General features: G+C 47.5%; 406 protein-coding genes, 3 tRNA genes and 1 pseudogene (2 of these 410 cut by a window edge). 185 read left to right on the forward strand and 225 right to left on the reverse strand.

The features are described 5' to 3' along the window. A protein-coding gene (katG, locus tag HQ865_RS20150) for a catalase/peroxidase HPI (protein ID WP_173416631.1) crosses the window boundary here: on the forward strand, positions 1-95 show its 3' end. Its footprint begins 2,125 nt before the window's first position; only the last 95 of its 2,220 coding nucleotides appear in the window; its start codon lies off the left edge, out of view; it ends in the stop codon at positions 93-95. Between the two features lie 220 nt (positions 96-315). Here the strand turns inward: katG and HQ865_RS20155 are convergent, their stop codons facing one another. Beyond that, a complete protein-coding gene (locus tag HQ865_RS20155) occupies positions 316-2,757 on the reverse strand; it encodes a DUF5686 and carboxypeptidase regulatory-like domain-containing protein (protein WP_173416632.1) in 2,442 nt (813 codons plus the stop codon). Positions 2,758-2,946: 189 nt separating this feature from the next. Here HQ865_RS20155 and kbl point away from each other — a divergent pair, with 189 nt between their 5' ends. The 7 genes from kbl to HQ865_RS20190 all read left to right on the forward strand — a co-directional run bounded on the left by kbl (position 2,947) and on the right by HQ865_RS20190 (position 8,627). Continuing rightward, positions 2,947-4,137, forward strand: a complete 1,191-nt coding sequence (kbl, locus tag HQ865_RS20160; RefSeq protein ID WP_173416633.1) for a glycine C-acetyltransferase — start codon at positions 2,947-2,949, stop codon at positions 4,135-4,137. Between the two features lie 47 nt (positions 4,138-4,184). Then, positions 4,185-4,487: a DUF6364 family protein gene (locus HQ865_RS20165; RefSeq protein ID WP_173416634.1), complete on the forward strand. Its 303-nt coding sequence runs from the start codon at positions 4,185-4,187 to the stop codon at positions 4,485-4,487. Next, complete coding sequence (locus tag HQ865_RS20170) at positions 4,477-4,893, forward strand: PIN domain-containing protein (RefSeq protein ID WP_173416635.1); 417 nt, start codon at positions 4,477-4,479, stop codon at positions 4,891-4,893. Before HQ865_RS20165 ends, HQ865_RS20170 begins: the two co-directional genes overlap by 11 nt. A gap of 4 nt (positions 4,894-4,897) precedes the next feature. Next, positions 4,898-5,929, forward strand: a complete 1,032-nt coding sequence (gene pheS / locus HQ865_RS20175) for a phenylalanine--tRNA ligase subunit alpha (RefSeq protein ID WP_173416636.1) — start codon at positions 4,898-4,900, stop codon at positions 5,927-5,929. A gap of 2 nt (positions 5,930-5,931) precedes the next feature. Further along, on the forward strand, positions 5,932-6,351 hold the full coding sequence (locus tag HQ865_RS20180) for a Rieske (2Fe-2S) protein (RefSeq protein ID WP_237073501.1): 420 nt from the start codon (positions 5,932-5,934) through the stop codon (positions 6,349-6,351). 5 nt (positions 6,352-6,356) lie between these two features. After that, positions 6,357-6,938 (forward strand): TetR/AcrR family transcriptional regulator, encoded by a 582-nt coding sequence (locus tag HQ865_RS20185; protein WP_173416638.1) that lies wholly within the window; start codon positions 6,357-6,359, stop codon positions 6,936-6,938. A 282-nt stretch (positions 6,939-7,220) separates the two neighbouring features. Next, a complete protein-coding gene (locus HQ865_RS20190; protein WP_173416639.1) occupies positions 7,221-8,627 on the forward strand; it encodes an IS4 family transposase in 1,407 nt (468 codons plus the stop codon). A 110-nt stretch (positions 8,628-8,737) separates the two neighbouring features. Here HQ865_RS20190 and HQ865_RS20195 read toward each other — a convergent pair whose 3' ends face one another. Then, the gene (locus HQ865_RS20195) at positions 8,738-9,529 is read right to left on the reverse strand and encodes a slipin family protein (protein WP_173416640.1); all 792 of its coding nucleotides are present in this window, start codon (positions 9,527-9,529) and stop codon (positions 8,738-8,740) included. A gap of 242 nt (positions 9,530-9,771) precedes the next feature. Between HQ865_RS20195 and HQ865_RS20200 the strand changes: the two genes are divergently transcribed. Then, positions 9,772-10,329 (forward strand): hypothetical protein, encoded by a 558-nt coding sequence (locus tag HQ865_RS20200; protein ID WP_173416641.1) that lies wholly within the window; start codon positions 9,772-9,774, stop codon positions 10,327-10,329. 55 nt (positions 10,330-10,384) lie between these two features. Here HQ865_RS20200 and HQ865_RS20205 read toward each other — a convergent pair whose 3' ends face one another. Continuing rightward, on the reverse strand, positions 10,385-11,059 hold the full coding sequence (locus HQ865_RS20205) for a hypothetical protein (RefSeq protein WP_173416642.1): 675 nt from the start codon (positions 11,057-11,059) through the stop codon (positions 10,385-10,387). 59 nt (positions 11,060-11,118) lie between these two features. Further along, entirely contained in the window at positions 11,119-11,898 is a 780-nt protein-coding gene (gene rsmA / locus HQ865_RS20210) for a 16S rRNA (adenine(1518)-N(6)/adenine(1519)-N(6))-dimethyltransferase RsmA (protein WP_173416643.1), read from the reverse strand. Between the two features lie 185 nt (positions 11,899-12,083). On the opposite strand from rsmA, the gene pdxA reads away from it, so the two are divergent. Further along, complete coding sequence (gene pdxA, locus HQ865_RS20215; protein ID WP_173416644.1) at positions 12,084-13,136, forward strand: 4-hydroxythreonine-4-phosphate dehydrogenase PdxA; 1,053 nt, start codon at positions 12,084-12,086, stop codon at positions 13,134-13,136. Between the two features lie 112 nt (positions 13,137-13,248). Here the strand turns inward: pdxA and HQ865_RS20220 are convergent, their stop codons facing one another. From HQ865_RS20220 to rsmI, 9 genes are all read right to left on the reverse strand, one after another. Beyond that, complete coding sequence (locus HQ865_RS20220) at positions 13,249-15,648, reverse strand: ABC transporter permease (RefSeq protein WP_173416645.1); 2,400 nt, start codon at positions 15,646-15,648, stop codon at positions 13,249-13,251. Positions 15,649-15,915: 267 nt separating this feature from the next. Further along, complete coding sequence (locus tag HQ865_RS20225) at positions 15,916-16,593, reverse strand: GNAT family N-acetyltransferase (protein ID WP_173416646.1); 678 nt, start codon at positions 16,591-16,593, stop codon at positions 15,916-15,918. A 112-nt stretch (positions 16,594-16,705) separates the two neighbouring features. Next, on the reverse strand, positions 16,706-17,557 hold the full coding sequence (locus HQ865_RS20230; protein WP_173416647.1) for a hypothetical protein: 852 nt from the start codon (positions 17,555-17,557) through the stop codon (positions 16,706-16,708). A gap of 211 nt (positions 17,558-17,768) precedes the next feature. Continuing rightward, a complete protein-coding gene (locus HQ865_RS20235) occupies positions 17,769-19,961 on the reverse strand; it encodes a carboxy terminal-processing peptidase (RefSeq protein ID WP_173416648.1) in 2,193 nt (730 codons plus the stop codon). A 683-nt stretch (positions 19,962-20,644) separates the two neighbouring features. Beyond that, entirely contained in the window at positions 20,645-22,171 is a 1,527-nt protein-coding gene (locus tag HQ865_RS20240) for an IS1182 family transposase (RefSeq protein ID WP_173414705.1), read from the reverse strand. Positions 22,172-22,264: 93 nt separating this feature from the next. Beyond that, positions 22,265-22,867 (reverse strand): hypothetical protein, encoded by a 603-nt coding sequence (locus HQ865_RS20245; protein ID WP_173416649.1) that lies wholly within the window; start codon positions 22,865-22,867, stop codon positions 22,265-22,267. Positions 22,868-23,152: 285 nt separating this feature from the next. Continuing rightward, positions 23,153-24,784, reverse strand: a complete 1,632-nt coding sequence (gene lnt / locus HQ865_RS20250) for an apolipoprotein N-acyltransferase (protein WP_173416650.1) — start codon at positions 24,782-24,784, stop codon at positions 23,153-23,155. A gap of 87 nt (positions 24,785-24,871) precedes the next feature. Beyond that, positions 24,872-25,168 (reverse strand): GIY-YIG nuclease family protein, encoded by a 297-nt coding sequence (locus HQ865_RS20255; RefSeq protein WP_173416651.1) that lies wholly within the window; start codon positions 25,166-25,168, stop codon positions 24,872-24,874. A gap of 87 nt (positions 25,169-25,255) precedes the next feature. After that, entirely contained in the window at positions 25,256-25,978 is a 723-nt protein-coding gene (gene rsmI / locus HQ865_RS20260; protein WP_173416652.1) for a 16S rRNA (cytidine(1402)-2'-O)-methyltransferase, read from the reverse strand. Positions 25,979-26,088: 110 nt separating this feature from the next. Here rsmI and serS point away from each other — a divergent pair, with 110 nt between their 5' ends. Continuing rightward, entirely contained in the window at positions 26,089-27,360 is a 1,272-nt protein-coding gene (serS, locus tag HQ865_RS20265) for a serine--tRNA ligase (protein WP_173416653.1), read from the forward strand. Between the two features lie 352 nt (positions 27,361-27,712). Then, complete coding sequence (locus HQ865_RS20270) at positions 27,713-28,429, forward strand: DUF2490 domain-containing protein (RefSeq protein WP_173416654.1); 717 nt, start codon at positions 27,713-27,715, stop codon at positions 28,427-28,429. Positions 28,430-28,642: 213 nt separating this feature from the next. Here HQ865_RS20270 and HQ865_RS20275 read toward each other — a convergent pair whose 3' ends face one another. Further along, the gene (locus HQ865_RS20275; RefSeq protein ID WP_173416655.1) at positions 28,643-29,050 is read right to left on the reverse strand and encodes a hypothetical protein; all 408 of its coding nucleotides are present in this window, start codon (positions 29,048-29,050) and stop codon (positions 28,643-28,645) included. A 151-nt stretch (positions 29,051-29,201) separates the two neighbouring features. Continuing rightward, complete coding sequence (locus HQ865_RS20280; RefSeq protein WP_173416656.1) at positions 29,202-29,891, reverse strand: SIMPL domain-containing protein; 690 nt, start codon at positions 29,889-29,891, stop codon at positions 29,202-29,204. Positions 29,892-30,048: 157 nt separating this feature from the next. Between HQ865_RS20280 and HQ865_RS20285 the strand changes: the two genes are divergently transcribed. After that, positions 30,049-31,686 carry a M28 family metallopeptidase gene (locus tag HQ865_RS20285; RefSeq protein ID WP_173416657.1) on the forward strand — a complete coding sequence of 546 codons (1,638 nt, stop codon included), beginning with the start codon at positions 30,049-30,051 and terminating at the stop codon, positions 31,684-31,686. Positions 31,687-31,934: 248 nt separating this feature from the next. Here the strand turns inward: HQ865_RS20285 and HQ865_RS20290 are convergent, their stop codons facing one another. From HQ865_RS20290 to HQ865_RS20305, 4 genes are all read right to left on the reverse strand, one after another. Then, entirely contained in the window at positions 31,935-32,534 is a 600-nt protein-coding gene (locus HQ865_RS20290; RefSeq protein ID WP_173416658.1) for a hypothetical protein, read from the reverse strand. Between the two features lie 287 nt (positions 32,535-32,821). Then, positions 32,822-33,142, reverse strand: a complete 321-nt coding sequence (locus HQ865_RS20295; protein ID WP_237073502.1) for a DUF6686 family protein — start codon at positions 33,140-33,142, stop codon at positions 32,822-32,824. Between the two features lie 175 nt (positions 33,143-33,317). Then, positions 33,318-34,469 carry a PepSY-associated TM helix domain-containing protein gene (locus HQ865_RS20300; RefSeq protein ID WP_173416659.1) on the reverse strand — a complete coding sequence of 384 codons (1,152 nt, stop codon included), beginning with the start codon at positions 34,467-34,469 and terminating at the stop codon, positions 33,318-33,320. A gap of 6 nt (positions 34,470-34,475) precedes the next feature. Then, positions 34,476-36,863, reverse strand: coding sequence for a TonB-dependent receptor (locus tag HQ865_RS20305; protein WP_173416660.1), 2,388 nt, complete (start codon positions 36,861-36,863; stop codon positions 34,476-34,478). Between the two features lie 146 nt (positions 36,864-37,009). On the opposite strand from HQ865_RS20305, the gene HQ865_RS20310 reads away from it, so the two are divergent. Continuing rightward, complete coding sequence (locus HQ865_RS20310) at positions 37,010-38,473, forward strand: TlpA family protein disulfide reductase (RefSeq protein ID WP_173416661.1); 1,464 nt, start codon at positions 37,010-37,012, stop codon at positions 38,471-38,473. A gap of 36 nt (positions 38,474-38,509) precedes the next feature. Here HQ865_RS20310 and HQ865_RS20315 read toward each other — a convergent pair whose 3' ends face one another. From HQ865_RS20315 to HQ865_RS20330, 4 genes are all read right to left on the reverse strand, one after another. Beyond that, positions 38,510-39,178, reverse strand: a complete 669-nt coding sequence (locus HQ865_RS20315) for an NAD-dependent epimerase/dehydratase family protein (RefSeq protein ID WP_173416662.1) — start codon at positions 39,176-39,178, stop codon at positions 38,510-38,512. Between the two features lie 174 nt (positions 39,179-39,352). Beyond that, on the reverse strand, positions 39,353-41,542 hold the full coding sequence (locus HQ865_RS20320) for an OmpA family protein (RefSeq protein ID WP_173416663.1): 2,190 nt from the start codon (positions 41,540-41,542) through the stop codon (positions 39,353-39,355). An 11-nt stretch (positions 41,543-41,553) separates the two neighbouring features. Further along, entirely contained in the window at positions 41,554-42,534 is a 981-nt protein-coding gene (locus tag HQ865_RS20325) for a PorP/SprF family type IX secretion system membrane protein (protein WP_173416664.1), read from the reverse strand. A gap of 5 nt (positions 42,535-42,539) precedes the next feature. After that, entirely contained in the window at positions 42,540-45,011 is a 2,472-nt protein-coding gene (locus HQ865_RS20330; RefSeq protein ID WP_173416665.1) for a T9SS type B sorting domain-containing protein, read from the reverse strand. A 381-nt stretch (positions 45,012-45,392) separates the two neighbouring features. Between HQ865_RS20330 and HQ865_RS20335 the strand changes: the two genes are divergently transcribed. The 5 genes from HQ865_RS20335 to hemH all read left to right on the forward strand — a co-directional run bounded on the left by HQ865_RS20335 (position 45,393) and on the right by hemH (position 49,543). Further along, positions 45,393-46,280, forward strand: coding sequence for a helix-turn-helix domain-containing protein (locus tag HQ865_RS20335; RefSeq protein ID WP_173416666.1), 888 nt, complete (start codon positions 45,393-45,395; stop codon positions 46,278-46,280). Positions 46,281-46,285: 5 nt separating this feature from the next. Then, positions 46,286-46,702, forward strand: a complete 417-nt coding sequence (locus tag HQ865_RS20340; protein ID WP_317170040.1) for a DUF983 domain-containing protein — start codon at positions 46,286-46,288, stop codon at positions 46,700-46,702. Positions 46,703-46,779: 77 nt separating this feature from the next. After that, positions 46,780-47,157 carry a response regulator gene (locus tag HQ865_RS20345; protein ID WP_173416668.1) on the forward strand — a complete coding sequence of 126 codons (378 nt, stop codon included), beginning with the start codon at positions 46,780-46,782 and terminating at the stop codon, positions 47,155-47,157. Positions 47,158-47,418: 261 nt separating this feature from the next. Beyond that, positions 47,419-48,036 carry a SprT-like domain-containing protein gene (locus HQ865_RS20350; protein ID WP_237073503.1) on the forward strand — a complete coding sequence of 206 codons (618 nt, stop codon included), beginning with the start codon at positions 47,419-47,421 and terminating at the stop codon, positions 48,034-48,036. 490 nt (positions 48,037-48,526) lie between these two features. Beyond that, positions 48,527-49,543, forward strand: coding sequence for a ferrochelatase (gene hemH, locus HQ865_RS20355; protein WP_173416669.1), 1,017 nt, complete (start codon positions 48,527-48,529; stop codon positions 49,541-49,543). Between the two features lie 121 nt (positions 49,544-49,664). Here hemH and HQ865_RS20360 read toward each other — a convergent pair whose 3' ends face one another. Next, a complete protein-coding gene (locus HQ865_RS20360; protein ID WP_173416670.1) occupies positions 49,665-51,164 on the reverse strand; it encodes a YfcC family protein in 1,500 nt (499 codons plus the stop codon). 250 nt (positions 51,165-51,414) lie between these two features. Here HQ865_RS20360 and HQ865_RS20365 point away from each other — a divergent pair, with 250 nt between their 5' ends. Then, a complete protein-coding gene (locus HQ865_RS20365) occupies positions 51,415-53,208 on the forward strand; it encodes a M61 family metallopeptidase (protein WP_237073504.1) in 1,794 nt (597 codons plus the stop codon). A gap of 478 nt (positions 53,209-53,686) precedes the next feature. Here the strand turns inward: HQ865_RS20365 and HQ865_RS20370 are convergent, their stop codons facing one another. Then, a complete protein-coding gene (locus HQ865_RS20370; RefSeq protein ID WP_237073505.1) occupies positions 53,687-54,421 on the reverse strand; it encodes a 3-keto-disaccharide hydrolase in 735 nt (244 codons plus the stop codon). Positions 54,422-54,502: 81 nt separating this feature from the next. Next, positions 54,503-54,874 (reverse strand): iron chaperone, encoded by a 372-nt coding sequence (locus HQ865_RS20375; RefSeq protein ID WP_173416671.1) that lies wholly within the window; start codon positions 54,872-54,874, stop codon positions 54,503-54,505. 268 nt (positions 54,875-55,142) lie between these two features. Here HQ865_RS20375 and HQ865_RS20380 point away from each other — a divergent pair, with 268 nt between their 5' ends. The 4 genes from HQ865_RS20380 to HQ865_RS20395 are packed head-to-tail and all read left to right on the forward strand — an operon-like array spanning position 55,143 to position 60,089. Further along, a complete protein-coding gene (locus HQ865_RS20380; RefSeq protein ID WP_173416672.1) occupies positions 55,143-58,670 on the forward strand; it encodes a DUF4175 family protein in 3,528 nt (1,175 codons plus the stop codon). A 1-nt stretch (position 58,671) separates the two neighbouring features. Further along, positions 58,672-59,094 carry an ATP-binding protein gene (locus HQ865_RS20385; protein WP_173416673.1) on the forward strand — a complete coding sequence of 141 codons (423 nt, stop codon included), beginning with the start codon at positions 58,672-58,674 and terminating at the stop codon, positions 59,092-59,094. Continuing rightward, the gene (ybeY, locus tag HQ865_RS20390; RefSeq protein ID WP_173416674.1) at positions 59,095-59,520 is read left to right on the forward strand and encodes an rRNA maturation RNase YbeY; all 426 of its coding nucleotides are present in this window, start codon (positions 59,095-59,097) and stop codon (positions 59,518-59,520) included. A 56-nt stretch (positions 59,521-59,576) separates the two neighbouring features. Continuing rightward, positions 59,577-60,089, forward strand: a complete 513-nt coding sequence (locus HQ865_RS20395; RefSeq protein ID WP_173416675.1) for a glutathione peroxidase — start codon at positions 59,577-59,579, stop codon at positions 60,087-60,089. 161 nt (positions 60,090-60,250) lie between these two features. Here HQ865_RS20395 and HQ865_RS20400 read toward each other — a convergent pair whose 3' ends face one another. Together HQ865_RS20400 and HQ865_RS20405 are read right to left on the reverse strand one after the other, a co-directional pair. Next, positions 60,251-61,786 (reverse strand): IS1182 family transposase, encoded by a 1,536-nt coding sequence (locus tag HQ865_RS20400; RefSeq protein ID WP_173412997.1) that lies wholly within the window; start codon positions 61,784-61,786, stop codon positions 60,251-60,253. A 367-nt stretch (positions 61,787-62,153) separates the two neighbouring features. Beyond that, on the reverse strand, positions 62,154-62,825 hold the full coding sequence (locus HQ865_RS20405; RefSeq protein WP_173416676.1) for a peptidylprolyl isomerase: 672 nt from the start codon (positions 62,823-62,825) through the stop codon (positions 62,154-62,156). A 117-nt stretch (positions 62,826-62,942) separates the two neighbouring features. Here HQ865_RS20405 and HQ865_RS20410 point away from each other — a divergent pair, with 117 nt between their 5' ends. Together HQ865_RS20410 and HQ865_RS20415 are read left to right on the forward strand one after the other, a co-directional pair. Then, the gene (locus HQ865_RS20410; RefSeq protein WP_173416677.1) at positions 62,943-64,265 is read left to right on the forward strand and encodes a glycoside hydrolase family 28 protein; all 1,323 of its coding nucleotides are present in this window, start codon (positions 62,943-62,945) and stop codon (positions 64,263-64,265) included. Positions 64,266-64,270: 5 nt separating this feature from the next. Then, the gene (locus tag HQ865_RS20415; protein WP_173416678.1) at positions 64,271-65,401 is read left to right on the forward strand and encodes an acyltransferase family protein; all 1,131 of its coding nucleotides are present in this window, start codon (positions 64,271-64,273) and stop codon (positions 65,399-65,401) included. Positions 65,402-65,409: 8 nt separating this feature from the next. Here HQ865_RS20415 and HQ865_RS20420 read toward each other — a convergent pair whose 3' ends face one another. Then, entirely contained in the window at positions 65,410-65,655 is a 246-nt protein-coding gene (locus HQ865_RS20420) for a DUF3820 family protein (protein ID WP_173416679.1), read from the reverse strand. Between the two features lie 78 nt (positions 65,656-65,733). Beyond that, positions 65,734-65,955: a hypothetical protein gene (locus HQ865_RS20425; RefSeq protein WP_173416680.1), complete on the reverse strand. Its 222-nt coding sequence runs from the start codon at positions 65,953-65,955 to the stop codon at positions 65,734-65,736. 258 nt (positions 65,956-66,213) lie between these two features. Between HQ865_RS20425 and HQ865_RS20430 the strand changes: the two genes are divergently transcribed. Continuing rightward, positions 66,214-66,888, forward strand: coding sequence for a hypothetical protein (locus HQ865_RS20430; RefSeq protein ID WP_173416681.1), 675 nt, complete (start codon positions 66,214-66,216; stop codon positions 66,886-66,888). A 12-nt stretch (positions 66,889-66,900) separates the two neighbouring features. Here the strand turns inward: HQ865_RS20430 and HQ865_RS20435 are convergent, their stop codons facing one another. The 3 genes from HQ865_RS20435 to HQ865_RS20445 form a co-directional block, all read right to left on the reverse strand. Next, on the reverse strand, positions 66,901-67,353 hold the full coding sequence (locus tag HQ865_RS20435) for a 3-oxoacyl-ACP synthase (protein WP_173416682.1): 453 nt from the start codon (positions 67,351-67,353) through the stop codon (positions 66,901-66,903). A 200-nt stretch (positions 67,354-67,553) separates the two neighbouring features. Then, positions 67,554-68,321 carry a helix-turn-helix domain-containing protein gene (locus tag HQ865_RS20440; RefSeq protein WP_173416683.1) on the reverse strand — a complete coding sequence of 256 codons (768 nt, stop codon included), beginning with the start codon at positions 68,319-68,321 and terminating at the stop codon, positions 67,554-67,556. A 218-nt stretch (positions 68,322-68,539) separates the two neighbouring features. After that, on the reverse strand, positions 68,540-69,373 hold the full coding sequence (locus HQ865_RS20445; RefSeq protein WP_173416684.1) for a hypothetical protein: 834 nt from the start codon (positions 69,371-69,373) through the stop codon (positions 68,540-68,542). 1,027 nt (positions 69,374-70,400) lie between these two features. On the opposite strand from HQ865_RS20445, the gene HQ865_RS20450 reads away from it, so the two are divergent. Then, a complete protein-coding gene (locus HQ865_RS20450; protein WP_173416685.1) occupies positions 70,401-72,950 on the forward strand; it encodes a glycosyl hydrolase in 2,550 nt (849 codons plus the stop codon). A gap of 252 nt (positions 72,951-73,202) precedes the next feature. Beyond that, a complete protein-coding gene (gene dinB / locus HQ865_RS20455; protein WP_173416686.1) occupies positions 73,203-74,312 on the forward strand; it encodes a DNA polymerase IV in 1,110 nt (369 codons plus the stop codon). A 1-nt stretch (position 74,313) separates the two neighbouring features. Here dinB and HQ865_RS20460 read toward each other — a convergent pair whose 3' ends face one another. Genes HQ865_RS20460 through HQ865_RS20480 form a run of 5 tightly spaced genes read right to left on the reverse strand, consistent with a single transcriptional unit; the run spans position 74,314 to position 82,645 of the window. Continuing rightward, a complete protein-coding gene (locus HQ865_RS20460) occupies positions 74,314-76,695 on the reverse strand; it encodes a hypothetical protein (protein ID WP_173416687.1) in 2,382 nt (793 codons plus the stop codon). 1 nt (position 76,696) lies between these two features. Beyond that, complete coding sequence (locus HQ865_RS20465) at positions 76,697-77,830, reverse strand: DUF4249 domain-containing protein (RefSeq protein WP_173416688.1); 1,134 nt, start codon at positions 77,828-77,830, stop codon at positions 76,697-76,699. Positions 77,831-77,877: 47 nt separating this feature from the next. Further along, positions 77,878-79,077 (reverse strand): DUF4249 domain-containing protein, encoded by a 1,200-nt coding sequence (locus HQ865_RS20470; RefSeq protein WP_173416689.1) that lies wholly within the window; start codon positions 79,075-79,077, stop codon positions 77,878-77,880. A 48-nt stretch (positions 79,078-79,125) separates the two neighbouring features. Then, positions 79,126-81,903, reverse strand: coding sequence for a TonB-dependent receptor (locus HQ865_RS20475; protein WP_173416690.1), 2,778 nt, complete (start codon positions 81,901-81,903; stop codon positions 79,126-79,128). 1 nt (position 81,904) lies between these two features. Beyond that, complete coding sequence (locus HQ865_RS20480) at positions 81,905-82,645, reverse strand: hypothetical protein (protein ID WP_173416691.1); 741 nt, start codon at positions 82,643-82,645, stop codon at positions 81,905-81,907. A 128-nt stretch (positions 82,646-82,773) separates the two neighbouring features. On the opposite strand from HQ865_RS20480, the gene HQ865_RS20485 reads away from it, so the two are divergent. Together HQ865_RS20485 and HQ865_RS20490 are read left to right on the forward strand one after the other, a co-directional pair. Further along, positions 82,774-82,992 (forward strand): DUF2442 domain-containing protein, encoded by a 219-nt coding sequence (locus HQ865_RS20485; RefSeq protein ID WP_173416692.1) that lies wholly within the window; start codon positions 82,774-82,776, stop codon positions 82,990-82,992. Continuing rightward, a complete protein-coding gene (locus HQ865_RS20490) occupies positions 82,992-83,744 on the forward strand; it encodes a hypothetical protein (RefSeq protein ID WP_173416693.1) in 753 nt (250 codons plus the stop codon). The genes HQ865_RS20485 and HQ865_RS20490 overlap by 1 nt, the downstream gene beginning before the upstream one ends. 5 nt (positions 83,745-83,749) lie before the next feature. Here HQ865_RS20490 and HQ865_RS20495 read toward each other — a convergent pair whose 3' ends face one another. The 3 genes from HQ865_RS20495 to HQ865_RS20505 all read right to left on the reverse strand — a co-directional run bounded on the left by HQ865_RS20495 (position 83,750) and on the right by HQ865_RS20505 (position 86,751). Then, positions 83,750-84,154: a hypothetical protein gene (locus HQ865_RS20495; RefSeq protein WP_173416694.1), complete on the reverse strand. Its 405-nt coding sequence runs from the start codon at positions 84,152-84,154 to the stop codon at positions 83,750-83,752. 237 nt (positions 84,155-84,391) lie between these two features. Further along, positions 84,392-86,362 carry a M56 family metallopeptidase gene (locus tag HQ865_RS20500; RefSeq protein WP_173416695.1) on the reverse strand — a complete coding sequence of 657 codons (1,971 nt, stop codon included), beginning with the start codon at positions 86,360-86,362 and terminating at the stop codon, positions 84,392-84,394. 17 nt (positions 86,363-86,379) lie between these two features. Next, positions 86,380-86,751: a BlaI/MecI/CopY family transcriptional regulator gene (locus tag HQ865_RS20505; protein ID WP_173416696.1), complete on the reverse strand. Its 372-nt coding sequence runs from the start codon at positions 86,749-86,751 to the stop codon at positions 86,380-86,382. 150 nt (positions 86,752-86,901) lie between these two features. Between HQ865_RS20505 and HQ865_RS20510 the strand changes: the two genes are divergently transcribed. Both HQ865_RS20510 and HQ865_RS20515 read left to right on the forward strand, forming a co-directional pair. Next, positions 86,902-88,314: an MBL fold metallo-hydrolase RNA specificity domain-containing protein gene (locus tag HQ865_RS20510; protein WP_173416697.1), complete on the forward strand. Its 1,413-nt coding sequence runs from the start codon at positions 86,902-86,904 to the stop codon at positions 88,312-88,314. A gap of 263 nt (positions 88,315-88,577) precedes the next feature. Continuing rightward, positions 88,578-89,951, forward strand: coding sequence for a S41 family peptidase (locus tag HQ865_RS20515; RefSeq protein ID WP_173416698.1), 1,374 nt, complete (start codon positions 88,578-88,580; stop codon positions 89,949-89,951). Between the two features lie 43 nt (positions 89,952-89,994). Here HQ865_RS20515 and HQ865_RS20520 read toward each other — a convergent pair whose 3' ends face one another. Continuing rightward, on the reverse strand, positions 89,995-90,543 hold the full coding sequence (locus HQ865_RS20520; RefSeq protein ID WP_173416699.1) for an AAA family ATPase: 549 nt from the start codon (positions 90,541-90,543) through the stop codon (positions 89,995-89,997). 122 nt (positions 90,544-90,665) lie between these two features. After that, positions 90,666-92,840 carry a S9 family peptidase gene (locus HQ865_RS20525; protein ID WP_173416700.1) on the reverse strand — a complete coding sequence of 725 codons (2,175 nt, stop codon included), beginning with the start codon at positions 92,838-92,840 and terminating at the stop codon, positions 90,666-90,668. 105 nt (positions 92,841-92,945) lie between these two features. Between HQ865_RS20525 and HQ865_RS20530 the strand changes: the two genes are divergently transcribed. Then, positions 92,946-94,481: a serine hydrolase gene (locus HQ865_RS20530; protein WP_173416701.1), complete on the forward strand. Its 1,536-nt coding sequence runs from the start codon at positions 92,946-92,948 to the stop codon at positions 94,479-94,481. Positions 94,482-94,485: 4 nt separating this feature from the next. Here HQ865_RS20530 and HQ865_RS20535 read toward each other — a convergent pair whose 3' ends face one another. From HQ865_RS20535 to HQ865_RS20550, 4 genes are all read right to left on the reverse strand, one after another. Next, a complete protein-coding gene (locus HQ865_RS20535; protein ID WP_173416702.1) occupies positions 94,486-94,752 on the reverse strand; it encodes a Txe/YoeB family addiction module toxin in 267 nt (88 codons plus the stop codon). Further along, a complete protein-coding gene (locus HQ865_RS20540; RefSeq protein WP_173412909.1) occupies positions 94,740-94,961 on the reverse strand; it encodes a DUF2683 family protein in 222 nt (73 codons plus the stop codon). Before HQ865_RS20540 ends, HQ865_RS20535 begins: the two co-directional genes overlap by 13 nt. Positions 94,962-95,067: 106 nt before the next feature. Beyond that, positions 95,068-96,435, reverse strand: coding sequence for a M20/M25/M40 family metallo-hydrolase (locus tag HQ865_RS20545; RefSeq protein WP_173416703.1), 1,368 nt, complete (start codon positions 96,433-96,435; stop codon positions 95,068-95,070). Positions 96,436-96,444: 9 nt separating this feature from the next. Then, positions 96,445-98,307 carry a M61 family metallopeptidase gene (locus HQ865_RS20550; RefSeq protein ID WP_173416704.1) on the reverse strand — a complete coding sequence of 621 codons (1,863 nt, stop codon included), beginning with the start codon at positions 98,305-98,307 and terminating at the stop codon, positions 96,445-96,447. A gap of 166 nt (positions 98,308-98,473) precedes the next feature. On the opposite strand from HQ865_RS20550, the gene HQ865_RS20555 reads away from it, so the two are divergent. From HQ865_RS20555 to HQ865_RS20595, 9 genes are all read left to right on the forward strand, one after another. Further along, positions 98,474-99,370, forward strand: a complete 897-nt coding sequence (locus HQ865_RS20555) for a glutamate--tRNA ligase family protein (RefSeq protein WP_173416705.1) — start codon at positions 98,474-98,476, stop codon at positions 99,368-99,370. Between the two features lie 116 nt (positions 99,371-99,486). Continuing rightward, positions 99,487-100,134: a YceH family protein gene (locus HQ865_RS20560; RefSeq protein WP_173416706.1), complete on the forward strand. Its 648-nt coding sequence runs from the start codon at positions 99,487-99,489 to the stop codon at positions 100,132-100,134. Between the two features lie 204 nt (positions 100,135-100,338). After that, positions 100,339-101,775, forward strand: a complete 1,437-nt coding sequence (locus HQ865_RS20565; RefSeq protein ID WP_173416707.1) for a sulfatase family protein — start codon at positions 100,339-100,341, stop codon at positions 101,773-101,775. Positions 101,776-101,973: 198 nt separating this feature from the next. After that, a complete protein-coding gene (locus HQ865_RS20570) occupies positions 101,974-102,474 on the forward strand; it encodes a DinB family protein (RefSeq protein WP_173416708.1) in 501 nt (166 codons plus the stop codon). 48 nt (positions 102,475-102,522) lie between these two features. Next, entirely contained in the window at positions 102,523-102,759 is a 237-nt protein-coding gene (locus HQ865_RS20575) for a cytochrome b5 domain-containing protein (RefSeq protein WP_173416709.1), read from the forward strand. Positions 102,760-102,927: 168 nt separating this feature from the next. Then, positions 102,928-103,596 (forward strand): TonB family protein, encoded by a 669-nt coding sequence (locus HQ865_RS20580; RefSeq protein WP_173416710.1) that lies wholly within the window; start codon positions 102,928-102,930, stop codon positions 103,594-103,596. 143 nt (positions 103,597-103,739) lie between these two features. Next, positions 103,740-105,407: an ArnT family glycosyltransferase gene (locus HQ865_RS20585; protein ID WP_173416711.1), complete on the forward strand. Its 1,668-nt coding sequence runs from the start codon at positions 103,740-103,742 to the stop codon at positions 105,405-105,407. A gap of 104 nt (positions 105,408-105,511) precedes the next feature. Beyond that, entirely contained in the window at positions 105,512-106,267 is a 756-nt protein-coding gene (locus HQ865_RS20590) for a ThuA domain-containing protein (RefSeq protein ID WP_173416712.1), read from the forward strand. Positions 106,268-106,429: 162 nt separating this feature from the next. Beyond that, the gene (locus tag HQ865_RS20595) at positions 106,430-108,199 is read left to right on the forward strand and encodes a glycoside hydrolase family 9 protein (RefSeq protein WP_173416713.1); all 1,770 of its coding nucleotides are present in this window, start codon (positions 106,430-106,432) and stop codon (positions 108,197-108,199) included. A 34-nt stretch (positions 108,200-108,233) separates the two neighbouring features. Here HQ865_RS20595 and HQ865_RS20600 read toward each other — a convergent pair whose 3' ends face one another. The 3 genes from HQ865_RS20600 to HQ865_RS20610 all read right to left on the reverse strand — a co-directional run bounded on the left by HQ865_RS20600 (position 108,234) and on the right by HQ865_RS20610 (position 110,781). Beyond that, entirely contained in the window at positions 108,234-108,449 is a 216-nt protein-coding gene (locus tag HQ865_RS20600) for a hypothetical protein (RefSeq protein ID WP_173416714.1), read from the reverse strand. Between the two features lie 303 nt (positions 108,450-108,752). Beyond that, positions 108,753-109,664: a metallophosphoesterase family protein gene (locus HQ865_RS20605; RefSeq protein ID WP_173416715.1), complete on the reverse strand. Its 912-nt coding sequence runs from the start codon at positions 109,662-109,664 to the stop codon at positions 108,753-108,755. A gap of 19 nt (positions 109,665-109,683) precedes the next feature. Next, positions 109,684-110,781, reverse strand: coding sequence for a metallophosphoesterase family protein (locus tag HQ865_RS20610; protein WP_173416716.1), 1,098 nt, complete (start codon positions 110,779-110,781; stop codon positions 109,684-109,686). Between the two features lie 132 nt (positions 110,782-110,913). Here HQ865_RS20610 and HQ865_RS20615 point away from each other — a divergent pair, with 132 nt between their 5' ends. Next, on the forward strand, positions 110,914-111,951 hold the full coding sequence (locus HQ865_RS20615; RefSeq protein ID WP_173416717.1) for a WD40 repeat domain-containing protein: 1,038 nt from the start codon (positions 110,914-110,916) through the stop codon (positions 111,949-111,951). 125 nt (positions 111,952-112,076) lie between these two features. Beyond that, positions 112,077-113,186, forward strand: coding sequence for an NAD(P)H-dependent flavin oxidoreductase (locus HQ865_RS20620; RefSeq protein WP_237073506.1), 1,110 nt, complete (start codon positions 112,077-112,079; stop codon positions 113,184-113,186). 32 nt (positions 113,187-113,218) lie between these two features. Here HQ865_RS20620 and HQ865_RS20625 read toward each other — a convergent pair whose 3' ends face one another. The 3 genes from HQ865_RS20625 to HQ865_RS20635 all read right to left on the reverse strand — a co-directional run bounded on the left by HQ865_RS20625 (position 113,219) and on the right by HQ865_RS20635 (position 116,485). Beyond that, a complete protein-coding gene (locus tag HQ865_RS20625) occupies positions 113,219-113,809 on the reverse strand; it encodes an HPP family protein (protein WP_173416718.1) in 591 nt (196 codons plus the stop codon). Between the two features lie 106 nt (positions 113,810-113,915). Further along, complete coding sequence (locus HQ865_RS20630; protein ID WP_173416719.1) at positions 113,916-115,274, reverse strand: MGH1-like glycoside hydrolase domain-containing protein; 1,359 nt, start codon at positions 115,272-115,274, stop codon at positions 113,916-113,918. A gap of 116 nt (positions 115,275-115,390) precedes the next feature. Then, on the reverse strand, positions 115,391-116,485 hold the full coding sequence (locus HQ865_RS20635) for a DUF3810 domain-containing protein (RefSeq protein WP_173416720.1): 1,095 nt from the start codon (positions 116,483-116,485) through the stop codon (positions 115,391-115,393). 262 nt (positions 116,486-116,747) lie between these two features. Here HQ865_RS20635 and HQ865_RS20640 point away from each other — a divergent pair, with 262 nt between their 5' ends. Further along, entirely contained in the window at positions 116,748-117,425 is a 678-nt protein-coding gene (locus tag HQ865_RS20640; RefSeq protein ID WP_173416721.1) for an OmpA family protein, read from the forward strand. 124 nt (positions 117,426-117,549) lie between these two features. On the opposite strand, the gene HQ865_RS20645 is transcribed toward HQ865_RS20640, so the two are convergent. After that, a complete protein-coding gene (locus tag HQ865_RS20645) occupies positions 117,550-118,380 on the reverse strand; it encodes an N-acetylmuramoyl-L-alanine amidase (RefSeq protein ID WP_173416722.1) in 831 nt (276 codons plus the stop codon). Between the two features lie 295 nt (positions 118,381-118,675). Between HQ865_RS20645 and HQ865_RS20650 the strand changes: the two genes are divergently transcribed. Further along, positions 118,676-119,044: a response regulator gene (locus HQ865_RS20650; protein WP_173416723.1), complete on the forward strand. Its 369-nt coding sequence runs from the start codon at positions 118,676-118,678 to the stop codon at positions 119,042-119,044. A gap of 77 nt (positions 119,045-119,121) precedes the next feature. Continuing rightward, entirely contained in the window at positions 119,122-119,667 is a 546-nt protein-coding gene (locus HQ865_RS20655; protein WP_173416724.1) for a cupin domain-containing protein, read from the forward strand. Here HQ865_RS20655 and HQ865_RS20660 read toward each other — a convergent pair. Then, positions 119,664-120,533, reverse strand: coding sequence for a PfkB family carbohydrate kinase (locus HQ865_RS20660; protein WP_202020409.1), 870 nt, complete (start codon positions 120,531-120,533; stop codon positions 119,664-119,666). The two genes, HQ865_RS20655 and HQ865_RS20660, sit on opposite strands and share 4 nt — an antisense overlap. A 7-nt stretch (positions 120,534-120,540) precedes the next feature. Beyond that, positions 120,541-121,011 carry a pyrophosphohydrolase domain-containing protein gene (locus HQ865_RS20665; protein WP_173416726.1) on the reverse strand — a complete coding sequence of 157 codons (471 nt, stop codon included), beginning with the start codon at positions 121,009-121,011 and terminating at the stop codon, positions 120,541-120,543. Positions 121,012-121,263: 252 nt separating this feature from the next. On the opposite strand from HQ865_RS20665, the gene HQ865_RS20670 reads away from it, so the two are divergent. Both HQ865_RS20670 and ypfJ read left to right on the forward strand, forming a co-directional pair. Beyond that, complete coding sequence (locus HQ865_RS20670) at positions 121,264-122,670, forward strand: DUF4403 family protein (RefSeq protein ID WP_173416727.1); 1,407 nt, start codon at positions 121,264-121,266, stop codon at positions 122,668-122,670. A 382-nt stretch (positions 122,671-123,052) separates the two neighbouring features. Further along, entirely contained in the window at positions 123,053-123,925 is an 873-nt protein-coding gene (ypfJ, locus tag HQ865_RS20675) for a KPN_02809 family neutral zinc metallopeptidase (protein ID WP_173416728.1), read from the forward strand. Between the two features lie 505 nt (positions 123,926-124,430). Here the strand turns inward: ypfJ and HQ865_RS20680 are convergent. Beyond that, complete coding sequence (locus HQ865_RS20680) at positions 124,431-125,225, reverse strand: SDR family NAD(P)-dependent oxidoreductase (RefSeq protein WP_173416729.1); 795 nt, start codon at positions 125,223-125,225, stop codon at positions 124,431-124,433. Positions 125,226-125,483: 258 nt separating this feature from the next. On the opposite strand from HQ865_RS20680, the gene HQ865_RS20685 reads away from it, so the two are divergent. Together HQ865_RS20685 and HQ865_RS20690 are read left to right on the forward strand one after the other, a co-directional pair. Continuing rightward, on the forward strand, positions 125,484-126,815 hold the full coding sequence (locus tag HQ865_RS20685) for a sensor histidine kinase (protein WP_173416730.1): 1,332 nt from the start codon (positions 125,484-125,486) through the stop codon (positions 126,813-126,815). Positions 126,816-127,170: 355 nt separating this feature from the next. Beyond that, entirely contained in the window at positions 127,171-128,355 is a 1,185-nt protein-coding gene (locus HQ865_RS20690) for an alginate lyase family protein (RefSeq protein ID WP_173416731.1), read from the forward strand. A gap of 209 nt (positions 128,356-128,564) precedes the next feature. Here HQ865_RS20690 and HQ865_RS20695 read toward each other — a convergent pair whose 3' ends face one another. Continuing rightward, complete coding sequence (locus HQ865_RS20695) at positions 128,565-131,549, reverse strand: glycoside hydrolase domain-containing protein (RefSeq protein WP_237073507.1); 2,985 nt, start codon at positions 131,547-131,549, stop codon at positions 128,565-128,567. A gap of 435 nt (positions 131,550-131,984) precedes the next feature. Between HQ865_RS20695 and HQ865_RS20700 the strand changes: the two genes are divergently transcribed. The 6 genes from HQ865_RS20700 (at position 131,985) to HQ865_RS20725 (ending at position 138,840) form a co-directional block, all read left to right on the forward strand. Further along, on the forward strand, positions 131,985-133,295 hold the full coding sequence (locus HQ865_RS20700; protein ID WP_202020410.1) for an MFS transporter: 1,311 nt from the start codon (positions 131,985-131,987) through the stop codon (positions 133,293-133,295). A gap of 234 nt (positions 133,296-133,529) precedes the next feature. After that, positions 133,530-134,978 (forward strand): sulfatase, encoded by a 1,449-nt coding sequence (locus HQ865_RS20705; RefSeq protein WP_173416732.1) that lies wholly within the window; start codon positions 133,530-133,532, stop codon positions 134,976-134,978. A 445-nt stretch (positions 134,979-135,423) separates the two neighbouring features. Beyond that, positions 135,424-136,005 carry an HD domain-containing protein gene (locus HQ865_RS20710; RefSeq protein ID WP_173416733.1) on the forward strand — a complete coding sequence of 194 codons (582 nt, stop codon included), beginning with the start codon at positions 135,424-135,426 and terminating at the stop codon, positions 136,003-136,005. 9 nt (positions 136,006-136,014) lie between these two features. Beyond that, positions 136,015-136,884 (forward strand): YitT family protein, encoded by an 870-nt coding sequence (locus HQ865_RS20715; protein ID WP_173416734.1) that lies wholly within the window; start codon positions 136,015-136,017, stop codon positions 136,882-136,884. Positions 136,885-137,191: 307 nt separating this feature from the next. Continuing rightward, positions 137,192-138,331, forward strand: a complete 1,140-nt coding sequence (gene bshA, locus HQ865_RS20720) for an N-acetyl-alpha-D-glucosaminyl L-malate synthase BshA (RefSeq protein WP_173416735.1) — start codon at positions 137,192-137,194, stop codon at positions 138,329-138,331. Between the two features lie 53 nt (positions 138,332-138,384). After that, positions 138,385-138,840 carry a nuclear transport factor 2 family protein gene (locus HQ865_RS20725; RefSeq protein WP_173416736.1) on the forward strand — a complete coding sequence of 152 codons (456 nt, stop codon included), beginning with the start codon at positions 138,385-138,387 and terminating at the stop codon, positions 138,838-138,840. 5 nt (positions 138,841-138,845) lie between these two features. On the opposite strand, the gene HQ865_RS20730 is transcribed toward HQ865_RS20725, so the two are convergent. From HQ865_RS20730 to HQ865_RS20740, 3 genes are read right to left on the reverse strand one after another with little or no spacing between them, the layout of a single operon-like run. Beyond that, complete coding sequence (locus HQ865_RS20730) at positions 138,846-139,373, reverse strand: Uma2 family endonuclease (protein WP_173416737.1); 528 nt, start codon at positions 139,371-139,373, stop codon at positions 138,846-138,848. A 29-nt stretch (positions 139,374-139,402) separates the two neighbouring features. Then, positions 139,403-140,122, reverse strand: a complete 720-nt coding sequence (locus tag HQ865_RS20735) for a LytR/AlgR family response regulator transcription factor (RefSeq protein WP_173416738.1) — start codon at positions 140,120-140,122, stop codon at positions 139,403-139,405. Further along, a complete protein-coding gene (locus HQ865_RS20740) occupies positions 140,119-141,177 on the reverse strand; it encodes a sensor histidine kinase (protein ID WP_173416739.1) in 1,059 nt (352 codons plus the stop codon). The genes HQ865_RS20735 and HQ865_RS20740 overlap by 4 nt, the downstream gene beginning before the upstream one ends. 191 nt (positions 141,178-141,368) lie before the next feature. Here HQ865_RS20740 and HQ865_RS20745 point away from each other — a divergent pair, with 191 nt between their 5' ends. Next, positions 141,369-142,424: a DUF4932 domain-containing protein gene (locus tag HQ865_RS20745; RefSeq protein ID WP_173416740.1), complete on the forward strand. Its 1,056-nt coding sequence runs from the start codon at positions 141,369-141,371 to the stop codon at positions 142,422-142,424. A 2-nt stretch (positions 142,425-142,426) separates the two neighbouring features. Here the strand turns inward: HQ865_RS20745 and HQ865_RS20750 are convergent, their stop codons facing one another. From HQ865_RS20750 to HQ865_RS20770, 5 genes are all read right to left on the reverse strand, one after another. Next, on the reverse strand, positions 142,427-142,975 hold the full coding sequence (locus tag HQ865_RS20750) for an NUDIX hydrolase (RefSeq protein WP_173416741.1): 549 nt from the start codon (positions 142,973-142,975) through the stop codon (positions 142,427-142,429). A gap of 5 nt (positions 142,976-142,980) precedes the next feature. Beyond that, positions 142,981-143,538 carry a hypothetical protein gene (locus tag HQ865_RS20755; protein ID WP_173416742.1) on the reverse strand — a complete coding sequence of 186 codons (558 nt, stop codon included), beginning with the start codon at positions 143,536-143,538 and terminating at the stop codon, positions 142,981-142,983. A gap of 25 nt (positions 143,539-143,563) precedes the next feature. Next, the gene (locus HQ865_RS20760; RefSeq protein ID WP_173416743.1) at positions 143,564-144,370 is read right to left on the reverse strand and encodes a TPM domain-containing protein; all 807 of its coding nucleotides are present in this window, start codon (positions 144,368-144,370) and stop codon (positions 143,564-143,566) included. Positions 144,371-144,378: 8 nt separating this feature from the next. Beyond that, positions 144,379-144,816: a TPM domain-containing protein gene (locus HQ865_RS20765; protein WP_173416744.1), complete on the reverse strand. Its 438-nt coding sequence runs from the start codon at positions 144,814-144,816 to the stop codon at positions 144,379-144,381. A 125-nt stretch (positions 144,817-144,941) separates the two neighbouring features. Beyond that, positions 144,942-145,520 carry a LemA family protein gene (locus HQ865_RS20770; RefSeq protein ID WP_173416745.1) on the reverse strand — a complete coding sequence of 193 codons (579 nt, stop codon included), beginning with the start codon at positions 145,518-145,520 and terminating at the stop codon, positions 144,942-144,944. Between the two features lie 167 nt (positions 145,521-145,687). Between HQ865_RS20770 and HQ865_RS20775 the strand changes: the two genes are divergently transcribed. Continuing rightward, positions 145,688-147,970, forward strand: coding sequence for a GH92 family glycosyl hydrolase (locus HQ865_RS20775; protein WP_173416746.1), 2,283 nt, complete (start codon positions 145,688-145,690; stop codon positions 147,968-147,970). Between the two features lie 112 nt (positions 147,971-148,082). On the opposite strand, the gene HQ865_RS20780 is transcribed toward HQ865_RS20775, so the two are convergent. The 4 genes from HQ865_RS20780 to HQ865_RS20795 all read right to left on the reverse strand — a co-directional run bounded on the left by HQ865_RS20780 (position 148,083) and on the right by HQ865_RS20795 (position 150,986). Beyond that, positions 148,083-148,484: a hypothetical protein gene (locus HQ865_RS20780; RefSeq protein ID WP_173416747.1), complete on the reverse strand. Its 402-nt coding sequence runs from the start codon at positions 148,482-148,484 to the stop codon at positions 148,083-148,085. Positions 148,485-148,542: 58 nt separating this feature from the next. Next, the gene (gene trhO / locus HQ865_RS20785) at positions 148,543-149,490 is read right to left on the reverse strand and encodes an oxygen-dependent tRNA uridine(34) hydroxylase TrhO (RefSeq protein ID WP_173416748.1); all 948 of its coding nucleotides are present in this window, start codon (positions 149,488-149,490) and stop codon (positions 148,543-148,545) included. A gap of 339 nt (positions 149,491-149,829) precedes the next feature. After that, positions 149,830-150,186: a hypothetical protein gene (locus HQ865_RS20790; protein WP_173416749.1), complete on the reverse strand. Its 357-nt coding sequence runs from the start codon at positions 150,184-150,186 to the stop codon at positions 149,830-149,832. A gap of 152 nt (positions 150,187-150,338) precedes the next feature. Then, the gene (locus HQ865_RS20795) at positions 150,339-150,986 is read right to left on the reverse strand and encodes a hypothetical protein (protein ID WP_173416750.1); all 648 of its coding nucleotides are present in this window, start codon (positions 150,984-150,986) and stop codon (positions 150,339-150,341) included. A 214-nt stretch (positions 150,987-151,200) separates the two neighbouring features. Here HQ865_RS20795 and HQ865_RS20800 point away from each other — a divergent pair, with 214 nt between their 5' ends. The 5 genes from HQ865_RS20800 to HQ865_RS20820 all read left to right on the forward strand — a co-directional run bounded on the left by HQ865_RS20800 (position 151,201) and on the right by HQ865_RS20820 (position 156,594). Next, the gene (locus tag HQ865_RS20800; protein ID WP_173416751.1) at positions 151,201-151,752 is read left to right on the forward strand and encodes a hypothetical protein; all 552 of its coding nucleotides are present in this window, start codon (positions 151,201-151,203) and stop codon (positions 151,750-151,752) included. A 236-nt stretch (positions 151,753-151,988) separates the two neighbouring features. After that, the gene (locus HQ865_RS20805) at positions 151,989-152,861 is read left to right on the forward strand and encodes a hypothetical protein (protein ID WP_173416752.1); all 873 of its coding nucleotides are present in this window, start codon (positions 151,989-151,991) and stop codon (positions 152,859-152,861) included. A 180-nt stretch (positions 152,862-153,041) separates the two neighbouring features. After that, complete coding sequence (locus tag HQ865_RS20810) at positions 153,042-154,499, forward strand: circularly permuted type 2 ATP-grasp protein (protein ID WP_237073508.1); 1,458 nt, start codon at positions 153,042-153,044, stop codon at positions 154,497-154,499. A gap of 149 nt (positions 154,500-154,648) precedes the next feature. Further along, positions 154,649-155,587, forward strand: a complete 939-nt coding sequence (locus HQ865_RS20815) for an alpha-E domain-containing protein (protein ID WP_173416753.1) — start codon at positions 154,649-154,651, stop codon at positions 155,585-155,587. Positions 155,588-155,610: 23 nt separating this feature from the next. Continuing rightward, a complete protein-coding gene (locus HQ865_RS20820; RefSeq protein WP_173416754.1) occupies positions 155,611-156,594 on the forward strand; it encodes a transglutaminase family protein in 984 nt (327 codons plus the stop codon). 6 nt (positions 156,595-156,600) lie between these two features. Here HQ865_RS20820 and HQ865_RS20825 read toward each other — a convergent pair whose 3' ends face one another. Next, a complete protein-coding gene (locus tag HQ865_RS20825; RefSeq protein WP_173416755.1) occupies positions 156,601-156,942 on the reverse strand; it encodes an MmcQ/YjbR family DNA-binding protein in 342 nt (113 codons plus the stop codon). Positions 156,943-157,475: 533 nt separating this feature from the next. Between HQ865_RS20825 and HQ865_RS20830 the strand changes: the two genes are divergently transcribed. The 3 genes from HQ865_RS20830 (at position 157,476) to HQ865_RS20840 (ending at position 159,877) form a co-directional block, all read left to right on the forward strand. Continuing rightward, positions 157,476-158,609 carry a cytochrome-c peroxidase gene (locus HQ865_RS20830; RefSeq protein WP_173416756.1) on the forward strand — a complete coding sequence of 378 codons (1,134 nt, stop codon included), beginning with the start codon at positions 157,476-157,478 and terminating at the stop codon, positions 158,607-158,609. A 6-nt stretch (positions 158,610-158,615) separates the two neighbouring features. Continuing rightward, complete coding sequence (locus tag HQ865_RS20835; protein ID WP_173416757.1) at positions 158,616-159,110, forward strand: molybdopterin-dependent oxidoreductase; 495 nt, start codon at positions 158,616-158,618, stop codon at positions 159,108-159,110. A 101-nt stretch (positions 159,111-159,211) separates the two neighbouring features. After that, positions 159,212-159,877 carry an FAD-binding oxidoreductase gene (locus tag HQ865_RS20840; RefSeq protein WP_173416758.1) on the forward strand — a complete coding sequence of 222 codons (666 nt, stop codon included), beginning with the start codon at positions 159,212-159,214 and terminating at the stop codon, positions 159,875-159,877. 6 nt (positions 159,878-159,883) lie between these two features. Here HQ865_RS20840 and HQ865_RS20845 read toward each other — a convergent pair whose 3' ends face one another. The 8 genes from HQ865_RS20845 to HQ865_RS20880 all read right to left on the reverse strand — a co-directional run bounded on the left by HQ865_RS20845 (position 159,884) and on the right by HQ865_RS20880 (position 166,414). Next, positions 159,884-162,790 carry a T9SS type B sorting domain-containing protein gene (locus HQ865_RS20845; protein ID WP_173416759.1) on the reverse strand — a complete coding sequence of 969 codons (2,907 nt, stop codon included), beginning with the start codon at positions 162,788-162,790 and terminating at the stop codon, positions 159,884-159,886. A 63-nt stretch (positions 162,791-162,853) separates the two neighbouring features. Then, positions 162,854-163,354, reverse strand: coding sequence for a GNAT family N-acetyltransferase (locus HQ865_RS20850; RefSeq protein WP_173416760.1), 501 nt, complete (start codon positions 163,352-163,354; stop codon positions 162,854-162,856). Positions 163,355-163,708: 354 nt separating this feature from the next. Further along, complete coding sequence (locus HQ865_RS20855) at positions 163,709-163,918, reverse strand: hypothetical protein (RefSeq protein WP_173416761.1); 210 nt, start codon at positions 163,916-163,918, stop codon at positions 163,709-163,711. A 42-nt stretch (positions 163,919-163,960) separates the two neighbouring features. After that, positions 163,961-164,500: an SRPBCC family protein gene (locus HQ865_RS20860; RefSeq protein ID WP_173416762.1), complete on the reverse strand. Its 540-nt coding sequence runs from the start codon at positions 164,498-164,500 to the stop codon at positions 163,961-163,963. Between the two features lie 21 nt (positions 164,501-164,521). Further along, a complete protein-coding gene (locus HQ865_RS20865; protein ID WP_173416763.1) occupies positions 164,522-164,902 on the reverse strand; it encodes a DoxX family protein in 381 nt (126 codons plus the stop codon). Between the two features lie 27 nt (positions 164,903-164,929). Then, positions 164,930-165,313: a DoxX family protein gene (locus tag HQ865_RS20870; protein ID WP_173416764.1), complete on the reverse strand. Its 384-nt coding sequence runs from the start codon at positions 165,311-165,313 to the stop codon at positions 164,930-164,932. A gap of 205 nt (positions 165,314-165,518) precedes the next feature. Then, complete coding sequence (locus HQ865_RS20875) at positions 165,519-165,932, reverse strand: VOC family protein (protein WP_173416765.1); 414 nt, start codon at positions 165,930-165,932, stop codon at positions 165,519-165,521. A gap of 38 nt (positions 165,933-165,970) precedes the next feature. Then, positions 165,971-166,414 carry a transcriptional regulator gene (locus HQ865_RS20880; protein WP_173416766.1) on the reverse strand — a complete coding sequence of 148 codons (444 nt, stop codon included), beginning with the start codon at positions 166,412-166,414 and terminating at the stop codon, positions 165,971-165,973. Positions 166,415-166,528: 114 nt separating this feature from the next. Between HQ865_RS20880 and HQ865_RS20885 the strand changes: the two genes are divergently transcribed. The 6 genes from HQ865_RS20885 to HQ865_RS20910 all read left to right on the forward strand — a co-directional run bounded on the left by HQ865_RS20885 (position 166,529) and on the right by HQ865_RS20910 (position 172,198). Continuing rightward, positions 166,529-167,509: a GlxA family transcriptional regulator gene (locus HQ865_RS20885; RefSeq protein ID WP_173416767.1), complete on the forward strand. Its 981-nt coding sequence runs from the start codon at positions 166,529-166,531 to the stop codon at positions 167,507-167,509. Positions 167,510-167,560: 51 nt separating this feature from the next. Continuing rightward, positions 167,561-167,842: a 2Fe-2S iron-sulfur cluster-binding protein gene (locus HQ865_RS20890; RefSeq protein ID WP_173416768.1), complete on the forward strand. Its 282-nt coding sequence runs from the start codon at positions 167,561-167,563 to the stop codon at positions 167,840-167,842. A 201-nt stretch (positions 167,843-168,043) separates the two neighbouring features. Continuing rightward, positions 168,044-169,168, forward strand: a complete 1,125-nt coding sequence (locus HQ865_RS20895; protein ID WP_173416769.1) for a ligase-associated DNA damage response exonuclease — start codon at positions 168,044-168,046, stop codon at positions 169,166-169,168. After that, positions 169,165-170,775, forward strand: coding sequence for an ATP-dependent DNA ligase (locus HQ865_RS20900; RefSeq protein ID WP_173416770.1), 1,611 nt, complete (start codon positions 169,165-169,167; stop codon positions 170,773-170,775). The genes HQ865_RS20895 and HQ865_RS20900 overlap by 4 nt, the downstream gene beginning before the upstream one ends. A gap of 751 nt (positions 170,776-171,526) precedes the next feature. After that, positions 171,527-171,889, forward strand: a complete 363-nt coding sequence (locus HQ865_RS20905; protein WP_173416771.1) for a hypothetical protein — start codon at positions 171,527-171,529, stop codon at positions 171,887-171,889. 54 nt (positions 171,890-171,943) lie between these two features. Beyond that, complete coding sequence (locus tag HQ865_RS20910) at positions 171,944-172,198, forward strand: hypothetical protein (protein WP_173416772.1); 255 nt, start codon at positions 171,944-171,946, stop codon at positions 172,196-172,198. Positions 172,199-172,225: 27 nt separating this feature from the next. Here the strand turns inward: HQ865_RS20910 and HQ865_RS20915 are convergent, their stop codons facing one another. From HQ865_RS20915 to HQ865_RS20925, 3 genes are all read right to left on the reverse strand, one after another. After that, positions 172,226-173,293: a DNA polymerase beta superfamily protein gene (locus tag HQ865_RS20915; protein ID WP_173416773.1), complete on the reverse strand. Its 1,068-nt coding sequence runs from the start codon at positions 173,291-173,293 to the stop codon at positions 172,226-172,228. Beyond that, positions 173,293-174,045 (reverse strand): nucleotidyltransferase domain-containing protein, encoded by a 753-nt coding sequence (locus HQ865_RS20920; protein WP_173416774.1) that lies wholly within the window; start codon positions 174,043-174,045, stop codon positions 173,293-173,295. Before HQ865_RS20920 ends, HQ865_RS20915 begins: the two co-directional genes overlap by 1 nt. Before the next feature lie 144 nt (positions 174,046-174,189). Beyond that, the gene (locus HQ865_RS20925) at positions 174,190-175,689 is read right to left on the reverse strand and encodes an RtcB family protein (RefSeq protein WP_173416775.1); all 1,500 of its coding nucleotides are present in this window, start codon (positions 175,687-175,689) and stop codon (positions 174,190-174,192) included. Between the two features lie 193 nt (positions 175,690-175,882). Here HQ865_RS20925 and HQ865_RS20930 point away from each other — a divergent pair, with 193 nt between their 5' ends. The 3 genes from HQ865_RS20930 (at position 175,883) to HQ865_RS20940 (ending at position 178,130) form a co-directional block, all read left to right on the forward strand. Beyond that, on the forward strand, positions 175,883-176,410 hold the full coding sequence (locus HQ865_RS20930; RefSeq protein ID WP_173416776.1) for a hypothetical protein: 528 nt from the start codon (positions 175,883-175,885) through the stop codon (positions 176,408-176,410). A gap of 4 nt (positions 176,411-176,414) precedes the next feature. Then, positions 176,415-177,464, forward strand: coding sequence for a helix-turn-helix transcriptional regulator (locus tag HQ865_RS20935; RefSeq protein ID WP_173416777.1), 1,050 nt, complete (start codon positions 176,415-176,417; stop codon positions 177,462-177,464). Positions 177,465-177,563: 99 nt separating this feature from the next. Further along, positions 177,564-178,130, forward strand: coding sequence for a hypothetical protein (locus HQ865_RS20940; RefSeq protein WP_173416778.1), 567 nt, complete (start codon positions 177,564-177,566; stop codon positions 178,128-178,130). Between the two features lie 213 nt (positions 178,131-178,343). On the opposite strand, the gene HQ865_RS20945 is transcribed toward HQ865_RS20940, so the two are convergent. The 4 genes from HQ865_RS20945 to recJ all read right to left on the reverse strand — a co-directional run bounded on the left by HQ865_RS20945 (position 178,344) and on the right by recJ (position 183,160). Beyond that, positions 178,344-178,871, reverse strand: a complete 528-nt coding sequence (locus tag HQ865_RS20945; protein ID WP_173416779.1) for a thioredoxin family protein — start codon at positions 178,869-178,871, stop codon at positions 178,344-178,346. 182 nt (positions 178,872-179,053) lie between these two features. Then, complete coding sequence (locus HQ865_RS20950) at positions 179,054-180,586, reverse strand: GH3 auxin-responsive promoter family protein (protein WP_173416780.1); 1,533 nt, start codon at positions 180,584-180,586, stop codon at positions 179,054-179,056. A 28-nt stretch (positions 180,587-180,614) separates the two neighbouring features. After that, positions 180,615-181,373 (reverse strand): LPS export ABC transporter ATP-binding protein, encoded by a 759-nt coding sequence (lptB, locus tag HQ865_RS20955; protein WP_262889703.1) that lies wholly within the window; start codon positions 181,371-181,373, stop codon positions 180,615-180,617. A gap of 83 nt (positions 181,374-181,456) precedes the next feature. Then, positions 181,457-183,160 (reverse strand): single-stranded-DNA-specific exonuclease RecJ, encoded by a 1,704-nt coding sequence (gene recJ, locus HQ865_RS20960; RefSeq protein ID WP_173416781.1) that lies wholly within the window; start codon positions 183,158-183,160, stop codon positions 181,457-181,459. A gap of 241 nt (positions 183,161-183,401) precedes the next feature. On the opposite strand from recJ, the gene HQ865_RS20965 reads away from it, so the two are divergent. Continuing rightward, entirely contained in the window at positions 183,402-184,172 is a 771-nt protein-coding gene (locus HQ865_RS20965) for an MBL fold metallo-hydrolase (protein WP_173416782.1), read from the forward strand. A gap of 245 nt (positions 184,173-184,417) precedes the next feature. Here HQ865_RS20965 and HQ865_RS20970 read toward each other — a convergent pair whose 3' ends face one another. After that, positions 184,418-184,837 (reverse strand): response regulator, encoded by a 420-nt coding sequence (locus HQ865_RS20970; protein WP_173416783.1) that lies wholly within the window; start codon positions 184,835-184,837, stop codon positions 184,418-184,420. Between the two features lie 268 nt (positions 184,838-185,105). Here HQ865_RS20970 and HQ865_RS20975 point away from each other — a divergent pair, with 268 nt between their 5' ends. From HQ865_RS20975 to HQ865_RS20990, 4 genes are all read left to right on the forward strand, one after another. After that, on the forward strand, positions 185,106-186,002 hold the full coding sequence (locus HQ865_RS20975; RefSeq protein ID WP_173416784.1) for a hypothetical protein: 897 nt from the start codon (positions 185,106-185,108) through the stop codon (positions 186,000-186,002). Positions 186,003-186,022: 20 nt separating this feature from the next. Further along, entirely contained in the window at positions 186,023-186,445 is a 423-nt protein-coding gene (locus HQ865_RS20980; protein WP_173416785.1) for a hypothetical protein, read from the forward strand. Positions 186,446-186,457: 12 nt separating this feature from the next. Beyond that, a complete protein-coding gene (locus HQ865_RS20985; protein WP_173416786.1) occupies positions 186,458-186,658 on the forward strand; it encodes a helix-turn-helix transcriptional regulator in 201 nt (66 codons plus the stop codon). A 104-nt stretch (positions 186,659-186,762) separates the two neighbouring features. Then, positions 186,763-187,152 carry a VOC family protein gene (locus tag HQ865_RS20990; protein ID WP_173416787.1) on the forward strand — a complete coding sequence of 130 codons (390 nt, stop codon included), beginning with the start codon at positions 186,763-186,765 and terminating at the stop codon, positions 187,150-187,152. Positions 187,153-187,223: 71 nt separating this feature from the next. On the opposite strand, the gene HQ865_RS20995 is transcribed toward HQ865_RS20990, so the two are convergent. After that, positions 187,224-188,072 carry a patatin-like phospholipase family protein gene (locus HQ865_RS20995; protein WP_173416788.1) on the reverse strand — a complete coding sequence of 283 codons (849 nt, stop codon included), beginning with the start codon at positions 188,070-188,072 and terminating at the stop codon, positions 187,224-187,226. A gap of 211 nt (positions 188,073-188,283) precedes the next feature. Between HQ865_RS20995 and trmD the strand changes: the two genes are divergently transcribed. Beyond that, positions 188,284-188,967 carry a tRNA (guanosine(37)-N1)-methyltransferase TrmD gene (gene trmD / locus HQ865_RS21000; protein WP_173416789.1) on the forward strand — a complete coding sequence of 228 codons (684 nt, stop codon included), beginning with the start codon at positions 188,284-188,286 and terminating at the stop codon, positions 188,965-188,967. Positions 188,968-189,130: 163 nt separating this feature from the next. On the opposite strand, the gene HQ865_RS21005 is transcribed toward trmD, so the two are convergent. After that, entirely contained in the window at positions 189,131-189,511 is a 381-nt protein-coding gene (locus HQ865_RS21005; protein ID WP_173416790.1) for a 3-hydroxyacyl-ACP dehydratase, read from the reverse strand. Between the two features lie 33 nt (positions 189,512-189,544). On the opposite strand from HQ865_RS21005, the gene HQ865_RS21010 reads away from it, so the two are divergent. After that, positions 189,545-189,958, forward strand: a complete 414-nt coding sequence (locus HQ865_RS21010) for a lysozyme inhibitor LprI family protein (RefSeq protein ID WP_173416791.1) — start codon at positions 189,545-189,547, stop codon at positions 189,956-189,958. 2 nt (positions 189,959-189,960) lie between these two features. On the opposite strand, the gene HQ865_RS21015 is transcribed toward HQ865_RS21010, so the two are convergent. The 9 genes from HQ865_RS21015 to namA form a co-directional block, all read right to left on the reverse strand. Then, positions 189,961-191,028, reverse strand: a complete 1,068-nt coding sequence (locus tag HQ865_RS21015) for a beta-ketoacyl synthase chain length factor (protein ID WP_202020411.1) — start codon at positions 191,026-191,028, stop codon at positions 189,961-189,963. Further along, positions 191,025-192,236: a beta-ketoacyl-[acyl-carrier-protein] synthase family protein gene (locus HQ865_RS21020; protein WP_237073521.1), complete on the reverse strand. Its 1,212-nt coding sequence runs from the start codon at positions 192,234-192,236 to the stop codon at positions 191,025-191,027. The genes HQ865_RS21015 and HQ865_RS21020 overlap by 4 nt, the downstream gene beginning before the upstream one ends. A gap of 109 nt (positions 192,237-192,345) precedes the next feature. Beyond that, positions 192,346-192,945 carry a beta-ketoacyl-[acyl-carrier-protein] synthase family protein gene (locus HQ865_RS21025; protein ID WP_173416792.1) on the reverse strand — a complete coding sequence of 200 codons (600 nt, stop codon included), beginning with the start codon at positions 192,943-192,945 and terminating at the stop codon, positions 192,346-192,348. Continuing rightward, entirely contained in the window at positions 192,945-194,090 is a 1,146-nt protein-coding gene (locus HQ865_RS21030; protein WP_237073524.1) for a beta-ketoacyl-[acyl-carrier-protein] synthase family protein, read from the reverse strand. Before HQ865_RS21030 ends, HQ865_RS21025 begins: the two co-directional genes overlap by 1 nt. An 8-nt stretch (positions 194,091-194,098) precedes the next feature. Next, positions 194,099-194,524, reverse strand: a complete 426-nt coding sequence (locus HQ865_RS21035; protein WP_173416793.1) for a 3-hydroxyacyl-ACP dehydratase — start codon at positions 194,522-194,524, stop codon at positions 194,099-194,101. Positions 194,525-194,682: 158 nt separating this feature from the next. Further along, entirely contained in the window at positions 194,683-195,411 is a 729-nt protein-coding gene (fabG, locus tag HQ865_RS21040; protein WP_173416794.1) for a 3-oxoacyl-ACP reductase FabG, read from the reverse strand. Between the two features lie 57 nt (positions 195,412-195,468). Next, positions 195,469-197,013 (reverse strand): HAL/PAL/TAL family ammonia-lyase, encoded by a 1,545-nt coding sequence (locus HQ865_RS21045; protein ID WP_173416795.1) that lies wholly within the window; start codon positions 197,011-197,013, stop codon positions 195,469-195,471. Between the two features lie 527 nt (positions 197,014-197,540). Next, positions 197,541-197,960 carry an OsmC family protein gene (locus HQ865_RS21050; protein WP_173416796.1) on the reverse strand — a complete coding sequence of 140 codons (420 nt, stop codon included), beginning with the start codon at positions 197,958-197,960 and terminating at the stop codon, positions 197,541-197,543. Positions 197,961-198,008: 48 nt separating this feature from the next. Continuing rightward, the gene (gene namA, locus HQ865_RS21055) at positions 198,009-199,082 is read right to left on the reverse strand and encodes an NADPH dehydrogenase NamA (protein ID WP_173416797.1); all 1,074 of its coding nucleotides are present in this window, start codon (positions 199,080-199,082) and stop codon (positions 198,009-198,011) included. A gap of 273 nt (positions 199,083-199,355) precedes the next feature. Here namA and HQ865_RS21060 point away from each other — a divergent pair, with 273 nt between their 5' ends. Then, the gene (locus HQ865_RS21060; protein WP_173416798.1) at positions 199,356-199,709 is read left to right on the forward strand and encodes a hypothetical protein; all 354 of its coding nucleotides are present in this window, start codon (positions 199,356-199,358) and stop codon (positions 199,707-199,709) included. 92 nt (positions 199,710-199,801) lie between these two features. Here HQ865_RS21060 and asnS read toward each other — a convergent pair whose 3' ends face one another. Next, entirely contained in the window at positions 199,802-201,241 is a 1,440-nt protein-coding gene (gene asnS, locus HQ865_RS21065) for an asparagine--tRNA ligase (RefSeq protein WP_173416799.1), read from the reverse strand. Positions 201,242-201,271: 30 nt separating this feature from the next. After that, complete coding sequence (locus tag HQ865_RS21070) at positions 201,272-201,757, reverse strand: hypothetical protein (RefSeq protein ID WP_173416800.1); 486 nt, start codon at positions 201,755-201,757, stop codon at positions 201,272-201,274. 90 nt (positions 201,758-201,847) lie between these two features. Between HQ865_RS21070 and HQ865_RS21075 the strand changes: the two genes are divergently transcribed. The 3 genes from HQ865_RS21075 to HQ865_RS21085 all read left to right on the forward strand — a co-directional run bounded on the left by HQ865_RS21075 (position 201,848) and on the right by HQ865_RS21085 (position 204,605). Next, a complete protein-coding gene (locus HQ865_RS21075; RefSeq protein ID WP_173416801.1) occupies positions 201,848-202,711 on the forward strand; it encodes a DMT family transporter in 864 nt (287 codons plus the stop codon). A gap of 111 nt (positions 202,712-202,822) precedes the next feature. After that, positions 202,823-203,773 carry an NAD-dependent epimerase/dehydratase family protein gene (locus HQ865_RS21080; protein WP_173416802.1) on the forward strand — a complete coding sequence of 317 codons (951 nt, stop codon included), beginning with the start codon at positions 202,823-202,825 and terminating at the stop codon, positions 203,771-203,773. A gap of 106 nt (positions 203,774-203,879) precedes the next feature. Next, positions 203,880-204,605: a YebC/PmpR family DNA-binding transcriptional regulator gene (locus HQ865_RS21085; RefSeq protein ID WP_173416803.1), complete on the forward strand. Its 726-nt coding sequence runs from the start codon at positions 203,880-203,882 to the stop codon at positions 204,603-204,605. A 230-nt stretch (positions 204,606-204,835) separates the two neighbouring features. Here HQ865_RS21085 and HQ865_RS21090 read toward each other — a convergent pair whose 3' ends face one another. Further along, the gene (locus HQ865_RS21090) at positions 204,836-206,371 is read right to left on the reverse strand and encodes an IS1182 family transposase (RefSeq protein WP_173412997.1); all 1,536 of its coding nucleotides are present in this window, start codon (positions 206,369-206,371) and stop codon (positions 204,836-204,838) included. A gap of 331 nt (positions 206,372-206,702) precedes the next feature. Here HQ865_RS21090 and HQ865_RS21095 point away from each other — a divergent pair, with 331 nt between their 5' ends. Together HQ865_RS21095 and HQ865_RS21100 are read left to right on the forward strand one after the other, a co-directional pair. After that, positions 206,703-208,103 carry an IS1182 family transposase gene (locus tag HQ865_RS21095; RefSeq protein WP_173416804.1) on the forward strand — a complete coding sequence of 467 codons (1,401 nt, stop codon included), beginning with the start codon at positions 206,703-206,705 and terminating at the stop codon, positions 208,101-208,103. 155 nt (positions 208,104-208,258) lie between these two features. Beyond that, entirely contained in the window at positions 208,259-208,702 is a 444-nt protein-coding gene (locus HQ865_RS21100) for a hypothetical protein (protein WP_173416805.1), read from the forward strand. 608 nt (positions 208,703-209,310) lie between these two features. On the opposite strand, the gene HQ865_RS21105 is transcribed toward HQ865_RS21100, so the two are convergent. After that, a tRNA-Arg gene (locus HQ865_RS21105) sits at positions 209,311-209,385 on the reverse strand. Between the two features lie 123 nt (positions 209,386-209,508). Further along, entirely contained in the window at positions 209,509-211,575 is a 2,067-nt protein-coding gene (gene metG, locus HQ865_RS21110) for a methionine--tRNA ligase (RefSeq protein WP_173416806.1), read from the reverse strand. 186 nt (positions 211,576-211,761) lie between these two features. Between metG and HQ865_RS21115 the strand changes: the two genes are divergently transcribed. Both HQ865_RS21115 and HQ865_RS21120 read left to right on the forward strand, forming a co-directional pair. Next, positions 211,762-212,652, forward strand: a complete 891-nt coding sequence (locus tag HQ865_RS21115) for a S66 peptidase family protein (RefSeq protein ID WP_173416807.1) — start codon at positions 211,762-211,764, stop codon at positions 212,650-212,652. A 19-nt stretch (positions 212,653-212,671) separates the two neighbouring features. After that, positions 212,672-213,079, forward strand: a complete 408-nt coding sequence (locus HQ865_RS21120) for a DoxX family protein (protein ID WP_173416808.1) — start codon at positions 212,672-212,674, stop codon at positions 213,077-213,079. 118 nt (positions 213,080-213,197) lie between these two features. Here HQ865_RS21120 and HQ865_RS21125 read toward each other — a convergent pair whose 3' ends face one another. The 4 genes from HQ865_RS21125 to HQ865_RS21140 all read right to left on the reverse strand — a co-directional run bounded on the left by HQ865_RS21125 (position 213,198) and on the right by HQ865_RS21140 (position 220,304). Further along, the gene (locus HQ865_RS21125) at positions 213,198-214,334 is read right to left on the reverse strand and encodes a TlpA disulfide reductase family protein (RefSeq protein WP_173416809.1); all 1,137 of its coding nucleotides are present in this window, start codon (positions 214,332-214,334) and stop codon (positions 213,198-213,200) included. Between the two features lie 68 nt (positions 214,335-214,402). Further along, positions 214,403-215,428, reverse strand: a complete 1,026-nt coding sequence (locus tag HQ865_RS21130; RefSeq protein WP_173416810.1) for a DUF1735 domain-containing protein — start codon at positions 215,426-215,428, stop codon at positions 214,403-214,405. Between the two features lie 30 nt (positions 215,429-215,458). Then, positions 215,459-217,171, reverse strand: coding sequence for a SusD/RagB family nutrient-binding outer membrane lipoprotein (locus HQ865_RS21135; protein ID WP_173416811.1), 1,713 nt, complete (start codon positions 217,169-217,171; stop codon positions 215,459-215,461). A gap of 13 nt (positions 217,172-217,184) precedes the next feature. Further along, positions 217,185-220,304, reverse strand: coding sequence for a SusC/RagA family TonB-linked outer membrane protein (locus HQ865_RS21140; RefSeq protein ID WP_237073526.1), 3,120 nt, complete (start codon positions 220,302-220,304; stop codon positions 217,185-217,187). 185 nt (positions 220,305-220,489) lie between these two features. Here HQ865_RS21140 and HQ865_RS21145 point away from each other — a divergent pair, with 185 nt between their 5' ends. From HQ865_RS21145 to HQ865_RS21155, 3 genes are all read left to right on the forward strand, one after another. Then, the gene (locus HQ865_RS21145) at positions 220,490-220,834 is read left to right on the forward strand and encodes a PadR family transcriptional regulator (RefSeq protein ID WP_173416812.1); all 345 of its coding nucleotides are present in this window, start codon (positions 220,490-220,492) and stop codon (positions 220,832-220,834) included. A gap of 14 nt (positions 220,835-220,848) precedes the next feature. Further along, the gene (locus tag HQ865_RS21150) at positions 220,849-222,492 is read left to right on the forward strand and encodes a PspC domain-containing protein (RefSeq protein WP_173416813.1); all 1,644 of its coding nucleotides are present in this window, start codon (positions 220,849-220,851) and stop codon (positions 222,490-222,492) included. 363 nt (positions 222,493-222,855) lie between these two features. Beyond that, positions 222,856-225,312 (forward strand): outer membrane beta-barrel family protein, encoded by a 2,457-nt coding sequence (locus HQ865_RS21155; RefSeq protein ID WP_173416814.1) that lies wholly within the window; start codon positions 222,856-222,858, stop codon positions 225,310-225,312. A gap of 134 nt (positions 225,313-225,446) precedes the next feature. Here HQ865_RS21155 and HQ865_RS21160 read toward each other — a convergent pair whose 3' ends face one another. Next, positions 225,447-227,945, reverse strand: a complete 2,499-nt coding sequence (locus HQ865_RS21160; RefSeq protein ID WP_173416815.1) for a M14 family metallopeptidase — start codon at positions 227,943-227,945, stop codon at positions 225,447-225,449. A gap of 212 nt (positions 227,946-228,157) precedes the next feature. Here HQ865_RS21160 and recQ point away from each other — a divergent pair, with 212 nt between their 5' ends. Next, on the forward strand, positions 228,158-230,305 hold the full coding sequence (recQ, locus tag HQ865_RS21165) for a DNA helicase RecQ (protein ID WP_173416816.1): 2,148 nt from the start codon (positions 228,158-228,160) through the stop codon (positions 230,303-230,305). A gap of 342 nt (positions 230,306-230,647) precedes the next feature. After that, entirely contained in the window at positions 230,648-231,955 is a 1,308-nt protein-coding gene (locus HQ865_RS21170) for a UDP-N-acetylmuramoyl-tripeptide--D-alanyl-D-alanine ligase (RefSeq protein WP_173416817.1), read from the forward strand. Between the two features lie 93 nt (positions 231,956-232,048). Here the strand turns inward: HQ865_RS21170 and HQ865_RS21175 are convergent, their stop codons facing one another. From HQ865_RS21175 to HQ865_RS21195, 5 genes and pseudogenes are all read right to left on the reverse strand, one after another. Then, positions 232,049-232,240, reverse strand: coding sequence for a hypothetical protein (locus HQ865_RS21175; protein WP_173416818.1), 192 nt, complete (start codon positions 232,238-232,240; stop codon positions 232,049-232,051). 191 nt (positions 232,241-232,431) lie between these two features. Beyond that, a pseudogene (locus tag HQ865_RS21180) lies at positions 232,432-233,085 on the reverse strand (phosphatidylserine decarboxylase family protein); the annotation flags it as partial. Positions 233,086-233,347: 262 nt separating this feature from the next. Continuing rightward, the gene (locus HQ865_RS21185; RefSeq protein ID WP_173416819.1) at positions 233,348-234,151 is read right to left on the reverse strand and encodes a phosphatidate cytidylyltransferase; all 804 of its coding nucleotides are present in this window, start codon (positions 234,149-234,151) and stop codon (positions 233,348-233,350) included. 164 nt (positions 234,152-234,315) lie between these two features. Further along, complete coding sequence (locus tag HQ865_RS21190) at positions 234,316-234,540, reverse strand: putative signal transducing protein (RefSeq protein ID WP_173416820.1); 225 nt, start codon at positions 234,538-234,540, stop codon at positions 234,316-234,318. After that, complete coding sequence (locus HQ865_RS21195) at positions 234,503-235,474, reverse strand: CPBP family intramembrane glutamic endopeptidase (RefSeq protein WP_173416821.1); 972 nt, start codon at positions 235,472-235,474, stop codon at positions 234,503-234,505. Before HQ865_RS21195 ends, HQ865_RS21190 begins: the two co-directional genes overlap by 38 nt. Positions 235,475-235,519: 45 nt before the next feature. On the opposite strand from HQ865_RS21195, the gene dusB reads away from it, so the two are divergent. Together dusB and apaG are read left to right on the forward strand one after the other, a co-directional pair. Beyond that, positions 235,520-236,512 carry a tRNA dihydrouridine synthase DusB gene (dusB, locus tag HQ865_RS21200; RefSeq protein ID WP_173416822.1) on the forward strand — a complete coding sequence of 331 codons (993 nt, stop codon included), beginning with the start codon at positions 235,520-235,522 and terminating at the stop codon, positions 236,510-236,512. Between the two features lie 270 nt (positions 236,513-236,782). Continuing rightward, on the forward strand, positions 236,783-237,169 hold the full coding sequence (gene apaG, locus HQ865_RS21205) for a Co2+/Mg2+ efflux protein ApaG (protein ID WP_173416823.1): 387 nt from the start codon (positions 236,783-236,785) through the stop codon (positions 237,167-237,169). Positions 237,170-237,256: 87 nt separating this feature from the next. Here the strand turns inward: apaG and HQ865_RS21210 are convergent, their stop codons facing one another. The 7 genes from HQ865_RS21210 to HQ865_RS21240 form a co-directional block, all read right to left on the reverse strand. Further along, positions 237,257-237,757 (reverse strand): hypothetical protein, encoded by a 501-nt coding sequence (locus HQ865_RS21210; protein WP_173416824.1) that lies wholly within the window; start codon positions 237,755-237,757, stop codon positions 237,257-237,259. A gap of 111 nt (positions 237,758-237,868) precedes the next feature. Next, the gene (locus tag HQ865_RS21215; protein ID WP_173416825.1) at positions 237,869-238,327 is read right to left on the reverse strand and encodes an SRPBCC family protein; all 459 of its coding nucleotides are present in this window, start codon (positions 238,325-238,327) and stop codon (positions 237,869-237,871) included. Next, the gene (locus HQ865_RS21220) at positions 238,324-239,280 is read right to left on the reverse strand and encodes a hypothetical protein (protein WP_173416826.1); all 957 of its coding nucleotides are present in this window, start codon (positions 239,278-239,280) and stop codon (positions 238,324-238,326) included. Before HQ865_RS21220 ends, HQ865_RS21215 begins: the two co-directional genes overlap by 4 nt. A 9-nt stretch (positions 239,281-239,289) precedes the next feature. Next, a complete protein-coding gene (locus tag HQ865_RS21225; protein WP_173416827.1) occupies positions 239,290-240,207 on the reverse strand; it encodes a TIGR01777 family oxidoreductase in 918 nt (305 codons plus the stop codon). Between the two features lies 1 nt (position 240,208). Next, entirely contained in the window at positions 240,209-241,027 is an 819-nt protein-coding gene (locus HQ865_RS21230) for a thiol-disulfide oxidoreductase DCC family protein (protein ID WP_173416828.1), read from the reverse strand. A 39-nt stretch (positions 241,028-241,066) separates the two neighbouring features. After that, positions 241,067-241,441: a hypothetical protein gene (locus HQ865_RS21235; RefSeq protein ID WP_173416829.1), complete on the reverse strand. Its 375-nt coding sequence runs from the start codon at positions 241,439-241,441 to the stop codon at positions 241,067-241,069. Positions 241,442-241,519: 78 nt separating this feature from the next. Then, the gene (locus HQ865_RS21240) at positions 241,520-242,026 is read right to left on the reverse strand and encodes a GbsR/MarR family transcriptional regulator (RefSeq protein ID WP_173416830.1); all 507 of its coding nucleotides are present in this window, start codon (positions 242,024-242,026) and stop codon (positions 241,520-241,522) included. Between the two features lie 190 nt (positions 242,027-242,216). Between HQ865_RS21240 and HQ865_RS21245 the strand changes: the two genes are divergently transcribed. From HQ865_RS21245 to HQ865_RS21255, 3 genes are all read left to right on the forward strand, one after another. Further along, positions 242,217-243,209 carry a polysaccharide deacetylase family protein gene (locus HQ865_RS21245; protein ID WP_173416831.1) on the forward strand — a complete coding sequence of 331 codons (993 nt, stop codon included), beginning with the start codon at positions 242,217-242,219 and terminating at the stop codon, positions 243,207-243,209. A 73-nt stretch (positions 243,210-243,282) separates the two neighbouring features. Further along, positions 243,283-243,951: a hypothetical protein gene (locus tag HQ865_RS21250; protein ID WP_173416832.1), complete on the forward strand. Its 669-nt coding sequence runs from the start codon at positions 243,283-243,285 to the stop codon at positions 243,949-243,951. A gap of 313 nt (positions 243,952-244,264) precedes the next feature. Continuing rightward, entirely contained in the window at positions 244,265-245,920 is a 1,656-nt protein-coding gene (locus tag HQ865_RS21255; protein WP_173416833.1) for a glutamine--tRNA ligase/YqeY domain fusion protein, read from the forward strand. A 211-nt stretch (positions 245,921-246,131) separates the two neighbouring features. Here HQ865_RS21255 and HQ865_RS21260 read toward each other — a convergent pair whose 3' ends face one another. The 7 genes from HQ865_RS21260 to HQ865_RS21290 all read right to left on the reverse strand — a co-directional run bounded on the left by HQ865_RS21260 (position 246,132) and on the right by HQ865_RS21290 (position 255,121). Further along, positions 246,132-247,274 carry a lactonase family protein gene (locus HQ865_RS21260; protein WP_173416834.1) on the reverse strand — a complete coding sequence of 381 codons (1,143 nt, stop codon included), beginning with the start codon at positions 247,272-247,274 and terminating at the stop codon, positions 246,132-246,134. A 234-nt stretch (positions 247,275-247,508) separates the two neighbouring features. Then, positions 247,509-248,141 (reverse strand): leucyl/phenylalanyl-tRNA--protein transferase, encoded by a 633-nt coding sequence (gene aat, locus HQ865_RS21265; protein WP_173417878.1) that lies wholly within the window; start codon positions 248,139-248,141, stop codon positions 247,509-247,511. A 96-nt stretch (positions 248,142-248,237) separates the two neighbouring features. Beyond that, entirely contained in the window at positions 248,238-248,408 is a 171-nt protein-coding gene (locus HQ865_RS21270; protein WP_173416835.1) for a DUF1059 domain-containing protein, read from the reverse strand. Positions 248,409-248,506: 98 nt separating this feature from the next. Then, a complete protein-coding gene (locus HQ865_RS21275; RefSeq protein ID WP_173416836.1) occupies positions 248,507-249,136 on the reverse strand; it encodes a Crp/Fnr family transcriptional regulator in 630 nt (209 codons plus the stop codon). An 81-nt stretch (positions 249,137-249,217) separates the two neighbouring features. Next, the gene (locus tag HQ865_RS21280) at positions 249,218-251,152 is read right to left on the reverse strand and encodes a DUF3857 domain-containing transglutaminase family protein (RefSeq protein WP_173416837.1); all 1,935 of its coding nucleotides are present in this window, start codon (positions 251,150-251,152) and stop codon (positions 249,218-249,220) included. A 7-nt stretch (positions 251,153-251,159) separates the two neighbouring features. Beyond that, complete coding sequence (locus tag HQ865_RS21285; protein ID WP_173416838.1) at positions 251,160-253,103, reverse strand: DUF3857 domain-containing protein; 1,944 nt, start codon at positions 253,101-253,103, stop codon at positions 251,160-251,162. 23 nt (positions 253,104-253,126) lie between these two features. Further along, a complete protein-coding gene (locus HQ865_RS21290) occupies positions 253,127-255,121 on the reverse strand; it encodes a DUF3857 domain-containing protein (protein WP_173416839.1) in 1,995 nt (664 codons plus the stop codon). A gap of 195 nt (positions 255,122-255,316) precedes the next feature. Here HQ865_RS21290 and HQ865_RS21295 point away from each other — a divergent pair, with 195 nt between their 5' ends. After that, positions 255,317-256,699 carry a DUF1800 domain-containing protein gene (locus HQ865_RS21295; RefSeq protein ID WP_173416840.1) on the forward strand — a complete coding sequence of 461 codons (1,383 nt, stop codon included), beginning with the start codon at positions 255,317-255,319 and terminating at the stop codon, positions 256,697-256,699. A gap of 104 nt (positions 256,700-256,803) precedes the next feature. Then, positions 256,804-258,006 carry a DUF1501 domain-containing protein gene (locus tag HQ865_RS21300; protein WP_173416841.1) on the forward strand — a complete coding sequence of 401 codons (1,203 nt, stop codon included), beginning with the start codon at positions 256,804-256,806 and terminating at the stop codon, positions 258,004-258,006. Between the two features lie 545 nt (positions 258,007-258,551). Here HQ865_RS21300 and HQ865_RS21305 read toward each other — a convergent pair. From HQ865_RS21305 to HQ865_RS21315, 3 genes are read right to left on the reverse strand one after another with little or no spacing between them, the layout of a single operon-like run. Further along, entirely contained in the window at positions 258,552-260,729 is a 2,178-nt protein-coding gene (locus HQ865_RS21305) for a S41 family peptidase (protein WP_173416842.1), read from the reverse strand. Between the two features lie 17 nt (positions 260,730-260,746). Then, the gene (locus HQ865_RS21310; protein WP_173416843.1) at positions 260,747-260,947 is read right to left on the reverse strand and encodes a helix-turn-helix domain-containing protein; all 201 of its coding nucleotides are present in this window, start codon (positions 260,945-260,947) and stop codon (positions 260,747-260,749) included. A gap of 7 nt (positions 260,948-260,954) precedes the next feature. After that, complete coding sequence (locus tag HQ865_RS21315) at positions 260,955-261,443, reverse strand: hypothetical protein (protein ID WP_173416844.1); 489 nt, start codon at positions 261,441-261,443, stop codon at positions 260,955-260,957. Between the two features lie 236 nt (positions 261,444-261,679). Here HQ865_RS21315 and HQ865_RS21320 point away from each other — a divergent pair, with 236 nt between their 5' ends. Genes HQ865_RS21320 through HQ865_RS21335 form a run of 4 tightly spaced genes read left to right on the forward strand, consistent with a single transcriptional unit; the run spans position 261,680 to position 265,190 of the window. Continuing rightward, a complete protein-coding gene (locus tag HQ865_RS21320; protein WP_173416845.1) occupies positions 261,680-263,788 on the forward strand; it encodes a hypothetical protein in 2,109 nt (702 codons plus the stop codon). A 54-nt stretch (positions 263,789-263,842) separates the two neighbouring features. Continuing rightward, a complete protein-coding gene (locus HQ865_RS21325) occupies positions 263,843-264,103 on the forward strand; it encodes a hypothetical protein (protein ID WP_173416846.1) in 261 nt (86 codons plus the stop codon). Beyond that, positions 264,103-264,393: a type II toxin-antitoxin system RelE/ParE family toxin gene (locus tag HQ865_RS21330; RefSeq protein ID WP_173416847.1), complete on the forward strand. Its 291-nt coding sequence runs from the start codon at positions 264,103-264,105 to the stop codon at positions 264,391-264,393. The genes HQ865_RS21325 and HQ865_RS21330 overlap by 1 nt, the downstream gene beginning before the upstream one ends. A gap of 41 nt (positions 264,394-264,434) precedes the next feature. After that, positions 264,435-265,190: a DNA-formamidopyrimidine glycosylase family protein gene (locus tag HQ865_RS21335; RefSeq protein WP_173416848.1), complete on the forward strand. Its 756-nt coding sequence runs from the start codon at positions 264,435-264,437 to the stop codon at positions 265,188-265,190. Here the strand turns inward: HQ865_RS21335 and feoB are convergent, their stop codons facing one another. Together feoB and HQ865_RS21345 are read right to left on the reverse strand one after the other, a co-directional pair. Beyond that, positions 265,191-267,302, reverse strand: coding sequence for a ferrous iron transport protein B (gene feoB / locus HQ865_RS21340; protein ID WP_173416849.1), 2,112 nt, complete (start codon positions 267,300-267,302; stop codon positions 265,191-265,193). Between the two features lie 8 nt (positions 267,303-267,310). Further along, positions 267,311-267,529, reverse strand: coding sequence for a FeoA family protein (locus HQ865_RS21345; RefSeq protein ID WP_173416850.1), 219 nt, complete (start codon positions 267,527-267,529; stop codon positions 267,311-267,313). Between the two features lie 385 nt (positions 267,530-267,914). Here HQ865_RS21345 and HQ865_RS21350 point away from each other — a divergent pair, with 385 nt between their 5' ends. The 4 genes from HQ865_RS21350 to HQ865_RS21365 all read left to right on the forward strand — a co-directional run bounded on the left by HQ865_RS21350 (position 267,915) and on the right by HQ865_RS21365 (position 270,753). Next, positions 267,915-268,370, forward strand: a complete 456-nt coding sequence (locus HQ865_RS21350; protein WP_173416851.1) for a hypothetical protein — start codon at positions 267,915-267,917, stop codon at positions 268,368-268,370. A gap of 293 nt (positions 268,371-268,663) precedes the next feature. After that, positions 268,664-269,392: an acyl-CoA desaturase gene (locus HQ865_RS21355; protein WP_173416852.1), complete on the forward strand. Its 729-nt coding sequence runs from the start codon at positions 268,664-268,666 to the stop codon at positions 269,390-269,392. A 238-nt stretch (positions 269,393-269,630) separates the two neighbouring features. Beyond that, positions 269,631-269,966: a DUF1475 family protein gene (locus HQ865_RS21360; protein ID WP_173416853.1), complete on the forward strand. Its 336-nt coding sequence runs from the start codon at positions 269,631-269,633 to the stop codon at positions 269,964-269,966. Continuing rightward, a complete protein-coding gene (locus tag HQ865_RS21365) occupies positions 269,959-270,753 on the forward strand; it encodes a DUF1295 domain-containing protein (RefSeq protein WP_173416854.1) in 795 nt (264 codons plus the stop codon). Before HQ865_RS21360 ends, HQ865_RS21365 begins: the two co-directional genes overlap by 8 nt. A 145-nt stretch (positions 270,754-270,898) precedes the next feature. Here HQ865_RS21365 and HQ865_RS21370 read toward each other — a convergent pair whose 3' ends face one another. From HQ865_RS21370 to HQ865_RS21380, 3 genes are all read right to left on the reverse strand, one after another. Next, positions 270,899-274,927, reverse strand: coding sequence for a non-ribosomal peptide synthetase (locus HQ865_RS21370; RefSeq protein ID WP_173416855.1), 4,029 nt, complete (start codon positions 274,925-274,927; stop codon positions 270,899-270,901). Positions 274,928-274,933: 6 nt separating this feature from the next. Next, the gene (locus HQ865_RS21375; protein ID WP_173416856.1) at positions 274,934-281,473 is read right to left on the reverse strand and encodes a polyketide synthase; all 6,540 of its coding nucleotides are present in this window, start codon (positions 281,471-281,473) and stop codon (positions 274,934-274,936) included. A gap of 247 nt (positions 281,474-281,720) precedes the next feature. Then, positions 281,721-282,584, reverse strand: a complete 864-nt coding sequence (locus HQ865_RS21380; RefSeq protein ID WP_202020412.1) for an NAD(P)-dependent oxidoreductase — start codon at positions 282,582-282,584, stop codon at positions 281,721-281,723. A gap of 165 nt (positions 282,585-282,749) precedes the next feature. Here HQ865_RS21380 and HQ865_RS21385 point away from each other — a divergent pair, with 165 nt between their 5' ends. Continuing rightward, positions 282,750-285,614, forward strand: coding sequence for a glycosyl hydrolase 115 family protein (locus HQ865_RS21385; RefSeq protein ID WP_173416857.1), 2,865 nt, complete (start codon positions 282,750-282,752; stop codon positions 285,612-285,614). A gap of 257 nt (positions 285,615-285,871) precedes the next feature. Then, positions 285,872-286,219 (forward strand): 50S ribosomal protein L19, encoded by a 348-nt coding sequence (gene rplS / locus HQ865_RS21390; RefSeq protein WP_173416858.1) that lies wholly within the window; start codon positions 285,872-285,874, stop codon positions 286,217-286,219. Positions 286,220-286,509: 290 nt separating this feature from the next. Here the strand turns inward: rplS and HQ865_RS21395 are convergent, their stop codons facing one another. Next, complete coding sequence (locus HQ865_RS21395) at positions 286,510-287,517, reverse strand: tetratricopeptide repeat protein (RefSeq protein WP_173416859.1); 1,008 nt, start codon at positions 287,515-287,517, stop codon at positions 286,510-286,512. A 177-nt stretch (positions 287,518-287,694) separates the two neighbouring features. Further along, entirely contained in the window at positions 287,695-288,882 is a 1,188-nt protein-coding gene (locus tag HQ865_RS21400; RefSeq protein WP_173416860.1) for a class I SAM-dependent rRNA methyltransferase, read from the reverse strand. 336 nt (positions 288,883-289,218) lie between these two features. Here HQ865_RS21400 and HQ865_RS21405 point away from each other — a divergent pair, with 336 nt between their 5' ends. The 5 genes from HQ865_RS21405 (at position 289,219) to HQ865_RS21425 (ending at position 294,643) form a co-directional block, all read left to right on the forward strand. After that, positions 289,219-290,349 carry a DUF6515 family protein gene (locus HQ865_RS21405; RefSeq protein ID WP_173416861.1) on the forward strand — a complete coding sequence of 377 codons (1,131 nt, stop codon included), beginning with the start codon at positions 289,219-289,221 and terminating at the stop codon, positions 290,347-290,349. 255 nt (positions 290,350-290,604) lie between these two features. Then, complete coding sequence (kaiC, locus tag HQ865_RS21410; protein WP_173416862.1) at positions 290,605-292,359, forward strand: circadian clock protein KaiC; 1,755 nt, start codon at positions 290,605-290,607, stop codon at positions 292,357-292,359. Beyond that, complete coding sequence (locus HQ865_RS21415) at positions 292,356-292,655, forward strand: circadian clock KaiB family protein (RefSeq protein ID WP_173416863.1); 300 nt, start codon at positions 292,356-292,358, stop codon at positions 292,653-292,655. The genes kaiC and HQ865_RS21415 overlap by 4 nt, the downstream gene beginning before the upstream one ends. Next, positions 292,652-292,972, forward strand: a complete 321-nt coding sequence (locus HQ865_RS21420; RefSeq protein ID WP_237073528.1) for a circadian clock KaiB family protein — start codon at positions 292,652-292,654, stop codon at positions 292,970-292,972. Before HQ865_RS21415 ends, HQ865_RS21420 begins: the two co-directional genes overlap by 4 nt. Positions 292,973-292,978: 6 nt before the next feature. Further along, complete coding sequence (locus HQ865_RS21425; protein WP_173416864.1) at positions 292,979-294,643, forward strand: PAS domain-containing sensor histidine kinase; 1,665 nt, start codon at positions 292,979-292,981, stop codon at positions 294,641-294,643. Positions 294,644-294,781: 138 nt separating this feature from the next. Here the strand turns inward: HQ865_RS21425 and HQ865_RS21430 are convergent, their stop codons facing one another. From HQ865_RS21430 to HQ865_RS21450, 5 genes are all read right to left on the reverse strand, one after another. Next, positions 294,782-295,999: a peroxiredoxin family protein gene (locus tag HQ865_RS21430; protein WP_173416865.1), complete on the reverse strand. Its 1,218-nt coding sequence runs from the start codon at positions 295,997-295,999 to the stop codon at positions 294,782-294,784. A gap of 68 nt (positions 296,000-296,067) precedes the next feature. Beyond that, positions 296,068-297,207: an acyl-CoA dehydrogenase gene (locus HQ865_RS21435; protein ID WP_173416866.1), complete on the reverse strand. Its 1,140-nt coding sequence runs from the start codon at positions 297,205-297,207 to the stop codon at positions 296,068-296,070. Between the two features lie 88 nt (positions 297,208-297,295). Further along, positions 297,296-298,339, reverse strand: coding sequence for a pectate lyase (gene pelA, locus HQ865_RS21440; RefSeq protein WP_202020413.1), 1,044 nt, complete (start codon positions 298,337-298,339; stop codon positions 297,296-297,298). A 9-nt stretch (positions 298,340-298,348) separates the two neighbouring features. Further along, complete coding sequence (locus HQ865_RS21445; protein WP_173416867.1) at positions 298,349-298,744, reverse strand: DUF3574 domain-containing protein; 396 nt, start codon at positions 298,742-298,744, stop codon at positions 298,349-298,351. A gap of 369 nt (positions 298,745-299,113) precedes the next feature. Next, positions 299,114-299,713 (reverse strand): peroxiredoxin, encoded by a 600-nt coding sequence (locus HQ865_RS21450; protein ID WP_173416868.1) that lies wholly within the window; start codon positions 299,711-299,713, stop codon positions 299,114-299,116. Positions 299,714-299,838: 125 nt separating this feature from the next. On the opposite strand from HQ865_RS21450, the gene HQ865_RS21455 reads away from it, so the two are divergent. Next, positions 299,839-300,075: a hypothetical protein gene (locus tag HQ865_RS21455; protein WP_173416869.1), complete on the forward strand. Its 237-nt coding sequence runs from the start codon at positions 299,839-299,841 to the stop codon at positions 300,073-300,075. 63 nt (positions 300,076-300,138) lie between these two features. On the opposite strand, the gene HQ865_RS21460 is transcribed toward HQ865_RS21455, so the two are convergent. Then, positions 300,139-301,371 (reverse strand): hypothetical protein, encoded by a 1,233-nt coding sequence (locus tag HQ865_RS21460; protein WP_173416870.1) that lies wholly within the window; start codon positions 301,369-301,371, stop codon positions 300,139-300,141. Positions 301,372-302,080: 709 nt separating this feature from the next. Then, a tRNA-Met gene (locus tag HQ865_RS21465) sits at positions 302,081-302,153 on the reverse strand. Between the two features lie 143 nt (positions 302,154-302,296). Between HQ865_RS21465 and era the strand changes: the two genes are divergently transcribed. Then, complete coding sequence (gene era, locus HQ865_RS21470; protein WP_173416871.1) at positions 302,297-303,175, forward strand: GTPase Era; 879 nt, start codon at positions 302,297-302,299, stop codon at positions 303,173-303,175. 148 nt (positions 303,176-303,323) lie between these two features. Continuing rightward, positions 303,324-304,625 (forward strand): ribosome biogenesis GTPase Der, encoded by a 1,302-nt coding sequence (der, locus tag HQ865_RS21475; RefSeq protein WP_173416872.1) that lies wholly within the window; start codon positions 303,324-303,326, stop codon positions 304,623-304,625. A gap of 157 nt (positions 304,626-304,782) precedes the next feature. Here der and HQ865_RS21480 read toward each other — a convergent pair whose 3' ends face one another. From HQ865_RS21480 to HQ865_RS21490, 3 genes are read right to left on the reverse strand one after another with little or no spacing between them, the layout of a single operon-like run. Next, positions 304,783-305,562, reverse strand: coding sequence for an alpha/beta fold hydrolase (locus tag HQ865_RS21480; protein ID WP_173416873.1), 780 nt, complete (start codon positions 305,560-305,562; stop codon positions 304,783-304,785). 21 nt (positions 305,563-305,583) lie between these two features. After that, complete coding sequence (locus HQ865_RS21485; RefSeq protein ID WP_173416874.1) at positions 305,584-306,030, reverse strand: SRPBCC domain-containing protein; 447 nt, start codon at positions 306,028-306,030, stop codon at positions 305,584-305,586. Beyond that, a complete protein-coding gene (locus HQ865_RS21490) occupies positions 306,017-306,352 on the reverse strand; it encodes an ArsR/SmtB family transcription factor (protein ID WP_173416875.1) in 336 nt (111 codons plus the stop codon). The genes HQ865_RS21485 and HQ865_RS21490 overlap by 14 nt, the downstream gene beginning before the upstream one ends. A 121-nt stretch (positions 306,353-306,473) precedes the next feature. On the opposite strand from HQ865_RS21490, the gene HQ865_RS21495 reads away from it, so the two are divergent. The 3 genes from HQ865_RS21495 (at position 306,474) to HQ865_RS21505 (ending at position 309,294) form a co-directional block, all read left to right on the forward strand. Continuing rightward, positions 306,474-307,277, forward strand: a complete 804-nt coding sequence (locus HQ865_RS21495; protein ID WP_173416876.1) for an SDR family oxidoreductase — start codon at positions 306,474-306,476, stop codon at positions 307,275-307,277. Between the two features lie 17 nt (positions 307,278-307,294). After that, positions 307,295-308,059 (forward strand): carboxylesterase family protein, encoded by a 765-nt coding sequence (locus tag HQ865_RS21500; protein WP_173416877.1) that lies wholly within the window; start codon positions 307,295-307,297, stop codon positions 308,057-308,059. Positions 308,060-308,175: 116 nt separating this feature from the next. Further along, positions 308,176-309,294 carry a DUF4407 domain-containing protein gene (locus HQ865_RS21505; RefSeq protein ID WP_173416878.1) on the forward strand — a complete coding sequence of 373 codons (1,119 nt, stop codon included), beginning with the start codon at positions 308,176-308,178 and terminating at the stop codon, positions 309,292-309,294. 8 nt (positions 309,295-309,302) lie between these two features. Here the strand turns inward: HQ865_RS21505 and HQ865_RS21510 are convergent, their stop codons facing one another. The 9 genes from HQ865_RS21510 to hflX form a co-directional block, all read right to left on the reverse strand. Then, on the reverse strand, positions 309,303-309,944 hold the full coding sequence (locus HQ865_RS21510) for a response regulator transcription factor (protein ID WP_173416879.1): 642 nt from the start codon (positions 309,942-309,944) through the stop codon (positions 309,303-309,305). A 4-nt stretch (positions 309,945-309,948) separates the two neighbouring features. Further along, the gene (locus tag HQ865_RS21515; RefSeq protein ID WP_173416880.1) at positions 309,949-310,746 is read right to left on the reverse strand and encodes a sensor histidine kinase; all 798 of its coding nucleotides are present in this window, start codon (positions 310,744-310,746) and stop codon (positions 309,949-309,951) included. Next, positions 310,743-311,036, reverse strand: a complete 294-nt coding sequence (locus tag HQ865_RS21520; RefSeq protein ID WP_173416881.1) for a hypothetical protein — start codon at positions 311,034-311,036, stop codon at positions 310,743-310,745. Before HQ865_RS21520 ends, HQ865_RS21515 begins: the two co-directional genes overlap by 4 nt. Positions 311,037-311,402: 366 nt before the next feature. Continuing rightward, positions 311,403-312,050, reverse strand: coding sequence for a hypothetical protein (locus HQ865_RS21525; RefSeq protein ID WP_173416882.1), 648 nt, complete (start codon positions 312,048-312,050; stop codon positions 311,403-311,405). Between the two features lie 115 nt (positions 312,051-312,165). Beyond that, complete coding sequence (locus HQ865_RS21530) at positions 312,166-312,945, reverse strand: sensor histidine kinase (protein ID WP_173416883.1); 780 nt, start codon at positions 312,943-312,945, stop codon at positions 312,166-312,168. A gap of 840 nt (positions 312,946-313,785) precedes the next feature. Continuing rightward, positions 313,786-314,991 (reverse strand): Gfo/Idh/MocA family protein, encoded by a 1,206-nt coding sequence (locus HQ865_RS21535; protein ID WP_173416884.1) that lies wholly within the window; start codon positions 314,989-314,991, stop codon positions 313,786-313,788. Between the two features lie 7 nt (positions 314,992-314,998). Then, positions 314,999-315,988, reverse strand: a complete 990-nt coding sequence (locus tag HQ865_RS21540) for an FAD:protein FMN transferase (RefSeq protein WP_173416885.1) — start codon at positions 315,986-315,988, stop codon at positions 314,999-315,001. Between the two features lie 91 nt (positions 315,989-316,079). Beyond that, the gene (locus HQ865_RS21545) at positions 316,080-316,829 is read right to left on the reverse strand and encodes a 3-keto-disaccharide hydrolase (RefSeq protein WP_173416886.1); all 750 of its coding nucleotides are present in this window, start codon (positions 316,827-316,829) and stop codon (positions 316,080-316,082) included. A 307-nt stretch (positions 316,830-317,136) separates the two neighbouring features. Beyond that, positions 317,137-318,321: a GTPase HflX gene (gene hflX, locus HQ865_RS21550; protein WP_173416887.1), complete on the reverse strand. Its 1,185-nt coding sequence runs from the start codon at positions 318,319-318,321 to the stop codon at positions 317,137-317,139. Positions 318,322-318,771: 450 nt separating this feature from the next. Between hflX and HQ865_RS21555 the strand changes: the two genes are divergently transcribed. From HQ865_RS21555 to HQ865_RS21570, 4 genes are read left to right on the forward strand one after another with little or no spacing between them, the layout of a single operon-like run. Beyond that, positions 318,772-321,606: an outer membrane beta-barrel family protein gene (locus HQ865_RS21555; RefSeq protein WP_173416888.1), complete on the forward strand. Its 2,835-nt coding sequence runs from the start codon at positions 318,772-318,774 to the stop codon at positions 321,604-321,606. A gap of 4 nt (positions 321,607-321,610) precedes the next feature. After that, entirely contained in the window at positions 321,611-322,390 is a 780-nt protein-coding gene (locus HQ865_RS21560) for a GLPGLI family protein (RefSeq protein WP_173416889.1), read from the forward strand. Positions 322,391-322,435: 45 nt separating this feature from the next. After that, entirely contained in the window at positions 322,436-322,834 is a 399-nt protein-coding gene (locus HQ865_RS21565) for a BlaI/MecI/CopY family transcriptional regulator (protein WP_173416890.1), read from the forward strand. An 8-nt stretch (positions 322,835-322,842) separates the two neighbouring features. Beyond that, positions 322,843-324,795, forward strand: coding sequence for a M56 family metallopeptidase (locus tag HQ865_RS21570; protein ID WP_173416891.1), 1,953 nt, complete (start codon positions 322,843-322,845; stop codon positions 324,793-324,795). Positions 324,796-324,910: 115 nt separating this feature from the next. Here HQ865_RS21570 and HQ865_RS21575 read toward each other — a convergent pair whose 3' ends face one another. The 5 genes from HQ865_RS21575 to HQ865_RS21595 form a co-directional block, all read right to left on the reverse strand. Then, positions 324,911-325,630 (reverse strand): LytR/AlgR family response regulator transcription factor, encoded by a 720-nt coding sequence (locus HQ865_RS21575; protein ID WP_173416892.1) that lies wholly within the window; start codon positions 325,628-325,630, stop codon positions 324,911-324,913. Next, on the reverse strand, positions 325,627-326,643 hold the full coding sequence (locus HQ865_RS21580; protein WP_173416893.1) for a sensor histidine kinase: 1,017 nt from the start codon (positions 326,641-326,643) through the stop codon (positions 325,627-325,629). The genes HQ865_RS21575 and HQ865_RS21580 overlap by 4 nt, the downstream gene beginning before the upstream one ends. Before the next feature lie 202 nt (positions 326,644-326,845). Continuing rightward, positions 326,846-327,262 (reverse strand): c-type cytochrome, encoded by a 417-nt coding sequence (locus HQ865_RS21585; RefSeq protein WP_173416894.1) that lies wholly within the window; start codon positions 327,260-327,262, stop codon positions 326,846-326,848. Positions 327,263-327,323: 61 nt separating this feature from the next. Continuing rightward, positions 327,324-327,860: a YceI family protein gene (locus HQ865_RS21590; protein WP_173416895.1), complete on the reverse strand. Its 537-nt coding sequence runs from the start codon at positions 327,858-327,860 to the stop codon at positions 327,324-327,326. A 3-nt stretch (positions 327,861-327,863) separates the two neighbouring features. Next, positions 327,864-328,856: a metallophosphoesterase family protein gene (locus HQ865_RS21595; RefSeq protein WP_173416896.1), complete on the reverse strand. Its 993-nt coding sequence runs from the start codon at positions 328,854-328,856 to the stop codon at positions 327,864-327,866. Positions 328,857-329,240: 384 nt separating this feature from the next. Here HQ865_RS21595 and HQ865_RS21600 point away from each other — a divergent pair, with 384 nt between their 5' ends. Beyond that, on the forward strand, positions 329,241-329,699 hold the full coding sequence (locus tag HQ865_RS21600; protein ID WP_237073530.1) for a VOC family protein: 459 nt from the start codon (positions 329,241-329,243) through the stop codon (positions 329,697-329,699). A gap of 170 nt (positions 329,700-329,869) precedes the next feature. Here HQ865_RS21600 and HQ865_RS21605 read toward each other — a convergent pair whose 3' ends face one another. Beyond that, the gene (locus HQ865_RS21605; protein WP_173416897.1) at positions 329,870-330,949 is read right to left on the reverse strand and encodes an alginate lyase family protein; all 1,080 of its coding nucleotides are present in this window, start codon (positions 330,947-330,949) and stop codon (positions 329,870-329,872) included. A gap of 143 nt (positions 330,950-331,092) precedes the next feature. Between HQ865_RS21605 and HQ865_RS21610 the strand changes: the two genes are divergently transcribed. Together HQ865_RS21610 and HQ865_RS21615 are read left to right on the forward strand one after the other, a co-directional pair. Further along, the gene (locus HQ865_RS21610) at positions 331,093-331,317 is read left to right on the forward strand and encodes a hypothetical protein (RefSeq protein ID WP_173416898.1); all 225 of its coding nucleotides are present in this window, start codon (positions 331,093-331,095) and stop codon (positions 331,315-331,317) included. Then, a complete protein-coding gene (locus HQ865_RS21615) occupies positions 331,302-331,583 on the forward strand; it encodes a type II toxin-antitoxin system RelE/ParE family toxin (protein ID WP_173416899.1) in 282 nt (93 codons plus the stop codon). The genes HQ865_RS21610 and HQ865_RS21615 overlap by 16 nt, the downstream gene beginning before the upstream one ends. 47 nt (positions 331,584-331,630) lie before the next feature. On the opposite strand, the gene trpC is transcribed toward HQ865_RS21615, so the two are convergent. The 8 genes from trpC to nadA all read right to left on the reverse strand — a co-directional run bounded on the left by trpC (position 331,631) and on the right by nadA (position 338,733). Next, positions 331,631-332,461, reverse strand: a complete 831-nt coding sequence (gene trpC / locus HQ865_RS21620) for an indole-3-glycerol phosphate synthase TrpC (RefSeq protein ID WP_173417883.1) — start codon at positions 332,459-332,461, stop codon at positions 331,631-331,633. 73 nt (positions 332,462-332,534) lie between these two features. Beyond that, positions 332,535-333,116, reverse strand: a complete 582-nt coding sequence (locus HQ865_RS21625; protein ID WP_173416900.1) for an anthranilate synthase component II — start codon at positions 333,114-333,116, stop codon at positions 332,535-332,537. A 192-nt stretch (positions 333,117-333,308) separates the two neighbouring features. After that, entirely contained in the window at positions 333,309-334,718 is a 1,410-nt protein-coding gene (locus HQ865_RS21630) for an anthranilate synthase component I family protein (protein ID WP_173416901.1), read from the reverse strand. 219 nt (positions 334,719-334,937) lie between these two features. After that, a complete protein-coding gene (locus HQ865_RS21635; RefSeq protein ID WP_173416902.1) occupies positions 334,938-335,378 on the reverse strand; it encodes a cytochrome B in 441 nt (146 codons plus the stop codon). Positions 335,379-335,465: 87 nt separating this feature from the next. Then, a complete protein-coding gene (locus HQ865_RS21640; RefSeq protein ID WP_173416903.1) occupies positions 335,466-335,762 on the reverse strand; it encodes a hypothetical protein in 297 nt (98 codons plus the stop codon). A 205-nt stretch (positions 335,763-335,967) separates the two neighbouring features. After that, a complete protein-coding gene (locus HQ865_RS21645) occupies positions 335,968-336,438 on the reverse strand; it encodes a hypothetical protein (protein WP_173416904.1) in 471 nt (156 codons plus the stop codon). A gap of 93 nt (positions 336,439-336,531) precedes the next feature. After that, positions 336,532-337,374 (reverse strand): DUF2911 domain-containing protein, encoded by an 843-nt coding sequence (locus tag HQ865_RS21650; protein WP_173416905.1) that lies wholly within the window; start codon positions 337,372-337,374, stop codon positions 336,532-336,534. A 366-nt stretch (positions 337,375-337,740) separates the two neighbouring features. After that, entirely contained in the window at positions 337,741-338,733 is a 993-nt protein-coding gene (gene nadA / locus HQ865_RS21655) for a quinolinate synthase NadA (protein WP_173416906.1), read from the reverse strand. A gap of 407 nt (positions 338,734-339,140) precedes the next feature. On the opposite strand from nadA, the gene nadB reads away from it, so the two are divergent. Both nadB and HQ865_RS21665 read left to right on the forward strand, forming a co-directional pair. Further along, positions 339,141-340,733: an L-aspartate oxidase gene (gene nadB / locus HQ865_RS21660; RefSeq protein ID WP_173416907.1), complete on the forward strand. Its 1,593-nt coding sequence runs from the start codon at positions 339,141-339,143 to the stop codon at positions 340,731-340,733. Between the two features lie 54 nt (positions 340,734-340,787). Further along, the gene (locus HQ865_RS21665; RefSeq protein WP_173416908.1) at positions 340,788-341,093 is read left to right on the forward strand and encodes a GIY-YIG nuclease family protein; all 306 of its coding nucleotides are present in this window, start codon (positions 340,788-340,790) and stop codon (positions 341,091-341,093) included. Between the two features lie 56 nt (positions 341,094-341,149). On the opposite strand, the gene HQ865_RS21670 is transcribed toward HQ865_RS21665, so the two are convergent. After that, positions 341,150-341,222: transfer RNA gene (locus tag HQ865_RS21670), tRNA-Gly, on the reverse strand. Positions 341,223-341,312: 90 nt separating this feature from the next. Between HQ865_RS21670 and HQ865_RS21675 the strand changes: the two genes are divergently transcribed. Further along, positions 341,313-341,828 carry a gamma carbonic anhydrase family protein gene (locus tag HQ865_RS21675; protein ID WP_173416909.1) on the forward strand — a complete coding sequence of 172 codons (516 nt, stop codon included), beginning with the start codon at positions 341,313-341,315 and terminating at the stop codon, positions 341,826-341,828. Between the two features lie 60 nt (positions 341,829-341,888). On the opposite strand, the gene HQ865_RS21680 is transcribed toward HQ865_RS21675, so the two are convergent. The 5 genes from HQ865_RS21680 to HQ865_RS21700 all read right to left on the reverse strand — a co-directional run bounded on the left by HQ865_RS21680 (position 341,889) and on the right by HQ865_RS21700 (position 348,387). Continuing rightward, positions 341,889-343,433: an Ig-like domain-containing protein gene (locus HQ865_RS21680; RefSeq protein WP_173416910.1), complete on the reverse strand. Its 1,545-nt coding sequence runs from the start codon at positions 343,431-343,433 to the stop codon at positions 341,889-341,891. 208 nt (positions 343,434-343,641) lie between these two features. After that, positions 343,642-345,504: a tRNA uridine-5-carboxymethylaminomethyl(34) synthesis enzyme MnmG gene (gene mnmG / locus HQ865_RS21685; protein ID WP_237073815.1), complete on the reverse strand. Its 1,863-nt coding sequence runs from the start codon at positions 345,502-345,504 to the stop codon at positions 343,642-343,644. A 101-nt stretch (positions 345,505-345,605) separates the two neighbouring features. After that, positions 345,606-345,854, reverse strand: a complete 249-nt coding sequence (locus tag HQ865_RS21690) for a CBU_0592 family membrane protein (protein ID WP_202020414.1) — start codon at positions 345,852-345,854, stop codon at positions 345,606-345,608. Positions 345,855-345,856: 2 nt separating this feature from the next. Next, positions 345,857-347,734, reverse strand: a complete 1,878-nt coding sequence (locus HQ865_RS21695) for an ABC-F family ATP-binding cassette domain-containing protein (protein ID WP_173416912.1) — start codon at positions 347,732-347,734, stop codon at positions 345,857-345,859. After that, positions 347,731-348,387 carry an oxidoreductase gene (locus HQ865_RS21700; protein ID WP_173416913.1) on the reverse strand — a complete coding sequence of 219 codons (657 nt, stop codon included), beginning with the start codon at positions 348,385-348,387 and terminating at the stop codon, positions 347,731-347,733. The genes HQ865_RS21695 and HQ865_RS21700 overlap by 4 nt, the downstream gene beginning before the upstream one ends. A gap of 232 nt (positions 348,388-348,619) precedes the next feature. Between HQ865_RS21700 and HQ865_RS21705 the strand changes: the two genes are divergently transcribed. The 4 genes from HQ865_RS21705 (at position 348,620) to HQ865_RS21720 (ending at position 351,888) form a co-directional block, all read left to right on the forward strand. Then, positions 348,620-349,402, forward strand: a complete 783-nt coding sequence (locus HQ865_RS21705; RefSeq protein WP_173416914.1) for an MlaE family ABC transporter permease — start codon at positions 348,620-348,622, stop codon at positions 349,400-349,402. A 1-nt stretch (position 349,403) separates the two neighbouring features. Further along, the gene (locus tag HQ865_RS21710; RefSeq protein WP_173416915.1) at positions 349,404-350,186 is read left to right on the forward strand and encodes an ABC transporter ATP-binding protein; all 783 of its coding nucleotides are present in this window, start codon (positions 349,404-349,406) and stop codon (positions 350,184-350,186) included. A gap of 7 nt (positions 350,187-350,193) precedes the next feature. Beyond that, positions 350,194-350,964 carry an MlaD family protein gene (locus HQ865_RS21715; RefSeq protein WP_173416916.1) on the forward strand — a complete coding sequence of 257 codons (771 nt, stop codon included), beginning with the start codon at positions 350,194-350,196 and terminating at the stop codon, positions 350,962-350,964. A gap of 354 nt (positions 350,965-351,318) precedes the next feature. Next, a complete protein-coding gene (locus HQ865_RS21720) occupies positions 351,319-351,888 on the forward strand; it encodes a TetR/AcrR family transcriptional regulator (protein ID WP_202020415.1) in 570 nt (189 codons plus the stop codon). Positions 351,889-351,906: 18 nt separating this feature from the next. Here HQ865_RS21720 and HQ865_RS21725 read toward each other — a convergent pair whose 3' ends face one another. Then, positions 351,907-353,817 carry a twin-arginine translocation signal domain-containing protein gene (locus tag HQ865_RS21725; RefSeq protein ID WP_173416917.1) on the reverse strand — a complete coding sequence of 637 codons (1,911 nt, stop codon included), beginning with the start codon at positions 353,815-353,817 and terminating at the stop codon, positions 351,907-351,909. Between the two features lie 487 nt (positions 353,818-354,304). Here HQ865_RS21725 and HQ865_RS21730 point away from each other — a divergent pair, with 487 nt between their 5' ends. The 3 genes from HQ865_RS21730 to HQ865_RS21740 all read left to right on the forward strand — a co-directional run bounded on the left by HQ865_RS21730 (position 354,305) and on the right by HQ865_RS21740 (position 357,290). Beyond that, positions 354,305-355,726: a glycogen synthase gene (locus HQ865_RS21730; protein ID WP_173416918.1), complete on the forward strand. Its 1,422-nt coding sequence runs from the start codon at positions 354,305-354,307 to the stop codon at positions 355,724-355,726. Further along, positions 355,723-356,985 carry a glucose-1-phosphate adenylyltransferase gene (locus HQ865_RS21735; protein WP_173416919.1) on the forward strand — a complete coding sequence of 421 codons (1,263 nt, stop codon included), beginning with the start codon at positions 355,723-355,725 and terminating at the stop codon, positions 356,983-356,985. Before HQ865_RS21730 ends, HQ865_RS21735 begins: the two co-directional genes overlap by 4 nt. Before the next feature lie 95 nt (positions 356,986-357,080). Continuing rightward, positions 357,081-357,290 carry a hypothetical protein gene (locus tag HQ865_RS21740; protein ID WP_173416920.1) on the forward strand — a complete coding sequence of 70 codons (210 nt, stop codon included), beginning with the start codon at positions 357,081-357,083 and terminating at the stop codon, positions 357,288-357,290. 141 nt (positions 357,291-357,431) lie between these two features. On the opposite strand, the gene HQ865_RS21745 is transcribed toward HQ865_RS21740, so the two are convergent. Further along, on the reverse strand, positions 357,432-359,258 hold the full coding sequence (locus HQ865_RS21745) for an FAD-dependent oxidoreductase (RefSeq protein ID WP_173416921.1): 1,827 nt from the start codon (positions 359,256-359,258) through the stop codon (positions 357,432-357,434). Positions 359,259-359,313: 55 nt separating this feature from the next. Here HQ865_RS21745 and HQ865_RS21750 point away from each other — a divergent pair, with 55 nt between their 5' ends. Genes HQ865_RS21750 through HQ865_RS21760 form a run of 3 tightly spaced genes read left to right on the forward strand, consistent with a single transcriptional unit; the run spans position 359,314 to position 362,338 of the window. Further along, positions 359,314-360,990 carry an amidase gene (locus HQ865_RS21750; protein WP_173416922.1) on the forward strand — a complete coding sequence of 559 codons (1,677 nt, stop codon included), beginning with the start codon at positions 359,314-359,316 and terminating at the stop codon, positions 360,988-360,990. 2 nt (positions 360,991-360,992) lie between these two features. Then, positions 360,993-361,520 carry a YfiT family bacillithiol transferase gene (locus HQ865_RS21755; protein WP_173416923.1) on the forward strand — a complete coding sequence of 176 codons (528 nt, stop codon included), beginning with the start codon at positions 360,993-360,995 and terminating at the stop codon, positions 361,518-361,520. Next, positions 361,520-362,338, forward strand: a complete 819-nt coding sequence (locus HQ865_RS21760; protein WP_173416924.1) for a hypothetical protein — start codon at positions 361,520-361,522, stop codon at positions 362,336-362,338. The genes HQ865_RS21755 and HQ865_RS21760 overlap by 1 nt, the downstream gene beginning before the upstream one ends. Here HQ865_RS21760 and HQ865_RS21765 read toward each other — a convergent pair. After that, positions 362,310-362,855: a GNAT family N-acetyltransferase gene (locus HQ865_RS21765; RefSeq protein ID WP_173416925.1), complete on the reverse strand. Its 546-nt coding sequence runs from the start codon at positions 362,853-362,855 to the stop codon at positions 362,310-362,312. The genes HQ865_RS21760 and HQ865_RS21765 overlap by 29 nt on opposite strands. 71 nt (positions 362,856-362,926) lie before the next feature. On the opposite strand from HQ865_RS21765, the gene HQ865_RS21770 reads away from it, so the two are divergent. Then, the gene (locus HQ865_RS21770) at positions 362,927-365,428 is read left to right on the forward strand and encodes a prolyl oligopeptidase family serine peptidase (RefSeq protein ID WP_173416926.1); all 2,502 of its coding nucleotides are present in this window, start codon (positions 362,927-362,929) and stop codon (positions 365,426-365,428) included. 172 nt (positions 365,429-365,600) lie between these two features. Here the strand turns inward: HQ865_RS21770 and HQ865_RS21775 are convergent, their stop codons facing one another. From HQ865_RS21775 to HQ865_RS21785, 3 genes are all read right to left on the reverse strand, one after another. Then, positions 365,601-366,128, reverse strand: coding sequence for an HdeD family acid-resistance protein (locus HQ865_RS21775; RefSeq protein WP_173416927.1), 528 nt, complete (start codon positions 366,126-366,128; stop codon positions 365,601-365,603). A 232-nt stretch (positions 366,129-366,360) separates the two neighbouring features. Continuing rightward, positions 366,361-367,002 carry a DUF2306 domain-containing protein gene (locus HQ865_RS21780; RefSeq protein ID WP_173416928.1) on the reverse strand — a complete coding sequence of 214 codons (642 nt, stop codon included), beginning with the start codon at positions 367,000-367,002 and terminating at the stop codon, positions 366,361-366,363. A gap of 4 nt (positions 367,003-367,006) precedes the next feature. Continuing rightward, complete coding sequence (locus HQ865_RS21785; RefSeq protein WP_173416929.1) at positions 367,007-368,869, reverse strand: WG repeat-containing protein; 1,863 nt, start codon at positions 368,867-368,869, stop codon at positions 367,007-367,009. A gap of 209 nt (positions 368,870-369,078) precedes the next feature. Here HQ865_RS21785 and HQ865_RS21790 point away from each other — a divergent pair, with 209 nt between their 5' ends. Beyond that, complete coding sequence (locus tag HQ865_RS21790; RefSeq protein WP_173416930.1) at positions 369,079-369,624, forward strand: peroxiredoxin; 546 nt, start codon at positions 369,079-369,081, stop codon at positions 369,622-369,624. A 177-nt stretch (positions 369,625-369,801) separates the two neighbouring features. Then, entirely contained in the window at positions 369,802-370,386 is a 585-nt protein-coding gene (locus tag HQ865_RS21795) for a carboxymuconolactone decarboxylase family protein (RefSeq protein WP_173416931.1), read from the forward strand. 183 nt (positions 370,387-370,569) lie between these two features. Here HQ865_RS21795 and HQ865_RS21800 read toward each other — a convergent pair whose 3' ends face one another. The 6 genes from HQ865_RS21800 to HQ865_RS21825 form a co-directional block, all read right to left on the reverse strand. Next, complete coding sequence (locus HQ865_RS21800; RefSeq protein WP_173416932.1) at positions 370,570-371,358, reverse strand: L-fucose dehydrogenase; 789 nt, start codon at positions 371,356-371,358, stop codon at positions 370,570-370,572. 3 nt (positions 371,359-371,361) lie between these two features. After that, positions 371,362-372,192: an amidohydrolase family protein gene (locus HQ865_RS21805; protein ID WP_173416933.1), complete on the reverse strand. Its 831-nt coding sequence runs from the start codon at positions 372,190-372,192 to the stop codon at positions 371,362-371,364. Next, the gene (locus HQ865_RS21810) at positions 372,179-373,036 is read right to left on the reverse strand and encodes a fumarylacetoacetate hydrolase family protein (RefSeq protein WP_173416934.1); all 858 of its coding nucleotides are present in this window, start codon (positions 373,034-373,036) and stop codon (positions 372,179-372,181) included. The genes HQ865_RS21805 and HQ865_RS21810 overlap by 14 nt, the downstream gene beginning before the upstream one ends. 8 nt (positions 373,037-373,044) lie before the next feature. Then, complete coding sequence (locus HQ865_RS21815; RefSeq protein ID WP_173416935.1) at positions 373,045-374,334, reverse strand: alpha-L-fucosidase; 1,290 nt, start codon at positions 374,332-374,334, stop codon at positions 373,045-373,047. A 10-nt stretch (positions 374,335-374,344) separates the two neighbouring features. Next, positions 374,345-375,109 carry an SDR family NAD(P)-dependent oxidoreductase gene (locus HQ865_RS21820; protein WP_173416936.1) on the reverse strand — a complete coding sequence of 255 codons (765 nt, stop codon included), beginning with the start codon at positions 375,107-375,109 and terminating at the stop codon, positions 374,345-374,347. A gap of 427 nt (positions 375,110-375,536) precedes the next feature. Further along, positions 375,537-376,238 carry a DUF6515 family protein gene (locus HQ865_RS21825; RefSeq protein WP_173416937.1) on the reverse strand — a complete coding sequence of 234 codons (702 nt, stop codon included), beginning with the start codon at positions 376,236-376,238 and terminating at the stop codon, positions 375,537-375,539. Positions 376,239-376,452: 214 nt separating this feature from the next. Between HQ865_RS21825 and HQ865_RS21830 the strand changes: the two genes are divergently transcribed. From HQ865_RS21830 to HQ865_RS21860, 7 genes are all read left to right on the forward strand, one after another. Then, positions 376,453-378,075, forward strand: coding sequence for an NADP-dependent glyceraldehyde-3-phosphate dehydrogenase (locus HQ865_RS21830; RefSeq protein ID WP_173416938.1), 1,623 nt, complete (start codon positions 376,453-376,455; stop codon positions 378,073-378,075). A gap of 287 nt (positions 378,076-378,362) precedes the next feature. Beyond that, positions 378,363-380,069: a sodium:solute symporter family transporter gene (locus tag HQ865_RS21835; protein WP_173416939.1), complete on the forward strand. Its 1,707-nt coding sequence runs from the start codon at positions 378,363-378,365 to the stop codon at positions 380,067-380,069. A gap of 158 nt (positions 380,070-380,227) precedes the next feature. Continuing rightward, positions 380,228-381,763 carry an IS1182 family transposase gene (locus HQ865_RS21840; protein ID WP_173412997.1) on the forward strand — a complete coding sequence of 512 codons (1,536 nt, stop codon included), beginning with the start codon at positions 380,228-380,230 and terminating at the stop codon, positions 381,761-381,763. 213 nt (positions 381,764-381,976) lie between these two features. Further along, complete coding sequence (locus HQ865_RS21845) at positions 381,977-382,354, forward strand: HYC_CC_PP family protein (protein WP_173416940.1); 378 nt, start codon at positions 381,977-381,979, stop codon at positions 382,352-382,354. Between the two features lie 289 nt (positions 382,355-382,643). Continuing rightward, positions 382,644-383,138 (forward strand): heavy-metal-associated domain-containing protein, encoded by a 495-nt coding sequence (locus tag HQ865_RS21850; protein WP_173416941.1) that lies wholly within the window; start codon positions 382,644-382,646, stop codon positions 383,136-383,138. Positions 383,139-383,151: 13 nt separating this feature from the next. Next, positions 383,152-383,958 carry a hypothetical protein gene (locus HQ865_RS21855; protein ID WP_173416942.1) on the forward strand — a complete coding sequence of 269 codons (807 nt, stop codon included), beginning with the start codon at positions 383,152-383,154 and terminating at the stop codon, positions 383,956-383,958. A gap of 8 nt (positions 383,959-383,966) precedes the next feature. Next, a complete protein-coding gene (locus HQ865_RS21860) occupies positions 383,967-385,346 on the forward strand; it encodes a hypothetical protein (RefSeq protein WP_173416943.1) in 1,380 nt (459 codons plus the stop codon). A gap of 146 nt (positions 385,347-385,492) precedes the next feature. Here the strand turns inward: HQ865_RS21860 and HQ865_RS21865 are convergent, their stop codons facing one another. The 3 genes from HQ865_RS21865 to HQ865_RS21875 form a co-directional block, all read right to left on the reverse strand. Beyond that, positions 385,493-386,170: a metal-dependent hydrolase gene (locus HQ865_RS21865; protein WP_173416944.1), complete on the reverse strand. Its 678-nt coding sequence runs from the start codon at positions 386,168-386,170 to the stop codon at positions 385,493-385,495. Positions 386,171-386,337: 167 nt separating this feature from the next. Then, a complete protein-coding gene (locus HQ865_RS21870) occupies positions 386,338-386,643 on the reverse strand; it encodes a YbaB/EbfC family nucleoid-associated protein (protein ID WP_173416945.1) in 306 nt (101 codons plus the stop codon). 36 nt (positions 386,644-386,679) lie between these two features. Then, positions 386,680-388,023, reverse strand: a complete 1,344-nt coding sequence (locus tag HQ865_RS21875) for a serine hydrolase domain-containing protein (protein WP_173416946.1) — start codon at positions 388,021-388,023, stop codon at positions 386,680-386,682. Between the two features lie 202 nt (positions 388,024-388,225). Here HQ865_RS21875 and HQ865_RS21880 point away from each other — a divergent pair, with 202 nt between their 5' ends. The 3 genes from HQ865_RS21880 to HQ865_RS21890 all read left to right on the forward strand — a co-directional run bounded on the left by HQ865_RS21880 (position 388,226) and on the right by HQ865_RS21890 (position 390,789). After that, complete coding sequence (locus HQ865_RS21880; protein ID WP_237073532.1) at positions 388,226-388,717, forward strand: hypothetical protein; 492 nt, start codon at positions 388,226-388,228, stop codon at positions 388,715-388,717. 159 nt (positions 388,718-388,876) lie between these two features. Then, on the forward strand, positions 388,877-390,268 hold the full coding sequence (locus HQ865_RS21885) for a LutB/LldF family L-lactate oxidation iron-sulfur protein (RefSeq protein WP_173416947.1): 1,392 nt from the start codon (positions 388,877-388,879) through the stop codon (positions 390,266-390,268). Then, the gene (locus HQ865_RS21890; RefSeq protein ID WP_173416948.1) at positions 390,265-390,789 is read left to right on the forward strand and encodes a dihydrofolate reductase family protein; all 525 of its coding nucleotides are present in this window, start codon (positions 390,265-390,267) and stop codon (positions 390,787-390,789) included. Before HQ865_RS21885 ends, HQ865_RS21890 begins: the two co-directional genes overlap by 4 nt. On the opposite strand, the gene HQ865_RS21895 is transcribed toward HQ865_RS21890, so the two are convergent. From HQ865_RS21895 to HQ865_RS21935, 9 genes are all read right to left on the reverse strand, one after another. Further along, positions 390,786-391,283 carry a GNAT family N-acetyltransferase gene (locus HQ865_RS21895; protein ID WP_173416949.1) on the reverse strand — a complete coding sequence of 166 codons (498 nt, stop codon included), beginning with the start codon at positions 391,281-391,283 and terminating at the stop codon, positions 390,786-390,788. The two genes, HQ865_RS21890 and HQ865_RS21895, sit on opposite strands and share 4 nt — an antisense overlap. Before the next feature lie 149 nt (positions 391,284-391,432). Further along, the gene (locus HQ865_RS21900) at positions 391,433-392,617 is read right to left on the reverse strand and encodes an alginate lyase family protein (RefSeq protein WP_173416950.1); all 1,185 of its coding nucleotides are present in this window, start codon (positions 392,615-392,617) and stop codon (positions 391,433-391,435) included. A 221-nt stretch (positions 392,618-392,838) separates the two neighbouring features. Continuing rightward, the gene (locus tag HQ865_RS21905; protein ID WP_173416951.1) at positions 392,839-394,968 is read right to left on the reverse strand and encodes a glycoside hydrolase family 31 protein; all 2,130 of its coding nucleotides are present in this window, start codon (positions 394,966-394,968) and stop codon (positions 392,839-392,841) included. Positions 394,969-394,979: 11 nt separating this feature from the next. Next, complete coding sequence (locus HQ865_RS21910; RefSeq protein ID WP_173416952.1) at positions 394,980-395,963, reverse strand: alpha-L-fucosidase; 984 nt, start codon at positions 395,961-395,963, stop codon at positions 394,980-394,982. 8 nt (positions 395,964-395,971) lie between these two features. Next, on the reverse strand, positions 395,972-398,539 hold the full coding sequence (locus HQ865_RS21915; RefSeq protein WP_173416953.1) for a glycoside hydrolase family 95 protein: 2,568 nt from the start codon (positions 398,537-398,539) through the stop codon (positions 395,972-395,974). Between the two features lie 53 nt (positions 398,540-398,592). Beyond that, positions 398,593-401,052 (reverse strand): glycoside hydrolase family 2 protein, encoded by a 2,460-nt coding sequence (locus tag HQ865_RS21920; protein WP_173416954.1) that lies wholly within the window; start codon positions 401,050-401,052, stop codon positions 398,593-398,595. 78 nt (positions 401,053-401,130) lie between these two features. After that, a complete protein-coding gene (locus HQ865_RS21925; RefSeq protein WP_173416955.1) occupies positions 401,131-401,838 on the reverse strand; it encodes a fasciclin domain-containing protein in 708 nt (235 codons plus the stop codon). Between the two features lie 3 nt (positions 401,839-401,841). Further along, the gene (locus HQ865_RS21930) at positions 401,842-403,365 is read right to left on the reverse strand and encodes a RagB/SusD family nutrient uptake outer membrane protein (protein ID WP_173416956.1); all 1,524 of its coding nucleotides are present in this window, start codon (positions 403,363-403,365) and stop codon (positions 401,842-401,844) included. Between the two features lie 7 nt (positions 403,366-403,372). After that, on the reverse strand, positions 403,373-406,501 hold the full coding sequence (locus HQ865_RS21935; RefSeq protein WP_237073534.1) for a SusC/RagA family TonB-linked outer membrane protein: 3,129 nt from the start codon (positions 406,499-406,501) through the stop codon (positions 403,373-403,375). Positions 406,502-407,050: 549 nt separating this feature from the next. On the opposite strand from HQ865_RS21935, the gene uxuA reads away from it, so the two are divergent. Together uxuA and HQ865_RS21945 are read left to right on the forward strand one after the other, a co-directional pair. Continuing rightward, positions 407,051-408,238, forward strand: a complete 1,188-nt coding sequence (uxuA, locus tag HQ865_RS21940; RefSeq protein WP_237073536.1) for a mannonate dehydratase — start codon at positions 407,051-407,053, stop codon at positions 408,236-408,238. Between the two features lie 142 nt (positions 408,239-408,380). Next, entirely contained in the window at positions 408,381-409,325 is a 945-nt protein-coding gene (locus HQ865_RS21945; RefSeq protein ID WP_173416957.1) for an SPFH domain-containing protein, read from the forward strand. A gap of 125 nt (positions 409,326-409,450) precedes the next feature. Here HQ865_RS21945 and ligD read toward each other — a convergent pair whose 3' ends face one another. From ligD to HQ865_RS21975, 7 genes are all read right to left on the reverse strand, one after another. Then, positions 409,451-411,979, reverse strand: a complete 2,529-nt coding sequence (ligD, locus tag HQ865_RS21950) for a DNA ligase D (protein ID WP_173416958.1) — start codon at positions 411,977-411,979, stop codon at positions 409,451-409,453. A gap of 3 nt (positions 411,980-411,982) precedes the next feature. Beyond that, the gene (gene ku / locus HQ865_RS21955) at positions 411,983-412,753 is read right to left on the reverse strand and encodes a non-homologous end joining protein Ku (protein WP_173416959.1); all 771 of its coding nucleotides are present in this window, start codon (positions 412,751-412,753) and stop codon (positions 411,983-411,985) included. Positions 412,754-413,001: 248 nt separating this feature from the next. Continuing rightward, on the reverse strand, positions 413,002-413,733 hold the full coding sequence (locus HQ865_RS21960; RefSeq protein ID WP_173416960.1) for a LolA family protein: 732 nt from the start codon (positions 413,731-413,733) through the stop codon (positions 413,002-413,004). Positions 413,734-414,011: 278 nt separating this feature from the next. Next, positions 414,012-414,146 carry a hypothetical protein gene (locus HQ865_RS26070; RefSeq protein ID WP_262889704.1) on the reverse strand — a complete coding sequence of 45 codons (135 nt, stop codon included), beginning with the start codon at positions 414,144-414,146 and terminating at the stop codon, positions 414,012-414,014. Positions 414,147-414,205: 59 nt separating this feature from the next. Then, positions 414,206-414,835, reverse strand: coding sequence for a gluconate 2-dehydrogenase subunit 3 family protein (locus HQ865_RS21965; RefSeq protein WP_173416961.1), 630 nt, complete (start codon positions 414,833-414,835; stop codon positions 414,206-414,208). Between the two features lie 12 nt (positions 414,836-414,847). After that, on the reverse strand, positions 414,848-416,590 hold the full coding sequence (locus HQ865_RS21970) for a GMC family oxidoreductase (protein ID WP_173416962.1): 1,743 nt from the start codon (positions 416,588-416,590) through the stop codon (positions 414,848-414,850). 12 nt (positions 416,591-416,602) lie between these two features. Beyond that, entirely contained in the window at positions 416,603-417,322 is a 720-nt protein-coding gene (locus HQ865_RS21975) for a 3-keto-disaccharide hydrolase (RefSeq protein ID WP_173416963.1), read from the reverse strand. A gap of 206 nt (positions 417,323-417,528) precedes the next feature. Between HQ865_RS21975 and HQ865_RS21980 the strand changes: the two genes are divergently transcribed. Next, the gene (locus HQ865_RS21980) at positions 417,529-418,041 is read left to right on the forward strand and encodes a hypothetical protein (RefSeq protein ID WP_173416964.1); all 513 of its coding nucleotides are present in this window, start codon (positions 417,529-417,531) and stop codon (positions 418,039-418,041) included. Between the two features lie 52 nt (positions 418,042-418,093). Continuing rightward, complete coding sequence (locus tag HQ865_RS21985; RefSeq protein WP_173416965.1) at positions 418,094-418,960, forward strand: ankyrin repeat domain-containing protein; 867 nt, start codon at positions 418,094-418,096, stop codon at positions 418,958-418,960. Between the two features lie 185 nt (positions 418,961-419,145). On the opposite strand, the gene HQ865_RS21990 is transcribed toward HQ865_RS21985, so the two are convergent. Then, a complete protein-coding gene (locus tag HQ865_RS21990) occupies positions 419,146-421,830 on the reverse strand; it encodes an OstA-like protein (protein ID WP_173416966.1) in 2,685 nt (894 codons plus the stop codon). 52 nt (positions 421,831-421,882) lie between these two features. Between HQ865_RS21990 and tilS the strand changes: the two genes are divergently transcribed. Both tilS and HQ865_RS22000 read left to right on the forward strand, forming a co-directional pair. Then, on the forward strand, positions 421,883-423,217 hold the full coding sequence (gene tilS, locus HQ865_RS21995) for a tRNA lysidine(34) synthetase TilS (protein ID WP_173416967.1): 1,335 nt from the start codon (positions 421,883-421,885) through the stop codon (positions 423,215-423,217). Next, positions 423,214-423,696 (forward strand): hypothetical protein, encoded by a 483-nt coding sequence (locus HQ865_RS22000; RefSeq protein ID WP_173416968.1) that lies wholly within the window; start codon positions 423,214-423,216, stop codon positions 423,694-423,696. Before tilS ends, HQ865_RS22000 begins: the two co-directional genes overlap by 4 nt. A gap of 659 nt (positions 423,697-424,355) precedes the next feature. Here HQ865_RS22000 and HQ865_RS22005 read toward each other — a convergent pair. Then, positions 424,356-425,072, reverse strand: a complete 717-nt coding sequence (locus HQ865_RS22005; RefSeq protein ID WP_173416969.1) for a DoxX family protein — start codon at positions 425,070-425,072, stop codon at positions 424,356-424,358. Positions 425,073-425,246: 174 nt separating this feature from the next. Between HQ865_RS22005 and HQ865_RS22010 the strand changes: the two genes are divergently transcribed. The 4 genes from HQ865_RS22010 to HQ865_RS22025 all read left to right on the forward strand — a co-directional run bounded on the left by HQ865_RS22010 (position 425,247) and on the right by HQ865_RS22025 (position 430,081). After that, positions 425,247-426,830, forward strand: a complete 1,584-nt coding sequence (locus tag HQ865_RS22010; RefSeq protein ID WP_173416970.1) for a PAS domain-containing sensor histidine kinase — start codon at positions 425,247-425,249, stop codon at positions 426,828-426,830. A gap of 185 nt (positions 426,831-427,015) precedes the next feature. After that, positions 427,016-427,627: an HAD family hydrolase gene (locus HQ865_RS22015; RefSeq protein ID WP_173416971.1), complete on the forward strand. Its 612-nt coding sequence runs from the start codon at positions 427,016-427,018 to the stop codon at positions 427,625-427,627. 121 nt (positions 427,628-427,748) lie between these two features. After that, complete coding sequence (locus HQ865_RS22020; protein ID WP_173416972.1) at positions 427,749-429,545, forward strand: tetratricopeptide repeat protein; 1,797 nt, start codon at positions 427,749-427,751, stop codon at positions 429,543-429,545. A 152-nt stretch (positions 429,546-429,697) separates the two neighbouring features. Beyond that, positions 429,698-430,081, forward strand: coding sequence for a response regulator (locus tag HQ865_RS22025; RefSeq protein ID WP_173416973.1), 384 nt, complete (start codon positions 429,698-429,700; stop codon positions 430,079-430,081). Between the two features lie 326 nt (positions 430,082-430,407). Here HQ865_RS22025 and HQ865_RS22030 read toward each other — a convergent pair whose 3' ends face one another. Then, on the reverse strand, positions 430,408-431,133 hold the full coding sequence (locus HQ865_RS22030) for a 2-phosphosulfolactate phosphatase (RefSeq protein ID WP_173416974.1): 726 nt from the start codon (positions 431,131-431,133) through the stop codon (positions 430,408-430,410). Positions 431,134-431,358: 225 nt separating this feature from the next. Between HQ865_RS22030 and HQ865_RS22035 the strand changes: the two genes are divergently transcribed. From HQ865_RS22035 to HQ865_RS22045, 3 genes are all read left to right on the forward strand, one after another. Beyond that, entirely contained in the window at positions 431,359-431,940 is a 582-nt protein-coding gene (locus tag HQ865_RS22035; protein ID WP_237073544.1) for an RNA polymerase sigma factor, read from the forward strand. Between the two features lie 13 nt (positions 431,941-431,953). Beyond that, positions 431,954-432,373 (forward strand): hypothetical protein, encoded by a 420-nt coding sequence (locus HQ865_RS22040; protein ID WP_173416975.1) that lies wholly within the window; start codon positions 431,954-431,956, stop codon positions 432,371-432,373. A 233-nt stretch (positions 432,374-432,606) separates the two neighbouring features. Next, positions 432,607-432,822, forward strand: coding sequence for a hypothetical protein (locus HQ865_RS22045; protein ID WP_173416976.1), 216 nt, complete (start codon positions 432,607-432,609; stop codon positions 432,820-432,822). 349 nt (positions 432,823-433,171) lie between these two features. Here HQ865_RS22045 and HQ865_RS22050 read toward each other — a convergent pair whose 3' ends face one another. The 4 genes from HQ865_RS22050 to HQ865_RS22065 form a co-directional block, all read right to left on the reverse strand. Then, a complete protein-coding gene (locus tag HQ865_RS22050) occupies positions 433,172-434,527 on the reverse strand; it encodes an NAD(P)/FAD-dependent oxidoreductase (protein WP_173416977.1) in 1,356 nt (451 codons plus the stop codon). A 171-nt stretch (positions 434,528-434,698) separates the two neighbouring features. Then, a complete protein-coding gene (locus HQ865_RS22055; RefSeq protein WP_173416978.1) occupies positions 434,699-435,886 on the reverse strand; it encodes an alpha/beta hydrolase in 1,188 nt (395 codons plus the stop codon). A gap of 112 nt (positions 435,887-435,998) precedes the next feature. Then, positions 435,999-437,030: an SAM-dependent methyltransferase gene (locus tag HQ865_RS22060; protein WP_173416979.1), complete on the reverse strand. Its 1,032-nt coding sequence runs from the start codon at positions 437,028-437,030 to the stop codon at positions 435,999-436,001. A gap of 242 nt (positions 437,031-437,272) precedes the next feature. Next, positions 437,273-437,806, reverse strand: coding sequence for a hypothetical protein (locus HQ865_RS22065; protein ID WP_173416980.1), 534 nt, complete (start codon positions 437,804-437,806; stop codon positions 437,273-437,275). A gap of 294 nt (positions 437,807-438,100) precedes the next feature. Here HQ865_RS22065 and HQ865_RS22070 point away from each other — a divergent pair, with 294 nt between their 5' ends. Together HQ865_RS22070 and HQ865_RS22075 are read left to right on the forward strand one after the other, a co-directional pair. Then, the gene (locus tag HQ865_RS22070; RefSeq protein WP_173416981.1) at positions 438,101-438,790 is read left to right on the forward strand and encodes a pseudouridine synthase; all 690 of its coding nucleotides are present in this window, start codon (positions 438,101-438,103) and stop codon (positions 438,788-438,790) included. Positions 438,791-438,875: 85 nt separating this feature from the next. Beyond that, on the forward strand, positions 438,876-439,295 hold the full coding sequence (locus HQ865_RS22075) for an LIC_13387 family protein (RefSeq protein ID WP_173416982.1): 420 nt from the start codon (positions 438,876-438,878) through the stop codon (positions 439,293-439,295). Between the two features lie 142 nt (positions 439,296-439,437). Here the strand turns inward: HQ865_RS22075 and cydB are convergent, their stop codons facing one another. From cydB to HQ865_RS22090, 3 genes are all read right to left on the reverse strand, one after another. Continuing rightward, positions 439,438-440,472 (reverse strand): cytochrome d ubiquinol oxidase subunit II, encoded by a 1,035-nt coding sequence (gene cydB, locus HQ865_RS22080; RefSeq protein ID WP_173416983.1) that lies wholly within the window; start codon positions 440,470-440,472, stop codon positions 439,438-439,440. A gap of 647 nt (positions 440,473-441,119) precedes the next feature. Beyond that, the gene (locus tag HQ865_RS22085; RefSeq protein ID WP_173416984.1) at positions 441,120-442,493 is read right to left on the reverse strand and encodes a cytochrome ubiquinol oxidase subunit I; all 1,374 of its coding nucleotides are present in this window, start codon (positions 442,491-442,493) and stop codon (positions 441,120-441,122) included. A gap of 354 nt (positions 442,494-442,847) precedes the next feature. Next, positions 442,848-444,227 (reverse strand): pseudouridine synthase, encoded by a 1,380-nt coding sequence (locus tag HQ865_RS22090; protein WP_173416985.1) that lies wholly within the window; start codon positions 444,225-444,227, stop codon positions 442,848-442,850. 229 nt (positions 444,228-444,456) lie between these two features. Between HQ865_RS22090 and HQ865_RS22095 the strand changes: the two genes are divergently transcribed. After that, positions 444,457-445,245 carry a lytic transglycosylase domain-containing protein gene (locus HQ865_RS22095; RefSeq protein WP_173416986.1) on the forward strand — a complete coding sequence of 263 codons (789 nt, stop codon included), beginning with the start codon at positions 444,457-444,459 and terminating at the stop codon, positions 445,243-445,245. Between the two features lie 136 nt (positions 445,246-445,381). Here the strand turns inward: HQ865_RS22095 and HQ865_RS22100 are convergent, their stop codons facing one another. Next, on the reverse strand, positions 445,382-446,233 hold the full coding sequence (locus tag HQ865_RS22100) for a 4-hydroxy-3-methylbut-2-enyl diphosphate reductase (RefSeq protein WP_173416987.1): 852 nt from the start codon (positions 446,231-446,233) through the stop codon (positions 445,382-445,384). A gap of 285 nt (positions 446,234-446,518) precedes the next feature. On the opposite strand from HQ865_RS22100, the gene HQ865_RS22105 reads away from it, so the two are divergent. Both HQ865_RS22105 and recO read left to right on the forward strand, forming a co-directional pair. After that, the gene (locus tag HQ865_RS22105; protein WP_173416988.1) at positions 446,519-446,884 is read left to right on the forward strand and encodes a diacylglycerol kinase family protein; all 366 of its coding nucleotides are present in this window, start codon (positions 446,519-446,521) and stop codon (positions 446,882-446,884) included. Then, positions 446,874-447,599 carry a DNA repair protein RecO gene (gene recO / locus HQ865_RS22110; protein WP_173416989.1) on the forward strand — a complete coding sequence of 242 codons (726 nt, stop codon included), beginning with the start codon at positions 446,874-446,876 and terminating at the stop codon, positions 447,597-447,599. Before HQ865_RS22105 ends, recO begins: the two co-directional genes overlap by 11 nt. Before the next feature lie 136 nt (positions 447,600-447,735). On the opposite strand, the gene HQ865_RS22115 is transcribed toward recO, so the two are convergent. From HQ865_RS22115 to HQ865_RS22125, 3 genes are all read right to left on the reverse strand, one after another. Continuing rightward, positions 447,736-447,987 (reverse strand): hypothetical protein, encoded by a 252-nt coding sequence (locus HQ865_RS22115; RefSeq protein ID WP_173416990.1) that lies wholly within the window; start codon positions 447,985-447,987, stop codon positions 447,736-447,738. Positions 447,988-448,219: 232 nt separating this feature from the next. Next, positions 448,220-448,882 (reverse strand): LytR/AlgR family response regulator transcription factor, encoded by a 663-nt coding sequence (locus tag HQ865_RS22120; protein ID WP_173416991.1) that lies wholly within the window; start codon positions 448,880-448,882, stop codon positions 448,220-448,222. Then, the gene (locus tag HQ865_RS22125; protein ID WP_173416992.1) at positions 448,879-449,946 is read right to left on the reverse strand and encodes a sensor histidine kinase; all 1,068 of its coding nucleotides are present in this window, start codon (positions 449,944-449,946) and stop codon (positions 448,879-448,881) included. Before HQ865_RS22125 ends, HQ865_RS22120 begins: the two co-directional genes overlap by 4 nt. A 198-nt stretch (positions 449,947-450,144) precedes the next feature. Between HQ865_RS22125 and HQ865_RS22130 the strand changes: the two genes are divergently transcribed. The 6 genes from HQ865_RS22130 to HQ865_RS22155 all read left to right on the forward strand — a co-directional run bounded on the left by HQ865_RS22130 (position 450,145) and on the right by HQ865_RS22155 (position 455,279). Further along, a complete protein-coding gene (locus HQ865_RS22130; RefSeq protein ID WP_173416993.1) occupies positions 450,145-451,329 on the forward strand; it encodes a TlpA family protein disulfide reductase in 1,185 nt (394 codons plus the stop codon). A gap of 228 nt (positions 451,330-451,557) precedes the next feature. Next, positions 451,558-452,190 carry a hypothetical protein gene (locus tag HQ865_RS22135; protein WP_173416994.1) on the forward strand — a complete coding sequence of 211 codons (633 nt, stop codon included), beginning with the start codon at positions 451,558-451,560 and terminating at the stop codon, positions 452,188-452,190. After that, on the forward strand, positions 452,187-452,492 hold the full coding sequence (locus HQ865_RS22140; RefSeq protein WP_202020416.1) for a winged helix-turn-helix domain-containing protein: 306 nt from the start codon (positions 452,187-452,189) through the stop codon (positions 452,490-452,492). The genes HQ865_RS22135 and HQ865_RS22140 overlap by 4 nt, the downstream gene beginning before the upstream one ends. A 56-nt stretch (positions 452,493-452,548) precedes the next feature. After that, positions 452,549-453,886, forward strand: a complete 1,338-nt coding sequence (creD, locus tag HQ865_RS22145) for a cell envelope integrity protein CreD (protein WP_173416995.1) — start codon at positions 452,549-452,551, stop codon at positions 453,884-453,886. Between the two features lie 215 nt (positions 453,887-454,101). Further along, positions 454,102-454,833, forward strand: a complete 732-nt coding sequence (locus tag HQ865_RS22150) for a ferritin-like domain-containing protein (protein WP_173416996.1) — start codon at positions 454,102-454,104, stop codon at positions 454,831-454,833. Between the two features lie 20 nt (positions 454,834-454,853). Then, on the forward strand, positions 454,854-455,279 hold the full coding sequence (locus tag HQ865_RS22155; protein WP_173416997.1) for a hypothetical protein: 426 nt from the start codon (positions 454,854-454,856) through the stop codon (positions 455,277-455,279). On the opposite strand, the gene HQ865_RS22160 is transcribed toward HQ865_RS22155, so the two are convergent. Next, on the reverse strand, positions 455,276-455,794 hold the full coding sequence (locus tag HQ865_RS22160) for a hypothetical protein (protein ID WP_173416998.1): 519 nt from the start codon (positions 455,792-455,794) through the stop codon (positions 455,276-455,278). The genes HQ865_RS22155 and HQ865_RS22160 overlap by 4 nt on opposite strands. Positions 455,795-455,887: 93 nt before the next feature. Between HQ865_RS22160 and rlmD the strand changes: the two genes are divergently transcribed. The 3 genes from rlmD to HQ865_RS22175 all read left to right on the forward strand — a co-directional run bounded on the left by rlmD (position 455,888) and on the right by HQ865_RS22175 (position 458,483). Then, positions 455,888-457,294, forward strand: coding sequence for a 23S rRNA (uracil(1939)-C(5))-methyltransferase RlmD (gene rlmD, locus HQ865_RS22165; protein ID WP_173416999.1), 1,407 nt, complete (start codon positions 455,888-455,890; stop codon positions 457,292-457,294). A gap of 180 nt (positions 457,295-457,474) precedes the next feature. Beyond that, a complete protein-coding gene (locus tag HQ865_RS22170; RefSeq protein ID WP_173417000.1) occupies positions 457,475-457,864 on the forward strand; it encodes a hypothetical protein in 390 nt (129 codons plus the stop codon). Positions 457,865-457,973: 109 nt separating this feature from the next. Next, positions 457,974-458,483 (forward strand): phosphoribosyltransferase family protein, encoded by a 510-nt coding sequence (locus HQ865_RS22175; protein ID WP_173417001.1) that lies wholly within the window; start codon positions 457,974-457,976, stop codon positions 458,481-458,483. A 280-nt stretch (positions 458,484-458,763) separates the two neighbouring features. Here the strand turns inward: HQ865_RS22175 and HQ865_RS22180 are convergent, their stop codons facing one another. The 3 genes from HQ865_RS22180 to HQ865_RS22190 form a co-directional block, all read right to left on the reverse strand. Continuing rightward, on the reverse strand, positions 458,764-460,470 hold the full coding sequence (locus HQ865_RS22180; protein WP_173417002.1) for a sodium:solute symporter: 1,707 nt from the start codon (positions 460,468-460,470) through the stop codon (positions 458,764-458,766). Positions 460,471-460,578: 108 nt separating this feature from the next. After that, positions 460,579-460,770 carry a hypothetical protein gene (locus HQ865_RS22185; protein WP_173417003.1) on the reverse strand — a complete coding sequence of 64 codons (192 nt, stop codon included), beginning with the start codon at positions 460,768-460,770 and terminating at the stop codon, positions 460,579-460,581. A gap of 113 nt (positions 460,771-460,883) precedes the next feature. Further along, on the reverse strand, positions 460,884-461,373 hold the 3' portion of the coding sequence (locus HQ865_RS22190; protein ID WP_173417004.1) for an SDR family oxidoreductase. It continues 287 nt past the right edge of the window; 490 of the gene's 777 nt are visible here — the last part of the coding sequence; its start codon lies beyond the right edge, outside the window; the stop codon is at positions 460,884-460,886.

Here is a 461,373-nt window from a genome sequence, read left to right on the forward strand (position 1 = left end):
TTTACGCCAGCAACGACGCCAAAGAAAAATTTGTGCACGACTTTGCCGCGGCCTGGGCCAAGGTAATGGACCTGGACAGGTTTGATTTGAAGTAGTATCTAAAAAACGAATAGCGAAAGGCGGGCCAGATTTGGTCCGCCTTTTTTATGTAAAAAAGTTTGTCATTTCGAATCCCTTGGAGGGTGGCGAAAAGCTGGGTAAGGGTGAGAAATCTTATACGACATACTTGTCGCGCGTACAAGATTTCTCTTTCGCGCCCTTTTCTTTTCCCAACGCCTGCTCTATCGACAATTCGTTTAGGAGGTTTCCGACGCATTATTTCAACCCATAAAATATCCTGATGCCCTGGGTTAGCTTATTATTCCCATCATAAGCAAAACCATAATCAAAACGGAAGAACAGGCGCTTAACCCCGAAGTAAAACTCGTAGTAATTATTCTTGTTCGATTCGGTCAAGTAGTTTACCCCTACTATCTCTTCCAGCTTTAGCTTACGCAGGCCCGGAATGTAATTGAAGATATTGCCGGTAAAGTTATGCTCCCAGTGCGCCTCCACATATTCGTTATTGGCACTGTAGGTATAAAACGGCAGGAAGTGGAAGTTGCCGATATCAGGATCGAATACGCTACCCTGGTTGCCCACAAAGTGGTTATAATCCATAAAGTACAGCGTACTGCGGTTAAAGAATTTACCCACCGAGATCTTATAAGCCGTAAACCCGAACAGGCCTAACGAAAAACGGTCGTCGAAAAGGTCGGCCGAGGCAAAGTCATAATTCACGCCCGATATGCCTTTGCGGTAGTTCAAGCGTAATTGTGGCAGTTCAGGCGCTTCGTAAACACGGCCTGTGGGTCGGGTAACATACTGCTGATCGAAAGTGAGCAATAACGATGCTTTTAAGGTTAACGCGTTATGATGGGGGAACAGTTGTGTTTCGGCCAGCGGCGTTACCGGATTGTTGGATGTATATTCTTTATTCTTATTATCGAAGATATGATTGGCGGATGTATTATACAGCTGATCGCGGATAGCGTATGATGCCTCGCCGTTGAACAGGATACCGTTGGCCAGTTCGCGCTGGTAACCCAGTTTGGCATAGCGCGAGCGGTAGTATTTCACAAAGTTATTCTCGTTCAGTAACGAACTTAAGGTATTGAAGGTAAGCGAACGGGTGCCTGCATCACTCAGGTCTAATATATCGCTGCCAAACGCCCCGAAAAGCATGCCCTGGTGCGGCGGATCGTAATTATAGGCCAGGTTAATATTGGCATTGAACATTTTGTTGGCGAAACCGTAGCGTACCGTGGGGGTAATGGCATAGTAACGGCCATCCTCAAAAGTTTTTGTAAATTTCACTTTAGGTATCAGGCCATATCCTTCAACTGTGTTATAATAAATGGTTTGATAAAATGGATAAAAGTAAAGCACCTCGCCTGTTTTCCGGTCGGAATATTTGTACCCCGTAACTGTAAAATTGAACGGGCTTAATTGGTTACTGGCATGCTCAACCGAATCGAGATAGGGCAGCGATTGCCTGATAGTAGCCGTACTGTCCTTTTTCCGGTAATCGCGCATCTCCTGCGGGGTAAGCGGCAACGGGCGGGTTTGCGCCCAATAGGCATCATCCTTTTTATTGGCGGCGGTATCTATCCGCATGATCTCGCCATTAAAATGCCCTTCCGGAAATTGCGGATCAAGATTGTAGTTATTGTAGATGCCCGCATAATACCCCTCGAATTTAAAACCCAGCACATCGCCCTTAAAATTATACTGTACCGATCCCGGCATCCAGATGCTATCTCTTACGGGGATGTATTGCTGGCTGATCTCTAAGGTATCCACCAAATTAATATTGGCGTCTTTGGTGATCAGTAAGTCGGTGCCGTAAATGCGCCAGTCGCCATCAACAATATAGATCACCCCGCGAAAAACCGGGTCGTGCGTGCGCTTGGGGATCACCTGTATCTTATGAATGGTGTAACCATTTTCGGTAGTAGAACCCAAAAGTTTATAGTTGTAAAAAAACATGGCCTCGGATGCTACCGGTGATACGAATCCACGGGGGCTTAAACCTTGCACATGAAACAGGCTGCGATAAAAATTCACCTCCATGTCCGACGCTTTATTATAGCTGAAAGCGCTATTCTGCCCCGCCGTCTTCGAGGCGATCATCACCTCTTTCACTTTTTTGGGCTGCTGAAAATCGTAAGTAGAAAGCGATTCGGATTGGTAAAGGATGCCTTTACCGCTACTGTCCAGTTCCAATACCCGGGCCACATCCCTGCCCAACCATTTTTTAGGCGATTTTAGCAGCTTTTGTACACCTTTAATGTAAACCGTTGCACTGTATGCTTTTACCTGGTTTAGATAGTAGGCCCGTTTTTCGATGGCGTGCTGCATAATTTCCCGGCCGGCATCACCTCTTTTACCTCGCACAACTACAGTTTTAAGGATAAAGCTATCGGCCAGCATCTTTACATCGCGATGCACATCGCTGCTGCTAATACTGATATTCTCTATCCGCTGTTTATAACCCACAAAGCGGTATACCACATCGTATGTGCCGGGTTTAAGATCAAAGGAATAATTGCCGTTCTCGTTTGCAGAAGTACCGTAAGTAGTATTTTTAATATACACCGATGCAAAGCCTATAGGTTGCCCCTGCATATCGGTAACCCGGCCCGATAGCTGGTAGGTTTGCCCCGATGTATGCAAAGCTATACCCCAAACCATCAACAGTAATAAAAACGGCTTCATTACATCACATAAGCAGGTTTGCACACTAAATGTTTGTATGTACGCATAATAAAATGCAGGCAATGCGGTTAGCCTCCTCTAAATCTCCCCCAAAGGGGAGACTTTATAACTTTTTAAGCCCTCTCCTGTGGAGAGGGTTTGGGTGAGGCTTATAAAATGTTTAATTTTGCCAATTAAAACCATCAGCTTATGTATGATACTTTAAAGCCTGTGCTTGAACAGGAATTGGCCGAAATTGAAAAAGCCGGATTGTATAAACGCGAACGCATTATCACCTCGCCGCAGGGTGCCGATATCATCGTGCAGGGCGGGCAGGAAGTAATTAACTTCTGCGCTAATAATTATCTTGGGCTTTCGGGCAATGCCAAAGTTATAGAAGCCGCTAAAAAAGTAATGGACACGCACGGCTATGGCCTGTCGTCGGTACGCTTTATTTGTGGCACGCAGGACATTCACAAACAGCTGGAACAAAAAATAGCCGAATTTTTAGGCACCGAAGATACCATACTTTACGCTGCCGCATTTGATGCCAATGGCGGCGTATTCGAACCACTGTTTAATGAGCAAGATGCCATTATATCCGATGAGTTGAACCACGCTTCTATCATAGATGGCGTACGCCTTTGCAAAGCGCAACGTCAACGCTACAAGCACGATGACATGGCCGACCTGGAAGAAAAATTAAAAGCTACCCAAGGCTGCCGCCACCGCATCATTGTTACCGATGGCGCATTTAGTATGGATGGTACCATCGCCCAGCTTGATAAAATATGCGACCTGGCCGATAAGTACCGCGCCCTGGTAATGATAGATGAAAGTCACTGCTCAGGCTTTATGGGCAAAACCGGTCGCGGCACGCACGAACACCATAACGTAATGGGCCGTATCGATATCATCACCGGCACCTTGGGTAAAGCATTGGGCGGCGCATCGGGTGGTTTTACATCAGGCCGTAAAGAGATCATCGATATGCTGCGTCAGCGTTCGCGTCCGTACCTGTTCAGTAATACGTTGGCCCCGGCCATCACCGGTGCATCGATTGCGGTACTGGATATGCTGAGCGAGACCACCCGGCTGCGCGATAAACTGGAAGGCAATACCCAATACTTCCGCGAGCAGATGACCGCCGCAGGGTTTGACATTAAACCTGGCGTGCACCCTATTGTGCCGGTTATGCTGTACGATGCCAAACTATCCCAAACCTTTGCCGCCAGAATGCTGGAAGAAGGCATTTATGTGATCGGGTTTTATTACCCGGTAGTTCCGCAGGGCAAAGCCCGCATCCGCGTACAGATCAGCGCAGCGCACGATAGGCATCATTTGGATAAGGCAATAGCGGCCTTTACCAAGGTGGGTAAGGAATTGGGGGTGATTAAATAACTTATACGTATAAATTATTTATATTTGCACGTATAAAGATTGGAGTTATGGCAAGTACAAAACTAACCTTGAGCGTTGAAGATGCTTTTGTTGATAGAGCCAAAAGATATGCTGCCAAGCACAAAACCAGCTTATCTAAGCTGTTTTCAGAATTTGTGAGCGAAAAAATAGATAGCGATCAAATAACTGAAGATGACGATTTCTTAGCAAAATTGAACAATATCGAAATATCAGATAAGATCAAATCGCTTACCGGCGTTATAAAGATTAATATCTCAAAAAATACTGATCTGAAGAAACTTGCAAGCGATGCCAGGCATGAATATTTAGAGAAGAAATATGATCTATAAAAAAGTCTTTATTGATAGCGACATTATCTTAGATCTAATTTTTCAACGCCAGCCATTTTTCAAGTATAGTCAGGTATTGTTTGATGGCGTTTTTCCGGAATATGAATTAACAACATCCGCACTGATACTCGCTAATGTTCATTATCTGATAAGAAAACATGTAAATAAGGCAACAGCAAAGGATATCATAAAAAATGTGACCGATATTCTTAAAGTTTTTCCATTTGAAAAACAACATATATTATTAGCAGTAAGTAGTGATCATTCTGATTTTGAAGACAGCATTCAATACCATATTGCGATGCAAAACAAGTGCGACTTTATCCTAACACGTAACTTAAAGGATTATAAACATTCAACCATCCCGGTATTGACTGCCGAACAATTTTTAAGAACGATATTATAATACAATGCAAGACCAGATTAACCAGTATACATTAGAGATAGACGAATTTGCACCGGCCAACCCGGCGCAGCTGGAAGAGTTCCGTATAAAATATTTGGGTACCAAAGGCATCGTGAAGGACCTGTTCGAGCAGTTCAAGGCGGTTAGCCCCGAGGAAAAGCGTGTGCTGGGTAAGGTGCTCAACCAGTTTAAGCAATTGGCCGAGGCTAAGTTTAACGAGTACAAGGAGGCCTTCGAGTCGGAAAGCCATAGCGGCGGTACCGATATGGACCTTACCCTGCCTGGCGAAGGCTATACTGTTGGTTCGCGCCACCCGCTATCGCTGGTGCGTAATGAGATCATCGATATTTTTAAACGTTTGGGCTTCGTAGTGGCTGAAGGCCCTGAAATTGAGGACGACTGGCATAACTTCTCGGCCCTTAACTTCCCGGCCGAACACCCGGCACGTGATATGCAGGATACCTTCTTTATTAAAAAGGATGATGGTAACGATATCGCCCTGCGTACGCATACCTCATCGGTACAGGTGCGCATGATGGAGAACGGTAAACCACCGTTCCGCGCTATTATGCCGGGCCGTGTTTATCGTAACGAGGCTATCTCGGCCCGCGCGCATTGTTTCTTTCACCAGGTAGAGGGCTTGTATATCGACGAGAACGTGTCATTCTCCGATCTGAAGCAAACGCTTTACCACTTTGTGCAGGAGTTGTATGGCGAAGGCACTAAAGTACGTTTCCGCCCATCGTACTTCCCGTTCACCGAACCATCGGCCGAGATGGATATCTCGTGTACCATCTGCAAGGGCTCGGGCTGTAACATGTGTAAATACACCGGCTGGGTAGAGATATTAGGCTGCGGCATGGTTGACCCTAACGTACTGGAAAATTGCGGCATCGACAGCAAGAAATACACCGGTTTTGCGTTTGGTATGGGTATCGAACGTATTGCCAACCTTAAATGGGTTATCCGCGATCTGCGTTTATTCTCTGAGAACGATACACGCTTTTTAAAGCAGTTTAAAACAGAAATTATTTAGTGATGAAAAGGAAGCTGGGTATAGTTGTTGTTATTTTATTCACCGCATTTTCGTGCGGAAAGGATAGTGGCGACATTATACCCAGCATACCCGTAAATTTCCAGGCCGCCCTTTCGGACACGCGTATCAATAAGCTTAACAGCCCCGGTAGCGCCGTGGTGGTTTCGGGTTATGGCATTGCCGGTTTACTGCTTTATCGCGATGCGGCGGGGCAATATCACGCTTACGACCGTTGCAGCAGTTACCAGCCACAGAACAAATGCGCTGTTACGATTGATGATACGGGCTTTACGGTTACCGATCCCTGCAGCGGCTCGAAGTTCTCGTTAAACGATGGTTCGCCGGTAAAAGCGCCGGCCAGCAAATCTTTACGGACATATGATGCGTATGTTAGTAATTTCCAACTATTTGTTACCAACTAAAACGCATGGAAGCCGACAAAATTAAGGATAGCATAAAAAGGGCCGCGCAGGACCTGTTCCGCAAGTTTGGTTACCATAAAACCAGCGTGAACGAGATTGCCAAGCGCGCCAAAATAGCCAAGGCTACCATCTATAAATATTTCGATAGCAAGGAGGCTGTGCTGCACTCGCTGCTGATGGATTACATCCGCGTAAGTGTTGATGAACTGATCAATACCGACAGCCCCGATATGGACGAGGAAGCCCACCTGAGCAACCTCATCATCAAAACCAGCCGCCTCTCGTACACTGTTTGCAACGAGTTCATCGGCTGGGATTTCATCCGCGAATCAACCAACTCGCAGGAGTTTTTGAAAAACCTGAGTAACGAACTTGAGGAATTACTCATCGCCTCGTTTGCCCAACTGGGCGGCATCCGCAAGCACGAAAGTTATATGCAGCGCCTGCGCTTCCTGATTAAATGCAGCAAAAGTATCGTATTCAGCTTCGCATTTACCTCTGTAAGCGATTCGGACGTGCGGAAGAATTTTGTTTCCTTTCAAAAAGAGATCTTGCCTTATTTGGTTAAGGCTGCGATAACGATATAGATCTTTTCCTCATCCTATCTACCCCATTGCCTGTGTCCCCACAGGCGACATGCAGGCCATTAAAATATTTTAGGAGTTGTTTGTGAGGCTACCATAGCCGTTAACTTAAGGATTTTCAGAAAGATTTTTTTTGAGATAGTGGCGTGAGATGGCTCCGCCGGTGGGCGAAACCTATTAGATTTTCCCATATTTGTTTGATTATTTTTTATTAAAAAGGGCGGTTTGTTTTCGAGGCAATTACCGCCCTTTTCTTACATAAAGATAACTTTTTTTTGAAAAAAGGTGTCATTTTCTTCGGGAAAAGCTCCTTTTATCTTCAGCCGCGACGCATTTGTTGATGGCATTATCACGCCCTTACAGGACAGTATTACTAATACGCTTGATCGCGACAAACTTGATGTGTTTGCGCGGCAAAGCGGATTTCTGCAACGGAGGTCCAAGCTTAAACCCGACGAGTTTATCGATACATTGATGTTCAGTGGTCTTGATCATGGGCAACTCAGTTTGCAGGACTGCTGCAACGACCTGGCCCGGCAGCACCAAACCGCTCTTAGCAAAGTCGCATTACATAAGCGGTTCAATTCAAAGAGCCTGAACTTCCTCAAGCTTGTGCTGGCCGAACAACTCTCATCCAGGCTGAATATCAAAGGGACGGACGACTGGCAGCCGTTTTCACGGGTAGTGATCGCCGACTCCTGCAAGTTTTCTCTGCCGGCACAATGCAAGGATGACTATCCCGGTTTTACAAACTTCGGCAATGTATCATCCATTATGAATATCCAATATGCTTTTGATATCAAAAACGGGGATTGGGAAAACCTGGAATTGACCAGGGCTACCGAAAATGACCAAAGTCATTCCAAAAAAACACTGCACCGTATTGGCAGGGGGGAGTTGCATATCCGCGACCTGGGCTTTGTTACTCCATCATACCTCAGAAAAGTGGTGAGTGAACAAGCCTTTTTCCTCAATCGCTTACATCCGCAATGGAAACCCCTGCAGCATGGTTCGGGCAAGCCTGTCGATTGGGCGGCGCTCCACCAAAAAATGAATCGCAGCGGGAAATTGCAGTTCGAAACAATGGTTACTATCGGAACCGGGGAGGATGGCTTCAACTGCCGCCTGATCGCTGTTCCCGTACCGGAACAGGTATGGGCCGAACGGATACGGATAGCTCAACAAAGAGCCAAAAGCCAGAAGGTCGCTCTTTCCGATGAATATAAGTCTCGTTGCCGGTTCAGCATATTTATTACAAATACGCCGATAACCACCCTTAAAGCCGCGGAAGTCATTCAACTATATCGTTTAAGATGGCAGATCGAACTCGTGTTCAAGACCTGGAAATCGCTGCTTGCCATCCATAAGGTAAGGGCTGCCAGGACTGAAAGGCTGGAGTGTCAACTGGTCGCCAAATTTATCTGGATATTTATCAACTGGAAGATATTCCGCTTTGTCGATTCCGTCATTCGGAAAAACCAGCCGGCCTACGCCCTTTCCATTTGGAAATTCTTTAAACATACCCGCCTTAATAGCCAAGTCATCAGAAGTGTGGTTGCCGGTGAATTACCATTAAAAGATTGGTGGGAAAGGTTCCTTTTTCCAATTATAAAAAGTCTGTTGATCGAACCGAAAAAAGGAAAAAAGGCAGCTTTTGAAATTGTCTATGAGGTCTTTAAGAACTTAAGTTAACGGCCATGGTGAGGCTACAAACAACAGGGCAAATAAAAACCACCCGCACAGGTCTACGAAATAATCGTAGATTTGTGCCTAATTAAATACCCCTCCCCAAACCATATAAATTAATTTTCTGCTTCTCCTTTAGCAGGGAGCGGACCCTTCTGCATGTTCACCATCTCGGTAAAGCTCCGGGCGGCAGTGGTAAAGTCTGATGGGATCAGCATCACGGTAGTGGTATTATTATCGATACCAATCTCACTCAGCATTTGCATACGGCGCAATTCAAGCGCAATCGGGCTGCCCTCCATTTGCTTGGCGCCCTGGGTAAGCTTAATAGATGCTTCCAACTCGGCTTCGGCCTTGATGATACGGGCGCGCTTTTCGCGGATGGCTTCGGCTTCGCGGGCCATGGCGCGCTGCATGCTTTCGGGGATCTCCACATCCTTCATCTCCACCATTTCAATCTTAATCCCCCACGATTCGGTTGCCGAATCGACAATTTTTTGCAGCGTAGCGTTGATCTGCTCACGTTCGCGCAGCACCTCATCTAATAGGTGCTGACCAATAATATTGCGCAGCGCCGTAACCGAAAACTGGTAGACCGCCTGGTTGTAGTTGGCTACCTTAATAATGGCATCCTCGGGGTTAACCACGCGAAACCACAGTACGGCGTTTACTTTAATAGTCACGCTATCCTTGGTAATGGTTTCCTGCTGCTCCAGGTCAACAGTGCGGGTACGGATATCCACCTTCATTTGCGTATCAATAAAGGGGATGATAAAATACAGGCCCGGCCCCTTGGTGGCATAATAGCGCCCCAGCCTAAAAACAATAGCACGTTGATATTCCTGGGCAATACGAATGCCCATACCTGCTAAAACAAGTGCAATAACTGCAATAATACTTAAGTACATGGTTTTTGTGTTTATATATGATTTTGATCAACCGCCTGCCTGTTTAATTCCGGGAGGATTTTTAGGGATCGGGGAGGGTACACCGGTATGCGATTGTTAAGTAAATGTAGATACATTACACAACATGTTGCAAATATATTTTAGCCATCAGCACAGTAGCAGCACAGTTGGCTTTTGGCACAATGTCAGCTTTTTATAAACTGGCACGTAAATAGCATTAAGTATTGTGTAGAAGCAATATCATGAAGGCATTTCAATTTAAAAAGCTAAGCAACAGCCTTAAGGGGCAGGCCGCCAAATTATCCGAACAAGGTTTTAAGCAGATCTTTGATCATATCGATCAACTGAAGATCAGGAAAGGGGTGGATACGATGGGGCTGGATAAATTCATCGATCAATGCGCTTACCTGGCGGCCGGTTCGGGCGTAATATCGGGCAGCGGCGGTATGATAACTATGGTGATTGGTATGCCGGTAGATATGGCCAACCTCATCACCCAGCAATTTAGGGTTACCATGGCCATTATGTATGCTAACCAGGGCAGCTACCACTTCGGGTTTGATGAATTTATGCGCATGGTGGCCACATCGCTAAAGGTAGAAGCCGGCATTGCCCTCTCAAAAACCATGATGGAAAGCGTAGCTGAAAAACTGTTGCTGATGTTCGGAACCCGCACCGCCGAGCGCCTGGTACCTGTAGTAGGTGGCCTTATTGGCGGCGCAACAAACTATCTGTTCATTAAACGCGTAGCCGAAAAGGTGAAGGAAAGCCACATGGGGCAAACATCACTGGCGATATAAATAAAGAGTCATGCCGAACTTGTTTCGGCAACCCATATGCAAGGTCAATTCGCTATTATTTTATCACCATCCCGGTGTAGGTGCGGAACGGCCTCAATTTTTGATAAGGGATCAGCCAGTTACGTTCAATGTCGTAATTCCTGACGGCATGCGGTAATACATCGGCCGATGATAGCCTTACACCCTTATCGGTAAAAACGTATTTTTCAAACAGCACTTCGGGCGTTAGTTTATCTTTAGCGTAATTTAAAGAGTTCATTAGGGCTTCAACCTCATTTTCGGTCAGGCTGGTATCCCGCGCAATGTCCTTCCTTGCTGCCGCGATGCCCTTTTGTATAAATAGCTTGTATTGCAGGAAGATGTTCTTTAATCCCGCCTTGTCGATCTCCTTAGCTAAAGGGTATGGCTGCCCGGTATTAATATCATAAGTTAGCCACTTTTGGTACCCCGACGGGCGCGCACCCATCGTTTCGTAATAAATAATAAGCGAGATAATGTTGCTATCCTGGTAAGTGACCTCGTACCAAACGCCGGTAATGCCATGCCCGTCTGCTTCGTAGCGTTCAACTATATCATAAGATTTGTGGCCATCAAACAGTTGTTCGGCTATGGCTTGCTTTAGTTGTGGGTATTTGTCTGATACTACTGGTATCTGCAAACTGTCTATATTATTGTACCCGTGGTATTTAAGAAATATCTTCTGTTCATGAATGATTCCTGCCGACGCCAATTTTTGTGCTCTTAAAATCAGGGAGCAAGCACAAAGTATTAGCGCCAGGACTACCTGCTTCATCGTGCTGCCGATATTTTATTGGTGAGTGTTACAAAATCGGCCACGCTTAAGCGTTCGGCACGAAGATCCAGCATGGGTTCATCAACCATCTTTTCTTTATTAATGAGCGATGATACCGCGTTACGCAGGGTTTTGCGGCGCTGATTAAAGCCGGCCTTCACCACCTGCCAAAATAGCTTTTCGTCGCAATCCAGCTTCGCAACATCATTACGCGTTAAGCGTATCACCGCCGAAAGCACCTTAGGTGGTGGGTTAAAAACACCCGCCTTTACTGTGAACAGGTACTCCACCTTGTAATAAGCTTGCAGAAACACGCTCAGGATACCGTACTCCTTGCTACCCGGTTTAACGGCACAGCGCTCGGCCACCTCCTTTTGAAACATGCCAACCACCTCGATAACTTTATCGCGGTTATCCAGTATCTTAAAAAGTATTTGCGATGAGATGTTATAAGGGAAGTTACCGATAATACCGAATGGTTCGGTAGACACCTTATCGAAATCCATCTCCAAAAAATCATCGTTGATCAGTCGCTCGCCCAACTGCGGGTACTTCTTTTTCAGGAACAGGTACGATTCGGTGTCGATATCGATGAGGTAGGTTTCCAGACCGGGCTTTTGCAGCAGGAAGTCGGACAGTACACCCATCCCCGGGCCAACTTCAAGCACGCGGGTGTATTTGCCACCGTAGCGCAGGCTATCCACTATTTTAGATGCGATATTCTTATCGGTCAGGAAGTGCTGACCAAGGTGTTTTTTAGCGCTAACGAGAGACATGGGGGCAAAGGTCGGGTTTTTAGGCGAAAGAGCCAAAAGCGGAAAGACCAGGGCAGAAAGCAGGAAAGAATGCCTAAAAGTTATAGATTTGCATATTGTGCACACTTGTTAATACTTAGTGCTTTATAAACAAGCAGGTAAAAAGCTTTCGGCTTTCTGCCTTACGCTTTCAGCTCATATACAAAATGGAGAAAATAAAAGTAGGGATCAGCATAGGCGATGTAAACGGCATCGGGCTGGAGATCATTATTAAAACCCTGGCCGACGCGGCTATTTTAGATTATTGCACCCCTATTGTTTACGGGCATACCAAGGTGGCCTCGTTCCACCGCCGCTCGGTAAACGCGCACGACCTTAACTTTAACGTCATCACCGAAGCCTCGCAGGCGCATCATAAAAAAGCCAACATCATCAACTGCTGGGAAGAAGATGTAAAGATAGACCTTGGCCAAAGTAACGAAGTGGGTGGCAAATACGCCTTCCTTTCGCTTGAGCGCGCCACCAGCGACCTGCTAAGCGGTCAGATTGACGCCCTGGTGACGGCCCCCATCAACAAGGATAACATCCAGAACGAAAACTTCAAATTCCCCGGCCATACCGAATATTTGCAGGAACGCGATAATGCGCCCGAATCGCTGATGTTTTTGGTGAGCGATACTATGCGCGTTGGTGTGGTAACCGGGCATATCCCGGTTGCGCAGATAGCCACCGCGGTAACCACCGAAAAAATTGCAGCAAAGCTGAAGCTGATGAATGCCAGCCTGAAGAATGATTTCTGGATCCGTAAACCCAAGATAGCCGTACTGGGCCTTAACCCCCACGCCGGCGATAACGGCCTGATAGGCGACGAGGAGCAAACCATTATCGCCCCCGCGCTGGAAGAAGCCCGCGCCTTAGGCATCCTGGCCATGGGTCCGTACCCGGCAGATGGCTTTTTCGCCAACGCTACCTACGCTAAATTTGATGCCGTATTGGCCATGTACCACGATCAGGGCCTGATCCCGTTCAAGCAGGTGGCCTTCGAATCGGGCGTGAATTATACGGCCGGATTAAGCTTCGTACGCACCTCACCCGATCATGGTACCGCCTACGATATTGCCGGGCAAAACAAGGCATCGGAAGTATCGTTCCGCGAGGCCTTGTTTACCGCACTGCACATTGTTAAAAACCGCAGGGAGAACGTGGTATTGAACGAGAATCCGTTGCAGTTTAGTAAGTTGAGCAGGGATAGGGATTAAAGTTTTATATAAAACCCGTCATCCTGAGCGATAGCAAAGGATCCCAAACTATGCATTTCTGCTCTGCTTATCGGGGATGCTTCGCTAAGCTCAGCATGACGGTAGTAATTATTTACTCACTCCGCAAACTCTCCGCCGGGTTAGCCAATGCCGCCCTGATGGTTTGCAACACAATAATAGCCGCTGTTATTAGCGTCAGGATCATTACGGCTAACACAAAGGGCTGGAACGACAGGCTGATCTTATACGTATAATCATTCAACCAGTGCTGCATCAGCAGGTAGGCTATCGGGCAAGCCACCAAGCCGGCAATCAATACCACCACTAAAAAATCCTTTAAAAACAAGGCACTGATACCCGCTGCCGACGAACCTAATACTTTGCGGATACCGATCTCCTTTGTGCGCTTTTGCACACTCAGGGCAATCAGGCCTAACACACCCAGCAGCACAATAATAGTGGATAGTATCGTGGCCAAATAGGCCGCCTTTTTCAGCTGCAACTCAACCGTGTAAAGCTTCTGGATGGCATCATCCACAAACTTATATTCAAACGGCGCGCCAGGCAACAGCTTGTTCCAGCCGGTTTGCAGGGCGGCGATGCTTTGCTGGATGTTATTGCCGTTCAGTTTTACCGAGAAGTAGCGGTACAGGTTGGTATAATTCACATTCAGGAATACGATAGGCGGGATGCGCCCCTTCATCGATCCGAAGTTAAAATCCTTGGTCACTCCGCAAACCACAAAGTTTGGTGGATAACCCTGCATACGCAGTTGTCTGCCGATAGCCTTTTCCGGATCGGCCCAACCCAATGATTTGGCCAGCGTTTGGTTGATGACCACCTTGTTTTCATCACCCGGAGAAAAGGCCGGCGTAAAGAATGTACCTGCCTTTAAACTGATGCCATAAGTGGCGGCATACTGGTTATCAGTAGTTAAGATCTGGCCCGATTGCGCACGTAGCGAATCGGCACCGGGCAGGTAAACGGGGGTATTGCCCATGTTAGCGCCGTCGGGAATCTCCCATGAAAGACTGACGTTGCTCACCTGCGGGATCTGCTTCAGTTCACGACTGATGCTCTCCATATGGTCAATACCCTGCTTCGACCAATCGCGCGGCAGCGAGGCGTAAACTACATAACTACGGTCGAAGCCCAGATCGGCATTGAAGAACAAATTAGTTTGCTGCGAAATAACAAACGAGCTGATAAGCACCACAATGGCTATCCCAAACTGCACCGCCACCAGCGTTTTACGGGTAAAGATATTTTCGCGGATGCTTAGCTTGCCTTTCAGCGAATCGACCGAACGGAGCGACGATAACACCAGCGCGGGATAAACGCCCGCCATCAAACCGATAAATACCGCGAGTGCAAGCGGAATAAGATAGAAATAAAGCGGGAACGAGAACAAACCCAACACCTCACGCCCAACCATATCGCTAAAGAACGGTCGCCCGATAAGGTACCATAGCATGGCCATCAAGGTAGAGAGCAATACCAGTAAAACCGATTCGGTGAGGAACTGCCAGATCAATTGCTTGCGCCTACCACCCAATACCTTGCGGATGCCCATCTCCCGCATACGGGTTGACGAACGGGCAATGCACATATTAATAAAGTTGATAACGGCCATCAGCAAAATAAACAGCCCGATGAACGAAATGGTGTATATCATGCGCTTTACGGTGCCGTTGCCCGCGTCGAGGTAATAATCCTTCAGTGGCACTAAATACGGCGTCATATTGGCGGCTATTTGTGGCGCGGTGTTCTTTTTGATCAGATCAAGCATCGGCTTATCCAGTTGCTTGGGGTTGATGCCTTTTTGCAGTTGCACGTAGCCCGCTATGCCGGTATTGTTCCAGCCATCCATAAACCGGCCCATAAAGTTTGCCGCGCCAGCCGACATAAACACGCCGGTATTGGTAACCAAATCGGTAACCGAATTGGTAGGTGTTTTATCCAGCACGCCCGAAACGGTAAAATCGTGCTTACCGCCTTTAAAATTTTCGATGTTGATGGTTTGCCCGACGATATCCGTTTTACCGAAATATTTAACGGCAATATTTTGCGTGATCACTACAGAAAAGGGATCATTCAGCGCCGTGCGGCTATCACCATGCATCAGCTTGAAGCCATACATTTTCAGCATGGTGCTGTCGCCTATTTGCAGGGCTTCACGGAAGTGCTTATCGCCTTTTGATACGGTGGACGATACGCCATCCCAGCGGTAATAATTGGCAACAAGATTAGAATACGTGCGCTTCAGTGCACGGGGCAACTCGGCGGTGGTGGTGAGCGGGTAACCCATGTTGGGGTCTTTCCACTTGCTTAGTACGATGTATTGATTATCGGCATCTTTTAGCTGGCGGTTTACTTGCAGTTCGCCGTAAATGTAAGCACCGATCAAGAGTGTAAACGCGATACCCGCCGAAAGACCGATGATATTGACCAGCGAATAAAAGCGTCCTTTTAAGATATTGCGCCAGGCTATTTTGAAGTAGTTTTTTAACATAGGTGATGGTATTTGGTAATGCTAACCTAAATAACATCGCGCAATACATCAACTAAGTGATTGATAATTAACAATATTTAACAGAGTAACTTAAACGATTAGCGCGCCGACTATTTGACTCACCCGGTCGTTGCTTCGCTCGACCACCCTCTCTCCGCTTTGCGGAAAGAGGGGTATAGATTGTTCAGTATTGCTCCTACCCTCTTTTCGCGCAGCGAAGAGAGGGCCGACCAGCGCAGCGTCGTCGGGGTGAGTCCACCCGCTCTGCTATTGCTTCTGAATAATATAAAAATAGATATGCCTGCGTGTCACAAAGCCAATACCTTCATAAACTTTTATCGCCCGTTCGTTATCATCCCGCACATGCAGGTAGGGTACATTGCCCGCGGCCTGGATACGGGCGGCCTGGTGTAGCAATAGTTGCCGGGCATAACCTTTACCCAAATGGTCGGGATGGGTGCACACGGCGCTGATCTCGGCATAATTAAAAGCATGCATACGCTGCCCGGCCATGGCCACCAGCTGATCGCCGGCAAAAATGCCCGTGTAATGGCCAAACTCAATGGTGCGCTGCGCGAACGGGCCGGGGTTGGTCAGTTTGGTTAAGGCCAGCATTGGGGGTACATGTTCCAACGTTAAGGGGATGATATTCGCATTGCCAGTCGGTGTCGCCTTTCCCCCGAAGATCATTTGCGGGCATTTTATTTTGGCCAGTATCCTCCATCCGGCAGGGATCTTCATTTCTACCGGACTAATAAATCCGCGCGGACTGGTACCCGGCACCATATCATACAGTGCCCGGAAGCTTTCCGCATTATTTTCGGCGAAGCCAACAAAGGGCGAAACTTCGGCATCAAAATATTTAACCGCATCGGTGCCGAGGGCCAGGTTTTTATTGCCCGATAGCAGCGCGCTCCAGGCCGGGTTATCCAGTACATGTTCCATTAGTGGCAAACCTAAAAAAAGCCATAGATATGTTGGTCAGCATATCATCAAAAATAAAAAACGGATGGGCAGCCGCGCGCCACCCATCCGCATCTAACATAAAAACAGGAAATTATAAAGCAATAGTCGCGTTGTTGTTTATCTTCCAAATGGCTGCGCCCGGTGTAGGGAAGCTTACGCCTTTGGTGCTGCCGCGTACGCCGGCATCCTGCCCAAAGGTGTATAGCGGGTGGCCCTTGTATATCAGCTGGCTTTTACCAAAAATGGTTACCGTAGTAAACAGCGTTTTATCAAACACGGTTGGGATGCTGCCCACAGCGCTTATTTCAAATATGGGCCAAACGGTATTATTGCTCAGGTCGGCCTTGGTAAAGGTGTTGGTATTGTGTGTATCGCGGGTAAACTCATACAGCGTGTGGCCGTTGGCATCGGTTAAAAAAGTTGATGCGCCGGTACCGCCTATACCCTGATCATTATAGGACACACCGTCGTGCCCTATCAACTGCGTGTTGCCGAACATCACACTGTAATCGGCCTTGCCAATGGCCCAAAGGTTGCCAAAAGCATCGCCATTCACATCGCCGGCCGCGGCATCCTTACTGTAATAGTATAGCGGCCAACCCTTGTAAGTGGTTTGCTTAGTACCATCGGTGCGGTTAATTACGCCAAAATCCGATGTGGCCAAACCGGTGCCGATAGATGGGTTTTCTTTGTAAAATGGTGGCCAGGTAATGGCGCAACCATCCACACAGGCCGACGCGCCGGCCACATCTTTGGAAAAGAAGTAAAGCGACATGCCATTATTATCGGTAATGATATTGCCCAGTTTGGCATTGATGCTTATTTGTACGCCGGTTACCACTGTTGGCTGCGTGCCGTTACTGTTATCTTTTTTGCACGATGTGCTCAATAATGCCACAAAGGCAAATGCTATTAGTAAATAGCTGGTTTTAAATGTTTTCATTTAGAGGTAAGATTAGTTTTATAATAAACTGTACCTAATGAATACCGTTAAAAACCACCCAATGGTTGCTTATTGGTTAAATGAAATTCGTTTATATTAAATCAGGGTTTTATACAGGCCGATATAATTTTTACTTATGGTTGCCTGTACAAACAAAAAAATCCCGCCGAAGCGGGATTCATATATTAAGTATCGCAGGCCTAATCTCTAATTACGGTTTCACCACCGTGCTGTATTTGTTATCCAGGCTAATATAGTCGGTCAGGATCTGGCCGGCTTCCACCTTTAAAAAGTCAAGGTCGGTTTTGTTTTTCGAGCTTGGCATCAACCTGTCGGCAGCCTTAGCGGTCTCGCCTTTTTTAAGCGATGGCAGGCCCACAGCAACACGCTTAAGGTTGTTACGTTCAAAGGTTTTTTGCTCGTCGGCTTCTCGTTCTTGTTTCAGTGCTGCTTCGTTCAGCGTAGTGCTTTTCTCGGCATCGCGCTTTTTAAATTCGGCCAGGTCTTCCAGCAGATATTTATAGCTTGGGTTGTTTGCCATGCGCTGGTCGTGCAATTTGGTCAGCTGCGGCAGCACTGTGGTAAAATCGCCTACCTTAGTATAATTGCTTTTGGGCACCATATCATAAGGCAATGCCGATGGTTCGGTATCCTCGCCATATTTATCCATCGGGATAACCGACGGGAATTTCACATCTGGTGTTACTCCTTTATGCTGAGTTGAGCCGCCGCTGATACGGTAGAATTTAGCGATGGTAAGATTTAACTGGCCAAACGCGCTTTCGCCGCCATTGGCTACACCGCCTTTGGTTATTTTAACATCCTTACCGCCGGTAGCTTTTTTAACCAGGCTGGCAATCATATCCTTAACAGCCGGAGGGATAGCCTTGTCCAGATCGATAGCGTTTTGCACAGTACCCTTACCATAGGTTTGCGAACCAACGATCAGGCCGCGGCCATAATCCTGTATCGCGCCCGAGAAGATCTCGGAGGCCGAAGCGCTAAAGCGATCGACCATTACGGCCAGCGGGCCGCTCCATGCTACCGATGGGTCTTCGTCTTCATCAACCTCAATTTTATCGCGGGTATCGCGCACCTGCACTACCGGGCCGGTTTTAATAAATAAGCCCGTCAGTTCAATAGCCTCCATCAGCGAACCGCCGCCGTTTTGGCGCAGGTCCATCACAATACCATCAACGCCTGCTTTCTTCAGCGTATCCAGTATCAGGCGCACATCGCGGGTGGTGCTTTTATAATTTTGGTCGCCGGCTTTGTAAGCGTTAAAATCTACGTAGAACGCCGGTACCGAAATGATACCTATTTTAACCTGCTTGCCATTGTTATTATAAGTGCGTATCTCTTTTTGGGCCGATTGATCCTTCAGGATGATCTTCTCGCGCATCAATTCCAGCATTTTTGGCTTATCGGTAGCCGATTTGCCTTTAGGCAAGATCTTCAGCCTTACGATGGTACCCTTGTTACCACGGATCAGCGCGATGGCATTTTCAATGCGCCAGCCTATCACGTCCGAAAATTCGCCGTCCTTTCCCTGTGCAACGCCTACAATGCGGTCGCCCACTTCAATTTGATGGCTCTTATCAGCCGGACCACCCGCAACAATGGTTTTAACCGTTACATAGTCGTTTTCCGATTGTAGCGTAGCGCCGATACCCTCCAGCGAGCGCGACATATCGATATTGAAATTAGCCGCGTTGGCCGGGTTAAAATAATTGGTATGCGGGTCTATAGTTTCGGTAAACGCATCCATAAAGATCTGGAACACATCCTGGTTGTTTAACTTGTTCGAGTTCGCCAGCAGGTCCTCGTAACGTTTTTTCAACTTCACGCGGTTAGCCGCCATATCGTTGCTGGCCAGCTTCAGGTTCAGCAGATCGTATTTTACACGCTGTGTCCATAAGGCGTCCATCTCTGTAACCGATGCCGCCCATGGCAGCTTCTCGCGGTCGTAGGTAAATGTTTCGTTCTTGTTAAAATCGAAGTTCTTATCTATCTGCGTAAGCGAATATTTTACACGTTCGTTATAACGCTTTTGGTAAACGTTAAAAATGTAAAAGGCATCGTTCAGGTTGCCGCCCTTCAGGTCATCGTCCAGTACGGTTTTGTATTTTTCAAAATCGGCAATGTCCGATGCCAGCAGGTAGTTATGGTTCTCATCCAGCGTTTTAATGTACTTATTAAAGATCAGCGTGGATATAGAATCGTTCAGCGGCACCTTTTTGTAATTATAGCCTGAAATAAGCGTGGTTACCCACTTGCAAACAACAGCCTGCTGCTCATCGGGCTGTATATCGTTAGATCCGGGTACCTTAACAAACTTTGGCGGGGCCGCTTTACATGCTAAAGCCGAGCCCAACATTAATGCTATATATAGTTTCTTAAACATATCTTTTGTGGTCTTTAAATCGGGGTTAATACTAAACATCAATAGTTGTGCCTTTATTGTTTTTGCTAATGTAAATAAAAAGAGACAGCCATTACCGCCGTCTCTCATTCAATAACAATTATACAAATTATGTTTTATTAATTGCAAATGCCCCATCTATTTTACACAATATTAACTAATTGATTAGTAATATGAATTTTAGGTGATATTAACATATGAGGTTGGATGATATCAGGAAGGTATAGGCTGGAAATACGGGCGTTGCCTGCGGCCCGGGCTTTTCACTCATACTGCACGGGCCTTAGCCACAGGGCCGGTATCCGTTTCAATCCCTACCGCAGCTATGCGCACAGCCACATAAGTTTGAAACGTATGCCATTTTAGGTGGATATAGCCTTGGACCGATGATAAAAACAACCCCATCGGGGGTTAAATATCGGTAGAAGAAAATGAGAAATACCAACGCCGCTCCGTAGGTACGGTATATGATATTGCGTACCTATGGCACGCGCATAAACTCACTTATTATTCTACCAATGAGGCCGTCTCATAAGTCAATTATGAGGCGGTTTTTTCGTTGATGCCGATTTAGATGAGTTATTAGGAAAGCGGGACTGTATCAGCCTGCTTTCGATTTTTTTGAGTTGGTTCAGGTGTTTTTATCGGATAAAAAGCCTTTTTTATCAGGCTTTCCACTTTCTGAGGTTATGTGCGATGGATAATAACCCTATTTCGACCTCGGTTTTGGACATTCCCTTCAGCAGGAATCGCCTGAAGCCGTGATTATGCTTCAGGTTGGCGAACACCGGTTCGACATCTGCGGGCCGTCGCTTTCGGTATTTGATGCCCTGTTCGGTATTCAATCTTTCTTTCGCTATCTGCTTGTGTATTCTAAGGCTGTGGTTGATCTCCACCACGCGGTTACCGGCTGCTTGGTGACAAACGCCCCGCATGGGGCAGTTTTCACAATTCTGCGCCTGATAGCGGCTGATCAGTTGCACATAGCCGGATGTGGTGACCCGCTGCCCGGTGCCGATATGCTGCATGTGTTGTCCCATCGGACATACCAGGTAATCTTCCTGTTCATTATAGTGCAAACTGTCATTACCGAATGCTTTGATGCCTTTATTTTGTTCCTGGTCGAACGTGTTGTATTTGATATAAGCTTCAATGCCTTTTTGCTGTAATACGCCATAGTTCTCGTCCGAACCGTAGCCCGCATCGGCCACTACCGCTTTTGGAAGTGCATGATATAAAGTTTCGTATTGTTCGATGTGTGATGGAAGGGTCTGGTAATCGGTTGTGGTTTGGTGCAGGCTATAGTTCAAGATGAACTGCTCCTGGGTGGAGATCTGCAGATTGTATCCGGGTTTAAGCTGCCCGTTCAGCATAGGGTCTTCTTTCATCCGCATGAAGGTGGCACCCGGGTCGGTCTTCGAAAAGCTGTTGCGACCGCCTAACAGCTTTTCCTGCTCGTCATACCGGGCCAGGTTCTCCGGCCAGTGCTTTTTGGCATAGTTCAGCTTCTGCCTTACTTTCTTATCGACATCTTCCTTATCGTCCAGGGCGGCGTTGATCTTTGAGATCGTTTCTTTTACTTTTTCCGGGTTGATCTCGCTGTATTCCAGCGGTGCGGTGTCTTTAAGTTCTTCGGCAGCGATGGTTTGCGCATAACTCCACAGTTCATCCAATTGGGCTTTCATCTTCTCCTTGCTGTTCTTAATGCTTTTGCCCCATACAAAAGTGTACTTGTTCGCTACCGATTCGATCTTGGTACCATCGGTAAAAACAGCTTCTTTCAGCGAGACGATACCTTCCTGCTGTAATAACAATACGATCTGTGAGAAGATCTCCTTTAAAACACCCGACAGCTTCTCGCTCCGGAAACGGTTGATGGTATTGTGATCAGGCTTTTTCATGCCTAAAAGCCACATGAAATGTACATTCTGCGCGGCCTGGTCTTCCAACTTCCGTGAAGAATACGTGTTGGTCAGATAACCGTAGATCAGCAGCTTGAGCATCAGCCGCGGATGAAAGCTGGATGCCCCGCCGCCTTTATACTTGCGGTTAATCGGTTTAACATCTACCTGATCGACCACCTTCGATACAATACGTACCGGATGACCCTGCGGTACCAGTTCCTCCAGTTTATACGGTAAAAAGGTTAACTGGTCAGGATCATATTCCTTAAAGACTACTTTTCCTCCCATGCCTTTAAGTTACTGAAAATTACGCTCAAAAACAAAGAGGCTGCCTCGCTTTTGAGACAGCCTCATTTTGAAGCGGCTGGCCAAAAAGCAATATCAATCCTGCGCCGCCAGTTCGGCATAGCGTATATTGCCTTTAAGCGTGGCAAAGCGGCTATACTGAATGGCGCTTAATTGCTTTTCGGTTTCCAGCAGCTCGGTCAGCCAGCCGTGCGACGCGGCAATTTCGCGGGCTTCCAGCAGGTCTTGCTGCGCCAGTATAAAATCGCCAATTTCCAACTTCACCATAGCCAGTTTGCACAGGTTGCTGATGGTAAGCCGGTTGTTATTTTGCTGTCGGGCCAAAAAGGTGCTTTGTAAAAAGTACCACTTAGCCTCCGAATAGCGGTTTTGCTTTACATACAGTTGCGCCAGGTCGCTAAAGTTTACGCTGGCTACATCGTATATCCTGAAGCGCATATTGTGTTGTGCGGTCCGCATTACCTCGGCTTCCATCACTTCCAGGCGGTAATCGCCGGGCGATAGCACCTGCGTTTTAATAACCGGGCGCGGGGTTTTAGTTACAAGAAAGTTTTGGGGGGAAACGTGCTGCGCGGCTTCAATGGCGGGCGGGTGTTCGGGCAATTTCTTCAGCCGCCACCATTGTGCCGATGCCGTTAAGCTGATACTGCAAAATAGAACAATCAGGGTTATCCGCATGCCTTAAACCGCTATCTTTTAAATAAAATTTAAAAACGGCTACAAAGATAGGCGTAAAACTGGTTTGATTTACAATGCTTTGTGTAAAAATATTAAAACTAACAAGTCCACCTTTAACTATTGCCCAAAGCTTTTTAGTTCCATAAGAACTTTTGGTGGGTAGAAAATTTGTGGTGATCACGAAACGTTCCTGTAGGAACGCCTGGTAAACGGGCCTTACAATACTACCGACCAGATGTACCTAACGGTACATCGAAACTGCCAGAATCCTGAATAATTTCTGTCTTACGCTTCGCTGGTTGTAATTTTACGTTTCACCTTTAACCGAACGATAATAAAAACAACCAGCAGCAAAGCCACTAAACTGGCCAGCTTAGGGATGTAATCGCCGTAGCGCACATAAAAAGTAATATCGGTACTGAGGTTTATATTTTGCTTTAGCGCCGTCCGCACCCACCATTTGGTATGCTGCACCACATCGCCCCGTTGGTTGATAAACGCCGAGATCCCCGTATTGGCCGATTGGCAAACCCAGCGCCGGGTTTCAATAGCGCGCAACTTGGCATAATCCAAATGCTGGTCCTTGCCCGATGTATTGCCCCACCAGCCATCGTTGGTGATGATGGCGATAAATTGCGCCCCCTTGCCTACCGCGCCGGCCACGTATTCGCCAAAGATGGATTCGTAGCAGATGACCGGATCGGCGCCGATGCCGCTTTGCGCGTAAAACACCTGCGAGCTATCCTGTACACCATAACTCCCCGCAGCCCCGCCCAAATGCGCGAACACAGGCTTCATGAACGATAGCACATTACCAAATGGCAGTGTTTCGGCACCCGGCACCAGTTTCGATTTATGGTAGATCTGCACCTCTGACGAGTTTTCAATCGCCACCGCCGAGTTAAAGCTATCGTAAAACTGGTTACCATTAGTAAACTGACTGGCTGTTTTGGTGGCCTCGTAATCATAGATCTTATAGCCCTCCATACCGGTGATCACATTACCGTTTTTATAGCGGTTTAAAAACTGCTTCACCTGGAAGTAATAATGGTTATCGCGAATATGGTTCTCCTCCACCGTTTCGGCAATGGCGGTCTCCGGCCAGATGAAGAACTCGGTATTGGGCTGCGCCAGCGAATCAGACAGGTGCGTCAGTATATCTATCTGCTGCGCGGCAGGGTAAGTGTGTTCTTTGGCATAAGGATCGATATTGGGCTGTGCGATCACCACGTTCGATGGATCGGGGGCTTCCTGGTAGGTGTTGTACCGGTATAGCGATAAGCCCAATGGCAGCACGATGATCAATACCAATCCCGCTATCAGCTTTAACCTAACCTGTTTATTTTGCGCCTCGCGCATGCCAATGTAGATCAGGAATACAAAGATATTCACCAGCCATATCCATATGGTACCGCCGTAAACGCCGGTATACTCGTACCATTGCACCCACTGGTGCGATGTGGCAAAACCATTGCCCAAAGTCATCCAGGGGAAGTTAAGGCCCCATGTTTGGTGCAGGTATTCGTAGCCAATCCAAAGGCAAACCAGCCCGGCCAGGCTCCAGCCGCGGCCGGTCAGCAAGCGCAACCTGAAGTACAGCCAACAGGCACAGGCCATCAACAGCGGGCCAAGACAATAAGGTATCAACGATACCGGGATGGCCACGATCTCGCCAATGTACTTTATCGCGTTGTAAACCCAATAGATACTCAGGAAGTTCCACACCAGAAACCCGAAGAACGCGGTACGAAAGATCTTGCGCCCCTTTTTTTCGCCGGCTGTGCTAATGATGTTTTCCATGGCCACCAGCATGGGTACAAAGCCCACAAAAAGCAGGAATGTGGTATACGGAATAGGCGGCCAGGCTATCCACAGCAATAAGCCTGAAAGCAGGGCGAGTTGTATGTTTTTTTTCATATTAAACTTTGTCATTACGAGGAGCACGAGTTGGCTATGTGAAGTGGGGCGACGCGGCAATCTCGTCGCAAACCATACTCCACAAACTCAATCATACCATCCATCACTCATATCACTCCAGGATGAGTTAACAGAAACTATCAAATCGATCTTCTTTTGCCGTGAACCTGCTTTAATTTGCTTCTCCCGATCAATGGCATCCTGTATCCATTGAAATAGCTCAAAGTAACCCAATTTATTACAATTGAACCGCGCGGAAAATCCTTTGTATTCTTTTCTTTTATGCTGTAATATCCGTATTTGTAATTCGCCGGTTACGCCTGTATAAAATACAGTATTAGCTTTGTTTGTTATAATGTAAACGGCATATTGGTTAATCTGCATATCGTTTTTGTATTGCTACGAGATTGCCGCGTCGCTCCATCACATCATCCCCCCGCTGCTCCTCGCAATGACAATGGGTATAATTAGCTAATCTTCCTCCTCATCCCTATACTTATTCTTACTCGCTTTCACCACCGCCCCGGCCACACATATTACAAACTCCCCCTTCACCGGGTGGGTCTCAAAATGTGCTTTCATCTCGGCAACAGTTCCGCGCACGGTTTCTTCAAACATCTTGGTTAGCTCGCGCGATACGGATAGCTGGCGGTCGGTGCCGAAATAGGTGGCCATCTCATCCAGCGTCTTCAATAAACGGTGCGGCGATTCGTACAGTATAATAGTGCGCTCTTCTTCGGCTAAAATTTTGTAGCGGGTTTGCCGGCCTTTCTTCAGCGGCAAAAAACCCTCGAAGCAAAACTTATCGGTAGGGAAACCTGAATTAACCAGCGCGGGAACAAATGCCGTAGCGCCGGGCAGGCATTCTACCGGAAGCTCATGCTTCAAAGCTTCCCGCACCAGAAAAAACCCGGGATCGGAAATTGCAGGGGTGCCCGCGTCGGATATCAACGCGATGTTCTTGCCCTCCTTTAAAAACTTGATGATCTCATTACTGCTCTGATGCTCGTTATGCTGGTGATGCGCGAACACCCGGCCGGTAACCCCAAAATGCTTCAGCATTGGTGCCGATGTACGGGTATCTTCGGCCAGTATCAGGTCGGCTTCCTTTAAAATGCGGATGGCCCGGTAGGTCATATCCTCCAGGTTGCCAATGGGGGTGGGTACTAAGTAAAGTTTGCCAGTTTGGTTCATAGATGATGGTTCATAGATCATAGTACTTTGTCCGACGGTTCAATTTTAGCTATGAACCATGAACTATAAACCATGAACTGTTATATCTTTGCCGTTTAATTATTCAAATAATGCTGCAAGTTAGTTATATCCGCGAAAACAGGGAACAGGTTTTGGAACGTTTGGCTGTAAAAAATTTTAAACAGCCGGGCCTGGTAGATGAGATCATTGCCTTAGACGAGCAACGCCGCTCGTTACAGGTAACAAGTGAGGATCTGCAATCCAAAGCCAACGCTTCGGCCAAACAAATTGGCGAACTGATGCGCACTGGTAAAAAAGACGAAGCAGATACCCTGAAGGGCCAAACCAGCGCCTGGAAGGAAGAGATCAAAAAACTGACCGACGAATTAGCATCGGCAGAAGAAGAATTACAACAAAAGATCGTATTGCTGCCTAATCTGCCACATAGCTCGGTACCTAAAGGTTTAACGCCCGAAGAGAACGAGGTAGTGTTGGAGAACGGCGCTGTCCCGGCTTTGCCCGAAAATGCCCTGCCGCATTGGGAACTGGCCGCTAAATATAATTTGATAGATTTTGAACTGGGTGTTAAGATAACCGGTGCCGGCTTCCCTGTATACAAAGGCAAAGGCGCTAAACTGCAACGCGCGCTGATCAGCTTCTTTTTAGATGAGGCCGAAAAAGCCGGTTATAACGAGGTGATCCCGCCGCTGGTGGTTAACGAGGCTTCGGGCTTTGGTACCGGACAGTTGCCGGATAAAGAGGGGCAGATGTATTATATCAATGAGGATAAACTATTCCTGATCCCTACCGCCGAAGTGCCCATCACCAACCTGTACCGCGATGTGATATTAAAAGCCGACGAGCTGCCGGTAATGAACTGCGGCTATACGCCATGCTTCCGTCGCGAGGCTGGCTCGTATGGTGCGCATGTGCGCGGGCTGAATCGCCTGCACCAGTTTGATAAGGTGGAAGTAGTACAGGTAGCGCATCCTGAAAAATCGTACGCGATACTGGAAGAAATGAGCCTGCACGTACAAGGCCTGCTGCAAAAGCTTGGCCTGCCATACCGTGTATTGCGCCTTTGCGGCGGCGATATGGGCTTTGCATCGGCCTTAACTTACGATATGGAGACCTGGAGCGCGGCACAACAGCGCTGGTTGGAAGTATCGTCGGTATCAAATTTCGAAACCTTCCAGAGCAACCGACTTAAATTACGCTTCCGCAATGCCGAGGGTAAAACCCAACTGGCACATACACTGAATGGCAGCGCGCTGGCTTTACCACGCATCGTGGCTACTTTGCTGGAGAATAATCAAACTGAAAAGGGTATTAAAGTGCCGGAAGTTTTGGTGCCGTATACTAAGTTTGAGTGGATAGACTGATATGCATAGCGGCGTAGACTCACCCCGACTACGCTGCGCTGGTCGACCCTCTCTTCGCTGCGCGAAAAGAGGGCAGGAGCAATGCATTGTAAGACTTACGAAGTTTTGAACTTAACAAGTCTGTTTTATAAATACTATGTGTCCCCTCTTTTCGCGCAGCGAAGAGAGGGTGGTCGGCGAAGCAACGACCGGGTGAGTAAAATAGACAAGCAGAGCCGCCCTACTTTCGTAGAGATTGCCACGCTATCGCCCGCAATGACGTGATGTTCTTTAGTTTTATCAATTGTAACATTCCTGATAAGAAACTCCCCGATTTTGCGTTATTTAGGCACGAAAACTAAAACGCTAATTAATGAAATTTAAAACACTGATCTGTTTATTAGTCGCTGTTGTTTTTGCACGAACGGCATCGGCACAAGTAAACGAACTATCGGGCTGGGGAGCCTGGTTCCACACACAAAAATTCAACGACAAATGGGGCGCATCGTTCGATGGGCAGTTTCGCTCGGCACATCACGCCGCCTACTTAAAAAACATCTTGCTAAGGCCGTCTGTTAATTACTACTTCGACAAAAGCAAGCACCTTGACCTGGGCTATGCCTACGTTACAGCTAATGGCCGTACCGCTACCGGCGCCCATACCTTCAGGCCCGAGCACCGCATATTCGAGCAGTTCATCGTATCGCACAAGGCCGGCACCAATACCGCCATCAGCCACCGCTTTCGGTTAGAGCAGCGCTTTTTAGGCCAAACGGCTACCCAGCCCGATGTCTTCGCGCAGCGATTCCGTTATTTTGTACGTGGCGTAGTTCCGCTAAACACGCAGGCTCCTTTTGTTAAAGGCACTTTCGTAGCACTACAAAATGAGGCATTTGCCAACGTGCAAAATAAGGACAAGATCAACAAACATGTGTTCGATCAAAACCGCGCTTATGCCGCCTTCGGTTATCGCTTAAATAAAATGATAGATGTAGAGGCCGGTTATCTGAACCAATACATTAAACATGCCGAAGCGTATACCATTAACCATGTAATGCAAGTGGCCTTGTATACCAGGTTTGGGTTTTAGGAAATCTTCTCAATTTATATCGCGACTTTCGCGAGTACTCACCCCGACTACGCTACGCTGGTCGGCCCTCTCTTCGCTTCGCGGAAAGAGGGCAGGAACAGTATCGGATAACCCCATCCCCTCTTTTTCCAAAGGAAAGAGAGGGTGGTCGGGCGTAGCCACGACCGGGTGAGTATTAACCTTGGTTAGTTTACATACATCATGACAAGGGGATTAATACCCCGCCTCAGCCAGCGTACTGATCAGCCTGGCTTCCAACATTTCGCTCAGGGCTTTAACAGCATTATTCTTCGCTTTGGGTTTGGTATCTGCGGCGTAAATAAAATGCTGCACGCCTAAGGTCTTCAGCAGATCATCAACCCGGGTATGTGCCTTGGTTTTATAGCAGGATATTTTTATTTTACTGTAGTAGGGGTTGCCGGTGAGCCGGCGTAGAACTTTTTCGGTATCGGTGCCCAAATGGTCGTAGTCCAGTATAATGCCATCGGGCTTTTGCTCGTGGATGAGGGGGAATATGCGCTCGGTACCGGTGATGTGTATTACTTGCTTCTTTGCCGGGATAGGTACTAAGGAAGTGCTTGATGCCACCACCAATAGTTTACCCGTCTTCATACGGATCATGCTCAAAAAGTTTAGTTGTTTAAATATACTTCACAAAAAGCCCGTTGTCAAGCACTTATTGTTTGATATTAAAAAGCTAACGGTAGAGCAACATTAAATTAACATGCCTGCAGGTTGTAAAAAGGTTACCTGCAGGCATGTGTAAAGGGTATTATTTGGCAATCTCAAAAACGGCGTGCACCTGGAAGCTAAGCTTTATCTTTTTCACGTCGATATCCGATTCGGGCGCGGCATCGGCCATGGCGGCTTTAGCCATATACATCACCGGGCGTGGCGATGAGAAGTTGCTGTCCTCGTTCTCCACAATGTCAATCGCGCCGCCTAACTTCTCGCCAATGCCGGTTAAAAGGAAGGCTGCCTTCTCTTTTGCATTTAGCAATGCCTTCAATTTCAGTTCGTTCTTCAACTCGTTTATTTTCGAATAATCGTAGCTGTCGATATTGGTCGATTGGATGCCCTTTGCATCTAACTTGCTCATTATCTGGTTAAAACGATTCAGATCATGAAAGCGGATACCGTATTGCTTGCTGGCCAAAAAATCGGGGTTCTTCTTTTTTTGGTAGGTATAGTTATAGCCCGAGAGGTTGTTGATGGTAAAATCCTCCTTAGGGATCCCTGCCTCGTTCACCGCTTTTTCCAGTTGTGTTTCCAGTTGACTAATGGTTACCTTGGTCTTCCCGTCGATGTATTCCTTCAGGGAAATGGATACGTTAATGATATCGGGGGTTACCTCTTTTTCGGCTGTTCCGTTCACCTCAATTTTGCGGCGCAGGTCTACACTTTGGGCCATCCCGGCCAATGTTATCGATAGTAATACTATGATGATGCTTATCTTTTTCATATTATTTTGTTTTTAAAGGATAGATGAACGTGGACTTGAAATTCCACAAACTTAACAAAGATGTTACATTGTTGTTGGGCACAAAAAGCCCAAAATCGCCAGGTTATTGATAAACAACTAATTGTTTTTACATTTGATATCAAACCAATTTCCATCGATGAAATTTCAACACACCCCCATTTACCTGTTGGGCGCCATGCTTTTTGCCGCCTGCAGTCAGCCCGAAAAAACGGCCTACACCGTTAGCGGCGATGACATTAAAAGCCACCTGGCCGTACTGGCTAACGACTCGATGATGGGCCGCAAGCCTTTTACCGATGGCGAGACCAAAACCATCAAATACCTGGCCGATCAGTACAAGAAGCTGGGTTTGGAACCGGGCAACAACGGCAGCTATTTCCAGGATGTGCCGATGGTGGAGGTAACCAGCACCCCATCGCCCATTACCATCACCGGCAAGGAAAATGTTACGCTAAACCCATCGGCCGACTTTGTAGCGCTAACCCGCCAGGAAACCGAATCGGTAGAGCTGAAGAACTCGCCGCTGGTATTTGCCGGTTACGGTGTGGTGGCCCCCGAATATAAATGGAACGATTATGCCGGTTTGGATGTAAAAGGCAAAACCGTAGTGGTACTGGTGAACGACCCGGGTTTTAAAGCCGGCGACCCGACCTTTTTCCACGGCGATACCATGACCTATTATGGCCGCTGGACTTACAAATATGAAGAAGCAGCACGACAAGGTGCGGCAGGTGTGCTCATCATCCACCAAACCGAGCCTGCCAGCTATCCATGGCAGGTGGTGAATACCAGCAATACCGGCGCTAAATTAGAATTGCAGCAAGCCGATAAACACATGAACCGCTGCAAAGTAGAGGGCTGGATAACCGAAGACGCGGCCACTAAACTGTTGGCATCGGCCGGAATTGCCGGCGATTTCCGCGCCCTGGCCCGCAAGCGCGATTTTAAGGCCGTACCGCTTAACTCAAACATCAGCGTAACGGTGAAAACCAAGCTAAAATATGCCATGTCGCACAATGTGATAGCCACACTAAAAGGCAGCACTACGCCCGATGAATACGTGATCTACAGCGCCCATTGGGACCATCTGGGTATTGGTAAACCCGATGCCAGGGGCGACAGCATTTACAACGGCGCTATTGATAACGGCAGCGGCAGCGCGGCTATTTTAGCCGTGGCCAAAGCTTTTGCTAACGCTAAGGAAAAGCCAAAGCGTACGGTAGTCTTCCTTTCGGTAACTGCTGAGGAGCAGGGCTTGCTGGGATCTGAATATTATGCTACGCACCCCATCTTCCCGGTTAATAAAACCGTGGCCAACCTCAATATGGATGCCCTGCACTCTTTTGGCGAAACCAAGGATATAGCCGTTACCGGCAAAGGCCAAAACCAATTGGAGGACGCGCTTGAAGAACTGGCCAAAGCCGATGGCCGTGTTTTAGTGGGCGACCCGAAACCCGGAGCGGGAAGCTACTACCGGTCAGACCACTTTAACTTTGCCAAGGTGGGCATCCCTGCGCTGGATATTAACAGCGGAACTGACAGTAAGGCGCACGGCAAAGAATGGGGCCTGAAGCAGGAAGAGGATTTCACCAGCAATCACTATCACCAGCCATCAGATAACTACTCGGCCGATATAGACGTAACCGGCATGGTGCAAACGGCCGATATCCTGTATCGCCTGGGCACTAAACTGGCCAACGAAACCAGCTGGCCGGGATGGAAAGCCGGATCCGAGTTTAAGGCTATACGGGATAAATCGATCGGGATGAAGTAATCATTCATAATCCGTCATCTTGAGCGATAGCGAAAGATCCCCGGCATGCATATCGGGGATGCTTCGCTATCACTCAGCATGACGGGTTTGTTTTTCCGCTGAAGCCTCACCCTGCCCTCTCCAGAGGAGAGGGTTCCAAAGTCTCCCCCTTTGGGGGAGATTTAGAGGGGGCTTTCATCGGCATGTCATAAAAACCATTAGAGGCCGCCGGGATTATATCACTCAGCATGACGGGTTTAATATTATCCTTAAAAACTATACCCCGCGCCAAACTTAAAGCCGGCATCTATCAGGTTAAAGTTTGAACCGTTGTTGCCAAACCTGGTAACAGCATGGTCCTGAAAAAATGGATTTACAAACAGGTTTAAAGCGCCGAAGTTACATTTACCGCCAATACCCAGTTCAAAACCAATGCCCGTTTGCTTTGTGGCTTGTTTATTAGCCGCGTCGGCTCCGTTTGCCGAGTAATTGGTTTCAAAATCAGCCAGCAGGCCGCCATCAACAAAAACATATTTCAAAAAATTTATCCGGGCAATAACCGGGATGCTCATCAACTTGATGTTACCATCTTTAGGCCCGGTGCTTAGCGGCCCCACGGTGGTCAGCCGCACATCGTCGCTTGAAAAGAAAAGCCCGGTTTGCAGCGATAAGGTATGGTTAATGTCGCGCGTATAATTAATGCCAAACTGGGAGCCACGCCTGTCTGCATACCCAAAATCGCCCGAAACGCCGTGGATATCAACGCTGTTTGATGTAGTGCCGTAAACAATAGAAATACTGTTTTTTGATTGGGAAAAAGCCTGCGTGCATAAGGCCAGCAATAGCAGGAAGATAAGTTTTGATTTCATGTGTTTTGAGGTGGTTGAACTCAAATTTAATAAACCACGCTGGTAGTTAAAATTTAACGGGTGTTAAATTTGCTAAAACGCTATCATAATGGTGTAGACTCACCCCGACTACGCTACGCTGGTCGACCCTCTCTTCGCTGTGCGAAAAGAGGGCAGAAATTGTAGTGAAAGATTGCATGTCCCCTCTTTCCGCGCAGCGGAGAGAGGGTGGTCGAGCGAAGCACGACCGGGTGAGTTAAATAGCCGACGTGCCTTTTCAACATTAAAAACTGACCTGATCTTCCAACTCATTCCCCCATCAAGCTATAAACCTCCAGCATGTAAGCCGCCTCATCCATTGCCTGCTTAAAGTTATCCCACTCGCCAAGGGTAAAGGCAAAGTTGATATCGTTATGCGGGGTGCGCAGCACGGCGCGGTCATATCCGTCGGGGAAAGGGAGCGCGCGGTCATCAAAATCCATGTCATCTGCAAATCGCCTGAAATCGGCAAACTGATTGCGGGTAAAATTAAGCACCAGGTTATTGTGCCAGATGAAAACTGTTTGGCAATCGGCACAATGACTGATTATGGCCGAACCCTGCTGACTTAGTACCCTTGTTTCGCACATTTTTTAGTGATTAGAGATTAGTTAATTAGTGGTTAGTTACATTACAGAGATCTTCATCATGCAGTCTGACTAATCTCTGGTCGCTAATTAACTAATCACTGCGCTATAGCGCCTGAGTTACCCCCGACGGGTCAGTTTGCCAGGGGGTAACCAGGACTTTGGTTGATGCTTCTTTTTATGCCGCCGCCACTTTATGGTGCCTTATCCTTGGGCTTTTCTTTGCCTTTTTATTCCGCTTGCCCCACCAAACTATAAACCCGGTGATGGGCAAACTGGCGCATATTAAACTGGCTAAAAACGCGATGATCTTACCCGGCAGGCCCAATAGCTGGCCTACATGGATATCGTAATTGGCATCGTTCATTTTGCGGCCCGGGCTTTTTTGGTTCTGGCTGAGCGTTTTTAACAGCTTGCCCGTGTACTGATCAAAAGTGTACGAGTCGCTTTTATAATAATGCATCGATGTATAGTAGGCCGTAACCGTATGCGTATTAGCACCCTTGCCATCGCCCGCCGAAATAAAGAACATTTTAGCCAGCGGCGAATGTTCGCGGCTATAAGCGAATGCCCGGTCTACCGGATCTATCGTATTTACCGTGCCCTTCTTTAACGAATCTGATTTGGCCAGCTGCGTTTCGGCAGCATAAGTTTGACCAAGATTGGTAGCGCTGTAAATACCCTTACGCATCCAATCGAACGCGATGGAGAGTCCGCTCAGGGCCAGTATCAGCGCGATGCTGGCCGCGTAAAAACCCAGCACATTGTGCAGATCGTAATTCACCCGGCGCCAGCGGCCGCCCCATTTAATGGTGAGGCTACGCTTGCGGTCGCTTTTACGTTTAGGCCACCACAGTATAATACCGCTGATCAGCAGGATAACAAAAATGATGACAGAGATGCCCACCACCAGTCCGCCTGTCTCGGCAGGCAGCAGCAGGTACAGGTGGATGTATTCAACAATGATGAAGAAGTTCCATTGGATGTCCTCATCGTGCAAAAAGGCGCCGGTATAGGGGTTTACGTAGATGTATCGTGTCCCCACCTTCGGGACGATCATCATTACCACGGCAGGCCTGTCCGGCCCGTAATAAGCGGTGAACGCGGGGTTACCGGTTGGATAATGCTTCAGTCCGATGGCTTTTAATTGCGTAGGCTTTACATACGGCTTGTGTTGCACCTCTACCTTGCGGTAGCTGTGTATAGCATCCTGTATCTCATCCTGAAAAACAAACAGGCAGCCGGTAATGCTCACAATAAACACCACCAGCCCGGAGATGAACCCGAGCCAGCGGTGAAGAAATAATATCGTTTTTTTAAACGGCGTCATTATTTATTAAAAGCGGTAGCTAATGCTTAAGCGATAGTTACGTGGCGCTTCGGCCTGCCAGTAGTAAGCGTTCAGGAACGAGTAGTACGAACCCGAATACAGGTATTTATCAAGGATGTTCATCACGTTGCCGGTTACCCTAAGCTGTTTGCCCTCCCAAAACAGGCCGCCATCCAGCTTAAAATAAGTTGGCAGGCGTTGCAGGCCCACGCTCCAGGTGTCGGTTTCGCGACCGCCTAAATAAGTTGCGCCGGCTGATATGCCGGTACCTTTTAAGGTTCCGTTCAGCAGTTTATAGCCTAACCAGGCATTGGCGGTATGCTTGGCATAACCCGGCACCACATCGCCAACCTTAACTATCGACGCGGCGTATTGACCAACCTGGGTCACCTTCGAGTCCGTCCACGCGTAGTTGGCGGTCAGGTTCAGGCCCGGTAACAGTTCGCCGCGCAGATCGAACTCGATCCCCTGCGATTTCTTTTGGCCTAATAAAAACGATACCGGGTTTTGCGGGGTGCTGCTTGGGTCGGCCTGCACTTCGTTATTTTTCAGGATGCGGTAAACCGATAGCGAGGTATTCCATTTGCCCTCGGCCCAATCGTGCTTCACGCCAAACTCCAGGTTGCTGCCGGTCAATGGCTTTACAGAACCGCCCTCCTTCAACCTGCCGCTGGTTTGCGGGGTAAAAGCCTGGTCGTACAAACCGTAGACAGAAGTTTGCTCATCAACCGATACGCTCAGGCCAACACGCGGCGTAAAGTGCTTGCCGCTTACCGGGCTGTTAAAGGCATCCTGCTGTACGTAGGTATAGCGGCCTGCCAGCGTTAAGCGCACACGGTTGTTGATGAAGCCCAGCACATCCTGCACATAAATACTGCTGTAGTTTTGTTTAATGATACCGAAACCGGCAGCCGCACGGGCTTCCAGGTTTTGACTCAGATCGAAATTTGGATAGCCGTTGCCTGGCACGCCCAGGTTAGGGTTAGCCGGGTCGAACTCCTGGCCGGCTTTATCAATGGCATAGCTTTGGGCATAGTCGGCATAATAGCTTTTGTTGCCCATATCCAGGCCGGCTAAAATATTATGCTGCACAAAACCGGTGTTCAGCTTACCGTTCAGGAAAACCTGACCCAGCGTCATCTGGCTTTTGGCCTGCCATAAACCAATGCTGCGAATGTATTTACCGGCCGCGTCAACCGAGTTTGGCCACATGGATGAACCCAGCATATCGTAATTATAATAAGCAGCCTGTGCGGTCAGCTTCCAGTCGGTGTTCAACTGGTGCTGCATGTTCAGGGTAAAGCTATGGTCGTTGATATTAGTTGGCGGTAATCCGGCGGGCAGGGCCGTAAAATCGCGCGGAAGCGCCGCGTAACCTTTTGGACTGAACACGTAGAATGAACCCACATCCGACATGTTTGCGCGCTGGTAAACATATTCGGCGGTGATCTTTGTCGCACTGTCTATTTGGTATGATAATACCGGGGCTACCACATAACGGTTATTAAACTCGTTAGCGCGGAACGAACCTTTTTCCTGTGCCGATAAATTAAGGCGGTAAAGTAATTTGCCATCTTTGCTCAGTTTGCCATCCAGATCAAGCGTAGAACGATACAGACCGAAACTGCCGGTGGTCAAGCTAAACTCGCCCTTGGTTTGGCCCGTTGGCTTTTTAGTAACCACGTTGTATAACCCGGCCGGATCGCCGTTACCCAGCATAAAACCAGCCGGGCCTTTTACAAATTCGATATGATCTACAAAGCTCATATCCTCGGTCAGCGGGCCCCAATACGAGTTAACAATATTGAAGCCATTGCGGAAAGCCTGGATCTGCGAACCACGCATGGTGATGTTGGCATACATATCGCCCCAATGCTCTAAGCGCACGGCCCCGCTCACGTTGCGGATCAGGCCGTCGCTCATGCTGATCACCTGCTGATCGGCCAGTACCTGGCCGCTTACCACCTGGATATTTTGGGGCACCTGTAGCAAAGGCTCGTTCAGGCGCAGGCTTTGCGATGTTTGATCGACCTTGTAGCGCTGCTTGCGGGCAGTTACGGCCACTTCGTTCAACTGGCTTGCGCTTTCGTTCAGCACAAAATCAACAATGGTAGTGTTGCCGGCGGTTACAGTAACTTGCTTTTCTTCAGATGTCAAACCCACGGCCGATACTTTAATGGTGTAAATCCCCGGCTTAATTTTACCGAACTGGAAATGACCATCGGCCGTGGTGATCGTACCTAAACTGGTATTCTTTATACCGATGGTAACAGCTTCGGCCGGTTGATTATCGGCACTTTTAACGGTGCCTTTTATAGAAGCAGCACGTTGCGCATAAGCGCCAGTGAAGCCTGACAAGAATAGGGACAGGTAGAGTAAGGTTTTTATTTTCATTTGCTTTATTTAGACTAATTATAAACAGTGGCAAATGTAAGCGCGATATTATTTGAATGCAACTTTATTTTTAATTAGTCTAAATAATATCGATTTGCATTTCTAAATGCATACTAAATCTTTATCTTTATGCAAAACCTATCATCATGAAAAAAGCCCTGCTCTTTGTCTTACTCATAAGCGCATACTTTGCTAACGCGCAAACCATCAGCATCACCGCAACTGGTGCGGCCAATAATACGCTCCAGGTAAATCAGCCGGTGCTGGGGTATCATCTGCCCAATAAAAGAACCTACCAGTTGGGCGCGGTACCAACCGTACAAGTACCCAACACCTTAAAAACCGCGGCATTTATTACGGTTATTTATAATGAAAGGAGCGAACGCGTTTTTGTTGAACCAGGCCAATCCATACAGGTAACCATTACGGTAGATGGCAAAAAGCAAACCGTGGACGTAAATGGGCCAAATACCGCGGGCTCCAAACTGTTAGCTCAGCTTAACCATCCTTTTTATCAAAGCAGGGCGCGCGGCTATTCTAAAAAAGATAGCACCATGGCTGGCATGAGCGCCCTGATTAAACAGGACATGGAGCGCGAACTGCACCCGTTCGATTCGCTGCTGATGTTTAAACAGATCAGTCAGGCATTTTACAATGTTGCCAAGCGCGATATTACTTACTATTACGCCGCTGTAAAAGGGGCTATCATGCTGGAGGACTACGCGCCTACCACTTACGAAACCAAGCATCCTTTATACCGGCCAACCATGCACAAGGATATTGAAGCCGCCTGGGCCGGTGTTTATAAAGAGTTCCCGATGACGGAATTTGCTGCCGGAGCACCGGAGTTTTATTATTACGCCAAGGATTATGTGATGTGGTACAAGATCATGTATCCCCTCACCAAAGCAGGAAAAAAACCCGAACAGATCTATACACGCGAAAACCAATACGACGTCAAGTACAATGGCATCAATGCCAGCTTCGACGGTAAATTGCGGGAATACTTACTGGCCATGTATCAGTATGATGAACTGATTCAAAAAGATTACCAGCTGCAACTGGTGCAGCTTTATAACCGCTTTACGGCCACCTATCCCGCAAGTGTTTATACGGTACACTTAACGCCGGCGGTGAACGATATTAAAGCCTACCTGGCTAAAGCGAACGAGAATTTCAAACCCGATCAGCATTTACTGGCCAGCAACACCATTAACAGCTTTGATGAACTGCTGACCAACTTTAAGGGCAAAACTGTATTTATTGATATGTGGGCTACCTGGTGCGGCCCCTGCAAAGCCGAGTTTGAGTTTAACCCCGATCTGAAAAAGTACCTTGTTGCCAATAACGTGCAAATGCTTTACATTTCGATGGATAAGGATGAAGCCGATAAGCAATGGCAGGAAATGATAAAATATTACGATTTGGGCGGCAACCACGTGCGCACCACCGATAACCTGCGTAACGACCTGATGAAGATCTTTTGGGATGGCAAAGGTTACGCCATCCCCCGGTATGTAATAGTAAAGGATGGCAAGATAGTTGAAAAAGACGCTAAGCGCCCGGCAGATAAGCAAAAACTTTACGACCAGATAGGGAAGTATTTATAGGCACGAATGCCATTCATGCCTATAATAATTCGTGCTTCATAGTTTCGCTATCGCGTGGATATCCTCCACCTCAATAATGGTTTTCGGATAGCCTTTCAGGGTTACATGTAGCATCGCATTGCCTACTTCCTGTAGGGTACTGATCTTATTGGGCATTAACAGTTTAATTACCGGGATCAGCCATTTCAAATATTGGTAAAGCTTTGGTGTATTTTTAGCGTCCTTATCAGCGATCATGGCGGCGGGGCGGAAATTGTAGACTTTTTTAAATGGCAGCTTCGTCAGGTCATTCTCGGTTTTGCCTTTTACGCGTGCCCAGCGCACCCGGCCTTGTTCGGTGCTATCCGTACTTGCGCCTGATACGTAACAGAAAGTCATAGCCGGGTTCAGGCGGCTTAGCGTTTCGGCTACATGCATGGTGAGGGTATAGGTCATGCGGTAATAGGTATCGGCATCAACCCCAACCGATGAAATGCCGAGGCAAAAGTAGCAGGCATCATATCCTTTCAGCCCGTCTTCAATTGCCGAAAGATCAAAAAAGTCGGTGTGGATAATTTCCGTTAGCTTTGGATGTGTGAAGCCACTCGGTCTGCGGTTAACGATCAGCACTTCGCCCACTTCATCACGGCGCAGGCATTCGTGCAGCACGCCCTCGCCTACCATGCCGGTAGCCCCGGTGATGATTACTTTTAGTTGGTTTGCCATAGCATTAATAGTAATGTGTCATTTCGATAGAGCGAAGTGTGGATGGTGTGGAGGAGCGAAAGAGAAATCTTATACGTGTAGCCGGTCGCGCGTATAAGATTTCTCTTTCGCGCCAGTGCTCATGCCCTCCCCGGCTCTATCGAAATGACAAACTGTTTTTGTGTTTAATAGTGATTACTTAAACGTCCCCCCAATGATCCTGATCTCCGTTCTGCGGTTAAACTGGTGGTCTTCCTCGCTGCATTTTACGCCGTTGCCGCAATCGTTCAGCAGGCGGGTTTCGCCGTAGCCTTTGGCCACCATGCGGTTTACGGCTATGCCGTGGTGCCTTAAATAGTTCACCGCCGACGTGGCCCTTGCTTCAGACAGCAGCATATTGTAATTATCCGGCCCGCGCGAGTCGGTGTGCGATGAAAGTTCTATCCTAACGCTGGGGTTATCCTTCATAAATTCCACCAGGCGCTGTAGTTCCTCAATGGCATCCGGGCGGATGGTGGCCCGGTTCAGATCGTAGTAGATATTGCGGATCACAAATGTTTTACCCAGGGCCAGCGGCTCTACGGTCATCTGCAAATTGGTATTCACACTGGTTACCGGGCCGCTTTTTAAACTCACCTTTTGCGATGTGGGGTAAAAACCCTTCCTGGATGCCTCGATGGTATAATCCTGCCCCGGCGGAACCCGGAACGAGAATCGTTTATTTCGCATCACCATGTCTGTACCTATGGTTTCACCGGTAGCGCTTTTTAAGGTGATGTATACCGAATCGAGCCCTTGCTTGGTGTTGTTATCAAAAACGCCACCTTCCAGCGTTACCATTTTGGCAGGTACGGTCATCGGGGTGGCTACCGGAACATTTGCCGGTGGCACAACTTCTCCTGCCGGCGCGGCCAGCGACGGACGCATAACCGGGGCGCCCATAGCCATTGGCGGCATGTTCACCGCGTTAACCGGGGCGTTAATGTTCGAAGCGATGGTTTCCTCATCGTCCTTACCGGTAAAAATAAAACTGTATATATCATCATTCCCCTGGCCACCCTGCCTGTCCGACGACATATAACCGGTTTTTCCATCATTGGTGATAAAGCAAAAGTCATCACTGGTAGAGTTGAGCGGGTATTTCAGATTGACAGGTTTGGTCCATGCCGATCCTGATCCCCTGGCCGAAAAAATATCGTAACCACCCATACCCGGCAACCCGCGCGAGGCGAAGTACAACTTGTCATCACCTCCTATAGACGGGAAAGCCTCATCGGCAGCGGTATTGATCACATTGCCGCAGTTAACCGGCTTCCCCCATTTGCCGTCGCTTGTTTTCTGGCAGTACCAAATGTCGGTTTTACCTATCCCGCCTGGCATATCCGATGTAAAATACAGGATCTGACCGTTCTTAGACAGTGCCGCGTGGCCAACGGAATACGAGCTTACATTATCATAAGGGAAGCGCTTAAAATTGTTCCACTTGTTATTCTTTTTGGTGGCTATCATCAGTTCCAGCCGGCGGATGTACAGGTGCTGGTCAAAAGGCGTACTTACATCGGGCAGGCTCGATTTGCCCAGGCGGGTGGTAACGGTAATATAGGCTGTATCGCCGGTAGCGTTAATGCATATAGGGCCAGTATGATAATCTTTGCTCAGGTTAATATCATCCTCTTTATTGTCAAACTCATTTGAATAGCCACCTTTAAATTTAACTGGCTTTGCATCACTATTGCTGCCAAACAATATCTCGGTTGAATAACCTGTTTTAAAATCGTAATTAAACAGCTTTAGCCATTCGGTACCGGTGCGCGCGTAGATCCCTTTATCGCCTTTGTAATCATTGGTCGACCGGTCGGAGGTAAAATAAATCCCGGTCTTATCATGATAAAAAGGCCCCCAGTCAGAGTATACGCTGTTTATCTTCTTCTCGTTGGTAACTTTGTAATTCCCCTCCTGCTTCATCCATGTAGCGGCCGAATCGCAGGTGGCCAGTTTAACATTCAACAGGTCTGGCGTACCATTGGTGGCAAAAAAGCGGCGGTATTGCTCGCGTGCTTTGTCTATTTTTTTATTGCGCAGCAGCACTTCGGCATAGTAAAAAATATCCTGGGGGTTTATTCCTTTGGTGTTTGATAGGCGCGAGTACCAATCTTCGGCCTGTTCGTAATTATTCATCAGGCGGTAGCAATCAGCCACACGCTCCAGCACGGCCACCTGCGGGTTATCTATTTCGGCCAGTTTCAGGTACAGGTTAAGGCTTTTGAAGTATTCGGCACGGTCAAACAAACGGTCGGCCTGCGCGCGGCGGCTGGTCAGTTCCTGCGCGTAAAGCGGGCTGCCTAAAACCAATACCAACAGAAAGACGAGTATATACCTGATCATGTTCACCCTGATTAAAAATAGCGCGGACTTAATATCCGCTCCTTGCGCCTGCTAAAGCTAATACTTAACGATAATTCGTGCGTTCCGTTTTGCGGGCCGGCCAACTTGCTGATGTTATAATCGTAAGAGTAGCCGATCCGGAAGCGGTCGCTTACGTAATACTGCACCATGCCTACAATTGCATCGTAGTTGCTTAAGCCACCCTGTAACGATGACTTATTCCATGTCTTTATGCCGGTACGGTATGCGGCCCCCAGCCACAACGTTTTCCCCAGCAAAAAGTTGGTGCTCAGATCAATATTGGTTGGCCCTTTAAAATCTTCCTTTATCAATATAGATGGTTTCCAGTCCAGGTCGGGTGTTAGCGGCATCATATAACCCGAGGTAATGTAAAAACTGCGCGCTTCCCTAACAACCGTGGTGTTATCTTTAAAATCAGCATCGGCCAATAAGTTTAGTACCGACCCGCCTATATAAAACGTGGGTGAATTGTAAAAAACGCCCAGGCGAAAATCGGGCGATATTTTGGTAGCAACCCCACTGCCAATTACCGGGTCTGAACCATCGGTGGCTGTAAGCTGGGATTGATCCAGCATATATTGCGCCACGCCGAAACCTAATCCAAAACTAACGCGGCGCGTATCCTCCTCATCCAGCTGCAGGCGGTAGGCGTAGTTAAAATATCCCGAGGTGGTGGTTCGCGGCCCTAACTGATCGGCCGTAACTACAAAGCCCAGCCCCACATTTTTATAAATATCATCGGTAAGCCCATCCATAGATACCGCGCCGGTTCTGGGTGCCCCGGGTATACCCGTCCATTGCAGGCGGCTCACCAGGTTCAGTGTCCAGTCTTCCTTGTAACCGGCATATGCGGGATTTACCGTTAGCCCCGTAAACGAGTACTGACTAAATTGAATGCTTTGTTGCGCATAGCTTTTAACACCTACGCCCATCAGCAAAAACAGCATGTATTTTAGTCTTCGTTTTATCATCCGCCCTATCTCTTTAAAAATACCCAACCCTTAATTGTTGTAAAACTGCCTGATACTTCTTTTTTGTTCAGCACATAATAATAAACCCCTTCGGTTAAACCTTCGCCGCTCCAGGTATTCTGGTAATCGTTAGATCGGTAAACCTCGTTACCCCAACGGTTAATAATGATCAGCTGGCTGCCGGGGAACGATGTGATGCCCGGAATGTTAAAGGTATCGTTCTTCCCATCGCCGTTAGGCGTAAAAACAGTGGGGATATCTAACGATTTTGGCACAACCGTAACCATTAACGTTTGGATACAACCGGCCGCGTTAGTGCGCGTAAACTGGTATTTGCCCACATCTTTAAATCCCGTTACTGTAGTAGTTAAAGCCGCGGGCGTAGCTATAAGCACGGCTAATGGTGTGCTGCCCACCTGCGCCCAGGTACCCGGGTTGGTATCGGTAAACGTAGCCACCTCATCCTGTACAATGGTTTTGTCGGTGCCCACATCGGGCAAGGCTAAAAATGTAAGGCTGTTTGTTTTAATATTATTACAGCCTGTTCCCGATGGCGCGGCATCGCATTCGGCGGCGGCATCTGTTGGCGGGGCCGCATCGGGATTGGTGGCGTCAGGGTCGGTCAGGTCCGCCATGCGCAATATCCCTGCTGTTACCGCAACGGTGGTGTTGCCTGTGCCGGCCGCAGCTATTTTGCCGGTAATTGTATAGGTGCGCGATGCCCCGTTAAGCATAGTTAGGGTAGCGCTGTAACCTGTAGTTGTTTTAACTTCGTTACTAACTGTTGATGTACCGGTTGCGGTACTGGCCACAGTTACATCGGTAAGCGTAGCGGGGAATGCAAAGCTAAATTTGGCGCCGGCAACATCACTGGGCCCATTATTGCGTACCGAAAAAGTGTAGTTTATGGTTTGCCCTACACAGCCGCCGGCAGGCGCGTTGGTAGTGATGGCTGTAGTTTCCAGGTCGGCCTCCTGTACACGGAAAGCCAGCGCGTTATTAACCGGCACGGCTGCTATATAGGCCCAGGTATCTATCCCATCCTGATCGCCAAAATCAACAAAGCCGGCGCCGGGGGTTCCCCATGCATGCCCGTTCACCACACTGGGTAGCCCGGTAAGGTTTACAAGGGGGTTAGAGGGCGTGCCGGCGGTAGTGATCTGGCTATCGTCCCAGTAGATGGTAAAATCGGGAGAAGCTACGCCGTTGAGGCGGGTTAATCTTATACCGTTAACGTTACGTTCCACATCAAGGAACGGAAAATGCACCTCGCCCCCAAAAAAGGTAACGTTTACATTTGAGTTGTAACTACCGGCGGGTACCTTATTGCCTAAGCCGTCCAGCCCATCCCAGGTAACCTGGTTTTGTCCGGCTATAACGTTGCCCGTCAGTTTCCGGTCTATAGCATCGGTATATACGCCATTTTTGTTTACATCGATGGCTATCAGGTAAGTGCCGTTCTTGCTGGCCGTAAAAGCATATTTGCCGCCAAGGGGCGCGGTACCGGCAACATTGGCGGTACCCTCGGTGCCGGTAAATGTTGGTGTTATGGGCGACGACGGATCGACAGGGCTGGTTAACAACCATGTGCTGCCCCCGCCCGGTACGTTGGCCGTAGCCGGCAGGTCGGCTGCCGGCGCATTAAAAAATATTTTGTGCGTAATATCTGTTTGTGTGTCGGCCGAACGGGGGTCCTGTATGTTGGGCAATTTTAAGGAGTTGACACTTTTGTATGACGCTGTGCCATCGGCTTGCCTGAAACCCTTATTGTTTACAAAAAACGAAAAGCCATTACCCGCCTGTCCGTTATTATCAAACCTGTATTGATAACCATCGTTGGTAAGTATGTAAAAAATACCATTAAAGCCTACATCAAATGCGCCTAATATGCCTAAAAATACATTGGTGTAAACCCGCCCGGTTAAAAAGGCGGTGTTGGTTGCGTTGCGTACCGATACGTCAAACGCGGCGATGTACTGGCCGCTTGGGTTTTCCCAATCAGCGTTTGCATCTACCGACTTAGGGCTTTCGTTGCTGTTACTTTTTGGTATAAAATCAACTTCCCACACACCAACTTCGTCTTTGCTAACCACGTGGGTGTAAGGTGTGTATCCGTTAATATTTGGCAGGGGGCCGGCTTTTTCCTGCGCGCGGTCTTTTATAAAACCTATAGTTGCCGAATTACCGCTGGTGTAGGTAGCACCGTTTGGTGCGCGTAAATTAATAGTGCCGTCGCCCTGCGCGCTCGATCCTACATTTAAAGTTTCGTTTTCTTTTACATAAACCTTCACGGTGCCTCTTGTAGGAAAGGGGTTCGTATCGTCGACAGAAGAGGTAGATACCAAAAAGGCCCGGTTACCGCCATTAGCGTTTAACTCCTTGCTTCCCTCTGCCGTACCTGATTGCGGTTTAAGGGCCAAAACCAGCAGGATAAGGCAAAGGTGCTTTGTAAAACGATTTCTAAACAGGCTGCTCACACAATACACTATTAGGTTTACAAATAAAGGTTGAATTTATGAAAAATAGCGATTTTATAACTATTAGCGCAAAATTTAATTGCATGCCTGTTAGTTGTATCCATGTTAAATTAATTACGTCAGAAGATTGGCTTTCGTTCGCTGCATGAAAAGTTTTTTAAGGATGATGTTTCTGTGAGTACGCGATGTTTGAACAGCAGGCTTCAGGCTTTTGTTTTGATGCCGCACAGCCCGGCAGAACGTGTTTTGCAAATCAAGGTAATGAAAAACACCACTATTATACTGTTGATAATACTATTTTAAATCATTAACAAGTAAAAAACACCATAAATCACATAAAAAGCACCATTAACGCATAGCTGCGTATAGTACCTTTGTGTTATGGTAAAGAACACGTTCCCGGTTTATGATATCTATACCCTTTCGGGGTATACGCAGCAGGATATCCAGATCAGCCGGTTCGCGCCATATTTGCAGGTACACAAAAACCTGTACCGCCCGCATAAGCATAATTTTTACCACCTGGTATTGTTTACTAAAGGCAGCGGCAGCCATACCATCGATTTTGAGCAGTTTACCGTAACGCCCGGACAGATCTATTTTATGATACCCGGCCAGGTGCACAGCTGGGCTTTTGACGGGCCAGTTGATGGCTACGTCATCAATTTTTCGGCAGCCTTTTTCAACTCGTTTTTGTTGACCCCGGGTTATATCGACCAGTTTATTTTCTTCAACGGTATCGCGGCCGATTCTGTAGTCAATATCCCTGCCGATGAGCATCCGGCCATTTTTGGACTGATGGAGCAGATCATCGGCGAAAGCCAAACCCATCAGCGCCACAATGCCGATATGGTGCGCACCCTAATGCTGCAATTGTTTATGGGCATTAGCCGGGCAACTATCCACCAGCCGCAACACCAGCCTGCCGGTAATAACTACACGCTGTTATCGCACTTTAAAAAACTGGTGGAAGAGCATTTTCCCAACCTTAAACTACCAAAGGATTATGCCGCCCTGCTATACATCACGCCTAATCATCTTAACGCCCTGTGTAATGATATTTTAGGCATTTCAGCCGGCGCGGTTATCCGCAACCGGGTAACGCTTGAGGCCAAACGCCTGCTGGTCAACCTCGATCTGAACATCAGCGAGATCGCCTACCGGCTCAACTTTGCCGATAACTCTTACTTCAGTAAATTCTTTAAAAAACAAACGGGCTTAACACCCGAAATATTCCGTAAACAAATTTTAACACCTAACGAATCATGAAAACCATGAGTTTAGATAAAACCGCCGCGCACCCCGGTGCCTTTACATCAGCCCTGCACGCCAAATGCCCAAAATGCCGTGAGGGCAATATGTTCGCCAATCCCATGTACGGGTTAAAAGGCCAGCAAATGCACAAAAACTGCCCCGTTTGCGATTATCAGTTTGAGATAGAACCTGGCTATTTTTACGTGGCCATGTTTGTAAGCTACGCCATGAATGTGGCCGAAATGGTAACCTTTGCCGTGGGTACCTATATCCTGACAGGCAGCGAAAACCCCTGGTTATATATCGGCATTTTATTGGGCGTTTCTCTTATTCTCTCTCCTTTTAATTTCCGTTACAGCCGGGTAATTTTACTGTACTGGCTTACTCCCGGCTTATTTTATGACCCCGAAAGAGTAGCACGTATGAAAAAGATGTAATTTGTTAAAACAATTTAAACAGGTGGGTTGTTGTATATTTTCATAATTTTGAGAAACTACTACTACCCACATTGTCAATGAGCGCTGCCGAAAAGAAGATCATCATATTTGATGATGATGAGGATATTCTGTCCATCTGTTCTTACATACTTGCACAGCAAGGCTGGCAAGTGTTTACCTACACCGATTGTAATGATATTGCCGACCGCGTTTCGGCAGTTGACCCGGCGGTAATTTTGATGGATAACTGGATACCCGATGCAGGCGGCATTATTGCTACGCAAACCCTTAAAAACAACGAAAGCCTGAAGCGTATCCCGGTGGTATACTTCTCGGCCAACAGTGATATACAGCTACTGGCCAGCCATGCCGGCGCCGAAACCTACCTGGCCAAACCGTTTGATTTGGATGAGCTGGAGAAAGTGATCAACAGGGTGTTGCTGAAAACAGCTTGATCTTCCCCACCACGTCATTGCGGGGGTACGAAGCAATCTCTAAGGGCCTCACCTAAATCCTCTCCAAAGGAGAGGACTTCAGAAATGCTTTTAGAACCCTCGCCTTTGGAAAGGGCAGGGTGAGGCTTCTGCAATTGCTTCGTGCCTCGCAATTGACGATCTGATCTTCATCCCCACATTTGCATATACCCCCGCCTGCATACTATATTTGCATCCAAAGCCCTGGGAGGGGCTAAGCTTTACAGAAGCTGAAACCACAAATTGGATAAAGTAAAAGTTTTAGAACGTTACATGCCGCCCGAAGCGGCACCCCTTATTGGCCGCTGGATAGACCACTTTAAATGCGAGTTTAAAATATCGCGCAACCGCGGCACCAAATTTGGCGATTACCGTCCACCTTTCGACGGCAAAGGCCACCGTATCTCTGTTAATTACGATCTGAATGCCTACGCCTTTTTGGTAACAACGGTACACGAGTTCGCGCACCTGTACACCTGGAACCAGCACCAGCACAAGGTACGCCCTCATGGCGCCGAGTGGAAGGAGAATTTCAAGAAAATGATGCAGCCCTTTTTCGAGAAGAATGTTTTCCCGAATGATGTACAGCAGGCCATCACCAAATACCTTAATAACCCGGCAGCCTCCAGTTGCTCTGACCTTAACCTGTACCGCTCGCTGCGCCGGTATGATCCGCCTAAAGAATCGGCTACGACGGTAGAGAAGCTACCCGTAAATACCTTGTTTAAATTAAAGGATGGCCGCGTTTTCCGCAAGGGCGAAAAGTTACGCAAACGGTTTAAATGCGTAGAGGTGAATACACGGCGGGTGTATTTGTTTAGCCCGGTGGCAGAGGTGGAGTTGGTGGAGGCGGCTAGTTGATCTCATAAATAATCCCGTCCTGTTGAGTAATATAATCCCGGCGGCCTCTAATGGTTTTTATGACATGCCGATGAAAGCCCCCTCTAAATCTCCCCCAAAGGGGGAGACTTAGGCTGCACAAGCGTAAAATTCTTAAAGTCCTCCCCTTTGGGGAGGATTTAGGTGGGGCTTAAAAGCTTAACTTAATGACATTGCCCGTAGTGATGGCAATAGGTTAAGCTTAAAATTTGGCTCCGCAGGAGCAACCTGTTTATCTGCCTAATGATGGGCTATTACCCCCCAAAGGGGGAGACTTTGGAACCCTCTCCTCTGGAGAGGGCAGGGTGAGGCTTCAGCGGAAAAACATACATGTCATTCTGAGCATAGCTCAGAATGACGGGATTGGGGTGGCGGCGTTGCGATAGGCATTATTGTCAGCTATCTGTCTGAATAACACCTTGCACCAAACACCCGCCCACAGCACCACAGATTTTTATTACTTTTGCAGCCAATGGGCAAAAAGGGAGTTTTACTGGTAAATTTAGGCACGCCCGATAGCGCTGCCACGCCGGATGTACGCAAATATCTGAACGAGTTTTTAATGGATGGCCGGGTGATCGATATCAGCCCCGTAAGCCGCGCCATATTGGTGCGGGGGATCATTGTCCCATTCCGGGCGCCAAAATCGGCTAAGTTGTACCGCGAGATCTGGTCGGATGAGACCGGCTCTCCCCTGCTGCATTACAGCCTGATGCAACAACGCTTGCTGCAACAGCGTTTAGGCGATGAGTATATGGTGGAGTTGGCGATGCGCTACCAAAGCCCATCGATAGAGAGTGCTCTTGAACGTTTGAAAAACGCGCTGGTGAGCGAGATCAAAGTGATCGCCCTATTCCCTCAATACGCTTCGGCCAGTACCGGTTCAGTGTATGAAAAGGTGATGAAGCTGGTAAGCCAGTGGCTTACTATTCCCAATATATCCTTCACTAACTCATTTCACGATAACGCGCTGATGATAGAGGCCTTTGCCCAAAACGCGCAAAAGCATCAGCCCCAAACTTACGATCATATCCTGTTCAGCTTTCATGGCCTGCCGCAAAGGCAAATGGTAAAAAGCGACCATACGCATAACCATTGCTTAAAATCGGCCAATTGCTGCCAGACCCTGACTGATGCGAACAAGTTCTGCTACTCGGCGCAGTCATATGATACGGCGCGACTCATCGCCGCTAAAATGGGCATCGGCAAAGATCAATATACGGTATGCTTTCAATCGCGCCTGGGTAACGACCCATGGGTGCAGCCTTATACCAGCCAGGTAATTGCCGATATGGCCGCGCAGGGTAAAAAGCGCCTGCTGGTATTTTGCCCCGCCTTTGTAGCCGACTGCCTTGAAACGGTTTACGAAGTATCGGTTGAGTACCACGAGGAATTTAAAGCCAAAGGCGGCGAACATGTGCAACTGGTAGAAAGCCTGAACGATAACCCACTGTTTATAGACGCTTTGGAAGAGATGGTAAAAGGCTAAGCTTTTATTGTTACACACCTAAAAAAGGTTAACACAATGTAACATAATTCAAGGCTTTATTTTATTTAATCAATTGATTTACAATTGATTAAATGTTTTTATCGCCTGTTTTATGTTACATTCAGTTATACATGATACCTATCACTAAAAAAGCGCAACATATCACACTGATAATCAACAACAAAGGCCAGATAAACCGCAGCCAGGTTTTATAACTTACGTTCACCAGCGCCAGCGATGGCAGAATCAGGCCCGTAGGTGTTATAAAGCTCATAATGCCCATCCCAAAAAGGTAAGCGTTCACAATTTCGCGCCCGGGCACGCCTACCACAACCGCTAATGAGCCGAAGATAGGCATCGTCAAAACGGCCATGCCTGATGAGGAACTGATGAACAGCGTAAACACGGTATACAGCAAAAACAAGATCACAATAAACAGCATGGGCGGCATATGCCCCACCAGTCCGGCCGAATAAAACAGGATGCTGTCGCTGATGCGGCCGTCGTTCAGGATCAACGCCACACCACGGGCTACGCCAATGATAAAGGCTACCGATAACAGCGAACGTGCGCCATCAATAAACTGGTCGACAAACTTACCCTCGCCCAGCCGGATGATGATGGCTACCAGGATCGCCGATACCAAAAACAGGGCCGACATTTCGGGCAGCCACCATTCTTTAAACACCACACCGTATATCATCACCACAAAGGTGATGAGGAACAGGATGAGCAAGCCGCCATTTTTACGCCCAAGCGGCTCAGGCTCGCCGGCATGTACATTAGCATAAGGCGAAACCATCGCGCCCTCCAGTTTATAAATGAGCGACGCGGTTGGGTCGCGCTGCACTTTTTGAGCGTAGCGCACAATGTACCAGATATATACGATGGTGATCACCGCGAAAACCGCGATACGCTCGTACAAGCCATCGGCCCAGTTAATCCCCGCCGCGTTCGACGCGATGATGGTGGCGAATGGGTTGGAGAACGACGCGATATTACCCAATCCCGCCCCGCCAAAAATAACCGCCAGCGGCACCAGCAGATCGTACCCCGCAGCCATAAACAGCGGTACCATTACGGGATAAAACACCATGCATTCCTCGGCCATGCCAAAGCTGGCCCCGCCGGCCGAGAATAGAAAAGTCATGATGATAATGAGCCAGGCCTCGCGCCCTTTCATGCGGTAACTGAGGTTGCGGATGCCCTTTTCCATGGCACCGGTTTGCTGAAACACGTTCATAAATCCGCCGATGAAAAGCACAAACAGAATAATGTCGATGGTATCGTACAAACCCTTAATGGGCGATTCGATAATATTAACGCCTCCTTGCCCGTTACTTTTCAGGCGATGATAGCTACCCGGGATGGCCACCGGCTTGCGGATATCGCCATTCTTAAACTTGGCCAGCGGGATCTTGATCTGCAGGCTGTCCAGCGTATGCTGGGTAAAAGGCAAGCTTTTATCGCCGTTCGCGGTGCTCATGCTGAAGCCGTTTGGGGCTATATAGCTTAACTTATTGTACTCGCCGGCGGGCAACAGCCAGGTAGCGGCGGCAGCTATCAGTATAACGATAACCAGGATGGTAATGGGCGAGGGGAGTTTTTTGAGCTTGGCCATAAGTGAAAGTACAAATTATTGCGAAGATTTAACCACAGAGGCATTATCGGCAATTTAACCACAAAGTTCACAAAGAAATAGCAAACTCATTAGCACAAAGAACACAGCGGCTTTTCAAATTAAATCATAGGTAACAAAGGCTTTGTGCCCTTTGCGTAAACCTTTGTGAACTTTGTGGTTAAATTGCCACGCCGTGTTTGGTTAATTCCCACCATACCCAAATAATCCTCCTTTTTCCTAAATTGCCCCCATGAAAAAATATTTGTTATTTATAACCACCTGTTTAACTATACTATTCATGAGCCATACCAGTAATGCCGCCGATAATTTGCAGATCAGCTATACCCTTTCATTCCCCGAGGCGCAGGCCCATTATGTGGAGGTAGAGATGGATATCAGCGGCATCCACCAGCCGTTTATCGATTTAAAGATGCCGGTTTGGACGCCCGGATCGTACCTGGTGAGGGAGTACGCCAAAAACGTGGAGTCGCTGACGGCATGGAACGGCAGCACCCCGGTATCGGCCCGCAAGATCAATAAAAACACCTGGCATGTAATGCCTGCCGGCGCGTCAAGCGTTAAGGTAAAGTACCGTGTTTATTGCTTCGAGATCTCGGTGCGCACCAGCTTTGTGAATGTGGCGCACGGTTTTATATCAAGCGCGGGTACGTTTTTATACCCTGCGGGGATGCTGACCAACTCATCAACCATCCATATCAAGCCTTACAAAGGCTGGGATAAGGTATCTACCAGTTTAGATATGGTGGGTAGCGATCCGTTCACCGTGCACGCGCCCAATTATGATATCCTGTACGATTCGCCTATTGAAGTGGGCAACCAGGATGTATTTGGGTTTGATGCTGCGGGTGTGAAGTATGAGGTAGCCATGTGCCTTGGCGGTAACTACGATAAGGAGCGCCTTAAAAAAGACCTGAAGAAACTGGTAGAAAAAGAGACCGAGATATTTGGTGAGAATCCTAACAAACGCTACGTTTTTATTGTACACAACTATGCCAAAGGCGGCGGCGGGTTAGAGCATTTAAGCTCGACCGTATTGGGCGCCACGCGCGATGCCTACGCTACCGAAGCCGGCTATCAACGCTTTTTGGGACTGGCCGCGCACGAGCACTTTCACCTGTGGAACGTAAAACGCCTGCGCCCGATAGCCTTAGGTCCGTTTAATTACGATGAAGAAAACTATACCACCGACCTTTGGATTGCCGAAGGCTTTACCAATTACTTTGATAATTTGGTGATCCATCGCCTTGGTTTGTACAGCACCGAAAACTACCTGGCTACCCTTTGCGGCGATATCAACCTGATAGAAAATTCGCCGGGCAACAAGATACAACCGCTTTACGAAGCCAGCTACGATGCCTGGATAAAGTATTATCGCCCAACCGAGAACAGCGCCAACATGAGCGTATCGTACTACAGCAAAGGATCGGTGGCGGCCATGATGCTCGACCTGGAAATTATACAGGATAGCAAGTGCAAATACTCGCTTGATGATGTAATGAAGTATATGTATACCGAGTATTACAAAGTTAAAAAGCGCGGCTATACCGACGATGAATTTAAGCAGGGATTAGAGAAATTTGCCGGTAAAAACCTGGACGAGTTTTATAAAAAATATATCTACGGCCTGGATGCTGTTGATTATAAAAAATACCTGGGCTACGCCGGGCTTGAACTGGTTGATGACCGGGCCGGTTTAAATGAACCGTCGCTGGGCATTACGCTGGTTGCCAATATCAACAAGCCTGTGGTAGCAACCGTGCTGCGCGATGGCGCCGCCTGGGTTGACGGCCTGAATGTAAACGATGAGATCAACGCTATTGACGGACAGCCGTTTGACCCGGCTACATCGCTGATCGGTAAAAAGGTGGGCGATAAAATTAACCTCACCATTACCCGTGATGGCCTGCCCATGAATTTGCGTATCACCCTGCTGAAAAATACGCAGGTAAAATATCGCATTGTTAGCATCGCCAAACCATCGGCCGAACAGATTGCCGTACACGGAAAGTGGCTAAAGCAGTAACAATGGTTAAATAATTTTCTTTTAAGATATAGATAAGCAGTACATCTTATTCATTTTCAGTAAAAAAAAAGAAAGTTCATTAAACTTTCATAAAAATATATTAGTTTGGCTGCTTATTATAACGGGTCGGTATCCTTACCGGCCTAATTGTGATAAGGTTTAGGTTGAAAGTCCCTGGCGGCGAGCGCTCAGGGGCTTTTATTTTTTATACCTTTTTGCAAAATTTTAGAAGACCATTACATTTTCCAGCGGAGGGATTGTGCGATCCCCTTCCATAGCTACCGTTTACCACATCTTTTTTATTAAAAGCAGTTTGTCATTTCGAACCATTGGAGGAAAGGCAATAGCGGGGCAATGGTGAGAAATCTTATACGTGCAGCCGTTCGCACGTACAAGATTTCTCCTCACACAACCGCACCATCCTTCCCATAGTTCGTCGAAATGACAAACGGTAAAGATGTGGGTACACGGTAGCCCTTCAGGGGGCCAGGGAGCTTTTTATCATAAAGTCCTTATATTCTATCTTCATGGGCGGGCCAACGTGTACCTGTACGCCTATCAGGCCATCCATTTTGCGGTTAGCGGCATCATTGTCGGTTACTTCGCTCATTAGTTTGCCGTTAAGGTAATGCTTCAGGCTGTTGCCTTTGGCTACAATGCGCAACTCGTTCCAACCATCGTAGTTGATGCTTTTTAGCAATTCTTCTTTGGTGCCGAGCGAATCGGTTACACGTTGCTTCCCATTCTCTATCACTGTCCGTTGGCCTCGTAATGCCAAAAACTGCCGGCCACGCTCTTCATAGTTCTGGCCGGAATAACGGGGATAGCCCAGGTTGTATTTGTCTTTTCCATCAATATCGGCCTGGTAGCCTTTCAGGGCATAAGGAAGGCTATCAACCCGTACGCTGCGGTAGTTAATACCACTGTTCCCTTTAGCCGATATGCGATAACTTACCTTTAGTTCAAAATCGGCGGGCTGGCCGCCCTTCCATATCAGGAAGGTATTTACCTTTAAAATAGTCTCGGGAGTTACCTCGCCAATGATCTCCCCATTTTCGGCACGCCAGTATTTGGGGTCGCCCTCCCAGCCGTTCAGGGTTTTACCATCAAACATCGGTTTAAAGCCATTGTCTTTTTGCTGGGCGATGGTTAAGCCGGGTAACAACAGCAATATAGCTGCAATTAGCATCTTGAAAGTCTTGGTCTTTATCATAAAGGCAATATTGGATGCCTAAAGATGGCGACATTTTATTTCACAGCAGTCATGTACTGTAGGGTTGTTGCTTGCTGTGCTCTACTTCTTCTTTTCCGCCAATTTCTGCGCAATCTCCGCAACTTTAAACTGCACCATACGGCTTATCAACGCTCCGGGCAGGGGCTGGGTTAAAGGAAACTGCACCGACCCCTTGGCATTTTTATACACCGATATCTCCTTTTGAAAAGCCGCGATGCCCGATGAGCCCGGGTAAAAGCCGATATGCCTTTCGTAACCTGCAAACCAAACCAGCATTTTGCCATGCAGCTTAAAAGCAGGCATGCTATAGCTGATCACCTCTGTTGCGCCCGGCGCGGCTTGCGGGATGATCTGCCGCATTTGCTGCAACAATTCCTGCGTATGTTGGGGAAAGGTGCGGATATAATCGTTGTGGTCGATCGGTTTGGCCATGGTGTTTGGTTTTGATGTTTTGAAGATAGGGAAGAAATGGGTGAGGTGCAAGTATATCGTAAACGTTGCCTACGGCCGGAGGCCGGGAAATAGTTGCCACCCGGCTGGAGCCGGGCGGCGGCGACAATCTTCTCCGTTATCGCAACCATTCATTCCAAAAACTGGAATTCGTAACATCTTAGTTAACAAACAATTATTAACACCGCTTCAACAATTATTCCTTTCAAATTTCCGTTTAAGTACATATCTTGCTATATTAGTATCAGGTATGAACCAACAAAGCAATTACGACCTGTTGATCGGTAAGATCAACCTGTTTATCCGCAAGTATTATTTCAATAATCTGCTGCGGGGTTTAATCTTTTTGGGTGCCGGTTTATTCTCGGCCTTTGTGGTGATCACAGTGAGCGAATACTTTGGTAATTTCAACACCACAGCCCGTACCGCGCTGTTTTATGCCTTTATTTTACTTAACCTGGGGCTGTTGTTCTGGCTGGTGGTGCCATCGCTTTTGGCTTGGCTAAAGTTAGGCAAAACCATTACGCACGACGAAGCCGCCGGCATCATCGGTCGGCATTTTAGCGATGTGAGCGATAAATTGCTAAATACCCTGCAACTAAAAAAACTGGCCGACCAGGATGCCCGCCACAGCCAACTGATCGAGGCCAGCATCGACCAAAAAATAGCAGACCTGAAGCCGGTGAGTTTCCCATCGGCTGTTAACCTGCGCGAAAATAACCGTTACCTTAAATACCTCATCTTCCCGGCCGGGGTGATCTGTATTTTGGCCTTCGCCGCGCCGAGTATCCTTACCGAAAGTACCAAACGCCTCATCAACCATAATAAATATTACACTCCGCTGGCCCCGTTCCAGTTTGTAGTGCTTAATAAAAGCCTCAACGCCGTACAGGGCGAAGATGTGAACCTCGAACTGAAAATGACCGGCAGCAAGCTGCCCGCCGACGTTTATGTAGAAGTGAACGGCAATACCTTTAAACTGGACAAGGAAAACCTGGCCCGTTTCCACTACCTGTTCAGCAATTTGCAGCAAAGCACCAGCTTCCGCTTATCGGCCAATGGTTTTTATTCCGATCCATACCAGATCAAGGTAAACCTGAAACCATCGCTGCTTAACTTTGATGTTGAACTGAGTTACCCGGCATACCTTCATAAAAAAGATGAAAGCGTGCTAAATGCCGGCGATCTGACCATCCCGGCCGGTACTACCGTAAAATGGAAGCTGCATACCCAAAATGCCGACAGGGTGCTGTTCGCGCTGGATAATAAACCGCTTACTATCAGCAATAGCGAAAAAGGCATGTTTGAGCATACCGAGCATATCCGCGCCAACGCAGTATACTCGTTAAAGCCCGAAAGCAATACCGTGGTACGGGGCGATTCGGCCAGTTACCGTATTAATGTAATTGCCGATGAACTACCGGCCATTACCGCTATAGAAAAGGCTGATTCTATCAGTTCGAAAGCCATTTATTTTAACGGCCGCATCCAGGACGATCATGGTTTCAGCTCACTTACCTTCCATTACAAAAGCGGCAAGCCGGGGACAAATATCGATGAGAAAACCATCAGCAAAACGGTTAAGGCTGACCTGAGCGGAACCCAGGCCGATTTCTTTTATTTCTGGGACATGAAGGATTTAGTGGTAAAACCTGGCGACGAGCTGACCTACTATTTCGAGGTAACGGACAACGATGCCGTATCCGGCCCGAAAAAAGCCCGCACGCCCGAGCGCACCATGAAGATGCCTACCGAAAAGGAACTGGCCGATCAGTTAGAGGCCGGCAGCCGTTCGGTTAAAGAGAAGATGGCATCGGCAGTTAAAATTGCCGGTCAGTTAGAGAAAGACGCGCAAAAGCTCAACCAAACACTGCTGAATAAAAATACCCTCAGCTTTGATGAGAAGAAGCAGATAGAAGACCTGCTGCAAAAGAAAAAGGACCTGAACGACCTGATCAAAGACATCCAGGCCGAAAACAAGCGCAACCAAACCATGCGCCAGGAAAACCAGCAGCAAAGCCAGGACCTGACCGATAAGCAGAAGCAAATGGACGATCTGTTGAAAAACGTGCTCGACCCGCAGATGCAGGAAATGCTGGATAAGTTGCAGCAAATGATGGAGATGGAACGCAAGGAACCTGCCCGCGATGCCGTTAACAAAATGCAGAACGAGAACCGCAACACCAAAAAGGAACTGGCGCGCTTGCAGGCCCTGATGAAGAAGATGGAGTTTGATCAAAAGCTGAACCAAACCGTTAACCAACTGAATAAGCTGGCTGAAAAGCAGGAACAATTAGCTGATAAAACCCAGCAGGCAGACAAGCAGAATCCGCAGGATAAGCAAAACGCCGACAAGCAAAATCAGGATAAACAAAATGCTGATAAGCAGAACGGCGACAAGCAGAATCAGGATAAACAGAACGCCGACAAGCAAAATCAGCAGAATGCTGACAAACAGAATCAAGATAAACAAAACGGCGATAAGCAGGATCAGGCCGATAAAGAGCAGCTGCAAAAGGAACAGGAAAAGCTAAATAAAGAGTTTGAAGAGATCCAAAAAGCGATGGAAGACCTGAAAAAACAGGACGATCAGCAGGAGGAAAAAGAGAACTTTGATAAGCAGCAGAACGAGCAACAGAGTGTGAAGCAGGACATGCAGGACAGCAAGGAGCAGCTGCAAAAAGACAACAAATCCAAAGCATCAAAATCGCAAAAGCAGGCCGCGCAAAAAATGAAGAAGATGGCGCAAAAAATGCAGCAGGACAGCGAGCAAAGCGAACAGGAACAAAACGCTGTAGATGAGCAGCAACTGCGCGAATTGCTGAAAAACCTGATCAACAGCTCGTTCGACCAGGAGAAGGTAATGCAAACCCTGCGCGTAACCAGCGGTAATGATCCAAACTATGTTTCCCTGGCCCAAAAGCAAAAGGATATTAAGGATAACCTGAAAACCGCCGAAGATAGCCTGTATGCGATCAGCAAGCGTGTGCCGCAGATCCAATCGACCGTGAACACCGAGATAGCCAGTATTAACGACCATATTGATAAAACGCTGGAATACCTTGGCGACCGCCGTACATCTGAAGCTAACCGCGAGCAGCAGTATACCATGACCAGCATGAACAACCTGGCCCTGATGCTGAGCGACGCGAAGGATCAGCTGCAAAATTCGATGAAAAACTCGAAAAGCGGTAAGGGTAAGGGTAAAAAGCAGTCGCAGCAAAGCATGCAGCAAATGGCTAAAATGCAGCAGCAGCTAAATCAAAACATGCAGCAAATGCGCGATCAGATGCAGCAGCAACAGCAGCAGGGCAACAACCCTAATCAATCGCAAAGCCAGCACCAAAGTATGAGCGAACAGTTTGCCCGTATGGCCCGCGCCCAGCAGGAGATACGCCAGCAACTGGAAAAAATGGACCGTGAGCAGAACAAGGATGCCCGTAATGGTTTGGGCGATCTGCAAAAAATCACCAAACAAATGGAACAAACTGAGAACGATCTCGTAAACAGGAAAATAACGGACGAGTCGTTAAAACGTCAGCAGCAGATACAGGTGAAGCTACTGGAAGCCGAAAAGGCCGAACAGCAGCGCGAGGAAGACAATAAACGCGATAGCCACGCCGGAAAAGACATCCCGCCGGGATATATCAAGGCACTGCAAAGCTATCAGCAGGCTAAGGCAAAACAAACCGAGCAAATAAAAACCGTACCTGCGGCATTAAATTTGTATTACAAGCAAAAAATTAAAACGTACTTTGATCAGATCAACGCAAAATAGTATGCAAGAGTCAAATTTCCCCACTACCGAGCTTTTTACGCTGCAGTTAGCCTCGCGGTCCGAAAGCATTGCGCAGCTGGAGGTTTTGATAGAAGAAATAGCCGATAAATACCAGGTGAGCGAAGATACCTTTGCCAATATGATGACCTGCCTTTGCGAGGCGGTTAACAATGCCATTATGCACGGTAATAAGCAAGACCCGGATAAAAAAGTGATCGTAAACGCCGAAGTTGACAATCGCCGCATTATATGGACGGTTGCTGATGAAGGCGAAGGTTTTAACCCCGACCAAATCCCTGACCCTACCGCGCCCGAAAATTTAGAAAGCCTTTCCGGACGTGGTGTATTTATTATTAAACAGTTGGCCGACCAATGTATTTTTAACGACAGGGGCAACGAGATAGAACTTCATTTTAAAATATAAATGCCCGCCATCTGCTTTTTTGAAGAGGATATAAAATATACGCTGAAAAACAAGACCGCCGTTCGCCAGTGGATAAAGGAGACTATTGTGGCCGAGGGCTTTAAGCTAAGCGAACTAAATTATATTTTTTGCAGCGACACCTACCTGCTGCGCATCAACCAGGAATACCTGGATCATGATACTTATACCGATATTATTACGTTTGATAATTCGGAGACAGAGAAGACCATCGTAAGCGATATTTTTATCTCGGTAGAGCGCATCCGCGAGAACGCCCAAAAGTTTAACGTACCCGAAGCTACCGAGATGCACCGGGTAATGATACACGGGGCTTTGCATTTGTTGGGGTATAAGGATAAGGGTGCTGCGAGTAAAAAGTTAATGACAGAGATGGAAGATAAGTATTTGGCAAAAATAAGTTTCTAACTTGCACCACCTTTTAAGGCATTGCTACGTATTCATTTAAAACCATTTAACAAATCATGAAAATACTTGTAGTTTTTTTAGCGCTGCTGTTCGCCGGCGCGCCAAGCTCGGTTTACGATTTTAAACTGAAAAACATCGACGGTAAAAATTTCGATCTGAAGAAGTACAAAGGCAAAAAATTGCTGATCGTTAACGTAGCCTCTAAATGCGGTTACACCCCCCAATACACCGATCTGCAAAAACTGGCCGATACTTACAAAGACAAACTGGTGGTTATCGGTTTCCCTGCCAACAATTTTGGCGGCCAGGAGCCAGGCACCGCCGAAGAAATTAAAACCTTTTGCAGCGGCAAATACAACGTTACCTTCCCGCTTAACGAAAAAGTAAGCGTTAAAGGCGACGACATTGCCCCGCTATTCAAATACCTGACAGAGGCTGAAAATCCAGACTTTACCGGCGAGATCAAATGGAACTTCGAAAAATTCCTGATCGACGAGAACGGCAAGCTGATCCACCGCTTCCGCTCAAAGGTAACCCCAATGTCTGAAGAGATCACTAAATACCTGTAAGCTGGTATTATCATAAAACAAAAGAGGCCGTATCATAAATCAAATGATGCGGTCTTTATTTTTTTAGCCTAATAGCTGAATTTGGTATTGAGTTTCTATGGAATTTTTTGAGGGGGAGGGGGTAGCTTTCTTGGGCGAACCTGAGTGGTAAAACGACTCATTTAAGCCGCTTTTTTCCTTAGATTTTGTGCGATTGCAACTAAACCCCATTCTATTTCTACTTTTTCCTTGCCGCGGAGCATAAACCGTTTAAAGCCATGGTTCTGCTTAATATTACCAAATACAGGTTCTACATCAAAGCAGCGTTTCTTTCGCCGTTGTATGCCTTCTTCACTGTTTAACAGCTCGTGCGCCTTTTGTTTCAGGCGGTTCAGGTTTTCATTGATTTCAATGATCCGATTCCCTTTTGATTTATGGCAAATACCGTTCAGCGGACAGTTAGCGCAGTTAACTGCCTGGTATCTTTTTACCGTTTGTTCAAACTCCGTGCTTGTTTTTCTTTTACTTGTTCCGATGAAATTCATTTGCTGGCCCATCGGGCAGATGTAACAATCTTTCTCCTGGTTGTAAAAAAGCTTATTTGCTGCAAAAGGGTGCTTGTTGTTGTGATTCTCATTTTGTTCCTTATCGAACATCCCATACTTTACAAAGGCGATTGTTCCTTTTTGTTCCAACCGCGTGTAGTTCTCCTCGGAGCCATATCCGGCATCGGCTGTAAGCACTTGCGGTGCTTTGCCAAAGCTGACTTCATGCTGCGCTAAATGAGCACTTAATGTATTGGTGTCTGTGGTGTTGGAGTGAATGGTGTAATTGACAATGAACTGGTTGGATGTGGATATCTGAACATTATACCCCGGTTTTAACTGGCCGTTTTTCATGTGGTCTTCCTTCATCCGCATGAATGTGGCATCCGTATCGGTCTTGGAATAGCTGTTGCGTTCACCCAGCAGAGCTTCCTGCTGCTCATAGCGGGCAATGGCCTGCGGGTAATGTTTGCTGATATACCGCAGCTTGCTTTTGACCTGTTTGGAAACATCCTCACGCGAGGAAAGCTTCTCATTGAGTTTATCTACTGCGGCATTGACCTTTTCACTGTCAATAACAGTAAAGTCAGGCGGATCAGGCAGCCTGTCTTCTTCTTTTGCTACGCTTTGGGCATAGTCCCATATCTCTGACAGCTGCTTTTTCATCTTTTCCTTATTGGTCTGAATCGCTTTCTTCCAGACAAAGGTATACCGGTTTGCATTCGCCTCTATCTTTGTCCCGTCCGTATTCACTTCTTCAATACTGAGCAGGCCTTCCTCTGCCAAAAGTTTCACCACATCTTCGAACACATCACGCAGCGCATGCTTCAAACGTACGCCCCGGAAACGGTTGATCGTATTATGATCAGGATAGTTCATCGAACTCAGCCACATCAGGTAAACGCTTTCCCGGCAGGCTGCTGCCAGCTTTCGGCTGGAGTAGGTGTTGGTTACATACCCATATACCAGCACCTTTAACAACATTTGCGGGTGATAGCTTGAACTCCCGCGGATATGATAAGCTTTCAGCAATGGTTCCAGATAGAGCCTGTCGATCACATCGTTAACTACACGCACCGGGTGCGATGCCGGAACTAATTCGTCAAGTGTTGGAGGAATAGCCATCAACTGCCGTTGCTGGTAGGGCTTGAATACAGGTCTTTTAGAGGACATACTACGCTACTTTCGATACATAAATATATGAAAATCAGATTATTATATCAAATAAATACCCCTCTTTATTCCAATAAATTATGCACAAATAAAAAAGAGGCCATACCATGATTTATGATACAGCCTCGTTTTTATGGGGTTTCCGATGCCCTGCGGAGGTCAGTGTCATTATTTAAAGTCCTTAAGGTGCCTGTGAGGACACAGGAGCCGGGTAAATTTCCCCCGTGGTCTGTGTCCCCACAGATCACTAACCAACGAGGACTCTGCGCAGACAGATTTCTCTTTCGCGCCACCTCAATTGCCCCGCTACGCTATCGTAGTAATTAAGACCAAAGGAAATGACAAGCAGTTTTAAAGTAACTGTGCCCTATTTCAACTCTTTTGCAACCTCCTTCACAGTCAACACCGTAACCCGCATCCCCACCGGCGTATCGGGGTTGCCGTTCTTATCAACCTTTAAAGCCGTCACCTTGTCTATCCAATCCATCCCTTTAACTATCTCACCAAACACGGTATAGTTTTGGTCTAACGATGGCGTACCGCCAACCGTTCTGTATACTTCTCGCTGTTCGGGTGTAAAATGTACGTTGTTGCGCTTCTCAATGGCATCCAGTTGGGCATCGGTATATTTACGGCCATCCACAAAATAAATTTGGGTAGTGAACGATTCCTTGTCCTTGTTATCATCCCGGCCCATGGCCAGCACGCCGCGCTTGTGGAATAGATTAGGCGCGAACTCCGGTTTTATCCATTTCATTTCGGGCTTTAGCTTGCGGCCTTTTTCGTACAACGAATCGGGGTCGCCGCCCTGTATCACAAAGCCTTTTAAAATGCGGTTAAAGGTGGTGGCATCGAAGTAATGCTTTTTGACCAGGCTGATGAAGTTTTCCCTATGTACCGGTGTTTCGTTATACAGCTTAACAATACAATAGCCTTGTGCCGTTTCTATTTTTACGTATTGGTTGGTTGGCTGGGCCTGCAAGGTGCCCGCTGTGAGACCGATCAGCAAGATGACGAGGAGTGAGATCTGTTTGCGCATACACAAACTTGCACAAAATCAGCCTGAATTGAAAGCCATCCCGCACCATGCTGTACGGCTTTTTTATTGGGGCATTATTTGTATGTTAGAAACTTCAAAACCGATTAAAACACTAAAATGAAAACTAACCGATATGCGGCCGCTATGGCCATTGCCCTGTTTTTGGCAACAGGGCTACATACCAGTTCTGCCATGCATCCGCACCATAAGCTTTCTGAGGTAGCTATAGCCGCCAAACGCTACAACATAGCCGAGAACGGCGCTATTGGCGATGGCAAAACGCTAAACACAACCGCCATACAAGCCACCATAGATAAATGCGCCAAGGGCGGCGGTACCGTAGTGGTACCACAGGGCGTTTTCGTAACCGGATCGCTATTTATCAAACCGGGCGTTAACCTGGAATTTTTAGATGGATCAGTACTGAAAGGATCGACCAATATTGAGGATTACCCTAAAATGACCACCCGCATTGAGGGCCACTTCGAGCCGTGGCGCTGTGCTTTACTGAACGCCGATAAGGCCGACCACCTGCGCATTACCGGCAAAGGTGCGCTGGATGGCAGCGGCCAACCTTTTTGGAAGGAATTTTACAGCCGCCGCAGCGCCGACCCAAAGACCACCAATCTTAACGTAGAGCGCCCGCGCCTAACCTTTATACAAAACAGTAAGGATGTGGTGATCGACGGCATCGCGTTCACCAATTCGGGGTTCTGGAACCTGCATCTGTACCGCTGCCAAAAACTAAAAGTAAATAATTGCCGCTTTGTAGCGCCCGATGGCAAGGTGCCAGATGATCATGCGCCAAGCTCGGACGGGATAGACGTGGATAGTTCGCAGGATATAGAGATCAGCAACAGTTTCTTTTCGGTAGGTGATGATGACATTGCGCTAAAAGGATCGAAAGGGCCGTTTGCTAACCAGGATAAGGATAGTCCGCCAGTTGAGCACATCTACATACACGATTGCATTTTCGAGGCCGGCGGCGGTATCATGACCTGCGGCAGCGAGGCCACCCTGGTGCGCGATGTGAAGATTGAGCGCTGCACCACCCGCAAGCCGGTAGTAATGCGTTTGAAACTGCGCCCCGACACCCCACAGCAGTACGAGGATATCACCATCAGCGATATTACGATGGAGAACGGCAGCGCGGTATTCAACGTATCGCCATGGACGCAATACTTCGACCTGAAAGGCCAGGAACCGCCTAAAGCGCTGGTACGTAATATCAAGATATCGAATATTAAAGGCAGCGCGGTATCGCTGGGCGGTATAACCGGTCATGCCCAAACCACCTTTGGCGATATCACTTTAAAAGATGTGGAGTTGACCGTTAAAAACACTACTTTTAATCGCAGCGATTTCCCGGGGCTGAAATTTGAGAATGTGAAGGTTAATGGCGAAATTATGCCTACGCCGCAGCCCAAGCCGAAACAATAAACTGAATGGCCGAAACACAGGTATACCAGGCATCAAAAAAACACTATCCCATTTTAGATGGACTGCGTGGCGTTGCCGCGGTGATGGTGGTATGCTTCCATATTTTCGAAACCTTTGCCGATGGTAACCGCTTTAAACAGGTTATCAACCACGGTTACCTGGCAGTCGATTTCTTTTTTCTGCTATCGGGCTTTGTAGTAGCCTACGCTTACGATGACCGCTGGGGCAAAATGACCCAGTGGGATTTTTATAAGCGCCGCCTGGTGCGCCTGCAACCCATGGTGATAATGGGGACCATCATTGGCGCCGCGTTATTTTACCTCCAGGCTTGCGATGCCTTTGCGCCGATTGCCCTAACCCCGGTTTGGAAAATGCTGCTGGTGATGCTTGTTGGCTTTACGCTGATCCCCATCCTGCCATCTATGGATATCCGTGGCTGGGCCGAAATGCATCCGCTGGACGGGCCATGCTGGTCGCTGTTTTTTGAATATGTGGCCAATATCCTTTACGCGTTGTTCGTTCGTAAATTCAGCAAAACGGCCTTATCCATCTTGGTCTTCCTGTCGGCTTGCTTTTTGGTGCAATACCTTATTATGGGGCCGCAGGGCGATGTCATCGGTGGCTGGTCGGTTGACCCAACACAGCTACATATTGGTTTCGCGCGGATGCTTTATCCATTTTTTGCAGGGCTGCTGCTTTGCCGCATGGGCAAGCTCATTCATGTGCGCGGAGCGTTTTGGCTATGCAGTTTTATGCTGGCGATTATATTTATACTACCACGCGCTGGCGATGAGCAACACCTGTGGATGAACGGCATTTACGAATCGGTTTGTATCATCGTACTTTTTCCGCTCATTGTAGCCATCGGTGCAGGTGGCGAGATAAAAGGAAAGCGTTCGGCCGCAATCTGTAAGTTTTTGGGCGATATCTCTTACCCCTTATATATCACCCATTACCCTTTAATTTATACCTACGTAGCCTGGATAAGCAATAATAAAGTACCGGTAAACAATGGTTTGCCGATAGGGGGATTACTGCTGGTTGTGGCGTTAACAATAGCTTACGCCTGCCTGAAGTTATACGATGAACCGGTACGCGAATGGCTGCGGAAAAAGCTTTGGGCAAAGCAGGCCTAAAAACAACTTTACCTGTTCTGCTGTGCCAGCGCCTTTTTAACCTGGTATAAAATTTCGCTTAGCCCGTTGGTTTTGATCTCGAACGCGGTAGAGAGCAGCATCCCCATTTTATCCTTAGTGAAGCCTTTGCCCGACATCCACTCTAAATAATAGATGGGCAGATCGGCAATGATGGTGCCTTTGTACTTACCGTAGGGCATACGGGTTTGCACAATATCTATCAGTACCTGGGGGTTGGGTTGTACATTTTCCACGGCTAAAATTAGCGATAATTGCCAAACGAAAGACAAAAATTGGCTTATGCCGCGGCGTTCTTTTTAATGAAGTTAAATTTAGCGCCGGATGCTAATGTTGGATACGATAATATAATTACCCGCTTTTAAAGCCGAAGTATCCTTTCTCCAATCCAGGTTAACATTGATGGGGAATGCCGTACTTTCGGGTATACCAAAGTTTGATAGTGTACCATTTATCCGGTAGAATGATGGCGGGTTTTTCGTCGTGTCATTATCGATCACGATCTTAATGCCGCCACAAACCGCGCAAGTAGCCATATCATAACCGGTTAATATACCATGAGCGGTATTTTGCGGCCGCGTTTCTTTCCTGCAGCCATTAAAAATCATTACGGCTGAGAGCAATAGCAATGTAACCCTTTTCATAATATCTACTACGCTACATTTATACAAAGCGCTACATCGTTTTAGTAAAATAAGTGATACCCAGAAATCCTGCAAATGGCAAAAGCACTCATTGCTGATTTATTGTAGCATTATTTACCCCGCCCGCGTATCTGTAAAAAACTAAAACTTATGAAACGCTTATTTTTATTTTTACTATGCGCGGCGGCTTTTTCGGCCTGCAAAAAGGAGGTTATTAAAGATGACGGTATCATCGTCGACCCGCCGATGATGCGGCTGATATCCAGCGACACCCTGAAAACCGGTGGTAAAATGGGACTGAACATCGGCCAGCAGGGTAGCGATCTCTATCTTAAAATACAGCAGTTAAAAGCCTCGGGGCAGATCAGTTATATGTACGTGGTATCAAACGTTTACACCGCGCTGGATGCGCTGCAAACCAAGATCCCTTTATATCAATCGCTTTATTTAGACGAAACCGTTGGAACCGGCACTGGTGTGCAGATATATTATGCCAGTAATAAGGTAGAATCTATTTTTAGCAATGATGGCGCGATACTGAGCAAATGGCCCTCGGGCGTGGCGGCCAATGCCACTATCAGTGTTGGCGATTCGCGCGATGGCATCTATCAAAAACTGCTGAACATCAGGAACACCGCCTACGCCAATAAACTACAGCGCATCAGTCTTTTTAGTAAAGACCTGGATACCATTTACGAAGCCGGCATGAATGCGTTGCCGCAATGGTATTTTGCTGTTAAGATAAGCGAAAAGCGCTGGGAGCATATCCAGCTGATGTTTACCAACGGCGTGCTGACCTCCATTTACGATAACATATACGAATAGCAGGGACAGGGCCTACATTACCGATAAAATAGTGTAGGCTTTACCATTCAGGCTAAACTCGTCGCCCGCTTTGCAGCCCAGCATTTTTACCCCGATAGGCGAGGCGGCCGATATGGCAAAATAACTATCATCGCCCAACTTTAAAATTCCGGCGCTTACAGATATATAGAAACTGCCATTATTTGTCTTCACCACGCTGCCTTCTTCAACCGTTTCCGATTGGCCCGATGTGCCGATGCGGTTAAGCGCTACCAGCAGTTTATTGGCCTCGGTTAATTGGGCCATGTTACGGTCGGTTTCCTGCTGCAACATCTCGCGGCCGGTCTCGTATTTATCGCCCGCGCTGCTTTTGGTATCCTCGGCGGCGCTTTGCTCGGCCGATTGGATAGCCAGTTGGGCGTTTTCAATACGTTGCTTCACAAAGTCGAGGCAGAGCTGGTGCAGTTGTTTTTTCAGATCGTTCATATCGTTTGGCAAATATGATGATTTAACCGCATAGGATACAAAGAAGAGTACATAACAGGCACGGCAATTAGCGATGGGTTCTACATTTGGTGTAACCCTTCCCTGCCCCCTCCCATTGGGAGGGAATTGCACATTCCCCGTTTTTTTCAAGGTTTCAAACTCATCGCTAACCATAAAATGCGCCGAACACTACAACCAGCTTAACCCACCTGCAGTTTCGCCCAACCGTTTAATTCGCGGTACAAAATGTAAAGCATCAGCACGTTCACCGGTACAGAAAGCAACAGCGCTGTGTTGATGATCTGCACATTCAGGCTTAGGTACAATACCCCCACCATCGCTATTAAAATACCGGCAACCTGGTAGCTGCCGCCGTTTTGCTGCCCTTTGCGGGCCAACGATTCTTTAAGCATCCCGGCGCCGATAATTACCATATTAATACTCATTAAAATAAATATGATGCCCTGCCCAATGCTGAAGTAGGTATTTTTAAACAAGTCGAGCAGGTTAAGCACGGGGAATAGTACGGTCATGATGACAATAGAAACGGCCAGCAGCCAGTTTTTATAAAACTTGCCAATGAGGTAAAAGCCCCTGAGGAAAAAAACGGAGCTGACCATGTGAATAACCGAGGTAACAACATGGGCAAATGGCGGCAGCTGATGGGTGATCAGGTGGTAAATAACAGGCACGCTGTTAATAATAAAAACCAAACCGGCTACGTAAGCGGCCTGCATTTGGCGGGATAATGTTTTTGTTTCCATTGAATTTTGATTAAGCTGATTAAGGTTGGCCCCTAAAGGTGCGGCCAGCATATTTAAGGTATACATGCGCGGCATTACCTCGCCGGCCTCGATACGCTGAATGGTGCGCACATTCAGGCTGCATTTATTGGCCAGTTCCTGCTGGGTAAGCCCTTTGGCGGTTCTCAGTTCGGCAATGTTTTTTCCAAGTGTGGGTTGAGACATAAGGCGTTGATTATGATGCAATATTACAGATAGATACCAATGCGGCCAACAAAAGCCCAGCGGCATTTACACGGCATTTGATAAAAGCCGCCCAAAACCGGCGGCACTCAGCAGCAAAACAGAGGAAAGCAGATGGCACAAAAAAGCGCCCGCGAAATTCGCGGGCGCTTTTTAATAATTTAAAAGAGGAAAGGGATTGGAGCTTTTCCTTATATTGATTAAAGTGCCTTAACCTCGCCGGTAAGGAAGTTAACCGAGAAGTCTTTAGTTTCAGAACCGTTACCGGTGTAGATAGACAGGGTGCCTTTGTTATCGGGTATAAAGGTGATAAAACCGGTAAACACGTTGGTAGGTGTTTGGCCTGGGTTGTTATCGCCAACTACATCAACAATGGTCATCACAAATTTTACCTTGCCCGAAGTATAGCTTGGCACCTGGCTGTTATCAGGGTAACGGATGGCGGTTACGCCTTCGTTCCAGTTATAAGCAGTGCTGTATTTGTGCCATTCGGTAGTGTTATTGTTGCCATCAACTTTAGATGAATAAACAACGGTATTGGTTAAGCCCAATACGCTTAGTTGCGTGTAGTTAGCATCGGTAGCTTTTACATCGTAAGTTAAACCAACGGTGTAATAGTTTTTAAAACCAGCGCCGGTTTCGGTTTTGGTGGTTGTGTCTTTAATGTTGTAAGCATCAACATTCCAGTTATTGTTGTAATAACCGTTGCACAGGTAGGTAAATACCCGGGTGCCAATATAAGTGGTGGTAACACCATTACTTGTTGAGGTTTGGTTGGTAGGCGTAGTCATTACCGAACCGCATGGATGCTGATCGTCCATGGTTTTTAGCGTACCGCTGTTGGTTTTTAAACCATTGCCAGATGCGCCAACGCCGCTACCCAGCGAGCTGTAAAGGCCCATTGCTACTTGCTTAGCCTGCGCAGCGGTAAAAGTTTTGCTGCCGGTTGTGGTGGTTTCATTTTTTTTGCACGATACGCTTAGCATTACCGTGACAGCCAGTAAGGCCAGTGTGATCTTTGAGGAGGTTTTCATACAGGTGTAAGTGTTTTTCAATTATTATTGGTGTTTCAAGCGTGTTTTTAACAAAAAAAGTACCAAGCGCTACCCAACAAAGCAACCCGCTATGTGGAAAAGCGATTGTGGAAACCACGGGGAAATCAATACACAAACCGGGGATTTTACACCCGGCACGGCGCATACTCAGAGGTGAAGTCTAATCTTCTAAATCATGCCTGTTAAAGCCCTCCAAACCCCCGAAATCGCCATCTACTTCCCTGTAGTTTCAAATTGCGGAATAAAATTAACAACAACAGGTTGATGCCTGCAAATAATACCTGCGTAATGGTTGTAATTTTTACAAAACTTACCTAATGTGCAAAAGGTGATTAATGATAGGTTAAATTACTGGAATAAAGCAAATTGTACAGCTTGCGTAAAGGCCTGGGCAATATGAAATTACCATTAAGAAAAGGGTTTGTAAAGCAGGGGTATTGCTGCTATTAAAGGTTGTTCCTGCTTTCCGTTGCAAGCCCGCGCCGGGGCATCCGCGCACGGGGCCATCCGCGTCTTGCGGGCTTTACACTGCAATATGGTTTAGGGATGAAAAAACGGGGAAACTGGCTACTGCGGCTATGAGCAGACGAACGTTAATACTTGCAAATCCCTTAAATTTTTGGTATATTGTATACCCTGTAGCTTTAATACGCCGCCTGATCCATTACCGATTATACGATCCTGCAAAGCGAAAAATTCGTATAACTCCCCAAAATCGACAGGAAATCAATTAAAATCTATAGGAAACTCCGGGTTATCATATCGGTTTTGACAGCAATTTTCATCACCCCGATACCCGGGCTTAGTTCTTTGGTCTATTAAAAGCATATATTTAAGCAAAAGCTATATAAAAGCAGCAGGCTCTGTGCTCCCTGTGTCAATCTCCGTGTCCTCCGTGGTTAAATCCCTCACCGCAAAAAAATTTATGATAAGATTCTACACAGGATGCCACAGGGAGGTTGTATCCCCAATATTTTATAATATTGACTAACCAAAATAACCTGAAATGATCATCCCGAAACACGCTAAGCTATTTGTGCTGGCCATTGCCTGCATTACACTTGTACAAACTACAGCTAAAGCCCAATACAATACTGCCAAACCGTGGACATTCTGGTGGTGGATGGGCAGCGCGGTAAGCGACAAGGATATCAAACATAGCCTCGAACAGTTTAAGCAAGCGGGCATTGGCGGTGTGCACATCATTCCCATCTACGGGGTGAAAGGTTATGAAAATCAGTTCCAGCCATTCCTTGGCGCCCAATGGATGCACTCCTTAGCCTATACCGTAGCCGAAGCCAGAAAGCTGGGCCTGGGTGTAGATATGACTACCGGCACCGGCTGGCCCTTCGGCGGACCGAACATTAGCGAAGCGCAAAGCGCCAAAAAGTGGGAGTATACGGGTGGACAGTTTAAAGCGGTAACCACCGGGCAAAAGGTTAAGCGCTCGGCCCCGGGCGGCGCGGGCTTTGTGGTTGATCCATATGATAAAAACATGATGAGCCATTACCTCGTCCGCTTCGACAGCGCCTTTGCGGGCAAAAATATCCCGCTGCGATCGACCTATAACGACTCGTACGAGGTATACGGCGCAAACTGGACCAACAACTTTTTAGATGAGTTTAAAAAACGCCGCGGCTACGATCTGCGCTCGGTTACAAATATATTTTTAGATAGCACCAACACCCCGCTCACCCGCCTTGTGAAGATGGACTATCAGCAAACCCTGTCGGAGTTGCTGTACGATAACTACCAGGTATGGACCAACTGGGCCACCAAACATCACCAGCTTACCCGCTACCAGGCACATGGTTCGCCGGGTAATATACTGGATCTGTATAGCCTGGCTACCATCCCCGAAACCGAGGCATTCGGCAGCAGTAACTTCAATATCCCCCTGCTAAGGGTTGATGCTGATTATCTTGCCGAACGCCAGGGCCGACCCAACCCGCTGATGATGAAATTCGCGTCGTCGGAAGCAGGTGTGGCAGGTAAAAAACTGATCAGTTCGGAAACTTGTACCTGGCTGGCTAATCACTTCCGGGTGTCGTTGTCGCAGGCTAAGCCGCAGGTTGATGAGTTGTTCGCGGCGGGCATTAACCACGTGTTCTACCATGGCACCACCTATTCGCCACAGGATGAGAAGTACCCGGGCTGGTTGTTCTACGCCTCGGTAAACTTCGGGCCTACATCACACTTTTATAAAGATTTCCCCCTGTTGAACAAATATGTGTACAACTGCCAGAACATCCTGCAAAACAGCAAACCCGATAACGATGTGCTGGTTTACTTCCCCATCCAGGAGATCTGGGCCGATCAGGCGACCGCCAATGCCGGCATTCACCAGCTGGATGTGCACCATTACGAGAACTGGTTTGCCGCGCACCGTTACGGTAAGTTAAGCAAGGAGCTGGCTCAAAAAGGCTTCTCGTTCGATTATATCTCCGACAGGCAACTGAACGGTGTGAAAATTAACGCGGGCAAAGTGCAAACTGCGGGCGGTGCTTATAAAGTGATCATCGTTCCCCAAACCCAATACATGCCGCCGGCCACCCTGCAACACCTGCTGGCTTTAGGCAAACAGGGCGCCACCATCATCTTCGATCAAAATCTGCCGCATTATCCAATGGGCTATGCCGGCTTTAAAGAAAACAGCGCAGCTTTCGAACAGACAAAGGCCGCCATTAACGCTGATAAACATTTTACCATTAGTCCCGATCCTACGGCTGCCTTAGCACAACACGGCGCCTCGCAGGAAATGATAGCAGAACAGGGCTTGTCGTTCATCCGCAAAAGCCAAAATGGTAAGGCGGTATATTTCATCAGCAACCTAAATAATAAATTTCACGGAGGATGGGTTAAATTAAGCAGGGGCAGCGGAAACGTAGTGGGTTACGATCCATTAAACAATAAAAAGTTCGGCATCCCGGTTAGATACAGCAAAAACAAGATAGAGGTTTACCTGTCCCTGTTACCAGGGCAATCTTGCTTTGTGACGGAAGACGCTAAAGGCATCATTCCGGCAAATGCAAAGGAACCAACAGCTTACCAGTCTTACGCGCTTAATACCAACTGGAAGTTGCAATTTATGGGCGGACGGCCTGATTATCACAAAACGTTTAAGATAGACACGCTGCAATCGTGGACTACCTTAAGCGATACCGCCGCCATTTATACCGGCACAGCTAAATATACCGGCACGGTCAACATTCCGGCAAATGTGGTTGGCAAAAAAGACCTGATGATAGATCTGGGTACCGTAAACGAATCGGCCACGGTTAAGATAAACGGCAAGACGGTGGGTACGGCCTGGGCCATCCCATTCAGGTTAAGTATCCCGGCCAATGTGCTGGTGGCAGGTAAAAACACGCTGGAGGTGGCGGTAACCAACCTGTCATCAAACTACATGAAGATGTACGACAAGCAGCACCCCGAATGGCGCAAGTTTTACGATGCCAATATTGTGGATATTACCTACACGCCATTTAATGTAGATAAATGGCAGGTGATGCCATCGGGCTTGAGCACTAATAATGTAAGGATATTGTATAGGTGACCTTTTTCAAAGTCCCTCTCTAAAGGAGAGGGACTTTGAAAAAAGCATTGAGGTGGTTCCCTCCCAGGGGATGGGTGCGGTGGGGTGTGCGGTAGCAGGGAGGGGTTTGTACGGCATGGCATCACGACTAAACTCCACTCTCCCAATAGCAGGGAATCGCACTATCCCCACGCTTTGAGCAACCCTGACCTCTTGATGTCTATTACGCTCTGGAGAGGGCAGGGTTAGGTTTTTTCCCTACTTTAGTAGTTAATGGAAACCGTACCCGCTATTACTCACCGCAAGATCATCCATATTGATATGGATGCCTTTTATGCTTCGGTTGAGCAGCGGGACAATCCCGAATACCGGGGCAAGCCCATTGTGGTAGGCGGCCTGCCCCAGGGGCGGGGTGGTGTAGTGGCTACGGCCAGTTACGAGGCGCGTAAGTTTGGTGTGCGCTCGGCCATGTCATCTAAACGGGCGGTGCAGCTTTGTCCGCAGGCTATTTTTATCAGGCCACGATTTGATGCTTATAAAGAAGCCTCGGGCCGCATCCGCGAGATATTTCACCGTTATACCGATCTGATCGAACCATTGTCGCTTGATGAGGCTTACCTTGATGTTACCGAAGATAAGCTGGGTATCGGCTCAGCTATCGAGATCGCTACGCAAATTAAACAGGCCATCAGGGATGAGTTGCAGCTAACCGCATCAGCAGGGGTATCTATCAATAAGTTTGTGGCTAAGATCGCTTCGGATATCAATAAGCCGGACGGACTTAAATTTATCGGCCCTTCATCTATCGAAGCCTTTATGGAAACCTTGCCGGTAGAAAAATTTTATGGGGTGGGCAAGGTAACTGCCGAAAAAATGAAGAAGATGGGCTTGCATACAGGCGCCGATCTGAAGCGGTTGACCGAGGATGAAATGTCGCAGCATTTTGGCAAGGCGGGCAGGTTTTACTACCAGATCGTTCGGGGGATAGATGATCGCCCGGTACAGCCCCATCGCGAAACCAAATCGCTGGGGGCCGAGGATACCTTTCCCTACGATTTGACCACCGCCGAGGAAATGAACGCCGAACTGGATAAAATTGCCGAAACGGTAATAAAGCGCCTGCAACGATACGAATTGCAGGGGCGCACCATCACCCTGAAGGTAAAGTACAGCGATTTCAGGCAGATCACCCGCAACCGTTCGTTCACCAAACCGGTGGGCGATTTGGACACTATTGCTACCATCGCTAAAGAATTACTACTGGCCAGTGGTATAGACGATGTAAAGGTTCGCCTGCTGGGTATCTCGCTATCCAACTTTGGCGAAATTGAACCGCGGATCATATCAAAAGGCAGCGACCCGGATCAGCTGAAACTATTCTGAGCTACTTATTAACCTCGAACGTAAAATACTTAACACCCGATTGGCCGTTGGCCCCTATACCTTGTACCACACCGATATATCTACCTGTTTTATCTGAAGTATAAAACGAGGCTTGCGTTTTTCCATCTGCGCCTGTATTTACATTCGGCGACCAATACAGCAGGTTACGAAAATCGGGCAGGCGGCTGTTTTGCTGATCGGGGGTATCGTAAACCGGCGAATAAAATTCGCGCTTTAGTTGCATGCCTTCGTAGTCCAGCACGATGGAACGGGGATCGAGTTCTTGTCCGCCCAGATCTGTTTTGTAACTGGTGAACGAAAGAATACCGCTGGCATCAACAGCACCGTTATAATACTGCCGATTAACCGTTTCCAGGCGTTTTATCTTCAGCGGGTCGATGGCGATCACTTTGTCCATATTAAAAACCGGGATACCATCTAAAAGTACCAGTGGATCGCCCTCTAAAAATTGGTCCTTGCCGATTGGGCTTAATACTTTGATACGGAAGTGAGGACCGCTTTTTACCACGTTAACCTCCGAAACATACTCGCGCAAAACCTCCTCCATGGTGGTAAAGCGGGTAAATTTATCCAGCAGGTAAGGCCGGTACAAATTAGCGTAGAAGCCGCTGCTATCTATACCCGCGGTACTGAACTGGCGCAAATTTTCGGGCCGGTACAAGTTTTGCACCTGCATGGTAACACTGTTATCATCCAGCTGACGGCTTAAGATTTTATCGATATAAAACGGGCTTAGCTTAGTTGATGAATAGCGCTCGGAAAATGGGCTGTTGATGGTAATACGATAGCCAATGGTATCAACCTGGGTGTTGGGTTGCACCACAATTTCGTTATTGCCATACAATTCGCGGGTGTTAAACACTACCTCGCCTGCGGCATCGGCAGTGGCTCCGTACAGCTGTGGCTTTTTACTGATGACAGCCAGGTATACATTTTTATTTTTTGCCGGGGTTCCATCCCGCGTGGTTATTTTACCGGTAACCAGGTGCCCGTTGTATTCGGGCAAAAAGCTGAATGATGGCATTCTGCTGCTTAGTACATCATCCCATTTAAAACGGCTCCAACCCTGGGTAAGCAGCAGGTTATCCAGCGCCTGGTTGGTTGCCGGGTTAACATTGTTGAAATAGTATTCAGGCGATTCGATATTCCCCTTCAGCTCCGACGCCAGCCATAAATAACTGGCAATATCTGTACCCGGTGTTTTGTTTAACGAATCTATACGATATACCGCTATCGACATATCAGCCGCCTGCGCGCTGCCATCACTGCCTTTGGCGGTCAGGTATACGTTCATTTTTTTACGGGTGCCGCGTTGCAGCTGCATATCAGCATTGATATTAAGCACAGCCGGGCGCTTAAAGTACAGGCGTTCGGCCACTGCTGCACGTTCGGCATTGAACAAGGTAATGTGATTAATCCCCTCTCCAAGTTTATCCTTATCTATATTTACGGTGCTGCCATCGGCACGGGCCTGCTGGGCTATGGTTACCCTTGAGCCATTATGGGCAAGCAGGTAAACATCACCGGTATTGGTGCCACTTATTTTTACCTGTAATTGCTTGCCACCGTCATCGCTTACCTGCATTACGTAGCCGGTTGTATTGGCGGCAGGTAAAGGTTTTATCAGTACGTTATCCGCACCGATGCGCATTACCGCCTTGTAAGTATTGTTTGCCACCGGGGTAAACGCAAAACGCCCGATACCAAAATTAGCCGTGCTGAAACGGGCCACAGTATCGCTGCGCTGGTTAATGATCACGCCGTTAACGTTTATCCCCCTGCCATCGATCCCGGTTACTTTAAAGCCCACCGTACTGCTTATGCCGTTAACCAACGCGCCACCTTCAGGAAAAAATTGGATATCCGCATCGGCCTTCGCTAATTTAACCGGCGCATCGGGCGAAACCAATGGGTTAACAATGGTCAGTTGCTTTTCAAAGTACAGATCGGGGCTAAAATTTTTCATCCAGTTGGTATAGGCCCGCAGTTTGTAATTGCCGTTACCCAGTGTTACCGGGATGTATAACGAGCCGCCGCCGCTACCGTTTTTCAACGCTATTTTAGCCTGCAATACCGGGCTGTCGCCTGCATCAAGCACATCTACGTAGGCCAGCTTACTTACATCAAGCGGTTTGTTTTTCCCGGCATCAACTACGTATAATTTAAACCAGATAATTTCGCCCGTCATGTAAAAAGTACGGTCGGTATGGGTATACACCTTTTCCTGCAATACCGTGCTGCTGTACTTTTCAAAACTGGCCTGTATGTTAGTTTGTGCCTGGGCGCGAAGTATAAAAGGCACAAATACGATAACGGCCAGCAGCAACAATGTCTTTTTAATTTTGTGATGGGTCTCTTTCATATTATTTCCAAAATGAAGGTTGAGTTGTGGTGCCGCGCAGACTGCAATCCACGCAATCTTTATAAGCCGAGAAAAAACCTTTTATCGTTACAGGCGGGTCGCCGATCGCTTTATAAGGGATGAGCATACTGCCAATAGGCACCAGTAATTGCGTTACCAGGTCATTGCCGCTGGCTTTAGGGTCTACATAATATAAACTCTGCGATTCGCAGGGATAGGGGTTTACATACTCCCAAAGCTTGGGCAGCTCGGCCCTGTCTATAAATATGCGTTTTGTTTGGATGGTGCCTGCGCTAATAAAGCCTACTACCGGCACATCGGGGTTGCTCTCGCAGTGGATGTTACCCACAGGGGCCGATGATTGCTGGTCGAATATACTGCCCAGGGTTTCGGTATTGCGCCGCATATTGTCCCAAAACTCGTAGGCTTTTTGTGTTAGCGCATACGCTTTAACCAATATGCTGTAACGGATTGTTAACTTTTCAGAACCCGACGACACATCGGCAACGGTGAAATTTGTTAACACATCCCGGGTTTGTTTGGTGGTTGAGGCCAGTATAATATTGCTTGAACTGTAGTTTCCAAAACAATAATACACCTGCTGGGTGCGCGGAACGATAGCTGTTCCGTTGGTAACATATTCAGAATTGTACATGGTATGAAAGCGCCAGGTTTCCTGGTAAGACCATCGGTAGTATTGTGTATTACCCGTGGGGTCATGCGCGCCCGAAAACACCGACAGGCCGTCGCTTTTGATCGTATAACCAACGGTATCAATAGGCGGCGCGTTCTTCACGGCTTCGTAATCAGACAGGTAAACCAATCCATCGGTTGTTTTGATACGGAGGCGGTATTGACGGCCTGTGTTAAGGCTTAGCGCGCCGGTACCATAGTTACCGTTCCCGGTCTCTTTCAGCGCATAGGTGCCCCCCTGGTTGTCCTCTACGGTCAGCACTGCATTTAACTCAACCTTTACACTCCCCGTATCGGTTATTTTATTGCTGCGTGTTAATTTAATAATGGTAGAGTCGGTACCGTTGTTAATGGTACCCTCAACTACCAATATGCTGGTAGTTGCATTAGCGAACGATGGTGTATAAAGTTTTTTGCATGCAACAGCCCATAGTATAGCCATACCGCACAATAACAGTAAGACGTTACTTATATGCTTGTTCTTTTTCCTCATTTCCAAAATGCAGGTTGATTTAAAGTACCACGTAGCCTGCAATCCACGCAATAATTATAGGCCGATGAATACCCTACCAGGGCGTACGGAGGAATGGGAGAATACAGGTCCTTAACAGGTATGAATATGCTATTGAGCGGAATTAATTGCAGCGTTACCATATTCTGCCCATGGTTGTTGGGGTCGACAAAATAATAATTCTGGAGATCGCAGGCATCTGCGGTATACTTCCAGGTCTTGGGTAATTCTGTATTGTCGATAAAAATGCGCTTGGTTTGCACAGTGCCTACGCTAACAAAACCAACTACGGGCACATCTGGATTACTCTCGCAATGCAGGTTACCTACCGGGGCCGATGATTGCTGATCAAAGATGCTGCCCAGCGTTTCGGTATTGCGCCGCATATTGTCCCAAAACTCGTATGCCTTTTGCGTTAAAGCATACTCTTTCACCAATATGCTGTAGCGGACGGTTAACCTTTGCGAATTGGACGGTTCGTTAACAATAGCCTGGTTAGTTAAAATATCCTGGGTTTGTTTGGCGGTAGAGGCCAGTATGATGCTGCTTGAATTATAGTTATTAAAACAATAATACACCTGCTGGGTGCGGGGGACTATATCCGTTCCATTCGTTACAAAAAAGGATTCGTAATTTGAATGGAAGCGCCAGGTCTCTTCATATGCCCAGCGATAGTATTTGGTGTTACCGGTTGGGTCATGCGCACCCGAAAAAACAGATATGCCATCGCTTTTTATGGTATACCCTACCGTATCGATAGGCGGAGCGTTCTTCACCGCCTCATAATCCGACAGGTAAACCAGGCCGTCGGAAGTTTTTATGCGCAGGCGGTATTGGCGGTCTTTGTTAAGGCTTAGCGCGCCGGTGCCATAATTTCCGGCGCCGTTCTCTTTCAGCGCATATGCGCTACCCTGGTTATCTTCTATCGCCAGCACGGCTTTCAATTCGGCTTTCGCAGGGGTGGTGTCGGTTAGTTTATTGGTGCGGGTTAACTTAATAATGGTAGAGTCGGATCCATTGTTAATGGTACCTTCAACTATCAGGATATTGGTGTTAAAATTAGCTACCGACGGGGTATACGCTTTTTTACAGGTACTAAACAGTACCATACCCATGCAGCCTGACAGCAGCAATAACAACACGGACTTTTTGATATGTGGCGAAGTTTTCTTCATCATTATTTCTAAAAAGAAGGCGCTTTTAAAACCCCTTCGATGGTGCACTTATTAAAACCTGATATTATAATTAACAAAAGGTATAGCCGTAGCAAAAATAGACAGCTTGTATCCATGTATTACGCCGCCTTCCTGGCTAAAATAGGTGGAATAAGCATTCTGCCTGCCCGATAGATTATAAATACCGAAGGTCCACGAATCGTGAAAGCGCTGATCCAGCCTGTGATTGCCCTCAAGCGTTACAGACAGGTCGGTACGGAAATAATCGGGGATACGGCTTGCATTACGGTCGGTATAATAAACACGTTCCGAACCGCCGTAGTAGTATTTGGCAATAGGCAGGGTTATAGGCCGGCCGGTACTGTAAACCATATTAACAGCAAAACTATAACGGTGCGAAATATGATAGCTGCCTGTAAAATTAAAGTCGTGCGGCTTATCATAATTGGCAGGGTAATATTCGCCGTGGTTTACGGGCGAGGCCACACCCGGATCGTTTTGCTGAAGCAGGATACGCGAATAGGTATAGCTGGCCAGCCCGGTCAGTTTACCGGCAGTTTTCCGCACTAAAAACTCAATGCCGTAGGCTTTGCCGCGTGTGCCAATCACATCTGTTTCCAGGTGATGATTGAGCACAAGGGTGGCGCCATCGCGGTAATCGAGATAGTTTTTGAGATGCTTATAATAACCTTCTACAGATGTTTCTATCGTGTTATTCTCGAAATTACGATAAAAGCCCAGCGAAACCTGGTCGCCAAATTGCGGTTTGATATTAGGGTCGCTTAGCTGGTAAATATCCGTTGGCGAGATGGCCGTAGTATTAGAGAGCTGGTGAATATACTGGCGCATGGTGTTGTAAGCCGCTTTAACCGATAAGTTATCACCCAGAACATACCTTGCCGATACCCTGATCTCGGGGCCGCCATAAGTTTTAATGCTTGCGCCGCTGCCGTATTTTACACTATCTATTAATGTTGCGGCTGTACGCGGCTGCCCCGGTGCATAATTGTTTACCGTATACGGCCCCATAAAGTTATAGAGCGAATAACGTAACCCGGCACTTATCGTCAGTTTATCGGTCACATCAAACTTATCACCCAGGTACAGGGCGCTTTCAAGCGCTTGCTGGCCAGGCACATTATCTGTTTTAACAAGCGACGTGGCCGAGTTAGGCGTAAAACTACCCGGATGCAGGCGATATAAACTTGAACTTAAGCCAAATGTAACCGTGTGCGCGGTGTTAGGGTAATAGTTAAAATCGGTTTTAAAATTGGTTTGGTTGATATTAAATTTCAGCTGGTAGGCATTAACCGGGTTGGCCGAACTGGCAATATTATAATCGTAATGATCGAACCCGCCGCCAATAACGCTGTATAGTTTGTTGTTATAATTATGCTTCCATTTAATGTTGGCGTTTTTATTGCTGTATTTATAATTGGTATCGCTGTTTAATTTAAAACCGTCCTGGCTCATATAGCCGTATACATACAGGTCGTTTTTCTCGTTAAAATGATGGTTGATATCCAGGTTAACATCATAAAACTGCGCCTGGCTGTTTTTATATTCCTGCGGCAGGCTCTTCAGCAGCCAGTCTGAATAGGTAACGCGGCCACCCAGCAAAAACGATGTTTTTTCGCCCTTGCCTATCGGCCCCTCTACGTTAAGCCGGCTGGTGAGCAAGCCTATACCGGCCGATCCGGTGAACTTCTTTTTATTACCTTCCCGGTCGTTAATTTCCAGCACAGATGCCAGCCTGCCGCCAAATTTTTCGGGGATGGTGCTTTTATGTAACTCCACATCTTTTATCAATTCGGGGTTAAAGGCCGAGAAAAAGCCAAAAAAGTGCGCGGGATTATAAATAGTTGAGCCGTTGAACAGGATCAGGTTCTGATCGGCCGAGCCGCCGCGAACGTTAAACCCGGTAGTGGCCTCGCCCACCGTTTGCACACCCGGCAACAGAGTTACCGCGCGCAACACGTCAGTCTCGCCAAAAACAGCGGGGATATCTTTCAGGGTTTTAATATCCAGCTTTACAGCGCCCATTTGCGGGCCGCGCACATTGGCCACCTTATCTGCCGATATTTTTACTTCGCGAAGCGCCTGTATCTGTTCCTGTAATTCAATATTCAGTTTACCATCGCCATACAAAATAATTTGCCGGCGGGTATCCCGGTTGCCCAGCGCTTTAATAATAATGGTATGCGGCCCTTTGGGTAAGGTGAGCGAGTAAAAGCCAAATCCATCAGTAGCTACGCCGGCCTTAGTATCGGCCACAAACATACTTGCGCCTATAATGGGTTCGCCGGTTTTGGCATTGCGCACATACCCGGCCATGGTAGCGCTGCCGGGCTGTATGGTATTGGTGCGGGTGCCAATGGCATAAACCTTATTTTCTATAGTAGCCTCGGGGGCTTTAGTTGTCTTATCGTCAACCGTAAAATTTTTAGAAGCGGACTGTGCCTGTCCGGCGGCTTTTTGCTTAACCGGGTCAAAAAAGCCTTCGGCCAGCATCGGTTCAAGCACACGGGTGCGGGTTAAAAACACATCTGTTCCGTTGGCTATGGCGTAGTGAAAGGCGGTGTTTTGAAAAACCGCGTCGAGCACACCAGTGAGGGGCTTCTGATCTGCCTTAACCGTTACCTTTAAACTGTCGAATAATACTTTATCATAATAAAAATGATAACCTGTTTTACTCTCCAGGTCGGTCACAATACTTTCAATACCGGCCTGCTGATAGTTTACGCTGATGAGTTTGGTTTGGGTTGTTTGCGCGATGCTTAATTTTACCATCAACAAACTGCAAAAAATTAAAAGGTAGATCTTTCTCATATCAGTTTGTTATTTTATCGTAATAAGCAGCCAGCATAAACATCACATCGGCCGGGCCTTCCTTAAATTTGATCCGGTTATCCCTGATGTATTTTTTCAATTCCTTCTTATGGTCGGCCAATATATCCAGCATATCGCCCTCGCTGGCAATAGCATGGTAGATGCCGTTTTTCTTCAGGTAATAATAGGTTTTCGACTCATAGTAATCGTCGGGGCTCATCACCCCACGTGCCACATGGATAAATTTGGTTGGCTTTACCAGCACCTGCAACTTACCGTTGTAAACCTCATCGTAAAAACCAGGTTTAATAACTTTATTACTTGTTGTATCGGGATTTAGCCTGATGAAACGGTGGCTGAATATGGTAAACTCGCTTACCATACCGTTGATGAGGCAATAGCGCGATACGTCATCATACAGGGTGGTTACCAGCATATCGTTGCGGATATCATAGGTTAAAGGCACATCCTTATATAAAAAACCGTAGTAAACTACCGAGCCCTGCTTATCGGCAAGCGCCGTATCAAGGAAATTGGGATTACCCTGTATCACACGCTTCCCCAAATCGTAAACAGGGCCGTTATACAACCACGATTGTTTACCGATGGTATTATTAAATTTTTGGATTGCTGTTGTAGCCGCGAGATCAGGCGAATTAGCCCCAGGGGTTTGGGCATAACCTATTTTGAAGCATAGCAAACTGCAGCACAGCAGGAGTGCGGCGATAAGGTTGTTCTTCATTCAGTTAATAATAGACTTAAATTTACCATATATTTGTTACATAGTAAATACCTATACGTCTGTTTTTTAACATTTACATAATAAATGGTAAAAAATGATTTTTATTAAAATATACGCACTTTTGTAACATGCCATTATTCACATCGCGCAAGCAGAAAAAAGACGTAAAGCTATCGTTCCAGGATGATATGCTGTATGTTGAGCAGGCCGGTGGCAGGCAGCAGGCCATTCCGCTTACCTGGATGCCGCAGCTAAAAAATGCAAGCGCCGAACAACAGGCCGAATGGGAGCTAACCGATAAAGGTATACGCTGGGATAAACTGAATGTGGAGATAACGTTAGCCTGATGACTTTCGAGGAGTTTTTTAAAAAGAAGAAGATAAGCCTGCCATTGTTGCAAGATGCCGAACCGGCGCTATTTGCCGAGTTTGAGCACCATTATGGGCAAATGGGCGAGAAAAGCTTCGATCATACCAAGAAATATTGGTTCAACCAACTGCGTCATCGTTTTCCGCTACCGCCCGAAGTAAAGGTTGAGAAGCTTACGACGGAAAACCCATTGGCCGAACAAACCATTACCGAATCGCTGACGGAACAGGCTACACCCGCGGCATCCGTTGGGTTTAAGCCGCGCTTTAAAGCCACAGCTACACCCCAGTCAACCGAAGAGAAGCAGCCCGTTGAACCAGCCGGAGAAGCAAAACCAACCGAAGAGAAGCCGGCAGATAATACACCTGCGCCATCTGTAGGCTTTAAGCCACGTTTTAAAGCATCAATGGTGGCTAAACCTGCCGAAGAAAAAGCCGAAGATAAGCCCGCTATTGAGCCTGCTGCCCAGGCAACACCTGCGGAAGAAACACCAAAGCCTACTGTTGGTTTTAAACCAAGGTTCAAAGCATCGATGGTAACAAAACCTGCGGAAGAAAAGCCGGAGGAAAAGCCAGCAGAAAGCCTTGTTGACGAAGCGTCGCCAACAGAAGAAAAACCTGCCGGGCAAAGCACAAGTACCGCGCCCGTAGAAAACGCCCCGAAGCCTGCCGGCTTAAAGCCCCGCTTCAACATGAATAAAATGAAGCCGAAAGACCCCGAAGCGGAATAGCCTTTTTACGCGCCTTTAGGCTTTACAATTTTAGAAGCTACAAAGGCAAACAATCCCTGAAATAAGCCAAAAATAGCACCAAAGGGAATACCAACACAAAGCATCATCATGCGTGGATGGGTGTTAAAATAACCCATGTTATTACTCATTGCCGCCATATCGGGGTGGTGCGCAACATAACTGTCAAAAAAAGTGAAGTGCACGGCTGTTATCCATACGCTGTTAAATACGCTTACCAAAAAGCCATGCCAAAAGTATTTTCCGTTACACACCCTGGCTATTATATAAGCGCAAAAGCAAAAGATGACCAGCCAAAAGAAAAATTCGATCTTTTCGGGAATTAGCGATACGGTGGCAAAAGCCATGATAAGCCCAAACAGGGACAATTGAAAGATAAGTTTAAAGTTCATAAAGGGTTGGGTTTTAATACTTAAATGTAAGTATTAAAAAATGAATTGTGCAAGTAGCCGGGAAGGGGTGCCTTTATATGCCCCGGAGGGGTGCCGGTGCCTATCTCCTTGACCACTTGTCATTTCCTTTGAGCGAGGAGGAGATAACGATGGGTGCGAAGCAGAAATCTTATATGCATTAGCAGTCTGTATAAGATTTCTCTCTACCGTTCGAAATGACAAAATGATTTATATTTTTTACAACCCCAAACTACTCAAATCAAAGAATGATTTGTGCTTGGTCACCATGGATACAACGCCGTTGGCAGCTTTATCAAGTGTGAGGTTTTTTTCGGCTTTTTCTTTAAACAGGTTGATGGGTTTAATGCCACCTTTTCCTTGTGCCAGGGTTTTACTATCAGCCAGTGGCATAGCCGATGCTTTTACATGTTCGGTAAAGCGGGCTTCAAGCAGATCGTTATCAGCGTCGTTATTGTTAGTAACCATGCTGTAATTGTAGGTTTGGCTACCCCTAAACCGGGATGTTGCCGCGGAATCTTTATGATTATCTGCCACGTAGTCATCGGTTAAAGTAAAGCTTACCGGGGTGGTAACCCTTTGGCGTATCAGGTTGCCGTTTTGCATGCCCGGGTTCCATCTTGGCGATTGCTCTATCACCCGCACAGCTTCATCACCTAAACCGCCACCAATATCGCGCAGGGCGCGTACATCACTTAAAGAACCGTCTTTTTCAACCACAAAGCTTACATAAACCTTGCCCTGGATACGTTTTTCGCGGGCTTCCTGCGGGTAGCGGATGTTGTTGCCCAGGTAGCGGCCAAAGGCACTCATACCACCAGGGTACATAGCCGATTGTTCAACCGCGGTGAAGGTTTCGTTTCCATCGGCCAGTACAAAGCTGATGGGTACGGTATATAATTGCCTTACCTTAACACCGTTTTGCATACCAGGGTTCCATTTTGGCATACCTGCAATTACACGCACGGCCTCTTCATCGGCACCGGCGCCAATACCACGTACTACCTTGATGTTGCTGATACTGCCATCCTTTTCAACAACAAACGAGCAGAACACCTTGCCTTGTACGCCACGCTTCTTAGCCTCGGCCGGATAGCGGACATAAGTAGATAAATAACGGTTAAAATATTCGATACCGCCCGGAAATTCGGCCGATTGTTCGGCCGTTTCAACAGGTGGCTCGCCTTGTATACCATTAACTGCACTTTGCGCGCCTGCACCCTGTTGGTGTTGCCTGATCACCTCTTCCAGGTCGGCCTGGTCGGCTGCTGATATATTGCCGGTGCTGAAGGTTTGCGCTGCCGGTGTGTGGAAAACATTATTAGCTGTATTAGTAATAACAGTCAGGGTCTTACTTTTATCAACCGTAGCCGAAGATAAGATCAGCATCAGCGCGAATAATGGTGCCGAGAAACCATATTTCACCAGCATCATCCAGTGCGAACGGTTTTTGTTAAGCATCTGGATCCGCTGTTTCAGCAGGCTGCTGTTGAAGAACGGGTTTACTAAATGATAGGGCGGCGTAACAAAGGTTTGGCTTAGCAGCAGCATGGCGTATTCGGCCTTGTTGGTGCCGGCTTTAACCGCGTCGCGGTCGGCAATAAACTCGTGAATGTATTTTACCGCGTTGCGATACAAGTATACCACCGGGTTAAACCAGTTGATGATCATGATGGCTTCCATCAGCAGCAGGTCGGCAGTGTGCCACTGGCGGGCATGCACTTCCTCGTGCGCGGTGATCACATCATTATGGCTATCGGTATCTCGCTGTTCTATTTTTATTTGTTTGAAGAACGAGTAGGAAGTATCCGACTTAGGCTGGCTGATGACCCAGTTGATCACCGCCAGCTGATAAAAGAAGCGGATGGTAAGAATAAGTATCCCGGCTACGTAAATGCCGCCAATAATTTGCCCCAGGGTAAGCTGGTGCACAGTTGGCGCGTGGCCGGTGATACGATAAATAACCGATGGCCCTACATGGTGAATAGTTTCCTGCACTTGTTTGGTAATGAACAGGCCCTTTATCCAGCTCGATTGGATAACCGGGATGCAGAACGACAGCAATGCCGAACTGACAAGGTACACCCTGTTCAAATTGAAGAATGTTTCCCGGCGCAATAGCATCGCGTAGAAAACAAAAAACAATGTGAGGTACACATTAACCAGTAATAAATAATGCCACCAGGTCATATACTTATTAAATCAATTTATTTGTCTTTTAGTTTTTCGATCAGGGTCATGATCTCGTCGGCTTCTTTCAGATCTATCTTCTCTTTTTGCACGAAGAACGAGAACATCCTTTTTACCGAATTATCGAAATAACCGTTCAGCAGCTTATCGGTAGCAAAGTACTGGTATTGCTCCCGGCTGATGATAGGGTGATACTGGTGGCTTTTGCCAAAAGCAGCATGATCAACAAAGCCCTTGGTCTCCAATATCCTGATAATAGTGGATACGGTGTTGTAGGCAGGTTTTGGCTCCGGCAAAATATCAATAACATCTTTTACAAAACCCTTTTTTAATTGCCAAAGCACCTGCATAATTTGTTCTTCGGCGCGGGTTAATTCTTTAATTTCCATATTTACAATAGTTTAATCTTCCCTGTCTTGCACAGGTATGTCAGAATAATAAATAAACATAAAACTAATATATTAGTTTAGCAAATTTATTTTACCTTTTCAAACAAAATTGTTACCCCTGCAATTCTTTATACCAATTATACATCAATTATGAATATAACCTTCCACGGCGCTGCCCGCCATGTTACCGGCAGTAAGCATTTATTACAATTAAAAAACGGCACCAATATTCTACTCGATTGCGGCATGTTCCAGGGAATGGGCGAGCATACCGATAACATGAACGAGCACTTTGGTTTCAACCCTAAAAAGGTAGATCATATGGTGCTTTCACACGCTCATATCGACCATTGCGGACTGATACCCCGACTGGTGTCCGAGGGTTTTAGCGGCCCAATTTACTGCACTCCGCCAACTTTAGATTTGGCCCGCATCCTGCTGCTGGATTCGGCCAAGATACAGGAGCAGGATACCGAATACACCAATAAGCACCGCAAGCGTAAAGATTTGCCCCTGTTGGATACCTTGTATACCGAGGAAGATGCCAACCGCGCGCTGAAACAGTTTAAAACGGTTGAATATCACGAAGAGTTTAATATCACCCCCGATGTAAAGCTATACTTCAGCGATGCGGGCCACGTAGTGGGCAGCGCCGTTACCCACCTTACCGTTACCGAAGATGGCAAAGAAACGCACATCACTTTTAGCGGCGATGTTGGCCGATACGGAGATATGATATTGAAAAGCCCGCAAAACTTCCGGCAGTCGGATTATATATTGATGGAATCTACCTATGGAGATTCGCTGCACAAAGATATTGGCCCCATTGAGGATGCCCTGCTGGATATTATTAAGGATACCTGCATCAACCGCAAGGGCAAAGTAATTATTCCTGCCTTTAGTGTTGGCCGCACGCAGGAATTGCTGTACGCCCTTAACGCCCTTGAGCTCAGAGGCGAACTGCCTGACGTGCCTTACTTTGTAGATAGCCCGCTATCGCTAAAAGCTACCGAAGTTTTAAAAGATCATCCCGAGGTTTACAACGCCGATGTAAAAAAGGTGATGAAGACCGATGCCGACCCATTTAGCTTTAAGGGCCTGCGCTTTGTAGAATCGACCGAGGAATCAGTCGCGCTGAATACCGATCCCCGTGCCTGCGTTATCATCTCCTCATCGGGCATGGCCGAGGCCGGGCGGGTGAAGCATCATATCAAGAATAATATCCACGACAGCAAAAACACCATCCTGATAGTTGGTTATTGCGAACCGAACTCGCTGGGCGGCCACCTGATGAATGGTGATAAGCAGGTATACATTTTTGGCGAGATGTACGATGTGGTGGCGCAGGTACATGTCATCAAATCCATGAGTGCCCATGGCGATTATGAAGACCTGCTGCACTTTCTTTCAGGCCAGGATGCCGGCAAGGTTAGCAAGGTATTTTTAGTGCACGGCGAATACGATGTACAGCAGCGCTTCGCCCAAAAGTTAAAGGAGAAAGGGTTTGAAAATATCGAGATCCCGTTTCAGCACCAGAGGGTGGAGCTGGGGCAGTATGCATAGATTAGCCCCGTGGGAGGGATCGCCCAATGTCATTTAAGTTACGCTTTTAAGCCCCACCTAAATCCTCCCCAAAGGGGAGGACTTTAAGAATTTTACGCTTGTGCAGCCTAAGTCTCCCCTACCGGGGGAGATTTAGAGGGGGCTTTATTCGGCTGAGCATCCTTAAATTAATGACATTGGGGGAGCGCCCCCACGCTTTTTTCCATCTCCGCTGCAACGTTTCCTCAATAGCCTGCGTCTACTCCCTAATTATTAACGCCGATATGAAGATACCAGCCCTTGCCGCAGTAATACTATTAGCAACGATATACAGCCTTGCCCAATCACCCGATCCAAACCGCAAGTTTTCGCCTGATCAGCTAAAGGCCGATCTTACCTTTGTAAAGACACAATTATTCAATGCGCATGCCAATCCCTTTACCGAACTAAGCAAAGCCGACTACGAAAAGGTTTTTGAGCGTATGGATAAACAGATCACCGATTCGATGACGGCTACCGGTTTTTTTAAACTGGTGAGGCCAGCGGTATCTTACCTTTCAGATGAGCATGCGCAGATCAGTCTTGGCAGCAACCTGCAAACCGCCGAGTACAAAACCGGGGAGATCTTTTTGCCGTTCACCCTTGGCCATAAAGGGAGTAGCTATACCGTTGACGATGTGCTATCCACCACCAGCGGCTTACAAAAAGGTGATATAATTACGCAGGTAAACGGTCAGCCTGTTGCTGATTTGGTTAAGCGCTGCGTTAATTACTCCACCGGCTTCCCCGGGCAAAGGGCAGACAATGCCTTGCAGCAATTTGGCTATTTGTATACCATATCGCAGCCCGATACCCGCCATAGCTTTGATATTAAAATGGGCGATGGGAAGGTTATTGCTATACACGGCACTACATTTAATAAATGGTACGATTATTTGGTAATGAAGGCCGGAATGGCCGGCAGCAGTGGCAAAACCATTACTTATAACCGCTATGGCGATGCCGGGTATATCACCGCAACCGCCTTTGATGCCCGCAACGACCGGCAGATGGATTCGCTGCGGAAAGTGGTAGCCGCTATGTTTGCCCAAATAAAAACTGACGGCTTAAAAACCCTGTTTATTGATGTAAGCCGCAACGGTGGCGGCAACTCGGCCGTGGGCGATATGATGACCGACTTTTTTTATGATAAACCATACCGCGGCTACCAGTGCAACTGGAAACGCAGCGACGAATACCTGGCGCTCACCAAATCATGGGGCATCAATAACGATTTTTATGCTAATCAACTGGTAGGTAAGGTGATCCACTTCGATTCGGACATGGAAAAGGTATCAGCCAATAACCCGGTGCGCTTTAGCGGCAAAACCTACGTGGTGGTTGGCGATGGCACCTTCTCCAGCGCCATGATGTTTGCTACGACGATTAAAGACAACCACATTGCCACGCTGATTGGCCAGGTACCAAAAGAGGGCCACCCCAACCATTTTGGCGAGATGTATGCTACCAAACTACCCAACACTAAGCTGGATATCCGCTTCGGTGTAAAGGAATGGATCCGCCCGGCAGGCAAAAGCGGCGAGAATGTATTAAGGCCGGATATGATTGTTGATTTGAGTAAGGGGCCTGAAGAGGTGGTGAGGCAAGTGCTGAGATAGCCCCCTCCCAACCCTCCCCGAGGAGGGAGGGCTTTAAAACCATTTAAGTGCTCCCCTTTGGAGAGGATTTAGGAGAGGTGAACTCCTTTATCGCAGCCACCGCGCTATCATACCGGTGCTGCCCAGTACCCGATATGGTAACATAATTGGCATTCAGGGCTTTTAACTCGTCAATCCACACCTGCATAAAGTGCTCACGCTGGGTTGGAAAATCACGCAGGGGGTCATCCTGCCAGGGCAGATCGATATCGAGCAGCAAGTACAGATCGTAAGGGTGTTTAGGCAATTCATCCAGCACCACCTGTGGCGTATACCCGAAAAAGGCATCGCTCCAAATTTTTACGGTGATAAAAGTGGTATCGCAGATCAGGATTTGATTTGCTTTTGGCAGGTATTCCTTTTCTAAAGCCAGCTGACCGTGAAACATGTTCACCTCATCTTCAATAGTAGGCGGCGCGGTTAATGCCGCGCAATATTCGCGGGCATATTCGGGCACCCAAACGGTATCAAATGCTTCGGCCAGGTACGCCGACATGGTTGATTTGCCCGTTGATTCGGGGCCTACGATGGCTATTTTTAGGGGTTTTTGCATGTTCTGTTAAAAAAGAATGTCATTGCGAGCGATAGCGTGGCAATCTCGTAGTTCGTATATCAAACTACGAGATTGCCACGTCGCTACGCTCCTCGCAATGACAAATTATAATGAAGCAGATCCTACCTGCCTCCCGGCGGGCAATGCTCTTTTAAATACTGTGTATACAAGGTGCGCAGGTGCAAACTGGTACCTGGCCCTTCAGATATACCGTGCGTACGGTTAGGGTACGACATTAGCTGAAACTGGCGGTTGTATTTTACCAGCTCGTTGATCAGCATTTCGGCATTTTTGTAGTGTACGTTATCATCGCCGGTGCCGTGCACATACAGCAGGTTACCGCGCAGGTTTTTAGCATAAGTAACCGGCGAACCTTTGATGAACGGCGCGCGACCGGCTTCGTCGGTAGGCACACCCATGTAACGCTCCTGGTAAATGTTATCGTACGATAGTTGCCAGCCCACTGCCGCTACGGCTATACCGGTTTTATAAATATCCGGATACTGGAACATCAGGTTAAGGGTTGATGAACCGCCACCGCTCCAGCCCCAAACCGCCACACGGGTCGAATCAGTAAACGGCCATTTCAGCACCTCCTTAGCGGCCATGGCCTGGTCGCGGATGTTGAGGATACCGATGTTTTTATAGATGGATTTACGCCATTCGCGGCCTTTGGGCACCGGCGCGCCACGGTTATCCATCGATATATAGATATAGCCATCGTTAGCCATGCTGCCTACATATTCGCCGTTACGGCCGCTACCGTAGCTATCCGGAGCGGTTTGCGAGGCCGGTTCGCCGTATACGAAAAACACAACCGGGTATTTTTTCTTCGGGTCGAAGTTGGTAGGTTTCACCATCCAGCCGTCCATCTCAATGCCGTCAACCGTTTTTACTTTAAAAAACTCGGGGCCTTTCGCTTTATCAGCCGCGTTAACGGCAATGTTCTGGCCGCTCAGGTGCTTGTGATCGGGCAGACTAATGGTTTCGCTGGCCGGTAAAGTGTAGCTGTTGCTGAAGTTATGGCGGGCTATCTTGCCATTTGGCGAGATCTCGTAGCTGTGGGTACCCGGCTGATCCATTGGACTAACACGCACCGCTTTGGCGCTACCGTCAATTTTAACGCTGTACAGGTATTTCTGCGTAGCATTTTCTGGCGAGGCGATGAAGTAGATCAGGCCATCGGCTTCATCTACGTTGGAAATACTGATCACATCATAATCGCCTTTGGTAATCAGTTGTTCCTTACCATCACGATCTACGGTGTAGATATGGTTCCAGCCGTCCTTTTCGCTCATCCAAAGGAATTTCTTGTTGTGGTCTATCCAGGTCCAGCCGTCAGCATCGCGCACATCAACCCAGGCTTTGTCGGTTTCGCGATAAATAACGTGGGTAGAGGCGTTAGAAATATTGGCAATGAAGATCTGCTCCTCATTTTGCGCACGGTTCAGTTGCAGCAGGATCAGTTCGTTAGGATTGTTAGTCCAGTCCATACGCGGGATATAGTGTTGGATCGGATCGCCCGGCACCTTCATCCATTTGGTTTGGGCGGTAGCCACATCAACCACACCAATTTTAGCCGAGCTTGGGTCTTCACCAGCCACCGGGTACTCAACCGGCACGGTGAACGAATAGGTAGAGTCGGTGGTGTTCAGCATCAGGTAGTTTTTGATCTTGCGGGCATCTATCTGCCAGTAGGCAATATTGCGTCCATCCGGCGACCAGCGGAAGCCATCGCGGCAATCAAATTCCTCTTCGTAAACCCAATCGAATGTACCGTTGATCAGGCGCTTGCTCCCGTCTTTGGTCAGCGGCTTGATAATGCCGGTGGCCAGGTTCTCTACATAAAGATTGTGTTCGCTCACGTAAGCCACCTTACTGCCATCGGGCGAGAATTTTGCAAACATCAGCGATGACTCGGGCTTGCCTTTGCCCAATTTTTTAAGGGTTTTGGCTTTCAGATCGTACACCCAGTAATCGCCGCGGGTATCCTGGCGCCAAACGCGTTTGGTATTGGTGTTCAGCAGCACTTTGTTATCATCGGCCGAGAACGAGAAGCGGCGCGGTGTAAGTGCTGCCGTTTGTCCGGCAGGTGTAAGCATTGCGGCCGTAACCACGGTGGTGCTCTTTGAAGCATCACGAATATCTAATTCAACAATATTGCCGCCCTGCATGCGGTAATACTGGTAGCCATCTTTAGCCCATTGGGTGCCCCGCTGCGCGTTTGCAGCCTGGCCAATCAGCAGCAAGCCCGCTGCCAGCAACCCAAAGCCTTTGTAGTAGAATTTCGTTTTCATATGTCCCGGATTTTTTGGTTTTGATAAAAACTTTAACTGTATAAAGTGTTATTAAATTTGGCGGTAATTTAATACTTTCCAACCCATAATTTATATCAGCCTGTCATGAAAAAAATAAGCAGCATTTGTATAGCGTTTTTGATGTTTGTTGGAATGGCCAAAGCACAGGAGCTTGACCGCGGCGGATTTTTAAAGGATAGCCTGGATATTTACATGAACCGCGCCCTCACCAACTGGCGCATTCCAGGTGCTGCTGTTTGCGTGGTTAAGGATGGCAAGGTGGTATTGATGAAAACTTACGGCGTAAAGGAACTGGGCCTGCCCGATAAGGTTGACGAGAACACGCTGTTTATGATAGGCAGCAATACCAAAGCCTTTACCGCTACCGCACTGGCCATGCTGCAGGAGCGCAAACAGCTTTCGCTGGATGATAAGGTGACCAAATACATCCCTGAATTTAAACTGGATAATAAGGCCGCCGGCGAGCAGGCCATCATTAAAGACTTGCTTAGCCATCGACTGGGCTTCCAAACCTTCCAGGGCGATTTTACTTTTTATAATACCAATTTATCACGTAAGGAGGTGATCGAAAAGCTGGGCCACATGAAAGCAGCCTACCCTTTCCGCACCAAATGGGGTTATACCAATTCGGCATTTTTAACAGCTGGCGAGATCATCCCCAAGGTAACCGGCAGGCCATGGGAGGTATTTCTGAAGGATAATATCTTCGCCCCGCTGGGGATGATCAATACCCTGGCGCTAACCGCCGATATGCCCAAATCGCTGAACCGCACTGCCGCGCATACCCTGGTTGATGGCCGTTTGGTGGCTATCCCTTATTGCCAGATAGACGCGCTGGCGCCTGCCGGGGCCATCAGTTCGAGCATTAACGATATGAGCAAATGGGTTTTGGCCCTGCTGGATAACGGCAAGGTTGGTCAGCGGCAGGTAATCCCCGCCGCCGCTATCGCCGCCACGCGCGAACCACAGGATATCGTAAGCAGCATTCGCCACCTTAATGGCGAAACCAATTACCAGCTTTATGGCCTCGGCTGGTTTTTGCAGGATTATGCCGGGCACCGTTTGGTGATGCATGATGGCGGGGTAAATGGCTATGTATCGTCGGTAACGCTGGTACCGCAGGACAAGCTGGGTATCGTCATCCTCACCAATACCGATCAGAACAGCTTATACGAAGCCCTGCGCTGGGAAATAATGGATGCCTACTTTAAGCTGCCTTACCGCAATTACAGCGAATCTTACCTCAGCTTTTTTAAAACCAACCAGGCTAACGACCAACTGGTGGATAAAAAACTCCGCGATTCGGTAGCTATGAAGCGCCCCACGGCTATGCCGCTAAGCGCCTACACCGGCAAATATGTAAACGACCTGTATGGCACGCTCACCATCAGCATAGGCGGCGACCTTGACCAGTTGCAGTTACGCTTTGAGCATCACCCCAAAATGTTCGCCACCGCGCAGCCATTGGGCGGCAACCGGTTTTACGTAGTGTTTTCGGATCCTGAATTGGGCAAGGCTGTTTTCCCGTTCACCTTTGCCAATGGCAGGATAAGTGGCATACGGGTTAAGGTGGCTGATTTTATTGAGCGGGACGCTTATGAGTTTAGGAAAGTGCAGTAGGAAACTATCTTGTATAATGAAACCTTAAGGAATAAATAACGATGGTTTCGCTTTCTACTTTATAAACCAAACGATGTTCCTGATTTATTCGCCTTGACCAAAATCCTGCAAGATTATGTTTCAATGCTTCAGGTTTTCCAATCCCGGCAAATGGATCAAGTTGTATGGCTTCTACCAATTGACGGATGCGTTTTAAGATAATTACATTACCGCTCTTCTTCCAATATTCAAGGTCGGCCAATGCTTCGGAAGTGAAACTTAAGGCTTCCATATATCATCAAGGCTAAGTTTGGTTACTTCCCCTTTTTTACCCTGTTCTATCGACTTTTGCAAATGCTCGGCATTGGCCGGAGATGACATCAGATAAGTTGTCTCATCAACATTATCGCTTGATTTATAGTCAACATGCAATGCATCTAAAAACATACGGATAGCTGTTTCCTGATCATTTGTTGCTGGATGAATAGTTAGCGTGTTCATGTTCAAAGATACCTGTTTTTTATTTGACTGTCAATTCTTATGCCACGACGCAAAAAAGCGTTTGAGCTTATTACCCAAACGCTTTTTGCATTGTGTGCTCTAAAGCTTATCGTTGCAACTTCTCTACCCTTGTCGGCGTATCCTTGCCCGAAACAATAGTGCGCGAGCTTAACGCGATGGCACGAATGGCGGCGGTAATATTTGCCACATCCAGCGTTTTCAGCTCGTCGGTTACTTTATGGTAATCGGGGTCGATATCGATCTGATCGGTTGAGATGGTATGGGCCGGTACGCCTAAAGCTGCCAGCGTAGCGTTATCGCTGCGGTAGAACAGGTTTTCCTTGATGTACGGATCCGGATAGAATTTAAAAGCGGTACCTTCTAAGTTGCGCTGTAGTATCTGGCCAAAATCAGACTTTTCGAAACCAGTGATAAAGGCCGAATTTTGACCCCATTTTGATGCTTTGCCAATCATTTCGATGTTGAACATGGCCACCACCTGGTCGGGGTTAACTGTAGTGGTAAAATGGCGCGCGCCATAACCGCCTATTTCTTCGGCGCAGAAGGCTACAAATATCAGCGTACGCTCGTTGTTACCAATTGCTTTATAGTATTTAGCCAGCTCAATAACCGCGGTTGTGCCCGAAGCATCATCGTCGGCACCGTTAAATACGCTGTCTGGTTTCATGCCCGGTCTTACGCCAAGGTGATCATAATGGCCCGAGAATACTACGTACTCATTAGGTTTGCCTTTACCCGGCAACATACCGGCTACATTAAACAGTGGTGCTGATTCGGTCTTTACATCAGCGTTTACACTGATGGATGTGATATCGCCAAAGTTTCCCAATACGGTAACGGTTTGGTCGGGGCTGGCTTTTGCTGATATGCTGCCGGTAGTGGCGCGGTCTTTAAGACGTTTAAACATAGCAGCACCTGCTGTATCTATAAGCACCAGGCGTTTTTTACCTACGGCATCGGCTGCACCCGCGCTGCCCTGCCTGCCGCCACCTGCGCCACCGCGGCCACCAAAGCCGGCTGCCTGCTTTACTACTTCAACTCCATTCATGTCGCTCCAGCTAAATGACGCGCCGGCCGAAACGGTAAACTTATCAGCCGGAACTTCCTTGCCGTTAATTACAAGTTTAGCTTTGCCAACAGTAGTTTTTACCATCGGCGGGATATTTTGGCGGAAGCTGCTTTCGCCCTTTAACGGTTGCAAGCCTATCTTTTTAAACTCGCCCTCGATAAATTTGGCGGCACGGTCGATACCCGGGGTAAAGGTAGCACGGCCTTCCATATTATCGTCAGAAAGGGTTTTGATAATACGCTCCACATTCTGCTGATCTATGATCTTGTTTACCTGCTGGGTAGCCCCGGTGCTGGCTAAATTAGGTATCTTATTACCATCCTGCGCGAAGACCGCCGCAGTGGTTGCCAAAATGGCGCCTGCTAAAATATATTTCTTCATCATTTTTTAGGTTTATTTTACTTTGCTTGATAACCAGGCGGCGCGGAAGGCCGACTGCTCCTTTGTTAATTCTTTACCTGCTTTTTCGTTAGTTACTACCTCGTAAGCAGGGTTTTCTTCCAATGTCAATGTAGTCTCGTGCTGACCGGTGCGGTTTTTATATACCAGCGCAATTTTATCACCCGGCTTTTTAGCGGCTACAATTTCCTGCAGGGTACCTGCATCGGCCAGGTCTTTACCGTCGGCTTTCATAATAATGTCGCCCGCGTCAATTCCGGCTTTATATATCGGCGTGTTTTGCGCTACGCTGTTGGTGATCGGGATACCTTCGGCAGCGCCTGTGGTACGCGCCTGGCCCGAACGGCCCCTCTGCTGGAAGCCACCTACCGAGCCTGCCCATGCTTTACCCGGTGCAACTTTACGCAATACCATACCGGCTTTGGCCAGCAGGGCGGCGTAATCATTCTTTTCGATGCCGTTGATGTATTTACCAAAGAAATCGGCAGCGAATTTAGGGTTGGTTACCCTGGCTAAAACCGCCTGCAGATCGGGGATGGTATATGGCTTCATGTTTTTGCCCAGGGTTAACCAAACTGCTTTCATGTAATCATCAAGCGTAAGGTTAAAATCAGCGCGCAGGCGCAGATCTAAAGCTAAAGCCGTAGCGCCACCATAAGTATAATAGCTGGTAAACACATTGGCGTTATTGTTAGGGTCGATAGATACACCGGCATCGGCAAAAACCGCGTAACGGCTCATCTGCGCAGGCGAGTATTTCAATGCTGCAGGCGAGGTTAATACGGTATTGATCAAACCGGCAGCGGTGCGGGTGTAGCTTTCCGCATCGCCAAAACCGGCGCGGATCAATACCAGGCCACCGTAGTATTGAGTAAAACCTTCAGCAAACCAAAGCTCACTGCTCATATCAGCATGCTCAAAATTAAATGGCTCCAACGATTTTGGGCGGATGCGCTTCACATTCCAGCTATGGAAGTACTCGTGCGCGTAGGTGCCCAGCAGGCGGGTTTCGTTACCCTCTACTTTTTCGGCAGGCTGTACAATGCAGGTAGAGTTACGGTGTTCCATCCCATCGCCAGAAACGGTTGGGTAAACATCATCAAGGAAAGTGTATTCGCCGTAATCGTACACCGGCAGCTCGCCAAATACGGCCTGCTCTTCCAGTACTACCTTTTTCAGTAGTTCGGTAAACTTGTCGATGGTTGCCTGGCTATCGTCTGAGTGGATAGACAGTTTGATGCCCAGTTTTTTACCATCAGGGTTTTTCACTTCCCAGGCGGTTGCTTTAAAGTTTGATAACTCGGTGGGGCTATCCATCATATACTGCAAACCCGGCGCGAAGTACGAACTTTCGCTTTCCGGTTTCAACTGCGTGGCTATTTTCCAGCCGTATTTTTCGTAATCCTTAAACTGGATGTGAATCGGGCGGGCGTCCATCCCAACGGCCCACATCATGGCGGCTGGCATGTTCAGGTGGGCGTGGCTTGGGTCGATACTGGCGTAGGTGCCGTCGGTCCAGTTGGCAAACAGGGTATAGGTTACCTTAACTACGTCGCCGTGCTGTGGCACTTCCCACACATCGCCTTCAATTTGTTTTATCTCCAGGGCCTTGCCGCTGCCATCAAACGCTTTTACATTATAAACGTTCTTGCCAAACTCGTGCGTGGCATATCGCCCGGCCGATGAACGGCTCATGCGAACCCGCAGGGCGCTGGTAGGCAATTGCCCTATGCGCATGCTGATCTCGGCTTCGTGGTGGGCGGCATTCGCGAAGCTGAGGGAGTAATAAATATCGCTTTGTGCAAAGGCGGTTGCCGTTGCAAACAAGGCAACCATACTTAGGTAAAGTTTTTTCATATCTGTACTAAATGGTTAATCAGCGGTCAAATTACTATTAAATTGGCAAAAAACACTGTGGGTTATTTATATGTAACAGCTATTTTGTACTGGTGTGCCTAAAAGCAGAATGCGATTAATCAGCCTATATCTCTAAATATCAATTTTAACCCGACATTAGCACCCGATGGATCAGCAACCCGTATACCGCAAAACCCGCATAGCGCCAACGCCCAGTGGCTACCTGCATTTGGGGAATGTATTATCCTTTGCCATTACCGCCGCGCTGGCCGAAAAAACCGGGGCTAAAATTTTGCTGCGGATAGATGACCTCGATCGTGAACGGGTGCAACCCAACTATGTGCAGGATATTTTTGATACGCTGAACTTCCTTGACATCCCCTGGCATGAGGGCCCGCGCAATTTTGATGAGTACGAGCGGGAATGGTCGCAGGTACATCGTATGGATATGTACCGCGATGCATTGCAAACATTAAAGGAGAATGATGCCGTGTTTGCCTGCAATTGCTCCCGGGCGCAGATCAGAAATATCAATACCGATGATACCTATCCCGCAACCTGCCTGCATCAAAATATCCCGCTGGATGCAGAAAATATAAGCTGGCGGCTGAAGACCGATATTAATGAACCCATAACGGTTAAAAATATTTCGGGCGATAGCACACCAGCTACTTTACCCGCCAACATGCCGTATTTTGTGATCCGGAAAAAAGATGGTTACCCGGCTTACCAACTTACATCCGTTTTGGATGATTTGCTTTATGGGATAGATCTGATCGTCCGCGGGGCCGACCTTTGGGCATCGACATTGGCGCAACAATACCTCGCACCTAAAATTGACGCTCATAGCTTTAACGATATCGTCTTTTTCCACCACCCGCTGTTGATGTCGTCGGGCCAAGCAAAGCTTTCCAAATCGTCAGGCGCAACATCCGTGCATTATTTACGAAATGAGGGCAGATCGCCCGCTGATATTTTTACGGCAGCAGCCGCGCTGCTGGGCAAGGCTGAACCTATCAGCACCTGGCAACAATTAGCAGCATTGGCTCTGCCAATGTTTTGACGGATTTCTATATTTCGGGCGGGAACAATGGGGTTTTAAACCCATCGCTGCTTTTACGGGCCATATCCCTATCAAAAAAACATTGCCGATACCACAGCATTTTATATTTTAGCCTAATGGATACACCGAAAAGCCTGCCTGTACTTGATGCCACCGAACTGCGTGTGCTCGGGTCGTTAATGGAAAAAGCCCGCACCACGCCCGAATATTACCCCATGTCGCTCAATAGCCTTACGGCTGCCTGCAACCAAAAGACATCGCGCAAGCCGGTTGTGCAGTATGATGAGGGAACGGTAGCCATGGCGTTGGATTCGCTGAAGCGTCGCGGGCTGATCTCCACAGCTACCGGCGGATCGAGCCGGGCGGTAAAGTACAAGCATAACTTTGCCATTGTGTTCCCGGTACTGCCGCAGGAAGTTTGCATTATGTGCCTGCTGATGCTGCGCGGCCCGCAAACACCCGGCGAACTGAATACCAATTCGGGCCGGATGTATGAGTTTGAATCGATAGAAGAAGTGCAGCAGATACTGGAAAAACTTGCTGCCGATGAACCGCCCTATTTAGTGCAGTTACCCCGTCGCCCGGGCCAAAAGGAGGCGCGCTATGCCCACCTCTTAGCCGGCGAACCGGACATCATAGATGATGAACCCGATACGCCCATCGGCTACTCTGCCAGCGGCCTTGAAGCCCGCGTTACCAAACTGGAGCAGGATTACGCCGAATTAAAAGAGGCTTTTGATAAATTGATGAAGGAGTTGATGTAAGGAGATTTTAACCACAGCGGCCACAGAGATACATTTTTGATCATTATTCTCTCTGTGAACCCTGTGCAAACCTCTGTGGTTAAAATCCGCCCCATTGCCATTTGTTGCAAATTAGCCCGTGCATTGTTGTAGATGCTTCCGCGGCTTCTCTACCAATAAACTTAAGCCTTTATATTAGCGGTACAAACCAATTTATACCGCCTGATGAAAAAGCTACTCTCCATTGTATGGTTATGCTTATGGGTTATACCTGCCTCATCGCAGGCTACGCGCAAGCCAAACGTTATTATTATTTTAATGGATGATATGGGCTACGGCGATACCGAGCCCTATGGTATGACGGGCATCCCTACACCCAACTTCAACAAACTGGCTAAGCAGGGCACGCGCTTTACGCACTTTAATGCCGGGCAACCTATCTGCACCGCTTCGCGCACGGCATTGCTTACGGGTTGTTATCCCAACCGGGTGGGCATGGCGGGGGCTTTGCTGCCTACCTCAAAAATAGCGCTCAATCCGCAGGAAACCACCATTGCATCCATGCTGAAACGTGCCGGTTACCATACATCCATGCTGGGTAAATGGCATTTGGGCAATCATCCACCTTACTTCCCACTCCATTATGGCTTCGATTCGTTTTACGGCCTGCCTTACTCGCACGATATCTGGCCACGCGATAAGGATGGCAACAAGATCACCGACCCGGCCAATGCCCGCTATACCTGGCCCGAATTACCACTAATAGAAGACGACCGCATTGCCGATACCATCAAAAGCCACCATGACCAGGAGTTGCTGACCACTAAGTTTACCAAACGGGCCGTTGCTTACATTCGCGGGCATAAAAACAAACCGTTCTTTCTGTACGTGGCGCAGCCCATGCCGCATGTGCCGCTGGCTGTGTCGGATAAATTTAAGGGCAAAAGCGGGATGGGTATTTTTGGCGATGTGATGATGGAGCTGGACTGGTCGCTGGGGCAGATATTGAAAACGCTGGACGAAACCGGGCTGGCTAAAAACACTATTGTAATTGTAGCCAGCGATAACGGGCCATGGTTAAATTATGGCGATAATGCCGGTTCGTCAGGCGGTTTCAGGGAAGGCAAGGCCACTACCTTTGAGGGAGGCACCCGTGTGCCCCTGCTGATGCGCTGGCCCGGCAAAATTGAAGCCGGTGGGATCAATAGCCACCTGATGACCAATATGGATATCCTGCCCACCATTGCCGCTGCCACCGGCGCGCACCTGCCGCAAAACCGGATAGACGGACTGAATTTCCTGCCATCGCTGCTGGCGGGTAACAGAACCGGTCCGCGGGAAGTGTTTTATTACTACTCGGGGCAAAATAATTTAGATGCGGTGCGCTATAAAAACTGGAAGCTGGTGCTGCCGCATAAGTCATCATCGTATCAGTTGCTGCATGGTGTTAACGGCAATGGTGGCAAGATATTAAAGATAGATGTGCCCCTGGCCCTGTACGATTTGGCCCACGATCCCGGCGAGGCCTACGATGTACAGCAATTACACCCCGATATCATGAAGCATATGCAAGCCTTAGCCGATTCGGCACGGGAGGATCTGGGCGATGATCTAACCGGCCGCGCAGGTAAAAATGTACGCAAGGCGGCGGTGGTGGAGTAGGGATTAGCGATTTTGGTGGCTATTTAACCACAGGAGGTTTATTACGTCAAGGAGGTGAAAATCTTTGTGCACTTTGTGGTTAAATTGCCGTTTATGCTACCACAAAAAGTGTCGCAATCGCACCCTTATTTGTCGTTTTTGCACATGCTTGCCATTTTTAATGGTATCTAACTTTACATCAGTTAAAAACCAACAATTATGGCAACAGATATTTTAGCGGAATTAATTACCACAAAGGATAATTTTTTTAACGCGCTTGGCGCATTTACCCGGGAACAGTTCAACACCACCCCATTAGAAGGTAGCTGGACACCCGGACAGGTAGCCGAGCATATTTATAAATCGGTAGCCGGTGTGCCGCATTTATTAGGTACCGATGGCATTTCCGCCGATCGCGACCCGGCCCTGAATGTAGCCGGCATCAGGCAGATGTTTTTAGATTTCAGTACCAAAATGAAATCGCCGGGCTTCGTTTTACCATCAAATGAACCGAAAGATCTGGTCGTGCTTACCCGGTCGTTAAAGGAGGCTTTCACCGCTACCATCGATACCGCGCAGGGGAAGGATCTTAACCTCATCATCCCCGATTTTGAGTTCCCCGGTTCGGGTCCGCTAAGCCGGCTGGAATTGCTGAATTTTATTTCGGTGCATACCCAAAGGCATACCCACCAGTTACAACAGATCAGGAAGCTTTTTTGATAAAGGCATCAGGGCATCCAAATCGCTATTTTTGATTATTTTGCAGGCATGACAGACCTGCCCGCTTATACCCGCTCTCAACTAGCCCTGCGCAACGGGCAGGACAAGCCCCAAATTTGGGTGGCCTACAAGGGGTTGATCTACGATGTAACCACCAGCCGCCTTTGGCGCGATGGCAAACACTACGAGCACTGGGCCGGCCAGGACCTTACCCCCGAGCTGGTCGACGCGCCCCATACCGATAGCGTTTTTGAAAAATTTGAGGCGATAGGGGTGTTGAAATAGGCATGCATGTAATGTCATCCCGAACTTGTTTCGGGGTCTCATATGCATAGTCAATCTTTGCATATCAGGCCTGTGTAATGGGATACTGAAACAAGTTCGGCATGACTGATTGTTGCTAACAGGGATTATCGGCAAACTAAATCCCCCCGCTCATCGTTATATTTACATATGCAAAAGCTAAGGTTTTTTATTATGTTGATCAGCGTGTTTGCTGCTGCCTTCAACGCGCACGCCCAGCCCAGCTTTAAAGGCGGCGAACAAGCGCTGGATGCCTACCTGAAGCAGCATATCATCTACCCGGAGTTCTCTTCCAAAAACTGTATCGAAGCCACTGTAAAAGTAAGTTTCAGGGTGGATAAAAACGGCAAAGTAAGCAATGTAAAAACCCGCGACGCCGTGGGTCTCGACCTTGACGACGAAGCCATACGGGTAGTAAAAATGACCACCGGCAAATGGACTATCCCCGCCGGCCGGGAAGCGGTGAATTATCTGCTGCCTATCCGCTTCACGCCCGACCAATCGCACTGCCAGGCAGCTACAAAAATGACCATCGCGCAGGCCATTGCCACCTACCGCGCCAGGCAGGAACTGGAAAACGCCGTAACCAATTATTACGAAAATAAATACGCCGGCAAGGCCGATACAACTAAACAAAGCGCTATCGACGCGCTGAAAAAACAACTGGGCTTTGACGATGAGTTGATTGATGAATTACTTGAAAAAGCAGCGGCAAAATTAAAACAGGGCGATAACGAAGGCGCCTGCGCCGACTGGAAGTTTATCCGAAACATCGGCAGCACCCGTGCCGATGACCTGCTGGCAAGGTATTGTAAGTAAACACAATGTTATGCCGAACTTGTTTGGCACCCACACGCAGGCTAAACAATACATATTGATCACTTAGCAGGATGAGATACCGAAACAAGTTCGGCATGACATGTTGATTGGGATTCGATAGAGGTTTCCTATCTTTACGCCCCATGGACGGGCAGATCAACACTAATTATTTCAGGTGGCTGTATGTACTTATTGTACTGGCGGTGCTGGTCAATTTCAGCGGTTTGTTTGTTACTATTATCGGGCCGGACGGTACCTTTTATGCCGGTATCGCCAAAACCATGGTGCAAAAGCACGATTACGTGAACTTGTATGCCCAGGGCAAGGATTTTTTAGATAAACCGCACTTCCCCTTTTGGGTAACCGCCGCTTTTTTCGAACTATTCGGCTTCCAAACCTGGGTCTATAAATTACCCGGCATTTTGTTTTTAATGATGGGTGCAGTTTACACTTATCGCCTGGCCCTGCAATTATATAACCGCGAGATCGCCCTATGGTCGGTACTGATACTGCTTACCGCCGAGCATATCATCATCTCCAATAACGATGTCCGCGCTGAGCCTTATCTCACCGGGCTGATCATCGCTTCCATCTATCATTTCTACAACGCTTATATCCGTAACAATTACTGGCAATTGCTTTGGGGCGCCATATTCGCCGCGCTGGCTATCATGACCAAGGGCATGTTTGCCATTATCCCCATCGGCGGTGCTATTGCCGGACAACTGATCATTACCAAACAATGGCGGCAACTGTTCCATTTACGCTGGCTGCTGGCTATCGGATTGACCGCCGTTTTTGTATTGCCCGAGTTTTACTGCCTGTATCAACAGTTCGATCTGCACCCCGAAAAACTGGTGTTTGATAAGCACAATGTATCCGGCATCAAATTTTTCTTTTGGGACAGTCAGTTCGGGCGCTTCTTCAATACCGGCCCTATCAAAGGCAGCGGCGATCCGTTCTTTTTTGTGCATACGCTGGCCTGGGCATTTCTGCCATGGTCGCTGTTGTTATTCGCGGCTATTTACCAATCTATACGGAAGCAGGCTAAAGATACACTTAACAGCCAGTGGCTTTGCCTGTGCGGCTCCTTGCTTACGTTCCTGGTATTTTCGGCATCGAAGTTTCAGTTACCTTATTACCTCAATATTGTTTTCCCGCTGTTCGCCATTCAGCTGGCGGCTCACCTGTACAATATCCAATCAACAAAAAGTAAGTACGCGGTGCAAAGGGTGCAATCGGTTATTACGGTTTTAATGATCGGGATAATCGTTGTACTTCAATACTTTTTCAGGCCATCGACATTAGCCTGGCCGGTAGTGGCCATCATTATTGCCATGCTCATCCTGTTAATGTCCATCCCCAAGCATATCGGGGCTAAGGGCATCCGCAAAACCGTTATCCGCACGGTGATCACCGCCTTTGTGGTGAACGTGTATCTTAACCTGGCCTTTTACCCATCGTTGCTGCACTACCAGGGCGGCAGCGAGGCGGCTATGTATATCAATAGGGTAAACACCCAAAACTACCCGGTAGCTATCACTGCCGATGCCTATAACTTCCCGCTCGATTTTTATATCCGCGGCCGGTTGGTCTCTGTTGATCCAGCGGGTAATGGCCCTATCCCACCGAAACCGTTTTATATGTTCAGTAACGGGCCTGTATTAAAAGGGCTGGCCGCTAAAGGCTGGCAGATACAACCGGTAAAATCGTTTGATAATTACTGGATCTCCATGCTGAAGCCGCAGTTTTTGAACAGCAAGACACGCCGCCAGGCTTTGGATACTGTGGTGGTGGTATTAGTAAAGTAGCAAATTAGCGATTCTGCACAAGAGAGGTAATGTAGGGGTATCTCGTTAAGTTGTTTGTTTGGATATCGGTTAAATTGCATTGCAAAACGATTCCACATCTGCTAATGAAAAAACTTGCTGTTTTCTTCCTGCTTTTGATCAGCTTCGCGGCATCGGCTCAAAAGCCATTATTCCGTGTGATCGCCTTATACGAGAACGGCGGCCATCACCTTGAATATTCCAAACGGGCAAAGGTTTGGCTCGATTCGCTGGCTGCGAAAAAGAATTTCCACATCGATTACATCCAGAATACTGATAAAATTGACGAAGCTTTTTTAAACCAGTATCAGCTCTTCATCCAATTAGATTATCCGCCCTACGCCTGGAAAGACAAAGCCGTAAGCGCATTTCAAAAATATATTGACGAAGGCCGGGGCGGCTGGATCGGCTTTCACCATGCCACCCTGCTGGGCGAGTTTGATGGCTATCATATCTGGCCCTGGTTTTCTGACTTTATGGGCGGGATACAGTTTAAGAACTACATTGCAACCTTCGCGCAGGGCAAGGTGAATGTAGAAGATAGCAGACACCCTGTAATGCGGGGCGTGCCGGCATCGTTCATCATCGCTAAAGACGAGTGGTACACCTATAATAAAAGTCCGCGGCCAAATGTGCACGTGCTGGCCAGTGTTGATGAGAACAGCTATACCCCCGGTACCGATATTAAAATGGGCGATCACCCTGTGGTGTGGACCAACGAGCATTATAAAGCCCGTAACGTATATATTTTTATGGGACACTCGCCCGACTTATTTAACAACATGACGTATAAACAGTTATTTACTAATGCGATATTTTGGGCGGCTGGAGTTAAGGAGTAATTGTGGCAATTTAACCACAAAGGCCACAAAGTAAAGTAACACAAAGAACCACAAAGCCTTTGTGTACGATACAGAATAGAAAAATACTTTGCGGCCTTTGTGCTTGATATACCTGCTATTTCTTTGCGCCCTTTGTGGTTAAATCAACACCAAAAACAAACTATGAAACACACCATACTCACCTTATTAATCTTTTGTTCGCTAACGCTATTGGCGCAGGATAAGCCGGTTATTTATACCAACCAGGTAGCCTTTGATATCAACGGGCCAAAATCGGCCCTGGTAGGTAACGGACAGAAGCTACCGCCGCATACGGCTTTTGCTTTGGTTGATGCAGGTAACTCCAAACCTGTATTTACCGGAACCTTAGGCCCGGCCCAGCAAATTACAGAATGGCGGCCGGGTCAGTATTTTTACAAGGCCGATTTTTCAGGCTTTAACAAAGCTGGGAAATACCGGATCAGCGTACATGTTGGAAGCAAAACCAGCCTTTCGGATGCCTTTGAGGTAAAACCCGATGCTTTAGCGCAATCGACTATTCAATCGATACTGCATTATTACCGCAGGCAGCGGGCCAACACCCCGGGCGAGCTTGCGGCCGATGCTAAAATGAAGCTTTTGGGCACCGGGCAGACAGTCGATATACATGGCGGCTGGTGCGATGCCTCGGGCGATGTGAGTAAATACTTCTCGCATTTGGCTTATGCCAATTTTATGTCGCCGCAGCAGATCCCGCTGGTCACCTGGTCGATGGTTTATGCGGATGAGGCCGTGCCGAAGCTGCTTACCCGATTAGGGGCTAAAGATTCGATAGAAAGCGAAGCCCTTTGGGGGGCGGATTATATGATGCGGGCCTTATCAAAAGAGGGCTATTTCTATATGATCGTCTTCAGTTATTTTAATAAAGATCCCAATGCCCGCCGCATAGTGGGGCTGCATGCCAACAGCGTAACCACCAACGAATATCAAAGCGCATTTCGCGAGGGCGGCGGCATGGCCATCGCCGCGCTGGCCCGTATCTCCCGCTGGAAAAAACACGGCGATTTTACATCGGCCCAATACCTTGATGCCGCCAAGCGGGCGTTCGCGCACCTGCTGGTTAACAATACCAAATACGATGACGATGGCAAGGAAAACATCATCGACGATTACTGCGCCCTGATGGCCGCCACCGAACTTTGGATAGCCACCAGCGATGTACAATACCGTACCGAGGCCCGCAAACGTGCCGAAAAACTATCCACCCGCTTAACCCGAACCGGCTATTTCCGCGCCGACGATGGCAGCCGGCCCTACTGGCATGCATCCGATGCGGGCTTACCGATCATTGCCCTGGCACGCTTTGCCAAACAGGAAACCGATGAGGTTTACCGTGCCCAGGCTTTGCAAACTATTAAAGCATCGTTAGACTATGAATTAAGGGTAACCAACGAAGTAAACAATCCATTCGGTTATGCCCGGCAGACATTTAAGTATAAGGACAAGATACAGGACGGCTTTTTTATCCCGCACGAAAACGAGACCGGTTGGTGGTGGCAGGGCGAGAATGCCCGCTTAGGTTCGCTGGCAGCGGCGGCTATTGTAGGCGGGCGCATGGCATACCCCGCAAATAATGCCTGGAAAGTAAAACCCGCGCTGGCCGCTTTCGCTACCGATCAGTTAAATTGGATACTGGGCAGTAATCCTTATCAAATGTGCTTTATGTATAACTTCGGGAGTAAAAATGTGCCTTATATGCACAGCAACTTTGGGCATGGTTCCGAAAGGGGTGGCATTTCCAACGGTATAACCGGTGGCGATGGCAAGGCTGATGGCAGTGATATCGACTTTAAAACCGAAGCCCAGGGCAACGAGTGGCGCTGGACTGAACAATGGATCCCTCACGCCGCCTGGTTTTTACAGGCAATAGCCGCCATGGCCGAAGAGAAATAAGAAAGGGCCGGAGATATTTCCGGCCCTGTTTGTTTTACGCTTCGTCTTCAGTTTCGTCTTCTTCTTCCTCATCCTCGTCGTCTTCAGACTCTTCTTCGTCGGCTTCTTCTTCGCTTTCTTCAGCGTCTTCGTCCTGCTCTTCTTCGTCCTGTTCTGCCTGCTCCTGGTTCAGGTCAGTATCCTGTTCGTTAATTTCTTCGGCCGATACGTCCTGGGTATCTTCCGGCTCGGTTAAGTTTAATAAATTCATGGTTGTAAATGTTAGACCCTAATTTAGCGATACGTCTTGCCGGGCAGGTGCCCTTAACATCATCTTTCCGTTAACAAATCAGGCTGTTTTACCACGCGGCGTGGTAGGTTTGTTAAGGTGCTATTAAACTATCGGCGAGGTGGTTACAATAAGTTTTCGTGGGGTTATTGTGTGTGGCAGTTTAACCACAAAGAACACAAAGGGAGAAATCACAAAGTTCACAAAGATTTTTCAAGCTTTGCCTTTTGTGAACTTCGTGCAAAATTCTTCGTGCTCTTAGTGGTTAATTTGCCAGTTCTACAATCACCCGTAAGGTACATATCGCTCTTCAAACGTGCCGTCGTTATACAGGTCTATCAAACCGTAACCGGGGAAGGTTTCGCGGCGGTTGCCTTCCCACCAGGCGCCGCTTACGGCGCCGTTGCACAGGTAGGTAACATTGTTATACACCACCTTATCCCGCAGGTGGATATGCCCGCTGAGGCACAATTTTACATTGGGGTGCTTATAAAAAAGGCTGATGATCTTTGCCGTATCGGTATGCATATCGCCGCCCAGCATTTGCCACTTGTTAATAATGTTGTCTTCTATCATCAGCGTGGCGGTTAAAATTGGTATGTGCGAAACCACCATTACCGGCATGTGGGCGGGTGTGTTGTTCAGTTCGGCTTCCAGCCAGGCAAACTGCTCGTCGCCTAACTTACCGATGTACCAGGTTTGGTCGATATCCAGGTGCACGCTATCCAGCATCAAAAACTTCCAGCCATTTTGTGCGAAGCTGTAATAAGGCTTTGCCAGCCCCAGTTGATCCATGGAATATTGCTTGCCGTAGATGGCCTGGCCCTTATTGTTTTCGCTCCACCAGATATCGTGGTTACCCAGGCAATAGCGCACGGACAAGCTGCATTCATTCTTCATGATGCTTTTTTCCAGTTGCCACTGCGCGTTAATGGTATCGATGTTCTCTTTATTCATATCAAAAACGATATCGCCACTGTTGATCATCAGGTCGATACCCGGCTTTTGCTGCTGAATATGGTGCAGGCAGCGTGTAAATTTATCGGGCGCGCCAAACTGATCTTTTAAGTGTACGTCGGTAATGTGCGCTATGCGCAGCGCCGGTTTCTTGGCTTCATCATTGCGTACAGAAGCAATACCGGTTGCGGGCAGCAGCAAGGCCGCGCCAATGTTTTTTAGGGCCGATCTTCTTTCCATAATTTCAGGTTAAATTGGGTTAAGCAAGTTTAATCAAAAAACGGTCGGCCAAGGTGCCGCCCGCGCCAGGTAAAGCATCAACTATATAATATTCGCCAATAAGGTTAAACCCACCGGCGTTTTTTTCAAGATCTATTTTCAGGAAGCCATGGCGGGTATCGTTCCAGGCCAGCAGGTCAATATCGCTAAACAAGTCCGATCCGGCGCTATAGCGCGGGTCATGCAAACCGGCCAGCGGGTGCAATTCGTCGTAACCACCGGCACCCGCCACCAGGTAGGTGAGGGCCTTTCCATCAGCATAACTTTTTTGGAAGCGCTGGTAATTATGCACATGCCCGCTCGCCACCAGGTCGGGGCGGATGCCGGTTTCTTCAAAAATGCCCTCCAGCAGGTTGATCATCGGCTCACTTGAACCATGGTTGGTATCGGCTGAATAAGGCGCATGGTGTACCGCCACGATCACTGCCTTGTTTGGCCGCTGCGCACCGGCATGTTTCAACTCCTGCTTAAACCAATCTATCTGCTCATCATCAACCACGCCATACTTCGGCACATTGCTGTGCATACCGATGATGGTGGCCAGCGGGGTTTCCAGCGTCCAGTAAATATGGGGTTGTATACCACTTTTGCGATTGGTATCGCCACCGAATGTTACCCTGCGGTGTTCGATATCGCAAAAGACGGCGGCAAAGGCATCTAAGCTTTTGTAGGGAGCAATAGCCACGGGGTTTACATCACTATCGTGATTACCTGCAATGGCGTAAATATGCCCGGGATACTTTTCGTAAGGCTGAAAAAACTGTTGCGCGTACGATCCGGCTTCGCCATAGTTATATACCAGGTCGCCCAAATGGAAAAGAAACTCGGGTTGATGGGCAGCCGACAGGTATTGCTTCGTCATTTCGACGGCTACCCGGTGCTGTTTTTCCGTGTCGTGCATACCCCCCGTATCGCCCACCATATGGAAACATAATTGTTGCGTGTTTTTACCGGCGTGAGTAAGGCGGTAGGGATATTTACCCGGCGGCGGGGGAAGCGGCTGATATTTGTAGTTATCATCAGGCTGGCCCAGTTTAAATACCGGGCGCGGTATGGCGTTCGGCGCTATGCTTGTCATCGATTGCAGGCAAATATACCTATCGTCTGTTAAACAGGTGTTAATTTTAATTTATAGGCAATTGGTTTAATTGTTTTTGGATGATGTAACAAACAACGGGCGCTTAAATCAAACCGGTAAAACCACTAAACCATGAGCAGGAAATTTATTTTTATCGGTACACCTTTTTTGCTGGCGCTTTTAGCATTGGGTTATTACCAGCTATTTTACTGTTCGCCACAGGTAAACGGGGGGATATTTAAACTAAAAACATCGCTTGCGGCGCACAACAGTGATATTTGGGCCGCTAAGTACAGCCCCGATGGTAAATTACTGGCCAGCGGCAGTGTGGACAGTACCGTTATTTTATGGCGTACCGGCGATATGCGCATTGCCCGAAAAATTAAACAGCCGGCAGGCATTACCAACCTGGCCTTCAGTCCGGATGGGAATACGGTAGCTACAACCAGCTATGATGGCATTGCCCGATTATGGCGTACAGACAATGGCCAGCTGGTAAAACAATTTCCCGCTAATGGCCAAACACTTTGGGCGATAGATATTAGCCCGGATGGGAAAACCATGGCCTGTGCGGGCGAAGACAAGACGGTCCGGCTATGGGATCTTGCATCGGGTAAACTAATAAAAGAAATGAGCGGCCACAACCGCAATATCTGGTCGGTAAAATTCAGTCCTGATGGTGCCTTGCTGGCCAGCGGAAGCTTTGATAGTAGTGTTAAAATATGGAATGCACACACGGGCGCGCTGTTAAATAACCTTACAAAGCATACCGAGGCCATTGTTGACCTGGCCTTTAGCCATAATGGTAAATTACTGGCCACTACCAGTGATGATAAAACCATCAAATTATGGCGCATGCCCGAAGGTGGACTTATATGCAGCCTTGCCGTACCGGAGCATATACAAGCCGCGGCCTTTAGCCCCGACGACAGCTACCTGCTTACCGGCGGCCGCGATAAGCCCATGATCGGTGAGTTTTTGCAGAATATTTTTGGGGATTCCAACTTCAACAAAGGCGTTTCGGCAAGATTGTGGGAGGTAAGCAGCGGCAAATTATTACAAACATTCAGGCATCATTGCAACGATGTTAACGATGTATCCTACAGCCCCGATGGTTTACAGGTAGCGACGGCCAGTTCAGACCATACAATAGATATATGGGCGAGGTAGCGATAATCTTCCCTGGCCTATGGCATAAGGCTGGCAATCTCCCCAATTATTGCTTTTAAATTTGTGATCCACATCACGCGATCATCCCGGTTTTGTTGCCGTACTTTGTTATGCCGGTCGATAAAATGATCGGCCTAAATTTAAAAGCCATGTGGTACAATAATAAAGCTACAGAAATGCTGGGGATCCAATACCCTATTCTGCAGGGGCCTTTCGGGGGCAATTTGTCTACTGTCGAACTGGTCGCCACTGTATCAAACGCTGGGGGATTGGGTGGCTACGGCGCTTATACGCTAAGCGCGCAGGAAATTTATGAGGTTGATAAGCAATTGAAAGCCGCTACTGATAAGCCATACAACATCAACCTGTGGGTATCTGATCATGATAACGCTGCCGCCGGCATCAGCAACGAACGCTACGAGCAAACCCGGCAACTGTTTCAACCTTATTTTGATGAATTGGATATCCCCTTCCCGGCCAAGCCAGCGCCTTTTAAAACCCGGTTTGAAAACCAGGTGCAGGTGATACTGGATACCAAACCCAAAGTGTTCAGCTTTATGTTTGGCACCCTGTCGGCAGATATGCTGGAGGAGTTTCGCAAAAGAGGCATTGTAACCGTTGGCGCGGCCACTACGCTGGACGAAGCCATTGCTTTGGAGAACACCGGGGTGGATATGATCATCGCTTCGGGTTTTGAAGCGGGCGGGCACCGGCCATCGTTCCTGGCCCCGGCAGAAATGTCGACCACCGGCACATTTGCTTTGGTGCAATTAATTAAAGATAAGGTAAAAACGCCCATTATAGCCGCCGGGGGTATAGCCAATGGTAAAGGTGTAGCAGCCGCGCTGGCCCTTGGCGCAAGCGCAGCTCAAATAGGCACCGCCTTTTTAGCTACCGACGAGTCGAACGCGCTGCCTGTCCACCGCCAGATGCTGTTTAGCGACGCGGCCAAATACACCACCCTGTCGCGCGCTTTTACCGGCCGCCTCGGTCGCGGGCTGACCAGCCGCATAGCAAAGGAAATTATGGGTAAGGAAAACCAGGTATTGCCGTTCCCGCTGCAAACCACGCTGATGTCGTCTATACGTAAGGCTGCCATCGAACAGGAGAAATGGGACATGATCCTGTTTTGGGGCGGGCAGATAGCGCCCGTGCTGAAGCATACGAAGGCGAAGGAACTGATGGAGGCTATTGTACAGGAAACTACCGGTTATTTTGAGGCATTGAAGGGATAAATACTGCTAAATCATTATCCAGGGTAAGGGGGTCAGATACCATGTTTATATCTGCGTTTCCATATCTTATACCATTCTTTGTTTCGTGGGTAACTACGATGATTAGTAGCATTATTGCAAAGTACCGCTACAAAAAACAATATCAATACACCTGAAAGCACAGGGCTAATCACATAAAAATACCCCAACGCCTGGATCTTGGGCGAACCGATATTAGCTATAAGCGCCGTTGCACCACCTGGTGGATGAAGCGTTTTTGTAACCTGCATCAGCACAATTGATAATGAAACAGATAAAGCTGCCGAGAGCCAAACTTCGCCGGGTATAAAATGATGGACGGTTACGCCGGTTATGGCGCAAACCAAATGGCCGCCTATCAAATTGCGCGGCTGGGCCAGCGGACTATTAATAATGCCATAGATGAGCACCGACGATGCGCCGAATGAGCCGATAAGAAAAAGGTTATCGTAAGCAGTAAAGTATTTGCTGTTAATAAACCCGATGATACCGATCCCGATAAACGAACCGATAAACGTCCAAAAGTGCTCCCTGGCATCAATCAGTGTTTCTTTATAAATAATATAACGGGTACGCCTTACATGTAACCGGATACGCCTTCGCATAAAATATTTTAAGGGGGCGAAAGTAAACAATAGTCTACGATATTGGTAGTCTTTTTTGCAAATTGTTCCGATTGACTCTGATCCGTGGGGTGTTTATTGCTATCCGCTAAAACTCCTCAACAACCTTCCCGCCCTCCAGCTGATCGATCATATTCAATACCAGGTAGTTCCAGTTTTGGAAACCCTTGTTCATAATAGGGGCGCCGGTATCGGGGTCGTAGTATTCGTGCAGGGCGCCTTCTTTTTTAAAGTCGTCGCCAAAAAGCATAATGGTTTTGTAGGCCAGTTCGGTAGCTTCTTTTTTATAACCGTACTTCAGCAGGCCGCGGTAGGTGAGGTAGTTGGAGATCCCCCAGATAGGCCCCAGCCAGTTAGATGGGTTGCTGCTGGCTTTAAGACTATACATTTTTTCGAGCTTTGACAGTGTGCGGATACCATACCGGGCGTTGAAGGTGCGTTTATCCAAATAGTTTTCGGCCACCATGCGCTTCGCCTGTTCGGGCGTGGCAATGCCGGCCCACATGGTCATAAACCCGGACCATACCCCAAAGCGCTGGATCAGGCCCGAATAGGTGCGTGGCATACCCTTATGCAACACAAAAGGCTTCCCGAAAACAATGGAGGGCTGGTTGGTGATAGGCCGCAGGTTCAAATCTACCGAATAATAATAGCCGTCCTTTTCGTCCCAGCAGTTTTGTTGGATGGCCTTTTTCAAGTCTTCGGCTTGTACGCGGTACATAGGGCCGTCATCTTTCAGCTTTAACTGTGTAGACAGGTAAGCCATGGCCTGTAGTTCCTTATACATCAGGCAATTCAGGTAGATGGAAGCCGAACTTCTGTTGGGCCTGAAAAAGGTGGACGGATCGTTATCCACCCCAATAGCCAAATCATCCTGCCAAAAAAACAGGCCGGTATCCTTATGCCAATGGTGTGTTTGATAGTTTGTAATAAACGCCTGCATCAGGTGAAACTTCTCGCGCAACCATTCGGCATTGCCATCGTTCAGTTTAGTAAGAAATGCGGCGTGCTGGGCAATCACGGGTTTATGCATGTTAGTAGCGTAAATATCCGCCGGTTTTATTTTAGCCGGGTCCGAGTTTTTGTCCACCACCATGGGCATGTAACCATCGGCGCCGGTATAGGCCAGGTAGTTTAACACACAGCCTTGCTCGTAGGGTAGTGCTTCGCGCTTGTCGGCGGCGCTGCCCTGGTCTTGCAGGATCTGTGCCAGCGCGATATTGCTCAGCCACGAATCCCAATCCCACAAAACCGTGGCGTACGATTTACTACCCGGCGTGATGTATGGATACAGCAAGGCCCCGGTGGGTTGCTTCAGCATCTGCTTATAATCTTCGAAAACATATTTTTTGATCACCTTAATATTTTCGGCAATGCTATCGGGCACCTGGGCAAATAGGGGGCAGGCAAAAAATACCAGCGCTAAAACAGATACTAATTTTTTCATGAGCAATTGAGATGCAATCGATTGGTTTAACCAAATGTAATAGCTGGATATGGTAATCGCGTCATGTACTATCTGTAATTGTTCTTGCTTGCGATACTGTACGGATATATCCCGATCTACCAAACTTTATACCGCTTGCGGTAATAGCCCATGGTTAAAATGATCATGCGGTTATACGTACGCAGACCGTGGGGCTGGTTATTGGCTTTCAGAAATTTATCGAACATCATACCGCTTACCATTTCGGCCCCGCCCTGGTATTTGGTCCAGTAGGCGCTGTCGGCCTTAAAATCGCTGAAGACAAGGGGCGAGATCTTTTTGCGCAGGGCGCGATAGGCTGTAGTATCGCGGCGGCGCAGATAGCGCATAAACTCTTCTATCCCGGCATAATAGGCCGAGTAGCGCAGCAAGGTACTGGTGGAGTTGGTTCCTGCCAGGTATCCCGCAAAGTTAGCTTCATCCTCGCGTGCCCAGCCGGTTTGATGCCCCATCTCATGGCAGGACACGAATGGCTTATCAAAGAACGGCATTTGTGAATTGATCTGCGCTTCGCCGGTAAAGGGGTTAAAATAACCCGATGTGCCCAGGTAGTTTAAGATGCTGCTATACATAGATGCCTTTGCACGAGGCCTTATCGTGATAAATTTACCCGATAAGTTTTTGAGCGAGGCCACCGCCGATATGCTGTAGGTATAGGTGTTTTTAATGACAGGGTCCGCCGTAACCGTATCGATACAGGGGCGCAGGCTGTTGGCGCTATCGATGATGAGGTTGGTTACCGTGGCTACATCTTTAATGCTGTAAGTGGTATCGTTATAGCCCAGCAGATGCGCGGCAGGCGGGCGGTAATAGTTCAATCCCCAAAAGCAATAGAACCATAGCCAGGCTACCTCCAGGCAAATGAAAAATCGCAGTACCAATCTCCCCGCTTTTTTTGGCTGCCTGATAAACAAAAATCGCACAAGCCTGAACAAGCCGAAAAGCAATGCAAGGATAACAAGCGCGTAAACCACATCGCCAATGCTAAACGGAATGGTGTTAAGCGGGTAATGCAATACATAACTGATGAACCTATAAAATCCCCGGTAATAATACCGCTCCACCCGGTCGGGACTTTGCCTGAACCATACCAGCAGCATAATGAGCACCAAAAGACCAAGCAGGATAATTACTTGTTTTGATGGTTTGTATTTGCCTGTGTGGAATTGCATGCGGGGGTAAATATAAAAAGATACACACGAATGCGCTTCAACCCTGTTAACAATTAAGCGAATTGCACGAATTTGAAGCAGGTACGATTAGTTAGCCACAGCGATCAATCTCCCCCGTCATTGCTTCGTACCGCAATAACGGGATTGAGATTCTCCGTGTCCCCTGTGCAAACCTCTGTGGTTAAAATCTCATTCCTGCTAAACAATATTATCATTTTGGCATTTACTTTGTAACAATATATTTGCACAAAAAATATCAACCATGAAAACTTTAAGAATTAAAGTAGCTGCGTTAGGCATTGCTATAGCAACAACCGGGTTATTAAACACCGGTTGTAACTCGTTCACCAAAACACAAAAGGGTGCAGCCATTGGCGCCGGTGCCGGCGGCGTGGTTGGTGCTTTTATAGGTAAAGCCGCGGGTAATACCGCTTTGGGCGCCGTTATTGGTGGTGCCGTTGGGGGTACAGCCGGCGCGCTGATTGGCCGTAAGATGGATAAGCAGGCCGCCGAGATCCAGCAAACCGTTCCGGGTGCTACTGTTGTGCGCCAGGGCGAGGGCATCATCGTGAAATTTGATTCGGGTATTTTGTTTGATGTGGATAAAACAGGACTAAAACCGGCTGCAAAAAGCAACCTGGAAAACCTGGCTGCTTCGTTAAGTAAAAATCCGGAGACTAATATCCTCATCGTGGGGCACACCGATGATACCGGTACCGATCAGCACAATATGGACCTGTCTATCCGTCGTGCCGAAGCCGTTAAATCGTACATCGTAGCTGGTGGCGTATCAGGCTCGCGCATGACTACCCAGGGGCGTGGCGAAAGCGAACCTATTGGTGATAACACCACTGCCGATGGCCGTGCGCAAAACCGCCGTGTAGAGATAGCCATTGTAGCTAACGACCAGATGAAAGCCCAGGCTAAGCAAGGGCAGTAATAAGTCCGAAGTGTTTAGTCGAAAGTCTTTTTAGATAGAAAAGCGATGGGTTTGCCTGTCGCTTTCTTTGTGAGGTTACTTTCTTAGTTCACACATTAACTCCCCATTTAGGGGGGCAGGGGGGCTATTGATATTTCTTACTGATATTATACAGGATATTCAAATCCAACTGTGTCATCGTTGGTGTAATATCGCTTTGCACAAAATGGCGCTTAAACGCTACGATAGCATCTTTAGGGGTACTGGTATCATAGCCTATCAAACGCAGGGCGGTGATATAATCATAGTTGTCGGGGGCAAGCTCCAGCACTTCATCGCTCCAAAAGCTGAAGCCGTGGGCGGCCATCACCTTCCACGGGAATAGCGGACCGGGATCGGGCTTACGTTTCGGCGCCCAGTCCTGGTGACCGATAAAATTAGCCTGCGGAATGCCGTAATCTTTTTTTAGCTTAGCCAATAAAGCCAGCAGACTTTTGATCTGCACATCAGGATATGGTTCGGCTCCGTTATTATCTATCTCGATACCGATCGAGCAGCTGTTCATATCGGTAATGCTACCCCATTTGCCTACGCCGGCCTGGTTGGCACGCAGGTAATCATTCACCATGTGCACGATCTTACCGCTTTTGGCCACCACGTAATGGGCGCTTACGGCCGAATGCTTCACCGTAAATGTTTTGATGGTTTGCCCCAGGCTATCCTGCGCAGTATAATGGATAATAACGTAGTTAGGTTTGCGGATGCCGAAGTTTACGGTGCCCACCCAATCGGTAGGCACCTGCGTGCCGGTGCTATCCACAATAAGCGGGGCCTGTTCTGATTTGGCCAGCAGCAGCAGCGAATCTTTTTGATGGGTATAAACCTTATTGGTAACCGCGTAAGGGCCTTTAGGTGAGCAAGCCGATAGTAAGGCAACCGTAGCCAGGCAAAAATATAAGGGGTAAGTTTTTTTCATCGGGGTGTTGTTTAAACGCAAGTTTAGCGATTTGTGGGGAGGGATGCAAGGGGGTATATCATACCGACGGAGACTCACCCGCCCGTGGCTGCGCCCGACCACCTTCTCTTGCCTTTGGCAAAAGAGGGGATGGATATCTGGCATTACTTTCTTCCCTCTTTGCGCTAAGCGCAGAGAGGGTGGTCGGGCGCAGCCACGACCGGGTGAGTCTTCGCCGCTTCAACAAATTTCTCCACCCCGTTGTAACATTTCGGTGGCAATTGGCGTCTATCAGCCCAATACATCTATTACAATCATGTGTGCTTTAAATATTTACCTTGTAGAGGATAACCCGCTTATTGCCCTTTCGCTAAAGCGGATGATAGCGGGAATGGGGCACCGCATCTGCGGTTCGGCCAGTAATTATGAGAAGGCGGTGGCCGATCTGCAAACCCTTAAACCCGATTTGGTGATCACGGATATTATGCTGGAAAGCAATCGTACCGGTATTGATCTTGGTCGCTATATCAACCGTTACCTGCATATCCCGTTTATTTACCAATCGTCTGTTGATGATGATGAACTGATATTTAAGGCCCATGCCACCCAGCCCGAGGCTTATTTGGTGAAGCCGGTTATCAAAAAGCATTTAGAGGAGGTGTTGGAACCCTGCCTGGCCGGTTAATTCTCGTTTGCTAAAATCCACACCAATTACTTGTACGTATATCTTCGCAACAATCTGATTCATAACACAATTATCTGATGAGCGAACGCAGAATTTACAACCCGATACAAAAGGACAGCGTGGTGTTTTTAAAAACATCGGCCGATACCAATGGCGAATATACTTTGGTTGAAGTTGAACTGGCCGATGGCGGCGGCGTTGGCCTGCACTATCACAAAACCTATAGCGAAAAGTTTGATTGCCTGGAAGGTGAAGTTCAAATAGGCTTAGGTAAGGAGATATACGGCCTGCAACCGGGGCAATCGGCTACGGCACATCCTAATATGCGGCACCTGTTTCGTAACCGCAGCGGCAAGCCCTGCAAATTTCGCGTGGAGCTGAGGCCGGCAAGTGTGGGCTTCGAGCGCTCGCTGCAAATAGGCTACGGACTGGCTTCAGATGGCTTATGTGATAAAAAGGGCTTCCCAAAAGATAGGCTGGCGCTGGCCTGGCTATTCGATATCAGCGAAAGCAACCTGCCCGGCTGGATGAGCATTTTTGAATTTATCCTGCGTAAGCAAGCCAAAAAGGCAATAGCCAAAGGCACCGACCGTGCACTGATGGAAAAGTATGTACGCTTTTAGCGGTTGTTCATAAACGCTTCAACATCCTGCAAAGTGCCTGTAAAAGCGCCCGGGGTGGCGGTTTTCAATCCCGCCATAGCAGCGGCAAACTCGCCCGATCGCTGTATCCCCATACCCTTGGTGCGGTAGAACAGGTAACCGGCCATATAGGTATCGCCGCAGCCGGTAGCATCAACACTAAGCGGTGGCATAAAAGCGGGGATATCGTAAAAAACACCATCGCTCCATATTTGCGAACCCTGGCCACCGTTGGTGATCACTATTTCCTTTACACCATACCCGGCCAATACTTCAACACCATCTGCAACGGTGTCTTTACCGGTTAGGGCCTGCAACTCGGCTACATCGGCTTTTAAAATACTGATATGGGGCAGGGCTTCGGCCATACCGGGCCAGTTGGTGGCATAAACCTGCTGGTTTTCTACCCGGCGCAGGTAGCCCTGTACATCCAAACTAACCCGGCCTTTGGCAGCCAGCGTTTTAATTACATCGATAGAAATATCATCGGCCAGTAAGGGGCCAAGGTGAAAGATGCGGGCTTCCACATCCTGCAAGATCTCCTGCCTGAACGTATCTGCTTTTTTAGATACCCTTTGCGTGCGCTGGTCCTGGTTTTCGGGGTAGATATTCTCGAAGAAGACCGTATGCGTGCTGGGCTGCACTAACACCTCAATACCGTCTTCGCGCAGTTGCTCCACGTAGTGCATCTGGGCATCGGCCAGGGCGGTTATCAGCAGGTATTTGGTTTGCAGATTGCTTAGCGCGCACGAGAAGTAATAGGCCGTACCACCCGGCATATATAGGGTGGTTTGGGTGGTAACCACCTTGTCCGACGTGATGTGGCCTATGCAGCAGATATCGTACATCGGCATTTTAGGCGCCCATCATTTCCCGCAGGGCAGCAGGCGAATAGGCGATAGATTTTAAAGTTTTATTATCAGAGGTACGATAAACCAGGTACAGGCCGTCCAGCTCCTTGTAGTGGGCTTCGGTATTATCCTTGGCCAGGTAATGGGCTACGGTTTGCTCGGCTTCCTCGATAGTTTTACAAGCCTTGCTCATGTTAGAGCGGTGCACCTCATCAAAAAGGGATTTAAACTGACCGGCCAGGCCAAACTCCAGTATCGCACCCGAGAGCACGTATTGCAGATCGCACAGGGCATCGGCCACTTCCACCATATCATTATCGTCGATAGCTTGCTGAAGTTCTTTTAATTCTTCGGCCAGCAGGGATACGCGTAACGCCGCCCGTTCCTTGGAGGGCATGGCCGCCTGTGGCTGTATGGGGTGTTTAAAGGTGCGGTGAAATTCGGCTACCTGGTTCAATGCGTCGGGCTGTTCCATCTGATATCTGATTTTTTATGAGTGCGGTAAATATAAAAATACTTTTGGTGGTGCAAGTGTCGATTTAACCACAAAGGGCACAAAGGTTTTTAAGTTGGAAAAGCTTTGTGTTCTTAGTGTTAATCTTTGCGCGCGTTGTGGTTAAATCTACAGCCAATCATCCTGCAAATGATAAAATACCTTAAATTTGCGCCCGTTAATTCAGATGATTTTTATTTAACCATTCCTTATTGATTTTACCCCCAGCCCTATATGAAGCTTAAACTAATTCTGTTAGCTGCCCTTTGCGCTACAGCTGTACTTGTAAACTCGTGCTCTACCACCAAGCCATTGGCCCCAACCATCGTAGCCGATGTGGATATCCCGAAACTGGTGCAGCCGGTATCAAACATCGAAGTGCCTATCACCGTCGATCTGAAAAAATACTTCGTTCAGGCCGAAAACTCGGTGCCTAACAAATATGCCGATAACCAGCAGCCTTGCGAGGGCCTGCGTTACGCCTATACCTTTACCCGCACGCCGTTCAGTATTACCGGCGCCAACAACGTGGTGAACCTGCGCTTTACCGGCGCGTACAGCATCGCGGCATCGTACTGCGCCAAGTGCGTTACCTTGCCCGGTCAGGGTGCACAATGCGTGGTGCCTACCTTATCGGCCCAATGTGGTGTTGGTGAGGCGCCCCGCCGTATGGAGATCGGCTTTCAATCTACCATCAACGTATCGCCCGATTATCGCCTGACATCAAAAACCGTATTATACCCGGCCCCAAAGGCTATCGACCGCTGCAACATCGTGATGGGCCAGATTGACGTTACCGACCGCCTGATCCAATACCTGATCCCCCAGTTAAACGATCTGGGTAAACAGGTTGACGCCAAAGTGGCTGCCTACAACGTGAAACCCATCATCGAGGAGCTTTGGAAGAACCTGGCATCAGAAACCAAGGTGGGCGATGTGGGTTTCGTATCCATCAACCCACAGGCTGTACGCGTGAGCAGCTTTAACCTGAGCGGCTCGATGCTGAACTTTTCGGTAGGCTTATCGGCTAAGCCGGTGGTAACCACCGTTAGTGCAGCCCAGCCACTGAAACCGGTACCTAACCTATCGGCCTATACCCCGGCCAACGGTTTTAATATTTACCTTGATTTGCAGGAGGGTTACGACCACCTGAGCGATATGGCCAACAAACAGGTAGCCGGCATGAAGACCGAAGCCGCGGGCCGCGAGTTCATCGTCGATCATATCAAGATTACCGGCGCCGGCAAGCAGATTGTAATGCAGGTTGATTTTAAAGGCACCAACACCGGCACCATCTACCTGGTGGGCACTCCAACTTACGATGCCGTTAAGCACGAGATCTCGTTCCCCGATCTGTCGTTCGACTTGCAAACTAAATCGTGGATGCTGAAGACCGCCAAATGGATGTTCAACGGCAAGATCACCGACATGATCCGCCAAAAGGCCACCTATAACCTCACCACCTTTATTGCCGACAGCAAAACCCGCATAGAAAAGGAAATGAGTAAGGATATGGGCAATGGCATCCGGTCGGACGTATCGATAAAAGACCTCAACATCGAAGCCATTTACCCTACCACCAACCGCCTTGTAGTACGTACCCTATCTAAAGGGCAGATAAAAGTGAAAGTGGTGATGTAGGTTTTGAATGTGAAAATGTGCGTATATGCAGATATGCAAATGAAAGCCGGGCCTTGCGCGCTTCCCTCCCACGGGGTGGGTGTAGGGAGGGGTTCAGCCACGATGCAAAGCCGACGATTTGACTCACCCGGTCGTTGCTTCGCCGACCACCCTCTCTTGCCTTTGGCAAAAGAGGGAATTGACTTATCCGATATTGCTCCTGCCCTCTTTTCGCGCAGCGAAAAGAGGGCCGATCATCCGTCAGCTGACGGAGCAGTCGGGGTGAGTCTGCACGTTACGCATTTAAAAACAATCCCCCGCCCAACCCTGTTAACCTATAAAATTCCAAAGCCCCTCTCCCCTGGAGAGGGGTTGGGGTGAGGCTCCTAAAAACTCAAACACTATGCAATGGTTCGGCGGACGCGAAAGCGATAATGTAGAAGAAGGCAGCAGCAGCGGCGGTGGCCGCGGCTTATTCCTTGGCGGTGGGGCACTGGGCCTCATCGGGGTGCTTGTTTACCTGTTCACAGGCGTGAATGTGAACGGCCTTTTCAACAGCGGGCAGCCCGACCAATCGCAGCAGCAGAACCATAAGATAAGCAGCGCCAACCTTACTACCGACCAGCGCTTTGCCAGTGTGATTTTTGCCAGTACCGAAGATGTGTGGACCAGCCTTTTTAACGATATGAGTAAAACCTATACTTCGCCCACCCTACACTTTTTTACCGACGGTGTTGATGCCCAGGGCTGCGGCTTTGCCAGTTCGGCAACGGGGCCGTTCTACTGCCCGGCCGACCGTAAGGTATACATCGACCTGGCTTTTTTCGACGAGCTGAGCAACCGCTTCCAGTCGCCGGGCGAAGCGGCCAAGGCCTATGTAATAGCCCACGAAGTTGGTCACCACGTGCAAAACCTGCTGGGGCTAAGCGCCAAGGTTGATGCCGCCCGCCAGCAGCTAAGCCAAACCGAGTTCAATAAGCTATCGGTAAAGCTAGAGCTACAGGCCGATTTTTATGCCGGCGTATGGGCACACTACGTGCAGCAGGCGCGCAGCAAAGGCGTGGTAATTAACCGTGCCGATATAGACAGCGCCCTTACCGCCGCCCATGCCATTGGCGACGACCGCCTGCAACAGCAAAGCACTGGACATATTGAACCCGACAGCTTTACCCACGGCACCAGCGCCCAACGCGCCTACTGGTTCAAAAAAGGTTTCGATACCGGCGACGTGCGGCAGGGTAATACTTTTGGTAAGCGCGAAGAGGATAGCCTATAATTGTACGATCTTATCATAAAAAACTTTGCTGGCGTAAAATAAAAGGCCGACGTATATAAAAACCGCACCTGTAGCCTGCAAACCCGCTTTTAGGTGTTTTTTGCTGCCGAAAACTGGCGGGTAAAGGATATAAAATGCCTGCATTTGTTATATTTTTTGGTTAAAAACTACCGAACCCGAAATTATGATAGTATAATAATGTGGAAATGGGAAGATGGTATAATAGCATAGAACCTGCTATAACCAACGGTGTGACCACAATATAGCGAAAAACACAACAAAATGCAACAATGAAGTGCAATGCGTAGAAGATGCTGATCTGAGCGAGGAATATTTTGGTGTGATAAATAAATTAAAAGTGGCTCTAAAAGAGCTGTAGATCCATTTGCTGCGGTCAAGAGATAGTTCTCTTTCGCACCTACGCACTATTACTCCCCTGCTTTATCGTATGAAGACTTCTTTTAGACCAAAGGAAATAACAAGCTGAGTAATAGGCGTGGGATTCTTACAAAATCGACCTGATCAACCCACCCTCAACCCTGATGGAGGCGCCATTGGTTGCCGATGCCAGCGGACTGGCGTAATAGGTAACCGTATTGGCCACTTCCTCAACCGTGGCGAAGCGTTGCAGCAGCGATGTTGGCCGCAGGTTTTTAAAGAAATCTGTTTCTACCTGCGCGGCCGATGTATTACCGCTGCGGGCCAGGTCTTCGATAAAGTCGCCTACCCCGCGCGATTTGGTGGGGCCTGGCAATATGGAGTTTACGGTAACGCCGGTGCCTTTGGTCAGCTCGGCCAGGCCGCGGGCAACCGAAAGCTGGGCGGTTTTGGTCATGCCGTAATGGATCATCTCATTGGGGATAAACACTGCCGATTCGCTGGAGATGAAGATGATGCGGCCCCAGTTCTTCGCCAGCATTTTGGGCAGCACATGCCGCGAAAGCCGCACGCCGCTCATTACGTTCACATCAAAAAAACGGAACCAGTCTTCGTCTGGAATATCGCCAAAAGCTTTGGGTTCAAATATACCGGCGTTGTTTACCAGGATATCCACATCGGGTAAGTTGGCTATCAGTTGATACACTTCTTCGGGGTTAGAGAAATCGGCCGCGATGCCGCTTACGGTAGCGAAATTGCTGTTAGGTTGCAGATCGGTAACGGCCTTGTCCACACTCTCCTGCGTGCGGCCATTAATAATTACCGAAGCGCCCTCGCGCAACAGGCTTTCGGCTATGGCATAACCAATGCCGGCGGTTGATCCGCTTATAAAGGCGGTTTTATTTTTAAGATCCAGATCCATAGGTATTTCAATTTTTTTACAAGAATAAGCCGCAAACAAACCCATCGTTTCAATTACTTTTTAGTTTGACAATGGTTACACAATTATACTACTTCCTGACACTGCCATTAGCCGTTAACGCCCCATGTCGCCCCAAATGCGACATAATATTTCTTTATATTCTTTCTTTTGTGTTAAGTATTTTTCATCTTTAAACTAAATACAGCAATAAAGCCTGCCGGGTTGCCGGCGTACCCTGCTGTTTCAACCGGCCCGCCTATGCTAAAAAAACTACACGATCTGTGGCTTCGCCTCATCGGCCAACCGCCCGACTTTTCGTTAGAGAGCCGTATCTATCATTCCATCAGCATCGGTGTAATGGTGCTGGCTGTTTTTTATATCCCCTATAATATTTTTGCGGGGCTTTATGTGGCCGCCTTTTCCTGCGTTTTTCTAAGCCTGCTTTTTGGTTACCAGTACTACCGGTCGCGAATGCACCGGCATGCGCCCAGTACAACTTTATTTGCCTTAACCGGTATTTTCGTGTTTTCGGTCAACTATTTCGCCAACTCGGGCATCCACGGTTCTACCGATATCATTTGGCCGTCGTACCTGCTGCTGGTGTTCGCTATTTCGCCTTACCGTCAGCATGCGCTGTGGCTGGTGGTGTATGTGGTAGCCTTCATCATTCTGCACCTGGTGGCTTACCAGTATCCGCACCTGGTAAAATATCCGTTCAATATAGGCAAGGGCCAACTGATTGACCGGTTAACTGCCTTCCCGCTGCCCGTGGTGGCCATTTATATCATCATCAAATTCATCAGGCGCAGTTATGATAAGGAACGGGTAGCCGCAGAGGAAAAGGCCGTCGCCATTGAAGCCCGTAACCAGCAGATCCTGCTGCAAACCCATCAACTGGAACAAAGCAATGCCGAGAAGAATAAGCTGATGTCTATCATATCGCACGATATGCGGGCACCGCTTACCCACATACAGGGCTATTTGGAGTTACTGAACAGCCACGCGCTGGAAAGCCACGAACGCCCCATGCTGGAGCAACAATTGCTTACCGCCACCAACAGCACTTTAGAAATGCTGACCAACTTGCTGCAATGGTCGCGCGCGCAAATGGAAGGTTCGGGGGTACATCTTTCGGCCATTAACCTGCTTAACGCTATACAGGGCACACTGGAAATGGGGAAAACCCAGGCCCTTAAAAAAGAGATCAGTTTTAACTATCATATCGATGCAGCGATAACCGTAATTGCCGATGTGGATATGCTGCAACTGGTTGTGCGTAACCTGGTGAGTAATGCCATTAAGTTTACCCCCATTGGCGGCATCATTAATATAGATGCCCGGATGGTTCAAAACGAATGCAAAATAACCGTGGCCGATAATGGCAAAGGCATCGACCGGGAAAAACAGGGTAAGATCTTCTCTATAAATACCGAACCGGCCTTTGGAACCAATAACGAGAAAGGCGTGGGCCTGGGCCTGCTGCTCTGCAAGGAGTTTATCGAACGCCAGGGCGGCCGCATCGGCTTTGAGAGCGTATTCGGGCATGGCTCAAGTTTTTTCATTTATATCCCACTGCAAACCAACATTTAAGGCTATCGGCTGATACACTTAAACGGTATGGGTGTGCTTTCTTCTCCTCCCGGGGCAATATACAATCAATCTTATTCAGGCCAACCTATTGCGAAATAGCCGTATCAGTTAAAATATTTTTACTTTTTTTTCATAGCCGCGTATTACCTGAAACCGATTGTAGGCCCGCAGGCCTATTGTGGATTAAGCGTATCAGTAAATTTACAATTTGCTATTAATCAATCAATTACAATACATTTGCTTCCGAACGGCCTGTTCATACAACCAATTTTAATAAACAATTATGTACCGCTCCACTGCCTTTAGCCGGGTAACGTGTGCTAAATTTTTATTAACTAATAACTAAAACAACACCATGAGAAAACACCAATTGACCTATGGTCTGTTCGGTATGCTGGCGCTATTGTTTGCCGGTGTACTGTTCAGCAAATGCACTAAAAAGGCCGACGTCGCTCAAGCCGATCAAACGGTAAAAGAAAGTTCATCGGGGCTTAAAACACAGGCGCTAACCTTTGTCCATCCCGGCATCCTGAATACCCAGGCCAGCCTCACCTACATTGCCGCCGCGGTGAACAACAATACCGACCCTGACCGTGTAGCCGCCTACAACCTGGTTACCGCCTATTGCGACAGCCACAGCCCCAGCAACGCCTACCAGGCCACGGTTGATGTAGCATCAAGCGCGGGCACGCCGGATGAGACCGCCTTTAAGGGCGACGCGCTACTATCCTACGCGCTGGCCCTGCGCTGGGCTAAAACCGGTAATGCCAGCTATGCCAACACCGTAAAGCAAATTTTAGATGGCTGGGCTAATGCCTTCCAGCAAATTGTAGTGGGTGGCGCCAACCCCAACCCTAAACAGGGCAGTTTAGAGGCATCGTGGGCCGCGCCAACTTTTTGTGCAGCTGCCGAAATTATCAAGTATTTCCACCTGCCCAGTGGAGCTACCGCCGGCTGGACCACCGCCGAGGATAACCAGTTTAAAAGCTTCCTGAACAAGCTGAAGGATAACTATATCAACGTAACTCCCAGCTACAACAACAACTGGAATGTTTCGGCCGGATATGCCAAGATGGCTATCGGTATTTTTGAAGACAGCGAGGCGGTTTACAACAGCGGCTTATCCATTGTGCAAAGCATGCTGCCACTGGTTATTGCTTCGGATGGTTCGATGAATGGCGAAGTTTGCGGTTCGCATAACGATTATGTGCACTTCCAGTACTCACTTACCGGGTTTAGCTACGCGGCTAACCTGGCGGTAATTCAGTTCGGCGATCAGTCGATCTACAACGGCAGCAGCTCGCGCTTACTTACCGGCTACAAGTATCAGTACAAGCTGATCCAGGGCACCGTTTCACCACCATGCTCGCCAAGCGGCAGTCCATCGGGTACGATATGGCCGGGCATCGAGATAGCCGACCGCCACTACCATACCACCGAAACCAATTACGTACGCAACCTGCACGATCCTTATGGTTTGCCTGGCGGCGATGTGGGTTTCCTGGGCTGGACATCGTATACGCACCATAATGTGCCGTGAGAAAGGTAGCTTAGCCGATAGAGAAGAGCGCGGGAAAGTGCGATTCCCTCCCACAGGGAGGGTGGAGGGAGGTGTTTGTACGATACGATATTGTGGCTAAACCCCTCCCTGCCACAACACAATCCACCGCGCCCCTCCCATGGGAGGGAACTAAAAATCCAAAGCGTCCGCATGCCAGGCATGCGGACGCTTTTATGAAACTCGACCAATTACTGTAACACCAGCAACCAGCCCTTTCCCTTTTGCACCGGTATCTCATCGCCAACGGCAAACGTTTGTGCCGGTTGGAAGTTCTTAATAGCCGGTGCTGATATTTTTGCTTTGGATGGATCGATGCCTAAGGCTTTCCAGTCGATATTGAGTTTTACTTTGGTATCCGCGTCCGCCCAGCTGGCTATAGCTACCATGGCTTTACCGGCCTTTTTGTAAACGGTGGCCAATACTTTGGCATCGCTGGTTTTTACCGGGTTGTTATCTACCCAGTAGCCTATCATTTTGGTGCCCTGCATGCCAAAGTTATCCCAGGCTTTCCATATCGGGCGCGGATCGGCATTATCGCTCCAGGGCATCCGGTTGGTCATGCCAAATATCATTCCACGCCAAGGGTTGCCGCCGCCTTGCAGCATCTCACCCATCAGGCCGAAAGGGATGCCCGATACTTCAGTCAGGAAGAAATCGGCGCCGTTCTTTTCGTAATCAAAATATTCGCCAAACCACAGGCGGTTCAGGTACGGGAAGTGCTCCATATACAGATTGGCGCTATTGTTAAAGCCATCGCTTTTGTTGTACTGGTTGGCCGAGTGCAGATCGATGATGCCCGGGTGCCCATCCTGTGTCAACACGCGTTTAATGCGTTTCATGGTGATGCGGTCGAAGGCCACATCATCCAGGTAGATCCCATCAATGCCCACATTTTGCACCAACCAGTTCATGCCCTCCACATAATAGTTATGCCAGCGGCTCATGCCGCTGTTCACAATAGCGGCATCTTTAATTTCGGGCACGTACCAGGCGGCAATGTAATCGTTACCCAAGTGCTCCTGCAGCCACGAGTAGCCCCCGCCCTTACCGGCCGAGTAGATCTCGTGTCCCAGGCTGCGCATCGGGAAAGTCTCGTAGGCGCTGTTGCTCAGTTCACGTACGGTATTGTAGATCTTCACCTTTAAACCCAAACGGTGCGCGGAATCGATATACTTCTTCATCGCATCGTGCGCTATAAATGGATAATTGATATACGGGTTGATAGGCGTAGCATGATGGATATTCACCACCGTAGCGCCGGTTTTTTTGATGGTATCGGGCTTATTATATTTATGATAAAAGCGCGTAGCCCATTGAAAGTCGGTGTTAATGGTATGGAACGGCGTGATCAGCAGTGTAAAATTATAATATAGCACATCGCCCTTTTTCATAGTCCGTGAACCGGTATAGGTTTCCGACAACATGGTGCTACCCTTAATAGTAACCGTCATGCCGCCCTTACCGTCGTTCCCCCACGATTTTGGCAGTACCAGCGGTTTTTGCAGGTAAAAGTTGGTGTTCAGCGGACGCACATAATTCTCGTCGCGCAGACTGTATTGCAGGCCGGCGTTCACTTCGCCTATCCACGCGCCATCCTGGTTCTTAGTGGCTACATCCCATTTCCACTTCACGGTGTCAGGCCGCAGGCCACCTTTTTGGCCCAGGCCCATCAGGTATTTAGATGAGTTTTTATCAAAAGGAATATGGAATTTGGTATCATCCAAATCAACGTCTTTCAGAGCGGTCAGTTTTACGGTATAATTCATATAGCCATCAAACTCTATCGATCCGCTTACGTCCATCTGTAGCAGGTCAGATGTGTTTTGGGCGGTCCATTTCACCGTACCCGGCGTTTTTTCGGTAAATGTTACGCCAGCATTCTTAAACGCAATGTCCTTATGCGTAGCCGTATTAACAATGTGGAAGTGGATATTCTCGCCCAGCACATTCTTAGGCGTAGTGGTCATTTCCGTCATCTCGGGCGTGAAGAAGGTTTGGATTTTATCGGGGAAGCCACTATTGGCCAGGATCACCCTGCGGCCCAGCAGGTTGATGGTTTTATCATCTACTTTTAATGGTGTATAGGGTTTAATGACATCGTTTTGTTGCGCCAGTGTAGAGTTGAGCCAGATGAGGCGGGTTTGCAGCTGCGGATTGTTCACGCCGCCCTTTACAGCCAGTTGGTTTTTTACTTGTAGCGATACTTTCACAGTAGTTGCCGCAGCGTTATCGGCTTTAACGGTTACTGTACCACTGTAGTTCCCGGCAGGGGTTTGGGGCGAAATATTTACCAAACACCAAAGCGCCTGCACATCGCCCCTGGCAACGTTCACGGTATTTTTAAACGATGTACCATCGTAGCGGGTACCATCGGTATTTAAACAACTCATAGCCGATGGAGGAATGGCGTGGCCTTTACCATCATTCAGCGGATTAAACGTTACCACCACATTTTGCAGCTCTTTTTGCAGCGGGTATAAACCTAACTGGAAGCTGTAGTTTTCGCCACGCAGGGCTGCGCCGGTAAAGTTTTTGGCGATGCCTTTCTGGATCCAGCGCTGCGGCAGATCGTGCAGCATTTTTACGGGATGCTCCCGGTCTTCGGTAAACAGCAGGTAATCCTTGCCGGTGTTGGCTGTAGCTAATTTTTGAACCTCGGTATTTGTAGCGATCACCTCCATCGGGTAAAAACTGTTCATGGCGTTAACCGATTCCAGGTACAGCAGGGTTGCATTGCTCGATTTCGCGGTTTTACCCAGCCACTCATCCGATGCGGTATTTTGCATTTTACTGTAAACCGCGTTGGGGTAGTTGGAGCGGTCCTTAACCTTATAAGGCATATAATAAATATAGTATTTACCCACACCGGAAGTCGGCTCGAAATAAACCGTTCCGCTTTCGCGGGATATATTTTCGGTTTTTACATTCAGGATGCGCTTGTTGGTTTTGGCATCAATTACGATTACCGCCTTGTCGGTAGGATCATCCCTGCGCCGCCATTGGATTACGGCCTTAGCTGCCGGCCCGGCCACCGCCACATTTACCACCGCGCGATGATTGCCCAGCGAATCAGGGTTCCAGGTATTATGTCCAGATACATATTTAACCTGCGCCGCGGCATGCATCGGCAGGAATAAACAAACGCAAAAAATTAATTGTAAAAAACGCCTCATGGTAAATTAAATTAGCGGTGTAGCCACCGATATCGTATTGGTTAATGATGTTGCCAAACATAATCATTATGACAACCCGGCGAAAGGTTTTTTTAAAACAAGCTGTTACTAAGACACAAAAAAGGCCGGAACAACTCTCGCAGTGTTACCGGCCAATACATCTACCTATGAAAAACAGCCCCTTGGAAGGGCGATAAGTATAATTCCAAATCCGTGCCAGTTAAACAAAACAGGCAAACAGAAGCAGAAAAGTAGATTTTTTGCCGAATAATTAATTTACCATGGGATTTACTTCCACACTGCGTGGATTTTTTAACCCATTATTGGGATGTTTTAACCAATGAGCTATCGCAGCCCAAAAAAACACTGTCCATGTTAAATTCGTGGAGCGACTCTTATCGCGGTGTATCGATTATTCAGTATAATATGATATGTTTGAAGAATACAATTCCATCAACCGAAATGACCGCTACCAATACCCCCGCCAATTCCGTTAGGCGCATCCTTACCGCCAGCCTTATCGGCACCACTATCGAGTTTTTTGATTTTTATATTTACGCCACCGCGGCGGTACTGGTGTTCCCCAAATTGTTTTTCCCTGCAGGCGATGCTACTACAGCCACACTGCAATCGCTGGCTACCTTCGCACTGGCATTTTTCGCAAGGCCATTGGGCGCTGCCTTGTTCGGGCACTTTGGCGACCGGAAGGGCCGCAAAGCCACACTGGTTGCCGCGCTGATGACCATGGGGCCATCGACCGTAGCCATCGGTTTGCTGCCAGGTTATCAAAGCATCGGGATCTGGGCGCCAATCCTGCTGGCCATCTTCCGCTTTGGGCAGGGTTTAGGTTTGGGCGGCGAATGGGGCGGCGCGGTACTGCTGGCTACCGAGAATGCTCCGCCAAATAAAAAGGCATGGTACGGCATGTTCCCGCAGTTGGGCGCGCCCATAGGCTTCCTGTTTTCCAGCGGTATCTTTTTCCTGCTAAGCAAATGGCTTACCGACGCGCAGTTCATCAGCTTTGGCTGGCGTATCCCTTTTATTGCCAGCGCGCTGCTGGTTTGGGTAGGTTTATACGTTCGCTTAAAAATTACCGAAACGCCGGACTTTGTGAAGATAGTGGAGAATAACACCCGTGTAAAGGTGCCGGTGATGGATGTATTTGTGAAACATACCAAAGCCATTGTACTGGGTACGGTTGCTACCATCACCACCTTTTTGCTGTTTTATTTAATGACGGTATTTACACTGAGTTGGGGTACGGCAAACCTGCATTACTCGCGCAGCAGCTTCCTGGTGGCGCAAATGATATCGGTATTGTTCTTCGGTTTCGGCATCCCTATTTCGGCGGTACTGGCCGATAAATACGGTCGCGCCAAAATGCTGATGCTGGCCACGGCGGGCATTTTCTTGTTTGGCTTGTTCTTCTCGCCGCTGTTCAACACCGGCAGTTGGGCCATTACCGTCGGATTTTTAGTGCTGGGAATGTTCCTGATGGGCTTAACCTACGGACCGATCGGTACGGCACTGGCCGGCATCTTCCCCGCATCGGTGAGGTATACCGGCGCATCGCTGGCGTTTACACTTGCGGGGATACTGGGCGCATCGTTAACACCGGCACTGGCCACCAAACTGGCTACCAGTTATGGGTTGGCTTATGTAGGCTATTACCTGTCGTTCGCGGCGGCGCTTACGTTTTTGGCGCTGTGGTTGGCGAGGGAGGCGATGCAGAAGGGTGGCGAATAGGAAAGGTTTCAGCAGAGCACAGGCAACGTGCGATTCCCTCCCATCGGGAGGGTGGAGGGAGGGGTTTCATCGCGATACATATTGCAGAAACCCCTCCCTGCCACAACACATGCCAACCACACACCCCTCCCAGGGGAGGGAACTATCGCTATACCGACTCCAACATGATTGTACAGGATAGTTATCCCCGCCATCCTTCCTAACTTCATGTAAATAAACCAATAAAACCATTTCATGAAAAAAGCGGCATCTTTCCTAATGCTATTGCTGGCTGTAACGGTATTTGCGGCAGTAGCGCAGCAAGGTAAAAAGAAGTATAACGTCCTGTTTCTCATCTCCGACGATCTGCGGCCCGAGATCAGTTGTTACGATGTGGGCGGCATTAAAACACCCAATATCGATAAGATAGCCGCCCGCGCCCTGCGTTTTGATAACGCCTATGCGCAATACCCGGTTTGCAACTGCTCGCGCAGTTCGCTGCTGACCGGACGTTACCCTACGCAAACCGGGGTGATGGATAATAACACGTACTTCCGCCGCCTGCACCCGGATTGGGTTACGCTGCCGCAATATTTTATGAACAATGGCTACGTTACCCTGCGCAGCGGCAAAATATTTCACGGCGGGATAGACGATATGGTATCCTGGACCGAAGGCGGCGAACCCACTAACCCTGCCATTACCGAGCGTGGCAATAATGCCCGCCCGGCCAGGAATAATGCCAACCCACGCCCTGTACCCATTGAAACGGATGGTAATGGTTCCGCATCGGCAAATTCATCTTCCGACAGGATCATCGTTTTGGATGGCGATGGCGAAACCCATGGCGATTATCATACCGCCACCCGCGCTATCGATATGATGAACCGTTATAAGGATAAACCTTTTTTCCTGGCCGTGGGGTTTGTGAAGCCACACAGTCCGCCGACCGCGCCTAAGAAGTTTTTTGACCTGTACGATCTGAACAAGATCCCGCTGCCGGTGGATTATGCCCCGGTACCTAAAGCACCGGACGGCCTGCCGCCCATCTCCATAGCCCCCGTAAACAGCGATCTGTTCATCGGCCGCGCATCAACCCCCGAAACCGCCCGTGAAATGAAGCGCGCCTACTGGGCATCCACCAGCTTTATGGATGCGCAATTGGGCCGTGTGATGGATGCGCTGAAGCAGAACAAACTGGAAGATAATACCATCGTGGTCTTCTTCGGTGACCATGGCTATCACCTGGGCGAAAAGGGTAAATGGAGCAAAGGCTATTCGCTGTACGAGATCGGTCTGCGGGTACCTTTACTGATCGCTATACCCGGCGCCAAACAAAAGGCAACTAAACAGGTAGTACAATTACTTGACCTGTACCCCACCCTTGCCGAACTATGCGGCCTGCCCAAACCACCGGACCAGGAGGGCCATTCGTTGACGCAGATCCTAAAAAAACCAACCACCAAACGCGACATCCCATCGTACGCCGTGGTTGATTATCATGGTAAAACCGGTAAATCGGTACGTACCCAGCGCTGGCATTATGCCGAGTGGGAAGAGGGAGCCGACGGCATGATGCTGTTCGATCACCCCAAAGATTCGCTGGAGTTGAAGAATTTGGCTAACGATCCGGCTTATGCCGGTACAGTACAGGAGATGAAGGCTTTGCTGAAAAGGATGCCGGATACAAGGGTGAAGAAGTAAGGGCTTTTATTACCCCACTTTGTCATTTCGAAAGAGCGGGGGAGGAATGAGCGTTGGGGCGAAAGAGAAACGATCTCTTGACCGGAGGGAAAAATCTTATACGTGCAGCCGGTCGCACGTATAATTTCTCCTCACATCAAATCACCACCCATCCCACATGCTCGTTCGGCAAACGGTGAAATGTGTCTACACAGTAGCCCCCAGTGGGCAATGTCATTAGGTTAAGATTTTAAGCCCCACCTAAATCCTCCCCAAAGGGGAGGACTTTAAGAATTTTACGCTTGCGCAGCCTAAGTCTCCCCTACCGGGGGAGATTTAGAGGGGGCTTTATTCGGCTGATCATCCTTAACTTAACCCCCGCAAAGGCGAAAGCCGCTTTCTTTTTATGATGTTTTTTAAACTAAAACATTTCAATACCTTAGAATATTAATGCGGAGTGATAGATATGCAATTTGAGCAAGCCGGCAAATACATCATCGATAAGCTGAGTAAAGAACTGCCGGCTCATTTAACCTACCACAGCGTGGAGCATGTGCTGGATGTTTATGCAGCCGCCGAACAAATTGGCAAGTACGAAGGTATTTCAGCCGTCGATATGAAATTGTTGCTCACCGCCGCCTGGTACCACGATTCGGGCTTTTTGAAAGGCGCCAGGGACCACGAAGAGGAATCGTGCCGGATAGCAAAAAAAGCCTTACCGGATTTTGGGTATACTGATGCCGATATCGAAAAAATATGCGGAATGATCATGGCGACGAAAATACCGCAGGCGCCACAAAGCCATTTAGAGGAGATATTAGCCGATGCCGACCTGGATTATCTTGGCCGTAGCGATTTCTTTTCCATCGGCGATAAATTGTATAACGAACTTTCGGCATTCGGCATAGTGCATAACGCTGATGAATGGAACCAACTCCAGGTTCGCTTCCTTGAAAACCATCATTACTTTACAAAATCGGCCATTACATCGCGGCAGCAAAAAAAAGAAGAACATTTGCAACAGGTAAAGGCAAAACTAAAATCATAAATTTACGGCATGAATGGCATACATTTACCACGCTGGCTAACCGATACACTTTATGCAACCATTGGCATCCTTTTTTGCGGCTTCGCGCTAAAGGGGTTTTTAGTTCCTAATAGTTTTTTTGATGGTGGCGTAACCGGCATATCGTTGCTGCTGCACGAGCTTTATCACTTTAACATCGCCTTTGTTATTATGCTGGCCAATGTGCCGTTCATTATTATGGGCGCGTACCAACAAGGGCGCACATTTGCTATTAAAACCAGTATCGCGGTACTTGGCCTGGGTTTGTGCCTTTATTTTATCGATTATCCGCAAATCACTTCAGACAAGTTGCTGGTATCTATCTTCGGCGGTGTATTTATGGGGATAGGTGTTGGCCTGGCCATCCGTGGCGGCTGCGCGCTGGATGGTATCGAGGTTTTGGCGCTATACACCGGCAAGCGCGTAAGCTTTACCATCAGCGAAATTATTTTAGGCATCAATATCATCATCTTCCTGATAGCTGCTTTTGAGTTGGGCCTGCCTACCGCCTTGTATTCGATACTGACCTATTACGCCGCCTCGCGCACTATTACTTTTGTTATTGAGGGACTGGAAGAGTATACCGGTGTAACCATCATATCAGGCCAAAGCGAATTGATCAAAGAGAAATTGGTAATGGATCTTGGTCGTGGTATTACCATTTATAAAGGCGAGCGCGGTTTTTTAAAAGACAGCTTTGATGTAAGCCAACCGGTGGATATTGTATTCACTGTAGTTACCCGCTTAGAACTGCGCCGCCTGAACAATATTGTACGCCGTATTGACCCTAAAGCATTTGTATTTACCAGTGTGATAAAAGAAGCCGCCGGCGGTGTTTTGAAGGCAAGGGCCAGGCATTGACCGCGGCCTTAGGAGCAGGGAGATAGCGCGATTCCCTCCCATGGGAGGGTGTAGGGAGGGGTTTCGCCTTCGAAATAATATCTTAGAAACCCCTCCCAGCCACCACACAATCTAACACACCCCTCCCCAAGGAGGGAACTTAAAAAACATGGGCTCCAATCGCTATCCAATTGTAAAAATCCCCTTGTCAGCTACATTTTACAAAAGCCTAACACTTTTACCATTTATTGCAGTTAAACTTGTATTGTAAAGCCGGTTAAGTTTAACAGGGCTTAATGCTGAGATCTTTTTACGATACATCCTTTCAATGAAAATAGGAATTGTTTGTTACCCTACTTTTGGCGGTAGCGGCGTGGTTGCTACCGAACTGGGCAAGGCCCTGGCCGATAATGGCCACCATGTCCATTTTATCACCTACAACCAACCGGCCCGCTTAGATTTTTTTTCGGAAAACCTTTATTACCACGAGGTTGCCGTTAGCAAATATCCGCTGTTTGATTACCCGCCCTACGAGTTGGCCCTGGCCAGCCGCATGGTTGATGTGGTGCGCCACGAGCAGCTTGATGTGTTGCACGTACATTACGCTATCCCGCATGCATCGGCGGCGTTTATGGCCAAACAAATTTTAGCTACCTACGGCATCCATATCCCCGTAATTACTACCTTGCACGGTACCGATATCACCCTGGTGGGTAACGACCGCACTTACAAGCCGGTGGTAACCTTCTCTATCAACCAAAGCGATGGCGTTACCGCCGTATCGCAGCATTTGAAAGACGATACCTACCGCTTTTTCGAAATAGACCGCGATATACAGGTGATCTATAATTTTATCGACCTGAAGCGCTTTAGCCTGAAACCCCGCGACCACTTTAAAAAAGCCATCGCGCCCAACGGCGAGAAAATATTGGTGCATACCTCCAACTTCCGCAGGGTTAAACGCACGCAGGATGTAGTGCGCATGTTCGCCCGGATCAGCGAGGCTATTCCATCAAAACTACTGATGGTTGGCGACGGACAGGAGCGCCCCGAATGCGAGCAGCTTTGCCGCGATTTGGGTGTAGCTGATAACGTCCGCTTTTTAGGCAAGCAGGACGCGGTAGAGGAGATCTTGTCGATATCGGATATGTTCCTGATGCCGTCGGAGTCGGAAAGCTTTGGTTTGGCTGCTTTGGAGGCGATGGCCTGCAAGGTACCGGTGATCAGCAGTAACGTTGGCGGCCTGCCCGAACTGAATATCGATGGACAAACCGGCTTTCTGGCCGATGTTGGCGATATTGAGGGTATGGCGCAAAAGGCCATTTATATTTTAGAGGATGATACCCGCCTGGCTACTTTTAAAGAGAACGCCCTTGCCCGCGCAAAGGAGTTTGACCTGGCCCTGATACTACCACAATATGAAAACTACTATCGCAGGATAATTGAAGAGAGCAAGGCAAAGTTGTGAAATATGATCCGATTTAATTAAATTGGATCATATTTCATTACTTAAACAGAGCCATGAAAAACCTCATCGTAAGCTTACTGATCCTGGTATTCAGTGTACCCGCCTTTTGCCAAACCGACGAAGCAGGCATTAAACAAACCGTAATCTCATTTTTTGATGGTATGCGTAAGGCTGATACCGCCATGATGCGGTCGGCCATAGCTAAGGACGTGGTTTTGCAAAGCGTAGCTAATAAAAAAGATGGCACCACCGCTTTAGTAACCGAAAGCATGACCGATTTTATGGCCACCGTAGCTAAACCACATAAGGATGTTTATGATGAGCGCATCACCTTTAACGATATCCGCATTGATGCCGATTTGGCCATGGTTTGGGCACCGTATAAGTTTTACGTGGGCCAGACCTTTAGTCATTGTGGTGTGGATGTTTTCCAACTGATGAAAACCGATCGAGGCTGGAAAATTATTTACATTGTAGATACCCGCCGCAAGGATAAGTGCGTGGAGTAGCAGGGTTAAAAGTTAACCCGTAAATCCAGTTGTTTAATGTTTAGCTGACCGATCGGCTGGCTTTCCTGTAGTTGGTAAATGCCATCAACAAGCAGGTAATGCAGAACCGTTTTGGTTTCCGGATTTATAATGAAGTATTCGGGGATGGCGTTACGCTGGTATAAATTTAGCTTAGTTTCCTTATCAAAGGCAATATTGCTTGAAAGTATCTCAATTACAAAATCAGGACTTCCCACTATCCCTTTTTTTACAACAATTGATTCGCGTTCGGCTTTTACAAAAAGGAAGTCTGGTTGAACCACGCTTGCCCCATTATCAAGGTAAACATCATAAGGGGCTGCAAAAACTTCTCCTAATGAGTTGTCACTAACAAAAATATCCAGCCTGGAGGATAATTTCATTGATATACGCTGATCCTCGGTTGTAGGTGATGGCGACATATATAAGGCATTATCAATTACTTCGCATAATGTCCCTTCAGGCAGCATTTCAAATACGTCCATCGCAGTACGGGGTATATCTGGTATATTCATGATGATCTAATATACGGATTGATAATTAATTACCCCTTATCCACCAACCTATAAAACCCCTCCCGGTAACTATCGCCCACTGGTATTACCTCAGCACCGATACTAATACGCCCCCGCTCAATAGAACTGATATGCCGCAACGCTACAATGAACGACTTATGTACCCGGGCAAACTCTTTTGCGGGCAGTTGCTCTTCTATCTTCTTCAGCGTTTGTAGGCTTAGTACTTTCCCACTACCAGTGCTGATGGCGATGTAGTTCTGCAACCCTTCGATGAACAGGATCTCCTTCAGGTCGATCTTTTGTATACGGTGCTCGGTTTTTACAAACAGGTATTCGGGGGACTGGTCTGTTGGTTTTATATCCGTGGCTATTGCTTGCAGCCCGGGTGAAATAGCCTGTAGGGCCTTTTCGGCGGCGCGATAGAACCGCTCGAACGAGATGGGTTTTAACAGGTAATCTACCACATCGTGCTCATAGCCATCCAGTGCATATTCGGCGTAGGCGGTGGTAAGGATGATCTTGCATTGCCTGCCCGCTATTTTGATGAATTGCAGGCCGGTCAACTCCGGCATTTGGATATCAAGAAAAACCAGGTCGATGTTTTGCCCGCGCACTATTTGCAAGCCCTCGATGGGGTTAGTAGTAGTGCTTACCAATTGCAGAAAGGGAATCTTGCCCGCATAATTGGCCAGGATATCAATCGCCAGGGGCTTGTCGTCAATAATGAGGCAACGCAGGGGCTTCATGTTAGCTGTAATTCTAAATTAACGGTATAAAATTCGGCATCTTCGTTTATCGCTAAATTATGCTTGCCGGGATACATCAGCAATAAGCGGCGACGGACATTATTAAGGCCAATTCCGCCGGTTTTATCCTTTTGGTCGTTATTCTTTTTATTACTGATGGTAAATTGCAACCTGTCGTTAGTGGCCTGCAGATGCATCTTCACCGGGTTGGCTGCATCGGTTAATACACCATGCTTAAACGCGTTTTCAACAAAGGCGATGAACAGCAGGGTGGCTATCTTTTGATTGCCAACGTACCCTTCAACCGTAAAATCAATATAAGCATTCCCTTTGGCGCTGATGCGTTGCAGTTCGATCACATTTTCAAGATACTTAATTTCACTTTGCAGCAGCATAAAATCGTCCTTACCCTCGCGCAGCATGTAACGTAATATTTCCGATAGCTTCAGCAAAGCCACCGGCGCCTGGTCCGACCGCTGGTAGGTGAGCGAATAAATATCGTTAATACTGTTAAACAAAAAATGCGGATTGATCTGCGAACGCAGGAAAGTCAGTTCAGCCGCGGCTTGCTCCTTTTGTAGTTCCTGTTCCAGTTGTTTGGTGCGGTACCAGTTTTCGGCAAAAAAATAGATAATGCCGTAGATAAAATACGCCGGGAAATAGTAGTAAAATATGTTACTGATGTAGTATTCGGCGGTTACCGGCCGGCCCCGGTAGTTATCAAAACCCAATACCGGTTTAAAGAACCAAAACTCAACAATGTAGCGCCAGCAGATTAGCGCCAATAGTATCAGTACAATGTATAGTACCGCTTTAAAATAGTTGCGCTTAACAAATAGTTGGGGCGCCACAAACAGGTAATTGCTGTAGAAGCACAGCGCGGTGATGCTGCAAAAGCCCACCTCGCACAAAAGATATTTAATAAACAGGCCAAAGCTATGAGGCAGATCTTTAAACGAATGGAAGGCATTGTGCTGAAAGATGGGCACAGTATGGTTAAGGATGAGCAATATCCACACTGCCACATGTATCCATATGATATACTTTCGCTTCATTGTTTAAATATAGTGCAGCTTTTTCTTTCGATGGTTACAAATACATCAACAGGCAAATTTTAATGACGAACGGGCAAATACCCACATAACCGGCAATCCGGGTTTTCATCAATAAATATCGGGGGTTGGTCAATCGCGCTTGGTGTTAACCGGCAGGACGCGCAGTTTAGCATCATCAAAAAATTATCCCAATGAAAAAACTACTATTGATCTGCCTAACAGCCCTGCTGCCCCTAAGCGGCATTTGCCAGGATAAACTGAAAATAACCGTACACCCCGGTGTAGAATTGTTTACCATTATCCAGATACTGGCCGATAAATATCCGCAACCCAACCCATCGGCTTATACTAAGGAAGCCATAGCCTATTTCGGGAAGTATAAAGACCACCCGGCCGTGAAGAAGGTAGCATCGTTTGATAAAACCTATACCGACCTGGTTGAGCTGGGTTGGTGCATGAGCGATTTCCCCAACATTAAAATATACGAACCTGCCGACCTAAGCTGGTATAAATACTACGGCAAGGAAAACACGCTGGAATACATCAGGCTGTGCCACGATTTTTTTAACGACACTCATTTTTGGGATTTTTTTCAGCAGCATCAACAGCGCTACAATAAATGGGGCGACGACCTGAAAGCCAAGGTAGATTCGGATAAGTTGGTGGATAAGCTGGAAGATTTTTACAAATATCATTCGGATGTGAAATGGTATGTATGTATCGACCCGCTGAACAGTTGGGGTTCGCATGCTATTATGACTAAAACGATCAACCCGCAATTTGCCGATTGGGTGGTTTACAATACCGGCTTTTTCAAGCGTGATGGATCAAAAGATGTTGATCCTGTATTTGAGTTTAAGGGCTTCGAGAACCTGGTATGGCACGAAGGCAGCCACATTTACCTGAATGGCCTCTTCGCTAAGTACAAAAACGAGATAGATGCTTTAAGCTACCTGTTTAACAAGGAAGACGAGGGTATGCAGCGCAACAATATCAGCAACTGGACCTATTGTTTGAACGAGAACATGGTGCGTTCCATAGTCGGCGCACTATACAAAAAGTATCGCACCGACCGCCAGTTTAAGCGCCAGGTAGCCCGCGAAACCGCCAGCGATTTTATTTACGTAGCCGACCTGGAGCCGTTCATCTACGATAAGTACCTCAACTCGCACAAGTACAAATCGTTTGATGAATTTTTCCCGGAGATCTTAAAATTCCTGAAGAAAACCTATCCTGCAAAAGATTAGGCTTACAACTGGCCCAGTTTTCCTAAAGCGTAAAATAGCCCGGCGCAATGCAATGCCTGGGCTATTTTATTTTCGGTCAGCAATTGCCTTACTTCGGCAATGGTATATTCTTCTACCACAATTTCCTCGTGCTCGTCCAGGCTTTGGCCTTGTACTTTTTTGCCGCCTTTAGCCAGGTAGCAATAGGTTTGGTTACTGGCAGTTGACGGATTAGCGTATATGGTAGCTATCAGCTCTATATCATCAAATTGGTAGCCGGTTTCTTCCAGTAGTTCGCGGCGCATGGCGTGGGCGGGTTCCTCGTCGCTGTCTATCACACCACCGGGTATCTCTAAGGATACAATCCCGGCCGCGTGGCGATATTGGCGCACCATTAGTACCTTTCCCTCTTCGGTTATTGCCACGGCGTTTACCCAGTTAGGATATTCCAGCACATAATATTTGTCAACAATCCGGCCATCAGGCATTTCGCATTTATCGTAACGTAGCGTAGCCCAGGGACCTTTGTGTACATATTCAGAATGGAGGGTTTTCCATTTTAAGTCGCTCATATAAGTTATTCGTGTTGTATTTGTGAATTAATTAAAACAGCTGTAAATATCATCTGCCATAATGGGAAAATAGCTAAAATGCCCCAAAAAGCCAAATTAGCTAATGACAGTTCTGATGATCCGATCTTGTGCGGGTAAGTATCATAAATATAGCAGCATATTGCCGGGGTAACAGCAGTAAGTATGCCTGAAAAGATGCAGTTCATATACATTTTTAATACATGCACTCGTTTTCGCATCATTAGGTGATAAAAAACAGACAAGAGGCCAGCACCCATAGCGCTGAAAACGATTATTTTTAACGGGGTAATATCGATCCCAGTAGCTATAACTCCTAAAAAACAAAGGATGTAGACAATTGCAGAAACCATTACAAACAATCCCGGATTCTCTGGGATTGAAAGCTGTTTCCCTACTGCAATGCCGTAAACAATACCTGGCGCAAACAATAAATAGTACGCCATTAATCCACCTGCATCTATTACTCGTAGTATTAAGCAAATTACTATTACTGATATCCCTGAAAAAAAAGAATTTCTAATAGCTTTTTGTTTAATACTCATTTGTCGTCATGTTGTATTATGACAATTACCAACTACCGCTCGAGCCCCCCCCCCCGAAGCTGCCGCCGCCAAAACTACCGCCACTGCCGCCGCTCCAGCCACCACCGCTATCGCCACCGCCAGAGAATCCGCCCCAACCGCCGCCACGACTGCCGCCGCCTAAGGCCTGCCCGGCCAGGAACCACCAGAATGGGCTGGCGCTGCCACGGCGACCGATGATCTGCCCGCCGCCGCCACCACCACGCCTGCGGAAGATGGCAATGATAATTACAATAACTATAATGATGATAAAGCCTATTGGCCCGCCGTTATCGCCCTTGCCCCGGCTTTGGCGCTTGCTGGCTTCGGGCTTGTATTCGCCTTTGGTGTATTTAATAATATCGTCAACAGCAGCGTCAAGTCCTCCATAATAATCACCTGCTTTAAAGCGGGGTTTCATATCGTGCTGAATAATGCTTTGGGTAATCGCATCGGGCAGGGCACCTTCTACGCCATAACCGGTTTGGATAGACATTTTACGGTCGGCCATGGCTACCAATATCAATACCCCGGTGTTTTTATCTTTATTACCGATACCCCATTTACGGCCTAACAAAGCGCCATACTGGTTAATATCATAGCCGCCGGTCGACTTCATGATCACCGCTGCTATTTTAATAGCCGAAGTATCGTTATGCGTAAACAGCTTTTGCTCCAATTGTTGCTGCTGTTCAGCAGAAAGGGTATTGGTATAATCGGTTACAAGTGTTTTAGATTTTTCAGGAAATTCCTGTGCAAAGGCCAGGCTTGTGCAAAGCACCATTACCCAGCAAAATATCAGTTTCTTTAACATGGCAGGGGTTAATTTTCGCTATCCATAAAAGCAATATCATCGGGCAGTTCGTTGGTATCGCCGGCCAGGTGCGGAAAATATTTTTTTAGCTGTTGCCCGGCCATCGTAACGCCAAGGGCAATACCCTCTACCAATTTACCGTATTTAAACTGCTCCAGCATGGCATCTTTAGTAGTATCCCAAAAATCGGCAGAAACTACTTTATTGATACCGGCATCACCAATAATGGCAAACTTCCGGTCGACGGTAGCCAGGTAGATCAGTACGCCGTTACGCAGGCGCGTTTTATCCATATCCAATTTGTGGAAGTAGTTGGCAGCACGGTCAAGCACTTCTTCGTTGCAGTTTTTTTCAATACAAACCCTTATCTCGCCCGAAGTATTTTTCTCGGCGTCTTCCACCGCGCGGCGTATCAGGGTTTGTTCTTCTTCGGTAAATACAGCCATTTTTTATCAGGATATAGCAGATATATTGAAAAAATGACCTCACCGGCCCTGGAGGACCACACCGATATCGCTCTCAAAAAATCAGTGTGATCGCAACCCGGCCGGTGAGATCTTGAAGTATTGTTTTAGAATTGCACCTTCGGCGCTTTATCTGCACCCGCTTCAGCTGCAAAATAACCTTTTTCGCTGAAACCAAACATTTTGGCAGTTAAATTGGCAGGGAACGAGCGTATCTTACCGTTATACTCCTGCACAGCGTCGTTAAAATCTTTACGGGCAATACCTATCCTGTTTTCGGTTCCTTCTAATTGGGCTTGTAAGGTGTTAAACGCTTCGTTCGATTTTAAGTTTGGATAATTTTCTGAAGCTACCATTAAACGGCCCAGTGCCGTGCTCAACTGTCCCTGCGCGGCCTGGAATTTCTGGATGGTCTCCGGCGTAAGTTTGGTTGGGTCAACCTGTATAGATGTTGCCTTGGCGCGGGCCTCGGTAACATCAGTTAATGTTTTTTGCTCAAAATTGGCCTGGCCCTTTACGGTAGCCACCAGGTTAGGGATCAGGTCGGCACGGCGCTGGTATTGCGTTTGCACCTCGCCCCATTTGCTTTTTACGTTCTCGTCCATCTTAACCATACTGTTATAACTGCACGAGTTTAATGACATCGCTACCGCTATGCCTATAATTGCTGAAAGGAATCTTTTCATTTTTTGCATGTGTTGTTTCGTTAGGTTAGATGTCAAATGCCATACCGATGTTACAAACGTAAATTTTTAATGACATAATGGCAAGTTAGATATTTTGTTTGGATAATGGATGAATAAGTATTGAACACTATATTTGGCATGTTAACTATTTAACTGCATCTCGTCTGATGAAAAAATCATTCCTGTTTTTATTAAGCTGTATTTCACTAAGTGCCGGTGCCCAAAACCTGGTGCAATATGTAAAACCCATTATCGGCACCCAGCGCATGGGCCACGTTTACCCGGGCGCTACCGTCCCATACGGCATGGTGCAATTGAGCCCCGAAACCGATACCCCAAGCTACGAACTGAACGGCCGCTACAATCCCGATGTGTATAAATATTGCGCGGGCTACCAGTATGATGATAAAACCATTGTAGGCTTTAGCCATACCCATTTTAGCGGTACAGGCCATTCCGACCTGGGCGACTTCCTGATCATGCCATCTGTTGGCACTTTAAAACTGAATCCCGGCACGGCCGATAAACCCGGCAGCGGGTATCGCTCGGCTTTCTCACACGCTAACGAGGTAAGCGAGGCCAACTACTACAAAGTAAAGCTGGACGACCCGAATATCCTGGCCGAAATGACCACCACGCCGCGTGTAGGTTTTCACCAGTATACTTTCCCCAAGTCAGATCAGGCGCATATCATCCTCGATCTGATGGCAGGTATCTATAACTATCCCGATAAGAACCTGTGGACCTATGTGCGCATGATAAACGACAGCACCATTGCAGGTTACCGCCTTACCAATGGCTGGGCACGCACCCGCACGCTGTATTTTGCCATGACCTTCAATAAGAAATTCTTACAGATGGGTTACCGCAAGTACGATAAGCGCGAAGTGTACGGAGGTTTTTGGGGACAATTTGCCCGGGTGAAGAATTTTCCTGAGTTAGCAGGCCGTCAGTTGCGCCTGTTCTTCGACTTTAAGACCGAGGCCAACGAGAAGATCAAGATCAAATTCGCGCTATCGCCGGTAAGTATGGATGGCGCCATCGCCAACATGAAAGCCGAACTGCCGGGCTGGGACTTTGAAAAGGTAAAAGCCGACGGACAGGCCGCCTGGGAAAAAGAGCTGCACAAAATTGTGATCAAAAGCGATAGCAAGGATGAGATGGTAGATTTTTATACGTCGATGTACCACGCCATGATCAACCCTACCATTTATATGGATGTGGATGGCAGCTACCGCGGATTGGACCAGAACAATCACAAGGCCGATGGTTTTACCAACTATACCACTTTCTCGTTATGGGATACCCACCGCGCTTTGCATCCGCTGTTTAATATTATAGACCCTAAACGTAATGCAGATATGGTGCGCAGTATGCTGGCCCATTACGATCAAAGCCCCGAGCATATGCTGCCGGTATGGTCAAACTCGGCCAACGAAAACTGGTGTATGAGCGGTTACCACAGCGTATCGGTTATTGCCGATGCCATTGTTAAAGGTAACGCAGATGGCATTGATGCTAACCACGCTTTAGAAGCTTGCGTAGCCACTGCCCGCCACCGCGATTATGCCGGTATTGGTTATTATATGGACATGGGCTATATCCCCGATGAGCGTAACGGCAACTCGGTATCATCTACCCAGGAGTATGCTTATGATGACTGGTGCATTGCCCAATTAGCTAAAAAGCTGGGTAAGAATGATATTTACGAGGAGTTTTACAAACGATCGCAAAACTACAAAAACGTGTTCGACCCGGTATCAGGCTTTATGCACCCTAAACTGGCCGATGGCACCTTCTGTAAAAAGTTTGATCCGTTTACTACCCTGGGTATGGGCTTTATTGAAGGTAACGCCTGGAACTATACGCTGTATGTTCCGCACGATCCGGCCTCGCTGATCAAACTGATGGGCGGCAACAAGCATTTCATTACTTATGTTGATAGCCTTTTCAGCTACGACCTGCCCGATAAATACTTCGCCGAGACCGAGGACATTACCCGCGACGGCATTATCGGCAATTATGTGCACGGCAATGAACCATCGCACCACGTGGCCTACCTGTACGACTGGACCGACAAGCCATGGAAGGCCCAGGAAAAGATCCGTATGATATTGAAGCGCATGTACAAACCAACCCCCGATGGCCTTGGCGGCAACGACGATACCGGCCAGATGAGCGCCTGGTACATTTTCAGCACGCTGGGTTTTTACCCGGTAGCGCCCGGGTCAGACCAATACGCAATTGGCAGCCCGGCCATCAACAACGCGGTGATCAACCTGCAAAATGGCAAAATTTTTACAGTTGATGTAAAGAACCAAAGCGATAAGAACGTATTCATCCAAAAAATCACACTGAACGGAAAGGTGTTGACCACGCCGTTTTTAACCCATGCCGATATTATGAATGGCGGCAGCATCACTTTTGAGATGGGGGCGAAGCATAAGTAGCGAATGTGCAGATATGCAGATGCAAAAAGCGCCGTTGGGTTCCCCAACGGCGCTTTTTGCATTATAAAACTACGTCATTGGTACGAAGCAATTTCTAAGCTATGTTTTGCGATTAAAGGGAATGGGTTACATTCCGCAGTATAGCTATTCCCGAATTAAAAGCTATAGAAAGGGTTAAACTGCCAATAACCCGAATCATCCTACTTTTTCGATATGTCGGGTTGTTTAAATAGTAAAACTCCAAAAAGCGCTCGTGGTAGGTTCTTCCTTTTTTAAAAGCAAGATATGGGATGATAAATGCCGGCAAAGCACAAAAAACAGTAAACTGTAACCCTGATAACTTAATATTGTAAAGCAGACCAATCTGCAAAATCCCGCTCAGGTTTAAAAGAATCAGGAAAGTAAAATGGTAGATAGCTGTATTACGAGGATTGCGTTTTTCGCCCCATTGAACGGCTGTCCAATAGGCAGAGAAAAACAATAACCACCAGTAGTGTTTTATCGCTTTTAACATCTTTGATATGCATTCGTAGAGATTGCTTCGTACCTCGCAATAACGCGATGGTGAGTTGTTACGCCAACTGCACTTTCTTCACATTCACCGGCTGTGGCACTTTTACATAATAGCCCGTACCATCATACACACGCTTGCGCGGATGGGTTTGGCAGGTGGTACTGCAGCAGCCTTCCAGTTGTTCGCCGCAGATTGCGCACTGGGTGAAATGTTCGTTACACTCGGGGTTGGCGCAGTTGATCATCTTGTCGGTAACGGTACCGCAATTGCGGCAGGTTGACACCACACTAGGGTTAACGGTATTCACATCAACCGAAAGGCGGTTATCGAACACGTAGCATTTGCCTTCAAAATCTTCGCCGCCGGCCTCTTTGCCGTATTTAATGATACCGCCGTGTAGCTGGTAAACATCGCTGAACCCTTCGTGCAGCAGCAGGGCCGATGCTTTTTCGCACTTGATGCCGCCGGTACAATAGGTCAGTATCTTTTTATCCTTGTACTTGGCCAGTTCGTTAATTTTGGCCGGGAAATCGCGAAAGTTCTCGATATCCAGTGTAACCGCATTCTTAAAACGGCCCAGCGAGTGCTCATAATCCGAACGTACGTCCAGTATCACCACATCGTCGCGGTCTTTCATCGCCAAAAATTCCTTTGGCTCCAGGTGTTTGCCGGTTTGTTTATTGGGGTTGATGATGTTCGGGTCGCGTAATCCCGAGTGTACGATCTCTGACTTATAGCGGCAGTGCATCTTCACAAATGACGGCTCGCTTACATCATCTATCTTAAATTCTGTCTTAGCGAATCGCTCATCGGCATGTATGGCATCCATGTAAGCCTTGCAGGCCTGGGGCGTGCCGGATACGGTGCCATTTAAACCCTCGTCGGCCACAATGATACGGCCTACCAGGTTAAGGCTTTTACAAAATTTTAAATGATCGGCAGCAAATTGCTCACCGTTAGCTATTGTTGAATAACAATAGTAAAGTAATGTTTGATATTGTCCCATAAAACCATTGATACTGCTGCAAACAGCGTTTAATGCGGAGCAAAGGTACAGTTTTTTGATGGGATATGGAAGACGGCGCAACTCGTCACGCTGAGCGCGAGCGAAGCATCACAAACTATGCATGGCCGCTCTGCTAATCGGGGATGCTTCGCTCGCGCTCAGCATGACGGGTTTGTTTTTCCGCTGAAGCCTCACCCTGCCCTCTCCCGAGGAGAGGGTTCCAAAGTCTCCCCCTTTGGGGGAGATTTAGAGGGGGCTTTTATCGGTATGTCATAAAAACCATTAGAGGCCGCCGGGATTATATTACTCAGCATGACGGGTTGGGGGAAATGTTATACTTCAAATCTTCTTCCCCTGTGCTTTGGCAATTTCCTTAGCGGCTTCCAGCATCAGTTGTTTGCCTTTTTCATCAAGCGTGGTGCTTTTGGCGCCGTTGCTTAGTTCGTAAATAATGTGCCCTTTATTATCGCTTTTGGCGCTCAGCTCCTCGTCATTTCTTTTAAACTCAAAATAACTATCGGGCGACATGCTGCTGATGCTCTTATTATCATCGGCAAAAACAATACGTCCCGAATATTGCAGGTGGATATTATTTACCCCATCTGAATTATTGATAGTAGTACGTTTACCCCGGTGGCATGCCGTTATCATTACCGATACCGACACGGCCAGTAATAGAATGTGTATTTTTTTCATTTTTTACTATGGTTTAAAATTTAACAAGACAAACTTAATACAAAACATAGTAATATGCAATACATAGTACTATTTATTTTTGAAATCATTCCTCATGCCACAAAAAAACACATCCGGAAAAGATGTGCTTTCAATTTCAAACCAGGCTATTACTACAAACTATTATAATAATCTACCAGCTTCCCCAGGTCGGTATCTTTCTTAAAATTTATCTTGTTGGCTTTGGCATAAGCATCCAGTTGAGCGGTCTTATCGGCAAATATGTCCAGTAGGGTCTTCCGGTCGGCTTTGGCCGGGATCATTTTACCATCGTTAAAAACAAAATAGGTTTCTGTTTGCACATACTCGCGGTTCACCGCCGCCGATCCGTAGGTTTTACTCTCCTGTATATGCTTAACATAATGCTTCAGCAGCTTGGTTTTCCCATCAGAGAGGACTTCGTAATAAGCGTTTTTACCCTGCGGCCCAACAACCGGGAAGCCGTTGGCAAAAACGCGGCCGTTAAGGCTAAACCTTTTAACCGGGTCGCTAAAGTTCATCGGCGCGTTATCCTTCCCGGCAAAGATCACGGCATCGTCCTTAAGGTCATACTTCAGCTTCAGATCCTTGTAAACGCCTTTATCAACCGTTACCGATCCATCGGCCCAATCCTTGCTTAAATACGGCGAGCCCTCCACATCGGCCGATGTGTTTTCTTTAATGGCATTGCCTTTAATGTCCTGGTAAAACTGCGCTTTGCCGGCAATACTTACTGCCAATAAAATAGTGGTAAAAACCAACCTGTAATTTCTTTTCATCATATTAAATGGATATATGTTTCCCAAACATCCCCATTTTAATACCTGGTCAGTTAAGCAGCGCGGAATCGCCTTGTCAGCAAATAATAGTTAGTTAAATATACACATTTTTTAAAAATATTTTTTTATTTGTTCTACTATTAAACAATGCCGGTATACTAACAAATCAAAAACCTAAGCCGTATAACGGACAATACAAAGCCGCCACCCAGTCTGTATGAAACTATATATCTATTTATCCCGCTTCTCTTTATTAAAAAAATACACCGCTAAATTTATGGTCGTCGCCTTTTTAGGCATCCATATTCCGTTGTTTGGTATTATCGGCGCGCTGGTGCTTTCGTCGGGAAGTACGGTTAGCAAGGGCGGCATCTTTTTGCTTACGCTGGGCTTAACGCTGCTGGCTACTACTATCACCTTATTTATACTGAACGCGCTGGTATCGCCGCTAACAAAAACCCAAAAATCGCTCAGCAATTACTTAAGCACCAAAACCTTGCCCGAACTACCGCAGGACCTTACCGACGAAATGGGCATCCTGATGCGCGATGTAAATACCATGATCATTGGCCAAAATGATAAGGACCGGGTTATTCAATCCCTCGCACAGCAATTAAAACAACCGGCTACCGATTCGCTACTGTTGATCAACGCTGCAAAAAACGAAACCGACCCGGCTAAAATAGCCCAACACCTGGAGGGCATACAAAGCAACATCAACCGGCAAATAAAACTGATGGACGAAACAGCGGATAAATACAGCCTTTAAAAATAAACCTGCCCTTTAGCCGTTAAGCCAATATATTTGCTTTGCCAAAACATGTAGGTGATGCATTTGTTATGATGCGGTACGTTGCTACAATCGCAATAGCATTTGCTTGATATTTATTATTAAATTGCCACGCTATTGAGTTTGCCGATACAGCAATATACATCCCGGAAAAACCGCGGCCCCGGTATCTTTTAACACAATAAAGCCGCTTAATTGAACATTAGCCTTATAAAATGAAACGACTTTTTTTTACAACAGCCCTTATTATTTCGTATAGCGTTTTAACCTTTGCCCAACAAAAACCACCCATTGCCAAAGTAGCTACCGTAGTAAGTGCCGAAGAAGCCTTTAACAAACTGGTAGCCCGCAAAGGCATTAAGGATGGCTTTTTAGCTGTTGCCGACCCAGAGGGACTGGTATTTAAACCCAACGCTAAGAAAATAACCGACTTTTACGGCAGCATAGATAAACAACCCGGCACCTTAAGCTGGAAGCCCAAATTTGCGCGCATATCTGCCAATGGCGACCTGGCCTTTACCGCCGGCCCATATGTTTACCAAAACGGTAAGACCGATGACGACAAGGTTTATGGCGATTATGTTTCCATTTGGCGTAACGATGGCGAGACAGGTCTGAAACTATTGATCGACCTTGGCATACAGCACCCTGAGCCGGAAGCTGAATCGAACACCGATTTTAAAGAACCTGATCCGGCCAAGCAAAAAGCCCCCAGCAAAGAACCATTTGCGGGCAAGGGCGTAATGCTGCAATATGATAATGTCTTCAACAGTTCGTTAACCAAATCGGCCCTCGCCACTTATAAAGAGTTTTTCAGCGCCGAAGGGCGTTACTATTTCCCCGGGTTCGACCCGATCGTGGGTGTAGACAAAACCATGAAATTTTTGGCTAACGAGGCGATACAAATTAACGCAACCACCGTTAGCGCGGGCCGTTCTACCAGTAGCGATCTGGCCTATACCTATGGTACCGCGCGCATAAATAAAGGCGGTATTGTAAGCGCTTACAACTATGTGCGCATTTGGGAAACCGACAGCAAAGGCCAATGGAACGTTTTGCTGGAAGTTTTCTCGGCAGTTGAGAAATAACCAGGCGATTTAAGCCTAAATAACCTGATACAGAGAGCAGGGGGATCCGTTTCTACGGGTATCTCCCTGCTTTTTTATTTATATGATGTAGATTGTTGTTAAATTTTGAAAATATTTATTTGTTTTTTGATGTTTCTATTAACAAATCTTCATAAATTACCATAATTTCATAAAAACAGGATGTTTAACATGCAGGAATCGGGCTATTTTAATCAGTACAACCCCATTGGAGGTGTTTGGGACGAAATGTTTGGAGCCGATTCTAAAATTCGCGATCATTACAGCAAGGTGATCAGCTATCTTTCGCAGGAATCGCCGGAGGAGCTGAACAAAAAAGAAGAACTGGCCAAGCGCCTGTTCATGACCCAGGGCATTACCTTTACCGTATACAACAGCGGCGAGGGTATCGAAAAGATCTTTCCGTTCGATATCATCCCCCGCATCATCACCGCCGCCGAGTGGGCCTTTGTAGAGAAAGGCATCAAGCAACGCCTTACCGCGCTCAATCTGTTTTTAAAGGATGTTTACCACAACCAGTTCATCATAAAGGATGGCATTGTCCCGATAGATATCATTTACTCCTGCCCACATTTTTTGCGCGAGATGTACCAGTTGCAGGTGCCTTACGATATTTATGTGCATATAGCCGGGATAGATTTGATCCGCGATCATGACGGCACCTTTTATGTGCTGGAGGATAACCTTCGCACGCCATCGGGCGTGAGTTATATGCTGGAGAACCGCGAGATCACCAAACGACTGTTTCCCGATCTGCTGCCGCAATGCAATGTACGCAGCGTAACCGAATACCCGGCACTACTGTATAAAAACCTGCTGGCCCTTTCGCCAAGGCCCATCAGCAACCCAACCATTGTGTTGTTGAGCCCGGGGATTTATAACTCCGCCTATTTTGAGCATACCACACTGGCCCGCCTGATGGGGGTGGAACTGGTGGAGGGCCGCGATTTGGTGGTAGATAACCACAAGGTATACATGAAAACCACCAACGGCCTGCAGCAGGTAGATGTGATCTACCGCCGGGTGGATGATGATTACCTGGATCCGCTGGTGTTTAACCCTAAAAGCATGCTGGGGGTAGCCGGTTTGATGGGGGCTTACCGCAAAGGCAACGTGGCCATTGTAAATGCCATAGGCAATGGCGTGGCCGATGATAAGGCCGTGTATGTTTACGTGCCGGCCATGATAAAATATTACCTTAATGAGGAACCCATCCTGAAGAACGTGCCCACCTACCAGCTGGGCAATGCCAACGAAAAGGAATACGTGTTTGCCAACATCAACAAAATGGTGGTGAAGAAAACCAACGAAAGCGGCGGCTATGGCATGCTGATGGGCCATGCTTCAACCGAACAGGAAATTGAGGATTACAAAAACGAGATACTAAAGGCCCCGCGCAACTTTATCGCGCAGCCAACCATCAGCCTGTCGGCAGCGCCGTGCTATATACAGGGCGAATTAGCCCCGCGTCGAATCGACCTGCGCCCTTATGCGCTGTACGGCCCCAATGGCATCGAGATCGTCCCCGGCGGATTGACACGCGTGGCGCTAAAGGAGGGATCGCTGGTGGTGAACAGTTCGCAGGGTGGGGGGAGTAAGGATACCTGGGTGCTGGGTTAGTAAGCCCCCTGCCCCCTAAAGGGGGAGCAAATGTGCCGGTGTGCGAATGTGCAGATATGCAAATGAATAAATAACAGATTAATGAACAATTCAGAAATCGAACATCCGATATCCGAAATTAACTCCCCCTTTAGGGGGTTGGGGGGCCTATGTTAAGCCGTGTAGCAGCAAGTTTATATTGGTTAAGCCGTTATGTAGAGCGTAGCGATGGTTTGTTGCGTATGCTGAAGATCAACTACGCTTCATCGCAAGATTCGGTGCACGACTTTTTGTGGGAGCCGGTGGTGCGCCTGTATGCCAGTCCGAGCGATGAGGCCGGTATTACTAAGCTGGGTAACGACAGCCGCGCGGTGCTGAAGTACATGATCACATCCAAAGAAAATCAAAATTCCATCCTGCGCATCATCACCATGGCCCGGGAGAACGCCCGCGGTGTGCAGGAGCACATCACCAAAGATCTGTGGCAATGCCTTAACGAGTACTATCATACCGTAAAAGACCCCAAACTGGAGCGCATGCTACAGCGCGAAGACCCCATCAGCACGCTGGATGTGCTGATCAAACAGGTGATGCTGTATTATGGCACGGTAGAGATCACGATGGAACGTGGCGAGGGCCGCAGCTTTATGAACATTGGCAAATACCTGGAGCGCGCCATCCAGTCGGTAGATATTTTGGATACCAAGTTTACCACCCTTAACGATAACCCCGACCTGCTGACAGACACCAGCTACTGGAAACACCTGCTGCTGTCCATCGGCGGTTACGAGCTATACCTGAAAACCTACCGATCGGGCTTCGAGGCCAAGAACGTACTGGAGCAGGTAGCCCTGAACGATGATTTCCCCCGCTCGGTCATGTACGCGGTGAACCGTATCCAGCGCCACTTCGACAGGCTAAAAGGCGATCATGAGCGCGAGGACTTCCGCAAGATGTCGTTCCAGATCGGCCGCCTGCAAAGCCGCATCAAGTACAGTTCGCTCAACAGCATCAGGCAGGAGGGGCTGCACAATTACCTCACCCAAATACGGCAGGAATTATACGGAATTGGCAATGCGCTAAATGAAAACTATTTTGCACATTCCTGATCATTAATCTTTTACTTTGCCCTATGCCCGAATTTAAGATCCAGCACATCACCAAATATACCTACGATGGCCCGGTACGCGACAGCGCCAACCAGATCATCCTTTACCCCATACAGGACGCGTATCAGGATGTGCTGAAGCAGGAACTGAAAATAACCGGCGACGCCGTGGTGGATACTTATATCGATTACTATGGCAACAAGGTAGGCAGCTTCACCCACCGCGATCCGCATAGCCAACTGATCATTAATTCGCAACTGTGGGTAAACACCAAACACCGCCCGCTACCGGCTACGGATATTTTCCCCGGCCAGCAATGGGACGATTACGAGCGCCTGCGCTATGTGGTACCTTACATTGATTTTTTAAAGCAGGAATACTTTGACGGCCGCCCCGAACTGCAAAAAATTGTTGCCGCCGAACTAAAAAGGGACGAAACGCCCTACCAGGTTATCTTGCGGTTTTGCAAATATATTTACGATAACTTTAGCTACATAAAAGGCGTAACTACTGTTGAAAGCACGCTGGACGATGTATGGAAGCTAAAAGCCGGCGTTTGCCAGGATTTTGCCCATATTATTATGGTGATGCTGCGCCTGGCCAACATCCCCGCACGTTACGTGAGCGGTTATATTTGCCCTAACCACAACGGCATGCGCGGCGAGGGCGCCACCCATGCCTGGGCCGAAGCCTACATTCCCGATTACGGCTGGCTGGGCATCGACCCGACAAATAATTGTATCGCTAACGAAACGCACGTGCGCCTGGCTGTAGGCCGCAATTTTTCGGATTGTTCGCCGGTAAAGGGTACCTATAAAGGCCCGCACGGGCATAGGCTGGAGGTTGCCGTATCGGTAGGTTATGACAGGGAAAACCCTACCAACGACACAGGAGAAATAGCCGAGGTGTTTGCCGCACCTGTTATCAAACAAGCCACGCCCGATCTATCCAAAAACAGCTATCAGCGGTATATGGAGATGATCCAGCAGCAACAACAGCAGCAGTAATAATAATTATTTCTTTTTGCCTTTGGCGGTATGCTTGCTAATGAGATTTTGATAAGCGCAATTCAGCGCATCGGCCAACATATCCTCGCGCACTAACGATAGGTTTACAAAGGTGCTGCCGCCCTTACCCCACGCATTGGGAACAGGATAAAATGCCTGCCCACTATCAAAGGCGCAAAACACATCCTGGTCGGTCAGGCTTAGCTGTACCATACCCAAGCTGTCACTTTCGCGCAGGGTAGCAAATATCTTCTTCTTCCAGCGGAACGAGGCGCGGTCGAAATGCGGCAGTTCCTCCGTGTCGGGCAAAGCCAGTGCCAGCGTTTTAAAAGTATGTACATCAACCATATCCAAAGCTAATGTTTTTCAGGCGTTTAGGTGTAGCTGCGCCATAATAGTCCCCTCCCCTGGGAGGGGTGCGGGCAATGTCCGTAAGTTAAGCTTTTAAGCCCCACCTAAATCCTCCCCTTTGGGGAGGACTTTAAGAATTTTACGCTTGTGCAGCCTAAGTCTCCCCTACCGGGGGAGATTTAGAGGGGGCGGTGTTCGGCTGATCAGCCTTAACTTAACGACATTGGGGATTCGGGTGCCTTGTGTTGTGGCAGGGAGGGCTTTCTGCGGTATTGCATTGTGTACAAACTATGTGGAAACCAACCAGGGCTAAGACTTACCCGGTCGTGGCTGCGCCCGACCACCTTCTCTTGCCTTTGGCAAAAGAGGGAACAAGGTTCTACGATACTGCTCCTTCCCTCTTTCCGCGCAGCGAAGAGAGGGTCGACCAGCGTAGCGAGGTCGGGGTGTACCAACATTATGCTTAGGCCGATATGCTAGCCCCCTCACCACTTAACCAACTCTCTTTAATATATTTGCATCCTGAACAAATGGCAGCAAATAAAAACATACCGGTAACCTCATCCATCCGCAGGTGGTTATTGCCCTGCTTCGCGCTGGTATTTATCGCTACCATCGCCTGGACTTATCAACCTGATCCTATCCCCATGGGCCCCTACCAACTGGTGTACCCGGCCAACTTCGGTAACCGCATTAATGTGCCCGATGATAACCCTACCACGCAGCAAGGCGTTTACCTGGGGCGGATGCTGTTTTACGAGCCGCTGTTATCAGCCAATGGCAAAATAAGTTGCGGCACCTGCCACCAGCAGGCACTGGCTTTTACCGATGGTAAGGCCTTTAGCGAGGGGGTGGATCATACGCTTACGCCGCGCAGTTCCATGTCGCTGGCTAATTTGTTGTGGGCGCGCAAATTCTTTTGGGATGGCCGTTCGGAAAGTTTGGAAAAGCAGGCCGCCGTCCCCATGACCAACCCGCACGAGATGGGGCAGCTGATGCAAACGTCGGCACATAAGCTGATGAAGACCGCCCCTTATCCCGAACTGTTCAGAAAGGTTTTTGGTGATGAGGGTATCGACGGGCCAAACATTATGAAGGCCATAGCCCAGTTTGAGCGTACGCTCATCTCGGCCAATTCTAAATACGACCAATACCTGCGTAAGCAATATCAACCCACTAGGCTGGAATTGCAGGGCCTGGCCTTGTTCGAGAACGCGCCTCAACCTGCCAAAAGCATCCGTGGCGCCAATTGCGCCCGCTGTCATGGCGGGGCGAAGACCTATATGGAACTGTTTCATAACAACGGATTAGATAGCATCCCCAAAGATATCGGCATTGCAGAGTTGACCGGTCTGCCCGGCGACCGTGGCCGTTTTAAGGTACCTACCCTGCGCAATATCGCCCTAACTGCTCCCTACATGCACGACGGCCGCTTTAAAACGCTGGATGAAGTGCTGGATCATTACAGCGACCACGTAAAGCGATCCGAATCGCTAAGTCCCTTTCTGCGCGGCGAATCGAACGAGGTCAACGGCAAAAGCCTGGCGTTAAAACCTGAAGAAAAGAAAGCCGTAATTGCCTTTTTAAATATGCTTACGGATAGTACATTTGTTACCGATCCGCGATTTTCAGACCCGCATCAAAACATCGCCAAAAACAAATAATACCTCATGAAAAAACATTTAATGATCCTGTTCGTCGCCCTGTTGAGTTCGGCCGTTGCCTTTGCGCAAGCTGTAAAGGAAGCTACCGTGAAAATAAGCGGCGAGGTTAGCGCCCCGTTTGAATTGAAGCTGGCCGATATAAATCAGTTCCCGCAAACACAGGTAAGCCGTAAAGACCGCGATGGCAAAGACCATATTTATACCGGCGTGCTGTTATCCGCCATCCTGCAAAAGGCCGGCGCTACTATGGGTAAAGACCTGAAAGGCGAAAACCTGGCCAAATTTGCATCGGTTGAAGCCAGCGATGGTTACCAGGTGATATTTGCCCTGGCCGAATTGGATAAGGAATTTACCGACCGCCAAATTATTTTGGCTACCACTATTGATGGCCAGCCACTGGCCCCCACAGACGGCCCTTTCCGCGTTATTGTGCAGGACGAAAAGAAACCGGCCCGCTGTATTAAGCAGGTAACCGGCATAAAAGTGGCCTTTGCCAAATGATGCTAATACGGTTTAGTAAGATGCTATGTTAAAACAAAATACCCCCAATTTAACTTATATATTACATCGTTTTAATCTGTCCTGTGTAGCTTGCGCCCCAAATGGAAAATATTGTTAAGATTATTGAAATAAATAGTGTTACTCATGATGTGAAATCCTTCAGGATAGAGAAACCGGAAGGATATACATTTGAACCCGGACAAGCTACCGAAGTATCCATCAACCAGCCCGATTGGAAAGACGAAAAGCGCCCTTTTACCTTTACCAGCTTAAACGAACAGCCGTACCTGGAGTTTACTATAAAAGGTTACCACGATCATAACGGGGTAACCCACCAACTGCACCAGTTAAAAGCAGGCGACGAGTTGATACTGCGCGATGTTTGGGGTACAATCGCTTATAAAACCGACGGTTACTTTATAGCAGGCGGCGCGGGCATTACGCCCTTTATGGCCATCCTAAGGCACCTGCACCACTACCGCAAGCTGCGCACCAACCAGTTGTTCTTCGCCAATAAAACCGAAAAGGATATCATTTATCACCAGGAGCTGGATAATATGTTGGGACGCAACGCCCGCTACATTTTAAGCGGCGAGCAGAACGACAAATACGATCACGGCCATATTGATAAAGCCTACCTGCAACAGCATGTAAAAGATTTTAGCAAGCCTTTTTACGTTTGCGGTCCGGACGAAATGGTAAAGCAAATAACCGATACCCTTACCGGGTTGGGGGCCAAGCCTGACGCGGTGGTGTTTGAAAAATAAAGGCCCTTAATAAATAAGCGTGAGCGAACCGCTTAGCACCTGGCCAGCCCCTTTTGCTGTAATAACGTAATAATAAACGCCTGCCGGCACTTTTTTATTCTGATACGTGCCATCCCACGGAACGGCATAGCCCTGGCTTTGAAAAATTAACGCCCCCGTACGGTTATATATTTTTACATTAACACTTGCATCGCCCTCCAGGCCTGCAATTACCCATTTATCATTAACACCATCGCCATTGGGTGTAAACGTATTGGGGATATGGATATCCTTACAATGGCTGGTGATATTAATAGTTTGCGATGCCTTGCAGCCGTTTTGATCGGTAACGGTTAAGGTTACCTGCCCCAGCGTGTTTGTCGTATAAGTTTGCCCGCCTGTTTGCCCATTCCATTGGTAGCTAACAAAACCCGGGGGCGCGGTTAGCGTAACCTGCTCGTTGGTAAATTGGCAAAGCGTGGCATCGGGCATGTTTAACACCGGGTTAGGCAAAAATTGCACAGTAATATCTTTGGGCACCTCGCAGCCGGCCGCCGTTTTAACTGTGGCGGTATACGTGCCCGATTGTTTCACGCTGATCTTATCCGTAGTCTCGCCGGTAGACCATTTAACAGCCCCAAACGGGTAGTTGGCCTTCAGGTCTACGGTTTGCCCATCGCACAAAGTGGTATTTATAATTCGTTCCAGAATAAGCGACGGGGGCGGATCAAAACTTAACGGATAAGCAACCGAGCTTTGGCTGCACGAAGTTAAATTGCTGCTGATGCTTACCGTATAGCTTCCGGGTGTAGACAGAAGTATGCTGGATAGGTTTTTGGCTGAGGGAATGACAGAACCACCGATGAGCCAATTAATGGTATAAGTACCATCGTTTACAAATGGTGTAGATAAGGTAGCCACATCGCCAACGCAATATGCAGGCTTATCTGCTTTAATAACCGGTACGGCCAGGGTGATAAAACTTATTTGCACCTCGGCAGATGTAGCCGTATTGCCGGTGCATGAGGTTACCTCAACCTTATATTTGCCAGGTTGGGTAACATTTAATGTAGCGGCGGTTGCGCTGTTTAACAGTACCCCATCTTTATACCAGCGATATTGATAGGGCTGCCAGTTGACGATACCCGTCGCGTCGATAGGTACTGTGGCCGAAAGGATGGCCTGTTCGCCATTGCAATAGGCGGCTTTATCCGGCGTAAGCAGGGGCACTGGCATCTTAATAAAATCTATCTGCACTTCTTTTGACGGGACCCAGCTTCCGGAGCAGGCACTAACCTCTACCTTGTATTTTCCCGGCTGCGTAATATTGCTTAATGTTGATGTAGTGTTGCCGTTAAGCACGCCATCCTTATACCAGCGGTATTGATATAAGGAGTTATTATCGGTTTGAAGCGTGGCCGATGAGCCTGAGCAATATTTTAAATTATCGGGATAATTGAATGAAAAAACCGGGCCCGATATTACAGTAACTGTTAAATGGTTGCTTTCAAAATGCAGCGGCGAACATGGATCGTATAGTACAGCGTGATAATCGCCGGCTTGTGTTATACTTAAAGTTGGGTTGCTTTCATTGGGTATTTCCTGCCCGTTTTTATACCATTGAATAGTTGCATCGGGATAAACAGTGGTTTGTACAAATGCTTTTGCAGCTGCGCTGCCACATACCTGTATTTCGTTGACATCAGAGGTCTTGCCTTCAAATTGTATGGCTGTTATTTTTTTGGCAGGATCAATATAAGGTGCATAATCGGGCCTTAATAAATAAAGTCCATCAATAGCAGCTACCCACACTCCATCTTCACAAACCGGGTTGGTGTACGATGTGGCATTTACTTCAACATCGTTTATTTTTTTGCTGCCTAACCCATCATAATGAAAAAAGATGTAATTGGGCATGGTAGAAGCCCCGGGTTGCCAATAGCCCGAATTGCTGAAGTAAAGCCCCTGGTTGGTACCAACTAATAAGTTCTCTTTTATCAGGTTGGCAAAAGCTGAGTTGCCGAAAGACTTTAATCCGTATATAGATGCTATTTTATTAACATTTATCCCCTGGAGGTATTTTTTTTGAGGCGACCCTGAGCCCCTGGAATAAGCCCGGATATTTTGAAACAAACCGCTTTCGGTACCCCAGTAAAAATTCATATATCCATCCGGGTAATAAGCCTGTATAATATCTTTTATAACACCATCTGTATAATACGCGGTATTAAGGCTATTACCATAGCTGCTGTTATTACCATACCATAAATAACCAACCAGAATACTATTAACAAGGCCTACAGCGGGATAAAGTATCAATGGATCCGGGTCGGTACCAGCTTCCAGATCGCTAAACATTTCTGTGCGGTAGGTAGCTTCAAAAACCCGGGCGGGGACGTGCGATGAACCGGGCAGCATTACCTTGTTGGTATAATCATAATGGCACATGCCGGTGTTTGTGCCTATCAATAGCGATGGTGCATTTGGCCTGCTGCCTGAACCGGGCGGCAAGTCGCGGCTAAAATAGCTGCCGGTATAATCTACCCCTATCGAATTTACAACGCCCACAATTCCGTCGGCGGCGCTGATATTCCTTATGGCCCCGTTATCATATTCAAGAATATTAGCCGAATTAAGGGCGATATATACCAATTTATCACTTACACCGGTAATATCCACAAATTGCTGGCCGCTATAAGCGCTAAATTGTGCGGTATAGTCATCAACGGTTTTTGTAGTGCTGTTAATCCGGTAAACCTGGTTACCTTGTACCAGTACCCATAAATAGGGGTCTTTAAAATCGCGCTTAACCTTTAGTACATTTTTGCCGGCTAAAAAAGTGCCGTTTAAATGAAAGTCTACATCCTGTTGCCCATAAGCCGCATATACAAATAAAAGGCAAGCGAGTAACAGCAGGTTGCGTAACAAAGACATGTATAAGGTTTTTCGGGTCTTAAAATAGCAATAATTGCTTATTTAAATTAAGGTAAAGCTACACTATAACTTTTTCTCGAAGCAAACAAAGCGCAGGCCGGGCCTAAATTCCAAACCGATCTCGCCTGCAAAAACATAACCCAGTTTTGGGAATAACGCCTGAGCGCTTTTGTTTTGAAGATTGGTATCGATACGTAAAAATTTAATTCCTCGGCGATTAGCTTCGGCCTCAGCTTCTTCAAGCAAGGCTTTAGCAATGCCCCTGCCCTGGTAGCACGGACTAACCACCAATCGATGCACCACAATGGCCGTTTGGCTAATATCTAACCCAGCCTGCGCATATTCGGGATATTGTTCTGTAGTGATAGCTGCCACGCCGCCAATGTCGCCGTCCATATCGGCCACCCATAATTGCCTAAGGCCGATATCTTCGGTAAAAACCTGTGGATTGGGATAAGTATGATCCCACTGGAAATTGCCTGCCGCCTGCATCAGCGGTACAACTTCGCTTACGGCTTGCATAATTTGAGGGATGTCGTTGAGGGTGGCGCGACGTATTTGCATAGTGGGTGTAAATATAGGTTGATTTAACCACAGAGGACGCAGAGATTTTCACAGAGGACACGGAGAGATGGTGCTGTTCACTCCATGCTGTTGCGCAGGCTACCACATTTATCTATGGGACTATCGTGTGGACGCATCTTTAAATCACGTGTCATTTCGACGAACCATGGGTGGGATTGTGCGGTTGCGTGAGGAGAGATCTAATACGCGCAGCCTGCTTCACGTATAGGATTTTTTCCCTACGGTCAAGAGATAGTTCTCTTTCGCCCCACCTCGCTTTTCCCTCGCTGCTCTATCGAAATGATAAATTTTTAAGATGAGGGTACACGATAGCCCCCAAGGGAGGGAACTTATTTACACCAGCACCTCGCAGCAATACCCGCAGGTCTTTAGCAAAGCCTCTATCTTCTCACAGCAAATCTCCTCGCCCTCCACTCGCAACACACGGTCGCAATCCTCCAGATCGAAGTTTACCTTGCTGCCGGGGAAGAGCAGGATCAGCTTCGCGATGAGCAAATTAGCCGTTCCGGGTTGTTGTACGTCTGTTTTAAAAACCTCTATCATAACAGGCTATTGTAGGCGCTGCCCGCAGGCAGCGCAGATACATTATTTTTCTAATACAGCTTTTAAATTACCCAGGCTGGCAGCCAGGTCTTTGGTCAGTACCTTTGGCAGGTTCATGGCAATATGCATCAGCTTCATCATAAAGTTGCGCTTGCCATAAAAAGACCAGGTAACTTTGGTTTGATTGTTACCCATATCCTCGGTGATGATAGATGACCCGGCCTCGCTTTGGAAAGGCTCGATAAACTTCAGGCTGTAATCAACCCGCTTATCGGGCGTAAGGGCAATGATCACCTGTTCGCCTTTGCCTACCTGTTTTACATCGCTGCTCCAGGCATAAAAGAAACCCACCGTACCATCCGTACCGCGAAACTCCTTACGCACGTTGGGGTCAAGCATTACCCATTTGTTATAATTGCCCTGGTTATCCAGGTATTTCACGTAGTCGAATACTTCGGCTACCGGTTTGTTGATGGTTACATCGGCCTGTACCGAATAATCATCGGAAGCGATGGCCGCCCTGATGAGCAATTGCAGGATCAGCACACCGATAATGATCAGAATGATGGAAAGTATACCCATGGTTTTAAATTTTTATGATGATTAAACGGTTTGTTTAGCAGCCAGGCGTTTGCGGTGGTAGATGTACGACACAGCCAGTAGCGCCATGAAGATCAGCATCGGGGCCTCCTGTACAATGGTAGCGCCAATTGCCATGCCAGAGTAGGTAGCGCCAATCAGATCGAACGCGAAGCCGGCGTAAGCCCATTCCTTTAGTTTAGGCATGCCCGGGATAAGGATAGCGATGGTGCCCAAAATTTTGGCAATGCCTATAAAGGTTACAAAATAAACGGGATAGCCCAATTGGTCGTGCACCATTTTAACCGCGTCGGGTGTGGCCAGGGCATCCATAACCGCGCCGGCACCCATTACAAAGCATATCAGTATAGTCGATATCCAGTAGATGATATTTATTTTTTTCATGGTCGTTTTAATGTTTTTGTGTGATGTTTAAGCAGCGTTCTTCAAGGCTTCGTATTTAAGCCAGAACGAGCGGGTTACTAATAAATAAGCCAGGAAAATTAAAGGCATAATGGTTTCTACCACGGTATCGTGCGCGCAAATGTGCGATACCGCCGCGCCGATAAAAGTAAAGGCCAGGCCGGCAAACACCCATTCCTTAATTCCCTGGTACCAGGGTTGCAGCAGGGCGAAAACGCCCAACAATTTCAGTACGCCAAATAAGGGCATCAGGTAAATGGGATAACCTAAGTGGTTCAGCACATCAACCCCGGCCTGCTGTTTGGTAACGCCGCCAATACCATCAAATGTGGTGAATGCGCACAACAGGATAAGCAGTATCCAGTAAGTGGTTTTAATAGTTTTTGGTTTCATTGTTTTGAGTGATTAGTGTTTTTGATATATTCTTTTTTGTCATTTCGAACGAACAGCGTTGATTGTGTATAGGGGTGAGGAGAAATCTTATACGGCTTTACTGGCTGCACGTATAAGATTTTTTCCCTACGGTCAAGAGATAGTTCTCTTTCGCGCTCACGCTCTGGCCCCCTTGGCTCTATCGAAATGATAAGCATTTATGCTTTTACTGCTTATTATAATTCAGCATCCAGTTAATCCCATACTTATCCAGCACCGCGCCAAAAATGGCACCCCAGAATTGCTCCTTTAACGTATCCATCACAGTGCCACCTTCGGATAGTTTATTGAAGAACATGTTGATCTCTTCCTCGCTATTGCAGGTGATGGCCAGTTGGATGACGTTGCCCGGGGTATGCCCGTTTGGTCCCGACATATCCGAACCCATCATTACAATACCATCGGCATTAGTAAGCATGGCGTGGTACAGCGCGCCCTCGGGTGCCGATTGCCAGTATTGCTCCATCGGCGATCCTTTTACGGTCAGCAGTTCCAGTTCGCCGCCAAAAATGTTTTGATAAAAATGCATGGCTTCGCGGGTTTTACCATTAAAGCCGATGTAGGGATTAATTTTGCTCATGATCGTGGTTTTATAAATAGTTTGTTTAAGATAGTGTTTTATAAAGTTAGTTCCTTAGTGGCTACGGTTACCAAATCGTTACGCATTAAAACCATGCATAGCAATTCGGTATTGCTTTTATACCATTCGATGCAATGCGCCGATCCGTCCATCCGCTTATCGGCTATCAGGCGGTTGAAGATACTCATGATCATCATTTCGTTCCGCTGCCAGTCCATCAGGGTTTCGCCAAGATAAATGCCGGCGGGGATAGTAAAGGTTGGATAGCCCAGCGATGTGCCCTCGCCATCCTGTTTTTCCGACGCTGCAGCGCGGTACCTGATCATGCCGTTCTGCGGTTTGGAGATCCCGAAAACATGCCGTCCAATCATATCCGGAATGACGCTGTTCAGCCGGTCGAACGCGTCTTTTATCCCCTTGGGGAATGATGCCGCCTCCACACATATCACCTTAACATCCTGCTTAACCTGGTATAATTCCATCTGTATAAATAATTGAACAATACAAACTTAGTGCAAACACCCTGGTAAAAAAGGGTGTAAATACGGCAATGTCGGGAGGTGAATGCGACAATTTATTTTCCTAATTTAGCATTTATGAAACATGTATCTATCCTTGTTCCGATGGGCCATACCAGTATGCCCAATATTGATGGCAGCCATCAGATATTAGCGCAGGTGAATAGTTTTTTAGCCGATATGGGCAAACCACCCCTGTTCGATCTGCATTTGGTAGGGCTCACCAGCCCGGTTGTGCAGCGCAACGGCCTGTTCACTATCGAACCCGACACGTTGATAGAGGACGTGAAGAAAACCGACCTGATCATTATCCCGGCCATGCATGGCGATATAGCAGAAGCATTGGAAAACAATAAGGCGTTTAGCCCCTGGATAGTGGAACAATATAACAACGGCGCCGAAATTGCCAGCCTGTGCATCGGCGCGTTTTTCCTGGCATCAACGGGTTTACTGACCGGTAAGCAGGCAGCCACGCATTGGTCGCTGGCCGGGCTGTTCCGCCAGATGTACCCCGAAGTGAATTTGGTGGATGATAAGATCATGACCGAAGACGATGGCATTTATACCAGCGGCGGCGCCTATTCGTACCTTAACCTCATCGTCTACCTGGTTGAAAAATTCGCGGGGCGCGATATCGCCATCCTCATCTCCAAATCGTTCATGATCGATATCGACCGCATCAGCCAGTCGCCATTCATCATCTTCCAGGGGCAAAAAGCGCACGAGGACGAACCGGTAAAAAAAGCGCAGGAGTTTATCGAGAATAACTTTGCCGAAAAGATAACCGTAGACCAGCTGGCCGATATGCTGGCCCTTGGCCGCCGTAGCTTAGAGCGCCGCTTTAAGCACGCCACCAGCAATACCGTTACCGAATATATCCAGCGGGTAAAGATAGAGGCGGCCAAAAAAAGCTTTGAAAGCAGCCGTAAGAATATTAACGAGGTAATGTATGATGTGGGTTATACCGATACCAAGGCGTTCCGCACCATATTTAAAAAGGTAACCGGCCTCTCGCCGGTGGAATACCGTAATAAGTATAATAAGGGATTGGCAGCTTAATAACTGTACAGATTTTGCCTCATTGTCATTGCGGGGAGCAACTATTAACCGATGCCGCAGGAAAACACCATCAATTTAACACTTCACCATTTGGGCGAAGAATACCGGGTGCAAACCAACCGTACCCGCCACCACAGCCTGATGACCCTGATAGCCGATGAACTGGCCATCCCCGGCTTCGGTCTGTGCTGCGGCATGGGCAGTTGTGGCACCTGTTTGGTACAGATCGCGCATCAGCAATCGCAGGTAAAGCGGCCGGTTTTAGCTTGTAGTATGATGATAAATGACGATCTGGCTAATGTAGATGTTTTTGTGCCGGATAGGGTGTATTGAGACTAAGCGCTGTGTGAATGGCTATTGCTCAACGGGTCTGCGCTGCGCGGAAAGAGAGAATGTGATTCCGAATATCCTAATCCCCCTCTTTGCGCAGCAGAGAGGGGGGCCAGCGAAGCGAAGACCGGGTGAGTCCCCTCGCCACGCAGCCACAACCCCTGCATCCCAACAAAACCCACCTCTGCACGTTATACCATCACCATGCCTAAAAAACCATTGCTCGAGTTTACCGATAGCGGCATTTACTGTGCCCAGGGCCGTTTTTATATCGACCCATGGAAACCTGTGGACGATGCCGTGATCACTCATGCCCATAGCGACCATGCACGCTGGGGCAGCAAGCGTTATTTGGCGCATCACCTATCGCGCGAAGTGCTGCTGTACCGCCTGGGCGATATTACCCTGCAAACGGTGGAATACGGCGAAAAAGTGATGAAGAACGGGGTGGAGATAACGCTGTTCCCGGCCGGGCATGTTATTGGTTCGGCGCAGGTGAGGGTTTGCTACAAGGATGAGGTTTGGGTGGTATCCGGCGATTACAAGGTAGAGGACGACGGCGTTTGTGCCCCTTTCGAGCCGGTGCGCTGTCATCATTTTATATCCGAATGTACTTTTGGGATGCCCGTTTACAAATGGAAGCCCCAGCAGCAATTGTTCGACGAGATGAACAACTGGTGGCGGCAGAACGTGCAGGAAGGCAAGGCTACCGTTGTGGTAGGTTACTCGCTGGGTAAAGCGCAGCGCATCCTGCAAAACCTCGACTTTTCCATCGGCCCGGTATACACCCACGGCGTTATCGAGAACACTAACGAGGCCCTGCGCCGTAACGGCATCGTGCTTAATCCTACCATCCGCATCACACCCGATACACCAAAGGACGAAGTACGTAAAGGCATTATCCTGGCCCCGCCGTCATCGGTAGGTACACCCTGGATGCGGCGCTTTAATCCATACGATTTTGGTTACTGTTCGGGCTGGATGAGTATCCGCGGAGCGAAAAAACGCCGTGCGGCAGATCGTGGCTTCGTGCTCTCCGACCATGCCGACTGGGACGGTCTCATCAGCGCCATTGATGCTACCGGCTGCGAAAAGGTTTATCTTACCCATGGCTACACCGCCAGTTTTTCGCGCTACCTGAATGAGATAGGTTTTGATGCCAGCGAGGTGCATACGCTGTTTGGGGAGGATGAGAGTGAAGAGGAAGCCCCCACCCAACCTCCCCCAAAGGAGGAGGGGCAGAAATCCCCTGAAACTTCTGAAGTCCTCTCCTCTGGAGAGGATTTAGGTGAGGCTCCTGAGACTTCTAAAAAAGGAGGCACCTCATGAAAGCCTTTGCCCAACTCTTCCTCTCGCTTGATGAGACCAATAAGACCAACGAGAAGGTTCGCATCCTGAAGGCATACTTCCTGTCCGTGCCCGATACCGATAAGATGCACATGCTGGCCCTTTTCACCGGGCGCAAGCCTAAGCGGCAGATAAACGCCACGCTGGTGCGCACCTGGGCCATGGAACTATCGCACATACCCGAATGGCTTTTTGCCGAAAGCTACCAGGTGGTGGGCGACCTGGCCGAGACCATTGCCCTGCTGCTGCCCCCTAACGACCAAAGCAGCAACAAGACCCTTACCGAATGGATAGCCGAAATAAACGCCCTTGGCGATAAGACCGACGAGGAACGCAGGCAATGGCTGCTGGATAGCTGGGCCATGCTGGATGGGCAGGAACGCTTTGTATTCAACAAGTTGCTTACGGGTAGCTTCCGCATTGGGGTATCGCAAAATTTGGTTATTAAGGCGCTGGCCGATATCACCAACCACGATGCGGCCACGCTTACCCACCGCGTGATGGGCAAGTGGATGCCCGAGGATTACACCTTCGACCAGCTGACCCAGGCCGAGAGCGCCAGCGACGATGTATCGCGCCCGTACCCGTTCTTTTTAGCCTACCCCATACAGGAAACATCGGAAAAGCAAAAGACCGCCACCGAACTACAGGTTGCCCTGGGCGATGCCGCCGAATGGCAGGCCGAGTGGAAGTGGGACGGCATACGCGCCCAAATGATAAAACGCGATGGGCAGATATTTATTTGGAGCAGGGGCGAGGACCTGGCTACCGAAAAGTTCCCCGAGCTGCACCCTTTTTTGAATGAACTGCCCGACGGTACCGTGCTGGACGGCGAGATACTGAGTTTTGCCAACGGCCTGCCCCTGCCCTTTAACGTATTGCAAACCCGTATTGGCCGCAAGAACCTGAGCAAAAAGATACTGGAAGAAAGTCCGGTGGCTACCATTGTGTACGATGTGCTGGAATACGGCGGCGAAGATATCCGCCAAAAAACCCAAAGCCAGCGGCGGGAGATACTGGAAAGCTTGCAGGCCGCTACAGCATACCCCGAGGTGTTCCGCCTCTCGGCATTGATACCTTTTGATAGCTGGCCCGAACTGGAAGCCACCCGCACCCTATCGCGCCAGATGATAGCCGAGGGCATTATGCTGAAACGCAAAAGCGCCCACTACCAGGTGGGCCGCCGCCGTGGCGACTGGTGGAAGTGGAAGATAGACCCGCTATCGGTAGATGCCGTGATGATCTACGCCCAAAAAGGTCACGGCCGCCGGGCCGACCTGTATACCGACTATACCTTTGCCGTGTGGGATGGCGATAAGCTGGTGCCCTTTGCCAAAGCCTACTCGGGCCTTACCGACGAGGAGATACGCAAGGTAGATAACTTTGTGAAGCGCAACACGCTGGAGAAATTTGGCCCCGTGCGCACGGTAAAACCCCGGTTGGTTTTTGAGATAGGGTTCGAGGGCATCAACCGCTCTACCCGCCACAAAAGTGGCATCGCCCTGCGCTTCCCCCGCATCCTGCGCTGGCGTACGGATAAGCCCATGGAAGAAGCGGATACGATAGAGACGTTGCGGGCGCTGTTGTAGGGCGGTCCATGACCGATAGAACCATAGTCAATGGCAAAACCGTTTGCCCAAGCCCCCCCATAGGGCTACTTGGACACATTTTTTAACTATTATCCTGATAAAGGAGCCAACCTTCATAGACGTTATAGAACTTGGCCAGGCCCTTTTGTAAAACAATTGGACCTGGCTTTCTTTGTGACCCGTATCCTTTCCAGCCGCCCATTCGGGCAATTATCCATGCCGCCCATTTCAGCGTTCGGGCCGGAGCAGGGTTCTTTAGTTTTTCAGTTGTGCCCTCCATCTTCCTGCAGATCATTTGCAGGCAGTTTTGTTCCTGTTTATCAAATACCTCATCGACAAGCTGCTCATTATCATCCTTATAAGCAAGCCTGAACTTAATGACCGGCAGCGCTCCACAATGCTTTTCTATATGGAAGATTCGCTGAAACTTTCGTTATTAAACAGCCGGTAAAAACTCTTTTGCTCAGCGTCACCTTCCGTAATCTGCCTTAAACTGCTGTTACGCCCAGTGGTTAATTTTCCTCAAAGCTGCAGCTGCTCGTTTTTCTATCCGTTTATCGCCAAAGGCTCCTTTAAAATCCGGGTTTGTATTGATAGGTTCGTCCATCCTGCAAAACTCCGACTTTATAGCATACTTGTGTCCACAAAGTAGCCCACGGGGAGGGAAATCGCTCAATTCCACCGCTTTCATCACAAGCTAAACCTTTCATAAATAATGTTTAATTTTAGAAAAACATTAACCTCCCACATCATGAAAAAAAATATACTTACCATTGCAACTTTGCTTGTTTCCTTTAGCGCGGCGCAGGCCTGGTATGCCGGTATAGACGGCAAATGGACCGCCATGCTAAAAGGACCGGATGGCAACGAATTCCCGATATCCTATACCTTTAAGGCCAGCGACACCACGCTCACCGGTACGCTCACCTCGTCCATCGGTACGTTTAACCTGACAGACGGCACCATTAAAGGTGACAGCATCTGGTTCACCGCCGACCTTAAGAACATGCAGATAAAAAACAAAGGCCGCTTTTACGCCAATGGCGATTCCATCAGTCTGCGCGTAGGGGCTAAGGCTACGCATACTACCTTGAAACGGGTGGTGGAGAAGTAAGGGTTTATGGCGACAGTGACCCAATGACGCGAAGCATAATAGCAGCGCAGCGAAATGACCAACGACTATGATGGCGTTGCCTGCGGCCCGGGCTTTCCGCTCATACGCCTGCAGGCCTTAGCCACAAGGCCGGTATCCGCTGCAATCCCTAACGCAGACCAGCCCCTATGTCCTGATCTGCCAATTAGCTGGCGCAAGTTTAAACGGTTGGTTTTGTGGGCAGGGTTAACTTGTGCCTATTGGTTCGCGGAAGTTTATAAACTTCCGGCGACGGTGACCGCAGGTTACGCTTCGCTAAACCTGCGGTAGCGCGGCTGGTGCACATGTACCCATTAATCAGCCCAGATAAAACTTCTCCCTTATCTCCACCAACAACTGCTCTGCTATCTGCACATCCGGTCTTTCAGGCAAGGCGCAATTCCGATACAACTCTTTTATCTCCTCCATTTTTTCGTCTATCATCAGCATTAGCTCGTTAAACTCAAACTGGCCATTGCGGATGCTGAGCAGGAAACCCCTGTCGGGGCGTTTTACAATTACCTGGCCATGCTGCGCTATTTCACCGGCCATATTGAGCAGGCGGAAGGTGTGCATCATGTTTTTAGCGTCGTAACTTTTACCGTGCGACAGGGTGCTTTGATATCGGGCCTCATTACGTTTCTCTTCCCATTCCCGGTATTCGCGGTACTCACGGCAATAAACCGAGTAGCCATCTTTATTAAAATTCATAACGGCTATATTGACAATGCCTTTTGGCACCGGGCTTAACTGTACATCGTCGGCATCCGGGCCGGACACGATACCTCTGAAAAAGCCATTGCTTAGCTGACTTTGGTGATACAGCAGGTACACATCCCTGAAATGGTCAAGATTTATCAGTCCGCATTCTTCCTGTGTGTAGTTCATCTCACGCAGCCATTCCTTTAGCGGCACGCTTCCGTTATTGTAGACCACAAAGCAAAAATCAAGCACCGATTTACGTTCGGCGCCCTGTGGTTTATTGATCTTTTTATTTAGTCCGCGGGCTTTGCGCACCTGTGTTTGGGCATAACCAGCAAAGGTATCCAGGCAAAGCTTCGACAAAAAATCCTCAGGCTTTATCAAATCCATCAGCGGATGGCGACGCGTTATAAACTCCTTTGGCGTACTTAGCAGTTCCAGGATGTTTGGATTATTTTTGGTCAATAGTTCCAAAAAGCGACCTATCTCAAAATACACCTCATCGTTGGTATCATTAGCCAGTTGCTCCTGTCGGTTGAAGCCGTACAATTGCTTTTGCGGCATCATAAACACTCCTTTCCTGTCCACGTCCGAACCGGCGACATTAAGGTTATAAGCCGTGCTGCCGCTGATGCAATCCAGCAGAATCAGTTGTTTTTGTCGCTTCAGTTCGTTGTAGGTCATTATGAGATGTGTTTTCTAAATATCGTGTTCAGTTCATCTGGCAGGTGCTTATCTGCCGGTAATCCGGGTATTTGCTCCCGGCAACGTTCAAGCGTTGCCGATAGCCAATTGTTAAGCAGATTTACCGGCGCGATGAATGCTTTTTCATTGGCCACTTGCTTTTGTTGCAGCAGATCGTCCATAGTGTTCTGGATGTTTTCATCCGATATCAATATACGCAGTTTATCAAATTCCATCGGCGGAACGGTTTGCTTTTCAGTTATCCAAAGGCAGGCTAAAGCCGGGCGTAGTGCATAAAAATACCGCTTTAGCTTTACCTGCTCAGTTTGCAGGTCGTCGCGCAAAGTATTGTTAGCCATCGACCAGTAATGATTACCACCCGAACGCAGCGAATAATACTTAGGCATCAGCCCGCGTAGTTCTTCGGCAAAACCAGTTCCGGCCCGGTACACAATGGGCGATTGCAGCCACTCGTACAGCGTGCTGTTCGACTTCAGGAACAACATCAGCGCCTTCCGGATATCCCAGCCACCTATATCCAGCACCTCATTAACCGGCAGGCCTAAAACGTCGGTGCTATCAGTTATGCTAAGGTAATGGTCGGGTCGGTGCGCGTATATAAAGCGCACATCAAAATCGCTATCAGGCGAGGCAAAGCCCCATGCCCGGCTGCCCGATTCGCAGGCATAGAGGATCTTGATATCGTGTGCTTGTTCCAGTTCAAGCAGTTTTTGTAGTATGGTGTTTTTCATTTGTTTTGTCTTTATTACTATTCGATGAAACCCCTCCCTGCCACCGCACCGACCACCGCACCCCTCCCGGGGGAGGGAACTTTGCCGCCGTACTGCCCAGTGCAAACCGCCCGCTACCAACTCCCCCTTTAGGGGGCCGGGGGGTTAATCCTCCGGCTTCTCCTTAGGGTCGGCCATGCGGACGATGCGGGGGTTGAACTGGGCCAGTACATCTACCAACCCGGTTTGGGCGGCCATTACGGTGTGGATATTTTTGTAGGCCATCGGCGCTTCGTCCATGTCGCTGCCCATCAGGGTAATGCGTTTGTCTATTAAGTTGGCGGCAATGGCGGCCTTGTCTAAGGTTTTAAAGGCGGCGCTTCGGCTCATCAATCGCCCGGCGCCGTGACTGGCGGAGTTGATGCTGGCCGCGTCGCCCTTGCCACGCACCACAAAGCCGGGCGTGCTCATGCTGCCGGGGATGATACCCAGCACACCTTCACCCGCCGGGGTGGCGCCTTTACGGTGCACCATCACCCCGGTACCGTCGGCCAGTTGTTCCTTCCACGCAAAGTTGTGGTGATTTTCGATCATCATCAGCGGGGCGTGGTTAAGCGCACGGGCTATCTTGTTATGGATCTCGTGGTGATTGGCGCTGGCGTATTCGCCGGCCAGGTTCATGGCAATCCAGTATTCCTGTCCTTCGTCCTTATCCAGATCCAGCCAGGCCAGGTGTTTGGCTTCGGGCGGCAGTTTGGTTTTGCTCATGGCAATTTTGCTGTAGTAATCGGCAATATTACCCCCAAAGCCACGCGAGCCGGAGTGCGACAGCAAGGCCAGGTAATTACCGGCCGGAATGCCCTCCAAAGCGCCATCACCTATGGTTAATTCGCCCCATTCCACAAAGTGGTTGCCGGTACCGCTGGTACCCAGCTGCGCGTAGGCCTTATCCTTTAGCGAGCGGATCACCTTGGTTTCGCCCCATATTTTGCTATCAAACAGTGAGGCATCATGGTGCGTTTTGTTAACCCCGCCCATGCCAAAGTTGGTATGGTTAAGCAGCAGATTTTTTAGCAAATCGTTCTCGGTGTCCACCATTTCGGCAGGCAGGTTGAAGATGCTCAGGCACATGCGGCAGGCAATATCCACACCCACGGCAAAGGGGATAATGGTATTGGCCGTGGTGGCCAGCACGCCGCCGATGGGCAGTCCGTAACCCTGGTGCGCGTCGGGCATCAGCGCGCCGGCTACCGCTATGGGCAATTGTATAGCGGTTTTCATCTGCGCCAGCGCGCCCACTTCAATATGTTCGATCCCGTAAACCGGGAAGTCGGCAATCTCCGTCTTCAGCGCGAAGGTGCTGCGTTGCTGTTTCACAAACTTACCCTCCTTGCGCAGGGCAATCACGTCTTCGGCCAGGTTTTTAAACTTGCCGCCTTTTTTAAGGGCATAGGGCATCGGGTCGTCTATCAATGCTTCCAAATTGGCCAGGATCTGCGCTTTGTCCATCACGTTATGCTTCAGCAGGCCGTTTGCCACACGGCTGAAGTTTACCAGTACGTCGATATCGTTAATGCCAAGGGCCTTTAACTCGTTGTTGCTGATCTTAAGCCCACCGGCCCCCTGAAGGGGGAGTTCGGTTTCGGGTATGTTTTGCTTTCTCATAATTGTAAGCGTGTAATTTATCAATTTTAAAATTGTCTCCCGGCCGTAACCCCTCTCTCCGTGCTGAGAGAGGGGGCGTTTGTGAACGCGTTCAACCTTTCGACACAACAAAGAGAAAACACAAGTGCGCAGTGTATTTGCGCAGTAGAAAATATTTTTAGATATTTATAAAAAACATTAAACATATCACATCATGGATTTTCTAAATAACTTATTTAAAGGCAAGCAGAAAGAAAAAAAGCGTTTCCCGCCAATACCGTCGTGGCGACCTGATACACCTGTTAATCATGATGAAATAATGGACAGGGCAAAATACTATACAGATGAAAAAGTACAGTTGGGCGTTTTTGAAAATGGCACAGTGGCTCTTTTTCCACCTCCGCAAGTTAACATTGAAGAAGAGACCAAAGCGACCTTAAATAAGATATATTATTCGCATCCTGATTTTAACCCAATGACAATGGATGACGGCAATTACCTGATCCAGTACCGCCATCCGGCTTTCACTATTGTATTTAAAAAAGAGTTGGACGATTATTGGGATTACATTGAAGAAAACCATTTACGGGGAGTATGTACTGATGAAGTTTTGATGAACAGCCAGGGCAAGCCTAATGTATTCGATAGAATAAGTAAAATATGCCTTTATGGGCGCGCAAAAATGTTTATGGACGCGCAAGACCCCAAAATAGTGCGGGTATTTGATCCTTTTGCCAAATAACCCCATGCCCGTTAACCGCAACGCCCTGATCCGCTACCGCACCATTGATACCTGCCTGCAAAACCGGTTTAAAAAGTGGACGCTGGACGATTTGATAGATGCCTGCGCCGATGCCTTGTACGAGTATCAGGGTATTGATACCGGCGTAAGTCGCCGATCTGTCCAGGCCGATATAGAGATGATGCGCAGTAACAAGCTGGGTTACGAGGCGCCGATAATTGTTGTAGATAAAAAGTACTATACCTATGCCGATAAGGACTACAGTATCACCAACATCCCCCTAAACCAGCAGGATATGCAGGTGCTGACCGAGGTATCGGGCTTGTTGCAGCAGTTTAAGGGTTTTAGTCATTTTACCGATCTGAATGAGATGGTGAGCAAGCTGGAGGATAAGATCTACACCCAAAAAACGCAGGGCGCGCCGGTGATCGACTTCGAAAAGAACGATAACCTGAAGGGACTGGAATACCTGGAGGTGATCCGCAAATTCATCGTGGCTAAGAAAACCATGTGTGTAACCTATCAATCGTTCAAAGCGCGCGAGGCCAGCGATATTTGCTTTAGTGCCTATTTGTTAAAAGAGTACCGCAACCGCTGGTTTGTGTTGGGCATGCCGCACAAGCGCAACGCGCATATCCTAAACCTTGCGCTTGACCGGATCCAAAAAATAGAAGAACACCCCGACCCATACCGCGAGAACCGGGACATAAACTTTGCTACTTATTATAACGATTGCGTTGGCGTAACCAAATCGCCGGGGCAGCGCGATGTGGAGGTGGTATTTTGGATAGATAACAGCAATGCCCCTTACATCATCACCAAGCCCCTGCACCATACTCAAAAGCTGTTGAAGGAAGGTGCCGGCGGAAAGATCTTCAGCATTAAGGTGATCCTAAACTTTGAACTGGAGCGCGAATTGCTGGGCTTCGGCCCCAAAATACGGGTGTTGGGGCCAAGGATATTGGTACGGCAGATGAAGTTTTTGCTGAATAGATCGCTGGCGATGTATGATGTGGACGCTACTGAACTGGGCGATATAGGCGCTGAAGCTTAGTCTGTAGTCCATTGCCAAATGTTAAAAAGTGTGAAATAAGCTACCCGTTTATATGGATAAGGTATTTACTGCGTTTACGTGGTGAAAATATACTTTATCATGAAAAATACCCCTTTACTTGTTTTAGCGGCCCTGGCCGTATTGTTCCTCCAAAATTGTAAAAAAAGCAGCAGCGACGATGCCACCACTACCACCACCTACAAACTATCGGCAACGGTTAACGGCACCAGCTGGACACCCGACACCCTGAGCGCCACCATTGTTTACAATGCTGCCACCAAAACCAAAACATTCAGCTTTAATGGTAACTATTTGCAACGACAATTAAGCTGCGCGGTAAAACTAACTGATGCCACCGCCACTAATGACTTCCCGCTATCGGGTTATAATGTTGATGCAACCGGCAACCCTTTAATGACCTACAGCTACTGGCAAAAAAACAGCGATGGCGTTTATGCCTTTGTCCCCATTGCCACAGCGGGGAATAATGAGGGGACGGTAACGGTAACTTCCATCAACGCGCAAAGCGGCTTAATAACCGGAACCTTTAGTTTTAGCCACCGGCAAACTAATTACGATAGCGATGGGAATGCAGTATCGATAACCAATACCACTGTTACCAGCGGTACCTTTACCAATATGCCATATACTTTTGTGAGTAACTAAGCGGGGAAGAGCTTAAAACAGAAAGACCAAAGCAGAAAGCTTTTTGCCTTTAGCTTTGGTCTTTTCGCTTACTTAGTAAACCCGCGCGTCGCAGGCTTTTTTAAGAAGCTTTTTGCGGCTGCTGAAGCAGTAGGTCCAGTAAATGCTTACTATTTTCATGTTTCAAAAGATCAAGTGAATGATAATGTTCTGACCATGTGCAAGCAAGATGGTTTAATCGGCTTTGACGGCTTTTGGTTTTGGCGCGTAAGTTTTTGGGTCTATAGCCGCCGGCGACCAGCTTTTAAAGAATTCCATCACCTTGGCTTTGCTATGGCCCTTGCCTTCCTCCAGGTAGCTTGAGTTTTCGGTATTCAGGCGGTTGCCCTTATCATCCAGAACCACAAACACCGGGAAGCCGAAGCGCTGCGGATAGCCCAGGCTGGCTAAAACAGCTTCGTTTTTGTTTTCGGGGCTCCAGTTTACATGCAATATCACATAATTATCGTTCATGGCTTTGTTCAGGTCGGCATCGGTAGTAACCAAATTATTGAAACGGATGCACCAGATACACCAGTTGCCGCCAATTTGCAGCAGCACGTTCTTATGCTCCTTAGCAGCCTTTTTTACCGCGGCCTGTATATCGGCCTTAGCATCAGCTTTGGGATCGTAAATTTTAACGCTGTCGGTTACAGCGTGGGTTTGCGCGTTTGCGTTGGCTGCAATAGCAGCGAACAGCACAATAAAAAGATATTTTTTCATGGTGTGTTGATCAGTTTAAATTCAAATATAACTGATTGTATGGGGATTGCAAGTAAGGCTTGTGTAAAAATGCAATGGGCAAAACGTCATGCCGAACTTGTTTCGGCATCCCATCATACTTATCAGACATATACCAACACTTTGCGAGCGGGATGTCTAAACAAGTTCGGCATGACAATTTTTTACTCCACCACCACTTTCTCCCTGTTCAGCAGCGCCCAGATGGCATCTACATATTGGCGGTCGTTAGCCAGGCGGGGTACCTTGTGCTGGCCCCCCAGTTTACCGCGCTCCTTCATCCATTGCAAAAAGGTGCCTTGCGGAACGGCATGTACCAGCGGACGGCGCAGGGCCATATCTTTAAAGCGCTTGGCATCGTAATCGGAGTTGAGTTTTCGCAAAGTTTCGTCCAACAGGTCTACAAAGCGATCGAATTCGGCGGGGTATTGTTCAAATTCTATCAACCATTCGTGACTGCCCGAACTGTCTTCCGAGAAGTAAACCGGGGCGGCGGTATAATCGCGAATGGTGGCACCGGTATAGCGGCAGGCGCGATCTAATGCGCGTTCGGCGTTATCGATGATCAGTTCTTCACCAAAGGCATTAATAAAGTGTTTGGTGCGCCCGGTGATCTGGATGCGGTAAGGCGACAGAGAAGTAAAGCGCACGGTATCGCCGATCATATAGCGCCACAGGCCGGCATTGGTGGTGATAACCAGGGCGTAATTCTTATCCAGTTCCACCTCATCTAAAGTTAGCGTAGGCGGATGATCGTCGTGAATATGTTCGAAGGGCAAAAACTCGTAGAAGATGCCATAATCCAGCATCAGCAACATGTCGCCATTATCGGTGGTATCCTGTATGCCAAAGAAGCCTTCGCTGGCATTGTAGATGTCGATATAATACATCTCCTCGCCCGGGATCAGTTGCTTAAACCGTTCGCGATAGGGGCTAAAGTTAACGGCCCCGTGGAAGTATAGTTCCAGGTTAGGCCAAACTTCCAGCAGGTTGCTTTTGCCTGTCAGTTCCAATATACGCTGAAACAGCAGGATATTCCAGGTGGGTACCCCGCTGATGCTGGTCACGTTAACATCCTTGGTGGCATGGGCCATTTTTTCTATCTTCTCGTCGAAGTTTTCCAACAGGGCAATATCCAGGTGGGGGGTGCGGTAAAGTTCGGCCCATAGGGGCAGGTTCTTCATGATCACGGCCGAAAGATCGCCCGAAAAGGTATCGGCATTTAACTGGCTTACCTGCGCGCTGCCACCAAGCGTTAAACTCTTCCCGGTAAAGATGCGGGCGTTGGGCCGGTTGTTAAAGTACAGCGTCAGCATATCCTTGCCACCTTTAAAGTGGCATTCCTCCAGCGATTCCTCGCTCACGGGGATAAACTTACTCCTGTCGTTAGTCGTGCCCGATGATTTGGCAAACCACCTGATCTCCGACGGCCACAGTACATTTTGCTCGCCCTTCAGCATGCGCTCAATGTAAGGCTTCAGCGTATCGTAGGTTTGTATGGGCACGCGCTCTTTAAACTGCGCGTAATTTTCGATGCTGCGGTAATGGTGTTTTTTGCCCCACTCCGTATTTTCGGCCCAGGATAGCAGTTGTTCAAACCACTCTTCCTGTACCTCGTTGGGGTATTTCATAAAAAGCTCTATCTGGTGGATGCGCTTTTTAATAAACCATGTAAAAACGGAGTTAATTATCGTCATGCAGCAGGTGTGTAGATGCTACCGCAAGTTAAGGATTAAAAACCTTTCTTTTCAAAACAAAATTGCTGCCCAGGTAAACCTTGCGCACCATCTCGTTATTGGCCAGCACTTCCGGCTCGCCGCTCTCCAGTATCTTACCCTCAAAAAGCAGGTAGGCGCGGTCGGTGATGGACAGCGTTTCCTGTACGTTGTGGTCGGTAATTAATATGCCGATGTTCTTGTGCTTTAGCTTGGCTACCAGCGCCTGGATCTCCTCCACAGCTATCGGGTCTACACCGGCGAATGGTTCATCCAGCAGTACAAATTTGGGCTCGGCAGCCAGGGCCCGGGCAATCTCGGTACGGCGGCGCTCGCCACCCGACAGCAGGTCGCCACGGTTACGGCGCACTTTGTGCAGGCTAAATTCGCTGATCAGTTCCTCCAGTTTTTCCTCCTGGCGCACCTTGTCCAGCGGCCCCATTTCCAGTATGGCCTTAATATTATCTTCTACCGATAGCTTGCGAAATATAGATGCCTCCTGCGCCAGGTAACCGATGCCCTTTTGGGCGCGGCGGTACATCGGGTCGCGGGTGATGATCTCGTCGTCCAGGTAAATATCGCCCTCGTTGGGTTTTATCAGGCCAACTATCATGTAAAACGATGTGGTTTTACCGGCACCGTTTGGCCCCAGCAAACCCACAATTTCGCCCTGCGATACGTTGAACGATACGTGGTTCACCACCGTACGCTGCTTATACTTCTTTACTAAATTCTCGGCCCTTAAATTCAGCCTGGTCTGGTCGCTCATTGCTTTTTGTTATCTGTAAGCCCCACCCAAACCCTCCCCTTTGGGGAGGGTTTGGGAATTAAGTCTCCCCCAAAGGGGGAGACTTAGAGGGGGCTTCTTATTCCCTTTATATTTAACTGTATGCTGCGCTTTTCGCGCCATACGTTTTCTTCTATGCTGTAGCATATCTCAAACGGCAAACCATTGTTTATGTTGTCCAGGTGTTCGGCCTGGCCAAAGGCAATGCAATCAAACATCGGTGATCCCGGTTGGTCGATAGTCATTTTGATATGCTGCCCGCCAACCAAACCGGCCTGCCCTTTAACATAAACGCTCCGGGTTAAGAATACCGGCGACATATTCTCGGGACCGAAAGGCGCGAACTGCTGCAATATCCTGAAAAATTTCGGATCGATCTGCTTTAATTCTAATTCAGCATCTATGGGTATTTCGGGTATCAGTAACTCAGGCGGGATGGTGGCGCTTACCACTTCCTCAAAACGTTGGGCAAAGGCATCTACGTTTTCGGGCATCATGGTTAAGCCGGCCGCGTACTTGTGGCCACCAAACTGTATCAGCAGATCGCTGCAGCCGCAAAGGGCCTCGTACAGATCGAAGCCGCGTACCGAACGTGCCGAACCCGCCACATGCCCGTTAGATCGGGTAAGCACAATGGTTGGCCGGTAATATTTCTCGGTCAGGCGCGATGCGACGATACCTATAACCCCTTTATGCCAACCCTCGTTATACACTACGGTAGATTTCCGGCCGATCAGGATCTCATCGTTATCTATCATGTTGAGGGCATCGCCGGTAATGGTCAGATCGTGCTCTTTGCGCTCCTGGTTTTTAATATTGATAAGGATACCCTTGGCCTTGGCATCATCTTCATGACAGGCGATAAGTAGTTCAACAGCGTGTTTGGCATCATCAATACGCCCGGCAGCATTAATACGCGGACCGATCAGAAAAACGATATCAGAGATACTGTAGGGCACCGTTTTCCCTGCCACACTCATCAGCGCCTTAACGCCGATGCAGGGGTTGGTATTGATCTGTTGCAGCCCATAATGTGCCAGCACCCGGTTCTCGCCGGTGATATGTACAATATCGCAGGCGATACTGATGGCCACCAAATCGAGATAGCAGGTAATCTCTTCAAAATCGATATCGTGCTTTTGGGCGTAGGCCTGTATCAGCTTAAAGCCAATACCACAACCCGAAAGTTCTTTATAAGGATAATCACATTGCGGGCGTTTGGGATCCAGCAGGGCCACAGCCGCGGGTAATTCATCAGCCGGCAAGTGGTGATCGCAGATGATAAAATCAACATCCAAAGTATTCGCGTACGCGATCTTATCAACCGATTTAATGCCGCAATCCAGCGCGATGATCAGCTTAAAGTCGTTTTGAGCGGCGTAATCGATGCCTTTGGTTGATATGCCGTAGCCCTCCAGGTAACGGTCGGGAATGTAATACTCCAGGTTTTTATAGCGCTTATGGAAAAAGCTGTACACCAGCGCTACCGATGTGGTGCCATCCACATCATAATCGCCATAGATCAAGATCTTTTCGTTATTGTCAATGGCACGGTCTATCCTGTCGATGGCCTTTTCCATATCCGCCATCAGGAATGGATCGTGCAGGTGCTCCATCAGCGGGCGGAAAAAGTATTTGGCTTCATCAAAAGTTTGCACGCCGCGGTTTAGCAGCAGGGTGCTTAAAACGCTATCAATGCCCAAACCGGCAGCCAGTTGCTTTATTTTCTCTTCGTTATCGGTTTGTTTTATTGTCCAGCGTTTCTGCATGCTTTTATATGGGGGCAATTGAACCACAAAGGGCGCAAAGATTTTCACAAAGATCACAAAGTAAAAAAATCTTACCTTATTTTAAATTATAAAAGCTTTGTGTGCCTTTGTGATTCTCCCTTTGTGTACTTTGTGGTTAATTCGCCACAAAGTATATTTTACCTGTAACTGATGCTTTTCCCATCAGTGGTTAATATCTTTGACCCCAAAATTACATTCAAATATCGGGGAAAACGGCATTATGGAAATTTTTGTATTAGGTGAGGGTTCATATTCGGTTGACGCGACGAAGAAATTTATCCCGTTTGACCCGCAGATGGATAATTATAAAGACCGTCCGGCATCGCTGTTTATCCATGTAAACCCCTTTTTGGTAAAGATGGGTGATGACCTGATCTTACTGGATGCCGGCCTGGGTTATAAGGATACGCGCGACGAATTATGGCTGCACCAGCATATCCGCAACGCCGGTTTCGAGCCAGATGAGGTAACACTGATATTGATGTCGCACCTGCATTATGATCATTCTGGCGGCTTGGTGGTCGAGCAATTGGGCCGCTTTGAACCATCGTTCCCCAATGCACAATACGTGATACAAAAGGGTGAGTGGGAATTTGCCATCGCTGGTAAGTCCTCAAGCTATCACAAGGATATTTTTGAAGTACTGGAGCGGTCTGCCAAACTCACCTTTGTTGAGGGCAGCGGCGAGTTTAAGCCAGGTATGCGTTACGAACTGTCTGGCGGGCACTGCCCTTATCACCAGGTTTGGTGGTTAGATGACGGTCATGATAAATGCTTTTTCGGTGGCGATGAATTGCCCGAACCCGAACAACTGATCCGCCGTTTTATTGCCAAATACGATTACGATGGCCGCAAAGCCATGCAACTGCGCGAGCAATACGGCAAGATAGCCGCCGCCGGGGGCTGGAAATGCCTGTTCTATCATGCTAAATCAAACGCGGTTGGTACCGTGCGCGAAGAGAACGATGGTTTTATTGTAACGCCGGTTTAGCTGGCAGATTTAATGTTGCTACCGATCCCTGCTCCGATAGGAGCAAAATATCGGTAGCAATTCAATAAGGCAATCCACGCGTGCCGTTAGGTACGCTATATTCCGTACCTGACGGCACGGCAAATTCATTTTTACGGTTTTTTCTACCGATATATCACCCCGATGGGGTGCGTGCCTCCTTAAATTAGTTTAAAGAAACGGGATTGTTGCCTGAAATTAAGCGTGTTATCGATTGCACAAACAGATCAAAGCTTTTCGCCTTTTTCAAACAACTCGTTTATCTTTTCGATGTTGAGTGGCTTCGAAACAAAGTCGACCACCAGTGGGTAAGATTTTGCCTTGCTGATATCGTTACTGAAAACTGAAGAAGAGATAATAAAGATCTTGGTTTTGCCACCCGAATCGATCTTCAGGCGTTCGTATTCATCTAAAAACTCCCAGCCGTTCATTATCGGCATATTAATATCCAGCAAAATATAATCCGGTAGTTTAGATGGGTCGGTGGTATAAGTATCCCAAAGCTGATCAATGGCAAAACGCCCGTTAAGGCAGGCTTTAATTTCGGTATTTAAAAGGGCCTTTTTAATCAGCTTAATGCTGATGAAATTATTGATCTCATCGTCATCAACCAATAGTATACTAACAGGGCGGGGATTTAAGTTCATATCACTATGTATACGTTGCTGCAAATTAAAAAGTTTTATTCCCTAAAGTTTTAAATACAAAGCAAAAAAGAAAATGTTTTACTTCTGTATCTAAAAACCCGATATCAAATTTCCCACTCAAAGTTAGTAAAGCGCTACCATAAAATGTGCATCTGTATAGTAAATTGTTCAATTGAATAAAAGAATTATATAAAGTGAAGATTTTTTGTCAAAAATACTTGACTTTTGTAAAGTTTGTTTTACATTTGGTAAATCAAACTTTACAATTATGAAAACACGTTTTCTTTTTCCAGCATTCTTCAGGATAATTGGCTGCCTGATGGCTTTACCGGGCTTTGTTTTGGGCTACCTGGTGGTATATAAAAACTTCGAGATGCCCGGCTTCGGACTAAAAGTGCGCGAGCAAAGCACCTTTTTACAAGGTACATTCGAAAACTTCACCAACGAACTGGCCTTAACGCTGGTCATTGCCGGGCTTATGTTCATCGCTTTTTCGAAAGTGAAAAAGGAGGATGAAATGACCGGCAAGATCAGGCTGAATGCGCTGTACTGGGCTATCCCCGTAAATTATTTGTGGTACGCATTTTTTATAATCCTGTCGGCACTGAATATCCAAGTCAAATCGCCGGCCATCAACACCCTGCTCGATCCTTTTTCAAACGAGGATGGCTATCTGGTATTTAACCTTTTTATGCCGCTGCTAATATTCATCGTGCGGTTTTATTACCTGCTTAGCCGCAATGCTAAGGGGCGCCCCGTTGCCGGGATACACCTGCTGAAACATATGCCATTTAGCGCATTAGGCAAAGGGCTGTCGTTTATAATTACATTGCTGGTTATTATCAGCCAGGTATTTGTTAAGTCGGACCTACTGGAAAGCATGTATTGGTTTTTGCCGCTCACGCTAATGATATGGGTATATGCTAAAGAAAAGGTAGAGGATGAATACATCAATCACCTGCGATTAGACGCTTTGCAAATAGCCGTGTACGCCAATTATGCCATCCTGCTGTTATCAAACTTTATGTTTTATGGGGTAAGCTTTTTGTTGATACAAATATTTAACCTGGCCACTATCCCGTTGATTTTTATCATTCGCTTTCAGTATCGCTTGTACCGCCTGCGCCGCAGCGAAGCAAAAAGCCTGCTCACTTTAAGCTTATAAACCATTAATATCCAAAATCCATGAAAACCCGTTTCCTGTTTCCATATTATTTTAAGTTTATCGGCCTGGCGCTCATTGTTATTGTCCATTTTCCGCTTATACATCTGCTGCAACTGGCGAACATCCGCTTTGATGATAATAACAATGGACTGTTCAGCCATCATCACGTGTTTTTTATCCTGACTTATGTATTTATTCTGGTCAGCCTGCTGATGATCGCCTTTTCTAAAGAGAAGGTGGAGGACGAGCATATTTCGCAATTGCGGCTCGATTCTTTACAATGGGCTTTATACCTGAATTACCTGGTGCTGGTAGTGAGCCTTATATTTACCACCGGGATAGACGCGACAGATGTACTGCGCCTTAACCTGTGGGTGCCGCTGGTGTTCTTTATTATCCGCTTCCGCTGGGTGTTGTATCGTTTAAACCGTTCATTAAACTAAATTTGGCACGTCATGATCAATAACATTCGCGTGGAGCGCGCCATAAAAAACATCACCCAGGCCGAATTAGCAGACCTGGTAAGCGTATCGCGCCAAACCATTAATACTATTGAGAGTAACCGCTACGTACCCTCAACCGTACTGGCCATGAAAATTGCCCGGGTGTTTGGAAAAGCGGTGGAGGAGATATTTACATTGGAGGAAGGGGACTGAAACCCGGTTATTAATACCGAATGGTAAATGATAAATAATGATCGACTTTGTTATTTATTATTTATCATTCGATATTCTAAATTTATCTTAAAAATAAGCGACTTATGAAACAGCCCACCGCCTTTGCTCCTGTGCTTGCCGTTAAGAACGGCACCTACGATATCGATTTCTACAAAAACGCATTCGGCGCGGTAGAGACCATGCGCATTAATAACGACGACGGCAGCATGCACGTGGCCGAATTTATGATAGATGACGCCCTGTTTCACCTGCACGAGATCACGCAGTTTTCCAACACGGTAACACCGCTAAACGCGCATGGCGGTACGGTAACCATTGGTTTATTGGTAGATGATGTGCACGCCGTTTTCGACCGTGCCGTTGCTGCCGGAGCAACCCCTACAATGCCCGTAACCGATTTTGAGTACGGTTGGCGACAAGGCGAATTTATAGACCCATTCGGGCATAAATGGACAATTGAGCGGAAGTTGTAATTAGTCCGGAAGACGGGAAGTCCGCAAGTCCGGAAGATGATCGTGCTTTTTGCGACGGTAAACTTTATTTCTTATTTGTCTTTCGGACTTCCCGTCTTCCGGACTTTCCGACTTCCCTTCAACCCCGCCACCACGCCTTTCAGTATCTCGTTGCCCTTAATGGCTTTCAGGCCCTCTTCGTAACCGATCATATAAATTTCCTCGGCGCAGTCGGTATCGAAAACGCCGTAGCCGCCAAGCCCATGCGGTTCTATTACAATATCGCACAAGCTTTTGTGCGTGTTTAAGCTGGCGTTGATGGCAATCATGGCCGCGCGGTCTATCATATTGCCGAAGGATTTGATCTCAGTAATTACCGGCAGGTGGTTGCACGAGGAACCGATGATGAGATCGCAATTGCCCACCAGCGGCTCAACCGGGAAGTTATTCAGGATGCCGCCATCGATATACATGTGGCCGTTAATTACAATGGGCTTAAATATGCCCGGTAAACAGCAGGAAGCCAATACGGCCAGGTCAAGCTCGCCATCGGTAAAGTAAACCAGCTTGCCCTCGCCCAGATCTACAGCGGCAATGGTGATGCGGGTGTTCAGCTTCTCGAAAGAGTTATGCGGGATATATTGGTTGATTAAAAAGCGGGCTTTTAATATCGACACCAACCCGCCTCCGCTCATTGCCGGGCGCAGCAATTTAAACAGCCGGGCTTCCCGTATCATCTGCAAAAAATCCTGCGGAGCGTAGCCGGCCGCGATAAAAGCCGCGCCGATAGCCCCCGCGCTGGTGCCCGAGATATGCGAAAATTGGATGCCATGATCGGTTAGCGCCTGTATCACCCCCAAATGCGATACGCCACGTATACCCCCGCCCGATAAGGCCAGGCCAATCTTCTTTGGTTTCTGCTGATCTGTATTAACGTCCATATTATTTTTGACGGTTTTAAAGTTAGAAAGTTTACCCGTTTAAACAACTAATTACTTATAGTACGTCATGCCGAACTTGTTTCGGTATCTCATCTGATAAGTCATCATTGTGGTTATCAGACCTGCCTGTGGGATGCGGAAACAAGTTCGGTATGACAGGTTGCTAAAAACTAATCTCTGATCTCTAATCACTAATCTTTACCTTTGCCCCATGCGTTTTGATATCATTACCGTTTTGCCTGGCTTGCTGGAAAGCCCCTTCGCCCATTCTATTTTGCAGCGGGCGCAAAAAAAGGGCCTTGCCGAAATACACGTACATAACCTGCGCGATTACTCCACCAACAAGCATAAAAGTGTGGACGATTACCCTTATGGCGGCGGCAGCGGCATGGTGATGATGATTGAGCCATTCGCAGCCTGTATTGAAAAGCTAAAAGCCGAACGCGATTACGATGAGGTGATATTTTTAACCCCGGATGGTGAGACCCTTAACCAGGGCATTGCCAATCAATTATCCATAAAGCAAAACTTTATTCTGCTGTGCGGGCATTACAAGGGTATCGATCAGCGGATCCGTGACCTGTTTGTTACCCGCGAGATCTCTATTGGAGATTATGTGCTTTCTGGCGGTGAACTACCCGCGGCTATTTTGGTGGATGCTGTTGTGCGACTGATCCCGGGCGTACTATCCGACGAAACCTCGGCCTTGTCAGATTCCTTCCAGGATGATATGCTGGATGCCCCCGTTTACACCCGTCCGGCTGATTGGCGCGGCAATAAGATCCCCGATATACTACTGAGCGGCAATACCCCCGAAATAGAAAAATGGCGCTTTGAACAAGCCCTTGAACGCACCCGCCAGCGCCGGCCCGATCTGCTGGAAAGGGGGGAGTAATTCAATAAATTGTCATACTATAGAGCCGGAAAGGAATGTGCGTGGGCGCGAAAGAGAACTATCTCTTGACCGGAGGGAAAAAATCTTATACGTGCGATGAGTAATGCGCAGACCTATCGCGCGTATAGGAGATTTCTCTCTACGTTCGAAATGACAAGGTATTTTAGGAAAACACCCCCTGCATCTTAAAACTCACCACCCCATTGCTAAGCAACGATGCGTTAACCTGCAAGCCATCATCAATAGCTTTATAAGTTAGCTTCAACTCCAATTCATCAACCATATTGGGGTCAACAGGGGCAATAAACTTCAGGTTAGCGGCTTTTTTTAGTTGATGATCACCCGGCACGGCTTCGGCCAGGATCTCCTTAACCATTTGTAGCATGCATGCCCCCGGCACCACCGGCTGCCCGGGGAAATGCCCGCTGAATATGGTGTGACCAACATTTAATTGCAGCGATACTGTCACTGCATTATCGGCATGGGTTAAGTTAAGAATATGGTAGAAATGATCTTTCAGCATAAATTTAAACGTAGGTTCCACATCTTATATTTGATGAATAAAAGACCTTAGAAAATGAAAGCCATCAAAAATAACTTATCCAAATTTCTTTTCCTGATTTTAATTTCTTTACCTCTGCTTAAGTTGCATGCCCAAAGCCAGCAGGCAATGAATTTGCAGGCTGGCGAACGATATAAAAAGGCCGATAAAGAGTTAAATATGATCTATCAAAAGATACTTAAGGACTATTCATCGAAACCAACTTTCATAAAAAAGTTTGTTATAGCACAACGACTGTGGGTACAACTTAGGGATGCGGAATTGGCTGCCAAGTATCCTGAACCGGGTTTTTATGGGTCGGTTGAACTGATGTGTAAGGCCGCCTACCTGGAAAGCCTTACAAAAGATCGCATTAAGTTTTTAAAAGTGTGGATAGACGGTTTAGAAGAAGGCGATACCTGCATTGGTTCGGTAAAAACAAAGCCATAAGATCAGCATGCCGACACCAGCATCAACGAGTGATATTTGTTTTGATAGCGATTGTAGATCAACACTTTTTTAGGCGCGGTTATTACAACCTCTTTTTCGAACAATACCGCCGGAACAGTCTCCCGGTGGATGATATTTGCCGCCAGCCACAAGGCGAATGACGAAGAAGTCGGGTATTCGCCGCTGAGGTGCTTGTAGTTAACCGCTTCGGTTTGCGCAAATAAGCTGTCTTTTAGTTTATCGTATGGTTCGTCATTTTTAATGTCGCCATTCTTCCCGGTAATCAGCAGATCGATGTCGTCAACAGCTAATCCGTTTTCATTAAGAAATGCCCGGATAGGTTCTGTCGCTTCAAAAGTAATATCGGGGTTATAGAACGTTTTTAGCGCGGTCAGTTCGGCAAGGCATTTGTTGCCGGGTTGGTTGGCCAGTACAAAAAACGCCGCGCCCTCGCTGCCAATAGTGCCCTTCGATTTTTCTTTAAACAACTGAAGATTGCTTACCGGCCAGCGTTTATACAAGCCTAAACGGGTCAGTACCGTAAAGCTGGTGTCAATCATTTCATCAATCCCGCCCACCAAAACGTTTTGGGCTTCCCCCTCATTGATCAGCATCAGGGCATCCAGCAGGGCGTTCTCGAACGATACGCCCTTGTGCACAAAAGTATTATTGTAATTATGGCACTTCAGCATCAGGGCTATCTGCGCGGCCACCGTGTTATGGGTTGATTGGATAAAGGCCGTAGGCGGCAGCATCTCTTCCTGCATCTCGATAATGCGGGTGAGGAAGGTCACCGTATCTTCCATAATACCGAAGGCTGTACCGGTGATAATGGCATCGGGTTGCTCAACATTAGCTTTGTGCAGGCAATCCATAGCAGCGGCTACGCCCATTTTTATCACGTGGCTCATCCGGCGGATCAGCTTCGGGTCGATATAGGTTTTATAGTCGGGTTCGATGGCTTTCAGGCGGGTACCCAGGGATTCAACCACATCGGTTAAAAAGCCCTGGTCGCCAAAAGTATTTTGGGCCGATATAGCGGATGCCGAACGGATATATGCTTTCATCATACTTTCGAAAAAATTAATGATGTGCAATTGCCGCCGAACCCGAACGAGTTAGACATGACGTGATCTGTTGTTTGCCCCTCGCGGAAATGCGTTTCAGGTGGTACAGGCAATTCCTCCATCTGCGTTTTAAAACGCAGGTTGGGGTAAATGATACCATGTTTCACCGCCAGTGCCGAGAACACCGCCTCGATGCCGCCGCTGGCACCCAGTGTATGCCCGGTGAACGATTTGGTAGAACTCATAGCCGGATAATGTGGATCGAACAGGCGGCGGATGGCCGTTCCCTCGGCACTATCGTTATTGGGTGTGCCCGTACCGTGTACATTGATATACTTAATATCCGTTGGCTGTAGTCCAGCTCTCTTTAACGCACCCTGCATGGCCATGTACGAACCTGTTCCATCGGGCGATGATGCCGTTTGGTGATAGGCATCGTTACTGTTATTATAGCCGCTTAGCTGGCAATACATTTCTTTATTTAAGGTTTTAGCCACCGCTTCGGATACCAGCACCACATAGCCAGCTCCCTCGCCCAGGTTAAGCCCCTCGCGGTTCTGGTCGAACGGGCGGCAGAACTCCTTATCCAATATCATCAGCGTATTAAACCCGTTCAAAGTAAATTTAGTAAGCGCATCGGCACCACCGGCCACTACTACATCCAGCAGGCCATTGCGGATCAACCTTGCTCCATAAAACACCGCGTTGGCCGATGAAGAACAGGCGGTGCTAAGCGTGGTCATAAAGCCGGTAATGCCCAACTCGTTGGCCACCGCTTCGGTAATGCTGCCACACTCGTGGTCGTATACGTTACGTAGCTTGCCTTTGCTGTTATCTTTTAAAAAATCGATAAAAAAATCCTCGCTCCTGTCCATACCGCCAACGGTATTGGCCGATACGAAACCGGTACGCCATTGCCCGATATTGGGAATAGCGGCATCGGCCAGGGCCTCACGCGCGGCCAGCAGACTTAATAAGGTGGTGCGACTGGCATCATGATCCAGCCCGGCTTTCTCCACCAGTTCGGCATTAGTCATTTTTACCTCGGCCACCGGCAAGATCCCCTTATGCGCCGAATCGAAATGGGTGATATCGCCCATGCCTGCCTGCTCATTTTTAAACGCGCTGAGATGCTCCTGCACATTGTTGCCAATGGCCGATATTACGCCTGCGCCTGCTATATAAACCGGTGTGTTCATTAATCTCTTCATCACGTCATTGCGAGGAACGAAGCAATCTCTATGCACTAAGGTCGATAATACAAGTCGACTCTGCTAACTTAGAGATTGCTTCGTTCCTCGCAATGACGCGTCTAATTTGTTACTTTATATTTTCAACCGAGAACGCCACCGCGTTCTCCTTTTTAACTTTCTCTACCAAAAACAATTTAGCCTCATATTCCGCCCCCAGCACATCTAACCAGCCACAAATGCAGGCTTGCAGGATATTATGATCAAGCAAATAACCCACCTGCTGCACCAGGAACGCGGCATCGAAATTTGGCTGTACAAAAAAAGCATTTTCTCCTTTAAAATGATGACGGATGCAAATTTCTCCGGCAACAATATTTGGCAGCGTGTATACAAATAGGGATGGACTAGGCACGCCCGCCATACTGGCTTGATAGCGCAGATCCATATCCAGGCTGCTGTTGGCATTCATTAATACGGTGCCTAGCTGTTCGGCGTGATAGTAATTTTTATCAAAACCCTGTAACAAAACCTCGGCGGCCAGCCAGCCCAGCTTACACAGGTTATCCATTTTATGAAATTTGGGATAGCTGTAATGAAAATGCTGGTAGGCCGATAGCAGGAAACTATCCACAGCCGAGGCATCGCCCGTGAACAGCGTTTCGCCATTTTGTACAACACGTTTATTGCTGATGTTGCAGGTGCCGGTGATATATTTTTCTGCTGCCATTACTTGCTCAATATCATTGCCGCGTTGCACCCGCCAAATCCAGATGCTGTTTTCAACGCGCGTTTAACGGTAGTATTAATTATGGATGTAGCCACATTGATGGGTTGGCTTACCCCATTTTCGGCATAACCTAAGCTGGGGAAAATGATGCCTTGCTTAATGGCCTGCGCTGCGATAATAGACTCGATCAGACCCGCAGCGCCCAGCGTGTGGCCGTAATAACCTTTCAAACTATTTACCGGAACGTGTTGTAAACCGGCGTAGTGGATGGCGTTGGCTTCCATCTCGTCGTTATAGTTGGTAGCCGTGCCATGCGTCGATATATAACCCACATCGTGCGCGGTAATGCCGGCATCAAGCAAAGCTTTTTTAATAGCAAAGCCTAATTCGTGCCCAGTGCGCGATGGCCCTGAGATGTGGTTTGCATCGTTACTGATAGCGCCGCTGCTTACTTTTACATCATCGGAGTTTTGCTGGTGGATGGATAATATTACCGTAGCCGCGCCTTCGCCTAAATTAAGACCTGTACGGTCTTTATCAAAGGGTTTGCATATCGTACTGCTTAATGCCTGGAACGATTGAAAACCCGATAATACAAATTTCGATATTACATCAGCCCCAACAACAATGGCATTTTCATACTGCCCGCTTTGTAGCAGGCGCATGCCTGCAAGGATAGCCATTACGCCCGATATGCAGGCATTGGAAATAACGATGGGCGCGTTCTTAAAGCCAAAATAATCGGCCGCTAATTGGGCCGACGTATGCAGGGCGATACGCTTATTCAGTTCACCGGTATGTGGTTGGGTTTCCAGCAGGCTGATATTGCCTTTTGTTGAAGAGACAATTAATATCGTTTTTTCATCAAGGTAACCCGACTTTAAATTTTTTATCGCATCTGCAATAGATGTAATTAATAATGATTCAAATCCTGTATAGCTTTTATCTATATTAAAACTAAGATCGTCAAATAGTGATATATAAATAGATTCTGGATTTATATCCAAATGTTGATGCTTCACTACAGCAGATTCCCCCCTGGCTAAAGCTTCCATATTTTCGGCTGTAGTGCTGCCAATGGGCGACAGGATATTGTCGGCCACAATGAAAACATCGGGGATACTGCCGGGGTTGTTGATGATCATCGCTTGTTTTATTCGTCCGCGTTTAAAAATACCTTCATTTCGCAGCGGGCGCAAAGTTCATTTTTACACCACACCTGCCCCGAAATAACACTTACATTAAACACCTGGTTTTCTATTTTTATTTCGGTGGTTAGATCACTGTCGACAGGCGGTAAAAACAGCACCTCAAAGTCTTTCACCGCGCCGATATAGCCGCCCGCTACCGGCTTATTTTCAAGCGAAGCCAAATAGCCAACCCTTGCCGCAGCAGTTTGGGCGATATTTTCCATCAGGCCTCCCTCGCTGAACATGCCGCCAAACACCATGCAGTTGTCTGCCGCAATGGTAAACTTGCTGCGGGTAGTGGTTTCGTCTGTATAGGTCAGTTCGTCCACCATTACAAATGGCGGTGCCTGGGGTATCAGTTGCAATATATTTTGCGGGGCTAATTGCATTGTCTAAAAACAAAACTCATTGCCGTTGGCTTTAGCCAACGGTGTGTAAAGTAACTAATATGGCTTTAGCCTAAACAGGGCGGGTGTTCGGCTAAAGCCTTGCCTTTTATCTATTGTGATCCGTTGGTTAAAACCAACGGCAATGAAAATAAATATCTTTAAGAATACAAACCGCCATTAACCGACAGCACCTGCCCGGTAATATAACCGGCTTCGGGCGCGGCTAAAAACCCGGCGGCAAAAGCTACCTCTTCCGGTGTGCCAAAACGTTTGGTCGGGATAAGTCCGCGCAGTTCTTTTTCGTCAAGACCCTCGGTCATGTCGGTCTTGATAAAGCCCGGGGCCAGGGCGTTCACGGTGATACCCTGGCGGCCAACTTCCTGCGCCAGCGCCTTGGTAGCCCCAATAACCCCCGACTTAGCCGCCGAATAATTGGTTTGCCCGGCCAAGCCTTTCAATCCCGACAGGGAGACCACGTTAATAATGCGGCCATACTTGCGTTGCAACATGCTGTTCAGCACCAGGCGGGTAACGTAAAAGAAACTGTCGAGGTTGGTTTTCATCACATGTTCCCACTGCTCTTCGGCCATCCAGGCCATCAAGCTGTCATCGCGGATACCGGCGTTATTCACCAATATATCTATATGCATATCTTCGTTGGTGTTTATCCAGTTACCCAGCACATAGCCAATATTGTCTTTATCGGCCACATCAAAAGGCAGCAACTCGCCGTTACCGCCAGCCTCGCGCACAAGGGCTAAGGTTTTTTCGGCCTCGGCAATATTGCTTTTATAGTTAACCAGCACATAGTAGCCCATAGCGGCCATTTTTATACAAATGGCGCGGCCTATGCCACGCGATCCGCCGGTAATTAATGCGCACTTCATATAGCCCCCTCTAAATCTCCCCCAGCAGGGGAGACGTTTTTTATTGGCATTGTTATTTTAAAACGGAATTACCAAACCGGTATTTTCCAAATACTCTTTTACTTTTTTAGCGTCCTTATATTTCGGCAGGTCTTCCACAAATTTCGGGAAGATCTGGCGCACGGCAGCATAAACTTCGTGCGATGCCGACGACAGTTTTTCCTGGCAACCCAGGTAGTCGATAGCCTGCAGGATGGTCATCAGTTGTATGCTCAGCACTTCGAACGAGTTATCGATCACTTTTTTGGTGATGAGCGCCGCGTTGGTGCCCATGCTCACAATGTCCTGGTTATCGTTATTGTTAGGGATGCTGTGTACATACATTGGGAACGATAGTGTTTGGTTCTCGGCCACGGTTGAGGTAGCGGTGAATTGCATGCCCTGCATCCCGAAGTTGAAGCCCAGTACACCCAAATTTACAAACGGCGGGAATTTTTGGTTAAGCTTGCTGTTCAGCAGGTAGTTCAACTGGCGTTCAGACAGCATTGATAATTTGGTGATGGCCGTTTTTAGCTTATCCATTTCCAGCGATACGTAATCGCCATGGAAGTTGCCGCCGTGGAAGATATTCTGGTTCTCGTGGTCTATCACCGGGTTATCGTTAACCGAGTTCAGTTCGTTCTCCAGCACATCCTGCGCGTAGTTAATGGTATCGTATATCGGCCCCAAAACCTGCGTTACGCAGCGCAGCGAATAGTATTCCTGCACCTTATCTTCAAACACTTCCTGATCAAGGTTATCGGGGTTGTATAAATGCTCTGAACGATCACGGATCATTTTACTGTCCTTCAACACCTCACGCATCATCCCGGCTATCTTATTTTGCCCTTTATGGTGTTTTACCACGTTCAGTTCGAACGAGTAATGGTCGTCGAACGCCTGCACCACCTCGTTGATCATGGCCGATAACATCACCGACCAGCTTAACAATTTTCGCGCGCGGATGATGTTCACCAAACCGATACCCGTCATGGCCGAAGTACCGTTGATGATAGCCAAACCCTCACGGATGTGGATATTCAGCGGCTTGATGTTAAGGCGGCTGAAGATATCCATAGTAGGGTGCACTTCGCCCTCAAATATCACTTCCCCTTCGCCAATCAGCACCAGGCCTAAGTGGGCCAGCTGCACCAGATCGCCGCTGGCGCCTACGCCGCCGTGTTCAAAAATGCAGGGGGCAATATCGTTGTTAATTAAGGCTACCAGCAATTCTATCACATCGGTATGCACACCCGAATAGGCCTGCATAAAGCTGTTCAAACGGGCTATCATCAGCGCCTTTACCAAATGCGGGGCCATTAAATTGCTGCTGCCCGAAGCATGGCTGCGTATCAGGTTATATTGCAGTTGCAGGATATTATCTTCGCTCACCTTGTATTGCGCCATTGGCCCAAAACCGGTGTTTATACCATATATCAGTTTGTTTGACGAGAACTGTTTAAGGAAGTTGAAATTGACATCAACCTTTGCAAGCGCTGCACTATCGGCCGCTATTTGTTGCTTGTTGAATACGATCTCGGCAACATCGTTAAGGCTTAGCGCGCTTTGTCCAATTTGTATCACGGGCAGTATTATGTTTTTATTATGGATGATGAATAAGGGCTAAAAGTATAAAAAATGTAGCGGTTTTCAGGGTATTTGTTACACCCTTTCAACTCACTATTTGTCATTGCGAGCGATAGCGCGGCAATCTCGTAGTGAGTAGGTCCATGCGCTTATGAATGTTTGTCTGCTCTTAGCCGCAGGGGCCAAGTTACTTTTTCTTGAAAAAAAGTAACCAAAATTCAAGACAGCGCTAATGCTTCCCTTCCGCACATAGCCTTTGCCCGCATCAGGCAAAACCACGGTACGCAAGAATTTGCCACAGCTCTCGCACCCACGATGCCAACGCTTCGGGCAAATCCGCTTCCCTTTTCCATCACACATAGCCAGCATTGTTTTGCCTGATCTTTCCGGAAGCAAACCGCTGTCGGATCACGGGAGATGGATCTGTGGCAGATACATACGAAACACCAAAAAACAGGGCGCTACGCCATCGCCTATCGCGATGAACATAACGCCCTGCCTCCTATAATGTTTTAACGGTACGCTTATGCGTAGGTTACATTCATGGTGATAGGTACACTTAGCGCTTTAGAGATGATGCAATTAGCTTTAGCGCCTTCGGCAATTTCTTTAAATTTTGCTTCGTCAACACCGTCAATAGCGCTGGCTTTTAGTTCCAGGTGAATGTTGGTGATGCTCAGGGCCTGCATATCCAGGTCAAGGATGGCATCGGTGGTCAGATCGCCGGGGGTGAAGCCTGCTTGAGATAAAGCCGCGCCTACCGCCATGGTGAAGCAACCGGCATGTGCGGCGGCTATCAGTTCTTCGGGGTTGGTGCCAATGCCATCGGCAAAGCGGGTCTTGAATGAATATTGGGTTTTGTTAAGCACGGTGCTTTGTGTGCTGATCTCGCCCTGACCGGCTTGCAGGGTACCGTTCCAATGTGCATTTGCTGTACGTTTCATGGTGTGTTGTTTTTGTTGATGTATGATTTGAAAAATTATGTTCTTTACTCATGCCCATTTAGCCCGTTCGTATTGTACCGGCCATTTAATATCGTAACCCAGCTCGTTAGCCGCGCGCAGCGGGAAATGTGGGTCACGCAGCATCTCGCGGGCAAATATAATTAGATCGGCTTGTTCTGCTTGCAGGATATCTTCGGCCTGCCATGCTTCGGTAATTAAACCTACGGCACCGGTAGCTATATCGGCACCATGCTTCACCTCTTCGGCAAATGGCACCTGGTAACCCGGGCCGACAGGTATCTTAGTGCCGGCCGCATTGCCGCCGGTAGAGCAATCTATTAGGTCCACCCCTTTTTGCTTCAGCAATTTAGCCAATTCTACCGAATCTTCAACCGACCAGCCACCCTCAACCCACTCGGTGGCCGAGAGGCGAACGAACAACGGCAATTCATCTGGCCAAACCTGTTTTACTTCATCGATGATCTCTAACAGTAAACGAACGCGGTTTTCAAATTCACCGCCATATTCATCGGTGCGTTGATTGCTTAATGGCGATAGGAATTGGTTAATTAAATAGCCATGCGCGCCGTGCAACTCTATCAGTTTAAAACCGGCTTTCAACGCCCGGGTAGTGGCAGCTTTAAAATCAGCCTTTACTTTTTCAATGCCTGCTTTATCCAGTTCAACAGGTGCTTCTTCGGATGTGGTAAAAGATATAGCGCTTGGCGCTACGCTCATCCAGCCGTTTGGTTGATCGGACGGTATTTGTTTGCTGCCATTCCAGGGTTCGGCATGACTGGCTTTACGACCAGCATGGGCCAACTGTATACCCGCTACGGCACCTTGCTCATGAATAAAATCGGTTATCTCTTTTAGCTTTTCGATGTGCTCATCTTTATAAATGCCCAGATCGGCATAAGATATACGGCCCTCAGGCGATACGGCAGTAGCTTCGGTAATGATCAATCCAGCACCACCGGTAGCCATAGCGCCCAAATGCACTAAATGCCAGTTGTTGGCAAAACCATCGGTGCTGGAATATTGGCACATGGGCGATACTACAATGCGGTTGCGTAGCTTAACGGATTTTATTTGGTAGGATGTGAATAGTAGCGGCGTCATGCGTCAAATGTAAGATTGTAACCTATAAGCGCTGGTTATCGTTTTGTCAAAATAAGGTTAATATGTGATTATGATATTAAGCGGACAAAAATGTATTTCATTTAGGATAGCTGAAGATGGTATTTAAAGCCCTTTATTAGTTTTAGCTGTCAAAAAAACTAACTGATAGTCAGGTGATAAGCAATAAATTTAATTTGGGGGCTTTACCTTTTGGCATGATAATGGTCTATTATTTAAACAAGTTTGAAAATAACAGACTAAAACTAAAAGGTTATGAAAACGATAAAAACAATATTAGCAGCCCTGGTTTTAACCGTAGGTTCGCTTACCATAGCAAATGCGCAAACCCGTTTCCATGTAAGTGTGAACACACCTGGTGTACATGTGAGCGCTGGCAATTATGTTCCATATCATCGTGTGTATTACAGCGAGCCGGTGGTATACAGCCCCCCGGTAGTGTACCGCGAGCCTGTTGTTTATCACCGTTATTACAGCCGCCCGGTGGTGTACCACAGGTATTATAGCCGCCCGGTAGTGTACCGCAGCTACGACAGGTACGATCGCCGCGACTTTTATCGTCATGATAACGGTCGTCATTTAGGTCAATGGAAACACGGCCGCCACTAATATAAAAATTATACAAAAACAAAACGCCCCGAATTATCGGGGCGTTTTGTTTTTGTATAATCAAGATAATCCTAAAATCCTTAAAACAAGGTCTAAAACTCCGCGTTCTTCGGGAACCTTGGGAAAGGTATCACATCCCTGATGTTACCCATACCGGTAACAAACAGCACCAAACGCTCGAAACCTAAGCCGAAACCCGCGTGCGGGCAAGTGCCGAAGCGGCGGGTATCCAGGTACCACCACAGTTCATCCTTAGGGATACCCAGTTCGTCCATACGTTGTTCCAGTCTATCTAAACGTTCCTCACGTTGCGAACCGCCTACTATTTCGCCAATGCCGGGAAACAGGATATCCATAGCGGCCACGGTTTTGCCGTCCTCGTTCTGGCGCATGTAGAATGATTTGATCTCTTTCGGGTAATCGGTCAGGATCACCGGTTTTTTAAAGTGCTTTTCAACCAGGTAACGTTCGTGTTCCGATTGCAGGTCGGCGCCCCAGCCTTCTATCAAGTACTGGAACTTTTTCTTTTTATTGTGCGATGAATCGCGCAGGATATCGATAGCCTCGGTATAAGTGATACGCATAAAGTCGTTATCCAAACAAAATTGCAGCTTATCCAGCAGGCTCATTTCAGAGCGTTCGTTCTGCGGCTTTTGCTTTTCTTCATCAGCCAGGCGCTGGCTTAAAAACTCCAGGTCTTCCTTGTTTTTATCCAAAGCATAGCTGATCACGTATTTCAGCATCCCCTCGGCCAAATCGGCGTTATCCTGCAGATCGTAAAAAGCCATTTCCGGCTCTATCATCCAAAACTCGGCCAGGTGGCGGGTGGTGTTAGAGTTTTCGGCACGGAAAGTTGGGCCGAAGGTATAGATATCGCTCAGGGCCATCGCACCAAGCTCACCTTCTAACTGACCTGATACTGTTAAGTTAGTAGAGCGGCCGAAGAAATCTTGTTTGTAATCGATCTCGCCGGTTTCTGTCCTTGGGATATTGTTCAGGTCGAAGTTGGTGACGTGGAAAGTCTCGCCCGCGCCTTCGGCATCGCTTGCGGTAATAACCGGGGTGTGCAGGTAAACAAAACCTTTCTCCTGTAAAAACTGGTGGATAGCGAACGACAGCGTATTCCGCACACGGAATATCGCCCCAAAAGTATTGGTACGGAAACGCAGGTGTGCCTTTTCACGCAAAAACTCCAAACTCGGGCGGTTTTTTAATTGCAGCGGATAAGCGTCCGGATCACAATCGCCCAGTACCTCGATAGTGGTCGCGGGTATCTCTACCGATTGTCCCTGGCCTAACGATACGGTTAAAATACCGGTAACGCTGATGGCCGCGCCAACAGTAATACGTTTTAGCAGGGTAGGGTCGGTGTTCTCAAAATCAACAACTATCTGGATGTTATTATTGGTAGAACCATCATTTAAAGCGATAAACCTATTTTGACGGAAGGCGCGTACCCATCCCTTAACAGTTACTTCGGTACCGGTTTGTGTGCCGGTCAACAGTGCTTTAATTTTAGTTCTCGAACTCATTATAAAAATATTTTGAGCCCAAAAATACAATTATTTAGCTAACTGTATTTTGAAAGTTCCGCTGTTGAAGCCAAAATTTATCGGATATGCCTGGTTATCCCAATATCGCGACGATTTTATAAAGTTCATTACAAAATCTCCCGTAATGGTTTTGCTGTCTTGTTCATAGGTGTGGATGTTCAATACGCTTTCGTTGCCGGGTTCGGCAATGTACTCCACCACTACCGCGTCGCCGCCAATTGTTTTGTAATATTTTAATTGCTGGCCGGTAAGCACGTATCTACCCGTGCCATTAAACTTTATCCTTACCAACAAATTCTCTTCTTTGCCTTGCCCCACCAGCGTAAGCGAATCGTTAATAACCTGTGCCAGCGGTGCTGTAAGGTCCCATTCAGTGATGCCGCTTTTTACATGAATGAAGTTGGCGGTTGGCGGTGTACAGCACATTCGTTTGTTACATGAGCCAACTATTAAGCCGATTATTACGATAATGCTTAGGCGTAATTTATTTTTCATAACATGCGTTTAATTAGCGTTACGTGTAATGCCGTTAAGATGCTACTAATTGATCAAATTAAAAAATAATGGCCTAAGTTTGCCCGGAATATGAATCCCAAACTTAGTCTCGTCATCGGCATTATCTGCATCGCGTTCTCGGCCATATTTGTAAAGCTGGCCGGGGTGGCGCCGGTTACGGCGGCGTTTTACCGTATTGCTATTGCCTGGGCGCTGCTGCTGCCCTGGTGCCTCATCAAGCGTAAAACCATTATTGCCCGTACCGATATGTGGATAGCGCTGCTGGCCGGCGTGGTCTTCGCTTCGGATGTGGCGGTATGGAATATGTCGATACTAAAGATCAGCGCTACGGTATCAACCCTGCTGGCTAACCTGGCCCCGGTTTGGGTGGGCTTGATCAGTTTTATCTTCCTGCGCAAGCGTTCGGGCCTGCCATTTTGGGCGGGTACGGCGGTAGCTATTTTAGGCATGCTGATACTGGTAGGTTACCAGGATTTGGTTGGTTTGCAATTTAATATCGGTATACCGCTGGCCATAGCCGCCAGCATTTTATACGCTATTTATATCCTGCTTACTAAAAATGTATTGCAGCGCACCGATACCCTCACCTTTATGTTTTACAATATGCTGGGCGCGGCGGTATTTTTGCTGCTGGTTAATTTAATACAGGGCGCTCCGCTAACTAATTTCCCGGCTGCTACCTGGGGCTATTTTATCGGGATGGGTTTAATATGCCAGCTTGCGGGATGGATCACCATTAACTATGCCATCAGCCTTTTGCCGGCTACTAAAACATCGGTAGCCTTGCTGGGGCAAACGGTGGTAACGGCTTTAATAGCGGCGATAATGCTGCACGAAAAATTGCAGGTGAAAGAGATAGTTGGATGTATGGTAGTATTGGCCGGTATTGCTATTACATTTATTAAAAAAGCCGACGGTGTAACAACCGGATAATTGTAGTTTTGACGGGTATTTAAGTTCGAATAAATACCATCTTACGGCCCCGTTACCTTTTGCACTTCCGGACTTTCTTCTACCTTTGTCCATCAAAATCGGGACAAACAAATGAGCGAAAAAATATTGGTAATTGGTGCCAACGGACAAATAGGCACCGAATTGGTTAACACCCTCCGAACGATTCACGGAGCGGCACAGGTTATTGCTTCAGACATTAACGACCCGGCTTATGCCATTCGCAATAGCGGGCCGTTTGAGTTTGTGAACGTGCTGGATAAGGATAACCTGCACCATATTTTTGATAAACACCGCCCTACCCAGGTTTACCTGCTTGCCGCCATCCTATCGGCCGTGGGTGAACAAAAACCCAAAATGGCCTGGGATCTGAACATGACCGGCCTGATCCAGGTGCTTGATCTCGCGGTAGAGTTTAACGTAGCTAAAGTTTTCTGGCCAAGCAGTATCGCTGTTTTCGGGCCGCACTCGCCACAGTATAATACGCCGCAATATTGTGTGATGGATCCTAACACGGTTTACGGTTTCAGCAAGCTGGCCGGCGAACGCTGGTGCGAATATTACCATGCTAAACACGGGCTTGATGTGCGCAGTTTGCGTTACCCGGGCCTCATCGGCTGGCGTGCAAACCCGGGCGGCGGCACTACCGATTACGCCGTACATATTTTTCACGAAGCGCTGAAAACCGGTAAGTATCAAAGCTTCCTGTCATCTGAAACAGCCCTGCCAATGATGTATATGGACGATGCCATCCGTGCCACGCTATCCCTGATGGATGCCCCGGCCGATCAATTGACCATTCGCAGCAGTTATAACCTGGCTGGCTTGAGTTTTACCCCGTGCCAGCTGGCTAATGAAATTAAAAACCACTTGCCGGGTTTCGAGATAAGTTATGCCGATAACGACCCGCGCCAGGCTATCGCCGACAGCTGGCCAAAATCGATAGACGATAGCCAGGCCACCGCCGACTGGGGCTGGAAACTGGAATACGATCTGCCAAAAATGGTAGCCGATATGCTGGTGAACCTGAAGAACGTTATTTAAGTGAAAAGCAGAAAGGTTAAAGCCAAAGGCTTTATACCGAACAAATAGTATATTTGCGGTTGCATGGGCCATGATCAATGAACCATCAACCATGAACTAAAGAAAAATGGGAAGAGCATTCGAATTCCGTAAAGAGAGAAAGTTTAAGCGCTGGGCCAAAATGGCGGTGCAGTTTACCCGTTTGGGTAAGGAAATTGTAATGGCGGTTAAAGCCGGCGGCGGCGACCCGACCACCAACTCGCGCCTGCGCACAGCCGTGCAGAACGCCAAGGCTGTTAACATGCCTAAAGATCGTGTAGAGGCGGCCATAAAACGCGCTACCAACCGCGACGAGAAAGATTACGAAGAACTGGTATACGAAGGTTACGCGCCGCATGGCGTGGCTGTATTGGTAGAGACCGCTACCGATAACACCAACCGTACCGTTGCCAACGTACGCAGCTATTTTACCAAAGTAGGCGGCGCGCTGGGCAAAACCGGTTCGCTTGATTTTATATTTACCCGCAAGGCGGTATTCACCTTCGAGCCGGGCGAGCGCGACCTGGAAGAACTGGAGTTTGAACTGATAGACGCCGGCCTGGAAGACCTGTTTGTGGAAGCCGACGAGAACGGTAACGATATTGCCGTTATCCACACCGCTTTTGAAGATTTTGGCAAAATGCAGAAAATGCTGGAAGAACTTGGTATCGAAACCAAATCGGCCAAGCTGGAGCGTATCCCGCAATCGTTCCACGAAGTGAGCGAAGACCAGGTGGCCGATATCATGAAACTGATAGACAAACTGGAAGAGGACGACGATGTGCAGGCTGTTTACCATAACATGGCCGAGTAAGCACAGCATCGAACCAAATAGACTCCTCGTCCTGAAATAAGGTAATTATCTTTTAAATTCTTTCAGGACAAGACACATAGAAAAACAAAGAGGAGGCCGTATCATAAATCAAATGATGCGGTCTTTATTTTTTTAGCCTAATAGCTGAATTTGGTATTGAGTTTCTATGGAATTTTTTGAGGGGGAGGGGGTAGCTTTCTTGGGCGAACCTGAGTGGTAAAACGACTCATTTAAGCCGCTTTTTTCCTTAGATTTTGTGCGATTGCAACTAAACCCCATTCTATTTCTACTTTTTCCTTGCCGCGGAGCATAAACCGTTTAAAGCCATGGTTCTGCTTAATATTACCAAATACAGGTTCTACATCAAAGCAGCGTTTCTTTCGCCGTTGTATGCCTTCTTCACTGTTTAACAGCTCGTGCGCCTTTTGTTTCAGGCGGTTCAGGTTTTCATTGATTTCAATGATCCGATTCCCTTTTGATTTATGGCAAATACCGTTCAGCGGACAGTTAGCGCAGTTAACTGCCTGGTATCTTTTTACCGTTTGTTCAAACTCCGTGCTTGTTTTTCTTTTACTTGTTCCGATGAAATTCATTTGCTGGCCCATCGGGCAGATGTAACAATCTTTCTCCTGGTTGTAAAAAAGCTTATTTGCTGCAAAAGGGTGCTTGTTGTTGTGATTCTCATTTTGTTCCTTATCGAACATCCCATACTTTACAAAGGCGATTGTTCCTTTTTGTTCCAACCGCGTGTAGTTCTCCTCGGAGCCATATCCGGCATCGGCTGTAAGCACTTGCGGTGCTTTGCCAAAGCTGACTTCATGCTGCGCTAAATGAGCACTTAATGTATTGGTGTCTGTGGTGTTGGAGTGAATGGTGTAATTGACAATGAACTGGTTGGATGTGGATATCTGAACATTATACCCCGGTTTTAACTGGCCGTTTTTCATGTGGTCTTCCTTCATCCGCATGAATGTGGCATCCGTATCGGTCTTGGAATAGCTGTTGCGTTCACCCAGCAGAGCTTCCTGCTGCTCATAGCGGGCAATGGCCTGCGGGTAATGTTTGCTGATATACCGCAGCTTGCTTTTGACCTGTTTGGAAACATCCTCACGCGAGGAAAGCTTCTCATTGAGTTTATCTACTGCGGCATTGACCTTTTCACTGTCAATAACAGTAAAGTCAGGCGGATCAGGCAGCCTGTCTTCTTCTTTTGCTACGCTTTGGGCATAGTCCCATATCTCTGACAGCTGCTTTTTCATCTTTTCCTTATTGGTCTGAATCGCTTTCTTCCAGACAAAGGTATACCGGTTTGCATTCGCCTCTATCTTTGTCCCGTCCGTATTCACTTCTTCAATACTGAGCAGGCCTTCCTCTGCCAAAAGTTTCACCACATCTTCGAACACATCACGCAGCGCATGCTTCAAACGTACGCCCCGGAAACGGTTGATCGTATTATGATCAGGATAGTTCATCGAACTCAGCCACATCAGGTAAACGCTTTCCCGGCAGGCTGCTGCCAGCTTTCGGCTGGAGTAGGTGTTGGTTACATACCCATATACCAGCACCTTTAACAACATTTGCGGGTGATAGCTTGAACTCCCGCGGATATGATAAGCTTTCAGCAATGGTTCCAGATAGAGCCTGTCGATCACATCGTTAACTACACGCACCGGGTGCGATGCCGGAACTAATTCGTCAAGTGTCGGAGGAATAGCCATCAACTGCCGTTGCTGGTAGGGCTTGAATACAGGTCTTTTAGAGGACATACTACGCTACTTTCGATACATAAATATATGAAAATCAGATTATTATATCAAATAAATACCCCTCTTTATTCCAATAAATTATGCACAAATAAAAAAGAGGCCATACCATGATTTATGATACAGCCTCCTCCCATGTAGAGCGAACAGGCGAAATGTCGAACTTTTTGGATGACCTTAAAGCCATCCATGATTTCAAACAAATCGGCACCCTCAATAATATTCATCAAACCAGTCTCTCCGCTACCGCAAGCGTCCTCGTGGCTGTTGCACAACTAACGGATATTTTTTGGATAATATTATGTTAAGATATTGTTTTTTAGTATCTTAACGCATGCAAGGGAAGAAACATTATCAGGAGAAGTTTTTCACTAACTTTCAATTATCCGACCGTGTTCCGGCTGACAATATTTATAGAAAACTAAAGGATATTTTAGATCTGCGTTTTCTATATGAGGCGACAGCGAAGTATTACGGAAAAGACGGGCAGAAAAGTATAGACCCGGTCGTTTTCTTCAAGTTGTTACTTGTCGGTTACCTGGAGAACCAGCCCAGCGACAGGCGTATAGTCAATATGGCTGCTATGAGACTGGATATCCTTTACTTTATCGGATATGATATTGATGAGGAACTGCCATGGCATTCTACATTAAGCCGAACACGCCAGCTTTACGATGAGGACGTATTTAATACCTTGTTCAAACAGGTATTAAAGCAGTGTATTGATAAAGGTATGTTAACAGGAAAAAGGCAGGCTGTTGACAGCGTATATGTTAAGGCCAATGCGGCAATGGATAGCATCAGGGAAAAAGCCATCATGGATGATGCCGTGGACTTTACCCGTCAACTGAAGGAAGAGGACAGCAGCGATGACAGGCCCGACAGGCCTGAAAAACCTACGAACACAGCCCCAAAGCGTAATAATGCAACCCGTGCCAGCACGACCGATCCTGATGCGCGAATGTCTGTAAAACCCGGTAAAATAACCCGTTTGAATTACCTGGGGCAGCTTAGTGTAGATACCGGCAGTTATATCATTACAAGCATCGGTGCATTTCATGCGGACAAGAAGGACAGCCAGTGCCTTGAGGCGGTGCTTGACAAGATAGACAGCAATATAAAAGGATATGGATTAACGACCGAAGAGATCATTGCAGACGCTAATTACAGTAGCTCATCCGCATTGGAAACCCTAATCTCAAGGGGAATCACCGGATATATCCCTAACACCGGCACTTATAAACAGGAGCGTACCGGGTTTACCTATGATGAGGATAACGACCGTTACCTTTGCGATCAGGGCAACGCGCTAAAGTTCATTGGATATAAGGAGCACCACGGTATATCAAAGACTTATATGAGTAAACGATCCGACTGTAAGAACTGTCCTGCTCGCAAAACATGCATTGGTAAGGCATCCTATAAAACGCTGACCAATTCTTTGAAAAGGCCATTGTTCGATGAAATGCATAAACGGATGAGCGAGTCTTATGGCAGGCAAATGATGATTGTGCGTCAAAGTACAGTCGAGCCTGTCATTGGAAACCTTATCGAATACCTTGGTATGCGGAAAGTTAACACTATCGGGATCAAACTGGCTAATAAGTGTATGATAATGGCTGGTATCGCTTACAATCTTAAAAAGCTCCTGAAATATGGAATTAATGGTTCATGGCAGGCATTAATAATGCTTTATGGTAAGCCGGATTATAGTATAGCAAACATTATTACTTAAAATTGATCATGGCTTGCTACAAGCCATGATCTTAAAATATCAATGCAATAAGCTCGTTGTGCAACAGCCACGGGGACGCTTGCGCCAGCGGGGGGGGGAGACATTGTGCCTATGTGTAATAATTGCAAAGTAATGTTAGAGAAGAAATAAATAAAATGATTACAGAAATTGAACAAGAAACATCAGATTTTGATTGGTTTTTTACAAATGGGATCAATGTTGGCTGCGTGTCATCGGGTGGAGGAAGATTACCTTTAACAATATCTAGATCATGGGAGAATTTTGAATTTATGGCTGATTTCTTTCGTGATTTACCGCCCAATAGTGATTTTATTATTAACCCACAACTGAAGGAAATTAGGCGGAATCTAAAAATAACAGACAGATATTTTAGCAGTTTTATATATCTGGCTGAAAGAGGAATCTTTACTTACGACAAAACAATATTGAACAATTTCGAGGACACCAACTATCATTTAGTCACTGCACCAGTGCAGCCAATAATGCTGAACGAACTACCTCGAAATATTTCAGATATTATATTAAAAACAGAAACTACTGATCTCCATAAAATTCATATTCGATCTATGATTTTTTAGACCAGCTCTTCTTAGTCGGTAATGTATCAAAATAGTTGGTAGTTATTTAGCTGTTTGAAAATCAACGCTATCGCTTTGATGGCATATTTAAATTTCTTAAAAGCGGGTGATACTAAGGTATCATGCGTTCAGGCCTAGCCAAGTGTTGGGCTTTTTTATTTCAGTCGGAGGGTAAACCGATAATTTCTCCGCGTTAGGGATAGGAGTGGATACCGGCCAATGTGGCTAAGGCCTGCAGGGGCATGAACGGATAGCCTGGGCCGGAGGCAACGCCCCAATTAAGGCCCTAAGTATGACGCATTGCGCTTTCTCAAATAAGCAACATTATTCACATACTATTGAACAAATAAAAAGCCTAAATAATAGTTAGATTTAATTCGACCTTTTCCAGTTGATATACTTTGGAGGCTTAATCAAGCTTATTACTCATTTCGTAACGACCTAGTGAAAAATAAAACCAGTTAACAAGACCGGTTTAAATTGATAATAAATTAAATACTCAGCACCGAAACTGTTCTAAGTCGTCCGAAAAGGTTCGATTTAATCTACCCCTATAATCTCCCCTGAAAACGAAAAAAGCCAATAATCATGAGTAATTATTGACTTTTTGGTAGCCCCGACGGGAATCGAACCCATATCTAAAGTTTAGGAAACTTCTATTCTATCCGTTGAACTACAGGGCCATGTTGAATGTGCAATTGAGCGGATGTGCAGATCTGCAAATTCTTATACAGTGTGCAAAGGTGCAAATTATCGGCGATTTAGCAAAAAACATTTGCACATCCGCACACTTGCATATCTCATATTTACCTGATCACCGATCCATTGTGCATTCCTTCACCCGGCGATACAAAGGTGAGCTTACCTTCGGCATTCTCGGCCATCAGGATCATTCCCTGCGACAGGATGCCTTTTATCTCTCTTGGCTCAAGGTTAACCAGTATGCTAACCTGGCGGCCAACAATGGCTTCCGGTTCAAAATGCTCGGCAATGCCCGATACTACCGTGCGCTGGTCGATACCGGTATCAATGCTTAGCTTCATCAGCTTTTTGGTCTTGGCTACTTTTTCAGCTGCGAGGATGGTACCTACGCGGATATCCATGGTAGCAAAACTTTCATAGTTGATGGCTTCTTTTGCCGGTGCAATTTCAGGCGCGGGTGCAGCTTCGGTAACAGCTTGTTTTTTGGCAGCCAGTTTAGCCAGCTGCTTTTCTATCGCTTCGTCCTCCACTTTCTCAAACAGCAGGCTTGCCGGGTTCAACTGATGACCATCGGCAAATACGGCTTCCTCATCGTAAGCAATGCTGTCTTTATGCCAGTTAAGCATACCTAATATTTTTTTGGCTGTAGTTGGCAAGAACGGTTGCAACGCGCAAGCGATATGCGCTATCAGCACCAGGCTATTGTGCAGCGCTTCGCGGGCTGCGGCTTCGTCGGTTTTGATGCTCTTCCATGGTTCTTTTTCGGTGAGGTAGCGGTTACCCAACCGGGCCATATCCATAGCGGCCTGTAAACCCTGGCGGAATTTATAGGCATCCAAACTTTTGCCTATCTCATCGTACAAATTACCTATTTCGGTATCCAGACCGGCATCGCTTAGCTTAGCGCCTCCCTGCACTTTACCGTCGAAGAACTTGTGCATCAGTATCATCACCCGGTTCACAAAGTTACCAAGTATAGCCACCAACTCGTTATTTACACGGGCCTGGTAATCTTTCCAGGTAAACTCGCTGTCGCTCGTTTCAGGTAATATAGATGTTAGTACGTAGCGCAATTCATCCTGCTTGCCGGGGAACTCTTCCAGATATTCGTGCAGCCAAACCGCGTGGTTGCGACTGGTGGATAGCTTATCGCCCTCCAGGTTCAAAAACTCGTTGGCCGGTACGTTCTGCGGCAAAATGTATTCGCCGTGAGCGTGCAATATCGAAGGGAAAATGATGCAGTGGAAAACGATATTATCCTTACCTATAAAGTGCAGCAGGCAGGCATCATCGGCCTCGTCGGCTTGCTTTTTCCAGTATAGCTGCCAGTCCTTGCCATTATCCTCGGCCCATTGTTTGGTGGCCGATATATAACCTATCGGCGCATCCATCCAAACGTATAGCTTTTTGCCTTTGGCCTCTTCCAGCGGAACATCGATACCCCAATCCAAATCGCGCGTCATCGAGCGTGGTTGCAAGCCCGATTTTAGCCACGATATACATTGTCCGTAAACATTCACCTTCCAGTCGCCTTCTTTGGTGGCTATCCAGCTTTCCAGCCAGGGCTGGTATTTATCTAACGGCAAATACCAGTGTTTGGTTGGTTTTAATATAGGTGTTTTGCCGCTCAGGGTCGATACCGGGTTGATCAGGTCGGTAGGGTTTAGCGAGGTACCGCAGCGCTCGCATTGGTCGCCGTAGGCATTGGGGTTGCTGCAATTGGGGCAGGTACCGGTAATGTAACGGTCGGCCAAAAACTGTTGGTAATCCTCGTCGAAATATTGCTCTGAGAATTTCTCCACAAACTCACCTTTCTCGTACAGGTTCAGGAAAAACTCCTGCGATAAGTCGTGATGTATGGCCGATGAGGTTCGGTGATAAATATCAAACCCGATGCCGAATTGCTCAAAGCTGTCTTTTATCTGGGCATGATATTTATCGATAATAGCCTGCGGGGTAGTGCCTTCTTTTTTGGCCTTGATGGTGATGGCGGCGCCATGCTCGTCGGACCCGCAGATGTAAACAACATCCTTTTTCTTTAGGCGCAGGTAGCGTACAAAAATATCGGCTGGTATATAGGCGCCGGCCAGGTGACCAATATGCAATGGCCCGTTGGCATAAGGCAGCGCCGATGTTATAGTATATCTTTTATAATGATCAATTTGCGACATAGTGGGGCAAAGATACCTATTAGTCGGGAAAGTCCGAAAGTCCGGGAGACGGAAAGATGCGGGCGAAGACGGCACGTTTGGAATGACTGTCACAAAAAACTTCCGGACTTCCCGACTTACGGTTTTCCGGACTTTCTTATATTTGAACTTCCGGACTTTCCGACTCACGGTCTTTCCGGACCATCTATGATCCCATATCTTAAAAAAGGCGATAAAATAGCCATTACCTGCCCAGCCAAAAAACTGCCACGGCCAATGACCGAAGCCGTAAAAGTACTTGAAGGCTGGGGCCTTGAAGTAGTGCAGGGCGAAACCCTGCTGGCCAGTTATCACCAGTTTGCCGGCGATGATGAACTGCGCGCTAAAGATCTGCAACGTTTTATTGACGATGACAGTATCAAAGCCATCATCGCGGCCCGTGGTGGTTATGGCACTATCCGCATTGTGGATATGGTTGATTATAGCCGCCTGGCAACAAACCCCAAATGGATAATTGGCTTTAGCGACATTACTGTTTTGCACAGCCACCTGCATACTAATTATGGTTTACAGACCATCCACGGGCAAATGCCCGTAAATGTACCCGACGCGTCATCGCAATCGCTTATATCGCTTAAAAAGGCCCTGTTTGGCCAGGAGGTTACTTACCGTTTTAAATCGTATAGTGCTAACCGGCCCGGCGAAGCTACCGCGCCTGTTATTGGCGGTAACCTCAGTTTACTTATCGCTATGCTGGGTTCGGCGTCGGATATGGATTATAATGGTAAAATATTATTCCTGGAGGATGTTGGCGAATACCTGTATTCGATAGACCGGATGATGTATACCCTGAAAAGGGCAGGTAAGCTGGATAACCTGGCCGGCTTAATTGTTGGCGGCTTTACCGAATTAAAGGATAACGACATCCCTTTTGGCTTTAGCGTACCGGATATAGTGATGAACCTGGTGAGCGAATTTAACTACCCGGTATGTTTCGATTTTCCCGCCGGGCATATTCCCGATAACCATGCGATAATTTTCGGAAAGCACCTACATTTAAATATTGAAGATTATAACGTAACTGCATCATACATTTAATTAAAACAGCATCACACCTATGGCATTATTTGACAAACTGGGCAATTACCGCAATTTTGGGTTACTTGTTATCCGTGTAGGGTTAGGCATTATGTTCGTTTATCATGGCCTGCCTAAATTAGAGGGGGGCGTGGATACCTGGAAAGGCTTGGGTATGGCTATGAAAAACGTAGGTATCACATTTTTGCCCGCCGTATGGGGCTTTCTTTCGGCCGCTACCGAAACTATTGGCGGCGCGTTGCTGGTTCTTGGTCTTGTATTCAGGCCGGTTTGCCTGTTGCTGCTTATTAACCTGGTTATTGCCGCCCTGTTCCATATTAACAAAGGCGATGGCCTGATGGGCGCATCACATGCTATTGAGGACGCTATTATGTTTGCCGGCCTGCTATTTTTAGGCCCGGGTAAGTATAGTGTAGATAAAAAATAACAAAAGGGACTATATCAAAAGTCGAGTTTTTAAAGAATGCGAACAACTTAAATTGCACACACTATTGCGTTATTATTTTTGACACAATGTGTTCATAAGTCCAGTAATTTATTCTCTGTTATTTTACTTTGGCCATAACAGTACTTTCCAGGTTGTGCGCGTTAAGTGCTTTGGCTATCACTTTACCGTCGGGACCAACTAAAAAATTAAACGGTATACTATCTATTTTCATTGTTTGTACGGCTGTGCCCTTCCACATAGCCACATCAATTAACTGCGGCCAGGTGTATTGGTTAGCAAAAACCATCTTGCTCCAATCTTCCTTTTCGCTATCAATGGCTACGCTCACAACCTTTATTTTCCCAGGAATTTTCTCCAGGAGGTTTCTTTCGGCTTCTTTAAAAGGCAGGCATTGAGTACACCAACTCGACCAAAAATCAATTAAATAGTAACTACCATTGTACGATGATGTGTTAATAGTAAAACCATTTTGATCGGGCAGGGTAATGGCCGGCAGCTTATCCCCAACCTCGTACTCCTCTTCATAGATCTTCATTGTGGCCAGTTCATCATTTTTTAATTTCTGAATAGCCGGATATTTAGGGAAACGCGCGGCGCTTTTTAAAATAAAGGCTTTTAGTTTGGCCCTGTCAGCCCCAAATTCAATACTATAATATGCCAAAAGAAATACTGCCGGGCTGCGCACCGTATCGGCAAACTTTAAGCTGTAATCAAAATATGCAGAGAGCGATTGGTTTAACGCATTTTTAACGCTATCCAGTTTGGCTTTGGATGCACCTGCCTTAAGCAAGCTATCGCTGACGCGGCTTATTTGCCTGCCGCTTTCGGCCATGTTTATCCTATCGGTTAAAAATTTATTTAATACGGCTGTTGCAGGCGATCCCTTGGACTTAAATACGGGAGACATGAAGTTAGCGTCTATTGCTATCGTTCCCGAATCGGCCACGAACAAATAACTGCCCTTATTCATTTTTTTTGACCGAATTTTATATATCGCTTCATCACTTATCGGCACATGCCATACTACCTGTTGCTGGTTATTAACAATTATCGCCGAATCGATCTTTTTTGATGGATTATCCTCAAACGGCGCGCTTTCAAGGTATATTGTATCGCCGTATACTGTTAATGCTTTTACGTCAACGGTTTTACCCGGCTTTTCCTTGCGGCAGCTACATAGCAGGGCTGCAAATATCCCCACAGTTAAAAACAGAACCTTGATCTTACTCATCATATAAAATGCTAATAAGCAAAAAAGCTACTATAACAGTAGCTTTTTTGCTTATTAGATGGTTAAACTAATTAGTTAGCCCTAACACTTTTCTCATATACCTGGCGGGTAAAGGTATTTTGCCCATTACCACCCGTTTGATAACCAACGTGCAAATAGAACGTTTTGCTTGCTGCATCATAGGTGTTGTTATAGGTTGACTGTACCCAGGGTGCAGTACCCGGGCGAGCCGAATTACCGATTGTACCAGTATAAGGAATATTACCTGGGTTATCAGCGGTCATGAAGCCGGAAGCCGGAATTGCAGGTGTAGCACCCAGTGGAACATAGTTAGACAGTGTTGAACCGTTAATATCAAACTGGTATTGGTAACCATTTGCACCCAAATCGCCAAACTCTTTATACGAAGTATTTAAACCAGCTGAATAAAAGTGTTGGGTTTTAGATATCGCGCGCTCGCTGCCGGCAGTTGGGTGGAACAGGAAACCAGTGGTAGTATAATCTGCATCGTACGCGTTTTTAGCATTTACCACGTAAATAACTGTACCGTAATTGCCGCTAACCGTACCCGAAGAAACCGAAGTGATACTAAGTGGTAACCAATAGTTCTTAGCCAAATTAAACTGATCTGTTTTCAGGGTTATTGTTACTGTTGCCGAACGTTGCCCTTTAGGGATAACTACAGATGCTGGCATTGTATACAATGTGGTCGGCATTAGAGGGTTCGGGTTGTTAGCTTCAACGTAACCCGTAGCACCATAAGCAGGTGTACCTGTGTTAATTGAATACTTGCTTACATAAGCCGCATAAGCCGCTGTGCTGGCAGACAAGTTTACAGTAATATCTGCCGGTGCCGGATCGGTGCCGGTATAATCTACCTTTAAATTCATTGTAACCGACGAGGCGATACCGAATGAACGCCCGTAAGTACGGTAAATATTAGTGGCTGCATTGGTAGGTGGGTCCTGAATAGTTGCTGTTTCCCACTCAACAACCGGTGGTGAAGCGCCAGGGCCCAGGTTAACTGCATTATCTTTTATGCATGCGGTAAAACTAACCGTCGCTGCCATCATCATTATTAAACTAATTCTTTTCATCTCTTTATTTTCTTTAAAATGATTTTAATATTAATTCTTAGGCCTTGCATCCCAGAATATCAGCGTGGTGTTGGCATCAACAGCAGGCACATTGGCTTTGTTGTAAGATGTTTCGCTGGCCGGATAGATCACACGACCGGCTAAACCGTCCGATCTTGGAGTGGTTATCGTAGCTGGGGCAGGTGCAAAACTAAATACAGGATCGGCAGAACCAGCTGTTTGAGACGGAGGAATAGAAACAGGGTACAATGTTCTCCTGTATTCGTTCCAGCCTTCATCGTTATTGATCATATTAAGCGCAATATATTTTTGCGTAATAATAGCTTCCAGCCTTTGTGCATCTGTAGTGGCCAAAGTATAGTTTGTTAAGTAAGCTTTTGTAATACCAGCGTTAGCAGCTTTATAAGCAGTAACCTGAGTAGCAGGAACACCGGCTGAAGCGTTAACCACTTCGGTGTGGTCCTTGTCTAAATAAGCAAATGAAGCGGTAAGGCCACTATCAAACAATGCGGCTGGTGTACCGGTGATCAAACCGATCATAGCGGCTTCAGCCTGCAGGTAATAGCTTTCAGCAGCGGTGATCAGCGGAATGCCCTGGTCAAAGCCTTTCAATACACCATAGCCATTAGCAGAGGTACCGGTTGGCGCACCGCCACCGCTAACCCCTACATACCAGGCACTTGCGGGCGGCGTAGTAGGTAACAACGCGGAATTGGTGCTTTGAAAGCCCAGCTGGTTGGCATAAGTATACGCCCTGTATATCAGCTTACCACGGCCATCATCCGTCAGTTTATTGCCATTGTAAAAACCCATCACAAATTTTGTGGCCAGGTAGCTGGGAGTATTAGCAACACCGGCGTTTGTATAGGCAAAACCATTCCAGAATGGGTTTTGCTTACCGCTTTGCTGCAGGTAACCAGGGTTTACCATTACATCGGCCGCTATAAAATTGGCAGTAGTTAACGATGCCATTGAAGCTTTGAAGCTATTAAACGTAGCAACATCGGCCTTTTGGATACGTATCAATGCCCTCAATTTAATGGTATTGGCAAATTTGATCCAATTGGTCATATCAAAACCATTTTTCAGCGCATCCGAATTATAGCTTAATTTGTTGTTGGTAGTATTGGTACTGTAAACCATAAGATCGATAGGACCGTTGGAGTTAGCAGCAATGCTTTTAGTAGTTGGTGTGGGAGCGCTGTTCATTACAGCAATAGCCGCATCAAGTTCGGTTATACAAGCTTTATATACGTCCTGTCCCTTGTCGTAAACCGGGGTAAGGTTACCGGCACCTTTCAAAGCCTGGCTATACGGCACATCGCCGTAAGCATCTACCAGCCTTAAAAAATCAAAAGATTTCATTACGCGTGCAACAGCGTTAAAGTATTTGAGGTCGCCGGTAGGTGTTGTATTATCTATAACAAACTGGTAATCTGACAGGTTATCAAATGTGCCTGTCCATAGTCCATTAAAATCGCCCGCGTTGAACACAAATGTCCAAAAGTTACCATAACCGCCCACACCGCCAGAGTTAGCGATGTAGCCGCCAAGGTCGCCACCATAGGTATGGCTAAAGCTATAGGTAAGCGATCCTGTGGCAACAAGGGCCTGTGGCAATATCAGATCGGGCGCGGCAGCCGTTAAGCTGTTGGGACTGGTATTGATATCCAGATACTTTTTACACGAAGTAGTGGAAGCTACCAGCCCTAAAAAAATGAGTGTTTTAAATATTTTTTTCATGTCTCTCTTTCAATTAAAAAGTTAAAGATAAGGTAGCGCCATAATAGCGTGTTGGCGGCGTATTGCTGATAGAGCTAACACCAACACCGTTTCCGCTCGATCCGAAGTCAGGGTCGGTATAAAGGTTAGATTTTGGCAACCATATCAATAAGTTACGGCCTTGTAAGCTAACTGTTGCACCTTTAACATATTTTTGACGACCTATCAATGATTTTGGAAGATCCCAGGTTAGGTTAGCCTCACGCAGTTTCCAGTAAGCACCATTGTAAATATAGTTGGTGGTGATACCGGTGTTGTAGGTACTGCTGCTCCAGAAAGCAACGCCACCATCAGCAACGGTAATGTTGGTGTTAGGCAGGTAGTTACCAGAACCAGCCGGATCCAGGTAAGATGAGTTAGGGATAACGAAACGCTCGCGGTTGTAGAAAGCGGTACGTGCACCAGCACCCGAGAAATCGAAACTGGTAGTTGTGCTGCTTTGTACAATATAACCACCACGGTACTCGCCAACAGCGCTTAAACGCAGTGATTTATAACGCAATTCGAAGTTAGTACCTATGCGGCGTTTAGCCGAGGTGTTTCCTAATATAATGGTTGATGACGCGCTTTGCGAAGGGTAACCAGATTGAGCGTTAACAATGATACGGCCCTGAGGGTCGCGGGCATAATCGCGGCCTTCCAAAGTTGGGTAGGTTGAACCAGGGATAGCCCAGTTGCCGTTGCCCACGTCTAATTGCGATAAACCTACCGGCAACGAAATTACTTTGTTATCGTTCCATACAAAGTTAGCGCCTAAGGTTAATTGCCAGCCGGTAGTTGATTTAATTGGCACAACACTTAAGCTCGATTCGATACCTTGGGCATCAAGTTCACCAGTGTTAAGCTTGTAGCCTGTAAAACCGGTGGTACCCGATATACTAACGGTTACTGTTTGGTTAGTAGAAGCTGTTTTGTAATACGTAACACTTGCGCTGATACGGCCATTATACAGGTCGGCATCGGCACCAAACTCAACACCTTTTGTGGTTTCAGGCTTCAGGCTTGGAGATACCAGGTTGTCGCCTTGAGTATAACCAGGGCCCGCATAAGGGAAACCGGAAGCCGAGCTGAACGTTGGCGTTAAGCCATACGCGCCAATATTCACGTTACCCACTTTAGATACACCAGCCCTGATCTTTAGGCTTGATAACACTTTGTTGTTTTTCATCCAGTCGAAAGCTTCTGTCGGGATGAAAGAAACGTCGGCAGCAGGATAAAAGAACGAGCGGTTCTCTGGGGCCAGTACCGAAACCCAGTCGTTACGACCGGTAACGTGTAAGTTCAGATAGCCTTTGTAACCTACGTTAAACACACCGTAAAGCGCTTGCTGGCGGGTCATCGACAAGCTTTGGCTACCATTAAGGTTAGGCACTGTACGCTGACCTACGTTGTATAAGCCCGGTTGTAATAAGCCGGTAACGTTAACGTCTTCATCGTTGTTTTTATTTTGCCTAAGCTGGCCACCAGCAGTTAAGGTAACACTAAAGTCTTTGATCTGCTTTTTAAAGGTTGCGTATGCATCGGTTGTAAGCTGTATGGCCGATGTCATCGAATCATCAACCTGGCCTACCTGGTCCTGAGTTTTTACAGTACCGGCACCTTCGCCGTAGTTAACCAGGCTTTTGGTATAAGCGGTCAGCGAATACTTACCAATTGTACTGCGGGTATTACCATTGCTTGAGGTTATACCGGTACGCGAGGTAAAGCTAAGGAAGCTAAACGGATCCCATTTTAACTCCATAGTACCAATAATATAGTTATTATTAGTTACCTGGCGCTGATTTGCCGCTGTAAAATATGGGTTGGCGTAGTAAAAGTTATAATAACCATCAATAGTAGCGAACTTGTTGTTGATATAATCTTTGTAGTCAGTTACCACAACCTGGCCGGGAGTTTGCATCAGCTGATCGTACATGGTACCTGTAGCCGAAGTGATGTCGTAGTGGTTCTGAACGTAGTTGGTTGTAAAGCTTAAAGAAACCTTGTTAGCCAACTGGCGGGTACCGTTAGCGCGGATAGATACACGATTGTATTTATCGCCCGGGGTAGTACCTTTTGTATTGTAATACTGGCCGGCAACATAGGTTGAACCTTTGTCATCACCAGACTGTACACTAAAGTCAGATTGTTTGTTTATACCGGTTTCCCAAAACTTATACTTACTGTCATTGTAAGCGTAAGGAACAGTTTGGATGCTGCCATCCTGCAGTGGGAAACCCAGGATCACTGGTTTGCCATCGAATGCAGGGCCGTACTGCTGGTTTTCTGTTTCAAGATAGCGCTGGATATCAATATCAGTACCCGAACCGAAACCAGTTTGCACTTTTGGATAGTAGCTAACGTGCTCGGCGCTAACTGTTTGAGAAGCCCTTACCTGTGCAGCACCTTTTTTACCTTTTTTGGTAGTGATAATTACCGCACCGTTAGAAGCGTCTGAACCGTAAAGAGCAGCACCACCGGCACCGTTCAACACCTGGATATCGTCGATATCCTCTGGGTTGATGTTACCTAATAATGAAGCAGGCACGATAACGTTATCCAACACGATCAGCGCGTTGTTGTTACCGGTTAATGAACGGTAACCGCGCATTACCAACGTTACAGTTGGGTTAACGCCACCGCTCACGATGTTTACCTGTAAACCAGCTACCTTGCCCGCTAAAGCAGCGCCAACGTTGGCGGCTTTACCTGCAACAAGTTGCTCTGGCTTAACCTGGGTAGTAGCGTAACCTTGCGAACCTTTGGTTACGGCCAAACCACCCGCGGTAACAACCACCTCGCTAAGTTCCCTTGTGTTGGAACCCAGGATAGCGTTGACAGTGTTGTTGCCACCGATGTTAAGGGTTTGAGATTCGAAACCCACAAACGAGAATGTAAGGGTTTTTGCCGAAGCCGGTACACCAGCCAGGGTGAATTTACCACTTGCATTTGTTTGGGTACCTACGTTAGTCCCCGTTACTTTAACTGTTACACCAGGAAGCGGGAGCCCGTCGTCCTTTGCTGTAACCGTACCAGTAACTGTTCTGTTTTGTGCAAAAACCTGGCTGGCACACAGCATCAGGAAGCACAAACTTGCTAGTAAAAGTTTTTTCATTTCGTTAATAATAAGATCAGTTAATAGTTAATTAATCATAAAAGTAGTGTTAACTTCTTTAAAAGAGAAATTTTTTGTTAAAAAATGTTAAAAAATCACCCAAACAAATGTTGATAACTAATAAATGAAAATATTTTTAGTACTATGTATTGCATAATACAATCTTTTACATATATCTTTGCATTATGATTGTAGAAAACACACAAACCCAAATGCGGAAAGGAATACTGGAGTATTGCATACTTTCCATCATAGCAAAGGGCGAGATATACGCTTCAGACATAATCGCTGAGCTAAAAAAAGCCCAACTGCTTGTAGTTGAGGGGACTCTGTATCCCCTCCTTACCCGTTTAAAAAATAACGGACTGCTTACCTATAACTGGGTCGAGTCGGTTTCGGGGCCGCCGCGCAAGTATTACAGCCTGAGCGACGAAGGCCGTAACGTACTTTCCCAGCTGGACACCACCTGGCAGGAACTGGCTTTTGCCGTACAAACATCTATCGAAGGACGAAACACCCCTAACGCTTAAACATCAACAACATCATGAATAAAACTATCATCATAAATATAAACGGCATCGTTTTCCACATTGAAGAGGATGCTTACGAAGTGCTTAAAGCATACATGACGGATGTAAAGCGTCATTTTATGGACTCGGCCGACAGCCTGGAGATCACCACCGATATCGAAAACCGCCTGGCTGAAATGTTTAACGAAATACTGGCCCGCGAAAACAAGCAGGTAATTGTTGAACAGGATGTGCAGGCCGTTATTGGCCAGATGGGTACTGTAGAGGATTTTGCCTCGGCCGATGAGGATGATGCCGCGCCCGCCGGGCAGCCGTTTGCCTACGCTACCGAAAGCCGTCGCCTGTTCCGCGATCCGGACGACCACCTGGCTGCCGGTGTTTGCGCGGGCATTGCCAATTACTTCGATATCCAATCGGTTTGGGTGCGTTTAGCATTCGCCATCGCGTTCTGCTTCTTTGGCACAGGCTTGTTCCTATACATTATTTTATGGATCGTGGTACCCAAAGCTGCTACCCGAGCCGACCGTATGGCCATGAAAGGCGAGAAACTGGACCTGCAAGGTTTCAAACGCAATTTTGAATACGAGTTGAAAGGCGTTCAGGGCCATATGAATAACCTGCAGGCCGAAGCAAAACCATTAATATACAAGACCCGCGATTTTGCCGGCGATTTTTTTGATCACTTGCGCAGTTTTCTTAATGGGGCCGGTAAAGTATTAGTCAAGCTGTTAGGCGTATGTATTATGCTGACCTGCCTTGGTTTTACCATCGCCCTGCTTGTGGCTTTGTTTACTTATTTTGCTTACGGGCACGATAATATCTCGCATCTGTTCCCATTCAATATCGTAAACCGTGAATACAGCGTGGTATTTATGACCTGCGGCTTCCTGTTGTTAGCCCTGCCATTAATTGGCATTATGATACTGGCATCGCGTATGGTATTCAACCGCGGGCATATCAATCCATCAGTTGGTTACACTTTATTAGTGTGCTGGATAGCATCGATATTTGTAGTGATCTATTATAGTGTGCAGATGGCCGCCGAGTTTAAATCGGGCGGTAAACTAAGCCAAACTGTAAACATTAAGCCATCGGCCAATAATACCTACTACTTAAAACTGAACAATGTAAGGCACCTAAGTCCGGAAGACAGCGCCCGTCTGGATGCAAAGCACAGTTTTGCCGGAAAGATCATTCTTGACGATGAAAACGACTTTAACGACGAGATGGAAGATAACGGCCTGCGTAATGTTGCCATCACCATCGAGCGAAGCGATGTACCACAGCCGGTATTGGTAGAATCATTCAGCGCGCGCGGCCGTACCAAGGTCGACGCTTTATTAAATGCACGCGACGTAAGCTACCAGTTTGTGCAGACCGACAGCGTTTTAACCTTCGACCGCCATATGCAGCGCCTGGGCAAAGGCCCATATCGCGGCCAGGAAGTTAGGCTGATATTAAAGGTACCGGTAAACGCCAAACTGGTAATTGACCGCGACCTTGACCGCTACCTGGATGGCGTAAGCATTTACGATTGCCAAACCGACAACAAGCAGGATCATGATATCCCGGCCATGTTCATTATGAAAAATACCGGCCTAGAGTGTAAAGTAGATACCATGGTTATCAAAACCGACACCGTTGTTGTGAAAAAATGAAAACCTTTGTAAGATATATAACCCTGCTGCTGGTCAGCGGGGTTATTATTCCCTTTTGCATTTCATTAAACTTGTTTAAAACAGGCTCAAATGCTTATAAAAATACTATGCGGCATAGTGTCCCCTATCACTCGATAACCGCTATGGTATTAGCCAAAATATTGCCGGTTTTACATTTTTTTCAATAATGATGTAACCTTAGCGCCTATTTAAGCATCTTACTACTAAAACCCGGTTACGGCTATAAGTGCCGGTTCATTAAGTTTTATTAACGCATTTTTTAAAAAGACAAAAAATCTTTAACAGGATAACTATTGCCCAAATTTTACATACACATATACCATAAACACCAATCCCAAGATCATGAAACTGCTAACTAAAAAAATATATTACCTATACCTGCTGCTGTTACCGGTATTGCCGGCAACCGGTTTTGCCCAGGCGCCCAAGCCAACGGCAAAAATTACCGGCAGTATAGTTAACGCTGAAAATAAGCCCGTTGAATTTGCCACCATCAGCCTGCTGCGCGCCAAAGATTCGGCCGTGGTAAAAGGCGCTTTGGGCACCGAAGCCGGCACGTACACTTTAGATAAGGTTGCGCCCGGCACTTACCTGGTAAAAACCACAACTGTTGGCTATAACAAAGGCTTGAGCAAACCCATCAGCGTTACGCCGGCTACTACAACCATTACCGTACCCGCTATTACCATGCAGTCATCCGCAAAAGCGCTGAGTACAGTAAACATCCAAACCAGCAAACCACTGCTCGAACGCAAACTTGACCGGACCGTAATGAACGTAGAGAACAGCGTATTGGCAGCCGGCAACAACGCTTTGGATATATTGGAACGCGCCCCGGGTGTAAGCCTTGATAAGGACGACAACATTAGCCTGAACGGCAAAGGTGGCGTTACCGTAATGATAAACGATAAATTAACCTACCTGTCGTCGGCCCAGCTGGCTACCTTGCTGCGATCTACCGATGGCAATAACATCGCTACCATCGAAATCATTACTAACCCATCGGCCAAGTACGATGCATCGGGCAACTCGGGTATCATCAACATCAAACTAAAAAAGAACCGCCAGGTGGGTACCAGCGGCACGTTTACCACAGGTGCAGGCTATGGCGCATTTTGGAAGGATAACGAAAGCCTGTCCTTAAACCACAAGCAAGGCAAACTGAATGTGTATACCAACATCAGCCATAATGATGAGAAGCGCGAGAACAACATCGGTATCAGGCGTGTAGTGCAGCAATCGGCCGGAAACACTTACTTTAACCAGGATACCAGGCTGATATCGCCAAATCATTATAACAATTACCGCTTGGGGGCCGATTACGACCTGTCGAAAAAGAACACCATTGGCTTTGTTGTTAACGGCTATACCAATTGGGAAAGCGACAGTAGCAGCAGCTTTACCCACATCGGCAAAACCATAGCGGCTACCGACTCATCGTTACGCAGCAACTCGCAAAGTTTACAGCATTATACCAATTTTGCCGCCAACTTAAACGACCGCTGGCAGATAGATACCCTTGGCCAGGAATTGAGCGTGGATTTGGATTACTCGCGCTTTAACAACCATGTGGATGCTAATTATTTAAACAGTGTATTTTTTGCAAACGGCTCGTTAAAACAAGCCGAATATTTACGCAACCAAACCCCATCAACCATTGATATCCGTACCGCCAAGGCCGATTATACTTACCCTATATCTAAAACCTTAAGGTTTGAAGCCGGAGCCAAATTCAGTAATGTAAAAACCGATAACAACCTTATCGCGCAGATCCGTGATGCATCAGGTATTTATGTAAATGATGCCAACCGCACCAATCACTTTATCTACCAGGAAAAAATTGACGCGGGATATATGAACCTGGGCAAAAGCTATAAAAATACATCGATGCAAATTGGTGTAAGGGCCGAGTATACCACATCAAACGGGTACCTGGTGAACAGCCCTGCTGTGGTAAGGCATTATTTAAACTTTTTCCCAAGCTTGTTTATCAACCATAGCATCAACAAAAAGAACGATATTGGCTTCTCGTACAGTCGCCGTATCGACCGCCCGGATTACAGCAGCCTTAACCCCTTTGTATTTTATTTAGATAAGTATACTTACGAGCAGGGCAACCCTTTCCTGAGGCCGCAATATACCAACGCGTTTGAGGTTAATTACAGCTGGAATAAAACCATTAACGTAGCGGTAAATTATAGCCATACTACCGATGTGATCAACCAGATAGTTTTAACCGATACGCTTAAAAAGGCATCGTTCCAAACTAATTTAAACTTGCAGCAGCAAGATTCGTACAGTATGAATATCAGTTCGCCTTACACCGTTACCAAATGGTGGACCGGTAATGCCAACTTAAACATGTTTTACAATAAGTTTAAATCTGACGGATTGTTAGGCGCTAACCTAAACGATGGTTCATTTGCCTACCAGGCACGTGCCACACAAAGCCTTACTTTTATTAAAGGTTACCGCATAGAAATTACCGGTGTATACCGCTCGCCTGCTACAAGAGGCATATTTAATATGAGGGAACAATACGCTGCCGATGCCGGCATCAGCCATAGCTTTGCCAATAAAAAGGCCAACATAAAGCTGGCCATGAACGATATATTTAACACCCGCGTAAACAATGTAACCAGCATGTACCAATCGGTAAACCTGGCCGTACACCAAAAGAACGAGACCCGCGTTACCCGTTTAACCTTTACCTATAATTTTGGCAATAACAAAATAAAAGCCCGCCAGCACCAAACCGGTGCGGATGATGAAAAGAGCAGAGCAGGGGGTGGGAACTAATTCAGTCCGAAAGTAGGGAAAGACCGGAAGTCGGAAAGATTAACAGTAAAAACAAAGGCGCTTCGATCATCTCGAAGCGCCTTTGTTACTTATATCTTCCGGTCTTTCCCTACTTTCGGACCTCCCGACCTCTATTAATTCCCCACCATAAACACCGCGTTACTGAACAGTAGCTTACCATTCTCCCAAAACTCGCGGAACAGCGGATCATCAACCATATACACCACGCTACCCCGGCCCATGTTTTGTACACCCAGCAGCATGCCGTCGGCAATTTTTTCCTTGCTTTTTTGGCCAACGAAGCCTGCTATGTAGCCATCCTTTTTAATGGTGCCTACGTTCCAACCGTTATCGCCCAGGTATTCGTAAATATTGTCGTCCAGCTTCAGGTCGTAGTAGAAGTTAGGCAGGCCAAAGCCCAGCGGGTGAGTATTATCCAGTTTAAGGCGATAGATGGCTCCCGGCACGCTTGATCGCAGGGCTTCGTGGTCGCGTTCGCCATAGATACGCACTTCGGTTACCTTTTTAGGCTTATCGTCCTTGTCGTCTTTCTTATCTTTAGACCGGATGGCAAATCCCTTCTTTTCGTCCAGGCGACTGATCGCGTCGCCCATTACGATCAGCTTACCGCCATCACGCACCCAGCTTTGCATTTTATCCGACGGAAAATCGGCATAGTTGCCATCCGGCACGATCAGCACATCTACATCCGAGAATTTGATACGGCCGATATCCTGGTATCGTACAATAGTAACCGGGTAACCGATCTGCTGCTCAAAAAAGTGCCAGATCTCGCCCATCGCCTCCGAATTAGTGCCCTCGTTACTCAACAACACCACTCGTGGCTTGGTGATAAAATGTACCTCCTTGGATCCGATATCCGCCCCCTTATCTACAAAGCCCGACGACAGCGGCACCAGCTTGCGGCCAAACATATTAGCCGTTTCAATTACCGCCTTATCAAAATCCGGCCGGTTATTGCCCGCCTTGGTAATAATGAGGGATCCGGCACTGAACTTCTTGCCTCCGGTCTCGAACGCGTTCTCGGCATAACGCACCCGGATATTCTTCTTCAGCAGGGCCGCCAAAAACTTCACATCTTCTACCGATTGCCACCCGCCTACGTAGGCGTAAGCCTTGGTCAGGTCCATCGGCCCATCGGCCGGGCGGGTGTAAGCTTCCGTCCCCTTTACCGATTCGCGCAGGCCATAAGCCTTTAAGCCATAAGCATAAGGCAGCGACCAAGCCGTAATATCATAGGTATTACTATCGGCCACAAAGGTTTTGGGTTCAAACAATACATTCAGCAGCACCGATTTGGGTTGCGATGTATTGATCACCATATCATCATTATTGATGTTAAACGATTCATTCTTCGCCGTGAAATAATTATAGGCGTTCAGCACCGGCTTGTTTAAACCGAACGAGTACTGAATGCTGTTCCTGTCCAGCAGTTTGGCCAGTGCCGTCAGTTTATCCTTATTCTCGTTCTTCACCACGTAGGTTTTATACTCGCCCGATGGATTAGTGCGGCTGTCATCGTAAAACTTCTTGAACTCGGCCAGCACCTTCGCAGCATTCATTGATGCTACCTCTACCGTGCTTAAACTATTGGAGTGGTGATGCGCTATCCTGTCGGCCAGCGTCAAGGTATCGCCGCTTTTGGTAAGGATGGATAAACCGCCGCCAATACCACCCTGCTCATAGGTCATCCCGATAGAGCCGTTATACAGTGGGTAAGTATCGCCATACGATGGGTAAAGCAGATCAAACTCTTCGCGGGTAAAATACATCCAGCCGTTCTGATCAAAGTATTTGGCGTTGTTTTTCCCGATGGTGGTTTGAAACTCGCGCTGCCAGTTGGTAATGGCCTTGTGGAAAGGTTCGGCAGCCGGCGCGAAATAGTACGGACTGTTATAACCCTGCTCATGAAAGTCCACATGGATCTGCGGCAGCCATTGGTTAAACAAGCCCACACGTGCCTGTGTCTCCTTTTGCACCTGCCAGGCCCAGTCGCGGTTCAGATCGAAGTAATAGTGATTTACACGACCGCCCGGCCAGGGTTCGGTATGCTCGCGCGAGGCAGTGTTAGGGTCGGCAGTGATATCGCCAACCTGGTTATAGTAATTTACATAGCGGTCGCGGCCGTCCGGGTTAAGGCAGGGGTCGATAGCGATCACCGTATTTTTAAGCCATGCGCTGGTGCGGGTGTTTGATGGGTCGGCCAGGTCGAACAAGGTTTGCATAGCCGCTTCGCTTGATGATGGCTCATTACCGTGCACGTTATAACTCAGCCACACAATAACCGGCGGGTTGCTGATAACGGGGCTTTTATCCAATCCGGCCAAACTCAGGTTGTATTTGCGGATGGCATCCAGCCGGTTAATATTCTCTTCCGACCCGATGAACATGGTTATCAGCGGGCGCCCCTCGTTAGTGGTGCCGTATTGCAGCAGCTTTACGTTTTTTGATGTCGCCGCCACATAGCGGAAATACTCGGCAATGCGCGAGTGGAACGTAAAATGTGTGCCCAGCTTATACCCCAAAAAATCGGACGGGGATTGCAGCGTTTGGGCGTAGGCACCTGCGTAAACTGTTATAAATAAGAGGAGTGAGAGTAATTTTTTAACCATATGTAAAGGCTAATTTAATAACAATTATTTAAGAGTTGTTATAAGTCAAGGAAATTGTAGAGCCAGATAATTATCTGGCTCCTATACTTATTGCATTGGCTTTGCAACCGGGAGATAGATAATTATCTGTCTCTACATTGAAGCCGCGCGGGCTATGCGCTTTACAATAAAATCTGCACCTTTGTACATAAAACAACATCTAAACCCCTGATATGACACCCGCCCAGGCCCTCCAGAAATATTATGGTTACAGCGAATTTCGCCACCAGCAGGAGGCCATTATTAATCAAATAATGAGTGGCGGCGACGCCATGGTGCTGATGCCAACAGGCGGGGGCAAATCGCTCTGTTACCAGTTACCGGCAGTCCTGTTGCCGGGCTTAACCATCGTTATATCGCCGTTGATAGCCCTGATGAAGGACCAGGTTGACGCGCTGAATGTTACCGGCATCCCGGCGGCCTACTTAAACTCTACCCAAAGCAGCGGCGAGCAGCAGGATATCGTTAACCGCTTAAAAGCCGGGCAGATCAAACTACTGTATTTGGCACCCGAGCGCCTGTTTAAATCAGAAAGCCGCTTAACCGATTTCTTGAAGTCGCTTAAAGTTTCGCTCATTGCTATTGACGAGGCGCACTGTATATCGCACTGGGGGCATGATTTCCGTCCCGAATATTTGATGCTGGCCGGATTGAAAGACGCGTTCCGCGATATCCCGGTGATTGCCCTTACCGCCACTGCCGATCAGCTTACGCGTAAGGATATTTTAGAGAAGCTGGCACTGTATAACCCGGCGCAGTTCGTATCATCATTCAACCGGGCCAATATCAGCTATACCGTAGCCCCTAAAAAGAACAGCCTGAATCAGTTGCTGGCTTTTTTAGATGAGCGAAAGGATGATTCGGGCATTATCTACTGTTTGTCGCGGCAATCAACCGAGGACCTGGCCGCTCAATTGCGGAATGAGGGCTTCCTTGCCGAAGCCTACCATGCCGGATTAACTACCGAAACAAAGGCCCGGAACCAGGAGGCATTCCTGCGCGATGAGGTGCGTATTATTGTGGCGACCATCGCCTTTGGCATGGGCATCAATAAATCAAACGTGCGCTACGTGGTACATGCCGATCTGCCAAAAAACATTGAAGGTTATTACCAGGAGACCGGTCGCGCGGGGCGGGATGGGCTTCCATCAGAGGCTTTGCTGTTTTACTCGCCGGGCGATGCCTTTAAGCTGCAAAAATTTGCCCGGGTAGAAGACAACGAAGAGCAAAGCCGCATTATGCTGAAAAAGCTGGACGATATGGTAAAATACTGCCAGTTGAACACCTGCCGCCGCAAATACCTGCTCAATTATTTTAACGAGGATTTTCCCGATACCTGCGGCAGTTGCGATGTATGCTTAACCGGCCGCCAAACCTTTGATGGTACGCTAATAGCCCAAAAGGCGCTGTCGGCCGTAGCACGTTTAAAGGAGCGCTTCGGCAGCGGCTATGTGATCGATCTGCTGCGGGGTGCCAACAGTGCTAAACTGCGCGATGAGCACAAGCACCTAAAAACCTACGGTGCCGGGGCCGATATCAGCAAGGCCGATTGGCAGCGTTACCTGCGCGAATTGGTAATACTCGATTATCTGCAAGTATCGGACGGGGCTTATCCCGTTTTAATGCTCACCGGTAAAAGCGATGCAGTGTTGAAAGGACAGGAAAAAGTAGAGTTGACCCTATCGCAAACCACCGAAGAAGTGCGCCATCACGAAGCCTTACCTCATGAGGCATCTTTGTTGCAAAAATTAAAAGAGATCCGCACCCGCATTGCCCGTGCCGAAAACGTACCTCCGTATATTATCCTGTCGGATGCCTCCCTGCTGGAACTGGCCACCTACCTGCCGCAAAGCATGGACGAGCTGAAGTATATCTCGGGCTTTGGCGAAGTAAAGCTGGCCCGATATGGCGAGGCTTTTTTAACCGCTGTGGTAAATTACTGCAACGAAATGGGCTTAGCATCCAAGATAAGTAGCCGCCCAACCAAACGCGAACGTAAGGAGCGCAAGCCCAGATCGCCCCTGGCAAATGGCACCAGGCAGGAAAGCTTTAACATGTATAAGGCCGGGAACAGCATTGATGAAATTGCCGCCCTGCGCGAGCTATCGGCCACCACCATCCAAAGCCATCTTGCCCACTTTATCCAAACCGGCGAGTTGGATGTAACCGAATTGGTGGCCCCCGAAAAAATGCCGGCGATACAGGATGCTGTTGAAAGTTACGGTCAGCAGCAACTATCGCCCTTGAAAGAGGTTTTGGGCGAAGATTACAGTTACGCGGAAATAAAGGCGGTGAACGCGTGGATGAATAGAGAGGGGTAAAAAAGTCCGGAATTCCGCGTAAGTCGGAAAGGCCGGAAGTTTCCGCCTTTGTCATTACTGTAAGCGTAGCGACGCGGGCAACCGGCCAACGGGTGTTCATTAATACCTTAAAGAATAATTAAATACATTAATAATCTCATAGGCAAGTCCTCGTTGTTTGTCCTATGGGATTGCCACGCTATCGTTCGCAATGACAACGGGTTTTGGTAGCGATGGGTTTGAAACTCATCGCTACGGAATGTACATTAAAACCTATCCTCACTCCTGATTGTATTTTTATCTTGCACCCTAAAAAAATCTTTCGGACTTTCGGTCTTGCCGACTTTCGGACTGAAAAACACCATGACTACAACCCAACAACTATATCAGCATTACCTGCAACACCCCGTTATCAGTACCGATACCCGGAAGATAGCCCCCGGCGGCCTGTTTTTTGCTCTTAAAGGCGATAAGTTTGATGCCAATACTTTCGCTAATCAAGCTATTGGAGCAGGGGCCGCCTTTGCAATTATCGATAACCCTGAATACCAATTGGGCGATCAGTATTTATTGGTTGATGATGTATTACTGGCCTTGCAGGACCTGGCCAGGCACCATCGCCGCCAGCTGAATATCCCCTTTATTGGATTGACCGGCTCTAACGGAAAAACCACCACTAAGGAACTCATCAACGCCGTGTTATCGCAGCAGTTCAATACGCTGGCTACGCAGGGCAATTTAAATAACCACATCGGGGTGCCGCTTACCGTGCTCAGCATCAACAACAGTCACCAAGTAGCGGTGATAGAAATGGGCGCCAATCACCAAAAGGAAATTGAATTGCTTTGCAGCATCTCGCAACCCAGCCACGGACTGATCACCAATGTAGGCCGCGCACATTTAGAGGGTTTCGGTGGCGTTGAGGGCGTAAAAAAAGGCAAGGGCGAATTATATGATTACCTGCAAAACACCAACGGTGTAGCCTTTATCAACGGTAAAGATCCGGTTTTACAGGAGATGCAATCGGCCCGGACTTTAAATAATAAGATATTTTACGGCGGCGGCGATAACCCGCTCATCACCGGTGAGTTGATTGCCAACGCGCCATACCTGGCATTGACGTGGACCAACAATCAAACTCAACAAAGCAGCAACGTAGATTCGCAGTTAACTGGTGAATACAATTTGGATAACATACTGGTAGCTATCTGCATCGGCACTTATTTTAATTTAAGCACCGGGCAGATCAACGCCGGGGTATCTGGATATCAGCCTAAAAATAACCGCTCTCAACTGATGCAAACTGCCAGCAATACCCTGGTGTGCGATTATTATAATGCCAACCCCAGCAGCATGGCAGTGGCTATAGATAATATCAGCCAGTTAAAGGCCAACAAAAAGGTATTGATACTGGGTGATATGTTTGAACTGGGCGATGATTCGCCGGCTGAACACGCGGAGGTTATCAAAAAGGCGATGGCCGCGGATGTAAATGAAAGGATATTTATTGGCGAGTCGTTCTATCATCAAAAAGACGCAATTCATGCCATTTTCTACCGCACGGCCGAGGATGCGATCACCGGCTTAAAAGCCGATCCGATACAGAATGCTACTGTGCTAATTAAAGGCTCGCGCGGGATGGCGCTGGAAAGGTTGGTGGAGTTATTATAATGTCCGAACCGTTGATTTTTCTGATTACGTTGATTTCGCTGATACTTTGCAGGTAAAATCAACGTGATCAGAAAAATCATCCTGAATCCACGGTCAGGCTTTCTTCGCAGCTGTTTTCACCACCGGCTTCGCCTTTAACAACGCCGCGCGACTGGTTTTTTTGCAGCAAGCACCACCCATGGTACATTTCTTTTCAGTTTTTTTGCCTTTGTCCTTATCGGCGGCGAAGCTGCCGATGGTGCTTACCGATACGGCAACTAACATCATTAATGCTATTTTTCTCATGGCTTTTTTGGTTTTGCTTTTGTGGCAGGGGCCGGCTTTTTGGCGGCGGTCTTTTCTGCGGTGGTTGGTGCTTCTGGGTGTTCTATCACCAAAGTTTCCTTTGGCGCTTCAGCCGGTGCTTCATCATCGGCGTGGGTAGCGTTGGGTACTTTTTCAGCAGCCTTTTGCAGTTTTGATGCTGATGGTGTTGGCAACTCAGCTAATATGGTGCGGCCACCTTTTACCACCTGGTTCAGTTCTACCTTAATGGTTGAACCCAGGGGCAGGAACAGATCCACCCTCGACCCAAATTTAATAAAGCCAAACTGATCGCCCTGGGCTACCTTGTCGCCCTCTTTTACATACCATACTATACGGCGGGCCAAGGCACCGGCTATCTGGCGAAACAATACAGGTACACCCGCGCTATTCTCGGTTACGATGGTGGTACGCTCGTTCTCGGTTGATGATTTTGGGTGCCAGGCCACCAAATACTTGCCCGGGTGATATTTAAAATATTTCACCACACCGGCTATGGGGTTGCGGTTTACGTGCACGTTAACAGGCGACATAAATACCGACAACTGGATGCGGCGATCTTTTAAATACTCCGTCTCATCTGCCTCTTCAATTACCACCACCTTACCATCTGCAGGGCAAATCACCATCTTTTCATCGCGGGTCAGTTCAAATTTCGGGCTGCGGAAAAACTGCAAGATGATGACGAACAGGAAGAACGACAGGATATAGATAAACCATTTAAAATAAACGGCATCGGGTAAATAGAATTGCACCAGCGCGTTCAGCACAAAGATAAACAGTATGCATATCGCCATGGAGGTGTAGCCTTCTTTATGAAAAGTCATATATAGATATCAGGTAATTAATTTAACGCAAAGTTAGTAATTTGAATTAATGTATGTTGGATAATAACATAATTGGTTTAAGGCTAATTTTAGCTTACGAGTATACTCACCCCGACTTCGCTATGCTGGTCGACCCTCTCTTTGCTACGCAAAAAGAAGGAAGGAGCAATATCAGATGATCCCATCCCCTCTTTCCGCGTAGCGGAGAGAGGGTGGTCGGGCGTAGCCACGACCGGGTGAGTACAACCGCTATGTAGGGGCTCTACGTCGCCATAAAATACAAATAGCTATAAACAATAGGCGCGGCAATCAGCAGCCCATCAAACCTATCCAGCAAGCCACCATGCCCCGGCAGTATCCCGCCCGAATCCTTTACGTTAATGCTGCGCTTAAACATCGATTCCACCAAATCGCCAAGGGTGCCGAAGCAGGAGATCAGTATCGCCATGGAGATCCATTGCTTCCACTCTATCTCGGTATAGTAAATACTGAGGATATAGCCCGCCAATGCTGCAATTAATAAACCACCGAAAAAGCCCTCCACTGTTTTCTTGGGCGAATGGCGCTCGAATAATTTTGTACGGCCAAAAGCACGCCCGGTTAAATAAGCGCCGGTATCATTGCTCCATAACATCACAAAAAAGCCCAATGGCAGGTGAAAGTTAAAATCACCGTTTACATAAGCCATGGCGTGGAAAAACGTGAAAGGCATCACCGTAAACATCAGCCCCAAAATGGTAAAGGCGATGTTTTGGAACGGCGTGGTTGATTTTTTAAACAACTCCTGTATAAAAACAGCGCTTAGTGTAACCGGTATTAAAAACAGCACCGGCTGTACAATATGGGTATTAGCGGTATAAGCAAAGGCGATGTAAATGAGCGCGCCATTGATCAGCCCGGCAACGTAATTGGGCTGGTAGCCACTTTTTTTGATCAATCCGTAAAACTCAAACTGGCAGAACAATCCCAGCAACAGGTAAAACGCGCCGAACGAGTAATGCCCTGTAAGCAACGAGGCCAGCATTACAATAATAAAGAATACACCGGTTATGGTACGTGTTTTCATCTAACGGAAGATTTAACCACAAAGTTCACAAAGTTTTTCACTAAGGGCACAAAGGGTTTTTATTGATAAGTATTTTATAATTAATTATTGTTAATCAAGGGCTTTGTGGCCCTTAGTGGCTTCTGTCTTTGTGCCCTTTGTGGTTAAATTGCCACTATGAACAACTATATCTCTCCAAAAGGCTTTATCTCATTCAACACCATGATCTCTATCGCCTGCCCAAAGTTATCTTTATGAATGTAAACATCAATATGCCCGAATGTCCGGTGCGACGAATCCATCTGGTTCATCAGTACGGCGTCGATACCGTTCTCTACCATGGCCTGCTTTAAAATTTCGGCCTGGTAAAAATTAGTCGATGTGAACAGCTTGATCCAGTTCTTCTCCATTATCGGTGGCAAGGTGTTTATCAATAGTTATTTTACGGAACAGCAGCATTACCCCAACTGCGGCAATTGCACACACCACGTATACCCACATTTGGCTAAACATAGGCGTATTGCTGTCGGGGTCGGCAGCTATCAGTTTGCGCTGGTAGAGGTAATAACCCACTACGGATATACTATTGTTTAAGCAATGCAGCAAAACCGACGGCCAGATGCTGCCGCTCCAGGCAAAAACATAACCCAGCGCCGCGCCTAATAAAAAGCGGGGCACAAAGCCTAAAAACTCAAAATGAATAAAGCTGAAGATAAAGGCGGTTATCCAAACGGTAGCGTGTACGTTCTTCGTCCAGCGCATAAAAATAGTTTGCATGCATCCGCGGAAAAAGAACTCTTCGGAGAGGGCCGGCAAGATCCCGACGATGAAGACACTCAATAACAGGTCGCCGGTGTTTTTCATATCCAGCACCATCTTCACCACGGCTTCATTTTGCTTTTCGGCATCGCGGATCCACTTTTCAAGGCCCTGTAAACCAGCTGGCAATGTCATTTTTTGGTTAAAATACGCGGTGATATCAATTACCGGCAGCATAAAAACCATAATAGCTACAGTTACCAAAAATAGCACCGGCGGAACATAAGTACGGGTGCGGAAATAACGCTGTGGCTCGCCAGAAATGAATTGCGCGAACACCACCGCCGACACAAAAAAGGTAAACAAAGTATTGCCCAAACCCAAAAAAATGCGGAATGCGCCAAGAAAATGCGGGTCGCCGTTGTCGGTCATAGTGATCACCGGCATCACCATCGCGCTGCCGTATATCACCCTTATCACTACCAGGCTTATCAGTACACCTAATATAGCGCAGCCAAAGGCCAGCAGTACCAGGTAAAGCAGGTGTTGCCAGGGGCGGATGCGCATGTAAGCGGGTGTGGTCATAAATTTTGCTTTTAAATTAGTAAATTTGCAGCGTTAAAGATAAGGATGTCTGTACAAATAGGAAATATTGATTTAGGTGAATTCCCGCTGTTGCTGGCGCCGATGGAGGATGTGAGCGATCCGCCATTCCGTTACGTGTGCAAACAGAACGGGGCCGACATGATGTATACCGAGTTTATCAGCAGCGAGGGCCTCATCCGTGATGCCGCCAAAAGCCGCCAAAAGTTGGACATTTTCGAGTACGAGCGCCCGATAGGCATCCAGATCTTCGGCAGCGATATCGACCACATGCGCGAAGCTACCGAAATTGCCACTTTAGCCAAGCCCGACCTGATGGACATTAACTACGGTTGCCCCGTAAAACAGGTGGCCTGCCGTGGCGCTGGTGCCAGCCTTTTGCAGGATATTGACAAAATGGTGGCCATGACCAGCGCCGTGGTAAAAGCAACCCACCTGCCGGTAACCGTTAAAACCCGCCTTGGCTGGGATGATAATACCAAAAATGTTTACGAAGTAGCCGAACGCCTGCAGGATGTGGGCATACAGGCGCTTACCATACATGGCCGCACCCGCTCACAGATGTACAAGGGCGAAGCCGATTGGCGTTTGATCCGGGATATTCGCAAGAACCCGCGCATTAAGATCCCCATCTTCGGTAACGGCGACATCGATAGCCCCGAAAAAGCGGCTGCCTGGCGGATGGAGTACGAGGTGGATGGCATGATGATCGGTCGCGCCGCTATTGGTTACCCCTGGATCTTCCGCGAAATAAAGCACTACTTTAATACCGGCGAATTTTTAGCGCCGCCAACCATTGCCGAGCGCGTAGACGTTTGCCGCGCACACCTGGATAAATCGGTACAATGGAAAGGGCCGCGCACGGGTATCTTTGAGATGCGCCGCCACTACAGCAACTACTTTAAAGGGGTAGACCATTTTAAGGAGTTCAGGATGAAGCTGGTATCGGTACAAACCGTTGAAGAAGTGCACGAACTGCTGGACGAGGTGGTTGATCACTACAGCGCGATAATGGCCTAAGCACCATTATTTGCATGGTGATGGTTTAACCACAAAGACCACCAAGGGAGAAATCACAAAGAACACAAAGGTTTTTCTTTTCATTTTACTTACACAAAGCTTTATTTCGTGATAGTTTTTCTTTGTGCCCTTTGTGAAAATCTTTGTGCGCTTTGTGGTTAAATTGCCACTACCACCCACCGCCAATTGTTAAAATTTGCCCCTATTTTACAAATGGCTTGGTTTTTGATTACCTATTTATATATTTGAAAAAAACAGCAGGTTTGTACCATGACAACAGCTATTACCGACGGCGTAAAAATTACGGTAGAGACTCAGTATCAGCCTGAATACTCTAACCCGGCTAACGAGCATTTTATGTTTGCCTACCGCATCAGTATCGAAAATGTGGGTAGCCATGCTGTGCAGTTACTGCGCCGCCACTGGCATATTTTTGATAGCAACAGCACCCACCGCCAGGTGGAGGGAGAAGGCGTAGTTGGTGTACAACCCATCATCGAACCCGGCCAAAGCCACGAATATATCTCCGGTTGCAACCTTAAAACCGACATGGGCAGCATGAAGGGCGAATACCAAATGGTGCGCCTGATGGATAACACCCTGTTTAAAGTTACTATCCCTGAGTTTTATTTGGTGGCATCGTATAAAATGAACTAAGGCCGCCCATCCCCTTGTCGTCATTCTGGAGCGACAGCGAAGAATCCCCGATAAGCAGGGCGGATATGCACAGTTTTGGATCTTTCGCTATTGATCAGGATGACGGCTTTCCTTTTCCAATATCTTTATATACCGATAAGCCAACCCCAACGGAATTATCCCTCCCACCCCGAACGAACAATCTATCAACCGCCAAAATACCGGGATCTGCCGGATAGGCCCCGCGATAAATGCCAGCGGAACGATAGCCACGCAGGCGATCATACCAAACTGTATTACCCAAATGTTCTTCACCGGGTCTTTCAACGGACCAATGAATACGATCGCTAACATCACATGCGCGAATGCCAGCCAGTCGGTGCCATAACTTAGGTAAGGATAGTGCTGATTAACCACGTGCAGGATGTTGTAGATCTGTGTTATCCATTGTTGCAATACAGTGGGGGCCCAAGTTAAATGGTCTTTTATCCAGCCCAGTTCGGTTTCCAGCGGAAAAGCGGTGATACCGCTTAAGGCAAGCCCGGCGATGACGATCCAGATGCATATCCGGATGCGATGTTGTAGTTGGGGTGTGGTTAGGGTTTTCATGGTTGTTTACTTTAATGCGTCATGGGTAGCGATAGCGAAACATCCAAAACTGTGCATATCCGCCCTGCTTATCGGGGATTCTTCGCTATCGCTCACAATGACGGTGTTAGTTTATATTGCATTTGCCTCCGCCGCGGCCCGGATCTCCTCGTTACGCATTAACAGCAACCGCGATAAATAACCGCGCATCAGCAAGCTATCTACAAATCGCCCCAGCACACCCAACGGCGATTCAAACTCGAAGTAATCGCTCATCAGCGTATAATCGCCTATTTGTTGAAAAGTGTGCTGATGCTTCAGGGTTTTGAACGGACCCTTCACCTGCTCGTCGGTAAAGGAGGTAGCGTAGCGCAACTCGGTGATCTTGCTGGTCATTTGCATAGTGATGCCGAAGTGCCTGCCCTGCCAGGTAACGGTTTCGTCGAGACCGATGAGACCATCGGTTGTCCCGGCTACAGCTTTTTCGCCGGTATGCTGCATCGATTGCTTGTGCAGATCTATGCTGCGGGCCAAATCGAAACATACCTGTACCGGGGCTTTTATTTTGGTAATGAGTTTAATGAGTGTCATGATCCTGTTTCGGCGCGCTGTTTAATTACCTGTAAAATATTGTTCTGGATATCGCTCATGATCCAGCCCGCCCACCACGAGGCGTAGAAGTTAAAAGTGGTGGTCAGTTTAAAATGGCTGTATAAATGCAGGCGGTACGTGCCCTTTCCTGTTTGTTGTAAAATATAGGTGCCGTTCAGTACGTCGAAATAATCACCGCCTATGACCACATGTTTATCCATTGTGGTCGAGGGAATTTCGTAAGGGTTGGCCTTGATGGAAAAATCCATACGGCGCTGGTCTTCGTAACGCAGTACCTCTTCGTGAAACACCAGGCCCTTGTCAAATATAGCCTTGCGGTATGCGCCAACGCCATTATAATTCAGTTCGGCACGGATGGGGCGCGGGAAGCCCAGCGTGCGGGTGAGCCAGCCTTTATCCTGTTGTTGGTTGATGGCTTTTACACGCGTTACATTATCCCAGATCTGCGCCTTGTCCTTGGCTTTAATATCGATATAGGTATAAGCCTCATATCTGCCGGGAATGGCTCCTATCATATGTTCGATAGGTGACAAAAAGAGCGGCAGCAATACCAGTATGGAAACATAGGTTTTTTCGCGGTCGTGTTTTCTGATCTTAAAATATCCGGCTGTTAAGCCCCCGGCTGTAGAAGCCAAAAGAAACAAGGGTAAAGCCATCAGGATGCAGGCCCAGCCTTCGAACGCGAAAAGCAAAGTTGCCAGTAAGAATACCCCAACAGCAACCCAGGGTGCAAATATGCGGTAATTTAGACTCCGCACTTTTTCAATATCCGACAGATAAATCACAAGCGCCCCCACGCCAAATGGTAATCCAAATAAAAACGAGATGGACATTACGGTGTACAAATTTTCAGGCGCCGTAGTGAATAAGGTATAGATAAGGAACGCGGCAAACGCGATCAAAAATATTTTGAAGATAACAGGGCTTTTCATAACAGTTTATTATTTAAGGCAGTTTATAATAGCATCCTCCACATTCGGATACCTAAATTCAAAACCCGCATCCAGCAGGCGTTGGGGCATTACCCAGCGGCTTTTTAATATCAGTTCGGTTTCGGTACCGATGATGGCGGCGCCCACTTCCAACAGCCACTTTGGGGCGGGCAAACCGATAGGCATGCCGCAGGCCTTGCGGATAACGCGCATCATGTCTGCGTTTTTAACCGGGTTTGGTGCAACGCAGTTAAACGCGCCGTTTGCTTCGGGATTATCTAACAGCCACTCTACCGCGCGGGCCACATCCTGCTCGTATATCCAGTTTACATATTGCTCGCCATCGCCCTGTTTGCCGCCCAAACCAAACTTTACCAAGTTATACAGGCGCGGGAATACGGCACTCTCCTTGCCCAGCACAATGCCAATGCGCAGGGCTATTTTGCGGGTAGCCGGTAGTTCGGTCTCAAAAAATGTATGCTCCCAGGCTTTGCATACCTCAACAGAGAAGCCCTCGCCGATATCGCCGGTCAGCTCATCCTGCGGGCGGTCTTCAGCGTGGCGATAGATGGTTGCAGATGAACTGTTGATCCAAATCCTGGGCGGATTTTCCATTTCGGTCACTACCCTATTCAGCAGGGCGGTAGGGATCAGCCTTGAATCAAAGATCTCCTGCTTATTCTTTTCGGTATAGCGGCAGTTCACGTTTTTGCCACATAAATTCACCAATAGATCGGCACCGGTTAATTGCGCCACCCAATCTCCAGCGGTTTTCCCGTCCCAAACCACCGTTTTAATATTCCCTTTAGGGGATACGGGGCGGCGGGCCAGGATGATGATCTCGGCGGCAAGTGTTTTAAAATGTTCGGCCAATACGGTGCCCAGGTAACCATTGCCGCCAGCAAGCACTATTTTTTGGTATTTCATTTTAGTTGAGATAAAGGATAAGGAATAAAAGCGCCACACGATACGCCATCCAGGTGACAGTGAGCAGCCAGCCTAAGCTAAGTAATTTTGTACGGCGGATGTGCTCTAAAAACATCAGCCCGGCCACTGCTAAAAACCAAAGCATATTGATAAAGGGGGCAACGGCCACAAACTTGCCAAGTAACAGCATGGGCAGCAACAACAACGCCCCGCCAAAGGAAATGCTCATCATATTGCCCAAATAATCCCAGCGTTTGGCGGGTTTGTACAGGCTGACGATGATCCCCTGGAAAAGCACCTGTCCGCTACAGATCATATACTCGCGATAGGGTTTGCCTATAGCAACCAGCGGGCTTAAGTGACCGGCGTAATGGGTCAGGATAAAGCCAACAGTCAGGCTAGTCAAGGCCAAATAAAGCAGGCGATAGAACAAGCTGAACGTTGGCTGTATGGCGTTTTCATCAACCTTGGCCGGGATAATTACCTTACGGTTGTAAGAGATAAAGGCGTAAACCTTGCTCATCAACCAGATGAACGGCCTGAAGCCAAACAGCGGACCGAACACCGGAAAGGCATTACCGATCACCTTAAACAAGCTTTTTATGCCGTAATTCACCTCGCCCGTTTGGGTGTTTACCAGCGCTATTTCGTTCACCGCGCGCTGCCTGTCCACCAGTGGACAAGCGCCGGCCAGTACCTGCTGGTAAGGCGCACGACCGTTTTTATCGAGCATGCCGGTGGCTATAAAAGCGCGGCTATAGATATCGCACATGGGGCATTCGGCATCGTAAAGGATGGTGTATCCGGCTAAAGTTTTCATTTTTTTTGAGGTGAAAGATGAAAGGGAAAAGGCTAAAGGTTATTCTGTCGCGGTGTTATTGGCTTTGTTTAACTGGGCACGGTTGCGCAGCTTAAAAAAGATGGTGAGGTTTAAAAAGTGCATAGCACCCAGTATCAGGATAATATAGCCCAGCTTGCGGCTTAATACCTCTACCACGGTTTGCAGGTTTACAATGGCATCCACCTCTTTTAAGGCCAAACTCATGTAGCCAATGTTTACCAGGTAGAAGCCAACCACCAGCAGCTTGTTTACAGAGTCGGCCAGGGGTGTATTGCCATGGAAGATATCCACCAAAAATATGCGGCCGTTGTTAAACAAAACCCGGGCAACCCAAACGGTTAGGGCAATGCTGATCATCAAATAAAACGCGTAGGTTAAAATGAAGTAGTTCATGATGTTTGTGTTTAAGTGCATGTTATTATTGTTTATTTTGTATTTTCAATAAAAATTGAAAGATTTTGATAAATTTTTTTATTTAAACATTTTAAAGATAGAACCCCAAAACCAGTTCTCTTCTGCTTTCAGCATGGTCTCTAAAGTACGGTTCACGTTTTTGGCCAATTTGTTAATATCCGTTACCGATGTATTAAAGGTTTTATAGTCCGGGTCTTTCATATCGCCCTTTACGGTTTGCAGTTCGTTCAATAATTTAATAATGGGATCCAGCTCACGCTTTTTGCGTTCCTGCGCTACCTGACGGGCAATAGCCCAGGTATCCTTATCGGCAAAAAAGTATTCCTTGCGTTCGCCGGCACGGTGCTGTTTTTCTATCAGGCCCCAGCTGATCAGGTCGCGCAAGGTCATGTTGGCATTACCGCGGGAGATCTTCAGCTGCTCCATAATTTCTTCGGTGGTCAGCGCTTCGGGACTGATCAGCAGCAGGGCGTGTACCTGGGCCATGGTGCGGTTAATGCCCCACTCGCTCCCCAGTTTGCCCCAGGCTTCAATAAACTTCAACTTTGCTTCTGCCAGTTCCATAGAACAAATGTAAATACTATTTTTAAACTTTCAAAATTTATTGAAAGTTTATTTAAATACATAGTGGCTGCGGGCTGTATGCGGCCAAAAACTGATAGCGAAGTCCTGGTTCAGATACTTCTTGCATTAAACGTCATTAATACCCAGGCAAATCAAAAACATTATTTAGGTTTGTTTTATTTGCAACATCATGAAGTCGTCTATAAGATATATTATACTTTTCCTGCTGCTTTCTAACGCCTGCTTAGTACGGGCGCAGGCGGCTTATCACCATATTAAAAACTATAAAGCTTATTACGGCTGGGCGCATGCCTATCCGCAGGATAAAATGGTTTTGCGCCGCTTTGAGGACGGCAACAAAACTTACTACCTGCTGGTAAACCCGCTAACGATGGAGACCGAGGTGAACGACAGCGACATCTATAAAATAAAACCGATGAACATAGCCGAAGCCCGCGCCTTTTTTAAAAGCACGCCCTATCAAAAAGCTTTAGCCAAGGCCGAAAAGCAATCGGTAATGATACAGGACGCGGGCATTGAGCGGGGCATGCCTAAAGAGGCGGGCATCAGCTTAACAGCCGACCTATGTCCATCGCACCGGCCGCTGGATAAGGTGATATTTACCGATATTTTTAACGGGTTGGGCAAGGTGGAGCGGCCTGTGCCTATAGCCCTTTCGGTAACCGGCGTCTGGATGCGCCAGCACCCGCAGGACCTGGAATGGCTAAAACAAATGGAAGCCAAACGCGAGATCTATATCACCTGGATCAACCACTCGTACAACCACCGGGTAAGCGCCAGTCGCCCGCTGAAGGAAAATTTTTTGCTGGAACCCGGCACCGATATGAGCTACGAAGTACTGGAAACCGAACAGGCCATGCTGCGCAACGGGTTGCTGCCCTCGGTGTTTTTCCGTTTCCCCGGCCTGGTATCCGACCAGCAACTGGTGAACCGCGTAACCGATTTCGGCCTCATTCCTATCGGTACCGATGCCTGGCTGGCCAAGGGACAACAACCCCAGGCCGGCAGCATTGTGCTGATACATGGCAATGGCAATGAGCCGGTAGGCGTAAAGGATTTTATTAAGCTGCTACAATCAAAAACGCAGGCCATAGCCAATAAGCAATGGCTGCTTTATGATTTGCGGGAGAGTGTGGATGAGGAGTTTGGGGAGGTGAGGTAGGGGTTGGAGTGAACTAAATTGTCTCAAACGACAACCTTAAAAAACCAGTATATTTGCGTAACAACCTTACGCTATGAAACCTTCATTTTGTGTTTATTTGATTGTATTTTACTTATTTGTTAATGCATGTAGCAATCCTCAATCGCATTCCGGTATAAGTCAAGCTAAAAAAGCACCGGCAACAAAAGTCGATACCACTAAATCTTTTAAAATAGCAAATACCTGGGTAACTCCGAAACCCTCGCTTGATTTTAACGCCCTTAATAAATTTGCAGGCGACACACTTGATTTGGTAGTTTGCGGGAAGTACGTTTATGAACCTTTTGGCGGCATTAAAAGCAAAAAGGATTTTAAATCAAGCCTATTGAGCAGTTTTTTGGTGATTAATAGAATGGAAAGAGAAGATTCGGGCACATTCGAATTTAATAGCCTGCGACACAACAAGAGTAAACTGCTCTTCTTTTTTGATACAGATCCCGAGGCATCAGCGCATTCATCTGTTTTTAAAGGAGAAATATACGATGCGGATGTGCATTTTGTAAACGGGATAAAAATCGGAATGCCTACTGCGAATTTCTATAATACATTATTTGATTATTTTCCAGTTGAATTGATCTCAAATTACCACGTTGTTGTTCTTGAATCGTGTGTTCAGGATATCATTCATACCTATACTTTTAAAAACGGGAAATTAGAATCGGTAAAGTTTGCTAATGATAGTTATTGGAAGGTGGATTATTAAATAGAATAAATGCCCTTCCGCTGGCGCACGCCTGTGGCGTGTGCCCCGTATACCCTTCCCCGCGTTAGTGATAGGAGCGGATACCGGCCCTGTGGCTAAGGCCTGAAGGCGTATGAGCGGATAGCACGGGCCGCAGGCAACGCCATAATTAGTTTAAATCAGGATTTCCCGGATTTTAGAATTCACAGAATTTATTTTACAGGTATCATTCTGTCCATTCGTTAATTCTGAAAATTCTGATTCAGACCATCGCTTCCCCTAAAATCCTATTAATCTGTTTAATCATGGTTCAGAATTATTATTTTTGCCGGGTATGAGCGAAGAAAGATCATTAAATTTTTTAGAAGAGATAGTTGAAGAAGACATTGCCAGCGGCAAACATGGTGGCCGGGTGCTTACCCGTTTCCCGCCCGAGCCTAATGGCTACCTGCATATAGGGCACGCCAAATCCATCTGCCTTAACTTTGGGCTGGCGCAAAAATATAACGGTAAAACCAACCTGCGTTTTGATGATACCAACCCGGTAAAAGAGGACGTGGAATATGTAGACAGCATTAAAGAAGACGTAAAATGGCTGGGCTTTGAATGGGCCGAGGAATTGTACGCGTCCGACTATTTCGACAAGCTATATGAGTTGGCCGTAACGCTGATCAAAGCCGGTCTGGCTTACGTAGACGATAGCACCGCCGAGGAAATTGCCGCGCAAAAAGGTACGCCTACCGAACCGGGTACGCCCAACCAATACCGCAGTCGTACCGTTGAAGAAAACCTGCAACTGTTTGCCGATATGAAAGCGGGCAAATATCCCGACGGCGCCAAAGTATTGCGCGCCAAAGTAGACCTGGCCGCGCCCAACATGCACCTGCGCGACCCGCTGATGTACCGCATTAAACACGCGCATCACCACCGCACCGGCGATGCCTGGTGCATATACCCCATGTATGATTTTGCCCACGGCCAAAGCGATGCCATTGAGCAGATCACCCACTCGATCTGTACGCTGGAGTTTATTCCGCACCGCGACCTGTATAACTGGTTCATCGAAAAACTGAACCTGTTCGATTCGCACCAGTACGAGTTTGCGCGCCTGAACATGACCTATACCGTAATGAGCAAGCGCAAGCTGCTGCAACTGGTAGATGACAACCATGTAGAGGATTGGGACGACCCGCGTATGCCTACCATTAGCGGTATGCGCCGCCGTGGTTACCCCGCCGCCGCCATCCGCGAGTTTTGCGAACGTATTGGCGTGGCCAAGCGTGAAAACATGATAGACCTGAGTCTGCTGGAGTTTTGCGTTCGCGAGAACCTGAACAAGAGCACCTGGCGCCGCATGGCCGTTTTAGACCCGATAAAACTGGTGATCACCAATTACCCGGAAGGCCAGACAGAAATGTTCAGCGGCGAGAATAATCCCGAAGTTGAGGGTGGTGACGGCAGCCGTGAGTTCCCTTTCAGCAAGGAGATATGGATAGAACGGGAGGACTTTATGGAAGAGCCGCCGAAGAAATTCTTCCGCCTGGGTGTCGGCCTGATGGTCCGCCTGAAGAACGCTTACATTGTTAAATGCGATAGCTTTGTTAAAGATGCCGAGGGCAACGTGACCGAAGTGCATTGCAGCTATATCCCCGAAAGCAAGTCGGGTAACGATACCAGCGGCTTAAGCCCTAAAGGTACCATCCACTGGGTGAGCGCCGCCCACGCCAAAACCGCCGAGGTACGCCTGTACGACCGCCTGTTCCGCGTGGAAGACCCAAGCAACGAAGAAGGTGATTTTAAAGAATACCTGAACCCGGATAGCCTGCAGATCATCAACGCCTACGTTGAACCCGCCCTGGCCGATGCCCAAATGGGCACCGCCGTCCAGTTTATGCGCAAAGGCTATTTTACCCTTGATAAACACAGCACCGCCAATAAATTAGTGTTTAACCGCACGGTTACACTGAAGGATGGCTGGAAAGTGAAGTAAGAACCCTTACCCCGCAACCCTCTCCGAGGGAGGGGGAGGACTATAGAATAATAACGCACGAACGGCGATTGGAAATCCAATCGCCGTTCGTGCGTTTTATACCTACCGTCATCGTGAGTCGCTTCTATCAGCGGCGAACGATCCCCGATAAGCAGATCCGCTCTGTATACCGGGGATCGTTCGCTATCGCTCACGATGACGAATTATCGAACTACTCCGCAGCCGTAAACTTCAAACAGCTCGGGTTACCGAAATTGATCTTCGAGTTGGTAAGCGTTAGTTTACCGGTTTGTTTATTGATGCGGTAAACGTAAATATCATCGCTGTTTTGGTTGGCCACCAGCAGGTAACCGCCGGTTGGGTCTATCACAAAATTGCGCGGGGTTTTGCCCATGCTCGATTTGCGTTCTACGAAGGTCAAACGACCATTATCCGGGTTGATGGAAAATACTACAATTTCGTTGGCATCACCGCGGTTGGTAGCGTAAAGGAATTTACCATCCGGCGATACGTGGATATCCGCCGCGCCAACGGCACCTTTAAAACCATCGGCCACCAGGCTGATAGCTTCCAGTTGTTTCGATTTGGGGCCATCGTAATCGTATACATAAATCACGCCACCCATTTCGGTGATGAGGTACATATATTTTTTATCGGGCGTAAAATCAATGTGGCGCGGGCCATGGCCGCCAACAACGCTTAACGATGAGGGGTCGGCTGCAACAAGTGGCTGGTCGGCGCCCGGTTTGTAGCGGTAAAAGTTCAGCTTATCGGTGCCCAGATCGGTATACAACAGGTACTTTTCATCGGGCGATAGCACGGCGGTGTGCACGTGTGGTTTTTCCTGGCGGTCTTTGTTGGGGCCGTGGCCTTCATCCTGTATGGTTTGCACTACGGGCATCAGCGAACCATCTTTAGCTACCGGCAGTACCGACAGTGAACCGCCGGCGTAGTTGGCTACAAACACGTGCTTCTGCGCCTTATCAACCGAGATATAGCATGGCCCGGCGCCGGTTGTGGGTTGTTTGTTGATCACAGCAATTGTACCAACCTTAGGCTCGAAAGAAAAAGCGGTTACGCTGCCTTTGCGGTCGTTGCCTACCTCGTTTACCGAATAAACAAATTTGTTGTTTTTGCTGATGCACAGGTACGATGGATTGTCGATCCCTTCAACCTGCGTTAGGTAGGCCGTGCGACCGGTCTCGGTATAAAAGCGGAAAACCGATATGCCTTTGTTGGTACCGGTAGTATAACCGCCGATGATGAGATCGTATGTTTTAGGGGTGTTATCCTTTTTTTGCGCGAATACGCCGGCGGCTAACAGCATTACCGGCAAAAGCATCAGTTTTTTCATTACAGACAGAATTGTTACGGTATGCAAGGTAGTAAAATATGTAAAAGAATGCATGGCGGAGAGGAGATATAGGGTGATGGGACAGATTCGGCTAAAGCCAGCTTATTGCTAACAAAGGTTCCGTTGGTTAAAACCAACGGCAATGAAATGTGGGATTCTTATTCATTGCCGTCCCTTTTAAGGGACGGATAATAAACAGCAGATATAGGGCTTTAGCCAAACCGACATAGCAGATTACCCCTTCCTCAACTCCCGTATATACTCCTCCCTGCTGATCATCCCAGCCCCCATCGATTCCAGGTGTTCGGTATGCATCTGGCAATCTATCAAATCGTACAAACTGGTTTTACACAGGTATATCAAAGCTGTTTTCGATGCGTTGCTTACCTTGCTGAACATGCTTTCGCCGCAAAATACCCTGCCGACCCGCACGCCATACAAACCACCCACCAGTTCATCATTCAGCCAAACTTCAACCGAGTGGGCATGCCCTAATTGATGCAGGCGGATATAGGCAGCTTTCATGTCATCGGTTATCCAGGTGCCGTCCTGTCCCTCGCGTGGGGCGATTGAGCAGTTGCTGATGATATCGGCAAATGCGGTATCCATAGATATCCTGAACCTGCCCGACCTCAACACCTGCCGCATTGACTTTGATATCTTCAATTGGTGAGGATACAGCACAAACCGCTCATGCGGCGAATACCATAGGATAGGCGTATCATCGCTATACCAGGGGAAGATCCCATTTTGATAAGCCAGCAACAGGCGTTGGGGTGATAGGTCGCCGCCTACGGCCAACAGGCCATCCTCTTCGGCCAGTTGGGGATCCGGGAATAGCAAACGTTCATCAAGGCGGAATATCATCGGCGCAAATTTACGCATTGCGGGGCTATCGGAGGACTGACAAAAAAAGCCCGTCGAACATACGTCAACGGGCTTCGCGCGTGCATTAAAGGTAGTTTATGCTTCCCTTATTAATGTTTTAATTTGCTCGGCCATATCGGGCGTAACAGTAGTTCCGTGTACAGAGCGGGCGTGTTCGGCAGCTATGGCCAGTACTTCTTCTTCAGTGTCGGCGGTTACTACGGCAGGGCAGTCAAAGCCGGCATCGGCGCAATTTAAAGTTTTCATGATGGTGTTTTTTAGCGGGTTGTTTTGTTAATGATGCATCAAAATTAACCCCACATCATGCTTGTCAACGGTATCAAAAGATACACAGGCTAAAATATTTATAAAATATCTATACGGCCCCGGTACAGCCTCACCATATTTTGCTTTTCATAGTCCTTCAGTATGCGCGATATTACAACCCTGGTTGTCCCCAGTTCGGATGCCAGCTCCTGGTGTGAGAGATTAACAGAGGGACTGCCTGCCTCGCGCGATTTCTTTTTCAGGTACTCCAACACCCGTGTATCAATATGCTCAAATACGATATCCTCGAAGGCATTGATCAGGTCATCATACCTTTTACGGAACATGTGCATCATATATGTATTCCACGCCGGATATTTCAATTGCCATTGCATCACCAGATCGGCCGGGAAAACCAGTACTTCGGTAGGTTCGGTAGCCACACCGTGCGATGTGCTTTTGTTATTGAAATAGGCTGCCGCCAGCGACATGGTACACGTTTCCTCGGCCTTTACATGGTACAGGGATATCTCCCGGTCTTCCTTTTGCTGATAAACCCTGATGGCGCCGCTTAATACAATAGGCAAAAACTTTACATATTGCCCGTCGCGCACTACTACATCGCCTTTATTTAAACTAAGGGTTTTGCCATGCTGCAATAACTCTGCCTTCAGGTTAGGATCGCTAAAAAAACTGATCTTTTTGAAAATATCTGTACTGGTTTCCATAATTAAACATTAATTACCGGCTACGGAATAGACCATGTAATTTACATCATTAATTATTTAATAACCAATTATTTATCCTTGCTACACCTTCTTTTTGATCACCATTTTCTTATTCTGTGCCTTTGCTATATCCTCCATATATTGCTGCATTTCGGTGTATTTGGTAGCGGGCACCACCTGGTTATCTAAAATGAATTTCACTTTGGATGTTACCTGGTTTTTAGCCTTATCGTACAGGTAACTGGCCTCAAAGTTTCCGTAGCTAAACTTCAGTTTTACATCGGCAGGTAGTGTTTCCATTTCAAAACCGGCAGGCAGATCTATCGTGGTTACACACGTTTTTTGCATGGGGTGATCGAAATAATAATCGGTTTTACGCTTTTCCAGTTCGGGCATGGTGGCGCGCCAGATATCAAAAACATTAGCCTTATAAAATTGCTTATCGCCAACGGCCAGGTCAAAAAGGCGGTCGTATTCCAGGGCGATGTTCATCTCCTTGGTGCCATCCTTATCGGGCGACAGCTTAAAGTTGAAGGCGATAGGCTGTTTAAGATTAAGGTAACGGATAAGATAGGCCTTTTGCTCGTCCAGCTTTTGCGATTCAAGGCCCAGGTACATGCTGCGGTATTCGCCGGTCGAGAGGAACTTCAGGTCGGCTTTGGCGCTGCCATCGGGATTAAGTGTTACATGCGCGTAACTATCAAATACGTTATCCTGCATGGTGCTTTTGGGCGTAGCCACCAGTTTGCCGCCTTCGGGAGTGATCAGCAGGGCGTTGCGGTTTTCGGTAAAGGTACCCAGTTTGCCAAAGGGCTGTGTGTTGCTGGTACACTCCAGCCAGGTGGTATCGCCTTTAAGGGGCACGCATAATATCACATGGTTAAACACGTTAGCCGGGAATTTCGGATCGGCCGGGCGCTCGTTGGTGCCCGCGTTGATAATGGCATAGCACGATGGGATATCAACCGCGCGCAGCAAAGCGCCCATATAATTGGTAAGCGCCTTGCAATCGCCATATTTTTTCTGATCGACAAACGTAGCCGGGAATGGTTTTAAGCCGCCAATACCCAGCTGCACACTTACATAACGCACATTTTTTTGCAGGTAGTTGTACAGAAAGCGTACCTTATCTTTATCGGTTTTTATGGTGTCGGTCATTTTTTTGATCTCGGCGGCACGGGCGGGGCTAAGTGTGTTTACATCGGCGTTAAGGCCGTTTATCCATTTGCCAAAATTTTGCCAGTTATCAAAAGTGCCCGGCAGGCCATAATACTCGAAGCTATTGGTAGCGAAGGCTATCTTTTGCTGCATTTGCCATGGCAGGGTGTTTTCTTCGGGCTTGGCAGCCTTTAGGTTTTTTACCTGCCAGCTATAGGTTTCCATATCGCCCTGTGTGCCTTTTTCGGGATTAGCGACAATATTAAAAGCCTGGTACCGGAAGCCAACCGCCGGATTTACCGCTACCTTACACAGCGCGGTTTGTACAGCAATTTCTTCCTGCGGCCGTATCATCCACGAGCCAAGCGAGATAAAGCTGGAGATATCTTCTTCGTAACTGATCTCGATAGTGGTAGGGTAGCTGGGGATGGTATGTTGCAGCAGCAATACGCGATCATCGGTAACAATGGTTTCATCATCGCTGGCGGCGCGGTCGTACATATCGCTTTTATGGTATTTTTTTAATATCTGGCCGGTAGCGCTGTATACTTTTACTTCGATATCAGCATAGGTATCGTACTTGCGGTTGTAAAGCATGCCAATTTCGCCAACATGGTCGCCCTTTTCGTTTAAAACGGTGGTAATACTGTGATGCTTTAATACCTCACGCCCCGGCGCTTTAATGATGATATCATCCATTGTATAGCGTATTACGGCGTTGGCATCAGTTTTTAACGAATCGGGTATGCCGGAAGCGAGGTAATACTCTTTAGGTATGTTTTTATCCTGGGCATGGGCAAAAATAATGGTTAGCACCATGGCGGTACATAACCCCCAGCCCCTTATCATCATCCTCATTATATATTTATGATTTTTTTAAAACGATCTGTTCATTCATTAATTCGTGCAGCTTTTTGTAAAAATCAAATAGCTGGTCGTAGTTGTCGCGGGTATAAGTAGTTTGTTTATGGCTTACCACCAGGCGCACCACAAGCGTTCCCTCCTGCTCGCCTATGATGCGTTTAAAGGTGATACTTTGATCGGGGGTTTGCAGGATAATGTTTTTAGGCAGGGCATCGGCCTTGTAGCCATCCGGCATTTTATAATTGCCTACAATAGATACATTATCAAGGTAGCCAAAATCGATATCCGTAAGCCTGGTTTCTTTTATAAACGGGTTGTTTTTTAGCGGATTAAACATGGCCGGGATAAAATAAATGTAGTTGCCATCGCTGCCGGCAAGATCCAGCTTAAAGTCCATACTTTGTTCAAGCGGGAGCGAATCTACCTCCATGTTAGCCATTTTGAGTCCCGATATTTTCAGGTTATTATTGTTGTCGCGCAGGTAGTCGATATATTTCTGTTCGCCATCGGTTTTATATTTTTTAATGGCATTAATACGGTTGTAGCTAAAATTGGTTAACTGCGCCGAGCCTGCCATTTTGCCGTCATTCTTAATATCGCCAGATATTACAATGATCTCCCTCACCGGGTCCTTCCGTTCTATTTGCATCAACACGGCCTTTTTGTTGGGAATATCCGTAAGCAGGGCGTAATTATTCAGCAAGTTTTCGGGCGTTTCGTTATATATATTAAACTTGCCCGATGCATCAAGGATATAACTACCAGGTTCGGAAACAGAAACCACCGTGCGGTTAAACTGGTTTAGGGTTGGATAGCCGCCAAACACCCGGCCGTTGTTGCGTGTACTTACCACCATTGGCGCAGCTTTTATGCCTGCCTTTGTAAGCAGGTGGTAAAGGACAAGGTTGATCTCGGTAGCGTTGCCGGTTTTTTTCTCCCAGGCTTTAACCGTACCGTCGTTAGTATACCAGGCATCCGCATCGTTCCATTTCATAGCATCGCGCACTTGGTTAAAAATATAGGCTATTTTATCGCCGGGTGCTTTTAATTTGCCGGCTTCGCTTAAAATAGCCTCCTCGCCGTTTAGTTTGCGGTTAAGCTGATGGCCGAAGTCATCGTCGTTATCCAGATCTTCGGCAATTTTGTTCCACTGCTTTTCATTGCCAAACTGATCGCCCGCATAGTTTGGATCAGCAAAACGGAAGTAAATACTATGTATGTTATCTTTTACCGATGTCATGTACGGTTCTTCAACCAGCGAGGGTACATTAGTCATAGACTGCCTGATGGCATTAAGCGCCGAGTGGCCCGTAAGCGGGTTGCCGCTGATTAGTTCGGTATTAAGGGCGTTAGCGCCGCCTCTTATCTGTGGTACTATTTGCGGCGGCAGTTCGGTTGTAAGTACGCTGTAGCGCGTAGGTATAAAATCCTGGAAACTCCACGCCGGTAAACCGCCGGTTGTAGACCACACGTACTTAAACTCTAATATGGAACCAGGTTTTACATTAGGGAACGAAAACACATAAGCCGAATTTAGCTTGTCGGTTTTTTCAAGGTAGATAGATTTACTGTCGAGCTTGGTTATTTCGGGTTTCCCGTTTACCAGGTTTATGGTTTGAGCCTGTAGCCCATCAATGTGCTGGTACAAAAACACTCCAATAAATTCGATGCGCACATTGGCGTTTTTTTTACCGTTATCATTAAATATTTTAACACGCCTGTGGCGGTTAAGGTATATTTTATTATCCTGGTAATAAATATCCGCTTTATCAAACAAAACCATGGCATTGGCATCCTTTTCAAAATCGCAGGATGTTGATTGAAGGTCGGCCATATCTACTTTTCCATAGGGCTGTAGCAGTTGTTGCCCTGTGGGCGATTTTTGCGCGCTAACGCCCAGGGTGGTTGTGCAGCTAATTAAAATAAGGGCAAAAAATTTCTTCATGGTAAAATTATGAAATATCGGGATTATGCCTTTTTAAGCACGATCTGCTCGTTCATCAGTTCGTGCAGTTTTTTATAAAAGTCAAATATCTTATCGTAGTCCTGTTTGTAGAAGATGGGCTTTTTATGATCTATCACAAAACGCACAACGATGTTGCCGTCCTGTTCGGCCACGATACGCCTGAAGATGATGCTTTCATCGGGCATTTGCATGGTGATGTTTTTAGGCAGGGCATCTGCTTTATAACCTTCGGGCATTTTATAGGTACCTACCATCGAGAAGTTATCGCGGTAGCCAAAATCAATGTCCGACATGCGCTCTTCCTTTAAAAAGGGATTATTACGCATTGGTGCAAACATGGCCGGCATAAAGTAAATATAGTTGCCATCGCTGCCGGTAAGATCCTGTTTAAACTCGAAGGTTTGCGCCAGCGGCAGGGTATCTACCTCCATGTTCTCCAGTTTTAAGGCCGATATTTTCAGGCTGTTATCGTTGTTCCTTAAAAAGTCGATATATTTTTGCTCGCCATCGGTTTTGTATTTTTTAATACCCTTGATACGGTTGTAGCTATACTCGCTCAGGTTTGCCGTACCGTTCATTTTACCATCGGGCTTAATATCGGCCGAAACCATGATCACCTGCTGTACCGGGTTTTCTTTTTTCAATACAACGGTATTGTATCTTTTGTCGTCCTTATCAATGTATAGGCCGGTAGAATTTAACAATTCGTCTGGTATCTCGTTGTAAGTGTTGTACTTGCCTGTAGCATCAAGTATATAGTAACTTTTTTCATCAATAGGTTTATAAACTACCGCGCGGTTAAACTGGTACAAAAAGCTGTAGGCGGGGTTTACCTTGCCATGGCTGCGTGTGCTAACTACCATTGGATAGGCTTCTACACCTGCGCGGTAAAGCAAGTGGTACAGGATCAGGTTCACTTCGGACGAATTACCGGTTTTCTTTTCCCAGGCCTTTACGGTGCCATCGTTGGTATACCAGCGGTCTACCCCATCCCATTTCATGGCCGATTGCACTTCTTTAAAAATATAGATCATTTTATCCCGGTCAAGCTTCATAGTTTTAGCTTTGGCAATAATGGCATCTTCGTTAGCCAGTTTACGTTTTAGCTGGGCGCCAAAATCCTCATGATCGGCCAGTATCCCGCCCAGCTTGGCCCAGCTATCCGAATAGGAGCGCACAAAACCGGTGGTAGGTTTTACATAAGTAAGGTGATAGATCAGCGATTGTTCGTTATCGCTTTGGGCGCCCATATAAGGTTCGTCGGGCAACGAGGGGATATTGGCCAGCGCTTTGGTATTCACATCAAGCGTATAGCTTACCACATCTGCCGCGCTACCTACGCTTCTTGATTCGGCTTTGTTTTTGTTAACCACATAGGGCATGGTAACATGGCTTTGTGTGGTAAAGTAAAGCAGGTCGGGTATTTGTGTGGTCCACTCGCTGTAACGTGTTGGTATTTTGCTCTGGAAAGACCAATCGGGCAGGTTAGAATAATCTGGGGTACCCCATTTATACTTAAACTCGATCACCGATCCGGGCTTTACATTAGGGAATGAAAACACAATGGCCGATGTAGATTTGTCAACCGTTTCGGTATAAAGTACTTTTTTATCAAGCTTGGTTATTTCTACCTTGCCGTTAACCAGGTTAAAGGTTTCGGCATCAAGCCCGGTAATGTATTCGTAGTGGCTGGCGCTGATGTATTCGATCCGGATGTTGGCCACATCCTTGCCATTATCATTAAATACTTTAATGCGCTTATGGCGTTCCATGGTTATAGTGTTCAGATCGCTATCGTAATAAGTGTCGGCCTTATCAAACAGCACCATGGCGTTGGCGTCTTTTTCAAAATCGCAGTTTTTTAATTCGAGGTCGGCTATATCTATCTTACCGTAAGGTTGCGTGGTGGGAATAGTTAAGGCTTCAGGCTTTTTTTGCGCTATAGCGGCGCTTGCTGTTAACAGGCAGGCTAACAGCATTGTAGTTGTATATTTCATCTTAAGGTTTTAGTTAGCTAAATATAAAGCATGTTTTCTTAAAACAAAATTATTTTCATTTTACTAAAACCATTCCCGGCCAATATTGTATGCCGGGCTTCTGCTAAATAAAATTTCATCCGATTTTCATTTTGGCTTAAACCTTTTTTAAATTGCTATGTCTTATCATCACTACATTTAGCTAATACCCCAATCATGAATAACGCCAGGCAAATTAAACACTTGTACGCGCGGGCCGGCTTTGGCATCCGGTTTGAAGACCTGCACGACCGCGTCAACTGGTCCATTAAAAAAACCGTAAAAAAGCTTTTTGAAACATCGGCCGTAAGCCAGCCCATTACCGTGGTTGACGAAAACCTTGACCTGCGCTATCATAAAGATCAAACCGAAGAAGAAAAAAAGGTGATACAGGACCTGCGCAACAAGCAGGAAAAAGGCCTTAACGCTGCCTGGTTTACACAGATGAATGATAGCGAGGCCCAACTGCGCGAAAAGATGACCCTGTTTTGGCACAACCATTTTGCCTGCAACATTGGCAACTCGTATTATGCCCAGCAACTAAACAATATACAACGCGCCAATGCCTTAGGTAATTTTAAAACCCTGCTGATACAGGTATCGCAAACGCCGGCCATGTTGCAGTTTTTAAATAACCAGCAAAACGTAAAGGCGCACCCTAACGAGAACTTCGCGCGCGAGTTGATGGAGCTGTTTACCATTGGCCGCGGGCATTATACCGAGCAGGATATTAAAGAATCGGCCCGGGCTTTTACCGGCTGGCAGTACGACGGAAAAACGGCCAGCTACGTTTTTCGCCCCGGTGTGCACGATACTGGTTTGAAGACCTTTATGAACAATACCGCAAATTTTTGCGGTGAGGACATTATCGATATCATCCTTAAAAATCCGTTAACGGCCAAATACATCTGCACCAAACTGTATAAATATTTGGTGAATGAGGTGCCCGACGATACCCACGTAGAGCAAATGACCAATGTGTTTTACAAGGGCAATTACGAGATCGGCCCGCTATTGGAATTTGTGTTTACATCCGACTGGTTTTATGAGGATAAGAATACCGGAAACCTGGTAAAATCGCCGGTGGAGTTTTTAGTGGGACTGAACCGCCAGTTTTATGTGAAATATGATAACCCCGATGTGCTGCTGCAGTTTCAACGTACGCTGGGGCAGGTGCTGTTTCGCCCGCCAAATGTGGCAGGTTGGCCCGGCGGCCGCAGTTGGATAGACAGCTCATCGCTGATGTACCGCATGAAGATCCCATCAACCGTGCTGAGCGCCGGGGTGATAGACTTTAGCGGCAAGGCCACGCCCGAGGATGAGGCCTACCTGGCATCTATGCGAAAGCAACAATTTAGCGTGATCAAACGGACACAATCGGTACCGGATTGGGACAAGTTTTTGCAGCGGATCCCCATGAAAACAACGCACCAGGAAGTAGCCGAATTTATGCTGGAGCCTAAGCTTAACACCACCCTGGTTGCCGAAGTAAACAGGATGACAGATATAAAAACAATGGTGATACAGGTGGTGAGCACGCCGGAGTATCAGCTTTGCTAGTCCGAAAGACGGGAAGACCGGAAGTCGGAAAGACGATACTTATTGAAGAAACATCTTCCGGACTTCCGGTCTTTGCGGACTTCCGGACTTTTCAAAATTGAAAGATGGAAAGAAGAGACTTTTTAAAGAAAACAGCGCTGGCATCGGGCGCGTTGATGATACCGGCTTTTTTAAAGCCGTTCGAGGCCTTTGCCATGGATGCCCTGAGCGGGTATAAAAACCTGGTCATCATCCAGCTATCGGGCGGCAACGATGGTTTGAATACCGTGGTTCCCTTTGGTAACGACATCTATTACCAAAAGCGCAAAACCATTGCGCTTGCGCAGGATAAGGTGATTGGCCTGACCGATATGCTGGGGCTTAACCCTAACTTATCGGCCCTGAAGGAAATTTACGATCAGGGTTGGATGAGCATCATCAATTCGGTAGGGTATCCCAATCCGGACAGGTCGCACTTCCGGTCGATGGATATCTGGCAAACCGGCAGTGATGCCAATCAGTTTCTTACCACCGGCTGGATAGGCCGCTACCTGGATAGCAATTGCCAAACCTGCAGCAACCCGTATACGGCTATAGAGGTGGATGATACCCTCTCGCTGGCGATGAAGGGGGCTAATTTGAAGGGCATTGCCGTGCAGGACCCCAACCGCCTGTTTCAAAGTACCCGCGAACCCTTTTTTAAAGACCTGGTGCAGGATAAGCACGATGCCGCACACCTGAGCGAGGATAACCTGGGCTACTTGTACAAAACCATGATAGAGACGTATTCATCGGCAGATTATATTCAAAAAACATCCAAAACGTACAACGTAACAGCAACCTACCCTGCAACCGGTCTTGGTAACCAGCTGAAGAATATTTCCAAATTCATTAACTCGGGTTTGCAAACACGTATCTACTATGTATCGCTGGGAGGTTTTGATACACACGTTGGCCAGCAGGATCAGCAAGGCCGGCAGTTAAAAACATATGGCGATGCAGTTGCTGCCTTTGTAAAAGACCTGAAGTCGACTGGAAAACTGGATGATACCCTGATCATGACCTTCTCTGAATTTGGCCGCCGGGTAGAACAGAACGCCAGCAACGGCACCGACCACGGTACAGCCAACAATGTATTTATCTTCGGCGGCAAGCTGGCCAAAGCAGGTATCTATAACGATGCGCCCAATCTAAACGATCTGGAAAATGGAGACCTAAAATACCAGGTAGATTTTAGGGATGTTTACGCCACTCTTTTAGATAAATGGCTGGAGGTAAACAACAGCCAGGTGCTGAATAAGAACTTTTCCGGGTTAAATTTTATATAGTTTTAGTTTTGTTATGCAAGGGGCCAACCGGAAACAGTTGGCCCCTTGTGTTTTTTAATTCCCCTCTCAAGAGTAATAGCCCATCATTTGACAGTTCCCTCCTTGGGGAGGGGTGCGGAAGACCTGCGTAGTGGCAGGGAGGGGTTTAGGCATGAGTAATATGGTAGAAACCCCTCCCTCAACCCTCCCCATGGGAGGGAATCGCACACGCCCCACGCTTTTTATCGCACGTTTGGGCTATTACTCTCAAGAGGGGAATCGCACAGTCCCCGCGCTTTTCAATGGCATTGCTTCTTCTTCTACAAGCGGTGTGGACTCACCCCGACTACGCTTCGCTGGTCGACCCTCTCTCCGCTGCGCGGAAAGAGGGAAGGAGGGGTTGTGGCAACCAAGGCATAGGTGGTCGACTATCGGCATAGTAAAAAATTTTTAATCCCTCTTTCCGCGCAGCGGAGAGAGGGTGGTCGGGCGTAGCCACGACCGGGTGAGTCTACACGTTTGGCAGGTCCTCCACGCAGTCTTCGACAGGCTCAGACTGACACCCATCAATTCTTCTCAATCCACTCCACAGCCCGCTCCAACACCTCATCCTTACCCTGCGCAATGCCCTTAACCGTCGGCTTCACCTCCACATCAGGCACCATGCCGATACGTTGTGTACCCTTTCCATCGGGATAAAACACGCCGATGCCTGAAAAGAAGGTACTCAACCCACCCGGCAAAACAATAGGGCTGATATTGCCGTCGGCACCGGCTGTTTGGCTGCCCATTACTGTGGCGCGACCGCCGGCACGCAGGGCCATGGTGGTGTATTCGGCCTGGCTTTGGCTTTCTTCGTTTACCAACACTACCAGTTTGCCTTTGTAGGCGTCTTTGTTTTTGGTGCCTACCACCACATTTGGCGTATAGTTGTAGATACCAGGCTTATCGGTGTTGGTATTGGTAAATTTAACAAACGGGGCAGGCGCGCTGCGCAGGTATTCGTTCAGCGAGAACACTACAAATTCCGACGGGTAATTGCGGATATCCAGCACAATGCCCTTGGTATCCTTAAACTCTTCGAACATCTGTTTAAAGAAACCGCTTTTTATCTTATCAAAGGTAACATAACCTACCTGCGGGTTAAGCAGCTTATAGGGCGGGGTATAGCCGCCGCCGGTGGCGTTTTTACGTGCCATTGCCATGTACGCTTGTATATCCATTGATGGGGCGTCTATATCCATATTTTGGCCATCGCGGCTGATCTGCAGGTGCAGCTTTTCGGCATCGGTCCAAAAAAAGTCGTTACCAATGTTGCGGTTGGCCGTGCTGATGTTTGATGCGCAGGAATAAGGCATCAGGAAAGCGGCGCGATCGGCGGCGGTTTTACCGTTAATGGTAACAATCACATCGCCCTTTTTAAGCGGATAGTTATCAGGGTTTTCAGCTGATATTTTGGTGATCATCCATTTGTTTTCCACTAGCCGAACGGTAACCGGCAACTGGCGGGTGCCGCCGATGTATTTCAGCATTTCGGGGTCGCTGGTATGGCTGTACAAATTGGCGTGAGTATCATGTATGCGGTTGATCATGCTCCAAACGGCCAGTTTATAATCTAACCGGGTTTTGGCGCTCACAAACGATGGGATCATTGCGGCCAGGGCCTTGTCCCAATCTTCGCCGATGATATTTTTATATGGAAAAAAATACTCCACCATATTCCAGAAGCGGAATAGCGACAACATACGGTAGCCGGGATCGATGGAACTCATGCCCGGATAAGGTTTTTCGGTGCTGAAGTTAGGGTTGTTAACGCCCGGCGCAAATGATATGTATTTGTTTTTACCCGTATTGCGCCCGGTGATCACGTTTTTTAAAGCGGTACTTACCTGCGGGTCGAAAAGGTCTTTGTTATTGATCCAATTGTTAGCAGCCAGCAGGCTATCGGTAACGGCCGGTTTGCATTTGCAATCGCTTAGGGTGCCTAAGGCGTTTATCCAATGTAGCATTTCGGCGTTAAACTCGCCGCGGTTGGTTGATACTTTATTCAGTTCCTTAAATAGCTCGGCATCCCAATCATAGTTACCATCGGCTACGGCCGGGTGGAAGTATTTCAGCAAGCCCCATATCCGGCCAAGGGCGTACAGGTTTTGGGTAGTTTGTGGATTCAGTGTGATCTCCGCAACATTTGATGGTTCCACCACATTAATGGGATTACTCACCGTTTCGTTACCGCCGGCAATTTCAAGGTCATCAAACCAAACATTGCCCTTGCCCATCACCAACCCGCCAAACGCGACCGATTTCGCTTCGGACGATGGATAAGGTACTGTAACGGTAAACTGTGTCCAGCCGATATTGGTGGTAACGGCCCGGGTCAGCATATTATCAAATGCAACGGCGCCGCCCGCGCCATCAACCCGCAGCCAGATGGTGGCTTTGCCGGTCATGTTAGCGGTGCGGATCCAGCCTTTAAGCGTCAACGTTTTACCGTTGAATTTTGCCGGGACTGAGTAACTGGCAATGGCCACCGAGTTATCAGTAGCCTTATCCTTAGCTGTAACCGACAAAGCATATTTACCCGAATGCGGGTTTTCGGTACTGAGTTGAAAGGTATGATCGTTACCATTGGTGAACAGCCCGGCAGGTAAGCCGGTAGGGGTACTCTCAAAGGTGAGATCCTGAGCTGATACGGACAGGCTGAATAGCAGCAGGCACAATAATGTAAAAGGTTGTTTTTTCATTTGGTTAAGGTTTGTTGTTATTCAATATCAATAATATCTCCGGGTTTGCAATCTAACGCTTTACATATGGCTTCAAGTGTGTCGAAGCGTACACCTTTTGCTTTTCCGTTCTTCAGGATGGAAAGATTAACATTGGTAACCCCCACCTTTTGCGATAATTCGCCAAGCGACATTTTACGTTTGGCCATCATCACATCTAAATTAATAACTACGGGCATGGCTTGTTTAAATAAAAGATTCGTTTTCGGCCTTAACCTGGTGGGCGGCCTTGATCAGTTCGGCAAATAAAAATATGCTTAAGGCCAACACCCACATCGCCGGCGATTCGGTAAACAAGATCCCGTAAAACCTGCGGAAGCTGTACAGGCCATCTACAGGAACAATGCTATGGGTAAGCACCTTCCACATTTGCTCGTACCCGGCCTGGAAGGCGGCGTTAACCAGCACCAATGCCAGGTAGCCCATGCGCTTCATTTTTAAATAATTCTTTTCATCCCAGGGCTGTTTGGCTGTGTATGATAAAACTACCCGGCGCATATAAAGGCCCATCACCAGTAAAATAGCGGTAGATACCAGCTTGATCATAGTGAGCCAAAAGAACAGCGGCTGACTGTTATACTGCCCGATGCCCTTAAAAAGCGAGAATACAGAGAACAGCGCCGATAAGGCGATAATAAGCCAAATGAGTGTAATAATACGGTTTGATGTTTTCATTTTTGGTTTGTGCTGATATGGTTTATACTGCATCAAACATAAATAGTTTTTAAATCAAAACAAATAAAATTTAAAATAAAACGATAAATAATTAAAACTATACGATTAAATCAACAGACTAATCCCGACCATGCGACGTTGTCAGGCTGAGTCTCCGCCGCACGCCACAGTACAGGACAGTCGCTTTCCCTTTTTATTTTAGATTTGATCATCATACTGATATAAACCACCGCTTCATGAAATTTCGTTATACCATCCCAGCTGCCTTGCTGTGTCTTGCCCTGTCGTATCAAATCAAAGCCCAACGCATAGATCGTTACGCGCTGGTAACCCGGCATAATGTCGAGATCAGCCGGATAGAACCGCTGGCCCCGCTTTCGGTAGGTAACGGCGATTTTGCCTTTACGGCCGATATTACCGGGATGCAATCGTTCGAGGACCATTACTGGAAGAACGGCACCTCGCTGGAGACGCTGAGTACCTGGTGCTGGCATTCGTTCCCCAATGTTGATCAGTTGAAGTTGCAGGATGCCATGAAGGAGATCGATTTCCATGGACGTAAAATTATGTATGCCAGCCAGGAGAAAACACCAGCCGGCGAGTACTTCCGTCAGAACCCGCACCCGGTGCCGCTTGGGCAGATCGGTTTGGTTCAGGGCGATGGCAAGCCGCTGGATACTGCCGCTATTGGCAATATCCACCAAAAACTCGACCTGTGGCGGGGTATCATCAGCAGTAATTATACGGTGAACGGCACACCGGTGTCGGTAGAGACGATCTCGCATCCGGAGCAAAGTGAGGTGGCCTTCAAAATAAAATCGGCACTATTAAAAGGCGGCTTGAAGACCTCGTTCCGATTCCCCTATTCTTACGATTTTAAAATCAAAAATAAACCTCCGTTCGATTGGAGCAAGCCCGATCGCCATCAAACTACCATCATCAGCCAAACACCCAACAGCGTGCTCCTGAAGCGTAATATCGAGGGCACCATTTATTACGTATCGGTAAACTGGCAGGGAAGGGCCCGGTTTAAGCAGGAGGGTGATCACCGTTTCCTTTTGGAAGCCACCGGGGCGGATAGTCTGCAACTCGTATGTTCGTTTTCTAAGACTTTAAATAAGGATGCAAAACCTACATTCGCGGGCATCAGGGCATTAAGTATCGCCTCGTGGAAAAACTTCTGGACTACAGGCGGAGCGGTTGACCTTTCAGGCAGTAAAGATCCGCGTGCTAATGAGTTGGAGCGCCGTATGGTATTATCGCAATACTTGTTGCATGTAAACTATGCCGGTTCGTTCCCACCGCAGGAAACGGGGTTGACCACCATTAGCTGGTATGGCAAGCATAACTCGGAAGTGTACTGGTGGCATGCCGCGCAGTTTTACGAGTGGGGGCATACCGAATCGCTGGAGAAAAGCTTTGCCTGGTATAAAAAGATATTGCCAACCGCCGTAGCCCAGGCCAAAAGCGAGGGCTTTGAGGGCGCACGCTGGCCAAAAATGTCGGGCATTGATGGCCGGCCAAGTCCGGGCAGCATTAACCCGTTCATCATCTGGAATCAGTGTAACCCTATCTATTTGGCTGAGCTGATCTATCGTGCACACCCCGATAAAGCCACGCTTAATAAATACAGCGATGTGGTTTTCGAATCGGCAAAGTTCCTGTCATCATACGCCTTTTGGGATGTGAAGACCGGACGCTATATCCTTGGTCCGCCTATAAAGGGTGTAGCCGAGCATAATGCCGAAAACGAAACGCAGAATCCAACCTTTGAACTCACACAGTGGTACTACGGCCTGAAAGTGGCGCAGGATTGGCGCGAACGCCTGGGCATGCCACGCGAAAAGCATTGGGATGATATCCTGGCCAAACTATCACGCCCTGCCATCCACAATGGTCGCTATGCCGAACTGGAGACCGAACCGGGCAATGGCGGATCGGACCAGATCATGGCTTTGGGCTATCTGCCTAAAACGCCGATGATAGATGAAAAAGTAATGGCCGAAACATTTAACTCGATATATGATAAAGGCGGTCTGCGCGGTTTCATTAGCTGGAGTTTGGGTAAGGGGGCATTAACCGCCGCCCGCTTAAACGAGCCGGATAAGGCGGTGAATATTTTAGCTAACGACCGCTTTGGCGCGCTGTTTTTAAAGAACGGGCATGTGCAGCGTGCTAAAGAGCCACTGGCCTGCCCCGCCTACCTGCCCGCTAACAGCGCCTTTATGGCCGCGGCCGGGTTGATGGCCGCCGGATGGGACGGTGCGCCTAACGTAAACGCGCCTGGTTTCCCGCAGGATGGCAACTGGGTGGTAAGGGCCGAGGGCTTGAATAGGCTGCCATAGACGGGTATGAATATTGCTGTTAAATAGTTAAATTTGTTTTAAAAGCGTATTGATATGACCATAGCAGCATTACGGGAACACATACACAAAGCAGTAGATAACGCTGACGAAAAAATACTGGAATCGGTATATGCTTTGCTTGAAGACCAGGGAGCCGAGCCATACGAATGGTCGGAAGATGAGGAGTTTGTGGCGGAACTTAATGAGCGCGTACGCAGAGCAGAAGAAGGAATAGACCGTACTTATTCATTAGATGAAATAAAAACATCTTTTGAAAGATGGGAAAAAGAACACTCAGGAAGCACTGGTAAATAATGTATATTATTTCTTTGTTGCCAAAAGCCGAGCGCGAATTATATAAAGCGTGGAAATATTATGAAGAAGAACAACCGGGATTAGGTAAAAGATTTAGTGAAAAATTTGTTGAGAAGCTGGAATTAATACAGAATGATCCTTTTCATTATCCAATAAAAAATGGATTCCATGAAACCCTGGTCGATAAGTTTCCCTACCTTATTGTTTATACGATCATCGAATCGCGAAATATAATTTATGTATCGTCCATCTTCCACACCAGCCGCCATCCTAAAAGAAAGCATAAATAAAACAATCCCTCCACCAGGCAGGTATATCTATAAAACCTGGTATGCCCGAAGGCCCGTCCATAATTATCCTGAAAGAAAAGCTACAGCCTTTTATTGGCCGTAAGATCACCGTGGCTAAAGGCTATGCCAAAGGCTTTGACCCCGCGCTGATTAACCACCAAACCATTACCGACATTAAAGGCTGGGGCAAGCACCTGCTCATCTGCTTTCATGATTTTGCTGTGCGCATACACATGGGCTTGTTCGGCAGTTATAAAATAAACGATCATGGTAAACGTAACGCATCGCTGCAGATGCAGTTTGGCGATGAGGAGGTTAACTTTTCTATCAGCAATGTAAAGCTGATAGAAGAACCGCTGGATGAGGTGTACGATTGGTCGGCCGATTTGATGAACCCTAAATTCAATGCTAAAAAAGCCAAAGAAAAACTGTTAAAGAAGCCCAAGACGCTGATCTGCGACCAACTGCTTAACCAGGATATATTTGCCGGTTCGGGCAATATCGTGAAGAACGAGGTATTGTTCCGTTCACGCGTGCACCCGGAAAGTGTAGTTGGCCATATCCCAACACGTAAGATGAATCAACTGATAAAAGAGGCTGTAAATTTTTGCCACGACTTTTATACCTGGCGAAAGGCAGGCGAGTTGAGTAAACACCTGGAGGCCTACGAGCAGGAAATGTGTCCGCGTAATCATATCCCCCTGAACAAGGCTGATCTTGGTAAAACAAAAAGGCATACATACTTTTGCAACAAGTGCCAGGTTCTGTACCGTGCATCCTCAGATGGGGATGATTAACTATTTCAACAACTGGTAGGTGATCAAACTGATCACATAAGCCAGCACCGTCATATAAGCAAACTGTGCTACCGGCCAGCGCCAGTTCTTGGTTTCGCGGTACACTACGGCTACTGTACTGGCGCACTGCATCGCGAAGGCATAAAACATCATTAGCGAAAACGCCACCGCCAGCGTAAACACCGGCTGCCCGGTTTTGGGGTTAATGGCATTGGCCATTTTATTTTGCACGGTATCCAGCTTATCCGCATCGCCATCCACACTGTAAATGGTGGCCATGGTGCCCACAAATACCTCGCGGGCGGCAAAGGAGGTAATTAATGCGATACCGATCTTCCAGTCGAAGCCTAAGGGACGAATCACAGGCTCGATAGTATGGCCCAATACGCCGGCGTACGAGTTTTCCAGTTTATCGGTGGCGATGGCGTGGCGCAGGTCGTCGGCTTTCCAGGTTTTGTATTGTGGTTCGGCGTATTTTTTGTCGATGTTATCGAAGCGGTTGCCCGGACCGTAGCTAGCCAGCACCCAAAGGATAACTGATACGGCGATGATGACCTTACCCGCTTGTAGCACGAATGCCTTTGCACGATCATACATCGAGTGCAGCACGTTCTTCCAGCGCGGCATGCGGTAAACTGGCAGCTCCATAATAAAGTAACCACGCTCACGGCTTTTCAGTATAAATTTAAATACCCAGGCCACAATCACTGCCGATACCAAACTCAAAATATACATGCCGGTAAGCGCCAGGCCCTGCATATTAAAAATGCCCCAAACCGTTTTTTTCGGAACCACCAGGGCAATCAGCAGCGTATAAACCGGCAAACGGGCCGAGCAGGTAATCAGCGGGGTCACCATAATGGTGATCATCCGGTCTTTCCAGTTCTCGATGGTACGGGTACTCATAATGGATGGCACCGCGCAGGCAAAACCACCAATCAGCGGCACTACCGATTTACCATTTAAGCCCACCTTCCGCATGATCTTATCCATCATAAACGTAACGCGCGACATATAACCGGTATCTTCCAGTATCGAAATAAAGGCAAACAGGATAGCGATCTGCGGGATAAACACCATTACACCGCTCAAACCAGCCACAATACCATCGGCCAGCAGATCGGTAGCCGGGCCGGCCGGCAGCCAAACATGCAGTTCGTTCTGCAACCAGGCAAATCCGTTGGCTATCAGGTCCATCGGGTAAGCCGACCAGGCAAATATCGACTGGAACATGAACAGCAGTATCCCGATAAATATCACAAAGCCAAACACGCGATGAGTAAGTACGCGGTCTATCTTATTGCTCATGCTTTCCTCGCGGGCGGTCTCAGGTATGGTAACCGTATCAAAAAGCAGGTCGTTAATAAAGTTGTAACGGGCAATGGTCTCGGTAGCCTGCGCCTTTTGCGAGTGAAAGTTGTGTTCCTTTTCCAACTCCTCAATGCGGTCGCTTTGGGCTGGGGTAAGAAATTGCAAATGCTCGTGCTGGTGCGCCAGCTGCAACGCGAAGTAAGGGTTATCGGTACCTATCTCCTGGCTTATCTGCGCGATCAAAGCCGGGGCTATCGGTTCTATTTCAATACTCTCCTGTTGTAATGCAATTTTGTTGGCAAATGAGATGGCTTTTTTCAGTTCATCAATACCGCTAACCTTTCGGGCCGCGATAGGAATAACGGGTACACCCAGCTTCTTCGAAAATTCATCGACATTAATGCTGATGCCCGACTTTTTGGCCAGGTCCATCATATTAAGCGCTACAATTACCGGGATCTTCAAATCGGCTACCTGGGTGTATAAAAGCAGGTTGCGCTTCAGGTTGGTGGCATCCAGTATCACCACCACCAAATTGGGGTTATGATCGTTGGCACGGTCGGCTAAAACAGAAAAAACGATGGATTCGTCCTTGCTTTTGGGATATAAGCTGTAAGTGCCCGGCAGATCGATGATCTCGGCACGGCGGCCATCGGGCAAATCGCAAAAACCGGTCTTCTTATCAACAGTAACACCCGGAAAATTCCCGATCTTTTGATTAAGCCCGGTTAAAACATTAAAGAGTGTTGATTTACCGGTATTAGGATTCCCTACAAGTGCAACTCTCAGTTCGGCTTTCAATTTACAGGCTAACTATGCAGGATAATGGTTGAAGCCTCTCTTTTACGCAGGCTAAGCTGGTAGCCCGATACGTTGATGGCGATAGGATCGCCAAGAGGCGCGATGCGTTCAACAATAACTTCCTCGCCGGGCAGGCAACCCATTTCCATTAATTTAACAGACATTTCAAGGTCGGTGAACTCTTTTACAATACCCCTGTTACCTACTTTAAGTTGTGAAAGCTTCATTGATGTTATTTAGAACGATTCAAATGTATGGCTTATTTAAATTAAATCCAAATAATGATAATTGATTCTTTTTTTATGAGGGTGGGATGATAAAGGGAGTGGGGGTAATTGTCGGAATCGCTGATTTAGGATGGTTTTTTTGATAACGCTCATCTTTTTTCTTAAACCTAAAACAGCGCAGCGAAATGACTAATGACCCACTGACTAATATGGCGATGCCTTCGGCCCGGGCTATCCGTTGCAAGTCCTCGCCAGCCCCTAGCGCTATCCCGTCCGGCTCCGGGCTTTCCACTACTATCCCTATCGCGCAAAGCAGTTTGGATATACGCCAAACACATGCTTATATATCTTTAATTTTTACCTTTATGTGTTACTTTAAATAAACATGAAACCGATATATGCCAATACTTTAAAGTTCGCTTTTGCAATAATAGCGGCCATTACATTTTTTATAGTATCTAATTTAAACGCTGAAAAAGAAAAACACCAAAGGCTACTGGCTTTAGGTGATCTGAGACTTAGCGGAAAAGTTATTGATTCGAGTGTGTATAAGTACGGAGGCAGGCCTTATCTTTTGATATGCCTTAAACTGGACACCTGCAATAAAAAGAGCTTGTATCTTTTTAATGACCTGATCGCCCTAAAGATCAAGAATGGCATAGCCACCATGTCAGCCGGACCGGACTATACTATTGCACCAATATCCTTTGTAGCCATTGATGCGAAAAGAAATATAATGATCACCCGTTATCAAAACGGCCAGGCAGATACAAGCGACATTGATATTCGGGCCGATGGCCTTACGGAAAGCCAGATGAACTTCTGTAACAAAGATAAATAGCAAGCTGTCCGACAAAATAATTAACCATTAGGAAACTATTCCACACCATTTCAACGTAAATAATAATATGAACGCGAATTACATCAAAGCTTTGCTATTCATTTTAAGCCTGTCGTTTATGTTTTGCCTGCTGGCACAGGCATAGCGCCCATGCTAATTGGGTAAAAGATACAGGTACTTGCTATTAAAAGCTATAAATACGCTTTTAATAATGTACTTTCGCGCAAAATTATCAATTCATAAAAAACCAAGCCACAATACCCCCCTTTGGTTAACAATATTTAAAAATCTCGATGATTATTTTAGCATTCTTTTTGGCCCACTGGTTCCTGTCGCTGTTTTTCCAGACATTCTTTTTGCACCGCTACGCCTCGCATAAAATGTTTAAGATGAACGGTTTCTGGGAAAAGGTGTTCTATTTCTGCACCTTTATATTTCAGGGGTCATCGTTCCTAAACCCACGGGCGTACGCCATTATGCACCGCATGCACCATGCTTACAGCGATACCGAAAAAGACCCGCATTCGCCGCATTTTATTAAGGATGTTTGGGGCCTGATGATGAAGACCAAGAACATTTATTTAGATTATCGTAAGTACAAACTGGAGCCCGAGCCGCAATTTATCGATCGCTACCCCACCTGGTCGTTCATCGATCGCTTTGGCGATCTGTGGATCACCCGCATATTTTTTGTGGCTTTTTATATCGGTTTTTATGTGGTTTTCGCTAATCACTGGTACCTGTGGCTATTGCTGCCCTTCCATTTTATTATGGGCCCGCTGCATGGCGCTATCGTTAACTGGTGTGGCCACAAATATGGCTACAGCAATCACGATAACGACGACCATAGCAAAAACTCGCTTCCGCTGGATTTCCTGATGATGGGCGAACTGTTCCAAAACAACCACCACAAGAAGCCAAACGATGTGAACTTCGCGCAAAAATGGTTCGAGTTCGACCCATCGTACCCTATAATTAAGGTGATGCATAAGTTGCGCATTATTCGTTTGCGTAAAGTTTAATTATCGCGGATCTGGGGGCGAACGTAGAGACGACGCTTGTAAACTAACCGGGGTTACACTCACCCGGTCGTGGCTTCGCCCGACCACCCTCTCTCGCCTTTGGCGAAAGAGGGAATGTGTTTCTCCGATGCTGCCCCTGCCCGCTGCCGCGCGCAGCGAAGAGAGGGCCGACCAGCGTAGCGTAGTCGGGGTGAGTAGACGGGTTGTGGATTGATGTTTAATTTTAACAAACCATCATATGATCAATTTCCTCAAGGTATTATTCAGTATCGTTTTCGTTTGGATGTGCTACGAGGTAATTGATACCTGCCTGCACCATAACCTGTTTACCGAGTGGAATTACCTGGGCGGCATAGCCTGGATGCGCGCCACCCTGTGGGATTTTTACGCCAACATACTGGTTATCTATGTGTGGGTATGTTATAAAGAAAAGCATATAGCGTTAAAGATATTATGGTTGGTTCTGCTGTTCTGTTTAGGAAGTATTGCCAGCTGCGGCTATGTACTGATACAGCTCTTCAAACTAAAACCCGGCGAGGGCGTTAAGCATTTATTCGGTAAGCAAAATGGATGATATCTCGGTTTGGTGTTTAGCGCTGGTTTGCCTGGCCGCCTGCTGTTTGATAATGGCCGCTGCCTGGCTATGGGCGCATAAAATTAAAAACGCCAGCGTGGTAGATATGTTCTGGTCGTACAATTTCCCGGTTATCGCTATCCTGCTGTTTTTACTGGCACCCGGTTGGGAAACACGCCGCATCCTGATCTGCGGTATGGTGATTATTGCCGGTATGCGCCTGGGGACACATCTGGGCCGGCGCATATTAAGCCACCTTGATGAAGAAGAGGGTCGCTACCAGCAATTGCGCAAGGAATGGGCGCCCAATGCCGAACGTACATTCTTCTTTTTCTTCCAGGCGCAGGCGGTTTCTAACGTCATACTGGCTGTCCCCTTCTTTGTTATTTTAATGAACCCTGCCGTGGGCGTGAACGCCTTCGAGTGGATCGGCTTTTTCCTGTGGTTCATCAGCGTAAGTTTTGAGGCCATGGCCGATCGTCAGCTGGCCGAGTTTAAAAAAGACCCGGCCAATAAAGGTAAGGTGTGCGATAAGGGCCTATGGTATTATTCGCGCCATCCCAATTATTTTTTTGAATGGCTGATGTGGGTATCCTACTTCATCTTCGCGCTGGGTTCGCCGTATGGCTGGCTGGGCGTAATCAGTCCGACTATCATCCTTTATCTGCTGCTAAAAGTAACCGGCATACCGGCTACAGAGGAGCAGTCGCTGCGGTCTAAAGGCGATGCTTTCCGGGCGTATCAGAAAAGCACGAGCGTGTTTGTTCCGTGGTTTAAGAAAAGCTAACCATCTTTTACTCTCACCTTGTCATTGCGAGGAGCAGGTGGGGGGGGCTGTGAAATGGGGCGACGTGGCAATCTCGTCGCGTGTAAACTAACTACGAGATTGCCCCGCTATCGCTCGCAATGACAAGTTGTTTATATATGAGGGCTTACTCCTGCGCCTTATTCAAACACTCCTGCAATATCCTCGCGAACACCTTATCATTTGGTGGTGCAAAGATCTTGTTATGCTCGCCGGGGATATCGTGCACATGTACACCTTTCAGCGCGTAGGGTTTCCAGCCCAGGTATTTAAAATCGTCCATGTAAAAGGTATGCTTCTGCGCGCGGAAGATCTCTACAGCTATAGGATAAGGCTTCATGCTGTAGTTCCGTTCGGCTTCTTCATTAGCTACGTCTATCTTGTTGGCGTAGCCAAAAAAGCCCTCTTGCTTTTGCTCTTTACCGTAACGCATATCCCAATACTTGCGAATAACGCGGCGTTTCAGCATCTCCTTTTTATAGGTATACGTTTCCTTGGGGTTTTGCATCAGTAGCACTACCGAGTGCATCAATTGTTTAATAAGGAACCAAATGCGGTTGAACCATTTTTTAAGCGGCGCATCAAAATAGTCCGACCGGTAAGCATAGGTATCGAACATGGCCAGCATCTTCACCTCTTTGCCCATAGCATCCAGTTGGCGCGCCATTTCATAAGCAATGATACCCCCGAACGAATAGCCCGCCAGCGCATACGGCCCTACCGGGTTCTGGGCGATGATCTCGGCCACGTAGTGCCCGGCAATATCTTCCATGCGGCGGTGCGGCTCGTCTATGCCGTTCATGCCGTAAGCTTGCAGGCCGTAAACAGGCTGGTTTGCATCCATATTCATGGCCAGCGTATTGAAAAGCAATACATTCAGGCCCGCACCGTGAACAATGTACAGCGGCATCTTATCGCCCAAAGGTTTTATCGGCACCAGCGAATCCCACGTAACCGATTTACCGTCCATCTTGAGCAACAAAGCCAGTTTCTCTACAGTTGAGTGACTGAACAAACTCGCCAGCGGCAGGTTCTTGCCGGTCTCCTTTTCTAAGGCGGTCATGATCTCAACTGCTGTTAATGAGTGCCCGCCCAGTTCAAAAAAGTCGTCGTAGATGCTTATCTTATCTATGTTCAGGTACTTCTTCCATATCTCGGCCACCTGCTGCTCTATACTGGTGCGCGGCGGTACGTAGGCTGCCCTGTTTTGGGTATAATCCGGCTCGGGCAGGGCATTGGTATCTATTTTGCCATTAGGCGTAAGCGGAAATTCATCCAATACCATGATGTATTGCGGTACCATATAATCCAGCAATACCTTTTTCAGTTCATCGCGCCAATCTTTTATTTGCAAGCCGGTGTCAGTGGTCAATTTTTGGCGGGTAACCACATAAGCTACCAGGTTGATATTGTTTGATGGGTCGGGCCGCGCAACCACTACCGAATCCTTAACATGCTTTAGGCGATTGACATGAAAAGCCACCTCGCCGGTCTCGATACGGTAACCGCGTATCTTCACCTGGTGATCCACACGGCCGAGGCATTGTATCTCGCCGCTGTTGAGTATACGGCCATTATCGCCGGTACGGTATATTTTGCCTGATGCCGTGGTGGCAAATGGGTCGAGGATAAAGCGCTCGGCGGTCAGCTCACTGCGGTTAAAATAGCCGGGGGCAACACCATCACCACCGATGTAGATCTCGCCGGTTGACCCAGGCGATACTTGCTTCAGGTTATCATCTAAAATATAAACCTGGGTATTGGCTATCGGTTTACCAATGGTAATGATCTGGTCGGCGGCGCTTACCTTTTTAACGGTCGACCAAATGGTGGTCTCCGTTGGGCCGTACATGTTCCATAATTCACTGCATTTTTCAAGCAGTTTCAGGGCCAGGTCTTTAGGCAGGGCTTCGCCACCGCAAAGTATCTTCAGCGGCAGTTTCTCGTTCCAGCCCGATTCCAGCATGATCTTCCAGGTATAAGGCGTGGCCTGCATCACCGTAATTTGCTCCTGGCGGATGAGCTGCAGCAGCACACGGCCATCCCTGGCGCTATCAGCATCTAAAATGTAAACGCAAGCCCCGGTGATTAGCGGCAAGTACAGTTCCAGTCCTGCGATATCGAACGATACGGTAGTTACGGCCAGCAGTTTATCGCCGGCTTTCATGCCCGGTTCGCGCTGCATGCTTACCAAAAAGTTCACCAGGTTGTAGTGGGCTATCTGCACACCTTTAGGGTGACCGGTAGATCCCGATGTATACAGCACATAAGCCAGATCGGTGCCATGCACCTCTAAAGCTACCGGCGTATCCGGGTACTCACTGCTGGCTATCATAGCATCCTCTATCAACAGTTCCTGGGCTTCGGTCTCAAAGTGTCCTTTATAATTTTCGGATGTGATCAACACCTTTACCGACGCATCGTTCAAGATATATTTTACGCGCTCAACAGGGTATTCGGGGTCGATAGGTAGATAGGCTGCGCCCGCCTTAAGTATCGCCAACAGGGCGATCACCATCTCTGCAGAACGGTCGACCGCCAATGCCACCAGATCGCCTTTTAGCACGTGGGTGCTCATCAGTAAGGCGGCCAATCGGTTAGATGCCCGGTCTAACTCGCGGTAGGATATCACACGTTCGCCAAATTTTACAGCGGTATTGGTTGGATATTGCTTAGCGATATCGCTGATGAGCTGATGCAGCGGTTTCTCGCGTGGATAGGCCGCGGCGGTATTATTCAGTTCGGAAAGCGACAGGTCGGCCGTTGCTTCTTCTACACCCGAAAGGGTTTTGATCAGTAGCTCCGGTTCGGCGGTAACTTTTTGCAATAGGCTTTCGAAACCCAGCATCATCGCCTCGATGGAAGATGCACCGAACAGCCCGGCATTGTATGACCAATCCATGTGCAGGCCCGAACCGATATCGTTCACGTTGATAAAGATCTCGAAATTCTCGAACCTGCGTGGTTCGGCAACCAGCTGGTGCGTAAGGTTATGGAAGTTGATGCCCATATCCATCCCCATATCGCTGTTGAAAACTACAGGCACCAGTGGTACCCGCGATGGGTCACGGCCGATATTCAACTTTTTCAATAACGTACCGAACGTGATCATCTGGTGATCATAAGCATCCAGTATCTCCGACCGGCGGCCTTTCAGGTATTGCAGGAAAGTACTTTCACCATCAACCGTACTTTTTACAGGTAGCAGGTTAACGCAGTGGCCTACCAGGCCTACCTCGCCAATGGCGGTTTGCCCGGCGGCAGGAACGCCTACTACCACATCGCGTTGGCCGGTGGTGTTTTGCAGCCAAACTTCAAAAGCCACCAGCAGGGTGGTAATTAAACTATTTCCCGACTTGACGGCCAGTTTTTTAATGGCAGCGGTAAGACTTTCATCAAGGCTGTGTTTATAATGCTTGCTGGCAAAGGCGCGTATCTCGGGGCGCGGGTGATCTACCGGCATATCCGTTACGGGTACATTGCCTTTATATTTGTTCAGCCAAAATTGTTCGGTCTCTTTGTAATCGGGCGCGGCGGTAAAGTCGGCTTGTTCTACAGCGTATTGGCTATACTTTGGTGCTACGGGCAGATCGGGCACCTTATCGGCAGCATAAGCCGAATAGAATTGCCCCAACTCCTGCAAGATCACCCCGAACGACCAGCCATCGCAAATAATATGGTGCAGCGTCAGTATCAGCTGGTGCTGGTCGGCGGCCAGTTTAAATATCTTTACACGCATCAGCGGCCCGTTCACCAGGTCGAACTGTTGCTGCATGTTCTGCGCCACATATTCATCTATCAAATGCCTGCGGTAAACTTCTGCCTTGTCCGACAGGTCGTCGAAATTCAGATCGGGCTGCAGGTAACTGTAAATGCACATCTTAGCGCCATTAGGACTAAAGGTGCTGCGCAAAGCCTCGTGGCGGTTCACCAGCGATTCGATGGCCCGTTTCAGCGCATCCGCATCCAGCTTGCCCTGCAGATTAAGGGCAAAACTTTCGTTATAGGCGCAACTGGCCTCGGCGCCGCCAAATTTGCACGATAGCCATATTTCTATCTGCGGTTCGGTAGACGGTGCAATTAATAACAGTTCCGGCCCGGCAAATGGGTCAAAATCAACAGGGGAAAGATGATAGGTTTGGTTAGTAGTATCCACTGTTTATTAGTTGTTTTGAACCTGCAAATATTTACCGGGATTGTTTTTATCGGGCACGAACCAGGCGGGATTGCCCTCTTTATCGCGGCCCAGTTTAGCATCCGGCACAGGGGCTTTATTAAAGGCGCTTAGCTTGCTTTCAGCTTTAATTTCCGTTTTATCTTCGGGCTTGCGGATGGCGGTATCCGCGTTAAAAAAGCCGCCGGCCACCATATCTTCCACACTCTCGTTAAATTTAGCTACGATAGTATCTACATCTTCCATGGTATGCGCCGCGGTAAGGAAGCAAGGGAAAATATCCCAAATATGTATCCCTTTCAACCGCATCAGGGTGAACAGCAACTCGCCGAAAGGCATCTCGAACGTGAACTTGATCTTCCATAACGAACCGAACTGTGCAATATAGACCGGCAGCTCGTGCTTTTTGCAGATCTCGTTCAATCGGTCGGCCAGATTCTTGGCCATGCCTGTTAAGCGTTCTTGCAGGCCCGGGCCTTGTTCTTTCAGATAATTCAGCACGGCATTGGCACCGGCCAAAGCCAGCGGATGGCGCACAAAAGTACCGGCAAAATAGGTAACACCTGCTTCAGGAACAGATGCATCGCCGTATTGCCATTTGCCACCGCCATCAAGCGCATCCATATATTGCGGGATGCCTGCTATAACGCCTATCGGCATACCGCCGCCTATCACCTTACCATAGGTACCAATATCGGCTTTGATACCGAACAAACCCTGCGCGCCACGCGGGTGCATACGGAAGCCGGTTATCACCTCATCAAATATCAGCGCTACATCGGCATCTTTGGTGATCTGCCTTAGTTGTTTCAAAAATTCTATGGGCTGATATTCAGGTCGGCGGCTTTGCACCGGTTCTACCATTACAGCGGCGATCTCGTGCGCGCGCTGTTTAATGATGGCCAGCGATTCGTCGGTGCCGTAATCCAGTATCAACATATTTTGTACTGCCTCGGGCAAAATGCCGGGGGCGGCTGGGATGGTCTTCAATTTTTTGCTGCCGCGAACAATCACCTCATCAATAATGCCATGGTACGATCCTGCAAAGGCCACGATAAGCGAGCGCCCTGTTACCGTACGTGCCATACGCATAGCGCCCAGTACCGCTTCAGACCCGGTATTGCAAAGCGCCGAACGCTCGAACCCGGTAAACTCGTTGATCAGCTGGCAAACATCGCCCGCCAAAATGTGCTGCGGACCTATCTCAAAACCAGCCTCTATTTGCTGCTGGAATACCTTCTTCAGAAAATCGGGGTTATAACCCAGGAAGTTGGAGCCGAAACCGTTCAGGGCATCCACGTATTCGTTACCGTCGATATCCCATACACGACTGCCTTTGGATTTATTGACCACCAGCGGGTAAACCACCTCTTTGGTCAACGGGCGGAAGCCGGATACCACCCGCGGATCCGCCATGCCTTCGCGGTGCTTTTGGGTGTATTCTTTACTGCTTTTGGTGCGGTCGTTGTAGTTTTTGGTCAGGTCGGCTATAAATTTCTTTTGCTGATCCGATAGTTCTGTCGATTGCCTGTCTATCCTTGCCGTAGCGCCGAAAGGTTTTTTCACCTCCACCATTTCTTCTGGCGTAAGGTCGGCATCCAGCTTGTAAGTTGTTTTTGGTGCTGCCGATGACATTACCGGTTGTTGCGGTATAGCTTGCTGAGGGGTAGGCGCACCACCTTGTAATAGCGATATCTGTTGCGATAATAACTGCACTTGCTGCGCGATAAGGCCCAGCTGGGTCTGGTCGCCGTAGTTTACCGCGTCGTTAACGGCTGTGGCAATTGGAGCAGGCGCTGCCGGGGCCTGGTAGGCCGATGCAGGCAGGTTCTCGTCAAAAAAAGCCGCCAACAATTCTACATTTTCGTATTGTTCATACAGTTTGCGGAAAGTGATGGGTACGCCAAATTCTTTTTTCAGGTTTTGGGCTATCTGCGTTAGCAACAACGAGTCGAAACCGGCTTCGGCAAAACTCATGTTCACAGGCACAGCGGCCATATCGATACCCGAGGCGGCTTCGAAAATTTCCCTGATCTTGTTCGATAATAGTTCTTTTCTCGGCATTGGAGGTGGAGTGTTTATCGGGGTAGTGGTAATTGGTGATATAGGTGCGGCTACGCCGTTAGCGCTAACCGTAGTGGTCAATATTTTTCCGGGTTGTATCCAGTGATCCTTATGGTCGAAGGCATACGATGGCAGGGCGACCTTGTTGCGGGTCTCGCCTGTGTAAAAGGCTTGCCAGTCGGGTTCTAAACCGTTAAGCCATAAGTAGCCCAAACTGTTTAGGATACCGTTATAGTCGGATGTGTTATTTTCAACGATACCCGGAAGTATCAGCTGTTCCTTAGTTTTATCAACCTGTCCTTTGGCTAAGTTGGCCAGGATATTTCCCGGGCCACATTCCAGCAATACGCGGTTAGGTTCATCATTTGCGGTTTTTATGGCTTCTACAAACTCCACCGGTTCACGCATTTGGCGCGACCAGTAGGCCGGGCTGGTAGCTTCGGCTTCGCTAAGCCATTTACCCGTCATAGATGAGATGACCGGGATACGCGGCGCCGATAATTTTACCTTGGCGACAAGCTGGGTAAATGGTTCGATGATACTATCTACCATGGCCGAATGCATAGCATTACTGGTATTGATCGGCATAGCGGCAATACCTTTTTCCGAAAGCAATTGCGCGAACGCCTCAACAGCCTCAGGCGTACCGGATACTACATTAAGGTTAGGGCTATTTTTTGTAGCGATAGAAACCTCTTTCGGCAGGATGCCTTGTAAAACTTCTACCGTTGCACGTACGGCCAGCATTTTACCAGCAAGCAGTTCGCTTATCATTTTTGCACGGGCGCATAGCAATTGCAGTACATCATCCAAACTCATGATGCCCGAAAGATGCGCGGCAGCAAACTCGCCCAGGCTATGACCTAAAAAGGCGGTGGGCTGTATGCCCCAATTCATCCATAATTTAGCCAAAGCATATTCGATGGTGAAGATGGCAGGCTGTATATTGATGCCTTGTGTAAGTTTATCCTTAGCATCATCGCCATAGATCAAGTCCCGCACATCGGTGCCGGTATAGGTTTTGATGATGGCAGCGCATTCGTTCACGGCATCGGCAAACACAGGTTTGTTCCGGTAAAGATCCTTACCCATGCCCGCGTATTGCGAACCCTGCCCCGGGAACAGGAATACGACCTCGGTAGCCTTTTCTTTCAGCGTTTTTTGGCGCAGCGACCGGGTATCGCGCAGTTTATCCTGTAACTCACCAGCGGTGGTTGCTACTTCAAAACGGCGGCTGTTAAATTCGGCACGGGCAGTGTTGAGGGTGTAGGCGGTATCCGATAAATTACTTATAGGGTGATCAGCAAGTTTAAGCGCATAGCTTTCTACGCTGCTTTGCGTTTTGGCCGACCACGTAAATAATTGCACCGGGCGCGACGGGCACGACTCTGATATGATATTTTCAAACTCCTGCAATACCACGTGCACATTGGTGCCCCCCACACCGAACGAACTTACACCGGCAGTGCGGGTGGTGGCGCTATCCCAGGGTTTTAAACTGCTGTTCACGTAAAACGGTGAATCCTCAAAACCGATGGCCGGGTTAGGCTTATTGTAAAACAACGAAGGTACCAGTTGGCGATGGTGTAACGAAAGTGCTGTTTTGATAAAACCCGTTACGCCCGAGGCAGCCGTTAAGTGCCCCATATTGCTTTTTACCGAACCAATGGCGCAGTATTGTTTTGCAGTTTGCTGGCCGAAAGCCAGCTTCAGGCCGTCTATCTCTATCGGGTCGCCCAAGGGGGTGGCGGTGCCATGGGCTTCTACATAACCAACGTTGGCGGCATCAATACCCCCATCGTGCAGGGCCGATGCGATGGCTCCGGCTTGGCCGCCCGCGCTTGGTGCGGTAAAGCTGCCTTTGCTGTGGCCATCGTTGTTAACGCCTTTGCCTTTTATCACGGCGTAAATAGTATCGCCATCCTGTTTAGCGGCACTTAAAGGTTTCAGTAATACCACACCCGCGCCATCGCTAAATACGGTTCCCGTGGCCGATGCATCAAAGGTGCGGGTATGGCCATCGGCACTTAGCATAGCGCCCTCCTGGTACAGGTGGCCACTTTTTACCGGGGCGGTAACGGTAGCACCGCCCGCCAAAGCCATATCGCATTGCCCGTTGCGTAATGCGTCTACTGCCTGGGCAATGGCCAGTAAAGATGTAGAGCAGGCCGAATAAACACTCACGGCCGGGCCTTTCAGGTTCAACTCGTAAGCGGTGCGGGTGGCTATATAATCTTTCTCGTTCAGCGTCATCACGTTGAATGCCCCGGCTTGCTCTACCTGCGCGGGGTTGGTGAGTACGTTATTGTAGTAATAAGTATTGTTGTTGCTGCCGGCATATACGCCAACCAGCCCATTATAATTTTGCGGTTGATAACCCGATGCCTCCAACGCCTCCCAGGCTATCTCTAAAAATATGCGCTGCTGCGGGTCCATCATTTGGGCCAGCAGTGGGGCGATGTTAAAGAAACCGGCATCAAATGCGGCCGGGTTTTGCAGCACGCCGCGGGCTTTTACGTAGGCGGCATTGCTTTTTAATTCGGCTGGGATATTAGGGTCAAGTTCCTCATCGCTAAAAAAGCTGACGGTTTCCTGCCCGTTCTTCAGGATATCCCAAAACGCATTGACATCATTCGCGCCCGGCCATTTACCGGCCATAGCTATCACGGCAATATCGCCGCCGGTAGTTTGTTTTTTGTTGGATGCGATGCGAACTTCTTGTTCGCCCGAACCATCAATATAAGCCGCAATACCGCTGATAGTGGGATACTGGTAAATTTTGGTTACCGGCAGTGCGATATTGAATGCCGAACGCAACTGTGTGGCGGTATTGATAGCCAGCAGTGAGTTACCACCCAGATCAAAAAAGTTATCGTCTATGCCCACCTCATCCATAGTTAGCATATCAGCCCAAAGTGTAGCTAAACGTTTTTGGGTGATAGTGCTGGCGGCGCGGTATAAGCCTGCGCTTTCGGGGCGTTGCAGTACCGGGTTGGGCAGGGCGTTGCGATCTATCTTGCCGCTGCTGGTCTTGGGGAAATCTTTTACCCATATAAATGCCGATGGCACCATGTAATCGGGCACTTTTTCGGCAATGTAATGTTTAGTGGCAGCGGTATCTTCGTTGGTGTTAGATATCAGGTAGGCGATAAGGCGTTTGTTACCGCCCGCGTATTCTTTAGCTACCACGGCGGCCTGTTGTATGCCGGGTGCCTGGTTAAGCAATACTTCTATTTCGGCAGGTTCCACCCGGTTACCACGGATCTTTACCTGTGTATCGGCACGGCCCAGGTATTCGATATTGTTATCGGGCAGCAGGCGGGCTACATCGCCGCTTTTATAAATGCGTTTAGTTTGGCCGTTGTGCTGCCAGTTGATGAAACGCTCGGCGGTCAGGTCGGGGCGGTTCAGGTAGCCATCGGCAAGGCAAATGCCGCTGATGTAGAGTTCACCGCTTTGGCCATCTTTTACAGGCGATAGCTGGTCGTCCAGTATTAACATCTCTGTGTTATCTATCGGGATCCCGATAGTTGGCAAAGCAGGCCATTGCTGCGGGTCGCCGCTTAATTCCAACTGGGTAACCACGTGGCTTTCCGTAGGGCCGTATTGGTTGAATAGTTTGCATCCCGGCAGGGTCGAGAACAACTTAACGATCTGCGGGGTGATCTTTAATTGCTCGCCCGCGGTCATTACCTCTTTCAGCTGCAAATTGCTGAGCATATAGCTGTCGGCGGCTTCGGCCAGATACTGTAAAGCCACAAAGGGCAAGAACAGGCGGTTGATCTGTTTATGGTCGATGAATCTTATTAATTCATTGGGATCAAGTCTTACCTCGTCGGATATCAGGAATAGCGTACCGCCGGTGGTCAGCGTAGCGAAGATCTCCTGGAAGGAAACATCGAAAGTTAAGGGCGCGTATTGCAGGGTATTAAAGCCAACATTGGATGCCGAGTTTTTTTGCTGCCATTGCAGCAGGTTCAGCAGCGCAGCGCTACCCATCTGCACTCCTTTGGGTTTCCCGGTAGAGCCGGAAGTGTACAATACGTAACCTTGTTTATCTGTAGGCGTAACCTTATTCAGGCTTTCATCGTATACAGTATTAGTTGACAGGGGTTTAAGCCCTAACGACGAAAAAAAGCCGTGTTCGTGTGGTTCGCAAAGGCATGTATCGATACCCGAATCGTCGATAATACTTTTCAGGCGCTCCGCCGGGTACGACGAATCGAGCGGCAAATAAGTTTTACCCGCCTGCATCAGCGCCAAAATGCTGACAATAGTGTGTAATGACCGTGATGCGCTTACGCCCACTATTTCTGCCGTAGAGGTATGAGCAGAAACAAGCCGGGCAAAAGCATTTACGCTGTTGCTGAGTTGCTGGTAGGTTACCCTTTCATCTCCATGCACAATAGCTATCGCATCAGCATTCCGGTTACTCTGCTGTTCAAATAGTTTTTGTAGCCCCATTATAATATTCCGGTAGGTTTTACCGCAAGTATGTGATTTTAGTTTTCGCTTAAAATTATTGTTTTTTCAATGAAAGTTTCAATGCGAATAGTAAAAATTCTCACACAAATAACGAATAATTAAGAATTTAACAGCGGCTTTCTTATCGATGCGCAATAGTTAAATCAATTGCCAAAAGGTTGGTTACTCCCGGCAATTTTTAGGACAATATCTTATGTAGAGCCACCTATTTGTGGCTCTACGGGGATCACATTTTCGCGAGTTGTTTAATAATAGCGATCATATCTTCATCGCCAAAACCATCAACAGCTTGCTGATAGGTATTTAGCACCGCCGACCCTGCCGGCAGATGCATGCCTTGTTCGCCGGCCAGTCGCAGATCCTTGGCCAAATGCTTTAAGGCGAATGCCGCCTTGTAATTATCGTTCAAAATAGCGGCCGATTTTAGTTTGGTGATGCCGCTGCCCACCGCGCCGTTATTAACGATATCAAGGAAAGTAGCCGTATCTATTCCGTTTTGCTGCGCGAATAATACCGATTCGGTAAAACCCTGTACCACAATGGCTAAAAACAAATTAATGGCCAGTTTGGCTTTGTTGCCCGCCCCGGTATCACCTAATAATATCGACTGCTTGCCCATGGCATTGAACAGGGGCTGCGCCTTTTCAAAGTCGGCTTTTTTGCCGCCGGCCATAATGATCAGCTGGGCATCCTCGGCCGGTTTTACGCTGCCTGATACAGGGGCATCCATATACCCCAGGCCTTTACCGGCACAAAGCGCAGCCAATTTCTGACTGGTCTCCGGCGATACGGTGCTCATATCTATCATCAAAACATCCCGGCCGCTATCTGCTGAAAGGATGCCATCAGCCCCGGTGAAAACTTCGGTAACCGCAGCATCATCGGATAGCATGGTGATAATAAAGTCGTTCTCAGCCACCAATTGCGCGGGTGTATCGGCTAGGCCAGTGCCTGTTTCCTGTTGCAGCGCTTCGGCTTTTTGGCGGGTACGGTTCCAGGCGGTAACGGTGAACCCGGCTTTCATCAAATTTTTGATCATGGGGACGCCCATGTTACCTATCCCGCACCATCCTACTTTAATATTGTTCATATTTTAATTTTTATACTTTTAAAACTGTTTATAAACCGTTATGCCATCTGCCTTTATAGATGGTTTTATTCAATATGTCAGATCATGCGTCAGCCAGCTATCAGCAATAATCGACTGCCTAAAATTATTACATCGTGCCTGCTATTAGTAACAGGATCATACTTAATGGGTTTTTGTCAGCCTAAACCCCTGGCGTTAAAGGTAAGCTATACCCCAACTGCGGGATATTTTACTTTGGCCGATAGCAAAACTGCCGTAAATATAGTAACAGATACGGCCGATAATAAGGTGGTGCAAATTGCCGCGCAATGTTTTGTCGATGATATTAAAAATGTTACCGGCAAGCAGGCGGCGGTAATTCATACCATCAGCAGCGCTAAACCGATGCTGATAGCCGGCACCATCGGTCATTCGGCTTTGATAGATGAGCTGATAAAGAACGGCAAGCTGAATGTAACGCAGGTAAAAGGCAAGTGGGAAACCTATAGCATTGTCCTTGTAAAAGCGCCTTTTAAAAATGTACCGCAGGCTTTGGTTATAGTTGGGAGCGACCAGCGCGGAACAGCTTATGGGCTATTTGAATTATCTAAAACCATTGGTATACAACCTTTCTATTGGTGGGCTGATGTTACAGCTGAGCACCACGATGCGCTGTACCTATCGCCGGCAACCTATACCTCCGAGCCGCCATCGGTAAAATTCCGTGGGATCTTTATAAATGACGAAGATTGGGGCCTACAACCCTGGGCAGCCAAAACGCTGGAACCCGAGACCAAAGACATCGGCCCGAAGACCTACGCCAAAGTATTTGAATTGCTACTGCGCCTGAAAGCGAACCTGATATGGCCAGCCATGCACCCAAGCACCAAAGCTTTCTATCACTATCCCGGCAACATTAAAGTGGCTGAGGATTACCAGATCGTCATTGGCTCATCGCACGCCGAACCGATGCTGCGCAATAACGTAAGCGAGTGGAACGAGAAGACTATGGGTAACTTCAACTACCTCACCAACCAGCAAAAGGTAGATGATTATTGGGAAAGCCGCGTGAAAGAAAGCAGCCATATCAATGGCATTTACACCATAGGCATGCGCGGCGTGCACGATAGTGGTATAGAGGGAGTGAAGACCGTTAAAGAGACCGTACCACTACTGGAGCGCATTTTTGTGGCGCAGCGCGATATGCTGAAAAAGTATGTTAACCCCGATATTAATAAAGTACCGCAGGTTTTTACACCTTATAAAGAGGTGCTGGAAGTATACGATGGCGGCCTGAAGGTTCCCGAAGATGTTACGCTGGTTTGGCCCGATGATAATTATGGCTACATCCAGCGATTGGATAACAAGCAGGAAAGCGAACGTCCGGGCGGATCGGGCGTTTACTACCACGTATCGTACTGGGGCCGCCCGCACGATTATATCTGGCTGTGCTCTACCAGTCCGGGTTTGATACGCGAGGAAATGATGAAGGCTTACGATATGCAGGCCCGCAACCTATGGGTGGTTAACGTAGGCGATATTAAACCGGCTGAGTACGATATCCAGTTTTTTTTAGATATGGCCTATAACATAAAGCCATTTAAAAACAGCGCCTATACCAAAACCCACCTGCAAAATTGGGTGAGCAATAATCTAAGCAGTAAGGACGCCGGCAAAATAAGCGATGTGCTATGGAGATACTATCAGTTGGCATTTGAACGCAAGCCCGAGTTTATGGGTTGGAGCCAAACCGAACCGACCACGCCCACCAAACTAAGCGACTATAATCATTTTTACTACGGCGACCAGGGCCAGCAGCGGATAGATGCCTACAACAATTTGCAACAGCAGGCCAAAACGCTATGGCAAAATATCAGTCCGGCACGGAAGGATGCCTTTTATCAACTGGTTTATTACCCGGTAACAGGTACCGCGCTGATGAATAAGAAATTCCTGTATCGCGATAAGGCTTACCGTTACGCGCAGCAGGGCAGGTTAAGCACCCAACTTTATGATTCTTTATCACGGGCATCCTATCAAAGCATTATCGAGGAAACCAAATACTATAACACTAAAATGGCGGGCGGCAAATGGGCCAATATCATAATGGCGCAACCACGTAACCTGCCTGTTTATGCCGCTCCCGATCTGAAATACGAAATGACCAAAAGCACCATAGCCTGGCAGGTACAACCCGAAGGGGCGACATTAAATGATGCTAAATTATCGCTGCCTGCTTTTGCCGATGGCGATAAACACTTCATCGACCTGTTTCTATGTCGGGATACAGCTGTGAATTATACCGTACAGACATCGGCGCCCTGGATAAACGTATCGCAGCAAAGCGGCACTCTGCAAACCAAAGGTAAAACCGAGCAACGCTTATGGATAAGCATTAATAACGCTAAGCTTCCCGCCGGTACCGCCGATGGTGCCATCACCATAAAAAGCGGGAGCAAAAGCTATTCGGTAGCGGTTACAACAGAACACGCCCCCAAAGGATACACTGGTTTTATCGAGCACGATGGCTATGTATCTATCTACGCCAAGCACTTCGATCATAACGAGGGCAAAAATGGCAACTCCTGGATGCCGATTATGGGACTGGGTAAAACTGATACTGTTTTACAGGCCAACCCGGTTAAGGTAGATGGCGGCATGAAAAAAGACCCTGCCGATACCGAGATCAAACAACAAGCCGCGTTAAGCTACAGCTTTTATACCACCTCCTCATCGCCAGCCGAAGTAAAACTTTATACCCTGCCTACGTTGCCCCTTAATAATAACTTCAGTATGCGCTACGCGGTGAGTATTGATGATGGCCCCGCCACCATGCTTGATTTTAAAACCGTTGGCCGCACCGAAGAGTGGAAGCAAAACGTATTGAGTAACTCGGCCGTACGATCGGTAAAGGTGCCGGTACTAAGCACGGGCAAGCATACTATACATATTTATATGATAGATCCGGGTGTGGTGTTGGACAGGATGGTAATTGATTTGGGAGGATTGAGGCCGGGTTATGGCGTGTTAACGGAAACGAGGGCGAGATAAAACCTAATCGTCGTGCCGAAACAAGTTCGGTATGACATTTTTTTGATCAGGGCGTATATAAAGCCGTATCAATCAATGAAATCTGCATAAAAAGGCATATATTTGTGCCCGCTAAAAACTTATCCTCTTAACCCGTTTTGTGGATAAAAAAGCGAAATGTGGAAATTTTAAAAAACCACTTTTTATTTTAAAATAATATCACTAATATTGCAGTCCGATTTTTACGGGTTAAAAATCGCATTTAAGAGCTAAAAATCATGGATTTAGTAAAATTTGTTGAAGAACAATCAGTAGAAATAAAAAAGGTTCCTGTATTTAAAGCTGGTGACACCGTTAGTGTACACTACAAAATCAGGGAAGGTAACAAGGAGCGTATCCAGGTTTACCAGGGTGTAGTTATCCAACGCAACAGCGTTGGCGTTAGCGAAACATTTACCGTGCGTAAAGTATCAAACGGTGTAGGTGTTGAGCGTATTTTCCCTATCAACTCTCCAAACATCGACAAGATCGACGTTAACAGTGTTGGTAAGGTTCGTCGTTCTAAACTGTTCTACCTGCGCGAACTGACTGGTAAAGCTGCCCGTATCAAATCGAAAAGAGTATAATTATACGCCCTCTGTAAAAAGAGCGGCTTAAATATAAAAGCCACTTTCTGTTAAAGGAAGTGGCTTTTTTGCGTTGGCTTCGCAATTACATCTCGTCATGCTAAACTTGTTTCAGCACCCCGTCACGCTATGTTTAACCTATGCAAATGGGATCCCGAAACAAGTTCGGGATGACGATCTTGATTTTGCGACTATTACCACAACGGATAGTGGTATGTGAGGACACAGACTACGTGGAAAATTATCCGGAGCCTGTGTCCTCACAGGCTCCTCTAATATCTAATATTAAACTATTCAGGCTTATTTTCCTTCAGCCAGTTATCCAGATCGGTTATTTGTTGCACGTGGTCCTTCGCCCATTTGGCGCTTTCGGGTGTGCTTAAACTTACCAGCCTTGCAAAGGCCGGCATATTGGGCGATTGTGAAAGCTTGTTAAAATAATCGGCCAAACGGTACCAGTAATATTCCTTATCGCGCGGCATTGTACCCAATGCGTTAAAAATGGCATTCAACTGTGCGGTGAGCAAATCGCCGGCTGAAGCATATCTTCTTTTAGCGAATGGCGCAAGCGCTTTAGTAATTACCGCATTTTGTACTGCGGCTAATTTGGCAACAAACGGATCGGTCTTTTGTCCTGGTTCGGGTTTTAGCGCACCGCCCTGCAAAATATGCTGGATGTTTCCGTAAGCTTCGGCACTGCGGGCGGTGTTCGGCTCCAATGCAAGAAATTGGCAAAATCCCAACAAAGCTTCTGCACGTTTATTTTGATGAAAGGTAACCAGCGCATACAAGCGCATAGTACTTGCATACTTCGGGTCGAGTTTTATGGCCTCGATAGCTGCGCTCTCCGCATCTGCATATTGCCGACCGCGAAAATAAGCTAAGGCCAGGTTATAACGTAGCGGCTGATAAGTTGGATTAGCCTTTATCCCTGCCTGGTAATTTTCAATAGCCTTTTGCGATTGCTTGTTCAGATCGTAAATACTACCGGCCAGATCGTACGCTCCGCTGATGAGATTGGTGGAAGCGGTTGTAGAGCTGAAGACTTTTTGCAGGTAGGGTATACCATCAAGCCCTTTGCCCATAGCATTCAGCGAAAATGCCATTTGATAGTTGCCTGGCGCATAGTCGGCATCTATGGCCAATGCTGCCTTATATTTTTCAATCGCGCCGGCGTAGTTCTTTTGGTTGTTCAGGTCGATGCCTTCGCGCACCAGCGATTTGGCATCGGGATTTTGGGCGATGGCTGCTTTGGCCGATAGTAGGATGATGATGAGTGTTTTAAATACGTTTTTCATGGTATTATTTTTTAGTTCCCTCCCAAGGGAGGGGCGCGATGCTTTGTGTTGTGGCAGGGAGGGGTTTGTTCGTTATTTCAAACAGCAGAAACCCCTCCCTGCCGTCGCGCTATTCCTGCACACCCCTCCCCAAGGAGGGAACTTCATTTGCATATCTGCACATACGCAGATTCACGATTACCATACCCGGCACAACAACCCCTTCAAATACTCCCCCTCCGGGAACGACGATCTTACCGGGTGATCCTCGGGCTGGCAAAACTGGTAAATGAATTGTACCTGCTTGCCGGCATCAAGCGCGGCCCAGGCCAGCACCTGCTTAAAGGTTTCCATATCCATAGCGCCCGAGCAAGAATAGGTGGCCAGCAAGCCGCCATCGTTCAGCAACAGCATAGCTAAACGGTTCAGATCTTTATAAGCACGCGATGCCCGGTCTAAAGCCGAGCGCGACGGCGCGTATTTAGGTGGGTCTAATACGATGACATCAAACTTAGCGCCCTCATCCCTGAACTTTCGCAACTGGCTGTTCACGTCTGATTTTACGGCATAATGCTTTGCCACGTCGAGTTTATTGAGGGTGATGTTGCCGGTCAAAGTTTCAATAGCCAATGCCGAACTATCTACACTGGTAACCGAAGCGGCACCCTGCATCAAACTATTCAGACTGAAGCCGCCGGTATAACAAAAGCAATCGAGCACGGTTTTATCCTTTACATATCCCGCCAGGATGCGGCGGTTATCGCGCTGATCGCAATAGAATCCTGATTTTTGGCCTTCGGCGATGTTGATATCATATAAAACCCCGTTCTCCTTCACCTGCACCAGATCGGGCGGCGGACTGCCGGCCAATACGCCGTACGATTCGCCTAAACCCTCATGCGCGCGCGATGTGGTATCGCTTTTATCAAAAATGCCTTTAGGGTTCAGTTGCTTTTGCAGTTCATCGATAATTACCGGCATCACGTTTTCTATACCAGATGTAAGCACCTGCACCGAAAGGTAATCGGCATATTTATCTACGATCAATCCCGGCAGGTAATCGGCCTCGCTGAAGATCAGGCGGCAGGTATCGGTGTTCGCGTCAGCTAAAATATGTCCGCGGCTTTTTACGGCCTGCACAATGCGGGCACGGAACCAATCGTCATTTATCCCGGCGCTTTCGTCCCATTCCAGCAAACGCACCGCCACACGCGACTGATCGTTATAAAAACCATAGGCCATAAAGGCGCCCTTAGCATCGGCAAGCCGCACCACGTCGCCATTGGCGGGTTTGCCCTTTACGTTTTCCACCGCGCCCGAAAAAACCCAGGGGTGGCGCTGTAGTACCGCCTTCTCCTTGCCCTTCTTTAAGATAACATCTATCATGGGTGCAAAGGTAGTTAATTGTAAGCTTCGAAGTTAACCACAGAGGACACGGAGGTTTCACAGAGGTCACAGAGATTTTAGTGACCAGACACATTCTATTAACATGCAAAATCCAGGTTCCCTCCTCTGTGTTCTCTGTGATTCCCCATCCGTGTCCTCTGTGGTTAAATCCGTTAATTGCCAAATATTATTCTGACGCATTGCCAGAACAACCAATTTTCATACGGCAAATGTCAGCAAACTGTCTGCTTTTAACCTATAATTTAATCGGCATTAAACCGTTTATAATTCTGTGCGTCTATTACATTAAACAGACTAAAACGATTATATAAGATCATGAAAAGTAAGTATAAATATTTTGTAGGTGCTGCCCTTAGCGGACTGTTTGGTTTGCTGGTAGCGTTCTCGGCCAGTGCACAGCACAGAGGCGGTGGAGGTGGGGGTTCCCACGGTGGAGGTGGTTTTCACGGCGGAGGCGGTTTCTCGGGCGGTCACTCAGGTGGCTTTTCAGGTGGCCGCGGCGGCTTGTCAGGTGGTCATTCCGGTGGTTTCCAAAGCCCGGGCAGCAGTTCTTACAGCCGTGGCGGGGGAAGTTTCTCGAGGCCGCAAGGTAGTTATTCACGCCCTCAGGGTGGCTTTTCAAGGCCGCAGGGCAGTTACTCATCGCCAAGGGTAAACTCATCGCCGTCTATTCGTGGCCGTGCCGATATCGGTAGCCGTGGCGGATACAGCGTGGGTGGCAGATACAGTGTAGCACCAAGGGCTTATTCATACGGTGGCCGTGGCGGTGTATATTCAAAAGGATATAGCTATGCCGGTCCGCGTGTAGGTTACCGCGGTGGCTTTTACGGAAGCTACAATCATGGCAGGTTCTACTCGTACAACAGGTTTTATGGCCATTACGCGTTCTATAACCGTTACTATGCGCCACGCATCGGCTTCCACTTAAGTGTGTTGCCTTATGGCTACTACCCGTTCTATTGGGGCGATTACCAGTACTTCTACAGCGATGGTTACTACTATCAGTATAACGATAACAACTATACCGTTGTTGAACCGCCGCTGGGCGCTATCATGAACCAGTTGCCAGCCGGTGCCAAATCGCTGATGATTGACGGCGAGCAATATTACGAGTTGAACGGTGTTTACTACCAGGCCGTAACCAAGGACGACGGCACTACCGGCTACCAGATTGCCGGCAAGGACGGCGAACTGACCACAGCCGCAGGCTCTGCACCACAAGATGGCGGCACTTACGACCAGGGCGCACCTGCTCCGCAAGACCAGGATCAGCCGATACGTATAGGCGATGTGTTTGATAGCCTACCGCCAAATTGCAGCACGGTTAAAATAGATGGTCAAAAATATTTCGTGTCTCCCGATGGTGTTTACTACCAGGAAGACCGCGACGGCAACCGAAAAGTGTACCGCGTAGCCGGTACGCCAGACGATCAACCGGGCAACTAATAAATGTGAGGTAAGATTTTTTTTAAGGTGATTGTTGATGGGCGGGTGGCAACTTCGGTTGCTGCCCGCTTTTTATTTAATCCCGGTTCAGACAATCAAAAACAAACTTCGGCACACGTTGTTATATTCCGGAACTTTACTTAAATCGCCAACTGCGGGTTAAATTTATTACCACAGGTTGTACCTTTTAGTAAACCATATTATTTATTTAGAAAATAAACAGGCATATTTATAGTTCTAAGAAACCTTTGAAAAATGAGTAAGTCGCGGGGAACCGAAAAAGAAAAAACAAGGCAAACCTTACCTAAGGTTGCCTCCGGAATTACGGGGTTAGATGAAATTACAGGCGGGGGCTTCCCCCAAGGCAGGCCAACCCTGGTATGTGGCGATGCCGGCTGCGGCAAAACCTTGCTATCGCTTGAGTTTATTGTACGCGGGGCTACCGAGTATAACGAACCTGGCGTATTTATGGCTTTTGAAGAAAAAGCCGATGAGCTGGCCATGAACGTGGCATCATTGGGTTTCGACCTGAACAAACTTCAAGCTGATAAGAAGATCAAGATAGACCACGTACACATTGAGCGCACGGAGATTGAAGAGACCGGCGAGTACGACCTGGAGGGCTTATTCATTCGCCTGGGGCACGCTATCGATTCTATTGGCGCCAAGCGCGTGGTGCTGGATACTATCGAGAACCTTTTTTCGGGCCTTACCAACCAGCGCATTTTACGCGCCGAACTGGTGCGCCTTTTTCACTGGCTAAAAGATAAAGGTGTAACAGCCATTGTAACAGGCGAACGCGGCGACGGAAAACTCACCCGCCAGGGCCTGGAAGAATATGTATCGGATTGCGTGATCCTGCTTGACCACCGGGTGATCGACCAGATCTCAACCCGCAGGCTAAGGATAGTAAAATATCGCGGATCGTTACACGGAACTAATGAATATCCTTTCCTGATTGATGAAGATGGTATTTCGGTATTGCCGGTTACTTCGCTGCATTTAGAGAAAGATGTGCAAACCAACCGTATCTCATCGGGCATACCCGGACTCGATTCGATGCTGGGTGGCAAAGGCTTTTTTAAAGGCAGCAGCATCCTGGTATCGGGCACGGCAGGCACGGGTAAAACCAGCATCGCCAGCTACTTTGCTGCCGAAACCTGTAAGCGCGGTGAAAAGTGTATTTACTTCTCATTCGAAGAATCGCCCGCGCAAATTGTGCGTAATATGCGGTCGATTGGGTTGGACCTGCAACAATATATAGATAACGGCATGCTGATCTTCCATGCCTCAAGGCCTACATTATATGGCTTAGAGATGCATTTGGTGGCTATGCACAAACAGATACGCAAGAACAAACCCCACACGGTAATCCTCGACCCGATCACCAACCTGATCACCATCGGTTCGGTAGGCGAAGTAAAATCGATGCTGGTGCGTTTGATTGATTACCTGATGAATGAACAGATCACGGTAATGTTTACCGCCTTGTCTTTAAACACCGTGGTGAACGAGCAGACCGATGAAGGCGTATCATCATTAGTGGATGCCTGGATGCTGGTGCGCGATATTGAATTTAACGGCGAGCGCAACCGGGGCATGTATGTAATGAAATCGCGCGGGATGAAGCACTCTAACCAGGTGCGCGAGTTTATTATTACCGATGACGGCCTGAACCTGGTAGACGTGTATCTGGGTCCGGACGGCGTGCTGACTGGGTCGGCACGGGAGGCGGAACAATTGAGGGAACATACCGGCGAAGCCTTGCGCGATTACGCGCTGAACCGCAAGGACCGCGAAATTATGCGTAAACGGAAAGTGCTGGAATCGAAGATAGCCGGTTTGCAAACCGAGTTTGAATCGGTAGAGGAAGAATTAAATAAGGTTTACCTTGAAGAAGAGCTGCGTAAAGAGGTGATGGATAAAACCCGAAAGGAAATTATGGAGCGGCGACGGGAGACCAAAGACATTGAAAACCCGCCGGAAAAAAAGAAAGGGAAAAAACAATGACACCCGTAAAATCCAAAACCTGGGAGTTGAGACTGTATGTTGCAGGGAAAACCCAAAAATCGATAACCGCGTTGGCCAACCTGCAAAAATATTGCGAGGAACATTTAAAGGGCCAGTATGTTATAGAGGTGATTGACCTGCTGGAAAAGCCGCAACTGGCCGAAGGCGACCAGATATTTGCCGTGCCTACATTAGTTAGGAAAGTACCCGAACCGATACGGAAGATCATCGGCGATTTATCAAACGAAGAGAAAGTTTTAGTGGGATTAAATATACGCCCGCATAGTAGCCAATGAAACCAAAACAGTGGATGACGGATGGTAAGGATAACAAAAACGACGAGGGTACGTATGTGCTGCGCCTGTTTATAACCGGGGCCTCGCCAAACTCCGTACGTGCTGTAGATAACCTTAAAGCCTTTTGCGAAAAATATTTAAAAGATAAATACCGGCTGGAAATTGTTGATGTGCACCAGCAACCGGCGATTGCGCAAAAAGAACAAATTATAGCCTTGCCTTTATTGATAAAGAAAAGCCCGGCACCCGAACGCCGCCTGATTGGCGATCTGTCGGATACAGAGAAATTAATGGATTGTTTCAGGATTACCGTGTAATGCGATATGGAAAAGCAACAACCATCATATCATGAACTTTTAAATGAGATAACCGAGCTGCGCTGGCAACTGGAAGAAGCCAACGACGCGATCGAGGCCATTCGTAACGGCGGTGTAGACGCGCTGGTGGTTAACAGCAGCGATGGCCCGCAACTATTCACCCTAAAAAGCGCCGACCAAAGCTACCGTGTATTTGTAGAGAAAATGAACGAAGGCGCCATATCGCTTAACCGCGATGGCGTGATACTATACAGCAACAGCAAATTTGCCCAACTGGTTGGCCTGCCGCTGGAAAAGGTGATAGGCCGCTCTTTTGATAATTTTATCTTACAAAGCGAGCACGAAAAACTTGCCGAGATCATCAAAGGCGCCTGGGAAAAGGACTGCAAGGTTGAACTGCTTATTGTAAGCCGTATGACCACCCTGGTGCCCTGCCTGCTATCCTGCAATATAATGGAGTTTGATGGTGCCGTTGCAATGAGCGTGATCGTTACCGACCTGAGTGCCCAGAAAGAATCTCAGCAGCAACTTGAATTACAGTTCGACCAACTGGAGGCGGCCCAGCTGCTTACCAAAAAGCTGAATGACGAACTGGAAGAAACTGTTAAGGAGCGCACCAAGGACCTGACCATCAGCCGGGAATACCTGAAGTTGCTTACGGATAATATCCCGCAAATGACCTGGACCAACCTGCCCGGCGGCACGTTTAATTTTTACAATCAGCGCTGGTACGAATATACCGGCTTAAGTCACGATGCCGCTACCGGCCGCGGATGGGAGGATGTAATTCACCCCGACGATCTGCCCTTAACTACCGAACGCTACCTGGCAGCCCTGCAACACGGTGATATTTTTGAGGTAGAAAATCGCTACCGCAAGGCCGACGGCACTTACCAATGGCACTTAAACCGGGCTATCCCATTAAAAAACGACCAGGGCGAAATATTATTTTGGGTAGGCACTGCCACCAATATCGAAGACCAAAAGCGGGCTATGGATAAAAAGGATGAGTTTATAGGTATTGCCAGCCACGAGTTGAAAACGCCGCTCACCAGCCTGAAAGGTTACCTGCAAATTATGAATATCTATCATAAGGAAACGGTGCCCCATGCCATTAAACAATACATCAGCAAGGCCAATGTAGCTATTGATAAGCTGCACCATTTAATAAACGACCTGCTTGACGTGAGCAAAATACAGGCCGGCCGCCTTACCTACCAAATGGCCGACATTAACCTGGCCGGCATGGTGGGTACCGGTGTGGAAAATGCCGCGCAGATATATCCTGAATATCAATTTGACCACGAGGTAGAACCTAACCTGATGGTGCATGGCAACCCCGAAAGGCTGGAACAGGTATTGATGAATTTTATCAGCAACGCAGCCAAATACTCTAAAGAGGGCAGCCGGATCATGGTTAAAGCCAAAGCACTGGACGGCCATGTACGCGTATCGGTAACCGACGAGGGCATCGGCCTTTCACCCGGTCAACAGGAAAAAATATTCGAGCGCTTTTACCGCGTGGAAGATAAAACATACAGCACCAGCGGTTTGGGCATGGGTTTATACATTTCGGCCGAGATCATTAAAAATCATAAGGGCAGTATACATGTAGAAAGCCATTTGGGGCAGGGATCTACGTTTTACTTTGAGTTGCCGTTGGTGAGGTAATTACTCTTTCGAGACATCTCATTGTCATTGCGAGGAGCGGTGTAAGGGGATGTGCGATTGCGCGACGTGGCAATCTCGTCGTATATAAACTAACTACGAGATTGCCACGCTATCGCTCGCAATGACATTTGTGTTTAATTACTTCTCCGCCAGCAAATCGTCAGTCAGCTTCTCAAACTCGTTGACAAACTCCACATAATGTTCGCCGGTACCGGGGCCGCTGAAGCCGGTATGTATTTTGCGTACATCGCCCTTTTTATCAATAATAATGGTAGTTGGGAATGCCACAAAGTTGGCCAGCATAGGCAGGCTTTTGGCCGTTTCGGCCTTGTTATTAGTATAACCGGTAATTAATAGCGTGTAGGGGATATTAAAACGCTCCTTTAACTGCTCTAAAGTTTTTTGCGAACGGGCGAAATCTGCCGTACGCTCGTAGGCCAGGCCAACGATCTCTACACCTTTGGGCTGATATTTTTTGTAATAATTCACCAGGTAGCTGGTCTCGTCCATGCAATTAGGGCACCACGACCCCATAAACTGAACAATAACTACCTTGTTTTTAAAGCGATCGTCGCTAAGGGAAACCTTATTGCCCTTAATATCTTTAAAGGTAAATTCAAGCTTTTTATAGCCGGGTTTCAGCGCGGTTAGCGAGTAGGCATCGGGCAGTTTGGCTTTTTCGTTCTTTACGGCCTCCCAGGTGTCTGTACCAAATTTGCCGTTCTTCAGGGTAACACTATCCTTAACATCGGCACTGAACAAGAAAGCGTGGCCGCCGTCAAAGCACGACAAGTATAACTTGTCGCCATTTACAGCACCTTCAAGATAACGATAATCGCCGGTGGTGGTTAGGAAAGTGCCGGTAACCTTATTGCCGGCCTGCTTAAACTCGCCAACAGTGGTATCGCGCACGCCATCGCTGGTAAATACCGCACTCCAGCGCCCGCTTACATCGGCCGCAGGTTTATCAGGCGATTCGAAAAAGCGGTACGCTTGTCCGGGCGTAGCGGTAAAGTCAAGTTCGCTGTCTTTTTGGGCCAGGTGCTTTATCCATTTGCCCTCCAGTTTGCCATCCTGCTGTTTCAGTTTAAATTCCGAATCGAACAAAGGCATGTGGATAAATACCGAATCCCCATCCAGCCGCACATCGGGCACCAGGAAGTGTTCGGCGCCGTTAATAATACTTAGCTGCTGCTTTCCGGCAGTATCCTTCACTTCAAAGTTAAAGGGCAGTTCCTCGCCGGTCTTCATTTTCAGCGCGCCGCGCCAGATACCGGTTTGTAGTTTTTGAGGGGTATGTACACAGGCGGCAGTGGCAACAGCCACCAGTGCTAACAGGCAAATGCGTTTTATCATTGTTTACATAAAAAAGATACCCTACTAAATTAGTATTCTTTTATCAGCAGGGTATCTTCTTTATGTAACTATTTCAATATATCGCGCGAAATGACGATCTTCTGAATTTCTGATGTACCCTCGTATATCTGGGTGATCTTGGCATCGCGCATCAGGCGCTCTACATGGTATTCCTTCACAAAACCGTAACCGCCGTGTATCTGCACCGCCTCCACGGTAGTATCCATAGCCACCTGCGACGCGAACAACTTCGCCGTAGCGCTGGCGCGGCCATAAGGCTGGTGATTATCCTTTAACCAGGCCGCTTTTAAGCAAAGCAAGCGGGCGGCCTCTATCTGCGTAGCCATATCGGCCAGTTTAAACTGGATGGCCTGGTGCTCGGCAATTGGCTTGCCGAAGGTTTTACGCTCCTTAGCGTAAGCCACAGCCAGCTCGTACGCGCCCGAAGCGATACCCAGGGCCTGCGCGGCAATACCAATGCGGCCGCCCTCAAGCGTGGCCATGGCAAACTTAAAGCCGAAGCCATCCTCGCCAATGCGGTTCTCCTTAGGTACTTTAACATCGGTAAACATCAGCGAATGCGTATCCGACCCGCGGATGCCCAATTTATTTTCCTTCGGGCCAACCGTAAAGCCGGGCATGCCCTTTTCTACGATCAGCGCGTTGATACCCTTGTGCCCCTTAGCCACATCTGTTTGGGCGATAACGATATAAGTTGATGCGCTGTTCCCGTTGGTGATCCAGTTTTTGGTACCGTTCAGCAGGTAATGGTCGCCCATGTCAATGGCGGTGGTGCGCTGTGATGTCGCATCGCTGCCGGCCTCTGGTTCAGACAAGCAGAAGGCACCGATCACCTCGCCGCTGGCCAGTGGTACCAGGTATTTTTGCTTTTGCTCCTCGTTGCCATATTTCTCCAACCCATAGCATACCAGCGAATTGTTTACCGATACCACAACCGAGGCCGAGGCGTCGACCTTTGATAGCTCTTCCATAGCCAGCACGTAGCTCACAGCATCCATACCGCTGCCACCGTAATTTGGCGATGTCATTAGCCCCAGGAAACCCAGTTCGCCCAGCTTTTTAACCTGCTCAGCCGGGAATTTCTGGTGTTCGTCGCGTTCTATCACACCGGGCTTCAGCTCATTCTGCGCGAAATCGCGCGCGGCCTGGCGTATCATTATTTGTTCTTCTGTAAATTCGAAATGCATGGATTGGCTTATTAAGTAGCACAAAAATAAATATTATGCACGCATAGCAAAATGTATTTTGAAAATTATTAAACCCGATACACTCCCATTAACCCTTGTCCCATTTTTTCACCCACTCCGGGTAATCCTTTTTCAGCAGGCCCCCGGCCCAGTTGCCGTACCAGGCGTAACCATTCCGGCGTTCGTAACCTATCTCCGCTACCGAATATTTTTTGATGCCGTCCCGGTCGCAAAAGAAGGGTTTGTTGGTGCTTATCTCGTAGTAACGGGCCCACAATGGCGGGGCATCTTTTGTGGGGACCAGTTCCCGGTTCGATCCTTTGGGCGTACCGGATGCGGGAACAGCCGTAAATTTAAAGCCCTCAATTTTAACATCCTGCAGCCAGGCCACTGCGGCACTTACCGCGGTTTTTATTTCGGGCGATGGATTGGGCTGGCTCATTAAAAAATTGACGATGCCCACCGTTTCCGATCCGCTGAGCGAAGGCAATTCATACGCCCGGGCCTTGGCTGGTTGCAGCGTTACCTGGTCGTACTGCTGGCACCAGGCCGTAAGTTTTCCATTAACTTTGATTTGGGTTTTCAGGATACATTGTACGCCGCGTTTGATGGCATCGGTGCAGGGCGGTATCAGCTTAGGGTCCACAACCTCCATATCATTCTGTTTTAAAACCACATCCTGCAGCACATTCAGCGCGTTGATCATGGCGTTATCGTTAAACGTGATCTCGGCCCGGTACAGCAGTTTTTCGGGATAGTATTGCGGGAAGCCGCCGTTTGCATATTGCATAGCCAACAGGTACCTGATGCCGCGCTCAGCCGCCTGCAGGTATTTGGGGTTATGATAGTTTTTATACGCTTTAACTAAATATCGGATCTCCTTTTTTGTCGATTCATTATCGATATTGGCATCATCGTGCGAGGCTTCGGTGGCGATATCTTTTCGCAAGGAATCTGTTAGCTGCATATTATAGCTAAAAGCCTTGCCATGGTATTGTTTAGACCAGCCTCCGTTTGCGCGTTGAAAAAGCAACATGTTATCGGCCTGTATATCCTGTGCCTGGCTGTGTAGGGCAACGCATCCCATGGCCAGGGCCAGCAAGGTTTTAATGGTGTTGTTGGGGGTATTCATTATTTGATGTTATGGTGTTTTTTCTATAAACCTTATCCGGGTTTTACTATCGGCACGCAACACGCTTTGCTGATGAAAGCCGCGGATGTATTGCCGGGTAACGCTATCTAAAGCGGCATTGCGCCGCGCGCTTGCTTTCCCCAAAAACGTAACTACCACAGAAGGCTCTGTTATCGTTTCTTTGGTTTGAGTGTCCCTCCAGCGGCCTGTAGCCGCCACCTCGGTATAACCCTCGGGGAAATAACGGCTGATCACACTATCGCTAAAGTTTTTCCATTGCTCATCGGTTACCTGCCCGCCACCCGGAATAGTGCGCCCAAAGTAAAGATCGGTGCGTTGCATAGTGGCGCAACCCGTAAGGCTGATACAACATGCTATGGTGATTAATTGCACGTAGGCTTTCATTACATGGATTTTGATTAGGGAAAGGTAAGAAATTTTGGTTGTGCCGATGTTGCCAACAGGGCTAAATTACAAAATCCCTTAATGCAAAAAGCCTCCGATCTTCCGGTCAAAGGGTTTTAAGCTTGATCAGGCAGGAGGAACACGCCAAATATCAGACCTCTTGGAAGGTTTGTTAAGTATAAAACAAATTGAGGCGCGTGTGCGCCAGCTTCCGGGGCCGAATTGTCTGCTTATTTTTAGATGATCTCCAACAAAAAAGCCTCCCAGGTTTCACTGAGGGGCTTTATATCTAATAGGAGAGCGAAAAATAATAAACTTCGAATTTTTCAGCTACCTGCAGCACGACAAATATTGCTCATCTGTTGTAAACTACAATGCCTTTACAACAGCCAGGGATTTTTCAACGTGTTGAACTGCTGAAATATGATCGGTTGTTGATGAAAACACTGCTATAATTTTACCGTCTTTACCGATAACATAAGTAGTACGGGGAATGAAGCCGTGGTTGAGTTCAGCCCCACGTATATCTTTCATTCCAAGCTTTGGCTGCGACATGACCAGGCCGTATGTTTCGGCAATCTTACCTTCGGCGTCTGACGCAACGATGAACTTGCCTGCACAATAATCAGGATCAGCAGAAAATGTATTCAGTCGCTGTATATCGTCTCCTGATACACCGATGATAGTAGCTCCTGCCGCTGTAAATTTATCTTTTTGTTCGGCAAATTCATGAGCTTCAGCATCGCAGCCGCCAGTATAGGCAGACGGATAGAAATAAACCACCACCGGGCCTTTGGCCAGTGCTTGTTTTAGCGAAAAACTAAAATCTTTGCCCGCTAAACTTGCTTTGGCTGTGAACACCGGCGCCACATCGCCTTTTGATAACATTTTAGCTTGCGCGAGGCCAAGTTGGCTTATCAAACATAAGCTGAAGATTAAGAAAGACACGTAATAATATTTTTTTGACATGACTAAATAATTTTGATTTCAGTAATACTGTTATTTATTAAAGCTACGATTGAAACAGGGAATAGGTTTACTGGTCATTAAAATTTTACCGTGGGGATGGTGTCGTAAAGCTAATTTTTTGTGGCATGCTCAAGTCCACACCAAATGCAACAAAAAAGCCTCAAATCTTTCGACTTGAGGCTTTTAAACTTGATGAGGTAGTCCCTACAGGACAAAGGTCTAACTTTTTTGCTGATTTACAAGCTATTGAAAATGCAGAAGAGTTTATGGAACTCGCTATCAATCGAATAAAATTTACTACCAGTGATGATACCAAACGTTTTGCAAAAAGAGTTGATCTCAAAAAGAATGGCACGGTCTAAAGAAAAACCCGCTTCTCTTTGATAGAAGCGGGTTTAATACAAGGTTATCGGGAACTATTAACACTAACGCGTTACAAGGTTTTCGCAAGCAAGTTCAGGGCTACTCCTTACTTCATCTAAAAATAAGCTGTGGGTATTGCCTGCCATTTTACGTGGACTTTCGACTTTAACGGAATAGTGACTTTCATCAACTTCAAGGACACTCACCGGAATAGCTTTCTTTCCGTCCCATGAAATCCACGCAGCATCTCCTGGACTAAATTTTTCTATTGATCGTTTGTCGTAGGATAATGGAATTGCCTTTTTAACTGATACGACAGTGCGTGCGTCATCTTTTTTTGGAACAGATTTTTTTACTTGTTTATTAGAACTCGGTGATTGTTTTTTTCGCAAATAACTCTGATATGATTTCCAAGCTCTTTCCAAGGTTGCCATTGACCCACGCGGTGGATGATTGCTTGTCAAAAAAGCTTGGTATTCTTTAAGGCTACTATATATAGGCCACCCCTCGCTCTTATCTGCAAAACCTCTTTTGATTGCCAAATCGCCCAAAGGAGTATCTCTGTTCTTTTGCTTTGCTAACCAAGCTGAGAAGCTAATTTCAGCTTCTTCATGGGCTTTCATCGCATTAATTGCTTGCGGACTTGTAATAATTTGGTGGTGGATATCCCTCATCTTTACAATAGCCGCTTCTAAAGTGTCCGCTTCTGTAGAGTAGTGATCCGTCTTAACGTAGCCGATATAACCTGCTATTCGTTTAATATTGTATACATCAACAACTCCCCGCAGCACGTTTTTACCTGATGCTAGCGTTAGGTAGGGGGAAACATATTCTCGGAAAACGACTATGGCGACTAAGTCGTTTTCAAATTCTAACTTTACACCATGTTTTTGGATTTTCTGATCACTAAAATAAGCAGGTTTTGACTTCAGATGTTGGTCGGCAAGGGCTTTTCCCAGTTCTTCCAATGTTGGCCAAATGGTATGCAAAATCAGTTTTTCATCGTAAAGAGGCAGGTAAACCCCTTCTGCCAAATCTTCAGGCAGATCTTGCGGAAGTCCGTTGAGCTTGCTTCTACGTTCCCTAATTGGGGCTGTCGGGGTTAGAACAATAAATTCGGCATGTCTTAAATTGCCAATTGAACATTTTGTGTCCGCAAGTAAAGCTGCACGTGAAGAATAGCCAAAATAAGCCGCTACCAGCTCGTGAGCGTGCGAAGATTTTAATTGAATACCGAATTTGTTAAGACAAAATGCGCGCAGAGAATCGGCGCATAGTTTAGTAATGTGCTCCATAGCATTTTTAAGTTAAAGGCTGGACTTTAAATGATTGTCGAGAGTGTTTAAACACAACCTATGCCAGCAGATTTAACAAAATTTTGCTGTAGGCTTGTCGTATTTGAATTAGCCTCGCGTTTCAGTCACTCACAACTGGGGCGCTCGATTCCTTAACTCTAAGGTAAGATGAAAGAATTAAAAAAGCAAGCGAGATTAAAAATCATAATGCTTTTTAGTTATATGTAGCTTTGATAAAAAGATGGTAAATTGGGCTGCACATAAATCGTTAAACCTTAGACTTTTCACATGAAGGCCTTCCTGTTAAATTTACTGAGCAAGCTCATCCGTTTTCTTCAAAAACAGTATAATAAAGCTATTGTAACCGCGGAAGTCGAAATACAACCTTACAATTCATTATCACCCATCGATAATGTTAATGAAACAAAATATACCGAGGCATTATTATGGGCATTAGAACATCGTAAGCCTATCAATTTCGCTTCAAAACTGCGTTTAGCATGGCTGAGAGGTGATTATGTCTTAAAGCAAAACATCCAATACTTGATCTTTCCAAAGGGAATTTTCTACCATCGCCCAAGTGATGGGTGTCGAACCGAGCGAATAAATTCAGTGTTTTTATATATTGCTTATTTACAGCAAATTATCAGTAAAAAAAGAAGAGGCATACCCGAGTTAAACCTCGACTATGCCTCTTTGTCCTCTTCGGTAGCGGGAGCAGGACTCGAACCTACGACCTTCGGGTTATGAGCCCGACGAGCTACCAACTGCTCCATCCCGCACTATTTTTGGTATTCTACATAACGGACATAACCCCGAAATGTTTTTCCAATTGTCAAAAATGCAATTTGCACTCCGTTTTAATTGGACTGCAAAGATATAATTCGTTTCTTTGCAGTCCAAATAAAATTTTAAAATATTTTTTATGAGTCATAGGGCGGGTTTTGTAAGCATCATCGGCAAGCCTAATGCGGGTAAATCCACATTAATGAACGCGCTTGTGGGCGAAAAGATGTCCATCATCACCCCTAAGGCGCAAACCACACGCCACCGTATACTGGGTATCGTTAATACCGACGATTACCAGGTGGTATTTTCGGATACCCCCGGCATCATCAAGCCGCACTATGCCCTGCACGAGAGCATGATGCACCAGGTACAGGGATCGATAGTAGATGCCGACCTGATATTGCTGATGACCGATATTAACGAACAGCACGAAGAGGAAGACGTAATGCGCCGTTTGGAAAGCTCGCTGGCGCCGGTTGTTGTATTGATCAATAAAATAGACCAAAGCGACCCGGAAACCGTAAAGCAAAAGGTAGATTACTGGAACGAAAAGCTGAAGCCGCTGGCGGTTTTCGCAATTTCAGCACTGAAGTTCCCAAACACGCAGCACCTGCTGGAATTTATTGTAGAGCAGATGCCCGAACATCCTGCTTATTACGAAAAGGATGCGCTGACTGACCGTAACGACCGCTTCTTCGCTTCGGAAATGATTCGCGAGCAGGTGTTTAAGCAATATAAAAAAGAAATTCCCTACAGCACCGAGGTAGTGATCACCGCTTTTAAGGAAGAGGAGAATATATATCGCATCAGTGCCGAGATCATCGTTGAGCGCGAATCGCAAAAAAATATCATTATTGGCCAGGGCGGCAGCATGCTGAAGATTGTTGGCACCTACGCCCGCCGGTCGATGGAGGAATTTTACCAGAAAAAGATCTTCCTGGAGATGTTTGTTAAAGTAATAGACGACTGGCGCAGCAAAAAAAATTACCTGAAAAAATTCGGGTACGAAGATTAAGGTTCAGATTTGAGATATTAGATGTGAGATGTGAGACAGAACTTGCGTAGCTTTATCTAATCAAATCTGACCTATATAATAACCCCGATTTGTGTTGAGTTGAGAGTAATCTCAAATCTCATATCTCAAATCTCATATCTTAAAGAAAATGAGTAACATAGTAGCCATAGTAGGCAGGCCCAACGTTGGTAAATCAACCTTATACAATCGTTTAACCGAAAGCCGCAAGGCCATTGTAGACGATTTTAGCGGCGTAACACGCGACCGTCATTATGGTGTGGCCGAATGGGTGGGCCGTAACTTTACCGTTATTGATACCGGCGGCTACGTAGCCAACAGCGATGATGTTTTTGAAGCAGCTATTCGCGAGCAAGTAAATATCGCTATTGAAGAGGCTACCGTTATCCTGTTTGTGGTTGATGTTACCACCGGCATTACCGATTTGGACGACGAAATAGCTAACATATTGCGCAAAGGCAAAAAGCCGGTGTTTGTGGTAGTGAACAAGGTAGATCATGGCCTGCTACAGTCGGATGCCAGCATCTTCTACAGTCTTGGTTTAGGCGAGATCTATAACATCTCATCAATGAGTGGCAGTGGCACCGGCGAACTGCTGGACGAGGTAGTAAAAACCTTTGATGATGACGTAGTAGAGGAGAACACCCTGCCTAAATACGCCATTGTTGGCCGACCTAACGTTGGTAAATCATCTATCATTAACTCGTTGATAGGTAAAGATCGTAACATTGTTACCCCAATTGCCGGTACCACGCGCGATAGTATCCATATCCACTACAACCAGTACGGCCACGAGTTTATGCTGATTGACACCGCCGGGTTACGTAAAAAAACCAAGGTAAAGGAGAATATCGAGTTCTATTCGGTAATGCGTACCATTAAAGCCATGGAAGAGGCCGATGTGGTTGTACTGATGCTGGATGCTGTAGAAGGTTTGGAAGCGCAGGATGTAAACATTTTTCACCTGGCCGAAAAGAACAAGAAAGGCATTGTGGTAGTAGTAAACAAATGGGACCTGATAGAAAAGAACACCAAAACTGTTAAGGTTTTTGAGGAAACCATCCGCCAGAAGCTGGCTCCGTTTACCGATGTGCCTATCGTTTTTACCTCGGTTACCGAGAAACAACGTGTGTTGAAAGTGCTGGAAATGGCCAACAGGGTTTACGCCAACCGCGCTAAAAAGATCCCTACATCAAAACTTAATGATGTAATGTTGCCCATCATCGAAAGCTATCCGCCACCGGCCATTAAAGGCAAGTATGTTAAGATAAAATACATCACGCAGATAAAAGGCACATCGCCCATGTTCGCGTTCTTCTGCAACCTGCCGCAGTACGTTAAAGAATCGTATATCCGTTTCATTGAGAACAAACTGCGCGAGAATTTTGATTTTACCGGGGTGCCGGTGCAGATATTCTTCAGGCAGAAGTAATAACGAAAAGCCAAGCAAGCTCCCTCCCCCCGGGAGGGGTGTGGAGGCTTGTGAAATGGCAGGGAGGGGTTTAGCCACGAGGTATATCGTATAAACCCCTCCCTACATCTCCCCCATGGGAGGGAATCGCACAAGGCCGGCACTTTTAAGTGCGCCGCTACCCCTTCAAAAACTCCCTCACAATACCCACAGTAACTTCCGGCATTTTACTACCCGGCGTTGCGGTACACACTTCGCCGATAAAGCCGCCATGTATACCGGGCAATACCACCAGTTGCGAGCCCTCAACCAGCCGCACCATTTGCAAGGTATGCTCAACCGACATCACATCGTTTTGCGCTACCATAAATAGCGTTGGCGCTTTAATGCCCTGCAATAATTCATCGGGGATGTCCTTAAAATCTACCATCCGCTGGCGGTCTTTTTCAAACATGGTTTGCAAACCTTCCGCACTTGGCGTAACTGCCAGGTAAGCCTCTTTCAGCTGACCGGGCATGTGATCGATAGTAACATTAGCCATGCCCTCAAAAAATCCATCCATAAAACCATCGCGGCGGTAAGCGGCGGATACAGGTATTAGTTTATTAACTACTTCCGGGTAGCGAATGGCTACCTGCAATGCCGTAGTGCCGCCGTTACTAAAACCTAAAAGATCGGCTTTTTCAATTTGTAGATACTTCAGTAATCCGGCGACATCATCGGCATCCTGTTTAAAAGACTCGGGAGTGTCGCGATCACCGGTACGCCCATGAGCCTGTAGTTCTATGGCTATTACTTTGGTGTGACGGCTTAACAGCGGTATCAGTTTGCTGAAACAGCTTTCAATTGTCGAGCCGCCGCCGTGTACCAGTACAAGGGGCATACTGCCTTCGCCGTATATCTCGTAATACATTTGCAGCCCGTTAACCGGGGCGTGGTTTTTTATTGATGCTTCCATGATTATGCTAATTTATAGCTGTTATTGCCGGTTAATAAGGTATTGGTTCATGCGTTCTACATTTTGCTTCAAGCCAACATCTGCCTTAAACACTTTTACCACCTGTTCCAGTTGCTCCCTCGATTCAAAAAGCATATGCCAGGTAAGCACTGTTTTATCTCCCTGCGCTTCAAAAGTTACGGTGGTGAGGTGCTTGGGGGTCGATACATGCTCGTAAACAACACGTCGGTTTTCTACTACTTCAACAAAAGTATTTTTGTTGTTATAATCGGTGCCATCTGGGCCGTGCATGGTAAATTCCCAGTCGCCGCCGGGGCGGAAATCCATGTGATGGATAGTGTTGGTAAAGCCTTCCGGCCCCCACCAGTTAGCAATATGTTCGGGGCTGGCCCAAACTTCCCAAACCAGTTCAACGGGTGCGTCCAGCAGGCGTGTTAGCTTTAATTCGCGGTCTTTAGTGTTTTCCATCTCTTTCTTTTTTTAATTGATCAATGTATTGTTCCATTTTATCCAGGCGGCGTTCCCAGTGCTGGCGGTATTGCTCTATCCAACCGGCTACCTCGCCCAATTGCTCCAGGCGGGCTTCGCAAACATGGTCGCGGCCTTGCTTTTTAATGTGGATCAGGCCACAATCGGTCAGTATTTTTATATGCAGGGATATCGCCTGCCGGGTTACGTCAAACTTTTCGGCAATGGTATTCACGTTCTGCGGTTCGGCAGCTATCATGTTTATGATGGCGCGGCGTGTTGGTTCGGCTATGGCCTGGTAAACGTCTCTCCTGGTTCTCATCTTAAATGCGCAAGTATTTCCTTGCAAATATATAAGCAAGTATTTACTTGCGCAAATTTATTTTCAGGATGCAGGCATGTTTAACCGGCAATCAGTAATTTCAGGCTTTGATATATTTGCCATGAAGCAAGCATTTAAAGATAAGGTGGTATGGATCACCGGGGCATCATCCGGCATCGGCGAGGCGTTGGCCTACGCTTTATCTGCGCGCGGGGCTAAACTCATCCTATCCAGCCGCAGGGAGAACGAGTTGGAGCGCGTGAAAGCAAACTGCCAGCAACCTGAACAGGTAAAAGTATTACCCTTGGATCTAACCGACAGCGCCGGTCTTGAAGCAAAAGTAGCGGTGGCTATCGCACTTTTCGGGCAGGTAGATATCATGGTGCATAACGGCGGCATCACACAACGTTCGTTGGTGGCCGATACCGATATTGAAGTGCACCGCCGGGTGATGGAGTTGGATTATTTTAGTTACATCATACTAACCAAGGCACTTTTGCCGCATTTTCTTTCGCGCCGTTCTGGTCATTTTGTAGTAACCAGCAGCGTGATGGGCAAAATAGGCACCCCTATGCGGGCGGCTTATGCAGCGGCTAAGCATGCGCTGCATGGCTATTTCGATTGTTTGCGGGCCGAGGTTAGTCTGCAAGGCATAAAGGTTACTGTACTTACACCGGGCTATATCCGTACGGCGATCTACCAATCGGCTGTTACCGGCGATGGGGGCACATTCGGCGCGGTATCGCAGGAAATTGATAATGGCTACCCGGCAGACAAAGCGGCCGAACAGATCGTTAAAGCCATCAGCAAGGGAACGTACGAAGCCTACATCGGCCGGCTTGGCGAAGAACGGCTGGCGCTTTTCGTTAATCGTTTCCTGCCTAATTTACTCATCCGTATGATGCCGGGGCGAGAGCCGAAATAGATCAGCAAATAAAAACGATGAAGAAATACCAGGTCGTACTTGCTTTTATATTGGCTGGATACCTGCCTCTGCGGGCGCAGGAGGTTCCATCTTTCACCAAAGCGGTGTATGTTTCAGGCACAGATAGCTTGCCATATCGCTTATTGTATCCGCTGCATTACGATCAGCATAAGAAATATCCCATTGTATTGTTCCTGCATGGGGCAGGGCAACGCGGTAAGGATAATGAAAGCCCGCTGGCCGGTGTACCCCAGGCTTTGACGGATCCTATCGGGCGTGAAAAATACCCCTGCTTTATTTTGGTTCCGCAATGCGCGAAGAAGGATGTATGGGTTAAGTTCCCGGGTTTTCCCGAAAGTTTGCAGGCTACTGATCTGCCGACACCCAGCGCCCGTGCCGCTTTTGCACAGCTTGATATCCTTATCAGCCAATTACCTATCGATAAAAAACGCGTCTACATTATGGGCTACTCTATGGGTGGCGAAGGTACATTTGATTTTTTGACTCGGCAGCCGGAGTTATTTGCCGCCGCTATACCAATTTGTTCGGTATCGGATACAGCCAAAGCCAGGCTTATACACAAAATACCGGTATGGGCCTTCCACGGCGATCAGGACGAGGTGAATAATGTGAGATATTCGCGCATGATGATCGGCGCGCTGAAAAAGCAGGGAGGCAAGCCCATTTATACCGAGTTTCCCGGCGCTAAGCATAACATCTGGATGCAGGCCTATAGCCAGCCGGGCTTGTTCGACTGGCTTTTCGCGCAAAAACGACCTTAAATACGGGCCGTATGGATGCCGCCGGGTAATGATTTTATGTTTATATTAACTTAATATTCTGTACTATCTGTAACAATAGCGCCTTAAAAGCGTTTCATAGTAGAAATTAGTTCTGAATGAAAAAAATTACCCGCTTCTTCTGGTTCTGTTCAGGGGCGCATGTAGATACTTTAAAAAAATACCCTATCGAGCATAATAAGTATGTAGGCATAGGGGCTACCATATTTTTTACCGCTTTGTTTGCCGCTTTATCGGGCGGTTATGCCATGTACTTTGTGTTTAGCGGCAGTGCTTTTGCCGTTGGCTTTGCCATCCTGTTCGGCTTGCTTTGGGGTACGGCCATTTTTAATATGGACCGCTACATTGTATCCAGCATTAACAAAGAAGGCACTACCAATCAGCAGATCATGCAGGCATCGCCCCGTATTTTGCTGGCTATTATGATAGGCGTGGTGATATCGCGCCCGCTGGAACTGAAGATCTTTGATAAAGAGATCCGCCAAAAACTGCGCTCATCGTACCTTAAGGGGCAAAACCGCAAGATAGATACCCTGCAAAAAACCTATCAGCAAAAATATGCCATGGAGCTAACGAAGAACGCCGACCTGAAAAAGGAAAAGGACTCGTTAGAAAAGGATATTAACCGCTCGCGCTACCAGCTTAACCAGGAGGTTTTTGGCGATAAAACCAACCAAACATCGGGCATTACAGGCTATGGCACTTACGCCAAGCAAAAAGAGGGGGTGCTAATTGAAAAGCAAAACCGCCTGAAAACCGTTACCGACGATATGGGCAAAATGGACCAGTACCTGGCCGGCCGTAAACAGTTTGAGGGCTTGAACGATCTGCGCTTATTTACCCCAAAGCAACTGGACAGCCTGACCGCTATTGCCGGTTTTGCCGACCGGAACTGGGCATTGGGGCAACTATCATACAACGAGAACGGTACGCGCGACCTGGATACTTACCTGGCCATATCCTTTATCGGCTACCTGTTTATTTTGTTTGAATGCTTACCTGTTTTTGTAAAGCTGATGTCGCCCAAAGGGCCGTATGATACCGCGCTGGCAAAAACCGCCGAAGCCAATACCTATTTTGCCGAAAAGGACAAAGACCGTGATATAGCCGTTACCGACAACACTTACGACCATGGCCTTGATACCGACATTTCCCGGCGAAAGCGCATCATCACCGCGCAATCAGACTATGATTTTGAGCGGCACAGTTACGAGTAGGATGCCGTTTAAAACTTAAATATCTCGTTCTGTATGGCGTACAGCACCAAGCCGGTGCGCGATTTGAGATTGAGTTTCTGGAATAACGATTCGCGGTAATTATCAACTGTACGTGGGCTGATGAACATTTTATCGGCTATTTCCTTATAGGTTAATTCGGAGCAGGCCAGTTTTAAAAACTCCAGCTCTTTGGCGGTTAACTCGGGGCTATCACCGGCTCCGGCTACGCTGCGTATCAACTTGCCCGAAACCAGTTCGTTAATGTATACCCCTTTGTTTACAATGGTTTTTATGGCCTCCAGTAATTCCCTGGGCTTCGATTCCTTTAGCACATAACCGCTGGCACCGCTGCGGATCATGCGCAACACGGCTTTGTCATCCTCAAACATACTAAGGGCCAATACCTTTATCTGGGGGTATTTTGCTTTTAGCCAGGCTGTAGCATCATACCCGTCCATTTCGGGCATGTTAATATCCATCAACACAACTTGCGGTAGCGCGTGCTTTGGCAACATTTGCTGTAGTTGCTTGCCGTTGTCTGCTTCAAACACCACTTTTAGTTCATCAAATTCGCTCATCAGGGCATGTACGCCATTCCGAAAAAGCGTATGATCATCTACTATGGCAATTAAAATAGGTTCTGTTTGCATATAATTATGTATAAGGTATTATAATGGTTAGGCCGGTGCCTTCGCCGGGTTTAGAACGTACCAGCACCTCGCCACCGATAATACCGGCCCGCTTATGGATATTGTGCAAACCCATGCCCTGCTTTTCGGGGGCAAGATGTGCCGCGTCAAAGCCGATGCCATTATCATTAATGTGGAGGCGTAATACGCCATCGCTATGTTCTAATTTGATGTTGATATGGCTGGCCGACGAGTGCTTGATGATATTGTTTAAAGCTTCCTGCAAAATACGGAACACGATCAGGTCTTTATCACTATTCGCCACAGCCGGCATTTTTGGATCAGCGTCGTAAGTTACCTGAAATTTTCCCGAACGTTCTACCCATTCTACCTCGTGGCGAATGGCTTCAACTAAACCAACTGACACTAATTGGTCGCCCTGTAAAAGCTTGCCCAACTGACGCAATTCCTTTATCGAGCGCAAGGTAAGGTCGATAGCCGCATCCACTTTCTTTTTTGATTTGGGATCTCTATCCAGTTCAACCGAATTAAGCGTTAACGAGGTAAGGCTTAGCAACTGGCCGATATTATCGTGCAGGTCGGTACCGATGGTTTGCATGGTTTGCTCCTGGATTTCGATCTGTGTATTTAGCAACTCCTGTTGAAACTTTATCTCCATCTTCTCCTGTTCAATCAAATGCAGCACTTGTTTTTTCCGGTATAAAACCAAAAAATAAATAATAAAGCCCGTTAAACCCGTTAGCAAAACCGTAGCAGCCGCCAATATTAAGTACAGATCAGTATCAATAATCGGTGCCTTCATATTGCACTTACTGATGATTGTTTCTTTTCTAAATTAATAGCATAACCAAGGGTTGCATAGTATGCACAGTTTAAATATAAAATGATATTGCCCAATACAGCGGTTTCGATATGATGATTGCTGAGATAAAAATCCACCCCGAAACATAATGGTGATATAACGGAAAAAACCAAAACTGCCCCCCCCAACCAAAAGGTACTTTGCTTGTAAATATTGGTTTCTTTGGGCTGATTTAGCATTTGCATAAACAGCATTAATGAAAATAAAGCGAAGATGATATATGACAGCATGATTATTTTCAATGGTATGAGTTTAAAAAACGCATCAAATAAAACAATGTTCAACAAGCAAATCACGATGAAAGGTATAATAGATAGCCGGATATATTTCTTTGCTTTTTTTGAATTTAACAAGTTGCTGAAAATGTAAGCGAAGGCGATGTATTGTATGATACAAAGCACATGATAAAGCGGAAGGCTGTTTTTTTTAAACAAGATCAATACCCGAACCATACTTTCGCTTATACATATATACAAAATAGTAAGAACAAGTATTTTAAACGGGCCGGATAGTTTTTTAAACCCAACCAGCCCGTTTAATGAAACAATAGCTAATATTAAAAGATAGAAAAGAATATCTAACGACATGGTGGCGTTTTATTTCTTGCCTTTAGCTTTTGGATGCGAGTTTACCACTGTTGGTCCCGGCTCGTGCGAATCAAAATCGCTGCAAACGGTAGGGCATGGTTTCACAAAGTCGTAGGCCAGCGTATCGCTGCCATCGCTTTCGGCACGAACTTGCCCTGGCTCCAGGTGATTGATAACATTTTTTCTGTCGGGCGTATACCTGCCGCCCATATATATCAGGGTATATATTCTTTTAGAGCCACCCGGCGCAGATTGATCTTTTGCGAAGAAAACGCTTACCCCATCCCAGGCATCGTTAGCTAATATTTTTTTCAGGGGGCCTTTGTCAATGAAATACCCTCTTGCCCTGCCCTTGGTGGTACGCACTGGAAATGGCATCAGCGTTCCCTCATTTTGATGCTGGAAGGCCTTAATAAGTTGAAATGCCAGGCGCTTTTCTATCGGGCGTGATTCATCGTCGCGGTCAGACAGGCTAAAAGCATTTTTGTCATAAACTTTTGCAAGCTCGGCAGCTTTGTCGGCCGAAAGACTGTCAATATCAGTTACACTGTAATCTGAATTGGTTAAGGGAGGTGTTGGGCAACCTGATTTTCCCCAATAATAGCCCCCGGCGAGACCAACGATCAACAAGACGAGCGGAAGAATTACTTTTTTCATGATGTGTGGTTTTAAGTTAGCGTGAATATAATTAATTACTGCTAAACTCACTATTAACCAGCTCTCAACAGGTTCCTTTTTTACCTTTTTTAATACCGTAAAATCGCCTTTTTTGTTAAGTGTAGGGAACTGAAACAGTTATGGCTGTTCCGTCGCCCGGTTTTGAGCGGATAACAACCTCGCCGCCAATAAAAGCTGCTCTTTTTTGCACATTATGTAAGCCCATGCCCCGATTAATGCCATGCGGATCATTCGAGTTGAATCCTATCCCGTCATCAGTAACACAAAGGATCAACGTAAGGCCGGTATATCTTACCTCGATTTTTATATCTGTAGCAGATGAGTGTTTAATAATATTATTTAGTGCTTCCTGTAAAATACGGAACAAGATCAGGTCTTTCCGGGTATTATCGCCGCCGGGTAAATTATCATCGATTTGATAGCTTATGTGGTATTTCCCAAGCCGCTGTAGCCACCCTACTTCATGTTCTACGGCTTTAGCTAAACCAGCATTCAGTAATTGATCGCCTTGCACCAGGTGTGCCAATTGCCTAAGTTCTTTTATCGACCGCAGGGTTAGATCAATTGCACTATTTACCTTTTCCTTGACCCTGAAATCGGCATCAGTATCTATGGAATTTAGGGTAAGCGAGGTAAGGCTGAGCAGTTGGCCTATATTATCGTGCAGATCGTTCCCTATTGTTTGCATGGTTTGCTCCTGTATCTCAAATTGCGACCGCAAAAGAATATCCTGAAATTCAGTCCATTGGATAAAGCTTTCGCGTTTATGCCTGAGATGGAGCACTGCCATTGCAATGACCACCAGGATAATCAGCATTACAAATATTATTGTCAACGCGGTATTATCAATTAGTTCTTGTTCGTATATGTACATATCGACGCTATAAAAAAGCAACCATATAATATATCAGTTAAACCCTGCTGAAAATTCGATTGTAAGATTATAATCCAGGTGTCTACCCGCAGTGTTATCATATCAATAATATCCGCTAATACCACCTGGCACCCAAAATATAGCATTATACCAACCGAGAGCCATAAATCTGGATCGGCATAAATTGGGCTGAAGGTGTTGGTGTTGATATTAAACAGCAGGTGGGTGAACATTAAAAAAAGCAATATGCCCTCAATTTGCATGTTGATTACCGGCCATAATGCGAACTGGTAATTAAAATAAGATAATACTAAACTAAGTATGGTAAAAACAGGAATTGTATACCCAGCCCATATACGCCACTTACCTGGTTTAATGGCCCTGATATAATAAACGCTGTAAAAAGCATATTGTATAATGATAATAATATGCCAGCGCCAGGCAATTGAGATTTGTTTAGGGAAAGGTTTAAATGGATTGTGCTCAAAAAAGAAATCCCGCATATGCCATAAATTGACGACATCAAACAAAATAATGCTGCCAATTGCCCATAGCATCCATAGGAGTTTCAACTTGCCCTTTTTGTAAGCCCGGTCAAATAAAAACAAAGCCGAAAAAAGCAATACGTGCTCCGGGATACAACAGAATTTTAAAAAAACACCTGTTTTAAAATGCAAAGCACAAATTACCGCTATAGACATGGATTTTTTTGCTTTTATAAAAGCTATTTGTATCAAGCAATATCACAATTCTACGATGTTTTTATTACCGTAAAATCGCCCTTTTTTGGAACGGTAATAAAAAAGCCGCCTTTGTGAGAAGCGGCTTTTTTTGATTTCCTTACACGTTATATTCCTTCTTCCACACCGCCATCTGCTTACCATACAAAGCCTGGTTGGCCAGCGCCACACAAACTGCCGTTCGGGCGCCAGTATAGATGTTCGAGTCTGGTAATTTGCCCGATCCTATCTTGCTGTAGAAATCGTTCAGGGCATACCAGGTGCCGTCTTTGGTTGGCTCGGGCAGGATAGGGCTGCCGCCTTCCTTATTCCATACAATGCGGGTTGCGCCGGTAACACCATCCACCACATCGTTACCTTTCAGCACGTCCTTTTCGGGATAGAACATGCCCTGATCGGTTAGCAGTGATACGGTGCCCTTTGTGCCTTTTATTTTAAACAGGTAGCCATCGCGCGAGTTACCACAGGTGGCGCCGAAATTGCCGATCATGCCTTGCTCTGGATAGCGCAGCATTACCTGTACGTTATCGTAAGTTTCACGTCCATCCTTAAACACGTCGATGCCACCGGTGGCTGTAAATTCTTCGGGATGGGTATCAAACGCCCAGTTAATAAAATCTATCTGGTGCGATAGCAGTTCGGCTACCAGTCCGCCCGAATATTCCTTGTACATCCGCCAATTGATCTGCCTTTCAAGCGAGGGATTAGGCACCGGCCTGCGCCAGTTGGCGTTGCGGTCCCATCGGCAATCTACCTGGCTGATCTTGCCCAGATATCCCTTATTGATCATCTCCTTAACCCTGTAATACAGCGGCGAGTAACGGTACTGGTGCCCGATCTGCACCACCTGCTTTGGCCTGCTTTTTACCAGCTTCACCAGGTTAAGCGCCTGTTCGATGTTATAGGTCATGGTTTTCTCCAGGTACAGGTGCTTATCGGCTTTCAACACATCCACCGCAATAGGGTAGTGCATATTCAGCGGAACAGCTACGATCACCGCGTCCACATTCTTGTCATCGCACAATTGGCGATGATCGGTATAGGTTTTCCATGGTTCGCTGGTCTTGTTCATCTTTTGCGCTTCGGCTAAGCGAAAGTCCAGCACATCGCAAATAGCCGTTACTTTAAATTTATCCGGCGATTTTAAGGCTACGCCCATCACACCCTTGCCACGGTCGCCGCAGCCGATCACAGCTATGCGTACTACACCTGCTTCATCGTTCAATCCTAAAATGCCCGGTGTTTTATTCAACAACAATCCACCGGCAACTATCCCGGTGTGTTTAATAAAAATGCGTCGTTCCATTATCTTCTTATCTCTCTTTTTTATATCCCCTGAAGCCTGCCGTAACTGTATCGGCAACGGCGCCATTGGGTTTTTGGTAAATAATGTAAGCCCCAATATCGGTTCTTTTCTGTAAAAATTGCAGCGATCGCTTTAATCCCATTGCAACAAAGCCATTATCATAACCATCGGCCGTAATACCATCCCGCGCCCAAACCGTAACGCTGATCACATCGTTATGTGTCGGGTAGCCGGTTTTAGCATCCATAATGTGCGATATCTGCTTCCCTCCTGCCTCCAAATGTTTACGATAATTGCCCGATGTGGTTACCGCGCCGTCGCCCGGTTCGATAATTTTACGGAGCGGGGATGGGTTAATGTCGTTATCATCAATAGCTTCTATCCCTATCTTAAACGCCTCGCCATCGGGTTTATGGCCTTTGATGCGCAGTTCGCCGCCAATTTCGGTTACGTAATTGTATATATGGTGCCGTTCCAACATGCCCGCCAACAGATCGGCAGCGTAGCCCTGCGCAATGCCGTTCAGGTCTATCTGTACATCCGGCAGTTTTTTATGCAGGTAATTGCCTTGCAGCCAAATCTTATCCGTACCGACGTTTTTCAACAATGCCTTTACTTGCGCCGCGTTGGGAAATTGTGCCGGCTTCTTCACCCCAAACCCCCAGGCATCAACCAGTGGTTTCACGGTTACATCAACCAAACCACCGGTGGCATGGTTTATTTCGATGGCCTTTTTTATCAGTATCTTAAAATGCTCATCAATGCGGATCCCTTTTTTTGAACTGTTGAACTTGCAGATAAGCGAGTGGGGCTGATACAAGGAAACCGCCCTGTCCAGCGTGGCTAAAAGGCTATCGGTTTGGCTTTGTGTAACCGTGCTATCGGCCGCGTAATAGGTAAGCTGATAGGTGGTACCCTGCGAGTAACCGGTAATATGGTATTTGTTTACCTGGGCGCTGGCGGGTAAAAACAGTGCTACGTAACATAAGGTTATCAAAACACACGATCTTGATCTTGCTCCCATCCGCATCGTTATCAGGTAGCAATGGGTTTCAAACCCATCGCTATGGTGGTATTTTTAGTGTTGTTTACTTCAACTCTTTGATCTTGATATTACGATATGATACCTTATTGCCATGGTCCTGCAGCAGGATATGGCCTTTGGCGGCCTGGCCAAAATCCTTCCAAACCTTGTATTTGCTGATGGCAACTAAGTCCTTATATTCTTTCGAACCGCGCTCGTACGATAACACTTTTGTACCATTCAGCCAATGCTCTACGTGGTTGTTAGGGTAAACACGGATCTCGCCGCTGTTCCATTCACCAATGGGTTTGATAATAGAAGCCGGTTTGTTTGATGGGATCAGGTCGTACAGTGATGCCAGCTTACGGTCGCCATCGCGGCCCAGTTTGGCATCTGGGTGTTTTTCGTCGTCAAGCACCTGGTATTCCAGGCCGATGCCTGATTTATCGGTTTTTTCCAGCTCGGTTACAAAATATTTAACACCGCTATTGGCACCGTCGGTTAGCTTGAAATCAAATTTTAAGATAAAGGCGCTATATTCTTTAGTGGTAACGATATCGCCGCCAAGGCCCTCTTCCTGGCCGTTTGAGCTTTGTACGGTCAGTTCGCCGTCTTTCATGTCCCAGCCCTTATCGGGGAATTTATCTTTGTATATCGCGCGCCAATTGGTGGTGGTTTTGCCATCCCATAGCATGGTGAAGCCTTCGGATTTTTCCTTGGCGGTTAGGGTATTCAGTTTTTGCGCGCTGGCGCTGCCCAGCGAGAGGGCCACTACGGCTAACGATAAAATAATACGGTTCGATCTGTTCTTCATATATGGTTGGTTCTTTAAATGGCTTAATTGGTTTGATGGATGTTAGTTCACCTATCGATTGCAAATTAGCTGCAATAGTTGTTATAAAATTAACTATTTCTAACCTTTTATACCACCATATTAACAAAAACGGCGAATACCCCATACGCAGGCCGGCCATTTAACTCACCCGGTCGTGGCTACGCCCAACCACCCTCTCTCCGCTGCGCTGGAAGAGGGGACAAGATTGTTCGATATTGCTTCTGCCCTCTTTTCGCGCAGCGAAGAGAGGGTCGACCAGCGAAGCGCGGTCGGGGGGAGTCTATACTCAGTACAACAACTGATCGTAAGGATAACGCGCCGTATGGATGGCGATCACCTTATCGTACAATAGCTTTCTGAACTCATCCACATTTTCCTTTTTAGTAGCCGAGATAAAGATGGCCGGGTTGCTGTTCTTACCCATCCAGCTTTGTTTAAAATCTTCCAAACTCATCGGCTCGGTGGGATCTTCAGGGTGAATGGGCTGCGGTTTGTAGGCATCTATCTTATTAAACACGGTGATCATCGGCTTATCGATGGCGCCCAGGTCCTTCAGGGTTTCGTTAACGGTGTTGATCTGATCCTCGAAGTTGGGGTGCGATACATCCACTACGTGCACCAGGATATCGGCTTCGCGCACCTCGTCCAATGTCGATTTAAAACACTCTACCAAATGGTGTGGCAGCTTGCGGATAAAACCTACGGTATCCGACAGCAGGAACGGCAGGTTCTCTATCACCACCTTGCGCACCGTAGTATCCAGCGTAGCGAACAGCTTGTTCTCGGCAAAAACATCCGATTTGGACAGCATGTTCATAATGGTTGATTTACCCACGTTGGTATAACCCACCAGTGCCACACGCACCAAAGCTACGCGGTTTTTACGCTGTGTTTCGTTTTGGCGGTCTATCAGTTTAAGGCGTTCTTTTAACAGCGATATTTTGTTCAGGATCAAACGCCTGTCCGTTTCTATCTGCGATTCACCCGGGCCACGCATCCCGATACCACCCTTTTGGCGCTCTAAGTGCGTCCACAAGCGGGTAAGGCGGGGCAGCAGGTATTGCAGCTGGGCCAGCTCTACCTGGGTTTTGGCTTGGGCCGTTTGCGCGCGGTTGGCAAATATATCCAGGATCAGGTTACTGCGGTCCAATATCTTCACCTGTAGTTCGTTCTCGATGTTACGCAGTTGCGATGGCGACAGTTCATCATCAAATACCACAATATCTATCTCTTCCGATTTTACATAATCACGAATTTCTTCCAGCTTACCCGAATGCACAAAGGTGGCCCGGTCGGGCTTTTGCATGCGCTGGGTAAATGTCTTCACGGTTAACCCGCCGGCGGTCATCACCAAAAACTCAAGTTCTTCCAGGTACTCTTTGGTTTGCTCGTCCGATTGCCCCGGTGTGATGATCCCCACCAGTACCACTTTCTCCTGCTTCACAGCAGTATCATAAAATTTTTGCTTCATTAATAAAATATTCTCGGTACAAAGGTAACGTTAAAAAAATATAAAAGTTTAGGTTACGATAGCGATGTCCCAAGCATACGGCGTTTACTCACCCGCCCATAGCTGAGCTTGGGCGGGTGAGTAAACCCGGCATACCCTCTAATAGCGATGGGTTTGAAACCCATCGCTAAGCTCCAGCCGGGTGACAAAAAAAGTTAACACAATGTAACATAATTTAACCCTGTTTTCATTATAAATAATTGATTATAAATGCTTTGTCTTTAAAATCCCTTGTAAACATGTTACACGGAATTTATTCCACCATTTCCTGGCTTAAAGGATTCAATTTTTTCAATGTTTTTTCACAGATAAGAATTTTTTCTTATTTTTATTTCGCTGTATATCAGCAAATTATCATTCACTCTCGTAAAATCGTTTTGAACATAAGAAACTATTCTTATGTTTGTCGACATGAAACCTATCTCACGTTCTAATGCCCTTGCTATCAGCCTGTTCAAACGGTGCTTGGTGTGTACCGTTATCCTGATATCCTGCTTCACGCAATCAGCCTCGGCCCAGCAGGGATATGCCATAAAGGGTAACCTGGCCGATACCGCTCTGCGTACCAAAATGTTCAACAGCACGGTTTATGTGCTGAACGCCAAAGATTCCATTCTCACTAAATTTATTTACGCTGCCGCGGACGGAGGGTTCAGCATTAACAATCTGCCGGCTGGTAACTATATCCTGATGGCCACCTATCCGGATTATGCCGATTATGTAGAACCCTTCTCTTTAGATGCAGCGCATGCCGGTCTCGATTTCGGCACCATCAGCATGCAATTAAAATCGCGCCTGCTGAACGAGGTGATCATCAAGGGAGGCGTAACCGCCATCAAAATAAAGGGCGATACCACCGAGTTTAAAGCCCGGGCTTACGTGATACAGCCCAACGACAAGGTGGAAGACCTGCTGAAGCAACTCCCCGGCATACAAGTAGACAAGGACGGAAAGATAACCGCCAACGGCGAGCGTGTGAACAAGGTGCTGCTGGATGGCGAGGAATTTTTTGGCGATGATCCGACGCTGGTCACCAAAAACATCCGGGCCGATATGGTGGACAAGATCCAGCTGTATGATAAAAAAAGCGACCAGGCTACCTTTACCGGTATCGACGACGGCGTGAAAACCAAAACCATCAACGTAAAGTTGCGGGCCGATAAAAACAACGGCATGTTTGGTAAGGTAGATGCAGGTATCGGCAGCCAAAACTTTTACCAGGCGCAGGGGCTATACAATCACTTTAAACCTGGCGAGAAATATGCCGCTTACGCCACCGCGGCCAATAACGGCAAAATCAATTTGGGGCAAGGCGATAATAGCCGCCTCGGCTCGGGCGGCAATAATGTGCAAGTGGGGGATGTGGTGATCGTACCCGCGACTTTGGCTGATGAGCAGGACGGCGCTTATGGTACCTACAATGGTCGCGGCCTGCCTGTTGCCCGTACCGGCGGGCTGCATTACGACGGTAAGTGGAACAACAACAAGGAAATCATTAACACTAATTATAAGGCCGGCTACCTGGCCACCAACGGGGTAACCAATACATCAACCGAGCAGCACCTGCCCACCGGCGATCAGAACAATAACACCAGCCGCAATTTTGATAACTCGGCGTTCCGCCAAAAGCTGGACGCGGCCTTCCAGGCTAACCCCGATTCGGCATCGGGCATTAAAGTGATGGTAGATGGTACCCTGAAAAACGCGACTACCCGCAGCAATTACCTAAGCACAACAACCAACGGCAGCAGCAACCTGCTCAACAGCAACGTGCAAAGCAATAATAACACCGGCAATACCGGCATCTTTAACGCGGGTGTGCTGTATACGCACCGGATGCGCAGGCCGGGCCGTACATTCTCGTGGAACGTAAACGAAGCCTATAACCGCAACCAAAGCAATGGCTACCAAAATTCGGTCATCGATTTTTATAACACGACTGGTGGCAAGGACAGTACCCGGCGCATCGACCAGTATAAAACTACCGATGTTACCAGTTCGTTATTGAGCAGCAATGCCACCTATACCGAACCACTATCCAAGGTGCTGGCCCTGATATTTAACTATGGCCTGGGCATGAACAACAGCAGCGCCGACCGCCAAACGTTTGATGCGTCAATGCCGGGAAATTACAACCTGCTGAACACAACTTTCAGCAACAACTATCGTTTTAACCAGTTCACTAACCAGGCAGGCGCGGTGTTCAATTATCACCAAAACAAAACCATATTGACTTTCGGCAGTAAGGTATCGCAGGTTGATTTTAAACAGGTGAACCTGAACAGCAACGATATTTATCGCCGCGATTTTATTAACCTGGCACCGCAGGTAAACTACCAGTACAAGGCATCGCAACAGGCCAGCTTTTCGATGAGTTATAACGGAAATACCATACAACCCACCATCGATCAGGTGCAGCCGGTGCGTATCAATAACGATCCGCTGAATATCGTCTTAGGCAACCCCGATCTTAAGGCATCGTTCAGCAATAATTTCAAGTTCAATTACCGGCTTTACCGGTCTATCAGCAACCATGGAGTAAGCGTTGGCGGTGGTTACAACCTGGTATCTAACGCCGTTGTTAACAATATCACTACCGATGCCACCGGGAAAACCATCACCCAATACCTTAACCTGCAGGGGCAAACCCCGTTCAGGTATAATTTAAACACCAATTATTATATGATGATAGCCCCTATTAACACCAGTATGAGCCTGGAGTTTAACACAACGGGCAACATCAGTTATAACTATATTAACAACGTGCTGAACAAATCCGAAGCGTACAGCTACGGCTGGGTGGCCGAATTTCATAAGTCGAAGGCCAACGCGCACTACTTCCAGTTTGTATTCGCGCCAAATTACACGGTAAACAAGATCTCGCTACAGCAGCGGGGTAATAATAATGCCTGGGGGATTTATTCCGACGCGGTGGCCTCTGTTTATCTGCCCGCTAAATTGCAGGTAAGTACCGATTACAATTATAACTACACTGCCGCCACGGCCAGCTTCACGGCGCAAAGCCGCATGATCTGGAACGCTTCCATATCCAAAGCGTTTTTTAAAGACAACGGCCTGAAGTTAGCAGCCACGGTAAACGACCTGTTGAACCAAAACGCCAACTATAGTCGCTTTATCACGGCCAACAGCATCACCCAAAGCAATACCACCGGCATCAGGCGTTACCTGATGTTCTCGCTCACCTGGGATTTTAACAAAATAGGCGCAAGCCCTCAAAAGAAGTAAAACGATGAAAAAGATCAGCATAGCCATAATCTGTATTTTAACCTGTTTCAGCGGCGTATTCGCCCAGCAGGCCCGGTTCACCGTTAACGGCACTATCGAGTTTGATAAAACCGTGAACGCCTACGCCCTCATCCGCAAAGGGCAGATCACCGGGAAGTTTGCCTCCGGCAACGAGCGCGACCTATTGGAGCAATACCAGGTAAGCAATCCGCAGTTTAAAACCCTGAAAAGTACGCTCAGCTTTGCCGGCAATAAAACGCTGTTTACGCCGGTAGATCGCTCTTCTGTAAAGGGGCAAGGCTTCGAGATCCCCTCATCGGCCCAAAACAACATCGTTTATACCGACCACACAGCCGGAACAGTAACCATACAAAAGGATATAATGGGCGATAACTTTTTGCTAAGCGACAGCACCCGCAAAATAAAATGGAAGATAACAGGTGAAACGCGCGAAATAGCCGGATACCCCTGTCGCCGCGCCAATGGACTGATGATGGATTCGATATATGTGGTGGCCTTTTTTACCGAAAAGATCCATGTGCAGGGCGGCCCCGAAAGCTTTGACGGATTGCCGGGAATGATACTGGAAGTGGCGCTGCCACACGATAACATTACCTGGAAGGCGACTAAGGTAACCGATATGGTGATCGCCACCGATGTGGTGAAGCCGCCCAAAACAGGCAAAAAAGTGGATGCTACGGGATTGATGGAGGTATTGAAGGGGATCACCAATAACAGGCCCCCTGCACAGGCGGGCGTAATTATGAAAGCCTACCTGTTGTAAAACAGTTGGCTTGCTATCATAAGAAATATTTCTTATTATTGTTTTATGAAGAACAAAAAAGATAAAAATACAACTACCGAGCCTACCAAATCTGAACTGGAGATCTTGCAGATCCTTTGGAAGAATGGCCCATCGACCGCGCGCTTTGTGAACGACCAACTGAACCAGGAGACCCGCGAGGTGATCTACATGTCGACCCTGAAGCTGATGCAGATTATGGTGGAAAAAGGCTTTTTGAAAAAAGACGAAAGCCAGATGAAGCACATCTATTGGGCCGCTATTGAGGAAGGCAAAACGAAGGGCGTGTTGCTGGATCGGGTGGTGGATACCATCTTCAACGGATCGGCGGGTAGCCTGATGATGCAACTGCTGGGCGATAAAAAACTATCGCCGCAGGAGATGGAAGAATTTAAGGAACTGATCAAAAAAATGGATCAACAATAAACACGATTATGGACAATCACTTTTTCTCTGCCTACTTTTCCGATCAAACCATTAAAGCCGTTTGCTGGACGCTGGTCCACTCGCTTTGGATCGGCCTGGTGGTAGCCGCCCTGGCCGGGCTGGTCATTGCGCTTACAAAAAACGCTACGGCCAACATGCGCTACAATTTACTTTGCGCCCTACTGGTGCTTTTTGTAGCGGCCTGCGGCTTTACCTTTTTGTGGGAGATCAGTGATGTGCCTGTCCAATCGGCGGCTAATGGTAATCTTACCGTCGCAAGCGGGACCGGCACCCCGCAGGGGCAGGCCGTAGCAGTTGCTCATGGCATAAGCTACGGGAATGTTGTAAACGTATTTAACCGTTTTTCGGGATGGATATTTACTATTTGGCTGCTCTGCTTCGTATTTAAAGCTATTAAGCTTTGCCGCGAATTGCTGTATGTGCAAAAAGTAAAAAACACCGGTATTACGGGCATTGCCGGGGAGTGGCAGCATACCGTTAATATCCTGAGCCAAAAGCTGGGGGTCCGCAACCGGGTGACCTTATTAGAATCGGAACTGGTGAAAGTGCCGGTGACCATCGGCTACCTTAAGCCCGTGATCCTGCTGCCGGCTGGCATGCTGCTGCAATTGCCGCCCGGACAGATCGATACCATCATTTTGCACGAGCTGGCACATATCCTGCGCCGCGATTATTTGGTGAACATTCTGCAAAGTGTCGTCGAAACGGTATTCTTTTTTAACCCGGCCATCTGGTGGTTGTCGGCACTCATCCGCGAGGAACGCGAGAACTGCTGCGACGATATAGTGCTGGAACAGGTGCAGCAAAAGCGCAATTATTTAGAGGCGCTGATGGCCTTCCAAAACTTCGAAGCAACTTGGGGTAAGTTTGCCATAGGTCTCAGTCTCCGTAAGCATTCGCTGATGAACCGCCTGCGCCGCATGGTCAATAAGGAAAATCAAAAGCTAAACCCGGGCGAAAAGATCGTGTTGTTGAGCGGGATGATCCTGCTCTGCATCTGCACCTTTGTGCCTAAAGCCAACAGTGAGATAAGGCACGGCGCCGCTTTTATTAAAAAGCATGTGGCCGCAGTGTTGCACCCCAATCAACCTGCGGAATTGCCGGAGGCAAGGCATATCGTCAAAATATCCGCGCCTAAAACCCGATTGATGAACGCCCCGGTTGATAGTATCCCGCAATCATTTAAGCCCGATACCCTGCCGGCCATCACCAGTATAAAATTCAGGAAAACCAATGCCGACAGCGCCAATAAGGAGATGGATATACTGGATAACAAAGGCACGCATTACTATGCAAAAGTGGAGAACAACCGCCTTATCGCGCTCGAAATTAACGGCGTTAAAACCGCCGAGCAGGATTTGGGTAATTACCAGGGACTGCTTCAATACTTTAACGATAGCTTTAAACGGATCCATCAAAAAAAGGAAAACTTCAAAGCCGATGGTGCAGCTAAAATGCAGGACCAGCGCGCCCGCGACCTGGAGCAAATGAAGATGGCCCGCGCCGGTAAAGCGAACAACAAATTTACCAAAATGAACAATGACTCGCTGCAAGCGTTTAAGCAGGCTAACGCGAAGAGCAAGACGCCGGGGCCGGGGTTTGAGAAAAAAGGATCATATGTAAAGATCGCCGACAGCTTGGCCTGGCATCAACAAAAGCCACAGAAGCATATTCCCCGCGGCCCGGATAATTCAGCCGACCAGGCCCGGGTTCGGGGTGTGATAACGGTATTAGTGCAGGAGAAAGTAGTAGCCAGCGCCGCTGATGTAGATTGGTTTGGTTTGGATGATGAAGTGCTGATGGTGAACGGGCAAAAGCAGTCCGACGCTTTGCATCAGCGGTTAAAGGAGGCTTATGGTATTAAGCCTAAGTATGGCTTGTTTTATGGGCCGAGTAAGTTGACGGGATCGGGGATACATATGGATAAGGGGGATATGTAGTAATTCAACCAAACCGTCATCCTGAGCGATAGCGAAGGATCCCCGACTTTGCAAGCCGCTCTGCTTGTTTGGGATCCTTCGCTATCGCTCAGGATGACGGACTATTGATGGGCCCCTACCGCTTAAAAAACTTATCCTTTAACAAATGCCCCATCACCCCATCGGCATAGCTTGACCCCATGGCGATGCGGGCATCGCCCAGGTGCAGGGTATTGCCATCAATGGTGTTGATGCGCTGCGCGTTTACCACGTAGCTTTTGTGTACCTGCATAAATTGCGGCGTTGGGAGTTTTTCCAATATGCCTTTGATGGTAAGGTAGGCAATGAGTTTGCCATTAACCGTGTGCAGCACCACGTAATTGGCCATGGCCTCCACATATAGCAAATTGTTGTAAACTATCTTCTCCAGTTTGCCATCGCATTTAATAAAAAAATGATCGGCTTCGGTATTGGCAGGAGCAGCCTTGTTGTCTTTCAAAGTCTTCAACTCGAATGCCTTTTGCGTGGCTTTCAGGAAACGCTCTAAGGAGAACGGTTTCACCAGGTAATCAACCACGGCCAGTTCAAAGCCATCAAGCGCGTATTGGCCGTAGGCGGTGGTCATAATCACCATTGGCAAGTTCGGCACCGAGCGCAGGAACTCCATACCACTCATTTTGGGCATGTTGATATCCAGAAAGATCAGGTCGATGGCCATACTGTTGATCAGCCCGGTAGCCTTGAGCGGGTTAACGGCAGTGCCGACCAATTCTAAAAAGTCGGTCTCCTCGATATACTCCTGCAACAATTTGCGGGCAATCGGCTCGTCGTCTATGATCAGGCATTTCAGTTTCATGCGTCAAACAGGGTTAAGGTTACAGCGTAGGTGTTTTCGCGGTCGTCAATTTTTAATTCGTGCCTGCCGGGATAAAGCAGTTCCAGCCGGCGTTGGGAGTTGGCAATACCTAAGCCAGATGAACCCTCCTCGCGGCTGATAAAAGCATCCTTAGTATTTACAATGTGAAATATCAACCGGTTATCCTTATGGCCCAATTCAATGCTGATGGAATTATCGCGGTCATCGTTATAACCTACGTATTTAAAGGCGTTCTCTATAAAGGTGATGAGCAGCAGGGGGGCGATCTTTAGGCTGCCGCTGATATTGCCATCGCAAAAGGATACGCGGATTCGCTCATCTATACGGCTTTTTTGCAGGTCGATATAATTTTTAATATAGTTAAGCTCGCGGTCCAGTTCTATCTGCTCCACGTTGCATTCGTACAATTGGTAACGCAGCATTTCCGAGAATTTTAGCAGCATCTCCCGTGCGGGTTTGTTGCCTTTGTCGATATGCCCATAAATGGAATTGATGGAATTAAACAAAAAGTGCGGGTTAAATTGCGCCCGCAGAAAGTTCAGTTCGTTAGCGGCCTTTTCCTTTTCTATCTTTTCAATATACATCTCCGACCGGATCTTTTCGGCCACCAGCTTCGCGGCCAGGATGCAGGCCACCCAAAACAGAATGTTGACGAATGAATCGAAAAATACGGTTACGATATTGAAGTGGCCGGTATTTACCCTGAACAGATAGGTCATTACCAGCCACGATACCGGCACCCTTAACACCGCTGTAACCGCTATCCCTAATAAAAAACACGCCCCGAATTTTACGTATTGCTTTTTGTTAAGCAATTGCGGGATAGTGTACAGCGTGTTAAAGTAAAAATTGGCGGCGATGAATACCAGGTAACAAAACTGTATGGTGATGGCATGCGTAAGCACCAGCGTACTGTTGCGGAAAACAAACACCCAAAAGATGTATGCCATCAGCCAAAACAGGAAATGATATAGCAACGGGTTCTTTTTCAAGTGCTTGTTGTTATGTATCGATTAGCATAGCGGCCTTACTCACCCCGACGTTGCTTCGCTTGTCGGCCCGCTCTTCGCTGCGCGCGGCAGCCGGCAGGAGCTATATCTGATAAGCCATCCCCCTCTTTTGCCAAAGGCAAGAGAGGGTGGTCAAGCGTAGCGATGACCGGGTGAGTAAATAGCGCCGTAGCCAAAATTACAATTATTTCGGTTCCGCACCATCCGGAAAGGCCTGGCCCTTGTGGCAGGTGTTACAGTTAACCACCAGCGCGTCGGTACCCAGCTTAGGGTGCTTCACTTTAAAGTATTTTTTATTCAGGCCGATGGTCATGCGCATCATGGCGCGGGCAATTTCCTTTTCAGGCTTGGCATCGCTGGCAAAATCAAGCCCGTGGCCATCGGCGGCGTTGGCGTGGCAAAAGTTGCAGGTAACGCCCAGGCCATCCTGGAAATCGTCTACCATCATCCCCTGTAATTCCTTCGGGCTGATATTTTTTGGCAGCACCTTAAGGTTGGTATATTTTACCTCGGTTGGTTTGGCCGGTGTGGCGGCAACGCAAAGCGCTATAACCGCGCCGAAGCCGGCTATGACGAGGTGTTTTTTATTTAGTCTGATCATTTGTTATTTGTTAATTCCCCTTTTGAGAGTAATAGCCCGGTCTCCCTGCTTCCGGGCGCCACTACCCCTTAACTCCCACCACATCCAAAGCAACCGTCAACTCATTACTGATGGTACTGGTACCGCCAACCCCAAAATCCTTACGGTTAATTTTGAATGTGCCTTTAAAGGAGAGCCCGTTGCTACCGGGTGTTGCGGTAAAAGGGAACGAGATATCTTTAGTGGTGTTTTTAATAGTTAGCTTACCGCTCATGGTATAGCTTCCTGCCTTGCCTGCCGGTGTAATTTTAGCAGACACAAAATGGATGCGCGGGTAATTCTTCACATCAAAATAGCTATCCTCCTGCAGGTGCTTATCGCGCAGGCTGTTATCTGTGTTAACGGTTGCGGCATCAATAGTGATATCAATGTTGCCATTGGCGGGCTGGTGTTCATCAAAGTTGATGCTGCCTTGCAAGCCTGTAAACTTCCCCTTTACATCAAAGCCTAAATTGCCGATGGTAAATTGTACCGACGATGCCTTGTCGTCGGGTTTGTATTGGGCGGCGGCTGTATGTATAGTTAGAGCAGCCACCGCTATAAATAACAGGTTCTTCAATGCTTATTCGGGTTTTATCAGTGGGATATCGGTTATGGCCAGCGTGCTGTTATGCTCTACGTAGTTTACGCTGGTAAGGCCCAGCATGCTGCGTAGTTTTTCGGCAGGCACCTTCATTGGTCCGGGTGATGGAGCGGCGCCGGGAGCCGGTTGAGGGAACGCGGTTGAATTAGCGGTATGGAACGTGATATTCCCCTCTACCTTTTGGATGGTTTGGTGGATATGTCCGTTCAGTACCGATACCGAGCCGAAGCGTTTTAACAATGCCAATGCCTGGGCGCTGTCTTCGGTACCCCAACCCCATTGCGGGTAAATGGCCCACATGGGGATATGCGCAAATACCACGATAGGTGTACTGGCAGATAGCGGCTTCAGGTCAGCCTCCAGCCATTTAATTTGCTCGGCACCAAGGTAGCCAAGGCCGCCGTCTACATGGTTGGTTACATTCACCAGACCAATGAAGTGTACGCCATTACTGTCAAAACTGTACCAGCCATCGCCTTTGGTGCCTTTGCCAAAGCGCTCTAAATACAACTTGCCGTTATCTGTTACGTCATGCTCGCCGGGAACGTAGAAGATCTTTTCGGTCTTTACGCTTTTCAGTGCCTGCTCCAGCGTGTCAAACTCATCGGCCTGGGCCAGGTGGGTGATATCGCCGGTGTGCAGTACAAATGATGGCCGCGTTGGCATAGCGTTGATCTTATCGATGGCTACTTGCAGCGTGCCCACCACATCAGGATTAGCAGCTTTGTTAAAGCCGATATGGCTATCGCTGATCTGCACAAAGCTAAAATCCGACTTCGGCATTACCAATCCGCTTTTCAGGTTGCCGGTGGTATGATCTATCATCTGGCTCATACCGAATGACTTCAGCACGCCACCGGTCATCATCCACAATACGCCGGTACCGGCCCAGGCCATACATTCTAAAAATCCGCGGCGGTCGATGCCATCACTGTGGGCATCATTCGCGTGTTCGTTGTTGTGATCCTTCATATTTCTTTTCAGGTGATTTTTAATTTCATCACGAAAAAAGATAATCGGAACAACGTGCTATAAAAATTTACATGAACCCCGGGATTTACTTGATGAAAAGCAATCCCGGCTGATTTCGGTACAATTCATTTAGCTAATTTGGGCTAAAGCCCTACTGTTACTTCCATTAAACCGTTGGCTAAAGCCAACGGCAATGAATACGGTTAACCATCCGGGATTCTATATTTCATTGCAGTCCCCTTTAGGGGGCGGTTGATATAAAACAGGTAAATGGCTTTAGCCAAATCACAGTCTTTATTTTAAAGCAACCTTCTTTCATAGATGATTTTCATCATCCTAAAAATCAAATATTTTGCCCATCTTGCTGCATAAACCCATCTATTTATGAAAAAGTTATTAGCCCCGATTATTTTAGTGATAGCCCTGCTTTGCCCAGCAAAAAATGTCTTGGCCCAGCAAAAAGCCGTAGCCCGTATGGACCATCTTGCCATACTGGTAGACGACCTGCAAAAAGCCACCGATTTTTATAAAACCCTTTTCGGACTGGAAATCGTCCCCGAGCCATTTCACGATGGCAAGCATACCTGGTTTAGCCTTGGGAACGGCGCATACCTGCATGTAATAAAAGGCCCAAAAACCAAAGATCATTACGAGAAGAACGAACACCTGTGCTTCAGTGTGCCGTCGGTAGAAGAGTTTGTGAAAGCGCTGCAGAAGCGGGACATTAAGTTTGAAAACGCGGCCGGTAAAACCGGCGAGATCACCGCCCGGGTGGACGGCGTAAAGCAAATTTATTTCCAGGATACCGACGGGCATTGGCTGGAAGTAAATGATGCGAAGTAGTCGCGAATCTTATTGGTACGAGTAGCGATAGCGACGAAAGCCTCACCCTGCCCTCTCCAAAGGAGAGGGTTCTAAAACTTCTGAAGTCCTCTCCTTTGGAGAGGATTTAGGTGAGGCCTCTGCTAACTACAAGATTGCCGCGCTATCGCTCGCAATCACAAATTTTTAAGCTACCGCTTTACCTTATTCAGCACCAATTGCCAATCGGGATAGTTCTCGCTGGTGCCTTTTACTTTTTGTATCAGGTTAATAGCATCGGGGAAAAAGTATTCGGCCAGCAGCAGCGCGCCAATGCCGTTTTTTGGCTCAAACAGTGTACCGGCCACATAGCCCTTCTCACCGTTAGCTGCGCGCTTTTTATCAAAGGCTACGGTGCTGTTCACAAACTCGCCGTGGGTTTTGGCCCCGCTGATAAACGGCACCAGCCAATCGGTTGATTTTTTAATGGATGTTTGCCCGGGCGATTCGTAGTTGTAAAAATCGGTGCCGGTAGCACGTTTAATAATAATGGCCAGCTTGGTTAGCGGCTCCAGATCGTAAGTGTGGTAGTGCAGGGCATCGCGCAGCTTAAAATCAATACTCGATCCATCGGGCAGCAGGTTTTTGCCTATCTGTTCCTTTATGCCGTCAACAGCGAAGTCGATGTACTTTTTATCGTTAATGGCAAAGCCTATCTCGCCCACTTCTTTCAGGCGGTGCGAGTGCCAGTTATTGTACGATGTCTCGCGGCCCTTCTTCATCTTGTTGATCTCCATCTGCGCGGTTTGGGCCAGCCAGGCGGTGATCAGCTTATTATTAGCGGCATCAACATCAGCCTTAATAAAATCATAAGCTTCAACCGCCGGATCAAGGTTGGTATCGTCAATCGGGTCGCCGTTGGGTACGTTCTTCTGCGACCAGGCCGCTAAAAACTCCACCGCTTTGTTCAGGTATTTCTTATCGCCATTTAAACGGTAAATGAGCGCCAGCGCATACATCTTGCGCATATCTTTAAAGGATTCCCAACTGGCGGTCTTCTTCGGGTCGCCTTGCAGGCGGCCTTCGGTGTGGATGGTATCAATGGGGTTAGGTGTATCGTTCAGCGCGCCATCGGCGGCCTTTTGCCATTCGGCCAGGCGGGCTTTTGCCGAGGCGTCGGTGCTGCAAAGCTGCTTCAACTTGCCCAGTTCGGATTTGTTAAGACTAACATATTGCGCCCGGCTGCTAAAGGCACAAAATGCCAGGGCTGTTAACAGGAATACTCTCTTCATGATGTAAATTGGTTTACAGGTATGAAGTTATAAAAGCTAATTGGTTTAACGGGCAGAAAAGTTCTTCGCCGGATTGGCTTTTTGTTAAGCCGGGTAGGCATGGGTTTTGTTGATATTAATAAATAAAGCAGTAACTTTATATTATGACACTGGTGGAGTTAAAAAATTCGATACACGAGAAGATAGATAATCTCAATGACACTCATTTTTTGGAGATGGTTAATGATTTGCTTATCCAAAAAAACGTTTTTGTTATTCCTGAACATATGAAAGAGGGCATAAGGCAGGGTGAAGACGATATTAGAAACGGAAGAGTTTTCACTATGGAAGATTTTGAAAAGAAATATGAAGAATGGCTAAAAGAATAGTCTTTTCTGAAAAATCTTTTCGGGATATTAATCGAATAGTTGAATTCAATAATAGAAGAAACCTGTCTGATAGATATTCAAAAGCATTTGTTAAAGGGTTGAACAAACGACTAAAATTATTACTAAAACAACCCCAAAGTGGTATCGCTACGGATGCAGAAAATACGCTTTTATTAATTGGGGATCAATATTATATCTTCTACATGTACGATGAATTAGTTATTGAGATAAAATCGATATACCATCAAAAAGAAAATGTTCGATAAGGATAAGCTTTATCGAACATTTAAAATATAATTGCTTCCGGACCTTCCTACAATCCTTTCACAAACTCTTGCATTGCCGCGCCCGGCTCTTCCTGCCGCATAAAATTTTCGCCGATAAGGAAGCCGTTAAAGCCAGCTGTCTTCAATCGCTTAATGGTCTCCGTATCGCTGATAGCGCTTTCCGATACCTTCATAAATTCGGCGGGAATATGTTGTGCCAGTTGGAACGATGTTTCTACCGATACCGTAAAATCGGCCAGGTTACGGTTGTTTACGCCAATGGCATCTACATTGGGGTTAATGCTACGCTGCAGTTCTTCCAGGTTATGCACTTCCAGCAGTACATTCAAGCCCAAACTTTTGGCCAGCGATGCCAGCGTTTGGATCTCGGCAGGGGTGAGGATGGCGGCAATCAACAAAATGATATCCGCCCCCCAAGCCTTGGCTTCCAGTACCTGGTATTCGTCTATCATAAAATCCTTGCGCAGCAGGGGGATGTTGTTAACGCGGCGGGCAGCTAACAGATCGGCTGGCTGGCCCATAAAAAAGTCGGTATCCGTTAATACCGATATGGCCGATGCGCCTGCCGCGGCATAGCCAGTGGTTACCTCTCCAACCGTCACCTTATCGTTAATAATGCCTTTTGATGGCGAGCGGCGTTTAAACTCGGCAATAATACCGGTACGTTCCGGATCCAACAAAAACTCGCGGAACGAGTAAGGTTGCCTGTTGAAATATTCGGCCGCTTCCAGCTGGGCAATGCTTACCTGCTGTTTGGCCAAAGCTACTTCTTCTTTTTTGCGGATAACTATTTTATCGAGGATGGTGCCCCCCTGCCCCCTAAAGGGGGTGTTTATTTCGGATATCGTATTTTCCATTTCGGATGTATTCATCTATCAATTCATCATTTGCACATCTGCATATGCGCAAATATGCACATTCACTCCCTCTTTAGGGGGTTGGGGGGCATAACCAATTTTGCATCATCTCCTTCCCAAACTCGGTTAATACCGATTCGGGGTGAAATTGCACGCCACGCACATCGTATTCTTTATGGCACAAGGCCATTATTGAATTATCGGCTTCATCAATTGCTGTGATCTTTAAACTATCCGGCAAACCCTCGCGCGATACTACCCAGCTGTGGTAACGGCCAACTTTGAACGATGCCGGCAAGCCTTTAAACAGTTGCTCTTCGGTATCAGTTACTTTAATTGGGGTAGCAATACCATGCATCGGTCGGCTCAGATTGTACAGCGTCCCGCCAAAAACCTCGGCAATGGCCTGCTGGCCTAAACATACTCCAAATATACTTTTAGTTGGCGCATACGTTTTGATCACATCCAACAACAAACCGGCTTCGGATGGGATACCCGGGCCTGGCGAAAGGATAATGCGGCCGAACGCGTCCACATCCTCCAGTTTAAACTGGTCGTTGCGCCATACTTCGCATTCCAGGCCAATCTCGTTCACCAAATGCACCAGGTTATAGGTAAAAGAATCGTAGTTATCTATTATTAATATCTTGCTCATTTTTGTATTTAATTACGTCATTGCGAGGTACGAAGTTACGTTTAGAAGCCTCACCCTGCCCTCTCCTTTGGAGAGGGTTCTAAAAGAGTTTCTTAAGTCCTCTCCTTTGGAGAGGATTTAGGTGAGGCGTTCGCCGCTCTGCTCCTCTCAATGTCATTTTGTTTTTCCTAATCTCTAATTACTAACCTCTAATCACAATTCCGTAGCCATCTCCAGCGCTTTCCTTAGCGCCGCTATCTTATTATCCACTTCCTTTAATTCACTTTCCGCTATCGAATCGGCTACAATACCGGCACCGGCCTGGTAATGCAGCGTGTTATTCTTACTCAGGAACGAGCGGATCATAATGGCATGGTTAAAATCGCCATTGAAACCAAGGTAGCCAATGGCCCCGCTGTAAAAGCTGCGCTTAATGTTTTCATTCTCGTCGATGATCTCCATTGCCCGGTACTTTGGCGCGCCGCTTAGCGTACCGGCGGGGTAAGTATCGGCCACTATTTTAAACGATGACACTCCCGGGCGCAGGTTACCGCTCACGTGCGATACCAGGTGGATAAGGTGCGAGTAATACTGCACCTCTTTAAAAGCCTTCACTTCTACCTGTGTACAATGGCGGCTCAGGTCGTTACGGGCCAAATCAACCAGCATCACGTGCTCGGCCGATTCTTTAGGGTCGGCTTGCAGCTTGCGTGCTATTTCGGCATCCTTCTCATCGTCGCCACTGCGTTTAAAAGTACCGGCGATGGGGAATATGCTGGCCACGCGATTCTTTACCGTGATCTGCGCCTCGGGCGATGAGCCGAAGATGCGGAAATCGCCATAATCAAAATAGAACAGGTAAGGCGATGGGTTGATGGAGCGCAGCGCCCGGTAAACGTTAAACTCATCGCCGCTAAATTCCTGCGAGAACGCCCGTGACGGTACGATCTGGAATACATCGCCACGGTAAATGTGCTGCTTCATCTTCTCCACAATGGCCATAAAGCCCTCGTTGGTCAGGTTGCTTTGCTCGGTACCCGCGGTTTTAAAATGATATTCGGGAAAATTCTTATTGCGGATCAGGTACGAGATCTTTTCTAATCCCTGGCCATCGTTCTCATCGCCGGTTTGGTTCTCGAAGATGTAAAGTTCGTTCTTGAAGTGGTCGATAGCGATAATGTACCGGTAGATATGATATTGCATCTCGGGGATACGGCGCGCGGTGTCGTCCGACTGCTTCAATTTAATGGTTTCGAAATGCTCTACAGCTTCGTGGGTAAAATAGCCAAATAAGCCATTCGATATCATTTTCAAACCCGTCTCGGTAGTTTCAAAAGCGGCAAGGAAACTGTCTATCTTATCCAGCAATTCAAACTGGCCGGGCTGGTAGTTTTCCTTCGTGCCATCGGGGTATTTAATGTTCAGTTCACCTGCGGTGAGGGTTAAGCCGCCGATTGGTTCGCAGCAAACGTAGCTCATGCTGTTCTCGCGACTGTGATAGTCCGAACTTTCCAGCAGGAGGGCGTTGGGGAATACATCGCGCAGGCGCAGGTAAATGCTCACCGGCGTAGTGGTATCGGCTAACAGGCGTTTATGGGTAGTGTTTATTTTTATCTTTTTCATTTGTTGATGTGCTTTGGGGAGGGCCTATAACGAAAAAACCCGGCTATGGTGCGCCGGGTTCTCAAATAGGTTTATAATCGCTTAGTTATTTTAGGATCATAAATTTACCGGCTGCCAATTTAATTGGTGCCACCAGCTTAATTTATGGGCGATTTGAATCATTGGATAGCAAAAATATAAATAAATATTAAAGTGCAAACTTTTTCTGAAAAATAATTGTTAGCTGCTCATCCCAAATAAACCCCTGCCACTCTGTAATATAGCCACTACAATAATAACGGTAGCCAGCGTATAAAATATAGCGATAGCGCGATGTTTAGCTTCGGGCGTTGCGGCTTTTTTAGATTTGCTATGGCCAACGGTGATCAGCGCGATGGCAATGATCATCATGGTAATGTGCTCAACCGTCCAGTAGCGCAGGTCGTGATCCTTCATGGTATCGGCCGTAAACTTTACCCATGGACTTATAAAATACAGCACTAAACCAATCAGTAATTGGGTGTGCGCCGATATCATGGCAAACAAATTCATTTTGCGGTTACCCTCGGTATAAGGTTTTTTGCCCAGCCAGCCGGCCAGCGCCTGGATAATGGCCAATACAATCAGTATAAAAACGATATACCTGAAACCCGAATGGAAATTTTTAAAGAAGCTATACATGGCTTAGTTTTTTTGATGCCCAAATATATTAATAAATGTGGTTCGGCACAGACTTACGAAGTTTCTAAAAATCGTAAGTCTAAATTTTTACTTTACATGTTCGCGTAAGCCTACCTTGTAAGCTATAGCCATGTGCCTTCTAAATTCCGGGGTGATATCGGCCATATTGTACAGCCGGAAATGGTGTACAAAAAAGCGGTTGTTCAGGTTATCAATCTTGTAAAAGATAGTGTCATTGGGATGCGGTTCAACCATTACCAGGTGTCCATCTAAGTAATCGGTACCTAATTTATTGATGGAGGCGAAGCGCATTTTTACCAGTAGGGCCACCCGTGTTTTTACCGGGTGCAATTCGTATGGGCCGATGCTCTTGTACGCTTCCAAAAACTCATGGAATAACGATTGCGCGATTGCTGATCTGCCGGATAAAAAATGCTCAATAGCATATTGTCCGCAGGAATGGGACTGATTTTTATTGAAGAAATGCTGGTTACAGTTTGGACATTCCCACATGGTTCTACTGGTTTATAATTTCATCGGTGCAATCACAAATGATGGAGGCAAAGCCCCCGAAGCTTTTTTTCGAATTTTAACAGACCCGCAGATATTTGAGCACATTTGCTATGATCACAATAACTATTATAAAAACAACCAGCATTCCCGTTTTCTTTGTTTTTAGCTGATACGCTACCAGGAATGCTATTATCCAATGATATACCGCCATTACAAGATTGGCTATAACAAAATCTTCCATCGAAAAACCATCTACGTAACATCTAACCGATTGGAATACTATTTCGGCTATTCCCCCTATAGCAAAAGTCTGTACTGTGAGTTTAAGTATGCTGATATTTGCGTTTTGCTTCACTATCTTCTTTTCAGAAATAATAAAGACCGTCAGTATCATGATAAAAATTATCGGACCATTTGTTTTGATAGAAGTAGTTGGTATAAATTCAGGGATGTTTAGGCCCATTTCATAAAACGTATACCACAACACTAAATGTGCTGCAGCCAGTATTGCAGCAGCTATAATAATTATACTACTTATTGATCTCATCTACTAAACAAAAAAGACCGCGATTGCGGTCTTTAAATTTATAATAAAACGCGAAAAAATCAGCACAATCACAAAATCATTCTAAATCAGCGGTCATTTCTTCGCCTGCGCAATTACCTCGTTATTTAAGCGCACGTATTCATCTGTTTTATCTTTAGTGGCAGCTTCAACACCAGCCTGAGCCGCGGCTATAGCACCGGCTTTATCGCCTTTGCGCAACAGGATGCGGGCTTTCCATAACTTAGATACGTACGATGACATGTTGGGGTTCTTCTCCAGTTCGGTGGCCCAGGCTAAAGCCTTGTCCATATCCTTGTTGTTATTGTAGTAGTAGATCAGCGATTCATAATATGGTTTTCTTGCGGTACCCATAGCCGAATCGATACGGGCCATTACCTTAGCATCAATATCGGTAACGATATGGAATGCAAAGCCTGAATGTTCCCACTTCATTTGCAAGTCGCAGGTGGTAGGGGTAACGTTAATGAAATCTAAGGTCATGGTTTCTACCAGGTCTTTCAACTTGTCGGTTTTTACCTTGAAGCGCATCAGATCGTCCTTATCGCTATAGGTGTAAGCCCCCCACTGTTTTGGTTTTTTGCTGATGATGATGGTCCACTCGTCCTGGCCCGGGATGCTGAACAGGCCGTATTCGCCGGCTGGTACTTTTTGATCGTTGATGATCACATCATCAGTAAATTTCAGTACAGTAGCACTGTTGGCACCGGTACGCCAAACCACGTTGTAAAGCTCCATCCCGCCGAAGATCTTGCGGCCTTTTACATTTGGGCGGGCATAGGTTAGGGTAATTTTGCCCAGGCCAAATTGCTGGTTAATTACCTGTGTTGAACTTGGCGCCGGGGTTATTTGCGCAAAACCGGTGTAAGCCGACAGCGTTAAAGCCGCGGCAAATAATTTTACGATCAATTTTTTCATGTTCTTGGTTTTTAGTTTGATAGGACTAAGTTAGGTAAAATAGCTGATTAGCAAGTTGTTTAGTGTATCACCCTAATGGGGTGAATTTTGGATCGTTTGGTACTGTCTATTTAACTACAAAGGGCGCAAAGGTTTTCAAGTTCATGAACACAAAAGACACGGATCTTATAAAATTCGGCGCAACCTGATCTTTTTATCGGGCGTAGCCCGGAAAATTTTTTTGGATTTTAGGCTGTTTTTCACCGCCGCGTCATTGCGAGATACGAAGCAATCTCTACACCCTAATATCGGGTTTTATATCTACTCTGTATAGCTTAGAGATTGCTTCGTACCTCGCAATGACGCGCTGTATAATGTTTTTGGGAGTTAAAGTCCCAATTTAGCCGATATCTCCAGCATCCTTTCAATAGGTTTTACGGCATGTTCAATAATAGCTGCCGGTACTTCAATTTCCGGTGCTTCATTCTTCAGGCACAGGTATAGTTTTTCTAAAGTATTACGCTTCATATGCGGGCAATCGTTACAGGCGCAATTATTATTTGGCGGGGCGGGGATAAACACCTTATCGGGATTATCCTTTTGCATCTGGTGCAATATGCCGGCTTCTGTGGCTACTATAAATTCTTTATCGGGGTGCGATGTGGCGTATTTTAGTATACCGGTGGTAGATCCGATATAGTCGGCCATTTCCAAAATGGTATCCTCGCACTCAGGATGCGCCAGCAGTTTGGCACCAGGATGGCGCTCTTTCAGTTTGGTGATCTTTTCGCGGCTAAATATCTCGTGCACCATACAGGCACCATTCCACAATACCAGGTCGCGGCCTGTTTTTTTGGCTACGTATGCACCCAGGTTTTTATCAGGGCCGAAGATGATCTTTTGCTCAGGCGGCAGGCTTTCCACAATTTGTACGGCGTTGCTGCTGGTACATACAATATCGCTTAAAGCTTTCAGTTCGGCAGTGCAGTTTACGTAGGTGATCACCAGGTGATCGGGGTATTGCTCTTTAAACTTTTTGAACAGGTGAGGTGGACAGCTGTCGGCTAAACTGCAACCTGCCTTTACGTCGGGCAGTAAAACCTTTTTTGTGGGCGAAAGTATTTTGGCTGTTTCGGCCATAAAGTGTACGCCGGCGAATACGATAATATCGGCATCGGTTTTTGCAGCCTGTTGCGATAGGCCCAGGCTATCGCCAATATAATCGGCAATATCCTGTATATCTCCTTCCTGGTAATAGTGGGCCAGTATAACCGCATTCTTTTGTTTTTTTAATTTTTCAATTTCATCAAAAAGGTCAAGCGTTGGGTCGATGTATTCATCGGCGTAACCTTTCACATTTATTTCTGCTAAAGTATCCATTTCCACAATTCAAATAATAACAACTAATTATTTATATAAAATAAACCTATTGTTATTAAGGTGTTAATTCTGTTTAAAATTTGGTCTTAAAATCGGCTAAAATGTTTTTCTTAACTATTTATCAACAATTATTACGCATTCTGTTTTTATTAGATGATTGATTTTGAGCGTAATGAAACAATCAAGTTTTTTATTAAAGTTTATTTTGTTGAGATTTTAACGTGTTTAAAAATGTTAATTAGTACCAGACATCTGCTCGTAAATCACTCAAAAGTAATTTAAATTATAGGTAATTTGTGGACTTATCCACGATGAAATTATTTATCAGATATTTGCTTACACAAAATTAACATCTTTTAGGGCCCTTATTAACATCATACCTATTTTTAAACAGCTTTAACTTTTATATGACTAAAAATGTGGATTTCCTGGTCGTGGGATCGGGCATAGCAGGATTAAGTTTTGCACTAAAGGCGGCAAAACATGGTAAAGTACTGATAGTTACAAAAGCCAGCGAAGATGAGAGTAACACTAAGTATGCCCAGGGAGGCGTTGCGGTGGTTGTGGATAAAAAGGAAGATTCGTTTGAAAAACACATAGAAGACACCTTAATTGCCGGTGATGGCTTGTGCGATCCTGAAGTTGTGGAAATTGTAGTTGAGGAAGGACCGGAAAGAATTAAGGAAATTATTGACTACGGTACCAATTTCGACAAGACAAACGAAGGCTTTTATGATCTGGCCAAAGAGGGTGGCCATTCCGAATACCGGGTGTTGCATTATAAAGATATCACCGGCTTGGAGATAGAACGCACGCTTTTAAACCAGATCCATCAAAATCCGAATATCGAGATATTGACACATTATTTCGCGGTTGATCTGATCACCCAACATCATTTGGGCGAATATGTAGATAAATCGAGCGAGGATATTAAATGTTATGGAATTTACGCCTTTAATACGCATACTAATGTTGTTGAGAAGATACTATCGAAAATAACGGTAATGGCTGCAGGTGGTGCCGGGCATATTTATGCCATAACTACTAACCCAACTATTGCTACCGGCGATGGCGTGGCCATGGTATACCGGGCAAAGGGTAAAGTGCGTAATATGGAATTTATGCAATTTCATCCTACCGCTTTGTATAATCCAGGCGAGTATCCATCATTTTTAATATCCGAAGCTGTGCGTGGTTTTGGTGGTGTGTTGAAACGGATAAACGGCGAAGAATTTATGCAGGAGTATGATGCCCGCGGATCATTAGCTCCGCGTGATATTGTAGCCCGTGCCATAGATGCCGAGATCAAAAAATCGGGCGAGGATTATGTTTATTTAGATGTCCGGCATCGAAGCAAAAAAGACATCCTTGAACATTTCCCTAACATTTATGCTAAATGCCTGGATATAGGTATTGATATGACCCGCGATATGATCCCTGTTTCGCCGGCCTGTCATTATATGTGTGGTGGCGTACTGGTAGATCATTCCGGCAAATCATCAATCAATCGCTTATATGCTTGTGGAGAATGTGCATCAACCGGTTTACATGGTGCTAACCGTTTGGCTTCCAATTCTTTGCTTGAAGCTTTGGTATTTGCTCATCGTATTTATACCGATGCGGTTGTATCATTTGCTGAAAATCATATCCCCGGAAATATTCCCGATTGGGATGAAAAGGGTGTAAAGCTAAGTAATGAAGATATCCTGGTTACGCACAATATCCGCGAAATGCAAAAGTTGATGAATGACTATGTAGGTATTGTCCGGTCTGATTTCCGTTTGGAAAGGGCCATGCGTAGGTTGGGTTTATTATATGAGGAAACAGAATCTTTTTATAAGCAAACCAAGCTATCTGTTAAACTTTGCGAGCTGCGTAATTTAATACAGGTATCGTTTATAGTTGTAAAATCGGCTATGTTGCGGAAAGAGAGCAGGGGTTTGCATTATACTACGGATTATCCCGAGCATTTGCCAGTGGCGGAGGATACGGTGTTTTAATCACCACCTCGTCATTGCGAGGTACGAAGCAATCTCTACACACAATAAGTATATATGGCAACATTTGGTGGATATGTTTATATTATAACAAATAAATATAATGCTGTACTATATACAGGTGTTACATCAGAATTGTATAACCGTATTTGCAAGCATAAGAATAAAGAATATCCGACTGCTTTTAGTGCTAAATACAACTGTGATAAACTGGTTTATTATAGTGGATTCCCGACAATAAATGAAGCTATCGCAGAAGAAAAAAGAATTAAAGGATGTAGCAGGAATTATAAAATTGATCTTATTGAGTCAAAGAATCCAAAATGGATAGACTTATTTGATAATATTCCGGATGAGGCATAGCGTAGAGATTGCTTCGTACCTCGCAATGACGAGCTGATGAGATAGTGTCTACTTAGAGCGAAAAACGGGGTTCGAACCCGCGACCTTCAGTTTGGGAAACTGATGCTCTACCAGCTGAGCTATTTTCGCTTATGGTGCATCAAACATAAAAATTAAATTTCAACTTACGAAGTTTTGATAAACCTTTACCTTTAGGCTTTCATCATTAAGCTTAAAATAATGCCACTCATACTACCCGTAAAAGATAAAAACCCAACCTGGGGAAGCGATTGTTTTATTGCCGAAAACTGCACTATCGTTGGCGACGTCATCATGGGTGATAACTGCTCGGTTTGGTTTAACGCCGTTATTCGCGGCGATGTAAACTATATCCATATCGGCAATAATACCAATATACAGGATGGCGCCGTGATTCATGCTACCTACCTGCGTGCGGCTACTACAATTGGCAATAACGTATCTATCGGTCATAATGCCATTGTGCATGGTTGCGAGTTAAAAGATCATACGCTGATAGGAATGGGCGCTATTGTAATGGATCATGCTGTGGTAGAAGAATATGTAATTATCGGCGCAGGATCTGTTGTATTAGAAAATACGATATGTGAATCTGGTTATCTATATGCCGGCTCGCCGGCCAAAAAGATAAAACCTTTAACAGATCAGCAAAAGCAATTACTGGATAAACTGCCGCAGAATTATATGATGTATTCGGGATGGTTTATGGATAAATAAATATAGGTGAGACTTAAGAAGTTTCTGAAACTTCCTAAGTCTTATACTATTATATAAAAACTACGGTACTATCACCTCTTTAGGAATATCTACATTCCATTCATTTTCCCAATTGGGCCTAAGGGTAAATACATCGGGCATTAGGATGATGCTTTCCGGATACAGCTTTTTCTTTACGTTACCGCTGTCCCAGCGCCCGTTATTATTAGTGTCGTAAGTAACGCGCACACGATATTTACCAGCAAGAAAACCATTATGGGTAAGTGTGCTTGTTTTTTTAACGATATCCGTAATAACTACCCGTTTAGCTTCATTTAATACTTCTATAACATAACTCTTTGTGGAATCGGGCACAGATACCTTTAACACAATAATTCCATAATTTTCGGGCTTGTCAATCGTAAAGCTTTTAGGTAAGCGTTTATTTCTGTCTCCGTAAATAGTGGTAAAGGTTCCCTCGTTAAAGGTGAGTAAATACTTGGCCAGCTGCCGCCATCTATATTTCAGGATCACTTTTTTAGGATTAGCCGGATCTATGGTCATCGTAAAATTAGTGCGGCTTACCGAGTCTTCTAAAAATGTTACACGTGAAACATCAAGGCTTTCTATCGGCGCATTCATTGTTAAAACTAAGTCGGCGCCTGGCTTTAGCTTACTATCGGCGCTGATATTATAAGTAGGAATAACTGTGCGGGTATAAGTTTCTTTTAAGGATTTTTTCCTGCTTACGGTATCCAGTACCTTGCCGTTATCTATAAACGATACCGAAATGGAATCAAAATTCATATTCTTCAGATAGATGCTCGCCGTGTCCTTAGTTTTGCTGAAGTCAACTATCTTTTGTTTATCCAGATCCGCCGGGAAATTGATCCTGACGTCGGGATTATTTAATGGCATATTGAAGGTAAAGAAGAGTGAACCATCACTATTAAATTTGGCATCCGCCCTAAACTTATCCGTTTGTTTAAATAAAGCCAGCTGAACGTTCGATGTATCTTTTGTTACATGTATTGGCTTTTTCAAAAACGCGATCAGTTCATTCTCGTTGTCGTAAATTTTGTTGGGCGATTGTTCTTTCAGCGCGTAAATTCGATAATCGCCCTCATGCAAATTACCAAGTGTAAAATTGCCTGCCGAATCTGTAGTGGCAAATATGGTGGGTTTCTTTTTGCCATACATAACCGAATCCTGTTTTACCGGGAACAGCATTACGGTGGCGTCTTTTTCTTTTTCCTGGGTTTGGGTGTTTGTTACTGACCCCGAAACACTCAGCGAGTCGATGTGCGGTCCGGTAGAAAAAACGTAAGTGAAATTTTTGAGCACGTTGCTCTCGTTAACATCAACAATGGCTTTACCAAAATTAATAACGTAGGTGGTGTTTTTTTGAAGCGTATCTTTAAAATTGATCACTAAGCTTTTTCCCTTGGTTTTGTATTCCGGTAATTTTTCCATCGCCGGGCTCATTACAATTTCCTGGTAGGTGTTGCTTAATTTAAAATATTCGTCAAAATCTAATTTGATGGAGGTGGCTTTAAAATTTCGGGTTTGATTTGCAGGTGTCGCCAGTAATAATTTTGGCGGCGTTCGATCTCGTGGGCCACCCATGGGTTTTTGGATGCTGGCACAACCAAAAATTAATAAGACTGCTAAAATCAACAGCGAAATTTGCCCTAAAAAACCTGATTTTAAATTTGAACCCATTTTTAAGCGATATGAGCGATTTTTATGTTTTTACGAATACTGATATTAAAAATTTAAAATAACCGGTTTAAAGCGATATTTTATAAATAACTGATTATCAGATATTTAATTATTATTTTGACATATGTACCATTAAAACAGAAATATCTGATGGCGATACCCCTGAAATACGCGAAGCCTGTCCTAATGTTCTTGGTTTTATTCTCACCAATTTTTCACGTGCTTCTTTTGACAGTGACACCAGTGTTTGATAATTGAAATCCGGGTCGATGGATTTGTCCTCCATCTTCTTCATCTTTTCTACTATCTCATTTTCCTTTTCAAAATAACTCTCATATTTAATTTTTATTTCAGCCTGCTCAATAGTTTCTTTATCATAATTTGATAATAGTTCAGCGAGGTTGTTATCAGCGCGACGAAGATCATTAAATGATACCTGTGGGCGGCTTAATAAATTAAATAGTTTGGCTGCCTGCGTGATAGCGCTCGTACCTAATTCTTCCAGTAAGCCGTTCACTTCGGTCATGCCAATGGATGTCTTTTTAGTGTGCGCTACCAGGTCATCAGAATTTTTTATCTTCTGATTTACCTTTTCCAGGCGCTCATCACTAATTAAACCTAATTGATGGCCAATAGGGCTTAACCTGATATCAGCATTATCCTGACGTAACAATAGCCTATGCTCGGCCCTTGAGGTGAACATGCGATAAGGCTCTTCGGTACCTTTGGTTACCAGGTCATCTATCAAAACTCCGATGTATGATTCCGATCTTTTCAGGATCAACTCATGTTTATCATGCACTTTTTGGTGGACGTTTATGCCGGCAATCATGCCTTGCGATCCCGCTTCTTCGTAGCCTGTAGTACCATTTATCTGCCCGGCAAAGAATAAATTACTGATCAGTTTGGTCTCTAAAGTCAGATCTAACTGGGTAGGCGGGAAGTAATCATACTCAATGGCATAGCCAGGCCGGAACATTTTAGCATTTTCGAAGCCTGGTATTTGTATCAAAGCCCGGTATTGCACATCTTCAGGCAGGGAGGTAGAAAAGCCGTTTACATAGATCTCGCAGGTATTCCAGCCTTCGGGTTCTACAAATATTTGATGACGGTCGCGCTCAGCAAAGCGGTTGATCTTATCTTCGATGGATGGACAATACCTGGGGCCTAAACCTTTAATACGTCCTGTAAACATTGGCGACTTTTCAAAGCCTTCTTTCAATGTATCGTGTACGTTTAAATTGGTATAAGTGATCCAGCAGCAGCGCTGATCTTTGCTTATTTCGGTATCGGTATAGCTGAATTTACCTGCATCCTGGTCGCCCCATTGCTCTTCCATCAGGCTATAATTTAGGCTGCGGCCATCTACGCGGGGTGGGGTACCGGTCTTCATACGACCTGCTTCAAAGCCTAATGTAACCAGTTGTTCAGTTAATCCGGTAGCTGCTTTCTCGCCAGTACGGCCACCACCAAAGCGTTTTTCTCCAATATGTATAAGGCCATTCAGGAAGGTTCCGTTAGTTAATACTACCGCACTGCCCTCAATTTCTACCCCGATAGATGTTTTTACACCTACTACGGTATTGTTTTTAATGATCAGTGAGGATACCATATCCTGCCAAAAATCAACGTTTGGCGTACGTTCAAGAGCTATACGCCACTCTTCGGCAAAGCGCATGCGGTCTGTTTGGGCACGTGGACTCCACATAGCGGGCCCTTTGCTTAAGTTAAGCATACGGAACTGTATAGTAGATTTATCGGTTATTATACCCGAATAACCGCCCATCGCATCTATTTCACGCACTATTTGCCCCTTTGCCACACCACCCATAGCAGGATTACAGCTCATTTGGGCAATAGTACCCATATTCATGGTAATTAGTAATACCGATGAACCCATATTGGCAGCGGCAGCTGCAGCTTCACAGCCTGCATGACCAGCACCAACAACTATAACATCATATTTTTTAAACACCTTAACCTCCTTTGTTCCACGTGGAACATTAAGTTTTATTGTTTTTACCATGTTTCACGTGGAACATGGTGTATATAGCGTCGGTTAGGACGCGAAATTTATTATTTTACGGATGTTCCACGTGAAACTTTAAGTAAAGAAAATAGCGCTACAAGGCACCAAACACCTTCTAATAGCACAAAAGGGTAGAAGCTGATCATATAAGATGATACGCCACACATGCCCGCGCCTATAAAATTTAACGAAGCATACAGTTTACCGTCCGATTCGATGCGTTTAGTTAAATTTAAAAAGAAACCAACCAGTAAAATGGTAACACCAACTGATGCTATAATGTCTGATAGTTTCATATTTATGCTTCGTTTAGTTCAGTTAATTCCATCCAACGCACACTTTTATCATCTATCTGGTTACTCAGGTTCTTTATTTTATGCGCGATATCACTCAATTCCTGGTGGCTTGTTATACTGCCTGAGTTCATTTCGGTTGTAAGAACGGCCATCTCTTTTTCTAATTTGGCTATATCACCTTCAATAGTTTCAAGTTCCTTTTGCTCTTTAAAGCTTAATTTGTTCTTTTTAGGCTGGGCTACAGGTTCAACATAAGCAGGTTTTTCGTTGCTTTGCTTACGGGCTGCCTGTTTCTGCTCATCCAGTTCCTGTCTGTACGATGAGTAATTACCGTTAAATATCCTTACATCGCCATTACCTTCCATAATAAAAAGCTGGTCGGTTAACTTGTCCAGTAAATACCTGTCGTGCGATACCAGCATTAATACACCCGAATAATTTACCAGAAACTCTTCCAATACGTTCAATGTATCAATATCCAAATCGTTGGTAGGCTCATCCAGTATCAGGAAGTTTGGATTCTTCATCAGCAGGTTCATCAACTGCAAACGTTTTTTCTCGCCACCGCTCAGGTTAGCTATAAAGCCATACTGCTTTTTAGGCGGGAAAAGGAACAAAGTAAGCAGGGCAGAAGCAGTTATAGTCTTCCCATCGGCCATGGTGATGTATTCGGCTACATTCTTTACTACGTCTATCACCCGGTCATCATCTTTAAAGGTAATGCCGCTTTGATGGAAATAGCCCATAATGGTGGTTTCGCCTTTTTCTACAATACCTTTATCTGGTGTAAGGCCGTTGGTAATGATATTTAATAGGGTAGATTTACCGCTACCATTCTTGCCGGCCAAACCGATACGGTCGCCTTTTTTAAATACATAGCTAAAATCAGTCATAATGGTTTGCCCATTGAATGATTTTGCCAGGTGATGCAGTTCTAATATTTTATTACCCTGGCGTGCGGTTTTCACACTTAGTTCCACCTTATCTTTCGGACCGCGGTTCTTGGTTTTTTCTTCCAACTCGTAATAAGCATCAATACGTGCTTTAGATTTGGTACCACGTGCCTGTGGTTGGCGGCGCATCCATTCCAACTCCTTTTTAAGCAGGTTACTGTTCTTGGCGAAAGCAGCAGCATCGGCCGATTCGCGTTCGGCTTTTTTCTCCAGGTAGTATGCATAGTTACCTACGTAGGGGATGATCTTGCCATTATCCAGTTCCAATATTTCATTACAAACATTATCCAGGAAATACCTGTCGTGCGTAACCATCAGGATGGTTTTATTACCCTCGGTAAGCAGTTTTTCCAGCCACTCAATGGTATCAATATCCAAGTGGTTGGTAGGCTCGTCCAGTATATAAATATCCGGATCTTCAATCAGCAAACGGGCAAGGGCTAAACGTTTCTTCTGCCCGCCCGAAAGTGTAGTGATCTGCTGATTGAGGTGATGAATATCCAATCGTCCCAAAATGGTTTTGATGTTATACTCATACTCCCATGCATTCAGATCGCTGATCTCGCCGGTGATGCGTTCCATTTCGGCCATATTCTCCGGGTCGTTTTCCATCAACTCCTCATACTCGCGTATCAGCTGCTGTTGGCGGTTATCGGCATGGAAAATATAATCGCTGATGGTGTAAGCTTTATCAAACTGCGGGTCCTGGTCAAGAAAACCCATGTTCAGATCGCGGGCCTGTACAGCTTTACCCTCGGTAGGGTTCAACTTGCCCGAAAGTATCTTGAGCAGGGTAGATTTACCTGCCCCATTAATGCCCACCAGTGCTACCCTGCGCCCCCGGTTAATGCCGATGGTGAGGTTTTTAAACAGCCAGTGATCCTGGAAAGAGTGGCCTAAATTCTCGGCCGAGATATACGTACTCACTTATATTTTTTTAGTTCGTTATACTGGTACGTAAATATACCAGTCTGATTATCAATTGATTGCGATATCATCGCCTTGGCTACAATACTACCTGGTATGCTATGATATTTGGTTAAGCTACCCATCAGCAGCGGATCAACCAGTTTCATTATGGCATTTATCGCCGACTCGCTAAACCGTAATTTTTCTTTACGGCCGGTCAGCATTGATGGCCGGTAAATATGTAACGATGGTATGCCTGCCTTTTTCAGATCATCCTCGGTTTCGCCTTTCAATTTCAGATAAGCGTTTGATGAAGCTGCATCTGCCCCAACCGATGATACCCAATGAAACTGTCGAACGCCATTTTTCAGCGCTAATTGTGCCAGGCGAATGGGATAATCGTGATCTATTTTGCGATACAATATTTTATCGGGCGTTTGCCCAACCGTTGTGCCTAAACAACTAAATACAGCATCGCCGGTAAACTGATCAGCATATTTATCCAACTGGTCAAAGTCGATCACCAACTGCTCCAGTTTTGGATGCTGTACAGGCAGCGGCCTGCGTGTCAATACTAAAACCTGGTCATAAACATCCCCATCCAATAGCTGCTGTAATAAATGGCTGCCTATCAGTCCGCTTGCACCCGCTATGATCGCTTTTTTGGCCAAGGTAAAATTTTTGCAAAAATAAGTATAAATAAATTAGGACTGCTGCTTTGGGATGATTTGTGTGATTGCGGTGATGGTCTGAACCATGATTTACCCGATTTGTTGGATTACAGGATCATCTTACAATCCTTAAATCAAGAAAAACATGGTCAAACAAATAACCAACATATTTGTCGTACTGCTGTAATTAGCCAATAATAAACGGGTGATACCCCAATAATATTTTTGAAAAATGGCAGAACAGGCAGTTATAGTAAGCGGATGGCGCAAATGGCTGGAAGGCGTTGGCGAGCAGGGCGTATTCTTCGCCCGGTTTTTCCGGAACCTTTTTGCCGGTGGCTTCGAGTGGTCGGAGTTTGTGCGGCAATGTTACGAGATAGGTTACCGCAGCATGATGCTGGTGGGGATCACTTCATTTATTATGGGTTTGGTGCTGATCCTGCAGTTGCGGCCCACATTGGTATCGTTTGGGGCGGAGAGTATGTTGCCGCATACGCTTGCGGTTTCGGTGATCCGTGAGATAGGCCCGGTAATAACAGCTATCATTTGCGCCGGCAAAATAGCATCGAGCATTGGCGCCGAACTGGGCAGTATGAAGGTAACCGAACAAATAGACGCCATGGAGGTATCGGGCGCCAACCCGGTGCAATACCTGGTAGTAACCCGCATTTTGGCTACCTGCTTCATGATCCCGCTGCTGGCTATGATAGGCGATGCCATCAGCCTGTTTGGTGGCTACCTGGCGTTGAATTTTACCGATAGCATCAGCCTGTACCTGTATTTTAATAAATGTATAGCGGCGTTAGATTATACCGATTATCTGCCGGCACTCATTAAAACTTTCTTCTTCGGGTTTGCCATTGGTTTTGTGGGATGCTATAAAGGCTACCACAGCAACCGAGGTACCGAGAGTGTGGGTATAGCAGCAAACTCTGCGGTGGTTACCGCCTCATTATGGATATTTTTTCTGGACATGCTTGTGGTACAGATAACCACCATATTATTTTATAAATAGAATGGAAACCACTGAACATAAAGAACTTACAAAAAAGCCTGTCGAAAAGGATAAGCAGGAGGTGATTATCGAGATCAAAGGACTGAAAAAGTCATTTGGTAATAAGCAGGTATTAAAAAATATCAATCTGAGAGTTCATCGCGGCGAGAACGTGGTTGTGCTGGGGCGCTCCGGGCAGGGTAAATCAGTAACCATACAATGTATCGTTGGTTTGCTTACACCTGATGCCGGTATACTGAATGTATTGGGACAGGAAGTAGAAAAATTAAACGATAAAGAATTAAAAGAACTGCGTACTAAAATTGGTTTCCTCTTCCAGGGTGCGGCCTTGTATGATAGTATGACCGTGCGCGAGAACATGGAGTTTGCCCTGACACGTGTGTTAAAAATTACCGAGCAGGCCGAACTGGACAAAAAAGTGGAAGAGATATTGGAAAGCGTTGGCCTACCTGATGCTGCCGAAAAAATGCCATCAGATCTGTCAGGTGGGATGCGTAAGCGGATAGGTTTGGCACGTACGCTGATCGTTCAGCCTGAGATTATGTTGTATGATGAGCCAACTACGGGATTGGATCCCATCACCTCGCGAGAGATCAGTCAGTTGATACTGGAAATGCAGAAAAAATATAAAACAACATCGATCATTATTACCCACGATATGGAATGCGCCAAAATTACGGCCGACCGCGTGGTGATAATGGATGATGGTAAATACGTGGCAGAAGGCACGTTTGATGAGTTGCACAAGTCTGACGACAAATTTGTAAAATCTTATTTTATCTAAGCAAAACATGAAAACCACATCAGGTCAAAAAATAAAGATAGGCGGCTTTATTGTAGTAGGGCTGGTCATCCTGTTCCTGGGGATCTTCTTCATCGGGAACCAAAAAAGTATGTTTAGTTCCACATTTAACGTTTATGGCATTTTTAAAAATGTGAACGGTTTGCAGGTAGGTAACAATGTACGCTTCGCCGGTATAAACGTGGGTGTAGTTGATGGCATTGATATTGTTACAGACACAGCGGTGAAGGTTACCCTGACCCTGAACGAGGATGTAAAAAAGTTCATTAAAAAAGACGCGAAGATGAGTATAGGCAGCGATGGATTGATGGGCGATAAATTGGTTGTGATAGGCCCGGGGCAAAGCAGCACTGCTGTGAATGAAAATCAGCAACTGGCGGTTGTAAATCCGCTGGATATGGATAAGGTGATCAACAAACTAACCAAAATTGCCGATAATGCCGCGACCATTACCGAAGGACTTGGCGGCATTGTAAACAAAGTGAACAGCGGGCAGGGTAGCCTGGGCCGTTTATTGAACAGCGATAAAATGGCTAAGAACCTGGAAAGCACCGTGAGCCAGGCTAAAACCACAATGGCCAGTGTGCATAAAACCACAAAAACCCTGAACGAAGACCTGACCGCGGCGCAACACAACTTTTTGCTGAAGGGATTTTTCAATAAGAAGAAAAAAGCCGAGAAGGCCAGGCAGGATTCGATAAAAAAAGCGCAGGAAAAGACCCAGAAGGATGCCCAGAAAGGAGCAAAAGGCAATCAATAAGTTTTGAGCCGCTTACTTAATGGTTAACCGACTAAAAACGGGCGTAAAATCAACCGACTAAACAGTCGGTAATTTTACGCCCGTTTGCTGTTTTAATAGATAAAAATTTAAATTATAGATACATGTACTAATAAAAACATAACTATTCGATAATACAGCAATTTGATACTTCGGCCGATATTTGTTTTAAGCGATCATCAACCAAACCCTTGCGCCATTTCTCAATAGTTAAAAGGCCATCATCCCAGGCTTTTAATAAAAAAAGGATAGTTTTTGCCGCAAAAAATGGATAAAATAGCTGATACTCATATCATTTTTAATGATTATATTTATTGACCGATTAATCACTCTACTGTGTTAGATAAGCAGAAACAGATCCTTGATGCGGCCTTAGGGCTGTTTGTAGCACATGGTTTTCATGGTACGCCAACCAGCAAAATTGCCCAGGATGCGGGTGTGGCCAACGGCACCTTATTCCATTATTATAAAACCAAGGATGACCTGGTGGCAGGCCTTTATAATCATATAAAGGAAGAACTGGCAACAGCCATGTCGGCCATTATTCACGAGAGTGATTTTATTACGCCTAAGTTTCGCAACACCTTTACGCATACTTTGCACTGGGCACTGCAAAACCGGGATAAGTTTTATTATATCCAACAGTTTGAGCGCTCGCCCCACATGGCCAAGATCAGCAAGGAGGCTATCGAGCAGCAAAGTGTGGTCCTGTCAAAACTGATAGAAGAAGGGATTAAAAAGAAACTGCTGCAAACTCATCCGCGCGATCTGATCATCACCCTGTTCAACAGCCAGATCTTCGGCCTTTACCAATACCTCACCAGCGACGAATTTACCCCCGAGGAAGAACGCCGGATAATTACCGAAGGTTATGAAATGGTTTGGGAAATGCTGAAGTATAAATAAACAGGTGTTGGCTAAAATTTAGGATACTGATATTTCCAGCCGGACCTCGTTTTGCTCTACACCTAAAGGTAGTGCTTCAAACCCCGGAACAAAGTTAAATACACGGCCATTAGTGGTTGGTAATTTTAACAAGGGCTGATCGGAAGTTAATTTTACAATTCCACCCTCACGGTTAACTTGCAATGATTTGTTATTTCCGGCAACTGTTACCTTCTCCGTCGATTTGGCTATGACAGGTATAATGATCTTGATCAGGCTTTCGGCCTGCAACAGGTAATGCCTGAAGTGTATGCTGACCTTATCGGGAGTAAACTCATAATCAACTTCGCAATTTACCGGGCCGATGGACGGATCTTTCAGATCGCGGTCTACCAGCTTCGCCCGGGTTTTAATGGTGATCTTATCGCCCGATTCCTGCGTGGTTATCACCGCGTCGTGGTCGCTGATGTTCATATACAATTTATCATCCATACGCATTTCAATACGGGGCGTGAGCGACATGGCATGCAGGTCGGTTTCTACCTGCTGGTTGCCTGCTTCCACCATTTGGTATTCGTTCATACTGGCGCACAGGATGGGTCCGGTTTTTTTATGCCATAACATAGTAAGCGCGCCGCCGCTGGCATGGCCGTTGGGGGTATGTTTATAATCCCTGTCGTAACCGGTAACGGTGGCCCGGTAATCGCCTTTGGCAACCAGCCAGGTTTGGATATCGCTGAAACTTTTTAAGCCATAGGCCTTTTCGCGCGGTATCTCTACGCCCGAAAGATCGACTTTTTTAGGCTGATGCTCCAGTACGGTAATCAAAGCTTTAATATGTGTGAAGGTATGATGCACACAAACCGGCACCCCATGTGTGGCAAAATGCGGGCCACCCTGCAGCAAACCTTTTATAGTACTGCGCTGCATGAGTTGCGTATTTAAAAGGGCAGCTTTATAAAAACGCGCGTCGCGATCGGCCAGCAGGGCGTAGGCTGGCTGGCATCCGTCGGATGTGCGGCTGCCCCAATAGGTCCATTTGTAATTGCGGGTGCCCCAGCTGTTGTCCCAGCCGCCATCGGGCAGCATTAGCTCCATATGGGTTTGCAGAGAGCGGCTTACCTGCTGCAATACTTCCTCATCTTTTGTTAATAAACCATATTGGGCAAGCGATGGCAGTGATTCCTCCACATTATACCCCAGATCGACAGAAAAACAGCCTTTTTTACTGGCCTCGTAATAGGGGTCGCCTTCGCCTTTTAAAAAACCATCTTTAGGCGTAATGAAAGCCATGGCCTGGTGTGCCAGTTCACGGCCTTTGGTTTTAAATTTCGGTTCGTCGAGTACTTCGCCCAGCAGCGATAATCCGTACGATGCGGTTATCGGGTAATTGATATTACCGAAATTGATGTTAAAGGTATCGTAAATAAAATCGCTGGCTTTTTTTAACCGGGTCGATAATTCTGTTTTGAAGGCTGCATCCATCAGATCGGCGTGATGTTTCAATGCCTCGGCTAAGGCTATCGACATAAAAACCGTCGTCCCCTTCCACGATCCTTTTACCGATTCATTCAACCACGAGCCGTCGGGCTGACTTACGCGGCGTTCTATCCAACGGTAAAGCAGCATAGCCGCATCGGTATAGCGGCTATCCTTAGTTTGTGCCGCCATGTAAAAGAACGGGTAAATGGTATCGCCCACCCGGCCATGCACCGCCTTATCGGCAGGGCACCAGATGCCGCCGTAATCGTCGGCACGGCGCTTATCGGTTATTTGCATGGCCAACAGCGTTTCGGCCCATTGGCGCACCAACTGGCTGCTTAGCGCATACAAGTCTTGCGTATTTTGGTTTAAAGCCCAGGCATCGCTTAACTTAAAAGCACCGGCCAGCCCGGCGCCAACTATGGCTGATGTTTTAATAAAATGGCGGCGGCTTTGCTGATCATGCATACAGGCTGTAATTGGTTTAGTAAAATTAGCCGCTGCCGCGAATTAACCTTTTGGCTGTTTACCTATTTATTCTGCCTGTTATTCCGTAAGCTATGTTCAATTCCATGCCCCGGATGGGGGCTAACTGTTTATAGTTTGTATGGTAAGTGTTTGAGATGGCTCCGTAGGCGCCTCCTTACCAGTTGGCAAAGAATCTCAATGCTCCGGTAGGAGCAAAATGTTGGTAGCACTGGGTATGATCTGCTACAGCGTGCCGTCAGGTACGCTATGTTTTATTCCGTACCTAACGGCACGGGTATAATTAATACGCATTTTTCTACCAACATTTCACCCCGATGGGGTGCGTTTTGCTGCAAAACTTTCAACATCATTACACTAAGGCCGCAAAATTTTTACAGTTTTTATTTCTGCATTTTAAAAACCATAATAATACGGGTGGGTTTCTGTTTTAGTATTCTTTGCTTAACTTGAGCCAATAAAACCTTTAATGAAAATATATCACCTCGCGGCCGAATGTTACCCCATTGCCAAAGTTGGCGGACTGGCCGATGTTGTTGGCGCGTTACCAAAATACCAGGTTAAGGCCGGTTTGCAGGCTGCCGTGGCCCTGCCTTTTTATAACCGCAAGTGGGTGCAGGAAAATCAGTTTGATGTAGTCTTCCGCGCATCCAACCTGTTTGGCGGCAAACGTACCGAGTTTGAGATCTGGAAAGAACGTACCGATAAGCTGGGTTTTGAATTATATCTTATCCATATCCCCGGTTTGCTGGACCGTGAGAATATTTACAGCTACCCCGACGAAAACGAGCAGTTTATGGCTTACCAATTGGCTTTCCTTGATTGGATCAACTGGTCGCAACAATCGCCGGATATTATTCATTGTCATGACCACCATTCGGGACTGGTACCGTTCCTGCTGCAATATTCGGCGCCATACGCGCGCCTGGCCAATACGCCTACCGTGTTCACCATCCACAATGGCCAATACCACGGCGCCTTTAGCTGGACTAAAATAAAATACCTGCCCGAGATAGACATGAACTTTGCCGGCCTGCTTGATTGGGGCGGCGGTATTAACCCGCTGGCTTCGGCCGTAAGGTGCTGCTCGGCTTATACCACCGTATCGCCAAGCTATATGGATGAACTGAGCTGGCAATCGAACGGCCTGGAGCACCTGTTCCAGATGGAGCGCGCCCGCGGCGTTGGTATTGTTAACGGTATCGACTCGCAGGTTTGGGATCCGGAAACGGATACGATGATAGCCGGCAACTACTCGGTTAAAAACATCAACAAAAAAGAAGTAAATAAAGAAGCGTTGTGCAAACGCTTTAATTTGGACAGTAGCCTGCCGCTGATATCGTTCATTGGCCGTTTGGTTAACGATAAGGGCGCCGATCTGTTGGCATCAGCCATTAACCGCGCTATTAACGAACATCCCGGCAAGGTTAACTTCCTGGTGCTGGGTACCGGCGATCCGGATACCGAAGAGGCACTTATCGCGTTGGAACCACATCAGCCGGATAATTACCGCACCTTTATTGGTTATAACGAAGAACTTTCGCACCTGATCTACGCCGGATCTGATTTTCTGTTGATGCCATCGCGCGTGGAGCCATGTGGATTGAACCAGTTGTACTCGTTGCGTTACGGAACTGTACCTATGGTACACCGCACCGGCGGTTTGCGCGATACCGTAATTGATTTTGGCGACGAGGGCGGCTACGGTATCTGCTTCGAGCAAACCAATGTTGATGATATCTGCCACTCGGTAAACCGGGCGGTCGAGTTATATGCTGATCAATCGCACCTTAACTTGCTGCGCGCAAAAATGATGGGGCTCGACTTCTCGTGGGACAGATCGGCCAAAGAATATATAGACCTATACGAACGCTTAATAAACACCATATGACATCCAAAGTAATCAGCATTGTACTTGGCGGCGGCCAGGGATCGCGGCTATCACCCCTTACAGCCACCCGATCAAAACCCGCTGTACCTATAGGCGGTAAATACCGCCTGGTCGATATTCCTATCTCTAACTGCCTGCACTCGGGCATATCAAGGATATTTGTATTAACGCAGTTCAACTCGGCATCGCTAAATAAGCACATTAAGAATACCTACCACTTCAGTACTTTCAGTACCGCTTTTGTAGATATTCTGGCGGCCGAACAAACCCCTACCAGCGGTAACTGGTTCCAGGGCACGGCCGACGCGGTACGCCAAAGCCTGCACCACCTTTCGGTGCACGAGTTTGATTATGTGCTGATCCTATCGGGCGACCAGCTGTACCAGATGGATTTTGAAGAAATGATCAACCAGCACGTTGCTTTGAAAGCTGATATCTCTATTGCCAGTATCCCTGTGCATGTAAATGATGTCCCGGGCTTTGGTATCCTGAAAACTGACGATGAGAACAACATCACCTCGTTTATCGAAAAACCAAAAAGCGGTTTCGAGAATTGGGTATCGGAAGTAAGCGACGAGATGAAAGCGCAGGGCCGTATTTACCTGGCTTCGATGGGTATCTATATCTTCAACCGCCAGGTGCTGTACGATTTGCTGCAGGGTAACGACGCTACCGATTTCGGTAAGGAGATCATCCCGGCATCAATAAAAACCCACAAAGTGGTTAGCTTCCAGTATGAAGGTTATTGGACCGATATCGGTACTATCCCATCGTTTTTTGAAGCCAACCTTGGCCTTACCGATGATATACCAGAGTTTAACCTGTTTGGCAGCAAGCCGATATTTACCCGTGCGCGCATGCTGCCGCCATCAAAAATATCGGGCACGCACCTGGAAAAATCCATTATATCCGAAGGGTGCATTATTAACGCTAAGGAGATCACTCACTCGCTGGTGGGCATACGTACCCGCATTGGTTTTGATACCACGATAGAGAGCTGCTACATTATGGGCGAGGACGAATACCAAACCCTTACCCAGATAGAAGCATCGAAAGCCAATGGTACCCCGGTAATGGGTATAGGTGACCGCTGCCGGATCAAAAACGCCATTATTGATAAAAACTGCTGCATCGGCAACGATGTAATTATTAACTGTGGCGATAAACTTGCCGATGGCGATTACGGAACATATGCCGTTCAGGATGGTATAGTTGTGGTTAAAAAGCGTTCGGTGATACCCGATGGCACAGTGATATAACACCCCGATTTTTACTTTTAGTTAAAACAAAATACAAGGGTTACTGCTTATTCATAGGTTAATTGAATATTCAGTAACCCTTATTTATTTTGATTATGAAAAAAGTGTTTTGCATGATTGCCTTAGCGGCAATTACATTCAGCAGTGTTTACGCTGCCCCGGTAAATAACCCGGTCATGCAGCAGGATTCGGTTAAAAAGAAGGTAAAAGTGAAAGACGGCAAGAAGAAGGTGAAAATAAAAACCGATACCAGTAAGGTGAAGGAAAAAGTGAAGAAGGATACAAAAAAGCCACCGATGAAATAGTATCGGGGTTTATTCCGATCTATTAGTCATGCCGAACTTGTTTCGGCATCCCATTTACAAGGCGGCTATTCAGGTTCGCTCTTCTAATAGGATGCCGAAACAAGTTCGGCATGACGCTTTTATGAACGATACGTCTTGGCCCTAATTCACCACTTTCCCTGTAATATCCACATGCGTGCTGAACGGATTCAAATACTTATTAGCCAGCACCGCGAATTCGTACCGGGTGATGGGCCGCTTTAAATCGAACGCTTGCTTAAATTTATAAGTATCCTGCCATTGCTTTTGCAGGGTAAGCTGTAACGTTTTTGGCTCGGTAAGGGTATAATCGCTGATGTAGGATAGCATATCCGACACAGTAAACAACGCTCCGGGATGGTTTTTGCTGAACCAGATAAAGGCGCGGGTGAATGTTTCACGTAAAACAGGTTCCACATCGGCGGTGCTTACAGTACTATCAGGTTTAAATAACACCTGCATGCTTTTACCCTGTAATTGGTGTACTTGCTTCAGCATCCCGCTGCCAATTACCTGCTCTACCGATCGGAAGTATTTATCTGACGGACCAATATCAGCGAAAGGATAAAGGATGCCTTTATAATCCAGTATCTCGCCCTGGATGGTACGCACGGTAAGTGCGTCGAAGGATTTTGTTGTTTTATCAAAAAACACGCAGTAGGCGGCGGTTGCCCCGGCGGCCTGTCCAACCGTCATTTGTACCGAGGGGTAGAATGTACTGGCATTGGTGAGGTGCGTGGTCGACATGGCTTTTTCCGTTACGATCAGGTTCACCACATCCTTACTTACAATACTGCCCAGCGGAATGGTATAAGCCGGCAGCGGCGGATAATTGGTTTTCGGCGCGGCCGGATCGGCATAGTGCTGACCGAAGGCGGCATCGCCAACGGCTATGGAAGTACGGTATAATTTATTGGCATAGGGGTTGTAGATCTCGCCCAGCGTCATCCGGGTTTGTCCTTTATAACGGCGATACTCGCGGATGTAGGGGATATACGGCAAATGATCAGGCGAGCCAAATTCTTTGTCATCTATTCCGATGTTTTTAAAGCCCAGTTCGTTTTGAATATAAAAAACCAAACCCAAAGTTCGCTGGCGCATCGATTTGTAAAACTCTTCGCGCTTTTCGGGCGAAAGCTGATCTATGGTGGCACCATAGGTATTCTCGGTCCATTTGATCATGTATTTATTGTTGGGCAAACGGCCGGCCTCCAGCATTTTTTTAATGTCTTTTCCTTTCAGGCTCACGTATAAAGCTTCGTCATAACCTGCAGGCTTTTGCATCAGGTAGATGGTGTTTTTTTCAAACTCCTTCAGTACGGCTACCCAGGTTACATCCTCAATTATGGGCAGGGCCTGTTCCGGTGCTAATGCTTCACCTGTTTCCTTTTTATTGTCAAATCCGGTCCAGAAAGTTGCTCCGCTTTGCGCGGCGATATCGCCAAGTGGAGTCGCATCAACCAAAACCTTTGCCTTTACGGTTGCCGGTTTGCCATTTAGGGTTACAATTAGTTCCCAGCCGTTGCCGTCTTTTTTAACGGCAGTTACAGGCATATTCATTTTTACGGTGAGGTTCTTAACGGTATCGCACATTTTTTTTAGGATGGCAGCGCCGGTATAGGGTTCAAAGCGCAGGGCGGCATTGGCTGTGGTATCAAAGCCGGGGGTCCGCTTATAAAAATCGCGCACTTTTTTGCGGAACTCGCCCCATATACCCGATGGCAGGGTTTTGTTGGCATCCAGCACGCACATGCCGCCGGCGGTCATTTCGCCGCCCAGCCAGGAACCTTGTTCTATCAGCAGGGTTTTTATTTTACTACGCGAACTTTGTATGGCCGCAGCCACGCCGCTGGGTGTGCCGCCAACTACCAGTACATCTGTTTTTATGGTTTCGGCAAAGGCGCCCAAAACCGGGGTAAATAACAACAGCAGGAATAACTTTTTAAACATGTACATCAAATAAACTACAACAAAACGCTAATTTAGGGCAAGCATTATTTACATCATGAAAAATAATACCCTAAAGTACGCCACAATTTTTACAATCAGCGGTGCCAGCTTTGCATTGGGCGCATTTATCAGCAAAAAGGCCGAGCGTGTGCCCATTACAGCGGGGATGGTTCAGGAGGCATCAAAAATATTCAACATTGAGTATACCCAGGCCCAGGCCGATTCGACCCTGAATAACCTTAACCAGTGGAATATTTATTACGAGCGCTTTCGCCAGTTAAAAATGCCCAACAGCATAGTGCCCGCGCTTAACTTTAACCCCATACCGGTAGGTTTTGTTCAGCCTGATAAGACGAATGGTTTTGTACTGGCTAAATCGCCAAAAGTAACGCTGCCTGCCGATAAAAATCAGCTGGCCTTTTATACCATCCGCCAGTTAAGCGAACTGATCCGCACCAAACAGATCACATCGGTAGAATTAACGAAATTCTTTTTAGAACGCCTGAAAAAGTACGACCCCAAGCTGCTGTTCACCGTTAGCCTTACCGAAGAATACGCCCTTAAACAAGCCGCCAAGGCCGACGAGGAAATAAAAAGCGGCCATTACAAAGGCGTGCTGCATGGCATCCCTTACGGTGTAAAAGATCTACTTGCCCAGAAAGATTACAAAACCACTTTTGGCGCGGTACCCTACAAAGATCAAAAGCTGGATGTGGATGCTACCGTGATCACTAAACTGGATGCGGCAGGCGCTATACTTTGCGCCAAACTTACCTTGGGTGAACTGGCTCAGGGCGATGTTTGGTTTGGGGGAAAAACAAAAAATCCCTGGGATATCACCCGTGGTTCCAGCGGCTCTTCGGCCGGACCGGCATCCGCCGTTAGCGCGGGATGTTTGCCGTTTGCCATCGGGTCGGAAACGATGGGTTCTATCGTATCGCCATCTACCGAATGCGGCGATACGGGCTTGCGGCCATCGTTTGGGCGCGTGAGCAAATATGGCGCGATGGCTTTAAGCTGGAGCATGGACAAGCTTGGCCCCATTGCCCGCAGTGTAGAGGATGTGGCCATTGTGTTTAACGCCATACAAGGTACCGACCCTAACGACCTGAGCACCATCCCTGCCACATTTAATTACAATGGCAACGGGCAAAGCCTTAAAGGGTACAAAATAGGCTATGTAAAAGCCGACTTTGAACGCAAAGGCCAAAACCAGGCTACCGATTCGGCAACTTTAGCTAAGCTGCGCGAACTGGGTGCCGAGCTGATCCCGCTGGAATATCCTAAACTACCCATCAGCAGCATGGCTGTTATTTTAGATGCGGAAGCGGGCGCTGCCTTCCAGGAACTGGTGATTAACCACCAAACCGACGGCATGGTACTGCAAAACAAAAATGCCTGGCCAAACACTTTCCGTTCAGCACAGTTTATCCCGGCGGTAGAATATATACAAGCCAACCGCCTGCGCACCATGTTGATCCAGGCCTGGTATGAAAAGCTGAAAGGGCTCGACCTGTATGTTACCCCATCATTCGGCAACCTGAATTTAAATGTGACCAACCTTACCGGCAACCCGTGCGTGGTACTACCCAATGGCTACAATCCACGCGGCAGGCAACTGAGCATCACCTTTATGGGACAGCTTTTTGGCGAGGGTAAAATGCTGCAGGCCGCCGCCATCTACCAAAACGCTACCGATTTTCATACCAAACACCCATCCCTTAATTTTTAAATATGCTTACCGACGAACAAATGCGCTACCCCATCGGGAAATATCAGGCGCCCGAAAATATCACTAAAGAGATCATTACCGGCTGGATAGACCGCATCCGCGCCTTGCCCGGCAAAGTACGCTCTGCTACCGAAAGCTTGACTGATGCCCAACTGGATACCCCTTACCGTAACGGCGGCTGGATCATCCGCCAGGTGGTACACCATATCCCCGATAGCCACATGAATTCGCTGATGCGTTTTAAATGGGCCATGACTGAGGATAACCCCACCATAAAACCTTACGACGAAGCCGGCTTTGCCAAACTGGCCGATTATAAATTGCCGATAGCCTCATCACTTACTTTGCTGGATGGGATACACGAACACATGGTGGCCCTTTTTGAAAGCTTTACCGATGCCGACCTGGAGCGCACCTTCACCCACCCGGAATCGAAAGAGACAAATCCGCTGAAAAAGATCATTGGCTTATATGCCTGGCATGGTGACCATCATTTGGCACAGATAACGGAAACAGTTAAAAAGTTTTGATGATGTGCAAACAGCTTTGCCTTATCGCGGGCCTTCTTTTAATAGGCGCTATCGCCCACGCGCAATTATTGCAGCAGGATAATTGGTATTACTATAACCTTAACGGCAAGGTTAAGTCGTATACCGAAACGAACACGCCTCAGCCTATAAACGGCACCTCGTTTAAAAAGACCAAAAGAACGGTCTCTTTTACCCCCGGCGGCAATATAGCTAAACTGGAAACCTATGACGATGCCGGCAATGTGATAGCCATACGCGATTATGATTATAAAAACAAAGGCTATTCGTTCGTTATCAAAACCAAACAAAAAACAGGTTGGGTAAACAGCACGCCAAGAGTTTATACTTATAACGACCGGACGCATACGGAAGAAACCCGGGGCGGTAACGGGCCTGATATAAAAGGCTGGTATAATAACAGGGGCGAGACTGATTCGGCATACCTGTATACCGCATCGGGTAACCTGATCCAAAAGGTGCGGCACCGGTATGCAGGCGGTCACATCATCGCCACAAGTGTTTATTTGCCCAATGGTGCCCTGGCCGAACAATATGTTTTTCAGTTAGACAGTAACGGACGGAAAATGAAGGAGCAAAAGTACGATGGCAACAATAAATTAAAGACCACCATCAGCCACAAATACGATATGGCTGGTAACGAAACGCAATTTCGTGAAACAGAGAGCGGCACGCCCAATACCGGCGCACGCCTTTATACATATCACTACGATGGCAAGGGCAACTGGATATATCGCGAAGAGCGGAACCAGGCCAATAAACTGGTGAATATTACCGAACGGAAATTGGTTTATTATTGACCGAGACCGCGTTCAGACAATACACATGCTCATCCATCACCACGCCACCTTTAATAACCGAACGTGGAATAACCCCTATCTTACTAAACCCGGCCTTTTCCAGCACGCGCATGCTCGATGTGTTTTGGCTAAGCACATAAGCCAGTATGCAAATAGCATCTAATTGTGCGAAAGCATAATCGCACACTAATTTAACGGCTTCGGGCATAATACCTTTGCCCCAGTGGCTTTCGGCCAGCCAGTAACCGATCAGCGGGGTCTTGCGGTAAACATCGGCGCGAAGCTCTAAACCAACACCACCCACAACTTCATCATCAATAGTGATAGCAAAGTTTATCATTGGATCTTGCCCCTGCCAAAGCTGCACCCAGCCTTCGGCGGCCTCCATGGTATAGGGCGATGGAAAACGATCCAGCAGGAAGCGCGAGATATTGATATTATCGGCATTGCGTTGCAGCGATGCCGCGTCGCTTAGTTTCCAGCCGCGCAGGGTAAAACCGTTGCCTTGCAGTTCCATTTTGTAACAATAAAGTTTCTAAAAATTTAATATCCCCCAAAATGCTAAATTGCAATGATTAATCCCTTTTCATGAAAAAATTTTTTACCCTGCTGCTGGTTGGAGGATGCTGGTATTCGGCATCGGCCCAAAAACTGGACAAGTTAACTGTTGAGAACATTATGCGCGACCCTAAATGGATGGGCACCCAACCCACCAATGTTAGCTGGAGCGAAGACAGTAAAAAGATATACTTCACCTGGAACGCCGAAAATAAAGGTCGCGACGGGCAATATTGGATAACCCCCGAGGATATTAAGCCCAAACTGGTTACGCCCGAAGAGCGCCGCGCCACGGCACCGGTGGTGGGAAACTGGAACAGGAAACATACGCTACAACTGATAGAAAAGAACGGCGATATCTACATACTTGATGCTAAGACCAAAAAGGAAACGCAGCTAACATCAACCATGGACCGCGAAAGTAACGCAACTTTCAGCGCCGACGAGAGCAAAGTGTTTTACCTGAAAGGTGATAACTACTATGCCGTAACCCTAAACGGTGGATTGACCGCCCAGTTAAGCAATTTTGTGCGCGGCACATCGGGCTCTACATTGCCCTTAACCCCGACCGGGGGCCCTACTGGAGCAGGCGGTCGCCGTGGTGGACAAGGCGGCGGGCAAGGTGCCAGTGGCCGCGGTGGTGCGGCTCAACAGAGCGGTAACGAACAGGACCGCTGGTTACGCGCCCAGCAAATGGAATTGTTCGACGTGTTAAAAGAACGCGCTAGTGCCGACAGGCAAGGCGGCGCGGGTGGTGGCGGCGGCCGCCGTGGTGGTTTTGGCGGCGGCTTCGGCGGCGGCCAGGCTAAACGCATGACCGAACTAATGGTTGAAGATAAAACCCTGAGCGGCGTTACCGTTAGTCCGGATGGCCGTTACGTAACCTATCGCCTGATCAAACAACCAGCCGATGCGGGCAAGATCACCATTGTGCCTAATTATGTAACTACCAGCGGTTTCACCGAGGATATTATCAACCGCACCAAAGTAGGCGCGCCGCAATCAACATCTGAATCATTTGTGTACGATGCGCAGCGCGATACTATGTACAGAATCTCGCTTAAAGAAATACCCGGTATAAAAGACCTGCCCGATTATGTAAAGGATTACCCCAAACAACTGGAAGAGCGCAAAAAAGCCAACGAGGACCGCAAGGTAAGTATACAAGGTCCGTTCTGGAGCGAGGACGGTAAGAACGCTGTGGTAATTGTTAATGCGCAGGATTATAAAGACCGCTGGATCATGAAGCTAGATGCCGAGACCGGTAAACTTGGCCTGATAGACCGCCAGCGCGATGAGGCATGGATAGCTGGCCCCGGCATCAGTGGTTTTGGCGGCAGCACCGGCTGGCTGGATAATACCCACTTCTTTTTCCAAAGCGAGGGCAGCGGCTACTCGCATATTTATGTAGCTGATGTTACAGCAGGTACCAAAACACAACTGACCAGCGGCAAATGGGAAGTATCGGGCCTGCATTTATCTAACGATAAAAAGTCGTTCTACTTCCAGGCGAATATGGAGCACCCGGGCGTGAGCGATTACTACCGCATCCCGGTTACCGGCGGCACACCTGTTAAACTAACCAGCATGAAAGGCGGTAACGAAGTAGAAATGTCGCCCGATGAAAAGTGGCTGGCTATCCGCTATTCGTATACCAACAAGCCTTACGAGTTATACATACAGGCCAATAAACCCGGCGCTAAACCGGTACAGGTAACCAATTCGCAAACCGAAGAATTTAAATCGTACGATTGGCGCGCGCCAGAGATCTTCAGTTTTAAAAACCGTGGCGGAGCCGATATTTATGGCCGCGTTTACACACCAAAGAACCCGCTACCATCGCATCCGGCGGTAATATTTGTGCATGGTGCAGGTTACTTGCAGGATGTAATGTACAAATGGAGCACATCATATTTCCACGAGTATATGTTCAATAACATGCTGGCCGATAACGGTTATACCGTGTTAGAGATAGATTACACCGGCAGCGCGGGCTACGGCCGTGATATCCGTACGGGTATCTATCGCCACATGGGTGGTAAGGACCTTACCGACCATATCGACGCCGTAAAGCTGTTAGTTGAGAAATATGGCGTTAACCCTAAAAACGTGGGTATGTACGGCGGATCGTACGGTGGCTTTATGACGCTGATGGCGATGTTCACCGCGCCTGATACTTTCGCGGCGGGTGCGGCCCTGCGTTCGGTTACCGACTGGGCGCATTATAACCATGGCTACACCGCCAATATCCTGAACGAACCTTTCACTGATGAGAATGCCTACAAGATCAGTTCGCCCATCAATTTCGCATCAGGCCTTAAAGGCAAGCTGCTGATGTGCCATGGTATGGTTGATGATAACGTGAACTTCCAGGATATCGTTCGCCTTACGCAGCGCCTGATCGAACTGCATAAAGATAACTGGAGCCTGGCCCCATTCCCGGTAGAAAGCCACGGCTTTGTGGAACCCAGTAGTTGGACCGACGAGTACAAACGGATTTATGCTTTGTTTAACGAGAGTTTGAAGAATTAGGAATTCTATTTTGTCATTGCGAGGAGCAGCCGGGGAATAGCCTGGGGCGACGCGGCAATCTCGTCGCATGCATATCGGGTAAGCATAGCTACGAGATTGCCACGCTATCGCTCGCAATGACAATAAATTATAACAGAAATGGCGGGTTCAACATCGAACCCGCCATTCTTGTTTATGCCTTAGGCCGTATCCTTAAGCCCAGCATCGCGTTTAAAAAGCCGGTAATGAGAAAGGCCATCCCCGTCCATACAATAATGGTGGTATTGCCGAATATAGGATTGAACCAGATCATCCCGACAACGATCAGCACCAATATACCACCTATACCCACCCACCAGGCACCGCCCGGGTGTTTGCGGAAGGTTAACACGGTAATACCCTTAAACAGGAAGTAAAACCCTATCAATACACGCAATATCACCAAACTGGCCGCCAGGTGCGCCATCAGGATAATGCCTATTGCCAAATCGACCAGGCCGATGAATAAATGCCAACCCCGGTCGCGCTGACCGCCATCGCGGTAGGCGCGCAATAATTCGGCAATGCCGGTTAACAGGATGATCAACCCGAAAAGGAAACTCAGTGCCAGCAGCCCGCTCAATGGCGATGAGAACAGGTAAACGCTTACGGCTATAAATAATATCCCTCTTAGTACAAACACCCACCAAAGGCGCAAACCACGGCTTACTGTAATTTCCATAACGTGCTGTTTTTCTTATTGCAACCAGCAGATCGGGGAAATGGTTTTGGAAAGACGAGATTTAAAGGCTGCATAAAGAAAGAGCGGGGGTTGGTGCGATTTCCCTCCCATTGGGAGGGTGCAGGGAGGGGTTTCTACTATATCACATAGTGACTAAACCCCTCCCTGCCACTACACAGCTCCGATGCACCCCTCCCCAAGGAGGGAACTGTCCAATCATTGGCTATGTCTCTCAAGAAGGAGAAATAAACGATACAACCGGCTTTTTATCATAACGGTTTATGAGTTCGGCAATAACGAGATTGGGCACCCAGCTTAAAAAAGCGATGATAAGATAATTATATTCAAAATCAACCCCGTGGCCCAGCACATGGCAAAGCCAGATATAAAACCGCAGGTTGATGGCTGCAAAAGCCAGCGCGTAACTGCGGCGCATCATTTTTACGTGCGTATCTACATCGCGCTTACGGATCAGCAGCCAGGCCGAGAGCGTGAATGTTACCCAAAGCGTATTTTGCAGCAGGAACGATACAAACACCCCGGTACCACGATGGATAAACAAGGTCATTACATATGCTCCGGGCGATGCAAAGAATAATACCCCGAAAACATAAACCTTCCCCAGTAATTTATGCAGCTTGCGGTTGCGGTATACCCATGGCGCAAAGTTGAAGAAACCTGCCAGCAAGATCAAGCTGCTGCCCCAAATGTGGCAATAAAAGGCAGGCAGGTACCAGCCCGTTTTTACCGCGAATTGCTTTAACTGCAAAAAGCCCTCATCGCTTTTAAAATTGAAATATTGCAACGTGCTGATGCTCAATATAAACACCCAAAAAAAGGCGAAGCAGCGTAATATGAGGCGGGGGACATTCATCACATTATTTAGCCGCCAGTTTTTGCCCGCCCGTGCTCTTTAGTTTTTGGTTGATGAAGTTGATGTTGTATTTATCGATAACGGTAAGGGAGTCATCTACATTATCATGATATTTGTCATCCTGATCTTTATCCCACCCAAATACTTCGGCCCATTTTTTATCCTTAAATCGGTATTTGTATTCGGCATAGATCTCGTTCTTCATGTAGCGCAGCAGGTCGGGCGTTATATGATCGGTACTGCTTGGGTTTTTGTTGTTAGCGTCCGAAAACTCGTAGCACCCCTTCAAATAGCTGTCATCCATTTTAACATATTTAGTAAAACCGAATAAACGGTTATTTGGCAGGTCTTCCAGTTTATCGTTACGAATGACGAGGTAATGATATTCCGTGCCCTGGTCAACGGTTCTGTCATTATACATAGGCCTGTATATAGATGAGCCAATCGTTACTTCAAAAAGCGAATCGTTAATAGGCTTCAGGCTATTGACATTACATTTTCCGTTTATCGCACCATCGCCCTCCGATTCGTTCAGGTACGATAACAGATCATGCCCGTATACCCGGTTATTCTTTTTGTTGATCACCAACACATTATTATGTACATACAAATCACCGCGACCGCCGATATAATTATCCCTGATGGAATAAAATGCTGAGGCCAGCCAGCTGGCGTTATCCTCCTTGCCTTCAAACTGCAATTCGTACAAGGTGCTTACCTCCTCGTATTCGATGTTTTTGCGCAGTGGATTTTTAAATTCCTGAATCGGTGGTAACAGGGCCCAGTCGGTCATATATGATGGAGCGATATAAACACTACCATGATTTTCGCGCGAATTATGCTCCATCACATTTTGCATCACCTGCTCTGTTAATTTGGATGTGCGCCCGTAAGCCTGAATGCGCGGCAGGTAATCCGCAATTTTGATATTAGCATCGGCATCCGAAAGGCTGAATCCTTTTTTCCAGTGATAGTAATCATTGCCCTTGCGCACTATCGCCAGGTCCTCGTCATCGTTTAGTGGGTAAATCTGGTCGTAGGCTACCGGTAATGCCACCTCGCCGGTTAAATTATAAAAGCCGCGCTTATGGTCTTTTTCAACCTCAACCAGGTTAGGGAATGTAGCGCCAATGTTGTGGATCAGGTCAAAATCAACGGGGATAATTTCTTTCTGATCGGGCGATACCAACCCCATTTTAAAGTTGTGAGTAGTATCGCGACCCATACCGTTGTAAAAATCAAACTTACCCTTCACTACAAAAAACCATGTTTTACCATCCACGTGCTGAAACCAGGGGATACTATCGTACTTAGCTTTTAATTTATCCGCTACCTTAAATGCCGCCAGGGTTTGCGGGCTGTAGATATCGGCATCCTTTAAAGTTTTTCGGCGTACCAGGTTCTCGTAACCGATGTAATCGCCTAAAAAATCTTTGGCGTCCACATCCACAATCTTAAAGGTACTATTAGCTACCTCCTTTATTTTAAAGGTGAGGGTGGTGCTTTGCTCTTCAATGCTATCCCGGTGCAGTTTTATGGGGATGATCACTTTGGTCAGCTTTTCGTTAATAACAGTTGCATCATTGGCTTCCATATTCATGGTTACCGTAAAAATGGGCCTGCTGTTTTTAGATACCCCGGTTTGGTTACACAGCAGATTGATCAGTTGGCGAATGGCATCCTTTTTCTTGGGCATGGCAAAGTCCTGCATCAGGCTTTTGGTCTGCTTGTTTTGCACCTGCAGGTTAATGAGGTTTAAAAAGCTGTTCAGGGCTTCGTTATTGACCGAATGACGGTTGCAACGCGCAAAAAAAGCGGCGCAGCATAGCAATGCCGCGGCAAGGATAAGCATAGGTTTGGTTTTCATAGTACAGCTAAATTACGCTTTTGATGCTTGTTTGCAAACCCGTTTTAAAAGTTTACATGCCCGATAAGCTTGATTAAAAAGCACTTACAGATCTGCTTGTCTCATTGGTTTTATCTATGATGAATTGGGTAAATCTATTGGTTAGCCGGGGCCGAAAACCGTACCTTTGTATCAAATATTTATAACAAAACATCTATAATAATACCATTATGCTAACAATTGGAAACAAATTCCCTTCATTTTCTAAAACAGCAGTAGTAAGCCTTGAAAAAGGTAAAGAGTTCGAAACCATCACTTCTGATTATTTGGTGAATGATGATAACGTTTGGACCGTAATGTTCTGGTGGCCAAAAGATTTTACCTTTGTATGCCCTACCGAAATTGCTGAGTTCAACAAAAACTTTGGCGAATTCCGTGATCGTGAGGCCCGCCTGATCGGTGCTTCTACCGATTCTGAATTTGTGCACGCTGCCTGGAGAAGAGACCACGACGACCTGCGCGACCTGAAATTCCCGATGCTGGCCGATACTTCAAAATCATTAGCCGAAGACCTGGGTATTTTAGAGCCAAACGAAAAGATCGCTTACCGTGCTACCTTCATCGTCGACCCACAAGGCATTATCCGTTGGGTGAGTGTTAACGACCTGAGCGTTGGCCGTAACGTTAAAGAAGTTTTACGCGTACTGGACGGGTTACAAACCGACGAGCTTTGCCCTTGCAACTGGGAAAAAGGCCAGGAGACTTTAACTGTTTAAATTATTTAGCCGCGTGGCAATTTAAACACAAAGGGCACTAAGGTTTCACAAAGGTCACAGAGAAAAATCTTTGTGGCCTTTGTCTTTCTTATTAAAAACGATCAATAGCTTAGTGCACTTTGTGTTTTCTCTCTTTGTGCACTTTGTGGTTAAATAGCCACAACAACAACTAAAATCATGAACGAATCTACCGAGATCATAGGTGAGATATTAACCGCCATTGGCGTTGATACCGCATACCGTACCGAAAGCCTTACTCTACTGGAAAAAGGCGAATCTCGCTACCTGCGCGATCTGAAGCTGAATTTTACCAGCACGCTTACCTCAGAACACCTGAGCACTAAAGAGTGCGCGTTATTGGGCTTAAGCACTGCCGTAAATAATAACAATACCGTGCTTACCCAATTCTTCACTCGCCAGGCCGAGCAGGAAGGCGCTACAGCCGCCGATGTAGCCGAAGCTGCCGGCTGCGCATCCTTACTGGCAGCTAACAATGTATTCTACCGCTTCCGCCACTTTACACAGAAAGAAAAGTATACACAGATACCGGCCCGCATCCGCATGCAGTTGATGATGAAACCGGTTACCGGAAAAGAGTTTTTTGAACTGATGAGCCTGGCCATATCGGCCGTTAACGGCTGCGAGATGTGCGTGAACGCGCACGAAGATTCGCTGATCAAACTGGGTACTACCGAAGAACGTGTATTTGATGCCGTACGTATCGCATCGCTGGTAACAGCGATGGGGAAAGTGGTGTATTAAGTTCAGGCCTCTCATCCTCGTTTAACCACCGTGTCATTTCGAACGAACAGCGCGGAGGGTGTGTTGGGGGTGAGGAGAAATCTTATACGAGATGCTCATCGCACGTATAAGATTTCTCTTTCGCGCCTTTCTGCTCAGCCAACCCTTCGCTCTATCGAAATGACAAACTGTTGGGAGGGGTGCTTACGCATTCGCCAGCGCCCTGTCCAAATGCACATAGCCGCCATCAACATAAAGTATCTGCCCGGTCGTATGGCTTGATCGTTGCGAGAGCAGGAAAGCCGTGGTGTTGGCTATCTCTTCGGCTGTGGTCATGCGTTGCTCCAACGGTATGCGCGAGGTGATCTCTTTCAGCTTTTCTTCGGGGTTTGGCAATGTTTTTATCCAGCTTTCGTATTGTGGCGTCCAGCATTCGGCTACTACAATGGCGTTCACACGAATATCGTATTTCAGCAATTCTACTGCCCATTCCCGGGTCAAGGCATTACGCCCGCCGTTTGCCGCGGCATAGCCTGATGTATGCCCCTGCCCGGTCTCAGCGGTTTTTGATGAGATATTAACGATAGATCCTTTCGACACTTTTAGCGCAGGCAAGGCATAATGCACCATCAGGTAGTAGTGCACCAGGTTGTTATGCAGCGATGAGATAAAGCGGTCGTAATCACCATCTTCCAAGCCCACACCATCATTAAGCCCCGCGTTATTCACTACGCCTTCTATGCGGCCAAAGCGGGCCATTACCTCATCTATAGCTTTCTTGCATTCTTCAGGCTTTGAAAGTTCGGCCACTACCTGGATGGCTTGCCCGCCCAACGCGTTGATACTATCTACCAGCTTTTGGTTATCGGCCTGTTTGCGGCCCACCACAACGGGGATAGCCCCTTCTGATGCCAGCAGGCGACAAATACCCTCGCCAATTCCCTTAGCGCCGCCGGTAACCACAATCACTTTATCTTTTAACTGCAGATCCATATTTTATAGGTTATAAAAGGTAGTGGCGTTGCCACCAAATATCATATCTTGCTCATCAGCCGTAAACTGGCTGCAATATTCACTCACAATTGCCTTTACTCTGGTATAATCACCCGCCACCAGGCACACCGGCCAGTCAGACCCGAACATGGTCCTTTTGGTGCCGAACGCTTTAAACACCACATCAAGGTATCGTTTAAAGGTATCGTTGGTCCAGTTATGCCAGTCGGCTTCGGTTACCATGCCCGATACCTTGCAGTATACATTGGGGCAGGCCGCCAGCTGCTCTATCTCTGCCGACCAACTATCTATCTTGCCATCTTTTATGTATGGTTTGGCGATATGATCGAGCACAAATTTTTGATCCGGAAATTCCTTTGCCAGTTTGGTAGCAAATTTTAGTTGGTCGGGAAAGATCAGGATATCGTAGGTGAAGCCGTATTTATGCAGCAGGCTGATGCCGCGTTTAAAGGCAGGCTCTAACATCAGCGCCCGGTTGGCTTCGCCTTGCAATACATGACGAAAGCCTTTCATTAGCTTGGTATGGCTGTAGTGCTCCAGGCGTTCTTCAATATTATCGGCCTGCAGGTCAACCCAGCCTACAATACCTTTAATAAAGTCGTGGCCTTCGGTCAGTCCTAACAAAAAGGCGTTCTGTTCTTCACTTTGGTCGGCTTGCACGGCAACGCAGCCATCCATACCACTTTCGCGCAAAACAAAGTCCAGTTCGGGCGGCAGGAAATCGCGCTGGATAACTTTCATCTCGTCGTTTATCCAGCTATCCCTCACCGGGTCGAACACCCAGAAATGCTGATGCGCATCAATTTTTAGCATAAGCCACTAAAGTTTGTTTTGATGTACCCAATCCATCGATACCCAGTTCTACCACATCGCCAGCCTTTAAATATACCGGCGGTTTAAAGCCCAGGCCAACGCCGGCAGGGGTACCGGTAGATATGACGTCGCCGGGCAGCAGTGTCATAAACTGGCTTACATAATGCACCAGGTAAGGTATTTTGAAGATGAAGTTGGCGGTGGTGCCGTTCTGCATCGACTGACCGTTAACGGTTAGCCACAGCTTCAGATTATCAACATCGGCTATCTCATCGGCGGTAGCCAAAAATGGCCCCATCGGCGCGAAGGTATCGCAGCCTTTGCCCTTATCCCAGGTGCCGTTACGCTCTAACTGAAACTCGCGCTCGGATACATCATTGTGCAGCACATAACCGGCTACATGGTCCATCGCGTCGGCTTCTTCTACATAGCTTGCTTTTTTGCCGATCACAAAGGCCAGTTCCACTTCCCAATCGGTTTTTACCGAATTTTTAGGGATCATGATATCATCATTAGGGCCAACCAGCGATGTAGTGCTTTTCATAAAGATCACAGGTTCGGGTGGCAGGGGGGCGTTGGTCTCGTGGGCATGGTCGGCATAGTTAAGGCCGATGCAAACGATCTTCGACGGGCGGGCGATAGGACTGCCCAGGCGTTCATCATCACTAATAGCAATCAGTTTGCCCTCGTTAGCTTTCACAAATTCCTCTAAACGGTCAAGGCCGTTATCTTCAAAAAATTGCTCGTTATAATCGCCGCCAAACGCCGAAGTATCGTAGCGTACGCCATCAATAATTACCCCTATTTTCTCTTTCCCGGCAGCGCCGTATCGTATTAGTTTCATTTATCTTGTTAATTAGTCGTGAGTTGAATAATGGTATCTACAGGGTCGGTCGATACGTTGTTAAGGTATACAAACAGGCCCTCGGGTTGTTGTTTAAATTTCACGGCGCTGCCATCGGCCAACAGGTTTGCCTTAGTAACCTTAACGCTTAAGCCTGGGATGAAAATATAATCGTGCTTAGCGCCATCGGTTACGTGTACATACAGCGTTTTATTTTTTTGTGTGATAATACCCCATGGCTGTGGCGCTATGCTGCTGCCGCGCGTGCCATAAATGCTTTCGCCATATTTTTGCATCCATTGGCCTATAATGGCTAAAGTATCGGTAAACTCGGGTTGTATCTTGCCGTTGGGCATCGGGCCAATGTTCAGCAAAAAATTAGCATTGCGCCCGGCGGCGTTCACCAGGTAGTGGATGATCTGTTTGGATGATTTAAAGCTGCGGTCGGTAATGTTAAAGCCCCAGCTGTTGTTAATAGTCTCGCAGGTTTCTAAAGGCAGTGCGCCAATCTTCGATTGCCCGCTAAAGCCCGAGGTATTACCGCCCGGCAGGTCTTTCTCAAACATCTGGAAATCTTCGCCATCCTTTGGGGCCAAGTGGTGGTTATTGCCCACCATAATGGCTGGGTTCAGTTTGTGGATCAGGCCGTATATCTCATCATAGTGCCAGTTGGCATTGGCGCGTTCCCAGTTACCATCGAACCAGATCCCTTTTACGCCGGGATATTTGGTGATGAGTTCGGTTAGCTGCGCTTTCATAAAATTAATATAGCTATCCCAATCGCCTTTGGCGGGTTTGCCATTTACTATCGGGCTGCCGTAGCCATAATCGGGGCGGCCCCAATCCAGCAGCGAGTAATAAAAATGCAGGTCGATGCCTTCCTTCTGGCATTCCTGCGCCAGTTCCATCAATGGGTCTTTATGGTAAGGGGTAGCATCAACAATGTTATAGGGTGATACTTTAGTGCCGAACATGCTGAACCCGTCGTGGTGGCGCGAGGTGATGGTAATGTATTTCATACCGGCCCGTTTGGCAAACATCACCCATTCGTGCGCGTTAAAGGCCTGGGGGTTAAAAAAATCGGCCAGGCGTTTGTAGTTATTGTAGGGGATGTTCTTTTGGTTCATCACCCATTCGCCCGCGCCCAGTTCGCTGTAAATACCCCAGTGGATGAATAAACCGAACTTCATATCCTGAAATTGTTGCCTATGTGCCAAATTATCGGCCGATGGCACATACTGGGCGTTCGCTTTCAGCGAGCAAGCCAGCATGGATATGAAAAGCAGTTTCTTAAGCATGATATCGGGTTTAGTTATTCAGTTTGATAAAGCCGCCATCGATATGGTAATCGCAACCGGTGATGAACGACGCCTCGTCCGAGCATAGGTACAGTATCAGCGTAGCGATCTCGTCGGTAGTACCCATACGGCCAATAGGCTGCGACTTGGATAGTTTCTCGAAAACCTCTTTCTCCTGACCCGGGTAATTTTTGGCGATAAAGCCATCAACAAAAGGGGTATGCACACGGGCCGGGCAAATGCAGTTGCAGCGGATATTATCGTGGATATAATCGCGGGCTACGGATAAGGTCATAGCCTGTACGGCACCTTTACTCATGGAATAAGCGAACCTGTCGCTGATACCGACCACCGCGCCAATGGACGATAGGTTGAGGACCACCCCGCCGCCATTAGCTTTCATTAACGGCAACGCGGCATGCAGACAGTTGTAAACGCCTTTAACGTTGATGCGAAAAACCCGGTCGAAATCCTCTTCGCTGGTATTATCGGCTTTGCCTACGTGGGCCACGCCGGCATTATTTACCAATATGTTGATAGTGCCAATAGAATTAATAACGACCTCTACTTGTGCTTTGTCGCTTACGTCGCAAACGTGTATCTGTGCACTGCCGCCTGCTTGTTTTATTTCTTCGGCCACGGCATTGGCCTGTATCTCGTTCATATCAAGGATATGGCTGGTAGCCCCCTGTTTGGCAAATAATATGGCTGCCGCGCGACCAATGCCGCTGCCGCCGCCGGTAATTACGGCTGTTCTTCCGCTCAGATCAAACATGTGTTTCTTGTTATTATTAGGTAGCTGTTAATTTGGCTGCTATATATTTTCAAATTAAGTAAAAGATAAGCCTATAACAAGTTCGTTTGATTGTCAAAGTATTCAATTATTTTGTCGAAATACTGACGGGTTGATGACTTTTCGTGAATATAGGGTTTATTGGTTATGGCGGCGAGGACTCACCCGGTCGTGGCTTCGCCCGACCACCCTCTCTGCGCTTTGCGCAAAGAGGGTATAATTGTAGCGATGGGTTTCAAACCCATCGCTACACAGGACAAGCCACTCCTGCCCTCTTTATGCGCAGCGAAGAGAGGGCGGACCAGCGTAGCGTAGTCGGGGTGAGTAAGGATGTATGCAAAACCCTCAAAACAAAAAAGGGATACGCATCTCTGCATATCCCTTCGATTGATATATTGATTTTTGGATATTACTGTTTTACAGGCGGCGCCTCGTTCTCGGGCACGCTGGCTATGCGGTAGGTAACGCTTTTATTGGCGCCCACAACCTCTTCATAGTAAATATCATCGGCCGATACATAATAGGCCTTACCGTTCAGGGTTACCTTGCGGCAGCCATCTGGCAGTTGACTAACCACGTCGCCAACCTTTGGCATGTACTGGTCGGCTTGCTGCTGTGCGTTGTCGGTATTCAGCACACCATCCTTGCCCGATACGATGTACACCTTTTTGCCTTTATCATCGACACCTTCTTTATAGTATACGCCGTTTATCTCGTAGTACTGCTGGCCGTCTATCATAATCGGGTGCGCATTGCCTGGAATCTGCGGAACGGCTGCACCAACCGGCGGCGCGGCTATTTCGTAACCATTGTTATACGGGCGGTAGAAGGTACCTCCGTAGTAATAGTATTGGTCTGGCCCCCAATAAAATGGATAGTAGCCGTACGGTAATGTGTTGATATAGAAGCCTACACGCGGGTAAGCATAGTACGGACGGTAGAAGCCAACTCCAAAGCTCATTCGCGGCCGTGCGAAACCAATTCCGCCACCTATATGTACACCGCCCCTGAACCCGCCGCGGCCACGTTGCGCACTGGCCGGAATAGATAAAATCAGAATTAAACACCCGGCAAGCAATATGCCGGATATGCTTTTGTATGCCCTTTTCATAGTCTTAAATTTTATTTAAAAACGAATTTCCGTAATTAAATTGTGTAATAGCGCTTAAAAACCTTTGTTGATTTATTAACTTCATAAAAACTTCATAATTTTATTATCAAAATGTTGAGTGAATTAGTAGTTTATGTGGTTTTATTTTATTTTCTTTGGTAAAAATCTTAGTACACTAAGGTAGTTTATCACTCAAAAAACAATCAATTCAACTATGAGTTTCCAAGACCAGCTCAGATCGTTGTTTGTGGCAGAAGACCAGATCCCGGAGCAATACCGGATCGATGAACTGCACCAGCGCGAGTACTTAAGCAATGGCGAAATGAAAAAATGGGACGGCCCGGTTACCGAAGTGTATTCGCCGGTGCTGGTACCAACCCCCGAGGGTTTAAAGCGCAAGCTGATAGGTACTTACCCTATCGGTACCGAAAAAGAAGCTAACGAAGCGTTGGAAGCTGCCGTGGCAGCTTACGATAACGGCCGTGGCGAATGGCCTAAGATGAGCCTTGCCGGCCGTATTAAATGCATGGAGCAGTTTGTATACAAGATGAGCGAGCAGCGCGACCTTGTAATTAAGCTGATCATGTGGGAGATCGGTAAATCGCTGGCCGACTCGACAAAGGAGTTTGACCGTACGGTTGAGTACATCACCGCCACCATCGATGCGCTGAAGGATATCGACCGCCAGTCGTCGCGCTTTGAGATTGCCGAGGGTGTGGTAGCGCAGATCCGCCGCTCGCCGCTGGGTGTGGTTTTATGCATGGGCCCGTTCAACTATCCGCTGAACGAAACCTTTACCACGCTGATCCCGGCCATTATTATGGGCAACACCCTGCTTTTCAAACCACCTAAGCATGGTACGCTTTTACACTATCCTTTGCTGAAGGCTTTCCAGGAATCGTTCCCTAAAGGTGTGGTGAATACGGTTTATGGCCGTGGCGCTAACGTTACCCCGGGCCTGATGCAAACCGGTAAGATAGATGTGCTGGCCTTTATCGGATCGAGCAAGGTTGCCAACGGCCTGAAGAAAAGCCATCCAAAACTGAACCGTTTGCGTTCGGTGTTAAGTTTGGATGCTAAAAACGCCGCTATCGTTACCAAAAACGCCGACCTGAAACTGGCAGTTAGCGAATGTATTTTAGGAGCGCTTTCATTTAACGGACAGCGTTGTACCGCTATCAAACTGATATTTGTGCATAAGGATGTAGCTGATGACTTTAACAAGCTGTTAAGCGAAGCCGTATCTAAACTGACACCTGGCTTGCCATGGCACAAAGGCGTTAACCTTACCCCGGTTACCGAGCCAGGCAAACCTGCCTATTTGAAAGAGTGTATTGATGATGCTATAGCGCACGGCGCAACCGTAATTAACGAAAATGGCGGTGCTACTGCCGAATCGTTCGTGTTCCCGGCTATCGTATATCCGGTTAACGAAAAGATGAAGCTATACCGCGAAGAGCAGTTTGGCCCGGTTATCCCTGTTATTCCTTACGAGTCTATAGAAGAGCCGATAGCTTACCAGGTTGATTCGCCGCATGGCATGCAGGTAAGTATCTTCAGCAACGATGCCAAGGAAATTTCATCGCTGATCGATCCGTTTGTTACACTGGTAAGCCGTGTGAATATTAACGCGCAATGCCAGCGCGGTCCGGACGTGTTCCCGTTCACCGGTCGTAAAGATAGTGCCGAGGGTACCCTTTCGGTTACCGATGCCTTGCGCGCGTTCTCCATCCGCTCGCTGGTGGCCACCAAAATGAATGATACCAACAAGCATTTAATAAATGATATCGTGGAAGAAGGCGACTCATCGTTCCTGAGCACACGCTATATTTTATAATGCATGCATATTATTAGGGTAAAAAAGCGGCGGAAAGCCGCTTTTTTTATGATTTTATTGCTGGCATTGTAACAAAAAACAATCGATTGCGAATTATTTAAACGCAATATTTGTAATTTTTAAAATATAGTTTACATTTAGATTTTGTAAAATTTGCTATACCGCAAATTATAGACTATAATTGTCATTTGTACACTAATATAAACCTGTATAAAATAGCGGTCTAACCAGCCGCCCGGTAACCAATGTCATGAACTTTAAACCCAATAATAAATCTTAGTTTCATTATGAACAAATTTACCTCTATTGATTATGTCATATTCATCATCTATTTCATAATAGTATCTGGATATGGCTACCTGGTACATCGCCAGAAAAAGAAGCAGGGTGTAACCGGCAGCCATGATTTTTTCCTGGCCGAAGGTTCGCTTACCTGGTGGGCCATCGGTGCATCGCTGATCGCTTCTAACATCTCCGCCGAGCAATTCATCGGCGCCAGCGGGCAGGGCTTTACCGTGGGTGTGGCCGTTGCCGCCTACGAGTGGATAGCCGCCATCGCGCTAATTATCGTTGCTGTGTGGTTTATCCCGGTATATCTTAAAAACAAGATATATACCATGCCGCAGTTTTTAGAAACGCGGTATAATAAATGGGTAAGTTTAATTATGGCCATCTTTTGGCTGTTCTTATACGTGATCGTTAACTTAACCTCTATCCTGTATCTGGGCGCTGTAGCCATCAGCAGTTTGTTGGGCGGCAGTGTGAATATGCTGCATATCATCATCATCGGCCTGGCCATCTTCGCGCTGGCTATCGCTTTAGGTGGTATGAAGGTTATTGGTTATACCGACGTTATCCAGGTATTAGTACTGGTGATTGGTGGTTTGGCCACAACTTACATCGCTTTAACTTTAGTAAGTAAACACTTTGGCTTAGGCGAAAACGCTATTGCCGGTTTTAATGCTTTGCTAAAAGATTCGCCCGATCACTTCCATATGATACTGGCCAAGCCAGGGCCGGGCGCATCGCAGGAATATATCAATAAATACTTGTTGCTGCCGGGCATCGCTATGTACTTTGCCGGCCAATGGATAGTAAATCTTAACTATTGGGGCTGTAACCAATACATCACCCAGCGTGCTTTAGGTGCTGATATGAAAACCGCGCGTACCGGCATCCTGTTCGCGGGTTTAATGAAACTGGCTATGCCAATCATTGTTATCTTGCCGGGTATTGCTGCTTACGTATTATTTAAAAACGGCGAACTGCAAAAAGAAATGACCGCCGGCGGCCATCTGAATGCAGATAATTCCTACTCGGCCATATTGGGCTTCCTGCCAAACGGTTTAAAAGGGCTTTCTGTAGCGGCACTCACCGCAGCCATAGTAGCATCATTAGCGGGAAAAGCCAACAGTATCTCTACCATCTGGACGATGGATATTTACAAAAAATACATCAACAAAGAGGCTGATGAGAAAAGCATGGTGGGTATGGGCAAATGGGTCATCGCGCTGTGCCTGATCATCTCTATCGCCCTAACCTGGAGCGATTCGTTAGGTATTGGCGGCGAGGGTGGCTTCACTTTCATCCAAAAATATACCGGCTTTATCAGCCCGGGTATCTTCGCCATCTTTATCCTGGGCTTCTTCTGGAAGCGTACAACAGGTGCGGGTGCTATCGTAGGTATATTGACAGGCTTTGCCATGTCGGTATTGTTTAATAACTATGCACCTGCATTATTCGGCCACGAAACATTCCTGTACACCGCTTATCCAAATGGCAAAGGGGGATACGAAATTCCGTTCCTGATCTGTATGGGTCTTTCGTTCCTATTCACCATGATCGCTATCATAGGTGTAAGTTTGGCCGGTCCGAAGATCAACCCAAGATCTTTTGTATTAGACAAGGGCATGTTCAAGGTAGATCCGCGTACACTGGCGCTGGTAATAGTAACCCTGTTATTATTAGCGGCACTTTATATCCGCTTCTGGTAATAATTGCTTAAGTTTTAAATCCAAATATGAAGAGGCTGTATCATAAATCATGGTATGGCCTCTTTTTTATTTGTGCATAATTTATTGGAATAAAGAGGGGTATTTAGTTGATATAATAATCTGATTTTCATATATTTATGTATCGAAAGTAGCGTAGTATGTCCTCTAAAAGACCTGTATTCAAGCCCTACCAGCAACGGCAGTTGATGGCTATTCCTCCGACACTTGACGAATTAGTTCCGGCATCGCACCCGGTGCGTGTAGTTAACGATGTGATCGACAGGCTCTATCTGGAACCATTGCTGAAAGCTTATCATATCCGCGGGAGTTCAAGCTATCACCCGCAAATGTTGTTAAAGGTGCTGGTATATGGGTATGTAACCAACACCTACTCCAGCCGAAAGCTGGCAGCAGCCTGCCGGGAAAGCGTTTACCTGATGTGGCTGAGTTCGATGAACTATCCTGATCATAATACGATCAACCGTTTCCGGGGCGTACGTTTGAAGCATGCGCTGCGTGATGTGTTCGAAGATGTGGTGAAACTTTTGGCAGAGGAAGGCCTGCTCAGTATTGAAGAAGTGAATACGGACGGGACAAAGATAGAGGCGAATGCAAACCGGTATACCTTTGTCTGGAAGAAAGCGATTCAGACCAATAAGGAAAAGATGAAAAAGCAGCTGTCAGAGATATGGGACTATGCCCAAAGCGTAGCAAAAGAAGAAGACAGGCTGCCTGATCCGCCTGACTTTACTGTTATTGACAGTGAAAAGGTCAATGCCGCAGTAGATAAACTCAATGAGAAGCTTTCCTCGCGTGAGGATGTTTCCAAACAGGTCAAAAGCAAGCTGCGGTATATCAGCAAACATTACCCGCAGGCCATTGCCCGCTATGAGCAGCAGGAAGCTCTGCTGGGTGAACGCAACAGCTATTCCAAGACCGATACGGATGCCACATTCATGCGGATGAAGGAAGACCACATGAAAAACGGCCAGTTAAAACCGGGGTATAATGTTCAGATATCCACATCCAACCAGTTCATTGTCAATTACACCATTCACTCCAACACCACAGACACCAATACATTAAGTGCTCATTTAGCGCAGCATGAAGTCAGCTTTGGCAAAGCACCGCAAGTGCTTACAGCCGATGCCGGATATGGCTCCGAGGAGAACTACACGCGGTTGGAACAAAAAGGAACAATCGCCTTTGTAAAGTATGGGATGTTCGATAAGGAACAAAATGAGAATCACAACAACAAGCACCCTTTTGCAGCAAATAAGCTTTTTTACAACCAGGAGAAAGATTGTTACATCTGCCCGATGGGCCAGCAAATGAATTTCATCGGAACAAGTAAAAGAAAAACAAGCACGGAGTTTGAACAAACGGTAAAAAGATACCAGGCAGTTAACTGCGCTAACTGTCCGCTGAACGGTATTTGCCATAAATCAAAAGGGAATCGGATCATTGAAATCAATGAAAACCTGAACCGCCTGAAACAAAAGGCGCACGAGCTGTTAAACAGTGAAGAAGGCATACAACGGCGAAAGAAACGCTGCTTTGATGTAGAACCTGTATTTGGTAATATTAAGCAGAACCATGGCTTTAAACGGTTTATGCTCCGCGGCAAGGAAAAAGTAGAAATAGAATGGGGTTTAGTTGCAATCGCACAAAATCTAAGGAAAAAAGCGGCTTAAATGAGTCGTTTTACCACTCAGGTTCGCCCAAGAAAGCTACCCCCTCCCCCTCAAAAAATTCCATAGAAACTCAATACCAAATTCAGCTATTAGGCTAAAAAAATAAAGACCGCATCATTTGATTTATGATACGGCCTCTTTTTTTATGCATTGCACAATATGTAACTAATCTCTTCGTTTGTAAATGTGAAACCGACCACATACCTTTGCAACATGTTTAAGAAAATAAGCGTACTTACACTTGTGCTGCTGTACTTTGTTACAGCATCGGGCTTTGCGCTTAATTTGCATTATTGCGGCAATACGCTGGCTTCTGTAAAGATAGACGCGCCTGCCAAAAAATGCGGCCCGGTAAAAATGAAATGCTGCCGGGATAAACATGTAGAAGTTAAGGTAAAAGACGCCCACAAATCGGCTGCTTCGCATTCGTTGCTAAGCAAGCTGTTCATGGTCGATCTGCCTAAACTACCTTTCGAGGAGTACCTTTTCCCCGAGCAGGAAACTTCCGGCGGCGCTTCAGCCGACCGTGGCCCGCCAAATCTTGGTTGTAAAACCCCGGTATACATCAAAAACTGCACTTTCCGCATTTGATCTGTAAATAATTTTTTGTGCCTGCCTGTCAGTCTGAGCTTGTCGAAGACTTTGTGTAGGCCTGACCGCCTGCTTTGTCGGACTTAGCATGGCGTGTAGACTCACCCCGACCTCGCTACGCTGGTCGACCCTCTCTTCGCTGCGCGCAAAGAGGGCAGGAGTAGTATCGGATAACTCCATTCCCTCTTTTTCCAAAGGAAAGAGAGGCTGGTCGAGCGAAGCAACGACCGGGTGAGTATAACGTTTGCAAGACGTACCTTTTACATTAATTATTTACACCCGATCAAAAATGAAATTCCTAAAAATATTCCCCCTGCTGATGCTGTTCTGCATCGGCATAGCCAAAGCCCAATTCACCAAAGCCGAAGTACAGGTAAGCGGCCTTACCTGCTCAATGTGTTCAAAAGCCACCGAAAAAGCCTTGCGCACGCTTGATTTTATCGGCGATATCAAACCCGATCTTAACCGTAACCTGTTCGTGTTAACTTTTAAAAGCAACGCGCCGGTTAACCTTGATCTGATCAGCAAAAAGGTGCAGGGCGCGGGCTTCGCTATCAATAACCTGAAAGCCACTTTCAATTTCGCTAATGCCAAGGTTGATAATAACGCTTTCAGTTACCAGGGCGATACCTTCCTTATTGTTAACGGGGCGGATAAGGCGCCGGGCAGCAGTGCCGATATTACGGTGGTAGATAAAGGCTTCGCCCCGGCATCGGTATATAAAAAATATGCCGCCAAAAGCGCCGATGTTAAAACGGGCAAACTTTACCGGGTAGTTATTTAAGCTTTATTTAGATATGATAAAGCGACTTATGGTTGTGCTGGGGCTATTGCTCCTGGCACAACACCTGTTTGCGCAGGAACTCTACGTAAATACCGAACCTGCCAGTAATATGGCCACCCGGTCGTTAGGTATCCGTTTAGAAGATCAAGGCTATAGCAGCAACGGCCTGAAAAACCGTAATACCTTAGAGCTGATGTATGGCGCCAGCAAAAACCTGATGCTGCACACATCCTTATACGCGTCTGATTATTATCAACCCAGCCGCCGCTTTGAGGGATATAGCTTTTACGGCAAATACCGTTTCCTTTCGGTCGATTCGGTTCAGCGGCATTTCCGCGGGGCGGTATTTGCTAAATGGGCCAGCATCAACAATCCGCTGCTGAACCAGGAGATCAGCCTTGAAGGTGATAACTCAGGCTGGCAAAGCGGATTAGTGTTCACCCAATTGCTGCATAAGCTGGCCATATCCGGCTCGGCGAGTTATCTGCGCGCTTTTGATAACCGGGGCGGATATGCCTTGCCCCTTGGTAACCCGCGCGACGCGGTAGGCTACACTTTATCTGCCGGGTATTTGGTTTATCCAAAATCGTACACCAATTATCAACAGGTGAACATTAACCTGTATGCCGAACTGCTGGGCAAAAATAACCCGGGTTATGGGCAAAGCTATTTAGATGTAGCGCCTGCTGTACAATTCATTTTTAACAGTGTATTCCGGGTAGACCTGTCGTACCGCGCGCCGCTGTATAACAACATGCAGCGCAACAGCCAAAACATGTACCTCATCAGGCTGGAATACAATTTGTTCAACCTTTTTTAATAAACACCATGAAAAAACACATCATCACCTATATACTATCGCTGGCAACAATTACCGCATTTGCCCAGCAGACCATGGATCATGCCCATCACATGGACATGAAAAAGGATACCACCCATCACCAAATGAAAATGAGCATGAGCAGCCAGTACAGTATCGACCTGCCCATGAACCGCGATGGGTCGGGTACTTCATGGCTGCCAGACGAAAGCCCCATGCTATCGTATATGAAGCACGGCAAGAACGGCTGGATGAGCATGCTGCATTATAACCAGTTTGTTAGGTATAACATGCAGGATGTTTTTAAATCGGGCAGCCGCGGCGGCAACCATTTCGATGCGCCGAACATGATCATGGGGATGACCCAGAAACGCATCGGCAACGGTATCTTTGGTATCAACGCCATGCTGTCGTTCGATCCGTTTTTAGTAGGCAACGCGGGCTACCCGCTGTTATATCAAACCGGCGAATCGTACAAAGGCAATAAACTGGTAGACCGCCAGCACCCGCACGATCTGTTTGCCGAGCTGGCCGTAAGTTATGCCCAGCATTTGGGTAATAATACCGATGCCTTTATCTCGGTAGGTTATCCGGGCGAGCCGGCTTTAGGTCCGCCGGTATTTATGCACCGCCTTTCGGGTATGAGCAACCCCGACGCGCCGCTTACCCATCATTATGCCGATGCTACGCATATCACCTTTGGCGTTACCACCCTGGGTTTCCGTTATAAGGATGTGAAGCTGGAAGGATCGGTATTTACCGGCCGCGAACCTGATGAACACCGTTATGACTTTGATCCGGCCAAGTTCGATTCATACGCTGTGCGTTTATCCTACAATCCATCCAACCAATGGGCGTTGCAGGTATCTAACGGCTGGATCCACAGCCCCGAAGACCTGGAGCCGCAGCAAAATGTTGACAGGTTCACCGCTTCGGCCATCCATACCAAAATGCTAAACAGCGACAGCTATGTGGCCACCACGTTGGTGTACGGGCAGAACCATTATTCGGACAATGGCAAAGCCCTGCCATCCATCCTGCTGGAAAGTACCCTGCAACTTACAAAGACCGCCATTTACGGTCGTTACGAATATGTGCGCAAAGATGCTGAGGAGCTGGATCTTCATGCTATGTTTCCCGCTAACCCTAATTTTGACATCAACGCGCTGACCATCGGTACCAATCGCATCATCAGCACGTTTAAGAACACCGATTTGCGGGTAGGCCTACAGGGTTCGCTTTATGCATCGCCCAGTGCTTTGAAAGGTCTTTATGGTTCAGTGCCGCTGGCTTTCCAGTTTTATTTGCGCATTAGCCCAGCCATGCTCAAGATGGGCGGCGGTAAGGCTAAGATGAAAAAGATGGATATGGGTGGGATGGAGATGTAGGTATTTATTCCCCAAAACAAAAACCACGTCATCGCGAGCCGCTTCTATCAGCGACGTGGCGATCCGCCGATATACAGAGCGGCCCTGCTTATCGGGGATTGCCACGCTATCGCTCGCAATGACGTTGTTTTATGTGTTGTTGCTAATTATAATTCCATGCTCTCGCCAATGCCCGGCAAGTGCAGTTCCACGCCGGCGGCGGCAAACTTGTCCAGCGCCTCTTTGTGGTCTATCACAATCGCCGGGAAGGTATCGTAATGTACACCGATAACCTTTTTGCAATTAAAGAAGGAGGTCGACTTGATGGCATCGTCGATACCCATAGTATAGTTATCGCCGATAGGTAATATAGCCCAGGCCAGGTTCTCGTCGGCCAGCAGCTTCATATCGTAGGTTAATGCGGTATCCCCGGCAAAGTAGATCTTTCTGCCTTCGGTGTTGATCACAAAACCAGCCGCAGTACCGCCTGATGAACCATCGGGCAAAGTGCTGGAGTGTATCGCCAAAACCATTTTCGCACTGAAAACCTCTTCCTTAACCGTGCCGCCGATATTCATGCCGGCAACATTCTCAACGCCTAGCTTACCCAGCCAGTTGGCTATCTCGGCAATACAGATCACTTTGGCGCCGCTTTGCTTTTGGACCGGCAGCAAGTCGGCTACGTGATCGCCGTGGCCGTGGGATAGCAGGATGTAATCAGGCATCAGCGTGCTGATGTCGATGTGTTTAGCCAGCGGGTTGTGTGTAATAAACGGATCGAATAATAGCTTCTTTCCGCAGGCCTCCAGCATAAAGCAGGATTGTCCGTAAAATGTGAATTTCATGATGATATGATGTTTTTATAAAGGTAAAAAAGTAGCATGTCATTTCGAACGATAGTGAGAAATCTTATACGCGCGACAAGATTGCCGTATAAGGAGATTTCTCCTCACTCCACCGCACCTGACCTCGCATGTTCGTTCGAAATGACAAGGTGTTAAATAGTGTGGGACTATTTCCCAAACAATCCGCCCATGCCGCCGAACATATCCTTGGTCATGGCGGCCATTTCGCTTTGGCTAACGTTATCGGCCTGGGTAAGGGCTTTGTTAACGGCTACAACCAGTAGTTCTTCCAGTTCATCTTTATCGGCATCTTTTAAAAATACCTCGTCAATCACTACCGATTGGATCACCTTGTTGCCATTGGCCGTAACGGTGATCTTGCCACCCTCGGCAGCGCCGGTTACGGTGATGTTATCCAGTCTTTGCTTTACTTCGCCGGCCTTTTGCTGGGCTTCAAATAATTTATCGAACATATTAACTCCTTTGTGTTTTAAACAGGCTAATTCTACTTAGTGTTTTTTGCTTTTGTGTTTAGATGGCGCGCTTTTCTTTGTCGTCTTTTGTTTTTTTGATGCCTTTGCCGGCTCCTTCTTTTTCTCTTTCACCGGGGCTTTTTTCTTTTCGATGGTAGGGGCGGCTACCTGTTCATCTTCCTCTTCGCCGCCGCGGCCATAAGCGCCTAAGCGTACTACGGGCATGCCGGTCATTTTATACAGATCGTCCAGGTGCAACAGGCTGGCGTTGGCCATATTGTCCAAAAGGATGATCACAATATCCCGCTTCATATCGCGCAAAAAGTTATGGCGGAAACCATGCCACCAGCCGGTGTGGTAAACTACCTGCTCACCCGGCGCTTCAAATAAGTGCCAGCCGTAGCCATAGCCAAAATGCCCGTTCTTCAGCGGTACCCGGTTTTTATAAGCCGAATCCTGGGTCGATTTTTTGATAAGCATTCCGGCGCGCAACGCGCGATCAAACAGAAACAGATCGCCCACGGTACTGTAAACGCCCTTATCGCCAACAGGCCCGTCAAGGTAATTTTGCGCTACCGAGTATTTCCATCTGTTACGATCGTGCCCCAGCACCTTGGTCGGGATCTTATCGTAAACTGCTTTAGAGTATACATTGGTATGGTGCATGCCTGCCGGCTTAAAGATATTTTGCGCCATATACTGGGCGTAAGGCATGCCGGTTACCTTCTCGATAATAGATCCCAGCACCATAAAGTTGGAGTTGTTATATCGATAGCTTTTATCGGGCACATTATAGCGCGGAGGTTTGTATTGCGCCAGCAGGTCCATCATCTGTTGGTTAGTAACGCCCTTTTTCTGATCGCGGTGTTCTTTGCGGTAAACGTCATCAATAGCATACACATAATTAGGCAGGCCCGAACGATGCGTGAGCAGCATGCGGATGGTAACGCCATGATACGGAAAGTTAGGGTAAAAACGCTGTACCGAATCGTCGAGCTTTAGTTTTCCGCGTTCCATCAGTTGCAGCGTGGCGGTTGCAGTAAGCGTTTTGCTGATGGACGCCAGTTCGAACTGAGAGTTAAGCGTAAGGCTATCCTGGCGTGGGTAATTAGCCCAGCCAAAGGCGTTTTCGTAAATTATTTTACCGTTTTTAGCTACAAGCACATTGCCGTTAAACCCGGCCACCTTGTGCAGGTGTTGCATAAATTCGTCTATCTTTTTATCGGCATTTTTAGGACTGTACTTTAATAATGCCACAGTGTCAATTTGCTTGCTCTCAACTGCTTCGGCCTCCTTTTTTTCGGAGGGGTTTGATGAGCAGGACGACATAACCAATAACGAAAAAAGAACGGACAGGGTGTTTTTATACACTAAACTCATACGGTAAATTATCACGATAAAACGAAGCCGGAAAATTAAAAATTAACGTTTGTAAAACGGTCAAAGTTTTAAAATTATTTTGTTTTAGTTAATAACAATGCGGTGGTTTTAGACAAGATTGAGGCCACCATCGTATGGTATAAATAAACAATTTTACTTTTGCGGGGTTAATTGTTAAAATCTGATCATTAATATTGAACCCATGAAAACTATATTCCGTTTATCCTTTTTTATAGTCGCGCTGGCTTTTGTTGTATCATCATGCTCTACCCCGCAAGGCACCATGAGTAATGGGGCGGCTGCCGCATCGCGCGGTAAGTTTACCGGCACCTGGACCATCAGCAGTATCAGTTACAACGGCATTGTGGAAAGCGCCGTACAAAACGTGTTCGACCAATCGGCACCATCAACCTTCCGGGGCAGTACCTGGAACCTGACCAACAGCGGCAACGGCTTGTACACATTGACCAACGGTACATCGCAAACCATCTTTTGGTCGGTTAACAATACCGATCCAAACGGGCAGATACTCCAGTTTAAAAAAATATACCAGGGCGATAAGGCCAAAAACGTAACCGCCGGTTACCAGCTTTATGTGGTAAGTAACGATGGCAGCACCATGGTACTAAAAAGCCCTATTGGTGTAGGTGCAAGTACGGCGTATATTATTTATACGTTTAGCAAAACGAAGTAATGATTAAGGGCCCGGAACACTAAACCATCCGGGCTTTTCTATTTTCTCTTTGTGCACTCTGTGCTTCTCCCTCTGTGTCCTTTGTGGTTAAATCACCACCACGATCATTGTTAACAAAATCCCCACCCTACTATTTCATTTAATCCCTACTTTCGTGTTATGGGAAACACCGCTGCCGATTTTTTAGTTGCCGCCGAAGAAAAGGCGTTCGATACCCGTCACCGCGGGATCATCAACTTTAATATCGGTAAGTACGATGCTTCAGTAGCGCGGGGCCTTTCGCGCATTGCTAATTTGGATAATGCCAAAAAGCGCGGCCATGTCATCAAGTGGCGGGTGATGGAAAACCTGGATAAGTTTCTGCCCGAGTTTGAAGCTAACTTCCAGCGCCGGGGAGGTAAGGTGATCTGGGCTAACGATGCGGCAGAAGCGCAACGCGAGATCCTGAACATCGTTAAAAAAACAGGCGCTAAATCGGTCATCAAATCAAAATCGATGGTGACCGAGGAGATCCACCTGAACGAATTTTTGGAAACCAACGGTGTGGAAAGCCTGGAAAGTGATCTGGGTGAATACATCGTGCAATTGCTTGGTCAAAAACCCTATCATATTGTTACCCCTGCCATGCACCTTAGCAAGGAGGATATCGCCAAACTGTTCCACGAGAAATTTGGCACACCGCCCGATGCCACACCCGAACAGCTGGCGCAAAAAGCCCGCGAGCTGCTTCGCGAAAAATACCTGCAGGCCGATATCGGCGTTACCGGCGCTAATTTTTTGATAGCCGATACCGGGAGTATCGCGGTAAGCGAGAACGAAGGCAATGCCCGACTTTCGACCACATTCCCCAAGATCCACATCGCCATTGTTGGTATCGAAAAAATGATCCCGTCGATGGCCGACCTCGACCTGTACTGGCCCATGCTTTCTACCCATGGCACAGGCCAAAACCTCACGGTTTATAATACCATTTTAAGCGGGCCGCGCCAGGCAGATGAGACCGATGGTCCGGAAGAGATGTATGTGATCCTGCTGGATAATGGCCGCACTAACCTGCTGGCCCAAAAGGAGCAGCGGGAGGGACTGTACTGCATCCGCTGCGGCGCGTGTTTAAATGCCTGTCCTATTTATAAAAACATTGGCGGGCATACGTATAATACATCTTACAGCGGGCCCATCGGCTCGGTGATTACGCCGCATTTGCGGGGGATGGAGGAATTTAAGCACCTCAGCAATGCATCTAGCCTGTGCGGTAAGTGCAGCGAGGTGTGCCCGGTGAAGATAGAGATCCACAAAATGCTGCTGCTGAACCGCCGCGACGCCGTAAAGGATGGCCTGGTGACCACTAAAGAGAAGTGGGGTTGGGGCATCTGGAAAAAAGGCATGATGAAGCGCGGCACCATGGATCTCTTTGGCGGTAAGATGAAGAATTACCTGATGCGCCGATTTTTCAAAAAAACATGGGGGCATTACCGCGAGATGCCGGTTGTGGCCGATAAATCGTTCGCTAAGCAATGGCAGGAGCGACAGAATAACAATACCGCCGAATGAGAAAAGTAATACTAAACGTAGCCGTTACCCTTGACGGTTATATAGAAGGCCCAAACGGCGAGTACGACTGGTGCTATACCGACCAGGATTATGGAATGGCCGCCTTTTTTGCCGATATCGACACCATTTTTATGGGCCGCAAAAGCTACGAGCTGATCATCAGCACGGGCGATATCAACGCGTTCCCGCAGCCTAAATATGTTTTTTCGGATACGCTGGTGCCGGCAGAGCACCCGCATGTGAACATTATCCGTAAGGACGGCTTTAAGGACGCGGTAGATAAAATAAAGGATGAATACGGTGCCAATATCTGGCTGTTTGGTGGGGCCGAATTGCTGACCGCTTTTATGCAGGAAAATATGGTTGATGAATTCCTGCTATCGATACATCCCATTTTGTTAGGCAGCGGCAAACTATTATTCAGCGAATTGAAGGACCGGGTTGGCCTGGTGCATACAGGAACTGAAACCTACAGTAGCGGCCTGGTGCAAGTTAGATATACGCTTGCCGGAACAAATTAGTCAAGCTGCTTGCGCATTACATAGTCGTTCATCCAATAAGGGCCAATGGCGATGTCTTCTTCGTAAGCCACTTCAAAGCCCATTTTTTGGTAAAAGTTGAGGGCTTTATTGTGCCGGTTTACGTTCAGATCCAGCGTATGCTTACCGGCTTCCTTCACTTTTTCAATTACCGCGTTTATCAGGATCTTACCATAACCCTTCCCCTGCGTTTTAGGCAGGCAGTATAGTTTGTGTAGCTTGTAGATCTCCGGGTCTTCCGTTCGTGGCGAATAGCCTGCGAAAGCTACCGGTTCGGTGTTCTCTGTCAGTATTAAAAACTGTTGTTCGCCGGTGCGCAACTGCTGGCTGATCTTTTCGGCCGAATAGATCTCACCCAGCATAAATTCAATTTGCTCTTTAGCTAAAATAGGTCCGTAGGTTGGCCACCACGTGTCTTCGGCCAGTTGACGGATGATTTCAGTGTCGGCTTCGGTTGCCTGCCTGATGTTGTACATAATGCAAAATTAATGATTCGTACTTATTTAATGAGGACACGACTTTCACGAATTGAGCGAATTTTACAAATCGTAGTTGCTAGAATTTATAAGGATCCCTAATTCGTGAAACTCGTTTAAATCCTTCATCGATATAATTCGTGCCCAAATTAAAACCAGATCAACGGATGCCTCACCGGCAAGTTACGGATGATCTCCTCATCCTTAGGGTCGTGGTCCAGCTTTTTCCAGGTGTTTAAAAACGATTGGTCGTGATACGCCAACGCCCCGAATGCCAGCGCGGGTTGTGCTACCGGCCAGCTTTCCCAGTGCATCACATCGTGCTGGTAAGGCCAGGTGTTTTTATCAGCTAAAAAGGGCTGTAAAAAAACGATCCCTTGTTTAATGTTGCGGCCATCTGGAAGTTCAAATTCCCACAGGTTATCTTTGGGTGTACTTAATATCTGGCACAGGGTGGTCATGGCATCCAGGTTAAAAATAGAGTAACCATAAGGCTTGGTACGTCTCAACTCCTGCGGAAAGCTGCCATCCTTTTCCATTTGGTTAGGCAGCAACACTTCTTTAAATCTGTCCGAGCAAAATTTTAATACCGCTTTGTTCCCGGTAAATTTGGCGAAGCAGGCCGTTTGCATACACCAGCAGGTACCGTGGTTGTTTTTGGCGTTCATCTCATCTTTGCCATAAGGGTGCGTGGTTAGCCAGGTAATGTATTGATTGAACCAATCTTTCACTCCCGCCAGCAGTTTTTTATCCAGCGCGGGCGATGCTTCCATGGCTTCCAAACCCTGTACCACTTCCATCAATTGGATGGTATCGATAATACCGATGCCCCGGCCTGTCGCCACACCTTTTATAGCCTGCGCATATTGCAGGTTCGGGTTCATCAGCGTTTCGGGATCGGTGAACCAGGCACGCAGGTGTACCTGCGCTGCTTTTATATATTTCACATCGCCAGTAATTTTATAGGCCGATGCCAGCGCGCCGATGATCTGACTAAAGCGGATCATAGCATGGCGGTGCGCCACAAAATTATCGGGATTGGTCATGCCATCTTTTTGGATGTATGGCCCGTTGGGGTTCTTCTCATCCGGCCACCAATAATCGCCCTCCGAGTAAAAATCGTGCTTCCCGCCTGCGCTTCTCGGGCAACTCTCGGCGGTAACGGTTATGGGCTTTTGCGTTAAGGCCCAGGCGGCTTCGGCCAGCGTTTGTTTGCGCAGTGTGGCGGTTATTTGCTGTTTGATATCGTCTTTTACTTCGTGCGTCCACGAACTTACACTTAGTGCGCACAGTATAAACAGCGCGCTGCTGAATATTATTTTTAGTTTTTTCATATCAATAAATTCCTGCGCTTGTTTGTACGAGCGCTTCATTCTGTATGGCGATTGCATCGCCTATGGCGTCGCAGACGCTGAACCATATTAAGCACTCGTCACAGACGAGCGCAAGGGTCAAAAAGTCATGCCGAACTTGTTTCGGCATCTCATGTGCAAAGTCTTCGCTGGTGCTTACCTGTATGATGGGATGCCGAAACAAGTTCGGCATGACATTCCTCTTACTCCGTCATCATCTTAAACGTCACCTTACCCACATTATCGGGCTTGCCTTTTTTCGCCGCCGATATACTGCCACCGGCCTTCGTCACTTTTATTTCGCGGAACGAATACCCCCCTTTTTCATAATCAAAGGTCTCACCGTCATCGTCATAAAGCAAATAGCTGCCCGGCTTTTCGCCATAGTAGCGCACTTCTATATCCACCTTTTGGCCATTCTTTGGCGCATGCAGCATGGCGGGCATCATCGGGATCACGCCGCCATCCTTCACATAAACAGGGATCTTATCCAAACCCGGTGTAACGGTAATTACCTCGCCGTTGCCTGCGTATTTGCCGGTGTAAAAATCGTACCATTTGCCTTTGGGCAGTATTACTTTGCGGCTTGTTTGCCCGGTGAACATGGGCGCTACCAGCAGGTATTCGCCGGCCATGTATTGGTCTTTTACCTCTTTGGTAGTGGCTTCCTCGTAAGGGTTTTCTTCCAGGTTGGTTTTCTTATTTTCCTTTTTGGCTTCGGTAATGGTGAAGCCCGGCTCTAAATTCATGGCCCGGAATGGCGGGATGCCCTGGAAATGGTATTTGGCAAACTCGCTGTACCAGTAAGGCATCATCTGCATCCGCAGGTTGGCCAGCGCCTTCACCTGTTCGGCAACTTCGGGGAATGTCCAGGGTTTGGTACCGCTCGACCAGGCATTGATCATGGCCATCGGCGAAAAAATATTCGACTGGAACCTGCGCAGCCATTCCTCGGCTGTTTTAGATGCACGTACTTCCGGCGTCCACAAGGTCCCGGCAAAACCGCTGTTGATGAGGGCGGTGATGAAATCCTCGTGGTTATAATAATCGTTATAAATGACATACGGGAATGATGAACCGCCGCCATTGGATGCACGCACCAAACCGAAAGTACGCTGATTGCGCTGGTGGTACATTTCGTAAGTATAACGCTGCATCATCAGCCCATAAGTTTGGCGCATTTGTTCGGCACTATGTCCTGATGGGAATGTGGCTACATCCGGCCACAGGTAGGTGTCGCCGCCGTCTACCTCGTCCATTTTGTAACCGCTGATGCCGATATCGACCTTGTTTTTAAATAACTCGCCGAAAAATATTTTGCGGGCGGCTGGCATGGTCAAGTCTGGTACCGCTCCGTTCCAAACGGTATGCGTGCCGGTATAGGGCAGCATACTTTTATAAATAGGCGCTTCAGGCGAGATGTAGGGGTTGGTCCACAAATTTAGGCGGATGCCTTTTTGCAGCATATCCTGCACCAGTTTTTTCGGCTCGGGGAAGCGGGTTTTATCCCACTCGAAAGTGCATGGATACGATTTGCTTTGCCAGCCGGGTTCCAGCCCGATGAAATCGAGCGGATAGCCGCGGTCTTCAAAAGCTTTGGCTTCGTCGGCTACGCCTTGCGCGTCGGTTAAGCGTTGTACACGCTGGGTAAAACCCAAACCCCAGCGTGGTGGCAGGCAGCCACCGCCATTCAGTAAGTTATAACGGCGCACGGCGTCCATAGCTGTCGGGCCGGCAAACACATAGATCTCTACCCCGGCAGCAGGCACCAGCATTTCCACCGCGTCTGAATAAGGGTGCGACGACCAGTTTTTGTCCGTGTTCCTGTCCTGCACTACCGCGGGCGTTTTACTGTCGCGACGTACTGCCGTACCTGCATACACATTAATATACCGAGCCGAGTTAATAAACACCCCATAACCTTTGCTCGATACATAAAATGGTGTAGGCGCGTGCGTGCGGCCGTTATCCTTACCGGCATAATTATCTACATGCAGGGTAAGGATCTTACCACGCTGATAAACGGTTTGAAAATTCAGCCCGAAGCCAAACAGTTGCTCGGCTTTATCTAAAGGGAAACACAGGTAGGTTTTACCATCCGATACACGCGCGGCAATATCGCTTTGGGCTAAAGGAAATGCTGCTTTGCCCATTTGCTGCAAACCTGCTGTATAAGGAATAGCACCCGCGGCATTAAGCAAATTAAATGCTTCGGGCTTGCCGATAATGCCTTTCCAAACACCCGGTTGTACCTGTGCCCAGGTGATGGATTGGGCTTTAACAGTTACGTTGCAAACTATAAAAAGCAGCGGTAAAATATATCGGGATCTCATTTTAATGGTATTTATTTCTTTAAAGCTTTACCCACTTCGGTTAATTGATTGATAAATGGCTGATAGATATGCCCGTTGCTTTGGATAGGCGCATCCCAGGTCATGGCCCCTTTTACATCCCATAATTTTTGGCTGTAGCCAATAACCTGCGCTGTTGTGAAGCGAGGGTTGCCCATGCCCCACTTTTCGCCTAAAAAGCTAAGCACATGTATTTGTGCGCCATCAATTTTACCATCGTAAGGTTTGTTGATGCTTAGTTGGTCATCTTTGTTTATCTCGCCGGCTATATAATCCTCGTATGGTGTACCGCTGGTAATACGGTACATTACGCCCATGTTAAAACCGATGGCGCTGTTGGGGTTCCCGGTGCGGGCGGCTGCGGCAAAGCTTTTAAAATTAGGGGCCGATTCGCTCCTGTACATTACATTAGGCCAGTAACAACCGTCAAACCACCAGCCATCTACCTTTGTGCCCCAGCGCAACGACCATTCGCGAATGATCTGCTCCCAATTGTGTTGGAACTCTTTATTGGGGTGCGCGCCATTTTGCCATTGCAGGGCTTTCTTCGCAACCGAATCGCCATTTGGCGCACCCGATGGCAGGTATACTATAAACTTCAATCCACGTTTATGCAAAGCATCCGACAGATCGGCGATAAGATCCCGGTGCGAGCATTTGCCGGGTTTAATGCCAACTATCCGGTCGTACGTTTTATTAGGCGATACATAGTATCCCGAGTTTTGCCCGATCGTAAATATCATGTAATTGGCTCCTGTAGACTTTACCTGGTCTGCCAATCCTTCTACATCAAAATTATCAACCAGTTCGTTCCATTTTTTTACATCGATGCTCAGGTTCTCGGTCTGCTTCAGCCAATCGGGCAGGTAATGTGTCATTACACCAAATCTGGCATCCTGCATCCATGCGGCACGGTCTTGTGCCCGGACCGAAACCCATGTGGCAAGTATTAAGACGATCATTAAAACCCTTTTCATATGCTTTATTATTGCGGGATGATGGTATACGTTTTCCCTTTTTCGGTCTTGAAGTCTATCACATAACCCTTATTAAAACTGATATCGGCCAATGGGTTCTTATTGTTCTTTTCGTAAACAGGCACAACAGGCATTTGCACCAGCGGGTTGGTATTTGTGCCCGATGCTTTGGTTGATGCCACACCTACTATCTTCACCGGCCCTGGCGTGCGCAGGCGGCAGTTACCGCCATCGTTTGATTTGATGGTAGCCGATGTTAGTTTGCCTTTTTTCCAGCTGATACCCACCTCGAAATTGCCGCGGGCCTTAATGCCTTTTATCGTGCCATCGGCCCAGGCATCGGGCAGGGCGGGCAGCAGTTCCATTTCGCCGTTTTGGCTTTGCAGCAGCATTTCGGTCATGCCGGCGGTGCCGCCAAAGTTGCCGTCTATCTGGAATGGCGGGTGGGCATCAAACAGGTTAGGAAATGTACCGCCGCCGCCCATGGTTTCCTTTTGCTTTAACGGGTCCATATAGTTAAAGGCGGCGCCCAGTATTTTATAAGCATGGTTGCCATCGTGCAGGCGGGCCCACCAGTTCATCTTCCAGGCCATAGACCAGCCCGTGCTTACATCGCCACGAAAGATCATCGACTGCTTTACCGCCGCTGCCAGTTCCGGCGTATTAAATACCGAGATCTGCCTGCCGGGGAATAAACTGAAGATGTGCGAAATATGGCGGTGTGTATCTTTAGGGTCGTCAAAATCGCCAAACCACTCCTGCAATTGCCCCTCCTGGCCAATATGGAAAGGATAGAGTTTGGTATAAGCCGCCTTAACCCGTTTCACAAAGTCGACATCGGTATTTAAAGCCTGGGCCGAGTTAATGCAATTGCTGAACAACTCGCGGATGATGGACATATCCATGGTGGTGGCCATACTTACCTCATATTGCTTGCCGTCCTTTTTCATCGTATTCTCGGGCGATGTGGATGGGTTGGTTACCAATAGGCCGGTCTTGGGATCGGTCACCAGCCAGTTGAGCATAAACAGGGCCGCGCCTTTCATTAGCGGGTAGCCGGTTTTGCGCAGAAATTCCTTATCGCCGGTGAACAGGTAATGATCATACAAATGCAAACTCATCCAGGCGCCGCCCATTGGCCAGGCGCTCCAGCGTTGGGCTGCTTTGGGGTCGATATCGTAATTGCCTACGGTTGATGTTTTTGCCCAGATATCGGAGTTATGATGCTCTACCCAACCTTCGGTAATGCCATAATTGGTTTTGGCGGTGATGGCACCGTTAACCGATAGTTCCTTTAAAAAATCAAAGAGCGGCTGGTGGCATTCGGGCAAGTTGGTATTCTCGGCCAGCCAGTAGTTCATTTCGGTATTGATGTTGGTGGTATAGTTGCTGCCCCATGGCGGTTGCACAGCATCGCACCAGATACCCTGTAAATTGGCCGGTGGCGAACCCGGGCGCGAACTGCTGATGAGCAGGTAACGGCCAAACTGGTAGTAAAGCGTTTGCAGTTGCTTATCCGGATTGGCCGGTTTAAAGTTCTTCAGGCGTTCGTCGGTTGGTTGTTTGGCCATGGCGGCATCCGTCCCCAGATCAAACGAAACCCGCTTAAACAAATGCTGATAATCGGCCATATGACCAGCCTTTAACTGCGCGAATGTTTGGGCTGATGCTTTACTCAGGTTAGCGTTTGCCTCAATAGCGGGATTTTTACCATTCAGTCCCGGCGATTTATCGAAGCCGTTATAACTGGTGGCTTCGGTTAGGTACAGGGTTACTTCATCGGCATTGCTTACCTGCAGGCCATTGCCCGCGGCGCTTACTTTACCACCGGTATTTTTAATTTTCAGGTTGATCTGGAAAGTCATGCCCTCGCCCCTGGGCTTATCGTAAGCCACCTGGTCTTTTTCATCGGCACGGTTGGCTACATAGCTTGGGGCTTTGCCTTTCAGCACCAGTAAATTATTCCCTTGCGGAGATGTGCTAAAGTGCAGCTTGCTGATGAGGTTGGCATCGAAACTTATCGCCCCCTTTTTATCAGCCGTAATGCGCACCATCATGGTTTTTGCGGGATAGCTTATAAACGTTTCGCGCGTATAAGTAACCCCGTTAACCGTATATTTTACAATGGAGGTGGCTTTACTGATATCCAGATCGCGATAGTAGCCGGTGGCGGTACTGTCTTTCAAATTGAAATTCAGCAGCAGATCACCCAAAGGCAGGTAACGCGCGGAGTATGGGCCTTGCAGGTATTTTTTCCAAAGCAGGGCGGCTTTTTCATATTCGCCATCAAAAACGGCTTTGCGTACTTCGGGCAGATGCTCCGGCCCAAGCGGGTTGTTCCCCGGCACCGGCCCGCCCGACCATAACGTATGGTCGTTCAATTGGTAACGCTCTAAATTTACCCGCCCAAAAACCATAGCGCCGGTAGTGGCATTACCCAATGGCAAAGCTTCTTCCCAGGCATTGGCCGGGTGGTTGTACCATAGTTTTAAATTTGTGTTACTGCTTTGTGCCATGGCCGTGTTTAGGCCCAGCGCACTGGTTAGCAATAAAACCCCTTTATGCAGATGTTTCATTTTTATTCTTTTTGAGATTTCACCGATTAGGAAGTGATTCTACCGATTTTGATCTATAGGTTTAAAAACACACTTGGCAAGCCCGGCGATGATACACCCACCACGCTTTTGCCGCCATTTGTTTGCAGACTAATGATAGCCCGGCCATTATAAGCCTGCACCTTGCGCGACCCGCTTGATGTGCCCAGATCGTCCAGTAGCTTGCCGTCTCCCGCCAGCGAGAAATTGACCCAGTTTACCGCGTCCAAACATTGCACGCCTTTGCTGTCGGTCAGTTTTACCTGTACGGTTATTTTGCCGTCAACATCGGCAATTTTTGTAAGCGTTAAGTGCGCGGGTTTATCCCATTTATCAGTTTGATATTCCTGTGTAATTTCGTCGGTTATTGTAGTTTTCTCCCTATGGGCAACTACCTTTATATTGTTGGCTCCTTTGTTGAAAACCACCTGCCAGCGCAGCCCCGCCGCCGGGAAATCCTGGCTATTGCGTTTTTTCAGGCCAAGGCTTTTGCCGTTTACAAACAGTTCGGCTTCATCGCAGTTGGAGTAAACTTTTACCATCTTTTGCTCGCCAGCTTCGCCCCAGCGCACGGGCCACGTATGGCCATAAATATGCGCCATGGGTTTATCGGCCCAGTACGATTGGAACACGTAGTACGATTCCTTCTTCGTCATATCGCGCTCCACCACACCTTTTTGGTTCATGTAGGGGATGGGGTTATCCGGGCGTATCGGCGTAGAAAAATCTTTAAACACCCAAAATGCCGAGCCTGTTAGCCAGGGCATGGTCTCCTGCTCCTTCAGGTGCCAGTCGAACAGATTACAGATATAACTTTCGCTCCAGTCGCCATCTTTTGATACGCGGGCTGCACCGCCAATTAGCGATGCATCGCCTAAACGCTCATCGGTACCGCCGCCGGTTTTTACTTTGCTGAGGGCATTATCCGGGTTTTCCGAATGGCGCAGGGCATGGCTGTCGCCGCCCCACTCGGCATGGAAAAAGTGTTTCACTTTTTTAAATTCCTCGTCGCTGGTTTGCTTGTACTCGGTATAAATGCCGCGGTACCAGCCCGCCCAGATAGATGGCGAATACACATCGGTAATATCGGCACAAAAATCGCAGCGGCGGATGGTGGTTTTGCGGGACGGGTCAAGCTTATGCGCACGGTCGTTCTGCTCGCTCATAAAGGCGCGGATCTTCTCTTTATCAAATTCGGGAAAATCGCCGGCCCAATCATTCTCATTACCCAATCCCCAAAGGATGATGGAGGCGTGGTTATAATGCTGTTCAATCATATTAGTGAGCATTGTCCGGGCCTGGTTTTTATAAACATCGCCGCCTAAACCGCCGCGGCACCAGGGTTCTTCTTCCCAAACCAAAATGCCCAGGCTATCGCACAGGTTTAATATAACGCGCGATTGCTGGTAGTGCCCCAAACGGATAAAGTTTACACCCATATCCTTCATCAGCTGCATTTCCTGTTTCATCATGTCTTCGGTCATGGCCTCGGCCACGCCGGCATTATCTTCGTGGCGATGTGTGCCGCGCAGCAGCAGGCGCTTGCCGTTCAGCATAAAAGGGCCCTTATCAACAAATTCAAAATTGCGGAACCCCACTTTTGCGGTTTGGGTATAGGTTTGTCCGTTAGCTACAGCGGTAACCGTAACAGTGTAAAGCAGCGGGTTAGCAGGCGACCATAGTTGTGGCCTCTTCACCTGGAAATTGCCAACCGGCACATCGCCATTCAGCTGGTTTAAATTATAGGTTGATGTTGATACCATTTTACCCTGCGGGTCGGTCACTTCAATTTTTCCTGTGGCCGACGTGGCATTAGCAGGATTATAAAACCTTGCTTTAATATTCAGTTTGCCTAATGCGCCCGCCTTATCCACATCCGCGGAAGCGAAAACTTTATCTAACGACAGGGCCGGAACATACACTAAATTCAGGTAGCGATAGATACCACCGTAAACATTAAAGTCAGACAGTTGTGATGGGATAGTTTCCAGATCGCGCGAGTTATCGCAGCGGATCTCAACCGGCACTTTCCCCTTGAACTGCTTTTTAAATACATCCGTCTTTTTAAAATCGGCTACGGCTTTGGTAATATCAGCCGTCCATTCATCATAACCACCTAAATGCGATGCCACTTTGGTGGTGTACACATATACATCTGTCTTTTGTCCCGCGCCCTCAAAGTGCAGCAGGGTGCGGCCGTTGGCGTAAGGGTTGCTGACATCCAGTTGGGTGCGGTACCATCCCGGGCCCTGGTAATAGTTTACATCGGGGTCAACAGCATCGCGGGCGTTGAAGCAGTGGGGCAGGTTTACCTTATCCCAAAGGGGCAGGCTTTCGGGGTTGCCGGGTGTTACCGGGCGCACGGCTTCCCAAACGCCGCCAAGATCTTGCCTAACGAATTCCCAGTTGCTGTTAAGGCGTGTTTGCTGTTGCGCGTAAAGCGTGCCGCTATAAGTAGCTGCTAATAAAAGGAGGATGGAGCTTAGTTTTTTCACAGGATAAAGATAAAACGCAAAAACGGGCCGGTTGTCATTTACGTAAATGACAACCGGCCCGGTAGAATAATTATAGGGCTATTGTACGATAGCAGGCGAAACCGCGGTGCTTACTACCTGGATAACGCCATTGGTGGCCAGTATATCGCTGGTTATTACAGTGTTTGTGCCGTTTATAATCAGCGGATAATCGCTTGTGTTTGAGGGTGATGAATTAAGCACCTTCATCCGCATTACCGATGTGGCATTTGGATATGTTGCCAGGTTCTTGATCTGGAACGCCGGCGGAACAGCTGTATAAGTGCCTGCAGGGGCCAGGGTTTTCATATCAACATCAGCTATTGGCAGGTTGTAGTGCGAATACTGTCCGTCAATGATCAGGTAGGACAGGTAATTCTTCAGATCCGTCTTTGGATAGTCCTGCCATTTTTTACCGACGGCATTGGTTGCAGTGGTAAAGGCTGCCCATACCGCCTTGCAAGATGCCGCGTTAGGGAAAATAAATGTTCTGCCGGGTTTGATATATTCATTGGTATCGATACCCGAATAGATGATCACCCTTTGAAAGAGCGCGAACGGCGTATCAGCTTTTACCGGGCTTTGCAGGCCGCGAGATTTAATATAAGCCCAAGCAGTCATATTGATATGCGCATCAACGGTATCGTCTGTACGGCGGTGAAAATCAGTTTGTTTTTTTAAGCCGAACAAGGTACAGCTTGATAAAGTAGCGACAGCTAATACAGCTAAAAGCGCGTATTGCCATTTTAATATGTTGTTCCTTTTCATATATTAAAAATAAGAAGGGTTTTGAACTAATTGTGGGTTATCCTCAAGGTTTTGACGTAGTATCGGCCATAAGATCTTATTAAGATCGGTACCAAAACCAACATTGCTTGCCGGATCAACGCGTTTTTGACGGTAGTTAATGAACGGATCCATTATTTTGTTTACGCGGTTAGTGCGCACAATATCAAACCAGCGTTTGCCTTCGCCAAATAACTCCCATTGTCTTTCCTGTAATATCACATCTTCAAAAGTTTCCTGTGTGGCAATTGATGCGTCGGTTGCTGCCAGCGCGGTATAGCCTGCACGTACCCTTGTAAGGTTCAGCATAGCCAAAGCGGTGGTTTTATCACCGGTATAATTTAATGCTTCAGCATATCCTAATACCGCGTCGCTCATGCGATACATGGGCAGGAATACGTTTAATGATTGCGGGATCAATCCGGCAGGGAGGCCAGTAGCGGGCAGATTATAATACTTATAAACCTTATCAACATGGCCAGTATTTGGCAAGGTGTCAATGGTTTTTAAAACACGTGTATCCTGCTTGTTGGCTTTCCATCTAACAGTGATCAGCGAATCTACCCGGATAGGGTTATTGTTGTTCTGTACGCTGATAGGGATACATGCGCATCCATCGATGGTTTGATTCCAGAAAATGCTCCAGATGGCTTCAACAGAAGTGTTTGGCGCAAGGAAGGCATTTTTCCAGTTGGCCTGTGTTTCCAGGTCGCCTGCCACAGGGGTTCCGCTTGGTGCATACAGTTTGGCGGTTACACCCTTTGCCTTAAACAGGTTTTTGTACCAAACAATAGCATTTGGATAATCCTTCTTCCACATATAAACATCGGCCATAATAGCGCAAATGGCGCCTTCGTTAATGTAGTAGATATTAGGCGTTTGGCTTTTTTGTATCAGGCTATATGCTTTGGTCAGGTCGGCTAAAATTACGTCGGATATTACTTTATCTTTTGGTGTGCGCGGTAAAGCGGCCGGTTGCGTAATATCGGTATATGGCTCGGTGAAAACCACTACATCGCCCCAAATACGGGTAAGATAGAAATAGCACTCGGCACGCAGCGCATAGCATTGGGCTAAATCATTATTTACAATGGTTGGTGTAACGTTGTTATCAATCTGCGCCGCCAGCGGGATATTTAATATACACTGGTTAATACGGTTGATAGTACGGTATAAACCCGACCAATCCGCCGTGCTGTTGGTATTGCTGATCTGGTTAAGGGCCAGTTCGCGGATCTGTACGTTAGAATACTGCGAACGGTCGAAGTTATCTGAACGGCCTTCGCCCCAGTAATGGTATTTACCACCCACGTTGGATACGCCATCGCCGATCATCTCTGTCTGGAAAGACACATAAATGCCCGACATGGCTGCGTTAACATCCTTAAGCGATTTAAAATAATCACCCACCGGCACCTGTGTTAAAGGTTTTTCCACCAGCGATTTTTTACAACTTGCAAGCACTACTAAAATGCTTAACACTGCAATATTTAAAACTCTTCTTGTCATCGTCGTATTAAAAATTAAGGGTTATACCAACACCAAACTCGCGGCGTTTTGGATACCTGCCGGTATCTTCGCCTGGCTGAATTGGGTTTGAATTGGTAAACTCAGGATCAAACCATGAATAATTGGTCCATGTAAAGATATTAGATCCGTAAACATACACACTGGCGTTGCGGGCCTTTATCTTTTGCGCGTATTTGCTATCAAGCGTGTAGGTAAACCTGGCGCTCGACAGGCGGATGAACGAACCATCTTCTAAATACAAGCTATTATAGCCGGTACGGATGCTGCCACGGGTGTCTTTACGGGTAAACAGCGGGTATTTGCTGATGTCACCCTCATTTTGCCATGATGTTAATACCGCATCTACAGTTGGTGGCGAATAGGTTGATGTAAACGCGTTTTGAGCGTTGGCTGTGGTGTTATACACCATGTTACCTATCTGGCCGTTAAACAGGAAGCTTAAGTTAAACTGCTTGTAGCTGATGTTGTTGGTGATACCAAAGAAGTAATTTGGCAAACCGTTACCGGCAATCACTTTATCGGCATCATCAATCTGGCCATCGTTGTTGGCATCCAGCCATTCGGTATCGCCACCTTGCAGCACTACGCCGTTGTAGGTTTTTTGCTTGATGGTACCGGTATAAGGCTGGCCGTTTAAAGTATAACCGGCAGCGGTTGTACCATTGTTGCTAACACCCACAGGGGTTAGGCGCTGGTTATCCGGCGTATAGGCGTTTGATACATCGTACTGGTATACGCCCAGGTTTTTGTTCAGGTAGAAGTTACCGATCTTGCCGCCTTCTTCGATCAGCCATTTGTTGCCTGATATGAACGAGGTATGGTCTGCCAGTGAAAGGATCTTACCACGCTGGAACGAGATGTTCCCGATCATGTTCCACCTTACGTTTTTGGTTTGGATCGGCGTACCGCTCACGGTAAACTCCCAGCCTTTATTTTGGATAGAGCCTAAGTTAACGGTTACCACTTTTTCGCCGGTTTCCTGCGGCAGGTCTTTGGTGTATAATAAACCGGTAGTGGTTTTAATATAATACTCTGGTGTAATGGTTAAGCGGCCTTTAAAGAAGGTAAGGTCCATACCAAGGTTTTTGGTCACCACGTTTTCCCATTTAATGGTTGAGTTACCCAGTGTGGTGTTGATATAGGCAGCCGGCACATCACCGTACGAATCGCCAAAGTTCATCAGCGTGTATGAGTTGTAATCGCCGATCTGGTCGTTACCGGTTTGGCCGATACTTGCCCTGAACTTAGCGTCATCTAACCAACTTTTAGAAAAGTTCATAAACTTCTCATCGCTAAAGCGCCATGCAACCGAACCCGAGAAGAAGTTTCCGAACACGTTATTCACACCAAAGCGCGAAGAACCGTCGCGACGATAGGTACCCTGCGCAATATAACGGCTTTTGTAGCTATAACCTAAACGGGTGAATACCGATTGGTCTGTATGTGCCGTTGCCGGGAATGTACTGGTTGTTAAAATAGTAGCTGCAGACGGATTTAAGATTGCCTCGGAAAGGTAATTGTTTAGCTTAATGTTATATTCATCATTACGCTGCCTGTCCATGCTTACAACCGCTACCGCAGATACGGCATGGTCTTTTCCAAAGGTGTGGTTATAGTTCAGATAACCTTGTGTTTCCCAGTAGAACTTATTCTCCAGATCGTTGCCACCTGTTGATAAACCTGTGCCCCCCGAAGTTAACGAGCTTGGATTTAACTGGGTGTTATTGAAGTTATCTAACTGGGCGTTGAACAGTATGGTGGCTTTAAAATCCTTGGAAATTTGGTAGCTGGCCTGTGTGCTATACTGTGCCGTATAGTTTTTATCGGCATTGGTAGAGAACAGGGCTTGTGCCACCGGGTTACGTTTAGATTCGATATACCCGGCATAAGTACCATCGGGTTTAAAGATGGATGTCCATGGGTTACGTTCAAACAGCTGCCTTAAGGTATTAAACAAAGGCACGGTATTACCGGTTTGATAAGCAAAGGTCAGCGAGTTAAAGATCCTGAAATTGCCGGGCTGGTAATCAACGTTAATTTTGGTTTGCAGTTTTTTACCATAGCTGTTAATAATGATGGATTTATCATCGGTATAGTTAACGCCGGTATAGTAAGTTAAACCTTTAGAGCCGCCGCTGATGCTTACACCTGCAACCTGCTTAACACCTTGTTTAAACAACAGTTGCTGATAGTCGTTATCGGCGTTAAGGTAGTGGTTCATTGAGTCTACGTTGCCACCGTTGTTACTATCACCGCGGTAAGCCCTGTAGTATCTTAATTGTTTTGATGATACCGTTGGCAGTAAGTGGGCCAGGTTACCAAAGTTAATGTAATAGTTACCGTTAACTTGTGGCTTACCTTCTTTACCACGTTTGGTAGTAATTAAAATTACACCGTTAGCACCGCGCGCGCCATAAATTGAAGTACTGGCACCGTCCTTTAAAACTTCTATAGAGGCAATATCCGCCGGGTTAACAAAGTTGGCATTGTCGCTGGTAACACCGTCGATGATGTAAAGCGGGCCGTTACCCGAGTTAATACTGGAGATACCGCGAATCTGGATGGTACCGGTACCGTTAGGGTCGCCGTTATCGGTTACTACTAATGCGCCGGCCACCTGGCCTTGTAAGGCTTCGAAAATGTTTACCGGTTGGCGTTGCTCGATCTGTTTGGCAGATACTGTTCCAACCGCGCCAGTAAGGTCGCTCTTTTTAACAGTTTCACCAAAGCCGGTTACCACTACCTCGTTCAAATCGGTAGTAGCATCCAGTAGGGTTACATCAATGGTTTTGTTATTGCCTACAGTCACCTCTTTAGATACATAGCTGATATAGCTGAATACCAGTACCGCCTGGCTGTTAGGTGCATTGATGCTGTATTTACCATCAATATCGGTAAGTGAGCCAATAGTGGTTCCTTTCACTTTTACGCTTACCCCGGGCAGGGTAGCGCCTTTGTTGTCTTTAACAACACCGGTAATTTTGATGCTTTGTGCAAATGCCGCTATATTTATCAGCAGCAGAAGCATCAAAAAGCCCAATCCCTTCTTCCAATTGGTTTTTTGTGATCGTAGGGGATCGGGTTTAAATAAAAAATGAGTACATCTTCTTTTCATATACTTTGGTTTTAGCGTTTAGCTTAAAAAATTTAATTGGTTTGATGGTTTACGACAGGATAAAACGGTATGTAAACCGGCTGACAAACAGTCTGACTGAATGATCAGATAAAATCAGATGAATTTTCTAATGGGCTTTGGTTTTGTTTGTTAATAAATTGGCGAAAGCAATTACATCATAAATTCAAAAGCATTATTTAATATTATTAGCTAAACATTCAGCTTTATTGGCAGTGAAATTTGATGTTTTTGCAATTTTATGAATATATAGCTGAGAAATTAAAAGGTTTAAGCCCCGCATGATTTTTTTCAAATACTCAGGATAAGGCTTTTTTCTTTATCATTTTTAACAACCGGTTGCGTAAAATAATGTGAATATGACAAAAAAATGGAGCCAAAAAATAACCGTCATGTTTACATTATTTTATCACTTTGGCGATAAAAAAGGAATATTAAGGTTAATTGTGCATAACACCGTGTTAATAGCAAATAGCTAAAGTTTCTTCAGTATTTATATTTTTGAGCCGTACGTAAAAACCATAAAAAATCATGAGCAGATCTGCCTCAACTCCTTATCAAATGATACAAACCATGCGCTGGTATGGCCCTAACGACCCGGTGAGTTTGGCTGATATCCGCCAGGCGGGCTGCACCGGCGTGGTAAGCGCGTTGCACCATATCCCCAACGGGCAGGTGTGGACGGTAGAAGAGATCAAAAAACGCCAGCAAATAGTAGCCGATGCCGGCATGGTATGGAATGTGGTAGAAAGCGTACCGGTACACGAAGCTATTAAAACCCAAAGCGGCGGTTACCTGCAATACATCGAAAATTACAAGCAAAGCATCCGCAACCTGGCCGAATGCGGCATCCATATCATCACCTATAATTTTATGCCCGTGCTGGATTGGACCCGCACCGATCTGGCTTATACGGTTGAAGATGGTTCTAAAGCCCTGCTGTTTGAAAAAGCGGCCTTTATGGCCTTCGAATTATTCATCCTGAAACGCCCGGGTGCCGAAGCCGAATACACAAAGGACGAAATTGCCCGCGCCGGAGAACGTTTTAAGGGCATGAGCGATGCCGACAAAACATTACTACAGCGCAACATTATAGCCGGCCTGCCGGGCAGCGAGGAAAGCTTTACGCTGGAAAACTTCCAGGCGGCCTTGGATACTTATAAAGGCATTGACGCCGGCCGCCTGCGTGCCAATTTAATTTACTTTTTGCAGCAGGTGGTGCCTGTGGCCGATGAGTGTGGCACCAATATGGTGATACATCCGGACGATCCTCCGTACCCTATACTTGGCCTGCCGCGCGTGGTAAGCACAGCTGCCGATATTGAAGCGCTGATTGCCGCCGTGCCATCGGTTAATAATGGTTTATGCTTCTGCACCGGTTCGTTTGGCGTAAGGCCTGATAACTACCTGCCCGCTATGGTAGCCCAATTTGCCGATCGCATCAACTTCCTGCACCTGCGCAGCACTAAACGCAATGAACATGGCGACTTTTACGAGGATAACCACTTAGAAGGCGATGTAGATATGTACAGTGTGATTAAGGCGGTAGTAAAGGTGATGCAAGACCGTAAGGTAAACATCCCGATGCGCCCTGACCATGGCCACCAAATGCTGGATGACCTGAACAAGAAAACCAACCCGGGCTACTCAGCCATCGGCCGCCTGCGCGGTTTGGCGGAACTACGCGGATTAGAGTTAGGGATTAACCGAAGCCTATAAACTGAACAATAACAAAAAGCCGGAGATCACCACCTCCGGCTTTTTTATTTATGGTTGAATGATGTTTTTCTGAAATAAAAAATGCTTAGTTTTATCATAGATAACATAACCCCTATATCCCGCTAATCTTAAATAAACCAACATGTCACCAAGCTTTGTCACCTTACTCATCATTTTATTCCTCGCCCTCATTGTCCTGTCCATGTCGTTTGTTACCATCAGGCAGGGTAACGTTGGGGTGATCACTGTTTTTGGCAAATACCGCCGCATCCTGCTGCCGGGACTGAACTTCAAGATACCATTTATTGAGCAAATGTATGCCCAGATATCTACTCAAAACCGCTCGGTGGAACTGGAGTTCCAGGCCGTAACTGTGGACCAGGCCAATGTGTATTTTAAGGCCATGCTGCTGTACTCGGTACTCGACCAGCAAGAGGAGACCATTAAAAACGTGGCCTTTAAATTTGTGGACGACCGCAACTTGATGCAGGCGCTCATCCGCACCGTAGAGGGTTCCATCCGCGCCTTTGTGGCCACCAAGCGCCAGGCTGATGTGCTGGTGTTGCGCCGCGACATTGTGGAACACGTGAAAGAGCAATTAGACCAGATACTGGAAAGCTGGGGCTACCACCTGCAGGACCTGCAATTGAACGATATTACATTTGATGACGTGATCATGAAATCGATGAGCCAGGTGGTAGCATCAAACAACCTGAAAGCCGCTGCCGAGAACGAAGGCCAGGCCCTCCTGATCACCAAAACCAAAGGCGCCGAAGCCGAAGGTAACGCCATTAAAATTGCCGCCGAGGCCGAACGCCAGGCAGCCCAACTGCGCGGCCAGGGTATCGCCCTTTTCCGTGAGGAAGTGGCAAAGGGTATGAGCGTGGCCGCCAAGGAAATGCAGGACGCCAATATGGATACCTCGGTGATCCTGTTCACTATGTGGACCGAAGCCATCAAGCATTTTTCAGAAAACTCTAAAGGCAACGTGATCTTCCTTGACGGATCTACCGATAACATGCAGCGCACCATGAAAGAAATGATGGCGCTGGATAAATTGCACGTGGATAAGACGAAGGCGAAGTAATACACAACTTGTCATTGCGAGCGATAGCTTGGCAATCTCGTAGTTTGTTTACAAGCTACGAGATTGCCGCGTCGCACCATCGCGCATTCCCACGCCGCTCCTCGCAATGACAAGCTGATTTTTTATTACCCCTCCATCCCCTTCAATACCTCCAGCGCCTTTTTCAAATCCAACTTTTTATCCCGCAAACCTTTCCAGGGATCATTGGTTTTTTGGACCCGCTCCATCACATTATAAATCGTAAAATCGGATAGCTTCAGCTTATCATTCACCTCGTGCCAGTGCAATGGGGTTGATACCGTAGCCCCCGGCTTTGGACGTACAGAATATGGGCAGGCAATGGTTTGCCCGCGACGATTTTGAAGAAAATCGACATAAGTGCGCTTTGGCCGCTTGGCCGGACTGCGTTCTATGCTGGTGGTTTTCGGCAATTCGTGGTTGACCATGTGGGCCACGTATTCGGCAAACATTTTGGCCTGGTCGTAATCGTACTTGCCGCCGGCGTAGCAATAGATATGCAGCCCTTTTGAACCGGATGTTTTGATGAACACATCGGTCTCCATCCGGTCGAATATCTCCTTTACCTTTAACGCCGCCTCTACCGCCTCGGTAAAAGGTACATCGTGCGGGTCAAGGTCAATCACAATAAACTCGGGGTTTTCCGGAGTATCGTAATTGCTTAGCCAGGGGTTGATCTCAATACAACCCAAATTAACCATATACAGTAAACTTGCTTCGTCGGTACCAATAATGTAGTTGATATTTTTATCATTACTTTCCGAATACACCTTGTGCGTTTTTATCCAGTCGGGCAGCTTGCTGGCATCGGTATCTTTCTGAAAAAACCCTTCATCGCCAATACCATTGGGTTGCCGACGCATGGACATGGGTTTATCCTTAATATAGGGTACAATATATTTAGCCATATCTCGGTAATAGTGCAGCAATTCACCCTTGGTAATCCCTTCATCAGGCCAGAACACTTTGTTAAGGTGGGTAAGCTTCAATTTCTTCTTGCCGATGGTGATCAGTTCCTCATCGGCCAGTTGTTTTTCAGGCGTTTCCATAGTTACTTTATCAGCGTTCTTATCGGCACGCAAGCCTTTAAATACAGGGTGGCGCAGGTGCCCGTCGTTGGTCCATTCAGAATAGTATACTTCGCAAACCAGCTTAGGTTTTAACCAGGTAACCTTTGTGCGGTTATGCTGCTTTTCTTCAAACGGCTTCTTATCGGTTTTCAAGGGCTCCATCTCGGCAAAAAGTTCTTTTAAACTATCCTCGTTAAAGCCCGTGCCGCAATTGCCGATGTACACCATATGATCGCCTTTGTGCATCCCCAATATCAACGCGCCAAAATGCTTACGCGAACCTGTCGGCGCGGTATATCCGCATATCAACGTTTCCTGCGATTGTGTGATCTTAAATTTCAGCCACCTATCGCTGCGCTTACCGCTGTTATAATAGCTATTGGCATCCTTGCCGATGATGCCCTCCCAGCCTTCCTTGGCGGCTTCCTTCATCAGTGCCGAACCCTTCTCCTTAATGTGCGGATGATAAATAATAGCCCCGTCTTTGGGGAAGGCGGCCGATAGCGATTTCAGTAGTTCCTTACGCTTAATTAGTTCCATATCTCGCAGGTCATGCCCCTCTAAACTCAGCAAGTCGAACACGTAATACTTCAGCGTAAGTCCTTTTTTATCGCCAGTATAATTTTGGATCTCCTGGAAAAGACTTTTGCCCTTGCTATCCTCAATCACCAGTTCGCCATCTAAAACGGCGTCCTTTTTTATCGCTTTCAACACATCGGTTACCTTTTGGTATTGATGGGTAAAATCAATACCGTTACGCGATATCAGCCGGGCCTTTTTGCCCGTATAACCAATGGCACGATAACCGTCCAGCTTACGCTCGTAGATCCAGTCCTCATGGTCGAAAACTTTAGCTTCCAGCTTGGCCATCATGGGTTGAAAATGCCGGCCGGATGCTTTTGGTTGGTCTGCTGCATTCGTTTCTTCTACCTCATCGGCTGGCTCTTCTTTAATATCCTTTACATTCTCCAGCGTTTTATGTTTGGGGATGGCTTTCGCCTTGCCATCCTTATTATTGCGCATGATCTTGATATTGCTGGGCACCAGGTCCTCGCTGTTAAATTCATGAAGGGCGTACTGGTCTTTATGTTTGATGAGCAGCCAGGAGTTATCCTCGGCACTGTGCAGTTTCACCAACGCGAACTCACCGTGCAGCACGTTTCCTTTCAGCCTGAATTTCAGGTTGCCCGATTCTAACCCGGCGCGCAGGGTTTTCACATCGTCGGCCCTATCTTCCGCCAGCGATTCGTACGTGCCCTCGTCCCATATCATCACCACGCCTGCACCGTAGTTACCGTTTGGGATAATACCCTCGAAGTTTTTATAGTCATAAGGATGATCTTCCACCATCATGGCCAGTCGCTTATCGTTAGGATTTAATGAAGGGCCTTTAGGCACTGCCCAGCTTTTCAGTACGCCATCCAGCTCCAGCCGAAAATCGTAATGCAGGTGCGATGCATGGTGGCGCTGCACCACAAACGATAGTGTTTTATTGCTGCTTTTCCCGCTCTTCGGTTCGCTGGTTTTTTTAAAATCACGCTTTTTTACGTACTCCGCCAGTCCCATATCCTACGCTCCCTTTTTGGTGTTTAAACTTTGCATTAGCTGATCGTACAGATCGGTGCCCTTGGTTTTTTGCGGTTTAAGCTTTTTGATAGTTGGCCGTTTCCCTTTAGCCTTGGCGTGGATGATCTTCAGCAACTCGTTATGGTAATCATCCTTATATTTAGATACATCAAATTTTTCCGAATATTGATTGATGAGTGCCAAACCAACTTCCAGTTCTTTTTTGGTGATGCTTACTTCTTTGACTACACCAATCTCATCTGTTCCGCGGATCTCCTGCCCAAAGCGCATGCGGGTGACCACCAGCACGCCATCAACCGGGTGTACCAGGCACAGGTTCTCGGTACTGCGCAGTACAAAACGGGCAAGACCGGCTTTTTGGGCCTTGGTCATGGCCTGTATCAGCAGCGAATAGGCTTTGTTGTTTTTGGTGTCCGGTTCGGCATAGTACGATGTTTCATAGAACATGGGGTTAACCTCGTCGATATTCACGAAGCTTTCGATCTCGATGATCTTGCTTTTTTCGGGGGCGGCATCTTCAAAATCGCGTTCTTCCAGCACCACATAGTCTTCATCTATCTTGTAGCCTTTCACAATTTTATCGTAGGGCACTTCCTTATGCGTATGCTCGTTCACCCGCAGATACCGGATGCGCGCATGATCGCGGCTATCCAGCATGTCCAAACTAAGCGCGCTGCTCTGCACCGCCGAGTACAGTTTGATGGGAATACTCACCAACCCAAAACCTATAGAACCCTTCCAGATCGATCTCATAATCAATTATTATTGATTAATTATAACCAATGGAATGGGGAAAGGGTTTTGTAGCAAGGAAGTTTAGAATAACGACCTGTCATTTCGAACGAGCCGGAGAGGGCTTGTGTAGGAGGGGTGAGGAGAAATCTTGTAAGCACAGCCGGTCGCACGTATAAGATTTCTCACCCTTGCCCCGCTATTAGCCCTCCCGGTAAGGGTTCGAAATGACAAGCTGTTGTTAGGAGCGCCCGTTTAGAGAGAGGCGCCTACTTCATCTTCGCGTAATTCTTCACATCAAATATCCGCGCGTCCATATCCGGTGCTTCCTTATAATCCGAATAAGTTTCTACCTGCAGTAACTTACCGCCAAAGTAAAAGCTGGCCCGGGTTTCGCTCCAGCCGCCGCCTATTTTTACGTGGTTTTCAAAAATGCATTCTTCTTTAGTGCCGCGGGTTTGTTCTATCATGCGCACCAGGTAAAGGTCCTTTTTATCCACCCAAAGCTGGTTGCTGGTCACGTCATCCTTGCTGTTTGTGCCGATAACATAAACAGGCTTGTCCTTCCATGTGGTTTCGTACGATTTGGTCAGATCATAGCCGGATGTCTTCAACTTGGCCGTTACCGCATCCCATGGCGTAAAATACAGGCCGCCTAACAGAAATATCAGGTCGTTCTCATCCTTGGTGGCTGTGCGCAACTGACCGTTACGAAAGTTATAGGTAGAGTCGCCGCGGAAGATGATGGTATTGCCATTCTCCAACGGTTCAATATCAATGCGCAGCTTATCCGGTGCCAGCATGGCCTCGTGCCAGGTTTGCGTGCTCTTTAACGAATCGTTACGGTAACGCTCGGTCTTCTGCGTGAAGGTAAGCGTGCGGTGCCATTTACCGGCATAGCGGCTGTACATCATTTTTAACACATCTTCGCCGGTACTTGGGGCGGTGAAAGAGAAAAGGACAGATGTGATTAGGGAGGATAGTAATAATTTGGTTTTCATGCTGATGGAATTGGTAATTAAAGATAGCAGATTTATGATTGGGCAGGTGTCAATGTGCGAAAATCACCCTAAAAGGGGGATGGGTAAAAAGGGAAGCTTATAAGATTTATGCAATACAAGAAGCAACAAAATTCATTGTCGTCCCATTTATGGGGTGGATTAGAGCTTGAAATGGCTGACTTTTGCCAGGACATAGTGCAATTCGGCTAAAGCCATCTAATTTACGCTATAGTCCGTTGACTAAAGTCAACGGCAATGAAAGCATGTTTAGATGTGATTTATTCATTGCCGTCCCATTTATGGGACGGATTAGAGCCAAAGAAGCTGGCTTTAGCCAAAACATAGTGCAATTCGGCTAAAGCCAGCTTGTTTACGGTGTTCCGTTGACTAAAGCCAACGGCAATGAATGTCATGGTTGTTATCAAACCCATTAAAAAAAGAGAAGAGCGGCTCATTGGCCGCTCTTCTTGTTTTACACCTTCACATTCTCCATCCCATACTGCTTCAGCACATCGGCCGGTACACCTTCCCATTTGTGGGGCTGGTTGCCCATGTAGCCAATATCGGCCAGGCCAATTTTACTGGTGAAGAAGCCGGTTGATACCAGGTCGCGCATGCGATTGAAAAAGGCCACGCCCTGCATCATTTCGGGTTTGGCTTTAGCCGGGTAGGCAATATCGGTTACCATGGCAATCTGCTGATCGTGTGTGCAATCGGTAAAGGCATGGTCGTAGCGGTTAAAGCATTGAATGTCCAGCCATTTCAGGCCGCCGCGCAGGGGCACCTGGTGATCGGGCATATCTTTAACGATGAATTCGATAAATTCAGGCACCTTAGCATCCGATGCGCTGCCTGACTTCTCATCCTTGGGGATAATAATATCGCCCAGTACGGTAATGGTAGCCATTTCGTGCGGGGTGAAAAAAGTATCGGCCATCAGTTTTTTATCGCGGTCGATCTCAAATTGCTGGCGACCGTCTACCGGGCCTGATGGAGTTTCGGCCGCTGTTTCTTCGGCCGCTTTTGGCTTACAGGCATCCAGCAATACCGCTGTAGACAGGGTGGTTAAGCCAAGGGCTTTAAGGGAGTCACGTCTGTTCATAATATCTTGATGTTAAACGTTCAGTTTTTGGCGTTGTGATAAAATGTATTCGGCGGTACGCATGCTCAGCGCAAGGATGGTCCAGGTGGCGTTCTTATCGCCCTGCTGCACAAACGGCGCGGCATCTACCACAAACAGGTTCTTGCAATCGTGTGCCTGGCAATATTTGTTCAGGGCCGATTTTTTCGGATCGTCGCCCATACGGATGGTACCCACCTCGTGGATGATGCGGCCCGGTGCTTCCAGGCCATAATTGGTATCGGCACCCGGAATGTTCCCGGTAATGATAGCCCCCATGTTATGTAAGATCTCCTGGAAGGTATCTATCATGTGCTTGGCTTGTTTTACTTCGGCATCGGTCCACTTGTAGTGGAATTTCAGTACCGGGATACCGTATTTATCTACCACTTTATCATCTATCTCACAATAGTTGTCTTCGCGGGCTATAGCGGTACCGCGACCGGCCATACCTACGCCTGTACCGTAGAAACGACGGTAATCGTTCTTCAGGTCGGCACCAAAGCCGCCAGCATCTTTTGGTTTGCCGTCTTTACCGGGAACCAGTCCGTTTTTGTTGTGGATGCCGTTGGCGAAGCCGTAACCCGGCATGCCCATGCCGCCACCGTATTCGATGTGGTAACCGCGCGGGAAATCCAGTTTCTTATTATCCAGCCACCATGGCGAGTAGATGTGCACACTGCCCACGCCGTCTTCGTTATAGCGCTTGCGGTCCAGTAGTTGCGGTAAGAAACCGCCAAGGCTTGCACCGGTACTATCGTGCAGGTATTTACCCACCACGCCGCTGCTGTTGGCTAAACCGCCGGGGTGTTGTTCTGATTTTGAGTTCAGCAGCAAACGAGCCGATTCGCAGGCGCTGGCACCCAGGATAACGATCTTGGCTTTTACCTGGTACTCCTGCATGTCGTCTTTATTCACATAGCTTACGCCGGTGGCCAGGCCCTCCTTATCAGTCAACACCTCGCGCACCATGGCGTTCGATATCACCTTCAGGTTGCCGGTCTTCATGGCCGGGATAACCAGGCATGATGAAGCCGAGAAATCGCCATAAATTTTACAGCCGCGGCCGCACTGTCCGCAGAAGAAGCATGCGCCACGGTCTTTATTACCCGGCAAAGCTTCCGTCAGTACCGAACCGCGGCCCGGGATTACTTTCACGCCCGCCTTATCGGCACCTTGTTTAATGAACAACTCGTTCAGCTTTGGCTTTGGCGGGGGCAGGAAGATGCCATCCGGCTCATTCTCCAGATTCTCCACCGTGCCGTAAACGCCTATCATGCGGTCTACCTTATCGTAAAAAGGTTTTACCTCGTCGTAGGTGATCGGCCAATCATCGGTCAAACCATCTAAGTGGTGGCTTTTAAAATCGTTAGGGCCCATGCGCAGCGAGATGCGGCCCCAGTGATTGGTACGGCCGCCCAGCATACGGGCACGGAACCAGTTAAATTCTGTTTTATCTTTTGTAGTGTATGGCTCGCCATCCAGCTGCCAGCCGCCATAAGCGCCGTCAAAATCGCCAAATGGACGCGTAGTGCCCGCGCCGCGGCGTGGCGACTCGTAAGGGAATTTCAGCTGGTGCGAGTCTTTAGCCGGGTCCCACCAGGGGCCGGCCTCCAGCATTAATACTTTTAAACCGCCATGCGCCAGTACGTAACCGGCCATGCCGCCACCCGCCCCCGATCCAACTACAATGGCATCGTAAACTGTGGTCGACTTTTTGATCTGCAGATCGCTCATAAATACAAAAGGCTATAATTGTTTAATTTTAATATTTCTCCACGCGCTCGAACCCGGGTGTTGCTGCAGCGCTATTTTGCCCTTGGCTACCTTTGCAAAATCGGCAAAAGCCTTGTTGGCAAACTTGCTGCTGGCTATCATTTTATTCCACTCATCGCTGCCCATCTGGCCCTCGAAGGTTTTGATGCCGTTCAGGTAGAAGGTTAAGTGACCTTTGTTTTGGATGATGCGCACCTGGTTCCATTCGCCAACAGGTTTGGGTTTAGATACCGATGCATCGCCCGCCATATCGTAAAGGCAGCCGGCCAGGTGGTTTTCTTTTTTATTGTCGGATGCATCAATATTATCCAGTACCTGCATCTCGGGGCCGGTTTCATAAGTGGCCTGGTGTTTTGGCGATTCCTGAATGTCGAAGATGATGCCGCTGTTGCTGCCTTTGGCTACTTTCCATTCCAGGTTCAGCTCGTAGTTTTCAAACTCATCGTTGGTAACAATGTCGCCGCCCCCGCTGTTGGGTTTTGTCGGGTCGAAGATGATGGCACCATCCTGCACCTGCCATTTAGAACCTACGGTATCGCGCAGGTAGGTATGCCAGCCTTTGGTGGTCTTACCGTCGAACAGCAGTTTCCAGCCGTCCTTCTTTTCTTTTTTGGTTAGTGTATTGGGGGCTTGCGCCATAGCGGCCTGCGCGCAAAACGCGGATGCCAGTAAAAAAATTACGGGTGCTTTCATTGGCTTTTTTATTGGGCCGATCAGAACCAGCCCGGGGTATGTATTGGTTAATAAACAAATATTCTGAATTAACTTGAGTATTGCAATAGCTGAACGGATGCTACGGAGCAGCAGGCTAAATATGTACATACATGGCTCAATGGGTTTGTGTATTGTTTTGTATATTTACTAAGCCGTAGCGTGTACCTTACTTAAAATTACCGTGTATGAAAACAGCCGCTATTTTTTTAATAATTATTTGCAACATTTTTGGGATGGAGCAAAAAGCAAGCATAAAAAGCGCGCACGCCGCACCCTGCATATCCCTGGCCGAAGCCGAAAAAGTTTTGGGCGAACCGGCTGTATTGCTTAATAACACTACCAGCGAAAAGGACGGCATCAGGGAAAGCAATTGTGGCTATGCCGCAAAAACTGCCGACCCCGAAAAGCACGTAACTGGCAGTGTTTATGTTACCGTTAAGCAATACCCCAGTGCCGCCGCCGCGCAAAAGGCTTATACCGATATTGTTGTTGCCAACCGCATGATGGCCGGGCAGGAAAAGGTAGCCATCGGCGATGAGGGCTATTACCATACTGACGGCGAACATTTTCATCTTTTTATTTTCAGGAAAGACCGGGAAATGGCGGCGATGAAGATCAATAAGATCACCAGTAAAACATCACTGCCGGAATTGCGGAAACTGGCGGAGGCAATGGCGGGGAAGAGGGCCACGTTGTAACATTAACCGTAGCGATTGGTTTCAAACCCATCGCTACTAACGCAGAATATCCATGAAAACCACCGACATTACCGATCTCATTTTCCTGCAAGCCGTAAACGCTTTGGATGCCGGCCGGCTTAACGAATTGCAAAGCCTTGTAGCGCAACATCCATACTTGCTGCGCGACAGACTGATCACTCCAGATGAAGAGGGCTATTTTAAAGACCCCTACCTGGTTTGGTTTGTAGCCGATAATCCCATCCGCAATGAAAAATTGCCATCCAATATTGTTGAGGTTACCCGCTTTTTAGTTGATGCCGTTAAGCGCGAGGCCCCCGATACCTGGCAACAGCAACTTACTTATACACTTGGGTTGGTAGCTACCGGTCGTATCCCGCGCGAGAGCGGCAAGCAAATAGCCATGATGGATGTGCTGATCAACGCCGGCGCTACACCGGGCGGTGGCATGGGTGCTATCGCCCATGGGAATATCGATGCGGCCAATCACCTGCTGGACAGGGGCGGAAAGATCACGCTCCCGGCGGCGATGATACTTGGACGAAAAGCGGATGTTGACCGTTTGCTCAACAAGGCTACCGGTAACGAAAAGCTAACCGCGTTAACCGCCGCAGCCTTTTATGGTAAGGCCGATATGGTGAAACACCTGCTTGACCTGGGTGTTGACCCCAATGGTTACTCCTCTCAGGATACCGGCTTCCATTCGCATGCTACGCCACTGCATCAGGCCATATATTCCACATCGCTCGATGCCGTAAAATTACTGGTTGAAGCCGGCGCGAGTTTAACCGCGACAGACAAAGCCTATAACGGTACACCTTTAGGCTGGGCCATGTATATGCAAACCGAAACCGATAGCGAAGCCGATAAGGCGGCATATGCCCGGATAGAAGCCTACCTAAAATCATTAAACCCATAAGACGATGGAGTTTGAAAAAGCCGTGCCTACATTTTATTCAACCGATGTGGCTAAGAACCTGGAATACTTTACCGAAAGGTGAAGTGGGGTAAAACGATTTAAATGTGTAGAGCCAGATAATTATCTGGCTCTACGTAATGCTATACAATTACCGCCCGCTCTTCATGCGGAGTCGCCGGGCTAATTTATTGCGCTTTTTTAGCCGTATCCTTTTTTGCTGCGGTGCTATCACGTTTAAGCGGCACAGGAACTTTTTTTACCGAATCGGTCTTTGTAGCTGTGCTTTTTCCCGTTGATGGTACGAGTGCTTCTTTAGCAGCTGGCGCAGCAACCTTTACCGAATCACCAGCGATGGGCGGCGTTTTAGCAGGTGAGCCTTTTACCGGGGCCCCTTTTGCTGATGCTTTGCCCGGAGCGCTTTTTTTAGGCTGATCTTTTTCGTCGGGCTGCGGCTTTTTAGGGTTGATGACATCCTGTTTTGATGCGGGCCGCTCCTTGGGCTTCCATATAAAGCCTTTTAGGATCTTGTCGTCGTCCTTAGCTTGCTTAATATTAATGGCATGATGTTCGGGCTTAAGAATAAACGCGGCGGTTGTTACTTCTCCGTTCTTCATGTTCACCTCAATGCGGCTGGCCATCGAGTGGGTCAGTTCGGTTACCTTGTCTTTTTTACGGTTAAAGTAGATGGCCTCGGCGTTGCCGTTTACCGTAGCGCGCGATATTTTGCTATCCTTAAAAAACACCCGCATGCGCTTGCCTGCCACCTGGTTGAAGAAAGCCGAGTCGCTTTTTTCGATATGCACAATAAACGCCGATGGATAAATATCCATATTATCGGCTTTCTTATTCTTCATGGCCAGGTTAATGGTGTCGCCCGAGATCTGCGCGCCCTGCGACCAGTACATCGGCTTGATATAACTGCGGATCACCGAATCGGAACTTGAATAGAACAGGGAATCGGCCTTACCCTGCAGATCTGATTTAAAGATCTTTACGTTATGGTGCGCGCTCAATATCCTGATGCGGGAGGAATCGCTCAGCTTCGGCGCCATTTTCAGCGAATCGGCGTGCAGCTTTGCTTTTAGTATAGAATCGGCCTGTAGCTTCTTTTTATCTACCGGTAATTTAACGCCGGGTTTGGCATCGGGCTTTTTGTCGGTCGCCGCTTTGGCATTAGCCTGCGCTTTGCCATCTGCCGCCGGTTTTTTTGCATCGGCTGCAACTTTCTTTTGTGTAGTATCGGGCGCTGGTTTTGGGAACAATGGCCGGTTGATATAATCCGGCTTTTCAAAAATAAGCGCTGGCATATCGGCCGATAAAAACTTAGGCATTGTTTTGGCCGTGTAGGGCACAAAAGGCTTGCGCGGTTTAATACTGGTATCGCGGATGCCAGCTAACCGGCGCTTCTCCTGCAGATCCTTTAGCGCTTTGTAAGTTAACACCTGTGTTTCCAGTGTATCGGCACCAATGTACATGGTATCGGTCTTCGACTTTTTAACCGAATCTTTTGGCGCCATAACCGGTTTGGCGTTTTTTTTCGCGGTATCGGCCAATGCGGTGTTTACATTTTTAATAGCGTTGGTAACCGCCTTATCGCTTACCGGCGGCAGGTTCTTCGCGGCGTTGAGGGCTTTGTTTACATCGGCTGGTTTAATATTATTAGCCAATGGTACAGTATTTTTAACCGCAGGGTTTTTAGCGATGGCTTTCGCCAGCGAATCGGCTTTGCCCGGAGATAGTTTTTTTACGGCATCAATAGCCTTGTTCACATCGGCGGCCTTCACATCCTTAACCAGCGGCATGGCATTTTTAACAGCGGGATTCTTTGCGATCGCCTTAGCCATCGAATCGGCTTTGGCAGTTGGCAATGTTTTTGGCAGGTTGGTTTTTACTACGGCATGTATAATGCTATCGCCCGGCGCCACTTCGCCAGTTTTTTTACTGCCTGCTGCCGACTGCGTACTGCCAACTGCTTTAGTGCTGTCGCTCTTTTCTGTAATTAAAATGGCGTAAGGCTTTTGGGTGATCACCGCCTTATCCTCGGCCTTAAAATACTCACCGAGGTTACCTTTCAGTATCATCTTTTGTTCCTTATCCTCAAAGGTGATGTTTTTGATCGCCTTGCCATAGCCCTTCAGTTTATCGTAAAACAAGCTATCGCCCTTTAGCGATTTGGTGCCCTGGCTATAACGGTTCTTCTTGCCGAAGAATGCTTGCTCGGTTTTGGTGTTGTAGGTGCCGTTCTCGGTATACAGCGTGTCCTTGTCCTTTTTTCCGTAGATATGCGTCGGCCCGTAAAAATAGGTGATGCGGCTGCCCGAGTTATAGCGCATGGTATCGGTTTTGATCAACGCGTCGGGACTGGTGGTTACTACGTTATACCTGAAATAGGCATCGCGGGTATTGGCGTCGTAATAGCCGTTGGTGCTGGTCAGTACGTTATCCTTGTTCACCAGCTTGCCGCCATTTACATAAGTGCCATATTTAGTGGCTGTATTATAGTTGAACAGGTTAGTGGTCAGCGTGGCGTCCTTATCAACCATACGTACGTGATTTGTCAGGATGGCTATTTTGGTTTTGTCGTCGTAGTTTAACTGATCGGCATATACGTGCAGCGTATCGCCCTGGGTAATTACCACATGACCATAGCAATCTATAATATTGGTGTTGGGATAGATAATGGTACTATCGGCACGCAGGGTAGAGAACTTTTGCTGGAACACCCCATTGATCACCACCGACACATCTTGTCCATTTAATTTAAAACCATGCCCCGTTTTAGAATCAATCAGGTTGATGGTGTTTTTTTGCTGGGCCATGGCAGCCGCGGCAAGTATCAGTATTATAGACGTTAAGAGCAGTTTCCTCACGTTGGCAAAATTAACTTTTTGGTTGCGCTTATTAAATTAATAATTTTGATGAATGCTGCCTGTGCAACGTTTCACCCATTTTATTGCCCAAAACCGGCTTTTTAATGCCGGTAGCAAAATATTGGCGGCGGTTAGCGGCGGCATGGATTCGGTGCTGATGGCCCGTTTATTAGCCGAAGCGGGGTATACTTTCGGCATAGCCCATTGCAATTTCCAGCTGCGCGGCGCCGAGGCCGATGCCGACCAAAGCTTTTGCCGTCAACTGGCGCAGGAACTGAACGTTGAATTTCACAGCATCAATTTTGATACGGCCAATTACGCTGCGCGGCATAAAATATCTATACAAATGGCTGCACGGCAACTGCGGTATCAATGGTTCGATCAGTTAAGTGCCAGGCATGGCTATACTACCATTGCTTTGGCACATCACCAAAACGATGCTATCGAAACAATATTGTTGAACCTTACCCGCGGCACCGGGATAGCCGGGCTGCACGGGATATTACCCGTTAACGGTAAGCTGGTGAGGCCCTTGCTTTTTTTGCAACGGCTGGAGATAGCCGATATCATCAGCCAAAATAAAATCGCCTATGTAGAGGACAGCAGCAACGCCTCGGCCAAATACGCCCGCAACAAGATCCGGCTGGAGGTAGTGCCAAAACTAAAAGAACTGAACCCCGCCCTCGAAGAGACCTTTGAGCATAACCTTCAGCATTTTCGCCAGTTGGAACAATTGCTGGAGGCCGAACTTGACCGCCAGCGCCTACGCTTTACCGGGCACGACGATGAACTGCACCTGCCCATCGATGCCGTAAAAACCATGTACCCGCAACAACTTTTGCTGTACAACCTGCTAAAACCCTACGGCTTTAACCGCGAACATGCCGATAGCATCATCGCATCGCTGGATAAGCATTCGGGGCGCTTGTTTGAATCGGCTGATTATACCTTAGTACTTGATAGGGGCACCCTGATCCTAAAGAAAAAATCCGGTGCCGGCCTGCAGGGCATCGGCATAAATGAAGGATGCACCGAAATAATTTACGGGCGCTTCCGTTTAACTTTACTGCACGATGATAGCCCGCTGGTGGTTAGGGATAACCCCATGGCCACATCTGTTGATGCTGCATTACTGGTATATCCGCTTATTGTGAGGCCCTGGCAGCCGGGCGATGTTTTTTACCCGCTGGGGATGACATCGAAGCAAAAACTGAGCGATTTTTTTGTGCATCAGAAAACCCCGCTGCATCAAAAAAACGAAGTGCCTGTGCTGGTAAACGGCAACGGTGATATTATTTGGCTTGGTGGTTACCGGCTTGATAACCGTTATAAAGTAAGCGATAACACTAAAAAAGTTACTATATTCGAACTGTATAAAACGCCATGACAGATAATTCGGTATTTACAGAAAAGCAATACCTGGGCCGCGAATGGATACCCATTACCATTCGCCTGGTGTTGGCCATGTTTTGTTTCGCGGCCTACTTTTTTACCGACGAACGCGAACGCAATGGCGATCTGCTGCTGGTAGTTGGCTTCGCCATTATCATCATATCCATCCTGATGGGGTTTTTGCTGCACTTCCGCACCCGGGTAATTAACAAAAGCATTTTGGTTGACGGCCTGTGGAGTAGCAAACTGGTAAAGATAGACCTGAACAGCATTGTTAAGGCCGAAAAAGGCAGCTACAGCCGCTACCTGTTTAACAACCCGGTATACAACCTGCACAAAAGCGGCACCATCCGCTTCTACACGGCTGGCAACGACGCCATCCACCTCACCGACCGCGACGGCCTTGTCTACATCATCGGCTCGCAACACGCTAACGAGTTTTTGCGGGCGATAAAAGAGGAGATGAAGGGTTAGAGATTAGTGATTAGTTGATCAGAGATTAGTTTCCTGTATACTTTCAACGTTCCCTCCCTGGGAAGGGGCGCGGTGGACTTGCGTTATGGCTGGGAGGGGTTTAGCCGCTATATCTTCTGTTCAATTCAGAAAAAAATGAACAAAAATCCTCGTTTTTTGAACAAAAATTGAACACGTAATTTACTGATTTATAATTCAATATATGCGTTTGTTCAGAATTTCAATTTTTCTCCTAACGGCCTTTTTTCTTGGTATTTACATATTCATTAATCTATCGAAAATAACATTGCAGATACCAAACTGAAAATAATACAACCTAAGTTGCGCAACAGCCACTCAAGGGAAAAGTAATAGGCCCCTGCGGCTATGAGCAAACCAACATTAATGAAAGCACAACCGATCATCCGATGAGATTGCCACGCTATCGCTCGCAATGACAATATCTTTTAATGTCATTTAACCATTAGAGGCCCGCCGGATTTTTATAACTCAACATGACATGTATGTTTTTCCGCTGAAGCCTCACCCTGCCCTCTCCAGAGGAGAGGGTTCCAAAGTCTCCCCCTTTGGGGGAGATTTAGAGGGGGCTTTCATCGGCATGTCATAAAAACCATTAGAGGCCGCCGGGATTATATTACTCAGCATGACGGGATGGGTAATTAGCGATCTATCGCCTTATGATACTCCTCCAAAGCCCTATCCAGCGGCTGGCCTTCATTGTGGATGCAATCGCAAAAAGCCATGCAGGCTTGCGGATTTTTGCTGTTGGGGCATTGTGCGGTGCAATCTTGCATGGTGTTGCGGGGCTTTATGTCAAATACCGTAACAATGGTAAGCACCAATAGGGCAACAGCTGCAAACGCCCCTGCAAAAAATTTAGCAGGAAACTTGTTACTTATAGCCATTGGGGCTGGTTCGTTAATAATAGCAACGGGCTGCTTAAAGGGGAGTATGTATTTCAGCCTGTCGTAATACCAGCACAGCAGGTACAGGCAGGCCATTACCATCAGCGGAGAGGAAACGAGAGAGCCGTCAAACCGCACTGCCAGCGAGAGGATGCATATATTAAGGATGATTGGGAAGTAAAGCAGTACACCCAGCAGCGCCGTGCGGGGGATCAGCAAAAGGATAGCCGCTGTAACCTGCGCAATACCAATAAAGGTATAATAGTAGCCAGTATGGCTCAGCGCCTCCAGGTAATGCCCCATAGGGTGGTTGTTGGATAGCGAAGTGAACCGCTCGCCCATGATCTTCACCATGCCCGATGGGATAAAGCCGGCGGCCAGCGCTACCCGGGTAAAAACGGTGAAATAACGCATCCATTTGTTATGGATAGCCTGGCGGTGCAGGCGGTCTATCTTGTATAGTAATTTCATTTTATAAAAAGTACTTTGTTTTGCAAAGTTATTATTTTATTTAATAATACCCCCATCTGCTTTTATTTTAAAACAATGTGCCGGTGTACTTGTTATCAACCATTCGCAGGGTTACAAATCGTTCCCCGTCAAAGCAACAAGCAATTTTAGCATATCACAAAATCTACCTGGTAAATGTCCTCAAGTAATAGCCTGCTATCGGTATCGGATAAGTTTTTGGAAGGTGGCGGCGAAATGGGGGCTTTAACCCGGTCGTTCAATTGGGCGGCCACCACGCTGGGGCATCCCGATACCTGGCCGCAAAGCCTGCTGGCTACGGTAAGCCTTATCCTTAACTCGCGTTTCCCTATGTTTTTGTGGTGGGGGCCGCAACTTATCCAATTTTATAATGATGCGTACCGGCCAAGCCTGGGCAATAACGGCAAGCACCCAACAGCATTGGGCCAGGCGGGCGAAGATTGCTGGCCCGAGATATGGCCCATCATCAAGCCATTGATAGACCAGGTACTGGCCGGCGGCGAATCGACCTGGAGCGAAGACCAGCTGATTCCCATTTATCGCAATAACAGTCTGGAGGATGTTTACTGGACCTTTAGCTATAGCAAGGTGCGCGATGATAAGGGCGATATTGCCGGTGTGCTGGTTACCTGTAACGAGACGACAGAGAAGGTACGATCGTACAATGCTATTAAAAGGGCCAGCCAGGAACTGGAGCTGGCCGTTGAAGCCGCCGACCTGGGCACCTGGGACCTGAACCCTAAAACCGGCAAATTTATGGGTAATACCCGGCTGAAAGAATGGTTCGGCCTGCCGCCTGATGAGGAAATTGCCCTCGGCGACGCGCTAAATTCTGTTATCGAAGCCGACCGGGATAACGTTACCGAAGCCATTACCAAAGCCACAGAAAAAGGCTCGGACGGGAATTATCATATTGTTTATACCATCGTCAATAAAAAAAACAAGGTGCAGCGGGTTGTAGAGGCCAATGGTCGCGCTGTGTTTGATAGTGATGGCAACGCTACCCGCCTGAGCGGTATTTTGCAGGATGTTACCGATGATTACCAGATCCAGCAGCGAAAGGATGAATTTATCAGCGTGGCCAGTCATGAGTTAAAAACGCCTATTACTACGCTAAATGCGTCGATGCAGATCTTGCAGCGGCTAATGAAGACCGACCCGACATCAGACAAGGTGCCAATGTTTATTAATAAGGCCAATAACAACCTTAACAAACTGGTGCGCCTGCTTGATGACCTGCTGAACGTTACCCGCATACAACAAGGTCAGCTGGCGCTTAACAAAACGATGTTTAATTTGGTTGATCTGATACAGGACTGCACCGACCACGTGCGCATGAACGGCGAACACGAGGTGATACTAAGTGGCGACAATGAGCTGATGATCTATGCCGATTACCGCCGTATAGACCAGGTGCTGGTAAACCTGGTGAACAACGCTGTGAAGTACGCCCCCCAATCAAAAAATATCGAGATAGATATCAGCCATACTGCCAACTTCGTCACTGTTTCCGTGCGCGACCATGGCATCGGCATCAACCCCGATAAGTTGCCACATTTGTTCGACAGGTATTATCGGGTGGATGCCTTAGGCCACCAATTCTCGGGGCTGGGTTTGGGCTTGTACATCAGTTCCGAAATTATCGGGCGCCATGGCGGGCAGATCGGCGTGGAAAGCCAGCGGGGCGAGGGTAGCCGGTTTTGGTTTACGCTGCCGATAAATGAGGAGGAGGAGGTTTAAAAACCGACACGAAATTTTCCTGAATTAATCGGATTACACCAATTTTTTGAATGGCGATCCTTTTAATTCGTGTAATTCGATTAAATTGTATAAAGCTTAAAAATCAATTCGTGCTGACACTCAAATCCTGACATTCCCCTTACCCATAATTCCCTATTTTTGCCCCAACACAAACTCCCCTGCCCATGGCTGCCGATAACGCTAAATTTAAAAAACTGCTTGAACTATCCCGTGGCGATTACAAAGCTTTCCTGTACGATTGCGACGGCACCCTGGCCGATAATATGCCCGCCCATACCGATACCTACATCCGCATTGCCGCAAATGACGGTGTTGATATTGACGGCGCCCTGATAGACGAACTGGCCGGCTGGCCCATCCCCGAAGTAGTTAAGGAAATTAACAAGCGCTATAATAGCAACTTCGATCCGGACAAATTCGCGGCCGATAAATATGAACTGTTTTACAACGAATATATCGAACGTATAAAACCCATCGAGTACGTTACCGACCATTTAATAGCCCATGCGGGTAAGTTAAAAATTGGCGTGGTATCGGGCGGCACCCGCCAGGCCATTATCAAAACCCTGCAGGTACTGGGTATACTGGACCTGGTTGATGTGCTGGTATGCGCGGGCGAGACGCCCAACGGCAAACCCTTCCCCGATCCTTTTTTATTAGCCGCCCGGCAACTGGGGGTACAACCGCAGGAGTGCCTGGTGTTTGAAGACGGCAACCCCGGCGTAGCAGCCGCAAAAGCTGCCGGTATGCCCTGGATAAGGATAGATAAAGTGTGATCATCCCACTATTAACCAATAGTAGAGCATCTGTACTATATTTTCTTAATTGTAATAAAAATAGCTGCTTTCATTATAAAAGAAAGTAATACTTCATCATATTTGCGTATCAGTTTATGATATGCGCCTGATTAACTATTACCCTGCTTACAAGCTGCCGGCATTTAATACGCGTTGCGCATGGATAATAGTTGTTTTTATTTTTGCCACCACACACTTGTTCGCGCAGCATGCGCCCCCATCTCCTTTTTCTGCGTTTAAATTCCTTAGTGATATCCCTGCAGATAAGCGGGTTGATAGCGCCACCGAGATCTATAAAAGCAAGTATCGCCGCTTAAACGAAGCAGTGCTGATGGCCGTGCTCGATAGCGTGCAGCAACTTGCCCAAAAATTGGATGATGAACCTTTAGAGGCCAGTGTTTACCTGATGCGGGCCGATTATTACTCGGTAAACAAAGGTTATAACCACCAAAGTATAGCGTACCATCAAAAAGCCATCGATTATACCGCGGCACACTATATGCCGGTTGAAAACGCGGTATGCCTGCATAAAAAAGGCTTATACTATTTCACTTTTAACCATAATATTGAAGCTTGCCGGTACTTTTTGCAGGGGATGGACAAATTCAGGCAAATTGGGTTTAGCCGCATCCCCAATATATCTACCTATATATTAGAGCAGGCCAAGTTTTATTATTCGCTTAAAGATTATGCCACCGCCGAACCGTTGCTGAAGTCGGCCCTGCAGTACCCTATCAACAATATCCGCACAAAAATTAATGTGGTAAATACCATCGGCCTTATTCACCGCGAGTTCGGCCGGTTTCCGCAGGCGATGGATTATTTTAATAAAGCGCTTAAAATAGCCCGGGCAAATAAAGACAGCGCCTGGATAGGTATCATGACCGGCAATATCGGTTCGGTTTATTTTATGCAGGGGCAGTATGTCAAGGCTATACCCTACCTGGTTGCCGATTATAAGGCCTCGTTAAAATACGCCCAATTTTCAAACGCAGCGCAAACTTTGCTTCGCCTTAGCAACATTAGTGTTAATAGCAACCGTGTTAAAGACGCGGCCGCGCAACTGGATTCGGTAGAGATACTGATACACAAAAGCCCCGGCGAAGACGTACTGGCCCTATGGGTGGATGTTTACAAGCAAAGGGAAAAACTGTGTCAATTAACCGGTCAGTACCGCGATGCTGTTAATTACGCTGTTAAATATGAGACATTGAAAGACAGCCTTTCTAAACGTAACAGCATAGCCGCTATAGAGCGGGTTAAGCTAACCTGGGAGGCCGAAAAGTACCGCGGACAAATAGACCATTTACATACCCAGGCCGATGTAGAGGCGTTTAAGCGCAATGCCATGGTGTGTATATTCTTTTTGCTATTGATCATCGTCTTGCTGCTGTTTAACCGCTACCGGCTAAATGCCCGGCGCGAACAGGAAATGCTGTTGCTGAGGAAGAAGCGCGTGGATGAAAAACTAAAAAACGCCGCCGAAGCCCTGCAGGAGTATACCGAAAACATCAAACAAAACAACGCCCAGATAGAAAAGTACAAAGCCGAGATAGCTGCTTTTAAAACCCGGTCGACCACAGATAAAGCCGGCGCCGAGCACCTGGAGAAACTGATGCAGGCCCATATCATGACCGATGAGAGCTGGAGCGAATTTAAAAAGCTGTTTACCAAAGTGCACGCCGGTTTTTTTACCAGGTTACGGAATGATTACCCTTACCTTACCGATACCGACATGCGCCTGCTCTCGCTGGTAAAGCTGGGCCTCAACAATCGCGAAATGGCTAATATGCTGGGTATAACTATCGAGGGTATAAAAAAATCTAAACAACGCCTGCGTAAAAAGATGCAGTTACCATTTGATACAGATATCGAACAAACAGTCGCGCAATTGTAGTAGCTAAGGGTGTTCCTTTGTCCTTGTTTTGTCCACGTCCCGGTTTATAACTAATAGATAATTCCCGTTTAACTTTACAGTTACATTTATCACAAAAACAGCCGCGGGTATTTCGCATCGGTATGATGCATCCGCGGCACATCTGCTAAGGTATGCCAAAGTTAAACATCTACATAGTTGAAGACGAGCCGCTTATATCGCGGATCCTGAAACAAACCGTGATGCGCCTGGGGCATAGCGTATGCGGTTCGGCCACATCCTATCACGACGCGATAGACGGCCTAAGGCAGGCTGATGCCGACCTGATCATCACCGATATTATGCTTGAAGGAGATAAAACCGGGGTAGACCTGGCACATTACATCAATGCGCATTTAAAAATCCCTTTCATTTTTCAATCTTCCGTTATCGACGAGGTAATTATTGATGCAGCGCTTAAAACAGGGCCTTTGATGTTTGTTCCTAAACCACTTGACAGGTACGCGTTATCAGATGCGATCTCAGCTACTTATGCTAAGGCGGTTGTGTATTCCTAAGCGTTGTCCACTATTTGTCCACCGGTTGTGGTTGTGTAACATTTACGCTTTGCCGTATATTTAACTATTGGATAATACAACCATTGGGAATATTCTAAAATAAAAAATGGAAGCAAAAATCGAAAAAAGGAAATGCCCCAGGTGCGGCACAGGTATTCTGGAATACAGAACGCCCCGGGCCTTGTGGGTAAAAGTATTCTTATTCTGGCTTCCCATACGACGATACAAGTGCGGGACTTGCAATAAAAAAACACATGTTTACGGTCAGCCGAAAGCCAATAGCAGCGATGAGAACAGGGCGCGCTTAGAAGCCCTTTAGCCGTAAATTAAAGCGCCAGTTTTATTAGTTGATTCCCATCTAAAACAGGGATGGCTGTTGTTGTATCTATATTCAGGCAAAAGGCAATATCTTCTTCAATACCCAGTTGTTTCAGCCTTTCACTGTGCGATGTTTTCTTAAGATACTGTTTAATATCTTGCTTACCCAACTGGAATAAGTCGTTAGCGGCCAGGGCAGGATCATCCAAACGATAACCATCGCCCTTTAATTGTTCGATCACCGCACCGGCAAACAGCGTATCCTCCAAATTAAAATTATACTTCCAGCCCGCGCAAACCAGCAGGATATTCTCGTTAGTGGTCTTCAGCCAGTTACATAATGCGGTAAGATTAAGGAACGATCCGATAGCGATCTGCTTTGCCTTGCGCGAGAGGTACAGCGCCTGCGTACCGTTGGTAGTGGTGAGTACAACGGTTTTTCCCGACACCTTTTCGGCGGTGTATGAAAATGGCGAGTTGCCGAAATCGAAGCCTTTTACCACCTCGCCATTGCGCTCGGCAGCCAATAAATAATCCGGGTGCTTTTCCTTATAAGCCAGGCATTCCTCTACCTCCGCCACGGGGATAATAGCTTCGGCACCGTTTTCAATACCGTAGCAAATAGATGAGGTAGCCCTGAAAATATCAATGATCACTACAACATATTGTTCAACATCATATAAATGTATCAGCGCCGGGGTAAGGCAAACCTCTAATTTTTTATCTAAAGCCATGGTATTTATCGGCTGCAAAAATAACAGAGAACACGAATTAATTATTAGCGACACGAATTTTTTCGAATGATGCGAATTACACAAATTGTTATCCCGATAATCCATTCGTGAAATTCGGTTAATTCTATTCGGGTTTTAGGATAATTCGTGCCCCCTCAAAAAATTTTCAAATGTTTTAAAATGTTTTCCAATCCCATCCGTCCTTATCTTTAAACAACAATATAATTGACAACAGCTACCCTGATGCCCGACGAAAAAAACAGCACTATCCTTAAAGCCGTTACGGCTTATGGTAAAAGCCTGCTGTCTTTTATCCGCCGCAGGGTAAAAACCGATGCCGATGCTGAAGATATCCTGCAGGATGTTTGGTACCAGTTCAGTTCGGTGGTGAATACCGGGCCTATCGAGCAAACAGGCGCGTGGCTATACCGGGTAGCCACCAACAAGATCACCGATAAATACCGCAAGCGGTCGGAGACCTTACTGGACGACCTGTTTTTAGACGATGAGGAAGGCGAAGATGACGAGGATACCGGTTTCCGAGCCATTTTGCTTACCGAGGCCAAAACACCTGAGACAGAATACATGCGCAACCTGTTTTGGGACCAGTTACTACTGGCGCTTGACGAACTGCCGGAGGAACAGAAGCAGGTTTTCATCTGGCACGAACTGGATGACATCCCCTTTAAGGTGATAGCCGAACAAACCGGCGTTAACGAACAAACCCTGGTATCGCGTAAGCGCTACGCGGTGCTGCATTTAAGGGAGCGGCTGAAGCAATTATATGAAGAGATAACACAATATTAAAAACATTAAGAAAATGAAACAAGTATTTTATAGAGGGCGATTTATATTTATTCCGCTGGCAGTTGCCGCCTTCCTGTCGCTCATCAGCTTTGTGGTGATGCAGTTATGGAATTGCCTGCTGCCCGGCATACTACACGTTACGGTCATTACATTTTGGCAGGCCATGGGCATATTTATTTTATGCAAGATATTATTTGGGTTCGGCAAAGGTGGCCGCGGTTTTGGCGGACGAGATGGTGGCCCCTGGATGCGCCATAAAATGGAAGAAAAGTTTAAGCACATGAGCCCCGAGCAACGCGAAAAATTTAAACAAAAAATGGGCGACCGCATGTGCCACTGGCGCGACCGTAACCCCGGCATGCGCCACCCGTTCGACCGTGAGTGGGATGTAGAGCAGGATAAGCAGGAGGGCACGGCGGAGCCGAAGGAATAAAGCGTTAACCTCAAAGTAACAATTCCCTCCCTTGGGAGGGGTGAGGTGAGGATTGCGTTGGCAGGGAGGGGTTTATACGATACAACATCGGGGCTAAACCCCTCCCTGCACCCTCCCAGGGGAGGGAATCGCGCAAGTCCAGTGCTTTCTCAATGCCACCAAATAACTAAAAAAACCGCCGCTTGTCCAATTTGGGCACGCCCGAACGATATACCATAAAAACCAACATCGCCATGAATGTATTAGTTTTTAAAACCAACGTAACCACTAAACGCAAGGTTAGTAAAGTAAGTACCTTGCTAACCTTGTTCCCCACTATTCAGCAGTGGAATTTTGACCTGGAGGATTGCGACAATATCCTGCGTATTGTAGCCAGCGACCTATCGCCGCGCTACGTGGAAACCGCTTTGCAAAAGGCGGGCATCGGTTGCGAGGAGCTGGCGTATTGAGTGGTTAATTTGTCATGCTGAGTTTAAAACAATGAGCCTCCGATGGTAAATGGCAATAATAAATGTCATGCTGAGTAATATAATCCCGGCGGCCTCTAATGGTTTTTATGACATGCAGATGAAAGCCCCCTCTAAATCTCCCCCAAAGGGGGAAACTTTGGAACCCTCTCCGCTGGAGAGGGCAGGGTGAGGCTTCAGCGGAAACACATACATGTCATGCTGAACTTGTTTCAGCACCCCATCACACAGGTCCGGAATGCAGTGCTTAACTATGCAAGTGGGGTGCCGAAACAAGTTCGGCATGACTGGTTATTTTTATAAAAAGTCTTTTGCAAACCTGCTATAATAGTTAAACTCCTACTGGCGGCTCTGCCGCCGGTCCATCGTACAGTTGCTTACCCAGCAGCTGCGAGCATAGTTGTACCGCGCTGGCAAAGGCATCCTCGTGAAAGCCGTACTTAAAATAACTGCCGCAAAAATATAGCGGGCCGGTTTGGTTTAGCTTCTGTAGTTCGGCCTGGGCGATTATGGCTGGCACATCAAACAATGGATGTTCGTAATCCAGCTCCTTAATGATCTTCCGCTCGTCCAGCCCCGGGTGCGGATTAATGGATACAAAGTAGTTTTTATGTTCGGATACCCCCTGCAATTGGTTCATCCAGTAGATGGTGCTTGGCGTTAACTGGCCGTTATCCTGCTGGATGCGATAGTTCCAGCTGGCCCAGGCCAGTTTGGTTTTGGGCATAATGCTGTCGTCGGTATGTAACACCGCTTTGTTGTATTGGTATTTAAAGTTACTTAACAGGCGTTGTTCATCAGCCGTAGGGTTATTAAGCATTTCCAGCGCCTGATCGCCATGCGTGGCAATGATCACCTTGTCAAACACTTCCTGTGTGCCATCCGACGCGTGGACAACGGCCCTGCCATCTGTACGGCGCGAGATCTTAACGGCCTTGCGGTTAACCTGTATCTTATCCCGAAAAGGGCGAATCAGGATCTCGCGGTAGGCCTGGCTGCCCTTCTCCAGCGTGTACCATTGGTGCTGGGTATCCAAACCTAAAAAGCCGTGATTTAAAAAGAAGCGGATCAGTGTTACTGCCGGGAAATCCAGCATTTGCTCCATCGGGGTGCTCCATACGGCCGAACTCATGGGCACCAGGTATTTCCACAGCATCTCCTCGCCAAAATTAAACTCGCGAATGTACTGCCCGATGGAATAGTCGGCATACTTAGGATCGCCCAGGATCTTTACGCTCTCCTTATTAAAGCGGGCAATCTGCATCAGCATTTTAATATACTTTGGGCTGAAGATATTCTTCCGCTGCGCGAACAGGTGGTTCACACTGCTGCCGCTATATTCCAGACCGCTGGGCACATGCTGCACGCTGAAAGACATGTCGGTCTTTTTTACCGGGGCTTCTATTTCGGCAAACAGCATGCACAGATTGGAATAGGTTTTATAGTTGAACACCATAAAGCCGGTATCGATATAAACCGGCGTGCCATTCTCGTCAACCGTAACGGTATTGGTATGGCCGCCCACATAATCGTTCTGCTCGTAAAAGGTCAGGTCGGTGTGTTGATGCAGGAAGTGCCCGCAACCCATGCCGGCTATGCCCGTGCCGATGATGGCGGCGCGGCCCCCCAACCCCCTAAATGGGGAGTTTATTTCGGATTTCGGATGTTCTATTTCGGATTTATTCATGCTATTTAAAAACGCTTTTTCAAAATGTCATTCCGGCTATTACGCAATCGCGAATTGGCGGAGCCAGCTTTTATAGTTCGCGGTTGCCACGTCGCCCCATCGCCTCAGGCCTGCTTCGCTCCTCGCAATGACAAGATTATTTGCACATCTGCATATACGCACATCTGCACATTACTGCGTTATCGTATTCAAAAACGTCTCTACCGCAAAGGTTGATAGCTGACCGCCCGGGCCGTTCAGGTTATAATCGAACCCGTGGGTGGCCCATGGCAACTTTAACCAATAATGGCGGATATTGTGTTGCTGCAATTTCAGGTTCAGGCGGCGGCTATGCTCCGGCGATACCAGCACATCGTTATCGCCATGGATAATCAGCGTGGGGACAGCCGCGGTATCCGCAAACTCCAGCGGCGAGCAAGCTACATATTTAGCCTGCCCCTGCTGATAGGTGCAACCGATATAATTTTCCATCACCTTGCGCGAATCCATAATGAGTGGGTTGGATGGCACCGAGTAGCCCCAAACCATATCCGCCGGGCCGTAGAAATCTACGACACCTTTTATGCGCTTATCGTGCAGGGTGTAGGCGGCCAGCAAGGCTATCTGCGCCCCGGCAGAACGGCCAAGCAGTACAAATTTGCTGGTATCGATGTGCAATTCTTCCGCGTGTTTGGTTAGATAGTCTAAGGCCTGCTTCACATCCTCAACAGGTGCCGGTGTTTGATATTTCGGTGCCATGCGGTAGTTAATGGCCGCCACGTTGTAGCCCCTGCCGGCCAAATAATAATTTAATTCGGGCAACTGCTTGCTATCGCCACTGCTCCAGGAACCGCCGTGGATGACGATAACACATACCCCTCCCGGCCTCCCTGAAAGGGAGGAGCCAAAACGGGATGCTTCTGAAGTTCTTCCCCTCGGGGAGGATTTAGGAGGGGCATAATAATCGAGTGTCAACTCCACATCAGCATACTTCGCGTAAGTCCTGGTTTGGTACCCAACCGCCGGTACACCTGTAAACAGCTTCCCAAAGCTAAACACCTTTCTTCCCGGGAAAACAGGCGGCGTACCATTGCCTGTAAACGATGCCGACATTCCCTCGCGCAAATCTTCGCTTAATAATTGCGCCCTGATAATGGGCGACAGGTAAAGCAAAATGCTGATGACCCCGATCACCGTCCCCGCCATTTGGTAACGACCTGCCCAAAAGCCCCAGGCTGTTAATATGGTACTGATGCCGGCAAATATCAACGGGTATTCTGTAACTACAATGGCCAGCAGCCACAGGTAATACGCAGGCGCTTTGCATACCCCCAGCAGCGAGATAAAGAAGAAGATGATGATGAGTATGAGGCGTGGCATTGGGGTTTTTTTCAATCGTCATCCTGAGCGATAGCGAAGGATCCCAAGCTATGCGTTTCCGCTCTGCTTACCGGGGATCCTTCGCTATCGCTCAGGATGACGGGTTGTTGAATTATTTAGTTTTCGTGAACAAATAATGGCTCACCAGCCACTCGTTACCCTTATTAAAATTCCATAACTCGGCGCAGGCCATATAGAACAGGCGCCAATATACCCACCACTTCACCGCCTGGTGCTTGCCGTAAGTCTGTTCAAATAACGGCATAATTTCGGCCTTATGCATATCCATATTTTTAAGCCAGGCTTCGGATGTTTTGGCGTAGTGGGTGCCGCTTACATGCCAGTGCTTTTCAACCACCAGGTCATCGTTAAAGTAAAACATCAGGTCGTCGCTGGGCATAATCCCCCCTGTGAAGAAGTATTTACTCATCCAGTCGGTATCGTCAACTACTTCGAATTTATAAGCATATTCCTTATGTGTAAAAATATGGATCCACAGCTTACCGTCCGCCTTCAGGAAGGATGCCACCTTAGCCAGCAGCAACCGGTAGTTACGCATGTGCTCAAACATCTCTACCGATACCACCCGGTCAAATTTATCATCGATAATGAAAGTGTTCATATCAGCGGTGATCACCGTGAGGTTTGTAATACCCCACTGTTGCGCCTGCTCATCAATATATTGCTTTTGCGTGCGCGAGTTGGAAACCACTTTAAAGGTACTGCCTGGAAATTTGGCCGCCATATAAAGCGATAATGATCCCCAACCGCAACCCAATTCCAGCACTTGCTGGCCATCCGCCAATTCAGCACGCTGACAGGTAAGGTCCAGCATGTCATTCTCGCTGGTATCGATATCGGTAACCCCATCCTTCCAATAGCCTGATGAATACTTGAGGTTTTTACCCAGGCAATATCGATAAAATTGTGTAGGCACCTCGTAATGCTGCTCGTTGGCTTCTGTGGTATTTACCGCAATGGGCGATGCCTTTAGTTCGGCTATCAGTGCCATCAGGTGGGCTTGTTGCGCTTCAACGCCACCCTTGTCTTCGTCGGCTAAGCGCTGGCGCAACAGCTTGCGGATGCCTTGTCGCAATAAAAAATCGGGGACCTTGTTTTGTTCTATTAGTTTATCGTACCACATAGTTCGGTTGAAATGCGAATGGCTGTATGCTTAATGCAATTATTCGCAATTTGTTTAAACCGATTTACGGGTTTTGGAGGGGAGTGGTTTTTAGTAAACTTTGGGATGATTTAACCACAGAGGCCACAGAGGGAGAAGCACGGAGGACACGGAGGTTTTTTGTCTGAACCGGGATTAAACAGATTACGGGATAACAGGATTTGATTAGCATCCTGTTATCCTGTAAATCCTAAAAATCATGGTCAGGCCTTCTTCCGGATATAGGTAAAATCGTAAACACTATTCCACGTTTTGCCTTCATCGGCAGATGTTTCATAGTATTGGCGCACCTTATCGGCGCCCTGATTGTAAAATATAAAGCGGGCTTGTAGCTTCTGGCCTTTCGGGTTAACAATTTCGGCACTGAAGTGCATGGCACCATCCTTGTATTCGCCGTTCACAAAATCCTGCACCTTGCCGCCCGAGCCTACCCAGGTTTGCTTCCATTTATGGCTGGCAGCATCGATATAATTGAGGCTTTTGCCATCGCCCTGCCCGTTGGTAGCGGTCCAGTTTTCCAGTATCGCGCATCCGCCCGAAACATCCTGCACCAGGCTATGGCCTACCAAAGTGGTGGTGCCAGTGGCGTATACATCCCATTCGCCCACCCAATAATCAAACTGGCGGTTTAGCGGGTTATTACGGCATGGGCTTGGGGCTGGCGCGGTTTGGGCACTTACCTGTATCCCCGCAAAAAGCAGGAATAGGCCAACAAAATGCGTGGTTAGCTTTTTCATGATATTTAGATTGATCGTTAATCTTTGCGTTTGGTTAAAGGTACCGATAGCCCGGTGCGCTGTCATCACCCGCTAAGGGGGAATTTGATATCAGATGTTTCCTATAGATCGTTACACCTGTCGCTGCAAATGCGGAGCGATCGCGAATTGGCAGAGCCCGCATGCATAGTTCGCTATTGCCATGTCGCCCCATCGCCTCAGGCCATGCTTCGCTCCTAGCAATAACAAACGTCTTATCTGCACATCAGTTTCCCCATTAGGGGGTTAGGGGGCTATTTACTACCTTTGCCCAGCATGCTCGATATCCTATACCACGACGAACACCTCATCGCCATCAATAAACCGCACGGACTATTGGTACACCGCTCGCCCATTGCTGCTGATGTGGAAGAGTTTGCCGTCCAAAAACTGCGCGACCAGATTGGCAAATGGGTAACCCCCGTACACCGGCTGGATCGTAAAACCGGCGGCGTGCTACTCTTCGCACTGGATAAAGAGACCGAGATAGCCATGCACAAGCAGTTTATGGAGGGGCAGGTAGCCAAAACCTACCTGGCCATCGTTCGCGGGCATACGCCCGACACCGAATCCATCGACTATCCCCTGCGTAAGGAGAACGGCATGATGCAGGATGCCCATACCGACTACACCACCCTGCAACGTGCCGACTTACCTATTCCATTAGGTAATCATCCCAGCTCGCGCTACTCGCTGGTGGAAGCCACGCCCACTACCGGCCGCATGCATCAGTTGCGCAAGCATTTCGCTCACATATTTCACCCCATCATCGGCGACCGTACCCACGGCTGCAACAAGCAAAACCGTTTTTGGAAGGAGCGCTGGGAAATGACCACAATGCTGCTGCATGCCAGCCGGCAATCGTTCACGCACCCGGTAACAGGCGAAACGGTAATTATTGAAGCGCCCCTGCAACCCGAATTTTTGCGGGTGATGACGCTATTGAGTTTCAGTATTTTATCCTAAATTTGATTTAACGACCCTGATGCGCATGGCTCCCTATAGCTATGGGCACAGCCGGATAACGATTAAACCTTTACAAAAACAATTTATGAAACCTAAATTATTACTGCGCATTGCAGCCATATTAATGCTGCTGCACACCCTGGGACACAGCGTTGGCGCCCTTACCTGGACTCAAGCGCCAAATGCGGCCATGGCGGCGGTGATCGGCGCCATGCAAAGCACGCATTTTGATTTTTCGGGCAAGTCGGTAACCTTAGGCGCGTTCTTCAGCGGGTACGGCATCACCATGATATTTGTGCTGCTGTTTATCAGCGTGCTGCTCTGGCTGCTGTCTAACGAAACAGCGAATAAGTTATGCATCCGCCTGCTGGCGCCTTTAACGGCGTTATTGCTGGCTATGGCGGTAACCGAGTATATCTACTTCTTCCCGGTGCCTGCGGTACTTACGGCGTTGGCGGGGGTGTGTACGTTATGGGCGCGGGTAAGAATAGGAAGTTCGTCATAGCGAGCGATAGCGTGGTTATCCCGGCATGCAGAACGGTTCTACAAGGTTGATCTGCCAATCGGGGATAGCCACGTCGTTACACTCCTCGCTATGACGAATACGAATCTTCCGGACTTCCTGTCTTTCCCGACTTTCGGACTAATCAATAACTCATCTCATCCAGTTTCACTTTCCCCTTAAAGGTCATAAACACAAAGGTGGTGTAGCCTACTACCATCGGAACGCCAATAGCCGCCATCAGCAGCATAATGCCAAGGGTCTTTTCAGACGATGAGGAATTGTATACGGTTAAGTGATTAGCCGGCGAGATCTTGCTGAGCAGCATATTAGGATACAATTCGATAGCCACCAGCACCATCAGCAAACTAATGGTTACCGACGATGAGATGAACGCGAACAGGTATTTGCGTTTGGTGATCTGCCGGGTAATGTTGGCAATGGCCAGCACCATCATCACCGGTATCACAAATAACTCGGGGAAACGGCGTATCACCGTGGCCATGTGCGGCAGGTACAGCAGGGTATAGAACGAGGTAAGCAGGATCATGATCACAAAGAAGATGGTGGTGTTCTTCACCATAATGGTCAGCTTGGTGTAAATGCGGTCCTCGGTTTTCATCACCAGGTAAATGGCGCCGTGCATCATCAGCAGGGCCAGGGTAGTGATGCCCATCATAATAGCGTAGGGATTTAAAAACTCCATAAAACTGCCCCTAAAAACATGGTCGGGGCCAATGTTAATGCCTTGTATCACATTGCCCAATATCAGCCCCAGCAAAAAGGCGATGAGCGAACTGCTACAGGTATAACAGATATCCCACATACGTTTCCACCACAGCATCGGCTCCTTGCTCCTAAACTCGATAGAGATCGCCCTGAAGATGATCCCCAGCAAAAACAAAATAAAAGGCACATAAAACGCCGACAGCAGCGAAGCATAAACCACCGGGAAACCCGCGAACAGCGCCCCGCCGCCAATTACGATCCATACTTCGTTGCCATCCCAAACCGGGCCAATAGCATTCAGCACAATGCGCCGGCTGGTCTCTTTATTAAAGAACAGGTGCAGCGCACCGGCCCCCAAATCAAACCCATCCAAAATAATGTACCCGGTAAACACAGCCCCTATCAGCAGGAACCACCAGGTTTGATAATCGATACCGAATAATGTTGCCATAAATTTATTCTAATCATTCTTCAATACGCCATCGCGGGCGATAGCGTGGCGATCCCCGATATGCAAAGCCGCTCTTTATGCCGGGGATCGCCACGTCGCTGATAGAAGCGACTCGCGATGACACGCTTTTTTTATTGCGTTACCTTCGGCCCGGGCTATCCGCTCATACGCCTGCAGGCCTTATCCACAGGGCCGGTATCCGCTGCTATCCCTAACTCGGGTGGCGGCTCTGCTAACTTCCTTACTCACCCCGACGAGGCTTCGCCTGTCGGCCCTCTTTTCGCTGCGCGGAAAGAAGGGCAGGATCGTAGCGATGGGTTTGAAACCCATCGCTACGATCACTATTCCCTCTTTTGCCAAAGGCAAGAGAGGGTGGTCGGGCGAAGCAACGACCGGGTGAGTCAACGCCGGCCATGCTATCAGCCAGCGTATCACCACTATTGCTTGTCTCCATGTAGTGATGGGTTTAAAACCCATCGCTACGGTTATCAGCGCACATTTTTTCCAGTTCCCTCCTTTGGGAGGGATGCGGCTGCCTGTGCAGTGGCAGGGAGGGGTTTAGCCACGATGTGGTACCTTATAAACCCCTCCCTGCACCCTTCCCGTGGGAGGGAATCGCACATCCCCTACGCTTTTACGGAAGGACATCACCCCAAACTATCCGCCATCTCAATATGCCGCGGACTATGATCCAAATTCTCGTCATCATACGGTCCGTGCTTTATCTTCTTATTCAACACATAAATAAACAGGCCGAACAATACCAAATATACCCAGGTAAATAATATCAGCGAAAAGATAATGTTACCCGCCGATACCGCCTGCGACAGCGCCTTTGATGTGCGCAGCAAGCCATACACCACCCATGGCTGGCGGCCTACCTCGGCGCTGTACCAGCCTACCTGGTTGGCTATCTGCGGCAACAGTACCGAGAACGAAAAAATATACATCAACCATTTTTTATCGAACAGTTTGCCCCGCCACCATAAAAAGCAGCTATATAAAGTTAAGGCGATCATAAACATACCGATGGCCACCATCAGGTGATAGGTCTGGAAAACAAAATTTACCGCTTTGGGCCGGTCCTCGGGTTTAAAGTTATTGAGGCCGGCAACTGGTTTTTTAAAATCGCCTTGTGTCAAAAAGCTTAACCCGCCCGGGATGGATACCCCATGGGTTTGATTGTTCTTTTGGTCCACATAGCCGAACAGGTACATATCGGCGGCTTTCGTGCCATCGTAATGCCCCTCTAAAGCGGCCAGTTTAGCAGGCTGGTAACGCGCTACCACATCGGCCGACTGGTGCCCTGCCACCAGTTGCAGCAAGGCACAAACGGTAGCTACCGCCAGCGATATCTTTAACGATTTGCGCGAAAATTCTACATGCCGTTTCTTACGGATATAGTAGGCACTAATGCTGAGCACCAGGAAAGCGCCCGAAAGGAAAGCACCCAGCCAAACATGCGTAATGCGCTGTACCGATGAGGGGTTGAACACCATGGCCCAAAAATCGGTGATTTGCGCGCGGGCATCCAGTCCGCTGCCTACAATGTGGTAGCCGGCCGGTGTTTGCTGCCAGGAGTTGGCCACTACGATCCAAATAGCCGAGAACATCGACCCTAAGGTCACCATAACGGTAGAGAGGAAATGCACCCAGGGTTTTACCTTGCTCCACCCAAAAAGCAGTACGCCAAGAAAGCCCGACTCCAGCGCGAAAGCGAAGATGCCCTCGGCCGCCAGCGCGCTGCCGAACACATCGCCCACATATTTTGAATACACAGCCCAATTGGTACCGAACTCAAACTCCATTACAATGCCGGTAGCCACGCCGATGCCAAATATCAGGGCGAAGATGCGTACGTAAAAGCGGGTCATGCGCTCGTATATCTTCTTGCCGGTTTTTAAGAACAGGCCCTCCATCACTACCATAATGAGGCCAAGGCCAATGCTTAGCGGCGGATAGATATAATGGAAGGCGATGGTGAAGGCGAATTGGATGCGGGCCAGGATCTCGACGTTCATAACGTATTAGTTTTGAGGTTGAAGTACAGGCAAATGTCGGTATAGAAATGCCTGTTGCGCCTGCGCCGCAAGCTAAAAATTTAATTTAGAACGGATATTAATTGTATATTATTTTTGTTACAAAGCGCCGATTTAGTATCGGCTCCCATGGGCGGCGGGCATAGCGCGATTCCTTCCCATGGGGAGGGTGTAGGGAGGGGTTTCTACCATATTACTCATGCCTAAACCCCTCCCTGCCACTACGCAGCTCTTCCGCACCCCTCCCCAAGGAGGGAACTGTCAAATCATGGGCTATTACTCTTCCAGGGGAGGGAACTAATAAAAAAGCCGCCCTCGAAAAAGGGCGGCTTCAAATTATTTTATCAAATGCTTCAGTTGGATAATCTCTTCTTCCTCTAAAAAGCGCCAGCGGCCGCGTGGCAGGTCTTTTTTGGTAAGGTTAGCGTAGATGGTGCGGTCGAGCTTTACCACCTCGTAACCCAGCGATTCGAAAATGCGGCGTACGATACGGTTTTTGCCGCTGTGTATTTGGATCCCTACTTCACGTTTGGTGCCGCCGGTTACGTAGGCTACCATATCGGGTTTAATAAAACCGTCTTCCAGTTCAAGGCCAAAGCCTATTTTGTTCAGGTCGCCCTGGGTTAAGGCTTTATTCAGTTCAACCTGGTACAGCTTCACCACGCTGTTACGCGGATGCGATAACTTATCGGCCAGGTCGCCGTCGTTAGTCATTAATAACAGGCCGGTAGTATTACGGTCAAGGCGGCCAACAGGGTAAATACGCTCGCGGCTGGCTTTTTCAACCAGGTGCATTACGGTGCGGCGCTCCTGCGGGTCGTCGGTAGTTGTGATATAATCCTTCGGCTTGTTCAGCAATACGTAAACCATTTTCTCGCGCTTCAGGGTCTCGCCGTTATAACGGATCACATCCTTTTGCGGGTTTACTTTAAAGCCCAGTTCGCTGATCACCTCGCCATTTACCGATACCACACCGGCCACGATCAATTCATCGGCCTTGCGGCGCGAGCAGATCCCGGCGTTAGAGATATAGCGGTTCAAGCGGATCAGGCCGTCATCTGCAGGTTTATCGGCCTTTTTATTGCGGCTGCGCATTATGCGTTCAGGAGCTTCTTCCTGCTGGCGTTCGCGGCGTTGCGCGTAGCTGCTTTCAGGGCGCTTGCGGAATGGCGTTTCGTTTACGTTATCGCCTTCGCGCTTTTTAAAGCCGCCGGTTTTTCTATCTGCCGGGGCATCACTGTTATAGGCACGCTTTGGGCGGTCGCCAAAGGCGGGTTTGCTGTCGCGGTCGCCAAATGGTTTGCGGCCTGCGCCAAATGGCTTTTTATCACCATCGGTATTATTGCCATAAGCACGTTTCGGGCGGTCGCCAAAGGCGGGCTTGCTGTCGCGGTCGCCATAAGGTTTGCGGCCTGTGCCGAATGGCTTTTTATCGCCAAACGATTTTTTATCGCCGGCTGCATCGCTGCCAAATTTGCGCGCGGGTTTATCGCCGGGGCCGTAGCCTGTGCCTGATGGTTTGCGTGAAAATGATCTGTTTTCTGATGGGTCGCTGTTGTAGCTTCTTTTGGGCCTGTCGGTACCGGGTTTGTCTGTACCGAACTTACCACGGGCCGAAGATGTGGTGGTTCTTTTTGCGCCGTCGCCCTTCGCGGGCCTGCCGGATGATTTGCCGGACTTGTCGTCACGACTGTTCCGTGGATTTTTAAATGCCATATTTTAATATTTAGCGCTTCGCAGCGGGGGTGTAAAGGTACAGTTTTTTTATATTTTTTTAAAACAATTTTAACACTGTAAATGTTTGACTTTCTGAACTGTAAAGACCGGAAAACGGCCGGGTGAAAACACCCAAAATGGCCCTCGTTTTTGCAAGTGCTTGATATTCTGAATAATATCCGTATCTTTGCAGCGCTTTATAGCTTATTTGTTCACTAAAAAAACACGAATGATTAAAAAACACTTAATTACGTGCTCCGTAATTTTGGTGCTGTTTATCGTTTCTCAGCTGTTTATTTGCAGTACAAACTTTAAGAGGAAAGCAGTATCCGTTACCACTACTACTGTCGACGAAAAAGCAGTCAACAGTATCCCTCTCTTCATCAGGTACAATAAAGATGCCAATGATGAAATTAATTTTGCCGATGAATCAACTCCGGTAAACAATACAGGGGTTACCCGCAAGCTTAATCGCTCTATACGCGCGAACAGCTATCGCAATATAGGTTCGGATGTGTTGCATAAAAAGGCCAAAATGTTGTTCCCGATCATCGAACCGATATTGAAGATCTATGGTATTCCTGAAGATTTTAAGTATATCCCACTGGTAGAATCGGGTTTAAGTTCGGGAACATCTGTAAAAGGCGCCCGCGGATTGTGGCAATTTATGCCCGGTACAGCGCGCACTTATGGCCTGAAGGTAAATAAAAACGTAGATGAGCGGCTTAATGTGCGTAAATCTACCATAGCAGCCTGTATTTACCTGCGCGAATTATTTGGCGAGTATAACAACTGGACCCTTACGGCCGCGGCCTATAACCTGGGTACCATTAAGCTAAACCGCGCCATCAGGCAAAACAAAAAGCGTAATTACTATTTTATGCACCTTAACGCCGAAACCGGTAGCTATGTGTATAAACTACTGGCCATGAAGGCTATTATTAACAAGCCTGATAATTACGGCTACAAAAACAATTACGCGTGGATAAACCGCCCCGATTTACTGGCGGCTAACTAAAACAGCAAAAATTACGGAGCATTTTATAAGCCCGGCAACGCACGTTGCCGGGCTTTTTTATAGATGTTGCTTTTTACCCTACAAGTGAAAGGTAGCCGGTTGAATATAAGTGCCGTGCCGGCCCCGGTTATGAAGATCAATAACTCTCCAACCGCGCCTTTACCAACTCCATCAGCCACATTGGCGTAGAAGTAGCGCCTGCGATACCGATAGTTTGGCCGGGTTGAAACATCTCGGGGTGCAGTTCATCAACCGATGATACAAAATGCGTATTGGCGTTATGCTTGCGGCAAACTTCAAACAATACCTTTCCGTTTGATGACTTTTTGCCGGATACAAATACCACCTGATCGAACTGTTTGGCAAACTCGGGCAGGTCCTTATCCCGGTTGGATACCTGGCGGCAAATGGTATCGTTAGCTTTCACCTCGAAGCCTTTGGCCAGTAGCTGGTCTTTTATCTGGTAAAATTTATCGGTGCTTTTGGTGGTTTGGCTATACAGGGTAAATTTCTGCGGCAGGTCGAGCGCGTCCAATTCGGCAATATCCTGGAAAACCATCGCTTCACCATTGGTTTGGCCTTGCAAGCCAATTACCTCGGCATGCCCATGCTTACCGAAGATGACGATCTGCTCATCATTATCGTGCGATGCCTTGATACGGTTCTGCAATTTCAACACTACCGGGCACGACGCGTCTATCAGCGTGATATTATGCTCCATGGCCAGGCGGTAAGTCTCGGGCGCTTCGCCATGGGCGCGGATAAGCACCTTCTCGTTATGCAGTTCGTTAAGTTGACTATGGTCGATAATGCGCAGGCCCTTGGCTTTCAGGCGTTCTACCTCCTCGTCGTTATGGACGATATCGCCGAGGCAATACAGGTAGCCGTCTTCGGCCAAAATATCTTCGGCCATATCAATAGCGTAAACCACGCCAAAGCAAAAGCCCGAATCGGCATCGATAGTTACCTGTAAATTGTATGCTCCCATATCGGTTGTAAAATTACGGAGAAAAGTTTGGATTATTTCAACACGCTCTTACTAACAATTTGTCATTTGATAGAGCGGGGATGGATAGGGCATTGGGACGAAAGAGAAATCTTATACATAAGACAGGCTGCGCGCATAAGATTTCTCTCTCACCCCTCTCGCACATGGCCACTACTGTTCATTCGAAATGACAAGCGGTTATGATATGGTATACAAGTAACGTTTATGGCAGCCCACGCTTCTGCATTGTTTCGAATACTCATTAGGCTTCGTATCTTTATCGCCATGAAAAAACTGATACGTGGCTTTGGTTATGCTTTTAAAGGGATAGGCTATGCCACGGCCACGCAGGTTAACTTCAGGATCCACCTGGTGGCATCACTAACGGCTACCTTGTTAGGCTATGCCTTGCATGTATCGGCTAACGAATGGATCTGGATCATCTTCTGTATGGCGCTGGTACTGGCCGCCGAATTATTCAATACCGCTATCGAAGTACTAACCGACCTGGTATCGCCCGAGTATAATAAAAAAGCCGGCCACGTAAAGGATGTTGCCGCCGGTGGGGTGCTGGTAACGGCCATCTTCGCGCTGATAACCGGCACCATTATTTTTTTACCCAAGATATTAGCCCTGATACATGCTGCATAAAACCCGTGGCATTGTTTTTAAAGTAACCGATTACGGCGAGAACAGTGTGATCACACAGGTGTACACCGAAAAATTCGGGCTGCAATCATACATCGTTAACGGCGCAAAAAAGCCAAAGGCCAAGATCCATCGCAACATGCTGCAGCCACTGCACCTGCTGGATATGGTGGCTTATCATAAAAACACCGGCGCTGTGCAGCGCATTGCCGAATTAAAGAATGCGCCCCTGCTGCAAAGCATTCCGTACGATGTAATTAAAAGCAGCATTGTGATGTTTTTGAACGAAGTACTGTACCGCTCGGTTAAACAGCAAGCTGCCGATGAGCATTTGTTTAACTTTATCTTCCACGCCATCGAACTGCTTGATCAGCAAACAAGCGGCATCGCTAATTTTCATTTGATCTTTTTAATACGATTGAGCCGCTACCTGGGCTTTTATCCCGACCGGAACAAACCCGACGGCGCCGATTACTTTGATATGAAAGACGGTGTTTTCACTAAATACAAGCCCGAGACCTGGAATTATCTCTCGCCCCCGCACACCGGCAGTTTTTACCGGTTATTAAGGGTTGGCTTTGAAGATATGGATAGCATCAACCTAAAAAACGATGAACGCCGCTACCTGCTGAATAAAATACTGGAATACTACGCCCTGCATGTGGAGGGTTTCGGTAATATCCACTCGCACGAGGTGCTGGAGGAGGTGTTGGGGTAAAGCAGAAAAGTTCGGTTCCCTCCCTGGGGAGGGCAGGGAGGGGTTTATACGTTAATACATCGTGAAGAAACCCCTCCCTGCCACTTCACAGGCTATCGCGCCCCTCCCAGGGGGAGGGAACTTTCCGGGGAGAGGTCTACACCTCGTGCCCCAATACTTCCTTTTTAATAAATTCGATGTTAGATTCGGGCAGCGCGTTGCCGCCAATTTGGTGCACGGTGCCATCGGGTTCAATTTGTAGCTTGGCATCCAGGTTTTCCATGTGCACGTCCAGTATATCGTCGTTTTTTTCTACCCGGCATTCCAACTCCCTTCCCGCATAGTTGATGGTAAATGTGTATTCGCCATCGCTGCCGTTTACCGGCGCTGTATTTTGAGTAGTTTCCATAATTTTTTGCTTTGTGTTTATATCATAGATAACACGGGGGATGGGACGGTTGTTTTAGGAATGTGGCGTATTGCTGTCCGTAAATAAACATTGTCATTTCGAACGAACACGGGAGGGGGATATGCGTTAGCGTGGAAGAGAAATCTTGTACGGCTCGCTTTTCGCACGTATAAGATTTCTCTCTCGCCCCAACTTCTGCACACCCTTCGCTCGTTCGAAATGACAAAAAAGATTACAATCCCACCCTGTAATTCTCCCCGATCGGCACCCGCTCATCGCCAACTTCCAAGTGCTGGCGGCCAAGCAGGGTGATGGCCTGCCGGTTTACCAAATACGAGCGGTGTACGCGCATAAAAGTATCGACAGGTAATAAAGCCTCCAGGTTTTTCATGGTCATGTGGGTAAGGTGGTTGCCCTGTTTGGTTTTCAGGTGGACGTAGTCCTTTACCGATTGGGCCAGCAACAGGTCATCGTGATTGATCTTCACCAGATTACCGGCTACCTTAAAATAGGTGTAGGTTTTAGTGGCCTCCGCATCGGGCTGCTTTATTTTTAGCAGCTTATCAATGGCTTTACTAAAGCGCTCGAAGGTGATAGGTTTCAGCAGGTAGTCTACCGCGTCCAATTCAAAACCGGTTAGGGCATGTTCGGCATATGCGGTGGTGAAAACTATCATGGGTGGCTGCTTTAACGACCGCACAAAATCTAACCCGGTGATGGATGGCATCTGGATATCCAGAAATACCAGGTCTGTTTGTTGGGTATGGATGGCATCGAAGGCTTCCAGCGCGTTGCGGCAACGGCGGATCAGTTGCAACTGCGGAAATTGCGCGATATGGCTTGCAAGGATCTCCAACGCCAGTGGTTCATCATCAACTATAATACACCTGATCATAACATTTGCAGACTAAGGTTTAACTGGTAAGTATCGGCTTCATCCTTAATATTCAGCACGTGTTTACCTGGGTACAACAAATTTAAGCGTTTAAGGGCATTTTGCAGGCCGATACCTTTTTGCCCCGCTTTTGCCGCGACCGGCTTGCTGTTATTAACCTGTAGCACCAGCTCATTTTCCGTTTGAAAAATAATGACATTCACGAAGCCATCTCCCGTTTCTTGATGTAAGCCATGCTTAAAGGCATTCTCAACAAAGGGTAATAGCAGGAGGGGCGCGATCTGTGCACCAGGTTTGATACCTTGCACATCAAAGTTAATGCTGTTCCCCTCGTGCTGGCGGATCTTTTCGGCATCGATATAATCGGTTATAAATTGGATCTCCTTGCTTAGTGGTACAGCTTTGTTTTCGGCTTCGTACAAAATATAGCGCATCATATCGGCCAGTTTGGCTACCAGTGGGGCAGTATCTGCAGACTGCTTCAGGGCCAGCGCGTAGATGTTATTAAGTGTATTGAAGAAGAAGTGCGGGTGCAATTGGGCCTTCAGATAGTTGAGTTCGGTAAGCAATTGTTCTTCCTTCAGCCGGCGCATCTGATCATCCTGTTTGGCCGAATAGATAAAATAAGCCAGCGCCCCGATGCACAAAAACTCGCGGAACATATAGATGACGCTGAAGTGGATCACATCGGCCTTAGCCCAGCGCAGGGCATCATGCCGGATCTTTTCGGGGAACCAATTTATATGACCAACAGTGATGTAAACGCCCCGCATATAATAATGCATACCGGCAAGGAACAGCGCCGTATACAAAATAAACTGCAAGTTTTTTTTAACCCTGAGCGCATGGCGCACGATATGGTAGTAAACCAAACCGGCAATCAGGTTAGTAGTGCCGAAGATCAGGTCGAAATTCAAGTTTTCGCTAAAGCGCGCGATGTTGTGCTGCTCGTTATAGCTATACTCTACATCGGTAAGGATGGGGAACAGGTAATAAAAGATGACGAAGAACAGGATCTCTATCCTTAAATATTTCCATTGCCTGTGCGCGCGCCAATTGTGCATGGTGCAATTTAAGGGATATTTTGCGGGATGCCCGGTATGGTAACCGTCGTTTTCGACTAAACTCCCCGTTTTTTCGACGAAGCCGGCTTTCCGATTGTTCGTCTAATTATCAGCGGTGCCGGTCTAAAAGCCCAAATGCCTATGCAACAGGCGGTTTTCTTTGTATGCCTTTTGGGTACATTTAATTTAATCATCAAAATGAAAACTAACCTAAAAAACCACCTCGCAGCCTTTGCCGCGATCGTTACTTTCGCTTGTCCGCACATCAGCCTTGCACAGCAAAACTCCGCGCCACCGGCTTTTTTAGCGATGGCGAAAAAACTGGAATCGTTAAAGTCCATTAGTTATAATTCGTACCGCGAGATCAACAACATTACCGATAACTACTTCGCTAAGCAATCGGCCACCTGTTATATCGAATTTAACCAGGTCGATAAACTCAGCGTATCGCGCTTCCGGATGGAGGCGGCGGATTATATTTCCGTTTACAACGGCACCGAATCGTTCGGCCTGAGTAAAACTAAAAAGACCTATACCTTAACCGAGCGCATCGACCCCAAGTCGTTTGGTAGCAACTCCTATTTCTTTAATTCCATCCCTACTATTCGCAGCGTCGCTCAGCAAATTGCAGAGAGCGATACCATCCCCAAACACCAGCGCGATACGGTTATCGACGGTAAAAACTATAAACTGGTACAGGTAGATCTGCACCGCAGTTCGTTACAGTACATGGGCAGCACCATGCATTTTACTAAGGATGTTACCATTTCCTATCGCATCGTTATCGATCCCGAAACCTGGCTGCCTTACCAGGTGCTTGAGCGCAATAATATCAACAAGGATGGCTATAATACCAAAGTTGTTTTTACCGATATCAACACCAACCCAAAACAACCCGATGAATACTCCTGGTACTATACTACCTACCTGAAAGATTACCAGCCCGAAAAACAGGAGAAGCGCGAACCACTGATAGCCACCGGAGCGATACTGCTGGATTGGGGCCTGCCCGAATTTGGGACCGATAAGCAGCTAACCGCCGCCGATGTAAAAGGCAAACTGGTACTGCTTGATTTCTGGATCAAGAACTGCGGCCCCTGTATGGAGTCGTTCCCGGTATTGCGGCGCTTACAAAAAACCTACGGCGGCGATAAGTTTCAGCTGTTGAGCATTAACGCTTACGATAAAAAGGAGGAGATCGCCTTTTTTTACAAGCGCGAGAAGCCTGCTTACAAAATGCTGTACAACGGCCTTAGCTGGAGCAAAGGCATTGGGGTAAGCTATTATCCAACAGCGATATTAATTGACAAAACCGGAAAGGTGATCTACTCGGGCGGGTTTGAGCATGAGAAGATAGAGGCTTTGATAAAGGCGAATCTGTAATTTTTTAACCACAGAGGGCACGGAGGTTTGCACAGAGATCACAGAGATTTTAAATACCACTTAAATTAATGGTCATAAAACCTAATCTCGTTCATGATTAGCTCCGTGCCCTCTGTGCAAACCTCTGTGATCTCTGTGGTTAATTCTCTACCACTACCTTATTTTCAAATTTTATTTGCATATCCAATTTCTTATCCATTACTTTGAATAACAAAGTACTTTACACAAGTGGAACAAAACCAGGCACACCAGGACCTTGCATCCATCCGTAATTTGATGGAGCGCTCTTCAAAATTTTTATCGCTTAGCGGGCTTTCGGGCGTGTTGGCGGGTGTTTATGCATTAATTGGGGCAGCGCTGGCATATTACCTGATCTATACCGGCGAGCGACATGATACTTACCATATAGAATATCGTTCGGTAAATTATTTGCTCGATTCGAACGTTGGGGACTTATTATTTATCGCTATAGCTGTACTTGGCGCATCACTGCTGACCGGTTTTTTGTTAAGTGTGCGCAAAGCCCGTCGCTCAGGTCAAAAATTTTGGAACGCGGGCAGTAAAGCATTGTTGTTTAACCTGGTCGTACCAGTGTTGACCGGCGGCTTGTTGATCCTTATTTTTATATGGCGAGGCTATTTCGGTATCATTGCCCCTGCCGCATTGATATTTTATGGCCTTGCGCTGATCAGCGCGGGCAATTTCACCTATAAGGGCGTGCAATACCTCGGCATCAACGAAATTTTGTTAGGTTTGTTAGCTGCATTGTTTCCCGGTTATGGCCTGCTGTTTTGGGCTACCGGCTTTGGAGTACTGCATATTATTTACGGCGCCGTAATGCATTTTAAATACGAAAAGTGAACATCCCCTTCGATAAATTAGATAAAGCGTTTGAGAACCGGGTAAGGTTACAAATTATGAGCATACTGGTGGTGAACGAGCGGTACGACTTTAACTCGCTTAAAGACCTGCTGGGCGTTACCGACGGTAACCTGGCCTCGCACCTGAAAGGGCTGGAGAAGGAGGAGTATATTGTGGTGAACAAATCATTTGTTGGCCGTAAACCCAACACTACTTACGAGGCTACCGACAAAGGCAAGCATGCCTTCAAAGCTCACCTCGACGCACTGGAAGCTTTAATTAAACAACAAAAAGTAAGCTAAATTTTTTTATCCATAAACTTTGAAATTCAAAGTACTTTTATTTAAACTTTAAAACAATGATAGGACCAATTGAAAAACAATCGAAATGGTACGAGGGATCGGCCATCATGATCAAATCGGGTGTGATCGCGGTAATGATACTCGCCCTGCTTATCCCATCGGCCTGGATCCAGGATCTGGTTACCGAACGCGAGGGTTATCAGCAGGGAATGGTTAAACAGGTAAGTAACGAATGGGCCGGCGACCAAACCATACAAGGCCCGGTATTGGCGATACCCTACAAGTTATCTATCGAAGAAACAGATGCTAACAAAAAAACCACTACGCACGATGAGATCAACATGCTGTATGTATTGCCGCAAAACCTGAAGATAAAGGCCGATGTAAAAGGCAAATCGATGTCGAGAGGGGTGTACGATGCCATTGTTTATAATTCGAAGATAGATTTGCAGGGTGATTTCCCGGTGCCCGATCTGAAGGCCCTGGGTATTGACGAAGCTACAGTACTTTACGATAAGGCACGGCTGGTATTCGGCGTAACTGACATGAACGGCCTGAAGAATACCCCCGTAATTAAAATAGCGGGGCAGGATTATACTACCGAGCCCGCAGCGACAGGTCATAATCCCTTCGCCAACGGTTTGCAAGCGCGTTTTGCCTTGCAGAAAGGCCAGGGTTTCGCTTTTAGTTATCAGCTCGATCTGAGGGGCAGCAACAACCTGCAATTTTTACATACCGGTAAAACCACCGATGTGGAAGTAAACAGCGATTGGGCGCACCCCAATTTTGATAACCGTACGCCCGATAACAGCAACATTACCGATAAAGGCTTTACGGCCAACTGGCGGATGAGTTATTTTAAGCGTCCGTTCCCGCAGCAATGGGCCGGCGATGATTCGGTACTGGCGGCCGGAAAGTCGCGCGCGCAGGCAACGTTTGGTGTAAGGCTGCAATTGCCTATCGATCAATACCGCAAGGTGATGCGCACCACCAAATACTCAACGCTGGTGATCCTCCTCACTTTTGTTTCTCTTTTCCTTACCGAACTGATCCGCAAAAAGCGCATCCACTTGTTCAACTACGCGCTCATCGGGGCGGCCATGATCGTATACTACACGCTGCTGCTCTCCTTTTCCGAGCAATTGGGCTTCAACTGGTCGTACCTGATATCGTCGGCGGCTACCATCGCGCTCATCGCCTGGTTTACGGGCTCGCTGTTAAAGAATGGCAGCGCTGCGGCCCTGTTTGCCGGGATACTCACCGTTTTCTACGGCTTTATCTACGTACTGGTGCAGTTGGAAGAGCTATCGCTAATGGTAGGCAGTTTGGCCTTATTTATTGTAGTAGCCGCGCTGATGTATTTCTCGAGGCGGATAAATTTTGAACAGCATTAACACCTAAATCATATCATAACCATCAAAAGGTGTGAGCAAGTGCTGGTTCCCTCCCATCGGGAGGAGGGGCGACCGGGGTGTGCGGTGGCAGGGAGGGGTTTAACCGCGATGCAATATCGCAGAAACCCCTCCCTAACCCCCCCGCTGGGAGCGAACCGGCACTTGCCATGCTTTTGCCCGGAAACTTACATAACCACAACAAAACATCACCACATATGAAAACAAGCAATTACTGGATAGGACACTTCAAGGCAAATGCCCTGCAACAAAGAGTAAACTGGGAACAAAAACCAAGTTTAACCGAACAGGAGCTGACCACCATATTACCATCGCTGCAAGCCTGGCAACTGGGCGAAACATCTGAGGGGCGGCACCTGCTTGCCGCGGCCACCAAATACGCGCACCAGGTTGGCGACATGGCTTATATAGATGCCGTGAAACTGTTTATTAAGGAAGAGCAAAAACACGGCAACAACCTGGGCTTTTATCTCGACGCCATTGGCCAGCCGCGGGTTAAAAAGGATTGGGGCGATACGCTTTTCCGGCGCGTGCGGTATTTCAACACCAATATGGAAATATGGACACTGGCCGTAATTGTGGTAGAAAGTACCGCGCAGATATTTTACCAGGCCCTTAAGGATGCCACCAACTGCCTGCTGCTAAAACAGATCTGCACCGATATTTTGGTGGATGAAGCCTATCATATCACCTTCCAAACCGAGCGGCTGGCCATTATTTACAGCCGAAAAGGCGCATTTTCGCGGGCCTGGCGCAAAACGGCTTATAAGTACTTCTTCTTTTCGGTGGCCTGCATTGTATGGGTGGCGCACCGGCAATTGTTTAAGGCAGGCGGTAATACTTTTGGCGGCTATCTGAAAAAAATGCAGTATAAATACGCCAAAACGCTGGATACTATTACCGGTACGGCGCTGGCGCAATGGGCTTAACATTTTAACTGCATAAACAGATGTACCGCCCTTTATCATACGCCCTAAAAATATGGGTTACTGCGTTGCTGGCATGCCCGGTAATAGTTGCTGCATACATGTGTTACGTAAATAATAGCTATAGCTTTCTGTCGGTCATCGTCTTACTTGTCCTCGTTGGGGCTATCTGTTCGTTGCCAAGTCTGTTATTGCTTTGGTTGGCTATACATTTGTTAAGAAATTGGGATGCGGAAAATTATCAGTACCAAAAGCAGGCATTATCAATTATCTGCGTGGTGCTTTCCGGCTTTCCATTTTTATTACTGGCAGAGCCAGCCGTTTCAGATGAAGTTTGCTTTTTAGCCCTGTACGCCGCAGGTACTGTTGCCGGCGTTTGGATATATAACCTGCATCCTAAAGAAGATCTGTCCGGAGATTTGCCCGAAATTAACGAAGAGGTTGATTAATTCCCCTCGTACAGTTGTTCGCCCAGTTCCCAGGTATAATAGCTGTCGATAATATATACCTCGGTGGCTTTGTGCTTCAGCAGGGTGATCTGCTTATCCTTTTTAAAGATGGACGGGTAGGGGTTAACCACGGGGCTTACCCTGGTATCGGCTTGCTTAAGGCGGTAATCCACGCTCTCTTTTTTAAACCAGAACGGCCCGCTGAAGGCGGCCGTCTTTAAATTAATAATGCCTTCGCTAATGACGATCTCAACCACCACCTTGTTAATGAATTTACCTTTGGCTACAATAAGCAGGTACTGCGCAAATCCCAGGAATATCACCATCCCCAACTCGCAATAAATAAACATTTCGATATCGTTACCCAGGTATTTGTTGTACATAAACAGGGTATATAGCAGTAATACAATATCACAGATGTAACAATCGCGCTTTAGCCGCTGTGTTACCTTCAGCAGGGTAAACAGCAATTCCGTATCGGCTTGATGAGTCTGATGGGCTGCGGGCGGATTCAACAGGTGGTGTTTAGTGTTCCCTCAAATATAACAAAATATGGCTTTTTTTGCCCGCATTGCGCTTAAATAAAATACCCGTACCTTTGCAGCCTGATGAGAAGAAGAACACCCAACGAGGTTTTTGAAAACGTAAGCATTATTGATATTGCCGAAGAAGGCCGCGGCATAGGCAAGCCCGGCGAAATGGTTTTATTTATAGATAAGGCCGTCCCCGGCGATGTGGTGGATGTGGAACTCTACCGCAAAAAGAAGAATTTTGGCGAGGGAAAGATCATTGAACTAAAAAAGGCGTCCGACCACCGCACCACCCCATTTTGCGAACACTTTGGCACCTGCGGCGGCTGTAAATGGCAGCACATGGACTACAGCGCGCAATTGCAGTTTAAGCAAAAGGCCGTTAACGATGCACTAAGCCGTTTGGCTAAAATAGATACCACCGGTATGCTGCCCATCGTTCCATCGCCCGAAGACCGTTACTACCGCAATAAGCTGGAGTTCACCTTTTCGGACAAGCGCTGGCTGTACGACGGCGAGAGCCGCGAAGACGAACAACTGAACATGAACGCCCTGGGCTTCCACATCCCCGGCCGTTTTGATAAGATATTGGATGTGAACCACTGCTACCTGCAGGCCGATCCGTCAAACCAACTGCGTAACAGCATTAACAACTTTGCCAAACAACACGGCATCAGCTATTATAACCTGAAAAACCATACCGGCTCGCTGCGTAACCTCATCATCCGTACCTCTACAACCGGCGAGTTAATGGTAATCGTGGTTTTCGCCTTTGCCAGCCAGGAAGAGGTTGACCTGCTGATGAATTTTGTAGATAAGGATTTTCCGCAGATCACCTCTTTACTATACATACTTAACGAAAAGAAGAACGATACCATCTTCGACCAGGAAGTACTGGTTTGGCGCGGCCCCGAATATATTCATGAGGAGATGAACGGCATCCGCTTCCGCATCGGGCCAAAATCGTTTTACCAAACCAATTCGGTGCAGGCCCTGCGCCTTTACGAGATCACCCGCGATTTTGCCGGTTTTAAAGGCGATGAACTGGTGTACGACCTTTACACCGGCGCCGGCACAATTGCCAACTTCGTGGCCGGCAGTGTGCGCGAAGTGGTGGGCGTAGAATATGTACCATCAGCTATTGAGGACGCGAAGATCAACTCGGCCATTAACAACATCACCAGCACCAAATTTTACGCGGGCGATATGAAGGATGTACTAAACGCCGATTTTGTAGCCGAACACGGTAAACCCGATGTCATCATCACCGATCCGCCACGCGCCGGTATGCACCCCGATGTGGTGGCACGCCTTATGGAGATAGAAGCGCCAAAAATTGTATACGTAAGTTGCAATGCCGCCACCCAGGCCCGCGACTTGCTGGTGCTGAAGGAGAAGTATACCGTAACTAGAATACAACCGGTAGACATGTTCCCCCATACACAGCATGTGGAGAATGTGGTGCTGATGGAATTGAAAGGATAATACTCACCCGGTCGTTGCTTCGCTCGACCACCCTCTCTTCGCCTGCGGCGCAAAGAGGGGACAAGGTAACAGGATATAGTTCCTGCCCTCTTTCCGCGCAGCGAAGAGAGGGCCGACCAGCGTAGCGTAGTCGGGGTGAGTCTGCACAGTAAGATTGGTGCAGAAATTAAAAGACATAATATGGAACGCGAAGAATTATTAAATACCGGCGGCGGCGAAAAGAAGGACAGTCCGCTGGCCAGCCTGGGGGTCGATCTGCGCCTGTACAGCGAATCGCTGCGCGAGGTGGCTTTGGAAATTATGATGGAGGGCATATCTAAATACCCCATCTTCGCCGCGCACCAGCATGAACTATCGCTGGGCGAACTGCTGCTGGATAAAGAAGAATTGAACACCGAGTGGAGCATCCACGCCTCAACCCTGGAAGAGTTTGAAGAGCGTGGTATCATTAAACCCATACTCAGGCAGCGCTTTATCGACAACTACAAAAACCCGCACGACTTTATGTGCGTGTTTGCCATTGTACCAGAGGGCGCCAATTTTGTATTTTTCCCGTACGGAGAAGAATAAATGGGGTTGCAAGGTTGTAATGTTTCAAGGTTTAAAAGTTTTGTCATTACTGAAGGTAACAGATTAACCTTTCAACTTTGTAACTTTACATCATTACAACAAGAAAACCATGCCCGATAAACGCATACCGATACTGAACCATCAGCAAATACAGCAAAAGCTTGACCGTATTGCCTACCAGATATTAGAGGATAATTTTGACGAGACCGAAGTGATCATTGCCGGGATATTGCCACGGGGCAACTTTTTAGCCGATAGGTTAAAAAAGATACTGGACACCATCGCGCCGTTTAAAAGCATCATGATCAATATCGAACTGGAAAAGCAAAGCAGCAGCCTGGTGGCCAAAACCGATACCGACCTGGCCGTTTGCGCCAACAAGGTAGTGATACTGGTTGATGATGTACTGAACAGCGGTAAAACCCTGGCCTATGGCTTCGGCGTGTTTTTAGATGTGCCGCTTAAAAAATTGCGCACCGTGGTATTGGTAGACCGTAACCACAAAAGCTATCCTGTTACTACCGACTACGCCGGCATTGCCCTTTCTACCGTATTAAAAGAGCATGTTGATGTAGTATTTAACGAAGAAGGCGGCGAAGACGCGGTTTATTTGCGGTAGGGTTTAAAACACCAATTCAATGTCATGCTGAGTAATATAATCCCGGCGGCCTCTAATGGTTTTTATGACATGCCGATGAAAGCCCCCTCTAAATCTCCCCCAAAGGGGGAGACTTTGGAACCCTCTCCTCTTGAGAGGGCAGGGTGAGGCTTCAGCGGAAAAACAAACATGTCATGCTGAACTTGTTTCAGCACCCCACCACATAGGTCTGGGTGGCAGCGTTTAACCCATGCAAACGGGATCCCGAAACAAGTTCGGGATCTTTACACCTACAATATTTCTACGCCCGCTTTTGCTGCACCTGTAACGGCGTAATAAAATAATTCAATATCGCCGCAATGATGATCACCAAAAAGCAGCCGATAGGGTTCAGCCATAAAAACGCGACGCGATCGGTAAAGCCCAGGTAGCAAACAATGGCCTCGGTGATCAGCGCGGCAATGAACACCGGTGTCCCGCCTATCTTTTTAAAGTAAAAGGCCACTACAAATACCCCCAAAATAGTGCCATACAGGTAACTGCCCAGCAGGTTCACAGCCTCCAGCAAATTCCCCATTTTACCGGCAAATAAAGCCATGCCGATGCAAACCAGGCCCCAAAATACCGTTGCCAGTCGCGATGCCAGCAAGTAAGCCGCGTCTGAGGCGTTAGGATTGATGACCCGTTTATAAATATCCACCACCGTTGTTGATGCCAGCGAATTGAGCGCGCTTGCCGTCGACCCCATGGAAGCCAGGAACACAATGGCGATCAGCAAGCCGATAAGTCCCACCGGCAGGTTTTGCTTTACAAAGCTCAGGAATACGTAATTGGCATCATCGGTATTGGCGGTGGGATTATTTTGCTTCATTAAAGCAATACCCTTGTTACGGATAATGGTGGTTTGTTCGTCAGCGCTTTTTAGTTCGGCTGTGGCGCGGTCAATTTCGTTCTTGTCGCTTTTTTCTACTGCATTAGCCAATACTGCCGCCTTTTGTTGCTTCATGTAACTAAAAAAGCCGTATTGCTGTTCCAGTCCGTTGTAGCTTTGGGCGTACCGGCTTTGCTTAATTTGATTAACCTCGTAGCTGTTAAAAAACATGGGCGGCCGGTTAAACTGGTAAAAAGCAAATACCAATACCCCTATCAGCAGGATAAGGAACTGCATAGGGATTTTTATAAGGCCGTTCATTATTAAACCCAGGCGACTTTGCGCTACGGTACTGCCTGCTAAATAACGCCCTACCTGGCTTTGGTCGGTGCCGAAATAGCTGAGCTGTAAAAAGAACCCGCCTATCAGGCCGCTCCAAACCGTGTAGCGGTTATTCCAGTCAAAGTGCCAGTCTATCACATTCATGCGGCCCATTTTACCGGCAATGTGCAGGGCATTGGTAAAGCCCGAGCCATTGGGCAGCAGTTTTACCACCATCACGCCGGCAAAAAACATCCCTAAAAAAATGATGCTCATTTGCATCAGTTGCGTATATGATACCGCTTTGGTACCGCCATAAACTGTATAAAATATCACCAGCCCGCCAATAAACAGGGTAGTATGCACCACGTTGATATTTAAAATGGTTGACAGGATAATGGATGGCGCGTAAATGGTAATTCCTGTAGATAATCCCCGCTGAATTAAGAACAACAACGAGGTTAGCGCGCGCGTCTTCAGGTCGAAGCGTTGCTCCAGGTATTGATAGGCGGTATAAACTTTGAGCTTGTGGAAGATGGGCACAAAGGTGATACACAGCACGATCATGGCCAGCGGCAACCCGAAATAGAACTGCACAAAACGCATCCCGTCGGTATAAGCTTGTCCCGGTGCCGAAAGAAAGGTGATAGCGCTGGCCTGCGTAGCCATAACCGACAGCCCGATATGATACCAGGGCAACGAGCGGTTGCCGACCAGAAACTGATCGATATTTTTATTGCTGCCGCTTTTCCATACGCCGTAAAGCACAATGGAGAGCAGGGTAACAACAAGAACTATCCAATCGATATAGCTCATTTAAAATACAGGGTAATGAGCCAGAATATAAAAACTAAAAAAACCAGCCATACAGCCACAAGGGTGTAAAACTGGTTCCAGTTACGTATAAATGATGGTAATTCCGGATCAGGCGTCAACACGGCCTTTAACCAATACGTTCACAAACAGCGCGGTGAACAACAGGCCAACAACAGCGCCGATTACGATAGAAAGGAATGTAATTTCGATACAAGCAGCGGTAAGGATACCCGATACCAAACCTACCAGGTAGTACAGGTTAAAATCGTTCGCTTTTTTTTCTGTGTGATGATGTGACATAATATGCTGTGCTATATAACAGTGGCAAAAGTAACGGATTAATGTTTAATGTGCAAGTTGATTTAAATAACACATAACCAATTAACCATGGCGAAGCGCTATACGGGTTCTGCTTAAAATATTCCCCTGCTTGCGCCCCCATCAACCTGGATGGTAGTACCGCTAATGTAAGCGGCCTGCTCCGATGCCAGGAAAGCCACCAGCGCGGCCAGTTCTTCGGGTTTGCCAATGCGGCCCAGCGGGATGGCTTTAGTCTTTTCTTTCATTACCAGTTCCGGGTCGGCATTTTTGGGGAACGTATGTTTAATGCGATCGGTTAGAATAAGCCCCGGGGCAACGTTGTTTACAGTGATGTTGTATGGGCCAAATTCATCGGCCAGCATTTTGGCCATGCCTACTACGCCCATACGCATACTGGTACTCAGTACCGAATTCGCCAATACCGACTTTACCGATCCGCTAATGATATTGATAATGCGCCCGCTGCCCGCTTTTTGCATATATGGCAGCACCTGCCTGCTGGTACGCGCGAAGCTGAGCAGGTTCAGTTCGAAGGCTTTTTGCCATTGCTCGTCGCCCAGGTTTTCAAATTTATCAAATGGC

The sequence above is a fragment of the Mucilaginibacter mali genome (assembly GCF_013283875.1).
Classification (GTDB): Bacteria; Bacteroidota; Bacteroidia; order Sphingobacteriales; family Sphingobacteriaceae; genus Mucilaginibacter; species Mucilaginibacter mali.

Coding starts and splice junctions, on each gene's coding strand:
- fabG (WP_173416794.1), bottom strand. CDS start 195,411: ATGAAGTGCGCATTAATTACCGGCGGATCGCGTGGCATAGGCCGCGCC.
- HQ865_RS21290 (WP_173416839.1), bottom strand. CDS start 255,121: ATGAAATATACAACTACAATGCTGTTAGCCTGCCTGTTAACAGCAAGC.
- HQ865_RS20665 (WP_173416726.1), bottom strand. CDS start 121,011: ATGGAACAGCCCGACGCATTGAACCAGGTAGCCGAATTTCACCGCACC.
- HQ865_RS20655 (WP_173416724.1), top strand. CDS start 119,122: ATGAGCGAACGCAGAATTTACAACCCGATACAAAAGGACAGCGTGGTG.
- HQ865_RS20545 (WP_173416703.1), bottom strand. CDS start 96,435: ATGATGAAGAAATATATTTTAGCAGGCGCCATTTTGGCAACCACTGCG.
- HQ865_RS20230 (WP_173416647.1), bottom strand. CDS start 17,557: ATGAAAACATTTAAAACCAGCTATTTACTAATAGCATTTGCCTTTGTG.
- HQ865_RS21745 (WP_173416921.1), bottom strand. CDS start 359,258: ATGTTTAAAAAGTTATTCCTGCTGTTGTTATTTACCCCGGTTTTGGGC.
- HQ865_RS20630 (WP_173416719.1), bottom strand. CDS start 115,274: ATGAAAAAATTAGTATCTGTTTTAGCGCTGGTATTTTTTGCCTGCCCC.
- HQ865_RS21060 (WP_173416798.1), top strand. CDS start 199,356: ATGAAAACGATAAAAACAATATTAGCAGCCCTGGTTTTAACCGTAGGT.
- HQ865_RS21225 (WP_173416827.1), bottom strand. CDS start 240,207: ATGAAATACCAAAAAATAGTGCTTGCTGGCGGCAATGGTTACCTGGGC.
- HQ865_RS21725 (WP_173416917.1), bottom strand. CDS start 353,817: ATGCATGATCAGCAAAGCCGCCGCCATTTTATTAAAACATCAGCCATA.
- HQ865_RS20290 (WP_173416658.1), bottom strand. CDS start 32,534: ATGAAATCAAAACTTATCTTCCTGCTATTGCTGGCCTTATGCACGCAG.
- HQ865_RS21750 (WP_173416922.1), top strand. CDS start 359,314: ATGAAAAATAATACCCTAAAGTACGCCACAATTTTTACAATCAGCGGT.
- der (WP_173416872.1), top strand. CDS start 303,324: ATGAGTAACATAGTAGCCATAGTAGGCAGGCCCAACGTTGGTAAATCA.
- HQ865_RS22095 (WP_173416986.1), top strand. CDS start 444,457: ATGATTAAAAAACACTTAATTACGTGCTCCGTAATTTTGGTGCTGTTT.
- bshA (WP_173416735.1), top strand. CDS start 137,192: ATGAAAATAGGAATTGTTTGTTACCCTACTTTTGGCGGTAGCGGCGTG.
- HQ865_RS20760 (WP_173416743.1), bottom strand. CDS start 144,370: ATGTTAAAGAAACTGATATTTTGCTGGGTAATGGTGCTTTGCACAAGC.
- HQ865_RS20780 (WP_173416747.1), bottom strand. CDS start 148,484: ATGTTAAAAGCGATAAAACACTACTGGTGGTTATTGTTTTTCTCTGCC.
- namA (WP_173416797.1), bottom strand. CDS start 199,082: ATGACGCCGCTACTATTCACATCCTACCAAATAAAATCCGTTAAGCTA.
- HQ865_RS20460 (WP_173416687.1), bottom strand. CDS start 76,695: ATGAAAGAGACCCATCACAAAATTAAAAAGACATTGTTGCTGCTGGCC.
- HQ865_RS22185 (WP_173417003.1), bottom strand. CDS start 460,770: ATGTCACATCATCACACAGAAAAAAAAGCGAACGATTTTAACCTGTAC.
- HQ865_RS20970 (WP_173416783.1), bottom strand. CDS start 184,837: ATGAACTTAAATCCCCGCCCTGTTAGTATACTATTGGTTGATGACGAT.
- HQ865_RS21320 (WP_173416845.1), top strand. CDS start 261,680: ATGAAATTTCGTTATACCATCCCAGCTGCCTTGCTGTGTCTTGCCCTG.
- trpC (WP_173417883.1), bottom strand. CDS start 332,461: ATGGAAAATACGATATCCGAAATAAACACCCCCTTTAGGGGGCAGGGG.
- HQ865_RS20335 (WP_173416666.1), top strand. CDS start 45,393: ATGGTAAAGAACACGTTCCCGGTTTATGATATCTATACCCTTTCGGGG.
- HQ865_RS20940 (WP_173416778.1), top strand. CDS start 177,564: ATGAAAAATACCCCTTTACTTGTTTTAGCGGCCCTGGCCGTATTGTTC.
- HQ865_RS21975 (WP_173416963.1), bottom strand. CDS start 417,322: ATGAAAGCACCCGTAATTTTTTTACTGGCATCCGCGTTTTGCGCGCAG.
- HQ865_RS21895 (WP_173416949.1), bottom strand. CDS start 391,283: ATGTACAACATCAGGCAGGCAACCGAAGCCGACACTGAAATCATCCGT.
- HQ865_RS21530 (WP_173416883.1), bottom strand. CDS start 312,945: ATGTACATATACGAACAAGAACTAATTGATAATACCGCGTTGACAATA.
- HQ865_RS20715 (WP_173416734.1), top strand. CDS start 136,015: ATGAATGGCATACATTTACCACGCTGGCTAACCGATACACTTTATGCA.
- HQ865_RS21365 (WP_173416854.1), top strand. CDS start 269,959: ATGGATGATATCTCGGTTTGGTGTTTAGCGCTGGTTTGCCTGGCCGCC.
- HQ865_RS22125 (WP_173416992.1), bottom strand. CDS start 449,946: ATGCACAATTGGCGCGCGCACAGGCAATGGAAATATTTAAGGATAGAG.
- rsmI (WP_173416652.1), bottom strand. CDS start 25,978: ATGAACCAAACTGGCAAACTTTACTTAGTACCCACCCCCATTGGCAAC.
- HQ865_RS20830 (WP_173416756.1), top strand. CDS start 157,476: ATGGCAGCAAATAAAAACATACCGGTAACCTCATCCATCCGCAGGTGG.
- HQ865_RS20550 (WP_173416704.1), bottom strand. CDS start 98,307: ATGAAAAAACTTTACCTAAGTATGGTTGCCTTGTTTGCAACGGCAACC.
- HQ865_RS21355 (WP_173416852.1), top strand. CDS start 268,664: ATGATTATTTTAGCATTCTTTTTGGCCCACTGGTTCCTGTCGCTGTTT.
- HQ865_RS20920 (WP_173416774.1), bottom strand. CDS start 174,045: ATGAAAAACACCATACTACAAAAACTGCTTGAACTGGAACAAGCACAC.
- HQ865_RS20845 (WP_173416759.1), bottom strand. CDS start 162,790: ATGTCTTTGTTACGCAACCTGCTGTTACTCGCTTGCCTTTTATTTGTA.
- HQ865_RS21525 (WP_173416882.1), bottom strand. CDS start 312,050: ATGAAAAAAGTAATTCTTCCGCTCGTCTTGTTGATCGTTGGTCTCGCC.
- HQ865_RS20855 (WP_173416761.1), bottom strand. CDS start 163,918: ATGATAGAGGTTTTTAAAACAGACGTACAACAACCCGGAACGGCTAAT.
- HQ865_RS20575 (WP_173416709.1), top strand. CDS start 102,523: ATGACAGACCTGCCCGCTTATACCCGCTCTCAACTAGCCCTGCGCAAC.
- HQ865_RS21740 (WP_173416920.1), top strand. CDS start 357,081: ATGAAAAAAGTGTTTTGCATGATTGCCTTAGCGGCAATTACATTCAGC.
- cydB (WP_173416983.1), bottom strand. CDS start 440,472: ATGGCAACATTATTCGGTATCGATTATCAAACCTGGTGGTTCCTGCTG.
- HQ865_RS26070 (WP_262889704.1), bottom strand. CDS start 414,146: ATGACATTCATTGCCGTTGGCTTTAGTCAACGGAACACCGTAAACAAG.
- HQ865_RS20925 (WP_173416775.1), bottom strand. CDS start 175,689: ATGAGAAAGCAAAACATACCCGAAACCGAACTCCCCCTTCAGGGGGCC.
- HQ865_RS21775 (WP_173416927.1), bottom strand. CDS start 366,128: ATGGAAATTACAGTAAGCCGTGGTTTGCGCCTTTGGTGGGTGTTTGTA.
- HQ865_RS22070 (WP_173416981.1), top strand. CDS start 438,101: ATGCTCGATATCCTATACCACGACGAACACCTCATCGCCATCAATAAA.
- era (WP_173416871.1), top strand. CDS start 302,297: ATGAGTCATAGGGCGGGTTTTGTAAGCATCATCGGCAAGCCTAATGCG.
- ybeY (WP_173416674.1), top strand. CDS start 59,095: ATGCCCGCCATCTGCTTTTTTGAAGAGGATATAAAATATACGCTGAAA.
- HQ865_RS21985 (WP_173416965.1), top strand. CDS start 418,094: ATGAAAACCACCGACATTACCGATCTCATTTTCCTGCAAGCCGTAAAC.
- HQ865_RS21050 (WP_173416796.1), bottom strand. CDS start 197,960: ATGAAACGTACAGCAAATGCACATTGGAACGGTACCCTGCAAGCCGGT.
- HQ865_RS20880 (WP_173416766.1), bottom strand. CDS start 166,414: ATGGAATTATACCAGGTTAAGCAGGATGTTAAGGTGATATGTGTGGAG.
- HQ865_RS20605 (WP_173416715.1), bottom strand. CDS start 109,664: ATGGAAAGAAGATCGGCCCTAAAAAACATTGGCGCGGCCTTGCTGCTG.
- HQ865_RS21175 (WP_173416818.1), bottom strand. CDS start 232,240: ATGAGAAAAATAGCATTAATGATGTTAGTTGCCGTATCGGTAAGCACC.
- HQ865_RS21575 (WP_173416892.1), bottom strand. CDS start 325,630: ATGAAACTGAAATGCCTGATCATAGACGACGAGCCGATTGCCCGCAAA.
- HQ865_RS21680 (WP_173416910.1), bottom strand. CDS start 343,433: ATGGGTGGCCCACGAGATCGAACGCCGCCAAAATTATTACTGGCGACA.
- HQ865_RS20915 (WP_173416773.1), bottom strand. CDS start 173,293: ATGACCTACAACGAACTGAAGCGACAAAAACAACTGATTCTGCTGGAT.
- HQ865_RS20860 (WP_173416762.1), bottom strand. CDS start 164,500: ATGGGTATACTTTCCATCATTCTGATCATTATCGGTGTGCTGATCCTG.
- uxuA (WP_237073536.1), top strand. CDS start 407,051: ATGAGCAGATCTGCCTCAACTCCTTATCAAATGATACAAACCATGCGC.
- HQ865_RS20375 (WP_173416671.1), bottom strand. CDS start 54,874: ATGGCCAAACCGATCGACCACAACGATTATATCCGCACCTTTCCCCAA.
- HQ865_RS20935 (WP_173416777.1), top strand. CDS start 176,415: ATGCCCGTTAACCGCAACGCCCTGATCCGCTACCGCACCATTGATACC.
- recJ (WP_173416781.1), bottom strand. CDS start 183,160: ATGCAGAAACGCTGGACAATAAAACAAACCGATAACGAAGAGAAAATA.
- HQ865_RS22020 (WP_173416972.1), top strand. CDS start 427,749: ATGCGCCTGATTAACTATTACCCTGCTTACAAGCTGCCGGCATTTAAT.
- HQ865_RS21115 (WP_173416807.1), top strand. CDS start 211,762: ATGATCCCATATCTTAAAAAAGGCGATAAAATAGCCATTACCTGCCCA.
- HQ865_RS20535 (WP_173416702.1), bottom strand. CDS start 94,752: ATGGAAGCCTTAAGTTTCACTTCCGAAGCATTGGCCGACCTTGAATAT.
- HQ865_RS20495 (WP_173416694.1), bottom strand. CDS start 84,154: ATGAACTTTAAACTTATCTTTCAATTGTCCCTGTTTGGGCTTATCATG.
- HQ865_RS21145 (WP_173416812.1), top strand. CDS start 220,490: ATGATTGTAGAAAACACACAAACCCAAATGCGGAAAGGAATACTGGAG.
- HQ865_RS21230 (WP_173416828.1), bottom strand. CDS start 241,027: ATGAAAACTTTAGCCGGATACACCATCCTTTACGATGCCGAATGCCCC.
- HQ865_RS20810 (WP_237073508.1), top strand. CDS start 153,042: ATGTTTAACATGCAGGAATCGGGCTATTTTAATCAGTACAACCCCATT.
- HQ865_RS22075 (WP_173416982.1), top strand. CDS start 438,876: ATGAAACCTAAATTATTACTGCGCATTGCAGCCATATTAATGCTGCTG.
- HQ865_RS21215 (WP_173416825.1), bottom strand. CDS start 238,327: ATGACACTCATTAAACTCATTACCAAAATAAAAGCCCCGGTACAGGTA.
- HQ865_RS21625 (WP_173416900.1), bottom strand. CDS start 333,116: ATGAGCAAGATATTAATAATAGATAACTACGATTCTTTTACCTATAAC.
- HQ865_RS20735 (WP_173416738.1), bottom strand. CDS start 140,122: ATGAAGCCCCTGCGTTGCCTCATTATTGACGACAAGCCCCTGGCGATT.
- HQ865_RS21840 (WP_173412997.1), top strand. CDS start 380,228: ATGTCCTCTAAAAGACCTGTATTCAAGCCCTACCAGCAACGGCAGTTG.
- HQ865_RS20905 (WP_173416771.1), top strand. CDS start 171,527: ATGAAAAAAAATATACTTACCATTGCAACTTTGCTTGTTTCCTTTAGC.
- HQ865_RS22005 (WP_173416969.1), bottom strand. CDS start 425,072: ATGAAATTACTATACAAGATAGACCGCCTGCACCGCCAGGCTATCCAT.
- HQ865_RS21085 (WP_173416803.1), top strand. CDS start 203,880: ATGGGAAGAGCATTCGAATTCCGTAAAGAGAGAAAGTTTAAGCGCTGG.
- HQ865_RS22180 (WP_173417002.1), bottom strand. CDS start 460,470: ATGAGCTATATCGATTGGATAGTTCTTGTTGTTACCCTGCTCTCCATT.
- HQ865_RS20445 (WP_173416684.1), bottom strand. CDS start 69,373: ATGAAAACCTCCTCAAAGATCACACTGGCCTTACTGGCTGTCACGGTA.
- HQ865_RS20885 (WP_173416767.1), top strand. CDS start 166,529: ATGAAACATGTATCTATCCTTGTTCCGATGGGCCATACCAGTATGCCC.
- HQ865_RS20840 (WP_173416758.1), top strand. CDS start 159,212: ATGGAAAATATTGTTAAGATTATTGAAATAAATAGTGTTACTCATGAT.
- HQ865_RS20440 (WP_173416683.1), bottom strand. CDS start 68,321: ATGTCTCAACCCACACTTGGAAAAAACATTGCCGAACTGAGAACCGCC.
- HQ865_RS21570 (WP_173416891.1), top strand. CDS start 322,843: ATGGACAATCACTTTTTCTCTGCCTACTTTTCCGATCAAACCATTAAA.
- HQ865_RS21860 (WP_173416943.1), top strand. CDS start 383,967: ATGAAAAAACACATCATCACCTATATACTATCGCTGGCAACAATTACC.
- HQ865_RS20645 (WP_173416722.1), bottom strand. CDS start 118,380: ATGAAAAAAACTTACCCCTTATATTTTTGCCTGGCTACGGTTGCCTTA.
- nadA (WP_173416906.1), bottom strand. CDS start 338,733: ATGGATACTTTAGCAGAAATAAATGTGAAAGGTTACGCCGATGAATAC.
- HQ865_RS20480 (WP_173416691.1), bottom strand. CDS start 82,645: ATGAAGAACAACCTTATCGCCGCACTCCTGCTGTGCTGCAGTTTGCTA.
- HQ865_RS20475 (WP_173416690.1), bottom strand. CDS start 81,903: ATGAGAAAGATCTACCTTTTAATTTTTTGCAGTTTGTTGATGGTAAAA.
- HQ865_RS20450 (WP_173416685.1), top strand. CDS start 70,401: ATGATCATCCCGAAACACGCTAAGCTATTTGTGCTGGCCATTGCCTGC.
- HQ865_RS20965 (WP_173416782.1), top strand. CDS start 183,402: ATGGAAATTTTTGTATTAGGTGAGGGTTCATATTCGGTTGACGCGACG.
- HQ865_RS20975 (WP_173416784.1), top strand. CDS start 185,106: ATGAAAACACGTTTTCTTTTTCCAGCATTCTTCAGGATAATTGGCTGC.
- HQ865_RS20615 (WP_173416717.1), top strand. CDS start 110,914: ATGAGCAGGAAATTTATTTTTATCGGTACACCTTTTTTGCTGGCGCTT.
- HQ865_RS21730 (WP_173416918.1), top strand. CDS start 354,305: ATGAAAATATATCACCTCGCGGCCGAATGTTACCCCATTGCCAAAGTT.
- HQ865_RS21555 (WP_173416888.1), top strand. CDS start 318,772: ATGAAACCTATCTCACGTTCTAATGCCCTTGCTATCAGCCTGTTCAAA.
- rplS (WP_173416858.1), top strand. CDS start 285,872: ATGGATTTAGTAAAATTTGTTGAAGAACAATCAGTAGAAATAAAAAAG.
- HQ865_RS20745 (WP_173416740.1), top strand. CDS start 141,369: ATGAAAAAACTACTATTGATCTGCCTAACAGCCCTGCTGCCCCTAAGC.
- HQ865_RS21870 (WP_173416945.1), bottom strand. CDS start 386,643: ATGTTCGATAAATTATTTGAAGCCCAGCAAAAGGCCGGCGAAGTAAAG.
- HQ865_RS21010 (WP_173416791.1), top strand. CDS start 189,545: ATGAAAGCCATCAAAAATAACTTATCCAAATTTCTTTTCCTGATTTTA.
- HQ865_RS21605 (WP_173416897.1), bottom strand. CDS start 330,949: ATGAAGAGAGTATTCCTGTTAACAGCCCTGGCATTTTGTGCCTTTAGC.
- HQ865_RS21925 (WP_173416955.1), bottom strand. CDS start 401,838: ATGAAAAGGAACAACATATTAAAATGGCAATACGCGCTTTTAGCTGTA.
- HQ865_RS20500 (WP_173416695.1), bottom strand. CDS start 86,362: ATGACCTGGTGGCATTATTTATTACTGGTTAATGTGTACCTCACATTG.
- HQ865_RS21405 (WP_173416861.1), top strand. CDS start 289,219: ATGAAAAGTAAGTATAAATATTTTGTAGGTGCTGCCCTTAGCGGACTG.
- HQ865_RS22050 (WP_173416977.1), bottom strand. CDS start 434,527: ATGAATAAATCCGAAATAGAACATCCGAAATCCGAAATAAACTCCCCA.
- serS (WP_173416653.1), top strand. CDS start 26,089: ATGCTGCAAGTTAGTTATATCCGCGAAAACAGGGAACAGGTTTTGGAA.
- HQ865_RS21300 (WP_173416841.1), top strand. CDS start 256,804: ATGGAAAGAAGAGACTTTTTAAAGAAAACAGCGCTGGCATCGGGCGCG.
- HQ865_RS21385 (WP_173416857.1), top strand. CDS start 282,750: ATGGGTTTTTGTCAGCCTAAACCCCTGGCGTTAAAGGTAAGCTATACC.
- HQ865_RS21935 (WP_237073534.1), bottom strand. CDS start 406,501: ATGAAAAGAAGATGTACTCATTTTTTATTTAAACCCGATCCCCTACGA.
- HQ865_RS21280 (WP_173416837.1), bottom strand. CDS start 251,152: ATGAGGATGATGATAAGGGGCTGGGGGTTATGTACCGCCATGGTGCTA.
- HQ865_RS21190 (WP_173416820.1), bottom strand. CDS start 234,540: ATGGAGAAGAACTGGATCAAGCTGTTCACATCGACTAATTTTTACCAG.
- HQ865_RS20820 (WP_173416754.1), top strand. CDS start 155,611: ATGCCCGAATTTAAGATCCAGCACATCACCAAATATACCTACGATGGC.
- HQ865_RS21715 (WP_173416916.1), top strand. CDS start 350,194: ATGAAAACCACATCAGGTCAAAAAATAAAGATAGGCGGCTTTATTGTA.
- HQ865_RS21250 (WP_173416832.1), top strand. CDS start 243,283: ATGAAACCTTCATTTTGTGTTTATTTGATTGTATTTTACTTATTTGTT.
- HQ865_RS21220 (WP_173416826.1), bottom strand. CDS start 239,280: ATGAAAAGCCCTGTTATCTTCAAAATATTTTTGATCGCGTTTGCCGCG.
- HQ865_RS21345 (WP_173416850.1), bottom strand. CDS start 267,529: ATGAAGCTTTCACAACTTAAAGTAGGTAACAGGGGTATTGTAAAAGAG.
- HQ865_RS22105 (WP_173416988.1), top strand. CDS start 446,519: ATGAAAAAACTGATACGTGGCTTTGGTTATGCTTTTAAAGGGATAGGC.
- HQ865_RS21880 (WP_237073532.1), top strand. CDS start 388,226: ATGAAAACTATATTCCGTTTATCCTTTTTTATAGTCGCGCTGGCTTTT.
- HQ865_RS21705 (WP_173416914.1), top strand. CDS start 348,620: ATGGCAGAACAGGCAGTTATAGTAAGCGGATGGCGCAAATGGCTGGAA.
- HQ865_RS20990 (WP_173416787.1), top strand. CDS start 186,763: ATGAAACAGCCCACCGCCTTTGCTCCTGTGCTTGCCGTTAAGAACGGC.
- HQ865_RS22000 (WP_173416968.1), top strand. CDS start 423,214: ATGACAGATAATTCGGTATTTACAGAAAAGCAATACCTGGGCCGCGAA.
- HQ865_RS21380 (WP_202020412.1), bottom strand. CDS start 282,584: ATGAACAATATTAAAGTAGGATGGTGCGGGATAGGTAACATGGGCGTC.
- HQ865_RS20800 (WP_173416751.1), top strand. CDS start 151,201: ATGAAACTATATATCTATTTATCCCGCTTCTCTTTATTAAAAAAATAC.
- HQ865_RS20180 (WP_237073501.1), top strand. CDS start 5,932: ATGAAAAGGAAGCTGGGTATAGTTGTTGTTATTTTATTCACCGCATTT.
- HQ865_RS20690 (WP_173416731.1), top strand. CDS start 127,171: ATGAGAAAACACCAATTGACCTATGGTCTGTTCGGTATGCTGGCGCTA.
- HQ865_RS20345 (WP_173416668.1), top strand. CDS start 46,780: ATGAGCGCTGCCGAAAAGAAGATCATCATATTTGATGATGATGAGGAT.
- HQ865_RS20395 (WP_173416675.1), top strand. CDS start 59,577: ATGAAAATACTTGTAGTTTTTTTAGCGCTGCTGTTCGCCGGCGCGCCA.
- HQ865_RS20520 (WP_173416699.1), bottom strand. CDS start 90,543: ATGCAAAAACCCCTAAAAATAGCCATCGTAGGCCCCGAATCAACGGGC.
- HQ865_RS21645 (WP_173416904.1), bottom strand. CDS start 336,438: ATGAGATCAATAAGTAGTATAATTATTATAGCTGCTGCAATACTGGCT.
- HQ865_RS21690 (WP_202020414.1), bottom strand. CDS start 345,854: ATGAAACTATCAGACATTATAGCATCAGTTGGTGTTACCATTTTACTG.
- HQ865_RS20600 (WP_173416714.1), bottom strand. CDS start 108,449: ATGAATTTATTAAACTTAACCGAGCCGGAAGATACCCAGGACGTATCG.
- HQ865_RS20695 (WP_237073507.1), bottom strand. CDS start 131,549: ATGAGGCGTTTTTTACAATTAATTTTTTGCGTTTGTTTATTCCTGCCG.
- HQ865_RS21810 (WP_173416934.1), bottom strand. CDS start 373,036: ATGAAACTAATACGATACGGCGCTGCCGGGAAAGAGAAAATAGGGGTA.
- HQ865_RS21615 (WP_173416899.1), top strand. CDS start 331,302: ATGGCTAAAAGAATAGTCTTTTCTGAAAAATCTTTTCGGGATATTAAT.
- HQ865_RS21805 (WP_173416933.1), bottom strand. CDS start 372,192: ATGCTAAAAATTGATGCGCATCAGCATTTCTGGGTGTTCGACCCGGTG.
- nadB (WP_173416907.1), top strand. CDS start 339,141: ATGACTAAAAATGTGGATTTCCTGGTCGTGGGATCGGGCATAGCAGGA.
- HQ865_RS20980 (WP_173416785.1), top strand. CDS start 186,023: ATGAAAACCCGTTTCCTGTTTCCATATTATTTTAAGTTTATCGGCCTG.
- HQ865_RS21140 (WP_237073526.1), bottom strand. CDS start 220,304: ATGAAAAAACTTTTACTAGCAAGTTTGTGCTTCCTGATGCTGTGTGCC.
- HQ865_RS22030 (WP_173416974.1), bottom strand. CDS start 431,133: ATGGCTTTAGATAAAAAATTAGAGGTTTGCCTTACCCCGGCGCTGATA.
- HQ865_RS20220 (WP_173416645.1), bottom strand. CDS start 15,648: ATGTTAAAAAACTACTTCAAAATAGCCTGGCGCAATATCTTAAAAGGA.
- HQ865_RS21015 (WP_202020411.1), bottom strand. CDS start 191,028: ATGATGAAAGCATATATCCGTTCGGCATCCGCTATATCGGCCCAAAAT.
- HQ865_RS21510 (WP_173416879.1), bottom strand. CDS start 309,944: ATGCAAACAGAACCTATTTTAATTGCCATAGTAGATGATCATACGCTT.
- HQ865_RS21960 (WP_173416960.1), bottom strand. CDS start 413,733: ATGAAAACCAAATTATTACTATCCTCCCTAATCACATCTGTCCTTTTC.
- HQ865_RS21330 (WP_173416847.1), top strand. CDS start 264,103: ATGTATATTATTTCTTTGTTGCCAAAAGCCGAGCGCGAATTATATAAA.
- HQ865_RS21800 (WP_173416932.1), bottom strand. CDS start 371,358: ATGGATCTGCAGTTAAAAGATAAAGTGATTGTGGTTACCGGCGGCGCT.
- HQ865_RS21135 (WP_173416811.1), bottom strand. CDS start 217,171: ATGAAAAAAATATTTAAAACACTCATTTTTTTAGGGCTGGTAGCTTCC.
- HQ865_RS21490 (WP_173416875.1), bottom strand. CDS start 306,352: ATGAGAACCAGGAGAGACGTTTACCAGGCCATAGCCGAACCAACACGC.
- HQ865_RS22090 (WP_173416985.1), bottom strand. CDS start 444,227: ATGGCATTTAAAAATCCACGGAACAGTCGTGACGACAAGTCCGGCAAA.
- HQ865_RS21435 (WP_173416866.1), bottom strand. CDS start 297,207: ATGCATTTCGAATTTACAGAAGAACAAATAATGATACGCCAGGCCGCG.
- recQ (WP_173416816.1), top strand. CDS start 228,158: ATGACACCCGCCCAGGCCCTCCAGAAATATTATGGTTACAGCGAATTT.
- HQ865_RS21025 (WP_173416792.1), bottom strand. CDS start 192,945: ATGGCAGCAGAAAAATATATCACCGGCACCTGCAACATCAGCAATAAA.
- HQ865_RS21075 (WP_173416801.1), top strand. CDS start 201,848: ATGAATCCCAAACTTAGTCTCGTCATCGGCATTATCTGCATCGCGTTC.
- lnt (WP_173416650.1), bottom strand. CDS start 24,784: ATGAAAAAAAACATACAACTCGCCCTGCTTTCAGGCTTATTGCTGTGG.
- HQ865_RS21035 (WP_173416793.1), bottom strand. CDS start 194,524: ATGCAATTAGCCCCGCAAAATATATTGCAACTGATACCCCAGGCACCG.
- dinB (WP_173416686.1), top strand. CDS start 73,203: ATGGAAACCGTACCCGCTATTACTCACCGCAAGATCATCCATATTGAT.
- HQ865_RS20195 (WP_173416640.1), bottom strand. CDS start 9,529: ATGTACTTAAGTATTATTGCAGTTATTGCACTTGTTTTAGCAGGTATG.
- HQ865_RS20225 (WP_173416646.1), bottom strand. CDS start 16,593: ATGGAACATGTACTGGATAACCCGGCCTGGAGCGCGCTGCTATCGGGC.
- HQ865_RS21930 (WP_173416956.1), bottom strand. CDS start 403,365: ATGACAAGAAGAGTTTTAAATATTGCAGTGTTAAGCATTTTAGTAGTG.
- HQ865_RS20580 (WP_173416710.1), top strand. CDS start 102,928: ATGCAAAAGCTAAGGTTTTTTATTATGTTGATCAGCGTGTTTGCTGCT.
- HQ865_RS20510 (WP_173416697.1), top strand. CDS start 86,902: ATGAATATAACCTTCCACGGCGCTGCCCGCCATGTTACCGGCAGTAAG.
- HQ865_RS20400 (WP_173412997.1), bottom strand. CDS start 61,786: ATGTCCTCTAAAAGACCTGTATTCAAGCCCTACCAGCAACGGCAGTTG.
- HQ865_RS21095 (WP_173416804.1), top strand. CDS start 206,703: ATGCAAGGGAAGAAACATTATCAGGAGAAGTTTTTCACTAACTTTCAA.
- asnS (WP_173416799.1), bottom strand. CDS start 201,241: ATGAGTTCGAGAACTAAAATTAAAGCACTGTTGACCGGCACACAAACC.
- HQ865_RS20405 (WP_173416676.1), bottom strand. CDS start 62,825: ATGCGCAAACAGATCTCACTCCTCGTCATCTTGCTGATCGGTCTCACA.
- HQ865_RS22010 (WP_173416970.1), top strand. CDS start 425,247: ATGTCCTCAAGTAATAGCCTGCTATCGGTATCGGATAAGTTTTTGGAA.
- HQ865_RS20255 (WP_173416651.1), bottom strand. CDS start 25,168: ATGCAGATTAACCAATATGCCGTTTACATTATAACAAACAAAGCTAAT.
- HQ865_RS20425 (WP_173416680.1), bottom strand. CDS start 65,955: ATGGCTACTTGCGCGGTTTGTGGCGGCATTAAGATCGTGATCGATAAT.
- HQ865_RS20360 (WP_173416670.1), bottom strand. CDS start 51,164: ATGGCCAAGCTCAAAAAACTCCCCTCGCCCATTACCATCCTGGTTATC.
- HQ865_RS21360 (WP_173416853.1), top strand. CDS start 269,631: ATGATCAATTTCCTCAAGGTATTATTCAGTATCGTTTTCGTTTGGATG.
- HQ865_RS21610 (WP_173416898.1), top strand. CDS start 331,093: ATGACACTGGTGGAGTTAAAAAATTCGATACACGAGAAGATAGATAAT.
- HQ865_RS21595 (WP_173416896.1), bottom strand. CDS start 328,856: ATGAAGGATCACAACAACGAACACGCGAATGATGCCCACAGTGATGGC.
- HQ865_RS21785 (WP_173416929.1), bottom strand. CDS start 368,869: ATGAAAACCAAACCTATGCTTATCCTTGCCGCGGCATTGCTATGCTGC.
- HQ865_RS21600 (WP_237073530.1), top strand. CDS start 329,241: ATGAAAAAGTTATTAGCCCCGATTATTTTAGTGATAGCCCTGCTTTGC.
- HQ865_RS20790 (WP_173416749.1), bottom strand. CDS start 150,186: ATGAAAAAAATACACATTCTATTACTGGCCGTGTCGGTATCGGTAATG.
- HQ865_RS21235 (WP_173416829.1), bottom strand. CDS start 241,441: ATGAACTACTTCATTTTAACCTACGCGTTTTATTTGATGATCAGCATT.
- HQ865_RS21505 (WP_173416878.1), top strand. CDS start 308,176: ATGAAAAAAATTACCCGCTTCTTCTGGTTCTGTTCAGGGGCGCATGTA.
- HQ865_RS21155 (WP_173416814.1), top strand. CDS start 222,856: ATGAAACTGCTAACTAAAAAAATATATTACCTATACCTGCTGCTGTTA.
- HQ865_RS20755 (WP_173416742.1), bottom strand. CDS start 143,538: ATGAGTATTAAACAAAAAGCTATTAGAAATTCTTTTTTTTCAGGGATA.
- kaiC (WP_173416862.1), top strand. CDS start 290,605: ATGAGTAAGTCGCGGGGAACCGAAAAAGAAAAAACAAGGCAAACCTTA.
- HQ865_RS20950 (WP_173416780.1), bottom strand. CDS start 180,586: ATGACGATAATTAACTCCGTTTTTACATGGTTTATTAAAAAGCGCATC.
- HQ865_RS22170 (WP_173417000.1), top strand. CDS start 457,475: ATGGAACGCGAAGAATTATTAAATACCGGCGGCGGCGAAAAGAAGGAC.
- HQ865_RS20320 (WP_173416663.1), bottom strand. CDS start 41,542: ATGATCAGGTATATACTCGTCTTTCTGTTGGTATTGGTTTTAGGCAGC.
- HQ865_RS21335 (WP_173416848.1), top strand. CDS start 264,435: ATGCCCGAAGGCCCGTCCATAATTATCCTGAAAGAAAAGCTACAGCCT.
- HQ865_RS22040 (WP_173416975.1), top strand. CDS start 431,954: ATGAAACAAGTATTTTATAGAGGGCGATTTATATTTATTCCGCTGGCA.
- HQ865_RS21820 (WP_173416936.1), bottom strand. CDS start 375,109: ATGTTTGATCTGAGCGGAAGAACAGCCGTAATTACCGGCGGCGGCAGC.
- HQ865_RS21790 (WP_173416930.1), top strand. CDS start 369,079: ATGCTAACAATTGGAAACAAATTCCCTTCATTTTCTAAAACAGCAGTA.
- HQ865_RS20775 (WP_173416746.1), top strand. CDS start 145,688: ATGAAAAAATCATTCCTGTTTTTATTAAGCTGTATTTCACTAAGTGCC.
- pdxA (WP_173416644.1), top strand. CDS start 12,084: ATGGAGAAAATAAAAGTAGGGATCAGCATAGGCGATGTAAACGGCATC.
- HQ865_RS21815 (WP_173416935.1), bottom strand. CDS start 374,334: ATGCTTAAGAAACTGCTTTTCATATCCATGCTGGCTTGCTCGCTGAAA.
- HQ865_RS21130 (WP_173416810.1), bottom strand. CDS start 215,428: ATGAAAAGAATTAGTTTAATAATGATGATGGCAGCGACGGTTAGTTTT.
- rsmA (WP_173416643.1), bottom strand. CDS start 11,898: ATGTCTCTCGTTAGCGCTAAAAAACACCTTGGTCAGCACTTCCTGACC.
- HQ865_RS20380 (WP_173416672.1), top strand. CDS start 55,143: ATGAACCAACAAAGCAATTACGACCTGTTGATCGGTAAGATCAACCTG.
- metG (WP_173416806.1), bottom strand. CDS start 211,575: ATGTCGCAAATTGATCATTATAAAAGATATACTATAACATCGGCGCTG.
- HQ865_RS21080 (WP_173416802.1), top strand. CDS start 202,823: ATGAGCGAAAAAATATTGGTAATTGGTGCCAACGGACAAATAGGCACC.
- HQ865_RS20540 (WP_173412909.1), bottom strand. CDS start 94,961: ATGAACACGCTAACTATTCATCCAGCAACAAATGATCAGGAAACAGCT.
- HQ865_RS22120 (WP_173416991.1), bottom strand. CDS start 448,882: ATGATCAGGTGTATTATAGTTGATGATGAACCACTGGCGTTGGAGATC.
- HQ865_RS20670 (WP_173416727.1), top strand. CDS start 121,264: ATGAAGCTTAAACTAATTCTGTTAGCTGCCCTTTGCGCTACAGCTGTA.
- HQ865_RS20245 (WP_173416649.1), bottom strand. CDS start 22,867: ATGCGGATAACCCTGATTGTTCTATTTTGCAGTATCAGCTTAACGGCA.
- HQ865_RS21780 (WP_173416928.1), bottom strand. CDS start 367,002: ATGAATGTCCCCCGCCTCATATTACGCTGCTTCGCCTTTTTTTGGGTG.
- HQ865_RS22055 (WP_173416978.1), bottom strand. CDS start 435,886: ATGCCACGCCTCATACTCATCATCATCTTCTTCTTTATCTCGCTGCTG.
- HQ865_RS20270 (WP_173416654.1), top strand. CDS start 27,713: ATGAAATTTAAAACACTGATCTGTTTATTAGTCGCTGTTGTTTTTGCA.
- HQ865_RS22045 (WP_173416976.1), top strand. CDS start 432,607: ATGAATGTATTAGTTTTTAAAACCAACGTAACCACTAAACGCAAGGTT.
- HQ865_RS21270 (WP_173416835.1), bottom strand. CDS start 248,408: ATGAAAACTTTAAATTGCGCCGATGCCGGCTTTGACTGCCCTGCCGTA.
- HQ865_RS21255 (WP_173416833.1), top strand. CDS start 244,265: ATGAGCGAAGAAAGATCATTAAATTTTTTAGAAGAGATAGTTGAAGAA.
- HQ865_RS21415 (WP_173416863.1), top strand. CDS start 292,356: ATGACACCCGTAAAATCCAAAACCTGGGAGTTGAGACTGTATGTTGCA.
- HQ865_RS20410 (WP_173416677.1), top strand. CDS start 62,943: ATGAAAACTAACCGATATGCGGCCGCTATGGCCATTGCCCTGTTTTTG.
- HQ865_RS21890 (WP_173416948.1), top strand. CDS start 390,265: ATGAGAAAAGTAATACTAAACGTAGCCGTTACCCTTGACGGTTATATA.
- HQ865_RS21755 (WP_173416923.1), top strand. CDS start 360,993: ATGCTTACCGACGAACAAATGCGCTACCCCATCGGGAAATATCAGGCG.
- HQ865_RS21875 (WP_173416946.1), bottom strand. CDS start 388,023: ATGAGTTTAGTGTATAAAAACACCCTGTCCGTTCTTTTTTCGTTATTG.
- HQ865_RS20620 (WP_237073506.1), top strand. CDS start 112,077: ATGATCGGCCTAAATTTAAAAGCCATGTGGTACAATAATAAAGCTACA.
- HQ865_RS20765 (WP_173416744.1), bottom strand. CDS start 144,816: ATGGCTGTATTTACCGAAGAAGAACAAACCCTGATACGCCGCGCGGTG.
- HQ865_RS21825 (WP_173416937.1), bottom strand. CDS start 376,238: ATGAAAAGGGCATACAAAAGCATATCCGGCATATTGCTTGCCGGGTGT.
- HQ865_RS20315 (WP_173416662.1), bottom strand. CDS start 39,178: ATGGCAAACCAACTAAAAGTAATCATCACCGGGGCTACCGGCATGGTA.
- HQ865_RS20995 (WP_173416788.1), bottom strand. CDS start 188,072: ATGGACGTTAATACAGATCAGCAGAAACCAAAGAAGATTGGCCTGGCC.
- HQ865_RS20415 (WP_173416678.1), top strand. CDS start 64,271: ATGGCCGAAACACAGGTATACCAGGCATCAAAAAAACACTATCCCATT.
- HQ865_RS21515 (WP_173416880.1), bottom strand. CDS start 310,746: ATGAAGGCACCGATTATTGATACTGATCTGTACTTAATATTGGCGGCT.
- HQ865_RS20165 (WP_173416634.1), top strand. CDS start 4,185: ATGGCAAGTACAAAACTAACCTTGAGCGTTGAAGATGCTTTTGTTGAT.
- recO (WP_173416989.1), top strand. CDS start 446,874: ATGCTGCATAAAACCCGTGGCATTGTTTTTAAAGTAACCGATTACGGC.
- HQ865_RS21665 (WP_173416908.1), top strand. CDS start 340,788: ATGGCAACATTTGGTGGATATGTTTATATTATAACAAATAAATATAAT.
- HQ865_RS20865 (WP_173416763.1), bottom strand. CDS start 164,902: ATGAAAAAAATAAATATCATCTACTGGATATCGACTATACTGATATGC.
- hflX (WP_173416887.1), bottom strand. CDS start 318,321: ATGAAGCAAAAATTTTATGATACTGCTGTGAAGCAGGAGAAAGTGGTA.
- HQ865_RS20570 (WP_173416708.1), top strand. CDS start 101,974: ATGGCAACAGATATTTTAGCGGAATTAATTACCACAAAGGATAATTTT.
- HQ865_RS20275 (WP_173416655.1), bottom strand. CDS start 29,050: ATGATCCGTATGAAGACGGGTAAACTATTGGTGGTGGCATCAAGCACT.
- HQ865_RS20825 (WP_173416755.1), bottom strand. CDS start 156,942: ATGGTTGATGTACATACTTTTAAAACGCTGGCACTGGCTTTGCCCGAC.
- HQ865_RS21275 (WP_173416836.1), bottom strand. CDS start 249,136: ATGGAAACCAGTACAGATATTTTCAAAAAGATCAGTTTTTTTAGCGAT.
- HQ865_RS21325 (WP_173416846.1), top strand. CDS start 263,843: ATGACCATAGCAGCATTACGGGAACACATACACAAAGCAGTAGATAAC.
- HQ865_RS21455 (WP_173416869.1), top strand. CDS start 299,839: ATGCTCAAGTCCACACCAAATGCAACAAAAAAGCCTCAAATCTTTCGA.
- HQ865_RS22155 (WP_173416997.1), top strand. CDS start 454,854: ATGTACCGCCCTTTATCATACGCCCTAAAAATATGGGTTACTGCGTTG.
- HQ865_RS20525 (WP_173416700.1), bottom strand. CDS start 92,840: ATGAAAACGAAATTCTACTACAAAGGCTTTGGGTTGCTGGCAGCGGGC.
- ypfJ (WP_173416728.1), top strand. CDS start 123,053: ATGCAATGGTTCGGCGGACGCGAAAGCGATAATGTAGAAGAAGGCAGC.
- HQ865_RS20280 (WP_173416656.1), bottom strand. CDS start 29,891: ATGAAAAAGATAAGCATCATCATAGTATTACTATCGATAACATTGGCC.
- HQ865_RS20835 (WP_173416757.1), top strand. CDS start 158,616: ATGAAAAAACATTTAATGATCCTGTTCGTCGCCCTGTTGAGTTCGGCC.
- rlmD (WP_173416999.1), top strand. CDS start 455,888: ATGAGAAGAAGAACACCCAACGAGGTTTTTGAAAACGTAAGCATTATT.
- HQ865_RS20370 (WP_237073505.1), bottom strand. CDS start 54,421: ATGATAAAGACCAAGACTTTCAAGATGCTAATTGCAGCTATATTGCTG.
- pheS (WP_173416636.1), top strand. CDS start 4,898: ATGCAAGACCAGATTAACCAGTATACATTAGAGATAGACGAATTTGCA.
- HQ865_RS20890 (WP_173416768.1), top strand. CDS start 167,561: ATGCCGCAGGAAAACACCATCAATTTAACACTTCACCATTTGGGCGAA.
- HQ865_RS22085 (WP_173416984.1), bottom strand. CDS start 442,493: ATGAACGTCGAGATCCTGGCCCGCATCCAATTCGCCTTCACCATCGCC.
- HQ865_RS21400 (WP_173416860.1), bottom strand. CDS start 288,882: ATGATAGATGTTATCTTAAAGAAGGGCAAGGAGAAGGCGGTACTACAG.
- ku (WP_173416959.1), bottom strand. CDS start 412,753: ATGAGATCGATCTGGAAGGGTTCTATAGGTTTTGGGTTGGTGAGTATT.
- HQ865_RS20805 (WP_173416752.1), top strand. CDS start 151,989: ATGAAACGACTTTTTTTTACAACAGCCCTTATTATTTCGTATAGCGTT.
- HQ865_RS21195 (WP_173416821.1), bottom strand. CDS start 235,474: ATGACCACACCCGCTTACATGCGCATCCGCCCCTGGCAACACCTGCTT.
- HQ865_RS20305 (WP_173416660.1), bottom strand. CDS start 36,863: ATGAAAATAAAAACCTTACTCTACCTGTCCCTATTCTTGTCAGGCTTC.
- HQ865_RS21635 (WP_173416902.1), bottom strand. CDS start 335,378: ATGTATAGCTTCTTTAAAAATTTCCATTCGGGTTTCAGGTATATCGTT.
- HQ865_RS20365 (WP_237073504.1), top strand. CDS start 51,415: ATGAAAAAATATTTGTTATTTATAACCACCTGTTTAACTATACTATTC.
- HQ865_RS21770 (WP_173416926.1), top strand. CDS start 362,927: ATGAAAAAATTTTTTACCCTGCTGCTGGTTGGAGGATGCTGGTATTCG.
- HQ865_RS20585 (WP_173416711.1), top strand. CDS start 103,740: ATGGACGGGCAGATCAACACTAATTATTTCAGGTGGCTGTATGTACTT.
- HQ865_RS21295 (WP_173416840.1), top strand. CDS start 255,317: ATGAATAACGCCAGGCAAATTAAACACTTGTACGCGCGGGCCGGCTTT.
- HQ865_RS22115 (WP_173416990.1), bottom strand. CDS start 447,987: ATGGAAACTACTCAAAATACAGCGCCGGTAAACGGCAGCGATGGCGAA.
- HQ865_RS20770 (WP_173416745.1), bottom strand. CDS start 145,520: ATGAAAAGATTCCTTTCAGCAATTATAGGCATAGCGGTAGCGATGTCA.
- HQ865_RS20530 (WP_173416701.1), top strand. CDS start 92,946: ATGAAAAAAATAAGCAGCATTTGTATAGCGTTTTTGATGTTTGTTGGA.
- HQ865_RS20340 (WP_317170040.1), top strand. CDS start 46,286: ATGAGTTTAGATAAAACCGCCGCGCACCCCGGTGCCTTTACATCAGCC.
- creD (WP_173416995.1), top strand. CDS start 452,549: ATGATAGGACCAATTGAAAAACAATCGAAATGGTACGAGGGATCGGCC.
- ligD (WP_173416958.1), bottom strand. CDS start 411,979: ATGGGACTGGCGGAGTACGTAAAAAAGCGTGATTTTAAAAAAACCAGC.
- HQ865_RS21460 (WP_173416870.1), bottom strand. CDS start 301,371: ATGGAGCACATTACTAAACTATGCGCCGATTCTCTGCGCGCATTTTGT.
- HQ865_RS21970 (WP_173416962.1), bottom strand. CDS start 416,590: ATGAGCGATCTGCAGATCAAAAAGTCGACCACAGTTTACGATGCCATT.
- HQ865_RS22130 (WP_173416993.1), top strand. CDS start 450,145: ATGAAAACTAACCTAAAAAACCACCTCGCAGCCTTTGCCGCGATCGTT.
- HQ865_RS21020 (WP_237073521.1), bottom strand. CDS start 192,236: ATGAAGAGATTAATGAACACACCGGTTTATATAGCAGGCGCAGGCGTA.
- HQ865_RS20285 (WP_173416657.1), top strand. CDS start 30,049: ATGAAATTTCAACACACCCCCATTTACCTGTTGGGCGCCATGCTTTTT.
- HQ865_RS20505 (WP_173416696.1), bottom strand. CDS start 86,751: ATGGAAATTAAAGAATTAACCCGCGCCGAAGAACAAATTATGCAGGTG.
- HQ865_RS21245 (WP_173416831.1), top strand. CDS start 242,217: ATGAAGTCGTCTATAAGATATATTATACTTTTCCTGCTGCTTTCTAAC.
- HQ865_RS20465 (WP_173416688.1), bottom strand. CDS start 77,830: ATGGCTATACTATGGGCTGTTGCATGCAAAAAACTTTATACACCATCG.
- HQ865_RS21120 (WP_173416808.1), top strand. CDS start 212,672: ATGGCATTATTTGACAAACTGGGCAATTACCGCAATTTTGGGTTACTT.
- HQ865_RS21350 (WP_173416851.1), top strand. CDS start 267,915: ATGAAACCGATATATGCCAATACTTTAAAGTTCGCTTTTGCAATAATA.
- HQ865_RS20895 (WP_173416769.1), top strand. CDS start 168,044: ATGCCTAAAAAACCATTGCTCGAGTTTACCGATAGCGGCATTTACTGT.
- HQ865_RS21070 (WP_173416800.1), bottom strand. CDS start 201,757: ATGAAAAATAAATTACGCCTAAGCATTATCGTAATAATCGGCTTAATA.
- HQ865_RS21905 (WP_173416951.1), bottom strand. CDS start 394,968: ATGAGATCCCGATATATTTTACCGCTGCTTTTTATAGTTTGCAACGTA.
- HQ865_RS20515 (WP_173416698.1), top strand. CDS start 88,578: ATGAAGATACCAGCCCTTGCCGCAGTAATACTATTAGCAACGATATAC.
- kbl (WP_173416633.1), top strand. CDS start 2,947: ATGTATGATACTTTAAAGCCTGTGCTTGAACAGGAATTGGCCGAAATT.
- HQ865_RS22060 (WP_173416979.1), bottom strand. CDS start 437,030: ATGTGGTACGATAAACTAATAGAACAAAACAAGGTCCCCGATTTTTTA.
- HQ865_RS21865 (WP_173416944.1), bottom strand. CDS start 386,170: ATGAAATTCACATTTTACGGACAATCCTGCTTTATGCTGGAGGCCTGC.
- HQ865_RS20295 (WP_237073502.1), bottom strand. CDS start 33,142: ATGTGCGAAACAAGGGTACTAAGTCAGCAGGGTTCGGCCATAATCAGT.
- HQ865_RS21500 (WP_173416877.1), top strand. CDS start 307,295: ATGAAGAAATACCAGGTCGTACTTGCTTTTATATTGGCTGGATACCTG.
- HQ865_RS21030 (WP_237073524.1), bottom strand. CDS start 194,090: ATGATCATCAACAACCCCGGCAGTATCCCCGATGTTTTCATTGTGGCC.
- HQ865_RS22150 (WP_173416996.1), top strand. CDS start 454,102: ATGAAAACAAGCAATTACTGGATAGGACACTTCAAGGCAAATGCCCTG.
- HQ865_RS20875 (WP_173416765.1), bottom strand. CDS start 165,932: ATGAGCAAAATTAATCCCTACATCGGCTTTAATGGTAAAACCCGCGAA.
- HQ865_RS21945 (WP_173416957.1), top strand. CDS start 408,381: ATGTCACCAAGCTTTGTCACCTTACTCATCATTTTATTCCTCGCCCTC.
- HQ865_RS21445 (WP_173416867.1), bottom strand. CDS start 298,744: ATGAAAGCCTACGTGCAATTAATCACCATAGCATGTTGTATCAGCCTT.
- HQ865_RS20900 (WP_173416770.1), top strand. CDS start 169,165: ATGAAAGCCTTTGCCCAACTCTTCCTCTCGCTTGATGAGACCAATAAG.
- pelA (WP_202020413.1), bottom strand. CDS start 298,339: ATGAATACCCCCAACAACACCATTAAAACCTTGCTGGCCCTGGCCATG.
- HQ865_RS21965 (WP_173416961.1), bottom strand. CDS start 414,835: ATGAACAGACGTGACTCCCTTAAAGCCCTTGGCTTAACCACCCTGTCT.
- HQ865_RS20680 (WP_173416729.1), bottom strand. CDS start 125,225: ATGGATCTGGATCTTAAAAATAAAACCGCCTTTATAAGCGGATCAACC.
- apaG (WP_173416823.1), top strand. CDS start 236,783: ATGACAACAGCTATTACCGACGGCGTAAAAATTACGGTAGAGACTCAG.
- HQ865_RS21285 (WP_173416838.1), bottom strand. CDS start 253,103: ATGAAGAAATTTTTTGCCCTTATTTTAATTAGCTGCACAACCACCCTG.
- HQ865_RS21675 (WP_173416909.1), top strand. CDS start 341,313: ATGCCACTCATACTACCCGTAAAAGATAAAAACCCAACCTGGGGAAGC.
- tilS (WP_173416967.1), top strand. CDS start 421,883: ATGCTGCCTGTGCAACGTTTCACCCATTTTATTGCCCAAAACCGGCTT.
- HQ865_RS20385 (WP_173416673.1), top strand. CDS start 58,672: ATGCAAGAGTCAAATTTCCCCACTACCGAGCTTTTTACGCTGCAGTTA.
- HQ865_RS21845 (WP_173416940.1), top strand. CDS start 381,977: ATGTTTAAGAAAATAAGCGTACTTACACTTGTGCTGCTGTACTTTGTT.
- HQ865_RS20910 (WP_173416772.1), top strand. CDS start 171,944: ATGACCAACGACTATGATGGCGTTGCCTGCGGCCCGGGCTTTCCGCTC.
- HQ865_RS20155 (WP_173416632.1), bottom strand. CDS start 2,757: ATGAAGCCGTTTTTATTACTGTTGATGGTTTGGGGTATAGCTTTGCAT.
- HQ865_RS20740 (WP_173416739.1), bottom strand. CDS start 141,177: ATGAAGCGAAAGTATATCATATGGATACATGTGGCAGTGTGGATATTG.
- HQ865_RS21545 (WP_173416886.1), bottom strand. CDS start 316,829: ATGAAGAACAGATCGAACCGTATTATTTTATCGTTAGCCGTAGTGGCC.
- HQ865_RS20815 (WP_173416753.1), top strand. CDS start 154,649: ATGTTAAGCCGTGTAGCAGCAAGTTTATATTGGTTAAGCCGTTATGTA.
- HQ865_RS21855 (WP_173416942.1), top strand. CDS start 383,152: ATGATAAAGCGACTTATGGTTGTGCTGGGGCTATTGCTCCTGGCACAA.
- HQ865_RS21735 (WP_173416919.1), top strand. CDS start 355,723: ATGACATCCAAAGTAATCAGCATTGTACTTGGCGGCGGCCAGGGATCG.
- HQ865_RS21900 (WP_173416950.1), bottom strand. CDS start 392,617: ATGAAAAAACTAAAAATAATATTCAGCAGCGCGCTGTTTATACTGTGC.
- HQ865_RS21425 (WP_173416864.1), top strand. CDS start 292,979: ATGGAAAAGCAACAACCATCATATCATGAACTTTTAAATGAGATAACC.
- HQ865_RS20235 (WP_173416648.1), bottom strand. CDS start 19,961: ATGTTTAAGAAACTATATATAGCATTAATGTTGGGCTCGGCTTTAGCA.
- HQ865_RS21630 (WP_173416901.1), bottom strand. CDS start 334,718: ATGAAAAAGATAAAAATAAACACTACCCATAAACGCCTGTTAGCCGAT.
- HQ865_RS21560 (WP_173416889.1), top strand. CDS start 321,611: ATGAAAAAGATCAGCATAGCCATAATCTGTATTTTAACCTGTTTCAGC.
- HQ865_RS21100 (WP_173416805.1), top strand. CDS start 208,259: ATGATTACAGAAATTGAACAAGAAACATCAGATTTTGATTGGTTTTTT.
- HQ865_RS21565 (WP_173416890.1), top strand. CDS start 322,436: ATGAAGAACAAAAAAGATAAAAATACAACTACCGAGCCTACCAAATCT.
- HQ865_RS21765 (WP_173416925.1), bottom strand. CDS start 362,855: ATGGAACTGCAAGGCAACGGTTTTACCCTGCGCGGCTGGAAACTAAGC.
- HQ865_RS21650 (WP_173416905.1), bottom strand. CDS start 337,374: ATGAAAAAATTGATCGTAAAATTATTTGCCGCGGCTTTAACGCTGTCG.
- HQ865_RS21305 (WP_173416842.1), bottom strand. CDS start 260,729: ATGAAAAAACAACCTTTTACATTATTGTGCCTGCTGCTATTCAGCCTG.
- HQ865_RS20565 (WP_173416707.1), top strand. CDS start 100,339: ATGAAAAAGCTACTCTCCATTGTATGGTTATGCTTATGGGTTATACCT.
- HQ865_RS21850 (WP_173416941.1), top strand. CDS start 382,644: ATGAAATTCCTAAAAATATTCCCCCTGCTGATGCTGTTCTGCATCGGC.
- HQ865_RS21760 (WP_173416924.1), top strand. CDS start 361,520: ATGATGTGCAAACAGCTTTGCCTTATCGCGGGCCTTCTTTTAATAGGC.
- hemH (WP_173416669.1), top strand. CDS start 48,527: ATGGGCAAAAAGGGAGTTTTACTGGTAAATTTAGGCACGCCCGATAGC.
- HQ865_RS21710 (WP_173416915.1), top strand. CDS start 349,404: ATGGAAACCACTGAACATAAAGAACTTACAAAAAAGCCTGTCGAAAAG.
- HQ865_RS20985 (WP_173416786.1), top strand. CDS start 186,458: ATGATCAATAACATTCGCGTGGAGCGCGCCATAAAAAACATCACCCAG.
- HQ865_RS20430 (WP_173416681.1), top strand. CDS start 66,214: ATGAAACGCTTATTTTTATTTTTACTATGCGCGGCGGCTTTTTCGGCC.
- HQ865_RS20595 (WP_173416713.1), top strand. CDS start 106,430: ATGAAACACACCATACTCACCTTATTAATCTTTTGTTCGCTAACGCTA.
- HQ865_RS20870 (WP_173416764.1), bottom strand. CDS start 165,313: ATGAAACCAAAAACTATTAAAACCACTTACTGGATACTGCTTATCCTG.
- HQ865_RS21495 (WP_173416876.1), top strand. CDS start 306,474: ATGAAGCAAGCATTTAAAGATAAGGTGGTATGGATCACCGGGGCATCA.
- HQ865_RS20750 (WP_173416741.1), bottom strand. CDS start 142,975: ATGAGCGACTTAAAATGGAAAACCCTCCATTCTGAATATGTACACAAA.
- HQ865_RS21210 (WP_173416824.1), bottom strand. CDS start 237,757: ATGAAAACCCTAACCACACCCCAACTACAACATCGCATCCGGATATGC.
- HQ865_RS21915 (WP_173416953.1), bottom strand. CDS start 398,539: ATGAAACATCTGCATAAAGGGGTTTTATTGCTAACCAGTGCGCTGGGC.
- HQ865_RS22175 (WP_173417001.1), top strand. CDS start 457,974: ATGCCCGATAAACGCATACCGATACTGAACCATCAGCAAATACAGCAA.
- HQ865_RS21160 (WP_173416815.1), bottom strand. CDS start 227,945: ATGGTTAAAAAATTACTCTCACTCCTCTTATTTATAACAGTTTACGCA.
- HQ865_RS21260 (WP_173416834.1), bottom strand. CDS start 247,274: ATGAAAAAACTGATGCTTTTGCCGGTAATGCTGTTAGCCGCCGGCGTA.
- HQ865_RS22015 (WP_173416971.1), top strand. CDS start 427,016: ATGGCTGCCGATAACGCTAAATTTAAAAAACTGCTTGAACTATCCCGT.
- HQ865_RS20555 (WP_173416705.1), top strand. CDS start 98,474: ATGGATCAGCAACCCGTATACCGCAAAACCCGCATAGCGCCAACGCCC.
- HQ865_RS20590 (WP_173416712.1), top strand. CDS start 105,512: ATGAAAAAACTTGCTGTTTTCTTCCTGCTTTTGATCAGCTTCGCGGCA.
- HQ865_RS20730 (WP_173416737.1), bottom strand. CDS start 139,373: ATGAATATACCAGATATACCCCGTACTGCGATGGACGTATTTGAAATG.
- HQ865_RS20660 (WP_202020409.1), bottom strand. CDS start 120,533: ATGTACGATATCTGCTGCATAGGCCACATCACGTCGGACAAGGTGGTT.
- HQ865_RS21910 (WP_173416952.1), bottom strand. CDS start 395,963: ATGAAAAGGGTTTTAATGATCGTCTTAATACTTGCCACATGGGTTTCG.
- HQ865_RS20200 (WP_173416641.1), top strand. CDS start 9,772: ATGAAGGCATTTCAATTTAAAAAGCTAAGCAACAGCCTTAAGGGGCAG.
- HQ865_RS21375 (WP_173416856.1), bottom strand. CDS start 281,473: ATGGGGCTACAAAAACTATTTGAACAGCAGAGTAACCGGAATGCTGAT.
- HQ865_RS20310 (WP_173416661.1), top strand. CDS start 37,010: ATGAAAAAAGCCCTGCTCTTTGTCTTACTCATAAGCGCATACTTTGCT.
- HQ865_RS21830 (WP_173416938.1), top strand. CDS start 376,453: ATGAGTTTCCAAGACCAGCTCAGATCGTTGTTTGTGGCAGAAGACCAG.
- HQ865_RS20795 (WP_173416750.1), bottom strand. CDS start 150,986: ATGATGAAAAGAAATTACAGGTTGGTTTTTACCACTATTTTATTGGCA.
- HQ865_RS21480 (WP_173416873.1), bottom strand. CDS start 305,562: ATGGAAGCATCAATAAAAAACCACGCCCCGGTTAACGGGCTGCAAATG.
- HQ865_RS21170 (WP_173416817.1), top strand. CDS start 230,648: ATGACTACAACCCAACAACTATATCAGCATTACCTGCAACACCCCGTT.
- HQ865_RS21885 (WP_173416947.1), top strand. CDS start 388,877: ATGGGAAACACCGCTGCCGATTTTTTAGTTGCCGCCGAAGAAAAGGCG.
- HQ865_RS21795 (WP_173416931.1), top strand. CDS start 369,802: ATGAACGAATCTACCGAGATCATAGGTGAGATATTAACCGCCATTGGC.
- HQ865_RS20685 (WP_173416730.1), top strand. CDS start 125,484: ATGCTAAAAAAACTACACGATCTGTGGCTTCGCCTCATCGGCCAACCG.
- aat (WP_173417878.1), bottom strand. CDS start 248,141: ATGATATTCCGCCTTGATGAACGTTTGCTATTCCCGGATCCCCAACTG.
- HQ865_RS21520 (WP_173416881.1), bottom strand. CDS start 311,036: ATGCTGTCATATATCATCTTCGCTTTATTTTCATTAATGCTGTTTATG.
- HQ865_RS22065 (WP_173416980.1), bottom strand. CDS start 437,806: ATGAAAAAGCTAACCACGCATTTTGTTGGCCTATTCCTGCTTTTTGCG.
- HQ865_RS21310 (WP_173416843.1), bottom strand. CDS start 260,947: ATGCCCGTAGTTATTAATTTAGATGTGATGATGGCCAAACGTAAAATG.
- HQ865_RS20650 (WP_173416723.1), top strand. CDS start 118,676: ATGTGTGCTTTAAATATTTACCTTGTAGAGGATAACCCGCTTATTGCC.
- HQ865_RS21395 (WP_173416859.1), bottom strand. CDS start 287,517: ATGAAAAACGTATTTAAAACACTCATCATCATCCTACTATCGGCCAAA.
- trhO (WP_173416748.1), bottom strand. CDS start 149,490: ATGGGACAATATCAAACATTACTTTACTATTGTTATTCAACAATAGCT.
- HQ865_RS21450 (WP_173416868.1), bottom strand. CDS start 299,713: ATGTCAAAAAAATATTATTACGTGTCTTTCTTAATCTTCAGCTTATGT.
- HQ865_RS21090 (WP_173412997.1), bottom strand. CDS start 206,371: ATGTCCTCTAAAAGACCTGTATTCAAGCCCTACCAGCAACGGCAGTTG.
- HQ865_RS21315 (WP_173416844.1), bottom strand. CDS start 261,443: ATGAAAACATCAAACCGTATTATTACACTCATTTGGCTTATTATCGCC.
- HQ865_RS22100 (WP_173416987.1), bottom strand. CDS start 446,233: ATGGGAGCATACAATTTACAGGTAACTATCGATGCCGATTCGGGCTTT.
- HQ865_RS20705 (WP_173416732.1), top strand. CDS start 133,530: ATGAAAAAAGCGGCATCTTTCCTAATGCTATTGCTGGCTGTAACGGTA.
- HQ865_RS20435 (WP_173416682.1), bottom strand. CDS start 67,353: ATGAACGATCTGAAAAAACAACTGCACCAGCTCTGCCTCGACTTTGTG.
- HQ865_RS21485 (WP_173416874.1), bottom strand. CDS start 306,030: ATGGAAAACACTAAAGACCGCGAATTAAAGCTAACACGCCTGCTGGAC.
- HQ865_RS20300 (WP_173416659.1), bottom strand. CDS start 34,469: ATGACGCCGTTTAAAAAAACGATATTATTTCTTCACCGCTGGCTCGGG.
- HQ865_RS21240 (WP_173416830.1), bottom strand. CDS start 242,026: ATGGAACTGGCAGAAGCAAAGTTGAAGTTTATTGAAGCCTGGGGCAAA.
- HQ865_RS21835 (WP_173416939.1), top strand. CDS start 378,363: ATGAACAAATTTACCTCTATTGATTATGTCATATTCATCATCTATTTC.
- HQ865_RS20170 (WP_173416635.1), top strand. CDS start 4,477: ATGATCTATAAAAAAGTCTTTATTGATAGCGACATTATCTTAGATCTA.
- HQ865_RS20240 (WP_173414705.1), bottom strand. CDS start 22,171: ATGGGAGGAAAAGTAGTCTTTAAGGAATATGATCCTGACCAGTTAACC.
- HQ865_RS21185 (WP_173416819.1), bottom strand. CDS start 234,151: ATGAAAACACGTACCATAACCGGTGTATTCTTTATTATTGTAATGCTG.
- HQ865_RS20640 (WP_173416721.1), top strand. CDS start 116,748: ATGAAAACTTTAAGAATTAAAGTAGCTGCGTTAGGCATTGCTATAGCA.
- HQ865_RS20725 (WP_173416736.1), top strand. CDS start 138,385: ATGAAAAACCTCATCGTAAGCTTACTGATCCTGGTATTCAGTGTACCC.
- HQ865_RS20945 (WP_173416779.1), bottom strand. CDS start 178,871: ATGAAAAAATATCTTTTTATTGTGCTGTTCGCTGCTATTGCAGCCAAC.
- HQ865_RS20470 (WP_173416689.1), bottom strand. CDS start 79,077: ATGATGAAGAAAACTTCGCCACATATCAAAAAGTCCGTGTTGTTATTG.
- HQ865_RS21150 (WP_173416813.1), top strand. CDS start 220,849: ATGAATAAAACTATCATCATAAATATAAACGGCATCGTTTTCCACATT.
- dusB (WP_173416822.1), top strand. CDS start 235,520: ATGTCTGTACAAATAGGAAATATTGATTTAGGTGAATTCCCGCTGTTG.
- HQ865_RS21430 (WP_173416865.1), bottom strand. CDS start 295,999: ATGATAAAACGCATTTGCCTGTTAGCACTGGTGGCTGTTGCCACTGCC.
- HQ865_RS20485 (WP_173416692.1), top strand. CDS start 82,774: ATGCCATTATTCACATCGCGCAAGCAGAAAAAAGACGTAAAGCTATCG.
- HQ865_RS21535 (WP_173416884.1), bottom strand. CDS start 314,991: ATGGAACGACGCATTTTTATTAAACACACCGGGATAGTTGCCGGTGGA.
- HQ865_RS20635 (WP_173416720.1), bottom strand. CDS start 116,485: ATGCAATTCCACACAGGCAAATACAAACCATCAAAACAAGTAATTATC.
- HQ865_RS22025 (WP_173416973.1), top strand. CDS start 429,698: ATGCCAAAGTTAAACATCTACATAGTTGAAGACGAGCCGCTTATATCG.
- HQ865_RS20490 (WP_173416693.1), top strand. CDS start 82,992: ATGACTTTCGAGGAGTTTTTTAAAAAGAAGAAGATAAGCCTGCCATTG.
- trmD (WP_173416789.1), top strand. CDS start 188,284: ATGCGTTTTGATATCATTACCGTTTTGCCTGGCTTGCTGGAAAGCCCC.
- HQ865_RS20930 (WP_173416776.1), top strand. CDS start 175,883: ATGGATTTTCTAAATAACTTATTTAAAGGCAAGCAGAAAGAAAAAAAG.
- HQ865_RS21585 (WP_173416894.1), bottom strand. CDS start 327,262: ATGATCAGACTAAATAAAAAACACCTCGTCATAGCCGGCTTCGGCGCG.
- HQ865_RS20850 (WP_173416760.1), bottom strand. CDS start 163,354: ATGCAAATACGTCGCGCCACCCTCAACGACATCCCTCAAATTATGCAA.
- HQ865_RS20185 (WP_173416638.1), top strand. CDS start 6,357: ATGGAAGCCGACAAAATTAAGGATAGCATAAAAAGGGCCGCGCAGGAC.
- lptB (WP_262889703.1), bottom strand. CDS start 181,373: ATGAGCGACCAGACCAGGCTGAATTTAAGGGCCGAGAATTTAGTAAAG.
- HQ865_RS20610 (WP_173416716.1), bottom strand. CDS start 110,781: ATGACAAGCATAGCGCCGAACGCCATACCGCGCCCGGTATTTAAACTG.
- HQ865_RS20625 (WP_173416718.1), bottom strand. CDS start 113,809: ATGCGAAGGCGTATCCGGTTACATGTAAGGCGTACCCGTTATATTATT.
- HQ865_RS21420 (WP_237073528.1), top strand. CDS start 292,652: ATGAAACCAAAACAGTGGATGACGGATGGTAAGGATAACAAAAACGAC.
- HQ865_RS20560 (WP_173416706.1), top strand. CDS start 99,487: ATGGATACACCGAAAAGCCTGCCTGTACTTGATGCCACCGAACTGCGT.
- HQ865_RS20710 (WP_173416733.1), top strand. CDS start 135,424: ATGCAATTTGAGCAAGCCGGCAAATACATCATCGATAAGCTGAGTAAA.
- HQ865_RS21125 (WP_173416809.1), bottom strand. CDS start 214,334: ATGATGAGTAAGATCAAGGTTCTGTTTTTAACTGTGGGGATATTTGCA.
- HQ865_RS20325 (WP_173416664.1), bottom strand. CDS start 42,534: ATGATAAAACGAAGACTAAAATACATGCTGTTTTTGCTGATGGGCGTA.
- HQ865_RS21980 (WP_173416964.1), top strand. CDS start 417,529: ATGAAAACAGCCGCTATTTTTTTAATAATTATTTGCAACATTTTTGGG.